This is a genomic window from Mesorhizobium sp. P171375, assembly GCF_057786075.1.
Genome location: NZ_JBYNWF010000001.1, coordinates 4,399,105 through 4,844,638, shown reverse-complemented (window position 1 = coordinate 4,844,638; position 445,534 = coordinate 4,399,105). Strand labels below are relative to the sequence as shown.

Here is a 445,534-nt window from a genome sequence, read left to right as displayed (position 1 = left end):
GATCGCGGCGATCGAAGCCTTCAAGGCGACGGAAGAGCTGGAAGCGGTGAAGGCGCGCTACGCCTGGAATCGCGAGCTGTTGATGCAGCGCCTGCCGGAGCTCGGATTTCCGCTGGCAGCCCCCATGGATGGCGCGTTCTATGCTTTCTGCGATGTCACCTGGCATACCAATGACAGCATGGCCTTTGCGCGCAAAATGCTGGCCGAGGCGCATGTGGCGGCGACGCCCGGCCGTGATTTCGATCCGCTGGCCGGACACCGAACGATGCGTTTTTCCTATGCCGGCAGCCATGACGATATGGTCGAGGCGATGGCGCGCATCGAGCGCTGGCTGAAATAGCGGGGACGACAATGCCGGAACTCGAACAAGCGCTGGCCGATGTCGCCGCCGAGATGGCGGAACGCACCGATCGTGGCGACGTCGCCACCTACATCCCGCAGCTCGGCAAAGTCGATCCGAAGAAATTCGGCATTGCGGCGGTGACCAATGACGGCCGCGTGCTTGTCGCCGGCGACGCCGACCAGGCGTTCTCGATCCAGAGCATTTCGAAGGTGTTTACCCTGACGCTGGCGCTCGGCAATGTCGGCGATGCGCTGTGGCAGCGCGTCGGGCGTGAGCCGTCGGGCAATCCGTTCAACTCGATCGTCCAGCTCGAGCATGAGAACGGCATTCCGCGCAATCCGTTCATCAATGCCGGCGCCATTGTCGTCTCCGACATCCTGCTCGCCGGCCACCAGCCGCGCGAGGCGATCGGCGAGATCCTGCGCTTCATCCAGTTCCTCGCCGACGATGAGACCATCATCATCGACCGCGAGGTCGCGGCGTCCGAACGCGCCACCGGCTACCGCAACTTCGCGCTCGCCAACTATATGAAATCCTTCGGCAATCTTCACCATGCACCGGAACTGGCGCTGGGCGTCTATTTCCATCATTGCGCCATCGCCATGAGCTGCCGGCAACTGGCGCTGGCCGGCCGTTTTCTCGCCAATGGCGGCAAGAACCCAGCGACCGGCCATTCCGTGGTGTCGGCCGAGCGCGCACGCCGCATCGGCGCCATGATGCTGACCTGCGGCCACTATGACGGCTCCGGCGATTTTGCTTTCCGCGTCGGCATTCCCGGCAAAAGCGGCGTCGGCGGCGGCATATTGGGGATCGTGCCGGGCGTCGCCTCGCTCGCCGTGTGGTCGCCAGGCCTCAACGCCAACGGCAATTCGAAGCTGGGGTCGATCGCGCTGGAAAAGCTGGCCAGGGTGATGAACTGGTCGATCTTCGCACCGTGAGGGTTTCCGTCATTCGCAAATGAAAAAATCCCGCGTCGTGGTTCGAACGACGCGGGATTTTTTGTCAGAAATCTATCCTAATTAGCTGAAAAGCTTAGAAAAAGCCCTTCCGCTGCCACCAGCCGGCACGCTTCGGCTTTTCCTCCGCCTTGGCCTCATCGGCGACCGTCGAGGAGACCACCGGCACGACAGGGGCATCGATCGCCACAGGCTTGCGCCGAGTCGGGCGGACATTGGCGGGTGCTTCTTCCTCAGTCGCCGGGGCAGCGGCAGGCGCAGACGTCTGCGCCTCGACCGGTGCAATGTCCTCCACAGCGGCGGCGGCCGGCACTTCGGCCACCGTCTCGGCGGGGATTTCGGCCGCGGCCTTCTTCGCCCTCGAGGCGCGCTTCTTCTTCGGCTTTTCGGCTGGCGTGTCGTCGTTCGCCGCGGCGGGAGCCGCGGCTTCTTCAACCGCTACCGCAGCGACCGGTTCGCTTGCGACCGTTTCGGCTTCAGCAGCATCGGCCACCGAAGCGTCGGCGCTTTCGCCGGCTTCGGTCTCGGTGCCGCCTTCGCCGTCCTCACGGCGATTGCGCTTGCCGCCACGCTTGCCGCGCCGGCGCTTCTTGCCCTGGGTGTCATCAGACGCTTCCACCGTTTCGACGGCACCAACCGGGGCTTCGTCTTGCGGTGCAGCATCGTCGCCGCCCGGTTCAGAGGCAAAGTCGGCGCTTGCCGCAGGGGCCGAAGCGCCTTCGGCGGTCTGGCCATGCTCGCGCTCGCCGTGCTCGCGGTCGCGATCCTTGCCACCACGCCGCCTGCGGCGCTTGCGGCGCTTGCGGTCGCGGCCTTCGCCGTCCTCAGCCGATCTCGGCTGCTGCTGCGACTGCGGCTGCGCCTGGCGCGGCTGCTCGACCTGCACCACAACCTCGTCGTCTTCCTCCTCGATGACGATTTCGTCCTCGGGCTCTTCCGGCTCGACATAAGCGGGCAGGCTGCGCTGCTCGACAAAGCCTTCCGGCTTTTCGGCAATAGCGCCGCGGAAGATCGCATAGTGCTGCACACCGACCGTGTCATCAGCCTCGATGGTGATGGTCAGGCCGAAGCGGCTTTCGAGTTCCACCAAGGTGCCGCGCTTGTGGTTGAGCACATAGAGCGCGGTTGCCGCCGGCGTCCGCACCGTGATGTGGCTGCGCGAATCCTTGAGCAGGAATTCCTCGATCGCCCGCACCACCATCAACGCCACCGACGAGTCGGAGCGGACATGGCCGGTGCCGCCGCAATGCGGGCAGGGCTTCATGGTCGATTCCAGCACGCTGGCGCGGATGCGCTGGCGTGACATCTCCATCAGGCCGAAATGCGAGATGCGGCCGACCTGGATGCGTGCCCGGTCGTTCTTGAGGTGATCCTTCAGTCGCTTCTCGACGGAGCGATTGTTGCGGTTCTCCTCCATGTCGATGAAGTCGATGACGATCAGGCCGGCGAGATCGCGCAGCCTCAACTGCCGGGCGACTTCTTCCGCCGCTTCGAGGTTGGTGTGGAGCGCGGTGTCCTCGATCGAGTGCTCCTTGGTGGAACGGCCCGAATTGACGTCGATGGCGACCAGCGCTTCGGTCTGGTTGATGATGATGTAGCCGCCGCTCTTCAGCGTCACCTGCGGCTGCAGCATGCGGTCGAGCTGCGCCTCGATGCCGTTGCGCACGAAGATCGGCGTCGTGTCGCGGAACGGCTGAACCACCTTGGCGTGGCTCGGCATCAGCATGCGCATGAAGTCCTTGGCCTCGCGATAGCCTTCCTCGCCGGAGACAAGAATCTCGTCGATATCCTTGTTGTAGAGGTCGCGCACCGAGCGCTTGATCAGGCTGCCTTCCTCGTAGACGAGGGCAGGGGCGGTGGATTGCAGCGTCAGATTGCGGACGTTTTCCCAAAGCCGCATCAGATATTCGTAGTCGCGCTTGATCTCGGCCTTGGTGCGGCTTTCGCCGGCGGTGCGCAGGATCACGCCCATGCCCTGCGGCACTTCGAGATCGGCAACGACTTCCTTGAGGCGCTTGCGGTCGACCGCGCTGGTGATCTTGCGCGAAATGCCGCCGCCGCGCGCCGTGTTGGGCATCAGCACCGAATAGCGGCCGGCAAGCGACAGATAGGTGGTCAGAGCCGCGCCTTTATTGCCGCGCTCTTCCTTGACCACCTGCACCAGCAGGATCTGCCGGCGCTTGATGACTTCCTGGATCTTGTACTGGCGGCGCACCGGCTTGCGGCGGTTGCGTACCTCTTCCAGCGCATCCTCGGCGCCGACCGATTCAATCTCGTGGTCGTCGAGATGCGAGGACTGCACCTCTTCCAGCATGCCGCGATCATTGTCGCTGGAGGTGGATTCGCCGCTGTGATCGGCCGAAACAGTTTCGCCGCTAGCCTCGCTGGAGGCCGCCTCGTCGCCGGCCTCAGCCGGCGGGACGGCTTCGGAGATCACATCCGCCTCGACGCTTGCCGCGATCGATGTCGGGCCGCCTTCTGACGGTTCGGTCTCGGATGTCTCGGTCTCGGAGGTTTCGCTGTCGCTATGCGCGGCGTGATCTTCATGCCCGGCGGTATCAGCCGCGGCATGCTCGGAAGCAGGCTCTTCGGCAACGGCATCGCTGCCGATGTCGCCAATTTCGCCGCTTTCATCATCGGTGCCGGCGTCGCGCTTGTGTTCGCCACGCTCGCGGCCTTTGCCGCCGCGCCGGCGGCCGCGCCGGCCGCGATCGCGGCTCTGGCGGTCGTCGCCGTCATTGTCCTCGTTCTCCTCGTCCTCGGCTTCCTGCGCTTCGGCGCGCAGCAGAGCCTGACGATCGGCGACCGGGATCTGGTAATAGTCGGGGTGTATTTCACTGAAGGCGAGGAAACCGTGACGGTTGCCGCCATATTCGACAAAGGCTGCCTGAAGGGAAGGTTCGACGCGCGTTACGCGGGCGAGATAGATGTTTCCTTTGAGCTGCTTCTTGTCCTGGGATTCAAAGTCGAATTCTTCAATACGGTTACCGCGGATAACGACAACGCGTGTTTCCTCCGGGTGGGAGGCGTCTATCAGCATTTTGTTGGGCATTATTTCGTTTCCTCCCGGCAGCCATCAGCCGCAGCTTGCGAGGCAACGCCTGCTGCTGCGTGTCTGGGATGTGGGTGCCGGATGTCTGGATGGTTGCTGGCCGCCGCTTGAGCGCCATGGCGGTGCCGCCCGCAGCCATAATGGCGCGGTTTGATGCGGACCTTTCCATGATTGCGCTTGAAGCCATCGTCACCAGCAGAACCTTTTGAACCAAAGCCCGGACGAACCGGACCAGCTTGTTTGCTCATACAGAGCCGGCACGGGAACAAACCCGGCCGTTTTCCTCACGCAGGCGATTCCCCCGCCACGGGCGCACACCTGCGAAATTCGTCGCGATCACCTGAAGCCTTTTCGCTGGAAGCGAAAGGAGCCGCCTTTCATCTGACCTGTAGCGGGAAGCTGCGGGAGAAGCGGTTCCAGGATTGCAGTGATCCACCATCGCTTTTATGATTTGACGGGGTGGAAGGCAACCCCGATTTCGGATGCCGGCAAAAAGCAGTGCCGTAACGGAAGCACAGGCCTTAATCCTCAATGAAAAGGCTTGGTTAACCTTCTCTGGGATACCAATCGTTAATCGAGTCTGCGGCCTGACCGGCATTTCGACCAACCACGCGGGCGCGAGGCGCCAAACCGGGAGCGACTGCGAAGAGATGGGACTGGCGGACACCACAGACAAGGGCCATGGCCGTGCAGGCCTTTTGCTGCGCGCTGCGATTGTGCTTTTGCTGCTGGCGCTCTGCTTCGGTTTTGCGCCGGGTTCACGCGCGGCTGATGCGCCGCTCGGCGCCACCGCCTACAAGATGGCGGGCGACGCCACCAAGATGCGCATCGTCATCGATTTCGACCGCGAACCCGATATCAAATGGTTCCTGTTGCGCGGCCCCAACCGGCTGGTCGTCGACCTGCCGCGCACACGATTCGCCATCAGCGCGAAGGACGCCAAGGCGCGCGGCCTGGTCAAGGCGGTGCGCTATGGCGATCAAGGCGAGGGATCGCGGCTGATCCTGACCGGCAAGGGGCCGTTCTCGGTCGACAAGCTCGACGTGCTCAAGAATGATGACGGAACCGGCTACCGCATCGCCATCGACATGTCGGCGGCCTCGGATCGCGAGTTCGATGAAGCCCTTGCCAACCAGGCGCTGACCACCGGCTCGACCGTCTCCACCGACAAGGGCGCCAGGGTCGGCACCGGGCCGGTCTCCAATCCGGGGCACCGCTTCACCGTCGTCATCGATCCCGGCCATGGCGGCATCGACGGCGGCGCCGAAGGCCTCAACGGCACCATCGAGAAGAACGTTACACTCGCCTTCGCCACCGAGTTGCGAGACAAGCTCGCCGCCGTCGGCAACTACGACGTGTTCATGACGCGCGAGACCGACGAATTCCTGCGGCTCGACGACCGCGTGCGCATCGCCCGCCAGCACGAGGCAGACCTGTTGATCTCGATCCATGCCGATACGATCGGCGTCAAGGGCATCAGAGGCGCCACCGTCTACACTGTCTCCGACAAGGCATCCGACCCGGAAGCGCAGGCGCTGGCCGATCGCGAAAACCTTTCCGACCAGTTCGCCGGCATGGTGATCAAGGACGACAACAAGGAAGTCACCGACATACTGATCGACCTGATCCGCCGCGAGACGCATAATTTCTCGATGAGCTTTGCCCACACGCTGGTCGGCCAGCTGTCCACCAGCGTCGGCCTGATCAACAATCCGCAGCGCTCGGCCGGCTTCAAGGTGCTGAAGGCGCCCGATGTGCCGTCGGTGCTGGTCGAACTCGGCTATCTCTCCAACGCCAAGGACGAGGCGCAGCTACTCGACGCCGACTGGCGCGGCAAGGCGGCGCAGAGCATCACCAACGCCGTCGCTTTGTTTGCCTCCGCCAAGATGGAAACGGGAACCGGAGGCTGAGATGGCCGACGCCGCCCTACAACCAGAGGCAGCGTTGCACGACGACAACACCGGGCGCTTTTATTTCCGGTGGGGGATGCAGAAATCGGGCGCTGCCCCATTTTGTCCACATGGTGGCGACATGGGTTTTCCATCACGGATCGGGACCGTTGCGAAGGCTTGCGCGAAAGGCGGCTTCGTCTAGGAAATTCCCGAACCTCGGACTGGAGCGGGCATGATTCGTCTCATCGGCTATTTCTTTGGTATCGGCACGACGCTGGCGCTTCTGGTCGCCGCGGGCGTGGCGATATACATCAGCCATCTGTCGAAGGACCTGCCCGACTACGAAGTGCTGGCCAAATACGAGCCGCCGGTGACGACCCGCATCCATGCCTCCGACGGCTCGCTGATGGCGGAATATGCGCGCGAACGGCGGCTCTATCTGCCGATCCAGGCGGTTCCGGACCGGGTCAAGGCGGCGTTCCTGTCGGCCGAGGACAAGAATTTCTACAACCATCCCGGCATCGACATCACCGGGCTTGGCCGCGCCATCTACGTCAACCTGCAGAATGTGGGCTCGGGCAGGCGCCAGGTCGGCGCCTCGACCATCACCCAGCAGGTGGCAAAGAACTTCCTGCTGTCCTCGGACCAGACCTATGAGCGCAAGATCAAGGAGATGATCCTGGCCTTCCGCATCGAGCAGGCCTATTCGAAGGACCGCATCCTCGAGCTCTACCTTAACGAGATATTCTTCGGCTTCGGCGCCTATGGCGTTGCGGGCGCGGCACTGACCTATTTCGACAAGTCGGTCAACGAACTGACCGTCGCGGAAGCCGCCTATCTGGCGTCGCTGCCGAAAGGTCCCAACAACTACCATCCCTTCAAGCATGCCGACCGCGCCATCGAGCGCCGCAACTGGGTCATCGACCAGATGGTCGAGAACGGCTACGTGACGCGCGAGGAAGGCGACAAGGCCAAGGCCGAGCCGCTGGGCGTGACGCCGCGCCGCAACGGCTCCTATCTGTTCGCGGGCGAATACTTCACCGAGGAAGTGCGCCGCCAGATCATCTCCCGCTATGGCGAGAACGCGCTCTATGAGGGCGGCCTGTCGGTGCGCACGACGCTCGATCCGAAGATCCAGCTCATCGCCCGCAAATCGATGCAGAACGGCTTGCTCAAATACGATACGTTGCGCGGCTATCGCGGACCGGTGACGCATATCGATGCTTCCGGCGACTGGGGCGTGGCGCTTGGCGCCGTCAAGGGGCTGGAAGACGCGCCGGAATGGTCGCTTGCCGTCGTGCTCGACAGTTCGGAGACCGGCCTTTCCATCGGCCTGCAGCCGACGCGGCAGATTTCAGGCGACATTGTCAAGGAACGCGTTGAAGGCACCGTCAGCAAGGAAGATATGAGCTTTGCCATGCGCCATGTGGTCGATGGCAAGACGGTCAAGGCCAAGTCTCCGGCCGACGTGCTGCAGCCGGGCGACGTCATCTTCGTGCAGAAAAACGAAGGTTCGGAAGGCGCCTACACGCTGCGCCAGGTGCCGGAAGTGGAGGGCGGCCTGATCGCCATGGATCCGCATACCGGCCGCGTGCTTGCCATGGTCGGCGGCTTCTCCTATGCGCAGTCGGAGTTCAACCGCGCCACGCAGGCGATGCGCCAGCCGGGATCGTCATTCAAGCCGATCGTCTATTCGGCAGCGCTCGACAATGGCTATACGCCGGCCTCGGTGATCATGGACGGGCCGATCACCATCCAGAGCGGCAACACGACCTGGACGCCGAAGAACTATGACGGCACGGTCGCCGGCCCCGCGACCTTGCGCTCCGGCATCGAAAAGTCGCGCAATTTGATGACGGTGCGGCTGGCCAACGACATGGGCATGAAGCTGGTGGTGGAATATGCCGAGCGTTTCGGCGTCTACGACCATCTGGCGCCGTATCTGCCGATGGCGCTGGGCTCCGGAGAGACGACCGTGATGCGCATGGTGTCGGCCTATTCGATCATGGCCAACGGCGGCAAGTCGATCAAACCCTCGCTCATCGACCGCATCCAGGACCGCTACGGCAAGACGGTGTTCAAGCAGGACGAGCGCGGCTGCGAAGGCTGCAATGCGTCCGAATGGAACAACCAACCCGAACCGGATCTGGTCGACAATTCCGAGCAGGTGCTCGATCCGATGACCGCCTACCAGATCACCTCGATGATGGAAGGTGTCGTCCAGCGCGGCACCGGCGCCACGATCGCCGAGCTTGGCCGCCATATTGCCGGCAAGACCGGCACGACCAATGACGAGAAGGATGCCTGGTTCATCGGCTATACGCCGAACCTCGTCGTCGGCCTTTACATGGGCTACGACACCCCGCGCGGCCTTGGCCATGGCGCCACCGGTGGTGGTCTGGCGGCGCCCATCTTCAAGGACTTCATGCGCGTGGCGCTGGACGGCACGCCCAATGTCGACTTCAAGGTGCCGGAAGGCATGAACCTGGTCGCCATCAACCGCAAGACCGGCATGCGTGCCGCGGCGGGCGATGCCGGCACCATCATCGAAGCCTTCAAGCCGGGCACCGGCCCTGCCGACAGCTATTGGGTGATCGGCATGGGGGCCGACGGCTCCAACGGCGCCGGGGGACCGCTGTCGCCGCAGGCGACGGAAGCCATCCAGGCACCCGGCGGCGGGCTTTACTGACGATCTGATTTCTTATGTTGAATGGGCTGGCTTGTTATAAGCCGGCCCATTTCGCTTTACAGGCAGCAATGCCGTCCCTATGTATCGCGCCGACCCAAGCGCCACTTCAAAAACAGGACAGAACAACCAGCCATGCGCGCGGAAACGCAGAACATTGTCGACGAGATCAGGCAGGCGATAACCCTGCTGAGGAGGCACCTTTGACTGGGATCAGGCCATAAAGCGGCTTGAATACCTGAATGTGCGGGCTGAGGACGCCAGCCTCTGGAACGAACCGCTGGAAGCGCAAAAGCTGATGCGCGAGCGTCAGGGCCTCGAAGAGGGCATCGCCGCGGTCAAGGGCCTGACGCAGGCACTGGATGACAATATCGGCCTGATCGAGCTTGGCGAGGAAGAGGGCGACGAGGGCGTCGTCGCCGAGGCCGAAGCCGCCATCCGATCGATGCAAGGCGAAGCCAAGGCCCGCCAGGTCGAGACGCTGCTGTCGGGCGAAGCCGACGCCAACGACACCTATCTCGAAGTCCATGCAGGCGCCGGTGGCACCGAGAGCCAGGATTGGGCCTCGATGCTTCTGCGCATGTATACGCGCTGGGCCGAACGGCGCCGCTTTAAGGTTGAAGTGCTGGAAGTCCATGACGGCGAAGAGGCCGGCATCAAGTCCGCCACGCTGCTGATCAAGGGCCATAACGCCTATGGCTGGCTGAAGACCGAATCCGGCGTCCACCGCCTGGTGCGCATTTCGCCCTATGACAGCAATGCGCGCCGCCATACGTCCTTCTCCAGCATCTGGGTCTATCCGGTTGTCGATGACAGGATTGAGATCGACGTCTCTGAATCCGACGTGCGTATCGACACCTATCGCTCGTCCGGTTCGGGCGGCCAGCACGTCAACACGACGGACTCGGCGGTCCGCATCACCCATATCGCCACGGGCATTGCGGTGGCCTGCCAGGCCGAACGCTCGCAGCACAAGAACAAGGCCAAGGCCTGGGAAATGCTGCGCTCGCGCCTCTACGAGGAAGAGCTGAAGAAGCGCGAAGCGGTGGCCAACGCCACCGAGGCGTCGAAGAGCGACATTGGCTGGGGCCACCAGATCCGTTCCTATGTGCTGCAGCCCTACCAGCTGGTTAAGGACCTGCGCACCGGCGTCGAAAGCACCAGCCCGTCGAGCGTGCTCGACGGCGATCTCGACGACTTCATGGAAGCCTCGCTGTCGCAGCGCATTGAAGGCGGGGCTGGTGAAGCGGTTGCCGATCTAGACTAAATACGTCCATATCCTCAGGCGTCGGGCAAAGGAGAAGCCGGTGACACGCAAGCTCAGCGGAAAGTGCTTTTGCGGCGCGGTCCACTATGAGGTGGCGGACGAATTCGTTTATGCCGCGAATTGCCATTGTTCGAACTGCCGGCGCACCACAGGTTCGGCTTTCAAGCCGTTCGCCGGCATCGAACGCGACAAGTTTGCCCTTGCCGAAGGGCATCACGGGCTCATCCATTTCGGCGACGACAGCGGCCACGATGCGCATTGCAGCCGCTGCGGCTCGTTGCTCTATTCGCTGGTCCGCAACGGCGCCTATGTCCATGTCGCCATGGGCACGTTGGTTGACGATCCCACCATCCGGCCGACCGCGCATATTTTCGTCGGCTCCAAGGCGCCGTGGTTCACCATCGCCGACAACCTGCCGCAATATGAAGGGCATGCCTCCGACGGCTAACGCCTCTTGGGCACCGTGTCGTTAACCTCTCGTTAACCAAGCCAGCGCACCCTTTTGGATGGCAGATCTCGGCGCTCGGGGTGCGGCACTGTGTTACCTATGCACTTCTTGCGCCGACCAAGGAATCAGCCCAGCATCCCGGGCTGAGAGTGAAAAAGCATTTATGGCCGGGCGCGGCATATCTGCGAGCTGACGGTTCGGCCACTGGGAAGACACGTTCCAAGAACGGGCAAGCAAACGCTTGATGCTCGCTTGAAAGGAACGTTTCCATGTCTGCTGCCATAGTCCGATCGGCCAGAGCCGTTCAACCGGCTGGCCGACTTCTGTTTTCCCTGTTCGTGATCGGCGCGATCGCGGTGCTGACCGCACCCGGCTTTGCCCATGACGCCAAGCCGACGGCGGCGAAGCCGCAAGGCTGGAGTTATCCCTTCGCCTGCTGCGCCAACTATGACTGCCGCACCACCCATACGGGCGAGGTGCTGGAAAAGCCCGAGGGCTATGTCATCGCCGGAACGGGGGAGGTCGTTCCGATGAGCGACAAGCGGGTCAAGGACTCACCCGACGGCGATTTCCACTGGTGCGCGCACCAGGCTGGTCTCGACGCCGGCAAGACGATCTGCCTGTTCGTACCGCCGCGTTCCTACTGACGGCTGTTGACAAAGTTCATCGGAAGGCAGGCCGTAGTTCCAGAACATTTTTGCTGAGAAGGCTGGCATGTGACGTGAGGCCATCCATGGCACTGGCAAGCGCTTCTCAGCCTTAGGTGTTTTTGTGCTTCCGTCACACGGAAGGAGCGACTGCTGAGGCGAAGTCGCGATATGGGCGCAGTGGGCGGCCCAGAAGCGCCGTCAGGCGCTCGACGTCGCCGGCCTCAGGCAGCATCCCGTCGGTGAAGAAGCGCTCGCCCATCAGGCGCATGTCGTAGGCCATCCAGGCGGGCAAGAACTGCTTGAGATTTTGCTCAAAGCCCTCTGTATTGTCGCCACTGTAGCTGATCGGGCGGGCAAGCACGTCTGACCAGATTGCGGCAATATCCGTCCCGGTCAGTGTCTGCGGACCGACGAGGTTGATCCGGTCGAGCGCAAGCGGCTCCTCGGACTGTTCGCGGCGCAGCAGCTCAAGAGCGGCGATCTCGGCGATATCACGGGCGTCGATCATGGCGAGACCCTTGGCGCCGATCGGCATTGGGTAGGTGCCATAGCCGGTGATGATGTCTTCGATCATCAGATCGTTCTGGATGAAGTAAGCCGGGCGCAAGATCGTAGCCTTGAAGTCCATCTGCTCGATCATTCGCTCGACGCCGAACTTGCCCGCGAAATGCGGCACGTTCACATAGGCGTCAGCGTGGATCACCGACAGATAGACGATCCGCTCGATGCCGGCCGATCGGGCGACGTTCAGCGCGATCAAAGCTTGGGTGAATTCATCCGGTACCACGGCGTTCAAGAGGAACAGCGTGGAAACCCCAGACATGGCTTTGCGCAGCGAGCCGACGTCGAGAAAGTCGCCTTGCACGACGGATACGCCTGCCGGGAAGCTCGCCTTCGACGGATCGCGGACGAGGGTACGCACATCAGCGCCGCGCTTGACGAGGTGGTCGACGACTTGGCGGCCAATATTGCCGGTGGCGCCGGTAACGAGAATGGTCATGGAATTTCTCCTGTCGGGTTGCTTGACAGCGCCAATATGTGTGGCTCACAAAGAGTCCAGTAGACGGAAATTTTAGACACATCGTCTCACTGGCGGGACACTTCATGGATCTTCTTGCCCTCACTGATTTCAATCTCGTTGCCCGCCATGGTGGCTTCGGCAAAGCGGCAAGGGCCACTGGTCGGCCCAAGGCAACGCTGTCCCGGCGCGTTGGAGAATTGGAAAGCAGTCTTGATTTGCGCCTTTTTGAACGGGGTGCGCGTAACCTGAAGCTGACCGAAGAAGGACGGGCGCTCTTCGAGCGGACGGCGGCGTTGCTCGCCGAGCTGGACGAGACGGCTTCGGCGATTGCCTCGGGCGGTCAGAGGCCCAAGGGCAGATTACGGATCAGCGCACCTTTGCATTTTTCGCAGACCGCAATGGGGAGGATCGCTGCGGGGTTTGCCCTTAAGTATCCGGAGGTGAGGCTTGAAGTGACCACCGAAGACCGGCATGTCGACATGATCGAGGAGGGCTACGATCTGGTAATCCGGGTCAATCCAGATCCCGATGAAAGCCTGGTCGGGCGGGCGTTTCTCCGCGACCGCCTGGTCGTGGTGGCGAGCCCCGACCTTCCTCGCACGACCGCTGGGCTCGCCGCTCCTGGCGTTGCTCGCGGGACAGGCGAGCGGCAAACATGGCAGGTGAAGACACCAGGTGGCCGGTCAGCAATTAAAATCGAACCTGTCCTCGCTTTATCAACGCTCATCATGGTCCGGGATGCGGTGCGAGCCGGTGTTGGCGCAGGACGGCTTCCCATTTCGTTGGTGGCCCACGACTTGGCCGACGGCACATTGGTGAATTGGGGGGATATTGACGGCCCCGAGATCTCTCTATGGACGCTCTACCCATCTCGGCGGCTGCTCAGCGCGCGAGTGTCGGCGTTCCTGGATTTTCTAAAACAGGCTTTCCCAAATGGGACGCCGGACGAACTAGCTGCCTATATTGGCAGGTGACGACGGACCCGCTTCAGCCAGAGCGCCGCTCGGCTCTGTCGATCAGAGCCTACTGACAGACGGTTGTCAGGAGCCTTCCTTTATGGTGCCTTTACCGCATGGCGGCGGGCAACGGAGAGGAAAGCTTTTCATGACCATCAAGGCCAGCTGTCACTGCAGGGCGACGACATTCGAGGTTTCGCAAGCGCCCGAGACAGTAACGCAATGCACCTGCTCGTTCTGCTCCAAGCGCGGCTCGCTGTGGGCCTATTACGTTCCGTCGCAATTCAAGCTCACCAGCCCGGCAAAGAACGTCTCCGTCTATCAATGGGGATCGAAGACCGTCAAACACGGGTTTTGCGCCATTTGCGGCTGCGGCACCTTCACCGAGACGCCCGACTGGTCGACCGGCAAACCCGACTTCGACAACCCCAAGATCTCGGTCAATTCGCGGCTGTTCGACGATTTCGACCTCGACAAGGTCGAGGTGGTCGTTATCGACGGCAAGAATCTCTGGTAGTCGGCCCAACCACCGAAGCAGAAGAGCCGCGCAAGCGGGGGAAAAGCCGCTTTCGCCGTTCCGCTTTTCGCCGTATTTCATGGTACAAGACCCGTGGAAGGGCTGATATGCGCGGGCCGCAAAGGCCGCGGTTTGGAGAGGGACGTTATCTCATGAAAAAGACTGTGCTCGTCGCCGTTGCGACGGCTGTGCTGGTGAGCGCCTGCACGACCACTGATCCATATACCGGCGATCAGAAGATTTCCAACACCGCCGCGGGTGCAGGCCTTGGTGCCCTGGCCGGCGCCAGCCTTGGTCTGCTTGCCGGCGGCAATGACCGCCGCAATGCGCTGATCGGGGCCGGTATCGGCGCGCTGGCCGGCGGCGCCATCGGCGCCACGATGGACCAGAACGAGGCTGAATTGCGCCGCCAGCTGCAGGGCACCGGCGTCAGCGTCACCCGCACCGGTGACCAGATCATCCTCAACATGCCGTCCGACATCACCTTCAACGTCGACCAGGATGCGGTGAAGCCCGGCTTCTATCAGGTGCTGAATTCGGTGGCGCTGGTGCTGAACAAGTTCCGCCAGACCACGGTCGATGTGTTCGGCCACACCGATTCGACCGGTGGCGACGAGCACAATTTCGATCTGTCGCAGCGCCGTGCATTGGCGGTCGCCAACTATCTGTCGGGACAGGGCGTCGATTCGCGCCGCTTCGCCGTCACCGGTTTCGGCAAGACCCGTCCGATCGCGTCCAACGCAACGTCGGCCGGCCGCGCGCAGAACCGGCGCGTCGAGATCCAGCTTTCGCCGCTCACCTGATCAGGTCGGCATCGACATGCGAAGGCGGCCCCGCAAGGGGCCGTTTTCATTTTGGCTCCTGTGATCCGCCAAACGATCTAAAGCATTAGAATTTTCTAATAATCTCTTTCCGGACACCTAGGAAAGGATTAGCATTGGTGCCGTTCCAGAGGGGATGGGGCGGTACAAACGGCCGCGCAATCATCACTTAGCCGGCCCCGGTCCTGCACGGCCAGATAACGAAATCTGGGAGGAATGCATGACAAGAACGGCTCGTCTCGGGCGTTGCGGCGCCCTCGTTTTGACTGGTCTGGTCTCTGTTTGGTGCGTGGGCGTCACGGCTCGAGCCGAGGACGCCAACAAGGCCGACATCGAAGCCTTGAAGAAATCGCTCGCCAAATATGAGGACTACACGGCCGCCATCCGCGACCTCTATCTGTCGACCGAAGGTTGCGTCTACTTCAGCGGCGAAAAGATACCCGGCACCATGGACTATCCAAAGGGCGCTATGGGCATCCATTTCGTCAATGTTCCCAGCGTCGGCCAGAAACTCGACCCAATGAAACCCAATGTCTTGATCTACGAGCCGACCAAAAAAGGCTTGAAGCTGGTGGGCGTGGAATGGCTGGTGCCGCTGACGCCGGACGTCAAGGAAGCCCCCAAGCTATTCGGCCAGACCTTCATGGGACCGATGGAAGGGCACTATCCGCTCATTCCGAAGGAGTTCGTCCACTACGACCTTCATGCCTGGCTGTTCAGGGACAATCCGAACGGCATGTTCAGCCCGACGAACCCGAAGGTGAAGTGCAGCAAGGCCGAGTTTCCGATGCTGGAAAAGCCGACCAAGATGATGCCCGGACCGATGTGACGGGACGGAAATGATCGCGGCAGGCAAGCCGGGTGATCGGCTTGCCTCGCGAAACCGAAAACCGGAAATCAGACCTTGGCGACGATCTTCATGAAGGCCGGCATGTCATCGCCGAAGCCGACGGTGCCGTCATTGTCTTCGCCGCCGCGGTTGTTGCGGGCAGGGCGGCTGTTGCCGGCGCGCTGTGGCCTGGTGTCGCCGCGTTCGGGAGCACGGTTCTCGTTGTTGCGATCGGAAACCTTGCGCTCGCTGTTTTCGGAGCGGATCGCTTCCTTGCGCTGACGCCGTTCGCCGATGTCGGCGACCGCGGCTTCGGCCACGACCGGCTGTTCCTCGCGCGCGGCATCCGCCGGGGCGACTTCGCTAGGCTTGGCGTGGCGCTCACGTGGCTTGCGCTCGCCGCTGTCCTTGCGATCATGGGCCTTGCGGTCTTCGTCCTTGCGTCCGGCGCGGCGCGGGGCGCCACGGCCACGGCGGGGCGCTTCGTCCTCGCCGCCTTCGCTGGCGACCACCGTCGACAGGTCGCCGTCATGCCACTCGATCTTGTTGCCGATCAGCCGCTCGATGGCGTCGATGTATTTGGTGTCCGGCTTGGTGGCGATGGTGAAGGATTTGCCCGAGCGTCCGGCACGGCCGGTGCGGCCGATGCGGTGGACATAGTCTTCTGCGTGTATCGGCACGTCGTAGTTGAAGACGTGGCTGACATCGGGGATGTCGAGGCCACGCGCGGCGACGTCGGAAGCGACGAGGTAGCGCAGCTTGCCATCGCGGAAATTGGCCAGCATCTGCATGCGCGCACGCTGGTCCATGTCGCCATGCAGCGCACCGGCGTCGAAATCATATTTCAAGAGCGAGCGGAACAGTTCCGACACTTCAACCTTGCGATTGCAGAAGATGATGGCGTTCTTCAGCTCGGCGTCTTCGGCCTTCATCAGGTTGCGCAGTGTCTCGCGCTTGTCCCAGGGCTTTGAGCCCGACTTGACCAGGCGCTGGACGATATTGGTGGCAGCGGACGCGGCCTTGGAGACCTCGACGCGGATAGGCGCGTGCAGGAATTTTTCGGTGAGCTTGGTGATCTCCGGCGGCATCGTCGCCGAGAAGAACAGCGTCTGCCTGGTGAACGGGATCATCTCGCAGATGCGCTCGATGTCGGGGATGAAGCCCATGTCGAGCATGCGGTCGGCTTCATCGATGACGAGGATCTCGACGCCGTTGAGCAACAGCTTGCCGCGTTCGCGGTGGTCGAGCAGGCGGCCGGGCGTGGCGATCAGCACGTCGGCGCCGCGCTCGAGCTTCTTGTCCTGCTCGTCGAAGGAGACGCCGCCGATCAGCAGCGCGATGTTGAGCTTGTGGTTCTTGCCGTATCGGATGAAATTCTCTTCGACCTGTGCGGCGAGCTCGCGCGTCGGCTCGAGGATCAGCGTGCGCGGCATACGGGCGCGGGCCCGGCCTTTTTCGAGGCGGGTGAGCATCGGCAGCACGAAGGAGGCGGTTTTGCCGGTGCCGGTCTGAGCGATGCCCAGAATATCCTTGCCGAGCAGCGCATGCGGGATGGCGCCGGCCTGGATCGGCGTCGGCTTGCTATAGCCGGCATCGGTGACTGCGGAAAGGACCTTGGGCGACAGGCCGAGGTCTGAAAAGGTCAACGCTTCTGGAGCGGTCGTGGTGTCTGAGGACAAGTGTTGTTGTCTTTGGCTGGTTCGGGGAAGCGCAACGGCATCCGTCGCGGCAAGCACAGCGTGCCTGCAAGATTGGTATTGCGATTAGGCGCAAGCCCGCGATTTGTCAACAGAAACGGGCGGGATTGGTGCGATTGTGAAACGTAAGCTTAATCGCGATGCTTAATCAGGTAGTGTCTTTTTGTGCCGGCTCAATAGCGAAACTGCTCGGCGAGAATGCGTTCGTTCCACGAATGGTTGGGGTCAAACAGCAGCGTCGCCGTCGCGCTCAGTGATTCCCGAACCGTGACGGAAGTCACCGCCTTGACCTCGGTGTGGTCGGCGGCGGCGTTCACCGGCCGCTTTTCCGGCTCCAGAATATCGAAGCGAACGGTCGCCTTGTTGGACAACAGGGCACCCCGCCAACGGCGCGGCCGGAACGGGCTGACCGGGGTCAACGCGAGCAGCGGCGCGTCGAGCGGCAGGATCGGCCCGTGCGCCGACAGATTGTAGGCGGTGGAGCCGGCCGGCGTCGCGATCATCACGCCGTCGCAGTTCAGTTCCTCGATCCGGACCTGTTCGTCGACAGTGATGCGGATTTTTGCGGTCTGATAGGATTGGCGCCACAGCGCCACTTCGTTGATGGCAAGTGCTGAAACCGTCTCGCCCTCATGCGTCACCGCCAGCATCTCCAGCGGCCGGATCGTTTCGGCGACGGCAGCGGCGATGCGCTCGGTGAGGCCGCCGACGCGGTATTCGTTCATCAGGAAACCGATGGTGCCACGGTTCATGCCGTAGACCTTCTTTCCCGTGCTCATCGTGTCACGCAAGGTCTGCAGCAGGAAGCCGTCGCCGCCCAGCGCCACCACCACCTCGGCGTCCTCGAACGACGCCTGGCCATAGCGGGCCGACAGGCTTTCCATCGCCGCCCTGGCATCGGCGGTGTCGGACGAGACGAAGGCGAGACTGGCGTTGCTCATGACTTCCCGATGGCGGTCGGCGGCGGTTCGTGGGGTAGCATGGGCAGGCGCATCTGCAAAGGGAGGCAGCGTCCGGTCCTGCCCGACTGCGCCGGAGCAAAAATCAGCTTCTCTCGCTTCATGTCGCCGGAGAGGCGAATGTGATGGTTAAGAGCGAGCTTAAACACTCGTAAAGCCCGATCGATCATGTTAGCCGGCAGAGGATGGGTGGCTGGGGGGCTAGCCAGTTGAGACCTGTCTATTGCCGGTGACACGCCTGATTATCGTCTTCCTCATGCTGGGAAGTTTCGCGCTTCTCTTCGCCGAACTTGTGCGGCAGTCCGAGGACATGAGTTCCAGGCCGAGGCCGACGGCCTCACGCTGCGGCGACGCCAGCATGCCATGCCCGCAGAACGCATTGTAGGCTGAAGCCGCAAGCGACCGCCGACGGCGCGGCGGCAATCCATCACCCATTGCCTGACAATCTGTAGGTTTGACGGCATCGACCACGCGTCGTCGACGTCTGGGCCATACCGTCGCCATGCCAAAAAGATATTGACTGTATGTTTAGTAATTAATACCGTTGTGAACATATCGAGTTGGTCAGCCGGCATCCGCCGGTGAATGACCACCAGGACGAAGGGAACATACGGACTCGAGGCGGCAATCCCGCCGGTCCCGACAATGGGAGACAATAAGCATGCAGCTGAAATCCACCGCGACGGTGCTCGGCCTGTCGCTGCTGGCGATGACCGGCATTGCCCGCGCCGACGGCGAACTCCAAATCTACAATTGGGGCAACTACACCAGCCCGGACCTGATCAAGAAGTTCGAGGAGACCTACAAGGTCAAGGTCACCGTCACCGACTACGATTCCAATGACACCGCCTTGGCCAAGGTCCGCCAGGGCGCCTCCGGCTACGACATCGTCGTGCCCTCGGCCAGCGTCATGCCGATCTGGATCGGTGAAGGCCTGCTCTTGGAAACCGATCCCAACCAGATGGAGAATTTCAAGAATGTCGATCCGAGATGGGTCGATGTGCCGTTCGACCCCGGCCGCAAATACTCAGTGCCGTGGCAATGGGGTACGACCGGCATCTCGGTCAACAAATCAGTCTATGCGGGTGACCCGAACACGTCGGCGATTTTCCTCGATCCGCCGCCGGAACTCGTCGGCAAGATCAATGTCGTGCCCGAAATGGGGGACATCATGTTCCTCGCCATTGCCTATGAGGGCGGCAAGTATTGCACCGACGACAAGGTGCTGCTGAAGAAGGTGCATGACAAGCTGGTCGAGGCGAAGGGCAAATGGCTGTCGCTCGATTACGCGGCCGTCGACGGCCTGGGCCGAGGCGACATTGCCGCCGGTGTCAACTGGAACGGCATATCGCTGCGCCAACGGCTGCAAAACGACAAGATCGTCTACGGCTATCCCAAAGAAGGCTTTCCGATCTGGATGGACAATGTCGCGGTGCTCAAGGACGCCAAGAATGTCGAGAACGCCAAGCTTTTTCAGAATTTCATCATGGACCCCAAGAATGCCGCGCTGATCTCGGCTTTCGCGCACTACGCCAATGGCATCAAGGGCTCCGAGCCCTTCCTGCCGGACGACATGAAGGGAGCGCCCGAAGTGGATGTTCCGGCCGAATTTGCCGACAAGGGCCAGTTCATGCCGGCCTGCCCGACCGACGTCCAGGCGCTCTACACCAGGATCTGGACCGATCTGCAGAAATAGCAGCGCCGTCAACCGAACTTGACCAACATCCTTCGGGCCGCACCCTGCGGCCCGGCCATTCTTCATGCCAGATGCGGTCCAGCCGCCGCGGGAGATTTGTGATGTCCGATCTTGACCTGTGCTACATGCCCGCCAGCGAGGCGTTGCGGCTGTTCAAGGCGAAGAAACTGTCGCCTGTCGACCTGATGCAGGCCACCATCCGCCGCGCCGAAGCGACCAAGGCGACAATCAACTGCTTCACCTTCACCCATTTCGACGAGGCGATGAATCTCGCCAGAAAAGCCGAAGCGAAATACGCCAAGGGCGCCAGGACCGGTGCGCTCGAGGGTCTGCCGATCGGCATCAAGGATGAGAGCTACATCAAGGGCAAGCCGACCTCGCATGGCTCGCTGCTGTCGAAGGACGCCATTGGTGGCCACACGTCGACGATGAACGAGCGTGTCATGAAGGCCGGCGGCATAGTGCATGCCCGCACGGCGACGCCCGAATTCAGCTGCGCCGGTTACACCTGGTCGAAGCGCTGGGGCGTGACGCGCAACCCCTGGAATCCGGATTATACGCCGGGCGGTTCGTCGGGTTCGGCGGCGACGCTGGCCTCGGGCACATCGTCGATCGCCACCGGCTCGGACATTGCCGGCTCGATCCGCATCCCTGCCTCGGCCTGCGGCCTGGTCGGCTTCAAGCCGCCTTACGGCCGCAACCCCGACGAGCCGCCCTTCAACCTCGACTTCTACTGCCACACCGGGCCGCTGGCCCGAAATGTCGGGGATACGATCCTGCTGCAAAATGTCATGGCCGGACCGAGCCCGCTCGACATCGCCACGCTGCGCCCGAAACTGCGCCTGCCGCTCGACTACAAGCCGATCAAAGGCTGGAAGATTGCTTTCTCGATGGATCTCGGATCGTTCGAGGTTCACCCTGACGTGCGCAAGAACACGCTCGCTGCTTGCGACGTGTTCCGCTCGCTCGGCGCTACCGTCGAGGAGGTCGACCTTGGCTGGGGCGACGAGGTGCTCAAGGCGGGCATGGCCTATCTGGAGCATCTCTTCGGCGCCTCGCTGGCGCCACTGCTCGCCAAGCACGGCAAGGACATGACCAGCTATGCCAGGCAGTTTGCGCAGGATGGGCAGAAGTCGAAGGCGACGGATTTTGTCGCGACCCTGGACGTAGCGGCCGGGATGTACCAGACGCTGGGGCCGTTGCTGGAAAAATACGATGTGCTGATCTGCCCGACCAACGCGCTGCCGGCGGTGCCGGCCGAATTCGATCAGACCAAAGGCACGGTCGAGATCAACGGCGAGCACGTAAACCCGTCGCTGGGTTGGGTGATGACGACGCCGTTCAACATGCTAAGCCGCTGCCCGGTTCTGTCCGTGCCGTCGGGCCGTGCCGCCAATGGCGTGCCGACCGGCATCCAGATTGTCGGCCGCACCTATAGCGACGCCGATGTTTTCCGGGCGGCGATGGCCTATGAGACGGCTCAGGGTCAATGGTACACGAATGCCGGGACACGCCCGTCGCTCTGAGTCCGCGAAGAGCCGGCGTGCCAAAGCAGTGGCGGGATGTTTTCGCCGGGGAAAGGCCTGACGACAATGGCGCAACGCAAAGCCACCGCTGAGGCGGGAAAAAGCAAGGCGACCAAGGGTGCGGCGAACGACGTCGCGCCCAAGGACCGCCGGCGCGAACGCGGCGAAGCGAGCATCCAGCGTATCATCGATGCCACCATCGAGCTCATCGCCGAGGAGGGACTGGCGAGCGTCACCATGCAGCGCATCGCCGAGCATGTCGGATCGTCCAACGCGCTGGTGGTGTTTCATTTTCGCAGCAAGGAGAACCTGTTCCGGGCCGTGCTGCAGTATCTCAGCGATCAATATGACGCGCTGTGGATCACGTTGGTGCGGGCGCCCGGCCTGTCGCCGGTGGAACGGGCCTTGGGCGCGGTCGATTGCGCACAGCGCTTCGCCCGGCTGCATCCGAAATGGGTTTCGGTGTTCGTCGTGTTTTCCAGCGACCGCAAGAGCATGCAGATCTACAATGAAATCGGCCTGCCCAGCGATCTCGCCTACACCGCCGAGGCGCGAGAGCTGCTGATAGAAATCGCCCGTGACGGCGGCTACACCGGCGTCGACATAGACACGTTATCGGAGAGCCTGAACTATCTGGTTCACGGCGCCTGGTATTGGGATCATCTCAACCCGTCCAGCCGCGACACCGACGTGCTGCGCAAGACGATGCTCCTCCTGCTGCATCAGGCGTTTCCGCGGCATTTTGAGTTGATGCGCTAGGCTCCCGGTCAGCACGTTCCGAGCATCAAGCATTCGCTCAAACGTACCTCGCCATTTGTTATTTCGCCCGAGCGCTCAATCTCATGAAAATTAGCAACTGCTAAAATTTCCGCTTTGCATTTTTTGTTTTTCTCTGGTGACCATGCAAAGCCATGATAATCTGAGCGTCTTGCTCCGGTTTGGCCGAGTTGCTGGGGCCACCCTCAGTTGGGGAAATCGTCAATAAGGGCTTTTTTGAGCAATCCCTAATATATACGATTTGATCAGCCGGCCTGGCTCCCAAGCCCTCGGGCCGGTCAGGCCCGACAGTTCACGGATTTACCCCAATGATCTGTCGGGCCGCTTGGAAGTTTCCCTCGCTCAGACACGTTGGATTATGATAGGCGCATGCTCTGCATTTTTTGATCGAAAAGCGCGAGCTTGGTCATATAGCCGATCCTGATCCTCGCGTCGCAGTGATCGCAATTGAAGGCAGATATAACCTTCACCCACGAGCCCCTTTTCACGATTACGTGGGAACAGTTGGGGCATTTGAATTTCAAGTACTCGTCCATCATTTTTTCTGAAATGGGCATGGTGCCACTCCCCCAGCAACTGAACGGTGGCGGTCTTCAGCTGAACCACCAAGTGTGACTTGAACTTCCATGCTAAGCAATGGTTCCTGCCAGGGCCTTCGGACTTACGGTGCAACGGACCAAAGTCGGAAGTCGAAAAGCGCTTTGTCATCGGAAGGTATTGATCCCCACCCCATTTCTTCGTCCCGCACTCCCTTGAGGGACCAAAGTCTGACTCGCACACGCATTGGGCCTAGACGGGCAACGGACGCTTTCTTGGCGGCCGCTTTGGGGGGTAAAAGAACCCACCAATGCAGACGCATGCGTGAATGCCGTTATTGCCCTTCCGATCATCCGGGAAGGGCTCCTGGTTTACAGTGGTTGCCAGTTTCAAGCGCCTTCGGGGGCCGAAAAGTGATCATCGAGCTATTTGGCCCGGCCGGCTCAGGTAAGACCACTTTCGCACATGCGCTTCAACGTCATCTGCAAGCACAAGGCTACGTCGCCAAGGTAGTGCTTTCATATGAACCCGGTGTCCATCGTTCACCGCTAGACCCTAGTGGGTTCCGCTATGCACTACACCGTATTGCCATATCAACGATCAGGACTGCCGCCTTTGCTTGTCACCCTATCGACAACGCCGAAGGGTTCAGACTGACCGGCAAGCTGATAAGGATTCTGGCGCCGAGAAATCCGATCTGGCTGATCAGGTTCAGTCAGTATCTCATGGCTCTCTCCCACGTTTGGCATCAACCGTACGACGCTGGTCAGATTGTGATCTTCGACCAAGGTTTTATCCAGCTTGTCTCTTCATTGGCCGTGTTCAGCGGCGTTTCGGACGTAGAGAAACTTAAATCTGCTTTGGAACTGATCCCATCATCGCATCTTGCCATAGCTACCAGCGCGGCCGAGCCATTGCTGTCACAGCGCCTGAGTGCTCGACTCCTTCGGCAGACCTATATGGAGCGCCTGTTCGAGGCGGATTGCAGAACCAACCTGCAATCGATCCCAATAATCGACCGCGTAAAAAGCATCCTTCTCGGCAGTGGCAAGTTCGTATTAAGCATCGATACGTCGGATGAAGGCGGTCTGCAGGAAAGTGTAGCTCGAGTTGCAAGGGAGATTGGCGCGATGGGCTCTGATGGACAGTGCAAAGCTGCGGAAGCCTAACGCCCAACGCCGATAGAACCGCAGCTGCCCGTCGATATCGTCGGTGAGGATATTCTTCAGGTCGCCGGCAGGCGTCTCGGTGTTCGTCGTGTTCTCCAGCGACCGCAAAAGCATGCGGATCTACAATGAAATCGGCGCGCCCAGCGATCTCGCCTACACCGCCGAAGCGCGAGAGCTGCTGATCGAGATTTCGCGCAGGGGCGGCTATACCGGCGTCGACATAGACACGCTGTCAGAGAGCCTGAACTATCTGGTTCACGGCGCCTGGTATTGGGATCATCTCAACCCGTCCAGCCGCGACACCAACGTGCTGCGCAAGACGATGCTCCTCCTGCTGCACCAGGCGTTTCCGCGGCATGTTGAGTTGACGCGTTAGGTTCCCAGTTAGGTCAGCCAAGGCTCACAAAGCTGGATGGCTCTTCCATGGATCGTCGAGCGGAACTGGTGCCCCCGGACGGAATCGAACCGCCGACCTTCGGTTTACAAAACCGCTGCTCTACCAGCTGAGCTACAAGGGCACGGCGCTCCGGTTAGCATATTTGCCGCGCCAGTAAAGACAAAACTCCGTTTTCGATTGCTAATGGACCCCTCGGCCCGGCAAAGGGGGCCATGCTGAAAACCGCCAATTCCTTTCCTACATATCATCAAGGTGCAATCGCCTGGTTAGGGGGCTCGCATGATCAGACTTGTCGTCATTCTCCCGCTCGTCGTCATCGCCTGGTTTCTCGCGGTGAAGCTCATCAGGGACGTGAAGAGCGCCAATATCGACTGGACCGGAATTGCAACGATCGTCGGCTTTATCGCGATGGCGTTCTGGCTGCGGCATGTCACGTGAATGGGGTGACAGAGAGTGAGTAGGGGAATAGTCAGTAGTGAGTAGGGGGCTTAAGGAGCTAGGGCAGGATCCAACCTAATCCCTACTGCCTACTCACTACTCGCAAAACCCTCGAACCTTTCGCTGTGGCGCTAAGATCCACCGAGCGACGAGATCCTTGCCTCAATAGCGTTTTTGCCGGCTCGAGAAAAAAATCAAAAACCCGTCGAACCTTTTTCTTCGCGGCAACGACAGATGATCAAGAGGCGGATGGATCGCCTCTAGCAACGAAACAAGGAGATCATCATGTTCACGCGCAAAATCGCTTCTGCCCTTATCGCCAGCACCGTCGCCGCCACCTCGCTGGTCGGCACCGTCCAGCCCTCGGCCGCCCACAGCCATCACCACAACCGCGAAATCGGCATCGGCATCGCCGCCGGCGTTGGCGGCTTCGTGCTCGGCAGCCTGCTCAGCCAGCAGCCGCGTACCGTCTATGTCGACGACGAGGGTGGTTCCTGGCACGTCCGCCGCTGCGCCAACCGCTACGCTAGCTACGATCCGTACTCCGACACCTATGTCGGCTATGACGGCTATCGCCACTACTGCCACCTCTAGAGGTCGGCTTCAGGCAATGAAGAAGGGGCTCCACTGCCCCTTTTTCATTCACGCTAGGATTTCTGCGTGTCGATCGGCAACCCCGCCGCGCGGCAGGCATCCGCAATCGCCCCTTGCTGCGTGTTGCCCATCGCGGCGAGTTCGAAGTTGTTGTCGGCATCCGGGTAAATCCTGCCAAGGAAGGGCTGGTAGTCAGCAGAGCCGCCGGCAGCGTTCTTGTCATCGACAGAGCCGCATATCACGATCTCTTTGCGGCCGTTCATCGTGCGCTCGCCGGCCAGTATGGGTCCGAACCTCGCAGCCACCGGGTTTTTCAAGTGCTGGCGCACGCCAATGGTGATGGTCTCCTCCAGGGCGAGCGAGACCGCAATGGGATCGGCGCGCTGGCTCGCGGCGGGTTCAGGTCGCGGCGGGGTCGTCGCCACGCAACCGCAAAGCGAAGCGAAGAGCAAAAGCTGGACCGTTTTCCGCATGCTCGCCTTTTTGCATGCCTGCGAAAGCCGCGGCAAGACGGCCAACGTCCATGTGGCCGGCGATGTACAGCGATTTTGCGAAAGTCTAGTCTGCCACCCGAGCGCCAATTGAGGGGAGGGTGGTTTGGACGAGCAGGACCCGAAGGAAGACCTGATCGAGCCGGTTTTCCGCAATGGCACGGTCACCACCGTCGGCATCCTGCTGGCGTTCTCGCTGGGTTTCGTCACCCATTGGGCGGCCAACCCGATACCGTGGCAACTCCATCATTTGCTTGCCGTGGTGCCGATCCTGGTTGGCATCGCCCTGCAGATGCGGGCGCTGTCGTTGCTGCTCGACCTGGATTCGCTCCGCCGGCCAATCTACGAACGCGCGAACCGCATCTTCATGGCCGGCATCATCCTGACCGCCTGCGGCGTCGGGCTGGCGATTCTGCTTGATGTCTTCGAGGTATCGGCGAGGAGCGCGCTGGTCGGGGCTTAGTCAGGTCAGCCTGACGCCGCCGATCATCTTCGTCACCTCCGCGGCCGCGTCGCGCACCAGCGGCCCGATCTCGCCCAGCCGCTCCGGCGTCACCCGCACCGTCGGGCCGGAGACCGAAACACCGCCGATCGGTTCGCCGAACTCGTTGAAGATGGCGGCGGCCACGCAGCGCATGCCGGGATGGCGCTCCTCGTCGTCGACCGACCAGCCGCGATGCTTGATGACAGCGAGATCATGGGCGAGCGCCGAGATATCCGACAGCGTCTTGTCGGTGAATTGCTGCAGGCCCGATTTGCGCAGGATGGCGGCAACGCGTTCCGGCTCGAGCTGCGCCAGCACCGCCTTGCCGATGCCTGAGGCATGGAAGGAGCTGCGCGTGCCCGGGCGGAAGAAGGCCCGGATCGCCTGATGCGTCTCGACCTGGCTGACGAAAACGACGCAATCGTCCTCGGCGACGCCGAGATTGGCGGTTTCACCGGTCTTTTCCATCAATTCCTGCATGACGACGCGGGCGCGGTCGACCAGCTTGCGCCGGCGCAGGAAGGCCGCGCCCATGCGGTAGGTCTCGACGCCGATCGACCATAGCTGGTCCGACGTATCGAACTCGACCATGCCGTGGTTCTGCAACGTCGTCAGCATGCGGTAGGCGGTGGAGGCGGCGAGCTCGCTGCGCGCCGATATTTCGCTCAACGACAGGCCGCTGCCTTCGGCAACAATGGCCAGGATGCGCAAGGCGCGGTCGAGCGACTGCACCGAGCCGGCCTCGGTCGGTCCGTTGAAGGCGCGGGGACGGCCGCGCTGGCGTTTTTCGCTGGTCTCCATGGGGGCATTGTCGCCGATTTCTCCAAAAGCACAATGAAAAAGTTTTTCACCGATTTTTTGAATCGGATTTATGGAAAACGAAAAAGTAAGCGAAATCAGTCGGTAGTAGCGGTTTTCTAGAAATGAAAAATTATTTTGAAAAAATTGAAAAATGGCCAGCGCGCTGGCATTGTCAGCCAACCAACAATCTTGCGGAGGCTGACATGGCCAGGATGCGCGCTGTCGACGCAGCGGTTCTCGTTCTCGAAAAGGAAGGCATTGCCTGCGGTTTCGGCGTGCCAGGCGCGGCGATCAATCCGTTCTATTCGGCGCTGAAGGCCAGGGGTTCGATCCGCCACATACTGGCGCGGCATGTCGAGGCGGCCTCGCATATGGCCGAAGGCTATACGCGGGCCAAGGCCGGCAACATCGGCCTCTGCATCGGCACTTCCGGCCCGGCCGGCACCGATATGATCACCGGCCTCTACTCGGCGGCCGCGGATTCCATTCCAATCCTGTGCATCACCGGCCAGGCGCCGCGGGCACGGCTGAACAAGGAGGACTTCCAAGCGGTCGACATTGCTGCCATCGCCGCACCGGTCGCCAAATGGGCGGTTACAGTCATGGAGCCCTATCTGGTGCCGATGGCGTTGCAGAAGGCGTTTCATCTGATGCGCTCGTCGCGGCCGGGTCCGGTTCTGATCGACCTGCCGGTCGACGTGCAACTGGCCGAGATCGAGTTCGACATCGACGCCTATGAGCCGCTCGTCCCGTTCAAGCCGGCCATGTCGCGCGCCCAGGCCGAGAAAGCGCTGGCGATGCTCAACGCGGCGGACAAGCCGCTGATCGTTGCCGGCGGCGGCATCATCAATGCCGACGCGTCGGATCTGTTGATCGAGTTCGCCGAGATTACCGGCGTGCCGGTCATCCCGACGCTGATGGGCTGGGGCGTGATCCCCGACGATCACCGGCTGATGGCCGGCATGTGCGGGCTGCAGACGTCGCACCGCTACGGCAATGCGACGATGCTGGAAGCCGATTTTGTCTTCGGCATCGGCAACCGCTGGGCCAACCGCCACACCGGTTCGGTCGATGTCTACACCAAGGGCAAAAAATTCATCCATGTCGACATCGAGCCCACCCAGATCGGCCGTGTCTTCGCACCGGATCTCGGCGTCGTCTCGGATGCGGGTGCGGCACTCAAGATTTTGCTCGACGTCGCCACTGAATGGCGCACGGCGGGCAGGCTGCGCGACTGGTCAAGCTGGGCGAAGAAATGCCAGAGCCGCAAGAAGACGATGAAGCGCAAGACGCATTTCGAGCAGGTGCCGTTGAAGCCGCAGCGCGTCTATGAGGAGATGAACAAGGCGTTCGGCCGCGACACCACCTATGTCACCACGATCGGCCTGTCGCAGATCGCCGGCGCGCAGTTCCTGCATGTCTACAAGCCGCGCAACTGGATCAATTGCGGCCAGGCCGGCCCGCTCGGCTGGACGCTGCCGGCCGCGCTTGGCGTGCGCGCCGCCGATCCGGACCGCACCATCGTGGCGCTGTCGGGCGACTACGACTTCCAGTTCATGATCGAGGAACTGGCGGCCGGCGCGCAGCACAAATTGCCCTACATCCATGTCGTCGTGAACAATGCCTATCTCGGCCTGATCCGCCAGGCGCAGCGCGGTTTTTCGATGGATTTCGAGGTCAGCCTCGCCTTTGAGAACGTCAACCGGGCTAACGATCCCGAGGCCGGCTACGGCGTCGACCATGTCGCGGTCGCCGAGGCGATGGGCTGCAAGGCGGTGCGGGTGCGCAAGCCGGAAGAGTTCGCCGGCGCGTTCGAGGAAGCGCAGCGGCTGATGAAGGAACATCAGGTGCCGGTGGTGCTCGAATTCATCCTCGAACGCGTCACCAACATTTCCATGGGCACGGAAATCGACAAGATCACCGAATTCGAAGACCTTGCCGAAAGCCATGAGGATGCGCCGACGGCCATCGTCCTCCTGGATTAAGCTTTGGCGGGAAGAAGGAGAAAAAGAATGCCGCGTTTTTCAGCCAATCTGTCGATGCTGTTTGGCGAGCACGAATTCCTCGACCGCTTCGACGCCGCCGCCCGCGCCGGCTTCAAGGGCGTCGAATATATCGGCCCGTATGATCACGCGCCTGACGTGGTCGCGGCGCGGTTGAAGAAGAACGGGCTCAGCCAGGTGCTGTTCAACCTGCCGGTCGGCGACTGGGGCAAGGGCGAGCGGGGCATTGCCGTTTTGCCCGACCGCGTACCGGAGTTCCGGCAAGGCATCGCCAAGGCGATCTCTTACGCCCATGCACTCGGCTGCGAGCAGGTCAATTGCCTCGCCGGCATCGCGCCGCAAGGGGCGGATCGTTCGGTGCTGGAAAATACCTTTGCCGAGAACCTGGCGTTCGCGGCGGAGAAACTGGAGCAGGCCGGCATCCGGCTGCTTATCGAGCCGATAAACACCCGCGATATCCCAGGGTTCTTCCTCAACTATTCGGACCAGGCGCTGGCGTTGATCGACCGCGTCGGCTCGAAGAACCTGTTCCTGCAATACGACATCTATCACATGCAGATCATGGAGGGGGATCTCGCCCGTACCATCGAGGCTAACCTTGGCCGCATTGCGCATATCCAGCTTGCGGACAATCCCGGCCGTCACGAGCCGGGGACGGGCGAGATCAATCATCCCTTCCTCTACGAGCACATCGACAGGATTGGCTATTCCGGCTGGGTTGGGGCGGAATACAAGCCGAAGGCGGGAACGGAGGCTGGCCTGGGGTGGTTCCGGGAGCTCAACGGGCAGGGGAGTGCCGCGGCGTAGCTGTTGGCAAATACTCGGCGTTGGTGCCGCCCCTCACCCTTACCCTCTCGCCGTGAAGAACGGGGAGAGGGGGTCGCCGGCGTCGGAGCGCTTCCCCTCTCCCCGTCACTATACGGGGAGAAGGTGCCGGCAGGCGGATGAGGGCGCGCCGCTAGCGTTCAATCAGTCTGGACAAGACTTTTAGGAGAAACAATGGAAACCATCGGCTTCATCGGCCTCGGCATCATGGGCGCACCGATGGCGGGGCATCTGGTCGATGCCGGCTACACTGTCATTGCCAGCGACCATCGCTCGAAGGCGCCGGCCGATCTCGTCGCCAAGGGCCTGAAGACTGTCAGCGGCCATGCCGCCGTGGCGAAAGCCGCCGACATCGTCATCACCATGGTGCCCGACACGCCGCAAGTGGCCGACGTGCTGTTCGGCGACAATGGCGTCGCATCCGGCCTCAGCAAAGGCAAGCTCGTCATCGACATGAGTTCGATCTCGCCGATCGAGACCAAGACCTTTGCCAAAAAGATCAACGATCTCGGCTGCGACTATCTCGATGCGCCGGTGTCGGGCGGCGAGGTCGGCGCCAAGGCGGCGTCGCTGACCATCATGGTCGGCGGTGAGGATAAGGCGTTCGAGCGCGCAAAGCCTGTCTTCGAGAAGATGGGCAAGAACATCACGCTTGTCGGTCCGAACGGCGTCGGCCAGACCACCAAGGTCGCCAACCAGATCGTCGTTGCGCTGACCATCGAAGCCGTCGCCGAGGCGCTGGTCTTTGCCTCAAAAGCCGGCGCCGATCCGGCCAAGGTCAGGCAAGCACTGATGGGCGGACTGGCGGCATCGCGCATCCTCGAAGTGCATGGCGAGCGCATGGTCAAGCGCACCTTCGCGCCGGGCTTTCGCATCGAACTGCACCAGAAGGACCTTAATCTGGCGCTGGAAGGCGCCAAGGCGCTTGGTGTTTCGCTGCCCAACACCTCGACCACGCAGCAGCTGTTCAACTCATGTGCGGCCAATGGCGGGGCGAAGGAGGATCACTCGGCGCTGGTTCGGGCGCTGGAGCGGATGGCAGGACATGAGGTGGGTGAATAGTGAATGGCAAGCCACTCAACCATTCACCATTGACTATTCACCATTCACTTTCCCAGGAATTTCCGCGCTGCATACAAACTCACCGCCGCGGCGTTCGACACATTGAGCGATCTGATGGCGCCGGGCATGTCGAGGCGGGCGAGTGTCGTCACCGTCTCGCGCGTCTTCTGGCGCAGGCCTTTGCCTTCGGCGCCGAGCACCAGCGCGATCTTGTCGCCTGAAAAACTCGTTTCGAGTTCGGCCGGGCCGTCCGAATCGAGGCCGATGGTCTGGAAGCCGGCCTCATGTAGTTGTCCCAGCGCGTCGGCCAGATTCTTCACCTCGACCTGATCGATATGCTCAAGCGCGCCAGAGGCCGATTTGGCCAGCACGCCGGATTCCTGCGGGCTATGGCGGGCGGTCGTGATCAGCGCGCCCGCGCCGAAGGCGACCGAGGAACGCAGGATGGCGCCGACATTGTGCGGGTCGGTGACCTGGTCGAGCACCAGCACCAGTTTTGTATCGCCGAGCGCGTCGAGGCGTTTCGGCTTCAGCGGCTCGGCCTCGATCAGCACGCCCTGGTGGACGGCGTCCGAACCGGTGACCTTGTCGATCTCCTTCGGCTCGACCAGCTCCGCCTTGAACGGCAGCGCGGCGAGGTCGGCAATCGCAAGCCGCTCGGCGGCGTTGCGAGTCACCAGCATTTTTTTGATCTTGCGCCGCGGATTGTCGAGCGCGGCCCGCACCGTGTGCAGGCCATAGAGTCGCACCAGTCCGTCTGCGGCGTTCTCGCCCGGCGGCACCGGCTGGCGCGGCCGGAAGGCGGGCGCACCGCCGGCCTTCTCGTCGCGGTGGGCGCGGCGCAGCTTGGCGTAGTGGGTGTCTTTGGCGGTCTTGGGCGTGTTGTCATTGCTCATGGCCGGCTTCTATAGCTGTGTCGCAAGGGCATGGATACAGGCAGAAAGCCGGCTTGCCGGGCGGGCTGTCAAAATCAGCGCATTTTGCCGAGACGTGCGGTTGACACCCACTGGCCTTGCCGCCATAAGGCGCTTCGCTGATTTCGGACAAAACCTTGGTTTCGACCGGATCGGCGAGAATGCCTCGTTGCAAGGCTTCGACGGCAGGCTGGAGAGGTGCCCGAGTGGTTAAAGGGGACGGACTGTAAATCCGTTGGCTTAGCCTACGTTGGTTCGAATCCAACCCTCTCCACCACTGCCAGCCCGTCAGCCCTGAAGCGAAGCGGGTATAGCTCAGTGGTAGAGCAGCAGCCTTCCAAGCTGAATATGCGGGTTCGATTCCCGCTACCCGCTCCAAACTTTCCCCAATCCGCATCAGATTTCAGCGAATACCTCCACGATGTTGCCGTCGGGACTTTTCGGTTTCCGTCTACACGCCGGTCGATCCATCGACCACCAGGCAGTTCGCGGCGCTGTCGAAGCCATGCCCGACAGCCGCAAGGCGATGCCGGGCGTCTTGGCTGAAAATGCTGGAGCGGCGCCCTAGCTGTTGAAAGCGGACGCGACTTGGTGCTGCTGCGGCACCTGGCCGTTCGGCGTCAGCTTGTCGACAATGCCGGGCAGGGCGGTGGACAGCTGCTTGAGCAGTTCCTGCTCGTCCAGCCCGGTCCTTTGCGCGATCTCGCGAATGACCTGAGGACCGATCGCCTTGCCAAGATCATTGGCGTTGATCGGCTGGTTCTGTCCGGTGCCGACCCAGGAATCGGCAACATTGCCATGGCCGGCGTCTTTCAACTTGTCGAGCAATCCGCCCAGTCCGCCAAGCAGGCCGCCGTCGCCGGAGGCGGTGGTTCCTGTAGGGGCAGGCGTTTGAGGCTGGGCAGGCACGTCAGGCTGTTCGGCATTTCTGCCGCTCAGCATCTTTCCGACCAGCAGCGCGCCGAGCGCGATCATCAGCGGTTTGGTGATGTTGCCACCGGGTACGGCGTTGTCAAAAAGTCCCATAGGTCCAATCCTCCGTAGCGACCAAGCCCCGTCCCATCGCTAGAATGGAGCGCGGGGGCCGAATTTCAAGTTGGCTTGAGCTTTTGACAATCATGTGACCATGATCGGCCGGCGGGGGAATGGAGAGGAAAAATGGGCATCATAAGCTGGATCATCCTCGGCGTCATCGCCGGCTTCATCGGCAGCAAGATCGTCAACAAGACCGGCCAGGGCCTGATCATGGATATCGTGCTCGGCATTGTCGGCGCCATTGTCGGCGGTGTGATCTTCAGCGCCTTCGGCGCTTCGGGTGTGACCGGCCTCAACATCTGGAGCCTGATCGTCGCCGTGATCGGCGCGGTGGTCGTGCTGTGGGCCTATCATCAGATCAGCGGCAGGCGGGCGCTTTAAGCGCCAGTTCTGCCGAACTGGCTGGCTGCCGATACGTTGCCGTGAAGGCTAGGCGACGACGGTCAGCCTGCGCTTGCGTTCATCCAGCGAGACGATCGTGAGTCCGCTCGCCACCACCAGCAGGATGCCGCACACGGCCAAGGCATTCGGGAACTGCCCGAACACCAGCACGCCTGAAATGACCGCCCAGACGGTGAAGCAGTAGTAGAACGGCGCCACGACGCCGGTCGGCCCGACGCGATAGGCCATGAAGATGAAGAAATGGCCGAAGATCAGGAAGAACCCGGCGCCGGCCATCAACAGCAGGTGACGGGCTTCCGGCATCTCCCAGCGCTCGGATGCCAGATGCGCGGCGCCGGCGCCGATCAGCACCACCACGACGGCGGAAATGGCGACGATCATGCCCGGCACCTCGGCCGGGACTCGCCTGCCGGCGAGATCGCGCGCGGCCGACAGGGCGGCGTTGCCGAGCGCCAGCAAGGCATAGACCGAGATGCCCTCCATGGTCGGCTGCGCCACCATGACCGCGCCGACGAAGCCGAGCCCGATCAGCGCCATGCGCACGCCGCCGATCCGCTCGCCGAACAGGATGGAGGAGCCGACCAGCATCAAAAGCGGGGTGATCTGCCCTAGCGCGGTTGAATCGGCGATCTGCATGTTGGCCAGCGCCACCACGTAGCAAAGGATCGCCGCCAGCTCGAGCAGGTTACGGCGCAGCACGCGCTTGTCGAAGATCAGCGGGATCTGCCTGCCATAGCCGAGCAAGAATAGCAGCGGCACGCCCCACAGCGTGGCCGCGACCCCGCGCAGGAACAGCACCTCATAGGACGGCAAGCCCGCGGTGGCGAGCTTCATCATCGTGTCGTTGACGAGATAGGACCCCGTCGAGACGATCATGAACAGCGGGCCGCGTATGGATGTGGGGATGAAATGCATCGGGCGACCAAATCAGACCGGCGCCGCAGCGGCAATGGGCCAAGCGCGGGCTGCCAATCCAGCAAGGAAGAGCCAGGACATAGCCGGGAGTTGCAGACACGCGCTGAAGCCGGCGCCATTTCATTTCCCGTCGCGCGTTCCTATATCAGCGCCATATCCCCCGCAATCGGATCATCGGTTCGGACCGAGTGGACAGCGCACCCGGCCACAAGGCACTTGTGTTTTTCGGCGGTAGTCGCTAATCGCCCCGCATTCGACTGAACTGAAGGTCAAGGCCGTCCAAGGAAAGAGACTATGGCAAAAGGTAAATTCGAGCGCACTAAGCCTCATGTGAACATCGGCACGATTGGTCACGTTGACCATGGCAAGACGTCGCTGACGGCGGCGATCACGAAGTATTTTGGCGAATACAAGCGCTACGACCAGATCGATGCGGCGCCCGAAGAGAAGGCCCGCGGCATCACCATTTCGACGGCTCACGTCGAATACGAGACGGCCAACCGCCACTATGCCCACGTCGACTGCCCCGGCCACGCCGACTATGTGAAGAACATGATCACCGGTGCCGCGCAGATGGACGGCGCGATCCTGGTGGTTTCGGCTGCCGACGGCCCGATGCCGCAGACCCGCGAGCACATCCTGCTTGCCCGTCAGGTCGGCGTGCCGTCGATCGTTGTGTTCCTGAACAAGGTCGACCAGGTCGACGACGCCGAACTGCTCGAACTGGTCGAGCTCGAGGTTCGCGAGCTTCTGTCGAAGAACGAGTTCCCCGGCGACGACATTCCGATCGTCAAGGGCTCGGCGCTGGCTGCTCTGGAAGATTCGAACAAGACCATCGGTGAAGACGCGATCCGCGAGCTGATGGCTCAGGTCGACGCCTACATCCCGACGCCGGTTCGTCCGCTGGACAAGCCGTTCCTGATGCCGATCGAAGACGTGTTCTCGATCTCGGGTCGTGGCACGGTCGTGACCGGCCGCGTCGAGCGTGGCGTGGTCAAGGTCGGCGAGGAACTGGAGATCATCGGCATCCGTCCGACGACCAAGACGACCTGCACGGGCGTTGAAATGTTCCGCAAGCTGCTCGATCAGGGCCAGGCCGGCGACAACATCGGCGCGCTGCTGCGCGGCGTTGACCGTGAAGGTGTCGAGCGCGGCCAGGTCCTGGCCAAGCCCGGTACGGTTAAGCCGCACAAGAAGTTCGTGGCCGAAGCCTACATCCTGACCAAGGACGAAGGTGGCCGTCACACGCCGTTCTTCACCAACTACCGTCCGCAGTTCTACTTCCGCACGACCGACGTGACCGGCATCATGTCGCTGCCGGAAGGCACGGAGATGGTGATGCCCGGCGACAACATCACGGTCGATGTCGAGCTGATCGTGCCGATCGCCATGGAAGAGAAGCTGCGCTTCGCCATCCGTGAAGGCGGCCGCACCGTCGGTGCCGGCATCGTCGTCACCATCAAAGAATAATCGAGCCCGGCATCCGCCGGATCGACAAGGAAAGGGCGGCCTCAAGGCCGCCCTTTTTCGTTGACTGATGCCCAGATGTGCCTGTTTTGGTGTCCCAATCTCTGTGCAAGTCTCTGGGCCTATACTAGTATAGGTTGCTATTGAGGGGCTTGGTCGGATGGTTCCACGGCACCGTTTTCAGGGTTGGGCGTGCCGGGCACTGGGGCTGATCTGCCTGGTGTCGCTGCTTGCCATGGGCAATGCCGCCTTCGCGGGCCAGACAGAAAATTCCGAGCCGGACCCGGATTCGCCGATGCGGTTCGTCGTCGTGCGCAGCAATGCGCCGGGCTGCGAGCCGACCTGCCCGGAATGGATATCGGCCGAGGGTGCGATATCGGCAAAGTCGCCGGCGCTGCTCAAGGCCGCCCTGAAAACGCTCGGCCGCCGCAAACTGCCGATCGTCGTCAACTCACCCGGCGGCGATGTCGATGCGGCCATCGCCATGGGCCGTATGATCCGCAAGAACAAGCTCGACATCGCGGTCGGCCGGACCTGGTTTGTCGGCTGCGAGCCGGGGGTGAAGAACTGCAAGGAGAACGACGCCAAGGGCTCGCACTATATCGGCAACCCCTATGTGCTCGGCAGCTATTGCGCGTCCGCTTGCCCGATGATGCTGGCCGGCGGCACCAGGCGCCTGGTCGGGCCGCTGGCCTATCTCGGCGTCCACCAGATCACGACCACGGTCGTGCAAATGAACGTGCAATATGAAGTCCGCTATCGCGTCGTGAAAGGCAAGAAGCGGGTCATCAGCAAGAAGATCGTCAGCCGCAAGAATGCCGGCAGCTACAAGACCTACGAAATGAGCAAGAAGGTCGAGCGCAAGCTGGCCACCTATTTCAAGGAGATGGGTGTCGACCTCAGTGTGGTCGAAACGATGAAGAGCACGCCAGCCAGCGACATCCAGCAGATCGACCTTAGCGACATGCTGACAATGAAGCTGGTCACCAGCGCGGACGCTGCAGATTTGCTGACCAGCGCAAGCCTGTGCACGCTGGACCTTCCGGCTCAGAATTGTCGCGAAATCCCGGCGAACAAGCCAGCTGGCGGCCTGTCGGCCGTGGCAAAGGCAGCGCCGCCGCCGATGAAGCCGGAGAACGTCCAAACCGATGACGGCATGCGCTTTGTCGTGGTTCGCGGCAGCAACCCGCTCTGCAATCCCGACTGCCCGGAATGGATTGCAGCGCAAGGCGCGATTACGCCTCAGACGCCGCAGAAGCTCAGCCAGTTGCTCGCCACACTTGGCAACCGGCGGCTGCCCGTGGTGATCAGCTCGCGAGGCGGCGACCTCTCCGGCGCCCTGGCGGCGGGTCGGATCATCCATGAAAAGAAACTCGACGTTGCCGTTGCCCGCACTGATTTCGTCGGCTGCGACCCGGCAGAGTGGAATTGCCTGGCCAAGGACGGCGCCTATGCCGGACTGAGTGTCGATGGCGACGGCGACTGCGATTCGGCCTGCGCGCTGATGCTGGCCGGTGGCGCCAGACGGCTTGTCGGTCCCCAGGCGCGGCTCAGCCTCTATCTGATGGGGCAGAAACAGACGGTAAAAGCCTATCTCGACGAGATGGCGATAAGCCCGGCTCTGTTCAAGGCGCTTCAGGGCAGTTCGGTCGAGCGACAGCTCGAACCTGACATCATGCTGAAGGTCGGCCTGACGACCGGGCGCCAGTCGGTGGATGCGCTGACGGGTTCCAGCATCTGCAAGTCGGCGCCGAAACCCGAGAATTGCCGCGTGGTGGCGTCGTCCAACGCGCAGGCCGAAGCGCCGGCCAAATTGTAGGCGCTCGGTTTCGGGAACTCGCCATCGAGGCAGGTTGAGTGAGGCGCGATTTTTCCGCTATCGTCATTGCCGGCGCCGGGGGCTGGCGGAGGATCGGACATGAGTCAGGATATCCCGACGCTTTACGAATGGGCCGGCGGCATTGAGGCCCTCAACCGGCTAACGGCGACTTTTTACGACAAGGTGGCTCGCGACTCGGTGGTCGGCCCGGTGTTCAAGCACATGTCGCCCGACCATCCCGCGCATGTCGCGGCCTTTATCGGCGAGGTTTTCGGTGGACCGAAAACTTATAGCGATAAGCATGGCGGCCACCGCGAGATGGTCATGCATCATCTCGGCAAGCATTTGACGGAAGAACAGCGTCGCCGCTGGATCAGCCTGCTTGTTGATGCCGCCGACGCGGTCGGGCTGCCGGACGATCCCGAATTCCGCTCCGCCTTCATGGGCTATGTCGAATGGGGATCGCGGCTGGCCAAGATGAACTCCACCCTCGGCGAGACCTGCGACCCGGAGACCGAACCGATGCCGGCCTGGGGCTGGGGCGTGCCGGGCGGGCCGTACAAGCCGCCGGCTGGGAAATCCTGAGCCGTGCCGAAGCAGGAGACGACCAGCATCGTGCGCTGGCGGCAGTGGCAAGGTCCTGGCGTCGAACATCTGGTGCTGCGGCAAGGCGCCGACGGCATATCGGCTGAATCCGTCGCCATCTCGGCGGATGCGAAGCCTTTCGCGGTACACTACCGCATCGCCTGCAGCCCGGACTGGCTCGCAAGGGAGGTCGAGGTCGATCTTGTCGGCGGTACAAGTGTTAGGCTCACCACGGACGGCTTGGGCAACTGGTTGAAGGATGGCGTTCCGGCCGCTGAATTGGAGGGCGCGCTCTATCCCGACCTCACCGTCACGCCGTTCACCAACACGCTGCCGATCCAGCGTCTGCAGCTCAAACGCGGCGAAAGCGCCGAGATTGCCGCAGCCTTCATAGAGCTTCCGGAGCTCAGCATCGTCAGGAGCCGGCAGCGCTACACGTGTCTTGAGGAGGGCGGGCGCTATCTCTACGAGTTGCTGGTCAGCGGTTTTCGCCGTGAAATCGAGGTTGACGGGCAGGGGCTAGTCGTCACCTATCCGGATTTCTGGCGAAGGATATGAAAGCGTGTCAGACCACTCTTTACAGCGCGCCCGGAAGCTTTTAGGAAGCGCCTGCGCCGAAACGCGCGTACGGGCATAGCTCAGTTGGTAGAGCGGCGGTCTCCAAAACCGCAGGTCGTAGGTTCGAGCCCTGCTGCCCGTGCCATTTCTCAAATGGCGATTTAACGAACGAACTCGGTCCCGTGCTCCGCATTGAAAAATGGCAGGTGGCTTGCCATATTAGGGAAACTGAGGCATAAGGCCCCCATAGCCGGGACGGGACGACTGGATGGTTCCGAGGCGGCGTTTGGTCATAAAGCGGACACTTGCCACTTGCGTGGATCAAGAATCGGTTTTATGTAGACACAACAGACACGCGACGCGTGGAGCTGGGAAGCCGGCTTTACGCGTCCGATTTGCATGGGCGAACTGGCGCTGATTCGGCGCTGACTTGAAACCCAGGCGGCACGTCCCGGCCAGCGGGATCATCCAGGAGACCCGGCCAACGGGTCTTGAAGACAGAGCGGCATATGGCTTCGAAAACCACAAATCCTTTCGTCTTTCTCCAGCAGGTCCGCGCGGAGACCGCCAAGGTGACTTGGCCGTCGCGCCGGGAGACGATGATCTCGACGGTGATGGTGCTCGTGTTTGCGGTCATCGCGATGATCTTTTTCTTCACCGCCGACGTGGCCATGGGCTACGCGATCGAGCGGCTACTGAGCCTCGGCCATTAAGTTCGGCGAATACGGAGAAGTCTTGAAATGACCGCGCGGTGGTACATCGTCCACGCCTATTCGAACTTTGAAAAAAAGGTCGCCGAGGACATCGAGAACAAGGCCAAGCAGAAGGGCCTGTCCGCCGATATCGAGCAGATCGTGGTGCCGACCGAGAAGGTCGTCGAGATCCGCCGCGGCCGCAAGGTCGATGCCGAGCGCAAGTTCTTTCCGGGCTATGTGCTGCTGAAGGCCAATCTGACCGACGCGGTGTTCTCGCTGGTCAAGAATACGCCGAAGGTTACCGGCTTCCTCGGTGACTCCAAGCCGGTGCCGATCACGGAAGCCGAGGCGCAGCGGATTCTGAACCAGGTCCAGGAAGGCGTCGAGCGGCCCAAGCCCTCGGTCACCTTCGAGATCGGCGAGGCGATCCGCGTTTCGGATGGTCCATTCGCCTCGTTCAACGGTTTCGTCCAGGAAGTGGACGAGGAGCGGGCGCGGCTCAAGGTGGAAGTTTCGATCTTCGGGCGCGCCGTGCCGGTCGATCTGGAATTCGGACAGGTCGAAAAGGGCTGATCCGAAAACCCCCGCGCCGGTTCGCCGGCAAAGGGAGGCGGCGCAAAGATGCGCGGCTAGAACGGGTGGGAGGCGAATGTGGCTTTAGCCGGCCGCGCGAACCGCACCACCAGACTGCAACCGCCGGCGCTCCCGACAATGGGACCGGCATGAAACAAAGGCAGGAAAGAGATGGCTAAGAAAATTGCAGGCCAGCTCAAGCTCCAGGTTGCCGCGGGCTCGGCTACGCCGTCGCCCCCGATCGGCCCGGCGCTTGGTCAGCGCGGCATCAACATCATGGAATTCTGCAAGGCGTTCAACGCGCAGACCCAGGAAATGGAAAAGGGATCGCCGATTCCGGTCGTCATCACCTACTACCAGGACAAGTCGTTCACCTTCGTCATGAAGACGCCGCCGGTGAGCTACTTCCTGAAGAAGGCTGCGAACCTGAAGTCGGGCTCCAAGGAGCCGGGCAAGGTCAAGGTCGGCACGATCGGCCGCGACAAGGTGCGCGCCATCGCCGAGCAGAAGATGAAGGATCTGAACGCAAACGACGTCGAAGCGGCCATGCGTATGGTCGAGGGCTCCGCCCGCTCGATGGGTCTGGAAGTGGTGGGCTGAGATCATGGCAAAGATTGCAAAGCGTGTATCGAAGACCCGCGAAGGCATCGATCCCAACAAGGCTTATGCCTTGGGTGAAGCGCTGAAGCTGCTCAAGGACCGTTCGACGGTGAAGTTCGACGAGACCATCGAAGTCGCGATGAACCTCGGCGTCGACCCGCGTCATGCCGACCAGATGGTCCGCGGCGTGGTCAACCTGCCGAACGGCACCGGCCGCTCGGTCCGTGTCGCCGTGTTCGCACGTGGCGACAAGGCTGAGGAAGCCAAGGCCGCCGGTGCCGACATCGTCGGTGCCGAGGATCTGGTCGAGATCGTCCAGAAGGGCACGATCGACTTCGATCGCTGCATCGCCACACCGGACATGATGCCGCTGGTCGGCCGTCTGGGCAAGGTGCTCGGCCCGCGCGGCATGATGCCGAACCCGAAGGTCGGCACCGTCACCACCGACGTCGCTGCCGCCGTCAAGGCATCGAAGGGCGGCGCTGTCGAGTTCCGCGTCGAGAAGGCCGGCATCGTTCAGGCCGGCGTCGGCAAGGTCTCGTTCGACGTCAAGGCGCTGGAAGAAAACATCCGCGCCTTCGCCGATGCGGTCACCAAGGCGAAGCCGGCTGGCGCCAAGGGCAACTACGTCAAGAAGGTGTCTGTCACCTCGACGATGGGCCCGGGCCTCAAGCTCGACGTCTCGACGCTCGCAGCGTCCTGATACGAACATCTGGATCGGCCGCTAACGCGCTGATCCGCAAGTGAATTCCGGGCCTCCGACCTGTCGGCGGCCCGGTACCGGAAGCCGAGAGGTTTCCGGACATCCTGTCCGAGATTGCAGGCGGCCCAGAAGCCTTAATTCAATTGGGCCTGCATGAGACGGGTGAAAACCTGACAACGGAGCGACAAGCTCCAATGAAAGGTTCGAACCGTGTTTGCCTTTTGTCTGCGCATCGCCGGCTTGTCCGTCGATGTGGCGAAAGGGGGCAGGATCCTCGAGCGTCGTTCGGGAGATCCGTTACTGGATGGCCCGGCCGGCAAAAAGGCAACCCGACGCCTGTCCTATTAGAGGGGCAGGGGTCAACTGGAGATAGGCAGTGGACAGAGCGGAAAAACGCGAACTCGTCACGGGCCTGAATGGTGCTTTTGCAGGCGCTGGTTCAGTCGTCGTGGCCCACTACGCCGGTATCACCGTCGCGCAAATGAACGACCTTCGGTCGAAAATGCGCGCTGCCGGTGGCACCGTCAAAGTCGCGAAGAACCGTCTCGCCAAAATCGCTCTTCAGGGCACGGACTCCGCATCGATCATCGACCTGTTCAAGGGACAGACGCTGATCGCTTATTCGGAGGATCCGATTGCGGCGCCGAAGGTCGCGTCCGATTTCGCCAAGGGAAATGACAAGTTGGTCATTCTCGGCGGCGCAATGGGCACGACCTCGCTCAACGCCGACGGTGTGAAGGCACTCGCCACACTTCCGTCGCTCGATGAGCTGCGCGCCAGGCTGGTTGGCATGATCGCCACGCCGGCAACCCGGATCGCCCAGATCGTCAATGCGCCAGCGGCTTCGGTCGCGCGCGTCATCGGCGCTTACGCCCGGAAGGACGAGGCGGCATGAGGCCGTTCCTCGCTATCACAAACACACGTTCGAACCTGATGAAGGAATACAACAATGGCTGATCTGGCAAAGATCGTAGACGACCTTTCGAAGCTGACCGTCCTCGAGGCGGCCGAGCTGTCGAAGCTTCTTGAAGAAAAGTGGGGCGTTTCGGCTGCTGCTCCGGTGGCGGTTGCCGCTGCTGGCGGCGCTGCCGCTGCTGCTGCTCCGGCCGAGGAAAAGACGGAATTCGACGTCGTCCTCACCGAGGCAGGCGCTCAGAAGATCAACGTCATCAAGGAAGTCCGCGCCATCACCGGCCTGGGCCTCAAGGAAGCCAAGGATCTGGTCGAAGCAGCTCCGAAGCCGGTCAAGGAAGGCGTTTCCAAGGCCGACGCTGAGAAGTTCAAGGCCCAGCTGGAAGCAGCCGGCGCCAAGGTCGACCTGAAGTAAGCGTAAAGCGGCGGGCGGCCTCGCGCCGTCCGCCACTCCCTTCATGGAAGGGAGGATGCGTAGCGCGAGATGTAAGGGAACCTCTTTCCTGAGGGCCGGAACCGGCCTTCAGGAAACGGGTTTTCTCCCGTTTTAGCCGTCGCCGCCAGGCGGCGGGAAAACAGATCAGGGGCCGCCACCGAGGTGGCCGCGCATGCAAGGTGAGCCGCGGCGAGGCTCGTCCCGAGTTTATAGCTAAGGAGCGACGATGGCCCAGACCCAGACTTTCAATGGCCGCAGACGCGTACGCAAGTTCTTCGGAAAGATCCCGGAAGTTGCGGAGATGCCGAACCTGATCGAGGTTCAAAAGGCATCCTATGACCAGTTCCTGATGGTGGACGAGCCCAAGGGCGGCCGTCCGGACGAAGGGCTGCAGGCCGTTTTCAAGTCGGTCTTCCCGATCTCCGATTTTTCCGGCTCCTCGATGCTGGAGTTCGTGAAGTACGAGTTCGAAGGACCGAAATTCGACGTTGACGAATGCCGTCAGCGCGACCTGACCTATGCGGCGCCGCTGAAGGTGACGCTGCGCCTCATCGTGTTCGATATTGATGAGGATACTGGCGCCAAGTCGATCAAGGACATCAAGGAGCAGGACGTCTACATGGGCGACATGCCGCTCATGACCTTGAACGGCACCTTCATCGTCAACGGCACCGAGCGCGTCATCGTCTCGCAGATGCACCGTTCGCCGGGCGTCTTCTTCGACCATGACAAGGGCAAGTCGCACTCGTCGGGCAAGCTTTTGTTTGCCGCGCGCGTCATCCCCTATCGCGGTTCGTGGCTCGACATCGAGTTCGATTCCAAGGACGTCGTGCACGCCCGCATCGACCGCCGCCGCAAGATTCCGGTGACGTCGCTGTTGATGGCGCTTGGCATGGACGGCGAAGAGATCCTGTCGACCTTCTACAACAAGATCACCTACAAGCGCGCGGGCGATCACTGGCGCATTCCGTTCAACGTCGAGCGTTTCCGCGGCCTCAAGGCTGTCGGCGACCTGGTCGATGCCGACACCGGCGAGATCGTCGTCGAGCAGGGCAAGAAGATCACCGCCCGCCAGGCAAGGGCGCTTGGCGAAAAGGGTCTGAAGGCGATCAAGGCGACCGACGAGGATCTGCTCGGCAATTACCTGGCCGAAGACATCGTCAACTACGGCACCGGCGAAATCTTCCTCGAAGCCGGCGACGAGATCGACGAGAAGACGCTGAAGGTGCTGCTCGGCACCGGCGAGCAGGAAATCAAGGTTCTCGACATCGACCACGTCAATGTCGGCGCCTACATCCGCAACACGCTCAACGTCGACAAGAACGAGAGCCGCCAGGACGCGCTGTTCGATATCTATCGTGTCATGCGCCCGGGCGAGCCGCCGACGTTGGAAACCGCCGAAGCCATGTTCAACTCGCTGTTCTTCGACAGCGAGCGCTACGATCTGTCGGCCGTCGGCCGCGTCAAGATGAACATGCGCCTTGAACTCAAGGCCGAGGACACCGTGCGCGTGCTGCGCAAGGACGACATCCTGGCCGTGGTCAAGACGCTGGTCGAACTGCGCGACGGCAAGGGCGAGATCGACGACATCGACAATCTCGGCAACCGCCGCGTGCGTTCTGTCGGCGAGCTGATGGAGAACCAGTACCGCGTCGGCCTGCTGCGCATGGAGCGCGCGATCAAGGAACGTATGTCCTCGATCGAGATCGACACGGTGATGCCGCAGGACCTGATCAACGCCAAGCCGGCGGCTGCCGCCGTGCGCGAGTTCTTCGGTTCCTCGCAGCTGTCGCAGTTCATGGACCAGACCAATCCGCTGTCGGAGATCACCCACAAGCGCCGCCTGTCGGCACTTGGACCGGGCGGTCTGACCCGCGAGCGCGCCGGCTTCGAGGTGCGCGACGTGCACCCGACGCATTACGGCCGCATCTGCCCCATCGAGACGCCGGAAGGCCCGAATATCGGTCTGATCAACTCGCTGGCGACCTTCGCGCGCGTCAACAAGTACGGCTTCATCGAAAGCCCGTACCGCAAGATCGTCAACGGCAAGCTGACCAATGAGGTCGTCTATCTCTCCGCTATGGAAGAGTCCAAGCACCACGTTGCGCAGGCCAATGCCGAGCTCGACAAGAACGGCGGGTTCGTCGACGAATTCGTCATTTGCCGCAGCGCCGGCGAAGTGATGATGGCGCCGCGCGAAAACGTCGATCTGATGGACGTGTCGCCCAAGCAGATGGTGTCTGTGGCCGCGGCGCTGATCCCGTTCCTCGAGAACGACGACGCCAACCGCGCGCTGATGGGTTCCAACATGCAGCGTCAGGCCGTGCCGCTGGTGCGCGCCGAAGCGCCGTTTGTCGGCACCGGCATGGAGCCGATCGTTGCCCGTGACTCGGGCGCTGCCATCGGCGCCCGCCGCGGCGGCATCGTCGACCAGGTGGACGCGACGCGTATCGTTATCCGCGCCACGGAAGATCTCGATCCCGGCAAGTCGGGCGTCGACATCTACCGGCTGATGAAGTTCCAGCGTTCGAACCAGAACACCTGCATCAACCAGCGTCCGCTGGTGCGCATGGGCGACCGCGTCAACAAGGGCGACATCATCGCCGACGGTCCGTCGACCGAGCTTGGCGATCTGGCGCTCGGCCGCAACGTGCTGGTCGCGTTCATGCCGTGGAACGGCTACAACTACGAGGACTCGATCCTGCTCTCCGAGCGCATCGTGGCCGACGACGTCTTCACCTCGATCCACATCGAGGAGTTCGAAGTCATGGCCCGCGACACCAAGCTCGGGCCGGAGGAAATCACGCGCGACATTCCGAACGTTTCGGAAGAAGCGCTGAAGAACCTCGACGAGGCCGGCATCGTCTACATCGGTGCGGAAGTGCAGCCGGGCGACATCCTGGTCGGCAAGATCACGCCGAAGGGCGAAAGCCCGATGACGCCGGAAGAAAAGCTCCTGCGCGCCATCTTCGGTGAAAAGGCGTCCGACGTTCGCGACACCTCGATGCGCATGCCTCCGGGCACCTTCGGCACCGTCGTCGAGGTGCGCGTGTTCAACCGTCACGGCGTCGAGAAGGACGAGCGCGCCATGGCGATCGAACGCGAGGAGATCGAACGCCTCGCCAAGGACCGCGACGACGAGCAGGCGATCCTCGACCGCAACGTCTATTCACGCCTTTCCGACGTCCTCGTCGGCAAGGAAGCGATTGCCGGACCGAAGGGCTTCAAGAAGGGCTCGAAGCTGTCGAAGGACACGCTGGACGAGTATCCGCGTTCGCAGTGGTGGCAGTTTGCGGTGGAGAACGAAAAGCTCCAGAGCGAACTGGAAGCGCTGCGTGGCCAGTACGACGACTCCAAGAAGGCGCTCGAGCAGCGCTTCATGGACAAGGTCGAGAAGGTGCAGCGCGGCGACGAAATGCCTCCGGGCGTCATGAAGATGGTCAAGGTCTTCGTGGCCGTGAAGCGCAAGATGCAGCCGGGCGACAAGATGGCCGGCCGTCACGGCAACAAGGGTGTCGTGTCGCGCATCGTTCCGGTCGAGGACATGCCTTTCCTCGAGGACGGCACGCATGCCGATATCGTGCTCAACCCGCTGGGTGTGCCGAGCCGCATGAATGTCGGCCAGATCCTGGAAACGCATCTGGGCTGGGCATGTGCTGGCATGGGCAAGAAGATCGGCGAGCTGATCGACGCGTACAAGACGGCCGGAGACATCAAGCCGCTGCGCAAGACGCTCGAGAGCTTCATCCCTGCCAACGACCGCAACGAGCCGGTCCGCGAGTATGACGACGAGAGCATCGTTCGCCTCAGCGAACAGATGCGCCGCGGCGTCTCCATCGCGACGCCGGTGTTCGACGGCGCGCATGAGGTCGACATCAACATCATGCTGGAGCAGGCGGGCCTGCACACCAGCGGTCAGTCGCAGCTCTATGACGGACGCACCGGCGAGCCGTTCGATCGCAAGGTGACGATGGGCTATATCTATATGCTCAAGCTTCACCACCTGGTGGACGACAAGATCCACGCGCGTTCGATCGGTCCGTACTCGCTCGTTACCCAGCAGCCGCTGGGCGGCAAGGCGCAGTTCGGCGGCCAGCGCTTCGGCGAAATGGAGGTCTGGGCGCTGGAAGCCTACGGCGCCGCCTACACGCTGCAGGAAATGCTGACGGTGAAGTCGGACGACGTGGCCGGCCGCACCAAGGTCTACGAGGCGATCGTGCGCGGCGACGACACGTTCGAAGCCGGCATTCCGGAGAGCTTCAACGTGCTCGTCAAGGAAATGCGGTCTCTCGGCCTCAATGTCGAGCTGGAGAACACCAAGCTTGACGACAACCCTGTCCGGCTGCCTGACGCAGCCGAGTAAAAGCAAGACATCCGGTCGCGGGAGTCCGCGGCCGGATGCACCAAATTCGACGGCCGGTGGGCCGACCACTCAGCGGGCATTTGGCCCGCGTTAGATGCAAGGGGTTTTCGAGGACCCCGAAAAGGAGAACGGCATGAACCAAGAGGTCATGAATCTCTTCAATCCGCAGGCGCCGGCGCAGGTGTTCGATTCCATCCGGATATCGCTCGCCAGCCCTGAGAAGATTCTGTCCTGGTCGTTCGGCGAGATCAAGAAGCCGGAGACCATCAACTACCGCACCTTCAAGCCGGAGCGTGACGGTCTGTTCTGCGCGCGTATTTTTGGCCCGATCAAGGACTATGAATGCCTGTGCGGCAAGTACAAGCGCATGAAGTACAAGGGCGTCATCTGCGAGAAGTGCGGCGTCGAAGTCACGCTGTCGCGCGTTCGCCGCGAGCGCATGGGCCATATCGAGCTGGCAGCACCGGTCGCTCACATCTGGTTCCTGAAGTCGCTGCCGTCGCGCATCGGCACGCTGCTCGACATGACGCTCAAGGATATCGAGCGCGTCCTCTACTTCGAGAACTACATCGTCACCGAGCCTGGCCTCACCGCGCTGAAGGAGCACCAGCTGCTCAGCGAGGAAGAGTACATGATCGCCGTCGACGAGTATGGCGAGGATTCCTTCACCGCGATGATCGGCGCCGAGGCCATTCATGACCTTCTGGCCGGCATGGACCTGGAGAAGATCGCCGGCGACCTGCGTTCGGAACTGGCTTCGACCACGTCCGAGCTGAAGCAGAAGAAGTATCTGAAGCGGCTCAAGGTCGTCGAGAACTTCATGGAATCCGGCAACCGTCCGGAATGGATGATCATGAAGGTGGTTCCGGTGATCCCGCCGGACCTGCGCCCGCTCGTCCCGCTGGACGGCGGCCGTTTCGCGACGTCCGACCTGAACGACCTCTATCGCCGCGTCATCAACCGCAACAACCGCCTGAAGCGGCTGATCGAGCTGCGCGCGCCCGGCATTATCGTGCGCAATGAAAAGCGCATGCTGCAGGAAGCTGTCGACGCACTGTTCGACAACGGCCGCCGCGGCCGCGTCATCACCGGCGCCAACAAGCGTCCGCTGAAGTCGCTGTCCGACATGTTGAAGGGCAAGCAGGGCCGGTTCCGCCAGAACCTGCTCGGCAAGCGCGTCGACTATTCGGGCCGTTCGGTCATCGTCACCGGCCCGGAGCTCAAGCTGCACCAGTGCGGCCTGCCTAAGAAGATGGCGCTCGAACTGTTCAAGCCCTTCATCTACGCCCGCCTCGACGCCAAGGGGTTCTCCTCGACCGTCAAGCAGGCCAAGAAGCTGGTCGAGAAGGAGCGTCCGGAAGTCTGGGATATCCTCGACGAGGTCATCCGCGAGCATCCGGTGCTGTTGAACCGCGCGCCGACGCTGCACCGCCTGGGCATCCAGGCGTTCGAGCCGATCCTGATCGAAGGCAAGGCGATCCAGCTGCATCCGCTGGTCTGCACGGCCTTCAACGCCGACTTCGACGGCGATCAGATGGCCGTTCACGTGCCGCTGTCCCTCGAGGCTCAGCTTGAAGCCCGCGTGCTGATGATGTCGACCAACAACATCCTGCATCCGGCTTCCGGCGCGCCGATCATCGTGCCGTCGCAGGACATGGTTCTGGGTCTCTACTATCTCTCGATCGTCAATCAGAACGAGCCGGGCGAAGGCATGGTGTTTGCCGACATGGGCGAGCTCCAGCATGCGCTCGAGACCAAGGCTGTCACCCTGCACGCCAAGATCAAGGGCCGTTTCCGTTCGGTCGACGCCGAAGGCAAGGTCGTGTCGAAGATCTACGACACCACGCCCGGCCGCATGATCATCGGCGAACTGCTGCCGAAGAACGTCAACGTGCCTTACGAGACCGCCAACCAGGAGATGACCAAGAAGAACATCTCCAAGATGATCGACACCGTCTACCGCCATTGCGGTCAGAAGGAGACGGTCATTTTCTGCGACCGCATCATGGCGCTTGGCTTCGGCCATGCCTGCCGCGCCGGCATTTCGTTCGGCAAGGACGACATGTTGATCCCGGACGCCAAGATCAAGCTGGTCTCCGACACCGAGGCTTTGGCCAAGGAATACGAGCAGCAGTACAATGACGGTCTGATCACCCAGGGCGAGAAGTACAACAAGGTCGTCGACGCCTGGGCCAAGTGCTCGGAAAAGGTCGCCGACGAAATGATGGCCCGCATCAAGGCGGTCGAGTTCGAGGACAATGGCCGTCAGAAGCCGATGAACTCGATCTACATGATGTCGCATTCGGGTGCGCGCGGTTCGCCCACCCAGATGCGCCAGCTCGCCGGCATGCGTGGCCTGATGGCCAAGCCGTCGGGTGAAATCATCGAGACGCCGATCATCTCGAACTTCAAGGAAGGCCTGACCGTGCTCGAGTACTTCAACTCGACCCACGGCGCCCGCAAGGGTCTGGCCGACACCGCCTTGAAGACGGCGAACTCGGGTTACCTCACCCGTCGTCTGGTCGACGTGGCGCAGGACTGCATCGTCAACTCCGTGGATTGCGGCACCGACAAGGGCCTCACCATGCAGCCGATCGTCGATGCCGGTCAGGTCGTCGCTTCGGTCGGCCAGCGCGTGCTGGGCCGTACCGCGCTCGACGACATCAACCATCCGGTGTCGGGCGAGGTTCTGGTCAAGGCCGGAACGCTGATGGACGAGCGTGACGTTGAGCAGATCGAAAAGGCCGGCGTGCAGTCGGTCCGCATCCGTTCGGCACTGACCTGCGAAGTCAGGGTCGGCGTCTGCGCGGTCTGCTACGGACGCGATCTGGCCCGCGGCACCCCGGTCAACCAGGGCGAAGCCGTCGGCGTCATCGCGGCGCAGTCGATCGGCGAGCCGGGCACCCAGCTCACCATGCGTACCTTCCACATGGGCGGTACGGCGCAGGTGGTGGATAGTTCGTTCCTTGAAGCCTCGTATGAGGGCAAGGTCGAGATCCGCAACCGCAACGTGGTGCGCAACTCGGACGGCCAGCAGATGGTCATGGGCCGCAACATGGCGGTGCTGATCCTCGATGAGGCCGGCAAGGAACGCGCCACGCACCGCGTCACCTATGGTTCGCGTATCTTCGTGGACGATGGCGACAAGGTGAAGCGCGGCCAGCGTATCGCCGAGTGGGATCCCTATACCCGCCCGGTCCTCACCGAAATCGAGGGCAAGGTGGCGTATGAGGATCTGGTCGACGGCATTTCCGTTCAGGAAACGGCCGACGAGTCAACCGGCATCACCAAGCGTGAGGTCATCGACTGGCGCTCGACGCCGCGCGGCAACGACCTCAAGCCGGCAATCGCCATCCTGGACGGCAAGGGCAAGGTCGGCAAGCTGTCGAAGGGCGGCGACGCCCGCTTCCTGCTCTCGGTCGAGGCCATTCTCTCGGTCGAGCCGGGTTCGCAGGTTCGCCCCGGTGACGTGCTGGCGCGTATCCCGATGGAAAGCGCCAAGACCAAGGACATCACCGGCGGTCTGCCGCGTGTTGCCGAATTGTTCGAGGCACGCCGTCCCAAGGATCACGCCATCATCGCCGAGATCGATGGCACGATCCGCTTCGGCCGCGACTACAAGAACAAGCGCCGCATCATCATCGAGCCGCATGACTCGACGCTTGAGCCGGTCGAATACCTGATCCCGAAGGGCAAGCCGTTCCATCTCCAGGACGGCGACGTCATCGAGAAGGGCGACTACATCCTCGACGGCAATCCGGCGCCGCACGACATCCTCGCGATCAAGGGCGTGGAGGCACTTGCTTCCTACCTCGTGAACGAAATCCAGGAAGTCTACCGCCTGCAGGGCGTGTCGATCAACGACAAGCACATCGAAGTGATCGTTCGCCAGATGCTGCAGAAGGTCGAGATCACCACGCAGGGCGACTCGACCTACATTCCGGGCGACCACGTGGACGTGATCGAACTGGAAGAAGTCAACGAGCGCCTGATCGAGGACGGCAAGAAGCCGGCCGAAGGCCAGCCGGTGCTGCTCGGCATCACCAAGGCGTCGCTGCAGACGCCGTCCTTCATCTCGGCCGCCTCCTTCCAGGAGACAACCAGGGTGCTGACGGAAGCTGCGGTTGCCGGCAAGACCGACATGCTGCAGGGCCTGAAGGAAAACGTCATTGTCGGCCGGCTGATCCCGGCCGGTACCGGCGGCACGATGAGCCAGATCCGGCGCATCGCCACCTCGCGCGACGAGCTGATCATCGACGAGCGCCGCAAGGCCTCCGGTGTCGAAGTCGCCGATCCGATGCTGACCGACATGGTCAACGCCGCGCAGTAAGCGCGGTCGGACGAGAAGAAGGAAAGGGGCCCAAGTGGCCCCTTTTCGCGTTTTGGCCTTACGAACGAGGAAGCACCATGAGCAACAAGACCTGGACGGCTGTCGACGGCTACATTGTCTCCTCCCTTTTCGAAGCGGATCCCGTGCTTGACGCGGTGATCGCAACCAATCGCAAACAGAGCCTGCCGGCGATCGACGTGTCGGCCGCCCAAGGCAAGCTGCTGTCGCTTCTGGTGCGCATCAGCAGTGCCAGGAAGGTGCTGGAGGTCGGCACGCTCGGTGGCTACTCGACCATCTGGATGGCAAGGGGATTGCCGGCCGACGGCACGGTCGTGACGCTCGAACTCGATCCGCACCACGCAGAAGTCGCGCGTTCGAATTTCGAGCGGGCAGGGATGTCGGACAAGGTGGACCTGCGCGTCGGCCCGGCGCTGCAGTCGCTCGCAACGCTTGGCAGCGAAAATGCCGGTCCGTTCGACCTGATCTTCATCGACGCCGACAAGCCGAACAACCCGAACTATCTGTCATGGGCGATGCGGCTGTCACGGCCGGGATCGGTCATCATCTGCGACAACGTCGTCCGTGACGGTACGGTGCTGAACGACGATGGCCGTGACGCCTATGTCGAAGGCGCACGCGCCGCGTTCTCCTTCATCGGCGGCGAGAAGCGACTGGACGGCACCGCCATCCAGACCGTCGGCGCCAAAGGCTATGACGGATTTGCCATCGCTGTCGTCGAGTGAAGTGGCCGGGCTACGGTCCGGCCAAGCTCGCCGCTCAGTCGAAGAACGCTTCCACCACATTGCGCTTGCCGAGCATGAAGGCGTCGGCGACGTGCTGGAGGGGCGCCAGGTCGACATCGGAGACGCCGGCGCGCACGATCTCGGCGAAGCGCCGATAGAGCTGGGGATATTCGGCCTCCGGCTCGTCATGGACCACCTTGCCATCGACGGCGAGCCTGGTGCCGCCGCCGGACAGCACCATCTTGCCTTCGTCGGTGTCTGCCAGGATGTCCCAGCTCTGCGGGCCGGTCTGCAGCCAGTCGAGTTCCATCGTCACCGGCAACCCATCGGAGGTGCGGAAATTGACATGGGCGGCAACCGGAGAGGCGCGGTTTTCGGGAAAGTCGAGTACCGCCGAGGTGATGAACATTGCCGGCAGGATGTGTGTCGCGATCGACAGCGCGTTGATGCCGGGATCGAAAACACCGAAACCGCCCGGAGCCCAGATCCAGTCCTGGTTCGGGTGCCAGCGGCGGACATCTTCCTTCCAGACGATTGCCGCCGAGCTGATTTTGGCCGAGCTCAGAAATGTCCGCGCGGCCTCCACCGCCGGCGCGTAGCGCGAATGCCAGCTGGCGAACAGCGTAACCCCATTGGCTTGCGCCAGCCGCTTCAGATCCTCGACCTCGCTGACGGTGGCGCCCGGCGGCTTTTCGAGGAAGACATGCTTTTTCGCGATCAGTGCCGTGCGCGCAGCGTCGTAGCGATACTGCGGTGGCATGCACAGCGACACGGCCTCGAGTTCGGACACCGCGTCGAGCATCGCCTCTATGGTCGGGAAGTTCGGGATATCATCGACCTTGCCGTGCCGGCTGGCGGCGGCGATCAGGCGGTAATCCCCATCTTTGGCCACCGCCGGCAGATGCTGGTCGCGCACGATCTTGCCCACGCCGACGATGCCGAGCTTGATGGGACCATTGTTGGAGGACATGGGGACTCCGCAGATTGGAATTTGGGCTGTTCTTAAGTCGCCTTGGTTCTTAGCAGAGAACCTGTGCCGGGCAAGCCGGCGCGGTGACAAGTGCGAGCCGAACCCGATTCTCAGGCTTACAGCGGGACCTCGAACGTCACGATCGATACTTCGCCTTCGAGTGCGCCCTGGAAGGCCGACAGATGCGGCTCATCGTTGGGCTCGCCCTCCATGTCGCCGATCTGGTCGAGCTCGGCCTCGGCATAGCCTTCGGCGGCGAGCGATTCGAGGGCACGGCGCACGGCCGAATCGTCGTCGGGGGCAACCAGCATCACATGGACGCCTTCCGGCTTGCCGCCCTTCTTTTTCCAGACGCGGCCGGTGATGATGGTGACCGGGCGCTCCTCATTGTCGTTCACGGGCTGATTCCTCTTGAGATTCGGGCGGGCAAGGGGTTTGGGGCTGTCCATGGCGCCTTTTGCCATGAAGCGGCGGTGCAGGACAGCCGCAAGCCGGTCACTTTCTTCCTTCCCCTTGCAAACTTAAGAAAGAAAATTACATGCGTTTTTCGCATGGCTGCTAAGCCTTGGTCAGCGCGCAATATTTGGCGTGCCGGGGTTGACGGTTCACGGTCTTGCGAGTAGAAGCCGCCCAGTCAGAACCGATGTGAGGCTCTCCCTTCCGAAGCGACACGCTTTGGAGTTTGCCTCAAACAGGGTTCGTTTTACGAGCGAAAAGACATTTCCGGCGCGCATGAGGCGGTTTCCGCTTCCTCTGCATTTTGTTCGGGCTGGACCGCGAGGCGCGGTTTATGGCCCGAATTTGCGTATGGAATTGACGCTTTGAGCGGCCCTGACAGGGCGAGACACGGAATTGAGAGACAAGAGGGTTTAATGCCTACCGTCAACCAGCTGATCCGCAAGCCGCGCATTGCGCCGGTGAAGCGCAACAAGGTCCCGGCCATGCAGCAGAACCCGCAGAAGCGGGGCGTCTGCACGCGCGTCTATACAACGACGCCGAAGAAGCCGAACTCGGCACTGCGCAAGGTGGCCAAGATCCGCCTGACCAACGGCTTTGAAGTGATCGGCTACATCCCCGGCGAAGGTCACAACCTTCAGGAACACTCCGTGGTCATGATCCGCGGCGGCCGCGTCAAGGATCTTCCGGGCGTGCGCTACCACATCATCCGCGGCGTGCTCGACACGCAGGGCGTGAAGAACCGCAAGCAGCGCCGTTCGAAATACGGTGCGAAGCGTCCGAAGTAAGGTTTTCCGGCTTCGGCGCTTTTTTTGACAGCGCCGGGCTATGAGAGATTGAGAGACAAAAGCCATGTCCCGTCGTCACAGTGCAGAAAAGCGTGAGATCAACCCGGATCCGAAGTTCGGCGATCTGATCGTTACCAAGTTCATGAACGCCGTCATGTATGACGGCAAGAAATCGGTCGCCGAGACCATCGTCTACGGCGCGCTCGACCAGGTTCAGTCGAAGACCAAGCAGGAACCGGTCACCGTCTTCCATCAGGCGCTCGACAATGTCGCGCCGCATGTGGAAGTCCGGTCGCGTCGCGTCGGCGGCGCCACCTACCAGGTTCCGGTCGATGTGCGCCCCGAGCGCCGTCAGGCCCTGGCGATCCGTTGGCTGATTGCAGCCGCGCGCAACCGCAACGAGACCACGATGGTCGACCGCCTCTCCGGCGAGCTGATGGACGCGGCCAACAACCGCGGCACGGCCGTGAAGAAGCGTGAAGACACCCACAAGATGGCAGAAGCCAACCGCGCATTCGCGCACTACCGCTGGTAAGCGCGAACGAGACTGAGAAGGCATTCACGATGGCCCGCGAATATAAAATCGAAGACTACCGCAATTTCGGTATCATGGCGCATATCGACGCCGGCAAGACGACGACCACCGAGCGCGTCCTCTATTACACGGGCAAGTCGCACAAGATCGGCGAAGTGCACGACGGCGCTGCCACCATGGACTGGATGGAGCAGGAGCAGGAACGCGGCATCACCATCACCTCCGCCGCCACCACGACCTTCTGGAAGGGCCGTGACGGCAAGATGTACCGCTTCAACATCATCGACACCCCCGGACACGTCGACTTCACCATCGAAGTCGAGCGTTCGCTGCGCGTGCTCGACGGCGCCATCGCGCTGCTCGACGCCAACGCCGGTGTCGAGCCGCAGACCGAGACTGTCTGGCGTCAGGCCGACAAGTATCGCGTTCCGCGCATGATCTTCTGCAACAAGATGGACAAGATCGGTGCCGACTTCTACCGCTCGGTCGAGATGATCGGTTCGCGCCTCGGTGCGCATGCCGTCGTCATGCAGCTGCCGATCGGCGCCGAGACCGAGTTCAAGGGTGTCGTCGACCTCGTCGAGATGAACGCGCTGGTCTGGCGCGACGAGACGCTGGGCGCTGCCTGGGACGTCGTCGAGATCCCGGCCGACCTCAAGGCTCGAGCCGAGGAATTCCGCGAGAAGATGATCGAAGCCGCCGTCGAAATGGACGAGACGGCGCTTGAAAATTACCTCGAAGGCAAGATGCCGTCGAATGACGAGATCCGCGCGCTGATCCGCAAGGGTACCATCGCGGTCAAGTTCTTCCCGATGTTCTGTGGCTCGGCTTTCAAGAACAAGGGCGTGCAGCCGCTGCTCGACGCCGTCGTCGAATATCTGCCGTCGCCGGCCGATGTTCCTGCCATCAAGGGTGTCGACGCCAAGACCGACGCCGAGATCGAGCGTCATGCGGACGACAACGAGCCGCTGTCGATGCTGGCCTTCAAGATCATGAACGACCCGTTCGTCGGCTCGCTGACCTTTGCTCGCATCTATTCGGGCAAGCTGACCAAGGGCGTCTCGCTCGACAACACCGTCAAGGGCAAGAAAGAGCGCATCGGCCGCATGCTGCAGATGCATGCGAATTCGCGCGCCGACGTCGAAGAGGCTTTTGCCGGCGACATCGTCGCCCTGGCTGGCCTGAAGGACACGACCACCGGCGATACGCTTAGCGATCCGCTGCACCCGGTCATCCTCGAGCGCATGGAATTCCCCGATCCGGTCATCCAGATCGCCATCGAGCCGAAGACCAAGAACGACCAGGAAAAGATGGGCCTCGCCCTTCACCGCCTGGCCGCCGAGGATCCGTCCTTCCGCGTCAAGACCGACGAGGAAAGCGGCCAGACCATCATCTCGGGCATGGGTGAGCTCCACCTCGACATCATCGTCGACCGCATGCGTCGCGAGTTCAAGGTCGAGGCCAATGTCGGCGCGCCGCAGGTGGCCTATCGCGAGACGATCACCCGCAAGCACGAGCAGGACTACACGCACAAGAAGCAGACCGGCGGTACCGGTCAGTTCGCCCGCGTCAAGCTGCTGTTCGAGCCGAATCCGGAGAGCTCGGAGTTCGAGTTCGAGTCGAAGATCGTCGGTGGTGCGGTTCCGAAGGAATACATCCCGGGTGTCGAAAAGGGCATCAACAGCGTCATGACGTCGGGCCCGTTCGCCGGCTTCCCGATGATCGGCGTCAAGGCGACGCTCATCGACGGCGCTTACCACGATGTCGACTCCTCGGTGCTCGCCTTCGAAATCGCCGGCCGCGCCTGTTTCCGTGAAGCCGCACCCAAGCTTGGCGTGCAGCTGCTCGAGCCGATCATGAAGGTCGAAGTCGTGACCCCGGAAGACTATGTCGGCAGCGTCATCGGCGACCTGAACGGCCGTCGTGGCCAGATCCAGGGCCAGGAAGCGCGTGGCGTGGCTGTCGTCATCAACGCGATGGTACCGCTGGCCAACATGTTCAAGTACGTCGACAACCTGCGCTCGATGAGCCAGGGCCGCGCGGCCTACACGATGCAGTTCGATCACTATGAGCCTGTGCCGACCGCGGTCGCCCAGGAAGTCCAGAAGAAATACGCGTAACCCCAGCGGGTTGCAGCAGTAACTTAATTCAAGGCCCGTATGGGCGAGCAGATTGGAGACATCACATGGCAAAAGGTAAATTCGAGCGCACTAAGCCTCATGTGAACATCGGCACGATTGGTCACGTTGACCATGGCAAGACGTCGCTGACGGCGGCGATCACGAAGTATTTTGGCGAATACAAGCGCTACGACCAGATCGATGCGGCGCCCGAAGAGAAGGCCCGTGGCATCACCATTTCGACGGCTCACGTCGAATACGAGACGGCCAACCGCCACTACGCCCACGTCGACTGCCCCGGACACGCCGACTATGTGAAGAACATGATCACCGGTGCCGCGCAGATGGACGGCGCGATCCTGGTGGTTTCGGCTGCCGACGGTCCGATGCCGCAGACCCGCGAGCACATCCTGCTTGCCCGTCAGGTCGGCGTGCCGTCGATCGTTGTGTTCCTGAACAAGGTCGACCAGGTCGACGACGCGGAACTGCTCGAACTGGTCGAGCTTGAGGTTCGCGAGCTTCTGTCGAAGAACGAGTTCCCCGGCGACGACATTCCGATCGTCAAGGGCTCGGCTCTGGCTGCTCTGGAAGATTCGAACAAGACCATCGGCGAAGACGCGATCCGCGAGCTGATGGCTCAGGTCGACGCCTACATCCCGACGCCGGTTCGTCCGCTGGACAAGCCGTTCCTGATGCCGATCGAAGACGTGTTCTCGATCTCGGGTCGTGGCACGGTCGTGACCGGCCGCGTCGAGCGTGGCGTGGTCAAGGTCGGCGAGGAACTGGAAATCATCGGCATCCGTCCGACGACCAAGACGACCTGCACGGGCGTTGAAATGTTCCGCAAGCTGCTCGACCAGGGCCAGGCTGGCGACAACATCGGCGCGCTGCTGCGCGGCGTTGACCGTGAGGGTGTCGAGCGCGGCCAGGTTCTGGCCAAGCCCGGTACGGTGAAGCCGCACAAGAAGTTCGTGGCCGAAGCCTACATCCTGACCAAGGACGAAGGTGGCCGTCACACGCCGTTCTTCACCAACTACCGTCCGCAGTTCTACTTCCGCACGACCGACGTGACCGGCATCGTGTCGCTGCCGGAAGGCACGGAAATGGTGATGCCCGGCGACAACATCACGGTCGATGTCGAGCTGATCGTGCCGATCGCCATGGAAGAGAAGCTGCGCTTCGCCATCCGTGAAGGCGGCCGCACCGTCGGTGCCGGCATCGTCGTCACCATCAAAGAATAATTAGACTTAAACCGATCTGTCGCGGGCGCGGAGTTGCCCGCGCCGCGCCAGAACAAGGAAGTGACGCATGAACGGACAGAATATCCGCATCCGCCTGAAGGCGTTTGATCACCGGGTGCTCGACGCCTCGACGAAAGAAATCGTGTCGACGGCCAAGCGCACCGGAGCAAACGTCCGCGGCCCCATTCCGCTGCCGACGCGGATCGAAAAGTTCACGGTCAACCGGTCGCCTCACGTCGACAAGAAGAGCCGCGAGCAGTTCGAGATGCGCACGCACAAGCGTCTGCTCGACATCGTCGATCCGACCCCGCAGACGGTCGATGCTTTGATGAAGCTCGATCTGGCCGCCGGTGTCGACGTCGAGATCAAGCTCTAAGGGAATGAGAGCGCGGTAAGGGGCGGTGCCCCTGGCCCGGAACTCTAAAGGAATTGAACCGATGCGTTCAGGTGTGATTGCAAAGAAGGTGGGAATGACCCGCATCTATAATGATGCCGGGGAACATGTTCCCGTCACCGTTCTCCAGATGGAGAACTGCCAGGTCGTGGCTCAGCGCACGCAGGAGAAGAACGGCTATACGGCCGTCCAGCTCGGCGTTGGCCTTGCCAAGGTGAAGAACACGTCGAAGGCGATGCGCGGCCATTTCGCGACCGCTTCCGTCGAGCCGAAGGCGAAGGTCGCCGAGTTCCGCGTCTCCGCCGACAACATGATCGATGTCGGCGCCGAGATCACTGTCGAGCACTTCGTCGCCGGCCAGAAGGTCGATGTGACGGGCACGACGATCGGCAAGGGTTTCCAGGGCGTCATCAAGCGCCACCACATGGGTGGTGGCCGCGCGACGCACGGTAACTCGGTTTCGCACCGTACGCACGGTTCGACCGGCCAGCGTCAGGACCCGGGCAAGGTGTTCAAGGGCAAGCATATGGCTGGCCACATGGGCGACACCCGCGTCACCACACAGAATGTCGAGATCGTTTCGACCGACGCCGATCGCGGCCTGATCCTGATCCGCGGTGCGGTTCCCGGATCGAAGGGCGCCTGGATCCTGGTCCGCGATGCGGCCAAGGTGGCGCTGCCGGCCAATGCGCCGAAGCCTGCCGCGATCCGCGCCGTTGCTGCCGAGAGTGGCGCGAAGAACGAGGCTCCGGCCGCAGAGGGAGCAGAATAATGGATCTCAAGATCACAACGCTTGGCGGCAAGGACGCCGGCAAGGTGAAACTCTCCGAGGAGATTTTCGGCCTTGATCCGCGCGAGGACATCCTGCAGCGCGTCGTGCGCTGGCAGCTGGCCAAGCGCCAACAGGGCACGCACAAGGCCAAGGGCCGCGCCGAAATCGCGCGCACCGGCGCCAAGATGTACAAGCAGAAGGGTACGGGCCGCGCCCGCCACCATTCGGCACGCGCTCCGCAGTTCCGCGGCGGCGGCAAGGCCCACGGCCCGGTCGTTCGCAGCCACGAGCACGATCTGCCGAAGAAGGTTCGCGCCCTGGGCTTGCGCCATGCTCTCTCGGCCAAGGCCAAGAGCGCGTCGATCATCATCATCGACGAGCTGAAGCTGACCGAGGCCAAGACGAAGGCGCTGATCGCGAATTTCGCGACGCTGGGCCTGACCAACGCTTTGGTGATCGGCGGTGCCGAGCTTGACCAGAACTTCAAGCTGGCAGCGACCAACATCCCGAACATCGACGTGCTGCCCATCCAGGGCATCAACGTCTACGACATTCTTCGCCGCGGCACGCTGGTCCTTTCGAAGGCCGCCGTCGAGGCTCTCGAGGAGCGCTTTAAATGACCGACCTTCGTCATTACGACGTGATCGTCTCGCCGGCGATCACCGAAAAGTCGACCATGGCTTCCGAGAACAACCAAGTCGTCTTCAACGTCGCCAAGAAGGCGTCGAAGCCGGAAATCAAGGCCGCTGTCGAAGCGCTGTTTGGCGTCAAGGTTACGGCCGTGAACACGCTTGTCCGCAAGGGCAAGATCAAGCGCTTCCGCGGCACGATCGGCCGCCAGAGCGACGTCAAGAAGGCGGTAGTGACGCTGGCCGACGGCCAGTCGATCGACGTCGCGACGGGTCTCTGAGCTAGGCCGCGAGGACAGGACAATGGCACTTAAAAAATTCAACCCGGTAACGCCGAGCACCCGCCAGCTGGTCATCGTCGACCGCTCGGGCCTCTACAAGGGCAAGCCCGTCAAGGGCCTGACCGAAGGTCTGACCAAGTCGGGCGGCCGCAACAATCACGGCCGCATCACGGCCCGCTTCATCGGCGGCGGTCACAAGCGTTCCTACCGCATCATCGACTTCAAGCGCCGCAAGTTCGACGTCGTCGGCACGGTCGAGCGCATTGAATACGATCCGAACCGCACCGCCTTCATCGCGCTGATCAAGTACGACGATGGCGAGCTGTCCTACATCATCGCCCCGCAGCGCCTTGCCGCCGGCGACAAGATCGTGGCCGGTGAATCCGTCGACGTGAAGCCGGGCAATGCGATGCCGCTGGCCTCGATGCCGGTCGGCACGATCGTCCACAACATCGAGCTGAAGCCAGGCAAAGGCGCCCAGGTTGCTCGTTCGGCCGGCGGCTACGGCCAGCTGGTCGGTCGCGACCAGGGCATGGCGATCCTGCGCCTCAACTCGGGCGAGCAGCGTGTCGTTCACGGCTCCTGCATGGCCACCGTCGGCGCCGTGTCGAACCCCGACCACGGCAACATTAACGACGGCAAGGCCGGCCGCACGGTCTGGCGCGGCAAGCGCCCGCACAATCGCGGCGTGACCATGAACCCAGTCGACCATCCGCATGGCGGTGGTGAAGGCCGCACCTCCGGTGGCCGTCATCCGGTCAGCCCGTGGGGCAAGCCGACCAAGGGCAAGAAGACGCGGTCCAACAAGGCGACCGACAAGTTCATCCTGCGCTCGCGCCATCAGCGCAAGAGCTAAGAAGAGGTAACGCCAAGTGACTCGTTCTATTTGGAAAGGCCCCTTCATCGACGGCTACCTTCTCAAGAAGGTGGACAAGGTTCGTGAAGGTGGTCGCAATGAGGTGATCAAGATGTGGAGCCGTCGCTCCACCATCCTGCCGCAGTTCGTCGGCTTCACCTTCGGTGTCTACAACGGCCAGAAGCATGTTCCCGTCTCGGTGAACGAGGACATGGTCGGTCACAAGTTCGGTGAATTCGCTCCGACCCGGACCTATTACGGTCACGGCGCGGATAAGAAGGCGAAGAGGAAATAATCATGGGCAAGGCCAAAGCTCCGCGCAGGCTTGCTGACAACGAAGCGCGCGCCGTTCTGCGCACGATCCGTATCAGCCCGCAGAAGCTGAACCTGGTTGCCGCGCTGATCCGCGGCAAGAAGGTCGCGACAGCGCTTTCCGATCTCGAATTCTCGGCCAAGCGGATTTCCGGCACGGTCAAGAAGACGCTGGAATCGGCGATCGCCAACGCGGAAAACAACCACGACCTCGATGTCGATGCGCTGATCGTGGCGGAAGCCTATGTCGGCAAGTCGATCGTCATGAAGCGTTTCCACGCTCGTGGTCGCGGTCGCGCCAGCCGTATCGAGAAGCCGTTCTCGCACCTCACGATCGTCGTTCGTGAAGTCGAAGAAAAAGGGGAGGCCGCATAATGGGCCAGAAAGTCAATCCGATCGGTCTGCGCCTCGGCATCAACCGCACCTGGGATTCGCGCTGGTTCGCGAACACCGGCGAGTACGGCAAGCTGCTGCATGAGGACATCAAGATCCGCAAGTATCTTGAGAAGGAACTCAAGCAGGCCGCGATCTCCAAGGTCGTGATCGAGCGTCCGCACAAGAAGTGCCGCGTCACCATCCATGCGGCGCGCCCGGGTCTGATCATCGGCAAGAAGGGCGCCGACATCGAGAAGCTTCGCAAGAAGCTGATGGAGATGACGAAGTCCGAAACGCACCTCAACATCGTTGAAGTGCGCAAGCCGGAAATCGACGCGACGCTGGTCGCCCAGTCGATCGCCCAGCAGCTCGAGCGTCGTATCGCGTTCCGCCGCGCCATGAAGCGCGCCGTTCAGTCGGCGATGCGGCTTGGTGCCGAAGGCATCCGCATCAACTGCGCCGGCCGTCTCGGCGGCGCCGAGATCGCGCGCATGGAATGGTACCGCGAAGGCCGCGTGCCGCTGCACACGCTGCGTGCCGATGTCGATTACGGCACGGCCGAAGCGAACACGGCTTATGGCATCTGCGGCGTCAAGGTCTGGGTGTTCAAGGGCGAAATCCTCGAGCACGATCCGATGGCTTCGGAGCGTCGCGCGACCGAGGGTGATGCTGCGCATGGCGGTGGTGGTGATCGCGAACGCGGTCGTCGTCGCGAAAACGCCTGATTATTTAGGAATTTGGAGTTAGAACGATGCTGCAGCCAAAGCGCACAAAGTTCCGCAAGCAGTTCAAGGGCCGTATCCATGGTACCGCAAAGGGCGGCACCAACCTGGATTTCGGTGGTTTCGGGCTGAAGGCGCTTGAGCCGAACCGCGTCACCGCGCGTGAGATCGAGGCGGCCCGCCGCGCGATCACTCGTGAGATGAAGCGTGCCGGCCGCGTGTGGATCCGTATTTTCCCAGACGTGCCGGTGACGTCGAAGCCGACCGAAGTGCGCATGGGCAAGGGCAAGGGCGCTGTCGATTACTGGGCGGCGCGCGTCAAGCCGGGCCGCATCATGTTCGAGATCGACGGCGTCAACGAAGAAACCGCCCGTGAGGCGCTGCGTCTCGGCGCGGCCAAGCTCTCGGTCAGGACGCGCTTCGTACAGCGCATCGCAGAATAAGGACGGGCTGATCATGAAAGCCGAAGACATCCGGACCAAGACCCAGGACCAGCTGACCGACGATCTGGCCAGCCTGAAGAAGGAGCAGTTCAACCTGCGCTTCCAGAAGGCCACCGGCCAGCTCGAGAAGACCGCGCGCGTGAGGCAGGTCCGCAAGGACATTGCGCGTATCAAGACCATCGCTGCGGAAAAGTCCGCGGCCAAGAAGGCTTAAGGACGAAAACCATGCCAAAGCGCATTCTGCAGGGCACCGTCGTCAGCGACAAGAACGAGAAGACGGTTGTCGTCAAGGTCGAACGGCGCTTCACGCATCCCGTGATGAAGAAGACCGTGCGCATGACCAAGAAGTACAAGGCGCACGACGAGAACAACGCCCACAAGGTCGGCGATCAGGTGTTCATCCAGGAATCGAAGCCGATTTCCAAGGACAAGCGCTGGATCGTCGTATCTTCGGATCAGGCGTAAACAACGAATTTTGGACAGACCGGGGAGGGGCTTTGAGCCCGTCCCGTTAGAAAAGAAGAAGGCGGCCAGTCATGATTCAGATGCAAACAAACCTCGACGTCGCGGATAATTCCGGCGCGCGTCGTGTCATGTGCATCAAGGTGCTGGGCGGCTCGAAGCGGAAATACGCTTCCGTGGGCGACATCATCGTGGTGTCGATCAAGGAAGCCATTCCGCGCGGCCGCGTTAAGAAGGGCGATGTGATGAAGGCGGTCGTGGTTCGCACGGCCAAGGACATCCGCCGCCCGGACGGCAGCGTGATCCGTTTCGACAAGAACGCGGCCGTTCTCGTCGACAACAAGAAAGAGCCGATCGGCACGCGTATCTTCGGACCGGTTCCGCGCGAACTTCGCGCCAAGAACCACATGAAGATCATCTCGCTCGCGCCTGAAGTGCTGTAAGGAGCCGGACCAATGCAAAAGATTAGAAAAGGCGACAAGGTCGTCGTGCTGGCCGGCAAGGACAAGGGCCGTTCGGGCGAAGTCCTCTCGGTTCAGCCGAAGGAAGACACCGCGCTGGTGCGCGGCGTCAACATGATCCGCCGTCACCAGAAGCAGTCCCAGTCCCAAGAGGGCGGGATCATCACCAAGGAAGCGCCGATCCAGCTGTCGAACATCGCGCTGGCCGACCCCAAGGATGGCAAGCCGACCCGCGTCGGCTTCATCTTCCAGAAGGACGGCAAGAAGGTGCGCGTCGCCAAGCGCTCGGGAGAAGTCATCAATGGCTAAGGCTCAAACCACGAAGCCCAAGGCTGAAAACAAACAGTCCAAGGCCCAGAACACGCCGCGTCTTAAGCAGGTCTACAACGAGACCATTCGCAAGGCGCTGCAGGAGCAGTTCGGCTACGACAACGAGATGCAGGTTCCGCGCATCGACAAGATCGTGCTGAACATGGGCGTCGGCGAAGCGACCGCGGATTCGAAGAAGCCTTCGATCGCGGCCGAAGACCTGGCGATGATCGCCGGCCAGAAGGCCGTCGTCACCCGCGCTCGCAACTCCATCGCCGGCTTCAAGGTCCGCGAGAAGATGCCGATCGGCGCCAAGGTCACGCTGCGCAAGGAACGCATGTACGAGTTCCTCGACCGCCTCGTGAACATCGCACTGCCGCGCGTTCGCGACTTTCGCGGACTGAATCCGAAGAGCTTCGATGGCCGTGGCAACTACGCCATGGGCATCAAGGAACACATCGTGTTCCCGGAGATCAACTACGACAAGGTTGATCAGATCTGGGGCATGGACGTCATCGTTTGTACGACTGCGAAGACGGACGACGAAGCCAGGGCATTGCTCAAGGCCTTCAACTTCCCCTTCCGCCAGTAACGGCAGCGAGAAAAGGAAAAATCTGAAATGGCAAAGACCAGCTCAGTCGAGAAGAACAACAGGCGCCGCAAGCTTGCCGACCAGTACGGTCCCAAGCGCGCTGCGCTGAAGGCGATCATCATGGACCAGTCCAAGCCGATGGAGGAGCGCTTCCGCGCTCAGCTGAAGCTTGCTGCCCTGCCGCGCAACTCGGCCAAAATCCGCATCCGCAACCGCTGTGAAGTTACCGGCCGTCCGCGCGCCTATTATCGCAAGCTCAAAGTATCGCGCATCGCGCTTCGTGATCTCGGCAATAACGGCCAGATCCCGGGCCTGGTCAAGTCGAGCTGGTAAGGAAGGACATAACATGTCATTGAGCGATCCTCTCGGCGATATGCTGACCCGCATCCGCAACGCGTACGGCCGCAAGAAGTCGAGCGTCTCGACGCCGGCTTCGCGCCTGCGTACCCGCGTCCTCGACGTGCTGAAGGCTGAAGGCTATATCCGCGACTACAGCCAGACCGACTTCGACAACGGCAAGTCCGAGATCGAAATCGAGCTGAAGTATTTCGACGGTGCTCCGGTCGTGCGTGAAATCGCCCGCGTCTCGAAGCCTGGCCGCCGCGTTTACGTCTCGGCCAAGTCGATCCCGCACGTCGCCAACGGCCTCGGCATCGCCATCCTTTCGACGCCGAAGGGCGTGATGGCCGATCACGAAGCACGCGAACAGAATGTCGGCGGCGAGATCCTCTGCCAGATCTTCTGATCTGGCAGCTGACCGCAAAGTGGAATCCGGTCTTCGGATCGTTCCGAAGACAGAGACCTGAAACAAGAGAAGTGACGAGGACAACAAAATGTCTCGTATTGGAAAGAAACCCGTTTCGCTGCCGCAGGGCGTGACCGCGACCGTCAACGGCCAGACCGTGACGGCGAAGGGCCCCAAGGGCGAGCTGAAGTTCGTGGTGAACGACGAAGTGCTGGTCAAGATGGAAGGCAGCGAGATCGCTGTCCAGCCGCGCGACCAGACCAAGACCGCCCGCTCCAAGTGGGGCATGTCGCGCACGCAGATCGTCAACATCCTGCAGGGCGTCAAGGACGGTTTCGAGAAGAAGCTCGAGATCACCGGCGTCGGCTATCGCGCCGCCCTTCAGGGCAAGAACCTGCAGCTGGCTCTTGGCTTCAGCCATGACGTCGTCTACGAGACGCCGGCCGGCATCACGATCACTGTGCCGAAGCCGACGGAAATCACCGTGACCGGCATCGACAAGCAGCAGGTCGGCCAGGTTGCCGCCGAGATCCGCGAGTATCGCGGTCCCGAGCCCTACAAGGGCAAGGGTGTCCGCTATGCCGGCGAGAAGATCGTCCGCAAGGAAGGCAAGAAGAAGTAAGTTTAACGCCGCGGGGAGCGGTCGCGGGAGGCGCTTTCGCCTACCGCACAAGGCGGCCCCCGTTTTTTGAAGGCAAGGAAGACCATCATGGGTACCAAGGAATCCACGCAGCGCCGTGCGCAGCGCGTTCGCCGCCAGATCAAGAAGGTCGCCGGCGAGCGTCCGCGTCTGTCGGTCCACCGCACGTCGAAGAACATCTACGTGCAGGTTATCGACGACGCCAAGGGCCATACCATTGTCGCTGCTTCGACGCTCGAGAAGGACCTCAAGGGTTCGCTCAAGACCGGCGCCGACACCGCGGCTGCGGCCGCGATCGGCAAGCTGATCGCCGAGCGCGCCGCCAAGGCTGGCGTCAAGGAAGTCGTCTTCGACCGCGGCGCCTACATCTATCACGGCCGCGTCAAGGCGCTGGCCGAGGCTGCCCGTGAAGGTGGCCTGAGCTTCTAAACAATTTTCGCCCCCGGTGACCCACAGAGGCACCGGATCTTATCAGCAACCGTGCTTCCGGAAAAAAACAAGGAACAGGATATGGCACAGGAACGTAGGGATGGCGGCCGCGGCCGCGATCGTGAAGAGCGCGATGACGGCATGGTGGACAAGCTCGTCCACATCAACCGCGTCGCCAAGGTCGTCAAGGGCGGCCGTCGCTTCGGTTTTGCAGCACTCGTCGTCGTCGGCGACCAGAAGGGCCGCGTTGGCTTCGGTCACGGCAAGGCGCGCGAAGTGCCGGAAGCCATCCGCAAGGCAACCGAATCGGCCAAGCGCGACATGATCTTCGTGCCGCTTCGCTCGGGCCGCACGCTTCACCACGACGTCGAGGGACGTTGGGGCGCTGGCCGCGTGCTGCTGCGCGCTGCCAAGCAGGGTACCGGCATCATCGCCGGCGGCCCGATGCGCGCTGTCTTCGAGACGCTCGGCATGCATGACGTGGTTGCCAAGTCGATGGGTTCGTCGAACCCCTACAACATGGTTCGCGCCACGTTCGACGCGCTGAAGAGCCAGATGCATCCCAAGGATGTGGCTGCTGCGCGCGGCATCAAGTATTCGACCCTTCAGGCCCGCCGCGGCACCGCCGTTGCGGCTGAAGAATAGTCGATCTGACCAGGGATTTTGACCATGGCCAAGAAAGCAACCAAGACCATCACCGTTGAGCAGATCGGTTCGCCGATCCGCCGCCCGAAGGAACAGCGCGCAACGCTGGTCGGCCTCGGCCTCAACAAGATGCACAAGCAGCGCACGCTGGAGGACACTCCGTCGGTGCGCGGCATGATCGCTGCCGTCCAGCATCTCGTCCGCGTCGTGGACGAGGGCTGAGCAAAAGCGCAGGAGAACCCAGATGAAACTCAACGATCTGCGTGACAAGGACGGCGCGACGCACTCCAAGAAGCGTCTCGGCCGTGGCATCGGCTCGGGCTCGGGCAAGACCGGCGGTCGCGGCGTCAAAGGCCAGAAGGCGCGTTCCGGCGTCGCCATCAACGGCTTCGAGGGTGGCCAGATGCCGCTCTACCGGCGCCTGCCGAAGCGTGGCTTCAACAACATCTTCGCCAAGAGCTTTGTCGTCGTGTCGCTGGCCCGTATCCAGACCGCGCTCGACGCCAAGAAGCTCGACGCCAAGGCGACCGTGACGGCCGAGGCACTCGTTGCCGCCGGCGTCATCCGCCGCGTCAAGGACGGCGTGCGCATCCTTTCGGATGGCGAGCTCAAGGCAAAGCTTGCCTTCGACGTCGCCGGCGCCTCAAAGGCTGCGATCGAGAAGATCGAAAAGGCCGGTGGTTCGGTCAAGCTGCCGGAGCAGGCTGCTGCCGAGTAACGGCAATTTGAAGCGCGCTTGGCAGGGACGGCCTCCGTTTTTGCCCACGATTGCGCTTTGATCCGATCAATTGAGCGGCCGCGTCAACGCGGCCGCTTGCATGTTGAGAGCCCGGAGCTTATCTCGTGAGCTTCGGTGAAACGCGCCGCCTGAGCTGCGGGCATCGAGCGTGACCAAGCGGAGAATCAGGCATGGCTTCGGCTGCTGAACAACTAGCCTCGAATCTGAATTTTGCGGCCTTCGCCAAGGCGGAGGACCTGAAGAAGCGAATCTGGTTCACCGTCGGCGCGCTGCTCGTCTATCGTCTCGGTACCTATATCCCGCTGCCCGGCATCAACCCGGACGCGTTCGCCCAGGCCTTCTCCTCGCAGGCCAAGGGTGTGCTCGGCATGTTCAACATGTTTGCCGGCGGCGCCGTGCAGCGCATGGCGATCTTCGCGCTTGGCATCATGCCTTACATCTCGGCCTCCATCATCATGCAGCTGATGACCTCGGTCATTCCGTCGCTGGAAGCGCTGAAGAAGGAAGGCGAGCAGGGCCGCAAGGTCATCAACCAGTACACGCGCTACGGCACGGTGCTTTTGGCGCTGGTGCAGGCCTATGGCATTTCGGTTGGCCTGGAAGGCGGCAACGGCATCGTCAACGATCCCGGCATGTTCTTCCGCATCTCGACCGTCGTCACGCTGGTTGGCGGCACCATGTTCCTGATGTGGCTGGGCGAGCAGATCACCGCACGTGGCATCGGCAACGGCATTTCGCTGATCATCTTCTCGGGCATCGTCGCCGGCCTGCCACGCGCCATCTCCGGCACGCTGGAACTCGGCCGCACCGGCGCCTTGTCGACCGGGTTGATCCTGGCGATCATCGTGCTGGCGATCATCGTCATCGCGCTCATCGTGTTCTTCGAGCGCGCGCAGCGCCGCCTGCTGATCCAGTATCCGAAGCGCCAGGTCGGCAACCGCATGTTCCAGGGCGACACCTCGCATCTGCCGCTGAAGCTCAACACGTCGGGCGTCATTCCGCCGATCTTCGCGTCGTCGCTGCTGCTGTTGCCGGCAACGGTCGCCGGCTTCTCGCAGACGACGAACCTGCCGGCCTGGGCAAGCACCGTGCTCGCCTCGCTCGGCCATGGGCAGCCGCTCTACATGCTGTTCTATGCAGGCATGATCGTGTTCTTCGCCTTCTTCTACACGGCCATCGTGTTCAACCCGAAGGATACCGCCGACCAGCTCAAGAAGCATTCCGGCTTCATCCCGGGCTACCGTCCGGGTGAGCGCACCGCCGATTACATCGACTATGTCCTGACGCGCATCACCGTCGTCGGCGCCATCTATCTGGTGCTGGTGTGCCTGCTGCCCGAATTCCTGATTTCGGCAACTGGCGTACCTTTCTACCTCGGTGGCACATCGCTTCTGATCGTGGTCAGTGTAACCCTCGATACGGTGGCGCAGATTCAGGGTCACCTGATCGCGCACCAGTATGAGGGCCTGATCAAGAAGTCGAAGTTGCGCGGGGGGAAGAAGGCCAGATGAGATTGATATTGCTTGGGCCGCCAGGGGCGGGCAAGGGGACGCAAGCACAAAGACTGGTAGACAAATACGGCATACCGCAGCTGTCGACGGGTGACATGCTGCGGGCTGCCGTGCAGGCCGGCACCGAAGTCGGCAAGCGCGCCAAGGCGGTGATGGATGCCGGCGAGCTGGTTTCCGACGCCATCGTCAACGCCATCGTGGCCGAGCGCATCGATCAGCGCGATTGCGCCAACGGTTTCATCCTCGACGGCTACCCGCGCACGCTGGTACAGGCCGATGCGGTTGAATCGATGCTTGCCGAGCGTGGCATCGCACTGGACGCGGTGATTGAGTTCGTCGTCGACGACAAGGCGCTGGTCGGCCGCATCGTCAAGCGGGCCGAAGACGCCAAGGCCGCCGGCCAGCCGGTGCGCAAGGACGACAATCCGGTGGTGTTCGAAGAGCGCCTGCGGGAATATTACAAGAAGACCGCCCCGCTGATCGGCTATTACTATGCCAAACGCACGCTGAAGAGCGTCGACGGCATGGCCGGCATCGACACTGTGACGGGAGAGATCGAAGCTCTGCTCGCCGCGGTGACGCGGGAGACCGTTACGGCAAAGTAAAGATTGCGCTTGACTGGAACGGTTCGCTGGGTTATGGCGGCCCGTCTTCCTATCAGGCATGAGGCTTGCTTGTCCGCAAGGGCAAGGCAGCCGCATTGAAACTGGGAAACTCCCGCAAGGGCCGGCCTCCACCGGACGCGGGGTAATTTGAACAGCGCTCGGCCCGCCTTTTGAAGGTTGGCCGGCCCACATGGAGAAGAGAAGAATATGGCTCGTATAGCCGGCGTCAACATTCCGACCAACAAGCGCGTCGTCATTGCGCTTCAGTACATTCACGGCATCGGCAAGAAGTTCGCCCAGGAGATCGTCGACAAGGTCGGCATCCCGGCCGAACGCCGCGTCAACCAGCTGACCGACGCGGAAGTGCTGCAGATCCGCGAGACCATCGACCGCGACTACCAGGTCGAAGGCGACCTCCGCCGCGAAGTGTCGATGAACATCAAGCGTCTGATGGACCTCGGCTGCTACCGCGGCCTGCGTCACCGCCGCTCGCTGCCGGTTCGCGGCCAGCGCACGCACACCAATGCACGCACCCGCAAGGGCCCGGCCAAGTCGATCGCCGGCAAGAAGAAGTAATTTAGGGCAGTAAGGGAGTAGGGCAGTAAGGCAATAGGACCGGCAGACATACTGCCCTACTGCCATATTCCCCTACTGCCTTTCTCCTAGGTGGAGCCGCTGGCATTACGGCGGTGTAGAGATCAACTGAAAGGACTATCATGGCCAAGGAAGCCGCTCGTGTTCGCCGTCGCGAACGCAAGAACATCTCGTCGGGCGTTGCCCACGTCAATTCGACCTTTAACAACACGATGATCACCATCACCGACGCGCAGGGCAATTCGATTGCCTGGTCGTCGGCCGGTGCCCAGGGCTTCAAGGGTTCGCGCAAGTCGACCCCGTTCGCCGCCCAGATGGCTGCCGAAGACGTCGCCAAGAAGGCCCAGGAACACGGCATGCGCATGCTCGAAGTCGAGGTCTGCGGACCCGGCTCCGGTCGTGAATCGGCGCTTCGCGCCCTGCAGGCGGCCGGCTTCACCATCACCTCGATCCGTGATGTGACGCCGATCCCGCACAATGGCTGCCGTCCGCGCAAGAAGCGCCGCGTCTAAGACATTACCGAACGCCGCGCGAGCGCCCCAAGGCGCTCCTCCACGGCACTCCAGGTCGCCCGCCACGATTGGATGGTGGCGGGTCAACGGAAGGAAAGCATCATGATCCAGAAAAATTGGCAGGAACTGATCAAGCCGAACAAGATCGAGTTCTCGTCGAAGAAGAAGACGCTGACCACGCTGGTCGCCGAGCCGCTCGAGCGTGGCTTTGGCCTGACGCTCGGCAACGCGCTGCGCCGCGTGCTTCTGTCTTCGCTGCGCGGTGCGGCTGTCACCGCCGTGCAGATCGACGGCGTTCTGCATGAATTCTCGTCGATTGCCGGCGTGCGTGAAGACGTGACCGACATCGTGCTCAACATCAAGGAAATCGCCATCCGCATGGAAGGCGATGGTCCCAAGCGCATGGTCGTTCGCAAGCAGGGCCCGGGTGCGGTTCTGGCTGGCGATATCCAGACGGTTGGCGACGTCGAGATCCTCAACCCCGACCACGTCATCTGCACGCTGGACGAGGGCGCTGAAATCCGCATGGAATTCACCGTCGACACCGGCAAGGGTTACGTGCCGGCCGACCGCAACCGCGCCGAAGACGCGCCGATCGGCCTTATCCCGGTCGACAGCCTGTATTCGCCGGTCAAGAAGGTCTCCTACAAGGTCGAAAACACCCGCGAAGGCCAGGTTCTCGACTATGACAAGCTGACCATGACCATCGAGACCGACGGTTCGATCTCGGGCGAGGACGCGGTGGCATTCGCTGCCCGCATCCTGCAGGACCAGCTTGGCCTGTTCGTCAACTTCGACGAGCCGCAGAAGGAAGTCGCCACCGAAGCCGTCACCGAGCTCGCCTTCAACCCGGCGCTGCTCAAGAAGGTCGACGAACTCGAGCTTTCGGTGCGTTCGGCCAACTGCCTGAAGAACGACAACATCGTCTATATCGGCGATCTCATCCAGAAGACCGAAGCCGAGATGCTGCGCACCCCGAACTTCGGCCGCAAGTCGCTGAACGAGATCAAGGAAGTTCTCGCGGCGATGGGCCTGCACCTCGGCATGGAAGTGCCGGACTGGCCGCCGGAAAACATCGAAGACCTCGCCAAGCGTTACGAAGATCAATATTGAGCATGAATTCCAAGGATCGGCGGCGTGGGCCGCCCGATCCGACGGTCATGCGGAAAACCATCAGGGGCCATGGCCTCTTGAACAACTGAAGAAGGAAAAGAGCCATGCGCCACGGTTTCAAAGGCCGCCGCTTCGCCCGAAGCATTAGCCATCGCAAGTCGATGTTCGCCAACCTCGCCGTGTCGCTGCTCGAACATGAGCAGATCGTCACCACACTGCCGAAGGCGAAGGATCTGCGTCCGATCGTCGAGAAGCTGGTGACGCTTGGCAAGCGCGGCGACCTGCATGCGCGCCGCCAGGTCATTGCCCAGATCGGCAATGAAGGCGTCGTAAAGCGTCTGTTCGACACGATTGCGCCGCGCTATGCCAACCGCAATGGCGGCTATCTGCGCATCATGAAGGCGGGCTTCCGCCACGGCGACAATGCCGCCATGGCGGTCATCGAGTTCGTCGACCGCGACCCCGACGCCAAGGGCGCCGGCGACCGCGCCCGCCTCGAGGCCGAAGGTGTCAACGAGGAAGCCGCGGCCGCATAAGGCTCGGTATTTCAGGAATGACTTCAAGGGGCCTTCGGGCCCTTTTATTTTGTCGCGAGGTCATGCTTGGCCAAGCGTTTTTTACCGTCCAGGCAAGTGCTTTTGCACGACAATCGCCGTATTTCGGTGCCTTAGCCTTTCATTCTGCACAATCGTCGGGACAATGACGCCCGATCTGGAGGATTCGGAATGCACTTCAAACGGCTGTTTCTTGTTGCCCTTTGCGCGCTGGCCGCCTTTACCGTGGCACCGGCCGTGAGGCAGGCGCTGGCCGAGGACGCCGCCAAGCCAGCCGATCCGGGGCTCTCCGATGTGCTGACCGATCTGTTGCATGGCGTCGAGGGCGAGAACGGCACCTCCGGTCCTGACAAGCGCGTGCCGTTCGGCCGCGAAGAGGTGCAGCTTTCGTTTGCGCCACTGGTCAAGCAGACGGCGCCGGCGGTGGTCAATGTTTATGCCTCGCAGACGGCCAAGGTGGTCTCACCGTTCGACGGCGATCCTTTCTTCGAGGAATTCTTCGGTCGCGCGCAGCCGCGAGCGCAATCTTCGCTCGGCTCGGGCGTGCTGGTCGACCCGAGTGGCGTGGTCGTCACCAATTTCCACGTCATCAAGGACGCCGACGAGGTCAAGGTCGCGACCGCCGACGGGCGCGAATTCACCTCGAAGGTCATGCTCAAGGACGAGACGCTCGACCTTGCCGTGCTCAAGATCACCGCCGACAAGCCGTTTCCGGTGATTGCCATCGGCGATTCCGACGCGCTCGAGGTCGGCGACCTGGTGCTGGCGATCGGCAATCCGTTCGGCGTCGGTCAGACCACCACCAGCGGCATCGTTTCGGCACTTGCCCGCAGCCATATCGGCGTTTCGGATTCTGGCTATTTCATCCAGACCGACGCTGCCATCAATCCCGGCAATTCCGGCGGCGCGCTGATCAACATGGGCGGTCAGCTGGTCGGCATAAACACTGCGATTTACAGCCGCAGCGGCGGCTCGATCGGCATTGGCTTTGCCATCCCCGCCAACATGGTGCGCGCTTTCGCCGACGCGGCCAAGGCCGGGCTCGATTTCTTCGAGCGGCCCTATATCGGCGCCGAGTTCGAGGCGGTCACACCGCAGATCGCCGAATCGCTCGGCATGGAGAAGCCGACCGGGGCGCTGGTGTCGTCGGTGGAAGAGGCCGGGCCGGCGGCCAAGGCAGGGCTGAAGCCTGGCGACGTCGTGCTGCAGCTCAACGGTACGACCGTTGAAGGCATCGAGGCGCTGGATTACCGCATGGCGACGCTGTCGATCGGCACCAAGGCCAGCTTCGCCGTATTGAGCAAAGGCCAGCAGGCGACGATGGACATTGCGCTGGAGCGTGCGCCCGAGGGCGCCAAGGCGTCCGAAGTGACGCTGCATGGCCGCAGCCCTTTCTCCGGCGCCAAGGTCGCGGAACTATCGCCCCGGCTGGCCCAGAGACTTGGGCTGCGCACGGATATGAAGGGTGTCACTGTGGTCGATATCAACCGCGATTCGCCCGCGGCCGATTTCGGCTTCCTGCCGGGCGACATCGTGCGCGAAGTGAACGGCACGACGGTCGATACGGCGGCGACGCTTGCGCAGCTTACCCAGCAGGATACGCGCTGGTGGCGCTTTACCGTCGAGCGTGGCGGGCAGATACTGCGCCAGGTGTTGCGTTACTGAGGCGCTCTTCCCATCTTGAGGGTCGTCCAACAAAAAGACTTGCATGGCCGATCTGTTCAGCGTCGATGAACCGGAAAGAGCGCCACCCGGCCGGCCGCTCGCCGATCGGCTGCGCCCGAAAAACCTCGGCGAGGTCGTTGGCCAGGAGCATCTGACCGGGCCTGATGGCGCGCTGACGCGGCTGATCAATTCCGGCTCGCTCGGCTCGATGATTTTTTGGGGGCCGCCGGGGACCGGCAAAACAACCGTTGCGCGGCTGCTGGCCGGCGAGACCAGTCTTGCCTTCGAGCAGATATCGGCGGTGTTTTCCGGCGTCGCCGACCTGAAGAAGGTGTTCGAGGCGGCAAAGCTGCGGCGCGCCAATGGCCGCCAGACGCTGCTGTTCGTCGACGAGATCCATCGCTTCAACCGCGCCCAGCAGGATTCCTTCCTGCCGGTCATGGAGGACGGCACGGTCGTGCTGGTTGGCGCCACCACCGAGAATCCCTCCTTCGAGCTCAATGCCGCGCTTCTGTCGCGGGCGCGGGTGCTGGTGTTCCATTCGCTGGGCGAGGAGAGCATCGCCAAACTGATCACGCGGGCGGAGGAGACCGAGGGCAGGGCGCTGCCGCTCGACGATGAGGCGCTGGCGATGCTCATCCGCATGAGCGATGGCGACGGTCGTGCCTCGCTGACCTTGGCCGAAGAGGTCTGGCGCGCCGCCAAACCTGGCGAGGTTTTCGACCCCGAAGGGCTGCAGCGCATCGTCCAGCGGCGTGCGCCGATCTACGACAAGGGCCAGGACGGCCACTACAATCTGATCTCGGCGCTGCACAAATCGGTGCGCGGGTCCGATCCTGACGCGGCCCTCTATTATCTTGCCCGCATGTTCGACGCCGGCGAGGATCCGCTCTATCTCGGCCGCCGGCTGGTGCGCATGGCGATGGAGGATATCGGGCTGGCCGACCCGCAGGCGCTGGTCGTGGCCAACGCAGCCAAGGACGCCTATGACTATCTGGGCTCGCCCGAAGGCGAACTCGCCTTCGCCGAGGCGACCGTCTATCTCGCCACCGCGCCCAAATCCAACGCCGTCTACACCGCCTTCAAGGCGGCCACGCGGGCGGCGAAGGAGTTCGGTTCGCTGCTGCCGCCCAAGCACATCCTCAACGCGCCGACCAAGCTGATGAAAGAGGAGGATTACGGCGCCGGCTACCGCTACGACCATGACCAGCCTGATGCCTTTTCCGGCCAGGACTATTTTCCGGAAAAGATGGGCCGGCAGACCTTTTACGATCCGCCAGAGCGCGGCTTCGAGCGCGACATCCGGAAACGGCTGGACTATTGGGCGAAACTGCGCAGCGAGCGGGAAAAATAGGCTTGCGCGCGCCTGTGGTTTGTCGCCCACCTCAGCGCCGCGCGATGGCATTGTGCGTGGGGACAAAAGACCCTATCAAGGCGCACGGCCTCGGGGGTGGCCGTCGCCAAGATGCTTGGCGATTGTCGTCGCAACAGGAATCGCGCCCGACGGCGCGAGAAAAAAATGAAAAAATCCCTTCGCAAATCCCTTCGCCAGGCTGTGATTGCACTGCCGCTGCTTGCGCTCGGCTTCTATTTCATCCCGATCCTGACTACGATCTGGATCGTCTGCGGCCTGATCGATGTGCTGCGCAACGCCAACAAGGACCTGTCGCTGTTGCGCGGCTATTTCCTCGGCAACGGCATTTTCACCTGGCTGCTGTCGCCCTTCAACCTTCTGGTCGACCTGCTCTGCTACCGGAACCCGGGCGTGTGGAAGCTGGAGCAGTTTCCCCCCGACTATCAGCGCGAGGTCAACGAGGTTCTCGACGTCTTCAAGGCGCGCAAGGACGAGATCATCGCCGATATCGACGCCAATTTCGGCACCGGCCGTCGCGGCATGTATGTCTATCAATGGTACGGCAAGCACAAGATCGACAACGTCGCCGAATTCAACAAGGATTTCAAATACATCAAGACCATTGCCGTCTCGGTCTTCAGGGGCAAGGAATCGACCTCCTGGCATTTCGGACCGCTGCGGCTCAGCCTGCGCATCCTCTACAATCTCCTGCCGGTGAAGGCAGAGGTTTTCGTCGAGTGCAACGGCGCCAGGAACTACTGGCACGACAACCCGCTCTATATTTTCGACGACACGCTGCTGCACCGGTCGGTCAACGAGTATGACGGGCGCCGCTACTGCGTGTTCATGGATATCATCCGTCCGTCGCCATTCCCTGGCTTCATCGCCGGCCTTCTCGCCATCGTTTCGGTCACCGTCGAGCGCATCAATTCCATGTTCTACAAGAACTGGAAGATGATCGGCTCGAGCAAGGCAAAGAAGGTCGAGACAACCTGACGCGTAGTCTTGACCGGCAAGAGGGAGCGCGATGTATCACCTGCTGCTTGTCTGTCTTGGTGGCGCGATCGGCGCGATTGCCCGCTTCTTCCTGTCCGGCTTCATCGCCCGCCGAGTTGGCGAGACCTTTCCGTGGGGTACGATGGTCGTCAACGTCTCGGGGGCGTTTGCGATCGGCGTCATCGCGCATGCGGTGGCGCGCGACGGAATGCCCGGCATCTGGGCCTTTGCAGTTACCGGCTGCCTCGGCTGCTATACCACGGTCTCTTCCTTCAGCCTGCAGACGCTGGCGCTGGCGCGCGAGGGTGAATGGTTGCGCGCCGGCGGCAATGTGCTGCTTTCGGTTGTTCTGAGCCTCGGCGGCGTGACGCTGGGCTTTGCCGCGGGAAGTCTCCTGATCGGCAACGGGGCGCCATGAGCAGTCCGCGGAAGCTTCGCTCCGGCGGAACGGACGCTGCCGCGGCAGGGCACGCGGCGCGCCTCATTGGCTGGCGTAAAACGAGTGAAACGGTTCGGATCTATGCTACCGTGGCAGCCGGCAGCATGATCGGCGGCGTGCTGCGGGCGCTTGTCTCATTGGCGAGCGATGCCTTGTGGGGCAGTGGATTCCCCTTCGGCACACTCCTCGTGAACATTGTCGGCTCATTCCTCATCGGCTTCTATGCTACATTGACGGGGCCGGAAGGCCGCGTCTTCGCCAGCCCGTTGCAGCGCCAGTTCTTCATGGCCGGCTTCTGTGGAGGCCTGACGACCTTTTCCGCGTTCAGCCTTGAAACGCTCATCCTCGCGCAAGGCGGGGAGCTTGTGGCGGCGGGGCTCAATATCGCGATCTCCGTGGTGGCGTGGCTTGCCGCCGTCTGGCTTGGCCACATCTGTGCAATGCGCCTCAACCGACTGAGAGGGTCCGGGCAATGAAAATACCGACACAGGCGCAATTGCTGCGCATATTCATCGGCGAGAACGACAGGGCAGACGGCCGTCCGCTGTATGAGACAATCGTGCTCAAGGCTCGCGAAATGCAGGTTGCCGGCGCGACCGTCCTGCGCGGAGCGATGGGGTTCGGCCATTCCAGCCGGCTTCATACCACGAAGATCCTCCGTTTGTCGGAGGATCTGCCCCTTGTGATCGAGATCGTCGATGGCGAGGAAAAGATAGCCGCTTTCCTGCCAATACTTGAGACAATCATGACAAGCGGTCTGATCACGCTGGAGAAAGTTCAGGTTCTGCAATATGGAACCGACAACGAATGACCGAGTATGAGGTTGCGGGTGTCGGCGAATGCCGTCGCATGCCGCGGAACGGCGATTGGAATTATGGCAGGCGTTGAACAGATCACAGTAGAGGCCGGCGAGGCGGGCATGCGGCTCGATCGCTGGTTCAAGACCCATTTCCCCGGCCTCGGGTTCGGCCATCTGCAGAAGTTGCTGCGCTCCGGCCAGATCCGCGTCGATGGCGGCCGGGTCAAGGCCGACAGCCGTGTCGAGCCCGGCCAGGTGGTGCGCGTGCCGCCGCTCGAGGTCGACAAGAAGGGCGAGAGCGCGCTTACCGGTCACTCGATCCGCAACCAGGGCGACGCCGATGTGCTGGCCAAGATGCTGATCCACGAAGACCCGAAGGTCTTCGTCTTCAACAAGCCGGCTGGCCTGGCCGTGCAAGGCGGTTCGGGCGTTACCCGCAATGTCGACGACATGCTGGAGGCATGGCGCAGCCAGAAGGGCGAGAAGCCGCGCCTGGTGCACCGGCTCGACCGCGACACGTCGGGCGTGCTGGTGGTTGCCCGCACCAGGCTTGCGGCGATGAAGCTCTCCGAGTCCTTTCGCGCACGCGAGACCAAGAAGACCTACTGGGCGCTGGTCAAGGGCGTGCCGCCCAAGCGCGAGGACAAGATCTCGACCTGGCTGATCAAGGAGCCGACCGAGGACGGTGATCGCGTGCGTGTGGCCGCCCATGGTGAAAAAGGCGCCGACCATGCCGTGTCCTACTACCGGATCATCGAGCAGGCGGCGCAGACGATGACCTGGCTGGAAATGGAGCCCTACACCGGCCGCACCCACCAGCTTCGCGTTCATGCCGCCTATATTGGCTGCCCGATCATCGGCGACCCCAAATATTTCGAGGCCGACACCAATTGGGATTTCCCGGGCGGCATTCAAAACCGCCTGCATCTGCACGCGCGCCGCATCGTCATTCCGCACCCGGACAAGGGCGTCATCGACGTCACCGCGCCGATGCCGCCGCATATGCGCCAGAGCTGGAACCTGATCGGCTTCGACGACGCCAGTGCGGAGGACTGAATGAGAGAGTTCATTGCTCAGTTCATCTACTGGCTGCCACTTTTTGTGATTTTTGTCGTCTGGCTGGCTTTCACCAGCGGCGCTGCCCGACGGCAGAGATCGATGGCCGAGATCGGCCGCGAGAACACTGAAGCGGTCAGGCAAAATACCGACGCGCGGAAAGCCCTGTTGGCGAAGCTGGACAGTCAACCGAAACAATGACCGCCTCAATTGCATTGGATCGCCGCGACGCGGTCGATTTGGCGGCTGCTGCAATCATGGTCGGGCTGACCTTTTCCTGGGGGCTGAACTATGTCGCCGCCAAGATTTCCTATGCCGGCTTCGACCCTGTTTTCGTCTCGATCGCACGCTCGATCATTGGCGGGCTTTGTGTCCTCGGCTGGTGCTGGCTGCGCGGCATCAGGCTGTTCGTGGCCGACGGGTCGCTGGTCGCAGGCATCATTGTCGGCGTGCTCTTCGGCGTCGAGTTCCTGTGCCTCTATATCGGGCTGGAATACACGACCGTTGCCCGCAACACGCTGCTGGTCAACACCATGCCGTTCTGGGTCCTGATCGGCGGCCATTTCCTGCTCGGCGAGCGCATCAATGCAAGGAAGCTTGGCGGGCTTGTTCTCGCCTTTTGCGGCCTGGTGGCGGTGTTCTCCGACGGGATTGTCGGCGGCAACAAAGTGACTCTGATGGGCGATCTGCTCAGCCTCGGCTCCGGCATTCTGTGGGCGGCGACCAGCATCGTCATCAAACGCTCGAAACTGGTCGAGACCAGCGCCGAAAAACTGCTGCTTTATCAGCTTGCCGGTGCAGCCATTGTCGGTGTCCTGGTGATGCCGTTCGCCGGCCCGCCGATCCGCGACGTCACTGCCTTGCCGACATTGGCGCTGCTGTTCCAGTCGCTCTATATTGTTGCCTTCACCTATGTGCTGTGGTTCTGGCTGCTCAGGCGGTATCCGGCATCGGGCCTGTCGAGCTTCGCCTTCCTGTCGCCGGTGTTCGGCGTCCTGTGTGGCGCTATTATTCTGGGCGAGGCGCCGACAGTCAGGATTTTTGTGGCGCTTGGGTTGATTGCCGTCGGTCTCATCATCGTCAACCGGCCGGCAAAGCAGCTACCTGGATAGAAAGTTCTACCATGCGCGATATCCTCAACGACCTCGAAGCAGGCAAGCAGCTGTCCGATCCGGATCCGGTGCGCCGCGCCCAGATCCAGATGAAGACGCATCTGCCGAAGCGCTTCTACAAGGACGTTTCCGTCGTGCCGGTGGACGACGGCTTTGCCGTGCATCTCGACGGCAAGCCGGTGCGCACGCCAAGCAAGGCGTTGCTGGCGTTGCCGACGGAGAAGGCGGCACAGTTGGTAGCCAGCGAATTCGCAGCGCAAGGCGAGACCATCGATCCCGTCACGATGCCGGTGCTGCGTCTGGTCAACACCGCCATTGACGGCGTCGCCAGCGACCCGCAGGCGGTGCTGGAGGACGTCTTGCGCTTCGCTTCGTCCGATCTGACCTGCTACCGCGCCGACGCGCCGCAGGGGCTGGTCGAGCGCCAGAACGAGCATTGGGACCCGGTCCTCGACTGGGTGAGGGCGACATTAGGGGCTCGGTTCAACCTCGCCGAGGGCATTATCCATGTCGAACAGCCGCGCGAGAGCATTGCGGTGCTCGGCGCCCATCTTGCCCAGCGCGCCGAGCCGCTGCGGCTAGCCGCAATCCACGTCATGACGTCGCTGACCGGGTCGGCGCTGCTGGCGCTTGCGGTCGACTATGGCGCGCTCGATGGCGATGCGGCTTGGGCCGCCGGCCATGTCGATGAGGATTGGCAGGCCGAGCATTGGGGCCAGGATGCAGAGGCGGTGGCACGCCGCTCGGCCCGCAAGCGCGACATGATGGCCGCCGTCAGCCTGCTGGAAGCGCTCAAAGCCTGATCTCCAGTCTTTGCCGCACTGCACCTAATACGAAAGTCATAAACCCAAGGTCTCTCTGCCTCCGACTGCCGCTTTCTGTCATTTTTTACGCCGATGGCTGGGCTGAGTCGCGTTCAGAGGGAACGCCGACGGTGACGCGTGGCATCGAAGACAGACGGGATCTCACGGGAGGACATTTCCATGGCAATGGCATCGACCGCCGGCGGAAGCAGCCGCGGCATGACACGGGAAGAGAAGAAAGTCATCTTCGCTTCCTCGCTCGGCACGATTTTCGAATGGTATGATTTCTATCTCTATGGCGCATTGGCGGCCGCGATCGGCAGCACATTCTTCGCCACTTATCCTGAGGCGACGCGCAACATCTTCACATTGCTGGTTTTCGCCGCCGGCTTCCTGGTGCGTCCGTTCGGCGCGCTGGTGTTCGGCCGCATCGGCGATCTCGTCGGCCGCAAATACACATTTCTTGTCACCATCACGATCATGGGCCTGTCGACCTTCCTGGTCGGCCTGCTTCCCGGTTCGGCGAGCTGGGGCATTGCGGCGCCCATCATCCTGGTTGGGTTGCGCATGCTGCAGGGCCTGGCGCTTGGCGGTGAGTACGGTGGTGCGGCGACCTATGTCGCCGAACACGCTCCCGACGACCGCCGAGGGTTCTATACGTCGTGGATCCAGACGACGGCCACGCTTGGCCTTTTCCTGTCGCTGATCATCATCCTGATCGTACAGAATTCGCTGAGCAAAGAGGATTTCACGGCTTGGGGCTGGCGCATTCCATTCCTGGTCTCGGCCATCCTGCTCGCCATATCGGTCTGGATTCGCCTGTCGCTTGCCGAATCGCCGACCTTCCAGCGCATGAAGGACGAGGGCAAGGGCTCCAAGGCGCCGCTCACGGAAGCCTTCGGCCAGTGGAAGAACGCCAAGATCGCGCTTCTGGCGCTGTTCGGCCTCACCGCTGGCCAGGCCGTGGTCTGGTACAACGGCCAGTTCTATGCGCTGTTCTTCCTGGCCAATGTGCTCAAGGTCGATCCGCAGTCGGTCAACATCATGATCGCGATTGCGCTGGCGCTCGGCTCGATCTTCTTCGTCGTGTTCGGCTGGCTCTCCGACAAGGTCGGCCGGAAGCCGATCATCATGGCCGGTCTGGCCCTGGCGATCGTCACCACCTTCCCGCTGTTCAAGGCGCTGACCTGGGCCGCCAACCCGGCGCTCGCCACCGCGCAGCAGAACACGCGTGCCACGGTGACCGCTGCACCGGGAGACTGCAAGTTCCAGTTCAATCCGACCGGAACACGCAAGCCTCTCACTTCGTGCGATATTGCGACGGACTTCCTTGCCAAGAGCTCCGTACCCTACGACATCGTTACGACGGCGGCACCGGGAACCGCGGCCAGTGTGAAGATTGGCACCGAAACGGTGGCGTCCTATGATGCCGTGGCAGCCGCAGACAAGGCGACTTCAAACGACGCTGCCTTCAAGAAGGCGGTCAACCTAGCGCTTCAGGACAGCGGCTATCCGCTGAAACGTGCTGCCGCCAAGGTTGCCGACCAAAAGCTCGACGCCTTTGTCGCGGCCAATCCCGAACTGAAACTCGACGCGGCAGCCATTCGCGCCGGTGAAAAAGCCACTGTCCCGCTCGCCCAGGCGGTCAAGGACAAGCTGCTGACGGCGGATGACGCCGCCGGCGCCACCGACGTGACGGTCTACAGTGTTCCGGCGGCCGGTGCGTTCTCGATGTTTGCCGACCCGGCAGCCGTCAACTGGGCAAAGGTCATCGGCATCCTGTTCATCCTGGTCGTCTACGTGACCATGGTCTACGGGCCGATCGCGGCGATCCTGGTCGAGATGTTCCCGACCCGCATCCGCTACACCGGTATGTCGCTGCCATATCACATCGGCAATGGCTGGTTCGGTGGCCTGCTGCCGGCGATCGTGTTCGCGCTCAGCGCCTCCAAGGGCGATATCTATTATGGCCTCTGGTATCCGGTGGTGATCGCGGCGATGTCGCTGATCATCGGCATGATCTTCGTCAGGGATACGCTGGGAACCGACCTGCACACCAAGCAGTAGGCGCTGTTCCTGCGTTCAACAAAAAACCCGGCGCGAGCGATCGCGCCGGGTTTTTCTTTTGTTCAGGCCTGCTTTTCAGCTGTTGGCCCGGAAACGGCTAGCTCTTGCGAGGCTGCCCGGCTTCCGCGATAGCGGCCTCATGATACCAGGCCTCGCCATGGTCGCGCGGGTGATCGCGCAATGAGGCAAGCTCTGCCGCGAACTTAGCCTTGACGCCTAAATTTGAGGCAGCCGCACGCGCTGCCAGCGGGAACATCAGGATTTCTGCCGACGGACGGGCTGACGTGATTTCCATTGTCGGTCTCCTTTCTTCTGGAGAGGCTTGGCGATTCATCTTTCCATCAAAGTAGGTCCTGCAATCCGTTTAGGCAAGATGCACAAAGAAAGATCAGCATTTGCCTGTAATTTAAGCAAATTCCACTTTTGATTGATCCCGGCGCATTGCTTAGGCGGCTTGGCTGAATCGCCGCGATGAAAGGGCAATTTTGACGCACCCCGCACAGCGGAAATGGCACATGACTTGCATTTTATCGACCGGCAGCCGGTCTGCCGGATGGCTCGGCGCGCGCCGGCGTCATCCAGCTTCGGTGATCAAGCAACGAGAGGCTCTAGAATGACGAAATACAAGCTCGAGTACATCTGGCTCGATGGATACACCCCGGTCCCCAATCTGCGCGGCAAGACCCAGATCAAGGAATATGCCGAGTTCCCGACGCTCGAGCAGCTGCCGCTGTGGGGCTTCGACGGCTCCTCCACACAGCAGGCCGAAGGCCACAGCTCCGACTGCGTGCTGAAGCCGGTCGCCGTGTTCCCCGATCCGGCCCGCACCAATGGCGTGCTGGTGATGTGCGAAGTGATGATGCCCGATGGCGTGACGCCGCATGCCTCCAACAAGCGCGCCACCATCCTCGACGACGAGGGCGCCTGGTTCGGCTTCGAGCAGGAGTATTTCTTCTATAAGGACGGCCGTCCTCTCGGCTTCCCCGAGAGCGGCTACCCGGCCCCGCAAGGCCCGTACTACACCGGCGTCGGCTACTCCAATGTCGGCCCGGTCGCCCGCCAGATCGTCGAGGAGCATCTCGACCAGTGTCTCGCCGCCGGCATCAACCATGAAGGCATCAACGCCGAAGTGGCCAAGGGCCAGTGGGAATTCCAGATTTTCGGCAAGGGTTCCAAGAAGGCCGCCGACCAGATGTGGATGGCCCGCTATCTCCTGCAGCGCCTGACCGAAAAATACGAGATCGACATCGAGTATCACTGCAAGCCGCTCGGCGACACCGACTGGAACGGCTCGGGCATGCACGCCAACTTCTCGACCGCCTACATGCGCGAAGTCGGCGGCAAGGCCTATTTCGAAGCGCTGATGGCTGCCTTCGACAAGAACCTGATGGACCACATCGCCGTCTACGGCCCGGACAATGACAAGCGCCTGACCGGCAAGCACGAGACCGCACCGTGGAACCGGTTCAGCTACGGCATCGCCGACCGCGGCGCCTCGATCCGCGTGCCGCATTCCTTCGTCAACAATGACTACAAGGGCTATCTGGAAGACCGCCGCCCGAACTCGCAGGGCGACCCCTACCAGATCGCCTCGCAGATCCTGAAGACGATCGCGGAGGTTTCGACCAGCGCGCAGGTTTCGGCGGCGGCTTGAGCATTCGTTGAGGCGGAGACTTGGTCTCCGCCTCGGCCTGTTCTTCCGACATCTGACGCCTGACATCAGTCGTCTGGTCAAACAAAAAACCCCGGCGTCTCCGCCGGGGCTTTTCTTTGTCTCTGAACCGATCGCTCAGACCGAGTAGTACATGTCGTATTCGACCGGGTGCGGGGTCATTTCGAAGCGCATCACTTCGGCCATCTTCAGCTCGATGTAGCTGTCGATCTGGTCGTCGTCGAAGACGCCGCCAGCTTTCAGGAAGCCGCGGTCCTTGTCGAGGCTCTGCAGGGCTTCGCGCAGCGAACCGCAGACGGTCGGGATCTTCTTCAACTCCTTCGGCGGCAGGTCGTAGAGATCCTTGTCCATCGGCTGTCCCGGATGGATCTTGTTCTTGATGCCGTCGAGGCCGGCCATCAGCATGGCGGCGAAAGCGAGGTAGGGGTTCGCGCCCGGATCAGGGAAGCGGACCTCGACACGCTTGGACTTTGGCGATGAGCCGAACGGGATGCGGCACGAGGCCGAGCGATTGCGCGCGGAGTAGGCGAGCAGCACCGGCGCTTCATAGCCAGGCACCAGGCGCTTGTAGGAGTTGGTCAGCGGGTTGGTGAAGGCGTTGATCGCCTTGGCGTGCTTGATGATGCCGCCGATGTAGAACAGGCAGCTTTCCGACAGGCCGGCATATTCGTTGCCGGCGAAGGTCGGCTTGCCGCCCTTCCAGATCGACTGGTGGACGTGCATGCCCGAGCCGTTGTCGCCGAAGATCGGCTTCGGCATGAAGGTGGCCGTCTTGCCATAGGCATTGGCAACCTGGTGCACGACGTACTTGTAGATCAGCATCTTGTCGGCGTTGCGGACCAGCGTGTCGAACTTGATGCCGAGCTCGTGCTGGGCGGCAGCCACCTCATGGTGGTGCTTTTCGACGCGCACGCCCATTTCGGCGAGCACGGTCAGCATTTCGGAGCGCATGTCCTGCGCGCTGTCGATCGGCGGCACCGGGAAATAGCCGCCCTTGATGCGCGGACGGTGGCCAAGGTTGCCGGTCTCGTAATCGGTGTCGTCGTTCGACGGCAGTTCGGTCGAGTCCAGCTTGAAGCCGGTGTTGTAGGGGTCCGCCTTGTACTTCACGTCATCGAAGACGAAGAACTCGGCTTCCGGGCCGACATAGATGGTGTCGCCGATGCCTTCGGCCTTCATGTAGGCCTCGGCCTTCTTGGCGGTGCCGCGCGGGTCGCGGTTGTAGGATTCCCCGGACACCGGATCGAGGATGTCGCACAGGATGACCATGGTCGACTGGGCGAAGAACGGATCCATATGGACGGTGTCGGGATCGGGCATAAGCACCATGTCGGACTCGTTGATCGCCTTCCAGCCGGCAATCGAGGAGCCGTCGAACATGACACCGTCGGCGAACATGTCTTCCTCGACCTCGATGACATCCATCGTCACGTGCTGCAGCTTGCCCTTCGGATCGGTGAAGCGCAGGTCGACGAATTTCACGTCGTTGTCCTTGATCTGCTTCATGATGTCTTTGGCTGTCGTCATGTCATTTCTTCCCTGTCTGATGACGTTTCGAGGAGTTGTCGGAAATCAGATACCGAGATATCTGAAATCAGAAACCTCAGACGGCGTCCATCCCCGTTTCGCCAGTACGGATGCGAACGACTTCCTCGATGTTGGAGACGAAGATCTTGCCGTCGCCGATGCGCCCGGTCTGGGCCGCCTTGCGGATGGCTTCGATCGCGCCTTCAACCGCATCGTCGCCAAGCACGACTTCGATCTTCACCTTGGGCAGGAAGTCGACGACATATTCGGCGCCGCGATAGAGTTCGGTGTGGCCTTTCTGGCGGCCGAAACCCTTGGCTTCGGTAACGGTGATGCCTTGCAGCCCGGCCTCCTGAAGCGCTTCCTTCACTTCGTCTAGCTTGAACGGCTTGATGATCGCTTCGATCTTTTTCATGTAAAAAGTGGCCTCCACTGCCAAAAAGACGGGTTGTGCGCCCCGCTTGCGCCTCCATCAAGCACGAACTGTGCCAATTTCAGCCCACGAGAAGCGGTTTCGCGCAATTCCAATGCCGCGCCGGGCCGGGATGCACATTCGCGTCATCCACTGCTTCGGAAGCGGCGCGGGTGTTCGGAGCCTACACATTGCCGCTCCTGACGTCTGCACGATAATTAGGCAGGTCGCGCATTTTGCGGGCGCGCGCGGATCCGCGGCGCCAGCCTACGAAAGGATTGGCCGCACGCCATCTCGGCGGCTGGCCGTTTGCTTCGAACCCGAAACTGGACAATGCTTGACCGGAACAAAGAGGCGAATGCGGATCGGCAATCCATGAGCAATGAAGTCTTGTCGCCGGCCGAGATGGGCGAGGCCGACCGGCTGGCAATCGCGGCCGGTCCGCTCGACGGCTACGGCCTGATGCAGCGTGCAGGCGAAGCCGTCGCTGCCGTGGTTCTAGCGCGCTATCCCGCGGCAAGCCGCGTGCATGTGCTGTGCGGCCCCGGCAACAATGGTGGCGATGGTTATGTCGTGGCGCGGTTGCTGGCGGAGGCAGGTGTGAATGTCGCCGTCTGGGCCGAAGGCAAACAGAAAGCGGGGAGCGATGCTGCGCGGGCGTCGGAGGCCTGCAATCTGCCGGTCAACCATCTGAATGATTTCGATACCACAGAAGGCGAGGTTGTCGTCGACGCTCTGTATGGCGCCGGACTATCGAAGTACCTTTCTCCTTACGCTGACGCGGCTTCAGGGATCAGCGCAGCGGAGAAAGTGCCAGTCGTCTCAATCGATTTGCCGTCAGGCGTGTCGGGCGAAACTGGGCAGATGAGGGGGTATTTCGACGCCGCTGTGACAGTGACTTTCGTGCGAAAAAAGCCCGGCCATCTTCTAATGCCGGGACGCAGGGTGTGTGGCGAGATCATCGTCGCCGATATCGGCATTCCGGATGCGATCGTCGACCAACTCAAGATCGAGGCATTCGAGAACACGCCGGAGCTTTGGCTGCGGTGGTACTTCCCGAGAACGGCTGTCGATGCCCATAAATACAAGCGTGGCCATGTCGCCGTCTTCTCCGGTGGGCCAAGCTCGACCGGGGCTGCGAGGTTGTCGGCCCTTGCTGCAGCTCGAATCGGGGCGGGGGCAGTAACGGTCCTTTCGCCCGGGAATTCCATGCAGGTGAACGCCGGGCATCTGACATCGATCATGTTGCGCAAGGCCGATACAATTGCAGACATCGACGAGTTTGTGAGCGAACGCCAGCCATCGGCATATGTGCTCGGCCCCGGATTTGGCTTTGGCGACAAGGCCCGCGATTTTACCTTGCGGTTGCTTGCCCAAGAACCTGTCTATGACATGCAACGTAGAATCGATTTGGGTGGTATCGTGCTGGACGCCGATGGCATCACGGCGTTTCGCGACGATCCTGCGGCATTGTTCGAGGCGGCAGGCCGTGTCGGAGCACCGCCATTGATCATCACACCGCACGAAGGCGAGTTTGGCCGATTGTTCCCGGACATCGTCGGCGACAAGAAAAGCTCCAAACTGACCAAGGCGCGAGCGGCTGCCAAGCTTGCGAACGCAGTTGTCATCTACAAGGGCACCGACACGGTGATCGCGGCGCCCGACGGCAGGGCGGCAATCAACGCCAATGGTGCGCCATGGCTCGCTACGGCCGGGTCGGGCGATGTCCTTGCAGGCATCGTCGCCGGATTGCTGGCACAGGGCATGGCGTCCTACCAAGCGGCCTGTGCCGCTGTCTGGATTCACGCCGAAGCCGGCAGGCGTTTTGGGCCGGGGCTGATCGCCGAGGATCTGCCGCTGGCTCTGGTGCCAGTTTTGCGAGAATTGATCGAAAGCCAACCGGACCTTCGATGAAACGTCTTGCTGTCCTTTTCATCACGCTGGTCATGGCCGCACTCGCGACACAGTCGACGAATGCCGCCGAGCAGCCGGTGACCATCGTCGACGATCCGGCGGTGCTCGCTGCTCTCGACGCCAAAGGTTTTGGCTTCGCCGGTCTTTTCGCCGTCGATGGCGGGGACGATCTGAAGACGCTCTACAGCGAGGCGCCAGCCTATCGTGCCGTTGCCGACATGGTGGCGGCCGATGTTGCCACGCTGCGGGTCGAGATGAAGGCCGGCGGGCGCACGCTCTATGAGGTGACCGACGGCAATGTCGGCCGCATCATGGACATGCGCTGGCTGAAGACCGAGGCGGCGCGCTTCCGCCTGGTCGGCGTCGTCAACCGGCTCGACCGGCGCGAATTCGGTGCGCTGCAAGGCGACAAGAGCTGCGGCGACGTGCGCTTCATCTATCGCCTGGCCTACAGTTTCAAAAAGAACGGCAAGGTCCTTGCCTCGCGCCTGCCGTTCAACTTCAACGCCGTCTACAGCGTGGCGCCCGATGCCGATGGCGGTTGCGTCGGCGTTGCCGGACGCTGGACACCGCAGCTCGACGAAAATGTCGATGCCGGCTGGCTCGCCGGCGGGCCGCTGGCACCGGAGGAACTGACGTTCAAGCAGCTCGAGCTCAACGCGCAAGTGGTGCGGTTCCCCTCGGGACAGGAGACCGAGTTCGGCGGGCAGGCGGCCTACCTCATGCGGATTTTTGGCATCGATGGCGCTGCGGTCAGCGAGAAGCCGTTGGAGAACACGCCTGACACTGCGCGGCTTTCGGGCGATGCGGCGCTGAAGAAAAGGCTCGCCGACTATGTCAGCGCCAATGTCGCGGCGGTCGATCTCGGCGTCTATGAAATCCCCGACGAGTTTCTGGCGAAGAAGGTCATCTCGTGGTCGACTTTCGGCAGCGCGAGGCAGGCCAACCATCCGTTCACGCCACTGTTTGCGCCCGCGGATTTCGCCGGCCTCGACTATGCGGCGCTGAAACTGGTGCGCACGCCGGAGGCGCTGGTCGAGCGGCTGGACAATGGCGCCTGCCAGGGCTGTCACCAGGCGGGTTCGACCGCCGGCTTTCATTTCATCGGCCTCGACGACAAGACGACGTCGCCGCTCAACCGCATCGAAGTCGGCATCTCGCCGCATCTCCATGCCGAGATTCCGCGACGCCAGGCCTGGCTGCGCGCTGCGGCAGAGGGCAAGGAGCCGAACCGATACCGGCCGCTGTCCTTCGCGCCGCCGGCGACGTGGACCGATGCCGGCGATGTCGATTACGCGCCGGCCGAGATGGCTATGCCGTGCCTGATGCCCGACGACGAAAAACGCTTCGGCGCGACCTGGCAATGCGGCGGCGGCACGGTCTGCACGCCGCTAGCGACCGCGTCAGGCGTTCGCACCACGCTGGCGCAATGTCTGCTGCCCAAGGACAGCCCAAAGATGTTTTCCGGCCATCCCTGCCTGACCGGGTCGATCGCCAGCAACCCGTCGCAGCCTTTCAACGACCGCTACAAGATCACCGGCCAGTTCGCCGCTTTCGCACCGACCTTTTCGCGAACAGCGTATACCTGCCGGCCGCCGAAGATCGGCGTGCCGGCAGGCATCGCCTACCGCGCCTGCGACGACAAGGACCGCAGCTTCGCCGCCTTCAAGAAGGGCAAGCCGATGCCCGATGAAATCTGCGGGATGGTCGGCGGCAAGAAGTTCGACACCTGCGTGGCGACCAACAATTTCGACCAGTGCCTCGGCGGCGCGGTCAATCGCGGCAACCGTCCCGCCTGCTCGGCCGATCATTTCTGCCGCGAGGACTATATGTGCCAGTCGCTGCCGCCGGACACGCCGGGTGCTGGCAAGGTGAAGGGCATCGGCTTCTGCTCACCAACCTATTTCATCTTCCAGATGCGCATCGACAACCACGCAACACCATGGGTCAGCGCTACCGCCGCCACAAGGGATGCGGGGTTCGGCGCTGCGGAAGAGGAGTAGGGTTTCTCAAGGGTTGTCTGGAAGTATTACAACGGGATGTTGTCGTGCTTCTTCCAGGGGTTCTGCATGTCCTTGTTGCGCAGCATCCTGAGCGCGCGGGCAATGCGGCGGCGAGTCGAGTGCGGCATGATCACCTCGTCGACATAGCCGCGTTCGGCGGCGACGAAGGGCGACAGGAAGCGATCCTCGTAAGCCTTTGTATGGGCTGCGATCCTATCCGCGTCGCCGATATCCTTGCGATAGATGATCTCGACCGCGCCTCGCGCGCCCATCACCGCGATCTGCGCCGTCGGCCAGGCATAGTTCATGTCGCCGCGCAGATGTTTTGAGGCCATCACGTCATAGGCGCCGCCATAGGCTTTGCGGGTGATGACGGTGATTTTTGGGACGGTCGCCTCGGCATAGGCGAACAGCAATTTGGCGCCGTGTTTGATCAGGCCGCCATATTCCTGCGCGGTGCCGGGAAGGAAGCCCGGAACATCGACGAAAGTGACGATGGGAATGGAAAAACAGTCGCAGAAGCGCACGAAGCGCGCCGCCTTGCGGCTGGCGTCGGAATCGAGCACGCCGGCCAGCACCATCGGCTGGTTGGCGACGAAGCCGACGGTGCGGCCTTCGACGCGGCCGAAACCAGTGACGATGTTCTTGGCAAAGCTCTGCTGGATCTCGAAGAAATCGCCTTCATCGGCAACTTTGAGGATCAGCTCCTTGATGTCGTAAGGTTTGTTGGCGTTGTCCGGGATCAGCCGGTCGAGCGACAGATCGTGGTCGGTGACCGACTGGTAGCATTCGATCTCGGGAAGCTCGGACGTGTTGGATGCCGGCAGCAGATCGACCAGCCGGCGCATCTGCAACAGCGCCTCGACATCATTGTCGTAGGCGCCGTCGGCAATCGATGACTTTGTCGTGTGCACGGAGGCGCCGCCCAGGCTCTCGGCGGTCACCGTCTCGTTGGTGACGGTCTTCACCACATCCGGCCCGGTGACGAACATGTAGGAGGTATCGCGCACCATGAAGATGAAGTCGGTCATGGCGGGCGAATAGACGTCGCCGCCGGCGCATGGGCCCATGATCACGGAAATCTGCGGGATGACGCCCGAGGCCAGCACGTTGCGCTGAAAAATCTCGGCATAGCCGCCAAGCGCCGCCACGCCTTCCTGGATGCGGGCGCCGCCGGCATCGTAGAGGCCGATGATCGGCGCCCGGTTGCGCAGCGCCATCTCCTGCACCTTGATGACCTTCTCGGCATGCGCCTCCGACAGCGAGCCGCCGAACACGGTGAAATCCTTGGCGAAGAGATAGACCGGGCGGCCATTGACCGTGCCCCAGCCGGTGACGACGCCATCGCCGGCGATCTTGGTCTTCTCCATGCCGAAGTCGGTCGAGCGGTGTTCGACATACATGTCGAACTCCTCGAACGAGCCTTCGTCGAGGAACACCTCGATGCGTTCGCGCGCGGTCAGCTTGCCCTTCTTGTGCTGGGCGTCGATGCGCGCCTTGCCGCCGCCCATGCGGGCGATGTCGCGGCGGCGCTCGAGTTCCTTCAGCACGTCCTTCATCGCTCGGTCCCCCATGCGCGATACTTCTTGGCAGGCATTCGCCAGATATGGCAGAATAAGCCTATGAAGAACAACGTAGAAATATCCGAGGATCTGAACCGCCGGATTGAAATGCTGACCTCGCGCTCGACACTTACGCGCGATCAGATCATTGAGGACGCCCTGTCCCATGGGCGTTCGCTGGCGAGGCAGGAAAAGTGGGTTGCCGGCGTTCAGGCGGGAATAGAGGCTGCCGACCGCGGCGATTTCGCCAATGAAGAGGAGATCGCGACCGTTCTCAACAAGTACAGTCAGGCATGAGCCTCGGTGCGAATTGTCTGGACCCGACACCATCTGATCGAGCTTGCGTCAATCGGCGATTACATCGGCCAACATAATCCGCGGGCTGCTGCCCGGGTGGTCAAGGAGATTCATTCAAAGACCGCCAGGCTGTTGTCTGCCAATCCGTTTATCGGCCGAGTTGGCGAGATCAAAGGCACGCGTGAGTTGGTGATTCCGGGCACGCCTTATATTGTCGCGTATCGGGTAAAGGACACTCAGATGGAAATCCTGTTTGTCCAACACGGCGCCAGGAAATGGCCCGATGAGGTTTAAGCGGACATTTCCAACCGCTTTCTAGCCGCCTTTGCTGCGCTGCAACATGACGCCCCTTGCATTCCGGGCCGAACTCAGCCATATGCAACCCATAGGCGCTTGGGCCGGGAGATTCCGGCCTTCTCGACAAATGAGACTGGTTGCGTCTGTTTTCCCTCTTTCCGGTTGATCGGCAAGGTGGCGGAAAAGCCCCGTGGCATGATGCCTGCGGGCACGACAGCGCAGCCGAGTGGACGTTTCCGTCCGCCCGCCTTGTCGTTTCATATCAGATTTTTCGACGGCAGGTTGCGCCCTGCCGCATCGATGTTTGCGGCTAAGGCCGCGTGAAAGAAGACTATTTTGACCAACGAAAACACTATGACCGGTAGCAACACAGTGACCGGCAACACTGCGGAACTCACCGGTTTCGCAGCCCTTGGAATCACCGGCGCGCTGCTCAAGGCGACCCATGGCGCCGGCTTCACCGAGCCGAAGCCGATCCAGACGCAGGCGATCCCGCCGCAGATGGAAGGCCGTGACATTTTCGGTATCGCCCAGACAGGCTCCGGCAAGACCGCGGCCTTCGCGCTGCCGATCCTGTCGAAGATCATCGCGCTCGGCACCAAGCGCCGGGCCAAGACCACCCGTGCGCTGATCCTGGCGCCGACGCGCGAGCTCGCCGTGCAGATCGAGGACACCATCAAGATCCTCGCCAAGGGCGCGCATGTCTCGACCGCGCTGGTGCTTGGCGGCGTTTCGCGCTTCAGCCAGGTGAAGAAGGTTGCGCCCGGCGTTGACATCCTGATCGCCACGCCCGGCCGTCTGACCGACCTGGTGCGCGAGGGTGACCTCATTCTCTCCGACACCAAATGGCTGGTGCTGGACGAGGGCGACCGCATGCTCGACATGGGCTTCATCAACGACGTCAAGCGCATCGCCAAGGCGACCGCGCCCGACCGTCAGACCGTCCTGTTCTCGGCCACCATGCCCAATGAAATCGCCGAGCTGGCGAAGGGCCTGTTGAAGAACCCGATCCGTGTCGAAGTCGCGCCGCAAAGCACCGCGGCGGCCGAGATCGTGCAAGGCGTCGTCTTTGCCCGCACCAAGCAGAAGCGCCAGGTGCTGTCGACCATGCTCGCCGACGCGGCGATGAAGTCCGTCATCATCTTTTCGCGTACCAAGCATGGCGCCGACCGGGTGACCAAGGACCTTGAGCGCGACGGCTTCAAGGCTGCCGTCATCCACGGCAACAAGTCGCAGAACGCCCGCCAGAAGGCGCTCAACGATTTCCGTGAAGGTTCGGTGCGCATTCTCGTGGCGACCGACATCGCGGCCCGCGGCATCGACGTCCCCGGCATCAGCCATGTGGTGAATTTCGACCTGCCGGACGAAGCGGAAAGCTATGTCCACCGCATCGGCCGCACCGGCCGTAACGGCATGGACGGCATTGCGATCACGCTTTGCGATCCTTCGGAAAACAGCAAGCTGCGCCAGGTAGAGCGCATCATCCGCAGCAAGCTGCCGATCGTTGCCGATCATCTCGGCAGCCCCGATCCGGTGCGCAATCCGGCCGAAAAGAACGAGCGCTTCGAGCCGGCCAATGATCGCAACGACCGCAATGGCCGTCGCGACGGCAGGCGCCCCGGTGGCCAGAACAACGGCTTCGGCAAGAAGCGCTTTGGCGACAAGCCGGCCTTTGCAGGTGCGGGCGAGCGCAAGCCGGAAGGCGCCAAGGCCTTCAAGGGCAACAACAAGCGCCGCTTCGACGGCAAGCGCCCCGCGGCGCGGGCTGCCTGATCGGACACATCGACCAGGTGCGTCGCCCCTGGCTTGATTACTGACTGTAGACATGAGGACGGCCCGAGCAACGCTCCGGCCGTCCTTTTCGTTTTGCGGCTACTCGGTAATTGCCTTCACCCAGACCACAATCCGCTGCGCCAGAAAAGCCGTGGTCGAGGGCGACAGCGCGTCGCCGGCAATGACGTGGTTGTCCGGATCGCCATTGTCGTCGACCGGCACCAGTTCGTGCGCGGCGCCCCAGCGGCCGGCGATTTCGCGGGTGCGGTCTTCGCGCACCACACTGTCCGAATCCGAGAAGATGAACAGGGCCGGTATATCAGCCTTCTCCACCGGTGCTGCGTAGGCGAGCTCGGTCAGTGCCGCCATCGGCAGTACGGCCGCCATCGGATAGGTGTGCGTCCAGAGTTTCTCGTGCAGCGCATTGCGGGTGGGAAAGCTGCGCTCCTTGCCGCCGACGAGTTCGGCGATCTGCCTACCCCAGGGCATGGTCAGCAGCTCGGCGCCCGAGGCCCTGACGCCGAAATTCGGCGAGATGAACGCGATTGCGGCGACGCCGTCCGACGCGCCAGGCTCAGTCGCTGCCCATGCCGCCAGCGAGCCGCCGGTCGAGGTACCGATGACGATCACCTTGTCGCCAATGGCCCGGCCGATGGCGAGCGCCTCCTCATAGTCGTTGATCCAGGCGTTGACGCTGCCTTGCGCCATTGCGGCGCCGTCCTGCCCATGGCCGGTGAGGCGGGTGTAAAAGAGGTTGGCGTCGAGCTGGTCGGCGACCTCGTCGGCCAGCGGGCGAACCTCGCCCTTCGATGCCGAAAAGCCGTGGATATAGACGATCGCCAACGGCGTCTTGGCGTGAACCATCGGGTCGGCCCAGATGATTTCTTTCTCAAGCCCGTCGCGGATGTTGGGCACGGCTGCCTCTTCACGCGCCAGATAGGCCTGCGGATCATCGCCGATCACTTTGGGATCGAAATGGATCGTGGTGTCGACGGCAACGCGCGGACCAAGCAGGACGGCCAGGATGAGGATGACGACGACGCCCAGCACTGCCAGCACGATCCGTCGCCCCATCGCAGACTCCACGCAACAAATCTCAACCTATGGCGGCCGCTGCACCCAAGCAACAGCCGGCCTGTGGACAGTTATTCGTTCGGCGGCTTGCGATCGAAATTCAGTGGCCGGCCTGTCCAGCGGGTCGCGGTGCTAATGAACCAGCGGCAGACCGGCCTCGGCAGCAGCGCCAGCAGCTTCAGCCCCCAACTCAGCCGGCGCGGGAAGGTGACCTCGAAGCCGCCCTTTTCGATGCCGCGCAGCATGCGCCGCGAGGCACGGTTGACCGGCATCAGTCCCGGCATCGGCAGCATGTTCTTTTCGGTCAGCGGTGTGTCGATGAATCCCGGATTCATCACCTGGACGCGGACATTCATCTTGTCGAAATCGTATTTCAGCGACTCGGCCAGGATGTTGATCGCCGCCTTCGAACCGCCATAGGCCGCCGTGGTCGGCCAGCCGAAATAGGCGGTCACTGAGCCGACAAGCACGATATGGCCGCGCGCGCGGATACGCATGCGCTCCATCAGCGGGACGAGACCATTGATGATGCCGAAATAGTTGACCTCGAAGGATTGGCGAAAGTCGCGGACCCTAAGGTCTTCGCCGGGCGTGGCGATGTAGTTGCCGGCGTTGAAGACAGCGAGCACGATCGGGCCGAGATCCTTTTCGATCGCCGCCACAGTGCTTGCCATGCGCGGCTCGTCGGTGACGTCGCAAGGGTAGGCAACCACGCGTCCCGGCATCTGTGCCGTGTCGACGATGAGCGCGTCGATCGGATGCTCGTCAAGCGCGCTCACCGCGACGACAAAGCCCTTTGCCGCAAGGTCCTTGGCCAGAGCACGGCCGATGCCGCTGCTGCCGCCGGTGATCCAGGCGACGCCGTGCTTCGGGTTGGCCCGGTAAAGTGTCATTCTGCGCCCTGCCGATCTGTCATTAGTGCTCTAGCGGTGAAAAAATCGAATGAAAAGAGCGCTTTTCCGCACAAGGTTGAAATGATCGTCATCGCGCGTCATCTGGCGGCAGGAGATTGCAGTACCCGAAATGCGACTGGACCAGGCGAATTCTTGCCTTGAAACGCAAGCTTCGGGTTTCTAGGGTCTCGCCGCAGCTACATGAAGGAATCCCGGATGCCCCGTTCTGTGATCGAAGCAATCGGCAACACGCCCCTGATCCGCCTCAACAAGGCTTCGGAGCTGACCGGCTGCGAGATCCTGGGCAAGGCCGAGTTCATGAATCCGGGCCAATCTGTCAAGGATCGCGCTGGCCTGTTCATCATCCGCGACGCCGAACAGCGCGGGCTGTTGAAGCCGGGCGGCGTCATCGTCGAAGGTACGGCCGGCAATACCGGAATTGGCCTGACGCTGGTCGCCAAGGCGCTGGGCTATCGCACCGTGATCGTCATTCCCGACACGCAGAGCCAGGAGAAGAAAGACACGATCAAGCTGCTTGGCGCGGAATTGATCGAGGTGCCGGCGGTGCCTTACAAGAACCCCAACAACTATGTGAAACTGTCGGGGCGGCTGGCCGAGCAGATGGCGCGTTCCGAGCCGAACGGCGCGATCTGGGCCAACCAGTTCGACAATGTAGCCAACCGCGACGGCCATATCCGCACCACCGCGGAAGAAATCTGGACGCAGACAGGCGGCAAGGTCGACGGCTTCGTCTCGGCTGTGGGTTCGGGCGGCACGCTGGCCGGCGTCGCCTTCGGGCTGAAGGCCAAAAGCAAGGACATCAAGATCGCGCTCGCCGATCCGCTCGGCGCCGCGCTTTACTCCTTCTACACCAGTGGCGAATTGAAGTCCGAAGGCAGCTCGATCACCGAAGGCATAGGGCAGGGGCGCATCACGGCCAATCTCGAAGGGTTCACGCCGGACTTCTCGTTCCAGGTTCCGGATGAGGAAGCGCTGCCGATCGTCTTCGACCTGATCCAGGAAGAGGGCCTGTGCGTCGGCGGTTCGACCGGTATCAACATTGCCGGCGCGATCCGGCTGGCGCGCGAGCTTGGCCCGGGCCACACCATCGTGACCATCCTGGCCGACTACGGCACGCGCTACCAATCGAAGCTGTTCAACCCGGACTTCCTGCGCGAGAAGCACCTGCCGGTACCGGGCTGGATGGACGAGCGCAGCACAATTTCAGTGCCGTACGAGAAGGTCGCCTGATGGCGCACAAGTCCGAAGCGCTGTTTCGCGACGACGCCTATTTGAAGACGGCCGAAGCCACGGTGGTCGCGATCAACGAGCGTGGCGGCATCATTCTCGACCGGACGATCTTCTACGCGACATCGGGTGGCCAGCCCGGCGACACCGGCACATTGGAGCGCGCCGACGGCAGCCGCATTGCCATTGCCGCCACCATCACCGGCGAGACCAAGGACGAGATCATCCATGTGCCGGCGCCGGAGCAGCCGGTGCCCGAAATTGGCGAACGGGTGAAACTCGCCATCGACTGGGAGCGGCGCCATCTCCTGATGCGCATGCACGCCGCCTGCCACCTGCTCACCGTCGTCTGTCCGTTTCCGATCACCGGTGCCGCGGTTTCCGAGGATGACAGCCGTGTCGACTTCGACGCTCCGGAGGCCGGCTTCACCAAGGAAGATGTTACCGCCGGGTTGATGGAGCTTGTGCTTGCCGATCATCCGATCTTCATCAGGCTGATCACCGACGAGGAACTGGCGGCCAATCCGGGCCTGGTGAAATCCAAGAATGTCCGCCCGCCGGTCGGCACCGGCAAGATCCGCCTGGTCTGCATCGGCGACAACGCTTCGGTCGACAGCCAGCCCTGCGGTGGCACCCACGTCAAAAGCACCCGCGAGATCGGCGAGATCCACATCGGCAAGATCGAAAAGAAGGGCCGCGAGAACCGGCGTTTTCGCATTCGCTTCGGACCGATGCCTGTGGCTTGAAACCAAGATGCTTCGCGTGCGCGGGGCGGGAGAAAAACAATGGCCGATGACAGCCCTTTCACCGTCGATGCGGACTGGTTGCAGAGCCGGCTTGGCGAGCCCGGCCTGACGATCGTAGATGCGTCCTGGTATCTGCCGGCGCAAAAGCGCGATGCGCGCGCCGAGTATGAGGCGGCGCATATTCCGGGCGCGCGCTTCTTCGATCACGATGCGGCCTCGGACCCGGATGCCAAGCTGCCACACACGCTGCCGTCGCCGCAGCATTTCGCGCAATATGTCGGCACGATGGGCATTTCGGCCGACGACACCATCGTCATCTATGACGGCCCAGGTTTCTTCTCGGCGCCGCGCGCCTGGTGGATGTTCCGCGTCATGGGCGTGTTCCAGGTCTATGTGCTGGACGGCGGCTTCGACCGCTGGAAGGCGGCGGGCCGGCCGGTGACCGCGGAACCGACGAAGATCGCGCCGAATGTGTTTCATGCCGATTTCGATGCCGCCCGGGTCGCCAGCCTCTCCGACATGCGCCGCATCGTCGAAACGAAAGAGAGTCAGATTGCGGACGCCCGTGGCGCCGGCCGCTTCACCGGAACCGAACCCGAGCCGCGCGCCGGTGTCCGCTCCGGTCACATGCCTGGCGCGCGCAACCTGCCTTATTCGGCGCTGTCGCAAGATGGCGAGCTGTTGTCGAAGGATAGGCTGCGCAAGGCCGTTGAGGATGCCGGCATCGATCTGTCGAAGCCTGTCGTCACCTCGTGTGGCTCTGGCATCACCGCAGCTGTCGTCACGCTGGCGCTGGAGACGCTTGGCCACACCGATAACAGGCTCTACGACGGCTCATGGACCGAATGGGGCGGGCTGGCCGATACGCCCGTTGCAACGGGCAAGGAATGATGGCGATGGAAAACGGCGCGTTGGACGACATCGAGGTTACGGTGACGTTTCTGGAAATGCATGTACCACCGGCCTATTCGCCGCCGGTGCCCTACAACAAGCAGATCGCGCTGTTGAAAACCAAGGACATTCCGCTGCATTTCTACCGCTACCTGATGGATCGGGTGGGGCGCAAATGGCATTGGGTCAATGTGCTGCGGCTGGACGATGACGAGCTTGCGGCCGGCATTCACCGCGAGGACCGCGACATCAGGGTGCTTTACCTCGACGGCGCGCCGGCGGGGTTCTTCGACCTCAAGCCGCATCTGCCGGAAGAGGTCGAGCTCGCTTATTTCGGCATGATGGAGCATGCGACCGGGCAAGGCATCGGCCGCTGGTTCCTTGGCGCGGCGATCGCCGCCGCCTGGTCCTACGGGCCGAAACGGGTGACGGTGCAGACCTGCACGCTCGACCATCCGGCCGCCTTGCCGCTCTACCAGAAGCTCGGCTTTGCGCCGGTGGCGCAAAAGAAGGAGACCGTGCATCCGCTGCCTTTTGCCGAACGCTCGGCCAGCGTCATGCGGCCCTAGTCTCTCCGAAAGCTGAACCAGCCGTTCATCGGCGCTTCAGGCTGCCTTTGCCATGGTGGCGTCAACACTGATGGGGCCGTTGCCGAGGAGAAAGATATGCTGAGCCGACGTACATTTGCCGCAGCGCTGATTGCAGTGCTTGCCGTGCCGACCCTTGGGCCGACCTTGGCCGCCGCACAGGCGACCACGCCATCGGCGGCAACGATCGAGCGACAGCTCGACGCGGCGCCCCGCGCCCGAACCAGCGCGTCACCATCCGCGAATTCAAACGGCGGCCGGATCTGAGGCGCCAGGCGCGCTCGATCGACATCCAGTCGATCAATTTCGCCTTTGGCTCGGCGGCCATTTCCAGTTCGCAATACGGCAAGATCGAGAACATCGCCGACGCGCTGGAGCGCATCCTGCGCCGCGATCCCCGCGCCCGCGTGCTGATCGAAGGCCACACCGATGCGGTCGGCTCCTTCCAGTCGAACCAGGTCCTGTCGGAGCAACGCGCCGCCTCGCTGAAGCGCACGCTGGTGCGCGAATTCGGCGTGCCGGGCCATGCGCTGGAAACCGTCGGTTATGGCGAGGAATTCCTGCTGGTGCAGACCCAGGACGAGAACTGGCGCAACCGCCGTGTGACGCTGCGCCGCTTCGACGATTTCATCCGCTGACCAGGACAGGTTTCTGAAGCAATGTTTCTGCAGTCCGGCCTGAAATGGCCGGGCTGCTGGCCGTCTCACAGCCTTGGCAGGAATCGGGTGGGAGGCACCTGCGTGGCGGCATATTCTCAGGGTCAAAGACACCGGAGATTCAGCCATGACCGTCATGACCGTTCAGTTCAAAGCCTTGCCGACAGAAGACGTCAGAGCGCTGCAGCGCGGCGGTCCGGACGCCTATGGGCAGACGCCCGAACGCAGGATTTCCGATGGTGACGGCGTGCCTTGCCGGCATTGCCTGAGAAACGTCGCCGAAGGTGATGGCTATCTGATCCTGGCCTACCGGCCGTTTCCTGAGTTGCAGCCCTATGCCGAGACCGGACCCATCTTCCTGCATGCGCAGGAGTGCGAACGCGCCGCCGAGACGGAAGCGCTTCCCGACATGCTCGAGGGCAGCGACTATATCGTGCGCGGCTATGGAGCCGATGACCGCATCGTCTATGGCAGTGGCGGCGTCATCCCGACGGACGCCATTGCGGCGCGGGCGAAGACGCTGTTTGAGCGCGATGACATCGCCTATGTCCATGTCCGCTCTGCACGCAACAATTGCTATCAGTGCCGCATCGAGCGCGCGTGACGGCGACGCAAAAAAATGCCCGCCGGTCGTCTGGCGGGCAGTTGGGAGCCGTGTGACGGAGCTGCTGCCGAAGAGGCCTGCATAGGAGACATCAGGCGTTCGGGAGGCGGCTGGGGCCGTCAAGTTGGCGATATCTGTCTGCGCAGGTTTTTCGATTGCCTGATGTGAAGCACTTCACACAGCGCCCAGCGATCGTCGGAACATGGCGGTGCGTAGCCGGAGCTGGCTGAGAGCTGTCGCACTGCCGTCGCATTCATACGCTAAAAGGGAGACGTTGATGGATTTGCCGACCGCGGATGAACCGGCGGGAATCTTGACGACTGAGGAAGCGGGGCTTTGGCTCCGCTTTTTTGTTTTGAGCAAACTGGTCGAGATTTGAGCAGTGGTGGAATTCTCAGCCATCGGATAGAACTGCTTGAATTGCCAAGAAAAAACCCGCCGGAGCGAACCGGCGGGCGAGACAGGAGGAAACGCTTTTTGGTGAAATCAGGCGGCCAGAACCGCCTTCGGTTCGACCAGCTCGTAGCCGAGCGCTTCGGCGACAGCGCGGTTGGTGATCTTGCCCCTGTGGACATTCAACCCGTTGCGCAAATGATGGTCGTCAACGAGCGCCTTCAGGCCCTTGTCGGCCAACTGCAGGCCATAATGCAGCGTCGCGTTGTTGAGCGCGTGCGCTGAGGTGACCGGCACAGCGCCCGGCATGTTGGCGACGCAGTAATGGATGACACCGTCGACTTCGTAGGTCGGATCGGCATGGGTGGTGGCATGCGAGGTTTCGAAGCAGCCGCCCTGGTCGATGGCGACATCGACCAGCACCGAACCCTTCTTCATGCCCGACAGCATTTCACGGGTCACCAGCTTCGGTGCCGCCGCGCCCGGGATGAGCACGGCGCCGACGACGATGTCGGCGGAGAAGCATTCTTCTTCTAGCGCCTCGACAGTCGAATAACGGGTGTGGACACGGCCGGCAAAGAGGTCGTCGAGCTGGCGCAGGCGCGGGATCGAACGGTCGATGATGGTGACGTCGGCGCCAAGGCCGGCGGCCATGCGGGCCGCATGCAGGCCGACGACGCCGCCGCCGAGCACTGTGACTTTACCGGGCAGCACGCCGGGCACGCCGCCGAGCAGCACGCCGCGGCCGCCATTGGCCTTCTGCAGCGCCGTGGCGCCGGCCTGGATCGACAGGCGGCCGGCGACTTCCGACATCGGCGCCAAGAGCGGCAGGCCGCCGCGGTCGTCGGTCACGGTCTCATAGGCGATTGCCGTGACGCCGGAGGCGAGCAGGCCCTTGGTCTGCTCGGGATCGGGAGCCAGGTGAAGATAGGTGTAGAGGATCTGGCCATCGCGCAGCTGCACCCATTCATTGGGCTGCGGCTCCTTGACCTTGACGATCATGTCCGACTTGGCGAACACATCTGCGGCGGTCTTGGCAATGATGGCGCCGGCGGCGCGATAGGCATTGTCATCGGCGCCGATGCCGGCGCCGGCGCCGGTTTCGACCAGCACTTCATGGCCATGCGCGACATATTCGCGGACAGAGCCCGGCGTCAGGCCGACGCGGTATTCGTGGTTCTTGATTTCCTTGGGGCAACCGACGCGCATTCTTCTTCTCCTGATCCGGCCCTTTGGGCTCGTTCCCTGTATGAACACAGTGAACCACGAATCGTTGCGCAGGTGTTTGCGAATGCGCTTGCGCGGGATTGCACGTTTCGATAATCGTTGCGCGAAATCGCAGGATTTTCGCAGGAATCACGAAAAATGCCGCTCGACAGGATTGATATCGCCATTCTCGAGGCACTGCAGAAGGATGGGCGCATACCCAATGCGGCGCTCGCCGAGAGGGTCGGCCTTTCGCAGTCGGCCTGCTCGCGGCGCCTCGACAATCTGGAGAAATCCGGCACCATCCGCGGCTATCACGCCCGGCTTTCGAACGCCGCGCTCGGCCACCAGATGACGGCGATCGTGCATATATCGCTGTCGGGACAATTCGAAAAGACACTGTCGGATTTCGAGGCGGCGATCAAGCGCTGCCCGAATGTACTGTCCTGCCACCTGATGTCAGGCGAATACGACTACATCCTGCGCATCGCCGCCAAGGACCTGGTCGACTATGAGCGCATCCATAAGGAATGGCTGTCGGCGATGCCGCATGTGACCAAGATCAACTCGTCATTTGCCTTGCGCGAGATCGTTGATCGCACGGCCATGGGCATGAAGCCGGAATTGGCTTAGGCCCAAGCCTCGGTCACCAGCTGGTCCATCGGGATGTCGTGCGGCTGCGGGTAGATAGTGGCGATGTTTTGCAACTCGTAGCCGACGCCGATGACCAAAGGCTTGAACGGCATAGCCGCCAGCGTCCGGTCGAAGAAGCCTCCGCCATAGCCCAGCCGGTAATTGCGCGGATCGATACCGACGATCGGCGAAATGACGATGTCGGGCAGCACCGGATCGCCCTCGGCGGGGATGGGGATATTCCAGACGCCTTTTTCCAGCCGGTCGCCAGGCGCATAGGCACGGAAGATCAGTGGCTGTCCCTTCTCGATGACGATGGGGAGGGCGGTGCGGCCGCCTCGCTGGTTGACCGATGCCATCCAAGGCCGCAGGTCGGGCTCGCCGCGAAACGGCCAGTAGAGGCTGACCATGCGGCCGGCAATGTCGCCGATCATGGCATCGAGACCTTCAGCTATACGCTGCGACATCGCCGCCCGCGCATCGGCCGAAACCGCCAGCCGCGCACCGATCAGCCGTTCGCGCTCCGCCTTGCGCCAGCGCCTGACATCGGTCCAGTCGGAGAGCGGCGCCCGGAATTCCGGATCGAGTTCATGCATGAAGCAGGGCGGCGAGGAATATTGCGCCGGACCTTTGCCATCCTTGGCGCTGTCATCGTCGTTGGCCATGCCTCACTCCCGTGGTTCCTGTCCCTGGAAGGCTATACCCGTCTCAGCCTGACGACATAGGCATTCGCGACATGTGGGGACGAGTCCTTGGCAGCCTTGATGCATGGCAGTCTTGCGAGCCGCGACATTGTTGCGGTGCACAAAAATCACTAGATAAGGACGGTGAAAACGAGGTGAGTGCGATGAACGAAACGAGCCATCATGTCGTTGTCGTCGGTGCGGGATTCGGCGGTCTCGAACTCACCCGCGCATTGGCCGGTGCGCCCGTGCGCATCACCATGATCGACAAGCGCAACCACCACCTTTTCCAGCCGCTGCTCTACCAGGTGGCAACCACATTGCTGGCGACATCGGAAGTTGCATGGCCGATCCGTCATCTGTTGCGCAAGCGCAAGGACGTGACGACGCTCCTGGGTAATGTCACCGGCGTCGACCGCGCCGGCAAACGCGTGCTGCTCGAGGACGGCAGTTCGATCCCCTATGACACGCTGGTGCTCGCCACCGGCGCCCGCCACGCTTATTTCGGCCATGACGAATGGGAGCCCTTCGCGCCGGGGCTGAAGACGCTTGAGGACGCCACCACGATCCGCCGCCGCATCCTGCTTGCCTTCGAGCAGGCCGAGCGCGAGACCGATCCGGCCACGCGCCAGGCGCTGCTGACGCTGGTTATCGTCGGCGGCGGCCCGACCGGCGTCGAGCTTGCCGGCACCATTATCGAACTCGCGCATGAGACGCTGCGCGGCGAATTCCGCAAGATCGACACGCGTGATGCGCGCGTGGTGCTGGTCGAGGCCGGCGACCGCATCCTGGCCAATTTCGCGCCGGAACTGTCGGACTATGCCCGCAAGGCGCTGGAACGGCGGGGCGTCACGGTCGCGCTTGGCCGCGCCGTCACACGGCTGGATGCCGAGGGTGTCGTGTTTGGAGACACGCATCTGCCGGCGCGGACAATCCTCTGGGCCGCCGGCGTTGCCGCTTCGCCCGCGGGAGAATGGCTGGGGGTGCCGGTCGACCGGGCGGGCAGGGTGATGGTCGAACCCGATCTGACCGTGCCGAATAGCCCGGAGATATTCGTCATCGGCGACACCGCGCATGTGTTGCGACCAGATGGCAAGCCGGTGCCAGGCGTGGCGCCCTCCGCCAAGCAGGAGGGTAAACATGTCGCCGCGACGATCAAGGCGCGGCTGGCAGGCGATAGCGCGCCGCGTCCTTTCCGCTACAAACATGCCGGCGACCTGGCGACGATCGGCAAGTGGGCAGCCGCGATCGATTTCGGCTGGATCAAGCTTACCGGCTGGCTCGCCTGGTGGCTGTGGGGTGTGGCGCACATCTACTTCCTGATCGGCTTTCGAAACCGGCTGTCGGTATCGCTTAGCTGGCTATGGATATATTTCACCGGCCAGCGCAGTGCGCGGCTGATCACCCAGGGCGACGACGACAAGGGCTGAGGTCTTCCTTTCGGCCACGGCAATTCATCCAGCCGTCACCTTTTGCTGATCGACTGACTTCCCGATGGACATGGCCAGTTTTCGGCGCGAAGGTTTCGGCGGGGCTGGGATGTTCACGTCGCTGGGAAGGAAAACCAATGTCGCCTTTACTCCACCCCGTCTCCCGTCGCGGTTTTCTTGCCGGCGCCGCTGCCAGCGGAGCGCTGATCATGCTGCATCCGTTTTCCGCCCGCGCTGAGGCCAATCAGGCGCATCTGAGGATCATGGAGACGACGGACATCCACGTGAATGTTTTGCCGTACGATTACTACGCCGACAAAGCGAACGACACGATGGGCCTGTCGCGGACGGCCTCGCTGATCGCTGCGGTGCGCCGGGAAGCCACCAATGCGATGCTGATCGACAATGGCGACCTTTTGCAGGGCAATCCGATGGGCGACTACATCGCCTACGAGACGGGACTGAAGGACGGCGACCTGCATCCGATCATGAAGGGCATGAACCTGCTAGGCTATGAATGTTCGACGCTCGGCAACCACGAGTTCAATTACGGCCTGTCGTTCCTCGACAAGGTTCTGGCCGGGGCCAATTTTCCGTTCGTCTGCGCCAATCTGATCCGCGGCACCGAGTTCGCCGCCAGCCCGCGCGACGACAAGCTCTATCTCAAGCCGTACGTTATCCTGGACAAGAAGATCAAGGACGGGTCGGGCGCAGAGCAGCCGATCAGAATAGGCATTATCGGTTTCGTGCCGCCGCAGATCATGGTCTGGGACCTGAAGAACCTGGAAGGAAATGTCCGGACGCGCGACATTGTCGAGGCGGCCAAGGCCTGGGTGCCGCAGATCAAGGAGGATGGCGCCGACATTGTGATTGCACTCTCGCATTCCGGCATCGATATCAAGCAAGGCGACGGAATGGAGAACGCCTCGTTCTTCGTTGCCGGCGTCGAGGGCATCGATGCCGTGTTCACCGGCCATCAGCATCTCGTCTTCCCCGGCAAGAAGGATTTTCAGGCGCTTGATGGGGTCGACACGGAGAAGGGCACGCTGCAAGGCAAACCGGCGGTGATGGGCGGCTTCTGGGGTTCGCATATGGGCCTGATCGACCTGCTTCTGGAACGCGACGGATCGAAATGGCGCGTGGTCTCGGCGACCTCGGAGGCACGGCCGATCTACGAACGCGTCGACAAGGTGAACAAGCCGACGGTCGCGGACGACCAGCGCATCGTCGATGCGCTGAAGGCGGACCATCAGGCGACACTTGCCTATGTCCGCCGTCCGGTCGGCAAGACCTCGGCGCCGCTCTATTCCTATTTCGCGCTGGTGGCCGACGATCCGTCGGTGCAGATCGTCAACCAGGCGCAGAGCTGGTATCTCAAGGACATTCTGAAGAGCACGCAGTGGAAGGATGTGCCGCTGCTGTCGGCGGCAGCGCCCTTCAAGGCCGGCGGGCGCAACGGGGCCGACTACTACACCGACGTGCCGGTGGGCGACATCGCCATCAAGAACGTCGCCGATCTCTATCTCTATCCGAATACGGTGCGGGCGGTTGAGATCACCGGGGCGCAGGTCAAGGAATGGCTGGAAATGTCGGCCGGCATTTTCAAGAAGATAGAGGCCGGGAAGACCGACCAAGCGCTGATCGACACCGAATTCCCGTCCTACAATTTCGATGTGATCGACGGCGTCAGCTATAAGATAGACCTGTCGCAGCCGCCGAAATACGATGCCAAGGGTGGCGTCACCAATGCCGGCTCCAGCCGCATCGTCGACCTCAGCTTCGATGGCAAGCCCATTGATCCAGCAGCGAAATTCGTCGTCGCCACCAACAATTACCGCGCTGGCGGTGGCGGCAATTTCCCAGACATCAACGCCTCGAAGATCATCTACGAAGCGCCGGACACCAACCGCGATGTGATCGTGCGCTATGTCGTCAGCGAGGGCACGATCAATCCGTCGGCCGACGACAATTGGTCGTTCACGCCGCTGCCCGGAACCAGCGTCTTGTTCGAGACCGGTCCCAAGGCGAAGGATTTTATTTCAGGGGTGAAATCGCTCAAGATCGAGCCGGTCGGCGAGGGCGAAGCCGGGTTTGCGAAATATCGCATCCTGCTTTGAGGAAACGGGCGGGCAAATACCCGCTCGCACTACGCCCTGTAGACCACCTGGCGCACGTCGATGTAGCTGGCTCTGAAGCCGGCTTCGCAATAGTGGAGATAAAACTCCCAGAGCTTCTTGAAGCGGTCGTCGAAGCCGAGCGGGATGATCTTTTCCCACGACTGCCAGAAGCGGTTGCGCCATTCGGCCAGCGTGCGAGCATAGTCGTCCGGAAAGACGCGCTCGCGCAGATGGGCGAGACCATGGTCTTTGCCCAGCGACTTCAGGATCGACGGCGTCGGCAGCATGCCGCCCGGGAAAACATAGCGCTGGATGAAATCCGGCCGCGCGCGATAGGTGTCGTAGGCGGCCTCGTTGATGGTGATGATCTGCAGGCCGGCGGTGCCGCCGGGTCTCAGGCAGGCCTTCATCTTGCCGAAAAACACCGGCCAGTATTTTTCACCGACCGCCTCGAACATCTCGATCGACGCGATGCGGTCGTAAGTGCCTGTTTCGTCGCGGTAATCCTGCAGCTTGATGTCGACCTTATCAGACAGTCCCGCCTTCTGGATGCGCTCCTTGGCAAAGTCGTGCTGTTCGCGGCTGATGGTCAAGCCGGTGACGCGACAGCCGATCTCGCGCGCGGCAAATTCGGCAAAACCGCCCCAGCCGCAGCCGATCTCCAGCACATGGTCCTTTTTGCCGATGCCGGTGTCCTTGGCCAAAGCGCGATATTTGGCGGCCTGCGCGCTTTCCAAATCGTTGGCGCCGGTGGCATAGAGCGCCGACGAATAGGTCATGCTGGGATCGAGCCATTGCTTGTAGAAGGCATTGCCGAGATCGTAATGCGCCGAAATGTTGCGCTTCGATCCGGTGCGGGTGTTTTCGTTGAACCAGTGGCGGATGCGCTGGACGGTGTTGATGAGCCAGTTGGCGCCGCCGGCGACGCGTTCGCCGATGGCCGAGTTGACGACGAACAGTTCGAGAAAGCTGGTCACGTCAGGGCTTTCCCAGTCGCCGTCCATGTAGGATTCGGCAACGCCAATGGTGCCCCCGGAAAAGGCGCGGCCGGGCAGGCGCCAGTTCTTCAACACCAGTTCGGCGTCGGGGCCGGGCGCATTGCCACCGACAAGAACGGCGCGGCCGTCCGGCATCCTTACCTTGAGCGAGCCGCGCGGCAGTTTCATCGCCGCCGACAGCACCATGCGCGCCTTGGCCGGCAAGCCTTTGACGATCTCGGCGAAGTTGAGCTCGTCCAGTCTGATGGCGTCGCCGACGCCCTTGTGTTCCCTAGCAGCCATCCCACATCCCCCTGGACTTCCGCGGGGACGGCGCACGATCTGCCGGCCTCCACATCCTCCACATTTCATTCGCAGGCGCGGACGCCGCTGCCTGCGTGAATTTTCGCCACAATCTTCCATGGCATTGGCCGAAACTTCAAGAGGCAAGCTTTGCGCGGCACTGACCCAGGTCGCCGGCCTGAGGCCACAATCCGCGGGAGAGCGCGGCCCTCGGCTAAATCACTATGGTTCCGAACAGCCACATACGTTAGCTTCAGTCATGCGTTACGTCGTCGTCATCATGGCCATCGCCTTTTTCCTGATCTGGGACGGCCTCTATAATCAGGGCCGCTATCTCGACACGACGGTCAGGGAGATGTCGCGCATCGTGCGCTACGTCACCGGCGGGGGCTAGTTTTGCGCCTCTGCAAAGTCGCCTCCCGGCGCTGCCGGGCGCGACATCGTGGCGGTTGACGCGACGGTTCCGCTCACACAAAACATGCCGGCAAATCGAACGTGGAGGCAGGCGTGATCCGGCATATCGTTTTCTTCAGCGCGCGGCGCAAGGACGATGTCGAGGCTGTGCGCAAGGGCTTGCTCAACCTGGGCAATATTCCGCATTCAAACCTGTTCGAGGTGACGCTCAACACCAAGGTCGACCCGCTGTCGGACGCGATCGACGTGGTCGTCTATGCCGAGTTCGAGGACGAGGCGGCCTTGGCCGCCTACAAGGCGCACCCGCTCTATGCGGAGACAACCAGCCGGGTCAAACCATTGCGCGAATTGCGCTATTCGGCCGATGTCGTGGCGGTGGCCTGATCAGTCCGGCAGGAAACCTCACCCGTTTTTCACAAGCGGAATTCATACATTGGGCTGTGCGAATCGCATGTTTCATCATGGGCGGACTCCGCCGCGATCCGGGCGCCACCGGCGGAAACGCTTGAACCAATTTCCGGAATGATGCACACCGCGCCGGCATGACCCGTACAACCTACCCGCTTGACCATCTGGTGCTGCCGACGGCGAGCCTCGCCGTGGCGCGGGTGCGGCTGACGTCGCTTGGCTTCATCGTCGCGCCAACCGGCATACACCCCTTCGGCACCGAAAATTGCTGCGTCTTCTTCGCCGACGGCACCTATCTCGAACCGCTGGCGATCGGCGACGAACAGACGGCAGCGCGCGCGATTGCCGACGGCAATGTCTTTGTCTCGCGTGATCGCCTCTACCGTGCCAGCTTGGGCGACGAGGGATTTTCCGCCGTGGCGCTGGGCACCGGCAACGCCGACGCGGATCATGCGCGCTTTGTCAAAGCCGGCCTGTCGGCCGGAGACGTGTTGAGTTTTTCCCGCGCCTTCACCGACGCCGCCGGGAAGAGCGATATGGCGTCGTTCAAGCTGGCTTTCGCTTCCAGCGTTGGATCGACGGACGCTTTTCTGTTTGCCGTCGAGCGGATCAATGCGCCTGATATCGATCGCAGGGCGCTGCAAGCCCATGGCAATGGCGTGACCGGCATTCCCGAAATCGTCGCCGTCAGCGACGCGCCGTCCGAACAGCGCAACCTGATTTCGGCGGCGACGGGTTTGGAGCAGAGCGCAACGTTCGACCTGCCGAATGCAACCCTGACGGTGCTTGACCCCCGAGCCTTTACCTTGCGCTTCCGCCTTGCAGTTGGTGAGCCGAGCGATCTTCGCTTCGCGGCGATCGTCTTTTCGGTCCGCAGTGCCGATGCCACGGCAAGCCTGCTTGCACACAACTCCATCGAGCACGATATAGCGGGCAACGAAATTGTCGTGCAGCCGGCATCCGGGCAGGGCGCGGCTTTCATCTTCCGGGAGATCACATGAGCAAGCCCCTGGCGCCCAATTCGGCGGTAACCGTCGGCAACGTCGTCTTCGACAACAATGCGGCTCTGGCGCTGATTGCCGGCCCATGCCAATTCGAATCGCGCCAGCACGCCTTTGACATGGCCGGCGCGCTGAAGGAACTGACCGGCAAGCTCGGCATCGGCCTCGTCTACAAGACCAGCTACGACAAGGCCAACCGCACCTCACTCTCGGCAACGCGCGGCGCAGGAATGGATGCCGCACTTCCGGTCTTCGACGAGTTGCGCAAGGAATTTTCGCTTCCCATCCTGACCGACGTCCACACCGAGGAGCAGTGCGCGATCGTCGCGCCGCATGTCGATGTGCTGCAGATCCCGGCCTTCCTGTCGCGCCAGACCGACATGCTGGTGGCGGCCGCCAAGACGGGCAAGGTGATCAACGTCAAGAAGGGCCAGTTCCTGGCGCCCTGGGACATGAAGAACGTCGTCGCCAAGATCACCGGCTCCGGCAACGCCAATGTGCTCACCACCGAGCGTGGCGCTTCCTTCGGCTACAACACGCTGGTGTCGGACATGCGGGCTTTGCCCGTGATGGCCGAGATCGGCGCGCCGGTGATTTTCGACGCCACCCATTCGGTGCAGCAACCGGGCGGGCAGGGCGGTTCTTCCGGCGGTGAGCGCCGCTTCGTCGAAACACTTGCCCGCGCTGCCGTTGCCGTCGGCGTCGCCGGCGTCTTCATCGAGACCCACCAGGATCCGGACAATTCGACCTCCTCAGACGGTCCGAACATGCTGCCGCTGAAGGACATGCCGGCCTTGCTCGAAAGACTGATGGCGTTTGACCGCATCGCCAAGAACGCTGCCTGACTGGCCACCGTGATGGCCAGCTTGTAGTCGACAAAGGCCGGCTGTAGGCTCCTCCTTGCAAATGAGCGCCTTGGCAGGAGGAAGCCATGTCTGTCGCCCGCGTCACCGAAATCACACCGTCTTCGAAAACGAGCTTTCAGGATGCCATCGAGAAGGGAATTGCGCGCGCCGCAAAGACCCTGAAGAACGTCGAAGGCGCCTGGATCCAGGACCAGAAGATCGTCGTCGAGGACGGCAAGATCGCGGCCTATCGCGTCAACATGAAGGTCACGTTCATCCTCGCGGAGTGACCGTCCAACGTTTCAAAAAAGTCGGGAACTTTCGCCCGCGCCCCTCATTGTCAAAGCACGACCAACGACAAAGAGGAGCATCAGACATGACCACTCAGACAGGCCACACCGAAGCCATCGCCGCTTCGCGCGTCATCGGCACGTCGGTCTACAACGCCGAAGGCAAGAGCATCGGCAGCATCCAGGACGTCATGCTCGACAAGACGTCGAACGGCATCATGTTCGCGGTGATTGGCTTCGGCGGTTTTCTTGGTATTGGTGAGAAATATCACGCCATTCCGTGGGCAAGCCTCGACTATGACGAGGATAAGGGCGGCTATGTCGTGCCGTTTTCCAAGGACCAGCTGAAAGCGGCTCCGTCCTATTCGATCAATGAACTGGCCGGCGCCGATGGCGAGGCCGCACGTGACGCTTCCTATGACTACTACAAGGTCACGCCCTATTGGCATTGATCCGGCGCGCCGACGCCTGACGTGAAAAGGCCCCCGAAACCGGGGGCCTTTTCAATGGGACGGGATGGGTTCCTATTCTGCGGCGTAAAGGGTCGACAACTGCGTTGCGGCCTTTGGCGGCTGCTGGTTGTCGCATGACGTCAGGAACGCCGCCGCGATCAAGAACAAACTCACGATACCGCTCAACTCAGACATGGCGAAACTCCTCCTGTTTCGCCCCGCGCGGGTGTAACCATAAACCAGAAGCCGCCACGCCACGCATGAATTATGATGACAGAAATTTGCGCTTCGTGAATTGCTGACGCGGCACTATTTGCAAGCGCCCCGATTGCCTTTTGCGGCACTTTGGCTAAGAGGGGCGCGACGCTTTATCGATCAATCGGGGACATCTCAATGACCGCCATCATCGACATTATCGGGCGTGAAATCCTGGATAGCCGTGGAAATCCGACCGTCGAGGTCGACGTCGTTCTCGAAGACGGCTCGATGGGCCGCGCCGCAGTGCCGTCCGGCGCCTCGACCGGCGCCCATGAAGCCGTCGAACTGCGCGACGGCGGCGCCCGCTATCTCGGCAAGGGCGTGCTCAAGGCAGTCGAGGCCGTCAATGGCGAGCTGTTCGAGGCGATCGGCGGCATGGAAGCCGAAAACCAGATCCACATCGACCAGACCATGATCGAGCTTGACGGCACCCCCAACAAGAGCCGGCTCGGCGCCAACGCCATTCTTGGCGTGTCGCTGGCTGTGGCCAAGGCGGCCGCGGAAGCCGCCGGCCTGCCGCTCTACCGCTATGTCGGCGGCACCAAGGCCCATCTGCTGCCGGTGCCGATGATGAACATCATCAATGGCGGCGCGCATGCCGACAACCCGATCGATTTCCAGGAATTCATGATCCTGCCGGTAGGCGCGCCGACGCTGCGCGAAGGCGTGCGCTGGGGTTCAGAAATCTTCCACACGCTGAGGAAGAAGCTCAAGGACGCCGGCCACAACACCAATGTGGGCGACGAAGGCGGTTTTGCCCCGAACCTGAAGAGCGCGCCGGTGGCGCTCGATTTCATCATGGAATCGATCGAGAAGGCCGGCTTCAAGCCGGGCGAAGAGATCGCGCTCGGCCTCGATTGCGCGGCGACCGAATTCTTCAAGGACGGCAATTACGTCTATGAAGGCGAGAAGAAGACCCGCGATCCCAAGGCCCAGGCCAAGTATCTGGCCAAGCTTGCCGCCGACTATCCGATCATCTCGATCGAGGACGGCCTGGCAGAGGACGACTGGGAAGGCTGGAAGTATCTGACCGATCTGATCGGCAAGAAGACGCAGCTGGTCGGCGACGATTTGTTCGTCACCAACACGGCGCGTCTGCGCGACGGCATCCGCATGGGCGTTGCCAATTCGATCCTGGTCAAGGTCAACCAGATCGGCTCGCTGACCGAGACGCTCGACGCCGTCGAGACCGCGCACAAGGCCGGCTATACCGCTGTGATGTCGCATCGCTCGGGTGAGACCGAGGATTCGACCATCGCCGATCTCGCCGTCGCCACCAATTGCGGGCAGATCAAGACCGGTTCGCTGTCGCGCTCAGACCGCATGGCCAAGTACAACCAGCTGATCCGTATCGAGGAAGAGCTCGGCAAGCAGGCGCGTTACGCCGGCAAGTCGGTGGTGAAAAGCTGATCTGCGCGTCCTCGGTCAGGCCCTTGGGCAAGATTTGGGCGACATGCACCAGTGAGCTTGAATCGGAACGCTTTCTGCTGCGGCGGAAAGCGCTCAAGCGTTTCCCGTGCGATGTACGCCTAGCGCCACCGAGAGATTTGCAGTGATTTTCTGCATTACATCCGGCAAGTTTCGGTCGACACCGTAGACGAAGCCTGGGAAATCGAGCGGTTTCTGGTGAGACCAGATGGCCTCATGCTGGTCCGGAGGCAGGAGCTGAGCAGGATCGCCCACGGCAATCCAGCCGATCGGTACGACCGTGCCAGGTTCGAGGCGGGTGCGCAGGTGAACGATGCCATTGATGCGGACTTCCGATCCGCGCCCTATGTGCGCACCATGGAAAACCGCCGCACCTGTAGCGATAAAAACTTCATCGCCGACCTCTGCGCCAACCATGTGGCTGTTGGGGCCTACGAGGCAATAATTCCCGATAGTACAAGGATGACTTGCCGTGGCCCGGATCACCGCATTTTCCAACACGATACAGTTGCGGCCAATGCGGATCGATCCGCCAGACTCCGCCACAAGGCGGGCGCCATGCATGACCCGGCTGCCGGCGCCAATGACGACATCGCCGGATATTGTGGCATCCGGAGCGGCCCAAGCATTGGGATCGATGGCGGGCGAATGCCCCGCATAGGAAATGATCATTGCTCGCTCTCCTTCCTCTCGATCTCAGCCGCTCGGCAGCCGATCGGGCAAATTTTGGGTCCGCAAAGATCATGCTCGCAGAGGCGACAGGTTGTTCTCGCGAAACGACGGGAAGTAGTCGCGCCCGCAAGAATCTCGTCCAGCATGGAAACAAAGCGCCGCCGCTCACCCGGTTGCAGCACAGACAGCAATCCGTCGAGCGCGGCGAGCCGGAGAGCTTGCATTTCCCTTACCTGTGCGTGGCCAGTCTGCGTCAGCGTCAGCGGAGTGACACGACCCTCCGGTTTGCCGCGTCCTATCAGCGCCTGCCGTTCCAGCCCGTCGATCAAACGCACGGCAGTCGGTTGACTGACGCCGACGACCTCGGCGAGTTCCGTCGTCGTCAACCCCGGTTTGAAGTGCAGCATCGACAGCACCGCCGCCGCGCTCGGTGAAAGCTCTCTCAAGGACGCTTCCGTCCTGTCGCGAATCACGGCGCCGAGCGCGCCGAGTTTGTTGGCGTCTAACAATTGCATAGCGTATGCATATATTACTTCAGGAGAACGTCAACTGCTTTTCGCGCATGCAAGCTGCGACCGCAAAGGATGGAGAAGAAAAAATCGACGAGGTGGACGCAACCTGCCGGGTGGGTCATTTGCCGCTCGCAAAATCCCAGGGTCCGTAACCGTCCATTAAGCACAATCGGGCGAGATAAGGAGGTCAAAGGATTGCGACCATGTGGACACGCCAGCACAAGCAGAGAAACACCGGCCGGCTGATCATCCCGTCGCTTTGCGTGGCGTTCCTGACCTATTTCGGCTTCCATGCCTATCATGGCGAGTTCGGCATCTATTCCAAATACCAGCTCGAAGCGCAGACCGTCGAATTGCAGGCCAAGTACGATGCCATCAAGGCGCGCCGGGTCGATCTGGAGCGGCGTGTCCAGCTGATGCATGAGGGCACGCTTGAGAAGGATATGCTTGACGAGCAGGCGCGCAGGGCGCTCAATCTGTCCCAGGCGGATGAAATTACCATCATGCTGCCGACTAACTCGAAATAACCTGAATTAAGTTAATCACTGTTATTTCCAATGATTTTAATCGCTTAGACGCATGACAGCCATGCATTTTTCAGCATGGCGAAACGCTTTCTCGCGTGTTAGCCTCTTTCAAATCGGTGGGGAGAGCTGATCTCCCTCGGAGCAGATTTTCGTGCTGCTCTCGTGTCCGCAAAGAGACGCCAACAGGGAGTGATGCATGGCCACCGCCGCCAAAAAAGCGCCTGCCAAATCCGTCAAATCGACATCCGCCAAATCCACGGGGCTTTCCGCCCCCAAACCAGCCGAATTCACCAAGGACGAGGAGCTTGCAGCCTACCGGCACATGCTGCTCATCCGCCGCTTCGAGGAAAAGGCCGGCCAGCTCTACGGCATGGGCTTCATCGGCGGCTTCTGTCACCTCTATATCGGTCAGGAAGCGGTCGTCACCGGCATGAAGATGGCGCTGATCGACGGCGACCAGATGATCACCGCCTATCGCGACCACGGCCACATGCTGGCGATGGAGCTTTCGCCGCGCGGCGTCATGGCCGAGCTGACCGGTCGCCGCGGCGGCCTGTCGAGGGGCAAGGGCGGCTCCATGCACATGTTCTCCAAGGAGAAGCATTTTTACGGCGGCCACGGCATTGTCGGCGCGCAGGTGTCGCTCGGCACGGGCCTCGCCTTCGCCAACCGCTACCGCGACAACAACAATGTGTCGCTGACCTATTTCGGCGACGGCGCGGCCAACCAGGGCCAGGTCTATGAAAGCTTCAACATGGCCTCGCTGTGGAAGCTGCCGGTGATCTACATCATCGAGAACAATCGCTACGCGATGGGCACGTCGGTGTCGCGCTCGTCGGCCGAAACCAATTTTTCGCACCGCGGCGCCTCGTTCAAGATCCCTGGCATTCAGGTCGACGGCATGGATGTGCGTGCGGTCAAATCCGCCGGCGATCAGGCGACCGAATGGTGCCGTGCCGGCAACGGGCCGATCATCCTCGAAATGCAGACCTATCGCTATCGCGGCCACTCGATGTCGGACCCGGCAAAATACCGCTCGAAGGAAGAAGTGCAGAAGATGCGCTCGGATCATGATCCGATCGAGCAGGTCAAGGCGCGGCTGACGGCCAAGAAGTGGGCAAGCGAGGACGAGCTCAAGAATATCGACAAGGAGGTTCGCGACATCGTCGCCGACGCCGCCGAATTCGCCCAGCACGACGCCGAGCCGGATCCGTCCGAGCTCTGGACTGACATCGTATTGTAACGGGAGGGCAAGGACATGCCGATCGAAATTCTCATGCCCGCTCTCTCGCCGACCATGGAAGAGGGCAATCTTTCCAAGTGGTTGAAGAACGAGGGCGACAAGGTCGTCGCCGGCGACGTCATCGCCGAGATCGAGACCGACAAGGCGACGATGGAAGTCGAGGCCGTCGACGAAGGCACGCTGGCCAAGATCGTGGTTCCGGCCGGCACCGAAGGCGTCAAGGTCAACGCGGTGATCGCCGTGCTTGCGGTCGACGGCGAAGATGTCGACACGGCCGGCGAAGGCATCGGCGAGGAGCCCGCCAAGGCTGAAGTAGCCGCACCCGCGCCGGCGCCTGCCGCGGCCAAGAGCGAGGCCGCGACACCTGTCGCGGCGGCACCGAAAACAGAAGTCGCCGCCGATCCGGATATTCCCGCGGGCACCGAGATGGTTTCGACCACGGTGCGCGAAGCCTTGCGCGATGCCATGGCCGAAGAAATGCGCCGCGACGGTGATGTCTTCGTCATGGGCGAGGAGGTCGCCGAATACCAGGGCGCATACAAGATCACGCAAGGCCTGCTGCAGGAATTCGGGCCGCGCCGCGTCGTCGACGCGCCGATCACCGAACACGGTTTTGCCGGCGTCGGCGTAGGTGCGGCAATGGCCGGCCTGAAGCCGATCGTCGAGTTCATGACCTTCAACTTCGCCATGCAGGCGATCGACCAGATCATCAACTCCGCGGCCAAGACGCTCTATATGTCGGGTGGCCAGATGGGCGCGCCGATTGTCTTCCGCGGACCGAACGGGGCCGCCGCCCGCGTCGGCGCCCAGCACTCGCAGTGCTACGCCGCCTGGTACAGCCATATCCCCGGCCTGAAAGTGGTGATGCCGTATACGGCGGCGGACGCCAAGGGCCTGCTCAAGGCGGCGATCCGCGATCCGAACCCAGTCATCTTCCTCGAAAACGAAATCCTCTACGGCCAGTCCTTCGACGTTCCGAAGCTGGACGATTTCGTGCTGCCGATCGGCAAGGCGCGCATCCACAAGCAGGGCAAGGACGTCACCATCGTGTCGTTCGGCATCGGCATGACCTACGCGATCAAGGCCGAAGCCGAACTGCGCGGGATGGGCATCGATGCCGAGATCATCGATCTTAGGTCCATCCGTCCGCTTGACCTCGACACCGTGATCGCCTCGGTGAAGAAGACCAATCGCCTGATCGTGGTGGAAGAAGGTTTCCCGCAGAGCTCGGTCGGCGACCACATCGCCAACCAGGTGTCGCAGCGCGCCTTCGATTTCCTCGACGCGCCGGTCATCACCATCGCCGGCAAGGACGTGCCGATGCCCTATGCGGCGAACCTCGAAAAGCTGGCCCTGCCCAATGTCGGCGAGGTCATCGAGGCGGTCAAAGCCGTCACGTATCGCTGAGCCGGTCGGGAGGACATCATGCCAATCAACATCACTATGCCGGCGCTCTCGCCCACGATGGAAGAGGGCAATCTTTCCAAGTGGTTGGTCAAGGAAGGCGACAAGGTTTCGCCGGGCGACGTGATCGCCGAGATCGAGACCGACAAGGCGACGATGGAAGTCGAGGCGGTCGACGAGGGCACGGTCGCCAAGCTAGTCGTTCCGGCCGGCACCGAAGGCGTCAAGGTCAATGCGCTGATCGCCATTCTGGCCGGCGAAGGCGAGGATGCCGGGGCTGCGGCGAAGGGTGGCGACGATGCCGCGCCCAAGGCTGAGGCTCCGAAAGCCGATGCGCCAAAGGCCGAAGTGCCGAAGCCGGCAGCCGCTGCCGCGGCGCCTGCGCCGACGAAAGCAGAAGCCGCGCCAGTTGCTAACGGTCACGCCGCAGGCGAGCGTACTTTCGCCTCGCCGCTGGCTCGGCGCATCGCCAAGGATGCCGGCGTCGATGTGTCCGCCGTGACCGGCACCGGCCCGCATGGCCGCGTCGTCAAGGCCGATGTCGAGGCAGCGATTGCCGGTGGCGGCGCCAAGGCTGCACCTGCCGCGAAAGCAGCACCTGCCGGCGCTCCGGCGCCTGCCGCTCCTGCTGCCGCACCCAAGGCGATGTCGGACGAGCAGGTGCTGAAGCTGTTCGCCGAAGGCTCATACGAGCTCGTCCCGCACGACAATATGCGCAAGACCATCGCGCGCCGGCTGGTCGAGGCCAAGTCGACCATTCCGCATTTCTACCTGACGCTCGACTGCGAGCTTGATGCGCTCTTGGCGCTGCGCACGCAGTTGAATGCCGCTGCTCCGACGAAGAAGACCGACAAGGGCGAGGCGCCTGTCTACAAGCTCTCGGTTAACGACATGGTGATCAAGGCGATGGCGATGGCGCTGATGGCGGTGCCGGATGCGAACGCATCCTGGACCGATACCGCCATGGTCAAGCACAAGCATGCCGATGTCGGCGTCGCCGTGTCGATCCCCGGCGGCCTGATCACGCCGATCATCAGGCATGCCGACGAAAAGACGCTGTCCACCATCTCCAACGAGATGAAGGATCTGGCGAGCCGTGCGCGCAGCCGCAAGCTGAAGCCCGAGGAGTATCAGGGCGGCACCACGGCTGTCTCCAATCTCGGCATGTTCGGCATCAAGGACTTTGCCGCCGTCATCAACCCGCCGCACGCGACGATCCTGGCGGTGGGTGCCGGCGAGCAGCGCGCCGTGGTCAAGAACGGCGAGATCAAGATCGCCAACGTCATGTCGGTGACGCTATCGACCGATCACCGCGCCGTCGACGGTGCGCTCGGCGCCGAACTCCTGGTCGCCTTCAAGCGCATGATCGAAAACCCGATGGGCATGCTGGTCTAGGAAGGGAAAAGGGCGGTGCGGAAATTCTTCACCAGCCTTTTTGCCCTGATCCTTTCCGGCCTGGCCGGCGGGCTGGTGGCGATGTGGCTCGCAATCGCCACCAATGCGGACTCGGAATACATCCTTGTCTTCATGCTGTCGGCGCTGGTCGCCATCGTCCTGACGGTCGTGTTCTTGATCGCCCAGTTCATGTCGGATCCGCAAAGGGCGGTAAATCTCACGGCGCTTGTTGCGGTGGCCTTCTTCGTGATCATCGGGATTGGCCTGATTGCCTGGACCTTCTCGCAGCCGCCGGGAAAAGCCCAGTGGTCAGGCGATTTTCGCTTTGGCGCCGGCCTGGTTTTGCCTGGCATCGCTACCGTGCTGGTGCAGTGGTTGTTCGTGAGATGGCGCGTGCGGCGCGGGCTTAAGGCGGAGGCAAGTGCATGAAGACGATCCTCTGCTACGGCGATTCCCTGACCTGGGGCTATGATGCGGCGAGCCTCGGTCGCCATGCCCTGGAAGACCGCTGGCCGAGCGTGCTCAAGGCGGTGCTGGACGACGATGATATCGAAGTCATCGCCGAGGGCCTCAACGGCCGCACCACAGCCTTCGACGACCACCTGGCCGGAGCCGACCGCAATGGCGCGAGGCTTTTGCCGACAATACTGACCAGCCATGCGCCGATCGACCTGATTGTCATCATGCTCGGCGCCAATGACATGAAGCCTTGGATCCACGGCAATCCGGTGGCGGCCAAGCAAGGCATGCAGCGCTTGATCGACATCGTGCGCGGCCATGACTATCCGTTCGACTGGGCAGCGCCGCAGATCCTGCTCGTGGCGCCGCCGGCGGTCAGCCGCACGGACAATGCCGAATTCAAGGAAATGTTTGCCGGGGGCGATGAGGCCTCGAAGCGGCTGGCGCCGCAATATTCCGCGCTTGCCGACGAGGCCGGCTGCGGCTTTTTCGATGCCGGCACCGTGGCCACGACCACGCCGCTCGACGGTGTCCATCTCGATGCGGAAAACACGCGCAATAGGTGAGGCATTGGCGCCATTGGTGCGCGTGATGCTGGAACTCTAGACAAAGACAATCAGGGAGAAACCCCGTGGCAGAATCCTACGACGTTATCATCATCGGCTCCGGTCCCGGCGGCTATGTCACGGCGGTGCGTTCCGCCCAGCTCGGCTTCAAGACGGCGATCGTCGAGCGCGAGCATCTCGGCGGCATCTGCCTCAACTGGGGCTGTATCCCGACCAAGGCGCTGCTGCGTTCGGCCGAGATCATGCACTATTCGGACCATCTCAAGGACTACGGCCTGAAACTCGAAGGCGGCAAGGTCAGCGCCGATACCGCGGCCGTGGTCGACCGTTCGCGCAAAGTGTCGCTGCGACTGAATGGCGGCGTCGCCTTCCTGATGAAGAAGAACAAGGTCGACGTCATCTGGGGCGAGGCAAAGCTCTCCAAGCCCGGCGAGATCGTCGTCTCCAAGACGGTCAAGAAGCCGATGGAGCCGCAGCCGCCGGTGCCGAAGGGCGTCAAAGGCGAGGGCACCTACACCGCCAAGCACATCATCCTCGCCACCGGCGCCCGGCCGCGCGCGCTGCCCGGCATCGAGCCAGACGGCAAACTGATCTGGACGTATTTCGAGGCGATGGTGCCGAAGGAAATGCCGAAGTCGCTGCTGGTGATGGGCTCCGGCGCCATCGGCATCGAATTCGCCTCCTTCTATCGCACCATGGGCGCCGAGGTGACGGTGGTCGAGCTGTTGCCGGCGGTGATGCCGGTCGAGGATGCCGAGGTCTCGAAATTCGCGCAGAAGCAGTTCGAGAAGCAAGGCATGAAGATCATCCTCGAAGCCAAGGTGACCAAGGTCGAGAAAGGTGCGAACTCCGTCACCGCGCATGTCGAGATGAAGGACGGCAAGGTCGAGAAGATCACCGCCGACCGCATGATCTCGGCCGTCGGCGTGCAGGGCAATATCGAGAATCTCGGGCTCGAGACGCTCGGTGTGAAGACTGACCGCGGCTGTGTCGTCGTCGACGGTTACGGCAAGACCAATGTTCCCGGGATTTACGCCATCGGCGATGTCGCCGGACCGCCGATGCTTGCCCACAAGGCCGAGCATGAAGGCGTGGTCTGCATCGAAAAGATCGCAAACTTCCCTGGCGTGCATGCGACAGACAAGCTGAAGATCCCGGGCTGCACCTACTGCAACCCGCAGGTCGCCTCGGTCGGTCTGACCGAAGCGAAGGCCAAGGCCGAAGGCAAGGACATCCGTGTCGGCCGCTTCCAGTTCGGCGCCAACGGCAAGGCGATCGCGCTTGGCGAGGACCAGGGTTTCATCAAAACCATCTTCGACAAGAAGACTGGCCAGTTGCTCGGTGCGCATATGGTGGGCGCCGAAGTGACCGAACTGATCCAGGGTTTTGTCGTGGCGATGAACCTGGAAACGACGGAAGAAGAGCTGATGCACACCATCTTCCCGCATCCGACGCTGTCGGAAATGATGAAGGAAAGCGTGCTCGACGCCTATGGGCGCGCGCTCAACGCATGATAAATTGCTGCCGCGAGACTCAGACGCATGCGCCGGAGGAACCTTGCGGCAAGGTAGTTCGTTTCCGGATGCATTTTCATCTGACACTGGAGGAGTTGGCATATGGACGTGAATGGCGTGGGCTGGGTTGCAGCCATCATCATCGGCGGCCTGGCCGGGTGGCTGGCCGAGATGGTCATGAAGAGCAACACCGGCATCTTGATGAACATCATTATGGGCATTGTCGGCGCGGTGGTGCTCAACGCCATTCTCAGGGCTCTCAACATCGAGCCCTTCGGCGTCGGCTGGCTCGCTTATCTGATCACCGGCTTCATCGGCGCCTGCCTGCTGATCTTTGCCGGGCGGATCATTCGCCGCTAGAGAACTGCTATGCGAAAAAGGCTGTGGCGGCATGCGCTGCGGCGGCCTTTTTCTTTGCCCCGAAAAGCCTTAGATGACGTTCTAAAGGCGATTGCCGACGGGCGGACGCCAACAAGTCAGGTTTGAGATGGTCACTGTTCTCGACACGATCGCCAATGCGCCGCGCCTGCGGCATCCCGAAAAGGCGCACAAGCCCGACCAGGAGGTGCTGCGCAAGCCCGACTGGATCCGCGTCAAGGCGCCGGTGTCCAAGGGCTATGCCGAAACCCGCGAAATCGTGAAGTCGCACAAGCTGGTCACGGTGTGCGAAGAGGCCGGCTGCCCCAATATCGGCGAGTGCTGGGAAAAGAAGCACGCCACCTTCATGATCATGGGCGAGATCTGCACGCGCGCCTGTGCCTTCTGCAATGTCGCCACCGGCATTCCGACCGCGCTCGACGCTGATGAGCCGGCGCGCGTCGCGCATGCCGTCAAGCAGATGGGGCTGACCCATGTCGTCATCACCTCGGTCGACCGCGACGATCTTGCCGATGGCGGCGCGCAGCATTTCGCCGAGGTCATCCGCGCCATCCGCGCGGCAACGCCCTTGACCACGATCGAAATCCTGACGCCCGACTTCCTTCGCAAGGACGGCGCCCTAGAGATTGTGGTGGCGGCCAAGCCCGATGTCTTCAACCACAATCTCGAAACCGTGCCGTCGAACTATCTGACGGTGCGGCCGGGTGCCCGCTATTTCCACTCGATCCGGCTCTTGCAGAGGGTCAAGGAGCTCGACCCGTCGATCTTCACCAAGTCCGGCATCATGGTTGGCCTTGGCGAGGAGCGGAACGAGATCCTGCAGCTGATGGACGATCTTCGCTCGGCCAATGTCGACTTCATGACCATCGGCCAGTATCTGCAACCGTCGAAGAAGCACCACCCGGTGATCCGCTTCGTCACGCCGGAGGAGTTCAACTCCTTCGCGACGATCGGCAAGACCAAGGGTTTCCTGCTGGTGGCGTCGAGCCCGCTGACGCGTTCCTCGCATCACGCTGGCGACGATTTCGCCAGGTTGCGGGCGGCGCGCGAGGCGCAGCTCAAAAAAGCCAGCTAATCCTGCTTTAAGTGATGCATGTCGTTTTCTCAAAACCGGGGCCACTTTTGAGCGACATGCATTAATGCCGAAATTCGAAGCCACTCGCCGCGTTGCCCACACGCCGGAGCAGATGTTTGCGCTGGTCGCCGATATCGAGACCTATCCTGAATTTCTGCCGCTGTGCGAGGCGCTGACGGTGCGCTCACGCAAGGAGCGTGACGGCCGCACCATTCTCGTTGCCGATATGAGCATCGGCTACAAGGCGATCCGCGAGACCTTTACGACGCAGGTACTGTTGAAGCCGGACGAGAACACCATCGACGTCAAATACATCGATGGGCCGTTCAAATATCTCAGCAATCTCTGGCGCTTCGATCCGGCCGACGGCGGCTGCGAGGTTCATTTCTTCATCGACTACGAGTTCAAGAGCCGCATTCTCGGTGCACTGATGGGTACCATGTTCGACCGCGCCTTCCGCATGTTTTCCGAAGCGTTCGAGAAGCGCGCCGACGTCATCTACGGAACGACGCCAATCTCGTGAGTGTCGCCGAGCGCACGCAGGCCGATCTCCAGCGCATGCCTGACCGTCTCGCGGCGGATGAAGTCGCGGCCATTATCGGCAAACATATTGAGCTCTGCAGCCACCGGCCCACCCCTGAGCGCCACCCCGAACCAGACCAGACCGACCGGCTTTTCCGGCGAGCCGCCGCCCGGGCCGGCTATGCCCGTGACGGCAAGCGCCAGCCCGGCGCGCGAACGCGCCAGCGCACCCGCAGTCATCTCCAGAACCGTTTCGCGCGAGACGGCGCCGTGCGCTTGAAGTGTGGCCGCCGAGACGCCGAGCATCTCCATCTTGGCTTCGTTGGAATAGGTGATGAGGCCGCGGTCGACGACGGCCGACGAGCCGGCAATGTCGGTGAGGGCGGCAATGATCATGCCGCCGGTGCAGCTTTCGGCGGTCGCCAACATGATGCCGCGCTGCTGGCAGGCCTGGAGCAGGGCGTTGGCGAGATCGCTGTTGCTCATGCCGGCACGTCCCCGGGGAAGACGACGCTGGCGGTGGCGATGGCGGCAATGCCTTCCTCGCGGCCGACGAAGCCGAGTTTTTCGTTGGTGGTCGCCTTGATCGAGATGCGATCGCCGGAAATGCCCAGCATTGCCGACAGCGCTTTCGTCATGGCCTCGCGATGCGGACCGACGCGCGGCGCTTCGCAGATCAGCGTGATGTCGGCATTGGCGATGCGGCCGCCGCGCGCGCGCACCAGTTTCGCCGCATGTTCGACGAAAATTTTTGAAGCCGCTCCCTTCCATTGCGGATCGGAGGGCGGGAAATGCGTGCCGATGTCGCCGGCGCCGCAGGTGGCAAGCAGCGCGTCGGTCAGCGCGTGCAGGCCGACATCGGCATCCGAATGTCCCGACAGCTTTTTGCCGTGCGGAATGGCGACGCCGCACAAGGTGACATGGTCGCCAGGCTCGAAGGCATGCACGTCATAGCCGTTGCCGGTGCGGATGTCGGGAAAACGTTCGCCGGTAAGCCGCTGATCGGCCATCGCAATATCCCTTGCCCAGGTGAGTTTGACATTGTCCGGCGACCCCTGGACGATTTTGACCGGAATATGCGCCCATTCGGCGATCGCGGCATCGTCGGTGAAATCCGTCTTGCCGAGATGATGGGCCTTTTCGTGCGCCGCGAGCAGCGGCCAGAACGGAAAGCCTTGCGGCGTTTGTGCAGCATGAAGGCCCGCCCTCGGCACCGTCTCCTCGATCATACCGGTGGCCGATTCGCGCTTCAGCGTATCGGCGACGGGCAGCGCTGGCAGCGCACCCTGGCGCTCGCCAATGGCCGCGATGGTACGGTCGATGAGAGCCGCATCGACAAACGGCCGCACTGCATCGTGCACCAGGACACGGCCGGGCGCGTGGCCCCTCAGTTCGAGCAGTCCCAGCCGAACCGAACTTTGGCGTGACTCGCCGCCGACTACGGCGATGATCCGCTCGCCATGCGCGCCGGCTGCCTTGTCGAAAAGCGCGCGGTCATCGGCGTGGATGGCGACGACGACGGGGCCGATCGCCGGATGTGCGAGGAATGTCTCCAGCGTGCGCGCGATGACGGCGCGGCCGCCGATGCGCTGATACTGTTTCGGCCCGTCGGCCTGTCCGGCGCGCGCGCCGCGGCCGGCGGCGACGATGACCACGCCGACCTTGCCGTCGTCGCCCAGAGCCCGATTTTCACTTGTGTCTGTCATTGCGATTGGTGGTAGTCGGGGTAAAAGCCGAAGGCCAGCATTTTCCCAAAGGCGCCGCAATGTGACGTCATTGCGCGTTGCACAATGCCTTTCTTATGGCTAGAGAATGTGCAGCAATCCGATATGCTTGGTTTTTGTGCATGCCTGAAGTAACTAAATTGGCTTTGCCGCTCGATGTCGGCGGCGTGACGATCCGCAACCGCGTGTTCCTTGCGCCGATGTCGGGAATAACGGACGAGCCGTTCCGGCAGCGCGCCTACGCGCATGGCGCAGGCCTGGTCGTGTCGGAAATGGTGGCGAGCGGCGAGCTTGCCAAGGGCAGGGCCGGCTGCGACCTGCGCATCCGTCATTCCGGGCTGCCTGTCCATATGGTTCAGCTTGCCGGTCGCGAGGCTGTGCACATGGCCGAGGGGGCGCGCATCGCTGCCGGCGAGGGCGCCGACATCATCGACATCAATATGGGCTGCCCGGCCAAGAAGGTGACCGGAGGCTATGCCGGTTCGGCGCTGATGCGCGATCTCGACCACGCGCTGTCGTTGATCGAGGCGGTGGTCGGCGCGGTGCAGGTGCCGGTCACGGTCAAGATGCGGCTCGGCTGGGACGAGAATGCGCTGAACGCGCCGGCTCTGGCGTGCCGTGCTGAAGAGGCCGGCGTCAAAATGGTGACGGTGCACGGCCGCACGCGCTGCCAGTTCTATCAAGGCAAGGCCGATTGGGGTGCGATCGCCCGAATCAAGGACGCCGTTTCGATCCCAGTCGTCGCCAATGGCGATGTCGGCTCGCCGGAAGAGGCTGCCGAAATCCTCGAACAGTCGGGCGCCGATGCGGTGATGATCGGCCGGGCGCATTACGGCGCGCCGTGGACGGCGGGCCGCATCGCGGCGACGGCTGCGGGCGACGCGCCCTCCGGCGTGCCGGAAAGCCCGAAAGCCATGGCCGACTACATTGCCGCCCATTACGAGGACATGCTGACGCTTTACGGCGTTGAAAGCGGCCTGCGCCAGGCGCGCAAGCATCTCGGCTGGTATCTTGACCGCCACGCCGCCGGCGTCACTGACGACCGCCGCAAAGCCATCCTCACCTCGTTCGAGCCTGCCCGCGTCATTGCCCTGCTGCGTGAGGTGTTTTCCGGCGAAGGCGAAGCCGCGCCCCTGCGGAGAGCCGCATGAACGCGCCTGCTGCACCGGGCACCGAGATGGCGGATGCCGCCCATATCGTGCTCAACACCATCCGCCGTCCGGTGATCATGGTCGATCCCGACGGGTTCATCACCTACGCCAATGCCGATGCGGAAGATTTCTTCCGCTCCAGCGCTACCATGCTGGCGCGCAACACGCTGTCCAAGCTCATCCCGTTCGGCAGCCCGCTGTTACAACTGGTCGACCAGGTGCGCGAACGCCGCGCGCCGGTCAATGAATACCGTGTCGACGTGTCGTCGCCACGTCTCGGCATCGAGAAGGTCGTCGATCTCTACGTTGCCCCGGTGCCGGAATTCCCGGGCTCGATCGTGGTGATGTTCCAGGAGCGCTCGATGGCCGACAAGATCGACCGGCAGATGACGCATCGGGGTGCTGCACGTTCGGTCACCGGCCTTGCCGCCATGCTGGCGCACGAGATCAAGAATCCGCTATCGGGCATACGCGGTGCGGCGCAGCTGCTCGAACTGTCGGCTTCCGACGAGGATCGCGCGCTGACCCGGCTTATCACCGACGAGACCGACCGCATCGTGTCGCTGGTCGACCGCATGGAGGTGTTTTCCGACGAGCGGCCGATCGACCGCTACCCCGTCAACATCCATGTCGTGCTGGACCATGTGAAGGCGATCGCCAAGAACGGTTTTGCCAAAAGAATCAGGATATTGGAGGACTATGATCCATCATTGCCTCCGGTTTTTGCCAACCGCGACCAGCTGATCCAGGTGTTTCTCAACCTGGTCAAGAACGCTGCCGAGGCCATCGGCGGCGACCCGCAGGGCGAGATCGTGCTGTCGACCGCGTTCAGGCCGGGCATTCGCGTTTCCGTCCCGGGAACGCAGGACCGTGTTTCGCTGCCGCTGGAGTTCTGCGTGCGCGACAATGGGTCGGGTGTTTCGGAAGACATCCTGCCGATCCTATTCGACCCGTTCATCACCACCAAGCCGAACGGCTCGGGGCTCGGGCTGGCGCTGGTGGCGAAAATCGTCGGCGAGCATGGCGGCATCATCGAATGCGATTCGACGCCGCGCGGCACCACCTTCCGCATCCTGATGCCGGCCTGGAAAGAAGCACCGAACGACACTGCAGATGAAGGCGAAGGAGACCGCAAATGACGGTTCGCGGCAATATTCTCGTCGCCGACGACGATGCGGCCATCCGCACCGTGCTCAACCAGGCGCTGTCGCGCGTCGGCCATGAGGTGCGCGTCACCTCCAACGCCTCGACGTTATGGCGCTGGGTGGCGGCCGGCGAGGGCGATCTGGTCATCACCGACGTGGTCATGCCGGACGAAAACGCCTTCGACATGCTGCCGCGCATCAAGAAGGCGCGACCGGAACTTCCGGTCATCGTGATGAGCGCGCAGAACACCTTCATGACCGCGATTCGAGCTTCCGAAACAGGAGCTTACGAGTACCTGCCGAAGCCGTTCGACCTGACCGAGCTGCTCAGCATCGTCAACCGGGCGCTGTCCGAGCCGCGGCGGCCGAAAATCGATACGCGGCCGGACGAACAGCCTGACGCCATGCCGCTGGTCGGCCGCTCGGCCGCCATGCAGGACATCTACCGCATGCTGGCGCGTATGATGCAGACCGATTTGACGGTCATGATCTCGGGCGAGTCCGGCACCGGCAAGGAACTGGTGGCGCGCGCCCTGCATGAATACGGCCGTCGCCGCGGCGGTCCGTTCGTCGCCATCAACATGGCGGCGATCCCGCGCGATTTGATCGAATCGGAACTGTTCGGTCACGAGAAGGGCGCCTTCACCGGCGCGCAGAACCGCTCGACCGGCCGTTTCGAGCAGGCCGAGGGCGGCACGCTGTTCCTCGACGAGATCGGCGACATGCCGATGGAGGCGCAGACGCGGCTGCTGCGCGTGCTGCAGCAGGGCGAATACACCACGGTCGGCGGGCGTACGCCGATCAAGACGGACGTGCGTATCGTCGCCGCCACCAACAAGGATCTGCGCACGCTGATCAACCAGGGGCTTTTCCGCGAGGATCTGTTCTATCGCCTGAACGTCGTGCCGCTGCGGCTGCCGGGCTTGCGTGAGAGGTCGGAGGACATTCCCGATCTGGTGCGGCATTTCTTCAAGATCGGCGCCAGCGAAGGCTTACAGACCAAGCGCATTTCGACCGGCGGCATCGAATTGATGAAGCGCTATCCCTGGCCGGGCAATGTGCGCGAATTGGAAAACCTGGTGCGCCGGCTTGCCGCGCTCTACTCGCAGGACGAAATATCCGCCGAGATCATCGAAGCCGAGCTGAAGACAGGCGAAAGGCCGGTCGTTCCCGGCGGCGGCAACCTGATCCCGGACGATCTGTCCATCGGCCAGGCGGTGGAGCACTTCCTGCAGCGCTATTTTGCCTCTTTCGCCGGCGAATTGCCACCGGCCGGCCTCTATCAGCGCATCCTTTCCGAGGTCGAATATCCGTTGGTGCTGGCTTCCATGACGGCAACGCGCGGCAACCAGATCAAGGCGGCCGAATTGCTGGGCTTGAATCGCAACACGCTGCGCAAGAAGATTCGCGAACTCGGGGTCAACGTCTACAAATCTTCGAGATCGTGAGCGCGTACCGGTCGAAGTGACGCGTGGTCATCCCCTTTTCAGGGGATCGGCGGCCGAAAGTTTCCCTCGCGGCCACACTTGTTGCATAATCGCCACAATGCGTTGCATACATCCGACGCAATCACTGGCTCTTAGACGGCGACATGGCTTCGCAGGCTCTTACATCAAACGAACCGCTTTTCAGCAGACCCGGCGGAAGGGATGGACGCCGGTTGCTTGCGCTGCCCGGCGTTGTCGCAATCGCCGGTGCGCTGGTTACGGCGGCAATCTCATTTGCGATCCTCGTCGGCGCGACGCCGATCACGCCGGACGCAAACACGACGCTGACGCTGATTGCGGTCAACGCCGTGTTCGTGCTGGCGCTGATCGCCCTGGTCGGCCGCGAGGTGCATCGCATCGTCATGGCGCGCCGGCACGGCAAGGCGGCATCGCGGCTGCATGTGCGCATCGTGGCGATGTTTGCGCTGGTCGCCGCCATCCCCGCCATCATGGTGGCCATCATTGCCTCGATCACGCTCGATATAGGCCTCGACCGCTGGTTCGAGATCCGCACCAAGACGATCGTCAACTCGTCGCTGTCGATCGCCGATGCCTATGTCCAGGAAAATGCTCGCAATCTTCAGGGCACGACGCTGTCGATGGCCTACGATCTCGACGCGTCACGCACGCTTTACGGCCTCGATCGAACCGGCTTTCTCGACCTGATGAACAAGGAAGCCGTGGGCAGGACCCTGGCGCACGCGGCGCTGATCAAGCCGGATGGCTCCTTCGTCATGAGCGCCAAGACCGACACCAATTTCGCCATGCCGGAGCCGCCGGAAGGGGCCGTGGCGAGTGCGGCCGACGGCAAACCGGTGCTGATCGAGCCGAAGACGCGCAACATTATGGGCGCGATCGTCAAATTGCGCGAGATCGAAGGCCTCTACCTCTACACCATTCGCCTCGTCGATCCCGAGGTGATCAAGGCGCGGCAGATCGTGCAGTCCAACACCGCGGAATATCGTGGCCTGGAAGCGAACAGGCGGACCTCGCAGGTGGCGTTCGCGCTGCCCTATCTATCGCTGACGCTGATCATCATCCTGTCGGCCATCTGGACCGGCATTGCGGTGGCTGACCGCCTGGTGCGGCCCATCCGCCAGCTCATCGGCGCGGCCGACGAGGTTGCCACCGGCAATCTCGACGTCGCCGTGCAAGTGCGGCCTTCCGACGGTGATGTCGCCTCGCTTGGCGATACGTTCAACAAGATGCTGCTGGAGCTGAAATCGCAGCGCAACGAAATTCTGTCGGCCAAGGATTTGATCGACGAGCGGCGGCGTTTTTCGGAAGCGGTGCTGGCCGGCGTCACCGCCGGCGTCATCGGCGTCGATCCCTATGGCATCGTCACCATCGTCAACAAGTCGGCCGAAACGATGTTGGCCATATCGGCGACGGCAGCGCTCGGGCAGAACCTGTCGGCCGTGCTGCCGCATGTCGGCCGCGTCTTCGAGATCGGCCGCAAATCCGGCAAGCCGGTCTATCGCGAGCAGGTCACCTTCTATCGCGCCGGCGCCGAGCGGACCTTCAACGTGCAGATCACCATCGAGGCCGGCGACAACGGCTCGGAGGAGAAATCCTACGTGGTGACGGTCGACGACATCACCGATCTGGTCCAGGCGCAGCGCTCCTCGGCCTGGGCGGACGTGGCACGGCGCATTGCGCATGAAATCAAGAACCCGCTGACGCCAATCCAGCTCTCGGCCGAGCGCATCAAACGCCGTTTCGGCAAGGTCATCACCGAGGACCGCGAGATTTTCGATCAGTGCACCGACACCATCATCCGCCAGGTCGAGGACATCGGCCGCATGGTCGACGAATTCTCCGCTTTCGCCCGCATGCCGAAGCCCGAGATGAAGGCCATCGATCTGCGCGAATCATTGCGCGAGGCGTCGTTCCTGGTCGAGGTCAGCCGTGCGGACATCGCTTTCGAACGCGTCTTCGGCAACGAGCCGTTGAAGGGCACTTTCGACAGCCGGCTGATGGCGCAAGCTTTCGGCAACGTCATCAAGAACGCCGCCGAAGCGATTGACGGACTGGAACAAAAGGACGGTTCGCACGGCATAATCCGGATTCAAGCTGCCCGGCAGAATGGCGCGATCAGAATCGACGTCATCGATAATGGCAAAGGCCTGCCGCGCGAGAATCGCCAAAGGCTGCTCGAGCCCTATATGACGACGCGCGAGAAGGGCACCGGGCTCGGCCTCGCCATCGTCAAGAAGATCGTGGAGGACCATGGCGGGCGGCTCGAACTGCACGATGCGCCTGCGGACTTCCACGATGGACGCGGCGCGATGATCTCGATCATCCTGCCACCCGCTGCCGCAACCGCGCCGCCACGCGGTCAAGGCGAAACTGAACTCGAAAGAGAAACTGAAAAGGTCGGTAATGGCGTCTGATATTCTCATCGTCGATGACGAGGAAGACATCCGTGAACTCGTCGCGGGCATACTGAGCGACGAGGGGCATGAAACCCGCACGGCATTCGATGCCGACAGTGCGCTGGCGGCAATAGCCGACCGGGCGCCGCGGCTGATTTTCCTCGACATCTGGCTGCAGGGCTCGCGCCTGGACGGGCTGGCGCTGCTCGACGAGATCAAGACGATGCATCCGAGCCTGCCGGTGGTGATGATCTCCGGCCACGGCAATATCGAGACGGCAGTGTCGGCCATCCGCCGCGGCGCCTATGATTTCATCGAGAAGCCGTTCAAGGCCGACCGGCTGATCCTGATTGCCGAGCGCGCGCTGGAAACCTCGAAATTGCGGCGCGAGGTCTCAGAACTCAAGCAGCGCAGCGGCGAAACCTTCGACCTAATCGGCATGTCGTCGGCGATGAGCCAGTTGCGCCAGACCATCGAGCGCGTCGCGCCGACCAACAGCCGCGTCATGATCATCGGTCCGTCCGGTTCGGGCAAGGAGCTCGCCGCGCGCGCCATCCACACGCTGTCGGCGCGCAAAGGCGCGCCGTTCGTGACACTGAGTGCGGCCAACATCACGCCCGAACGCATGGAGATCGAGCTGTTCGGCACCGAATCCAACGGCACCGAGCGCAAGGTCGGCGCGCTGGAGGAGGCCCACCGCGGCATTCTCTACATCGATGAAGTCGCCGACATGCCGCGCGAGACGCAAAACAAGATCCTGCGCGTGCTGGTCGAGCAGCAGTTCGAGCGGGTCGGCGGCACCAAGCGGGTCAAGGTCGATGTGCGCATCATTTCCTCGACCTCGCAGAACCTGGAAGCGATGATCGCCGACGGTCGTTTTCGCGAGGATCTCTATCACCGTCTGGCGGTGGTTCCGGTCATGGTGCCAGGCCTCGCCGAGCGGCGTGAGGACATTCCCTATCTGGTCGACAATTTCATGAAGCAGATTGCGCGTCAGGCCGGCATCAAGCCGCGCCGAATCGGCGACGACGCGCTTGCCGTGCTGCAGGCGCACAACTGGCCGGGCAATGTCCGCCAGCTGCGCAACAATGTCGAACGGCTGATGATCCTGGCGCGCGGCGACGATGTCGATTCACCGATCACCGCCGACCTTCTGCCATCCGAGATCGGCGATGTCATGCCGCGTACGCCGAACCAGTCCGACCAGCACATCATGGCGCTGCCGCTGCGCGAAGCCCGCGAACAGTTCGAGAAGGACTATCTGATCGCCCAGATCAACCGGTTCGGCGGCAACATCTCGAAGACGGCGGAATTCATCGGCATGGAGCGCTCCGCGCTGCACCGCAAGCTGAAGTCGCTGGGGGTCTGATCTCCATTTGTTGTTGGGCCAGCACGCCGTGGCCTATGCAATTGCCGGTTACGGCAGCGGCGGAATCGCCTAAAAATACCGGGACTTTTCTGAGGGATCACTGAATGCCGCGCATTGCCTATGTGAACGGGCGCTATGTCGCCCATGCCGACGCTGCCGTGCATATCGAGGATCGCGGCTACCAATTCGCCGACGGCGTCTACGAGGTCTGCGAGGTGGCTCAAGGCTTTATCGTCGACATGCCGCGCCATCTTGCACGGCTGAACCGCTCGCTCAGCGAACTGTCGATCGACTGGCCGGTTACCAAGGGCGTGCTGCCGCTTCTGCTGCGCGAAGTCGTGCGGCGCAATCAGGTCGTCAACGGCCTGGTCTATGTCCAGGTGACGCGCGGCGTCGCCAGCCGCGACTTCGTTTTCCCGGCCGATACACTGTCGTCGCTGGTCATTACGGCCAGAAAGGCCGACCCGGCGGCGGCCGCAAAGCGGGCCGAGACCGGCATCAAGGTCATCACTGTGCCGGAAAACCGCTGGGACCGGGTCGATATCAAGAGCACGGGCCTGCTGCCCAATGTGCTGGCCAAGCAGAAGGCCAAGGAGGCCGGCGCGCAGGAAGCCTGGTTCGTCGATACAGAAGGCAAGGTCAAGGAAGGCGGCTCGTCGAATGCCTGGATCGTGACCCGGGACGGCGTTTTGGTGACCCGGCCGGCCGAGCACGGCATCCTGCGCGGCATCACCCGCACCACCATGTTCGAGGTGGCGGCCAAGCTTGGTTTGAAGATCGAGGAGCGCGGGTTTTCGGTCGCTGAGGCCAAGGCGGCGCGCGAAGCTTTCATCAGTTCGGCAACGACAATCGCCATGCCGGTGGTGGCAATCGACGGCGCCGCGGTCGCCAATGGCCATCCCGGCTCAATAACACTTTCATTGCGGCAAGCCTTTTTTGACGTTGCGGAAAAAAGTCCAGCCTGATAACCGCACAGACGGACTGCACATCAATATATCTCGTTCTGGTTGTCGTTACTGACGGCAAGGGGGTGTTTGCAAGCTTGACATGTGCCCGTTAATTTGGCGCATTGGCCTGCAAACCGAAGGGGATCGGCGAAAGACAAGAACAATGGCGGAACGATCGCAAAACCTTCAGGACCTGTTCCTGAATTCTGTTCGCAAGAGCAAAAATCCACTCACCATCTTTCTCATCAACGGCGTCAAGCTGACCGGCGTGGTCACTTCCTTCGACAATTTCTGTGTTCTGCTGCGCCGCGACGGCCACTCCCAGCTCGTCTACAAGCATGCCATTTCCACGATCATGCCGAGCCAGCCGGTTCAGATGTTCGATGGCGAGGAAAGCCAGGGCGCCTGATTGGCACGTGAGAAAGACGCGGACCGCAGCGTCCGCGGGAAACCAGCGCATCACCCCGGGACGGAAGCCAATGGTCCGACCCGGGCGGTTGTCATTGTGCCGGTGCTTACCCGGCACCAGCGCAGCGATGACGAAACAAACCGTCCGCGGCTGACGCGTTCGGCGGACGCCCGCCATGACGAAGCTGTCGGCCTTGCCCGCGCCATCAACCTTGATCTGATCCACACGGCGGTGGTGACCGTCAACGATCCACGCCCGGCAACCTTGCTCGGCAGCGGCAAGGTCGCGGAGTTCGCCGAGATCGTCAAAGAGGGTCACGCGGAGGTGGTCATCGTCGACCATCCGCTGACGCCTGTGCAGCAGCGCAATCTCGAGAAGGAATTCAACGCCAAGGTGCTGGACCGCACCGGGTTGATCCTAGAGATTTTTGGCGAACGCGCGCGGACCAAGGAAGGCACGCTGCAGGTCGAGCTTGCCCATCTCAACTACCAGAAGGGCCGCCTGGTGCGGAGCTGGACCCACCTTGAACGCCAGCGCGGCGGCGCCGGCTTCCTCGGCGGCCCCGGCGAAACCCAGATCGAGTCGGACCGGCGGCAGTTGCAGGAAAAGATCATCAAGCTCAAGCATGAGCTGGAAACGGTGCGCCGCACCCGCGACCTGCACCGCGCCAAGCGCAAGAAGGTGCTGTTCCCGGTTGTGGCGATCGTCGGCTACACCAATGCCGGCAAGTCGACGCTGTTCAACCGGCTGACCGGAGCGGACGTTCTGGCCGAAGACATGCTGTTTGCCACGCTCGACCCGACGCTGCGCCGCGTGCGGCTGCCGCACGGCACGCCGATCATCCTGTCGGACACGGTCGGCTTCATTTCCGACCTGCCGACGCATCTGGTCGCCGCCTTCCGCGCCACGTTGGAAGAGGTAGTCGAGGCTGACCTGGTCATCCATCTGCGCGATATCTCCGATCCGGACACCGCCGCGCAGGCCGAGGACGTCGAACGCATCCTGGCCGATCTCGGCGTCGACGCCGGCGATACCAAGCGCGTCGTCGAGGTGTGGAACAAGGTCGACCTGCTCGACGACGGCAACCGGGAGCGCCTGCTTGCCGATGGCACTGATGCCAACAAGGCGCCGCCGATCGCCATCTCGGCCATCACCGGTGAGGGCATCGATGCGCTGAAGGCACTGATCGAGACCAGGATGTCGGGCGAGCTGGAAGCGCTGACGGTGACGATCGAGCCGGCGCAGTTCGGCCTCGTCGACTGGCTCTACCGCAATGGCGACATCGTTTCGCGCATCGACAATGAGGATGGCAGCGCGACCATCGCGCTCAAGGCCACGCACACAGCCCGGCAAGAGATCGAAAGCCGATTGCACCGCAAAAACGGAGCGTAAGCCTGCTTACGTCTTGCCCTTGGCCTGCTGCCAGAGCGCTTCCATTTCGTCCAGAGTGGCTTTATCCAACGTGCTTCCCGACGCATCGATCGCGCGCTCGACATAGTGGAAGCGCGAGCGGAATTTTTCATTGGTGCCACTGAGTGCGGCTTCGGAATCTAGCTTGAGGTGACGGCCCAGATTGACGACGGCAAACAGCATGTCGCCGAATTCATCCTTGATCTCGGCCGTTTCGCCCTTGGCCAGCGCCTCGCGCAACTCGCCGATCTCTTCCTCGATCTTGTCGAGGATCGGGGCCGCCTCGCTCCAGTCGAAGCCGACCCGGGCTGCCTTCTCCTGCAGTTTCAGGGCCCGGGTTAGGGCGGGCAGGGCGACCGGCACGCTGTCCAGAAACCCCTTGCCATTGTCTTCCGGGTCAAGGCCGCGGGCGAGCCGGGCGCTTCGCTTTTCAGCCTTCTCCTTAGCCTTGATCTTTTCCCACATGCCCTTGGCCATGCCGGCGCTGCGCGCCTCTTCGTCGCCGAAGACGTGCGGATGGCGGCGGATCATCTTGGTGGTGATGGCCTCAACCACGTCGCCGAAGGCGAAGTCGCCCGTCTCCTGCGCCATCTGCGCGTGGTAGACCACCTGCAGCAGGAGATCGCCGAGTTCATCGCGCAGATCGTCGAGGTCGCCGCGCGCAATGGCGTCGGCGACCTCGTAGGCCTCCTCGATCGTATAGGGCGCGATGGTCGAGAAATCCTGCTCGATGTCCCAGGGACAGCCGGTCTTCGGCGCTCGCAGCGCGGCCATGATCTCGATCAGCCGGGAAATGTCTTTGGATGGCGTCATGCGGCGAATGCTATCCCGCTCCCCGTCGCTCGGCCAACGCTGTCAGCCGGTAGCCTAGCCTTGTCCACAGCCGAGCCGTATCAGTCGAGCACCGAGACAACCGCCTTGGCGAGATCGTCCATACCGTCCTCGGGCAGGCCGGCGACGTTGATGCGGCTGTCGCCGACCATGTAGACGCCGTACTCGGCCCGCAGCCGTTCGACCTGCGCCTCGGTGAGGCCAAGCCTTGAAAACATGCCGCGATGGCTGGCGATGAAATCGAAGCGGTCGGAATTGGATTGCCGGCGCAATGCGTCGGCGAACTGGACGCGCAGTCTCAGCATGCGCAGCCGCATTTCCTCGAGCTCCGCCTCCCAATCGGCGCGAATGCCATCGTCTTCCAGAACCATGCGCACGGCCGCCGCGCCATGGTCCGGCGGCATCGAATACATGGCGCGCGCCGCCGCCAGCATCTGGCTCATCGCCACATCGGCCTCGGCACTGTTCCTGGCCAGGATCATCGCCGCGCCGACGCGGTCACGGTAGACGGCAAAGTTCTTCGAGCAGCTCGAGGCAACGACCATTTCCGGCACCTTCGAGGCCAGCAGGCGCAGACCGGCGGCATCGGCATCGAGGCCCTCGCCAAAGCCCTGATAGGCAATGTCGACAAAGGGCAACAGCCCGCGCTCGACGACAAGGTCGGTGACCTTGGCCCATTGCGCGGCGTCGAGATTGGCGCCGGTCGGGTTGTGACAGCAGCCGTGCAGCAGCACGATGTCTCCGGTCTCGGCTGTACCCAGCGCCGCCAGCATGTCGTCGAAACGCACCGCGCCGGAAGCCGCATCGAAATAGGGATAGTCGCGCACCTTGAGGCCGGCGCCGCGCATCACCGGCGGATGGTTTGGCCAGGTCGGATCCGACAGCCAGACGGTTGCGTCGGAGCGGGTCCGCTTCAAAAGCTCGGCCACCAGCCGTAGCGCGCCGGAGCCGCCCGGCGCCTGCGCCGCGCGAATGCGCGTCATGTCGGCTGCGGGGCCGAAGGCCAACTTGACCATCGCCGTGTTGAAGCCGGTGTCGCCGGGAAGACCGAGATAGGTCTTGGTGTCCTGGCCCTGCAACAGCCGCTTCTCGGCTTCGCGCAAAGCGCGCATGACCGGCGTCTTGCCGTCGCGGTCCTTGTAGACGCCGACGCCGAGGTCGATCTTGCCGGGGCGCGGATCAGCGCGGTAGAGGCCGATCAGGGCGATGATCTTGTCGGCGGGAGCAGGCTGCAGTGTTTCGAACATTGAGAGCGTTTCCGGTGGCGGCGGAGTGATACGCAAATCGGGCGGGCTTCGCCAGCGCTTTCATGTGAGTCAGCTGCCATGGCGTACAGCCACGACGTAAAAAGATTTGGAGGGCGAGGGATTAAGATCCCCACATGTTCCGTAAACAGTGCATGAACCGGTCGATGCCACGCTTCGATATTGTCGCACAGCTGGGTTCGCTGCGGCGCTATGCACGTTCGCTGACGCGCGACAGCAGTGACGCCGAGGACCTGGTGCATGACGCGCTGGTGCGCGCCTATGAGCGGCGCGGCACGTTCCGTTCCGGCGGCAATCTGCGGGCATGGCTGCTGTCGATCGTCCACAATGCCTTCATCGACAAAATGCGCTCGCGCCGTTCGGAAGCGGCGCGCGTCGAGCAAGCCGGCTATCTCACCGATGCCAGCACGCCGGCGCCGCAGGAACATTCCGTGCGCCTGGCGCAGGTGCGCGAGGCCTTTTTCAGCCTGCCGGAAGAGCAGCGTTCGGCACTGCATCTGGTCGCCATCGAGGGCCTTTCCTACCAGGAGGCTGCCGACGCCAGCGGGGTGCCGCTGGGCACGCTGATGTCGCGCATCGGCAGGGCGCGCGGGGCGCTGCGCTCGATGGAGAGCGCTCTCCCTTCGCCAGCCAAGAACCATCTGAGGATCGTGGGAGACCCGTCATGACCGAACTGTTGCGGGACCCGGTGACCGATACCGACCTCGACGCCTATGTCGACGACCAGCTGGATGTCGCGCGCCGCATCGAGGTCGAAGCGTTTCTGTCGGCTCGTCCGGAGGCAGCGGCGCGGGTGATGTCCGATTTGAGGACGCGCGACGAGTTGCGCCTCGCGCTGGCCGCTTCCACAGGGATGGCGCGGCCGGCGACGACTGAAGTCGCGCGTCGGCTGGGCAGGGGGCTGGCCAGTCGCCGCGTCTTCGCCATGCTGCAGCGGGCGGCCGCTGTCGCCGTCTTTGTCGGCGCCGGCTGGCTGGCGAACGGCCTCTTTGGACCATTGCTGGTGACCAAGGTCGTGGCCTCACCGACGCCGCCCGCCTATGTCGAAGAAGCGATCCGGGCGCACAGGACGACGCTCATGCGCGAGGCCATGCCCTCGCAGATCGAGGCGCCGAACTACAATGCCGATGAAATTCGCGCTGCGACCGCCATCGTCATGCCGTCGCTGCCCAAGGACTGGAAGGTCCGCGACGTGCAGATTTACCCGTCGCGCTTCGGGCCGAGCGTCGAGGTGGCGCTGGAGACGAAGGATATGGGGCTGGTCTCGCTGTTTGCGATCCGGCCGGGAACGTTCGACGTGGTCAAGCCGGCAATAGCACCCTCGGGCGATATTTCCTCGGCATATTTCCAGATCGGCGAGGTCGCCTACGCGGTCGTTGCGCGCAGCGATGTCCACGATCTCGACCGTGCCGCCGAGACGCTCGCCAAAACGCTTTACTGATTACCGCTCACACAAGGAGAACCGCATGAACACCCCCGATCTTGGATACCGCATGGGCGCTGGCGCCCGTGCCGGCGCCGTCTATGACGAGGGCCTGCGCAGCCACATGCTGCGCGTCTACAACTATATGGGGATCGGCCTCGTCGTCACCGGCGTCATCGCCTACCTAGTCGCCTCGACGCCGGCCCTCTACGTGCCGATCTTTTCCAGCCCGCTGAAATGGGTGGTGATGCTGGCGCCGCTTGGCTTCGTGCTGTTGTTCTCGTTCAAGATGCAGACGATGTCGGCGGCGAGCGCCCAGGCGATGTTCTGGGCCTTCTGCGCGGTGATGGGCCTGTCGCTGGCTTCGGTGTTCCTGGTCTTCACCGGCACCAGCATCGCGCGCACCTTCTTCATCACCGCCACCATGTTCGGCGCCACCAGCCTTTACGGCTACACGACCAAGCGCGACCTGACCCAGTTCTCGTCGTTCCTGATCATGGGCCTGATCGGCGTGGTGATCGCCAGCGTCGTCAACATCTTCCTCGGCTCGACCGCGCTGCAGTTCGCCATCTCGGTGATCGGCATCGCCGTGTTCGTCGGCCTGACCGCCTGGGACACGCAGACGATCAAGGAACAGTATGCCGAGAATTTCGACGCGGAATCGCAGCAGAAGCTCGCCGTCTTTGGCGCGCTGTCGCTCTACCTGAACTTCGTCAACATCTTCCAGCTGTTGCTGAATTTCACCGGCGAACGCGAATAGTCGAACCGTAGCAGGCAACAAATTCGATCTCGCAGTGGCCGGGGAAACCTCCGGCCACTCTTGTTTTTGCCATGGGGTCATTTTCTCGCGGCTCTGTGAGCGGTGTCTTGCCGCCTTGAGTCCACGCGGGCTTTTGCTAACCTGCCGCTCGCACGCAGCTCTCCGCGAGGACGCATGGAACAAGTGACGCTTCACGGCGACGGCATTTCGGCGACCATTGTAGGGCAGGGGGCCGAACTGGTTTCCTTGCGCAACGCTGAAGGCCTGGAGTTTTTGTGGCAGGCCGGGCCGGAATGGCGGCGGCATTCGCCGGTGCTGTTTCCGATCGTCGGCCGGTTGAAGGGCGACCAGTTGCGCCATCGCAGCCAGGTCTATCCGCTGACCCAGCACGGATTCGCGCGCGACAAGCTGTTTGCGTGGGCTGAGACGACCGCCCGATCTTGCACGCTGGTGCTGACCGACGATGCCGACACCCGCGCGCGCTATCCCTTCGCGTTTCGCCTGGCGGTCACCTACACGCTGCAACTCCAGCAGCTCGATATTTCCTTCGACATCACCAACACCGGCGACGAGACGCTTCCGGCCTCGGTCGGGGCGCATCCTGCCTTCAACTGGCCACTGCAACAGGGCCTCGCGAAGACCGATTACCGCCTGACCTTTTCCGCCGACGAGCCGGCGCCGATCCGCCGGTTGAAGGACGGCCTGGTGCTGGCGGCACCGCAACCCACGCCCATCGAAGGCAAAACGCTGGCGCTCTCCGAAGGGCTGTTCGACGCAGACGCCGTCATCCTCGACCGGCCGGCCAGCAGCAGCGTGCGCTATGCCGCGGCGCGCGGTCCGGCGATCGAGGTGTCGTGGCAGGGCTTCACGGAGTTGGGCATCTGGTCGAAGCCGGGCGGCGCGCCTTTCTTGTGCATCGAACCGTGGCATGGCTTGGCGAGCCCCGTCGATTTCGATGGTGAGTTCGCGGACAAGCCGGGCGTGATGCTGATCGCGCCCGGAGAGAAGCGTGTGCTGAGCTATCAGATAAAGCTGACATCCACCTGAACTGACGCTGCGCCTTCAGGTGCTTGAATTTCCTTGAAATGATCCGGAATATGTATCCACGGATATTCTGGAGCGTTCGGGAGGAGCGGCTGATGCCTGGATGCTTGAAATTCAGAGTTGTGGCAGCTGTGCTGGCTACGCTGATTGCCTTTCCGGTCGCAGCCGCCGATATCGATCGGGCCAGCCTCTATCGCGCGCAATCGGTGACCAACGGCACCGGCGAGGAAAACCGGGCCTGGGGCCTGGCGCCGTGCCTTGAAGAAGTGCTGGTCAAGGTTTCGGGCGACCCGCGGCTGATCGGCGATCCGCGCGTTGCGGAGATGAGCCGGCATGCAGCCGACTACGCCACTGAAATCGGCTATCGCGACCTGCTCAACAATCGGCCCCCACATGACGAGCAGGGCACGCACGACCGGCCGCAATACATTACCGCCGACTTCGCTCCGGACAAGATCGATGCCTTGCTGGCGTCACTCGGGCGCAAACCGTGGCCGCTGCCGCGGCCAGCAATCGTCGCACTGTTCGATATAAAGCCGATGAAAGGCGACGGCTTCACGCTGCTGCGCGACGGTGGCGGCGAGCTTGCACAGGATATGCGCGGCGCGCTGGTGGCCGCCGCGCAGCGAGCCGGGTTGCCGCTGGAGCTACCCAAACCGCAGGACGTCGTGCTTGCCGATATAGCCGAGACCTTGGGCGGCGATGTTCTGCTTTCCGGCACCTTGGCGTGGCGCCCGGAAGCGCTGGGTTGGGTCGGCGACTGGCGGCTTGCCTCCAAGGGCAAGGAATACCGCTGGCAGGTGCGCGGCGTCAGCTTCGACGACGCGTTCCGCAACGCCGTGCGCGGGACGCTGCAGATCCTGTCGGGTAACGGAGAGCCGGAGGCCGTCACGCCGTACTGATCTACGCGCTTTCCTCGGTGCGAAGGGCGGCCCATTGCGGACATGAGTTAGCCAGTGCACATTTGGCTCTTGCATTGCCTTCTGGAGGAACAATGCTGCCGAAATTCTCCTCGCGGGCAGGGTTTCTTGTCGGCCTCGGCATCACGCCCTTCGCCTTCTTCCTGGCACTCTATTCAGCCGGCTCAGGGCATGGAGACTATGTGCTGGCGCGACTTCTCTATCCGATTCCCATGCTGGCAACGCTATTGACCGACACAACCATCACCGGCCTTTCCATCGGATTGGCTGCGCTGCAGCTTCCTGCTTATGGGGCATTTGTTGCTCGGGGCGAGCGCTTCAGGTGGCTGGCCCTTGGCGTCTTCCATGGTGTCGCAATTGTAGCCGCCTTCAGCGGGGCTCTAGCGAGTTTTTCGGGATGAAATCGCCAACTTCGCGATGACCGATTATTTCGGAGAGAGCCCGTCGAGCAGGAAGCCGAGGCCTTTGCGGAAGGTGCCGTCCCAATCATCGTCCAACAGCAGGCGGGAGCGCCCGATGGTCGGGTAGGGCATGCTAAGATGCTCAAGGCGCTGCTGCGCGGCGGCCCTGTCTTCGTCAGAGACATCGAAGCTTGCCCGGGTGATGGTGGCGCCCATCACATAGTTCCAGAGCGACCATATCGCTGCGTTCAGGTCCGTGTCTGCTACGCCGGCCCTGGACAAGGTCTTGCTCATGAGTTCCAGGCGACCGAGGATGTTTTGGCCGAGCGCCCGGCGCGGCAACAGCGATGTCGACCAGGGATGGAGGAGCATGCTGGCACGCCAGTCCTGAAGCATATGAACGACTTCCGCGCGCCAGTCTTGAGGCTCGCCCGACTGCGGCGGCCCGCGATAGTCGAGCACCGCGTCGAGGGCCAGATCCAGGACATCCTCTTTGTTGTCGACGTGCCAATACAGGCTCATCGCGCCTGCGCCAAGGCGATCGGCCAGCCGGCGCATCGTCAATCCGTCGAGCCCTTCGGCGTCCAGCAGTTCGACCGCGGTCGCGACAATACGGTCCCGTGAGAGAGGCGGTTCACCGGGCGCCTCCTGCGAAGGCTGGAGCGGCTCCCTTGCCCGTTTGCTCCGGGCGCCACTGCGTTTGGCTGCCATCTGTCTTCCTCGCTCGCCGAACTTCGATTTGGCAGTCACCGTCAGGAATGTCGATGCCGCCCACTTGACTGGTACACTGTACCATACGATGACTCGTACATCGTATGAGTCATCGTATGACTGATATGGCTAAAGTTCAATCAGGCCGGTCGCGAGGATCGCTCGCAGCCCGCGGAGCCAGAGAAAATCAATGTCACGCACAATCAAGCATCTGCTTATCGGAGGACTAATCACCATGAACATATCCATGCCCGCAGCGACGACGGCGACTGAGAACAAGCTGACCATCGTCAATCCGCAGACCCTCTACGACCCGTCGCCGAACGGCTACAGCACGGCGGTGATCACGCCGCCCGGAGCCCGCATGGCCTACATTTCCGGGCAGGGCGGCCAGGACGCCACGGGAGGCTTGTCGCCCGACTTCGCTGTCCAGGTGAAGCAGGCCTATGCGAATTTGCGCGCCGCGCTCGAAGGTATCGGTGCGAAACCCGATCAGGTCGCCAAGCTCACGGTCTTCGTTGTCGATCACGACATGTCCAAGCTCGAGGTGCTGACCAGCAACGTCAAGGAGATGTTCGGCGACGCGCTGCCGGCACAGACGCTGGTTCCTGTTCCCAAGCTTGCGATCGACCCGATGCTGTTCGAGGTCGAGGCCGTCGTCGTGCTTGACTAGAGCAGGACGGCGCTCTGGCTCGATTGCTCGAATTGAAATGGGATCGAGCGCGCCGCCGAGAGCTGCGCGCTTACAATGAGACCGGGCTGACGGCTGTTGTGGCTCTGTTGCGCTTAGCCATAAAAGTCGCATAAGATAGATTATGGAACTAGTGCAGTAGACTGCAGCTGGGAATTGCTGCCGTTTTTCATAGGTTTGGCACGATCGATCCGTGTTGCCTTGAGCTGATGGCCAACGCTACGCTGCATGGATGACAACAGCAAAGCGTGACATCGTAGCGGCGATCGAAGTGTTCGTGCATGGCTTCAGCACCGACAAAAGCGGCAGCTTTCCGTACGAGGCCAGCCGCGTCGGACCGTTGTGGCTGATGCGCGATGCCGAGCGCAAGAATCCTCGCGACTGTCGCGGCGAAGAATGGGTCGTCCATGATGTCGCTGCCGAGGAAGCCGATGCGATCGTGCGGCAGCACGCGCGGTCAAGCTTTGCTGTTTCGGTCGTGATCGCCAGTGACGAACCGGATCCGCCGGTGCGAACCGCGTACAAGGCTCTCGGCTACCGGCTGCTGCGGACGGAAGGTTTCTTCGTCCAGCCATTGCGTCAGATCCCGGATCCGCCAGCCGCTATCTCGATCGAGCGTGTGCGGACAGTCGAACGGGCGGCGCAGCTGGCAAAGATCGTGCGCAGGCGGCCGATCGCGGCCGATCTGCTCGGCGACAGCGCGCCGTTCCGCCAATATGTGGCGCTCGATGGTGACGCTATCGTCGGGCGCGTGCGCAGCATAGACGCCGTCGGCGCCACCTGGTGCGCGGCCATGTATGTCGAGCCCTCGCACCGGCGCCGGGGCATTGGCCAGGCGCTGATGTCAAAAATGCTGCATGACGACCGGGCGCGCGGATCGCGGTGCTCGACGCTGTTGGCGACGCATGCCGGAGCGCTGCTTTATCCCCGCATGGGCTATGAGCGGATTGGAACGCTGCTGATATTCGGACCAAAGAGCCGAACGCCCTCATGAACGGCTATTCGCATCACGCTGATTCATAAGGAATTTCGATCACCATGCCATCATAGGCCGGCACTACGGTGTCCGGCGTCTCGGCCATCATCGTGGCATAGTCGAGCGGCACATGCATATGCGTCAGCACGGCCTGTTTCGGCGCCAGTTTTTCGATCCAGCCGAGCGCCTGGCCAAGCGACAAATGGCTGGGATGGGTGTTGTACTGCAAGGCATCGATGACCAGCATCTCCAGGCCGCGCAGCCGCTCGGCGGTAGTGTCGGGGAAGTCGCTGATATCAGGGCAATAGGCGAGCTTGCCGATGCGAAAGCCGAGCGAAATAATGTCGCCATGGATCTGCGGCAGCGGCTCAAGGGTGAGGGCACCGCCCTCGCCTTCGACCGTCACCGGTCTTGCATGATCGATGATGTGAGGCCTGACGATCGGCGGATAGGAACTGCCCAGCGGCGTCTCGAAGCAATAGCTGAAGGCCTCGCGTAGCCTAAGCATCGTCGGCTGGTCAGCGTGGACATCGATCAGATGGCGCTGTTCGAGCACGTAGCCGCGCAGATCGTCGATGCCGTGGATGTGGTCGGCGTGCGGATGCGTATAGACGACGGCGTCGATGCGCCGGACCGCCGCCATCAGCATCTGCTCACGGAAATCAGGCCCGGTGTCGATGACGACGGTGGTTTTGGATCCATTTGCCGCAATTCGCTCGACCAGTGCCGCCGAGCGTGTGCGCCGGTTCTTCGGATTGGCCGGGTCGCACTTGCCCCAGTCGCCGGTGATGCGCGGCGTGCCGGGCGACGAGCCGCATCCGAGAATGGTGAGGCGCAGCCGGTCGCTCATGCGTCAGAGGCCGGCAGGCCGCGGCATCTTGCCGAACAGCCGGAAGAAATTCGCGGTCGTCAGCGTCGCGATCTCGGCCTCGTCAACGCCGATCGTTTCGGCCAGCACCTTGGCGGTATGCTCGACGTAGGCCGGCTCGTTGCGCTTGCCGCGAAACGGCACCGGCGCGAGATAGGGCGCGTCGGTTTCGACCAGCAGCCGGTCATGCGGCACATCGGCCGCGATGGCGCGCAATTCGGCCGAGTTCTTGAAGGTCAGGATGCCCGAGAAGGATACATAACCGCCAAGCGCCACGCCCACTTCGGCCAGTCGGCGTCCGGAGGAAAAACAATGCAGGATGAAGGGGAAGGCGCCCTTCCCTGTTTCGTCCTCGAGGATGGCTGCCATGTCGTTATCGGCATCGCGCGAATGGATGACCAGCGGCAGGCCGGTTTCGCGCGCGGCTGATATGTGGGTGCGAAAGCCCTGCGCTTGCGCATCGCGCGGCGCCTTGTCGTAGAAATAGTCGAGCCCGGCCTCACCGATCGCCACCACTTTGGGATGCGCGGACAGGCGCACAAGCTCCTCGGACGTCACATCCAGCTCTTCGCCGGCATTGTGCGGATGGGTGCCGACCGAGCAGTAGACCTCTTCGAAACTCTCCGCGATCTCAAGCACTTGCTGAAACCGCTTCACACGTGTCGAGATGGTCACCATGCGGCCAATGCCGGCGGCCTTCGCGCGGGCGACGATGGCCGCCCGCTCCTCGGCGAAGTCCGGAAAATCGAGATGGCAATGGCTGTCGACGAGCATCAGGCGCTCGCCTCCGGCTTTTCGACGTAGCGCGGAAACACGCCTTCCGGTGCGGGCAATGGCGTGCCGGACACAAGGGCATAGTCGGCATGGACATGCGCAAAGTCGCGATTGTCTGCCGGCACCGCCAGCAGGTCGAGCAGCTTTGCCGCCGAACCCGGAATGTAGGGCTGGCTCAGAAGTGCCACGCGACGCACGATCTCGGCGGTCGTCCACAGCACCGTTTCCATGCGCGCCGGATCGGTCTTCTTCAGCGCCCATGGCGCCTGCGAGGCGAAGTAACGATCGGCTTCAGCGACCACGCCGAAGATCGCCGCCAGCGCCAGATGGATGCCCTGCTCCGCCATCGCCTTGCGCGCCGTTCCCAGCGCTTCCACCGCCTGGTCGAGGATCGCGCTGTCGGCTTCGGTCAGCTCGCCCCGCTGCGGCACCACGCCGCCGCAGTTCTTGGCGATCATCGACAGCGAACGCTGCGCCAGATTGCCGAGACCATTGGCGAGATCGGCATTGGTGCGGTTGACGATCGCTTCATGGCTGTAGCTGCCGTCCTGGCCGAACGGCACCTCGCGCAGGAAGAAATATCGCACCTGGTCGACACCGTAATGCTCGACCATGGTGAACGGGTCGACGACGTTGCCGACCGACTTCGACATCTTCTCGCCGCGGTTGAACAGGAAGCCGTGGCCGAAAACGCGCTTCGGCAGCGGGATGCCCGCCGACATCAGGAGGGCCGGCCAATAGATGGCGTGGAAGCGCACAATGTCCTTGCCGATGATGTGGGTATCGGCCGGCCAAAACTTCCATTTCTCATCCTTTTCATCGGGATAGCCGACGCCGGTGATGTAATTGGTCAGGGCGTCGACCCAGACATACATCACATGCTTTTCGTCGCCCGGCACCGGCACGCCCCAGTCGAAGGTGGTGCGCGAGATCGACAAATCCTTCAGCCCGGATTTGACGAAGCTCATCACCTCGTTGCGCCGCTCGGCCGGTCCGATGAAATCGGGCTGGCTTTCGTAGAGCGCAATGAGCTTGTCCTGATAGGCCGAGAGGCGGAAGAAATAGCTCTCCTCCTCGACCCATTCGACCGGCGTTCCCTGCGGCCCGTAGCGGATGTCGTCGGGGCGGACTTCGGTTTCCTCCTCGCCGTAATAGGCTTCGTCGCGCACCGAGTACCAGCCGGCATAGCCGCCCTTGTAGATGTCGCCATTGGCGTCCATCGCTTTCCAGATCGCCTGCGAGGACGCGTAATGCCGCTCTTCGGTGGTGCGGATGAAGTCGTCGTTGGAGGCGTTGAGCGCGGTTGCCATCTTGCTGAATTCAGCCGCGTTGCGGTCGGCGAGCTCACGCGCGGAAATACCTTCGCGCCTGGCCGTCTGCAGCATCTTGATGCCGTGCTCGTCAGTGCCGGTGAGGAAGAAAACTTCTCTGCCGTCGAGCCGCTGGAAGCGGGCGAGCGCGTCGGTGGCGATCAGCTCGTAGGCATGGCCGATATGCGGCTTGCCGTTCGGATAGGAAATCGCGGTCGTGATGTAGAATGTGTCGCGTGACATGAATGAACCGTCATGGATGTCCGAATTGAATGTGAGGCGGTGGATATCGCATCGAGACGGCGATTGCCATCCCGACCCGAAGCCGGATCCGGTCACATTCGCATTGCGGAATTCAGGCGGTCGATCATGGTCAAGGCGTGCTGCTTCTTGTCGAGATTGTAGGTGTCGGTCTCAGATATAGCGTTCAGCGCCTCGTGCCAAGTGTCCGACAGGGTTTTCGCCCGCTTGAGGTCGCCGGCGAGCGCTGCTTCGCTGGCGCCCGCCGAGAGCAGATCCAGCGCGCGGCGGTTGAAGATGTCGAACTGGATCGCCTGGTCGCGGCCTGCGACTGCCTCGGCAAGGCGATAGGCGCCGGCGACGTCGGTCTTGCCTGCGGTCACCAGGGCGTCGAGCGTGCTTGCAATCTCAAGCCCGCCATATTGTGTCAACAGGATCGCATTGCGGGCGCTGCCCCCTGCCCGTTCGGCCAGTGCCGCGCGCGCCGCCGGATCGGCTGGCGGCGGCGGCTCCACAGTTTCCAGAACGCTCATCAGGCTGCCGGCATCGAGTGGCGCCAACCGCACCATCTGGCAGCGCGAGCGGATCGTCGGCAACAGGCTGCCCGGCGCATGGACGATGAGGATGAACAGCGTACGGGTCGGCGGCTCCTCGAGGTTCTTCAGCAAGGCATTGGCGGCGTTGGTGTTCATGTCGTCGGCCGGATCGACGATTACCACCCGGTAGCTGCCGTCATGCGAGGTCAGCGACAAGAAGCGGTTGACCTTACGGATTTCATCGACGGTGACGACCGTCTTGAAGCTCTTGGTCTTGTCGTTCAGCGGCCGCGTCAGATGCAGCACGCCGGGATGCGCCCCGGTGGCGATCTGGCGAAACAGCGATGAGGCCGGGTCGGGAACGGCAAATATTTCCGGCGCCGTCTCGAAGGACGGATGCTTCAACAGATGATGCGCAAGGTGAAAGGCGAGCGTCGCCTTGCCGATGCCGACCGGCCCGGCAAAGATCAGAGCATGCGGCAGTTTTCCCGAGCGATAGGCGGCAGCGAGCATCGCGGCCGCCTGCTCATGGCCGACCAGGCGCAGCGTCTCGGATGGCTCCGGCACGCCGTCCAGCGTGTCGTGCTGTTCGGGAGCGATGCGTTCGAAGATCATGCGGGCGCCGCCTGTCTGTTGCGCGCGGGCGCCCTCGCCTCGAGTGCGGCGAACACGGCCGCGGTGATGACATCCTCCACCGTATCGGGAGGCGCCGACGCGTCGATGACGATGCAGCGGTCCGGCTCGGCGGCGGCAATCGCCAGGAAGGCGTCGCGGCGGTGCTGGTGGATGTCCAGCGTCTCCTTTTCGAAGCGGTCCGGGCCGTCGCCGGCGCCACGCCGCGCGGTGGCGCGCCGCAAGCCTTCGGCGGGATCGATGTCGAGGATCAGCGTCATGTCAGGCATCATGCCGTTGATGGCGACCTCTTCCAGCGCTTCCATGAAGGCCGGATCGAGGCCCCCGGTGACGCCCTGGTAGACGCGGGACGAATCCAGGAAACGGTCACACAGCACGATGGAGCCGCGCTCGACCGCCGGCCGGATGACCTGCTCGACATGATCGGAACGCGCGGCCGCGAACAGCAGCGCCTCCATCTTCGGCCCGAATGGCTCGGCGGCGCCGGAAAGCAGGACATGTCTTACCGCCTCGGCGCCGGGTGATCCCCCGGGTTCGCGGGTGACGAGAACATCATATTTCTTGGCGCGCATCTTCCTGGCCAGCCGCTCGATCTGCGTCGACTTGCCTGCGCCCTCGCCGCCTTCGAAGGTGATGAAAAATCCGCGCGCCAACCGAAAGGCCTTTGTCCTGTTTTGCGCTGACGTCATAGTCCGGACCTTATCAAAGGTCCACGATTCTAACGCTGCTTTAACGCAACCAGCCGACGGCCAGTTCCTTGGCGGCATCGAACGCGCGTTGCGGCAGCGTGCCGACGCCGACCGATTCGGCGGCGAAAAGCGGTGTCTCCTGGCTCAGCGTGTCGCCGATCCAGACGCGTAGCACACCGACTGGCTGGCCCTCCTCCACCGGCGCTGACACTGGCCCCTGATAGACGATCTTTGCGGTCAGCTTGTCGCGGTTGGCGATCGGCAGCAGCACGTTGATCGGCGCCTTTGCTTTCAGCGCCACGCCGGATTTGGCGCCGCCGAACACCTGGGCCTCGCCGACCACTTCGTTGCTGGCGAATATCTCGGTCTTCTCGAAGGACCGGACGCCCCATTCGAGCAGCTTTCGCGCTTCCTCGGCGCGCTCGCGATCGTTCGCCAATCCACTCATCGCCGCGATCACCCGTGTCCCATCGTGGCTGACCGAGCCGACAATGCCGAAACCGCCCGCCTCGCTTGCACCGACCGCCAGCCCGTCGGCGCCGATGCCCATGGCCAGCAGCGGGTTGCGGTTCCTTTGCGAGATCTTGTTCCAGGTGAAATCGGCTCGGCCATAATAGAGGTAGAGCTCGGGGTATTCGCGCCACAGATGCAGGCCAAGCTGCGCCAGTTCGCGCACTGTCGTTTGCTGTCCGTCGGCCGGCAGGCCTGTCGAATTGACGAATGTCGATTTCGCCAGCCCGATCTGGCGGGCGCGATCGTTCATTTGCGCGGCGAAATTCTCTTCGGAGCCCGCCATGCCCTCGGCCAGCACCATGCAGCCGTCATTGGCGGCCTGTATGGTGACGCCCTGGATCAGGTCCTCGACCCGGACCGCCGATTTGAGCTTGGCGAACATGGTCGACGTTCCCGACGGGGCGCCGCCCTTGCGCCAGGCATTCTCCGAGACCACGAAGGTGTCGTCGAGGGTCATGCGCTTCGACTTGATGGCGTTGAAGACCATCTCCATGGTCATCAGTTTGGCCATCGAGGCCGGCGGGATCGGTTGGTCGGCATCCTTGGAAAACAGCACCGTGCCGGTTTCGGCATCGATCATGAACGCCTGCGTGGCCTTGGTCTCAAAAAGCTGCGCGTTGGCGGGAACCAGTGCGGCGAACAAAAGGCCAAGACCCAAAAGCCCGGCAAAAGGGTGGACAAGGCGAAATCGCATGAGAGGCTCGACCGTTGGCCTGCAGGAAACGTGCCGCAAGGCTATCAGGCTTCTTCCCGGCGGATCAACCGCGCAATGGCAAAGCTTGTTGATCAGTCGCGCACAGCCAGTGCGTCCGGCGCGCCATGCGACCATGCCGCGCGCAAGAGGTCGTCGACATTGCCGTGGCCATCCGGATAGAGATTGACCGCGTACCAGTCATTGCCGTCAAGTTCGGTGCTCTGGATTTCGGTTCTGCCGAAGGGTTTGAGGGCTTCAGCCACCCGCCTCGCCTCGGCGGCGTCGTCGAAGGAGCCGGCGGCGACATAATCGGACGTTGCCGGTGCGGCCTGCGGGTTGGATTTCTTCCACGATTGCAGGATATCGGCCGGCGACATGCCCTGGTTATCGAGTGCGGCAAAGACGTCGGCGCGCTGCACGCGTTCATCCGCATAGGACAGCGAAGCCACAGCAAAAGGCGACTCGGGTCGCTGAGGCACGATCGGCCCGAATTCGGGCAGCGTGATGTCGCCGAAAGCCGGCGCCTGCACCGACATTACGGGCTGCGCCTCGGTGCCGGAATTGGTCAGCTGGCCGGGGAACGGCACGGCGGCGGCGCCGACTGGCAGGCTTGGCGAAGGTCCGTTCATGGCAACCATGACGCCGGTCGGCAAACCATCCGACGGGTCCGGTATGCGGTTGCCAGGATGGTAGGAAGCCATCAGATACTGGTCATCGTCGCCGTCGAGCGGCGCGCGGCCGACATATTCGACCTTGACCTTGGCGGTGCCGACCTTGGCGTAGTCGAGCATCTGCGCGGCACGCTCCGAGACGTCGATGATGCGGCCTTCATGGTACGGGCCGCGGTCGTTCACGCGCACGATAACCGAACTGCCGGTTTCGAGGTTGGTGACGCGGGCATAGCTCGGCAGCGGCATGGTCGGATGCGCTGCCGTCAGATGCGTCATGTCGTACACTTCGCCATTGGCGGTGAGACGGCCGTGGAAGGCGTCGCCATACCAGGAGGCGAGACCGACCTTGGCGTAGCGCTTGTCTTCCTTGGGGTAATACCACTTGCCGCGCACCTGATAGGGCTTGCCCAATTGGTCGCGGCCGCCGCCGCGCCGCATATATTGGACGCGCGGGCTGGCCTTCACGCCATACTCGGTCTCGGCAAAATATTCCTTCGAGCGAGGCTTCTTGTAGACCATCGCTTTCGACTCGGACTGCGGCGACGCGCAGGCGGCCAGCAACGCAGCCGAAAGAGCGCACAAGACCAAAGCAGGAGCGCGACGAAGACGCCGATGCGTCGTGGTCTGCATGTTTTCAGATGTCCCCTACCGTATCGACACAGGCACCGTTTTTAGAATCTCGGCGGAGCCAGAGCAGCAATGCCTGCGACGCGCCAATCCCCATCCCCTTTTTGCGCAGGAATTGTTTATCAGCGTATTAATCGATTGTGTCCGGAACCGGGCAGGATTGTGGCAGCGGCTGCACCGCTGCCGACGTCAGGCCGTATCCGTCATTGCGGCTCGATGGAGGGGATTTCCTGCGCTGTCACATGCGACAGCCTCTGGCGCTTTACCAGGATCGGCTTCTCGTAGGTCTTTTTCATGGTTTCCCCACTGCTCCTGTATTTGGCAAGCACAGATTGGCCGGTGTTTCGCCGCATTGTCAACGTTCGGGACAGAACAAGCGGCTCACTGTCATGTTTCGGCAGATATTCGATGCCGACAATTTTGCGCTGTTGACAGGCCTTTGCAGCGCGCACTAGAGCAATGAAACGCGCATGATCTCCTTTCGCTGCTGCTTCCGGCAGCTAGGAACGGCGATCAGGACGAGCGCGCAAGTGATTGAAAAATCACGACGGAGGGATGGCCGAGCGGTTTAAGGCACCGGTCTTGAAACGTGGTGAAAGCCATCCCGACTGGTCTTTGGCGGTCCCGAATAGCGCGGAAACCCGGGCTTTTTCTTCGGCGCCTGTAACCGTCATCCTCCCTGCTCCCCACCCTTCCCTATGCGTCCGGTGCCAAGTATGGTGCCAATTCGCAGGGGTTACGGCGATTGGGTTTATTTCAGCGTCTTGGGCGATTAATTGACCGTCACTTATTAAGCGTGGCACTTGTCGTGTCAGCGGTCGGCCTTACTTTTGCAACGAACCTTTGGGCCGGCGCCACGGATGCGACTGAGGGGTGGCTAACGCGATCTTTGGCTTGGGCTGCACTGGTGATCACAGTGCTCGCGCTCGTTTATAGTGGGCTCCGCCAGGGATCCTTGGAGCGTCAAGTCACCACCCTCGAGGGTGAAAAAACCGAGATGGCAAAGATCATCTCCGGGTTCGGCAGCGACTATTTCGATATCTGGGCGAAGCGCCTGCAAGTTTTGGCTGAGGAGCTAAATTTCGACGCCAGGGATCGGATCAGTGTCTACAGGTTCGACGATGACGCATTCACAATGGTTGGGAGGTTCTCAGTTTTGCCAGACCTCAATAAGCCTGGCCGCAGCGTTTATCCCGCGAATGAAGGCGTAATCGGAGCCGCTTGGAAATCGGGCGACGGGAAATGCATCGTCACTGATCTTCCGGATCCGATCACCGACATGGATGGGTACCTGCAACATAATCTAGACCACTGGCAAATTCCCAACGAGGTGGTGCGAAACATGAACATGAAGCCTCGATCAGTGGCGGCATACTCGTTGATGGATCCCCACAAGAAGTCCCGAAATGCTATAATTGTGTTTGAGAGCACAGCAGTAGACCGATTCTCGTCGACGACGCTGGAAAGGCGGGTCAACGGCAGTTCCGGGAAGGAGATCGTTCACTTGTTGGAGATTCTGCGGGTTCGTGAACCATCCCTTGAATACGCTCGCGCGATGGGTTTTTGAGATGGCTGACCTCCGAAACGTCATGACATATCTGGTGCGGAACTATCCTCACAAGCATGAACTGTCCAAAGCTCGCCTGACCAAGATGATCTATTTGGCAGACTGGAAATCTGCACTCGAGCATCGGCACCAGATGACAGATATCGCTTGGCAATTCAATCATTTCGGGCCGTACGTTGATGACGTTCATAAAACTGCGCTGGAAGATCCAGCCTTCGCCGTGAAATCTGAATACAACATGTTTGGCAAACCCAAAGAAACTATCGTCCTAGCTGACAAGCAGGCTGACGATCGGGTTTCGAATGCCGAAGCGCAAATCCTCGATCATGTCATCGAGCAGACGAAACGATTGCACTGGGATCCGTTCATCAAACTCGTGTATTCGACTTATCCCGTGCTGACAGGTGTGCGCGGCGCAAGATTGAACTTGGTCAAATCGGCAGAAATCTACAGGGACATTGAGGGCATCCTGTAGGAAAAAGCCCGCCACCCTGCGGCAGCGGGCCAAAAATACCGCCAGGGCGGATTTCAGTTGGCAGTTGCGGACAGTCGCGCCTGTGCCCCTTCCAAGACATCGAGCGATTTGCCGGTCATCTGTCCCGCCATTCGCAACAACCTCACGACGCTGCCAACGGCTTCGTTGAACCATAGCGTCCTGACCCAGTCCTGGAATTTGCTCCATCGCCAGTTCGCAAACGTTGATGATCGCGCAGGCGTCATAGGCGCGATCAATATCATCGTGGGTGATAAGGCCACGTGCCGGTTCGAAGGCGGGCAGGTTTGTGACTTTGGATAGGCCGCTCATGACTGCGCCTCGAAATATGCCAGCGCAGCGGCTAGGAGGGGGCTGACGAGGGGGCTCGCCTCGTATAGGCCAGTCTCCTCGGCGATCAGTCTGAGCGCTTCTAGGGCGCCCCTGTGCGTCTTTGCCGGCTGCTCCCATTCCTCCAGCGCATTCATCGCTGGCACGTAGCTAATCTCGGCATAGGCGTTGGCTACATCGTCGGCCGGCGCCTTAAGGTTAAAGTCGGCCATGCCGGCGCGATAGGCCCAGATGGCGTCGAGAAGCGGGTCGTTGATGGTTTCTGGTGCGGTAGACGGAAAGGCCTCTGTAGCGGCGCCGATGGCCGGGATAGAGGCCAGGGCGGTTATCGCCTGGCGACGTGTGATCGTGGTCATTGTGGTACTTCCTCTCCAATGGTTGAGGAAGCCAGGCAACGCCTAGCGAATCGTGACGGGAATGATAAATCTGGTGTCGGTCACTTCGAGGCCCTGCAAGGCTTCCGGTGGCAAGTGCCGGTCGGACGTTTGCGCGTCCGATCGGTGCGCATAGGCTGCGCCCGTTCTTAGAAATCGTCAAGCTAATGGAAGATTCTGCAATGCCTCATCCCATCAACAACCCTGTCGGGCTGGCAGCGAGGGGTGGCCCACGCATAGTGCTGGAACGCCCAGCCCTCGCGATGCTCATCGGCGCCATCGCCGCGGAGTGGGGCGAGATCGATGCCATGCTAGGCGAAATCTTCAATTTTGTCTCGCTTTCCAAGCCTAGTCCATCTGGTGGCAGCAAAAGCGAACTGGCGGGAGTAATTTTTGATAGCCTCGTCTCGTTCCAAGTGCGCACGGAGGTGATCGCCAGTGTGATGCGGCTGCGGATGCAAAAGGACATTCAAGACGAATTTAGCGGCCTCGTGAAGAAAATACGCTCGCGAACCAAGGCCCGGAACACCTTGGTCCACTCAGCATGGCAAGTTTGCGATGCTTACCCCAAGGATCTAATCAGGATCGTTGATGGCGCTTGGATACGCTACACAGAATCCAATCTGAAGCATGACCTTGATGTCTCAGTCGCGCTTCGCAATGAAGTGAACGATTTTACGATCAAGGTTGCGTTTGCGCCGAAGGTGGCTATCGATTGATCAAAGCTGCCGCCCTTGCCATGCGAGCCGGCGGCGCAGCCGCGGGAGCCGTCTCCCCGACTGCGCCGAGGTCGTGAAAGCCGACGCAACGCATCTGCCGGTTCTGTCGACACGAGTTTTGAGAAAGGAGACGTTGCCATGGCGGAGCGCAGTGGTAAGACCGCATATCCAAAAATTGGGGTCTGGTTCGACATCGACGCCGGCGACATCCACCTGAGCATCGAGGGCCAGGGGCTTTCGACCGTGAACGGAAATGCAGCCAGCGCGAGAGGCAACCCGCACCTGTTCAAGAAGCTGGCAAAGGTTCTTCGCGATAGCGGAAAGCCACACCCGACAATCACCGAATAGTTATTTGCGCCCTTGCGGGCGCGAAGCTTGCGCGCGATGCTGCCCTGGGGAATGGGAGGGGACCGATGGCGATCCGATATCGTGCTACCACAACGAGCCGGCTTAACACGGATGGCGTATGGGGTGCCTGGATGTTGATCCTGTCTCCGTTGGTGCAGGCGATCAGCTGGTATTACTATTTTGCGAAGCCAGACTATGGGTGGCTCGGCCTCATTGCCATCACCTGCGTTACGTTGCCTTGCGGCTTTGTGCTGCTGCTGATTGGCCGCGACTATGACAGCATCGTCGACGAGACGAACTGAGTATGGGCGAAAGGGCAAGGATTGCAGCCGTCGCTGTCGTCGTGATCGCCTATGTTTGAATCTTCAAGGGCCCTGACGACGGCGGTTCCGCGGACAGCATTGCTGCTTCGGGCGTCAATGCTGCGGTCTACGAAGGCTGCGCCAAGATCAACGCGAAAGCCGTGCTTGCTTCATGGGATAACACGATAGACAGCATTAGGCGCAGCGATGCTACCGGTTTCAGCGGACCTGGGATATTCGTCCACGTCTCGACCGAAAGGTGGGGGGCCGCGGGTCGCGACGGGCAAATGAGCATCGCGATCGCTGCGTATTGCGATGCCGCCGACGCGCATGGCAAGGGCGTAGCCATCATAAAGGGAAGCCTTGACGAGAACCTCGGTGGCGTCGTTGACGGCAACTACATGAACCACTGAGAACGGCGGCGGCGCCGGCGTGAGGCTGAGGAAATGATAGCGATATTACTGGAGAACGTTGCGAATTTAGGGACAGCCGTCCTCGGTGCACTCGCAGCCTATTTTTGGTGGAAGGTGGCCGTCGAGAATATTCCGGCCTCGAAGGGTCTCACAGCGGATATGACCAATTTCGATTGGCTTACAACGCCGCTGGCCGCGCAGGCCAGGAATAACAAATTTGGCGCTGCATTTGCAGCCCTTGGAGCAGCCCTACAGGTCGTCGTCGCCTTGCTCAAATTGACGTAGCCTTTTCGCCCGCTCCTATTCGCTGAAATCGTCAAGCGCTCCCGAAAGGGAGCCGGCTTGCGCGGGTGAAAGGCTTGCCCGATGTTGGCAACAACCGGGGTATGATCGAAATGCAATATGACAAATTGGAAGTCCTGACGCCTAGCCAGAAACGGCTGCGCAAAGCGGCCTTTTTGGTTCCTGGCACGCTGGTTGTAGGCGGCGCGATTGTCTCAAAGGTTCTGTTGGGGATTGGGATCGAGAGGGTGCCGTTCGGCGTTCTTATGGCGGCAGTAGCGCTGGTGCTGATCGGGGTGCTTGCCAGCTTCATCACGCTCTGCGTCATGGCCTACTGGCTCCGCGAACATCGCCGCTGGCTCTACGGCCTATATGAGGTCATCTTTGCCATCGGACTGGTCGTCATCGCCTCCTACAACTCGATAGGCTCGGCGCCCGGTACGCCGCCAGGCTGGTCGTTCCCTCTGCTGTCTACGTTAGCCCAATATGCTGCGGGCTTATACGTCATGGTGCGCGGGTTCGATAACATTGGCCAGGGCGTCAAGGATGATCCGGTCTGGGGCCGCCGATGGCGATGGTTCAGCCTCCATCAGATCGATCAGCCTAAGAAACAGGCTGACGATGACGAATGACCAGCCGCAACGCCTTGCGGGGGCGAAGCTTGCGCGCTCAAACTAGAGTCGGGCTGAGTGTGAGGCTAAGGAAATGATCAGGGTAGGATTGGCGGTGCTCTTAGTCTTAGGGCCGATAACTGCGGCCAGCGCCGGCGAAAAGGCAGAATGGCAACCGGTTCCGGGACTGACGTCGGCGAGCCTCGCGCAAGCTGGATGGAAACAGACCGGGGCAGCGGGCTTATCGTGGCCTGACGGTAGGCAGGCGGTCATCTCATTCTGGGAAAGCGAAGGCAACCAGCAGCGCGTCACATTTCGGTGCGCGGCGTATTTTGACAGCGCGCTCTCCCAAACGGGCGACTTATGCTCCCAAGCCGTACCCAAGATGTAGTAGCTTGGTAGTCTCACTCTACATCGCCGCCATCACCGCTCCATGCTCGCCAGCGCGATCTGGCGCTATCGGCAGCGCGACATGATCGGCATGGCCGCCTGCCTGCTGCTGGCCGGCATGGGCGCCTACCTGCTGTTCTTTGGCTTGCCGTAGCCGGCCGGGCTGGTGTCCGGCGTATAGATCAGGCCGACTTTCTTGCTGCCGCATTTGGCACAGCGCATCTTCGGAATGAGGTCATCCGCCATTGCCGGCGCATCCGGGCCGAGCTTCGCCTGCAGGGATTCAAGGTCGATAGGCTGGTTATGGAAGCACAGGCTGGCATGGCAGTACGCATGCAGCTTCATCTTCTCATCAATGAGACCTTGGATCGTCCACTTTGCCATGGCGTCGATATAGCGCCGCTGCGGTCAGTCCGCCACGCCGGCATCACGGTGCAAGATTGCGTTGAGGATTGCCTCGTAAACGCTGCCGGTGTCTTCCTCGATCTCGACGCTGCTGATTCCTAACGACTTGGCATCTTCGAATAGCTTTTGGGTCAGTTCGGCAGCTGAGATGACGTCGGCAGTGGCGGGAACGTTGGCGCCAATCCATTTGTCCAAAAAATCTGTGCCGCGTTTGCTCATGGCCCGCCTCTAGGTTCCTTCGTCGACAATGCCCTTCACCGATGCATGTCGCAGTTTCGCCTCGCCCCGTAGATGCTTCACTCTCGCCCTGACACCGGGCTTAAGCCACTCGACGCCGGTCATCGACTTGGGAACACCCACCGGCGCCTCTCGCGCGGCCTGTACCCTTTTCCAAAGCCGTTCGCGGACATCGTTCGGCAACGTGATGAACGCCGACCCAGCATACTTGCCGCCTTGCCCCATCAAGGCCATGGCGGGCTTGCCCGGCTCACGCTTGACGCCAAGCAGGTCGAGTTCGCTGAATTCGTAGCATTTGATCTTCAGCCAGGCGTCGGACTCGCCGCTCCTGTAGGGCGCGCCGCGGCGCTTCGACACCATGCCTTCGAGGCCCAGCTTCTCAACGCCTTGGAAGAATGCAGCGCCGCCGCCGTCAACATGCTCGCTGAATTGGATGATCCCGTCTGCCGGCTTGACCAGATCCCAAAGCATCGCCCGCCGCTCAACGATCGGCAGCGCCCTAAGGTCTTTACCGTCGAGGTGCAGGAGGTCAAAGGCTACGAATGCCAACCGTTCGGCATTCCAGGCCATTGCCGACCGCAGCGCACGGAAATCCGGGGCGCCGTTTGGTGTCGGTGCAATGACCTCGCCATCAATGATAGCCGACCGTGCACCAAGCGCTTCAGCGGCCGTCACGATCGGCCAATAGCGCGACGTCCAGTCAATCCCGGTCTTCGTGTAGGCCCGCGCGCCGTCCCAGTCGATGATGACCTGCGTCCGATACCCGTCGTACTTGATTTCGTGGATCCAATCATCGCTTTCGGGCGGCGTCTCGACCAGGCGCGGCAATTGCGGCGGGACGAATTTCAGCCTCCCAAGGCTGGGACTTCTACGCATGCACACACACTCCAGCGACGGGATTCAATTAGCATGCGCTTAAATAGTTCCGGAACATTTTAGACGAATTGGACGATAGATCGCTAAGCCGCCCCGCCAGCGCGCGTTCTTGCCGGCCGCTCTCCCTATACCGCCTACGCTTGCTGCGTGTCCTGGCGCCCACCTGTGGCTCTCGTCATGATGGTCCCGGCAACGCGGCAGTGTCGGCTGTGAAGGTACTCTCGTTACTATGGCGCCAAAGAAGGTTGACGATCTTCTGACTTTGGCTGATCTTCGCTGAGGGGGAGATTACTAGATGGCGATTCCGGCAGTAAGAGATGTTCGGACTAGGCGTGAAGCGCCAAAGCCCGACAACGATCCAATTGCGGGTGAAGTGCCCCTCACCAATGAGGAGCGACGTACCGATGAGCTTGTTATCGCATTAGTCGGGCCGGTTGGCTCAGGAGTCACGACGACTGCCATCGCTCTCGCCGAAATTCTCGAAGGGGAGTTCGGCTACACTGTCGAGACCATAAAGGTCAGCGAAATAATCAACGACAAAGCCGGCTTGGTGCATCAGGAGCGGGTAGACGCAGCCGACGACCACCGTATCTCAAAATTGCAGACAGCGGGTAGCGCGTTGCGCGGCCGCTTCGGCGAGGACGTTCTCGCAAACTTCTGCATCGAAAAGATCCATGCAAGCCGCGAGGAAGGCGAGGTCGACAAGGTTCGTCGTTATTGCACCATCATAGACTCGCTGAAGAACCCGAGAGAGGTGGAACGGCTGCGCACCGTTTATGGCGACCTATTTTGGCTATTGGGCGTGTTTGCACCGGAAGATGTACGAGTATCCAGGCTGAAGGCGGCTGGCCCGAATAACGCCTACATCCAACAGATCAGCGATCAAGACTACGACGAAGGGACTGATCACGGGCAATCCGTCAAAGACACAATGAGTGTCGCCGACACCTTTATTAGAAACGACGCTTCGAACACCGTTCAACTCAACTCGGTGCTTCAGTCCTTTCTGGATCGCATCTTTGAGGTGGGCGTCAGCACGCCCAAGACCGACGAGACTGCAATGTTCGCAGCGTCGAGTGTCGCTATGGAATCAGCCTGTTTGTCACGCCAGGTAGGCGCCGTCATTCAGACCGCGCGCGGAGAGCTGATAGGCCGGGGCGCGAATGATGTCCCCATGTTCGACGGCGGCCTTTATTCGTCCAATCTGCCTCTGGCTGACGACCATCGCTGCTATAATTGGAAAGGAAAGATCTGCCACAACGATGCGGAAAAGAACGCGATCTTTGCACAGATCGCGAAGTTCGCTCGGGAAAGCTTCAAGGAAAGCAGCCAAGCGGAAGTGGACGACTTCCTGAAAAAAGTCAGAAAATCGCGGGTCAAGGGACTAATCGAGTTTTCTCGAGCTGTGCATGCTGAGATGGCGGCTATCGTGTCAGCAGCGCGAGACGGGCTCGGTCCCGTTCGAGGCGCTACGCTCTTCACCACGACATTTCCGTGCCATAACTGTGCGCGTCACATTGTTGCCGCCGGCATTAAGAAGGTCATCTATATCGAGCCTTATCCCAAAAGCTTGGCCCTCACTCTTCATAACGATGCCATATCGACGAACGAGAATGACGAAGGCAGGAAGGTCGTGTTCTTGCAATACCAGGGTGCTGCGCCGCGTAGCTTTTCGAGGATTTTTAAGCCGAATCCGATTAGGAAACATGAAGGCAATTTCGTCGTACAATCCCGGAAGACGGCAATGCCGTTTTCTGCTCCGCCGGTTGACTCTTTGGTCACCCGGGAGGAGTTCGAACTTGCGCGATTGCTAAAGGAGATGGAGATAGCTGATGGCCAAGAAGCCTAGCGGCACACAGATCGAAATGCTCCTCCCTATTGCGGGTAAGCGCATGATCGCCGCTATTGCGCAGGCAAAGAAGGAGCCGAGGGCAATAACCTATCAAAAAGTCGTCGAGTCCCTCCGGAAAAAGGGGTTGACCAAAGCCGTCGGCAGCAAGTAGCTAATCGAGCCCACCGCCAGCCCGCGCGCTAGTTGCCGCCTATGCCGCCCTCGCCTCGATCGCCTTCTGGTCGGCTTCTGTTGCCAGCGCCATGCATTGCGAAGCCATGTGCCGGGAAAGCCCTTGCTGCCTGCCCAGCCATGGCCCGAAGTGACCGTGCGGCAATGACGCCTTGTGGTGCAGCAGCCAGCGGCCGATTGCGAGCTTCTGCTCGACGGACAGATGGCCGGGGGGGATGACGCGCGTCTCGGCCGGCTCGGGATCTGCCAGCGGCACGACATTGCTCGGCGACATCAACGCCAGGTAGGCCTTGTGGACCTCATGCTGTTTGTCGGCCGGAAGCTTGTTGAACTGGCGCACTGTCATCCCGCAGCCGATCGCCAGCACCGCGGTATGTCTCTGATCGCCACGAAGGCGCCGCAGCCGCTGGCTCTGCCATTGATTTGGCAGCCGATAGGTGCCAACGCCCTCGATCTCGATTTCGGTGAAGGGAGTTCGAGCAAGCATCCCGCGCCTCGATGTCCTGAATTCGCGGATAATTGCATGATTTCCGATATTCGCGCAACGATCGCGCACGGTTCACTTAAGGCAGGACGACACCTGTCGTAACCTGGTGGACGATCAAGATCAAAACCGTCAACATCCCGGCGCCGAAGATGCCAAGGAAGGTCGCCAGAAACACCCTCTCGACGTTTTCGGACCGGTTGTGTTTTTCAATGCTTCCAAACAATGGCTCTGAGACAGCTTGGTGGTCCATTGCGTTATGACGACCGCAACGCGGACACTTAGGAGTGGCCGAGCCTACTACCTGCGTGCATTGCGCACAGTTGATCAACACGGCTCTTTGCCCCCCGGCAAAAACGAGCGCGGGCTTTTTCCCGGCATTGCGGGCATTTTTAGCACAGGCGCGTATATTTCATATTGGTTTGGCTCAGGCTGGTTAACCGGGCTCGCGTTTCGTGGGCTCGCCATGGGCCTTGGCGTCGGCATCGGGATGGCAATCGCCGGCTAGACCACTGCAACTCGGTCGTCCCAGTTATCGTAGGTGTCACGCCTCCAGCGCGGCTGTTTGCCGACCGCACGAGCGGCGCGTGGAAACCTAGAGAGGTCGGGGCGATCTTGCTGGGCGAAAAGGCCTTAGCAAGCGCAGCGATCTCGGCCGCGTCCAATTTCCTGTTGAACCATAGCCCGAGTTCGGCCAGGTCGCCGACATAGCTGGGCCAGAATGTTGGAGCACTCCCGAGGAACAGTTCACCCGTGAAGTTAATCGGCCATGCCGCCGACGAATTGGCGGTCGCCTCCTGCCTGCCGTCGATGAACAGCGTGTTTGACCCGCCATTTTGAGTATCGAAATTGAGCGCGACGTGATGCCAATTGCCGTCATTGACCGTGGTCGTACTCGAAACAAGCATTCTAGGCGTCGAGCTATCGTACCCTTGAGCCAGTATTTTGCCGGCCGTGTTGTTGAGAACGAAACCGGAGCCGTGCCGGCTTGTGGCGCGCGCCCACAGCGCTGCGGGAAGCGCGTTTGCCGTTGCCTGGGTCGTCTTCATCCAAAATGCGAAACAGCCCGTCACCCAGGAGGACCCTCCGTTCCCGTAGTCGATGAGGTCCGTGCCGCCCGCGAAATTGATCGCCATTGCTATTGCTCCTCGTCGACTAGCGGCACGGGGCGAGGCACCGGGCCCGGTTCATGCGGCCCGCGACCGGGCTCGAGCAGCGAGCCGTAATGCGTCGGCGATCGCCAGTACTGGCTGTCCAAGCTGCCGACGCAGGCAGTGATGTAGGCCATGTCGAATAGCGGTCTCGACCTCCTGTCCTCGGCGGCAAGCTGATGCCGTGCCCTCAGTTTTGCCGCGGCAAGCAACCGCGCTTCCGGGCTCCATGTCGGATCCGCGCAAATCTCGACCAGCAAGGTGATGTCATGAAGGTCGAGCACGGTGTCGAGTTCGCGCCTCACGAGTACAAGCCTCGCCTCATCCTGATGGTCGTGCAGGCCGATGCCGCGGTACTCCCCCACTGTCGGAATACGGCCCTGACCTCTCATCGCCGCCCGCCCTTCAGCAACGTCAGAGCCCGTTCGCTGATGCGATCATGCTCTGCCCCCTCGCTGTTATCTTTCTTCCGTCCGCCCTGCGCCAAAAGCACCCTGGCAGCCGCCAACCGTGCCGACGCCGGCGCTGACCGGTCGGCCGCAATCTGCTTCAGAACGGTCAATGGGTCGACAGCATCGATGTCGACGCCCCGAAGCGCCTTTGCCGTTGCCGTGGCCCGGGTTGGGCGGCCTCTTTTGGCCATGAAATTCCACCCTTTCTGAATTTCTAGAGATTCACCCGGCGCGCGCACCTGGAGTCTCCGTGACCCCGAGGCGGTCCCAGAGGTAAACCGCAACTCAGAAGTGCGACCCCCGCCCCGGGGTTGTATTGAGGTTGCAAGGTGGCCGTCGGCATTGTCGATGCGTGCGGGGTGGAAGGCATCGGCATCTCACTGAACGAGATGTGTTGGTGCGGTCGGCGCAAGGATGAAGCGCCGGATATGGCGATAGGATTTCACCCGCCACGGCTCGAGTTGCTCGATGCGGTAGGTCTTGAGGGCCGCATTGATCTCATCGATCGTCCTGCCTTTGGCGAGGAGTTCGGCCGCATATTGATTTGCTGCCTCGAAGCCGGCGGCAAGAAGCCGCTCGTTGGCTTCGGCGAGCATCCGCTCTTGTTCGGGTGTCATCGGATCATCCTCCGTCATCTCACACGCGCCATCGCTTCTCGAAGCGGTCGCATGAAATTCCTCATCAACGGACTGACCGTGAAGATTTGCGGCGTCTTGAGGTGGCCGCTTCGATGGTAGGAATCGCCGACGCTTGCCCCCAGTGCGAACAGCGTGTCGAGTTCGGCAACCTTGCGCTTCAGGACCTCAGCGAACTCTTCCACGGCATCGGCCATCTCAGTTTGCACGGCCGTCCTGCGATCCGCGCGCAAGCGGCTCAAAGCCTCCTGCGCTTTAGCTTCGAGACGGGAAAAACGTTCCACTTCGACACCCAACGCCCTCACTTCCGCTGCCGAAACCTTGCTTGGCCGGCCGATATCTTTGGCGTATGCGACCTCCTGCTCGGCCGCCTTCAGTCGGGCGGATGCGCTCGCCAGGTCGGCGGCTGCCTTCTGCTGGCTCACCTCTGCTTCAAGCAGTCCCGCGGTCGGCTCCGGAATCTGCAATGCTTGCCGGAAATGAGCGACGTCGGGGAACTCGGTTTTCGTGAGCATCGTCCTCAGCCCTTTCAGCGTTTTTGCGATCATCCGAACTCGCCCTTCTTGACGCAAAGTTGCCAGTCGTCCGAGGACGATCCGTCTGGAACGATGCCCTCTTCAACGCTTCGGAGGGCACACCAAAGCGAGCCGCCATGGATGACCAGGCTGCCCTTTCTGTAAGGCAAGCTCCTCTGGAAGACGCCACGGAAGACCGTCGCGTTCTGCTCGAGATCGGTCATCCGCTTGTCGAGCAGCCTCGCTATCGCTCGCAATTGGACGACGCAGGACATCGAAGCGGCATCGGTGACCGCCTGCTCTTGGTGTGTCACCAAAGCCGTCGGCGCGAGGCCGATCTCGCTCATCATCTTGGCAACGACGTCGGCATAGTGGTCGAACAGATCAGAGTGACTATCGAGCACTTGGTCGACGTTGAGGCCCGACAGGCGCGGCTCTGGAAGATTGCGAATCTCCCACGCCGGGGCCGCGTGGTGCTGCTGCGGCTTTGCGGTCGCCGCGGTCTTTGTCTGTTCGGCTGTGGCTTCGTTGGCCAAATCAATCAGACCGGCCTTGACCTCAACTTCACGCTCTACGAGTTGCCGGCGCTCCGTGGCAAGCTTGCTTTTGGCAGCGTTCGCCGAGTTGACGAAATCCAAGTCCTTGAAGCGGTAGTATTCGTCGGATTTGATCCCCTTCAGAGCCAGGTCGATCTCGCGCACGCGGGCGCGGATGCGCTGAATTTCGATATCCGTCGAGACGACGATCGGTGAAAACGTCGCCGGGGGTCCAGCTGGCAAGCCCTTGATGCTCTCGATCAGCGCATGTGGGTTGGATGGGATCGAGACCATGCTCAACTCCAGCCAAGACCATGTCTTGAACCTGATTCCTCCGCCGGGAATATGTTCGGCCTCTATGCCGCGAAAGCCGATAGAGACGGTCTTTCGTAGGCCGCTTTTGATCAGATCCCAGGCATAATTCACGAGATCCTGCGCCGCGCCGGGCTGCTCGATCTTGGTGATCCGAGCTTTGAAACGAATTCCTTTTGCGGTTGCGTTGGCCTCGAACACCTCACCGACGGCCTGATCGGTCCGATGGTCTAGCAACAGCGGTATCGGCAGCTGCCAGGTTGCACCCAACGGCTCGACGATATCGCCCTGCCGATCGGTCACCGGGGTGCTTGCCGTGCCCTCGATGATGCGCTGTTCCGTGTCGAGGAACTTGACGCGAACGAACTTCGCCGTCGCCGCCGTGGTCCAAGTCAAAGCCTGTTCGTCAGTCGTCATGCTTCCTTGGTAGCACCGAGCAGGAGGGCTCGGCGTTGCGCCGCAACAGTTTCGTATGCGGTAGGTGAGGAAGCTTCGGCGATGTAGCTTTCGAGCGCCGCCCCGATGGCCTTGCGGTCATCAGCATCTTTCGAAGCGAGGAAGCCGGCAGCGACGAGGAGAGCCGGCACCCTGACATCGTCGATGTCGATCGACACCGGGATGACGCCTTTATGCCGCCGCTGGCGCGTTTTCCGCATCCGCTCGGCCGCGCTCATGACCGGCACCGCCCCGCCGGGGTTGCGTCGGAACCAACGAGCAGCGCAGATGTTTCCCTCTCATGCTGGTTGGAGATTTCGACACCGCGCCGCTCAGGCACACCAAGTTGTTTCGCGATGCCAAGATCGCGATGCTGACGCACCGAGTGCTGTTCCACATGGATATGACCGCGGCTGCGGCGGACAAGGTCGAGGAAGCGCTGGCGGATTTGCTCCATGCGGCTACGGACAAGCGACACTAGGCACGACGGGCTGTGATGGAGCACCTCAAATCGATACTCACTCCTTCCAACCTGGCTTGTGCGAAAGTCGGTCGACGACGTGGACGTGCGCCAGGTTGAGCAGCCGCCACTTCGCGACCTGATCGGCGCGGCGCCTCCGGTGCGCTACCGCGGGCCCGTAAGGTCGGAATCCAACGATAGGCTCACCGACCCTCAGATGTAGCGACGTCATGCTGCCCGGTCCTTCAACTTTAGAACCTGGGACCTCAGCAGTTTTCCGCGCATTGCCAGATGGGCTGCGCCTTCGATCTTTTCGGCAGGAACGCCTTCGCGCTCGAGCCATGCCCTAGCGTCGTCGACAGAGGCCGGGGGGTCGAGCGGAAGCTCATCGGTGAAGGTCTCTCGCGCGGGCGCAGGCACTAGTCCTTCCCCGTCAGAGCCTCTTTGAAAGTCCTGTTCCTGTTCCTGCTCCTGCTCCTGTATAGGCAAAGTCTTCGACACACCTTTGCGGAAGCCTTCCGGTAAGGCTTTGCCGAAGCCTTTCGACATGCCTTCCGCAAAGGCTTTACCTATTTGAATTACCTCGTTTTTCAGGTCGCACTCGGGGAGCATATCGAGGCTGGACTCCCATGCACGAACGACGTTCGGCGAGACCGGCGGGTTGTACTTGATGAAGTTGGGCAAGGCGATCAGGTGAACTCTTTCGTCATGCTTTGCCATACCCTTCCCGCATATCTTCGCGAATGCTTCCCGGAAGTCTTCCACCTTCCATCCGAGTTCCTCCGCAAGACCAGATGGAGTTGCCCGCATGGCCCCCAACGGTGTCATGCCTGGATGGGTCAGCAACATGAAAAACGCCAGCTTGCCCTTATCGTCTAGAGACTGGAATTTCGCGTCGTTCCAGATCCGCACGTCGATCTTGCGATATCGGCTCATCCGGCCCTCGCTTTGATCAGATGGCTTTGCCGGATCGCCTCACAAGTTTCGACCGGGGTTAGATTGAACATTTCCCGCATGGCAGGCACGAGCGGCGCCGGTCGCTGGCGTGGTGGCGTGGTGGCGAGCCACTGGGCAGCTTGGTCGATCGCGGCCGAATGCGAATGTTCTGGAGGGGTCAAAGCAGCGCTCATAACGATTCCCCCAATTCTTTGAGAACGTCGATGCCGAGTGGATCGCCACAGATGGCCTTGTGACGAGCGGCCTCGATCAATGGAGTATCAGCCGGCATTCCCTCAAACAGAGGCAGGTAGCGTGTGGAAATCAGATCGGTCTCGGCCTGGTAGTCCTTGGCGCGATCCTCCATGATCCCGGCCGCATCTTCCATCGCCCTGCCGAGGTCGTCGCCATTTGCGTGCGGCGCGATCTTGGCCAGGTACCGCATAAGTGGTTCTACACCCTTGCCTCTCAGAGGCTGCGGAGTGTTGAGGATGCCGTCGACCAGCATCCTATGTTGCTGGCCCTTGTTCATGCCGCGGCCTCCCCGCTCAACATCTTTTCAAGCGCAGCCTTTGGGACGAGCAGCCGCTTGCCGATCTTGATGCTCGGGATCTCGCCGCGGTGCGCCGCTTCATAGGCTTGGTTGCGGCCGATCCCCAGCCGACGGGCGGCCTCAATGATGGTGATGGTGCCGCGTGTCTGTTGTTCCTCGTTCATGCGCAGGGCCTCCTTTTCTGTGCCCGTGCAGAAAATATTAACCTTGCGACTCCTTTACAAGCCTTTTCTGTACCCATATAGAAAATAGGTACAGTAAAGGACGAGCGAGTATGACAACCGAGAAAAAGCGTGGACGTCCCACAAAAGCGCCGACGCCAGGCGAGCGGGTTTCGCTCGGTCTCCGCGTAACTGCCGACATGAAAGAGCGCCTTGATCGTGCTGCCGCCGAAAATGGCCGGTCTCAGAGTCAAGAAGCCGAATATCGCCTTGAGCGGTCATTCAGCGATGAGCGCCTATTCACAAGCCCCGAAATGCGTTTCTGGGCGATCATGAAAGCCGGCCGGTTTGCTCAGGAAGGCCAATTTTGTGCCGCGCAAAAAGGACACGCCGAATGGTCCGACAAGGAATGGATGGCCGATCCAGACTGTCGGCTGAAAGGAACCTTCGATGTTGTCGACAGTCTCATCAAAGACGTGGCCAGCATGCCGGGATCCAGCATTGATGACATGGCCCAATACATAGAATCGCTGAAAGCCCGGTTCATCAACCACCTGGCCAGCGCCGGGAGGATCGAGATCAAGGCCAAGTTCGGGGAGGACGACGACAATGCGCGGTAACATCACGCGGCGTGGGAAAGCCTCGTGGCGCCTGAAGTTCGATCTCGGAACTGATCCGGTCACCGGGAAGCGGCTGACGCAGTTCGCGACCGTTCGTGGCACGAAGAAAGAGGCCGAGGCGGAGCTTTCCAAGCGCCTCACTCAGATTGATGAAGGCACGTTCGTAGAGCGGTCAATGTCCACGGTTGCCGAATATGCGCGGCACTGGTTGAAGGCGATCGCCCCGTCCAAGACGTCAGCGAAGACGCTGGAGCGCTATGGCGAGATTGTCGAGCAGCACATTATCCCGCAGATCGGCGCCGTTGGTCTGCAGAAACTCGACGGCACGCGGATTGATCAGTTCTATGAGCATCTGCGCACTGCCGGCCGGCGCGATGGCAAGGGTGGCTTGGCCCCGCAAACCATCCAGCATGTTCATCGGCTGCTTTCCCAGATCCTTTCATCGGCAGTGAAGGCGAGGAAGCTGCGCCAATCGCCCATGGAAGCCGTCCAGACAACGCCCAAGGTGCGCCGCGAGGAAATCCAGGTGCTGGACGATGCCGAGTTGAAGGCCCTCCTGGCCCACCTCAAAGGCCGATCGATCTACATGCCGGTTCTGATGGCTGCGTCAACCGGAATGCGCCGTGGCGAAGTGCTGGCGTTGCGGTGGAAGGATATCGATCTCGATCGCGCCACGCTGCAGGTTGTTCAAGTGGTCGAGGAGACCAAGGCCGGCCTTGCCATCAAGGAGCCAAAGACCGACCGCAGTCGCCGCACAATCGCCCTGCCCGCGCGACTGGTGGTCGAGCTCCGTCGCCATCGCAAGGAACTGGCAGAACATCGCTTGAAGCTTGGCATGGGCAAGGATGAGAAGGATCTGGCTTTCCCGACATGGGACGGCCGCATTCGGACCCCTCGCCCATTCTCGAAAGAGTTCGCTCGAGAAGCGGAAACCGCAGGCGTTCCACAGGTGACGTTCCATGGCCTTCGGCATACCCACATCACGCACCTGTTGCGCAGCGGTGTTCCTGTGCATGTCGTCTCAGCACGCGCTGGCCATGCGAACCCGTCGGTCACGCTGAACATTTATGCGCACTTGCTGCCAGGACAGCAGGAAGGCGCCGCCGCGGTGGTTGACGCGGCCCTCAATGCCGCTTTACAGGAATGAAGCGCGAACCGGTCGGGAACGCCTTCGGTGCCAATCCGGTGCCAGCCGCTCAAAATCGACCGACAGCGATGATCCTAAGTGATTGAAAAATCACGACGGAGGGATGGCCGAGCGGTTTAAGGCACCGGTCTTGAAAACCGGCGTGGGTGCAAGCCCACCGTGGGTTCGAATCCCACTCCCTCCGCCAACCACCTTGCCGGCGAGAGCTTCGAGCGGCGCCTATCGAGAAAGTTCACGCTGACAACTTCCAAGGAGGCAAACCATGTGGATGCCACTCCGGATCAAAGAGGCAGTGGAAATCGCCCGAAGCCGGCGCGCTATCAGGCGCATCGACCGCGCTTACGATGTCGAATTGGCAAAGGCCAAAACGGCCAACGACCGCGAGAATGCTGAAAACGGTCGTCACTGGGAAACGTCGTTACACGTTGACGCGATCGAGGCGATCAAGACGCGGAGGCTCCTGCGCAAAGCGAATAGCCTTGACGTTCCTTATGAATACCCGAGCGAGACCAGCTCCATTTGGGAACGGTCGCGCCAGCTGCACACCTGGCACCTGACGACGATCGGTTATTCCGAAGTTCGAAAAGCGATCCGGCTGGAGCGCAGAGACCGGCGTGAATCCGCCATTACGTGGGCTGGCGTGATCATCGGGATCATCGGCTCGCTTACCGGACTGCTGTCTGTCTGGCTGTCTGTGCGAGGGCCGTAACGCGATGCTGTTTTGTCTTGGTTCTCGCAGCTCCATCCGGAAGATTACGTCTTCAACGTCGCACCGTTGCGCGCTGTTTTCGGTTTCAATTGCCAGGTTGGCTGGACGCGGTCGGAATGTGGAAAGGCGTCCGATCGGCTTGTTTAAACGCCCGCAGGGTACGCACGTTGGAAGGCGCAGAAATAGCCGATGACCGGAACCTTGCTCGACCGACAGGCCCACTGGAACAATGCCTACACAACCAAGGGTGAATCAGGTGTCAGGCGCCAATGCGGCTATGAAACCACGACGTAAAAGCTGCGACATCACATGATGTTCGCCGGCCGCGCCTAGTAGGCTCGATGCTGAAACCATCCGTCAAATCCGGGCGATGGCAATTAGGGCTGGCAAGCAGCTATTTCGTATCATCTAGCTGGATCGCTTGGGTTGATGGAATTAGGCTGACCTTTGCAAGCCCGTCCTTATCGAAACCCACAAAACCAAGCGTCGGTCCACAATCCTTCAACTCCATTGCACTATCGACTGTCGCGGCCAGTTTCTTAGGATCGGGCGTGGCAGACGCCAACACCATCTCTCCAGGCTTTTGAAAAAAGGTCGTCCCAATCGGACCGTCATCCTTAACTGCTTGCGCATATAGCGCGACATCCCAGCCTTTTTGTACAGTGTCGCAGCTAGCAATGAGGGGATTTTCATCGGACGATGGGCTATTGGCACATTTGTTGTTTGTAGAGATTAGCTTACTCTTATCGAGCTCGAACGAGTCGCCCGTGCAGGGTTTGAACGTCACCAGATTCCCAGTTCTGGCTACGACCATCCCGATCACTCCGCTTTCGCCTTTGATCTCGTAAGGTCCGGCGCTCTTAACAAGCAACAGCATTTTGAGGACATCGCTTTGGTCCTGCGATTGTGCAGGCGTGGCTACAATTGCGGCAAACATGAAACTAATTAGTGCAGACCGTCTTGATAACATCGATATCTTCCCTAATCTTATCAGCTGTATAGACAATGCGACCATCTTTGCTCACCGCAAACAAGGTGCCCCGATTGCATGGATCAACCTCGCTTCGACACATCAAAAACATCTGGTCAGGTAGGCCAATAATCTGCCGCAATCGCCTCCCCTTCCGACAGACTTCGTAGAGAACGCTCGCGTCGTCCTCCGGCTTCGACGCGACTAGCGTCATCGCACTCTGTGATTTCTTTCCTCTCCACACACCGTGAGCCATCTCCTGCCCTGCCGTACTCGCCGCATTCTTAATGACGAATAGCAAGAACACCAACAGTATCAATGTTAAAACCACAAACAAGGATGCCCACGTCTGCCCGGTTTTTGATTTGTCGTCTGAATGCAACTCAATAAGGAAAGCCGCGAAACCTGAGGCGACCACCGCTACGATCATCCACAAAACTTTGGAAGATTGTAGCGGAACGAATGCATAAACCAGAACTGTTGTAAAACTGATGTCAATCTGGGTCGCATCGATGCCGAATTCGCCTAGGTATGATGTCAGATAAGCCCAGCCACTGAAATAAACCAGCGCAACCGGAAAGGCTGCAACAACAGCATCAACCAATGCTGCACGGATTGCTGTCACGTACGCCCCTCCCGACCCATCCTGTCAAATATACGGGATAGAGCGGATCAATAATAGCGGTGTTTAGGGCTGTGGCCGGAATCGCTCTCGGCAAATGTCGTTCAGAATGGCGAACTCGATTGGATGCGCCGCGCGTGCTGCGCTGGCGAAGTGAGTGATGTCGCCAAATGTTACCTGGGCTGGCGTGATCATCGGGATCATCGGCTCGCTCACCGGACTGCTGTCTGTCTGGCTGTCTGCGCGAGGGCCGTAACGCGATGCCGTTTTGTCTTGGTTCTCGCAGCTCCAGCCGGAAGATTACGCCTTCAACGTCGCACCGTTGCGCCGTTTCTGGTTTCAATTGCCAGTCCGGCTGGACGTGGCCGGGTCGGCACTCCGGTTGATTTTTGAACCGAAATATGCTGGTTCTCCCGCCCATGAAAAAACTATTCCTTGCGGCCCTGGCGTCCCTGACGCTGGCCTGGCCTGCCCATGCGATGGACGCCGCTTTGCGCGCCGGCCTGCTGAAACTCGATCCGCAGACCCGGCTGGAACAGCGATGCGACGCAGAGGTTCTCGACCGCATCAGCCATGACGACCACAAGTACAAGGCCGACCGCGTCGTCGCCTACGCCTTTGCGACGCCGGAAATGAAAGCCGATGCCATCCGCAGCCCGGGCGCTGCCTTCCGCAGCAAGGGGCAATGGTACCGGTTGAAGTTCAAATGCGAGACGGCGCCGGACCATATGGAGGTCCTGCAGTTCCGTTACCGCATCGGTGACGAGATCCCGGAAGCCGACTGGGCGAAATACAATCTCTACGACTGAATTTTCCAAAACCAGAATTCTCTCTGGCAGAACGAGCTTTCGCTATCCCTGTGGTTTTTTGGCCTTGCCCGTAGCGTTCTCTTGACGCGTGGGAAGCATACACGTTAGGGCGTCGCCATATCCGACGACGAACACGCGGCGAACAAAAAGGGGCCTCCGGTCGATGGACATTTTCAGCGCCGCAAGCATGACAGCCCTCCTCCAGGTCATCGCCATCGATCTGGTGCTTGCCGGTGACAACGCCATCGTCATCGGTTTGGCTGCAGCCGGCCTGCCGGTCGAGCAGCGCAAGAAGGCCATCCTCATCGGCGTCCTGGCGGCAACAGTGCTGCGCATCCTGTTTGCCGCCGTCACCGTCAAGCTGTTGGCAATCGTCGGCCTGCTGCTGGCCGGCGGCATCCTTTTGTTATGGGTGTGCTGGAAGATGTGGCGCGAGCTGCGGACGTCCCATGCCGACGAGCAGGAGGCGACCGAGGCGCTGGCCAATGCCGATCTCGACGGCGACAAGACGGTTGCGACCGGCAAGGCGCGCAAGACGCTCGGCCAGGCAGCGCTGCAGATCGTCGTCGCCGATGTCTCGATGTCGCTCGACAATGTGCTGGCGGTCGCCGGTGCGGCGCGCGATCATTTCCCGGTTCTGGTCATCGGCCTCGTGCTGTCGATTGCGCTGATGGGCCTTGCCGCGAGCTTCATTGCCAGGCTGCTGCATCGGTACCGCTGGATCGCCTATATCGGCCTGCTGATCATCCTCTATGTCGCGCTCGACATGGTCTATCGCGGCGTGGTCGAGGTCTGGCCGCATGTCAGTCCTGCGGTGAGCTGACGCTGCCGGTCGTATAGCTTCTGTTACTGCCGAGTTGTCAGCTGGAGGTCGCGTTCGCCGCAGTCGCTGCCCATACCAATGCCGCAATAAGTGTGGTACTGGCCGCCGATCCCGAAAAACCCGGAAGTTGTTTCATGTCTGCCCCTCGCGTCAGTTTCGTCAGCCTTGGATGCCCGAAGGCCCTTGTGGATTCCGAGCGCATCATCACGCGCCTGCGCGCCGAAGGCTATGAGATCGCGCGCAAGCATGACGGCGCCGACCTTGTCGTCGTCAACACCTGCGGGTTCCTCGATTCGGCGCGCGACGAGTCGCTCAATGCCATCGGTTCGGCGCTTTCGGAAAACGGTAGGGTCATCGTCACCGGCTGCCTTGGCGCCGAGCCGGATGTCATCCGCGAAAAGCACCCCAATGTGCTCGCCATCACCGGACCGCAGGCCTATGAAAGCGTGATGGCGGCGGTGCATGAGGCCGCACCCCCGAGCCACGATCCCTATATCGACCTGTTGCCGCCGCAGGGCGTGAAGCTGACGCCGCGCCACTACGCCTATCTGAAGATTTCCGAAGGCTGCAACAACCGCTGCACCTTCTGCATCATTCCGGCATTGCGCGGCGACCTCGTTTCGCGGCCGGCGGCCGACGTGCTGCGCGAGGCCGAGAAACTGGCCAAGGCCGGCGTCAAGGAACTGCTCGTCATCTCGCAGGACACCAGCGCCTACGGCATCGACATCAAGTATCAGACGTCAATGTTCGGCGACCGCGAGGTGCGGGCGAAATTCCTCGACCTGTCGGAGGAACTGGGCAAGCTCGGCATCTGGGTGCGCATGCACTATGTCTACCCCTACCCGCATGTCGCCGACGTCATCCCGCTGATGGCGGAGGGCAAGATCCTTCCCTATCTCGACATCCCGTTCCAGCACGCCTCGCCGCAGGTCTTGAAGAACATGCGCCGGCCCGCGCATGGCGAAAAGACGCTGGAGCGCATCCGCGGCTGGCGCGACGTGTGCCCGGACCTCGCGATACGCTCGACCTTCATTGTCGGCTTTCCCGGCGAGACCGACGAGGATTTCGAGATGCTGCTCGACTGGCTGGACGAAGCCAAGATCGATCGCGCCGGCTGCTTCAAATACGAGCCGGTCCGGGGCGCCCGCTCCAATGATCTCGGCCTCGAACAGGTGCCGCAGGAGATCAAGGAAGCGCGCTGGCACCGCTTCATGCAGCGCCAGCAGAAGATTTCGGCGACGCAGCTGGCCAAGAAGGTCGGCAAGCGCCTGCCGGTGTTGATCGACGAGGCGCATGGCACCTCGGCCAAGGGCCGCACCAAATACGACGCGCCCGAGATCGACGGTTCGGTGCACATCCAGTCGCGCCGTCCGCTGCGCCAAGGCGACATCGTCACCGTCAAGATCGACCGCGCCGACGCCTACGATCTTTACGGTTCAGCGGTCTAGAAAACCGCCGAAAGGGCGCCTCTCGGCGCCCTCGGATTTTGGCACACCCTGGTAAGGCGGTGTTGCGTTTTCTTCAGAGCTTGACCGATTCCATTGCGGCCAGCGACCGATCGATCGCCTGATTGAGGGTCTTGTCCAGCCGCGTGCCCGCCGAGCCGGCCGCGACCACGGACAACCGTGCAGCAAATCCCAGATGATAGTCTACGAACCATTCGGGATGCGGCTCGGGTTCCGGAATCGGCGGCCACCACGGGGGCAGCTTCGGTATCTTCGGTCGCGTCGGGCACCAATCGTCGAGGTCGCTCATCAACGCCTTGCTATCGAGCCCGCCTCGCTCGGCGGACCAGGCGGATCGGACGAATTCGTCCGCGATCGCGGCGCCCAGTTCGTGAGGCGGGAGCGGCTGAGGATTGAGTGCGATTTGCGCCAGCCGCCCCTGTGGTCCGCGCGGGATGACGTCATAAATGGCTGGAATGCGTTTACCGATAATGGCTAAGAGTTTTTTGCTCAATTGCATAAGACATTCTCCTGCTCAAATTAGTAACGTCGGCCGATTTCGTCAGGCCGCAAGATGAGCATGCAAGTAAAAAGCAACTTCGTCTGTGAAGGGGGTCACGGAACGGTGTCACAGACAATTGTGTCCCGTCGGATGCTTCCGCCGCCATTTACCAAATTTCGCGATATTTGCCGCTGTTTACCCTGTTTCGTCGAGATCTGCGTTATGGTTTCCGGGCCGTAAACGCCGAGACTTCGCATGGATGCCAGACCTGCCCGACAGGATCATATCGCGACGCTAGACCTGTTGAGGCTGGCGGCGGCGTTGGCTGTGGTGTTCTTCCATTACTTCTTTCGCGGCGCGGCTGCCGAGGGCGCGTTGGCCGAGGGCTATCCGAGCGTGGCGCCGTTCGCCCTCTACGGCTATCTCGGCGTCAACCTGTTCTTCCTGATCAGCGGTTTCGTCATTGCCTGGTCGGCGGAAGGCCGCTTCTGGCAAGAGTTTGCGATCGCACGTTTCGTGCGCCTCTACCCCGGCTACCTCCTGTGCATGACGATCACCTTCGTCATCGTCATGGCTTTCGGCGCACCGTTGTTTTCAACTTCTCTCGGTCAATACGCTGCCAACCTGTCGATGTTTGCGCCGGCGCTCGGCCAGCCATTCATGGACGGCGTCTACTGGTCGATCCTGCTTGAGCTGGTCTTCTACGGCTGGGTGACGCTGGCGCTCCTCGGCGGCGTTTTCCAGAAATGGAAGCTTGGGCTGATCTTCGTCTGGCTGGCGATCTCGGCGTCGAACGAGTTCTTCATCGAAAGCCGTGCGGCAAGGCTGCTGTTCATCACCGAGTTCGGCCCCTTCTTCGCCGCCGGCGTGCTCGTCCACCATATCCACGCACATGGCCGCTCCTTGGCAGCCCTGCTGCTGCTTGGTGCAGCCTTCCTTCTGTCGTGCAGTACGTTGTCGGTGACGCAGCAGTGGATGATCAACGAATACGGCATTGCCGTTTCGCAGCCGCATCTGGTGATCGCCAACGTCGCCATGCATTCCCTGCTGATCGGCGCGATCCTGCTGCGCAGCTATGTCGTGCCGTCCACGCTGACGCTGGCGCTGGGCGGGCTGACCTATCCGCTTTATCTCCTGCACCAGGAAATCGGCTATATCGCCATCAATGCCGCCGCACCTTTAGCTGGCAAATGGGCTGCGGCCCTGGGCTGTATCGCGCTCATGGTTCTGATTTCCTGGGCGATCTGGAAGTATTTCGAACGGCCAACCCAGCGTAGGATCAAGAGTTGGCTCAGCCGCGCGCTCGATGCCGCGCTGGCGCGGTTTCGCGGCAATATCGCAACAGCTCGCTGAATGAAAAAGGGCGCCATGTGGCGCCCTTTTTGCTTTGCGTTTCGTGAGCTTACTGCGGCAACTTGTCGTCGACGCCTTTCACATAGAAATTCATGCCGAGCAGCGTGCCGTCGTCTGCGACCTCGCCGTCCTTGAGCCATGGCGTGCCGTCCTGCTTGGCGATCGGTCCGGTGAAGGGGTTCCATCCCTCGGAGATCTTCTTCGTGGTTGCCTCGGCCATTGCCTTCACGTCGTCCGGCATGTTGGTGAAGGGCGCCAGCTTGACGGCGCCGTCCTTGATGCCAAGCCAGACGTTATCCGGCTTCCAGGTGCCGTCCAGCGCCGCCTGCACGCGGCTGATGTAGTACGGGCCCCATTCGTCGGTGAGCGAGGTCAGCTGCGCGTTCGGCGCGAACTTGATCATGTCGGAGGACTGGCCGAAACCGTGCAGCTTGCGCTCCTCGGCCACCTGCAAGGCAGCGGTGGAATCGGTGTGCTGGACGACGATGTCGGCGCCCTGATCGAACAGCGCCTTGGCGGCATCTGCTTCCTTGCCCGGATCGAACCAGGAGTTCACCCAAACGATCTTGGCTTTGAAGTTCGGGTTGATCGACTGGGCGCCGAGCATGAAGGAGTTGATGCCCATCACCACTTCGGGGATCGGGAAGGAAACAATGTAGCCGGCAACCCCTGCCTTCGATTCCTTGGCGGCGATCTGGCCGAGCACATAGCGGCCTTCATAGAAGCGCGCATTGTAGATTCCGAGATTGTCACCGGTCTTGTAGCCGGTGGCGTGCTCGAACATCACCTTCGGGAATTTCTTGGCGACCTTCACTTCGGGATCCATGAAGCCGAAGGAAGTGCCGAAGATGATCTTGCAGCCTTCGCGGGCCAGACGCTCGAAAGCGCGGTCGGCATCGGGGCCTTCCGAGACATTCTCGAGATAGGCGGTCTCGACCTTGTCGCCGAGCGCCTTCTCCACCTCGAGACGGCCCTGGTCGTGCTGGTAGGAATAGCCGAAATCGCCGATCGGGCCGGTGTAGACCCAGCACGCCTTCAGCTTGTCGGCGGCCTGTGTCGACGCCGCCAGTGACATGGCAGCGGTCGTGGTCATCAACGCAATAAGCAGTTTTTTCATTGTGTTACCTCTCTGAGTTTAGCCTTGGAGCTTTCCCGTTTGTTTTTGTTGTCAACGATCCGGAACGAATGGCTGCCCCAAGGAAGCCGGCGTGTTCATCATCGTCAGACGCTTGTTGCGCGAGATTAGAACGAGAACCACGACGGTTGCCAGATAGGGCAGAGAAGAAAGCAGCTGCGAGGGCACCGGAATGCCAAATGCCTGTGCATGAAGCTGGCCGATCCAGACCGCGCCGAAGATGTAGGCACCGGCCAGCACCCGCCACGGCCGCCAGGAGGCGAACACGACCAGCGCCAGCGCGATCCAGCCGCGCCCGGCGGTCATGTTCTCCACCCATTGCGGCGTATAGACCAGCGACAGGTGGCCGCCGGCAAGACCGGCGCAGGCGCCGCCGAAGATGACGGCGAGATAACGGTAGCGGATGACCTTGATGCCGAGGGCATGCGCCGATGTGTGGCTGTCGCCGATCGAGCGCAGTGTCAGCCCGGTGCGGGTCTTGAACAGGAACCACATGACAGCGGCGGTGAGCGCGATCGAGATGTAGAAGATCGGGTCCTGGCCGAACAGCAGCCTGCCGACCACAGGAATGTCGGTGAGGACCGGAACGTAGAGATTTGGCAGCCGCTCGCCGGGCTGGCCGACAAAACTGGTGCCCATCATGCCGGACAGGCCGAGGCCAAGCAGCGTCAGCGACAGGCCCGTCGCCACCTGGTTGGTGGCGAGCGACAGCGTCATGACCGCAAACAGCAGTGAGAACACTGCGCCCATGGCGATTGCCGCGAGCAGGCCGATCCAGGGCGATCCGGTGAGATAGCCGGCGCCGAAGCCGCCGACGGCGCCCATGATCATCATGCCTTCGACGCCGAGGTTGAGCACGCCGGAGCGCTCGACCACCAGTTCGCCGATGGCCGCGATCAGCAACGGCGTCGCCGCCGTGGCGATGGTCAAAAGGATGTTGACGGTGATGTCCATCAGCGGGCTTCCTTCAACTTCGGCGCAGCATCGAGTTTTGCAGCGCCCTTCGCCAGCGCCATGCCGACGAGACGAATGCGGTAGTGGATGAGGGTGTCGCAACCGAGGACGAAGAACAAAAGCATGCCCTGGAACACGCGCGCCACCTTGTCGGAAATCCCGAGAGCGCTCTGCACGGCCTCGCCGCCGAGATAGGTCAGCGCCAGCACTAGGCCGGCGGCAACAATGCCGAGTGGGTTCAGCCGGCCAAGGAAGGCGACGATGATGGCGGTGAAGCCGTAGCCGGGCGAAATCACCGGCTGCAGCTGGCCGATGGCGCCGGAGACTTCCGAGATGCCGGCAAGCCCCGCCAGCGCCCCTGACAGCAAGAAGGCGAAGAAGACCATGCGGTTGAGGCCGAAGCCGGCGAAGCGCCCTGCCCGCGGGCTGGAGCCGAGCACGCGGACCTCAAAACCCTTGAGCAGGCGGCTCATCAGCACCCAGATCAGCACGGCGGCGACAAGCGCGAAGACAAAACCCCAATTGGCGCGGCCGGCATCCGGCATCAGCTCCGGCAAAACGGCCGAGTCGTTGAACTGGATCGTCTGCGGGAAACCGTGGCCCTGCGGATCGCGCCAGGGACCGCGCACCAACCAGTCGAGGAACAGCTGGGCGACATAGACCAGCATCAGGCTGGTCAGGATCTCGTTGGTGCCGAAGCGCGTCTTCAGCAGAGCCGGGATAGCTGCATAGGCAGCGCCGCCGACCATGCCGAACACCAGCATCAGCGGCAGCACAAGCGGGCCTTCGAAGCCAGGGAACAGCACCGGGACGGCCGAGCCGAAGATGCCGCCGAGGATGAACTGGCCTTCGGCGCCGATGTTCCAGATGTTGGCCTTGTAGCAGACCGACAGGCCGACCGCGATCAGGATCAAAGGTGCGGCCTTGATCGCCAACTCATGCAGCTGCCAGACCTGGCTGACCGGCTCGATGAAATAGATCCGGAATGCCGTCAACGGGTTGACGCCGAGCAGCGCGAACAGAATCGCGCCGGCAATCATCGTCAGGCCGAAGGCGATGAAGGGCGACAGCGCCGAAAACAGCATCGAGCGCTGCTGACGTTTGACGAGTTCGAGGCGCATCATGCCGTCTCCAGCGTGTGTTCGGCGTGGCCGGGCTCGGCGCCGCCCATCAAAAGGCCAATCTTTTCGAACGTGGCCTCGGCAATCGGCAGCGGCTTCGACAGCTCGCCATTGTGCATGACTGCGATCGCATCCGAAATCTCGAACAGCTCATCGAGGTCCTGGCTGATGACCAGAACCGCCGAGCCGCTGCGAGCAAGTTCGATCAGCGCCTGGCGGATATGGGCGGCAGCACCGGCGTCGACGCCCCATGTCGGCTGGTTGACCACCATGACAGCCGGGCTGCGGTCGAGCTCGCGGCCGACGATGAATTTCTGCAGATTGCCGCCGGAAAGGGCTGCGGCTTCCGGATCGGGCGCGCTCTTGCGCACGTCCATCGCCACGATGATGCGTTGGGCGGCGGCATAGACCGCACCGCTTTTGACTGCGCCGCCAGTGCCGACAAAAACCTTGCCGTCGGTGGCGTGGCGCGACAGCAGCAGGTTTTCCGAAAGCTTCATGCGCGGCGCCGCACCATGGCCGAGACGCTCTTCGGGCACAAAAGCGGCACCCATCAGCCGCCTGCCTGTAATCGATAGGCCGCCGGCGTCCTTGCCGCGAATGCGCACCGAAGCAGCATCGTGCTGCAGTACCTCGCCGGAAACGGATTCGAAGAACTCGCCCTGGCCGTTGCCGGCGACGCCGGCAATGCCGATCACCTCGCCGGCGCGCACAGTGAGGTTGATATTCTTCAGCGGGATCGAGAACGGCGTTGCCGGCTTGCGGCTAAGCGCGCGGATCTCGAGCAGCGGGGCGGCAGTCTCGATGCCTTCGGCCGGCGCGCGCACCACGGCTTTCACCTCGTTGCCGACCATCATGCGGGCCAGCGACGAAGCGGTTTCCTCGCGCGGATTGCAATGGCCGACGACCTTGCCGTGACGCAGCACGGTGGCGCGGTCGCAGATGCGTTTGACCTCTTCCAGCCGGTGCGAAATGTAGAGGATGGATTTGCCCTCCGAGCGCAGGCGTTCCAGCGTCTCGAACAGTTTGTCGGCTTCCTGCGGCGTCAGCACCGAGGTCGGCTCGTCGAGAATGATGAGCTGCGGCGTCTGCAACAGGCAGCGGATGATCTCGATGCGCTGGCGTTCGCCGACCGAGAGATCGCCGACCAGCGAGTCCGGATCGAGCGGCAGGCCGTAGCTGAAGGAAAGCGCCCTCGCCTTGGCGGCGATCGAGCTGATCGGCGAACCGTCATCCAGCGACAGCGCGATGTTCTCGGCAGCGGTCAGTGCCTCGAACAGCGAAAAGTGCTGGAACACCATGCCGATGCCGAGTTTCTTCGCCAAGCCCGGGCTGGTGATACGAACCGCCTCGCCGTTCCAGAAGATCTCGCCGGAATTCGGCTCCAGAGAGCCGAACAGCATCTTGACCAGCGTCGACTTGCCGGCGCCGTTTTCGCCGAGCAGCGCGTGGATCTCGCCTTTGGCGATGTTGAGGTCGATATGATCGCACGCAGTCAACGTGCCGAATATCTTGGTCAGGCCACGAACCTCAAGCAGGTTCGCTCCATCATGATCTGCACTCACAGTGCCTCCCATCCGGTTTCCGGATATGTTCTGTGTTCCCGAAAGCATGGTATGCGCTGGCTGCTCTCGTGCGAAAGCAGCACCCACCTTGAAAGAGCTTCAAGAATTTCAGCGGAAACTCAAGGGGTAAAAATAAGCCTGCTTCGCACAACAAACTGACCGACCGGTTTTCGTGCAAACAGCGCCCGGCACCTCGGTAAAGCGCTGAAAAGCTGGGCAAATTCCCGTTAGGGAACCAGAATGGTGGTTCCCGTCGTCTTGCGGGCCTCGAGATCGGCCTGCGCCCTGCCGGCATCCTTCAGGGCATAGCGCTGGTTGATCTGGATCTTGACCGCGCCGCTCAGCACCACGTCGAAGAGTGCTGCAGCCGAAACTTCGAGGTCCTCGCGCTTTGCATTGTAGACGAACAGCGTCGGCCTGGTGACGAACAGCGATCCCTTCTGCGCCAGGAGCGACATTGAAAATGGCGGGATCGGCCCCGAGGACTGGCCGAACGCGACGAACATGCCGAGCGGCCGCAAACAATCGAGCGAAGCGGGGAATGTGTCGTTGCCGACCGAATCGTAGACGACGTCGCATTTTTTGCCGCCGGTGATTGCGGCGACGCCGGCGACGAAATCCTGCTCCTTGTAGTTGATGACGTGGTCGAAGCCATGCGCCTTGGCGAGTTCGATCTTGTCGGTCGAGCTTGCCGTGCCGATGACGGTCGCGCAGAGATGTTTCGCCCATTGTCCCAGGATCAGGCCGACGCCGCCGGCGGCGGCGTGGAACAGGATGGTGTCGCCCGCTTTCACCTTGAAGGTGCGACGCAGGAGATACTCCGCCGTCATGCCTTTCAGCATCATGCCGGCGGCCTGCTCGTCGCTGATGCCGTCCGGCACCTTGACCACGCGGTCGGCGGCGACGACGCGCTGTTCGGCATAGGCGCCGACATTGACGGCATAGGCGATGCGATCGCCCGGCTTCAGCCAGTCGACGCCAGTGCCAACCGCCAGCACGACGCCGGCCGCTTCGCCGCCCGGGATCAGCGGGAAGCCGCCGGGTGGCGGATAGAGGCCGGTGCGATGATAGACATCGATGAAATTGAGGCCAATCGCCGTGTGCCTGACCAGGATCTGCCCTGCGCCGGGCTGCCCCGGATCGGCATCCTCATAGGTCAGGACTTCCGGACCGCCATGGGCGTGGATACGGATCGCTTTGGACATTTTCGGGCTTTCCTGCGGGGTCAGGTTTTCTTGCTGTCAGTCGCTTTTGTTGGCGGCTTGGCGCCGAGCTTTGGGAAGAACTGCATGATACCGCCGATGCAGGCGAGGTAAAGCCCGGTGACGGTAATGCCGACCTTGGTGAAGATACTGACCTGTTCGCCCAGAACGCCGATCTGGTCGTAGAAGGCGGCAAGGGCCGCCTGCGCCAGCGCCAGAGCGCCGAAAGCGCACCACAGTAGCGTCATGCCGAGATTGATTGGCCGCAGCCGCACCACCCGCACCGGATGGATGAAATTGATCGGCACGAAGGTCAGGATGCCGGCCGCCACGACGACGCCAAAGGACACCCATTGCCCTGGCTCGATGACGAACAGCGTGAACACCACCATGTTCCAGACCACCGGAAACCCTTTGAAGAAGTTCTCCTTCGTCTTCATGCCGGTGTCGGCATAATAGATGGCGCTGGACACGACGATGATGGCCGCCGACAGGAACGACAGCCGCTCCCCCATGAAGCCGCGCTGGTAGAGCGCGAAGGCCGGGATCAGCACATAGGTGACATAGTCGATGATGTTGTCGAGGAGTTCGCCCGACCAGGTCGGCAGGATCTCCTTGACCTCGAGTTTTCGGGCGATCGGGCCGTCGATGCCGTCGACGAACAGCGCCAGACCTAGCCACCAGAACATAGCCGTCCAGCGCTCCTCGCTTGCCGCCACCAGCGACAGGAAGGCCAGGAACGAGCCCGACGCGGTGAGCAGATGCACCGAGAACGCACGCGCCTGCGGCCAGGTGACCTTCTTCTTCGGCCTCGGAATCCGGTCGGTGATCTTTTTGGCGGCGTTCCTGGCGGTTGTGTTCTTGCTCACGGGCCCCGCCAATCCAGCTTGCAGATTTCGGCCGAGCGGCCGGCGAAATTCCAGTTGCGGCCGAAAGCACGCATCTTGCTCTTGTCGGACCTGGCCACGATGATCTCCGGCGCGATCCAGTATTCCGAATTGCTGATCACGGTGTCCTTCTCGCGATCCTTGCCGGGAATCGGTGTCACCGCCCCGTCGATGATCTTCGGTATCTGGAAAATGCGGGTCTTGTCACGCGTCTCGTAGGTGATCGGCACCTGCTCGACGCCGAGGAACTTGCCGACAAGGATAGACAGCAGCGACGTGGTTCCGCCGGCGTTGCCAGTGAAGATTTTGGTCAACGCCTTCACCGCGTAGACCGACGCACGCTTGTCGATGAACAGGCCCGCCGTCCAGTTGCCGCGGCTCATATAGCCGGGGATTTCCATGACCAGTCCGAGATTGAGACCGGACAGGTCGACCTCGCCGAAATGGCCGGCATCGATACGAAAACCCGCCCATGTTTGGCAATAGCCCTCTGTCGGCGGATGGCTGCCAAGCGACAGCACACATGGGCAAAAAACCGTGCAATTACAGGAGAGTACGAGCTCTCCTTTCATTGCCCAGCCTTGCTCTGCCATTGAATTTTCCCCCGTCATGCCGAGACTACTAGCAGGGCGACTGCCCAGACAAGCAGTATCGCACCGGCCACCCGGGTAGGAAGCCTGCCGGTGGTCTGTTTTTCGATCAAAGTGAACAGGCCGATCAGCGCCATCCAGAACACGTTCATGGTGCCGACGGCAAACATCACCAGCATCAGCGCCCAGCAGCAGCCCAGGCACCACAGGCCCTGCTCCAGCCCGAGCCGGAAAATGCGGCTGGGCTTGGCGCTCCAGTTGGAAAACAGGGTAGCGAAGGGATTCCGGCATTTTGTCAGGCAGGCCTGCTTGAGGCTGCTGAACTGGTAGAGGCCGGCCACCAGCAAAGCGGCAGCCGCGGCAAGGCCGGTCACCGGATCGAGCAATCGCCCCGACGACGCAAATGCGTGGGCGGCCAGCGTCAGCGTTGCGAAACCAGCCGAGGCGACAAGCCATGTACAGAGGTAGCCGGCAACCAGGGCGAGCGGGTGGGCCACCGGTTCGCCCTTGATGCGGGCGGTGTCGGCGATTTCGCAATAGGTGCGGATCATAGGCGCTGCCGACGGCAGCATCGCCGCCACGGCCATCAGGAACCACATGGCGATCAGTGCCAGAAATTGTGCGCCGCTGCCGGCATCGAGCGGTGCGGGCGTCAAGCACAGGCCGAAGAAGCGGTCGAGAAAATCCGGCAGCGGCAGCTGCGGCAGATAGCGCAACACCACATCACCCGGTGCGCCGGCGCCGGGAAGCCGGCCTTCGGCGCCGCGGATCGCCATGGCGCCGAGAATGAACCATGCGAGCAGAATGCCGCCGCCGATGGCGATGTTGACAGTCAGCCGGGGATGGCGGGCAAGGCCTGCCGTGGCGCGGCCGGCGCGGTCGAGATGGCTGAAATTGTCCTGCTGGCCGGTCATGGCAATCGAATGAGCCTAATCGCCGCGTTGATCAAGCCGCATGGTCTGACCTATATCCATGGACAGACAGGATGGACCTGCATCGCAAACTGGAAGTCCAATTTGGATCATCGCGAGACAGCACGGATACTGGTTGCCGGCAGCGGCCCTGCAGGGCTGATCGCGGCGCTCGGTTTTGCCGAGGCGGGATTTCCCGTGACTCTCATCGGACCCGAGGCGGGCGGCCCCGATGGCCGGACGACGGCGCTGATGAACCCCGCCCTCAAGATTCTCGATCGGCTGGGCGTGCTGGCCGACATCAGGCCAAAAGCCGCGCCGCTGAAGGTCATGCGCATCGTCGATGCTACAAGCCGGCTGATCCGCAGCCCGGTGGTCACCTTTCGCGCCACGGAGATCGGCGAGGAACAGTTCGGGCTCAACGTGCCCAACAGTGCGCTCAATCCTGCTCTGGCCAGGGCCGTCGCCGTGCATTCCGGCATCGAATGGCTGAAGGTGATGGTTGAGAGCTGGCGTCTGGACGCCGACGAGGCACATGCCGTTCTGGCGGATGGCCGCGAAATTTCCGCATCGCTGGCGGTCGCTGCCGATGGGCGCCTGTCGCCGGCGCGCGAGGCGGCGGGCATAGCGGCGTCGGTGCGATCCTATCCGCAGGCGGCGCTGGTGCTGAATTTCGGCCACCGCAGCGAACACGGCTTCACCTCGACAGAATTCCACACCGAAACCGGTCCGTTCACCCAGGTGCCACTGCCCGGCAACCGCTCCAGCCTTGTCTGGGTGGTGAAACCGGAAACGGCAAAAGACCTTGCCGCACTCGACGACGTGACACTTTCCGAGCGTGTCGAACAGCAGATGCAGTCGATGCTGGGCCGGGTGTCGGTCGAGCCCGGCCGGCAGATCTACCCGCTGTCGGCGGCATCACCGGGGCGCTTCGCACAAAACCGGGTGGCGCTGGTCGGCGAGGCGGCACATGTGTTTCCGCCTATCGGTGCCCAAGGCCTCAACCTCGGCATCAGGGACATCGACGATCTGATTGGAATCGCTGGTGAAAATCGCAGCGATCCTGGCGCCGCAAAGGCCCTCGCAGCCTATGATTCCCGGCGCCGTCCCGACATTCTGGCGCGTTCCGGCGCGGTCAATCTGCTCAACATGTCGCTGCTGTCGGACATGCTGCCGGCGCAGATGGCGCGCAGCGCCGGGCTCAATGTGCTCGGCAGTTTCGCGCCGCTGCGCGCCTTCTTCATGCGCGAGGGCTTGAGGCCGGGCAGCGGCTTTGCAGCACTTACTGGCCTAGGGAAACAGGTCCGGCGGTAATATTCCGTGCCGGATCATGTAGAGCAGCCGGTCAGACATTTTTGCCCTGGCCCGAAAACCCTGGACCGGGCTAGCCCATAGCTTCACAAGGCGTCAAGCGCTTCGGCATTGAACTGGACCACCGTCTGCGCCAGATAGTGTCGGATACCAGCCCTAAAGTCGGGCTCGATTTTTGGTGACGGCGTGTGTAAATTCAAAGCCTTAGAGCGCGTGCCGTTCATTCCAGGGGACGCCGGGCGCTTTAGGGCTTAGTGGTGAGTATGATGAAAACAGCCAAATTCTCGATCGGACAGGTGGTTCGCCACAGGCTGTTTCCTTTTCGCGGCATCATTTTCGATGTCGATCCGCAATTCGCCAACACCGACGAATGGTACGAGGCGATCCCGGCCGATGTGCGGCCGCGCAAGGACCAGCCGTTCTATCATCTGCTCGCCGAGAATTCGGAAACCGAATACATCGCCTATGTGTCCGAACAGAACCTGCTCGAGGACCAATCGGGCGAGCCGGTCCGGCATCCGCAGATCCGCGAGATGTTCGACAAGCGGCCGGACGGACGCTACGAGCCGAAGCGCCAGTCGAGACATTGACCGCGTCCTGAACGGGGCAACAAAAAAGCGGGGCAATGCCCCGCTTTTTGTATTTTTGAATTCGCTCGAGATCAGTTGGCGGCCTTGGCCTTGTCCTGCTCGTCCTTGAGCTTCTTGGCAAAATCCTGGTTGTTCTTGGCAACGAAGTCCTGAAGCTTCTTCTGCCGGTCTTCGATATCGGACTGCTGCAGCGGCGGGCCGTCATAGGCGCCGCTGAAGCCGGTCAAGGCAACCTTGATCGGGTTCGGCTGGTTCTGGAAGTTGACCGAAGTGAGCGTGATCGCCTGGCCCTTCTTGAAGGAAGCGACGAGCGTGTCGGTCAGCGGCACTTCGGCCACGCAACGATCAGGGAAGCAGATGACATAATCGAGCTTCTGCGCCTTGCCGGTGTCGATCTGCAGGCCGATGCCGGGAGGCACCAGACGTCCGGTCGGAACCGTCACCTGGAACACCTTGCGGTTCACCTTGCCCTTCAGCTCGATCAGGCTGACGCCGGTGACCAGCTGGCCGTTGCCGGCGGTGACGATGTTCTGGACATTGCAGATGTCGACGTCTTCCTGCTTGGTGCAGGCCTTGAACCAGCCCTGCGGAATCTGCTGCTGCTGTTGTGCCGAAGCAGAGAGAAGTCCGGCGCCCAGAAAGCCGACCACGCCCGCGGCAATGACCGAAAGGCGGTATGCGTTGCTGTTCAGGCTCGTCATGTCGTGTACGTCCTCTCAAATGATCCCGGAACCGGCTTCTTCGCGCCGCGCGGTCCAGCTACCTGTTGCCGAATTGAGGCAACAGGATGACTTCGGAGCGCGTGTTACACCGCATGCGCAGCCGAATCCAGCCCGGCGCCTGCGATTCTTGGCTGTGCCATTTGGGTCGTGCGATTTGGGCTGACGTATCTGGCCGGAGCGCGGCGGGGCCATGCTAGGGTGCACTCCGAATCATCAAGCCGCCCAGTAAGGAGACGGTCATGGGCCGCGTTCTTGTTTGGCTGATCGCCGCGATCTCGTTTCTCGCCATTTCACTTCAGCCCGCAATGTCGGAGCCGAAACATGCCATCGCCATGCAGGGCGAGCCGGCGCTGCCGGCCGACTACACCCATTTCGACTACGCCAATCCCGATGCGCCGAAGGGCGGCAACATCACCTATTGCGTCGTCGGCAGCTTCGACAATCTCAACCCGTTCATTCTGAAGAGCCTGCGCACCACCGCGCGCGGCATGATGGATCTCAACTACGGCAACCTGGTTTTCGAGCCGTTGATGACGCGCAATTATGACGAGGCCTTCAGCCTCTATGGCCTGCTCGCCGACAGCGCCGACATGGATCCCGAGCGCAAGTCGATAGAGTTCCATCTCAACCCTGACGCAAAATGGTCTGATGGCGAGCCGGTGACACCGGAGGATGTGCTGTTCACCTACGATGTCTTTACCGACAAGGGCCGCCCGCCTTACAGGGATCGCATGAGCCTGATCGCCAAGCTCGAAAAGACCGGCGATCACAGCGTGCGCTTTACCTTCAACGACAAGGCCAACCGCGAGACGCCGCTGATTATCGCGCTGACGCCGATCATCCCGAAGCATGCCTTCAACAAGGACACGTTCGACAAGACGACGCTGAAGCCGGTGATCGGCAGCGGGCCCTACATCGTCGACAAGGTGCAGCCGGGGCAGCGCATCGTCTTCAAGCGCAACCCGAATTACTGGGGCAAGAACCTCCCCTCCAAGCGCGGCTTCGACAATTACGACCAGATCACCATCGAGTACTTCCTCAACGCCAATGCCAAGACGGAAGCGTTCAAGAAAGGCATCTGCGCCATCTATGATGAGGGCGATCCGGTCAAGCGCGAGCGTGATATCGATTTTCCCGCCTTCCACCGTGGCGAGGTGATCACCGAGACCTTCGACACTGGCATACCGCCAGTGGTGACCGGGTTCCTGTTCAACACCAGGCTGGAGAAGTTTTCCAATCCGGTGGTGCGGCGCGCGCTCGGCATGCTCTACGACTTCGAATGGGCCAACAAGAACCTGTTTGGCGGCAAATACACACGCACGATGAGCTATTGGCAGAATTCCGAACTGTCCGCGCTCGGCCATCCCGCCTCCGACAGGGAGAAGGCGCTGCTGGCGCCCTACCCCGGACGCGTGCCGGCCGATGTCATGGACGGCACCTGGCGACCGCCGGTGAATGACGGCACGGGCCAGGACCGGAAGGTGCTGAAGGTGGCTTTCGACCTGCTGAAGAGCCAGGGCTACGCCGTCAAGGACGGCGTCCTGCTGGATCCCAAAGGAAGCCCCTTCGGTTTCGAAATCCTGACCGCCTCGCAGGACGAGGAACGCTTTGCCGCCATCTATCAGCGCACGCTGGAGAAGATCGGCATCACGGTGACCATCCGCAGCCTCGAAGCCGACCAGATCCAGTCGCGCAAGCAGCGTTTCGATTTCGAGGTGCTGATCGGGTCGAGCGGTTTCAGCAACTCGCTGTCGCCCGGCATCGAGCAGAGTTTTCGCTGGGGTTCTTCAGAAGCCAAGAGGGAAGGTTCGTTCAACCTGGCCGGCGTCGCCGATCCGGCGGTGGATGCTGCGATCGATGCGATGCTGAGAGCGCGGACCAAGGAGGATTACGTCGCTGCGGTGCGCGTCCTCGACCGATTGCTCATCTCCGGCAACTATATGGTGCCGATGCAGTACAACGCGCAGCAATGGCTCGCTTACTGGAATTATCTGGACCATCCGAAAAAGACGCCCATATTCGGTTATCAATGGCCGACCTGGTGGCGCAAAGCGAACTGAGCATGATCCCGAAAAGTGGTTACCGGTTTTCTAGGACAAACGGAAAGCCGTTTTGTCCAGAGATCATGCTCAAAGATGTGTTCGCGGCAGGAGATCCGAGATGAGCGAAGACAATTCCATTACCGTCGACGTGGTTTCCGATGCCGTTTGCCCCTGGTGCTTCATCGGTCAGAAGCGGCTCGACAAGGCGATCGCCGCTGCCGGCGACATTGAGGTGCATGTGCGCTGGCGGCCGTTCCAGCTCGACCCGACCATTCCGCCAGACGGCAAGGATCGGCGTGAATACATGCTGGCCAAGTTCGGCAGCGAGGAGCGTATCCGCCAGATGCATGCGCGCATCGAGCCGCTCGGCGAAGCCGAGGGGATCAACTTCGCCTTCGACGCCATCAAGGTCGCCGCCAACACACTGGACGCGCATCGCGTCATCCGCTGGGCCGGGGCAGCCGGCGAAGCCGTGCAGAACCGCTTGGTGCGCCAGCTGTTCCAATTGTATTTCGAGGAAGGCGCCAATGTCGGCGATCACGCGGTGCTGATCGAAGCCGCCCGCGAGGCGGGCATGGACGCTGCCGTTGTCGAAACGCTGTTGCCGACCGACGCCGACGTCGAGGCGGTGCGCACGGAAATCGCCACGGCATCGCGAATGGGTATCACCGGCGTGCCGTGCTTCCTGCTTGAAGGCAAATACGCCGTCATGGGCGCGCAGGACGCCGACACGTTGGCCGACGCCATCCGCCAGGTCGCCGCCGCAAAGGCCAAGGGCGAGCTGGAAAAGGTGGGCTAAGCCTACTTTACGTTCACCTTGGCCTTGCTGACGAAGAAGCCATGGCCGTTGCTGCACGTGCAGGTCAGTCCCTTGGTTGACGACTGGCAGGTAAACGGCCCTTTGCTCCAGCTGTTGCCATAGGCCAGCTTGGCGACATCGCTGCAGCAGCCCTTCTCACCCGGATTCTTGATCAATGTCGCCGGCCCGTTCGGCCCGAGGATCACCGTGACGTAGCTGGGCTCGACGCGCGAACAGCTCAGTTCCGGACCGCCATCCTGCGGCTGGTAGGTGCTGGTGCCGCCCTTGGGTGTGTAAATGCAGCCGATGTTGCCGGAGGGCGTGTTGAACTCGATTTGGCCCTCCGCGCTCGCGGGAATAGTCTGGTTGCCGGCATGCGCCAGAGACAGAAAGGCAAAGAGCGACAGGATTGCTGGGGCGGCTGCGCGTGCAAGCATTGGGAGATTCCTTGTTAGAGAACCGGGTATGCATGGGTGCCGACAGTGCCGCGCAAGGTTCAACCGGCGGCGTATGAATTGTCAAATCTTGTTAAGCGGCAGCTAAAAGCGCGCCTGGTCGAGCATGTCCGCTTCACCAGCGGCGAAACGGTGATCGACAGCTACAACGCCGCCGCCAGGACCATTCCCGGGCACTTCTCGGCTTCGGGAAAGGATGATTCGGGCAAACCCGAAGTGATCACAGACGGCAAATTTCCGGTGTTGCCGTCAGTCCGCGGTAGGAAAACCGGCCAATCGGCAAGGTCGATCGGTTCACGAAACCGTGAATCCCGTTTCCCCAGGGGAAGCTTTTCGCACATCTCAGCGTTCTCACAAAACATTGAAACCAAACGGGATATTTGGCCTGGAGACAGCCGTCTCCACGCACCACCTGTTGCCTCAGGGCAACGGCACGTGGGCTGCCTCACATTCGCCGCGATAAAATTAATAGAAAATGATCAATTGGTGTTACTATCCGTAACAAAACTAAAAAAGGTTTGGGCGGGATTGTGATTCAGGTCGACAGACCGCGACGTTCAATATCGGCACTTTGGAACCGCGACGCCGCCGCTGGCCCGTCGCCCCTGACGCCAGTATCGTCGATGCGGACCTTCTGGGGACTGATGCGGGCCTACTGGTTCTCGGACCGGTGGAAGGAAGCCTGGACCCTCACCATCGTCATCGCAGCCCTCACAACACTCCTCAGCAAAGCCGGGGTCTGGTTGGCCCTGATGATCGGGGAATTGACCTACTCGATCAATTACTATCATGACGCCGCCAACACCGCGCCACTCAGGACGCTGCTGACTGATGCGGGGCTCGTCGTGGTCCTGTTTGTGCTCAAGGATGCCGGCCTCGTTGGTGCGAGAAGCCTGGTCTCAAAGACTTTGCACCGCAAATGGCGCGGTTGGTTGAACAGCCAGTTCAATCAAGCGCTGCTCGATGGCAATCATAGCCATTTCCACGCCCAACATGGTTCGGCCGGCGGCGGGGGCCCCGCGCCGGACAATATCGACCAACGTATCCAGGAATCGATCAAAGGCATGACAGGCGGCGCGATCGGCCTCGCCATGGGCGTGCTTGGCGTTGCCACGTCACTCTATTTTATCGGCGAGAACCTCATCGAAACCTCCGTGGAGGTGGCGGGGCTGGAGTTCCTCGGGAGCTATGGCAGCGCTGTCCTCGCGCTGCTCGCCATCGCCACCTACGTGCCGTTCAACACCTGGATCGCGGTAAGGCTTGGAAGAGTGCTGGAGCGGCTAAATGTGCGGCTGCAGCAGGCCGAGGGCAGCTATCGCGGCGAATTGACGACCTTTCTTCGCCGCAGTTTCCACGTCGCCGCGTCAGGCGCAGAAGACGTGCAGAAGACGGTGAACAACCGACTCTATGGCGACATCGATCGGACCTGGGCACGGTTGAATATCGTCAACGTATCTTACGACGCATTCGAGGCGGTCCACAATTTCATGGGCTTTCGCATCGTCGCTTATGCGCCCGGTCTGGTTTCCTTTATTCACAACAAACTCGACCTCAAAGGCTACGTGACCGGCGCCGAGATGATCAATCAGCTGATCGGCCAGTGTTCCTGGCTCATCCGCGTGATGCCCGACATCGCGACCTTGCGCGCCAACAGCCAGCGCGTCACCGAATTGGCGAACGCCATCGAGAACGTCCAGCAGCCGCAGGAGTTCTACGGCCAGACCGGCCGCTCCGACTTCCACTATGCCAGCCAGAACCCGGTCTTCGGCCTGACTATCCAGAAGCTCGAACTGGCGCATCAGGGCGAAGATGCCACGCCGTTCCTGAGTGCTGCCAATCTGCGCTTCCGGCGTGGCGAGTGGACGTTCCTCAAGGGCGAGTCCGGCTGCGGCAAGACTTCGCTGATCAAGGCGATCAACGGCCTGTGGCCCTATGGCCGTGGCACCATCGTCTTCCCCGACGGCGTGAAGAGTTTCTATGCCGCCCAGGAGGTCAAGCTGCAGCAGGTGTCACTGAAGCAGCTGGTGTGTCTGCCCGGCTCCGAGCAGGACTATGGCGATGCGCAGGTGGCGTCTGCCCTGCACAAGGCCGGCCTTGGCGACTTCATCGAACACATGGCCGACGAAAGCCGCGAGGGAAAGATCTGGGATCAGATGCTTTCCGGCGGCCAGAAGCAGAAGCTGGTGGTGGCTCGCATCGTGCTGCAGCAGCCTGGGCTTCTGTTCCTCGACGAAGCCACCGGCGCGCTCGATCCGGATGGCAAGATCGCTTTCCACCAGGCGATCAAGGACAACTGTCCCGATGTCACGGTGATCAGCATCATGCACGAGGCGATTGCGCCACGATCAGCCACGGGCGAGGAATTCTACCACAGCGTGGTTGCGATCGCCGACGGTGTCGCCACCAAGAAGCCGCTTGCTCCGAACCTGCCGCGCGAACTCACCACCATCCTTACGCAGCCGCGACCGGTCGAAGACAAATGGCTGCGCTTCTCGCGCCGGCTGAAGCAGAAATAGCAACCACACCAAACTCTTGCCGGGCCGCAACACTGCGGCAACGACGGCGGTTGATCACAGTCTCGCGATTGGGCCTGTTCCCGGCAGTTTTCCGCCGTTCCTGCGATTGACTCGCCAAAATGCGCTCCTATGTTGCGCCCGGCTTGCAGCATTCCAAATCGAACCCGCAAGCAGAAAGGTCACCGCGCCATGCCTGGCGACAGTCACAGTCGAACGCAGCCGCCGTCCGCCTAGACGTGACCTGATGGCTCACGTCCTGCCAGACGGCAAGGAGTGAGCCATGAACGAATTTTCCCCCGTCGTAGCGGGCGACGATGCCGTCGCGATCGCCCGTATCCTTGCCAATGATCACGTCGCCGATGTCGTCGAGGCCCTGAACCGGGAACCTCGCGAGACCGCGATCGAACTGCTTTGCGAAGTGCCGTTTGAGCGGCTGGTTGAGATCTTCGACCAACCGGAACTCGACGGCGCGTCCGAACTGGCCGAGGCGCTGCCGCGCGCCAAGGCGTGCAAGCTCCTCACCGCCATGTCGGTCGACCGCGCCGCCGATATCCTGCGCGAGCTGGACGAGCCGGCGCGTTCCGAGCTGCTCGGCAGGCTGGCGCCGCCGCTACGGGCGACGCTGCTTTCCATTCTCGGCTACCCCGAAGGCAGCGCCGCCTCGATCATGACGACCGAGTTCGTCAGCGTGCCTTCGGATTGGACCGTCGGCCGCACGCTGGACTACATCCGCAAGGTCGAGCGGACGCGCGAGACCGTCTACGCCATCTACATCGTTGATCCCGACACGCATGTGCTGGTGCGCTCGACTGGGCTGCGCCGGCTGATCACCGGCGAGCCGGACGATCCGATCCTGTCGGTGGCGCCGGACCGCGTGCCGGTGACGGTGACGCCGCTGACCGATCGCGAGACCCTGGCGCAGACGATCTCCAAATACGATCTGCTCGCGGTTCCCGTCGTCGACCACGGCAAGATCCTCGGCATTGTCACCATCGACGACATCATCGACACCATGATCAAGGAGACGACCGAGGACGTGCACCGTTTCGGCGGCATGGAGGCGCTGGACGAGCCCTACATGAAGATGAGCTTCCTCGCCATGATCAAGAAGCGCGGCGGCTGGCTGTGCGCGCTGTTCATCTCCGAGATGCTGACCGCCAATGCCATGCAAAGCTATGAGGGTGAACTGGAAAAGGCGATCGTGCTCACTCTGTTCATCCCGCTGATCATGAGCTCGGGTGGCAATTCCGGCTCGCAGGCGACCTCGCTCGTCATCCGCGCGCTGGCATTGCGCGAGATCGGTCTTGGCGACTGGTGGCGGGTGGCGCTGCGCGAACTGCCCACCGGCCTCGTGCTCGGCGGCATGCTTGGCGTGGTCGGCATCTGCCGCATCGCACTCTGGCAATATATGGGCTTCTACGACTATGGGCCGCATTGGCCGCTGATCGCCACGACGGTGGGAGCAGCGCTGGTCGGCATCGTCACCTTCGGTTCGCTGTCGGGCTCGATGCTGCCGTTCGCGTTGAAACGGATCGGCTTCGATCCGGCGAGCGCGTCGGCGCCGTTCGTCGCGACACTGGTCGATGTGACCGGCCTGGTGATCTATTTCTCGGTGGCGCTGGTCATCCTGCGCGGCACCCTGCTGTAGCAGCCGCTAAAAATCCTGCCGCCGGCAATGACCGGCGGCGGGTTCGCCTTGCTCAGGCTTCAGGCCTGCCGGCTGTAGATGGCGTCGCGCAATGCGTCGGGGAAAGCGCCCATCATCCCGGCAATGGCCGTGTTCGTCAGCGCCACCACCGTCAGGTCCAGCGTCGGGTCGACGAACCAGGAATGACCGTAGACGCCGCCCCAGCGCCACGTGCCGACGGTCTGTGGCGTGTTTGCCGCCACGGGATCGCGCAGGACGCCGAAGCCGAGGCCCCAACCCCAGCCGGGCATGGTGGTTTCGAGACCGCCAATGGCGTCGGTCCTCATCGCCGTGGCCGTTTCGGGGCGGATCACCATGCCGCCGCCGCTGCGCAGCGCTTCAAGCAGCTTCATAACATCGCCGGCCGTGCCGTTCATGCCGGTGCCGCCGGAGGCAAACGATGCGGCATCGAAGGTACGGCCAGGCGTGAACGAGATGGCGCCGTCGCCGAAGGGCACCAGATGATGCTCGCCCATAGCGACAGCCTTGCCGGGACCGTCCGCATAAGGCGTCACCAGCCGAGCCCGGTCACGGACGCCAAAGGCCGTGTCGCGCATGCCGAGCGGCTGCACCACCAGGCGATCGACAAGATCCGGCAGCGTGGCGCCGGTGGCCCTCGCCAGCGCCTCGCCCAGCACATCCATCGCCACCGAATACCTCCAGTTGGTTCCCGGCTTGTAGGACAACGGCACCGAGGCGATGCGCCTGAGGTTCTCGGCCATGGACAGGCCGGGCTGGTCGAGGCCGTCGGAGATCCCGGCACGGTGATAAGGCCCGCCGGTTGCCTGGCGGAAGCCGTAGTCGAGACCGGCCGTATGGGTCAGCAGCTGGCGGATGGTGATGACGGGCTCGCCGCCGTCCGCCAGCTTCGGTCTGAATTCCGGGATGAATCTGGTCACCGGATCGGCAAGACTGATCGCGCCGGCTTCGACAAGCGCCAGGGCCGCGGCGGCGACGACCGGCTTGGTCACCGATGCCAGCCGGAAGATTACGTCAGCCGTCATTGGTTTTTTCGCTTCGCGGTCGGCGAGACCAGCGGCGCGGCTGTAGAGGACTTCACCGCGCCGGGCGACGAGGATCACGGCGCCGACAACGCGCTCCTCCTCGACAGCCCGGTCGATGACCTCATCGACGCGCCGGCCAAAATTGTCGTCGAGCGGCGCGGCGGTTACGGGCATAGATCGCTCCTCATCGCTCCTCGAGGAATGATAACGGGCGTCAATCGACGCGCACGCCGTCCTTCACGCGGTAGGTCGGCTTGTACATGGTGACCAGTTCTTCCGCCGCTGTCGGGTGGACGGCCATGGTGCGGTCGAAATCGTCCTTGGTGACGCCGGCCTTCAGCGGAATGCCGAGCAGCTGCGCCATCTCGCCGGCGTCCGGTCCCAGAATGTGGGCGCCGAGCACTTTTCGCGTGGCGCCGTCGACCACCAGCTTCGTCAGCATCTTTTCGTCGCGGCCCGACAGCGTATGCCGCATCGGCCGGAACGTCGCGCGGTAGATCTCGATGTCGGAGTAGCGCTTGACGGCATCGTCCTCGGACAGGCCGACAGTGCCGATCTCCGGCTGTGAAAACACCGCGGTCGGGATCGTGTCGTGGTCGGGCGCCGTCGGATTTCCCTTGAAGGCGGTCTCGATGAAGCACATCGCTTCGTGGATCGCCACCGGCGTTAACTGTACACGGTTGGTGACGTCGCCGATCGCCCAGATGTTGTCGATGTTGGTGCGGGAGTACTGGTCGACAACGATGGCGCCGGTCTTGCCGAGCTCGACGCCGACGCCTTCCAGGCCCATATTCTCGGTGTTGGGGATGCGGCCGATGGCGAGCATGACCTGGTCGACCGTCAACACCTTGCCGCCGGTGACCAGCGCGTCCAGCCGCCCATCCGGCCGCTTGCGCACCCATTCCGACACGGCGTGGCAGAGAATCTTTATCCCCTTCTTTTCCATGGTCTCGTGCAGCATGCGCCGCAGGTCCATGTCGAAGCGCGACAGGATCTCCTTGCCGCGGTAGACCAGCGTGGTGTCGACGCCCAAACCATGGAAGATGTTGGCGAATTCGACGGCGATGTAGCCACCGCCCTCGATCATGATCGCCTTCGGCAGCCGCTTGAGGTCGAAGACCTCGTTGGAAAAGATGCAATGCTCATGGCCGGGAAGTGCTGGATGCGGCGCCGGCCGGCCGCCGGTGGCGATCAGGATCTGGTCGGCGGTGACGGTGCGGTCGTCGCCCAAGAGGTGCACGACATGCGGATCGACCAGCATGGCGCGCGAGTGGAACGTCTCGCCGCCGGCGCCCTGCACGTTCTTCTCGTAGATAGCCTCCAGCCGGGCGATCTCGCGATCCTTGTTGGCGACCAGCGTCGGCCAGTCGAAGCTCGCTTCCGGCACCGTCCAGCCATAGCCGGCTGCATCAGTGAAATGCTCGGGAAATTGCGAGGCGTAGACGTAGAGCTTTTTCGGCACGCAGCCGCGGATAACGCACGTGCCGCCATAGCGGTATTCCTCGGCGATGCCGACGCGCTTGCCGAGTGCCGCCGCCACGCGCGCCGCCCTCACCCCGCCGGAGCCGCCACCGATGACGAAGAGATCGTAGTCGTAACCGGCCATGCCGCCGCTCCTTGCCTCAGAAATGTTTGAGACAGGTAGGCTGCATGAGGCCAAAAGAAAAGCCCGGTTTGCTCCGGGCTTTCTTGGTCCAGCGGCGAGGGACGCCGGTTAGTTCTTCGGCGCTTCCGGCTGGTCGCCGTCAGCGGGTGCGGCGCCATCAGCCGGGGCGGCACCATCAGCCGGGGCAGCGCCATCGGCGGGTGCCGCGGGAGCCTTGGCCTTCGCGGCCGCGGCCAGCGTCTCGCCGACCTGCTGGGCGAGATCGCGCGCCAGGCCGTTCTGCCAGATGTCGGCCGCCTTGACCAAATCGCGCGTCACCGTCGGGCCGCTGTCGAGCAGCTTCTTGCCGGCTTCGGAATTGTAGAAGGCAGCGATGTCGGTGAGGTCCTTTTCGGAGAACACCTTGGCATAGGCCAGTGCTGCTTCCTTCTCCAGATCGGCGCGGCGTGAGGCCAGCGCTAGCGCCTTCTCGCTGATGGTCTTGCCGATCAGCTCCTGCATGTCGGGGTTCTTCTGGATAAGCTGCTGCTCTAGCGCGGCAGCCGCCTGCGGAAGGATGTTGTCGAACGGGTCGGTCGCGTGGATGGCAGCGACCGCGGCGCGCGCCGCTTTCAGATGCGATTCGGTGACGTCCTGCGAAAACGCCGGCGCGGTGAACGCCAGGACAGCCGAAGCCGCCACGATGGCGGAGAATTGGCGAACCCGTTTATGCAACATCATGATCGGTAGAACTCCCTGGTTTTCGGGCGGCATGGACGGTTTGGATGCCGTCGCCACCGGCGATGATGGCCGCTGACGCCAGCCCGATGAAAAGACCATGCTCGACCACGCCGGGGATGGCATGGAGAGCATTCGAAAGCGCTCTTGTATCCGGAATGCGGCCAAAAGATGCATCGAGGATAAAATGGCCGCCGTCTGTAACAAAAGGCTGGCCCCCCGTCATCCTCAATGTAATAGGCCCGGAAAGGCCGAGACTTTTGGCCGCTGCCGCGACTGCGATTTCGGTGGCGCGCAGGCCGAACTGGTTGACTTCGATGGGCAGCGGAAACCGACCGAGCGTCTCGACCATTTTCGACTTGTCGGCAATGACGATCATGCGCCCGGAGGCCGCCGCGACGATCTTCTCGCGCAGCAGCGCGCCGCCGCCGCCCTTGATCAGCGTCAGCGCCGGATCGACCTCGTCGGCGCCGTCCACTGTGAGGTCGAGCTCGGGCGTTTCCTCCAGCGACGACAGCGGCACGCCGAGCTCGCGGCAGAGGGCCGCGGTGCGCTCCGACGTCGGTACGCCGATGACGGTCATGCCCGTGGCGACCTTCTCGGCCAGCAGCCGCACGAACTCTTCCGCCGTGGTGCCGGTGCCGATGCCGAGCCGCATGCCGTCGCTGACATGGGCAAGCGCTGCCCGCGCGGCCTCGACCTTCAACTGCCTCGCATCCATGCTGCTGCCCCGAAACCTTGTGTCTCGGGCTCCTAACATTTTTGCCAGTCTGGTCAAAGCCCTTGGCGGCAGCGGAACGCCTGGCGATGCGCAGGGTGAGATGCGTGGGCCTTCAGTAGGAATATTTTCTTGGATGCCGTTGCCCGATGGCGGCAGGTATGCTACATTTCCGTTCAGACTGCTGATTTGCGTCACGACCCGCCGCCGAGGCGGGTTTTCATTTCTGGCGGCTCGCCACGCCTGCTTGCCTCGACGTGCTTGCCAGCCCGCTTGCCTCGACGCGCCGCAGCGGCTATCGCCTGCCGACAAAACAATCGCCACAGGACAGGCCATGACCAGACCGATCATCGTGTTCGACCTCGACGGGACGCTGGTCGACACGGCGCCGGACCTGCTCGACAGCCTCAACCACAGCCTTGCCGCCAGCGAGCTCGCCGCTGTCGACGAGGCCGGCTTCCGGCGCTTTGTCGGCCATGGCGGGCGGGTGATGATCGAGCGCGCGCATACCGCGCAGCAGAAGTCGCTGGCAGTGGAAGAGCACGACCGGCTGCTGAAGCTGTTCCTTGACCACTACACGCTCAACATTCCCGGCAAATCGCGCCCCTACCCCGGCGTGGTCGAAGCGATCGCCCGCTTCGAGAAGGCCGGCTATCTGCTCGCCATCTGCACCAACAAATATGAGGGCAATTCGAAAGCGCTGATCGAAGCGCTCGGCCTGACAAAGCATTTCGCCGCGATTGCCGGCCAGGACACGTTCGCCTTCCGCAAGCCCGACCCCCGGCATCTAACCGAAACCATCCGGCTCGCCGGCGGCGATCCGCATCGCTCGCTGATGATCGGCGATTCGCAGACCGACATCGACACCGCCAAGGCCGCCGGCATTCCGGTGGTCGCCGTCGATTTCGGCTATACCGACCGGCATGTCAGAGAGTTCGAGCCGTCGGCTGTCATTTCGCATTTCGACGCGCTGACGCTCGACCTAGCGGAACGGCTGATTGCAGCGGCAAGCGGCTGAGCGAAACAGGCGATTGCGCGGCTGCCCCTGCCCTCGCCTATTTCCGGCATAGAAGGCCAGCGCATCGCCTTGACTTCAACGGCCTGCCTCCCTTATATCGCGGCTCGCTTGGCCTTCGGGCAACGAGCGGGCGATTAGCTCAGCGGGAGAGCACACCCTTCACACGGGTGGGGTCGCAGGTTCAATCCCTGCATCGCCCACCATTTTTTCGTGGAAATCCCATCATATTTGCTCTTCGGCGAGGTTGTCGGCTTCGGCCACTCGGGACCGGATACTCAATACCGTGGCCTTTTGTCGGATACCACGACCAGCCTCCCTCCAACATACTGGCAGCGTTTGCAGACAAGCTTCGACGCCAGCCGCTTTTCGGTGATGAAATCGTAGTGCGTGCCGTAGGTCTCGATTAGACCATCGAGATCGAGCGAGCGTAGATGACCGCATCGGGGATTGCCGCAATATACGCTGAGGCCCATGCCTTGATCGCGAAGCTCGCCAAGCTTTGCGGGCTGAGCGATCGACAGAACAATAGCTGCCGGGTCCGCCGGATTTGCCACCACCACGAGGATAGGTCTTCGAACCGCTGCCCGATCAATGGCTCCGATTGCCTGGACCGCCTTATCTTGGGCGACGCCGATGAGGGAATCGATCTCTTCCATCGCCGCAGTATGGCCGCAGACAAACAGGGCCCTTCGCAGCACGTGCAGCGCATCTCTCGTTTCGCAAAGTGTCGTCCGGAGGGTGAGAGGCATTTCGCGCTCAATTCTTCATGTAGCTGTCGGGAAGACATTCGGCTTCAAGTGCCGCTGCTATGAAGGCTCGGTGAACGTCCCTTGTGCTGCAGCACCCCGTCCGTTCCCCCACCAAGGCAGCAAGCGCGGCCAGAAACAGTGGGCCATCGGATGGCCAGTCGTTCGCCAAAGCGTCGGCCATTTGAGGCAGCGTAGCAAGGACTGAGATCGTGCCGTCCCTGTTCGCGATCGGGATCCCCGAAAACATGTTAGGCTGGCTGTTTGTCACCGCATAGCTCCCGCTGGGGCGGGAGAATGTTATGCTCTCTCAAGCACCAGCGCCCGTACAATGGCTGATGACAAAGCTATTTGAGCACTTAAATAAGTCCATGTCCATTAACTATGACGTACAAGACGAGCGATATTCGAAATTTAATATCAGGTCGTATTTACTTGATCTGGCGTCTGCTCGCGTCGAGTGACTCGGCTCATCGCTCCAGCATCGGAGAAAATCCCGCAAGCGGTATCTATCACTGCGGCACGAGGCTTGAGTCTGGACTGCCTCAGCAACTACAACTCGCCCCTCGCCACCAAGATTCTTCTGGGCGAAATTCAGGGCGCTTGAGTAGCTCGTATAGCTCTGGAACTGGCAGACATTGGAGCTGCGGCGCACTTTCATCTGTTCGAGATCCCAGAACGAGACCTCGATGCGGTCGTCGGCGCAATAGACCGTGTATTTTTCAGACTCCAGCGCGCGCGCCTTCTCAAGCGGGATGGAGACGGCAGGAATGGAAAGCGCGGAAAGTGCAAGCATGACGGCGTGGCGCGCGCGCATGGAAAACCCCAGAGTGAAAACAGCCCGTAGTATCGCCGCTGTTTTGAAGCGGTGCATCGGCTTTTTGACGAACCGCTTTTTTTCGGCTGCCGGCTTTCGGTGCCGCTATATGCTGATCCAGATTTCCAGCGTGTTGGCGCGGATGACGGGCACCGCACGCGCGGTTACCGTCTGGCCGGCGGCGGTGAGGTCGGCAGCCAGCAGTTCGGCGGCACGGCGGTCGGCTTCGGTGTCGGGATTGTAGCGAACCTCGTTCTTGCCGGCGGCAGCCGCCACTCGCTCTTCTCCGGGCGTCGGAATGCCCCAGCCCAAGGCGCGCATCTTGGCGGAGAGCGCCTGGGCGTCTTCGCGCGTCATGCCGGCGAACTGGACGTAAACCGTCTGCGGGCGCCGCTGGATGTGCAGCCGGTCCTTCAATGTGTTGAGCGCGTTACGGTCCTGGTCGCCGATGATCGCCTGGCCGTCGGCTGCGGATGTATCGAGATCCGCGACGGCGCGGCGCGCGGCGGCGAACACAGGCAGCCAGTCCGGGCGGTTCCACAGGTCCGGCGGAACACTGAGCAAGGTTTCAAGCACGTTTCTGCGCCCGGCAGGCGTCAGTCCGGTCATGCTTTGGAGGCCGGCCATCTCGACGAGAGCCGCCACGATCTTGCGCCGTTCGGGCACCGGCAGGTCCGGATTGCCGAGGACGGCAATCAGTCCACCGCGCAGCGCATCGCTGGCGCCGTCGGCGCTGTCGAGCAGTTTGACACGCCCCGCCAACGCGTCTGCTGCAGTTCCGTTCGGGCCGGGATTCTTCACCGAATCCGTCCATTCGATGAGCGTGCCGAAATTGAGGCTGGTGCGTTTTTCAAGCTCGGCAACCGGGAGCCGGTATCTCTCGGGATCGAACGCGCCCGTAGCGTCGGCCGGAATGAAGAACGCGTCGACGACGAATTCCGGCTCTGTGATTTCTCCCTTTACGGCAGCCGGCACGGAAGAGACGGCGAGTTTCCAATAGGCATAAGGGACCGGCACACCGTCGACCGGCTGGTCGGCGGGTCGGAAAACGGGACCGCTGAAAATGGTCACACGATTGGCCAGTGGGTTATGCTGCGAGCGCACCCAGCTTTCGAGCGGCAGCCACTGGCCGCCGTAGAAAGCACGCGGCTGCGGCATCGTGTTTGGCAGGAAAGAGGCATACTGCGCTAGCTTGAGCGCCGCGGTTGCCGAATCACCGGCGAACTCGGGACCCCAGGCGATGTCGCTGGCACTTGCGAATCGCGCCGCTAGCCAGGGCCGGTCCGCGCGAAAGTACCAGCTGGGACGAGGCTGGTAGTCGACCGGCAATCGGCTGTCGGGTTTCAGTCTGCTGGCGGTGACTTGCAGGGGCAACCTTTGCGGCCGATCCAGGTTGACCGCCGAATAGATGGCCATGCGGTGACTTCGGCCCATAACCAGCGAGTAGTTGATGTAGTCCAGCGGCGGCGCCACGGCGTCGCTTCTCAGCTCGCCGGTTATCCTGGGCAAGCCGATCGTGGCCCCGATGAAATCGACCTTGTATCCCGAAAGAACGTTGGGCTGCTTGTCGATATCTGTGCCGAGCAGCGGTTCAAGCGCTGTCCGTAGCGGCGGCGGCAACTGCTCGAGAGTGATCTCGCCGCTTTTGACCTGGCCGGCCAGTTCGACCAGCACCCCTTGTTGCAAATCTTGCGACAACTTGTCCAGGGACACATTGCCCAGTTTGAGTTGTTCGACCACAAGCACGATCGCGGACCGCAAGATAACCTGCGTGGCTTGCAGCTCGGCGAGCCTTTTGTCGGCGTCTTTCGCTTTGTCCAGGGCAGCGTCGCGCGCTTGCACGGCTTGGTCGCGTGCGCTTGTTGCCTCTTTAAGGGCAGCGCTAAGATCATCGTTGAGCCTCCTGATCTCGTTCGCCTTCTGCAAGGCCTGCTCGCGCGCAAGGAAGGCTTCTTCCCTTTGGTAAAAAGCGACAGGGGTCATTACCGAGAGGAATATTGTCAGGGTGGCGAACAGAGCGATCAGCCGGTTCTGGATGCGATCGCGCCGCTCCTGGCTGTCCGTCTCGGCCTTGGCGCTTGCCTCGACGAACTCGGCAATGTCGGGCCCCTGCGGCAGCTCCGACGCCTCCTTCAGCGCTTCGCCACGCAGGAGATAGCCGGCGTAGCCGGTGTTCTTCCATTGCCGCGCCTGGGCGGCCACGCGGATGCGAAAGCGCTCGGTCAGCTCGTCCGAACTCAGTTCGTCGTCGGACGCGAAGCCGTCGCCGGATTGGGCACTGTCCTTGGTCGCGACGCCCACCGATTCAGGAACGGCAATGGCGACCGCTCCGAGATCGGTGATTTCACGCGATGCGGGTTCGGAGTCGACTGCGACGGCGACCGGTTCGGCCGTTTCGAGGCCGCCTGCGAAGGCAGCGAGACGCGCCGGACTGACATCGGCGGAGGTGATGCCGGGGCGCGTGACCAATTCTGCCGACCAATAGTCGAGGATGCGCTGCGCCGCGCGGCGGTCGGATTCGCGCGCAATGGTGCTGCCCGCACGCCGCGCCCTGGCCAGGAAGTCGCGGATGGTCCGGGCATCGGGAGCCGTATTGTCGATGCTGGCTTCCGTCGTTTCGGCGCCGGCCTTGTCGCTGCGCTTCATTGAGGGATCGCCCGCTTCGTTGGCGCTGGCGATGCGCATCAGCTCGAGATGCGCGATACGGATGTCGCTCAGCGAGACAAACTCGGCCGAGGTTTCGGTGCCTGCCACTGTTTCTTCGCTCATGACCCAAGGTCCTCAATGATCTTGTGCAAAGGCGTGCTGACGCGGACGATCGAGGCGCATTCCGTTTTCAGCGCCAGATCGACCTGAACGAAGCGTTGCTGGGCCTCGTCCCGATAGGCTTCGAAGGCAAGGATGAAGGCGGTGTCGACGGTCTCGCGCGACAGCTGGTCGTTGACGTCGGTGGAGTAGTCGGCGAGCGTCGTTCGCCACTGCCCGTTCGGGTCGAGATCGGCAAGAACCTTGACCTTCACTTCCAGGTTCCGCCACAGCGGCGAAAACTGGAACGGCAGCGACTTGTCCGCCGCAGCGCCCCCTTCTATCGGCTCGATCATGTCGGTGAGGCTGGCCAGCTTGTTGTCGACGTCCTGCCAGAGTTTATGCTCGACGACGCGCGCATAGATGGTCGACGACAGCACCATGATCGCGTCATGCGCGGCCTTTATCAAAGGAACATCCGGGTCGCCTGCTGGAAGTTTGCCGGCTATCGTGTCGAGACCGGTGGCCAGAAGTCCGAAAGGCAAATTCTTCGCGGTGACGAAAATCTGCTGGTTGAGCCGCGAAGGCACGACGCGCAGCACGGTGCGTACGTCGAACAGGGCGTCGTAGGCGTCAGGGGACTTGTCATCGATTGCGCCCTGCAACTTGCTCGCCGCCGCCTTCAAATCGTCGAGCCATGCCTGCTCGATATCGTGAAGCGCCGGCCCTGCCGGCAAAGCGGTGACCGACTCTCCGATCGAGACACAAAAGAGCTTCAATATTTTGAGGAAGTTGCGCAGGACGCGGACCTGTTCGAGGGAGGCGCCCATGTCGCGCGCGGCGATCAGCAGGGTCTGGAAGCTGCCGATGCCATATTGGAAGCTCTGCAGGTGGTCATGCAGATTCTTGTAGGTCTTGAGGACATCGATCTGGCTGGTGACGGTGGTGAGGCCATCGCCAGCGGCGAGTTGCGCCTGAATGTCCTTGGGCTGCTGGTTGACGGCGTTGAAGCCTGCAAGCGCGGTGTTGACCCGGTCGTCGGTCGTCAGGCCGGGCAACTCGGCCGTCGGTTTCTGGCCTGCGGCGAGTTCGTCCAGATAGGTCTTGAACAGGGCCGCGCACTGCGGATTTTGCGCCACGACGGCAGTCATAAGCGCCTGCGACAGTTTGTTGGTCAACGCATAGTCAAGGATGTTGAACCAGACTGTAAGCGCAGCCCCCTGGAGATTGATGGCGCCAGCGACGATCCCAGCGTCCTTGGTTACCTGCAACCAATCGGGAGGCAATGGGTAGAGATCAGCCAGTTGAAGCCTGAGGTCGAAATAGGCGCTGATCTCTGAACTCCGTGGTGTTTGGTGGCGTTATAAACCGTCACATCCGAAAGAATTTACATGCCGTAGTCCCAAATCGCCGCGCATCGCGCTGCGCCATCGGTCTCACCATCTAAACAGGCTTGGCCGCGAGGTCCTGGATGATGGTGTCGATCGCGATGCCCTCGTTGCGGTAGTACGTGCTCTTGGTAGCCGCGTTGGGCTCGGTGAGCCAGCCGCCGCTGTGATGCAGCGCAATCAGATTCCAGTCGGTGTCGAAGACTGGCGAGCCCGACGAGCCCGGCAGCGTGTCGGTGAGATATTGAACGCGGCCGCCGCCGACGAAGGCCACGACATTGGCCACGAATGAAATCTGTTTTTGCGCGCCGCCCGGGTGCTGAATGATGTTGACACGGTCGCCGACCTTGACGGTCATGGGCTTCATGTCCAGCTCGCCCCATTTGGAGGCGTCGCCCTTGACGCGGACGGCCGACCAGTCATTATCCTTGGAGGTGCGAAGCGGCACGGCGGTGTCGATGCTGAATTCCTCGAATGGCGCGTCGAGCCCGGCGACAGTCCGCTGATAATTGAACTGGACCACGGCGCCCACCATGGAAGCATCGTCGGGCAACACGTGGTTGTTGGTGATCAGGATCCCGCCGGCGGTCATGAAGCCGGTGCCGGAACTGCCATCGGCACGCTTGATGCGCACCACCGATTTCGCCCTGATAACGCCGAGTTCAAGATAACTGATTGGCACCAGCGTGCTTTTGTCACCGAGGATCTTTTCGAGTTGGCCCGGCGCGCCGCTCCACTTGGTGGTAGCGGGCCCTTCGACCGGTGGCGGCGGGGCATGCTGCTTTGCCTGCAGCAATGCCTCGTCGCCGGGATTCTCATCCAGCGCAAAGGCGATGAGAGTGTCGACTTTGGTCTCCTGTTTTGCGCGCTGGACAATGGCGAACCAATTGTTGATCGCCTTGTTGTCAAAGGCGATCTGGGCCGTCGACAGCCCAACGCCTTTGGCAACGCGCACGCCGTCGCCGATCATCGGGTAGAGATTGGCGAGGATCCGGTTGAGGCTGGTCAGCTCGGATTGCGTCCATTCGGTCATTGGACGTCTCTAGCCCTTCTTCTTTCGCTTCCGCGACCCGGCCCGCATGGCAATCTCGGCACCGCGCACCGTGTCGTACTGATCGGCGTCGATCAGCGATTGGTCGAAGCTGACGCCGGTCATTTCGGAGATTTCGGTCAGCGGGTACATGGCGCCGATGAATTCTTCGGCGACAGTGAACTCCAGCTCCGTGTCGGTGAGGTCCTGTTCGAGCACAAAGCCGTAGCTGGCAAGCCCGTCACTGACGCGGGCCACGACCACCTTCCAAAAGCGGCGCGGCACGAGCGCACGAAGACTGGTGCCTCTGGGCCCCTTGCCGGCAAAGGTCCGGTCGTCTTCGGCCAGGACAGGGCCGGCGAAGACGCAAAGTCGTTCGCTGGCCGCCTCGGACAAGACATGGTTCTCGAGATCGCCCCAATTCTTCTCGCCGCTGTCGGAGCGGTTGTAGCCTTCGACCTGGGGCGAGCAGTTGGTGACGTGGAAGGAGCAGACATTGCCCCTCAGCAGAAGTTCGAAGGTGCTGCCCCAGGCCACATCATCACGCCTGACGATATGGCCCTTGTCGAAGGCGCCCTGATCCTTGACATAGAAGACATCGGGGATCTGGTACTTGTCGTCGAGCCGCAGATCCGGGAACCAGCGCTCGCTGAACAGGCCGCCGCGCGAATAGTTGCGGCCCTTTTCCGGTTCGCGCAGATTGCTCTCCTCGGTGACGTTGGAGGCGGTGAACAGGGCCAGCCGCCGCTTGGCGTGCATATTGAGCGAGAAGTTCTGGTAGTCGAGCCGCGTGCCGCCGGCCTTGAGCGGCGCCAGAACGGACGGGTCGGTGGCCTCCGGCATCGGCACCACGACCGGCGCGAGCTTGGTGCCGCCGGAGAGGAATTTTTCGTCGTAGCCTTCGTAGCCGTCATAGTCGGCGACCGATTTGGGAACGAACGCGCCGCCGGGGGGCGTCGGTTTGGCCGCTTCGAGCTCTACCGATTCCGTAACCGCTTCATGGCCAGGAGTTGCGCCGAGCGAGATTGTGATCCGCAACGGCACTTCGAAGGTGACACTGCCGCCGGGCGAAACGACGACGCCTCCGCCGGTGGGTGGCGGCGCCTGGGTGACGACACCCGGGATCCGCTTTACGCCGCCGACCTCGACCAGGTTTACGCCCTCGGCCGGCGAGGCGCTGTCGGCCTTGTTCCACCAGGCGCCCCAATCGTTGGGGCCACCGCTGGCGCCGCCGGCGAAGTTGAGGCCGAGGTCGACGACGCGTTGGTCCTTGGCCAGCGCGCCGGTGGGCACGGCGTAGTTGCGCTCGAGATAGCGGCCGGCGAAATGCAGCGCCACGACCTCGCCGGTGGCGAGGTTGATCATGGCGGTACCGGAGTTGCCGCCAGTCGTCGAACAATCATGTGTGGCCGCGTTGACGATCTTGCCGAAACTCTCGGTGCCGAGGCCGCCCTGCAGCATGCCCGGCTGCAGGCGCTTGACCTGGAAGCGGTTGCGCATGAGGTCGTTCTGGACATCGACCGCGTTGCGGTTGTCGAACGCCGGATAGCCGATGGCGACAACTTCCTGACGCAGCATGTCGCGCGCGTCGGCGACCGCGAGCGACAGCGGCGTGACGTTGTCGGGCAGGCCATCGACTTCGAGGATTGCCATGTCCCAATAGGGATGGATCATCCGGACATTGCGGATCTTGAAGACATTTCCCGCGGCCGAATCGCGCTTGAAGTCGATGCCGGCGGCACGGCCGTTGATGAACTGCAGATTGCGGTCACCGAGGCCTGCGGCGAAGATCTGCGCAACATGACGGTTGGTCATCAAGAGGTTGCGCCCGACGACACAGCCGGTGCCGCCATAGGGGATGTTGGTGTTCCACAACAGTTCGATGCGCCCGATCGCCGGCAGGGCGGCTTCGATGCGCTGCTTCAGTGCGGCCTCGCTGGTCAGCTTCGTCCACAGCGAATGGCCCGGTGTCGGAGCGCCGTCGAAAGTCAGCGTCGTGAAGGTTCCATCCTTGATGTCGTAGACCGGCCGCAGCTCCGGGATGATTATGGCTTCCAGATCGGCAAGCTGGTCGGGCGCGACTTCGGCCCCTCGCGCCAAATTCTCCGCACCCGCGCGCGCAGATTCAAACGCCGCTTCCGTCCTGCCGCCGTCCGTGGGCGCAAGGGATTCCAAGGCGCCACCGGCCATCGTCTCCATGTTGGCGAGGACCGATTCAGTCCCCTCGCCCCCGGTGACGAGATCGAGATATTGACGGATACGCTGCTCTCTGCTGACCGGCATGGTCGCCCCTCGCCCAAAGGTTCTGCCAAAGTAAAGAACTGTATTGCCCCATTTTAGACTGGCGCAATTCTGGCTGGCACGCAAGGAAACAAATCAACGCGCGTCTAATATGACTGAGGCGTGACGCTGGCATGTCTCTTCGCCCGCAGTCGCTCGCGCGATGCATGACGCTCGCATTATTTTAGGCCCGCCGTATGTGATCTCGATCACAGACGCTCACGCTGCTTGCGCCCACCAATCGCAGCGGCGGAAACAGGCATTGCGGCTCATGCCGCCTTTTCGCGGTTTCGACAGTTCTGCAAGGATTAGCAGGCACCAGGAATTTTCATCACCTAACTCTTTTCATCAGTTGCCGTCTGGACGCCTCCGGCTCCTCCCGCCGGGCGTGCAGACGGCTTTCCGCCTGGCGCAAGCCAGCATTGGGCGCAACAACCGCTCAACGCCTTTAGAAGGCGTAATGGCAAAGAGATGAACACCGGGCTTTGATGCGATGCACTCTTGCCGTAAACTTTGGTGATTGCGGCAATTGGGAAGTTCAACATGGCTTTTGGCGGCGCGAACGACAGAAACGATCTGCCGCGCCTGGCACGCATCGATCCAAAGCTGTTCGATATTCTTTTCAGCGGTTGCAAGGTCGAGCGCTACGCCGCCGGCCAGCATCTGTTCGTCCAGGAAGATGCCGCCGACCGCATCTATGGGGTGATGAGCGGCACGGTGGAAATCTCGATCTATTCGCCCGGCGGCCAGAAGCTGGTGGCCAATATCGAGCTTTCGCGCAGTCTTGTCGGCGAGATCGGCGCGCTCGACGGACGGCCCCGCACCGCCACCGCCATCTGTCTTACCGCGTGCGAGCTGGTCTCGTTGAGCAGGACACAACTCTTTGATCGCATTGAAAGAAATCCGCCACTGGCACGCGCGATGATCGAACTTCTGTGCGCCAGGCTGCGCTGGATCAGCGGCGAGCTCGGCGATCAGGCCTTTTTCGGTATCGAGGCAAGGCTTGCCAAGCGCCTGGTCTTCCTGGCCGAGGTGATGGCCGATAGCGCCGGCTGGATACCGATCTCGCAATCGGAACTCGGAGAGTTCCTGGGCGCCACGCGCGAGTCTGTCAACAAGACCCTCAATGACTGGCGCAGCCGGTCGTTCATCGCCATCAAGCGCGGCGGCCTGCGCATCACCGACACCGGCGCGCTGCGCCACATCGCCGAGTCGCAGGACAACGACTGACGTCGAATCAGAGCTGCGAAATCAGATAGCGCAACGCCGAGCGGCTGGGCATGAAGAAATACCCGCCCCCCTTGGTGGTGACGAATTGCGGCATGTCACGGAGCGTCGTTACTTTTTCCCATGACGGAATGGTGAACCTGCCATCGCCGTCGCGCGACCCAATCGTCGGGTCTTTTTCAGCGACGAGGCCTTGGAACGTGGCCGACGAAACCCAGGTTTGCTGGATGAATTCGTACTGGCGCTCGATGTCGGCGTTAAGGCACATGAAGAGCAATCCCTTTTCGACCTTGCCATTCTTGCCGTCCTGCTTCTGGTAGGTGCGGCCAACCCGCAGGATACGATGGCGCTTGCCGATATTGATCTGCGTATCGCGGTCCTCGCCCAGCGAATCGCGCGGGTTGGAGCGGCGTATGTGGGCACCAAGCGGGCAGCGATGGCCTTGCGGATCCTCCGCGCCAGTGGCGAAGTTGTTGTCGATGATGCGCCCCGGATGATCAGGGTTGCGCACCAGCGAGCTACCGTTCTGCCAGCGGCCGAGCATCTTGGCGGCAATCCAATCTTGAGTGATGGCTTGGTTGCCGAGTTGGCTCGCCACCAAGGCTGCAGCCTTTTTGCAGTAGTCGTTGAAGACGTCGACATGCTGTTCGAACTGGCGAATAACCAGGAATGAGCCGTTGCGGCCGAAATCGCGCGGCGGTGGCGGCAGGCCCGGAATCAGCCGGCTACGGCGCACCTGCGAAAGGATTCCGGTCCGATCGCGCGATGCGCTTACCGAGGGCGAGGCTGGATAGAACCCATGCTCGTCACGATAACCGAACAGGAACTCGCCGGGCGCGACCAGATGCATGGGCGCGGCGCCCCTGCTGGCGCGGGTCGTGCCGCGGACAATCGGCTGCGAAATCCCGTCCGCGAAACCGAAATGCTCGTAGGCTGGCCCACGTTCCGCCCGGTCGGATGATTTCGTATTCGTGTCGGTCGGCCCCCGATTTACGGCGAGCGGCAGTTCGGCGACGACCTGCATGCCCGCACCGGTCGTCTTTCGTTTCACGCTCGCAATCTCGGTCTTCAACCTTCCCGGTTCTTCAGCATAGCAGACGATGACCACGTCCACCGGGTTCTCCAACGACCCCCACTCCCATTCGTCCGGGCCGTCGCGGCCTCGGTCGTCCAGAATGCGCCCACGCTCGGGATTGCCCATGCCATGGCGAAAGGCGATCGGAAATGTCTCCAGTGGATCGTCCCCCACACTCTCGTCGAGCCCAAGCTGCCGCAGGCCATCGGGACCAAAGGCTACTATCATGGCTCGCCCGGCGGGCCTGCCTTCGCCGAAACTCGTCTGCTCGACAACGAAATCGAGCCAGGCTCTGCGCTTGGGCGCCGGCAACTTGTCCGGCACCCGGATCGCAAGCATATGCGAATAACCGAGAGGGCCGAGCGGGCCGAAGAAGATGGACTGGATCTCGCCGGTTTCCAGCTGCTGCTCGAGAGGTGCCGGAAAAGCAGAGCTGATATTGGCCAGCAGCGAGGTGGTCTTTTGAACGGTGGTTGTTTCGCTCGCCGGGCGCCGTAGCGAACCGAACAAGCTCAGCCAGTCGCGCGCCTCGTTGCCGACGGCGGAAGCAATGCCGCGCCTGATCCGGGAATTGATCCGGATGCGCGTTGTGTTGATTTGGGGATAGGCGGAGTACCAGAACAGTGTCGGCACCTGCTGGCGCCGCGCCCAGCGCTTGAAGCGATCGCCGTCGCGCGCGCCGTCAAGGAACAGCCATCGTGTACGTGGATAGCCTACGGCGTTGCTCCACACTCCGGTCAGGCCAGCGGATGCCTTGGCGATGAAGTCCTCAAGATAGCTTTCCCAGCTGCCCCCGTAGTTGGAGAAGAACATCAATCGGTTGGAGCCGGGCAGCAGTATCCAGCGGGCAAAATGGATAGTGTTGATGGTGTTGAGGAAGCCTGGCTTGAACACCTTCTGGGCAGCTATCGAGATCAGGTAGAAGGAAAACCTGAGCGCGAGCCGCCGCAAAATGCCAGCCTTCATCGTGGAAATCGCGGTCAGATGGTTCTGCGCTGCGTGGTCCTCCTTGACGATTATCGCGTTCAATTCAGATATGCCAATCGATGTGCTTTCCGGCTGATCGCTGTCCTCGCGCCGTCGCAGCGCCAGCAAGCACGAAAACACCAGCAGCGCCGCTGCCACCAACACTCCAAGTCCCGACAACAGAAGTGAAGTGATTGCTACGGCTATGGCGGTGAAGGAGATTTCCTGGGAACTGATGTCGATAGATCTGCCGAACACCACACTGTAGGTCATGTACCAGCAAGCAGCCCAGATGATCGCCACTGTGACGAAGACCGGCGGTACCAGCAAGGTCGTCATCAGGGCACGGCCCCAATGGCCCGTCGGCTTTTCCAGCAGGCTTTCGGCCGGCTCGAACGCCCAGGCAAACGTCCCCAATGACTGAAGATGCTGGCGCGCTTCAGCGAGCACGGCGGGAGCGTTGCCGGTGCCTTTGCGTGGCCGCTCCACGATGCCGCGCACGGCTTCGAAAAGTTCTGCCTCGGCCATGATGCGCTGGACCGAGTGACCGGGCGTGCCCGAAAACACCAGTCCGGCATTGCTGCCGAAGGACGGCGAGATGTCGACATTGTGCTTGCGCAGGAAATCGTTCAAGGCACCGCCATCGCGCAGGTCGCAGACGTCCTTGAAGATTGGCCGCAGCCGGTGCCCGATGGCGTGCGTCACGGCATTGATGACATCGTCGATGCTGCCGTCGCCGGAAATCTCGAGAACCAGAGCTCCCTTTTCCTGGCCGGAATCAGCGTCCATCTCGCCCGTGCCGACAACCGCCAGGCTGGTGAAATGGATGGTGCCGACAATGTCGAGCGCGGTGCGGATCTCTTCGCCGGCCGGATTGCCGAGGCTGGCAACCTTGTCGCGCACAGCGTCCAGCGATCCGGACCCGGTGACCGGGCAGACCACCGTCACCATCGACTGGGTGACCGTGCGGCAGAGTGCTGCCGGTTCGAAATCGACCTTGAGGGTTTCGGGATAAGCGCCGATGTGCGTCATCCGCCCAGCCTTGCCCGACATGCGGCGCAGGTTCTGCTTCTGGAACAAGGCGCGCAGGCTTTCGCCGATCTGGATCCTGGCGATCTCGGCGCCGATGCACTGATGGATGCCGTGGCCGAAGACCATGTAGTCGCGATGCGGGCGCGATGTATCGAACTGCTCCGGGTTCTGCACGGCGTCTGCATCGAACATCGCCGACAGCGTAGCCGGCATCACCACGGTGCCCGCCTTGACGAGGCGCTCGCGTCGCGTGCCCTTGCCGATGATCGCGTCGCGTGCGGTGTAGCGCCACGGGCCGATCCAGATCGGCTTGAAGCGCATGGCTTCAAGGACGGCCTTGTCGAGCTTGCCGGTGTCGTTTTCGGCAAGTGCGGCGTCGACGGCTTGCCGTGCATCGGGCCGCGACAGGATCACGTCGAGGCAATTGCCGCTGGCCAGAACATTGGTCGGGACGAAGCCTGCGATCATGCCCAGCATGATCGAGTTGAGGTCGTCCCGCGACAAGCGGCCCTGGTCCATCTGGGAAACCAGCCTCGCCAGCGGCTGCTCGGTCTTCAAGCCCCGGTCCCTGACCGACTGGATGGAGCGGTCGATGACTTTGAGAAGACGATCGCCCGCCACCACTGCGAGCTCGCGCATGACGGGGCTCGCCCCCGGGTCCGAAAAGAACAGCGCGCTGAGCGCGATCGACCAATCGGCGAATTCCGATTCGTCGTCGATCTCGATCCCGAAATAATCGCGGCAGATGTGCACCGGAACGAGCTTCAGCAATCCGGAGATCGCATCGAAACCGGGGCTGGCGCGCATCATTATCTCTTGCGAATGACGCGCGGCGATCGGCCTGACGACGGCTTCGACTTCGGCTGGCGGAAAGGCGCTCAGCACCGACGATTTCATGCGGCGGTAGTCGGCGCCGTCCTGCATGCCGAGGATGAAATTGGAGCCTCGCGCGAACTCGGTCATTTCCGGCCCGTACGGGGTCTGGAATTCGTCGCCGCGCTCCAATATGTCGCGGACATCGGCGTTCTTGGTGACGAGCAGAACCCCGAACAGTTTGCCGGTCGGGCGGAAGCGCCGCAAGAACGCCAACCACACGCGCGGATGATCTTCGACGATAAATTCGGCGATGCGCGCCAAAAGGCCCGTTTTGCGGATCCGGCCGAGATCGAAAGGCGGCATTTCCGATAGCGGTCGCTGGTTTTTCTGGGCCTCACGAATGCCGTCGAAATACTTCAGTTTGGTCATGCGCGTTCAAGCCCCCCGGCTGTCCACGTTATTGCGATGCCGGCCCTTCAACGCCTAGGTTTGCATCGGTTGTACGTATGTGAATTTTTTCACAGTTAATCCGTGTTCGGCCAGCATTGAACGCCATGCTCATTTGGCCAGTTGGAAATTGGCGACGAGGAACTCGTTCGCGGTCTTGTCGGTGAAGGGTATCCAGCGCACGCGCTCTTCGGAAAAATCGGGATGCCGGGTGGCGAAAATGGCCATCTCGCGCCGTGCCTGTTCCGGCCGGCCGCTGCGCATCAAGGCCCCAATTTTCAGGAACCTGGCATAGAAATAGCCCGGAGACAGGTTGAGCGAGCGGTCGGCGGCGGCGATCGCCGCCGGCCAGTTCTCGACGAAACTGTAGGCTGCCGTCAGTTCCCCCAGATTGTGGAAGCGGTAGAGGTCGAACGGGCTCAGTCGCTCGGTGTCGAGAAAGAACGGAATCGCCGACGCGGCATTGCCGAGCAGCAGCTGGGCGCTGCCCATGGCCGAGCGTGCGAAGGCAAAGCTCGGATTGATGTGGATCGCTTCCTCGAGATGGTCGACCGCCGATCGCGGTTCGCCTCGCATAATGTCGACGGCGCCGAGATGGGCGTGCGGACGGGCATCCAGGCTGTCCATCAGCAAGGCCTTGCGGGCAAACTGCTCGACTTTGTTCAAATCGTCGCTGTCGCCGAACCGCAGCCATGCCCGCCAGAAATACCACCACGCCAGTTCGTTGAGCACGGCGCTCGAATTGGGGTCCTCGCGGTAGGCCTTCTGGAAGAATTCCAGCGCCATTTCGGTGTCGCCGCGGGTGCGCCGGTTCATATGCCAGCGTCCGCGCCGGACCAACTGCCAGGTCTCCAGGCTTTCCCAGGGCACCTGGAAAGTGCGCGCTTGCTCCGCCCGGTCGACTTCCTTGTCGAGGATCGAAACGATCTCGGCGCCGATCTGGTCGCGCAGGTTGAAGATGTCGACCAGATCGCGATCGAAGCGCTGCGACCAGACCAGCCGCCCGTTGGACGCGTCCGCCAGTGAGGTGTTGAGGCGGATCTGGCCACCATTGCGCATCAGCGTGCCGCTGACGATGTAGCGCGCGCCGAGCGCGTTGCCGATCACCCGCGTGCCCAGCGTATCGTCGCGAAACTGGAAGCTGGAACCCTTGGCGATGACCGAGAGCCACTTGGTGTTGGAAAGACCGTAGATGATGTCCTCGGCAATGCCATCGGCCATATAGCCGATGTCGTGCTCGCCGCCATTGCCCTGAAAGGGCAGCACAGCGATCGCCGGCGGGCCCTTGGACGACAGTTTCTGCGGGGCGTTGACCTGAGGGATGGCTGCGAACGATACCGCCGGCGAGGATCCGTTGCCACTGCGCCCGGCGATCAGGACGCGCACCGGCAGGGCAATGTTCTTCAGCATGAATTCGCCGAGATCGGTGAATTCGGCCGCCGTCTTGTCCTTCACGTGGTGCCAGGTCGTCTCCGAAACGGCGAGACCGTCACCCGGCGCGAACTCCTGAATGCGAGCAGCGATGTTGACGTCGTCGCCGTACAGTTGCCCGCCACGCACGATGACGTCGCCGGTGTTGATGCCGGCGCGAAACGGCATGCGCATGTCGTCGGCGACCGAAGCGTTGAGCGCGACGATGCGGCCCTGGAAATCGAAGGCCGCGCGCAAAGCCTCGATCGGGTTGCCGAATTCGGCCATGATGCTGTCGCCGGCGTCGCCGAACGTGCGGCCGCCAAACGTGCCACAACTATCGGCGATGATGTCGCGCCGTTCCTCGAATGCCGCGACAGCGGACTCATCGTCGATGCCCATCAGCCGCGAGAACCCGACGGCATCGATAGAAATGATTGTCGCCAGCTGACGGGTGTAGTTCCGTACAGCCATGTTGGAGCCCCGGTCCCTTCTGGTTCTGGTCTAGCACAGGCGACGACCCGTTGCTGAAACGCTTCGCCGTGCGCTGAGAGAAGAAGATCCCGGCAGGTCTGGCGCGCCATGCCACCCTGCCAGGACCAGAAGTCTAGCAGGGTCTAGGCGAAAGCTCTACCACCATCGGGTTGTCCGGCGCAGGTCACGGCAGCGGCCATGGTTAGCCGCTGGTTACCGCAAATGCGTGGGGGAATTCGCCCCTTTGACCTCGTTTGCCGTGGGCGGAACAAATTGGCCTGCGAGCGAGTTTCCGGTGCGATCCATGCCAACATGAAATGAGGGCAATCATGCGATATCTTGTTTTGGCGACCGGCGCTGCACTTCTTCTCGCCGGCTCAACGGCCTTTGCCGCGGATGATGACAGGCCATTGCCGCCGCAGAATGCCCAGAAACTGTCGGCAATCATCGCCAAGGTCGAACAGCGCGATGGCTTCCTCTATGTCAAGGAAGTCGACTGGGACAAGGACGGCTACACCGTCACCTATTACACGGCCGACAAGGCGAAAGTCGAAATCACCTTCGATCCGGTGACCGCCGAACCAAAATAGCGCTGCTGCCACTTCGGCAATTCCTTGCAGCGGACTTTTTGCCTAGAGTGATGGGCAAACTGGTGCGTGAAAGTGGGGGCGGTCATGCTTTCTTCCAGCCGGGGTTCCAAATGGCTCGTGCCCGCCATTGCCTTGGCCTGCGCGATAATCTGCGGGACCGCAGCACGTGCCGAGGGGCCTTCCTTCGATTGCCGCAAAGCCAGCCTGCCGGCGGAGAAGGCAATCTGTGCCGATCCACAGCTTTCCGCCATCGACGCGCTGGTCGCGAAGGCCTTTACGGGTTTCGAACCGGCCTTTGGCGGCGACAAGCGCGAGATCGCACGTGCGCTGATCGCCGACAGGAATGCCTGCGGGCAGGACGCCGCGTGCATCGTCAGCGCCCAGAACAACGCCCTGCAGACCTACGGCAATGCGCCATCCTGGGTGCAGGACTACAACATCGCGCTGATCGGCAAGGAGGCGCTCGACATCGCTGCACGCCATCCGGGCAGCCCCGACCAGCCCCTGCCCTCGTCGATCGGCAATGCGCCTTCACCCACATCACGGCGCTGACGACGCGGCTCGGCGACGACCCGCTGGAAACCGCCAGTCCTGAAGCCGGCAGTCTGGCGCGATTCAGCAATGATGGTGCTGGCGTCTCCTATGAGCGTGAGCCTGGCCTCGCCAGTTCGAAGGTCGGCGACCCGGTCGTGATGTGCCTGATATCGATCCCGCGCGACTGCCCGGAGGGCGACGACCGCGGCCGGGTCTATTACGGCGTGGACCTGACCCTCAAGGGCACGTGGGCGCTGCCGGATTCGCAGCATATGTGCGGCGGCGCCTGAGGATTTGCCGCAAAGCACTGCTGGATGCACTCTTGCGCCGATAGGCCTTTGATGGCTGAGTGCGCGCAACGATTGCAGGGCACGGGGGTGCATGGCGGTGGTAAAGCACGTTTTGAAGCGCATCCTGATGATGTTAGCCGGCTTCTTCGTTTCGGTGCTGATCGGGTTGATCGCGGTGGTGGTGATCTACAGCGCGCTCGCCGCGTTGCCCAACGCGCCAGACTATTTCGGCGCCATGGGGGTGACACCCGTCGTGGTGCTTTTGTGGCCGCCGCTCGGCATGTTCGTCTATTTCCTGACGATCATCCTGACCGGTCTGCAGACGCTGATCTTCGCGCTGGTTGCCGAATTCTTCGCGCTGCGCAATTTCCTGGTCCACATGCTGTTTGGCGCTGCCGCTGCCGCAGCCGGCTTCTTCCTGATCTGGCCGGGTGCGGAAGAAGACACCCAACGCTGGGCCGATATCGGCATCATCGCTGCCGCAGGCCTGGTCGCGGGTCTCGTCTATTGGCTGATCGCCGGCCGTGACGCCGGCTTCCGGCGTCCGCTCATCCAGCGCTGATCGCACGAATCGCGCGACCGTCTATCTACTAAAACCTAAAGAAACCAAAGAGATAGGAATGGTTCCTCGTTTGGACGAACGAGGAACCATAGTGGGATCAGCTCGTCGGCGAACGCACCGCCTCGGTCGCGTCCAGTGCCTGCATCAGCCGCGTGTCGCGGTCGTAGACGTCGTTGAAATATTCGACGTTGCCGGACAGATCCGGCCAGGCGGTGAAGTACGCGACGTAGACGGGAATCTTGCGCGTCACGTCTTCGGTAGCATGGCCGTGCTTCAGCTTTTCGGCGATGTCGTCGACCGAGACGCCGAGCACCGCCGCCGCCATGCCGCGCGGGTCTTGCAGGCGAATACAGCCGTGGCTCAGCGCGCGCATGTCGCGCTGGAAGAACGATTTTTGCGGTGTGTCGTGCATGTAGATGGCGTGCTTGTTGGGGAAGAGGATCTTCAACTCGCCGAGCGCATTGGCTTCGCTCGGCTGCTGGCGCACGCTGTAGGGAATGTTGGCACCGTAGGCGCCCCAATTGACGGAGGACGAGGGAACCCGCCTGCCGCGCGAATCGGTCACCTCGTAGCCGGCACGGTCGAGATAGCCCGGATCGCCGCGCAGCCTGGGCAGCATCTCATTGACGATGATCGACTGTGGCACGCCCCAATAGGGATGGAAATCGACCTGCTTGATCTCCTTGAAGAAGAAGGCGGTCTGGTTGGTGGTCCGGCCGATGACGACACGGGTCTTCAGCTTCTCCTCGCCATTGTCGATATAGCTGGCAGTGAAGGCGGGCTGGTTGATGAAGACGCGCGGACTGCCGAGATCGGACGGCATCCAGCGCAGCTCTTCAAGTGCTACCTGCACCTTCTGGAGCCGGTCGGTCTTGGAGGCGCCGGCGAGCGAGGCGACGGTGCGCGGGCCGATGACGCCATCGCCCTTCATGCCGGCCTTCACCTGCACGGCCTTGATGACCGGCACCAGTTCGGGAACATAGATGTCGCTGGTGCCGAGCCGGGCCAGGATCTCGCCATAGGCGCCGCCCATTTCGTCGTCGAGATCGCGCGCGATCAGCGTCAGCAGCTTCGGCAGTTCGGCGCTGTTCTCGCCGGGCTTCAGCAACAGCTTGGGATCGACGACGATTTCGTTTTCGGCGCTGGCCTGCAGCGATTCCAGTTCGACGCGCAACGCCTGGTATTCCGCGTTCTGCGGATGCCGCGACTCGAGATAGGTGCGCACTTCCTGGGTGTGCGCCAGCGTCTTCAGCACGCCTTCCATGTCGACCGGCTTCGGCGGAAATTCATAGTAGCCGGTGATGCGGTTGGGATCGACGCGGCCGCTCTGCGCGTCATGGGCATAGCGCAGCACGCGCGCCGAAAGCGCCATCTCGAAGCGCACGAGTTCCTTCAGATGCGCGTCGGCATCGACCGCCGATGCGTTGGCAGCAGGAACTTCGACGGTGTAGTCGGCAGGCGTCAAGCCATAGCTCGCCGCCTCGCCCAGCACCCGTACCGCATCCTTGGCGCGGGCATTGGGGCCTGCGTCGGCTACCCAGATGAAGTCCGGATTGGCCGAGTAGTAAGCGATCAGCGCCTTGGCGACGTCCGGCTCGGCATAAAGTTCGTAGTCGCTGAGGCCTGCAACCGCTTCGCGGAAGGCGATGCTTGTTGCTGACGGCACAAAGGCAGCGTCCTGAGCTGTGGCCACCTGGGGCGGTGCCGCCACCAATGTGGTGAAGTCGACGCGTACCAGCCGGTCGGCCTTGTAGGAGTAGTAGCTCGGGCTGCTGATTTTGGTACCACCGCCCGATACTGCGGGCTTCGGCTTGCGCTTCGGCGGTGGTGGGAACTCGCCCTGCGGATCGTGCCTGACGCCGCCGCCGAACAGCATGTCGAACAGCCCCTGCGCGCCTGCCTGCGGTACACCGAAGGCCAGCGTTGCCGCAACCGCAAGCGGCATCACAGTGGCTTTATATCCGAGGAATTTCATTAATCACACGCTCCGGCTGCAAGCCGGCTCCCGTTCCGCGCCGCTAGACGATCTTGCCAACCGCATGGCGGATGTAAGGCGCTACTATACTGATTCATACTGATTTCGTTAAGCTTCCATAAATTTCGACGGGCCTGTTGCAGAACGGTTTCACAACATCGTGACGGCTGGAGCGGCGCTGCCGCCGCCCCAAACAGGTCAAAGCGGGCTGTTGCTTCAGGCGTTGGCGCCGCCGTCGATGGTCAGCGCCGCGCCGGTGACGAATCGCCCTTCCGGACCGGCCAGCCAGGCAACCATGCCGGCGATCTCGTCAGCCTTGCCGAAGCGGGGCGTCGCCATCTTCTGCCGCTGGTGTTCGGCATGCGGGCCTTCGGCCGGGTTCATGTCGGTGTCGGTCGAACCGGGGTGAACGACGTTGGCGGTGATGCCGCGCGAACCGAGGTCTCGCGCCAGCGCCTTGGTCAGGCCAACCAGAGCCGCCTTGCTGGTCGAATAGGCGCTTAGGCTGGTGTCGGTGACGCGCTCCGCCAGATTGCTGCCGATCGAGATGATGCGGCCGCCCTCGCCCATATGGGCCGCAGCCGCTTTCGAGGCAACGAACGGGGCTCTGAGATTAACCTCCATGGTTTCATCGAAGTCGGCCAACGACATTTGCTCGATGGGTGCGGCACGCCAGATGCCGGCGCTGTTGACTAGGATGTCGAGCCGGCCGAAGGCATTCACCGCCTCGGTGACCGAGCCTTCGATTGCGGCGGCATCACGATTGTCGGCCTGGATGGCGATGGCGCGGCCGCCTGCCGCAATGATCTCGGCAACGACCGCCTGGGCCGGCGCCTCGCTGTTGACGTAGGTGATGGCGACATCGGCGCCATCGGCCGCAAGCCGCTTTGCAATCGCAGCACCGATACCACGGCTGCCGCCGGTGACGAGCGCTGCCTTGCCGTTCAATCCGTTCGATGACATGTCATTCTCCTTTATGTAACGATCGATACATAAATACCTGGCAGCCTTGCCCGGCCAGGTCAACTGAATTATGTATCGATCAACACAGAAAAGAGCGCCATGCCGGAAAGAGGCCGTCCCCGCACCTTCGATCGAACCGCCGCCTTGCGGCAGGCGATGGAGCTGTTTTGGGCCAAAGGCTATGAAGGCACCTCGATCGCCGAGTTGACCGCGGCGATGGGGATCAGCTCACCCAGCCTCTATGCCGCCTTCGGCAGCAAGGAGGCGCTGTTTCTCGAAGCGACCGACTACTACACAAGGACCGAAGGCACCGAGATCTGGACCGCGCTGGGCGAAGCGCCGACGGCATGCCAGGCGATCGAGAATTTCCTGCGCCAGACAGCCAGGGCCTATTCGCAGAACGACCGACCGCAGGGCTGTCTGATCGCGCTTGGCGCGTTGCACAAGGACTCAAGCAGCGGCGCGATCTGCGATGATCTGCGCCGCCGGCGCGCCGAAAACCATACCCTCTTGCTGAGACGACTGGAACGCGGTGTGACGGAAGGCGAATTGCCGCCAGGCTTCGACAGCGATGCGGCGGCGACCTTCTATGCGACGGTGCAGCATGGCATGTCGATCCAGGCCCGCGACGGCGCCTCGTGTGACGCGCTGATGGCTACCGTGGCCGGAGCGATGGCGGCGTGGCAGAGGCTTGCCGGAACGGCGTGACAAAGCGCTGGCGTTGTGCTGGAAATCCGGTGAGCGGCGGAAACGCGCCGGGAGGGATTGTCCATGAAAAAAGGCTATCGCGAGCTGCTCGACGAGGCCAATGCCGAGATCGAGGTGGTGTCGCCTGAGGAAGCGGCCGGGCTGCTCGACGACGAAGACACCATTTTTGTCGATCTGCGCGATCCTCGCGAAGTGGAGCGGGACGGCCAGATTCCCGGCGCCAAGCATGTCACGCGCGGCATGCTGGAATTCTGGATCGATCCCGAAAGCCCATACCACAAGCCGTTCTTCGCCTCGGGCAAGAGCTTCGTCTTCTTCTGCGCCGGCGGCTGGCGCTCGGCGCTGGCCACCAAGACGGCGCAGGATATGGGGCTGTCGCCGGTCAAGCACATCCTCGGCGGCTACACCGCCTGGAAGGCGGCGGGACTGCCGGTCGAACCGGGCGGCAAGAAGAAATAACCAGTCAGGTCAGTGCAACGATACTGCGTCCTGGTGACCGGTCACAAAGCCGACTGCACGTTCGACGACGCCTTTGTCGGCGAGAATGCGGCGGTGGCCGAGCCCGTCGGCCCAGTGCAGCCGCACATGGCTGCCGGCGCCGGCATAGCGCCTGGCATGGTCAGCAGGAACCTCGCGGTCATCGGGCGCGTGGATGACCAGTGTCGGCACCGGCGCTTCGGCCAGCTGACGGTCGCCGGTGAATTCGTTGAGCGGCCGGCCCGACAGCCGCTTCACCTGGTTCGCCATGGATACCTGCGAACGCGGGCCGACATTGAGCATGCGGCTGAAGTCGGCGAAGATCGCCGGCAGGGAGCTGGGTGCTGCGACCAGCACCAGCCGCTCGGCAGCCACCGGTTGGATGCCGTTGATGGAACCGGCAATGGCGTTGGCGGCGACGGCGCCGCCGAAGGAATGGCCGACGATCGCCTTGAACGGCCCGAACCAGTCGCCGGCCACCCTGACCGCCTCGACCGCATTGACCATGTTGAGACGACGGCCCAGCGACTGGCCGTGGCCCGGCAGGTCGAGCGAGGCGACCCTGTAGTCGGCATTGCGAAACCCTTCGATCAGCGCACGCATATATTCGGTGCGCGAGCGCCAACCATGGATGACCAGCACTGTGCCGGCGGACGCCCTGCTCGGCTCCGGCCGGAATTCGTGCACCATGACGCAGCCGGCCTTGGTCTTCAGCCGGTGGTGGCGCGCCTCGGCCATGAAGCCGGCAGCACGGTCGACGGCGCGCCGCTCGCCGTCGCTCAGCGCCTTCACGCTGGGCGTGCGGCAGAACAGTTCAAAGGCGGCGCGGCCGCTCAGGCGCGGCGCCACATGCTCGGCGGCGCCGAACACGCCCCGGATGACCTTCAGTCCAAATGATGCCATAGTGGCGATCCATCCATTCCGTTCAAGCATGAACATAATAGTTCAAACATGAACATTAAACAAGAGCTGCCCTGGGACAACCCGCGCTTTCGCAACTGGGTCGCGGTGGCGCGCGCCTGCCATGTGCTGGAGCGTGCGCTGGCGGTGAAGCTGGCGCCGCTGGACCTGAAGCCGGCGCAACTCGACGTGCTGATGAACCTCTATCGCCACCCCGGCATGTCGCAGCACGATCTCGCCCGCAAACTGCTGGTCGGCCGCTCCAACATCACCATGCTGTTGCCGCAACTCGAGGCGCGCGGCCTGCTCGTCCGTGAAGGCGACGAGAAGGACAAGCGCGTGCTGCGACTGACGCTTACCGAGGCCGGCACGGAGCTGCTTATGAAAGCGCTTAAGGTGCATATGGCGCTGATCGAGAAGGCGATGAGCCAGTCGACACCGGAACAATGCGACATGATAGGCGAACAGATGCGCAAGATCTACGATGTGCTGAAGGATACTTGAGCGGTTCGATCCGCGCCTCCCACCTTACCACATCGTCTTCTTCGCCCGCTCCGGCCGATATTTTTGCGGCTGGTGACTTCCAGTATTTTTCCCGGTGTCGGCAGCGATTTCGGATCGACATGCTTTGCCGGGTTCCACAGCTCCGAACGGACGATGGCGCGGGCGCACTGGAAATAGACCGAATCGATATCGACCACGGTGACCGAGCGCGCCGGCTTGCCTTCGACGGTGAAGGAGGCGCACAGCGCGGCGTCGGTGGTGATGCGGGCGCGGCCATTGACGCGCAGCGTCGTGCCAGACCCCGGCACCAGGAACAGCAGCCCGACGCGCGAATCCCGGATGATGTTCTTCAGCGAATTGGCCCGGTTGTTGCCGCGCCGGTCCGGCATCATCAGCGTCTTCGGATCACGGATGCGCACGAAGCCGGCGAGATCGCCGCGCGGTGAACAGTCTAAGCCCTCCGGCCCACTCGTTGCCAAAGCGACAAAGGGCGAAGCCTCGATGAAGGCGGCATATTCGGGGATGACATGATCGAGTTCCTTGACCGTCGACGCTTCGCCGGGCAGGCCATAGAGCGCTTCGAGCTGTTCAACCGATGTGATCTCAGACATTTTCCCGTTTCCGAACCTTGCCGGCGCTACTCCCAATCAATGACGTTTTGACGACACCGGCGAGCTAGCGGTCGCGGCTCAGCCCCTTCTCCTGGAGTTCCGCAAGATAGGCATTCCAGCGCTCGTCCTTCTCGTGGCCGAGCGTGTGCAGATAGTTCCAGGTGAAGATGCCGGTGTCGTGGAAATCGTCGAAGGTGATGCGCACGGCGTAGTTGCCGACCGGCTCGATCTTGAGGATGGCGACGTTGCGCTTGCCCGGCACCGTCACCCGCTGGTCCGGCGAGTGGCCCTGCACTTCAGCCGAGGGCGAGGCAACGCGCAAAAGTTCGGCCGGCAGTTCGAACGGTTGGTGATCGGGAAAGGTGACGGACAGCAGTTTTCTGTCCTTCGAGACCCTGAGTTCCTTCGGTGCCGTCATTGTCGTTCACCCTGCATCAATCCGCTCTTCCCTACGCTGCTTCGCTCAGCCGGAAAAGGTCATTTAGACCCTGCCGACATCGGATGTCGGCCAGGGAATGTTACCAAAGATCAAGAGCGGCTATCTTGAATGGCGAGTTGGTTCGTATCACATAGCTGTATATAACGGCGCCACTAGCAGCCATTGGAAACGCTTGACGCATGGACATGATCGATCCTTTCGGTCGCACGATCAGCTACTTGCGCGTGTCGGTCACCGACCGCTGCGATTTCCGCTGTACCTATTGCATGGCCGAGGACATGGCGTTCCTTCCCAAGAAGGACCTGTTGTCGCTTGAGGAACTTGACCGGCTCTGCACCGTCTTCATCGAAAAGGGTGTGCGCAAACTGCGCCTCACCGGCGGCGAACCGTTGGTGCGCAAGAACATCATGCATCTGGTGCGCCAGCTGTCGCGGCATTTGAAGAGCGGCGCGCTGGAAGAACTGACGCTGACCACCAATGGTTCGCAGCTGTCGCGTTTTGCCGCCGAGCTCGCCGATTGCGGCGTCGAGCGCATCAATGTCTCGCTGGACACGCTCGACGCCGACAAGTTCCACGCCATCACCCGCTGGGGCCATCTCGACAAGGTCATGCAAGGCATCGACGCCGCGCAGGCGGCGGGGCTGAAGGTCAAGCTCAACGCGGTGGCGCTGAAGGATTTCAACGACGCCGAGATACCTGAGATGCTGCGCTGGGCGCATGGCCGCGGCATGGACCTCACCGTCATCGAAACCATGCCGATGGGCGAGATCGACGCCGACCGCACCGACCAGTATCTGCCGCTGTCGCTGCTGCGCGCCTCGCTGGAGCGGCAGTTCACGCTGAGCGACATCCCCTACAAGACCGGCGGCCCCGCCCGCTACGTCCATGTCGCCGAGACCGGCGGCCGGCTCGGCTTCATCACGCCGATGACGCATAATTTCTGCGAAAGCTGCAACCGCGTGCGGCTGACCTGCACCGGCACGCTCTATATGTGCCTCGGCCAGGAGGATGCAGCCGACCTGCGCGCGCCGTTGCGTGCGTCCGAAGGCAACGAACTGGTCGCCACCGCAATCGACGAAGCGATCGGCCGCAAGCCAAAGGGCCATGATTTCATCATCGACCGACGCACCAGCCGCCCCTCGGTATCGAGGCATATGAGCGTCACCGGCGGCTGATTTTTCCGGGTTCTCGTGCGAAGGATGACTCCACTTTTTGACGGGAGGCATGGCATGAAGCGTTTTTTCTCAGGTCTGGTATCGGCAGCATTGATCGCGGCAAGCAGCGCCGCTGCCGCGCCGTTCACCTACACCAATGCGCGCTTCGGCACCGTCTGCACCTTTCCCGACGAAATCTTCACAGACCGCCAGCCCGAGCCGGACAATGGTGACGGACAGCAATGGCTCAGCGCCGACGGCGCCAGCCTGATCTGTTCCGGCATCTTCAACGTCAGTGAGGACACTCCCAAAACCTTCGTTGCCGAGGAGAAGGCCAGCAAGGAGGCGGGCTACGAGATCAGCTACACCAAGACAGGCAAGAACTGGGCGGTGCTGTCGGGGCTGAAGGATGGAAAGATCTTTTACGAGCGGCGCCTGTTCGGCAAGGAAGGCGTCATTCACACCATATGGATCGACTATCCGCCGGCGGTGAAAGCGAAGTACGATCCGCTGGTCGGCGCCATCGTCGGCAGCCTCAAAGCCCGTTGAGCATTTTCGGACACATCCCAGAAAGTCTTCTGCGCAAAACGGCCGGCGGATTTACCGCAAGCGCGATCAGGCCTAGCTTCCCGCCTGTAGCGGTTCTTTGTTCACTGGGGGAATACGACATGCGCAAACTCTTACTTTCACTTGCAGTGGTTGGGCTTGCAGCCGGGCCGGCAGCAGCACAATCGATCGGCGGCAAGTACACCGTCGCCGGCACCAATTTCGACGGCTCGAAATATGGCGGCGAAGCAACCATCACGCTGACAAGCGAGACCACCTGCACCATCCACTGGGAAACCGGCGGCTCGTCCTCGGACGGCATCTGCATGCGCAACGACAGTGCCTTCTCCGCGGGCTATGTCATGGGCGAAGAGATCGGCCTCGTCGTCTACAAGGTGGAGGATGATGGCTCGCTGCACGGCCTGTGGACGATCGCCGGCAAGAACGGCAGCGGCACCGAGGTGCTGACGCCGAAATGAGGCTCCCGATCATCGGATCGGCCCTCGCTGGGATTTTACAGGCCACGGGTGCAAATCCGTGGCCTATTTCTTTGACGTTGCTGTCTTGCCGCCGACTGCTACAGGCTTGAGCGGTTCACCGTTTCACCGAAACGTCGAACCGCTCTATTCTTTGTTTTCACGCAATTCCGGACGGAAAACCGTTTCACACTTTTCCTGGAATTGCTTTTGCAAAACCGGTAACGCCCTTGCCTCTTTCCCCAAATCTTCGCGGTGCGCTGTTCATGATGGTGGCCATGATCGGCTTCACCCTCAATGACGCCATCACCAAGTTCTCGTCGGAATCGATGAACATGGCGCAGGTCATGCTGGTGCGCGGCGCCTTTGCGTCGGTGCTCGTCGGCTTGCTCGCCTGGCAGCAAGGCGCGCTCGCACGACCGGGCTCGATGCTGCAGCCGCTGGTGGCATTGCGCGTCGTCGGCGAGGCCGGCGCTACCGTCGCCTTCCTTGTCGCGTTGGCGCATTTGCCGATCGCCAATGTGTCGGCAGTGCTGCAGGCGCTGCCGCTGGCGGTGACGATGGGCGCGGCCCTTGTGTTTGGTGAAGGCGTCGGCTGGCGGCGCTGGCTGGCGATCGCCGTCGGTTTCGGCGGCGTGCTGATCATCGTGCGACCGGGCTTCGAAGGGTTCAGTGTCTATTCGCTATGGGCACTCGTCAGTGTCGCCTGCTGTGCGGTTCGCGATCTCGCCACCAAACGCATACCGCAGGCCATCCCGACCTTGCTGGTGTCGACGGCAACCGCGATCGCCATGACCGTTGTCGGCGCAGTGTTGCTTTCGCCGATGGGCGGCTGGACGCCGATGTCGGGCAAAGGCACGGCGCTGCTGGCGCTGGCGGCGGTGCTGGTGCTGATCGGCTACCAGTTCATCATCATGGCGATGCGGGCCGGCGACATCTCCTTCATTGCGCCGTTCCGCTACACCGCGTTGTTGTGGTCGATCCTGCTTGGCCTCAGCATTTTCAGCGACATCCCAGACCTGCCGATGATCGTCGGATCCGCCATCATCATCGGGTCCGGTCTTTACGCGCTCTATCGCGAGCGGGTCGTCGGCCGGCAGAAGCCCGCGGCCGAAAGCGCTGGACCCGACATGGCGCCGGACGGCATATAGGGAAATGAGCCGAGACATTGCAGGGATCATCCTGGCCGGAGGCCTGTCACGGCGCATGGGCGGCGGCGACAAGACCTTGCTCGCCCTTGGCGGGCGTCCGCTTCTCGGCCATGTCGTTGCCCGTTTGGCGCCACAGGTCGGATCGCTGGCGCTGAGCGCTAATGGCGATCCGGCACGTTTTGCGGCGTCCGGGCTTTCGGTTCTCGCCGATACGGTCGAAGGCCATGCCGGACCGCTGGCCGGGATCCTCGCCGGCCTCGAATGGGCGGCGGCAAACACCGCGTGCAAATCCTTGGTAACCGCCGCCGGCGACACGCCGTTCCTGCCGGCCGATCTGGTCGCAATGCTGGCCTCCGCCGCAGCCGATCGGCCGGGCTCGATCGCGGTTGCCAGCTCCAGCGGCAGGCGGCATCCGACCTTCGCACTGTGGCCGCTCGGGCTGCGTCAGGCCTTGCGCCATTTCCTGGTCGACGAGGACAACAGGCGCGTCTCGGCCTTCGTCGAGCACCATGATTTTGTCGAGGTGGAGTTTCCCTTGTCCGCTCTTGGCGGCAGTGAGATCGACCCGTTCTTCAACATCAACACGCCAGACGACCTTGCGGTGGCCGAACGTCTGTTGCAGAGCATCGGGCCATGAACATCTTCGGCATCACCGGCTGGAAGAATTCCGGCAAGACCACACTGACCGAGAAACTGGTCACCGAGCTCGTCCGGCGCGGCTGGACGGTGTCGACGGTCAAACACGCCCATCATGAGTTCGACATCGACAAGCCGGGCGCCGACTCCTTTCGTCACCGCCAGGCGGGGGCCACGGAAGTCGCGGTGGTGTCGGGCGTGCGCTGGGCGCTGATGCACGAATTGCGCGGCGAGGACGAGCCGACGCTGGAGACGATCCTGTCGCGGCTGGCACCGTGCGACATCGTGCTGGTCGAAGGCTACAAGCGCGAGGCGCATAGCAAGATCGAGACCCGGCGGCTGGAGGCCAAGGACCGCTCGCCGCTCTCGGCAAATGACGCGCATATCGTGGCGATCGCCGCCGACTTCGCGGTCACTGGCGAAAGCCTGCCGGTATTCGATCTCGACGACACCGGATCGATAGCCGACTTCATCGAGCGTGCCACCGGCCTCAAACCCTGAGGCCCCTGCCCGAGCCTGGTTCAGCCGCTCTCCTCGGCTGTTTCATTGTCTAACCCGGCGTCAGCATTGGCTGGACCTGCAAATCCCGCAAGCAACGGTTTTACAGTTGCTTTTCTCCCGAAAACAGTGGGAGTATCGCGCCAGCGGGCGGTCAAAAGCACCGCCCCACAGAGCCGTTTCGGAACGACGGCCGGGAGCAATAAAGAGAGGACTATCATGCGTATTGCACTGCGTATCGCGCTCGCCGCATCGGCTGCGCTGCTGACGCTCGGCGTCGCCCAGGCTCAGGAAACCCTGAGGATCGGCACCGAAGGCGCCTACCCCCCCTTCAACAATTTGACCGCCGATGGCCAGCTCGTCGGCTTCGACATCGACATCGCCAAGGCGCTCTGCGACGAGATGAAGGTCAAATGCACCTTCGTCGCCCAGGATTGGGACGGCATCATCCCGGCGCTGCAGGCCGGCAAGTTCGACGCCATCGTCGCCTCGATGTCGATCACTGCGGAGCGTAAGGAAAAGGTCGACTTCTCCAACAAATACTACAACACCCCCTCGGCGATCGCCGTGCCGAAGGACTCGACCCTCAAGGGCGTGACCAAGGAGGACCTGGCCGGCAAGACCATCGGCGTGGCAACGACGACGACGCATTTCAATTATGCCTCGAAGACCTACACCGACAGCACCATCAAGGGTTATCCGAGCAGCCCCGAAGAGCAGGCCGATCTCGCCAATGGCCGTCTCGACGCGATCGAGGACGATATCGTCGTGTTGCAGCAGTTCCTGGATTCGCCTGATGGCGCCTGCTGCAAGATTCTCGGCCAGCCCTCGCCGCAGCCGGTCGAGATCTTTGGACCGGGCGCCGGCATCGCCGTGCGCAAGGGCGAGACGGATCTGGTCAACAAGTTGAACGCCGCCATCGACGCGATCCGCGCCAACGGAAAGTACAAGGAAATCAACGACAAATACTTCAAGTTCGACGTCTTCGGCGCCGAGTCCTGATCACCTGAAACAAGGCGGCAGGGGAGATTTCTCCTGCCGCCTTGGCCTGACAGAAGTGGAGACAAGACCCGTCAATGCCAAGCCAGAACATATGGATACTTCTGAGTTGGGGACCCGATGGCTGGATTGACGATATTGCCTATGGCGCACTGGTCACCATCGCGCTTGCGCTGGCGACACTGCCCATTGGCCTGACGATCGGCTTTTTCGTCGCCTGGGCCAAACAATCCGAAGAGCCGTCGCTGCGGCTTGCCGCCAACATCTACACCACCGTCTTCCGCGGCTTGCCGGAACTGGTGACGCTGTTCCTGTTTTTCTTCGGCGTGCCGATCCTGTTGCAGCACCTCGTGCGATATTTCCGACCAGACGCGACCATCGACGTCAACAGCTTCGTCGCCGGCATGATCGTGCTGTCGCTGATCTTTTCATCCTATGCCAGCGAGGTGTTTCTTTCAGCCTTTCGAGCCATTCCAAAAGGTCAGTATGAGGGCGGCTATGCGATCGGCCTGTCGAATTGGCTGACCATGCGCAAGGTGATCTTGCCGCAACTCCTTCGCATCGCGTTTCCCGGACTTGAGAACTGCTGGCTGAGCCTGCTCAAGGATACGTCGCTGGTGTCGGTCGTCGGCCTCGCCGAGACGCTGCGCAATGCCTACACAGCTGCCCGCGTTACCAAGCACGCTTTTCTGTTTTATGGCGTTGCGGCCATGGTCTTCCTTGGTCTGGCCGTCGTTTCATCCTTTGCCACCAGCGCGATCCTGCGCTCGCTCGGCCGGCGGGAGGCGCAACGATGAGCGTCACCGTCGCCATGGTCGAACGACCGCCACCGCGGGCGCGCGGCTGGCCGCACAGCCGTGTCATCGGCTATGCGATGGTCGGTTTCTGGATCCTGTTCGGCCTCGGCATCGTCAGCTATCTGATCTTTGCCTGGAACGCTGACTTCTTCGCCAAATACGCCCCGGCCTATCTGAAGGGCCTGCAAACCACGCTGCTGCTGGTCTGCATATCGATGGTGCTCGGAGCGATCCTGTCGGTGCCGGTCGCTTATGGGCGCATGTCCAGCAACCGGATCCTGTCCGGCCTCGCCTATTGCTATGTCTACTTCTTCCGCGGCACGCCGCTGCTGGTCCAGACCTATCTGGTCTACTACGGCCTGGGATCGTTCAGGGCGGAGCTTCAAACGGTTGGCCTCTGGGATTTTTTCAAGGACGCTTTCAATTGCGGTGTGTTTGCCTTCGCACTCAACACCGCCGCCTATCAGGCCGAAATCCTGCGCGGCGCCATCGAAAGCGTACCCAAAGGCCAGTGGGAGGGTGCGGCCTCGCTTGGGCTGCACAAATTGCAGACGCTGCGAAAGATCATCCTGCCGCAGGCGTTGATCGTCGCCTTGCGTCCCTATGGCAACGAGTTGATCCTGATGGTCAAGGCTTCGGCCATCGTCGCCATCATCACCGTTTACGATTTGATGGGTCAGGCCAAGCTTGCCTTTGCCAATTCGTTCGACATCCAGGCCTATATCTGGGTCGCTCTTGTCTACCTGGTGATGGTCGAGATCTTGCGCCATGGCGTTGAATGGATCGAACGCCGGATCACCATACATCTGAAGCGTTGACTGGTCGGCTGCACCAGTCGATCGGCTCATGCGCGTCTTGACGAATTGAGTGCGGGGCCTAGAGAGCTTTCCCAACAAATTCCGTTTCCATCTGAAGGGCAAACCTATGGCATCTGTGGCATTTCTCGGTCTTGGCGTGATGGGCTATCCCATGGCCGGGCACCTCAGGAACAAAGGCGGCCACGAGGTCACCGTCTACAACCGCACCGCGGCAAAAGCCGAGCAATGGGTGGCCCAGCACGGCGGCAAGCTTGCCCTGACGCCGGCCGAAGCAGCCGAGGGCCAGGATTTCGTCTTTTCCTGCGTCGGCAATGACGACGATCTGCGCTCGGTGACGACCGGAGCCAACGGCGCCTTCGCCGCGATGAAGAAAGATTCGATCTTCATCGACAACACCACCGCTTCGGCCGAGGTCGCGCGCGAACTGGCCGAAGCTGCTGAAAAGGCCGGCTTTTCCTTCCTCGACGCGCCGGTCTCCGGCGGCCAGGCGGGCGCCGAAAACGGTGTGTTGACGGTGATGGTCGGCGGCGACCAGGCTGCCTTCGACAAGGCCAAGCCGGTCATCGACGCTTTCGCCCGCATGGTAGGGCTGATGGGGTCGTCGGGCGCCGGTCAGCTCACCAAGATGATCAACCAGATCACCATTGCCGGGCTGGTGCAGGGACTGGCCGAAGGCATCCATTTTGGCAAGAAGGCCGGGCTCGACATCGAAAAGGTGATCGAGGTGATCTCCAAGGGTGCTGCCGGTTCCTGGCAGATGGAGAACCGCCACAAGACGATGAATGCCGGCAAATATGATTTCGGTTTTGCCGTCGACTGGATGCGCAAGGATCTCGGCATCTGCCTTGATGAAGCCGACCGCAACGGCGCCAAACTGCCGGTGACGGCGCTTGTCGACCAGTTCTACAAGGATGTGCAGGCGATGGGCGGCAAGCGCTGGGACACGTCTTCGCTGCTGGCGCGCCTGGAGAAATAGGCTGGGATGGCCGAGCTATCGCCCCAATCCAGCGCCGACGACATCGTCGCGCATTTGCGGTCGATCGGCTCGGAAGAAAATCGCCGCGGCATGCTGCGCTACGGCATCAAGATCGAGCGGGCGCTCGGCATTTCGCATGGCATGCAGCGGCAGATCGCCAGGAAGATCAAGCGCAACCATGAACGAGCCTTCGAGCTTTGGCAGACCGGCATCATGGAGGCGCAGTTCATCGCATCCGTCACGGCCGACCCGAAGCGCTTTTCCGCAGCGGATGCAAGGCAATGGGCGGCATCCTTCGATTCCTGGGATATCGTTGACGGCGTCTCCGATCTCTTCGTCGACACGGACGCCTGGAAGGAACTGATCGAGGAGTTCGCGGCGGACGAGCGGGGGTTCGTTCGGCGCACGGCTTTTGCCATGATGGCCTGGTCTGTCGTGCACCGAAAGCAAGAGCCGGCAGCGGCCTTCCTCGGCTTCCTGCCGATCATTGAAGCGCATGCCACCGACAGCCGCAACTTCGTGAGGAAGGCGGTAAACTGGGCGCTTCGTTCGATCGGCAAGCGATCGGTGGAGATGCATGGCGCTGCCCTTGTCGTGGCCGAACGCCTGGCGCAGTCGACGGACAAGACGGCTCGCTGGAATGGCAAGCACGCAGTTCGGGAGCTGACCAATGCCAAGACACTCGAGCGGATCGCCGCCAGAAAAGCCTGACCTGGGCAAACTCCGGTTCACGGACGTGACGCGGAGAACCCGCGCCGATTTCGAAAACCTGTTCGAGGCGCCGGGCGGACCCAAATATTGCTGGTGCATGGCCTGGCGCCATTCCAGCCGCGAGCATGTCGAGAATGATGAGAAGAAGCGCATGATGATGGCGTCTATCGAGGCCGGCACGCCGGTCGGTATTCTGGCCGAGCTTGATGGCAAGACCGTCGGCTGGTGCTCGGTCGCACCGCGCCAGACCTACCGCAAGCTATCGCCGCAACAGGACGATGCCGAGACGGATATCTGGTCGATCGTCTGCTTCTATGTGCCGAGAGCGCTGCGCGGCGGCGGGCTGGCGGCTGCCCTGCTCGACGCTGCCGTCGACCATGCCTTTGCCAAGGGTGCGCGCGCCGTCGAGGCCTATCCGGTCGACCAGGCATCGCCGAGCTATACCTTCATGGGTTTTCGCGACATGTTCGCCGCTCGCCGGTTCCACGAGATCGGCATGGCCGGCTCTCGCAGACATGTGATGCGGCTCGAGCGTTGACGCAATCGGCCACGGCGTCTTTACTCCCAGCACAAAGGAAGCGGCCGATGAGCAGACATCTCAAACCGACCATGGCGCTTGCAGCCGCGTTGCTGGCATCCACTACCTTTGATGCCTCGGCACAGACCGCGCACATCTTTTGGAAGGATCTGCGGCCGGCGACGCAGGCGGTTGCCGAAGATGCCGGCCTGCCGATGATCGCGGCAAAACTGCCCGATCATGGCGAGACGCTGTCGCTCAACCTGCAGGACAAGACCGTACAATTAGCCGGCTATGCATTGCCGGTCGACCGTGACGGCGACCTTGTCTACCAGTTCCTGCTGGTGCCGTGGACAGGCGCCTGCAGCCACATGCCAACGCCGCCGCCGAACCAGATCGTGCTGGTCACGCCGGCCCGTCCCTACAAGATGTCGAAGGCCTATGAGTCGGTTGCCGTGACCGGCGCTTTGCAGCCCGGCATGGAGAAGAGCCAGCTGTTCATTCTCGACGGCGTCTCGATCATCCAGTCCGGCTACACCGTGCGCAAAGCCGAGGTGGTGGCCGTCGACAACGTGCCGGATACGATCACGCTGCCGATCAACTCGCCCTGGACTTTTCTCAACAAAAAGAAGAACTAGCGGGTTTAGCCTTAAGCCGCATTGGCCCCGGATTCCTTGTCCAGAACCATGTAGTCGAGCGGCATTTCGGTCGTGTACTTGATCTGCTCCATGGCGAAGGACGACGACACGTCGCGGATCTCGATCTTGGCAATCAGCCGTTTGTAGAAGGCGTCATAGGCGGCGATGTCGGGCACAACCACGCGCAGGAGATAATCGACGTCGCCGCTCATGCGGTAGAATTCGACCACTTCGGGAAATTCCTGGATGACTTCGGAGAAGCGCCGCAGCCATTCATGGCTATGCGAATTGGTGCGGATCGACACGAAGACGGTGACGCGCACATTGACCTTTTCGTGATCGAGAATGGCGACGCGCCGCTTGATGACGCCCTCTTCCTCGAGCTTCTGGATACGGCGCCAGCACGGCGTTGTCGACAGGCCGACTTTCTTGGCAACATCGGCAACCGCGAGCGTCGCGTCCTCCTGCAGGAGGCGGAGAATTTTTCTGTCGAGGCGATCCATTGAGATGCTCCCTGGTGCAGGCCGCGTTCCCTCGGCCGCGGCGCGCTTTGGGAATAGATTGGCTATACTCCCTCTTATTTCGGCCTTTCACAAGAAAGAAATTCTGCCGAATGGCACAAAAGCGAGTGATATCTTGCTTAAAGCTTAAGCAATGCGATAGCGGATTTCCGATCTCAGGAAGGGCAGCAAATCCATTTCAAACCATGGATTCTGCTTCAGCCAGCCGGAATTGCGCCATGATGGATGCGGCAGCGGCAGCACTTTCGGGCTGGCCGGCGTATTCCAGATGGTGCGCCAGTCCTTCACGGTTTCGGTCAGCGAAGGCCGCCTTGCTTCACCCATATGCCAGGACTGCGCGTAGGAGCCGATCGTCAGAACCAGATCGATCTGCGGCATCAACGCCATCAGCGGCGCGCGCCAGGCCGGCGCGCATTCGCGGCGCGGCGGCAGGTCGCTGCCCTTGGCGTCCTGGCCGGGAAAACAGAACCCCATCGGCACGATGGCGAATTTCTCGGTGTCGTAGAATTCCTCCGCGCTGACACCCAGCCAGCTTCGCAAGCGGTCGCCGGACGCGTCGGTGAACGGCATGCCGGAAAAATGCACCTTGGTGCCCGGCGCCTGGCCGGCGAGCAGGATGCGGGCGCTGGATGACGGTAGCAGCACCGGGCGCGGCTCATGCGGCAGCGGCCGTCCCACAGGATTGTCGACGCAGATGCGGCAGGCGCGGATCTTTACCGTCAGGCGTTCGAGGTCCGCCTCCATCTCAGGCGGAAGCGCTCGGCCGGCTGGTGACGGCGCTGTACCAGCGCAGCACGTTGGAGCACTCGTCCGGTACCTTGATGCGTGCCGGTTTCATGAAGTCGATGGCGATCATCCCCGTGATATCGGCGATCGAATAACTATCGCCGGCGGCGAATTCCCGGTTTGCCAGTTCGGTGTCGAGCAGGTTCAGGAATTCGACCGCTTTCGTCTTGTTGGCTTCGCCCCATTCGGGGATTTGCGGAATTTCCCATTCCTTCATTGCCGGATGGATGTGGCGAAAGGCCTGAGCGACGCAGCTGAGCAGGTTGAACTCCATGCGCCTTTGCCACATCTCGACCTTGGCCTTGCCGAGCGCGCCTTGCCCGAACAGCGCCGGCTCTGGCTGCAATTCCTCGAAATAGCGGCAGATGGCGACGGATTCGGTGAGGATGCTGCCGTCGTCGAGCTCAAGCACCGGCAGCCGCTGTAGCGGGTTGCGTGAGCTGACCGGCTCCTGCTTGTGCCCCATGGCACCCATGTCGACCGGCACCAGTGGCACTTCGATGCCTTTTTCGGCGAGGAAGACCCGGACACGCCGCGGATTGGGGGCGCGGCCACCGTCGAACAGTTTCATCTCAATCCTCCCGATCTTTGCCCGCAACCACAGGGCTTGCAATTATAGGACACGGCCTGCCTCTCACCGGAAGCGAAAGATTTCGCGCAAGGCGTCACCGAACGAAGCCAACGTGCCGTGCCGTCTTTCGACCGGGCCTTCGTGGTGGCTTTCGCGCCAGTCCCGCGGCTGGTCGAACGTGCCGGCCCAGATGCCGGCCTTGCCGGCGCGGGCAACGGCCTGCTCGGTTTCGTAGTCGCCATAGGCGATGGCCCAGCCGGCCTCAACCTGGGCGCGGTTCAAATCCTTGCCGCCGGCCTTGCAGTCCCCGAGCAGGCGGCCGTAACGGTCGCGCTGCCAGCCGCTGCAGGTCACCGGATTGCCTGATATCAGCCGCACCAGCGCCTGCCGCGCCAGCCTGCCGCAGGCATAGTCGGCGCTGTCCTTGCGGCAGATCTGCTGGTATTCCGGAGCATCGATGCCGCGCATACGGATGCGTTCAGTGCCAAGGGTCAGCGAATCGCCGTCATTGACGATCGCGGCGCCCTCCGCCTTGCGCGTTTCGAAGCGGTCGAGCCGCGCGGCGAGCAGGATCAGCAGGCCGAGCACGAGAACGGTCAGCGCGTAATCCAGCAATCTGCGCCACAGGCTTCGCGCCTGCGGCGGATAGTATCGCCGGCGCGGCCTTGGCGACCACGAACGGCTCATATGGCAAACAGTCTCTTAATCATTCGAACGTAGCTTAACGAATTGAGATCGCTGCGCGCATAAATTGAAGTTTCCATGCCTCTGCTACGCTCGAACACAGCGGATAAATTCATTGTGGACCGCAGGAGACCGCACCGCAACAGCGATGTGGCGCGCGCGGTGCGCAGAACGCGCGACCGTCTTTCGCAACAGGTCGGCAATCTCGACTTCGACCGCGAGCTCCTGAAGCTGCATGCCCGCGCCATGGTGGGGGGTGCGACCGTCGTTCCGCTTTTGGTGCTGGCGATCGCGGCGACCGGGATTCTGGCGGGCATGGACAAGCAGATCAGCATCTGGGCGCTGTTCACGCTCATCTGCTATTCGATCGTTGCCTTCATGGCGCGGCGCGTCGAACGCACCGAAGCGGCCGAACTCGACCCTATTTTGACGCGCCGGGATTTTCTGATCGGCCATTCGCTGTGCGGCCTCGGCTGGGCCTGGTTCGCCTGGCTCGGCTGCGCCTCCTGTCAGATCGACTATTTCCCGGTGATCAAGGCGATGGTGCTGCTGCTGGCGATGGCAGCGACCGCCATTACCGCGTCGTCCTTGCGCAGCGCGCTGCTCGCCACCTTCGTCATTCCGGTGGCGGTCTATGCCTATGCCGAATCAAAACTGTGGATGTCGGTCGAGACGATGATGGTCGCACTGCTGGTCGCGGCTCTGCCGTTCTTCGCCTACTTCGCGCGTCATCTCAACCACTCGTCGCTGATGCTTCTGTCGTTCCGCTCCGAAAAGGATGCGTTGCTCGCCGAAGTAGAGACGGCAAAATCGATGTCGGACGAAGCCCGTCGGCGGGCCGAAGACGCCAACCTGGCGAAGTCGCGCTTTCTCGCCTCGATGAGCCATGAGCTGAGAACACCGCTCAACGCCATTCTCGGTTTTTCCGAGGTGATGGCCAATGAGGTGCTGGGGCCTATGAGCAACCCAACCTACCGCGACTACGCCCGCGACGTGCATGATTCCGGCCAGCACCTGCTCGACCTGATCAACGAAATTCTCGACCTGTCGCGCATCGAGGCCGGCCGCTACCAACTCAACGAGGAGCCGCTGATGCTGCTCCACATCGCTGAAGATTGCTGCCACATGATGGAGTTGAAGGCGCGCAACAAGGACATCCGCATCGTCCAGGATTTTGAAATTGCCTTGCCGCGCCTGTTCGCCGACGAGCGCGCGGTGCGGCAGATCATCCTCAACCTTTTGTCAAATGCCATCAAGTTCACCGCCACCGGCGGCGAAGTTCGTGTGCGTGTCGGCTGGACGGCGGGCGGCGGCCAATACATCTCAGTCAAGGACAACGGGCCGGGCATTCCGGAAGACGAAATCCCGATCGTGCTGTCCGCCTTCGGCCAGGGCTCGATCGCCATCAAGAGCGCCGAACAGGGCACCGGGCTCGGGCTGCCAATTGTGCAGGGCCTGCTCGCCATGCATGGCGGTGAATTCGAACTTCTTTCCAAATTGCGCGAAGGCACCGAGGCGATCGCCATCTTCCCGCTCAGCCGGGTGATGGAGGAATTGCCGGCGCTGCCGACCAAGGCGGTAGCGGCGCGGCGGCGCTAGCGGCCTGTTCTATGCTTTGACCGCAGCCGCCATGCCCGAACTGGTAAGCGCGGCGGCCTTGACCAGGCCAGCGGCAAGGGCTGCCCCTACCCCCTCGCCGTGGCTGACGCCGAGATCGAGCAGCGGAATGAGGCCGAGCCGCTCGGCGGCAAGCCTTTGGCCGGGCTCCGGCGACAGGCTGGCCAACAGACAATGGTCGAGCGTCGCGGGATTGGCGGCGTGCAGCACGGCCGCCGCGGCGGTCGCGGCAAAGCCATCGAGCAGCACCGGGATCTTCTGCATCCGGGCAGCGATGATGGCGCCGGCGATGGCAGCGAATTCGCGGCCACCGACCCGGCGCAGTGCCTCCAGCGGATCCCTGAGAGCAGCGCCGTGAAAGGCAAGGGCGGCGTCGACCACGTCAGCCTTGCGCGCCTGCATCGCCGCGTCGGCGCCCGAGCCTGGGCCGACCCAGTCGCCGCCGCTACCGCCGAATAGGGCCGCGCACAAGGCTGCCGCGACAGTGGAATTGCCGACGCCGAGATCGCCGAGGCAGATCAGATCGGCGCCGCCGGCAATCGCTTCCATGCCAAAGGCCATGGTGGCGGCGCACCCGCGCTCGTCGAGGGCTGCGTCCTCGGTGATATCGGCGGTCGCAATGTGCAGCGCCAGGTCGAACACCTTGAGGCCAAGATCGTTGGCGATGCAAACCTGATTGATCGCGGCACCACCGGCAGCGCAAAACTCGACGGCACTGGCGGTCGCAGCGACGGCGCGCGGCGAAATGCCGTGACGGGTGACGCCATGGTTGCCGGCGAAAATCGCCACCAGGGGCCGGTTCACCGCCGGCGGCGCGCGACCGCTCCAGGCGGCAAGCCAGGCCGCGATGTCCTCGATGCGGCCGAGCGAGGCTTTCGGCTTGTCTGCTTTGGTGAACAGCGTGCGCACGCGCGCCTCGGCCGCCTCGTCAGCCGGCGGCAGGTTCGCCAGCAGATCGCGGAAATCGTCGAAAGGCAGTGCGCTGGTCATGACGTCGGTGCTCATCTCCAAGATTGCTAAGCGGCATAGCCGCCTTGCCCGGCCGGCACAACCATCAAGCCGTAACACCGGGCCGTGCCGCAAAAGCGGCTGCCGGCGGCGAAATCCGGAGGGCTTGCATTGGCTTTGCCGTTGCACCATGTGGGAGCGGGACAAAGGATTCCGCAAAGGGATCTCACGAGAACATCATGACGGCCATCGAATCCCCCTGCATCCTGGTCTGTTCGATCGACATGAAAACCGGCTTCTGTTTCGGGTGTGGTCGCACGCGCGATGAAATTGGCGCCTGGATGGGCATGACGCCGGAAAACCGCCGCAGCGTCATGGCCGAATTGCCGGCCCGGCTGGAGACGGTCGAGCGCCGGCCGCGCCGGGAAACACGCCGTAGCCGCATGGCGCGCGAGCGCGACGTCCTCTCGTGAAACGGCAGACCCAATGAACCGACTGTTCTGGATCGTGATGGCGGTAATCGGCGTCGGGCTGGTGCTGCTGATGATCAACAACGACGGCGGCAGCACGTTCGGCATCGAGAACTACGATTTCAGTCGGCTGGTCTGGCTGGGCGCGATCGGCTTGCTGGTCAGCGCCGGCCTGATCCGATCCGGCAGGCCGCTCGGCGCCATGGCCCGCAATCTCGGCACCTGGGCCGCGATCGTGCTGGCGCTCGTCGCCGGCTACCAGTATCGCTACGAGTTGCAGGATTTCGCAAGCCGGGTGACGGCAGGCCTCATTCCCGGCAGCCCGCTGGCGCTCGGCGTCGAGGATGGCCACGCCACGGTGACCCTGGACAAGGCCGACAGCGGCCATTTCGAGGCCCGCATCACGATCAACGGCGCGCCGATCCGCACTGTGGTCGATACCGGCGCGACCAGCACGGTGCTGACGGCCGAAGACGCGCAAGCGGCCGGCTTCAATCCGGCTGCATTGAGCTTCACCGTCCCGGTCTCGACCGCCAACGGCATGACGCGCGCCGCTTCGGTGAGGACCGACGAACTGGCGATCGGCGGCATCGTGCGCAAGAACATGCAGGTCATGGTCGCCGCACCCGGCGCACTCAGCCAGAGCCTTCTCGGCATGAATTTTATTGGCTCGCTGTCGGGCTTCGACGTGCGCGGCGACCGGATGATTTTGCGCGACTGAACCGTCTAGGCGGCCTGTTCGGCGCGGTCGAAATCGACGGCAGCGAACGCCACCTTCAACACATCCGGCCCTGCGCCGGGCTTCGTCGCATCGGTCGACAGGATCTGCCGGAAGCGGCGCGCGCCGGGCAGACCGTGGAACAGGCCGACCATGTGGCGGGTGACATGGCCGAGCCGCCCACCCTGCTCGATATGGCGCGCGGCGTAGTCCGCCATCGTGTCGATCAGGGCGGCAAAATCGAATGCGCCGGGTTCAGCCCCATAAAACGCAGCATCGACGCCTGCCAGAATGCCCGGCGTGTGATAAGCGGCGCGGCCAAGCATGGCGCCATCGACATGATCGAGGTGGCGAGCAGCCTCTTCGAGCGATTGAATGCCGCCATTGATGCCGATGAATTTGTTCGGTTTTCCGGCCTTCAGGCGATAGACCCTGTCATAGTCGAGCGGCGGGATATCACGATTTTCCTTCGGGCTCAATCCCTCCAGCCAGGCCTTGCGGGCATGCACCCAAAGCGCGTCGGCGCCGGCCGCGAAGACGCCGTCGGCCAGCGCATTGAGCGCGGGCTCGGGATCCTGCTCATCGACGCCGATGCGGCATTTCACCGTCACCGGGATCTTCACCGCCACCTTCATCGCCGCCACGCAATCGGCGACAAGGTCAGGCACTTTCATCAGGCAAGCGCCGAACGTGCCCGACTGGACGCGGTCCGACGGGCAGCCGACATTGAGATTGATCTCATCATAGCCGAAGGCCTCGCCGATGCGCGCCGCCTCGGCCAGCTTCTGCGGATCGGAGCCGCCGAGCTGCAGCGCCACCGGATGTTCGGCGTCATCAAAGCCAAGCAGGCGTTCGCGTGCACCATGGATAACGGCATCCGCCACCACCATCTCGGTGTAAAGCAGCGCGCGACGCGTCAGCTGGCGATGGAAGAACCGGCAATGCCGGTCCGTCCAGTCCATCATGGGGGCGACCGAAATCCGGACGCTTTTGTAGTTATCTTGCATTCGTGGTGACTTTGCCGTACTTGCCGCTCACATAGGCGATTTCGTGGTGTTTTCCTACCCTCAACGCCGCGTCCGCCTCAGGCAGGTTAAGGCCCGGATTAGCGCGAGCTTTGTCGAGGTAGCTGTAGACGCGAGGCGACCGTGCGGACCGTGATCAGGCCGCCCGACAGACAGGAACAGCTCAATTCGAGCGTCTGTCGACGTAGGTGTAGACGCCGGCCCCTATGGCGACCGCACCGACCGTGATCACGATCGACGGCGCGCCCATCAAACTGGCGAGGACCGCCCAGACAAGGGCGATGACGATAGCGCCGAGTGTTCCCAGGATCAGTCTCGGCAATGTCTGCCCCTCCACGTGCGGACCGTCCGTGGATTGGTCATCAACCACCGGTCACGCGCAGCATGAAAGCACAGTATAGCCCGTGAGGTGAAGGGCCGGGCGGGAATAGGCTGGTGCGCGAAACAGCGGCCCGAGCCACTACGGCGCAGGCGTTCAATCACAAAATGACTGGACCAGGTCCCTAACGTCTCAGCGCGTGGACTTCGGCCATGCTTTCGCCACCCATTGGCAGCGCCATGTCGTCGTCGAGCAGGCGGGTGATACGGGCAAAACCGGTGAAGGCCTTCCTTGCCTCCTCAGGCGACATCCGGCCCGACAAGGCGGCGGAGCAGCAATTCAGGGCACATTGATACACAGGCCCACGCCGACCCGACGGCCATTTCTGCAGAAAGACCATCGCTTCGGCAACGCTATCGACTTCCTCGACGGGGTGTCCCTGCCCGCGCGCAATGCGCACCGGCGTAAAGAAATGCAAGCGGTCCATTTTGTTCTCTCCCTGGTCGGCCGCAGTGCGAACCAACCTTATAGAATTCGCGAACAGCGAGTTGGTTCCCGCTTCTTGCAAAAAAATTTGCGCGGGTTGGCTTGGGATTGTTGGCGGCCGGATTTTATCCGGAACGTTACGCCCGCTGACGCATTTCGCTCCTGTGTTCGCCTTTGAGGGACAGTCCAAATCATGCGCATAGCCCACGTCGCCCCCCTGCACGAATCCGTGCCGCCAAGGCTCTATGGCGGCACCGAGCGGATCGTTTCCTATCTCACCGAAGGGCTGGTCGATCTCGGCCATGAGGTGACCTTGTTCGCCAGCGGCGACAGCCACACATCAGCCAGACTGGTTCCGGGGCGCGAACGCGCGCTGCGCCTCGATCCGCGCCCGCTCAAGTCGGACACCGCGGCGCATCTCGCGATGTTGGCAGAAGTGAGGAACCGAGCTCAGGACTTTGATATCATTCATTTTCACCTCAGCCACTTCCTGCATTTTTCGTTCTTCGACCATATGCCGGACAAAACGGTGACGACGCCACACGGCCGGCTCGACTATGTCGATCTGGCGCCGGCCTATGAGCGCTTTCCACGCTTTCCCCTGATTTCGATCTCGCGCAGCCAGAGAAGCGGGCTTGCCAAAGCCAATTGGCTGGCGACCATCCATCACGGACTGCCAATCGGCCTCTACCAGCCGACCTTCGAGCCTCCGGCCGACGAACCATATCTTGCCTTTCTCGGCCGGCTGTCGCGCGACAAGCGGCCGGACCGGGCGATCGACATCGCCTTGCGCTCGGGCATGAAGCTCAAGCTGGCGGCCAAGATCGGCGATGACGACCGGGCCTATTTCCACGAGACGATCGAACCACTGATCGACGGCGACCGCATCGATTATGTCGGTGAGATCGCCGAGGACGAAAAGGCTGAATTCCTCGGCAATGCCGCCGGGCTCCTGTTTCCGATCGACTGGCCCGAGCCGTTCGGTCTTGCCGCGATCGAGGCGATGGCGTGCGGTACGCCAACCATCGGCTGGAACTGCGGTGCGTTGCCGGAGGTCATCGACCATGGCGTTACCGGCTTTATCATCGATTCGCTCGACGACGCAGTCGCCGCCGTGCCGGCCTTGCTGCAGCTCGACCGGAGAAAGGTGCGCGCCGTCTTCGAAAAGCGGTTCTCCGCCAACAGGATGGCCCGTGACTATCTCTCTGCTTATGCGCGCCTGACCGGCAATTCAGCGGAAAAGAAAGCGTCTTGAACGACGGCGGACGCTCCGAGCCCGAAAACAGAGATCTGTGACTGATGACTGAACTTGACGAGCGCAAGCTCGACCCTGCCGTGGCCCTTGCCTCCCTCGACGAAACCGCGCCGCGCGAGCCGCACCGGCTGTTCGCCCTGAAACAAGGCGACTGTTTTGTGGTGGCCGATGCCTATGGCGACATCCGAGGCGCCGGTGACGGCTTCTTTCGCGACGACACGCGTGTGCTGTCGGAGTTCCGGCTGACCGTCGGCGGCCGGCAGACATCGCTCCTCGGCGCCTCGCTCAGTCAGGACAACGTGCTGTTCTCCAGCAATTTGACCAACCTGCCGATGCAAAGCGTCGGCGGCCGCGACATCCCGCAAGGCGCGATCCACATCGAACGCGTCAGATTGCTTTGGCAGGACCGGCTGTTCGAACGCATCACCCTGTCCAACTACAGCCAGGAGCATTCGGCAATCCGCATCTCGCTGCACTTTGCCGCCGATTTCCGCGACATGTTCGAGGTGCGCGGGTCGACCAGGCCAAAGCGCGGCACGGCGCATGCGGCCGAAATCGACGCGACATCCGTGCTCTTGCGTTACGACGGACTGGACGGTCTGGCGCGGCAGTCAGCGATCTCGTTTTCGCAGGCACCGGACCAGCTGAGCGCCGAGCGTGCTGATTTCCTGATCGCGGTGACCAAGCGCAGCAGCAAGGTGTTCTATGTCGAGGTCGGCCCGGAACAGGCCGAGCCGCCTGACCGCGACCGTTTTCGCGCCGCGGCCGCTCGTGCCCGCTTCGGCATGCGGGCCAAGCGCCGTCATGGCGCGACGGTGCACAGTTCAGGCCGCGTCTTCAACGACTGGGTCGAACGCGCCCGCGCCGATGTGGCCTTGCTGACCACCGAGCTTTCGACCGGCCCCTACCCTTATGCTGGCATTCCCTGGTTCTCGACTGCATTCGGCCGCGACGGGGTCATCTCGGCGCTGCAAATGCTGTGGCTCAATCCCGGCCTGGCGCGCGGCGTGCTTTCCTTCCTCGCTCAGCATCAGGCGACCGAGACATCGCCGTTCAGCGACTCCCAACCCGGTAAGATCATGCACGAGACCCGCAAGGGCGAGATGGTGGCGCTGCAGGAGCTTCCCTTCGGCCGCTACTACGGTGGCGTCGACACCACGCCTCTCTACATCCACCTCGCCTGCGCCTATGCAGAGCGCACCGGTGACATGGACTTCATCGCCAGCCTGTGGCCGTCTCTCTGCGCCGCCGCCGAGTGGACCGAGGAAGCCAGCCGCGCGACAGGCTTCGTCACCTATCAGCGCGCCGCTGAATCCGGCCTCGCCAACCAGGGCTGGAAGGACAGTTTCGACTCTGTGTTCCACGCCGACGGGCGCATCCCCAAAGGACCGATCGCGCTGGTCGAGGTGCAGGGCTATGTTTTTGCCGCCTTCAGGGGCCTGGCTGCTCTTGCCCGCCGACGGGGCGAGTTCGCGCAAGCCGAGCACTGGGAAAACCGCGCCGAAGAGATGCGGATCGCCGTTGAGCGCGATTTCTGGCTCGACGATCTCGGCTTCTATGCGCTCGCCATCGATGGCGCCGGCGAACCCTGCAAGGTGCGCACCTCCAATGCCGGTCACCTGCTCTATGTCGGGCTGCCCGAGCCGGCGCGGGCGCAGATGGTCGCCGACCAGCTGCTATCGGCGTCCTTCCAGTCGGGCTGGGGGGTGAGGACGCTTGCCGACGATGCGGTGTTGTTCAATCCGATGTCATACCACAACGGTTCGATCTGGCCGCACGACACGGCGATTTGCGGCGCCGGCCTGGCGCGGTTTGGCGAGCGTGACAATGTGGTGCGGCTGATGAGCGGCACGTTTGAATCCGCCGTGCATTTCAACATGCGGCTGCCGGAATTGTTCTGCGGTTTTACCCGCTCGGTCGGCGAAGCGCCGATCGCCTATCCCGTCGCCTGCCTGCCGCAGGCGTGGTCGGCGGGTTCGGCCTTCATGCTGATGCAGGCTTGCCTCGGTCTGGAAATCGACGGCTGGAATGGCGAAATCCATGTCACCCGCCCAAGGCTGCCGATCGGCATCGACACGCTGACGCTGAGGCATCTCGGCGTGGGCGAAAAGAAAGTCGATCTCACTTTCCAGCGCGTCGGCGACCGCGTCGTCGCCTTTCTCGCCGACCGCCATGAAGGGTTGGTTCCGCTGATCGTGCGAAGTTGATCTGGCCACTTCTGTTGGAACCGATCGCAGTTTTGTGCGTTGCAAAATGACAGCTGCCGGCGACCAGGCTGCCAGCGATAGGTTCAAATTCGAAACAAGAAGAATGACCGCCGAAGGCGGAGATTGGCACTTCAATGACAAATTATGGCGTCGAGATGCTCTGGATCGTGATCCTGGCAAGCCTCGGCCTATCCGCCCTCGCCGTCCTGTTTTCGATATCCCGGCGCCGAGACAGCCACGCACCGGCCGTTGCCCGCGCGGCTGGTAATGATGTGGCGGCGGAAGCGGCGCGCAAGGTCATGCGCGAGTTCGAAAAGAACGGCCAGTCCGCCGATGCCGCACTGGTGACATGGTCACCCGAGACCTTGCGCAAGATCCTCGCCGACGACCTCCCGGACGCCCAGGTCATCGTCGTCTCCAACCGCGAACCTTACATCCACAACGTCAAGGACAATGGCGTCGAGCTTGTCGTGCCTGCCAGCGGGCTGGTGTCGGCGCTGGAGCCGATCACACGCGCCTGCGGCGGCACCTGGATCGCCTATGGCGGCGGTAGCGCGGACCGCCTCACTGTGGACGACAACGACCGCGTGCCAGTGCCGCCGGACAAGCCGTCCTACACGCTGCGCCGCGTATGGCTGAGCGAGGAGGAATATCAAGGCTACTATCTCGGATTTGCCAATGAAGGCCTGTGGCCGCTCTGCCATATCGCCTTCACCCGGCCGATCTTCCGCGCCTCGGACTGGGAAGCCTATGAGGCCGTCAACCGAAAGTTCGCCGATACGGTTGTGGCAGAGGCGCGCAACGAGCGGCCGATCGTGCTGGTCCAGGACTACCATTTCGCGCTGCTGCCGCGCATGATCCGCGAGCGCCTGCCTGAGGCGATCGTCATCACCTTCTGGCATATCCCCTGGCCGAACTCCGAAGTCTTCAGCATCTGCCCATGGCGCGAACGCATCCTGGAGGGGCTGCTCGGCAGCTCGATCATCGGCTTCCACACCCAGTTCCACGCCAACAATTTTACCGAAAGCGTCGATCGCTTCCTGGAAAGCCGTATCGAGCGCGCCGATGCGGCGATCTCCTACGGTGGCCAGACGACACTGGTGCACGCCTACCCCATCTCCATCGAATGGCCGGCCGAACTTCTGTCGAAGCTGCCCACAGTCGAGGAATGCCGAACCCGTCTGCGCGACAGGTTCGGCCTCAAGGCCGACGTCAAGCTCTGCATCGGCGTCGAACGACTGGACTACACCAAGGGCATTCTCGACCGCTTTCAGGCTTTGGACGAATTGTTCACGCGCCATCCCGAATGGATCGGCAGACTGGTCTTCCTGCAGTTCGCGGCGCCCAGCCGCGGCACGCTGCCGGCCTACCAGCAACTGCATGACGAATGCATGCGCTATGCCGACGAGCTCAATCAGCGCTATGGCAGCAGCGACGGCTACAAGCCGGTCATCATGGTGGCCGAACATCACTCGCAGGAACAGGTCTACGAGATCTATCGCGCTGCCGACATCTGCATGGTCACCAGCCTGCATGACGGCATGAATCTCGTCGCCAAGGAATTCGTCGCCGCGCGCGACGACGAGCAGGGCGTGCTGTTGCTCAGCACATTTGCCGGTGCGTCGCGCGAACTGCTCGAGGCGCTGATCGTCAATCCTTACGATGCGGCGATGATGAGCGATGCGCTGCTGCAGGCGCTGACCATGTCGCCGGACGAACAGCGCGAGCGCATGCGCCCGATGCGCGAAATGGTGCGCGACAACAATGTCTATCGCTGGGCCGGCAGCATGCTGCTGGACGCAGCGCGGCTGCGCAAACGCAGCGACCTCGACCGGGCGACAGGTGTCACCGAACGGCCTGCAACCACCGACAGCAACATCGTCTCGCTTTTCGATCGCATGCGGAGGGTGGCGTCATGAATAGTCTACCGAAGGCATTGGGCCTGCCAGCAGCACCCGACCTGCCGGAAGGACAATGGGCACTTTTCCTCGACATTGACGGCACCTTGCTCGAACACGCCGCCCACCCGGACGCGGTGTCCGTCAGCGACGAGTTGCGCAGTCTGCTCGGCGCCATCGAACAACGGCTGGGCGGCGCAGTCGCCTTCATCACCGGCCGCTCGGTGGAAGTCGCCGACAGATTGTTTCATCCGCTGAAGCTGCGCGTTGCTGGTCTCTATGGGCTTGAACACCGGCTGACGCCGGACGGCCCGGTCGTTGCCGCGGACGCTCCCGCCGATATGGCTGCTCTTGCCGACGCCATCGAAGCCGAACTGGATGACGGCCTGGTTCATATCGAGCGCAAGGGTCCGATCCTTGCCATTCATACGCGTGCGGCGCCGCATCTGCTGGCCAGGGCTACCCAGCTTGTCGAGCAGGCATTGGCCGAGCTCCCCAAGGGCTACCGCGTCATTCCGGGAAATGCCGGTGTCGAGCTGATGCCGCTCGAGGCGGCCAAGGGCGCTGCCGTGCGGCGCTTCATGGCGATCTCGCCCTTTACCGGAAGGCGGCCGGTTTTCCTCGGTGACGACACCGCTGATGAAAACGGTTTCGAGGCGATCAACGAAGCCGGCGGCATCTCGATCCGGGTCAGGCCGCGCGGCCCCACTGTAGCTCAGTACCAGCTCGATGACGTCACCCGTGCGATAGCTTGGCTTGCCGCCAATTTCGAAGCGTCACCGGCCCTCGCCCGCAAAGCATCCTGATCGCTGGCGCCAGCGGATCGAATCAAGACCGCTGGAATTGCGACCCGTCTCCGACAAACGCTGACCGATAAGCGCGATTCTCATTGAATATCTTTAAGGTCAAAGCCGGCAAATGGATTGCTTGCCGGTTCCCCTGCGTCAGGCCTAACCTGCGCAGCCAACGCATGGAGGTGCGTTCGGTAAAAGGGGAGGATTACACCGTGACAATACAAGGCGCATCGCCTGGCCTTTACAATGAGGACCTCGCTCCGGCAAAGGTGCGGAACTGGGGGCCATTCTCGATCTTCAATGTCTGGACGTCGGACGTTCACAGCCTGTGGGGCTATTATCTCGCTGCCAGCCTGTTCCTGTTTTGCGGCGGCTTCGTCAATTTCATCATCGCAATCGGCATCGGTTCGCTGATCATCTACGCGCTGATGAACATGGTCGGCTATGCCGGCGTGAAGACCGGCGTGCCCTACCCCGTGCTGGCCCGCGCCTCGTTCGGTATCTGGGGCGCCAACATTCCGGCGCTGGTGCGCGCCATCGTCGCCTGCTTCTGGTACGGCGCGCAGACTGCCGCCGCTTCCGGCGCCATCGTGGCGCTCTTGATCCGCTCGCAATGGTTCGCCGAATTCAACGCCAACACGCATTTCCTCGGCCATACCGGCCTGGAGGTGATCTGTTTTGTGGTCATCTGGGCACTGCAATTGCTGATCATCCAGAACGGCATGGAGACGGTGCGCCGCTTCCAGGATTGGGCCGGCCCGGCGGTGTGGGTGATGATGTTGATCCTGGCGATCTATCTGTGCGTCAAATCCGGGAGATTTGCCTTCACAAGCGACATCCCGATGGACGTGCTGCTCGAAAAGACCAAGGATGCCGGCGTGCCGGGCACGCCCGGTTCGTGGACGGCGCTGTTTGCTGTGGCGGCGATCTGGGTCACCTACTTCTCGGCGCTCTATCTCAACTTCTGCGATTTCGCCCGCTACGCGCCGGACCAGGCGTCCCTGCGCAAGGGCAACATCTGGGGCCTGCCGGTCAATTTGATCCTGTTCTCGCTGGTTGCCGGCGTCACCACCATTGCCGCCTATGACGTCTATCACGAAGTGCTGCTGCACCCCGACCAGATCTCGGCCAAGTTCGACAGCTGGTTCCTGGCCGCACTTGCCGCGCTGACCTTCGCGGTGGCGACGCTCGGCATCAATGTGGTGGCGAACTTCGTCTCCCCAGCCTTCGACTTCTCCAACGTCTTTCCCCGGCAGATCGACTTCAAGAAGGGCGGCTACATCGCAGCCTTGATTGCGCTGGTGCTCTACCCCTTCGCGCCGTGGGAAGGCAGCGCCGCCTCCTTCGTCAACATCATCGGCGCGACGATGGGCCCGATCTTCGGGGTGATGATGGTCGACTACTATCTGATCCGGAAGGGTGAGGTCGACGTCGAGGCACTCTACCGAGAGGACGGCGAGTTCCGCTTCCAGGGCGGCTGGCACGTCAATGCCTTTATCGCCGCCGGCATCGGCGCCATCTTCTCGTCGATCCTGCCCAACTTCACCAGCTGGCTGCCGGCCTGGTGGGGCGTCTATGGCTGGTTCTTCGGCGTGGCGATTGCCGGCGCCATCTACTACGTGCTGCGCACGATGGCACTGGGTGCTGGAGCGAAGACGGCGAAGGCATGAAATGGAGGGAATAAGGCAGTAGGGCAGTAAGGGAGTAGGGAAATAGGAGCCCTACTGCCCTACTGCCCTACTGCCCTACTGCCCATTCTTCCCACCATCTCAGCCAACCTCCACACCGTGTTCCAGTTGCGCGCGGTGCCGATGCCGAGACGTTTGTGGTTCATGGCCGCAAGCAGGCGCGAGCTTGGCCGCTCGCGCGAAAAGACGACCCAGATGTCGCCGTCGACCGAAGCCACCTTCTCATCCTCGGCGGCATAGGCCTGGAGCGCTGCGACCCCATCGGCGGACGCAGGCTTGCGCATCACCCGCACCGCCACCTGATCGCCAGTTTCGGCCGACTCGGCCGGGAATGGATTGCCGGCGGCGAGTTTCAGCCAGTCCTCGGCAGTGCGCACGATGATGACGACATGGCGGCCGAAGGTTTTTTCGAAGGCCGTTTCGAGCCGCTGTTCCAGCCTGGTGATATCCGCCACGCGCGCCTCGAAGACCAGATTGCCCGTCGCTACCAGTGTGCGCGGGTTCTTCAGTCCGAGGCCTTCGGCCATCGTCTTGAGGTCGGACATGACGACCCGGCGGCCTTCGCCGAGGATGATGCTGTAGAGCAGCGCGACATAGGTCTGCATCAGCAGCGAAACCTCACCGCCGGCTTAAACCAGCCGCGACTGTTCCACAGCCGCTTCGATGAAGCTGGCGAACAGCGGATGCGGCTCGAGCGGCCGGCTCTTCAGTTCCGGATGATACTGGACACCGATGAACCACGGGTGATCGGGATATTCGACCGTCTCCGGCAGCACGCCGTCCGGCGACATGCCGGCAAACACCAGGCCGCAATCTTCCAGCCGCTCCTTGTAGTCGACATTGACCTCGTAGCGGTGGCGGTGGCGCTCGGAAATCTGGGTGTCACCGTAGATCTCGGCGATCTTCGAACCCTTGGTGAGCTCGGCCTGATAGGCGCCGAGCCGCATGGTGCCGCCGAGATCGCCGGTCTCCCGGCGCTTCTCCAGCATGTTGCCTTTCAGCCATTCGGTCATCAGGCCGACCACCGGTTCGTCGGTCGGGCCGAATTCGGTCGACGAGGCATGTTCGACGCCGGCCAGCGACCGCGCCGCCTCGATGCAGGCCATCTGCATGCCGAAGCAGATGCCGAAATACGGCACCTTGCGCTCGCGGGCGAATTTCGCCGCCAGGATCTTGCCTTCCGAGCCGCGCTCGCCGAAGCCGCCGGGCACGAGGATGCCATGCACCTTTTCCAGCCACGGCGTCGGGTCTTCCTTTTCGAAGATCTCGCTTTCGATCCAGTCGAGCTTGACCTTGACGCGGTTGGCCATGCCGCCATGCGACAGCGCCTCGATCAGCGATTTGTAGGCGTCCTTGAGGCCGGTATATTTGCCGACGACGGCAATGGTGACCTCGCCTTCCGGATTGTGGATGCGGTTGGACACCGCCTGCCAGGGCTCCATGCGCGGCTTGGGCGCCGGGTCGATGCCGAAGGCGGCCAGCACTTCCGAATCGAGCCCTTCCTTGTGATAGGCCATCGGCACGTCATAGATGTGCGGCACGTCGAGCGCCTGGATGACGGCGCTTTCCCGGACATTGCAGAACAGCGACAGCTTTCTGCGCTCTTCCTTGGGGATGGCGCGGTCGGCGCGGACCAGCAGGATGTCGGGCGCAATGCCGATGCCGCGCAGTTCCTTGACCGAATGCTGGGTCGGCTTGGTTTTCAGTTCGCCGGCCGTCGGGATGTAGGGCATCAAGGTCAGATGGACATAGACGGCGTTGTTACGCGGCAGGTCGTTGCCGAGCTGGCGGATCGCCTCCAGGAAAGGCATCGCCTCGATGTCGCCGACCGTGCCGCCGATCTCGCACAGCACGAAATCGTAGTCGTCATTGCCGTCGAGGACGAAATGCTTGATCTCGTCGGTGACGTGCGGAATGACCTGGACGGTCGCGCCGAGATAGTCACCGCGCCGCTCACGCTCGATGATGTTCTTGTATATGCGGCCGGTGGTGATGTTGTCCTGCTGGTTGGCCGAGCGGCCGGTGAAACGCTCGTAATGGCCCAGATCGAGATCAGTCTCGGCGCCGTCATCGGTGACGAAGACCTCGCCATGTTGGTAAGGCGACATCGTGCCGGGATCGACATTGAGATAGGGATCGAGCTTTTTGATGCGTGCGCGATAGCCCCGCGCCTGCAAGAGAGCCCCAAGGGCCGCTGCGGCAATGCCTTTTCCAAGTGAGGAAACCACGCCGCCTGTGATGAATACATATCGCGCCATGGGAGTCATCGCTTAACGCGGCCGAATTGATTCCGCCAGAGAAAAAACCGCCGCTGAGGCTTTTTCCAGAGAAGGCGCGATAGTCCCGAGGTTCGAGACTGTAGTTCTTGGTCAAAACAAAAGGGCCGGCAGAAGCCGGCCCTTTCGGCAGAATTGGAAGAACGTCAGATGATGACGACCTTGGTGCCGACCCGGACGCGGCTGTAGAGGTCCATGACGTGCTCGTTGATCATCCGGAAGCAGCCATTGGAGGCGCTGGTTCCGATCGACTGCGGCGCGATGGTGCCGTGGATGCGCAGATGCGTGTCCTTCTTGCCGTCATAGAGATAGATGGCGCGGGCGCCGAGCGGGTTCTGACCGCCGCCGGGCATGCCGTCCTTGTATTGGCCATAGTGCTTGGGCTCGCGCTTCTGCATGTCCAGGGTCGGGATCCAGCGCGGCCATTCCTGCTTGTCGCCAACCGCAACCGTACCCTTGAATTGCAGGCCTTCGCGGCCGACCGCAATGGCATAGCGGCGGGCGGTGAAAGCCGATTCGACGAGGTAGAGACGGCGTGCGCTGGTATCGATGACGATGGTTCCCGGCTCATAACCGGTGAATTCGACGTCCTGCGGCACGAATTCCGGCTTCACCTTGAACTGCTTCTTGGCTTCGCGCTTGGCGAGCGCCTGATCGAGTGCCCGCGTCTCGGGAAGATAGGCAATCGAGGAGGCAGACGATGTGCCGCCGAACAGGCCGGCGAAGAGTCCCCCGCTCCTCGGCTTCTGGCCCGGGGCCTCGCTGCGCAATTCGCCATTGTTGCCGGTCAGCGCGACGTTCATCGCTTCGGCCGGGAGTGGTTCGGCCGACTCGATCGGCACGAGCGACGCAATCGGGTCAACTGGCGAGATGATCTTGGTGGTCTTCTTGGCCGGCTTGGCGTCGGCGACCACGACCGGCTTGCTCTTGCTGGCCAGGAAGGCCTGGCGCTGAGCGTCGGCCTTGGCTTTCGCCGCCTCGCGCATGGCCAGCTTGCGGGCCTCGAGCGCCTTGGCGCCGGCTGCCGCCTTGTCGGCCGCGATCTTGTCTTCGAGCTTGCTGATCTGAGCCAGATCATCCGAGCTCGGGTTTTTCTTCTTCTTGAGAAGCTTCAGCTGCGCCGCATCGCTTTTGGCGGCGACGTTGATGACAGCGGTGTTGCCAACCGCCTGCGGTGAGGTCATTGCCGGAGTGCCGGCGAAGGCCGCGGAGCTCATGCCGAATACGGCACAAAACCCCATGAAAATGAAGCTGCGAAGCTGCATAGCGAAGATCCGATCGTTCAGTGCTTGTTGCCCACGGCGTCGCCCGGCGCCCCCCAAGGGCGCAGAAAGTGCCGCGCGCAATCTATAATCGAAGTGCCGGAGCGGCCTCAAGCGGAACGCATGGTCGAATCTTCGTGATCAAGTGCATTTGCCGCGACTGTGTTGAAACAACAACAGATCGCGGGCACTTGACCCTATCCGACTACTGGTTTGGAACCTGCGGCGTGACCGGCAAGGTGACGCCGTTGGCAGCCGGCGGCGTGGCCGAATCGGTCGCAGGCGATGTTGCCGGAGCTGGGGCCGGAGCCGTCGCCGGGGCTGTAGCAGGAGCGGTCGCCGGCGGCGTCGTGGCGGCGCCATTGCCCGAAGGCGCAGCCGGTGCGGTGGTGCCGGCAGGTGGCGTCGGCGCCGTCGTGCCGGGCAACTGGTTGAGCACGCCGTTGCCGCTGTCGGCCGGCACGCGGTCGAGAATGTCGATCGGCTTTTCGCCGTAGCGGGCAACGATCGAGAGTGTCAGCGACGTCACGAAGAAAGCCGCGGCCAGGATCGCCGTCGCCCGCGTCAGTGCATTGGCCGCACCGCGCGCGGTCATGAAACCGGAACCGCCGCCAATGCCGAGACCACCGCCTTCGGAGCGCTGCAGCAGCACCACGCCGACAAGGGCGAGCACGACCATGAGGTGGATGACGATCAGTACGGTTTCCATATTTTATCCTGGCAAGCCCTGCCGCTCCCTGGCGATCAGGGCCGGTGATTTGGAGGCGGCTCCATACAATGCTTTAACGGCATTTCCAAGCCCGTGGCCGGAATATGGGAAGCAATGCGCCCTTTGCAACGATTTCGGCCGCGGCGCGGCGTTTCATAAGTCGGCGAGGAAGCGGCCGAGCCTACGCGATATTCTGGTAGGCTTCGGCGATGGCGAGAAAATCCGCCGCCTTCAGGCTTGCGCCGCCGACGAGCGCGCCGTCGACGTTTTTGACGCCGAGCAGTTCGACCGCATTGGACGGCTTGACCGAGCCGCCATAGAGGATGCGGATCTTGCCGGCCGCTGAGGCCCCGAGTCCCGCCGACAATTTTTCGCGAATATGCGCATGCGCCTCGGCCACGTCGTCGGCGGTTGGCGTCAGGCCGGTGCCGATCGCCCATACCGGTTCATAGGCGATGACGGTATTGGCCGGCGTTGCACTTGGCGGCACCGAGCCGGCGACCTGGCGCGACAGCACGTCGAGCGCGGCGCCCGCTTCGCGCTCGGCCTTGGTCTCGCCGATGCAGATGATGGCCACAAGCCCGGCGCGCCATGCGGCAGACGCCTTCGCCTGGACAGTCGCATCGTCCTCGCCACGCTGTTCCCGGCACTCGGAGTGGCCGACGATGACGTGGCTGGCGCCGGCATCCTTCAGCATCTCGGCCGAGACACAGCCGGTGAAGGCGCCGCTTTCCTTGATGTGGCAATCCTCGCCACCGGCCCGCACCGGCGTGCGCGACAGGATTTCGGCCGCGCGCGACAGCAAGGTTGCCGGCACGCAGACCAATGCTTCGGTCTCGGCATCGAGCCCGCTCATGAAGCCGTTGCCGATCATCCTGAGTTCGTTCAGCGAGACACTGGTGCCGTTCATTTTCCAGTTGCCGGCAACGAGCGGTCGAATTCCTGGCGTCATGGGATCTGGTTCTCCGGGCGACATTGGGGTCTCGCCCTCCCTATCAAAATCAGGCCACAAAGCAATCGACAGTGAGCCGGAAGGGCGCTATTGCGCTTGTTTCAGACTCGGGCGCACGCGAAAGTGCGGAAAAATCGGAAGTAACAATGCTTGGTATATTGAGAAGCGCGGCGGGGACCTGGGTCGCGAAGACCCTGCTGTTACTGCTGGTGGCGAGCTTTGCCGCCTGGGGTGTCACCACCCGCTTGGCGGGCGGCTTCCTGGCCGGCCATCACGCGGTCATAACCGCCGGCAGCACCACCGTGTCGATCACCGAATACCGCCTCGCCTACGATCGCCAGATCAACATGCTGCAGCAGCAGATCGGCCAGCGCATCAGCCGCGAGCAGGCCAAGGCCTATGGCATCGACAACCAGGTGCTGGCGCAGCTTGTGTCGGGCGCCGTCCTCGACGAACAGGCGCGCAAGCTCGGACTTGGCTTCTCCAAGGACAGGCTGGCCGAACTGACGCGCCAGGAGCCTGCCTTCCAGGGCCCGAATGGCCAGTTCGATCGCCGGCTGTTCGAATCCCGGCTGCGCGAACTCGGCATGCGGCCGGAGGACTATTTGAAGAACCGGGCTCAGGTGGCGGTGCGCCAGCAGATCGTCGAGGCGGTTTCGGACGGCCTCAAGGCTCCGGACACCTTCTTCAAGGCGGTCGCGCTCTATCGCGGCGAAGACCGCACCATCGACTATTTGACCTTGCCGAAGGCGCTGGTCGAGCCGATCCAGGCACCATCCGACAGCGTGCTTCAGGCCTATTTCGAGACCAACAAGAAAACCTACGCGGCGCCGGAATACCGCAAATTCTCCTATGTCCGGCTCGAGCCTGAAGACATCATGGATATCAGCGCCGTGACCGACCAGCAGGTCAGCGACGACTACAACAAGAACAAGGGGCGCTACACCACGCCGGAAATGCGCACCATCGAACAGCTGGTGTTTCCGACGCTGGACGCCGCCAAAGCCGCGTCCGATTCGCTGAAGACGGGCGCCACCTTCGACAAGATCGTCACCGCGCAAGGAAAGACCCAGGCCGATACGCTGCTTGGCACGCTCTCCAAGGACAAGATCAGCGACAAGGCGGTCGCCGATGCCGCATTCGCGCTTGCCGTCAACGAAGTCAGCCCGGTCGTCCAGGGCACGTTCGGCCCGGTGCTTTTGCGCGTCACCGAGATCAAGCCGGAAGTGGTGAAGCCGCTGGCCGAAGTGTCTGACCAGATCCGCAAGGATCTGGCGCTGGGCGAAGCAAGCCGCATCCTGCTCGACGTGCACGACAATTACGAAGACACCCGCGCCGCAGGCAGCACGCTCGCCGAAGCCGCCGCCAAACTGAAGCTCAAGGACGTCACCGTCGAGGCCATCGACCGCACCGGCCTCAAGCCGGACGGGACCATCATCAAGGACCTGCCGGCATCGCCCGACCTGATCAAGGCGGTGTTCGAGGCTGAGCCCAACACCGAGAATGAAGCCCTGACCACGACCAACAATGGCTTCGTATTCTACGAGCTGACATCGATCACGCCGGCTCGCGACCGCACGCTCGACGAGGTTCGCCAGAGGGTGGTGGCCGACTGGACGACCGAGGAAACGACCAAACGGCTGACCGCGAAGGCAGACGAGCTCGACAAACGCCTCAAGGCCGGCACCACACTCGACGTCATCGCCGGCGAACTGAAGCTCGAAAAGCAGACCAAGCGCGGCGTGAAGCGCGAGGCCGACGACGTCGATTTCGGCAAGGACGGCGCTGCAGCGATGTTCGGCGTCGGCGAAGGCGGCACCGGGCTGATCCCCTCACCCACCGGCGAAGGCCAGATTCTGTTCAAGGTGGCCGAAGTGTTCGAGCCGGCCGGAGCCGACGCCAGTTCGGTGCCCGACGACGCGCAGAAATCCTTCACGCAAGGCATGTCCGACGATCTGCTCGACCAGTTGGTGGCGCAATTGCAGACGCAATACGCCGTCAGCATCGACCAGGCCGCCGTTGCCCAAGCCGTAGCCCAATGAACGTTTTGGCCCCATGAGCGCCCTCAAGATCCATATCGCCAAGGTCGCCACCGGGACCGCGCTTACCTTCGAGGAAGCGCGCGAAGCCTTCGACATCATCATGTCGGGCGACGCGACGCCGGGCCAGATCGGCGGCTTCCTGATGGCGCTGCGCGTGCGCGGCGAGACGGTGAGCGAGATCTCCGGCGCCGTTGCCACCATGCGCGCCAAGATGCTGCGCGTCGAAGCGCCTGAAGGCGCCATCGACATCGTCGGCACTGGCGGCGACAACTCCCATTCGGTCAACATCTCGACGGCTTCGGCCTTCGTCATCGCCGGTTGCGGCGTGCCGGTGGCAAAGCATGGCAATCGCGGCCTGTCGTCGCTGACGGGCGCCGCCGACGTGCTGGTTGCGCTCGGCGTCAAGATCGATATCCCGCCGGAGACGATCGGCCGCTGCATCCATGAGGCGGGCGTCGGCTTCATGTTCGCGCCGGCGCATCATCCGGCGATGAAGCATGTCGGCCCGACGCGCGTCGAGCTCGGCACCCGCACCATCTTCAACCTGCTCGGACCGCTGTCCAATCCGGCCGGCGTAAGCCGCCAGATGGTCGGCGTGTTCTTGCCGGAATGGATCGTGCCGGTGGCCGAGACATTGAAGGCGCTGGGTACAGAGCATGCCTGGGTCGTCCATGGCGACGGCTATGACGAGATCACCACCACCGGCGAAACGCAGGTTGCCGAACTGGCCGGTGGCGAGATCCGCCACTTTACGCTCACCCCGGAAGCAGTCGGTTTGCAACGCCATACCAAGGACGAGTTGCGCGGCGGAGACGCCGCCTACAACGCCCAGGCATTGCGCGACATGCTGGGCGGCGCTGCCGGCGCCTATCGCGACACGGTGCTGATGAATGCCGGCGCCGGCATGGTGGTGGCGGGCAAGGCATCAACGCTTGCCGACGGCATGGCGGCGGCGGCACAAGCCATCGACAGCGGCCGGGCGCTAGGCGTGCTCGACAGGCTGGTCGAGATTTCGAACGGATAGGGCCGTGGCTGACATTCTGCGCAAGATCGAGGCCTACAAGCGCGACGAGATCGCGGCGGCAAAGGCGCTGATACCGCTGGCCGAGATCAAGGCACGGGCGAAGGATGCCACCGCGCCGCGCGGCTTTCTCGCGGCGCTCGAGGCGAAGCGCAGATCGGGCAACTTTGCCCTGATCGCCGAGATCAAGAAGGCGAGCCCTTCCAAAGGGTTGATCCGTGCCGATTTCGACCCGCCGACGCTGGCGCAGGCCTATGAAAAAGGCGGCGCCGCCTGTCTTTCGGTGCTGACCGATGCGCCATCCTTCCAGGGCGCGCCGGAATTTCTAACCAACGCCCGCAAGGCGGTGTCGCTGCCCGCGCTGCGCAAGGATTTCCTGTTCGATCCCTACCAGGTCTACGAGGCCCGCGCCTGGGGCGCCGACGCCATCTTGATCATCATGGCCAGCGTCGACGATGCCCTGGCGAGCGAATTGGAAGCGACCGCATTCGAACTCGGCATGGATGCGCTGATCGAGGTGCATGACGAGGCCGAGACTGAGCGCGCGGTAAAACTCTCGTCGCGGCTGATTGGCATCAACAACCGCAATCTGAGGACGTTCGAGACCAGTCTTGAAACCTCCGAGCGGCTGGCGTCCATGGTGCCGGGCAGTCGCTTGCTGGTCAGCGAGAGCGGCATTTTCACCCACGACGACTGCCTCAGGATGCAAAAGGCCGGCATCGAAACCTTCCTTGTCGGCGAGAGCCTGATGCGGCAACAGGATGTGGCGGCGGCAACGCGCCTGCTTTTGACGGGCAAGACGCCGGCAGAGGCCGTCTGAGGATGCCAGCCGCCCTCACCCATCTCGGCGCCAAGGGCGAGGCCAATATGGTCGATGTCGGCGACAAGGCGGAGACGACGCGCACGGCAGTCGCCGAGGGCTTTGTCTCGATGCGGCCTGAAACCCTGAAAATGATCCTCGACGGCAACGCCAAGAAGGGTGATGTGCTGGGCACAGCGCGCATCGCCGGCATCATGGCAGCCAAGAAGACGCATGAGCTGATCCCGCTCTGCCATCCGCTGCTGTTGACCAAGGTGTCGGTCGACATCGAGCCGGACACCGTCCTGCCCGGCCTCAGGGTCACCGCGCTTGCCCGTGTCACCGGCAAGACCGGCGTTGAAATGGAGGCGCTTACCGCGGCCTCGGTTGCCTGCCTGACCATCTACGACATGGCCAAGGCGGCCGACCGCGCCATAGTGATTTCCGGCATAAGGCTGGTTGAAAAGACCGGCGGCAAGTCCGGCGACTACAAGGCGGGCGCCTGATGGCGCTGGTTCCGGTGGCCGAGGCGCTGGAGCGCCTGCTGGAAGGCGCTGCGGCGCTGCCGGGTGAAAGCATCGCCCTGGCGGATGCGGCCGGCCGGGTGCTGGCGGAACCTGTCGTGGCGCTGCGCACTCAGCCGCCTTTCAACGCGTCCGCCATGGACGGCTATGCCGCGCGGGCGCAGGATGTGGCATCCGCCCCGGCGCGGCTTTCGGTGATCGGCATGGCGCCGGCCGGACGCGGCTTTGACGGCTCGGTCGGCAGGGCGGAGGCTGTCCGCATTTTCACCGGCGCCCCGCTGCCCGAAGGTGCCGACACGATCGTCATCCAGGAGAATGTCCGCGACCTTGGCAATGGCCATATCGAGGTCACCGAGCCGACCGCGAAAGACCGTAACATCCGCCGCCGTGGACTGGATTTCTCTCAAGGCGACCTGCTCCTGCAAAAAGGTCGCGTGCTTGATCCGGCCGCATTGTCGCTTGCGGCGTCGGCCAATCATCCGATGCTCAACGTCGTGCGCCGGCCTCTGGTCGCGATCATTGCCACCGGCGACGAATTGCTGCCGCCGGGGCGTGACCCCGGTCCGGATCAGATCATCTCTTCCAACGCTTACGGCGTTGCGGCCGCCGCGCAGTCTGTCGGCGCCAAAGCGCTTGATCTCGGCATTGCGGCAGATCGCAAAGCCGACATAGCGGCGCTGGTGCGCAAGGCTGTCGCGGCAAAAGCCGACGTCATCGTCACGCTCGGCGGCGCCTCGGTCGGCGACCACGACCTCGTGCACGATGTACTGACCAGCGAAGGCATGAAGCTCGATTTCTGGAAGCTCGCCATGCGCCCGGGCAAGCCGCTGATGTTCGGGCGTCTCGGCGACATCAGGTGCATCGGCCTGCCCGGCAATCCGGTGGCGAGCCTGGTCTGCTCGCAGCTGTTTTTGAAGCCGCTTTTGGCGCAGCTCGGCGGCCGCACGCACCGGCAGGACATCCGCCCCGCGCAGCTTGGCGCCGCGATGCCGGCCAATGATCTGAGGCAAGACTATGTGCGCGCCGTGGTGAGCGAAGAAACCGGCGCAAGGGTGGCGACGCCGTTCGGCATCCAGGATTCCTCGATGCTGAGAATGCTGGCCGACGCCAACGGCTTGATCGTGCGCGAGCCCTTCGCTCCGGCCGCCGCCGCGGGTGCCGCCTGCAGCGTCCTGATGTTACGCTGAACAAAACGTCAACACATTCATTAAACTTTAAAAGGTTGCGGAACACAACTGGAACAGATAGTGTTTGTTCTGGGTTTGTTTTTTCTGATTCTGGTTTCAGAACCCGTGGGGGCCGCGATGCTGACGCGCAAACAACATGAACTTCTGATGTTCATCCATGAACGCCTGAAGGAGAGCGGAATCCCGCCGTCTTTCGACGAGATGAAGGAGGCGCTCGACCTTGCGTCCAAGTCCGGCATTCACCGCCTGATCACGGCGCTGGAGGAGCGCGGTTTCATTCGCCGGCTGCCGAACCGGGCGCGCGCGCTCGAGGTGCTGCGGCTGCCCGACTCGATCGCACCCGGCCTCAATGCGGCGAAGAGGTTTTCGCCAAGCATCATCCAGGGCAGCCTCGGCCAAGGCGGTCAGGGCCAAGGCGGTCTCGGCCGCCAGATCAAGCCGGCCTCCTCGTCTCGTTCGATGTCGGCCGGCAATGACGACGCCGTTTCCGCGGTGTCGATCCCGGTGATGGGCCGCATCGCCGCCGGTGTGCCGATCGACGCCATCCAGCACCAGACGCATTCGATCTCGGTGCCGCCCGACATGATCATGGGCGGCGAACACTACGCGCTCGAGGTCAAGGGTGACTCGATGATCGAGGCCGGCATTTTCGACGGCGATACGGTGATCATCCGCAATGCCGATACGGCCAGCCCCGGTGAGATCGTGGTGGCGCTGGTCGATGAAGAGGAAGCGACGTTGAAGCGCTTCCGCCGCAAGGGCGCCTCGATCGCGCTGGAAGCCGCCAACCCGGCCTACGAAACCCGCATCTTCGGGCCGGACCGGGTCAAGGTGCAGGGCAAGCTGGTCGGCCTGATCCGGCGCTACTGAGCCGGCTTACTTTTCGCGATGCTTGTAAGGCGGCAGACCGCGTGCTTCGCGTGAGAAGCGGCGTTGCTCGTGCCAGGGACGATAGGGCTTGTCGACGGCGAAACGGATCATTGGCGCTGTCGCGGCCGATTGTGGGTCGAAGAAGACGGCGGCACTGCCATCGCGGGCAAGTTGCTTCTTGGTCACGACCAGCACCAGCGGGTCGCGGCACGGATTGTAGGCGGTGGCGTCGTCGATGACGATCAGGCTCGCGAAAGCGCAGGCTGGCCGCGCTGTGTTGCGGTCTTTTGCCAGCGCGATGATGGCTCCGGCCGGATGCCGGGCAATGCAGAGATTGCCTGTGCAATAGAAGGGCGAGCCTGGCGGCAGGTCGAGCGGGTCTAGATCGAACCGCGTGTCCGTTGCCTCGAAAATCTCAGGCGGGATAATGGTTTCGGCTCTCAATGCCCGTTTCCAATTATCGGTGGTGAATTCGTTCCAGCGTTCCCGGTTGAGCGCGAGTTCGCCGCCGCCGATCGGCAATGCCACCAGATGCGCATCTTCCGAGATAAGCACATAGGGCGTGCGCACCTGTGGCACAGTCAACAGGCCGGCCAGCGCGAAAGGCACGGCCGCCAGCCTCAGCCACGTGGTGGCCATGGTGGCGATGACGAGGGCGACCGCCACCAGCAGCACCGAGCGGATAGAGATCAGGCCGACGGCATCGACCGGCGAGCGCTGAGAAATCCAGGCGGAGATGGCGATCATCGCCGCCAGGCCCTTGCCCATCACATAAAGGAACGGTCCATCGGCGCCGAACGGCATCGCCAGCGCGCTGAGCACGGCGAAGGGCATGACGATCAACGACACAATCGGCATCACGGCCAGATTTGCGAGCAGGCTGAGCGGCGACACGCGCTGGAAATGCCAGATGGCGAATAGCGCGGTGGCACTTCCGGCAATGATCGAGGTCATGGCGAGGCCGCCCATGGCCAGCAGGAATCTTCGCGACAGAAAGCCGACGAACGAGCGCCTTGCGGGCGGCGTTCTCACCTTGTCGGCACGGTAGTCGGCCCAGCCGGCATAGGCGCCGACAAGGGCGGCGGTGGCCGCAAACGACATCTGGAAACTCGGGCCGACAACCTCATGCGGCGACACAAGGATGACGGCGATGGCCGAGATCGCCAGATTGCGCATGGTCAGCGCTGCGCGATCAAACAGCACCGCGACAAGCATGACCGCCAGCATGATGAAGCTGCGCTCGGCGGCAACCACGATGCCTGAAATGACGAGATAGGCGGCGATGGAAACAAGTGCCGCTGCGGCGGCATATTTCTTGACAGGCCGGCGCGAGGAGAAATCGGGAAACAGCGCGAAGGCGCCGCGCAACAATGCCATGATGGTGCCGGCGACCAGCGCCATGTGCAGGCCGGAAATGGAGATGATGTGGTAGATGCCAGTGCGCCGCATAGCCTCGTTGACCTCGTCCGGAATGCCGGCGCGCACGCCGACTATGAGCGCCGCGGCAATCTCGCCTTCGGCGCCGCCGATTTTGCCCCTGATATGGTCGGCAATGTTTTCGCGCGCATTCTCGATTGCCGAAGAGAGCCGTGCGGTCAGCGGCGGCGGGCCCTGCGAAGCAATGGTTTTCGGATTGCCGAGAAAGAAGCCGCTGCCGCCGATACCGGCGAAATAGCTGTCGAAGGAGAAATCATAGCTCTCCGGTCGCACCGGACCCGTCGGCGGCAACAGCCTGGCATAGCCGGCGATGAGGGAGCCGGCGGTCATATCGGCCGGAATCCCACGCGCCGAGAGCCTGACCCGCTCCGGCGCGTAGCGCAGCTTGGGGTGAGCGGTGGAAATAATGTCGAGCGTCAGCCTGACGCGGCCGTTTTCCATCTCCTCAAGGCTGACGACGCGTCCGGTCAGCCGTGTCTGGATCTCGGAGCCCAGCATTTGCGTTCCGGCGCGCCAGGTCTCGACCTTGGCGGCGACGACGCCGAGCGCGCACAGCATCGCGGCCACGCAGAGCAGATGCGTCTTCGGCCAGGACCGCGCGACGGCTGCGCAACAGGCCATGAGCAGCACAATCGCGATTGGTTGGGCAAAGCCCGGCTCGCTGGCCAGCGAGAAATAAATGATGACGCCGGCCGCCAGGAAAACCGGCACAAGCAGGAAGGCGACGCCGCGGTCGAGTTCGGTGCCGGCGGCCACGGCAAGGCTGCGACGGATTGCTGGCCATGTCGAACGGCGCAGCAGCCTACGCAAACGGATGGCGGATCCGGGCACAGCGACCGGCACCGACGCAGTGTCATTCGGAGACAAAGGCCGGAGGCCAGGTCGCGTCTCGGGCAGCGCGACGGGCATCGGCTCGGCGTTGGGACTATCGGCAAACAAGGAGCGTTCGTTGACGCTTGTCGCAGCGCCCTCGCCTTGATCCTCGCCCCGGCCACGTCCAGCCATCGGGTCTGCCCCTTGCGCCCCAGACCCCCTATGCTACATGAACGCGCAAAGCGCGAAAGTCCGCGCGATCACGCCCCCCGTTTTCTAGCCTTGCCCGAGAATTGCAATGTCCAACAAAATTGCCATGTCCAACAGGGTGGTCACCCGTTTTGCCCCCTCGCCCACCGGCTACCTGCATATCGGTGGCGCGCGCACGGCGCTGTTCAACTGGCTGTATGCCAAGCACACTGACGGCACGATGCTTCTGCGCATCGAGGACACCGATCGCGAGCGTTCCACGGAAGCGGCAACCCAGGCCATTCTCGATGGGCTTACCTGGCTCGGCCTGTCCTGGGATGGCGGGGCCGTCTCGCAGTTCGAGCGTGCGCCGCGCCACCGCGAGGTGGCCGAGAAGTTGGTGCGCCTGGGCAAGGCCTATTACGCCTACGAAACACCGGCTGAGCTAGAGGCGATGCGCGAGGCGGCGCGCGCCAAGAGCCTGCCGCCGCGCTATAATGGTGCGTGGCGCGACCGCGACCCCTCCGAGGCGCCCGCCGGAGTCAAAGGCGCCATCCGCATCAAGGCGCCGACCGAGGGCGAGACCGTGGTGCATGACCGCGTGCAGGGCGAGGTGCGCTTCCCCAACAAGGATCTCGACGATTTCATTATCCTGCGCTCGGATGGTGTCCCGACCTACATGCATGCCGTCGTCGTCGACGACCACGACATGGGCGTCACCCACATCATTCGTGGCGACGACCATCTGACCAACGCCGCGCGCCAGACGGTGATCTACAACGCCATGGGCTGGGAGGTGCCGTCCATGTCGCACATCCCGCTGATCCATGGCGCCGACGGCGCCAAGCTGTCGAAGCGGCATGGCGCGCTCGGCGTCGAGGCCTACCGCGCCATGGGTTATCTGCCCGAGGCGCTGCTCAATTATCTCGCCCGCCTCGGCTGGAGCCATGGCGACGACGAGGTGATGTCGATCAAGGACATGATCTCATGGTTCGACATCGGCGACGTCAACAAGGGTGCGGCGCGCTTCGACTTCGCCAAGCTCGACGCGCTGAACGGCGTGCACATGCGCAAGATGGATGACAACGCGCTGCTCGACATCTTCGTCGCCACTCTTCCCTATCTCGAAGGCGGCCCGGCGCTCGCCGACCGCCTCGACGACACCAGGAAGGCGCAGCTGCTGGCCGCCCTGCCTGGCCTGAAGGAGCGCGCCAAGACACTGGTCGAGCTGGCCGACGGCGCCGGCTTCCTGTTCCTCGAGCGGCCGCTGCCGATCGACGAGAAGGCGGCCGCACTGCTTAACGCCGACGCGCCGGCGATCCTGCGTGGCGCACACGCGGCATTGCAGACAGTTTCGGGCGAATGGACGGCCGCTGCGGCGGAAGCCGCGGTGCGCGAGTTCGCGACGGCTGGCGGCCACAAGCTCGGCGCCGTGGCGCAGCCACTGAGGGCAGCCCTTACCGGCCGCAGCACCTCGCCCGGCGTTTTCGACGTGCTTGCCGTGCTCGGCCGCGACGAAAGCCTGGCGCGGATTGCGGATCAAATCGATTAGGAGCGAACTGGCCCAAGAAGATTGGCATTGAAAGGCGCGTTTCGCAGTGCAACATTAGGCCCTGGCCCAATCTGGCACGCACCTCCCAAAATGCGGTGGCGAGTTCGCGCATTCCGGTGATTTCGACGTGTCGTTAGCAGGAATTGCCTTGCCGGCATGAGGAACATGAAGGAGTTTGAGAATGAGCGAAGCTGCGACAAAACTGGAAACCGGCAGCAAGACGACGCACCCGTCGACTGCCACGCTCGAACTGGCCGGCAAGACGCACGAATTCAAGGTGCGAAGCGGCTCGGTCGGGCCTGACGTCATCGACATCGGTGCGCTCTACAACACCACCGGCGCCTTTACCTACGACCCCGGCTTTACCTCGACGGCGAGCTGCGAGTCGGCGATCACCTTCATCGATGGCGATGCCGGCATCCTGCTGCATCGTGGCTATCCGATCGACCAGCTGGCTGAGCACGGCGACTTCCTCGAAGTCTGCTACCTGCTGCTCTACGGTGAACTGCCGACCAAGGCGCAGAAGGACGATTTCGACTACCGGGTGACGCGCCACACCATGGTGCATGAGCAGATGTCGCGCTTCTTCACCGGCTTCCGCCGCGACGCGCACCCAATGGCTGTGATGTGCGGCGTGGTCGGCGCGCTGTCAGCCTTCTATCACGACTCCACCGACATTTCGGACCCGTATCAGCGCATGGTCGCCTCGATGCGGCTGATCGCCAAGATGCCGACGATCGCGGCCATGGCCTACAAATACCATATCGGCCAGCCTTTCATTTACCCGAAGAACGAGCTGAACTTCGCCGCCAACTTCCTGCACATGTGCTTTGCCGTGCCGTGCGAGGAATACAAGATCAACCCGGTGCTGGCGCGCGCCATGGAGCGTATCTTCATCCTGCATGCCGACCACGAGCAGAACGCCTCGACCTCGACGGTGCGTCTTGCCGGCTCGTCTGGTGCCAATCCGTTCGCCTGCATCGCCGCCGGCATCGCCTGCCTGTGGGGCCCTGCGCATGGCGGCGCCAACGAGGCCGCCCTCAACATGCTGGGCGAGATCGGCCATGTCGACCACATCCCGGAATTCATCGCCCGCGCCAAGGACAAGAACGATCCGTTCCGGCTGATGGGCTTTGGCCACCGCGTCTACAAGAACTACGATCCTCGCGCGAAAATCATGCAGAAGACGGCGCATGAAGTGCTGGGCGAGCTCGGCATCAAGGACGATCCGCTGCTCGACATCGCCATGGAGCTGGAAAAGATCGCGCTGACCGATTCCTACTTCATCGAGAAGAAGCTCTATCCGAACGTCGACTTCTATTCCGGCATCACGCTGAAGGCGCTGGGCTTCCCCACCACCATGTTCACCGTGCTGTTCGCGGTCGCCCGCACCGTCGGCTGGATCGCGCAGTGGAAGGAAATGATCGAGGATCCGCACCAGAAGATCGGCCGCCCGCGCCAGCTCTATACCGGCGCCCCGGAACGCGACTACGTGCCGATCGCAAAGCGGTAATCGAAGCCGCATGCGGCTTCGCCATGACACTGCAAAAAGCGCCCGCAAGGGCGCTTTTTAGTTGGAGTGACGAAGCTTGATGTGGCGAAGAACGACATCCGCCGCGATATCGCCGGAGGGCTTGTCGGTCGCCATCCGCCGTGCAACCTCGGCAAAGCCGTCCTTTTGCCAGGTGCGGTAGGCAGTGTCTGAAAACAGAGCCTCGAGCTGCCGCGCCAGATAGCGCGGTCGCACATATTGGTTGTAGTGCTCCGGCACGATCGCCTGGTCGGCGATCAGATTGGGCAAGGCGGCGCTCCACACCGTGACCAGCCCCTGGACCATGCGCATCACCGGATCGAGCCGGTAGCATGAGATCATCGGCACACCGGACAGCGCCAGTTCGAGCGATACCGTTCCCGAAGCAATCAGCGCCGCATCGGCCTTGCCGAAGGCCTGCCATTTGCGCTCGGCATCGAGGATGATCTCAGGCTTTTCATCCCAGCGTGCGACCGATGTTTTGACCAGGTCGGCGACATGCGGTACCGTGGGCAACAGCAGGCGCAGGCGGTGTCCGCGCGCGCGCAGCGCCGAGATTGTCTGGCCGAACGGATCGATAAGCCGGCTTACCTCGCCGCGCCGCGATCCGGGCAGCACAAGCAATGTCTTGACGCGGTCCGCCGACAGATCGCGCGGCTGGCCTTGCGCCCTTGCCGCGCTAAGCACACCCGGATCATGCGTGAGGCGGTGTCCGACATAGGTGCCGGGCGGGCCGCCGAGACGGCTCAGTTCCTTCACCTCGAAAGGCAGGATGCACAGTATGTGGTCAACATAGGGCTTCATCACCATCGCCCTGCCCGGCCGCCATGCCCAGACACTCGGGCAGACATAATGGACGATCGGGATGGAAGGATCGGCAGCGCGGACCTTTTTGGCCACTCGCAAAGAAAAGTCAGGGCTGTCGATGGTGATCAGACAGTCAGGTTTCTCAGCAGCGACCGCACTTGCCGTCTGGCCGATGCGCCGCATCAGGCGCGGCAGGTCGCGTAGAATGGCGCTGAGCCCCATCAGCGCGATCTCGGTCCCGTCGAACAACGGCACCAGCCCGAGCGCCTGCAGATGCCGCCCGCCAATGCCGACCAGCCTGATATCGCGCCCGGTCATGCGTTTCAGCGACTGGACGATGTCGGCGCCCAACAAGTCACCGGACTCTTCGCCTGCGACGATGGCGATCTTCAGCGGCTTCTCAGCTGCCATGGCCAGGCTCCACGGCCGGCAGGCCGTACACGAACAGCCCAAGCGCATTGGCGCGCGCGAGAACGACGGGACCTTCGAGGATCAGCGAACGGCCGGCCTCGACGGCAATGCCGGCAAGCCCAGCGGCGTGTGCTGCCTCGACCGTCTGCGGGCCGATGGACGGCAGATCGGCGCGCAGTTCCTGGCCGGGTTTGGCGCATTTTACCAGAACGCCGCGCGTCTTGCCTGCGAGCCTGCCATGGCCGCGCAGCTGCTGCGTCCGCTCGAGCAGTCCGTGAGTACCCTCGACGCCTTCCAGGGCAATAGTGCGACCACCGATGGCGATGGCCGCCTGACCAATGTCGAGCGCGCCGATCGCCTTTGCCGCCGCATGCGCCGCTTCGATATCGCGCCAGTCAGACTTTCGCGGCACTGCCTTGGTCAGCGGCCCTTCGGCCGCGACAAGCCGGGGCACGACCTCATGCGCGCCGACAACTTTGACGCCGCGGGATTCCAGGCCGCGGGTCAATATCTTCAACAGGCCGTCATCGCCGCGCGCAAGCGCCATGGCGACCGAGGGTATCAGCGCCAGCAGCCCAAGGCTCGGCCGCATGTCGACCAGCCGCGGCCTGCGCCTGATCTCGCCGGCAAGCACAAGGTGGGTGATCCGCCGCCGCCTCAGCAACGCGACCAGCGAGCCGATGTCTTCCAGGGTGAGGCTTTCATGCTCATAGACGGTAAGCTCGGACTGACGGTCGGCCTGACCCTCGACCAGGATGATGACGGGTAGATGTCCGGCCTCTGCCAGGCCGGCGGCAACTTCGACCGGCAGGCTGCCGCCGCCGGCAATGATGCCGACCCTGGCGTCCGGCGCGAGATCGAGGCCCGTCGAGCTCGCCTCAGTCTTCGTCATCGGCATCGTCGCCGGCGCCACCTTTAAGCGACGGGACGGCATAGTGCCGCTTGCCGCGACTGGTGATAAAATCGATGATTTTCATGGCTGTCGGCGACGAGGCGAACTCGGCCTTGGCGAATTCAATGTTTTCGCCGACGGTGCGGGAGCGGTCGAAGATCGTCTTGTAAGTCTTGCGCAGCACCTGGATTTCGGCGCGCGACAGGCCTGAGCGCTTCAGGCCGATGATGTTGAGGCCGCGCAGGCTGGCGCGGTTGCCGACGGCAATGGCGTAGGGGATGACATCGCCGACAATCGCCGAGCAGCCGCCGAGAAAGGCGTTGTCGCCGATACGGACAAACTGATGAACGGCCGTCAGGCCGCCGATATAGACATTGTTGCCGACCTCGCAATGGCCGCCCAGCGTGGCCCCATTGGCGAAGGTAGCGTTGTTGCCGACGACGCAGTCATGGGCAATGTGGGCATAGGCAAGGAAATTGCCATTGTCGCCGACGGTCGTCTCGCCACGGCTGGAATCGGTGCCGAGATGCATGGAACCGCCTTCGCGGACCGTGCAGTTCTGGCCGATAACCAATGTGGTGCGGCCACCCTTGTGCTTGGTGTTTTGTGGCGGCCCGCCCAGTGTCGCCATCGGATAGACCTTGGTCCCGGCGCCGATGGTGGTCGCACCCAGCACCGAGACATGGCTGACCAGTTCGACCCGGTCACCGATCACGGCGTCAGCGCCGACATAGCAGAAAGGCCCGATGGAGGCGCCTTCGCCGATTTGGGCACCGGCCTCGATAACGGCCGAGGGATGGATTGAAGTCTGTATTTTCATAAGCATTTCGAACCGTCAGCCGGTAACCATCATTGCCGAGATCTCGGCTTCGGCGGCCTTTGCGCCTTCCACCATGGCCTCGCAGGCGAATTTGAGCAGGTTGCCGCGCATCTTGATTTTCTTGACATGGATCTTCAGCTGGTCGCCCGGAACGACCGGTTTGCGGAATTTCGCGTTGTCGATGGTCAGGAAATAGACCAGTGACGGCTTTTCCGTGTTGAGGCTGCGAATGCAGATCGCGCCGGCCGTCTGTGCCATGGCCTCGACGATCAGCACGCCCGGCATCACCGGCTGGTCCGGGAAATGGCCCTGGAAATGCGGCTCATTGATGGTCACGTTCTTGATACCGATGGCCGAGTCGTTGCCATCGATCTCGACAATGCGGTCGATCATCAGGAAGGGATAGCGATGCGGCAAAAGCTTCATCAACCCCAATATATCGACCGCTTCGAGCGTCGCCGGCACCATCTCAGCTACTTCCCCCCTCGCCCTGCTTGCGCGTTCTGGCGAGCTTGCGCAGCATGGCGATCTCGCGCATGGCTTCCGCCATCGGCTGCGCCGGATAGCCTCCCCAGATCTCGCCCGCCGGCACGTTGCTCATGAACCCGCTTCTCGCCGCAAGCTTGGCCCCCGATCCTATGGTCAAATGATCGGCAAGGCCAACGCCGCCGCCCATGGTGACACCATCGCCGACCACGACGGAGCCGGAGATACCCGAAAGCCCGGCTATAATGCAATTGCGGCCGATGCGAACGTTATGGGCGATCTGCACCAGATTGTCGATCTTGGTGCCCTGGCCGATGATTGTATCTGACATGGCGCCGCGATCGACTGTCGTGTTCGAGCCGATTTCAACATCGTCCTGGATGATGACGCGGCCGATCTGCGGCACACGCTCGGGCCCTTTGGCGCCGCCGACGAAGCCAAACCCGTCCTGGCCGATGCGGGCGCCACCGTGGATGATGACGCGGTTGCCGATCAGCGCATACTGGACGCTCACGCTTGGACCGATATAGCCATCGCGGCCGATCTGGCAGGAGGGGCCGATAACTGCGTGGGGCGCAATGACCGTTCCGCTGCCGATGGAAGCGCGTGGGCCGATCACCGCTCCGGCTTCGATGATGGCACCGGCCTCAATGTGCGCGGAGGCATCGACATGAGCCTGCGGGGAGACCCCGGTTTCACTGGTCATCGGCCCAGGTGTAGCCGCCATCGGGAACAGCAGCCGGCCGACCATGGCGAAAGCCTGTTGCGGTCGCGGATGGACCAGAACCGCAATGCCAGCCGGCGCCTTGGCGGCGAATTCGGTGGGACACAGCACTGCCGCCGCCTTCAGCGACTGCATCAGCGCGAAATTGCGCTTGCCGTCGACGAAGACGAGCGCGCCCTCGCCACCTTCACTGGCTGGCGCCAAGGCGTCGATCGATATGTGGGCAAGGTCGGAATCGACTAGCGCCGCGCCGGTCAGATTCGCGACTTCGCCGGCCGTATACCGGCGTGATGGCGCGAAGAACACCGGATCGGTCATTCCAGAAGCAATATCCAGCTAGGTCGGATCAATTCTCTTCCGAACCCCAACGGCCCGGAAGCATCGTTACCCGCGCATTAGAAGCGGCTCGACATGCCGAAGTTGAATTCCTGCACGTCGTCGGTCGACTCTTTCTTGACGGGCATCGCGTAGTCAATACGGATCGGGCCGAAAGGCGATGACCACAACAAGCCGACACCAACCGAGGCGCGCAGCTTCATGTCAGTTGAGACTTGGCTGACACCAGGGGTGTCAATCGCGCTGCCATATAGTGTAGCGGCATCTGCAAACACAGCGCCGCGCAAACCAAAGCTTTCCGGAATGACCGGTACCGGGAACTGCATCTCGGCCGAGGCATTGAAATAAGTAGTGCCGCCGAGGTGGTCATCTGTATTAATGTCCGCAGGGCCAATACCACCATACTCGAAGCCGCGGATCATGCGGTCGCTGCTCTGGAACTGATCGAAGATACGCAGGCCGTTATCGCCATAGCCCGCAATATGGCCAGCGCCGCCCGAGATCAGGCCGACCAGATCCAACTGTTCGGACAAGGTTTGGTAGACAGTGCCACGACCGGTAACCTTGACGAACTTGGCATCACCACCAAGGCCAGCCACTTCCACCGTCGTGGTGGCGTAGATACCTTCATGCGGGCTCTTCATGTCGTCGATGGTGTTGTAGACCAGCCCAAGGCTAACCGATGACTTGATCCACGGGCTTTCGTCAATTCCCTCGACGATCGCAGGAGATATGTCGCAGTCGGCGTCGGGAACGCCATCGTGAGGCGTGTCATCGCAACCGTCGTCGAGCTTGTACTTCTCCTGGGCGATATTGTACGCCAGCTGGGTCGAGATATTGTCGGTGATCGGCAAACCGAACCGAACTGTCGCGCCCAGCGTCTCGCTGTCGTATTTGCTGAAATTCCGGGTCTGCTGGTAGATATCGAAGCCCGCTGCTATGCGCCGCCCGAGGAAATAGGGCTCGGTGAAGGACAGGCTGTAGTCGCGCGAGTTCTTGCCGCCACCGGCCGAGACCTTGATGTACTGGCCGCGACCGAGGAAGTTGCGCTCCGCGATCGAACCTTCGACGGACGGGCCTGCAGTCTCACCACCGGTCGAATAACCGGCGCCGACCGAGAACTCGCCGGTCGACTTCTCGACCACGTCGACCACCAGCACGACCTGATCAGGTTCGGAGCCCGGAACAGTCGAAATGTCGACTTTTTCAAAATAATCCAGCGCTTCCAGCCGCTTCTTCGCGCGCTGGATGAGGACCTGATTGAAGGCGTCGCCTTCGCTGACGTCGAATTCGCGGCGAATGACATAGTCACGCGTGCGATCGTTGCCGCGGATCTCGATGCGCTCGATATAGGCCTTGGTGCCCTGGTCGATCGTATAGACGACCGAAATGGTGTGGTTCTCGAAGTTGCGATCGCCGCGCGGCGTGACCTGGGCGAAGGCATAGCCCGAACCCGCGACCTTCTCGGTCAGCGCGATGATCGTGTCCTCGACATCCTTGGCGTTGTAGACGTCGCCCTTGTGGGTCTGAACCACCGATTCCAGCGACTTCGAATCGACTTCCGGAATGGTGCTCTCGACGCTGACATCGCCGAACGTGTAGCGATCGCCTTCCTGCACGGTGATGGTAACGGTGTACTGGTTGGTGGTGTCGTCGAGCTCACCGACAGCTGAAACCACCTGGAAGTCGGCATAGCCGTGATTGTAGTAGAAGCGACGCAGCGTCTCCTGGTCGGCGCGCAGCTTGTCCTCGTCATAGACGTCGTCGCGCAGCACAAAGGACAGGATGCTTGAGCGCTTGGTGGCGATGACGTCGGACAGGCGGCGGCTCGAATAGGCGCTGTTGCCAACGAAATTGACCGCAGCGATCTTGGTGCGGCCACCTTCGTTGATGTTGAAGACCACGTTCACGCGGTTGTCGCCGAGATCCATGATCTGCGTCGTCACGGCGGCATCGTCACGGCCGATGCGCCTGTAGGCGGCCTTTACCGCCTCGACGTCGGAATCCAGCGTTGCCTGCGAGAAGGTGCTGCGCGGCTTCAACTGCACCGCAATTGCCAGCGCGTTGTCCTTGAGCTTCTTGTTGCCCTGGAACAGGACCTGGTTGACCACCTGATATTCAGACACCTTGACGACCAGCGCCGAGCCGACCTGGTTGATCTGGACGTCCGAGAACAGCCCGGTGCCGAACAGCGCCTTGACCGCATCGTCGATATCGGCGCTGGAAAACGCCTTGCCGGGCTTGATCGAGATGTAATTGCGGATGGTGTCGGCATCGACACGCTGGTTGCCGCTGACCTCGACTCTCGAAACAACGGCCGCTTGCGCCGCAGATGTGGCAACGAACTGCACGGCGAGCGCGCCTGGCACAACCAGAGCGGCGGACATAGCCACCGCGGACGCGGCGCTCAAAAACTTGGATGCTGCCTTCATCGGGCTTTTGTACCTTTTCTCGAAGTCCCCACGGCGAGAAAACCGGACGTGCGGTAATTTCCCCTACCGTATTAACCGGATTTTCCCTACACGCAAGGCTTCTGGTTAATTTGTAATTACTTAACCCTGATGCGTGGCTTTCGCGTCACGCATACCCCCGTGCATGGTAAACGGCGTCTCAACATTGCTGGTGCCGAAGCCGAATTTCTTCATGATTTCAGCACCCAAACAGATCGTTCCAGAAAACGAAGCCCATAAATCCCAACACCAGAAAGAGGCCGGCCCGGTACCCCATTTCCATCATCCGCTCCGATACCGGACGTCGGAAAACGGCTTCGAGGGCGTAGAACAGGAGATGGCCGCCGTCGAGGGGGGGAATCGGCAAAAGGTTCAGAATTCCGATCCCGACTGACAGTAATGCAACAAGTTGCACCAGCCATTCGAAGCCGAGTTTGGCTGCCTGCCCAGACATCTTGGCGATCTTGATTGGACCGCCCAGCTGGCATTTGTCCTCGCGGCCGACAACGAAACGTTGCAGGAAGTTGCCAGTGCCCTGAATGGCCTGCCCCGTCTGCTCTACCGCCGCTCCGAGCGCGCCAATCGGACTGTAGGTGATCACTCTCGGCTGACCGAGTTCCTTGTTGTTGACGACGCCGATGACGGCCACCTTGGTTTTGTTGCCCAGCGCGTCCTGCTGTTCCATCAACTCCGGCGTCGCGGTGACGGTGATCTCCTTGCCATCGCGCAGCATCGTAAAGGTGAGCGAGTCGCCGGCGCGACCCTGCACAAGGCGCTGGACGTCGGCGAAGGTCTCAACCTTGCTGCCGTTGACGGCGACGAATTGGTCGCCGGGCAAAATACCGGCCTTTTCCGCCGGGCTACCGGCGGTGACTTGAGCCACCATCGGCTCCAGCACCGGGCGGCCATAGAGGGAAAACATCACGGTGAAGACGGCGATGGTCAAAAGGAAGTTGAACAGCGGCCCGGCAACCACCGTGGCCGCGCGCTTCCAGATCGGCCGTGTGTGGAAGGCAACTTCGCGTTCGGCATCGGTCAGCTTCTCCAGCTCTTCCGTGCCGGGCTGGCTCGATGTGGCGCTCATGTCACCGACGAATTTGACATAGCCGCCAAGCGGTATTGCGCAAAGCTTCCAGCGCGTTCCGTGGCTGTCGTTGAAGCCGAAAAGCTCGGGGCCGAAGCCGATCGAGAAGGTTTTTACGCCGATGCCGCACCAGCGGCCGACGAGGTAGTGGCCCATTTCATGAACGAAGACGACGACGGTCAGCACGAACAGAAACGGCACCAGCGTGCCGAGGACAAAGCCTTGCGTGCTGAAAAACGCGTGAAGTATCTCGTTCAAGTCGTGCCCTCAAATTCACCCACGGCGAAAAGGTGACGCCGCGACTGTGACATCAATCCAGGCGAATCCGTGGCACGCGCCATTTCTACGCCGTCAAATGCCGCTCAAGCCGGAAAAAGCCCCTGCGCCGGATGATCGGCGCCCACCGAAATCCAACCGATGACGTATAGGGCAAAAGCCGCCGCGACAAGCCCATCCACCCTGTCCATGACGCCGCCGTGCCCTGGTATCAACGCGCTGGAATCCTTGCGGCCGTGCCGGCGCTTGACCCAGGATTCGAAGAGGTCGCCAGCCTGGGCGACAATAGACAACACCAACGCGACCAAAGCGAGGACGCCAAGATTGCCGGCTCCGGCGGCGGCGGCCAGAAGCACGCCGGCGACCACGCCGCCGACAGCACCGCCAAGCGCGCCGCTCTGCGTCTTGCCGGGTGAAATCGATGGCGCGAGCTTAGGCCCGCCGACGGCGCGGCCGACGAAATACGCAAAGATGTCGGTCGCCCAGACCACGGCGAACAAAAACAGGATCGCGACCAGGCCGGAACGGTCGCCGTCGCGCAATAGCGCCAGCGACAGGCCGGACAGCGCTGCGTAGGCAAGGCCGGCGGCATCCCATTGCGCAGCGCCGCGCATGCGTGCGCCGACCGCCGCAACGACAACCATGGCCAGGACAAGAGACAGCAGCCATGACGCCGGCACGCCGGCGATCAGGGCGCCGACGAAAACCAGAAGCAACGCCTCTGGAACGAATCCGAGGGCCGCACCGGCCGCAGGGCGCGACATGCGCGCCCATTCATAGAAGATGACCGCCGCCATGCCGGCGCAAAGCAGGCGGAACCACAGCCCGCCCAACCAGGTCAGGCCAAGTGCTATTGCAGCCAGCACCAGCGCCGAGACGATGCGAAGCTGAAGATTGTTCATCCCGCTGCCGGTCACGAGGCGGCGACATCTTGGGCGGCGAGCCCGCCGAAGCGGCGCTCGCGGCCGGCGAAGTCGCGCAGTGCGTCGGCCAGGTGTTCGCGGCTGAAATCGGGCCAGTAGCAGGGCAGGAAGACCAGTTCGCTGTAGGCTGCCTGCCACAAAAGGAAGTTCGACAGCCGAAGCTCGCCGCTGGTGCGGATGACCAGCTCCGGGTCGGGAATGCCCGCGGTATCGAGGGCGCCGGCAAAAGATTCCGCCGTGATCGCCTCGCTGTCGATCTCGCCGCGCGCCACGGCGGCTGCGAGCTTGCGCGCCGTGCGCACGATCTCGTCGCGCCCGCCGTAGTTGAAGGCGATGATAAGCGTCAGCGCTTCATTGCGGGCGGTCAGCGATTCGGCCTCTTCGAGCAGGCCTCTGATGTCCGGCTGCAGCCCTGCCCTGTCGCCGATGATCCTGACGCGCACGCCGCTCTGGTGCAGTTCGGCCAGATCGCGGCGGATGAACAGCTTCAACAGCCCCATCAGGTCGCTGACTTCGGATTTTGGACGCGACCAGTTCTCCGACGAAAAGGCGTAGACGGTCAGGAAGGAAATGCCGAGACCGGGCGCAGCGCGCACCGTCTTGCGCAACGCCTCGACGCCGGCGCGATGGCCGGCAAGCCGCGGCATGCCGCGCGCCTTGGCCCAGCGTCCATTTCCATCCATGATGATCGCGACATGCGCGGGCGTTGCCATGGTCTCGCTTTCGGGCCGGTGTGGGCCGACCCTAAACCTGCATGATTTCAGCTTCCTTATCGGAAAGCAGGTGATCGATGGTGCTGATCGTTTCGTCGGTCAGCTTCTGGACCTGATCGGAGCGCTTGCGCTGATCGTCCTCGCTGATATCGCCGTCCTTTTCCGCCTTCTTCAAGAAGTCCATGCCGTCGCGGCGGACATGGCGCGCCGCAACGCGGGCGTTCTCGGCGTAGCCGTGCGAAATCTTGACCAGTTCCTTGCGGCGCTGCTCGTTGAGCTCGGGCAGCGGAATCCTGAGATTGGTGCCATCGACGATCGGATTGAAGCCGAGATTGGATTCTCTGATAGCTCGGTCGACGGCGCCGACCATCGACTTATCCCAGACTGAGACCGAAATCATGCGCGGCTCCGGCACCGACACGTTCGCCACCTGGTTGATCGGCATGGTGGTGCCATAGGCCTGGACCTGGATGGCGTCGAGCAGATTGCTGGAGGCGCGGCCGGTGCGCAGCGAAGCCAGGTCGTGCTTGAAGGCTGCGATCGCGCCATCCATGCGCCGCTTGAGGTCGTCGAACTCACCACTCATCTTAGTCTCCTCGACCCGTTTGACCCGGGTTCACTGCTTAGGGCCCGAATAGCCCGCTTTCGAAAACCTGATCCCCTTTCCGGAGAGTATACCCCGGATCACTCGTCGGCGACGATCGTGCAACGGCCGCCGCCCCTCAGAATATCGCCGAAACCGCCTTTTTCGTGGATCGAATAGACGATTATCGGGATGTTGTTTTCGCGCGCAAGTGCAATTGCGGCGGTATCCATGATCGAAAGGCCCTTGTTGATGACTTCGGCGTGGCTGATGCGCTCGAAGCGGGTCGCATTCGGATCCTTCTTGGGATCGGCGGAATAAACACCGTCGACCTGGGTGCCCTTGAACAGAGCGTCGGCGCCGATCTCGGCGGCGCGCAAGGCTGCGGCCGAATCGGTGGTGAAAAACGGATTGCCGGTACCGCCGGCGAAAATGACGACCTTGCCCTGGTTCATATAGGCGGTGGCCTGGCGCTGGGAAAAACTCTCGCACAGTTCGGGCATGGCGATCGCCGACAGCACGACGGCTTCGACGCCGATCTTGTTCAGCGAGGTGCGCAGCGCCAGCGAGTTGATGACCGTGGCAAGCATGCCCATATGGTCGCCGGTAACGCGGTCGCCACCCTTGGACGCCACCGCCACACCGCGAAAGATATTGCCGCCGCCGATCACAACGCCGACCTCGATGCCGAGCGCGCGAGCTTCGGCGATATCGGCGGCGATTCGGTCGACGACCGAGACATCGATGCCGAAATGCTGCTCGCCCATCAACGCTTCGCCCGACGCTTTCAGCAAGACACGTCGATAGAGGGGCTTTGCCGTCATCTGGACCTCGTCATTATTGCGTGTGGCGCGCCTGGGCAGGCCGCCCTCGCACGGGCGCCGCCGCTGGCGCGATGCCGAGTTCCGATACACGAAGGGCGCCGCGATGTCACGCGGCGCCCCTCGCCAATTCCGCCTGTATCGTCGCGGCCTGTCAGTTGCTGGTGATGCTGACGGCGGCGCCTTCGACCACCAGCGGCGGCGCATAGCCGGACGGCTTATCGCCGGTCACGGCGCCGCCGGTAACCCGGGCCTGAACCTCGGAACCGAAAAAGGAATAGGGGAATGGCGGCGGTGTCTTGCTGACGTGATCCAACCGCGCGCGCAACTCGGCGGGGATCTCGAAATCCAGCGCCGCCAGATTGTCCTGCAACTGCCCCAGTTTGGTGGCGCCAAGGATCACGGTGGCAATGCCCGGTTGCGTTGCCGCCCAGTTGACAGCGACCTGGGGCATGCTGCGCCCGAGCTCGGCGGCGACCTTTTCGAGTTCCGCCACGATCGCCCAATTGCGGTCGGTGAATTTCTGGAATCCCGGATGGGTGGTGTTGCGAAAGCCGTCGAGCCGGCCGGCATTGCCATCCTGCGTCGGCCGGTATTTGCCGCTGAGCAGGCCGCTGGCCAGCGGGCTCCACACCATGATGCCGGCGCCATGGCGAGTGCCGAAGGGCACGAATTCATGCTCGATCGAACGCTCGGCCAGCGAATATTCGAGCTGCAGGGCCGACACCGGTTCGTAGCCGCGCCATTCGGCGATCGTTTGCGCGCGACCCGCATACCAAGCCGGCACATCGGACAGGCCGACATGGCGAATTTTGCCGGCGCGCACGAGATCATCCATCGTGCGCATGACCTCTTCGGCCGGCGTCAGGCCGTCCCAGACATGCATGAGATAAAGGTCGATATAGTCGGTGCCGAGCCGCTTCAGCGAAGCATCGACTGCGCGCAAAATGTTCTTGCGCCCATTGCCGCCTGCGTTCGGGTTGCCGGGTTCCGCGTTGAAGGTGAATTTTGTGGCGATCACCGCCCTGTCGCGCAAGCCGCGTTCGGCGATGAATTCACCGAGCCAGGTTTCGGCGGTGCCCCCGGTATAAAGGTCGGCGGTGTCGAAGAAATTGCCGCCGGCCTCGACATAGGCGTCGATCATGGCGCGCGCCGTTTCCCTGTCCGCCCCCCAGCCCCATTCGGTGCCGAAGGTCATGGTGCCCAGCGCCAGTCGGCTGACGCGCAGGCCGCTGTTGCCGAGCGTGTAATAGGTCATGGTCATGATATTTCTTCCGATGCTGATCTGAATGACGCCGACTTACTGGCCGGGGGTTGCCTTGACCCAGGGATTGCCGCGCTCATGCGTGGCGCGGAAAATGAAGCCGTCGACTTTCCAGCCGGCGCCGGAGCGGACCAGATGATGCTCGTAGGTGCCCCAGACTTCCCACAGAGGTTCGCCATTGCCTTCCATCCGGTTCCAGGCATAGCCGTTGGAGGAGACGGTGGCCGCATCCGCCTCAAGAACCACCTGATGGTTGGTGTGCAGATGCAGGCTGGTCTTGCTGCCGCGGAGGTTGCCGGCCCAGGTGCCGATCAGATCGTCGGAGGCGATGGTGGCCGCGGGCTGCCCCGACAGGCTGCTGAAGTCGACGGTGACGCGGTCGGCGAAATAGGAACGGGCAAGCTTCCAGTCCTGCGCATCGACGGCACGATCAATGGCGTCGGCGATGCGGATGACGGCGCGTTCGTCGGCGAGCGCGCGCCAGCCGGACGGCTCGGCGTCGCCGGCATCGGCCGGCGCCAAAGCAAGGCCCGCGGCGAAGGTCATGTGTTTCAGGGCATTCATGTCTCTTCTCCTTGGTGTATCGGCCACCGCCGACCTGTTGGCGACAATGTGGGCCGTGCAGCCGACACCGAGAAGATTGAATTGTTCGCAAGGACTATGCGATATCATTCATGAATGGACCGCGACCTGCTCACTCATCTGCCTGTCATCGTCGCCGTTGCCCGGCGCGGCGGCTTCGCGCTTGCCGCGGCCGAACTCGGCATGTCCCCATCCGCGGTCAGCCATGCCGTGCGCCTCGTGGAGGAGCGCATCGGTCAGCCGTTGTTTGCACGCACGACGCGCAGCGTTTCATTGACGGAAGCCGGCAAGGCGCTGGTGGAGACGGCGGCCCCTGCCCTTCAGGACATTGCCGAACGGATGGACCGCATCCGCGCCATCAAGGGCCGGCCCTCAGGCCTGCTCAGGCTCAACGTTCCAAATATCGCTGTTCCACTGGCGGTCACGCCTGTGGTCGCGGCGATGGCGGAGCGCTATCCGGATGTGACGGTCGAATTGCTTACCGACCAGGGCCTCATCGACATTGTCGGCGAAGGTTTCGATGCCGGCATCCGGCTGGGCGAAATGATCGCGCAAGGCATGGTCACGGTCCGGCTGACGCCACCATTCAAGGCCGTCATCGTTGCCTCTCCCGCCTATGTCGGCCGGCATGGCCGCGCGCGCAGCGTGGCCGATCTCGCCAACCACAATTGCATCGGCTACCGGCTCGTCCGCTCCGGCGCGCTCTACCGCTGGGACCTGACTGAAGACGGCAAGGATGTCGTGGTTGAGACGAAGGGCAATGTCATCGTTACGGATTCGCTCGCCGCGATCGACCTTGCGCTTGCCGGCGTCGGGCTGACCTATGTGTTCGAGCCGCTGGTGCGCGCGGAATTGGCCGCCGGCCGCCTGGTTCAGATCCTGCCGCAGACGGCGATCGAAGAGCCCGGCCTCTTCCTTTACTTCCCGCGCCGGGCGTCGATGGCGCCGAAGCTCAGGGCCTTCATCGATACCGCACAAGAAATCGGCCGAGCATCCTTGCGGACACCCGGCCGAGTTGCCTGAGCTGAGAAGCCCCTTTTCAGGGGCTATTTCCAAGGATTATTTCTTCACCGCAGCCGCGACTTCCGCCGCGAAATCGGTCTCTTCCTTTTCGATGCCTTCGCCCAACGCAAAGCGCAGATAGGCGGAGATCTTGGCCGGAGCGCCGATTTCCTTCTCGGCATCCTTGAGCGCCTTCTCGACAGTGATGTCGGGATTGAGCACGAAGGCCTGCTTCAAGAGCACGACTTCCTCGTAGAACTTGCGCAGGCGGCCCTCGACCATCTTTTCGATAATCGCTTCCGGCTTGCCGGACTGGCGTGCCTGGTCGGCGAAGATCGCCTTTTCGCGTTCCACCGCAGCCGGATCGATCTGCTCGGCCGTCAGCGCCATTGGGTTGGTGGCGGCGACATGCATGGCGACCTGGCGGCCAAAGGCGTTGGCGGCATGCTCATTGCCCGTGGTTTCGATCGCAACCAGCACGCCGAGCTTGCCAAGGCCGTCGGCGACCGCGTTGTGGACATAGGTCGCCACGGCACCATGCGGCACCGTGAGCTTCGCCGAGCGGCGGAAGCTGATATTCTCGCCGATGGTCCCGACAGCGTCCTTGATCACCTCGGTGACAGACTTGTCTGAACCAGGATATTTGGCGGCAGCCACCGCCTCTGTCGTGCCGTAGGCAAGCGCCACCTTGGCGATGTTGCGGACGAGTTCCTGGAATTGCTCGTTGCGGGCGACAAAATCGGTCTCGGAATTGACCTCGACGATCGCGGCCTCGCGCACGCCGGCATCAACGCCGATCAAGCCTTCGGCAGCAGTACGGCCGGCCTTCTTGTCGGCCTTGGAGATGCCCTTCTTGCGCAGCCAGTCGACGGCCTCTTCCATGTTGCCGTTGGTCTCGGTCAACGCCGCCTTGCAGTCCATCATGCCCGCGCCCGTCAAGTCGCGGAGTTCTTTGACCTGTGCAGCCGAAATGCTCATTGTCGCCTCGTTGTTTTAAATGCACCGACGCACCACCGGTACTCGGTGATGCGTCCGTTTAGCGTGCCAAAATATTAGAAAGATGAAGGCCGGGACCGGCCTCCGCTATCAGGCTTCCGGGGTCTCGGCCGCCGGGGTCGGATCGAGCGCCGGCTCGACCGGAGCTTCGACCGAGGCGCCGATGTCGACACCGAGCGCGCCCTGCTGGCGAGCGATGCCGTCGATGGCAGCCTTGGCGATCAGGTCGCAATAGAGCTGGATGGCGCGCGCCGCGTCGTCATTGCCGGGGATCGGGAAGTCGATCTTGTCCGGATCGCAGTTCGAGTCGATGATGGCGACGACCGGGATGCCGAGGCGCTTGGCCTCGAGGATGGCGATCGCTTCCTTGTTGGTGTCGATGACGAACATCAGGTCGGGCGTCGAGCCCATGTCCTTGATGCCGCCCAGCGCCTTGTCGAGCTTCTCGCGCTCGCGGTCGAGGTTGAGGCGCTCCTTCTTCGTCAGGCCTTGAGCTTCGCCGGCCAGCATCTCGTCGAGCTTGCGCAGGCGCTGGATCGAGTTCGAGATCGTCTTCCAGTTGGTCAGCATGCCGCCGAGCCAACGCGAGTTGACGTAGTACTGAGCCGAACGCTGCGCCGCGTCAGCGACGATGTCCGACGCCTGGCGCTTGGTGCCGACGAACAGCACGCGGCCGCCCTTGGCGACGGTGTCCGAAACCTGCTTCAGCGCCTGGTGCAGCAAAGGCACCGTCTGCGAGAGGTCGATGATGTGGATGTTGTTGCGGGCGCCGTAGATGTAGGGCGCCATTTTCGGGTTCCAGCGGTGGGTCTGGTGGCCGAAGTGAATGCCAGCTTCCAAAAGCTGGCGCATGCTGAAATCAGGCAGTGCCATTCTTAGTTCCTTTCCGGTTAGCCTCCACGGACACAGGCATTTTTGGACTTTGTCCTCGAACGCCACCGGAGGTTTCAGCGGGATTTCTCCCGGGCAGACACCAAAGTCCGTGTGTGGAATGAGCGCGCATATAGAGGGGAAGTGCTACAAACGCAAGCGGTGAGGCGCTTTACCGCTCAGCGTGCGGCAATCAGTGCTCCGGTGCCGATCATGGCGCTACCGGCGAACCGGTTCATCAGCCGCATGCGTTTGGGCGTCCTGAACCAACCGGATGCCCTGCCCGCCAGCGCGGCGTAGGTGCCCATGGTGAGGATGTTGACGCTGACGACGACGGCCACCACCAGCAGGCCATCGGCAAATGTCATGGTGTCGAGGTTGAGCATCAGCGGCATGATCGAAGCATGGAACAGAATCGCCTTCGGATTGCCGAGCGCCACGGAGGCGCCGAGCAGGAACGACCGCGACAATCTGGTTTGAGGCATCCCCTGCGCGATCGATTGCGCGGCGGCGGCACGCCACATCTTGAGGCCGAGAAAGATCAAGTAAGCCGCACCGGCATATTTCAAGGCGAGAAACACCCATTCGAAAGTCTGGGCCAGCGCCACCAGTCCGAGCAGGGCCAGGGTGACCAACACGGCGTCCCCAGCAGCGATGCCAACTCCGGCGACGAAGGCCCGCAGGAACCCACGCGAAACGCCGTTGGTGATAACCGTGAACATCGCCGGACCCGGCGTTGCGGCGGCAAGCGTGATGGCAAGGCAGTAGGCCAGGAATACCGTTAAAGTCACGATCGGCCCTTTCCGTTGGGTACCCGCACGCGCCGGAAGATCGCGACGATCTCCTCGCGGCTGCATTCGATGGCGCCGAGCCGCACCGCGCGGTCGCGCTCGAAGCCGGTTATGTCATAGTGCGGCGCCGATGTCTTGGGCGGACCCTGGTAGGACGAACGCTTGACGCCAAGCACGGCAGCGAAACGATGCAGCTCGTCGGTATCGTCTGCCATCAGGTGGCACCAGCGATGGCCGGCCCACTTCCAGATCGCCGCATCGACATACACCGCCATCAAGCCTGCCGTGGACAGCTCCGCACTGTTGTTATTTCGAGACCGGGCAAGGCTTTGTCTGGGAGAACAGCGACAGGTTGACCAGCTTGCCGGTCATCGAGAACTCGCCATAGTCCATGGTGAGGTCGCGGGTGATGCCGTTCTCATGCAGCTTGAAGCTGATGCGGTATTCCGGCACTTCTTCGCCGGATTTGTCGGTCTCGTCGAAATAGGCGATGTCGACCGGCCAGTATTTGTCGCCCGCAAGCTTGGCCAGCGCCGGCGCTTCGGGATCGGCCTTGTCGCCCTCGGTTTTCTTGCCGACGATGACGGTGGTGGTCATCACCTTGTTGGCGTCTTCCGAACCGTCGAACAGGCTGGTTTCGTAGAAATTCTCGCCCTTCTCGGCCTTGCCGATCAGTTCGACCAGATGCTGGGTCGGGAACTGGGTGGCGGCGAGTTCGAGGCTGCTCTTCTCGGGCTTGTCGATGTCGACCTTGAGGCCCTTGGTCTCTTTCGTGGCGGTGCCCTTGACCTCCTTGTCGAGATTCTGGTCGACGAAGGATTTGGTCACGAACGAGAAGGTCTTGCCTTCGGCGTCCTCGAAAGTGGTCGTCTGCTGGTCGGTCAGCCTGGTGTTGTCGCCGGTGACGATCTGGGTGACGAAACGGAATTTTACCGTATAGCCCTCGCAGGGCGAACCGTTGAACTCATAGACCATGCGGCCGGAGATGCCGGTGATCCCCGAACGGTCCGACGCCTTGCTGAGGGTAAGATCGTAGACGGCGCGATGCGCCTGCAATGCCGGCACGGCAAAGGCGGGAGCCATCGAGAACAGCGCCGGGACAAGAACGGCGTGGAAGGCAAGGCGCGTTGCGCGCATAGGGGGCTCCGATCGTCGCGGCTGGTGGCAGGCCGCAGGGAAAGATGGTCCAGCTTAAAAAAAGTCGTGGCGGAAGCGAGGCAAAAATAGCAATTTCGGCCCCGGCCAGCGCAGCGTCTCCAAGCAATAGGGAAATACGATGAGTGAAACAATCGAAAAGCGGCTAAGCGATCTCGGCGTGAGGTTACCGGCCGCCGCAGCACCCGCCGCGAACTATGTGCCCTATTGCAGGTCTGGCAATCTCTTGTTCACCGCCGGGCAGTTGCCGCTCAAGGATGGCAAGCTGCAGGCAAGCGGCCTGCTCGGCCGCGACGTCGACACGGCAGCCGGCAAGGAAGGCGCAAAATACTGCGCAATCAACATTTTGGCGCAGGCCAAGGCGGCGCTTGGCGATCTCGAAAAGATCCAGCGTCTGGTCAAGATCACCGTCTTCGTCGCATCAGTGCCGGATTTCGTCGAGCAGCATCTGGTCGCCAACGGCGCCTCCGATTTCCTGGTCGCCGTCCTTGGCGAACGCGGCAAGCATGCCCGCTCTGCCGTCGGCACCGCCTCGCTGCCGCTTAATGCCGCAGTGGAAATCGAAGCCGTCTTCGAAGTCGCATGAGCAGAGCCACGACCATGACCGACCTTTCCTGGCTGACCGCCCGCCCCGTCGCGCATCGCGGCCTCCACGACATGAACAAGACGCGCTGGGAGAACACGCTGTCGGCCTTCGCGGCAGCCGCCGAGCGCGGTTATGCGATCGAATGCGACGTGCACCTGTCGTCCGACCGCGTTCCCGTCATCATGCATGACGGCGACCTGAAGCGGCTGACCGGTCAGGACGGCTTCGTCTGGCAACGCACGGCGGCGGAACTGGCGGCACTCATGATCGGCGGCACCAAGGACAATGTGCCGACGTTGCAAGAAGTGCTCGACCTGGTCGACGGCCGTGTGCCTCTGGTCGTCGAACTGAAGGGCGTGCCCGGCTATGACGAAGGCCTGGTGGCGATCGTCGGCGAGATGCTCAAGCGCTACAAGGGCAAAGCGGCAATCATGTCGTTCGACCACTGGCTGGTCCGCGATTTCCCCAAAGATGCGCCTGGCATTCCGGGCGGGCTCACGGCCTATGGCAGGGACAACCGGTTGATCGAGGCGCATTTCGCCATGCTGGCGCACGACCTTGCCTTCACCTCCTATGCCGCGGGCGATTTGCCGAACCCGTTCGTCAGCTTCGTGCGCGAAAAGCTGAAAATGCCTGTCATCACCTGGACGGTGCATGACCAGCCGGCGGTCGATCTCACCTTCAAATACGCAGACCAGATGACCTTCGAAGGGTTCGAACCCGATCTGGTCAAAGTCGCTTGAGCCAAGTGCCTCAAACGTGACTTGTAGCGGCCCGCACAGAGCTTAAATAAGTCTCATGGATCAGGGTGACGAAGGCGATGGACAAACGGCGAATGCGGAGTTTTCCATCCGCATCGCCGCTGGAATTAATGCCTTCACATGCGATGAGTGGAACGGCTTTGCCGGCACCACGCGCGGCGGCACAGAAAACGGCTATAACCCTTTGATTTCATACGCTTTTCTGAGCGCGCTTGAGGATTCAGGCTGCGCCGTGCGGCGCACCGGCTGGCAGGGCCATCATCTCAGGCTGGAAAATGCGCAAGGCCGGCTGTTGGGCGCGGTGCCTTGCTATCTCAAATCGCACAGCCAGGGCGAATATGTCTTCGACCATGGCTGGTCGGATGCATTCGAGCGCGCCGGGGGCCGCTACTATCCAAAATTGCAGTGCGCCGTGCCGTTCTCCCCTGTCACCGGCCCTCGCCTGCTGGTCAGCAGGGGCGAGGATAGCGCGACTGTTAAAGCTGGTCTCGCGGCAGGCCTGAAGGCGGTGACGGAAAAGCTCGGTGTGTCCTCAGCGCACGTCACCTTCGCGCAGGAAAGCGACGTCGCCACCCTCGAAGCATCCGGTTTCCTGCACCGCACCGACCAGCAGTTCCATTTCTTCAATGAGGGCTTTTCGACCTATGACGACTTCCTTGCCACGCTGGCATCGCGCAAGCGCAAGGCGATGAAGAAGGAGCGCCGCGAGGCGCTCGCCAACGACATCTCGATCGACCGGCTGACCGGCAAGGACCTGACCGAAAAGGCCTGGGACGATTTCTTTGCCTTCTACATGGATACCGGCAGCCGCAAATGGGGCCGGCCCTATCTCAACCGCAAGTTCTTCTCGCTGATCGGCGAGCGCATGGCCGACGACATCCTGCTGGTGATGGCCAAACGCAACGGCCGCTATATCGCCGGCGCCATCAACTTCATCGGCTCCGATGCGCTCTACGGGCGCAATTGGGGCTGCATCGAGGACCACCCCTTCCTGCATTTCGAGGTCTGCTACCACCAGGCCATCGACTTCGCCATTGAGCGCAAGCTGAAGGTGGTTGAGGCGGGTGCGCAGGGTGAGCACAAGCTGGCCCGCGGCTACCGTCCCGTGACCATGCATTCGGCGCATTACATTGCGCATCCCGGCCTGCGCAATGCGGTGGCAGATTACCTCCGGCGTGAGCGGCGCGAGGTCGAGCGAATGGGCGAAATTCTGGAAGAGCACACGCCTTTCCGCAAGGACCTCGAGGAATAGCGGTCTCAATCCGGTCTCGCCACCCGTGCCGCCTTGCGCAACGACGATCCAGCCGCCTGTTTCGACATCGCGTCGACAAAGGACGGCGTTTCCGTCGCGCGCCGGTTCCAAGCCGGCATGGCCGATCTCACCTGACTGACTTGCCGGTTTGGGGAGGCTTCGCTACACGGGGAGGCACAATTCCGGAGCACCGCCATGGCTGAAGCCAGCTACGACCCCAGCAATATCTTCGCAAAGATCCTGCGCGGCGAAATCCCCTCGCATCGCGTTTACGAGGATGACGCGGTGGTTGCCTTCATGGATGTGATGCCGCAGGGGCTCGGGCACACGCTGGTTGTGCCGAAGGCGCCGTCGCGCAATCTGCTCGATGCCGATCCGTCGACGCTCGGCCCGCTGTTCACGGTCGTTAAGCAGGTGGCGCTGGCGGTCAAAAAAGCATTCGGCGCCGACGGCGTCACCGTCCTGCAGTTCAACGAACCGGCCTCTGGCCAGACCGTCTATCACCTGCATGTCCATGTCATCCCGCGGTTCGAAGGCATCGCGCTCAAGCCGCATACGGGACAGATGGAGAAGCCCGAAGTGCTGGCTGAGAACGCGGCCAAGATCCGGGCAGTGCTGAACGGTTGAAGCCGGGGTGCCTCAAGGCGATGCGCTTGGGCAAATTCCACCGCGTCGGTTAGGAAAGTATCAAACCACGCCATGGTAACTTGCCGTACCGTGGTCCGTTTGGGTTTTCAAAAATCGTGGGAAATTCGGTTGCGACATCAGAACCGTTGGCAAAAGCAGGTGCCGGGCGGGTCTTTCTGAGTATCTTGGCGGACGCATACCGGCGACACCGGCTGCTGCACGTGATGGCCATCGCTGCCTTGCTCTTGGCAGCCGCGGTCGGCCTGCGTACCGGAAACATGCCGGATTTCAGCGTGCTGGAAGACTACGCCCTATATCTTCTCTTCGCTTTCTGGATGGGCGGCTGTGCCTTCGCACTCGGCAGTTTTTTTCACCTTGCGCTCATCAAGCGGGATACTGAACCGCTCGGCACTTTTCTGAGATCGATGGGTGGCTTCTTCGGCGACGCCGAGCGCAACGCCAACAGCCTCAATGGTTTGGCTGCGAGCATTGCGCTCATATCCGCTTTCGGTGTCTTGAAAGGCGCGGTCGCGATCCTTTCGCCATTCGCATGGGACCACGCATTGGCCCAGGCCGACCGGGCGCTGCATTTCGGTCGAGCTCCCCATGAATGGCTGTGGTTTATCGTCCAGTCGCCGCTCGCCGTAAGACTGTTCAACCTGACTTACAATTCCTGGTTCGTCGTCCTTATCGCCTCGGTTTTCATCGCTTGCATCACGCGCAAGGACACGAAGCTGCGCCACCAGTTCCTGATGAGCTACATGCTCGTATGGATACTGGGGGGGGTCTTCCTGGCAATGGGCCTGTCTTCGGCAGGGCCGTGCTTTTACGAGCGACTGGGGCTGGGCAGCGACTACCATCCCCTGCTGCAAGCGCTCGCTGCTGCCGATCGCATCTATCCGATCTGGGCGCTGAGCACGCAGGACATTTTGTGGAGCGGCTACATCGGGGCGACCCCAGGCAGTCTCGGCATATCCGCCTTCCCGTCCATGCATGTGGCGATGGCGGTGCTTTTCGCTCTTTATGCAGCACGCCGCTCACGGTTGGTTGGCCTGTTGATGTGGGCATATGCCGCAATCATCATGGTCGGTTCGGTTGTCCTTGGCTGGCACTATGCCGTGGATGGCTATGCGAGCGTGCTGATCTCGATCGCCATCTGGAAGGCGTGCGGTCATTTCCTGGCCCGCTTCGCACCCGACGGCGTCGCCGCCTGACCTGACAGCATCTGACCCTGAAAGCAGGGGTGCTGTTTCGGCAAACCGGCCAGCCATGAAAAAAGGCCCCGTCACCGGGGCCTTTTCATTGGCGAACTTTTTAGCCCTTGCGTGGCAGTTGCGGCACCAGGCTGCGCTTGCCGCCGTCCTTGCCCTTGGGCTCAGGCTCGTCCTTGCCTTTGGGCTTTTGCGCCACCGCCTTCTTGGCGACGGGCTTCTTGGCCACCGCCTTGCGGGCTTTCGGCGCCTCTTCCGGCTCCTGCTTCGGCTGCACCGGGGCTTCGTCGGCCAGCGATTCGAGCTTCAGGCCGGTTTCGCCGGTTTCCTTCTTCTCGACGGTGACGCGCACCGTGCCGCCCTTCTTGAGCTTGCCGAACAGCACCTCGTCGGCCAACGGCTTCTTGATGTGCTCCTGGATGACCCGGCCGAGCGGCCGCGCACCCATGCGCTCGTCATAGCCCTTGTCGGCGAGCCAGGCGATCGCGTCGGGCGACAGGTCGAAGGTGACGCCACGCTCGGAAAGCTGGGCCTCGAGCTGCATGACGAACTTCTGCACCACCTGATGGATGACCGGGACCGGCAGCGAGCCGAACGGGATGATCGCATCGAGACGGTTGCGGAATTCCGGCGTGAACAGCCGGTTGATCGCCTCGACATCGTCGCCTTCACGCTTGGTCGAACCGAAACCGATCGCCGCGCGCTGCGCATCGGATGCGCCGGCATTGGTGGTCATGATCAGGATGACATTGCGGAAGTCGATCTGCTTGCCGTTGTGGTCGGTCAGCTTGCCGTGGTCCATGACCTGCAGAAGGATGTTGAACAGGTCGGGATGCGCCTTCTCCACCTCGTCAAGCAGCAGCACGCAGTGCGGATGCTGGTCGACGCCGTCGGTCAACAGGCCGCCCTGGTCGAAGCCGACATAGCCGGGAGGCGCGCCGATCAGCCGTGAGACGGTGTGGCGTTCCATATATTCCGACATGTCGAAGCGGATCAGTTCGACGCCGAGCGAGGCAGCCAACTGCTTGGCCACTTCGGTCTTGCCGACGCCGGTCGGACCCGAGAACAGGTAAGAGCCGATCGGCTTTTCCGGTTCGCGCAGGCCGGCACGCGCCAGCTTGATCGCCGAGGTCAGCGCGGTGATCGCGGTATCCTGACCGTAGACGACACGCTTCAGCTCGATATCGAGACCCTGCAGCACCTTCTCGTCGTCGGCCGAGACCGTCTTCGGCGGGATGCGCGCCATGGTGGCGATCGTGGCTTCGATCTCCTTGATGCCAATCGTCTTCTTGCGCTTGGCCTCCGGCACCAGCATCTGCGAGGCGCCGGTCTCGTCGATCACGTCGATCGCCTTGTCCGGCAGCTTGCGGTCGTTGATGTAGCGCGCCGACAGCTCCACCGAAGCCTTGATCGCCTCGTTGGTGAACTTCACCTTGTGGAACTCCTCATAATAGGGCTTGAGGCCCTTCATGATTTCGATGGCGTCCTCGATGGTCGGCTCGTTGACGTCGATCTTCTGGAAGCGCCGCACCAGAGCGCGGTCCTTCTCGAAGAACTGGCGGAACTCCTTGTAGGTGGTCGAGCCGATGCAACGGATCGCACCCGAAGACAGCGCCGGCTTCAACAGGTTCGACGCATCCATGGCGCCGCCCGAGGTAGCGCCGGCACCGATCACGGTGTGGATCTCGTCGATGAACAGCACGGCGCCCGGATAATCCTCGAGCTCCTTGACGACCTGCTTCAGCCGCTCCTCGAAATCGCCGCGATAGCGGGTGCCGGCCAAAAGCGTGCCCATGTCGAGCGCGAAGATGGTGGCGTCCTGCAGCACTTCCGGCACATCGCCTTCGACGATGCGCTTGGCCAGACCTTCGGCAATCGCCGTCTTGCCGACGCCGGGGTCACCGACATAGAGCGGGTTGTTCTTGGAGCGGCGGCACAGCACCTGGATGGTGCGGTTGATCTCGCTCTCGCGGCCGATCAGCGGATCGATCTTGCCGGCCTTGGCCTTGTTGTTGAGGTTGACGCAATAAGCCGTCAGCGCGTCCTGCTGCTGCTTCTTCTTGCCGCCTTCCTCCTGCGGCTCGGCGCCGTTCTGGCCGCCCTGCTCGTCATCGGCGCCGCGCGGCGAGCGCGTCTCCGATGCGCCCGGGCGCTTGGCGATGCCGTGCGAGATGTAGTTGACCGCGTCGTAGCGGGTCATCTGCTGTTCCTGCAGGAAATAGGCGGCATGGCTCTCGCGCTCGGCAAAGATGGCGACGAGCACGTTGGCGCCGGACACTTCCTCGCGGCCGGATGACTGCACATGGATCACCGCACGCTGGATGACGCGCTGGAAGCCGGCAGTCGGCTTGGAATCCTCATCGTACCCAGTGACGAGGTTGTCGAGCTCGGTGTCGATATAGGTGAGAACGGTGTGCTTCAGCTCGTCGAGATCGACATTGCAGGCGCGCATGACGGCGGCCGCCTCGGTGTCGTCGATGAGCGCGAGCAGCAGATGTTCAAGGGTTGCATATTCATGGTGCCGCTCATTGGCGAGCGTCAGCGCCTGGTGAAGCGCCTTTTCCAGGCCTTGGGAGAAAGCCGGCATGTTACCTCACTTCTTCTCCATCACGCATTGCAGCGGATGCTGATTCTGTCGGGCGAAATCCATGACCTGGGACACTTTGGTCTCGGCCACCTCGAATGTATAGACCCCGCACTCGCCCACTCCATGATTATGAACATGAAGCATGATGCGTGTGGCGGCTTCGCGGTCCTTTTGAAAAAAACGCTCCAGGACGTGAACCACGAACTCCATGGGCGTGTAGTCGTCGTTGAGGATAAGGACCCGATAAAGGCTAGGCTTCTTGGTCTTGGTTTTCGTGCGCGTAATAACGGCCGTGCCGCGACCGGCCTCATTGCCGTCGCCGTCACTTTGCATCCGCACCACGCTTGTCGTGGCAGTCAAACCTGAAGTCACGTAATCCTGCCTCTTTCGAATCCCCATGCGAGTTCGACATGTAGGTGTTCGATGGACGATTTTAAGCCCTTCTTGTTAGCTGACAATATGGCTAGGTGGGCAAACCGAGGCGATTTTCAAAATCGTGAACCGCCAAAGCCCCGGAATTGAAACCGGCATGAAAAAACCCGGCCGCGCATCCGCGACCGGGTCTGTTTTGCAAGCCCGAAAGGCCGTGCCTGGTATTTTGAAGCGAAATTACTTCGCCTTGGCGACAATCGATTCGAAGGGCTTGTAGGCCTCCTTGGCGAGCTCGGCATAGAGATCGCCGAACTTGGTCGCTTCGGCAACGAAGCTTTCATAGCTCTGCTTGGCGAAGTCGGACTGGATCTCGATCGCCTTTTCCAGCGACTTGGCGGAGATCAGCTTTTCGACCGCGGCGCTGCCAGCTTCGAAGCTCTTCTTGGTGTATTCGCCAGCTTCGGTGGCGATCGCCTGAGCGCCCTTGGAGAGCGAAGCGAAGCTCTTCAATCCGGTGTCGGCAAACTCTTTGCCGTATTTCGAGAAGTCCTCATAGGTCTGGGTCATTTCACGTCTCCCTTGGCGGTTTTAAAGCGCCCCTTGCCTGAGCGCAGTTGTGCAATGCAGGAGAATATATTGTGCGCTGCACAAAAGTCAAGATTTCCGCGGCATCGGGCCGCGCTGCGCCGGCAACCGCTAAAATTCGAATAAAGAAAGGCTCAAGCCCGAGGAAAATGGTGAACGCGCCGGTTACCATAAACGGATTGGTAACGCAGGCCGCGATAGTTTGACGGCAAGTGAGGTCGGATCCCTTTGCCGCCTCCAGGGCAATGAGTTTCAAAGGAACTATCAGTGCGTCAGGCGTTGTCGGTCTTCGGTTCAAAATCCGCATCTTCCCTCAAAACGATCATGATCCTCGCCTTGGCGATGTCATTCGTCGTTGCGGATACCGCATCGTCGATGGCCGCCAGGTCTTCGGCGATCGTCGTCGACGCCAAGACCGGCAAGGTGCTCTATTCGTCAGATGCCAACGGCCGACGCTACCCAGCGTCGCTGACCAAGATGATGACGCTCTATCTGACCTTCGAAGCCATGGCGAAGGGGCGGATCAGCAAGAATACGCCGGTGCCGTTTTCGGCAAAAGCGGCGGCCGAGCCCCCGACCAAGCTCGGCGTCAAGGCCGGCGGAGCGGTTTCGGTCGAGACCGCCATCCTGTCGATGGTGACCAAGTCGGCCAATGATTCGGCGACCGCGCTCGGCGAACTGCTCGGCGGCAGCGAGAGCAATTTCGCCCGCATGATGACGGCCAAGGCGCGGCAGCTCGGCATGGACGGCACCGTGTTTCGCAATGCCAACGGCCTGCCCGATCCCGGCCAGTTCACCACCGCCCACGACATGGCGATGCTCGGCATCGCGCTCCGGGAACATTACCCGCAGTATTACGGCTATTTCTCGCAGCGCTCTTTTCTGTATGGGCGGCAGCGCATCAACGGCCACAACCGCCTGCTCGGCCGCATCAAGGGCGTCGACGGCATCAAGACCGGCTATACCCGTGCCTCCGGCTTCAACCTTGTCTCGTCGGTTTCGGACGGCAACCGCCGCCTCGTTGCCGTCGTCATGGGCGGGACCTCGGGCCGCAGCCGCGACAACCAGATGGCCGGGCTGATCAACGCCTATATGCCGCGCGCCTCCACCCGCGGCGGCGGCGCCCTGATCGCCAAGGCTGGTGGCGACAATCCGATCAGAGCGTTGGCCAAGGTGCTGTTGCCCAAGCATGACGCGCCGACGCCCGACGACAAGCCGATGGTTGAAGACGATGCCGTGGCGTCCAACGACGATCCGACATCTGCTGACGAGCAGTCTGCTGACGAACAAACGGTGGCCGCGGTCGAAGAACCCGCACCCGTCGTCAAGACCAGGAAGGTCAAGACCGTCATCGTGACGGCGCCCAAGGTCGAAACGGCACAAATGGTCGCGGCCTACGCCGAGCCCACGCCAGCATCGCCTCCGGCGGTCGATCCGGTCAACACCGCCTCGGTGCCGTCCGGTTGGGCGGTACAGGTGGCGTCTTCGCCCAAACAGTCCGAAGCCCAGGCTTTCCTCGACAAGACCGCCAAGCAGGCGCCGAAGATCCTTGCATCTGCCTCCGGTTTTACGGTCGCTTTCGACAAAGATGGCGAGACCTATTACCGCGCCCGCTTCGGCGGTTTCGGTTCGAAGGATGCGGCCTGGAATGCCTGCAACGCTTTGAAGAAGAAGAAAATTACCTGCTACGCCGTCCAACAGTAGGGCGGCGTCGAGGACCATCTCCCGGAAATTTACTGCGTCGAAGGAGAACTAGTTGTGATTGGAGAGCAAGACGTCCTTGGCTTCGTTGATCCGCGCCGCCAGGAAAGACGTGCCGCCGATGTCGGGGTGCAGGCGCTGCATCAGGCGGCGGTGCGCCTTGCGGACATCCGCCGCGGCGGCCCCCGCTTCAAGACCAAGGACCTTGTAGGCCTCCTCCTTAGTCATGGCGCCCGCACCTGGCGCAACACCCAGCCCTTCGCCACCGTTCGCCTCAGCGTCTTTGCGCCAGACGGGAAAACGGCCGTCAAGATACGTCTCTAGCAACTGACGGCTCTCCGGATCGCCGGGGAGCTCGCGGTAAAGCTGCTGCAGTTCGGGCAGGCCCATCGCGCCCAACATCTTGCCTTCATGGCGGCCCGCCAGAACCAGGCCTTCAAGCCCACCCGTATCGTGATCAAGTTCCATCTCCAGCGCCGCTGTGCGCACCGTTGAGCGCTTGCCGGGCGCCGGCCTGACCGTGGGCCGCTTCATCCGCACCGAACCATACCAGGCAAGGGCCACGGCCAGGATGAGGCCGGCAATGCCACCGCGGCCGACCACCAGCATGGCAAGGCCAACCAGCGCCAGAAGCACCGGTCCGAGCGTGCGCATGCCGCTCGCCAGTTTTTGCGGATCGGCGCGGACGAAGATCGTCGCCGCGCCAAGCAGCACCAGAAACAGTGCAACAAGTGCAATGATTGCGCCCATCAATTCCCGCCGCCCCGCAGATGCTCGATTAACAGCCGGTCTCCCGGCCGGTCCCTTGCCTCGAGCGCCTTCAATCCGCCGGTCGCATAGACGGCGACGGCTGAAAGCAGTCCGGCCAGGGTCGCGGCAGCCCGCCGGTCGAACCGGAACCAGGCCCCTTTGGACAGCCGCGCGATCTCCTTGAACGCCTTTTCTGCGCCGGAATCATGACCTTCCTGGAAGACGAAGACGGGAACGCCGTGCAGGCCTAGGCTGCCGGCCTTCTGCGCCAGGTCGTCGATATTCTCTTCCATGGCGTCGCCGATATAGACCAGCGCATTGACCTTCGCCTTCGCCGTCTCCTTCAGCGCATGGGTGAGGACCTTGCCGATCTGGGTGGTGCCGCTGTGGCACACGATGCGCGTCATCAGCATCTTCAAGGCATCGGTATCGGCAACGAACGCCGATGACCGGCATTCTCCCAGCCCGCGAAAATAGGCAAGTTGGACGCTGAGGGTTCCGGCCTTGCCGACTGCATCGAACATTTCTCCTTGCAGCTTGGTGGCGAGATCCCAGGTCGGCTGGCGGCTCATCGTCGCGTCGAGCGCCAGGATCAGCCGCCCGGAGCCGGTCGCGGACGCGGCAAGCGACCGCGCCTGACGGATAAAGGCGTCGATCTCGCCGGCATTGGATTGAGGCTTGACCGGCGCAGAACTGGCCTTTGTGGGCACTGGCTGCTTCTTGTCGCTCATAAGAATCAAGATGTGGCGTTGCCGGGCCGCTTGCAAGTCCAGTCTCGGACAAGATAAAGGGCCAGCGATCGCACAGTGGGCAGGACGCCAGGCCCAGGCGCTAGAGCAGACCGAGATCTGCGAGCTCGCGCTTCAGCTTCGGCGGCATCTCGACCATTCCGGCCTTGCCCTTGCCGATGTCGGCCGGCGCATCCGACGGTTTCAGGTAGCGCCAGCCCTGGAAGGCTCGGCGCGGCTGCCAGTCGGTGCGCACCACTTCGAGATCGAGCATCAGGCGGCAGCGACCAATGCCTTCGTCATCGGTGAAGGGCCTGATATCATTGATCAGCTGGCGGCACTGGACGCTGCCCTTGATCACCCAATAAAGCGAACCGCCATCTGTGACCTCGGCGCCGCGCGTCGGCACCATGCGGGTCGTGTGCCAGTGCTCGGCAGGCTCGCCGGCACGCCGCCGCTCATCGAGACGGAAGGCGATCCACTCTTCGAGATCCTCGACGCTGTCGCAACCGACGCACAGTTTTAGGAGATTGAGTGCCATCGCTTAAGGTTTAGTCCGACGCGCGATTGCGTCAACGGCCCTGCCCGACTTCTCCACAGAGCCAGCGACGGTGAGCGTTCAACACTCGACCACATTCACCGCGAGACCGCCGAGGCTGGTTTCCTTGTACTTCTCGTTCATGTCGAGGCCGGTCTGGCGCATGGTTTCGATGGCCGCATCAAGCGGCACGAAATGGATGCCGTCGCCCTTGATGGCCAATGAGGCAGCCGTCACCGCTTTGACAGCGCCAAGCGCATTGCGCTCAATGCAAGGCACCTGCACAAGGCCGCCGACCGGATCGCAGGTCATGCCGAGATGGTGTTCGAGCGCGATCTCGGCGGCGTTCTCGACCTGCTCGGGCGTCCCGCCCATGACGGCGCAGAGGCCAGCCGCGGCCATTGCCGAGGCCGAACCCACCTCGCCCTGGCAGCCGACTTCAGCGCCGGAGATCGAAGCGTTGGTCTTGATGATGCCGCCGACGGCTGCGGCGGTCAGCAGGAAGTCGCGGATGCTGGGCTGGTCGGCCTCGGGATGGAAATGCAGCCAGTAGCGCAGCACGGCCGGCAGCGTACCGGCCGCGCCATTGGTCGGCGCGGTGACGACGCGGCCGCCGGCGGCGTTTTCTTCGTTCACCGCCATGGCGTAAATCGATAGCCAATCATTGGCAAGCAACGGGTTGGGCTTGTTCTGCTGCCACTGCTCCTGCAGCTTGTCGTGCAGCATGCGGGCGCGGCGGCGCACTTTCAAGCCGCCCGGCATGATGCCGTCCTGCGACAGGCCGCGGTCGATACAGCCCTTCATGGCGCCCCAGATGGCGTCTAGGCCGCTGTCGAGCTCCTCGCGCGACATATGCGCCTCTTCGTTGACGCGCTTCATATCGGCAATCGACAGCCCGCTTTTGCCGGCCATCTTCAGCATCTCGACAGCGTTCTTGAAGGGGTAAGGCACCTTTTTGCCTTCGGTCGTCACCGAGCCCTTCACCTTCATCCGCTGCAGCTCTTCTTCCGAGACCACGAACCCGCCGCCGATCGAATAATAGATGCGCTTGAGCAGCAACCGGTCGCCGGCATCGTAGGCATAGAACGCCATGCCGTTGGCATGGCCGGTGAGCGGCGTCTTCCTGTCGAGCACCAGATCCGTCGCCGGATCGAAGCGATAAGAGGGATGGCCGGGCGGCGAAATCCGCTTCTCGGCGGCGATGCGCGTGGCGATGCCCTCGGCCTGATCGGGGTCGACTGTCTGCGGCGTCAGGCCGGCAAGGCCGAGAACAACAGCGCGGTCCGAGCCATGGCCGATGCCGGTATAGGCGAGCGAGCCATGCAGGCTGGCGCCGATCCGATCGACCTTGACGCCGGCCGGGCGTGGCCAGTCATCGCCGGCGATCTCGTCGAGAAACCGCCGCGCCGCCGTCATCGGCCCCATCGTGTGCGAACTCGACGGCCCGATGCCGATCTTGAACAGGTCGAAAACCGAAAGGAACACGCTGCGCCGTCTCCGGGAATGGGATCAAGACCTACATATAGGACTTTCCATGATGTTTGTGCTGTTTTGACAAATGCCGCGCTGCACCTGCCGACCTTGTTTGCTCCGGCAGCGACATTGATTGCTCGACCATGACGGCGCGGCTATTCTGAACATCGCGCCCCGGGGTGCGCCCGCAGCGTTTGTTTCTCGTCTGCCGAGGGAGAGAACCGTGCTTACGTTGAATGCCAGGCCGCAGCCGGTGCGCATCGCGCCTGCCGAGACTGCCGTCGTCGTGGTGGACATGCAGAACGCCTTTGTCTCGAAAGGGGGCATGTTCGACCTCGCCGGCTTCGACATATCCGGCGCCGCACCGGCAATCGACGCCAACAGGCGCCTGCTCAAGGCGGCACGCGAGGCCGGCGTCAGCGTCATTTACCTGCAGATGTCGTACAAGCCCGATCTCAGCGATGCGGGAGACCCATCGTCCCCGAACCATCACAAGGAGCTGGGGATGGTCATGATGCGCGAGCGTCCCGAGCTTGCCGGCAGACTGTTGATCGACAACAGCTGGGATTGGCAGATCGTCGACGCGTTGAAGCCCGAGCCGGGCGACCAAATCATCCGCAAATCGCGCTACAGCGGTTTTGGCAACACCGGCCTGGAATCCTATCTGCGCGCCCGCAAGATCCGAAATCTGCTGTTCACCGGCGTCGCCACCAACATCTGCGTCGATGCCACCGCGCGCGACGCCTACATGCTGGAATTCTGGCCGATTCTGGTCGAGGACGCGATGAACCATTCGGGCCCCGATTTCAATCGCCAGTCGACGCTGTGGAATTTCGAACACGCTTTCGGATGGATCACCCGGACTGACAGCGTCGTCGAAGCGTTGTACATGGAAGCCGCCGCGCCTTTGCCGGCCTGAGCCAACCGTCGAAACGGACGCCTAGCCTGTGGTAAAAGGACTGCATGGGCGATTCCTTCCATCTTTCGACGGCCGATCTCGCGGCGCTGGCCTTCTTCCTCCTTGCATGGGTGCTGCATACGCTGGCGTCCGACGGGAAGCTTGTCAGCCGGGTGTCGCTGACGATGGCGATGAATGTGCAGCGCGAGGCCTGGATGCGTACCATGGCCGAGCGCGAGATCCGCATCGTCGACACCGCCATCATGAGCGGCCTGCAGCAAGGCACGGCCTTTTTCGCCTCGAGCTCGCTGATTGCGCTTGGCGGCTGCTTTGCGCTGCTCGGCGCCTCGGACCAGGTGCTTGCCGTGCTGAACGACCTGCCGCTGAACGCGACCTCATCGCGCTCGGCCTTTCAGATCAAGGTCTTCGGCCTGGTGCTGATCCTGGCCTTCGCCTTCTTCAAGTTCGGCTGGGCCTACCGGCTCTTCAATTACTGCACGATCCTGATCGGCGCGGTGCCGATCGCGCATGGCGAGGCCTCGCGCAACCCGATCAGCGAAACGGCGGTGTGGCGCGCGGCGCGCATGAACATGTTGGCCGGCAAGCATTTCAACTCAGGCCTGCGCGCCGTGTTCTTCTCGATCGGCTATCTCGGCTGGTTCGTCGACCCGGTCGTGTTCGTTTTGTCAACGCTGCTGCTTCTGGCGGTTCTGGTGCGGCGCCAGTTCTTCTCGGCCGCCAGACAAGCAGTCATCGGTCAGCCGCCCGGGCCAGGGAAAAGCTGGTCGATCCGGCCCGACAGCCAATAGGCGGCAAGCCCGATCCATTCGCGGATCGCCGTGGTGGTCACGTCCAGCCCATCGCCGGGATTGCGGAACGGCCCGATGCCTTCTTTGCCCGAGGTGCGATAGTCGACCGGCCAGGGAACCGTCGCAAAGCCGGCCTTGTCGAACAGCGCCTTGGCGCGCGGCATGTGGAAGGCCGAGGTCACCAGCAACCAGGTTTCACCGGGCTTCGGCGTCACCAACTCCCTGGTGAAGACGGCATTCTCGTAGGTGTTGCGAGATTTTTTCTCGAGGATCAGCCGATCGGCTGTCACGCCAAGGGCCGTGAGAAGGCGCGGCGCTGTCTCTGCATCGCCCTCGCCTGCGCGCATCAAATCAACGGGACCGCCGGAAATGACGACTTTCGCTGTCGGAAAACGCCGCGCCAGCACGGCCGCCTCGACCATGCGGTCGCCGCTGGCGTTCAGCTCGTAGCCACCGCGCACGAAATTTATGGCGCCCTCCAGACTGCCGCCGAGCACGACGATACCGTCAAGCTTTTGCGGCAGCGGCGGTCTTGGGAAACGCTCCTCCAGCGGATTGAGCATCATGGCGCCGAGCGGGGTCCAAGTCGAAAGCGCGAGAATGAGGAAGGCGAACACACTGCCTGTCGCCGCCAACCGCCGACGGCCGACCACCGCCGCGAGCAAACCAGCCAGCAGCAGGAAGATCGCCAGATTGAGCGGCTGGACGAAGAACCAGAAGATCTTGGAAAGATAGAAGAACATTACCTGCCTATCGCCAGCTTGAATTTTTGACGGCTTATGAAGTCCTGGATCGCATTCGCCACAGCCTCCGCCTCCTCACGGCTCAATTCCCTGCCGAAAACAAGGGGGCCGTTCGCGGTGGTCAAACGGATGACTTCCAACAGCCCGACTTCGTCCGTCGGATAGGTATGATCGAGGATTTCGACGTTAAGGTGCCCTTTCAAAGGCAATGAAGAACGATTTCCTAGAGACCCCCTGATGTCGCGTACAGCGGCGGCGGCGGTCAGCCGCAGCGTTTCCTTGCCGAAGACCAGCCAGATGAAATCCTTGCCGAGGAAATAGGTGAACAGGGCAATGATCGCCACGAACGACAGCAGGCCGAGAGTGCCGCTGGTGAGCGTTGCGGGCGACGTGTCTCTCAATCCCATATAGCCGGTGTAGGCTACGATCGCGGCCCCGATCAGGACAAAGCCTGTCCTGAAATCCGAGGTGCGTGGTGGGTTTGTGATCAGCAATTCGTCTCCCGTCTCGACGATGGAAATGCGAGACGGGGGCGGCATGCTACCACCACTTCTCCGGCTGGAAGGTTCCCGCCGCCTGCTCGATGACGGCAGCCGTCTGGAACAGGGTTTCCTCATCGAAGGGACGGCCGATCAGCTGCAAGCCGAGCGGCAGGCCCTTGGCGTCGAGGCCGGCTGGTACCGCGATGCCCGGCAGGCCGGCCATGTTCACGGTCACCGTGAAAATGTCGTTGAGATACATCTTCACCGGATCGGCGGCCATGTCCTCGTCGGCGATGCCAAAGGCGGCGGACGGCGTTGCTGGCGTCAGGATAACGTCGACGCCGGCGGCAAAGACGGTCTCGAAGTCGCGCTTGATCAGATTGCGCACCTTCTGCGCCTGCAAATAGTATGCGTCGTAATAGCCGGCCGACAGCACATAGGTGCCGATCATGATGCGGCGCTTGACCTCGCGGCCGAAACCGGCGGCGCGGGTCTTTTCATACATGTCGACGATGTCCTTGCCCGGCACGCGCAGGCCGTAGCGGACACCGTCATAGCGGGCGAGGTTGGACGACGCTTCGGCCGGCGCGACGATATAATAAGCCGGCAAAGCATATTTGGTGTGCGGCAGTGAAATGTCGACGATCTCGGCGCCGGCATCCTTCAGCCAGGCAATGCCCTTCTGCCACAGCGCCTCGATCTCTTCCGGCATGCCGTCGACGCGGTATTCCCTGGGAATGCCGACCTTCATGCCCTTGATCGGCTTGCCGATCGCCGCCTCGTAATCCGGCACCGGACGGTCGACCGAAGTGGTATCCTTGGCATCGACCGAGGCCATCGACTTCAACAGGATCGCGGCGTCGCGCACGTCGCGAGCGATCGGGCCGGCCTGGTCGAGCGACGAGGCGAAAGCGACGATGCCCCAGCGCGAGCAGCGGCCATAGGTCGGCTTGATGCCGACCGTACCGGTGAAGGCGGCGGGCTGGCGGATCGAGCCGCCGGTGTCGGTGGCGGTGGCGCCGGCGCACAGGAAGGCCGAGACGGCGGAGGCTGAGCCGCCTGACGAGCCGCCCGGAACGAGCTGTGCATTGTCCAGCGTGCGAGCAGTCTTGGTGCCGCCGGCCGAGACAAAACCGCCATCGCCCTGATGCGTGGTCGGCATCACCACCGTGTCGAGGCGCGAACGCCGCCACGGATTGACAACCGGGCCGTAGTAGGAGGTCTCGTTGGACGAGCCCATCGCGAACTCGTCCATGTTGAGCTTGCCCAGCATGACGGCGCCGTCGGCCCACAGATTGGCGGTGACGGTTGATTCATAGCGCGGCTTGAAACCGTCGAGCACATGGCTGCAGGCCTGAGTGTGCACACCTTCGGTGCCGAACAGATCCTTGATGCCGAGGGGGATGCCTTCCAGCGCACCGCTCTCGCCTTTGGCGAGCTTCGCGTCGGAAGCCTTGGCCATATCGCGCGCCTTGTCGCCGGTGACGACGATGTAGGCGTTGAGCACCGGATTGGCGCGCTCGATGGCCGAGAGATATGCCTCGGTGATCTCGGCGGCGGTGATCTCCTTGCCGCGCAGCTTAGCGCGGGCCTGCGAAATCGTCAGATGGGTCAGTTCGCTCATCAAAGGCTCTTTTCGTAAAACACCGACCACTCGGAATCGGGATAATCCAGCACCGGCCCGCAGCGCGAGAAACCGGCGCGTTCATAGACGGTCCAGGCCGCGGGATGGCGGTCGCCGGTTTCCAGCACCAGGCGCTTCAATCCTTCTTGACGCGCCAGCGTCTCGACCCGCTCGACGATTTTGGCGCCGATCTTCTTCCCGCGATGCGAAGGCCGCGTGTACATGCGCTTGACCTCGCCGACGCTGGCATCATGACGCTTCAGCGCGCCGCAGCCGATGGCCTGCCCGTCGTCGCGGGCGATGAAGACCGTGGTGTCGTCACCCGCCATCTGCTCGACCGTCAAATGATAGCAATGTTCCGGCGGCGTCAGTTCGAGCAGCGTCGCGTTGAGCTCCTCGACCAAAGCGCGGACATCGTCCTGCAACGGCGTTTCGATGGCGATCTCGATTGCCATCGGCCGCCTACTCCACGACCTTCGGCACGAGGAAGAAATTCTCTTCGGTGGCCGGCGCGTTGGCGACGATGTCGGCGGCTTTGTTGCCGTCGGTGACGATGTCTTCGCGCTTCTTCATCTCCATCGGCGTCACCGAGGTCATTGGCTCGACGCCGGAGACATCGACCTCGTTCAGCTGCTCGACGAAGCCCAGAATGGCGTTCAACTCGCCGGTCATGCGCTCGGCATCCTCCTCGCTCACCGCAATGCGGGCGAGACGCGCGACGCGCTTCACTGTCTGCAGATCAACGGACATGTCTTTAGCCTTTGGGAAAACCAGATGGCGCTATAGCGGCGCGGCGCGTGCCGCGCAACATCGATCGTGCTCAGGGCTGCGCTGCAGTGCCGGCCCGGGCCTTCCTCTGACGCAGCGGAAGCGGCAATTCGAACAGCCGCTCCTTCGCCGGACACATACCGCAGGCGGCCTCATCTTCGAGCGCGGCAAAGTCTTTCAGCTCGGCGTTGGAGCAATCCGGTTCGAGCGGGCGATAGGCGAGATAGCCATCCCATTTGTCGGAAAGCCGGTATTTTGCCTTCTGCATCGGCAGATAGGCCAAGGGAGCACATTTCCAGATGCGCCCATCGAGAAGCTGCTTGCAGTGACGAGCCGGACAGGCCTCCCAGCTGGCGCGCGGGTCGCCATCCTCGAACGGCAGCATCGTGTCGCCAAAACCTTCGTAGCGCCGGGTCCAGTTCTTGTGCGCTGGACGCACTCTGGCGACGAATCCATGTTCCTGCCGCCATTGCTCCAGCAAGGCGAAGACCGGTTTCAACCGGTCGCGGTACTCTTCGGAATCATGATGCACGGATATGACAAGGCGGGCGTCCGGGTCCGCCGCAAGGACGGTGGGCAAGGACGGATGGCGATGCAGGAAGAAGCCGTTCGAGACGATCTCGATCTGGGTGTGCGGCCAATGCCGCCGCACCAGACCGACAAATTGCGGCAAGTGCGGATGGATGGTGGGTTCGCCACCAAGCAGGGAAAAGCGCGTCACCGACACGCGCTGGCTCCACAGCCCCATCCAGCGGTCGGCATCCTTGAGCGACACCGTGCCGGAATGGGCATGGTTGGAATAGTGCGAGCAGCTTTCGCAGGCCAGATTGCAGCCATGTGCGACATGCAGTTCGAGCTTCCGGAACACCGGCTGCTCTCCCCGCAAAAGCAATCCCATCCGTTTCAGCATCCCCATAGGGTCACGCTAGCATGCGGATGTGTGCGGTGCATCATTTCGCCGGAAGCAAATTTCAGCCTTTTTGTTTTACGCAATTCCGATGGAGAACCGCTCCACACTTTTCCTGGAATTGCTCTAAGGCAGGGACACGCCATCGCACAGGTAATAGCTGCCGCCATTGCCGGCCTGCTCGCCTTCGTCGGCGGTCGGGCGCACCGAGACGATGTCGATTTGCGTCGCGTTCATCTGCGTGATCGAAAGCACGTCGGGAAAAAGAAAGCCCGGCTCCTGGCAGATGGCGGTGACCGCCCAGCTCGGCGAGCGCGTCGCCTTGGTGACCTGGACGAACTCGCAATTGTACTCGACGCTTTGCAGTCCGTCCGCCGACAGGATGACATTGCCGGCGTCGATCAGCGTCTGCAGCGTATCCTTTTTTGCTTGCGTACAAAGCTCCTGGGTTTGGAGATAGACGCCCTTGATGAAGTCCTCGGCGGCCGATGCGGGTGACGCCGCAACCAGCATCGACACGCAAAGAGTCCTTCTCAAACCCATGGTTTCATTCCCTTTTGCGACAAGGGATCGTCCAAGCGATCGCTCTACAGTGTGATCGTTTGGCCGATTGCTGGCAAGGCCACGTCAACACCCGATCCTTCGAGGCCCGCAACGAACTTTTCCGCCGTTGGGTCGATGATCGGGAACGTGCCGAAGTGACAGGGCACGACCGTGCCGAAGTGGAAGAAGCGCCGGCAGGCAAGGGCCGCCACCGCACCGCCCATGGTGAAGCGGTCGCCGACCGGCACGATGCCGATCTTCGGCTCGTGCAATTCGTTGATCAGCGCCATGTCGGAGAAGATGTCGGTGTCGCCCATGTGGTAGAGCGTCTTGTCTTCCGGAAAATGCAGGACCAGCCCGCCCGGATTGCCGAGATAGACGTTCTGGCCACCATCGAGGCCAAACGACGAGGAATGCAGCGCCTGCACGAAGGTGGTGGTGAACGCGCCACAATCGACGGTGCCGCCGAGATTGCCGGGATTGATCTTGTTGCCGTCGACGCCCTTGCCGACCAGGTACATGCAGATCTCGTAATTGGCGACCAACTGGGCGCCGCTCTTCTTCAGCACCTCCACCGCGCCGTTGACATGGTCATTGTGGCCGTGGGTCAAAAGCACATGGGTGACACCCTCCGCGGGCCCCTCCCAGCCGCCCGTCCATGACGGATTGCCGATGAGATAGGGGTCGATCAGGATGGTCGCACCTGATGTCTCGATGCGAAAGGCAGAATGTCCGTACCAGGTCAATTTCATCAATCGTTTTCCTCGATTTTGGTTGCGCCGGAAGATAGAACGCCGGCTCCGAAATTAAAGTGACATAGTGTGCTCCTGGTTCAAAAGAACGTGTCAGGCGCTTTGTCACGGTAAAACTGGTTTGGGGAAAGCCGTTGGGCATCATAGCGATCGAGGATCTGCCGGCACGCCTGGAAGGCGGCAGGACTCTGGCCGGGCTGGATCTAGGCGACAAGACGATCGGCGTCGCCGTTTCCGACCGGGGCCTGTCCTTCGCCCATCCGCGCCCGGTGATCCTGCGCAAGAAGTTTTCGCTGGATGCGGCGGCGCTGCTTGCCCAACTGCAGAAGGACAATATCGGCGCGTTCGTGCTTGGCCTTCCCATCAACATGGACGGGTCGGAAGGTCCCCGCGCCCAGAAATCGCGCGCCTTCGTGCGCAACATGGCAGGCGTGACCGACCTGCCCTTCGTGCTGTGGGACGAGCGGCTGTCGACGGTCGCCGCCGAGCGGACGTTGATCGAAATGGATTTCTCGCGCGCCAAGCGCGCCGGCAAGATCGATTCGGCGGCCGCCGCCTTTATTCTGCAGGGAGCTTTAGATCGACTCCAGTCGCTTGGCTCATCCGATCGGACGGAACCGGACTTCCCGTCTGGCGCCTGATCCAGGCGGCGATGTTGCGGCGGCGCCGGAACGCCCACAATGCCATCAACAGGAATCCGTCAAAGACGCAGGCTCTTGCCACCATGCCCGGAATGATTGCCGGGTCGATGCCCAGCATCTGGCCGTAGAGCTGAAACACGACGTCGTGCAGCTGCCGGCTGAGCATGACGTAGCCGAAATTGATGTCGTTGAGCGATAGGAAGAACCAGCCCCAGAATAGAGCAAGTGGGGCGGCCCACAATGCGAACAGCGTGCGCATCAGTGACCGTCCCTGCGGCTGGAGCCGCCTCTATGGCCGCCATCCCTGTGACCGCCATCCCTGAGACCAATGTCCGGCCGGCCGGAAATGCGCGACAGCAAGGAGCCGTGCGCGGCGCCTTGTGCCATAGCGTGCGCAGTGGCGCGGCTCTCGGCCTCGCGCGAAACTGCGACGACCAAAACCGACCTCCGCTCGGCATGCATGGCGACGTAAGAGGCCAGAAGTGCCGCCAGTTGCACGGCCACAACCATGAACAGGCCGTTGATGCCTTGCGCGGCGCCTCCGATCAGGATCAGCGACAGGACGGCGGATGCGGAAATAAAGGCGGTCCGCGCCACGCTATCGGCTCCGTCGGGGCTCGCTGAGGCGTTAACCAAACTCTCGACGAAGACCCAGCAAAACAACACCGCGACGACCAGCAGTGCAATGGCCAGCGGCGCCACGACGGCAGCGTTGTCGAGATCGACCAGACGGGTGTTTTCCACGACGACGCCGAGCACCGCCAGAGCGCCCGCAACGCCGCGGTTTCCATCCATACAGATGAACGCCAGCAGGGCGAAAACCACTGCCCAGTGCAAGGCCAGAAAAGAGGTCAAAATGGCACGCATGGCATTCCTGCTTTGGTGACAAAGACAGTGGGCTTTGCGGCCCGCCGCTGCAATGGAAACCATTTGTTAAGGTTAACGTCCATCCACAGGCCGCGGTAATTTCGCGGTGACAGGCTGTGCAGCCGGCCTCAATTGACCGGCGGATAGAGCGTGTCGATGATCATGCGCGCGTCATGGCGTGAATCGAGCATGCCATAGGTGTTGCGCCATTGACCGGCGAGCCGCGTCTCGACAAAGGCATCGGCAATCCGCCCTGCCCCCAGCCGGCGCAATTCCGCCGCTGCCGCCGACAGCGCCAGCTGCTCGGTGAGCAGGCGGGCCGACCCCTCATCGGTGCCTGCGACCTGCATGGCGGCCTTGAGCACGCCGATGGTGCCGCGTCCGCCGGCGCCGAGATCGCGATCGATGCCGGCCAGCACCTCCTCGAACAGGCCGGGCGCGCGGCCAAGCACGCGCAGTACGTCGAGTGCCATGACATTGCCGGAGCCCTCCCAGATCGCGTTGACCGGGGCTTCACGATAGTAGCGGGCGAGCGGCGCTTCCTCGACATAGCCATTGCCGCCGAGGCATTCCATCGCCTCGTAGAGCAGCGGCGGCGCGATCTTGCAGACCCAGTATTTGACCACCGGCGTCATGGCGCGGGCAAAAGCCGCCTCGCCGCGGTCGCTGGCCGCCTCGTCGAAAGAACGCGCTAGCCGGAACGAGAGCGCTGTGGCGGCGGCGACATCGAGCGCCATGTCGGCCAGCACACGCTGCATCAGCGGCTGTTCGATCAGCGTCGAACCGAACACCTGGCGGTGGCGGGTATGATGGACGGCCTCGGCCAGCCCGGCGCGCATGATCGCCGACGAGGCGACGGCACAGTCGAGCCGGGTCAAGGTGACCATGTCCATGATCGTCTTCACGCCGGCGCCGGGCTCGCCGACCATCTCGCCGATGGCATTGACGAACTCCACTTCCGAGGAGGCGTTGGAGCGGTTGCCGAGCTTGTCCTTCAGCCGCTGGAAACGGAAGCCGTTGCCGGAGCCGTCGCCGAGGATGCGCGGGACGAGAAAGCAGGAAAGCCCTTCCGGCGCCTGTCCAAGCACGAGAAAAGCGTCCGACATCGGCGCCGACATGAACCATTTGTGGCCGGTGAGGCGATAAAAACCACTGCCGGCGCGCTCCGCCCTTGTGGTGTTGGCGCGCACGTCGGTGCCACCCTGCTTTTCGGTCATGCCCATGCCGAGTGTCAGCCCGGTCTTTTCGACCGGCGGCTTCTGGCTCTGGTCGTATTTGCGCGTCGTCACGCGCGGCGCCCATTCGCGAAACAGCTTTGGGCTGGCCATCAACGCGGCCAGCGAAGCGCTGGTCATGGTGATGGGGCACAGGTGCCCGGTTTCGAGCTCGGCTGTCAGGTAGAAACGCGCGGCGCGGACCTGATGGCGGCGGCCGATCTCGCTGTCGCCGTTTTCCCAGATCGAGGAATGCAGCCCGCCGGCGACCGAGCGGCGCATCAGCGCATGATATGCCGGGTGAAACTCGACCTGGTCGATGCGCCGGCCCTGGCGGTCATGCGTGCGGAGCTTGGGCGTCTCGACATTGGCAAGACGCGCCAGCTCCTGCGCTTCCTGCGTCAGGACGAAGCGGCCAAGCCCGTCGAGATCCTTGCGCACCGGATCGGAAAAGCGTTCGGCAAGCTGGATCAGCAACGGATCGCCCCGCCAGGCGTTGCCGCCCGTCAGCGGCGGCGGCTGGTTGGTCACGTCGTCGGTCACGGACAGTCCTTACGTTACGAAGGCTTCGAATCCGAAGCCATCGGCTAGATATAGCCCAAGCTTGCCGGAGCGCGCGACGAAAATACCGGGGAGAAAGGCCGCAATCCCAAGCTGGCGCTTGCGGCAAGGAATTCTCCCCCCTATAGCAGCGCCTTGAGATGACCGACGCTTCGTCCCTGCCGCTTTATCCTCATCGCCATCTTCTGGGCATCCGCGATCTTTCCCCCGCCGATATCGCGCTTTTGCTCGACCGGGCCGATCGCGCCGTCGCCATTTCCCGGCAATCCGAGAAAAAGACCTCGACGTTGCGCGGCCGCACCCAGATCAACCTCTTCTACGAAGCCTCGACGCGCACGCAATCGTCGTTCGAGCTGGCCGGAAAGCGGCTTGGCGCCGACGTCATGAACATGTCGGTGGCGAGTTCTTCGGTGAAGAAGGGCGAAACGCTGATCGACACGGCGATGACGCTGAACGCCATGCGCCCCGACATCCTCATCATCCGCCACCAGTCGGCGGGCGCCGCCGCGCTTCTGGCACAGAAAGTCGGCTGCTCGGTGGTCAATGCGGGCGACGGCGCACATGAGCATCCGACGCAGGCGCTGCTCGACGCGCTGACCATCCGCCGCGCCAAGGGGCCGCTGTCGAAGCTGATCGTGGCGATCTGCGGCGACATCCTGCATTCGCGCGTCGCCCGCTCCAACATCATGCTCTTGAACGCGCTCGGCGCGCAGGTGCGCGTCGTCGCGCCCTCGACGCTGCTGCCGTCGGGCATCGAGAGGATGGGCGTGATCGTGACGCGGTCCATGGCCGAAGGCCTGAAAGGGGCCGACGTGGTGATGATGCTGCGCCTGCAGCGCGAACGCATGGAAGGCGCCTTCGTGCCTTCAGTGCGCGAATATTTCCGCTATTTCGGCCTCGACGCCGAGAAGCTGAAGGCAGCCAAGGACGGCGCGCTGGTCATGCATCCCGGCCCGATGAACCGCGGCGTCGAGATCGCGTCCGAAATCGCTGACGGCCCGCAAAGCGTCATCCAGGAACAGGTCGAAATGGGTGTCGCCGTACGCATGGCGGTGATGGAAGCGCTGCTTGATCCCCGCCGCAACGCAGAGGCCCGTGGCGCATGAGCACGACAGTCTTTGAGCGCGCCCGTATCGTCGACCCGTCGCGGGGCATCGATGAAGTCGGCACCGTCATCGTCGAGGGCCGCAAGATCGTTGCTGCCGGCAAGGCTGCCCTGAACCAGGGGGTGCCGGCGGGAGCCACAGTCGTCGACTGCGCCGGGAAGACGATTATCCCCGGCCTGATCGATGCGCGCGTCTTCATCGGCGAGCCCGGTGGCGAACACCGCGAGACGATCGCATCGGCAAGCGTTGCGGCGGCGGCCGGCGGCGTCACCTCCGTCATCATGATGCCCGACACCGACCCGGTGATCGACAATGTCGCGCTGGTCGAATTCGTGCTGCGCACCGCCAGGGACACCGCAATCGTCAATATCTTCCCGGCGGCGGCGATCACCAAGGGCCTTGCCGGTCGCGAAATGACCGAGTTCGGCCTGCTGCGCGAGGCCGGCGCGGTCGCCTTCACCGACGGCCGCCACACCATACCCAGCGCGTTGGTGATGCGCCGGGCACTGACCTACGCCCGCGACTTCGGCGGCGTCATCGCTCATGAGACGCAGGATGGCGATCTCGCCTCGGCAGGCGTGATGAATGAAGGCCTCTATGCCAGCTGGCTTGGCCTAGCCGGCATTCCACGCGAGGCCGAGTCCATCCCGCTGGAGCGCGACCTGGCGTTGGCGCGGTTGACACGCGGCGCCTACCACGCGGCAAAGATCTCGACGGCGATATCAGCGCAAGCGGTGACGCGGGCGAAGGCCGACCAAGCCAATGTCACGGCGGGTGTGGCAATCCACAACCTGTCACTCAACGAGAACGATGTCGGGGAATACCGCACCTTCTTCCGGCTGACGCCGCCGCTGCGCGCCGAGGAGGACCGGCTGGCGATGATCGAAGCGGTCAAGGACGGCACGATCGACATCATCGTCTCCTCGCACGACCCGCAGGATGTCGACACCAAGCGCCTGCCCTTCGCCGATGCCGCTGCCGGCGCCATCGGGCTGGAGACGTTGCTAGGCGCAGCACTGCGGCTCTACCACAATGGCGATGTGCCGCTGCTCAGGTTGATCGAGACGCTGTCCACGGCACCGGCCAAACTGTTTGGCCTGCCGGGCGGCACGCTGAAGCCGGGCGCTCCGGCTGATCTTGCAGTCGTCGATCTGGAAGAACCCTGGATCGTCAGCGAAAGCGGTATCCGTTCGCGCTCGAAAAACACCTGTTTCGAAGGTGCGCGGCTGCAGGGCATGGTCTTGCAAACGCTGGTGGCGGGCCGCACAGTGTTTTCAGCCTAGGGCGATCGCGGCCCATTGCACGTCGATTTGCTGCCAGGAAATGCGGGGGGAAACAATGAGTTACAACGTCATCCTGGCATTGCTGTTCGGCTATCTCCTGGGTTCGATTCCCTTTGGCCTGCTGATCACCCGCGCCGCCGGTCTCGGCGACGTGCGCAAGATCGGCTCCGGCAATATCGGCGCCACCAATGTGCTGCGCACCGGCAATAAGGGCCTGGCCGCCGCGACGCTGGTGCTCGACGCGCTGAAGGGCACGGCGGCGGTGATGATCGCGCGCCATTATGGGCACGACTTCGGACCGTGGGCCGGCCTTGGACTCTGGGCAGGCCTTGGTGCCTTCCTTGGCCATCTGTTTCCCGTCTGGCTTGGTTTCAAGGGCGGCAAGGGCGTGGCGACCTATCTCGGCGTGCTGATCGCGCTCGGCTGGCATGTGGCACTGATCTTCATCGTCGTCTGGTTGGCGATGGCTTTCCTGTTTCGCTACTCCTCGCTGGCGGCGCTGACGGCAGCGGTCGTCGTGCCGATCGCGCTTTATTTCTGGAGCACGCCTGAGGTCGCTGGGCTGTTCGTGGTCATGAGCCTGATCGTCATTGTAAAACACCGCGCCAACATTTCGCGCCTGCTTGCCGGCACCGAGGGTAAGATTGGAGCCAAGGGATGAGCAAGCCTGCCGCCGGGCCGCGCCTCAGCGACCGGCAGCGGCTGAGCTGGCTGCGGCTGATTCGCACGCAAAATGTCGGCCCGGCCTCGTTTCGCGAATTGATCAACCGCTTCGGCTCGGCCGAGACAGCGCTTGAGATGCTGCCCGAGCTGATGATTTCGGGCGGCGCCAGAAAAATCGTCCGCATTCCCTCCATCGCCGAGGCCGAAGCGGAACTGGAGGCGGCCGGCGAGAACGGCGCCCGCTTCGTCGGCATCGGCGAGGCCGACTACCCGCCGATGCTGAAAAACATGGACAATCCGCCGCCGCTGATCGCCATGAAGGGCGAAGCCGCGGTGTTTCGCCTACCGGCCGTTGCCATTGTCGGCGCCCGCAACGCTTCGCTGGCCGGGATCAAGATGGCGCGCATGCTGGCGGCGGATCTTGGCCGCGACGGCTATGCCATTGCCTCGGGCCTGGCGCGCGGCATCGACACGGCGGCACATCAGGGCAGTCTCTCAACAGGCACGATTGGGGTGCTGGCCGGCGGGCTCGACGTCCCCTACCCGCCCGAAAATGCCGGCTTGTGCGACGATATTGCCGAACGTGGCGGTGCCGTTATTTCGGAGATGCCGTTCGGCTGGCAGCCGCGGGCGCAGGATTTTCCGCGCCGCAACCGGCTTGTCGCGGGTGCGGCCCTCGGACTGGTGGTGATTGAGGCGGCGCAACGCTCCGGCTCGCTGATCAGCGCGCGCCTGGCCGGCGAAATGGGCCGGCTGGTCTTTGCCGTGCCGGGTTCACCGCTCGATCCACGCTGCGCTGGCTCGAACGGGCTGCTCAAGGACGGCGCCACCCTGGTCACCGAGGCATCCGATGTTTCCGGCGCGATCGCGCCCTTGGCCGGCACGCGGCCGCCCATGGCGGCGTCCTCGGAAAAGGCGCCCGACTTTTCGGCAACGCCGCCGCCCGGCGAGGACGAGCGCAGCGGCGTGCTCGAAGTGTTGGGGCCGACTCCGGTGGCGGTGGATGAAATCATCCGCCACACCGGCCTCAACGCCGCCCAGGTGTCGATGGTGCTGCTTGAACTCGACCTTGCCGGCCGCATCGAGCGCCACGTCGGCGGCAATGTCTCGCTGGTGTTCGGCGGCTCCTGACGGCTACCGGAACAGATACCGCGACACCTCCGGATTGCCACGGCGCCACATCACATTGTCCAGAAAATAATGATGCACGTTGATGAAGATCAGCACGATGAAGAAGAACAGCGATGATCCCAGGACTTGCCTGTCATAGGGGATCAAAGCCGTCAGCGCGGACGGGATCAGCCAGAAACCGAGATAGCCAAGGGCGGTGCCGCCGACGATAAAGCCGAGGAGCCGAAACCTGTAGAGAGGGCCGAGAAAGGACAGGACCTTCGGCTGCGGATCGCTTTCGGCATCGGAGCTGTCACGCTCGACGTTCGTCTGGTAGCGCCAGACCACGGCGAGATACTGCAGCGAGTGAAGCGCAGGCACGATCAGCAGCCAGAGCGGGTTTATTCTGGCAATCAGGATCCAGAGATAGAGCGACGCGACATAGGCCACCAGGCCGTTATAGGGCAGACCGCCGCCGTTCTTTCGCCAGCGATTGACCAACATCAAAAGCGTGGCCGCCGTCGACGCTACGGCCGCCAGCAGGGCAATGTCGGTAATCCAGGAAGGGGCGGCGAATGTGTAATAGTCCAGCCCGTAATATTTGCCCTGGGTGACCGCGGCGTTGGTCTGCAGCCACGCCAGGATCCATACGGCATAGGAGTTGACCAGCAGCACCTTCTTGTCGCGGTCGTCGAAGAATTTGCGCTTGAGCACCGCATCCACCATCAGCATTCCGTAGCCCTGCTTGACGTAGTGCCAGCCGACAAAAAAGAACATGGCGTTGGTTGCATAGCCGAGCAGCCGCGTGTTCGCCGCCGCAGCGCCATAGGCAAAGAACCCGGCCATGACCAGAGGCACGACAATGCCTGCAAAGATGTAGCGGAGTTGCAGGCTCCGGTCGTAGCCGTCGCCGGACACCTTGCGCGTGAAATTACGATAGAAAAGCTGGTAGGAGTGGGCGAAGTGGGGATAGTTCACGAGATAGGCCACGAAGACCATCGTTGCGGCTACCGGACCCTCATACTCGAGCGGAACGAGAAACAGCACCGGCAGGATGAGAAAAGCGCTGCCGCCCAGCATGAGGAAATCGGCGACCGGGCCGAAGAGATACTTCTGAGGTGTCGCCGCCTTAGGAGCTACGGCATCCGCCGAAAGCTGAAGTGTCATGTGAGAACCCTCCCCTGGGAAGGTCGAGTTTAGCCAGCGGCGAGTGTGGCGACAAGATTGGAAGCTGCGCCCTGGGCCGATGCAGGCGCGAGGTTCGTCTTGTCATTTTGCGAGTGGCATCTGTTAGCGCGATGGGATTCGAACCCATGACCTACTGTTGAAAGTCAGCACCTCAACGCCAAACGAATGCAAGCACTACGACTTCGACGCGGCGAGCGGCAAGGCTATCCCTCGCCAGCCACGGGGCCGATGCCGATGACGAAATCCGGGAGCAAACGCAAGGTTCAAGCGGCTCGCGGCAGACGAGAGGGACGCTGCCGACACATTCAGGCGGGTTGAAGGTGTCCGACCGAACGCTCGCGCATCCTCAACACCAGCAGGCGCGTGGCTGCGAATGGCGCCATGGCGATAAACGCCATCGTGACACCGACGAAAACCGACAAGAGACAAATCCCGCCGGGGACGGAGCAAACTGTTTCCATGAACTACCCCTTTCCACCCTTAACCTGATGGCCTCCTCCGCGCGTCTGTAAGCATGCTCCCGCTTCAAGGGGAATACAAGCATGTGCTAATAGACACGGGCTGGAAGCGGTTTCTTGGGAGGGATCAGTGAGCTTTCTTCGTCCTAGGCCAAAGCCCAAAAAGGCATACCCCAACAGCGACCGTTTCGAGGAGGATGGTCGGCGCATTTACAGCGCTTACGATGCCGCGACAGTGGCGCGCCCTGGGCGCAAAGTGTGGGCGAAGCGTCTTCGGATTGCGGCGATCGTGGTCGCAGTGATCGCCGCGGCGCTGGCGGCCATCGTCTTCAGCGTCTTGCCGCACTAGCCGCGCCCCAATGCGTGACAACGAACCTATTGAACGCCCTGGCAAGGGTTGGACAAGGTCCGGGTGACCACGATACGAAAGGCTGGCGACGCACGGGCGGCGTACGGGTGCCAGGCAACGGCCAACGGCAGCGCGCTCTGGCGGGCCACAGGAAACCAATTCAGAACTCAATCGTTGAACTAGGGTATGGCGCCAATCGGGAGTGCGCATGAACCTTCGTGACAACGCTGTTTCTCCGTTTGAGGAGGAACAACACCAAGCGCGACTCGCAAAGAACGCACGCCTGCGAGAGCTTCGATCTCATGCGTCTTGGCTGGCTTTCGACCCTCATGCCCAGTTTCATGATGAGATAGACCTCTCAGTCATTTTCGAGGAAAGCGCGTTGCGCAACCGCTTGTAGAGCGGGCCAAGTCCCAGGGACTTCAGTCGTAATTGAGTCATCACTAATATGCCTATAACTTAGGCAGTGCGGGGGACCCCCGAAATCCAAGCCCGCAATGGCCGGTGCGCCTCGCTTGCCCAAGCAACCCCCCGCACCGGCCATTTCTACTTTCTGGGGACCTATGCTGAGTAGGTATCGCATCGAGGCGATGGAAGGAGGTGCGGCTGAGTAGCGCCGAAAATGATTTAGATTAACGTCACATGTCGATTGGCTAAAATGCGGAACGTCCAATCGACGCTTCCGGAACCAAAAGGATAACGTCAGACCTTAGTCCAACAGCAGAAGCCCGCACTGAGTGTTCAGCAACGGGCTATGTTCCCGCAAGGAACCGACCCTTGTATTAAATTGAAAATTCGGCAGATCGCCAGATCTGCCGATTATCGAGGGAGGATGTCATATGCCAACGTTCATAGTCACAGGGTCCTATTCAGCCACGGCAGCGAGTGGAATGATTGACAATCCGTCGAACCGAGAAAAGGCGGCCCGTGCCATCTTTGAAGCAGCGGGCGGGAAACTGCATTCTTTCTACGTCACGACGGGTGAAACTGACTGGATGGCAATCACGGAATTCGGCGACGGTGCTGACCTGATCCCCGCACTTCTCGTCGTCGGCGCATCGGGAGCAGTATCGAATGTCAAAACCGTGCGAGCATACACGGGCGCAGAGTTCAAGGCGGCCCAAGAGAAGGCCGGAAAAATCGCTTCTTCCTACAAATCCCCGGCAAAATAAGCAGACCACACTGGTTCGCCATCACGGGCCGGCAAGGCCTGTAATTTATCACGCTGTTAAATCTGGCCCGCTGCTTCGGTGGCGGGCTTTTTTAAGGCTTGAAGGGGTAGCTCATACCCACACTGACGGCCACTTAAACGCCACCGCTCGCTTGATCGGCCATGGGCTCCTGCTTTGCTCGCGATATCCAACAGCGCGAGCATTGTGGCGTCTCGTCAATGATGGACTGATATCCATGTACACGGGCACCGGCAGAGGCACTGCTGTCCAGATCTGATTTCAGTTTTGCCCGAGTTTCATCGCGTGAAGGGCGAGCTTGCGCCGTAGTTTTCCGGCCTTCCGTTCCTCTGCGAAAGCCACTGTGCGGCCACAGATTTGCGTGTATCTACATTTTGTTGGTGAGCGCGATGGGATTCGAACCCATGACCTACTGATTAAAAGTCAGTTGCTCTACCGGCTGAGCTACGCGCTCCCGCGGGCTCTAAAGGCCGCCCTCGAAATTGCGCGGAACATAGGGAGAGTGCCGCGACCGGTCAACCGGAAAAAGATGGCCTTTCACCGAGGTTTCCGCCATCGCCTGACGCCCTGCAAATTGCCTTGGCAGGACGCCCGGTGAGCCACTCCCGCAACGAGGTCGCCGCTTCAAAATCTGCAGGCGTGTGAGATGGGTCTTTTCTTCTCCGGTTCATTGGAGAAACATTACAAATCAGCAACTTAATGTTTTGGCTGGAACCATCGCACCGTCGAGCCGTTCACTCCCCACAAGGGACGTCAACCACCCTTTCAGGAGAAGATCATGAACAAGATCGCAACGGGTCTGCTGGCGACCACGCTATCAGTTTCATTCGCGGCCGCGGCGATCCTGCCGGCTGACGCCGCGCAGATGTTCGTCCCGCAGGCAACGACGACGTCGTCCGATATCGTGAAGGTCGGCGAGTCTCATCCTAAGCGGTATGAACAGTGGCGTCTTGGCAAGCGCCATTTCAACGGCAACCGCAATTTTGCCCGCAACAATGATAGCGGGGCCTATTGGAACGGCCATCGCGGCTATCGCGACTACCACCGCGGCTACCGTCGTCATGGCGACTATTGGTTTCCGCTGGCTGCCTTCGCCGCTGGCGCCTTGATCACCGGCGCGATCGTCAACGGCGAGAACAATCGCGTCTACGAAGGCAATGCCCATGTGCAGTGGTGCTACGACCACTATCGCAGCTACCGCGCCTCGGACAACACCTTCCAGCCGAACTATGGCGGCAGACAGCAGTGCAATTCGCTGTACTGATCCAAGAATGAGTAGCTGACGAGTATGAGTAAAAACCCGCGCCGAGATGGCGCGGGTTTTCTGTATGGCTTGTCACAAGCCGGCGGTTCAGCTCAACTCGCCCAACCAATGCTCTTCAAGACCAAATAGAGGCCACCGCCTTCTCCGCGTGGAGACCGATAAACTCCGAGAGCGTCGCAAATTCGAACCATGGTCGCGGACAATTCCCAACCGAGCACTTCCAGATCGTCTTGCGTATCCGTCACATAGGCCTGCGCCAGTTCGTCAATGCCGTTCTTCTCTCCGAACGATCGAACCAGCTTTGCGTCGACAAGCAGTTCGCTAGGCAGGTTCGAGTTCGACCAGGCCCAAAGCCAGTTGCTGGCCCTCGCGCTCGTGCTACCTGCAATCTGGATTTCGGCGACAACTCTGACGACGTTCTGGTCTGAAAAGAGAAGCTTTCCGGATGTCAGATCGTAGTCGTAGCGAGACCAGTTACCCAGGTTGAAGTCGCCCTCGAGTCGCTTGTTCTTCGCGTTCAGCTTGTCGACAGCCTCCTCGCGCCAAGCAGGATACCAATCTGGACTTCTCATGCCCCCTCGCTCAGCAAAACCTAATCAGTTCGCGGCTCGCCGATCTATTGCGCGCTTAGCGTCCGGCGCACCGCATCGCGCCAGCCCGCCAGTTTTGCCGAACGCGCACTGGCATCCATGTCCGGCTTGAACCGACGCTCGAGCGCCCAGCTCCTGGCAAAGTCCTTCGCTTTTGGCCACACACCCGCCTTGGAGCCGGCGAGCCATGCAGCACCCAGCGCCGTCGTCTCCAAGATGGTCGGGCGATCAACCGGCGCATCGAGGATGTCGGCCAGCCGCTGCATGGTCCAGTCGGAGGCCACCATGCCGCCATCGACGCGAAGCACGGTTTTCGCCGAAGCGCCCTTCCAGTCCTTGCGCATCGCATCGAGCAGGTCGCGCGTCTGGTAGGCGACAGATTCGAGAGCGGCGCGGGCAAACTCCGCCGGGCCTGAATTGCGGGTCAGCCCGAAGATCGCGCCACGCGCCTCGGCGTCCCAATGCGGCGCGCCCAACCCAACGAAAGCCGGCACCAGATAGACATTCTGCGTGGGATCCGCCTCGGCAGCCAGCACGCCGCTGTGCTCGGCCTTGCCGATTACCTTGATGCCGTCGCGCAGCCATTGCACGGCAGCACCGGCGATGAAGATCGAGCCTTCCAGCGCATAGGTGGTCTTGCCGTTCAGCCGGTAAGCGATGGTGGTCAACAGCCGGTTCTTCGAGCGCACCAGATCGGCGCCGGTGTTGAGCAGAGCGAAACAGCCGGTGCCGTAAGTCGATTTCATCATGCCCGGCTCGAAACAGGCCTGGCCGATGGTCGCAGCGTGTTGGTCACCCGCCACGCCGAGGATCTTTATCCCGGCGCCAAACAGGCTTTTCTCCGTCACGCCGTAGTCGTCGGCGCAATCCTTGACCTGCGGCAGCATCGCGACCGGGATGCGCAGGATGGAGAGCAGCTCGTCGTCCCAGACATTTTTCTCGATGTTGTAGACCAGCGTGCGCGAGGCGTTGGTGGCGTCGGTTGCGTGAACCTTGCCGCCGGTCAGCCGCCAGATCAAAAAACTGTCGATGGTGCCGGCGAGCAATTCGCCCTTTTCGGCGCGTTTTCTAGCGCCCTTCACCTTGTCCAGCATCCAGGCGATCTTGGTGCCGGAGAAATAGGGATCGAGCAGCAGACCGGTTTTTTTGGTGAAAGTCTTTTCCAGCCCCTGCTTCTTCAGCTTCTGGCAGAGCGGCGCGGTGCGCCTGTCCTGCCAGACGATGGCATTGTGGATCGGCTTGCCGGTCGCCTTGTCCCAGATGACGACGGTTTCGCGCTGGTTGGTGATGCCGATCGCCGCCACATCGGACGCCTCGCGGGCGGCGGCCTTCAGCGCGCCTTTGACCGTGGCGACGACGGTTGCCCAGATGTCCTCCGGGTCGTGCTCGACCCAGCCGGAGGCCGGGTAATGCTGGGTGAATTCCTGCTGCTTGCTGCCGGCAACCTTCATCTCACCGTCGAACAGGATCGCCCTGGTCGATGTCGTGCCCTGGTCGATCGCAAGGATGTATCCGGTCATTAGTCCTCCCGGTAAGCTCGCTTATACAAACAGGGGAGACGGCACGATGCCGCCTCCCCGTTCACTATGATCCTGGCGCGTACGCCAAGATTACTTCTGCCAGCTCTTCACCAGTTCGTCGTAGTTGATGGTGATCGGCTTTTCTTTCTCGTTCTCGATCTTCAGCTGAGGCGCGAGATTGCCCTTCTTGACCGCGTCGGCGTTCCAGTAGGCGAGGTCATGCTCTTCGGCCATCTTCGGGCCGATATCGCCCTGGATGCCTGCCTTCTCCAGGCGTTCCATGACCTTTTCCTGCTCGGCGCAAAGCGAGTCCATGGCTTCCTGCGCCGTCTTGGCGCCGGACGAGGCATCACCGATCGCCTGCCACCAAAGCTGTGCCAGCTTCGGATAGTCAGGCACGTTGGTGCCGGTCGGCGACCACTGGACGCGGGCCGGCGAGCGGTAGAACTCGATCAGGCCGCCGAGCTTCGGGGCACGTTCCGTGAAGCTCTTGTCCTGGATCGTCGACTCTCGGATGAGCGTCAAGCCGACATGGCTCTTCTTCACGTCGACCGTCTTCGACACGACGAACTGCGCGTAGAGCCAGGCGGCCTTGGCGCGATCGTCAGGTGTCGACTTGAGCAGGGTCCAGGAACCGACGTCCTGGTAGCCAAGCTTCATGCCATCCTTCCAGTACACGCCATGCGGCGACGGAGCAAAGCGCCATTTCGGGGTGCCGTCCGCGTTCACGACCGGCAGCCCTTCCTTGACGAAGGAGGCGGTGAAGGCCGTGTAGGTGAACATCTGCTGCGCGACCGTGCCCTGCGACGGGACGGGGCCGGATTCGCCGAACGTCATGCCCTGGGCTTCCGGCGGCGCATAGGCTTTCAGCCAATCCAGGTACTTCTGGATCGAATACACGGAAGCCGGGCCGTTGGTGTCGCCGCCGCGCGCGACGCACGAACCGACGGGCTGCGACTTCTCGTTGACCTTGATGCCCCATTCGTCGACCGGAAGACCGTTCGGCAGGCCCTTGTCGCCATTACCGGCCATGGAGAGCCAGGCATCGGTGAACCGCCAGCCGAGCGACGGGTCCTTCTTGCCGTAGTCCATGTGGCCATAGACCTTCTTGCCGTCGATCTCGCGGCCGGTGAAGAATTCGGCGATGTCCTCATAGGCCGACCAGTTGACGGGAACGCCGAGGTCGTAGCCGTATTTTGCCTTGAAATCGGCCTTGTTCTTCTCGTCATTGAACCAGTCGTAGCGGAACCAGTATAGGTTCGCGAACTGCTGGTCGGGCAGCTGGTAGAGGTCGCCGTCCGGAGCGGTCGTGAACTTGGTGCCGATGAAGTCGGCGAGATCGAGGTTCGGATTGGTGACATCCTTGCCCTCATTCGCCATCCACTTGGTCAGGCTGCGTGCCTGCTGGTAGCGCCAGTGGGTGCCGATCAGGTCGGAGTCGTTGACGTAGGCGTCGTAGATATTCTCACCCGACTGCATCTGCGTCTGCAGCTTTTCGACGACGTCGCCTTCGCCGATCAGGTCATGAGTGATCTTGATGCCGGTGATCGCGGTGAAGGCGGGCGCCAAAACCTTGGACTCATAGCTATGCGTATCGATGGTCTCGGAGACCACCTTGATGTCCATGCCGGCGAAAGGCTTCGCGGCATCGATGAACCATTGCATTTCGGCTTCCTGGGCGCCGCGATCCAGCGTCGACAAGTCCTTGATTTCGGTATCGAGGAAGGTTTTGGCTTCGTCCATTCCGGCATAGGCCTGGCCTGCTCCCCAGAGCAGGACAAGCGCAGTCGTTGATGTTAAAAATTGCCTTCGCATTTCGTTTCCTCCACTTTCAGGTTCAAGTGCGATCTGGAGCGGTCGCCGGCACGCGGCCGCTCCAACAGTTTCCCCCTCTATACGTAGCGGAACACGCCAATGGCGTAGACTACGGAGAGAGCGAGAGCCCACCACAGGTTGGGTCCGACAAGACCCAGCCAAGCGAGATGGATAAAGGCGCTGCCGAGCAGCGAAACAAAGAGGCGGTCGCCGCGCGTCGTCTCGAAGCGCAGCACGCCGATACGCGGATTGCCGCCAGGCGAGACAAACTCCCAGAACGCCATGCCGCACAGCAGAATAAGGATCGTGATGAAAAACAGTGCCGTCGGCAGCGTCCATGCCATCCAGGTGAGGTTCATGGTCATACCCTCCCCAGGGCAAAGCCCTTGGCGATATAGTTGCGGACGAACCAGATCACGAGTGCGCCTGGCAGGATGGTGAGCACGCCAGCGGCGGCGAGCACCCCCCAGTCGAGCCCGGATGCCGAGACCGTGCGCGTCATGATCGCCGCGATCGGCTTGGCGGCGGTCGTGGTCAAAGTGCGGGCAATCAGCAGTTCGACCCATGAGAACATAAAGCAGAAGAAGCAGGCCACGCCGACGCCACTGGCGATCAGGGGCATGAATATCTTCAGGAAGAAGCGCGGGAATGAATAGCCGTCAATATAGGCCGTCTCGTCAATCTCCTTCGGCACGCCGGACATGAAACCTTCGAGAATCCAGACCGCCAGCGGCACGTTGAACAGACAGTGCGCCAGCGCCACCGCGATGTGCGTGTCGATCAGGCCGAAGGCCGAATAGAGCTGGAAGAACGGTAGCGCGAACACCGCCGGCGGCGCCATGCGGTTGGTCAGCAGCCAGAAGAACAGATGCTTGTCGCCGAGGAAGCGGTAGCGCGAGAATGCGTAGGCCGCAGGCAGCGCCACCGAAACCGAGATCACCATATTCATCACGACATAGATGATCGAATTGATGTAGCCCTTGTACCAGGACGGGTCGGTGAAGATCACCATGTAGTTGGCGATGGTCGGGTTCCTCGGCCACAGCGAAAAGGCGCCCAGGATCTCCTGATTGGTCTTGAAGCTCATATTGACCAGCCAGTAAATCGGCAGCATCAGAACGATGATGTAGATCGTCGGCACCAGCCACCAGAACCTGGATTCTTCGCCGCGCCGGCGCATCAGCCGCGCAATCTGGTCCTGCGACAGCGTGCTGGCGAGCCCGTCCGAAACCGCCGCCTCGTTCACCCGGTTCTGCCTCGTCGTTCTTTCGTTGGCGCCGCTCATCTCAGCGCTCCGCATCGACATTGGTCATGACGGTGTAGAACACCCACGACAGCAACAGGATGATGAGGAAGTAGATGATCGACATGGCGGCCGCCGGCCCGAGGTCGAACTGGCCGATGGCGATCTTGACCAGATCTATCGACAGGAATGTCGTCGAATTGCCGGGGCCGCCGCCGGTGACGACGAAGGGCTCGGTGTAGATCATGAAGCTATCCATGAAGCGCAGCAGCACGGCGATCAAAAGCACGCGGTTCATCTTCGGCAACTGGATGTAGCGGAAGATCGCCCAGCGCGAGGCGCCATCGATCTTGGCGGCTTGATAATAAGCATCCGGTATGGAGACGAGGCCGGCGTAGCAGAGCAGAACGACGAGGCTCGTCCAGTGCCATACGTCCATCAGGATGACCGTCACCCAGGCGTCGGTCGGGTCGTTGACGTAATTGTAGTCGAAGCCGAGCGCCGACAACGTGTAGCCGAGCAGGCCGATGTCGATGCGGCCGAATACCTGCCAAATCGTGCCGACGACGTTCCACGGGATCAAGAGCGGCAGCGCCATCAGCACCAGGCAGACCGGCACGCCCCAGCCCTTCTTGGGCATGTTGAGTGCGATGAAGATGCCGAGTGGCACTTCGATGGCGAGGATGATGAAGGAGAAGATCAGGTTGCGGACCATCGAGAGCCAGAAACGTTCCGACTCCAGGATTTCGGTGAACCAGTCCGAGCCGTTCCAAAAGAAAACGTTGTTTCCGAACGTGTCCTGAACCGAATAGTTGACCACCGTCATCAGCGGGATCACCGCCGAGAACGCCACCAGCAGGAGCACCGGCAGCACCATGAACCAGGCCTTGTTGTTCCAGGTCTTTTCCATTCTATGCCCCCATCTCGACGCGCCAGGAATCGGCATAGATGTTGATGCCTGCCGGGTCGAAGCGCACCTTCGGCTCGGCCGGCACGCTCTCGTCTTCACCGATGACGGCCGCGATCTCGCGGCCTTCGAGGCTGGCGCGCACCACCTTGTGGCGGCCGAGATCCTCGACCTTGCTGATTTTCACCGCCATGCCGTCGCGGCCTAGCCTGACATATTCGGGGCGGATGCCGAGTTCGATGGCGCCGGTGTTCCCAGCAGCAGTCTTGGGCGCGCCGGGCAGGTCGATGCGCTGGCTGCCGATGGTCGCGGTCTTGCCCTCGATCACCACCGGCATGACGTTCATGCCGGGCGAGCCGATGAAATAGCCGACAAAGGTGTGGCGCGGCCGCTCGAACAGTTCGGCCGGCGTGCCGATCTGGACGATGCCGCCGTCGTACATGACGACGACCTGGTCGGCGAAGGTCAGCGCCTCGGTCTGGTCGTGGGTGACATAGACCATGGTGTAGCCGAAGCGGCGGTGCAGCTGCTTCAACTGCGAGCGCAGCACCCACTTCATATGCGGGTCGATGACGGTCAGCGGCTCGTCGAACAGGATGGCGTTGACGTCGGAGCGCACCAGGCCGCGGCCGAGCGAAATCTTCTGCTTCTGGTCGGCGGTCAGGCCCCTCGCCTTCTTCTTCGCCCATGACGCCAGATCGATCATCTCCAGCGTCTCGCGCACCTTTCGGTCGACATCGGCCTCCGGCACGCCGCGGTTGCGCAGCGGGAAGGCCAGATTGTCGTAGACGGTCATGGTGTCGTAGATGACCGGGAACTGGAACACCTGCGCAATGTTGCGCTCCTGCGTCGACAAATTGGTGACGTCCTTGCCGTTGAACAGCAACTCGCCGTGCGAAGGGTGCAAAAGCCCCGAAATGATGTTGAGCAGCGTGGTCTTGCCGCAGCCGGACGGCCCGAGCAGCGCATAGGCACCGCCATCCTCGAAAGTGTGGTGCACTTCCCTCAGAGCGAAATCGGCATCCTTCTGCGGGTTGGGCAGGTAGGAGTGCCGGACATGGTTGACGTCGATGCGCGCCATCGCTTCCCCCTCAAGCCGCCAGCTTCGATGCGGCGACGGCGCTGCCGTTGCTGTCGAAGACCATGATGTGGCGCGGATCGATGAACACCTCGATCTCTGCGTCGGGCTCGAAATCGCGGATGCCATGGGTCAGCATGACCCAGCGCGCGTCGGCGAAATCGAGATGGATGAAGCTTTCCGAACCGGTGATCTCGGTGATCGTCACCTTGGCGCGGACCGGCACGGCGGCGGCGTTGGGCCGCTCGAGCGAGAGATGATGCGGCTGGAAGCCGATCGTATAATTGGCGTCGGCAATGCCGGAAAGCTCGGCCGGCACCGGCAGCTTGACGCCGCCCTCGAGCAGGAAATCCGGGCCCTTCTTGGCCAGCACGATGGTGTTGAGCGGCGGATCGGCAAAGGTCCTTGCCGTCACCAGGTCGATCGGCTTGCGGAAGACGTCGATGGTCGGGCCGAACTGGGTGATGCGCCCTTCCGAAAGCGTTGCCGTGTTGCCGCCGAGCAGCAGCGCCTCGTGCGGCTCGGTCGTGGCGTAGACGAAAATGGTGCCGGCGGCGGCGAAGATCTTCGGCAGCTCGGCGCGCAACTCCTCGCGCAGCTTGTAATCGAGATTGGCGAGCGGCTCGTCGAGCAGCACCAGGCTGGCATTCTTGACGATGGCCCGGGCGAGCGCGGTGCGCTGCTGCTGGCCGCCCGACAAGCTGAGCGGTGTGCGGTCGAGATAGGGCGTCAGCTTCAGGAGCGCTGCCGCGTTGCGGACTTCCTTGTCGATCTTGGCCTGATCGGTGCCGGCGACACGCAGAGGCGAGGCGATGTTTTCATACACCGTCATCGCGGGGTAATTGATGAACTGCTGGTAGACCATGGCGATCTTGCGCTGCTGCACCGGCATGCCGGTAACATTCTGGCCGTCGAACCAGACCGAACCGGAGGTCGGTACGTCGAGCCCGGCCATCAGCCGCATCAGGCTGGTCTTGCCGGACAGCGTCGGCCCGAGCAGGACGTTGAGCGAGCCATGCTGAAGTGTCAGCGAGACGTCGCGGATGTGCTCAGCCGCACCGACCGTCTTCGTCACGTTTCTCAGTTCCAGCATGATGCCTCCTCCCAGGCTTTGTGCATCAATCGCCTTCCCTATTCCGCTGCAACGACATGGCGCTGGCTGATGCCGCGCATGAATTCGTCGAGGGCCGAGACCTGGTCGCGGCTGAAATGCAGGCCGCGCTTGGTGCGACGCCACAATACATCTTCGGCGGTCAGCGCCCATTCGTTTTCGCAGAGGTAGCGCACCTCGGCCTCATAAAGATCGGCGCCGAAATTGCGGCCGAGATCGGCATTCGACTTGGCAAGGCCGAGCAGCACTTGCGCGCGCGTGCCGTAAAGCCTGGTCAGCCGGCGCGCCAGGCGCTGGTCGAGGAAGGGATAGGCGCTCTTGAGCTTCGCCACCTGCGCGTCGAAACCGGTGGCCGGGAAATCGCCGCCCGGCAAGGACGCGTTCGCCGTCCATGGCTTCCCGCGTTTGCCGAGAAATCCCTCGATCTTTTCCAGCATCGATTCCGACAGCCGGCGATAGGTGGTGATCTTGCCGCCAAAGGCGTTGACGATCGGCGCCTTGCCCTCGCCGCCATCGGCCTTCAGCACGTAGTCGCGGGTCGCTTCCTGCGCCTTCGAGGCGCCGTCGTCGTAGAGCGGACGCACCGCCGAATAGGTCCAGACAATGTCGGCGCGCGTCACGGGCTGGGCAAAATATTCGCTCGCCGCCGCGCAGAGATAGTCGATCTCGGTGTCGCTGATCTTCACGTCATGCGGATCGCCGGGATAATCGCGATCGGTGGTGCCGATCAGCGTGAACTCTTCCTCATAGGGAATGGCGAAGATGATGCGCCCGTCCTTGTTCTGGAAGAAGTACGCGCGCGGATCGTCGAACTTCTTCTTGATGACGATATGGCTGCCCTGCACCAGGCGGACATTGTGCACGTCGTTCTGGCCGACAGTTGCCGACAGGACGTGGTCGACCCACGGACCGGCGGCATTGACCAGCAGCCGGGCCTTGACCTCTTCGGCCTTTCCGGTCGCGACGTCTTCCAGCCGGATTGCCCAGATATCGCCTTCGCGCCGCGCCGCAACGACTTTCGTGCGGGTGCGGATGGTGGCGCCGCGGTCGGCGGCATCACGCGCGTTCAACGCCACCAGGCGGGCATCGTTGACCCAGCCATCCGAATATTCGAAGGCCTTGTGAAACAGCGGCTTCAGCGGCTTGCCGGCCGGGTCCTTGGCCATGTCGAGTGTGCGGGTCGCCGGCAGCAATTTGCGGCCGCCAATATGATCATAGAGGAAAAGGCCGAGCCGGATCAGCCAGGCCGGACGCAGGCCCTTGGCATAGGGCAGCACGAACCGCATCGGCCAGATGATGTGCGGTGCGTTCTTCCACAGAATCTCGCGCTCCATCAGCGCCTCGCGCACCAAGCGGAACTCATAGAATTCGAGGTAGCGCAAGCCGCCATGGATCAGCTTGGTCGAACCGGAGGAGGTCCCGCTGGCGAGATCGTTCATCTCGGCGAGAAACACCGAGAAGCCGCGGCCAACCGCATCGCGGGCAATGCCGCAGCCGTTGATACCGCCGCCAATGACAAAGATGTCATGGATCGGAGATGCGTCCAAGAATTCCTCCACCGATTTCGCATTGCAGCATTTTTGGTGTTTTGCGAAACCGTGGCGGAATTATTTCGAAATGATAACGAATGTCAAACGAAATATCACGGCCACGTGAGAAGCCTGTGATGGGGGCCCCGAAAGCCGCTAGCCGAGCGACGTTTCGATCAATTGAACCTCCGCTTCCTCGCAGATCTTGCGCACCGAAGGGATGTCGCAACGGTCGGTGATGAAGGTGTTGACCTGCGACAGATGGCCGATGCGAACCGGTGCGGTGCGTTCGAACTTGGTCTGGTCGGACACCAGGATGACATGCCTGGCATTGGCGATGATGGCTTGCGCCACTTTCACTTCGCGAAAGTCGAAATCGAGCAACGCGCCGTCATGGTCGATCGCCGAGGCGCCGATGACCGCATAATCGACCTTGAACTGCCTGATGAAATCGACCGCCGCCTCGCCGACCACACCGCCATCGGAGCCGCGCACGACGCCGCCGGCGATCACCACCTCTATCGAAGGATAGATGCGCATCCTGTTGGCAACATTGATGTTATTGGTGATGACCATGAGCCCGGTGTGATCGAGCAGCGCCTTGCTGACCGACTCGGTCGTGGTGCCGATATTGATGAACAACGAGGCGTTGTCGGGGATGAGCCTGGCCGCCGCGCGGCCGATCGCCTCCTTCTCGTCGGCGGCGATCTTGCGGCGCGCCTCGTACTCCATGTTCTCGATGCCGGACGGGAACAACGCCCCGCCATGGATGCGCGACAGCAGCCGCTGGTCGCAGAGATCGTTGAGGTCCTTGCGGATGGTCTGCGGCGTCACGTTGAAATGCGTGGCCAGATCGTCGACCAGCACGCGACCATGGTCTTTGGCCATCTGGATGATTTCGGCATGACGCGGCGATAAATACACTGAGAACCTCCCGTTTTCGTTTTTCTTGTTTGTAGCTCAAAACGAAAGCAATGAAAAGGGAGAAGCCGGCTAATGAAATATCGATGATTGCAAAGGCGAACCAGGCATATACAGCTCAGACCCGCTCCGCCACCTTGCGGGCGACGGAAGCGACTTTGCCCGGCGAGCGGATCATCAGGAATTTGCCGGACCAGCTTCCCAGGATGCGCCAGGTGCCCACGATCTCGGTGGCATCGCCGTTCAGAATGCCGCTGTAGTCGATCGGATCCACGTTCGATCCTGCATTGTCATATGTTTTGATGAAGGAGACGGCGTTGCCGTCGCGCTGCCCCTGCAGGGTTGCATATCTCACTGTGCCGGTCGCCGGGCCGGCCGGTTCGTGGGTCGCCCCCGTCAAGCTGGTAGCGGTCTCGATCAGCGTCGCGACAAACGAGACCGGCGCCAGCTCGCGCGGATAGAAATAGCGCCCGTTCCAGACGCCCGTCAGATTCTGGCTCGTCTCTTCGCCCTGCCCGGCCATGCCCTTGCTCGCAATTCCTTGCTGGCTACTCTGGGGCGGGAAACCGCCCGGACAATCCCTGTCAATCACTCAGGGATCTTGCACAGTCGCAAATGACGGTGAAGGCGGTATCGACGTCTTCTGCAGTCGTCTCGAACTGTCCGACCTGGAAACGAATGGCGACGCGTCCATCGACCCGCGTCTGCGTCAGATAAAGGCGGCCGTCGTCGTTGATGGCATTGACCAGGCGCAGATTGTGGTCATCGGCATCGCCGGTGGCCTTGTGACGGAATGAAAACAGCGACAGCATCGGCTCGGTGACGATCTCGAAATCCGGCTCGCCCTTGAGCCGCGCGGCAAGCCCTTCGCTCCAGGCGACATGGTTGCGGATCATGCTGCGCAGCGCCTCCAGGCCGTGCGCGCGCAGCAGGAACCACAATTTCAGCGCCCGAAAACGCCTGCCGAGCGGCACCGACCATTCGGAATAATTGATGATGCCGTCGCGGCCGTGCGTCTTCAGGAACTCGGGCTTGATCGCCAAAGTGCGGACCAGATCCTCGGGCTGGCGGATGAACTGCATCGAGCAGTCAAATTGCGCGCCAAGCCACTTATGCGGGTTGAAGACGATGGAATCGGCGAGCTCTGCGCCGGCCCAGAAATGGCGGAATTCCGGGCAGATCATTGCCGATCCGGCCCAGGCGGCATCGACATGCAGATAGAGCCCGTGGCGCCTGGCCACTGCGGCGACGGCGGCGACATCGTCGGTGCCGCCGGTGCTGGTGCCGCCTACGCTGGCGATGATGCCGGCGGGCAGCATGCCGGCCTCACGGTCGGCGGCGATCGCCGCCTCGAGTGCAACCGTATCCATGGCGCGAAAGCGCCCGGTGACCGGAATGCGGACCAGATTGTCCTCGCCGATGCCCGACACCCAGATCGCGCGGTCGATCGAGGTGTGGACCTGATCGGAGGAATAGATGCGCGGCCGCCTCTGCCCAGCCAAGCCCTGCTTGTTGCCCTGCCAATCGAGCGCGCGTTCGCGCATGGTCAGCACGGCGGCCAGCGTCGCCGACGAGGCCGAATCCTGGATGACGCCGGAAAATCCTTCGGGCAGGCCGAGCGCCTGGCGCAACCAGTCGACAATACGCGTTTCGAGTTCGGTCGCGGCCGGCGAGGTCTGCCACAGCATGCATTGCGCGGCCATCGCCGAGACCAGATATTCGGCCACCACCGAGACCGGTGCGGCATTGGCCGGGAAATAGGCGAAGAAACGCGGATGCTGCCAGTGCGTCATCCCCGGCACGATCTTCTCTTCGAAATCGGCGAAAATCCGTTCCATCGGCTCAGCAGCTTCCGGTGGCGACGCCTCGATGCTGCGAAAGATGTCGCCGGGTTCGACCAGTGGTCGCACCGGCCTTTCGCGCAGCGAGGAGCGGTATTCGACTCCCCAATCGGCGGCGCGCCTCGACCATTGCCGGAAATCATCACTGTTCATTCTGGTCTCCAGACCTGGGCCAAGCAGCGTCGATCGCCGCGGCAAGCGCCACTCAACAGCGCCAGCAAGGCAATCTAACCCGGGAAATCAGGCAGGCTGGCAAAGGCCGTTTTCAGCGCGTTCGACCAGCCGTCCGAGATGGTGCGATAATACTGGTCGTCCTGGCTTATCCGCTTCTTCAGCCCGACCTTGAAAGCATCCTTCTCGAGGAACAGCAGGTCGAGCGGCAGGCCGACGGACAGGTTCGACTTCAGCGTCGAATCGAAGGAGACCAGAAGCAACTTCACGGTTTCGGCCAGGCTCATCGTCCTTTCATAGGCGCGGATGATGATCGGCTTGCCGTATTTGGTCTCGCCGATCTGGAAGAACGGCGTGTCGTCGGTCAATTCGATGAAATTGCCCTCGGGGTAGATCATGAACAGGCGCGGCGCGCTGCCCTTGATCTGGCCGCCGAGGATGAAGGAGGCGTTGAAATAGGAATCCGCCTTTTCGCCGGCCGGTGACGACTGGGCGATGACTTCCTTGACGGTGTCGCCGACCAGCCGCACCGTCTGGTACATGGACGGGGTTTCGAGCAGCGTCGCATGGCGTTCGCCGATCGCCTTGTTGCGCTCGTCGAGCAGGCTGATGACAGCCTGCGTCGTGGCCAGATTACCGGCCGACATCAGCACGATGACGCGCTCGCCCGGCTCTTCCCAGACATGCATCTTCTTGAAGGTCGAGATCGAATCCATGCCGGCATTGGTGCGCGTGTCCGACATGAACACGAGCCCACGATCGATCTTGAGGCCGACGCAATAAGTCATGGAATCTCTTCAGGCAGCAATCTTGCCGAGAACTACTGCTCTACCGTGACGGTGACCGCAAGCTGTTCCTCCGCCTGTCCCAGTCGAATTCCCGACACCGGCGAGGCATCGCGATAATCGCGGCCGGTGGCCACCCTGACATAGCGCTCATCGGGAGAAATGCCATTGGCGGCGTCGAAGGCGACCCAGCCGAGACCCTGGACATGGACTTCGGCCCAGGCATGGCTTGCCGCCTGTTCGATGGCCGCGTCCATCATCAGATAGCCGCTGACATAACGGGCCGGAAAGCCCATGGCGCGGGCCGCGGCGACAAAGATATGGCTGTGGTCCTGGCAGACGCCGGTCTTCAGCGCCAACGCTTCTTCGGCAGGCGTCGTCACGCTGGTGGTGCCTGGCGTATAGGCGACGCGCTCGACGATTAGCGCCATCAAGCGATGCAGCCTCTCTATGTCGGTGCCTTTGCCCACCGCCGCGGCAAGCTCGCGGATGCCGTCGCCAGGGATGGTCAAAGCGGTCTCCTGGCTGAACAGCCAGAGCGGCGCAAAGCCGTGATGCGGACCCGAGACGCCTGCTGTGTCGCGCGTGACAACCTCGCCGGAGGCCTCGACAGTGATGAAGTCGCGCTCGCCCTCGACGCTCAACAGCCTGTTATCGTTGCCGAAATGGTCGCTGAAACGCACTTCCTCGCGCGCACCCTCGATCTTCAGCGCCCAGGAAAGCACGGTCTGCGTCGGGCCGCTGACCGGCAAAAGCCGCAGCCGCTGCAGCAGATAATGCACTGGCGCATCGTAGCGGTACTCGGTCCGGTGGGTGATCTTGAGCCGCATATCAGTTGAACCGGTAATCTTGTGCGATCTCGTCGCCGAGCTTGGTGTTGTCCTGGATGAACCTGGCCAGGAATTCGTGCAGGCCGGCGTCGAATATGTCCTTGATCGACCCTGCCCGCAGCATTGCTTGTGTCCTGTCGACAGTGGCGTGGCAGGCATGGCGTTCGCCATAATCGTCGCCGAGGAATTTCAGGTGCTCGGCCAGGAAACGATAGCAGAAGGTCAGCGAGCGCGGCATGCGGACATTGAGGATCAGATAGTCGGCGATGTTGGTCGGCTTGTAGTCGGCCTCGTAGACCCAGCGATAGGAGCGATGCGCCGACACCGAGCGCAGGATCGATTCCCACTGGTAATTGTCGAGGCTCGAGCCGACCCAGGAGATCGACGGCAGCAGCACATAATATTTCACGTCGAGGATGCGCGCCGTGTTGTCGGCGCGCTCGACATAGGTGCCGAGCTGCGAGAAATCGAAGATCTCGTTGCGCAGCATGGTGCCGTAGAACGAACCGCGGATCAGCGCCGTCTCGCGCTTGATGGCATCGAGCACGCTGGGCAGGTCGCGCTCGTCGATGGGTTTGGCCAGCATGCGCTTCAGCGCCATCCAGGCCTCGTTGATGCTCTCCCAGGTTTCGCGCGTCAGCGCGGTACGCACCATGCGGGCATTGTTGCGGGCGGTCTCGATCGCCGACATCGTGCTCGACGGGTTCGACGTGTCGCGCAGCAGGAAGTCGGCAACGTTGGCGGCGGTGTAGTCCTGGTATTTCTGTGTAAAGGTGACGTCGGAGCCGGCGCTGAGCAGCACCGAATTCCACTCTTCCGAGGCGCTCTGGGTACGGGTCAGCGCCATGCGCAGGCCTGCATCGACCAGGCGTGCCATGTTTTCCGCCCGCTCGATATAGCGGTTCATCCAGTAGAGCCCGTTGGCGGTGCGGCCTAAAAGCATCAAAAATCCTTCAGGTGAAAATCAGTCATCGAGCACCCAGGTGTCTTTGGTGCCACCGCCCTGCGAAGAATTCACCACCAGCGAACCCTCCTTCAGCGCCACCCGCGTCAATCCGCCGGGCACGATCTGGATGCGGTCGGAAACCAGCACGTAGGGGCGCAAGTCGACGTGCCGCGGCGACAGGCCTTTTTCGGTCAGGATCGGACAGGTCGACAGCGCCAGCGTCGGCTGGGCGATGTAGTTGGACGGTTTGGCCTGCAGCTTCTTGGCGAAGTCCTGGCATTCCTTCTTGGTCGCCGCCGGTCCGACCAGCATGCCGTAGCCGCCGGAACCGTGCACTTCCTTGATGACCAGCTCGTGGATGTGTTCGAGCACATACTTCAGGCTGTCGGGTTCCGAGCAGCGCCAGGTCGGGATGTTGCCGAGGATCGCCTTGCGGCCGGTGTAGAACTCGACGATCTCGGGCATGTAGGAATAGATCGCCTTGTCGTCGGCGATGCCGGTTCCCGGCGCGTTGGCGATGGTGATGTTGCCGGCGCGGTAGACATCCATGATGCCGGGTACACCGAGCGCCGAGTCCGGCCGGAAGGTCAGCGGATCGAGGAACGAATCGTCGACACGGCGGTACAGCACGTCGATCTGCTTGTAGCCTTCGGTCGTGCGCATGGCGACATGGCCGTCGACGACACGCAGATCCTGGCCTTCGACCAGTTGCACGCCCATCTGGTCGGCCAGGAAGGCGTGCTCGAAATAGGCGGAGTTGAAGCTGCCCGGCGTCAGCACGGCGATGGTCGGCGCGCCCTTGGTGCTTTGCGGCCGCACCGCTGCCAGCGACTGGCGCAGGAGCTGCGGGTAGTTCTCCACCGGCCGCACCTTGATCTGCTGGAACAGCTCGGGGAAGAGCTGCATCATCGTCTCGCGGTTCTCCAGCATGTAGGAGACGCCCGACGGCGTGCGCGCATTGTCCTCCAGCACGTAGAACTCGTTCTCAGAGATGCGGACAATATCGACGCCGATAATGTGGGTGTAGACGCCGGCCGGCGGCCGCACGCCGATCATTTCCGGCAGGAAGGCCTCGTTCCTGGCGATCAGCTCCCTCGGCACACGGCCGGCGCGCAGGATCTCCTGGCGATGGTAGATGTCATCGAGGAAAGCGTTCAGCGCCTGCACGCGCTGCTCGATGCCTTGCGTCAGCCTTCGCCACTCATTGCCCGAGATGATGCGCGGAACGATATCGAAGGGGATCAGCCGCTCGGAGGCTTCCTGCTCGCCATAGACGGCAAAGGTGATGCCGGTCTTGCGGAAGACGCGCTCGGCGTCCTGCATTTTTTCGGTAAGCCTGGCCGGATCCTGCTCCTTCAGCCAGCGGTCGTAAGCCGTATACGGTTTTCTCAATCCGGAAACTTCCGGAAGCATTTCATCGAACGCTGCCAATCGCATACTCCCCTGTGACGCCATTTCACTGGCGTCGCAGGAGAAAATCAAGCGCAATCGGTGATTTGGAGGACATCGGCGATCAGTATGTTACGACTGCCCAAAATTAGGGCAGTCGTAACAGGGGCGTAATCAGGCTTTGCCTCGTCGCCGGGCAAGTGCCTGATGCGGCGCTAGAGCAGCTCATCGTTTCACGGAAACGGTGAACCGCTCTATCCTTTGTTTCGACGCAATTCCCAAGGGAAAGCGCTACGCGCTTTTCCCGGGAAAACCGCTTCACACTTTTCCTGGAATTGCTTTAGAAAGCGCGGAAAGTGACGACCGTGAAGGTGTCCTTGATTCCGGGAAGATGCTGCACCTTCTCGTTGACGAAGTGGCCAACATCTTCGTCGTCGTCGACATAGAATTTGGCGAGCAGGTCGTAGTTGCCGGCGGTCGAGTAGATTTCCGAGGCGATCTCGGCGTCGGCGAGCGCGCTGGCGACCTCATAGGACTTGCCCAGGTCGCACTTTATCTGCACGAAAAACGTCTTCATTGCCGGTCCTGCCACGTTGAAACGCGCTTCTTGCGCCCATGGCGGCCCTTCTCGCAGACTGCCGCCCGGCTTTCAAGCATCAGGCCGAACGTGCCTTGGCAACAGCCTGCCTGAGCTCGGACACCGGCATGCCGCGCCGGTAGAGGCTGCCGCCGATGACCAGAGCCGGCGTGCCGCGCAGCTTGAAGGCCGTCGCCTGGCTGTCGGTGCGCAAAAGCGCAGCGTCGATGTCGGGTTCACGGATGGCGAGATCGGCACGCACCATCGCCACATCGACCCCGACCGAAGCCAGGATATCGTTGGTGCGGCGTTCCGAAAGGCCGCGCTGGTTGGTCATCAGTGCATCGACCGCTGCGGCATAGTGTTCGCCGGTCAAAAGCGCCACGCGCGCCGCGTCGCGCGAGACGTCGCCGAAGATCGGCCAGTCCTTCATCACCAGGCGGATGCTGCTGTCCTCTGCCATCAATTTCTTCAGTTCGACGAAGACGAGCTTGCAGATCGGGCACTGATAGTCGACGAATTCGGCGATGGTGACGTCGCCATCCGGATTGCCGAGCGCTGAAACGGCCGGATCGAAGGCGATTTCGGTGACGGTCGGCCCGGTGGCTGCCCAAGCGGGCAAGGGAGCCAGAACTGCAAAGCTAGCCGCGCCCTTCAGCAAAAGGCGCCGGTCGATCGGCTGCTTAGACATGGTTCGTCCCTGGTTGCGCGAACGGGTCCCACCCGTCCCCTACAATGCGCGCCCCGCCTTAAAGGATGCTTAAGCATGATCTTGCGGCACTTGCGTGGCGAATTACTGCGGTTGCTGAAACCGTGAGGCAGCGCCAAGCGTATGGTATGATGTGTCTTCAGACAGCGATTGTCAGGAGACAATGGAGACAGGCCATGCGCCGTATCGCATTCGCAGTCGTTTCATTGCTGTTCGCGTCTACCCTGTTCATCTCGGCAGCCCTTGCCGGCGATGCCGAAATCAAGGCCGGCCAAGCCGCCATCGATGGTCAGCTGAAGGCGCTCATCGCAAACGATGGCGCGAAGGCCTACAGCTACGCTGCTCCAAACGTGAAGCAGATTTTCCCGACCGTCGACGCCTTCATGAACATGGTGACCAACGGCTACGCGCCGGTGCGTCAGCCACAAAGCTATTCCTTCGGCAAGGTCGAGCAGACGGGCCCAGGCTCGATCATCCAGCAGGTGCTGATCGTCGGTCCCGACGGCAAGGACTACGAGGCGGTCTATACGCTGCAGCAGCAGCCCGACGGCAGTTTCCAGATCACCGGCTGCAGCCTGCGGGCGTCGAATTCACTGAGCACCTGACGCACAAAGCCTCAGTAGCGTGCCCTGCCGCCCGACATGTCGAACACGGCTCCGGTGTTGAATGCGCTGGCGTCGGAACAAAGCCAAAGCACCAGTGCCGCCACTTCATCCACCGAGCCAAGGCGCTTGAGCGGGCTGGCATTTATCATGTCGTCTACGACATCGTTTCCAAGGCGCCTGATCAACTCGGTATCGATCGGCCCCGGTGCCACGCAATTCACCCGAATGTCGGTATCGCAGGTCTCGCGCGACAAGGCTTTCGTAAAGGCAATGACGCCTGCACTTGCCGCTGAATAGGCGGCCAGATTCGGCAACCCTTCCTTGCCTGCCAAGGATCCCATATTGATGATCCGGCCCCTACCAGCCTTGCGCATGATCGGCAGAACCTGATGCGTAACCTCGAAAACGCCGATCAGGTTGACACCGATGATGCGTTGCCACTCGATCGGATCGAATGCCTCGAACCCACGATAGTCGCCTAAATAGCCTGCATTGTTGATTAGGATGTCAATCCGGCTGTTGTCTGCGACGACCTCAGCCAGGGCGTCTTTGATCTGGTGAGCCTTTGTCACATCGACCGTCTGGCAATGCGCGCCGTCCACAGGTGTCGGATCAGCATCCCATATCCAGACTTCGGCCCCGGAGTTCAACAACTGCGCCGCAATGGCCTTGCCGATGCCTCGTGCGCCGCCAGTCACGATCGCGGTCTTGCCGCCAAGTTCATATGTGACAGTCATGGCCTGACCCCAACCGGAATCTGCGCCCGGGCAATGGATCCGTCAATCATCGTCAGGTGGCGTTGATTTGTTCAAAGGGTAGGGATATCGCCCCTCGCCCAGCCCTCGGAAATCTCGGCTGTGCGCGCCTCGAAGGCGCCGGCCTCGATCGCGCCGCGAATGTCCTGCATCAGCTTCTGATAGTAGGACAGATTGTTCCAGGTCAGCAGCATCGCCCCCAGCGCCTCCTGCGAGCGCACGAGATGATGCAGATAGGCGCGTGAATAATCGCGTGCGGCCGGGCAGTCGCTCTCCTCGTCGAGCGGGCGCGGATCGTCGGCGTGGCGGGCGTTCCTCAGATTGACCTTGCCGCGCCTTGTGTAGGCCAGACCGTGGCGGCCGGCGCGGGTCGGCATCACGCAGTCGAACATGTCGATACCGCGCGCCACCGATTTGACGATATCGTCCGGCGTGCCGACGCCCATGAGATATCTAGGCTTGTTGTCTGGCAGTTCCGGACAGGTGATGTCGAGCATCTCCAGCATCACCGCTTGCGGCTCGCCGACGGCCAGTCCGCCGACGGCGTAGCCCTTCAGATCCATGGCGCTCAGCGCCTGCGCCGAGCGCATCCTGAGCGCTGCATTATCGCCGCCCTGGACGATGCCGAACATCGCCTTGCCCGGCTGGTCGCCGAACGCGGTCTTGCAGCGCTCCGCCCAGCGCAGCGACAGTTCCATCGCGCGCTCGATCTCCTTCAGATCGGCCGGTAGCGCGGTGCATTCGTCGAGCTGCATCTGGATGTCGGAATCGAGCAGCCCCTGGATCTCGATCGAGCGCTCCGGCGACATCTCGTAAGGCGCGCCGTCAATATGCGAGCGGAAGGTGACGCCGTTTTCGGTCAGCTTCCTGAGCTTCGACAGAGACATCACCTGAAAGCCGCCACTGTCGGTCAGGATCGGCTGCGGCCAGCGGGCAAACTCATGCAGGCCGCCGAGCCGCGCCACGCGCTCGGCGCCGGGCCGCAGCATCAGATGGTAGGTGTTGCCCAGGATGATGTCGGCGCCGACGCCGCGCACCTGGTCCATATACATGGCCTTGACCGTGCCGCCGGTGCCGACCGGCATGAAGGCCGGCGTGCGAATTTCGCCGCGCGGCATGTCGATGACACCGCGCCGTGCCTTGCCGTCGGTTGCGAGGACCTTGAAAGTAAACGGCTTAGCCATTGAATTCCTTGTCATGGACAGGTGCGTCTGGCGCCTGCCTGTCGAGCGACTGGCGATACTGGATGCAGCCGCGCATGAATTTTGGCCACGGCGGCACGGCGATCGAAGGCTCGGTCTTTTCCGGCAACAGATCCCACAGATCGGGATGATGCCAGCACAGATCATGGCCCGTCGTGTCGCGGTGCGCGCGGATGCCGGCGCGCAATTTCTTCACTTCGGCAATCAGGCTTTCTCGGTCAAAGGCTTGCAGATCATCGTCCATCGCTCATCTCCGCTCGATAAAGCAGGCTTGCGTCTCCGTAGGAGTAGAATCTGTAGCTGGTGTCGATGGCATGCGCATAGGCGGCCCGCATCGTGTCGAGGCCACTGAAGGCCGAAACCAGCATGAACAGCGTCGAGCGCGGCAGATGGAAGTTCGTCATCAGCAGGTCGGCAGTCTTGAACCGATAGCCGGGCGTGATGAAAATGTCGGTCGGGCCTGACCATGCGGCGAGCGTACCGTCGGGTTTTGCCGCGCTCTCCAGCAGGCGCAGCGAGGTCGTGCCGACGGCGATGATGCGCCCGCCCCCCGCCTTCGCGGCATTGAGCGCCGCTGCGGTCGCCTCGCTGACTGAACCGGTCTCTGCATGCATCTTGTGGTCGGCGGTGTCGTCGGCCTTGACCGGCAGGAAGGTGCCGGCGCCGACATGAAGCGTGACGAAGCGGCGTTCGATGCCTTTGGCGTCCAGCGCGGCAAATAGCTCCGGCGTGAAATGCAGGCCGGCGGTTGGCGCAGCAACCGCGCCCTCCTCCCTGGCATAGATGGTCTGATAGTCCGTCAAGTCGCGCGCGTCATCGTCACGCTTGGAGGCGATGTAGGGCGGCAGCGGGATGTGGCCGACGGCGCGCAGCGCCTCGTCGAGAAACGGGCCGGACAGGTCGAAGCCGAGCAGCGCCTCACCAGCCTCGCCCTTCTCGATCACCGTGGCGTCGAGTTGGCCGAGGAAACAGGAATTGCTGTCATGGCCGAAATGGATGCGGTCGCCGGCGGCGATGCGCTTGCCCGGCCGCATGAAGGCCAGCCAGCGGTCCGCCGCCATGCGCATGTGCAGCGTCGCCTCGACCTGCGCCTGCGCTTCGCCGCGCCGCCTGATGCCTCTCAGCTGCGCCGGGATGACCTTGGTGTCGTTGAAGACCAGCACGTCGCCGTCCCCGAGCAGGGACGGCAGGTCGCGCACCATGCGGTCCGAAAGGCCCTCGCCCGGCCTGACCACCAGCATCCTGGCGCTGTCGCGCGGTTCCGCCGGGCGAAGCGCGATGCGTTCCTCCGGCAGGTCGAAATCGAAGAGATCGACGCGCATCAGTAGAGCCGGACGAGCAGCGCTCCGGCCAAGAGCAGCACCGCGCCGGCGACGCGGCCGAGTGAGATCTCGCGCACCGCCACGCCGAGGAAGCCGACGCGGTCGATCAGCATGCCGGCCAAGAGCTGGCCGGCAACCAGGAACGCCATCAGGGCGGCCGCACCGATGCGCGGCGTCAAAATGGTCGACAGCGTGACGTAGAAACCGCCGAGCATGCCGCCGGCGATGAACAGCCACGGCGCCGGCGCCTTCCAGTCGAGTGGGATGTCGTTCAACTTCACCACGGCGACGGAGATGATGCCGAGCACGATCGCGCCGGACAGGAACGAAAACGCGGCCGCCGCGACCGGGAGACCCAGGCCGCGTGCCAGCTGCGAATTGATCGGCGCCTGTATGGCGATGAAGGCGCCGGACAGGATGCCGAGCAGCGACCAGACGACGCCCATCATCGATATCAGTCCTTACTTGACGTCGGCCGCGACCTTCAGCGACACGATCTTGTCGGGATCGACCACCGGCTCGCCGCGCTTGATCTTGTCGACATTGTCCATGCCTTCGATGACCTGGCCCCAGACCGTGTATTGGCGGTTGAGGAAAGCAGCATCGTCGAAGCAGATGAAGAACTGCGAATTGGCCGAATTCGGGTTCTGCGAACGAGCCATCGAGCAGGTGCCGCGACCGTGGTTGGCGTTGGAAAACTCAGCCTTCAGATCGGGCTTTTCCGAGCCACCCATGCCGGCGCGGGAGGGGGCAAACGAGGGCTTGCTCGAATTGCCGAACTTGACGTCGCCGGTCTGCGCCATGAAGCCTTCGATGACGCGGTGGAAGACCACGCCGTCATAGGCGCCTTCACGGGCCAGTTCCTTGATGCGGGCGACATGGCCGGGGGCCAGGTCGGGAAACAATTCGATGACGACCTTGCCCTTGGTCGTTTCCATGATGAGCGCGTTTTCGCGGTCCTTGATCTCAGCCATGTCGGATATCCTTTATCTCAGAAAAACAGATTGATTTGATAGACTACTTGTCTGCGGCGATGCGCACTTTGATCATGCGGTCGGGGTTGCTGACCGTTCCATTGTCGGCCTCGTCGCCCTTCTTGATGTGATCGACCAATTCCATGCCGCTGACGACATTGCCGACGATAGTGTACTGGCCGTCGAGGTTCGGCGCCGGCGCGAACATGATGAAGAACTGCGAATTGGCGGAGTTCGGATCCTGCGAGCGGGCCATGCCGAGCGTGCCACGCTTATAATGCTCGCTCTGCGAGAATTCGGCCGGCAGATCAGGCAGATCGGAGCCGCCGGTGCCGACGGCCTCGGGGCTGAAGCCCTTCTTCATATTGCCGAACTTGACGTCGCCGGACTGCGCCATGAAGCCATCGATAACGCGGTGGAAGGCGACATTGTCATAGGCGCCTTCGCGCACCAGCTTCTTGATCTGCGCGACATGCTTGGGCGCCAGGTCGGGCCGCAGCGCGATGGTGACGTCGCCATCCTTCAAGGTGACGATCATGGTGTTTTCCGCATCGGCGGCGAAGGCCGAAACGGATGCGGTCACGAGACCGGCAAGCACGACGAGGAACGAGGCGAGCTTCTTCAGCTGCATTTGAGTCTTTCTCCGGAACTTATTTCGCGAATTTGGCGGTGAGCGCGCCGGCAACGGCGGCCGGCACGAAGGGGCGAATGTCGCCGCCCATCGAAGCTATCTGGCGCACAAGTGTGGCGGTAATGGTTCTGACTGACGGGCTGGCGGGCAGAAAAACCGTCTGCAATTCAGGCGCCATTGTCTCGTTCATACCGGCCATCTGCATCTCGTAGTCGAGGTCGGTGCCGTCGCGCAGGCCGCGGATCATGATCGAGGCGCCATGCTTGCGGGCCGCGTCGATGACCAGCCCGTCGAAAGCGACGACCTTGATGCGGCCGCCGTCACGGCCGAATTCGGCCTTGGTCGCCGCCTCGATCAGCTTCACCCGTTCCTCGAAGGAAAACAGCGGCGTCTTGCCGGGATGGGTGCCGATCGCCGCATAAACCGTGTCGGCAACGGCCAGCGATGCCTTCAGGACGTCGAGATGTCCGTTGGTCAGCGGGTCGAAGGAGCCGGCATAAAGGGCGGTGCGTTCGGTCATGGCAGGCTTCTAGCGGGGCATTGGACGGAAGGCAAATGCGATTGGGAACATCTGCGTGAACCTTTTCGCAGACATGAACGACAGATGAATGCCTTGATCACGAAGACTTCACGCAGCGTTCACTAGTTTGCACTTCAGAAGATGAAACCAAAACCCCATCTAACCGTTGTAAGGCGCAGGAGAACACGCAAATGCTGATCTACATGCTCGCCACCGCAATGACCGTCGCCATGCTGATTGCTACAGCATTCGGGCTGCATCAGGAAGCAGAGCGTATCCGTGTCCGGACCAAACGCTTCGAAGGCTTTGGCGCTCGCTGGCCCCACCGTCACCACTAATCTTACCGGCTAAGTTTTGATCGCGCCGGCCCATCGGGCCGGCGTTGTTGTGTCTGAGCCTATCCGGCCCTTATTCGGCATTGCCCGGTGCGGCATCCCCGGCGTCCGGACCGGCCTCGGCCGCCCCCTCGCCGCTCTCTTCGACATCCTCGTCCGATTGCGGCTCCGAGATCCGCTCGACCGAGACCACTCTCTCGCCTTCGGCGGTGTTGAAGATGGTAACGCCCTTGGTGGCGCGGCTGGCGAAACGGATGCCGTTGACCGGCACCCTGATGACCGTGCCGCCGTCCGAAACCAGCATGATCTGGTCGTCATTGCCGACCGGGAAGGTCGCCACCAGCTGGCCGATCTCTGCCGTCTTCGAAACGTCGGTGGCGCGAATGCCCTTGCCGCCGCGTCCGGTCAGGCGGAAATCATAGGACGACGAGCGCTTGCCGTAGCCATACTCGGTCACCGTCAGCACATATTGCTCATGCGCCTTGAGGAATTCGTAGCGGTCGTCGGAAAGCTCCGCCTCCTCGCCGATCTCCTCATTGGTCAGCGCGATCTCTTCTTCCTCGCCGGCCGTCTCGAGCCGCCGCTCCGCCGCCGCCCGCTTCAGGTAAGCGGCGCGCTCAGCCGGTGAGGCATCGACATGCTCGATCACCGACATCGAGATGATGCGGTCGGTCTCGGCCATGCTTATGCCGCGCACGCCGACCGAATTGCGGCTCTGGAAGACGCGCACGTCGCCAACGGAGAAGCGGATGCACTGGCCGGAGTTCGCCGTCAAAAGCACGTCGTCATTGTCGGTGCAGGTCTCGACACCGAGGATCTCGTCGCCTTCCTCCTCCAGCTTCATGGCGATCTTGCCGTTGCGGTTGACCTGGACGAAGTCGGACAGCTTGTTGCGGCGCACGGTGCCGCGCGTGGTGGCGAACATCACGTCGAGCTCGCCCCAGCTGGTCTCGTCCTCGGGCAGCGGCATGATGGTGGTGATGCGCTCGCCCTGCTCGAGCGGCAGCATATTGATCAGCGCCTTGCCGCGCGACTGCGGATTGCCGATCGGCAGCCGCCAGACCTTTTCCTTGTAGACGATGCCGCGCGAGGAGAAGAACAGCACTGGCGTGTGGGTGTTGGCAACGAACAGCCGGGTGACGAAATCCTCTTCCTTCGTCGACATGCCGGAGCGGCCCTTGCCGCCGCGGCGCTGCGCCCTGTAGAGCGACAGCGGCACGCGCTTGATGTAGCCGGAATGGCTGACGGTGACGACCATGTCCTCGCGCTGGATCAGGTCCTCGTCTTCCATGTCGGCGCCGCCGTCGGTGAGCTCGGTGCGGCGCGGCGTGCCGAACTCGTCGCGCACGGCGGCGAGCTCGTCCTTGACGATCTGCTGGATGCGCGCGCGGGACGACAAAATGTCAAGGTAATCAACGATTTCGGCGCCGATCGTGTTCAACTCGTCGGCGATCTCGTCGCGGCCGAGCGCGGTCAGGCGCTGCAGGCGCAGTTCGAGGATGGCGCGCGCCTGTTCCTCGGACAGATTGTAGGTGCCGTCCTCGTTGATGCGATGGCGCGGATCGTCGATCAGAAGGATCAGCGATTCGACGTCACCGGAGGGCCAGCGGCGCTCCATCAACTGCTCGCGCGCCGTCTGCGGATCGGGCGCGGTGCGGATCAGCTTGATCACTTCGTCGATATTGGCGACGGCGATGGCGAGACCGACCAGCACATGGGCGCGGTCGCGCGCCTTGCGCAGCAGGAATTTCGTGCGCCGGCTGATCACCTCTTCGCGGAAGCCGACAAATGCCTTCAGCATGTCGGTCAGCGTCATCACTTCCGGCTTGCCGCCGTTCAGCGCCACCATATTGGCGCCGAAGGACGTCTGCAGCGGCGTGAAGCGGTAGAGCTGGTTGAGGATGACGTCGGCGACGGCGTCGCGCTTCAGCTCGATGACGACCCGGTAGCCCTGGCGGTCGCTTTCGTCGCGAATATCGGAAATGCCTTCGATGCGCTTGTCGCGCACCAGTTCGGCCATTTTCTCGATCATCGAGGCCTTGTTCACCTGGTAAGGGACTTCGGTGATGATGATCGATTCACGGTCGTTGCCGCGCTGTTCGACATTGACCTTGCCGCGCATGACGATGGAGCCGCGGCCGGTCGCATAGGCGCTGTAAATGCCGGAACGGCCAAGCACGATGCCGCCGGTCGGGAAATCGGGACCCGGAATGATCTCCATCAGCGCCGGCAGGTCGATCGCCGGATTGTCGATGATGGCGATGGCGCCGTTGCAGACTTCGGCCAGATTGTGCGGCGGAATGTTGGTGGCCATGCCGACGGCAATGCCGCCGGAACCGTTGACCAGAAGGTTGGGGAAGCGAGCCGGCAACACCTTCGGTTCGGTGTCGGAGGCATCATAGGTCTCCTGGAAATCGACGGTTTCCTTGTCGATGTCCTCGAGCAGCTCATGCGCGACCTTGGTCAGGCGCGACTCGGTGTAGCGCATGGCCGCCGGCGGATCGCCGTCGATCGAGCCGAAATTGCCTTGCCCGTCGATCAGCGGCACCCGCAGTGACCAGTCCTGCGCCATGCGCACCAAGGCGTCATAGATCGAGGCGTCGCCATGCGGATGGTATTTACCCATCACGTCGGCGACCGGGCGGGCCGATTTCACATATTTGCGGTTCCAGTGGTAGCCGCTCTCATGCGCCGCATAGAGAATGCGGCGATGCACCGGCTTCAGGCCGTCGCGGACGTCCGGCAGCGCACGGCTGACGATCACGCTCATGGCGTAAGAGAGGTAGGAGCTCTGCATCTCCTCGATGATGGAGATCGGCTCGATGCCGGTGGGGCCGCCGTCGGCGCCGCGCGGTGTCTTTTGGTCGGTCAAATTGGATCACAATCTAATCAGGAATCACTGACCGCTTATATAGGAAGCCCGCTCGAAACTCCAATGTTCCCGGCACTTTTCCAAAGACAATTTCGGTGGTAATTTCAAATGGATACCGCTGATTGCGACGATTTGGCAAAAGCGTATTTCGCCGCCGCCAGGCAAAAGCCTGCGATCGACCGTTTTCCCCGGCCGGGAGCCATAAGCACGATGAACTTGACCCGGTGGCTGCCGTTGCGAGCGCTGAGCGGTTGGCGGCCCGGGGATCTCAATGGCGATCTGGCCGCCGGGCTGACGCTGGCGGCAATCGCCATTCCCGAACAGATGGCGACGGCGCGGCTTGGCGGCTTTGCGCCCGAGATCGGCTTCTTCGCCTTTGTCGCGGGATCGGTGGCCTTTGCCCTGTTCGGCGCCAATCGCCATCTGTCGTCCGGGGCGGATTCGACCATCACACCGCTGTTTACCGGCGACCTCGCGCTCATCGCCGTTGCCGGCTCGGCGCATTATCTGGCGCTGGCGGCGATGCTGGCGCTGATGGTCGGGCTACTGGTGGGTTTGAGTGGCATCTTCCGGCTCGGCTGGATCGCCGACCTTCTGTCTGTCCCAGTCACCACCGGCTTTCTGGCCGGCATCGCGGCCCATATCATCGTTTCGCAACTGCCCGGATTGCTCGGGCTGCCGCCCGAAAGCGGCGAAACGCTGCGCCGCGTCGGTGAGATCGCCGCAAATCTCCACCTCATCAACCCGTGGAGCTTGGCGCTCGGCCTTGGCGTGTTTGCCATTGTATTCACCGCCGAGCGCATCAGCGCCCGCATCCCCGGCGCCTTGATCGGCATGGTGCTGGCCACGCTGGCGGTTGCGATCTTCGGCCTGAAGGCGCGCGGCGTCGAGGTGCTCGGTGCCTTGCCCAACGGCCTGCCGCAGGCCGGCCTGCCGACGGTCAGCCTCAGCGATGCGCAGGCGGTGTTACCGCTGGCCTTGCTGATCGCCATCGTGGTCATGGTGCAGACGGCGGCCACCAGCCGCTCCTTTGCTGGCGACGACATCAACCGCGACTTTGTCGGTGTCGGCGCCGGCAGCATCCTGTCCGGCCTGTTCGGCGCCTTCGCGGTCAATGCCAGCCCGCCGCGCACCGCAATCGTCGCCCAGTCGGGCGGGCGTTCGCAGTTTTCAGGCCTGATAGCCGCGGCAATCGTGCTGGCGCTCGGCGCGTTTGGCGGCGGCCTGCTTGCCGATGTCCCGCAGGCAGCCCTTGCCGGCGTTCTGATGTTCGTTGCTCAGCATATTTTGCGCTGGAAGGTGTTTGCCAGTGTCTACCGGCAGGCGCCGGTCGAATTCATGCTGATCCTGGTCACCATGACGGCCATTGTCGTGCTGCCGATCGAGACCGGCGTGGCGGTCGGCATCGGCCTGTCGCTGCTCCACGGGCTGTGGAGCGCGACACGCACGCAGGCGATCGAGTTGGAACAGGTTCCAGGCACCTCGGTGTGGTGGCCGCCGAGCACGCCAACGGCGGGCGAGCAGCTCCCTGGCGTGCTGGTTGCGGCTTTCCAGGCGCCGCTCTCCTTCGTCAATGCCGAAAGCTTCAAGCGCGGCGTCTGCGAGCTGATCGATGCGAGGGCCGAAACCATCAAACTGGTGGTGTTGGAAGCCAGCAATATCGCCGAGATCGATTATACCGCGGCGCAAGCGCTGATCGACACCATCGCCCATTGCCGCAAGGCCGGCGCGATCTTTGCCATTGCGCGGCTGGAATCCGTGCGCGCCCAGGCGGCACTGGCGCGTTTCGGCATTGCCGACCTCGTCGGTCCGCACAGAATCTTCCGCAGCGTCGACGCCGCCATCAAGGCGCTATCGCCGGACAAGAAACTTGTAGGACAACAGGACAAGGCGCCATGACCACCGAGCGGGAACCCTTGCTGAAGCCTGTCGCCGTGGAGGAGTTGCGGCCGACGCAGATCACCGTTGGGATGCGCGAGGTGGCGCTGAAACGTCAGATGATCCGAGCGCAAAGCCCTGAGAAGACAGGCATTTTCCTCGGCCGCCATATGGTGCCGGTGGTGCTTGGCCCGAAGAAGCGCAACTATGTCACCGATCACCACCATCTCGCCCGCGCCTTGCTCGAGGAAGATGTCAAAGATGTCTTCGTCACCGTGATCAGCGACCTGTCCGGGCTCGACAAGGACGCTTTTTTCGTCGTGCTCGACAACAGAGGCTGGATGCATCCGTTCGATGAAAACGGGCGGCGGAGGGACTACGACGCCATCCCGAAGACCATGGTCGAACTGGTCGATGATCCCTACCGCAGCATCGCCGGCGAATTTGCGCCGGCAAGGCGGCTTCGCCAAGGACACGACGCCGTTCAGCGAATTTTTGTGGGCGGATTTTCTGCGCCGGCGGATTGACCGGAACGCCGTGGCGAAAAACTTCGACAAGGCGATGAAGCAAGCGCTGATCCTGGCCAAGGGCAAGGACGCGGACTATCTGCCGGGCTGGTGCGGCCCGACCTCGGACTGAGGTCAGAAGGCTGCGAACGCCGACGGTGACGGCGAGGCGCTGCCTGACCGGCGCGCGCGATAGTCTCCCGGCGTCTCGCCCATGACGCGCCGGAAACGGCGATTGAAGGTCGACAGGTCGTTAAAGCCGGCCTCGAAGGCAATTGCCGAGATGGGCTCATCCGACATGCGCAGCCGTACCGCCGCACGGTGCAGCCGGGTTCTGAGCAGAAACTGGTAAGGCGTCATGCCGGCGACCTGCCGGAAGGTGCGCAGGAAGTGATAGGGGCTGGTCGCCGTCGAGCCGGCGAGTTCGGAAAGCGAGACCGGCCGGTCGGCATTGAACTCGATCTGTCGCACTGCCTCGGCAACCCGTTTCTGGTCGCGCCGGCTCGGTGTGCGAGCGGCAGGCGCGGCCTCGCCGGCGACAGCAAGGGCTGCGCCGCCGACGGCAAGAGCCGCGGCGGCAATGCGCAGGCCAAGCTCCTCGAAGGCATCGATGTCGGCCGTCTCGCGTGCCGCTTCGGCCTCGGCCAGAAGCGAGGTAAGGGCCGGCAAGGGCGGCAGATGCGGCACTCCAAACGCCAGCTTGCCTGCGCCCGGCACGTCGTTGGCAATCCGGTCGAGATAGGCGGGAGTGAAATGGAAGGACAGGCAGCGGTCGCCGGCGCCATGCTCATGCCCGCATTCATAGCAGGCACCGACATTGCCGAGCAGGACGGCACCTGGCGCCAGCATGGCGGTGCCCTGGCTGGTGCGGTAGCGGAAGCTGCCGCTGGTGACTGCGGCAATGCAGACACTGCGGTGCTCTTCTTCGAACGGGCGATCGCCGGCGCCTGCTGTGCACACCACGTCGGACACGTACCAGTCCGGCCCTGAAGCCAGTTTCTGCTCGCTCGTCGTCATGGCTTGAAAGATAGCAATTTTTCCCAAGCGCAACACCCCGCCCGGCCTATCGCTTGCAGCCTCCTGACACCACGAAGGCAGCAATATGACCAATTCATTTTCTTTCAGCCAAGCGCTGCACAGCGATGGCCCCAATCCCGATCTGGCTGAGAAGCTCGATCTCTACGGCCGTTTCGTCGGCGCCTGGACATTCGATGCCACGCGCCACCTCGAGGACGGCACGGTCTTGACCGGGCGCGGTGAGGTGCATTTTGGCTGGGTCCTGGAAGGCAAGGCGATCCAGGATGTATGGATCCTGCCCGCGCACGATACCGGCCCCTCGCCTTCGCTCGGCAAATGGACTTTCTATGGCACAACGCTGCGGGCCTATGATCCCGGCGCGGATGCCTGGCACATCTTCTGGAGCGATCCGCGCAACCAGTATTACAGCCGCCAGCTTGGTCACGCCGAAGGCGACACGATCGTGCAAGTCGGCGCCGACGGTACTGGTTCCTCGGTCCGCTGGAGCTTTTCGCGGATCACCAAGGACAGCTTCCGCTGGCTGGGCGAGCGTTCGCACGACAATGGGGCGACATGGCGCCTCGAAGTCGAGTTCCTGGCGCGCCGCGTCGCCCAGGGCTGATGGCGCAACACACCTGCAACAAGGAGAAAACCATGCTTGACCACGTTTCGATCGGTGTCCGCGACACCGCCGTGTCAAAGCCTTTCTACGATGCCGCGCTGAAGCCGCTCGGCTATTCCTGCCTCAGCCAGTCGCCGGGCTCGCTGGGCTATGGCGCGCAGGCGGCAGCATTTTGGGTGAACGATGCGGCGCGGCCGGTGCCGGCTGACGAAAAAACCGGCCTGCATTTCTGCTTTGCGGCACCGACGAGGTCGAGCGTCGACGCCTTTCACGCCGGCGCCTTGCGTGCAGGCGGCAACAGCAATGGTGCGCCGGGCCTGCGTGCCGACTACGGCGAAAACTACTACGCCGCCTTCGTCATCGATCCCGACGGCTATCGTCTGGAGGCCTATTGCAGCGCTGCCGGCTAACCTGCCGGCTTCCAAATTCCTGACGGTTCCCACCGGCCGGGCTTTGCTCTACCAATAGGGTGGTGCGGGGCTCGGCCCGGCGGGAGGGGTCAGCGATGCCGAGTTTCGACAGCCTGTTCAACGCCTTCGTCACCATCCTGGTGACTATCGACCCGCCCGGTCTCGCGCCGCTCTTCCTGGCGGTGACACGCGGCATGAACCGCGAGGAGCGTCAGCAGGTTTCGGTGCGCGCCTCGATCATCGGCTTCCTGGTGATGGCGCTGTTTGCGGTGGCCGGCGCCTCGATCCTGTCGGTGTTCGGCATCACGCTGCCGGCCTTCCGCGTCGCCGGCGGGTTCCTGCTGTTCTTCATCGCCTTCGAAATGGTGTTCGAGCGCCGCCAGGACCGCAAGGAGAAGATCGGCGATGTCGCCATCACCAAGGACATGATCCACAACATCGCCGCCTTCCCGCTGGCGATCCCGCTTATCGCCGGCCCCGGTGCGATTTCGGCAACCGTGCTTTTGTCCGGCTCGTTCCAGGGTTTTACCGCACAGGCTGCGCTGGTCGGCATCATCTTCGTCTGCCTGGCCATCACCTATCTGGTGTTCGTGCTGTCGGAACGCATCGACCGCATCCTCGGCCAGACCGGCCGCTCGATCCTGACCCGCCTGCTCGGCGTCATTCTGGCAGCGCTTGCGGTGCAGTTCGTGGCCGATGGCATCAAGGCGCTGATGGCGGGGTGAACGACAGCGCCTACTGCCCAGCCGTATCAACAACCTCGAAATCGTGGGTGATCACAGCGGTCTTAGCCAGCATGGCGGAGGCCGAGCAGTATTTTTCGATCGAGAGGTTGATCGCACGCTGGACCTTGTCGTGCGACAGGGCGCGGCCCGTGACGATGAAATGCATATGGATGCGGGTGAAGACTTTTGGGTCGGTTTCGGCCCGGTCGGCGTCGAGTTCGACGGTGCAATCCTCGATCGCCTCGCGGCCTTTTTCCAGGATGTGGACGACATCATAGGCCGAACAACCGCCTGTGCCGATCAGCACCAACTCCATCGGGCTCGGGCCTGGCGTCTTGCCTTCAGGACCGGAGGCGGTTCCCAGCACGAGTTTGTGGCCACTGCCGGACTCGCCGACGAAAGTGCGCTCTTCGACCCATTTGATCCGTGCTTTCACGGCAATCTTCCTTTCAGAGATGTATCACTGGCCGAACACGACCGCATGCATGACGCGGCCGGGCAGCAGCGTGAACACGCCGGCGCCGATCAGCGCAAAAACATACAGCGAAATCATGACCCTGCGATGTTTGGCTACGCGATGCCTATGCGCGTGCCAGACCGCAAGCGGAACGGTGATCAACACTATGATCGACAAGATATGGATCGGGCTGAACGGGCCGATGAGGCGGATCTGCTGGATCCAGAAACTGGAAATGGCGATGACCAGCATCAGCGCCGCCCAAGCATAGCCCATCACACGGTGGCGCGTCGTGCCTTTCGGCAGCGCCAGTTGGGCGCCGCCCATGGCCAGCGCGGCTAGGGCCGCGAAGGCGTGCCATGGAATGGGAGGGGGCGCCGATAGAAGCGGTCCGAGCGACATCGCGCCCTCTCCTAGATGCTATCGCTCACTGCTCAGAACGGGATTTCGTCGTCCAGTTCGCGCGACGAACCGCCGCCACCACCGCCCTTGGAACCGCCGCCACCGCCACGGTTGAAGCTTTCATTGGGGCTCGACTGGCCGAAATCCGAGCCACGGCTCGCACCGCCACCACCGGCATAGTTGCCGACCTGGCCGCCGCCCTCGCCGCGTGAATCGAGCATCTGCAGCTCGCCGCGGAATTTCTGCAGCACGACTTCCGTCGTGTATTTGTCGGCGCCGGTCTGGTCCTGCCATTTGCGTGTCTGCAGCTGGCCTTCGACGTAAACCTTCATGCCTTTCTTCAGATATTGCTCGGCGACCTTGGCGATCTGGTCATTGAAAATGACGACGTTGTGCCACTCGGTCTTTTCCTTGCGCTCGCCGGAATTCTTGTCGCGCCAGCTTTCCGACGTGGCGATGCGGATGTTGACGACCGGGTCACCGGAATTCAGGCGGCGGATTTCAGGGTCCGCGCCGAGGTTTCCGACCAGAATGACCTTGTTGACGCTACCCGCCATGACACTTCTCCGCGCTCATCCGAAACAAATTTTAAGTCGCTCACCTTACAGCCTGCATGCGATCCTCGCTTGCCGCGGCTGGCTTTTCCCACAAGGTTTTTGTTCTTTTTTTGTTCTATTCTTGTCTGCCCCGGCTGTCAAGAATGTCAGCAAGAGGTAGGGTGTGCGTCTGAAATTGCGACTATGCCGGGATCGAAAGGCGGAGGCGAATGAAAGTCATTGCGCATCTGGACCAGCCGCGAGAGCAATGGCGAGCGGGCGTGGAAACCCCATGCAAGTTTCCGCCGGCAACGGAGCGAGCCAGCTTTGCCTGTTCGAACAATGGGTTCAGCCCGGCGTCGGGGCTCCGACACACCAACACCCGGTCGAGGAAGTGCTGACCGTCATCGCCGGGATCGCTGAAATGTGGATCGACGAAGGACGTCTGACACTGATTGCCGGACAATCGCTTCTCATTCCTGCCCAACAAAAACATGGGTTTAGAAACGTTGGCACCGAAACGCTTTACATCCAGGCCGTGCTGGCGTCGCCGATCTTCGAGGCGACTTTCGAAGGGGCCGCCGAGCCGGTGAGGCGCTGGCTTCCGGCAGCGCCATAAAAGACCGCTTGCCAAATCAATAAGTATCGACTTATGCTTTTGTCATGATCGAAGCAGAGATTTTTCGCGCCCTTGCCGACCCGACGCGCCGCGCCGTCTACGAGCGGCTGGCCGGAGGCGAGATGAGCGTGTCGGAACTGCGCACCGGCATGAGCGTGTCGCAGCCGGCGGTGTCGCAACACCTCGCCGTGCTGCGCGGCGCCGGTCTGGTCAGCGAAAGGCGGGCCGGCCGCAACGCCTATTATCGCGCCGATCCGCAAGGGCTCGAGCCGCTGCTCGGCTGGATCGAACGCTACCGCGCATTCTGGCCGGAGCGCATCGAAAGACTAAAGGCCGTTTTGAAGGACATGGACCAATGACCGATGAAAAGCTGGCTCCGGCCGCCAAGGATACACTCGCCTTCGAATGCGACCTGCCGGACGCACCGGAAAAGGTGTGGCGGGCATTGACCGTACCGGAGCTCTTGACGGCGTGGATGATGCCGAACGACATCACACCGGAAACCGGCAGCCACTTTGCCTTTGCCGGACCGGAGGCGCCAATCGAGTGCGAAGTGCTCGATGCCGAACCCGGGCGCTTGTTGCGCTATTCCTGGCGCGAGCGGTCGCAGACCGGCGATGCCAACGGGCTGGACAGCATCGTCACCTTCACGCTCGCCCGCACCGTTTCAGGCGGTACGCATCTGCGCATCGTCCATGACGGGTTTGTGCAGGCGGCAACGCCCGCAGTGGCGATGGCGATGGCGAGCGCCGGTTGCCGGCTTTCGCTCAGGGCATACAAGCCCAAACCGCTGATCGCCGCCAACGCGCCATATCTATTGATGCGCGCGGCCTGAGCCGAAGAAAATCAAACGGAGACAATGAGATGAGCGGCTTTGCCAATCTGGTGCCGATGGTGATCGAGCAATCGAGCCGCGGCGAACGCGCCTTCGACATTTTCTCGCGGCTGCTGCGCGAGCGCATCATCTTCATCAATGGCGAGATCAATGACGGCATGTCGGCGCTGGTCTGCGCCCAGCTTCTGTCGCTGGAATCGGACAATCCCGACAAGGAGATCTCGCTCTACATCAACTCGCCGGGCGGCGTGGTGACCAGTGGCTTCGCCATCTACGACACGATGCAATATGTCAGCTGTCCGGTGTCGACGGTGTGCATGGGCTTTGCCGCTTCGATGGCCTCGTTCCTTCTGATGGCGGGAACGCCGGGACGTCGCATTGCGCTGCCCAATGCCAGCATCGTGTTGCATCAGCCGCTGGGTGGGTTCCAGGGCCAGGCCTCCGACATCCAGCGCCATGCCGAAGGCATTTTGCGCACCAAGCGGCAGATGACCGAGCTCTATGCGCAGCATTGCGGCCGCACCTATGAAGACGTCGAACGCACGCTCGACCGCGATTTCTTCATGACCGCGAAGGAAGCCAAGGACTGGGGCCTCGTCGACCATGTGTTTGATACCCGCAAGCAGGCGGCGGCCTGACGGGGGCGGCAGATCGAATGCCGGCCGGCCTATCAATTTCGACGCCCCAGTCTGGTTCCGCCTTGAGCGCAGCACTATAATGTTGCCATGCACCACCGCCTGACCAGACTGATAACAGCCGTTGCGGTCACAGCCGTAACCTCCAGCACAGCTTTCGCCGGCGACACCGCGACATCGTCGCAAAAGGCCGCCCTGCCCGGTGTGACGAGCGACTACCGCATCGCCCAGCCGGCGCCGCAGCCCGAACCCGACGACGCACTGCCTGCCGGCGAGAACGGCACATTCAAGATCGGCAATACGGATGTCCGGGTTTCCGGCAGCATTTCCATCGATATGGCTACAGGCGGGATCAGACCTCCAAATCACTGAGCCGGGCGATACGTGCTTCCTGCGAGCGTTGGCACCGCCCCTCACCTGCCTGCCGGCATCCTCTCCCCGTAAACGGGGCGAGGGACGCTCCCGATCGACCGCAGCCGCAGCTGCCTCTTTCTCCCCGTTCACGGGGAGAAATGCCTGGCAGGGCAATGAGGGGCATCGCCAACACCGGTAGCTATGACTCTTCGTACGATCGGGCGAGCGGGCGCTTCGCCCCGATATCCCCACACAAAAGAGCAGCCCCGCCGTTGCTTCCGCAAACGGTCGGGGCTTTTTTTGGATTCCAGATCCAACTTGCCGGTAGTGTTATACCGACTTTTATCTCGGATGCTTCGCGGCATTCAGCCGACGATCCGACTATCCGTCTCTGATTTTTGTGGGATTCGGCAGGTCACGGTTTGTCGGGTGGTTATGCATTGAAGCAATGCGTTCTTTTGGACGCATACACTCTTATGGCTTGAAACTACCCTGGCACTTATGCCCGCCGCGGCTCCAACGAGATGTGGAGCCTCAAAGGACTATCCGGTGGCGTCATGCTCCGCTCCTATGTCCGTTGCGCTTGTTGTCGTCCGAAGCACAAATCGCAAAAACCTGCGGCGTCTCGCAGGCCACCTATGGGCGGCGAGGCCATCGAAAGACGGCCGGCTTCGTTGACCTTAGAGACTGCGCCCCTGAGTTGGCGGCGTCAACCTTGAATAGCCGGTTACCGAAAAATGTGATCGCCGGGAGCTTACGTCAGGGTCAGTTTCTGAAACAGCTTTGTCAGGTTTCTGCACAGCTTTGTCAGGAGCGTGTTCGGCCTTTGTTCTTTCCGCTTGCCCCTTCACGCGAAAGACGGTTAAACGACTTTGGTCGAGAAGTATGGCGTCTCTCGACGTGGCGGCAAAAATACCTACATAGGGGATGGCCGGGAAAACCCCGCCGATCCCACTGATACCAGATCTGAGGCGGCGACCGGCGATGGCCGACCATAAATACCTTTCCATTCGCGGTGCACGCGAACACAATCTGAAGAATGTCGATCTCGACCTGCCGCGTGACAGCCTGATCGTCATGACCGGCCTGTCGGGCTCCGGCAAATCGTCGCTTGCCTTCGACACCATCTATGCCGAGGGCCAGCGCCGCTATGTCGAGAGCCTGTCGGCTTATGCGCGCCAGTTCCTCGAAATGATGCAGAAGCCGGACGTCGACCAGATCGACGGCCTGTCACCTGCCATCTCCATCGAGCAGAAGACGACGTCGAAGAACCCGCGCTCGACGGTCGGCACCGTCACCGAGATCTACGACTATATGCGCTTGCTGTTCGCGCGCGTCGGCATCCCCTATTCGCCGGCCACCGGCCTGCCGATCGAGAGCCAGACGGTCAGCCAGATGGTCGACCGGGTGCTGGCGGTCGAGGAAGGCACGCGCCTGTTCCTGCTGGCGCCGATCGTGCGCGGCCGCAAGGGCGAGTACCGCAAGGAACTGCTGGAGTTGCAGAAAAAGGGCTTTCAGCGCGTCAAGGTCGACGGCGTCTTCTACGAGATTGCCGACGTGCCGGCGCTGGACAAGAAGTACAAGCACGACATCGACGTCGTCGTCGACCGCATCGTCGTGCGCGGCGACCTGGCGACACGACTGGCCGATTCCATCGAAACGGCTCTGAAGCTCGCCGAAGGGCTGGCGGTGGCCGAGTTTGCCGACCGGCCGCTCGACGCCAGCCAGACTGGCGAAGACTCGGTCAACAAGTCGAAGAACGAGACGCATGAGCGCATCCTGTTTTCCGAAAAATTCGCCTGCCCGGTGTCCGGCTTCACCATTCCGGAGATCGAGCCCAGGCTGTTCTCGTTCAACAACCCGTTCGGCGCCTGCCCGACCTGCGACGGTCTCGGCAGCCAGCGTGCCATCGACGCCAGCCTGATCGTGCCGGACGAAAACGTCTCGCTGCGCGATGGCGCCGTCAGCCCGTGGGCGAAATCGACCTCGCCCTATTACGCGCAAACGCTGGAAGCGCTGGGCAAGGCATACGGCTTCAAACTCGGCGACAAATTCAAGGACCTGACCGAAGAGGCCAAGGAAGCCGTCCTGCGCGGCACCGGCGAGCGCGAGGTCACCTTCCAGTATGATGACGGCCTGCGCTCCTACAAGACGACCAAGACGTTCGAAGGCGTCATTCCCAATCTGGAGCGGCGCTGGAAGGAAACCGAATCTGCCTGGATGCGCGAGGAGATCGAGCGCTTCATGTCGGCAACGCCCTGCCCGGTCTGCAAGGGCTACCGGCTGAAGCCGGAAGCGCTGGCGGTGAAAATCGCCGGAAAGCACATCGGCGAGGTCACCGAGCAGTCGATCCGCAACGCCGACAAATGGTTCACCGACCTGCCGGCGCAGCTCAACGACAAGCAGAACGAGATCGCCGTCAGGGTGCTCAAGGAGATCCGCGACCGGCTGCGCTTCCTCAACGATGTCGGCCTCGACTATCTGACGCTGTCGCGCAATTCCGGCACGCTGTCGGGCGGCGAGAGCCAGCGCATCCGCCTGGCCTCGCAGATCGGCTCCGGCCTCACCGGCGTGCTCTACGTGCTGGACGAGCCGTCGATCGGCCTGCACCAGCGCGACAATGCGCGCCTGCTCGACACGCTGAAGCATTTGCGCGACATCGGCAACACGGTGATCGTTGTCGAGCACGACGAGGACGCCATCCTGCATGCCGACTATGTCGTCGACATGGGCCCGGCCGCCGGCATCCATGGCGGCGAGATCATCGCACAGGGCACGCCGCAGCAGGTGATGGCCAACCCGAATTCGATCACCGGCAAATATCTGTCGGGCGCGCTTGAAGTGGCCACACCTGGTATCAGGCGCGAGCCCAAGAAGGGCCGCCGGCTGAAGATCGTCGGCGCGCGCGGCAACAATCTGAAGAACGTCACTGCCGAAATCCCGCTCGGCACTTTCACTGCCGTCACCGGCGTGTCGGGCGGCGGCAAGTCGACCTTCCTGATCGAGACTTTGTTCAAGGCGGCCTCGCGGCGCATCATGGGCTCGCGCGAGCATCCGGCCGACCATGACCGCATCGAGGGGCTGGAATTCCTCGACAAGGTCATCGACATCGATCAGTCGCCCATCGGCCGCACCCCGCGTTCGAACCCCGCCACGTATACCGGCGCCTTCACGCCGATCCGCGACTGGTTCGCCGGCTTGCCCGAGGCCAAGGCGCGCGGCTACCAGCCCGGCCGTTTCTCGTTCAACGTCAAGGGCGGCCGCTGCGAGGCCTGCCAGGGCGACGGCGTCATCAAGATCGAGATGCACTTCCTGCCCGACGTCTACGTCACCTGCGATGTCTGCCATGGCAAGCGCTACAACCGCGAGACGCTCGATGTCGTATTCAAGGGCAAGTCGATCGCCGACGTTTTGGACATGACGGTCGAGGAAGGCGTCGATTTCTTCGCCGCCGTGCCCGGCGTGCGCGACAAGCTCGACACGCTGAAGCAGGTCGGCCTCGGCTACATCCATATCGGCCAGCAGGCGACGACGCTCTCGGGCGGTGAGGCGCAGCGCATCAAGCTCGCCAAGGAACTGTCGCGCAAGGCGACCGGCAAGACGCTCTACATCCTGGACGAGCCGACAACCGGCCTGCATTTCCACGACGTCGCCAAGCTTCTGGAAGTGCTGCACGAACTGGTCGACCAGGGCAACACGGTGGTGGTCATCGAGCACAATCTCGAAGTGATCAAGACCGCCGACTGGGTGCTCGACCTCGGCCCCGAAGGCGGGGACGGCGGCGGCGAACTGGTGGCACAGGGTACGCCGGAAGCCATCGTGCGCGAAAAGCGCAGCTATACCGGCCAGTTCCTCAAGGAGCTTTTGGAGCGGCGCCCCGGGGGGAAGCGCGAAGCGGCGGAATAGTAGGCAGACCGGTCGAGCGCCTGGAGAGTTTTGAATGACATTCCGACAGGCGCTTGCCGGTGATCTCGACGCAGTCGTCTCGCTGACGCAGGCCGCCTATGAGCACTACACGCCGCTGTTAGGCGCACCACCTATTCCGGTCACCGAGGATTACACGCCACGCATCGAGCGCGGTGAGGTCTGGCTCTTGGAGAGCGGCGCGGATCTTGCCGGGCTGACCGTCATCGAGCGGCATCCCGATCATGCGATGATCTTCAGCGTTGCGGTCTCTCCCGCTTTCCAAGGCAAGAAACTCGGCACCACGCTGCTCGACTTCGCCGAGGAACAGGCGCGGTCGTGGGGCGTTCCGGAGGTTCGGCTCTACACCAATTCGCGTATGGAGCGGAACATCGCGATCTACACGGCCTATGGTTTCAGCGAAACGGGTCGCCGGGCCAATCCCCACCGGCCGGGATGGACGGTGGTCGACATGGCAAAACCTGTCGGCGCGAGCACAACGGCCTGATTTTTCTGAATTAGGGAGGACAACATGAGCAAATCCGGGACAATCCGCTCAGGCATGGGTGGCTGGACTTTCGAACCCTGGGATACCTCCTTCTATCCGGACAAACTGTCGAAGGCCAAGCAGCTGCACTATGCCAGCCGCCAGGTGCCGACCATCGAAGTCAACGGCACCTACTATTCCAGCTTCAAGGAACCGACCTTCGTCAAATGGGCAAGCGAAGCGCCGGACGGCTTCGTCTATTCGCTGAAAGGCAACCGCTTCGTCACCAACCGCCGCGTGCTCGGTGAAGCCGGCGAATCCGTGACGCGCTTCCTTAGCTCCGGCGTCGCGGCGCTCGGCGAAAAGCTCGGGCCGATTCTGTGGCAGTTCGCACCGACGAAAAAGTTTGACGCCGACGATTTCGAGGCTTTTCTGAAACTGCTGCCGGAAAAGCAGGATGGGGTGGCGCTGCGCCATGCGCTCGAAGTGCGCAACGACAGTTTCATCGTGCCGGAATTCGCCGCACTCGCTCGCAAATACAAGGCGGCGATCGTCTATGCTGACCATGCCAAATACCCTGACATTGCCGACATTACCGGCGATTTCATCTATGCGCGGCTGCAGGCCGGCTCGGACGACAACCCGGACTGCTACACGCCCAAGGGTCTGGACGAGTGGGCGGCGCGGGTAAAAACCTGGGCGGAAGGCAAGCAGCCGGCCGATCTGCGGCGCGCCGATCCGTCCGTCGACGCGCCAGTGAAGCCGCGCGACGTGTTCGCCTACTTCATCACCGAGGGCAAGGTGCGCGCACCGTTCGGCGCCATGGCTCTGATGAAGCGGGTGAACTGACGTACAGACCTAGCAGTTCGCGGAAACGGCTAACCGCCCTAACTCTCTGGTTTGACGCGATTCCGGACGCTTGGACGCGAAAGAGTGTTTCAACCCAGAATTGCTCTAAATCAAGCGAAACGTGGTATCTTCCCCGCCATCGTAACCTTATCGATACCTCCTTGCTGCATGAATCCGGTCGGGCCCGGTTGCAAGAGCCAGGTCGCCGCGGGCAAGGACGAGGGCATGTCGCTCGACTACAATTCCCTTCTGCTGGCTGTCGGTTTTTCCGCCGCTTGCCTCGGAATGACTTTGTTCGGCATCTGGCTGACCGCGCGCTCGGAAAAATTCCTGCTGACATGGGCGGTCAGCGTGCTTCTGATCGTCGCCGACGTCTTCGCCTACCAGGCCTATATCGACACTCCGGGACGCCTGCTCGGCCTCGCCAGCTTTACCTTTCTGCTGCTCGGCTTCGCGACCATGCTGGGCGCGGCCCACCAATTCACTACCGGCGCCTCGCCGCTGCCGCGCATCGTCATCGGCGCCGGCGTCTCGCTGGCGATCGCCTTGCCGCCAATGGCGCTTGGCTATGACGGGCTGGGCTTCATGCTGGAAAATGCCTTTGCCGCGCTGCTCTTGTTTGCGACGGCCTATGAGTACTGGAAGGGGCGCACCGAATTTCCGGCCCCGATCATCGGCATTGCCGGGCTTTACACAGCCACTGCCATATCCTTCGTGCTGTGCTCCGGGGTGCTCGTCTGGGATGGCAGGCTGGTGCTCGGCCATGCGCCGAGCAACTGGGCCGAGGATCTCAGCCTGATCGTCGTCATTGCCTGCATGACCGGTATCGGCGCCTTGTCGCTGGCGCTCAACCAGGGGCGCCTGGCGCAGCATCACCGCCGCGAAGCGCTGACCGATCCGCTTACCGGCCTGCTCAACCGACGCGCTTTGTTCGACCTGCATGGCAAAACGCCGGTCGAGGCCTTCACCGCCGTGATCGTGTTCGATCTCGACGGCTTCAAAGCCATCAACGACGAGTTCGGCCATGCCACCGGAGACGAAGTGCTGAAACTGTTCGCCAAGGATTTGACCGCCAATCTCCAGCCGGGCGACGTCGCCGCGCGCATGGGCGGAGAGGAATTTGCGCTGGTCCTCGATCGCATCTTGCCTGAGAAGGTGGAATTCATAGCCGAGCGCATCCGGGCCAGTTTTGCCTCGCGCCGGATCGATACCGAGACCCGCCTGCTGGCCTGCACGGTCAGCGCCGGCTACGCCTTCGGCAGCGAAGGCGGCACCAAGTTCGACAAGGTGCTCAGCGCCGCCGACAAGGCGCTCTACGGGGCCAAGCGCAGCGGCCGCAACCGGGTGCTCGCATTCCGGCGCGCCGGGTAGAGGCGGCTATTCGGTTCAGGCCGCCAGGACGATCTCGTTATAGGTATCGAGATCGACGTAGAAAACCTTGGTGATTTCGCCAATCAGTTCATCCTGCTGGTAGCCTTGCGAGCGCAGAATGTTGATGGCGGTGATGATGTCGACGCGCTCTGTCAGCCGTCGTTTCTGGTGGTCCTCGACGAACCGTTCCATAGCCTATTCTCCTGGCAAGATTATCTGGACGCATTGACCGACAATCAGAACTGCGAGGGAAAGCTAGGGTGGCTTGCTTGCGTGGAACTTGCAGGCTGAGCCAGCGCATTCCCTCCATCTGCTACAGACTGATACGGAAGCGGCCAACTCACCGGGGCCCGACAAAGACTAGCATGCAGTATTGCGGGTGCCAGAGGGTGCGCGACGCCTTGCTCGAGAAAGACCAAGACGATTTGGTCACTTCGCACGGAGGGTAGAGTCCACCGTTTGCGCAGGATGAAGCTCTTCGGTGGCGATCCTTCACGCCCCCCTCTGTCCTGCCGGACATCTCCCCCACTTGGGGGGAGATCAGTCGGAACCGCGGCTTTCGCCAATCTCAGACGCTGCAGGGGTGGGCGAGGTATAGAAGCTGGTAATCTCCCTCCTTGTGGGGAGATGTCCGGCAGGACAGAGGGGGGCGCTGTCCCGCCGACGTCTACCGTTCTGGATCGCTGTCCGGCTACACCGTCAGAAACTTCCTGACGTCCGCCCTGTCGAGATCTTCGGCCGGGCCGGTATGGACGATCTGGCCCCGGTCCATGATGTTGACCTCGTCGGCGAGCTCGCGGCAGAAATCGAGATATTGCTCGACCAGAAGCACTGCGATGCCGGCCTGATCGCGCAGATAGCGGATGGCGCGGCCGATGTCCTTGATGATCGAGGGCTGGATGCCTTCGGTTGGCTCGTCCAGCACCAGCAGTTTCGGCCGCATCACCAGCGCCCGGCCGATGGCGAGCTGCTGCTGCTGGCCGCCGGAGAGATCGCCGCCGCGGCGGCCGAGCATCTGCTTCAACACCGGGAACAGTTCGAAGACATGCCCAGGCACATTGCGGTCGGCGCGCTTCAAGGGCGCAAAACCGGACTCCAGGTTCTCGCGTACCGTCAGCAAGGGAAAGATCTCCCTGCCCTGCGGCACGAATGCGATGCCCGACCGGGCGCGATCGTACGCCGCGCTCCGGTCGAGCGCCTTCCCCTCGAAGGCAACACTTCCGCTCGTCAGCCGGTGGTGGCCGACGATCGATCTCATCAAACTGGTCTTGCCGACGCCGTTGCGGCCGAGCACGCAAGTGATCTTGCCGGCACCCGCCTTCAGCGACACGCCGCGCAGCGCCTGGGCGGCGCCGTAGTGGAGCGTGGCGTTGGAAACTTCGAGCATGTCAGCGCCTTTTCCAGAAGCGAAGGAAAGACAGGTCGAAGCGATGGAATTGCACCCGCCACACCATGCTCATCTCCCCAGATAGACTTCGACGACCCGCTCGTCGGCCGAGACGAAATCAAGCGTCCCTTCCGACAGCACCGAGCCCTCATGCAGGCAGGTGACCTTGACGCCGAGTTCTCGCACGAAATGCATGTCGTGCTCGACGACGATGACCGAATGGTCACGCGCTATGTCTTTGAGCAAGCGCGCTGTTTCCTCGGTCTCGGCATCGGTCATGCCGGCGACCGGCTCGTCGACCAAAAGCAGCTTCGGGTCCTGAGCCAAGAGCATGCCGATCTCCAGCCACTGTTTCTGGCCGTGGCTGAGATTGGCCGCCAGATCGTGGCGCTTGTCGCCGAGCCGGATGACGCCAAGTATGTCATCGATCTGCCGCGCCTCGGCGGCCGAGCGGCGATGGAACAGCGCCGGGAAGATCGAGCGTGGCCCCTTCAGCGCCAGCATCAGATTGTCTTCGACGCTGTGGCTTTCGAACACGGTCGGCTTCTGGAATTTGCGGCCGATGCCCATCATGGCGATCTCAGCCTCATCGTGCCGGGTCAGATCGACCTGGCCGTCGAAAAACACTTCGCCCTCGTCAGGCCGCGTCTTGCCGGTAACAATGTCCATCATCGTCGTCTTGCCGGCGCCGTTGGGGCCGATGATGGCGCGCATCTCGCCCTTGTCGAGCACAAGCGAGAGATTGTTGATGGCGCGGAAACCGTCAAAGGAGACCGAGACGCCGTCGAGATAAAGGATGGTGTTGGACTTCGACATCGCCCTACTCCGCCGGCTGCGGTTCGGGGCCGGACGTAGACCAGTCGCCCGGCCTTGTCGCTGCGGCGCGGACGATCTTAGCAAGCGGCGGGGCCTCAGGATCGGTGCCAGCCTCCTCAGCGATCGCGGCTGCCCGCATCGCCTTGGCGTTGCCGCGCCAGGAATCCCACATGCCGATGATGCCCTTGGGCAGGAACAGGGTGACGGCGACGAAGAGCCCACCCAGCGCAAACAGCCAGAATTCGGGCAGGACGCCGGTGAACCAGGATTTGCCGGCATTGACGAGCAGCGCGCCGACGATCGGGCCAACGATGGTGCCGCGCCCGCCGACGGCCGCCCAGATCACAACCTCGATCGAGTTGGATGGTTCGAACTCGCCGGGATTGATGATGCCGACCTGCGGCACGTAAAGCGCGCCGGCAATGCCCGCCATGACAGCCGAGACGGTGAAGGCAAACAGTTTTACATTTTCCGCCCGCCAGCCGAGGAAGCGCGTGCGGCTTTCAGCATCGCGCACAGCCATCAAGAGCTTGCCGTATTTGGAGCCGACGATCGCCCAGGTGATGAAGACGGCGAGCGCCAGCATCACCGCGCTGGCGGCAAACAGTGCCGAGCGGGTGGCATCGGCCTGCACGTTGAAGCCCAGAATGTCCTTGAAATCGGTCAGGCCGTTGTTGCCGCCAAAACCCATATCGTTGCGGAAGAAGGCGAGCAGCAGCGCGTATGTCATCGCCTGGGTGATGATGGAGAGGTAGACGCCGGTGACGCGGCTGCGGAAGGCGAACCAGCCGAAGACGAAGGCTAGCAGGCCAGGTACGGCCAGAACCATGACGGCGGCGAACCAGAAATGATCGAAGCCATACCAGAACCACGGCAATTCCTTGTAGTTCAGGAACACCATGAAATCGGGCAGGATCGAGTTGCCGTAGACGCCGCGCGAGCCTATCTGGCGCATCAGATACATACCCATCGCATAGCCACCGAGCGCGAAGAAGGCGCCGTGACCGAGCGAGAGGATGCCGCAATAGCCCCAGACGAGATCGAGCGCCAAGGCAAGCAATGCGTAGCAGAGATATTTGCCGGTCAGCGCTACGATATAGGGCGGGATGTAGAACGCGCTGGTCGGCGACACCGCAAGATTGAGCAGCGGCACGATGATGGCGGCGGCCAACAGGATGAAGATGGTGATGGCGATGCGGCGGTCCGCGCCGGCAGCGAAGAAGCGTCCTGTGATCATGCTTCCACCGCCCTGCCCTTGAGCGCGAACAGGCCGCGCGGGCGTTTCTGGATGAACAGGATGATGAGGACCAGCACGACGATCTTGCCGAGCACGGCGCCGGCATAGGGCTCCAAAACCTTGTTGACGATGCCGAGCGAGAAGGCGCCGACCAGCGTGCCCCACAAATTGCCGACGCCGCCGAAGACGACGACCATGAAACTGTCGATGATGTAGCCGCGGCCGAGATTGGGCGAGACATTGTCGATCTGGCTGAGCGCGACACCGGCGATGCCGGCAATGCCGGAGCCCAGCGCAAAGGTCAGCGCGTCGACCCAGGGCGTGCGGATGCCCATGGAGGCGGCCATACGGCGGTTGGCGGTGACGGCGCGCATCTGCAGGCCCCAGGGCGTGCGCTTCATGACATAGAGCAGCACGCCGAAGACGGTGAGCGCGAAGACCAGAATCCACAGCCTGTTCCAGGTGATGGCGAGCTGGCCGACATCGAAGGAGCCCGACATCCAGGAGGGATTGCCGACCTCCTGGTTGGTCGGCCCGAAGATCGAGCGCACTGCCTGCTGCAGGACCAGTGAGACGCCCCAGGTCGCGAGCAGCGTTTCCAGCGGCCGGCCGTAGAGGAAGCGGATGACGCCGCGCTCGATGACCAGGCCGATAGAGGCGGCAACCAGGAAGGCGAGCGGCAACGCAATGACCAGCGACCAGTCGAACAGGCCAGGGAATGAGGTTCGGATCACCTGCTGGACGACGAAAGTGGTGTAGGCACCGAGCATGACCATCTCGCCATGCGCCATGTTGATGACGCCCATGACGCCAAAGGTGATGGCAAGGCCGATGGCCGCCAGCAGCAGCACCGAGCCGAGCGATATGCCGTACCAGATGTTCTGACCGGCATCCCACAGCGCCAGGCTCGAATTGATGCTGGCGATCGCAGCGCTCGCCGCGTCCTTGACCGCGCCTTGCGCGTTGGCCTCGACCGACGTGAGCAGCGACAGCGCGTCGCGGTCGCCGCGCGCGCCGATGAGCGCAATGGCTGCAAGCTTGTCGGCCTCGGGCTTGTCGGAGACCAGAACCGACGCAGCGCGCGCCTGCTCGAACAGCGCCTTGACCTTGGCGTCGGTCTCGGCGGCAATGGCCGCGTCGAGCGGCTCGATGTTGGCGGCATCGGGCGTCTTGAACATTGTGTCGGCGGCAGCAATGCGGACAGCCGGATCTTTCGCACGCAACGTCAGCGTGCCCAGCGCATCGCGGATGACGCGGCGCAGCGTGTTGTTGACCTTGATCTTGGTGATATCGGCCTTGGCGGCCTCGCCGGCGCTCTCGCCACTCAGCGGGTCGAGCAGCGAGACACTGTCGCCGGCCTCATTGCCGACGAAGACGGCTGAATCAGCTTTGCGGATGTAAAGATTGCCTTCGGCGAGCGCTGCAAGCGGACGTTCGACCAGCGGATCGCCGGTGGCGGCGAGCTCACGCACCACGGTCTCGGTGGCCGCAAATCCCGTGCCGGTGGCGAATTTGGCGATGATGGCGCGCAAATCGGCTTCGGCTGCGTTTGACGGCAACAAGCTTGCCATCAGAAACACCAGCATGAGGCCGAGAGCGCGCAACAGGATCATCCGTTCAGATACTTTTCCGGGAGGTGGAATTTGGCGTCCGGGCGGGCTGAAGCGCCCGGACGCCTTGCGGTCTCTGGCCGTGGAACCGGCCAGTCCCGGGAGGGATCAGTTCGTGCCCTTGCCGCCACACCTGCCGGTGGCAACGTTGAAGTTGCCGCAGGACAGAGGCGCACGCCAATCCGAGATCAGGTCCTTGGAGTCAGGCAGATAGTCGGACCACTCGTCGCCCATCACGAGGCCGGGCGTCTGCGACACGGTCTCGAACTGGCCGTCGGCCTGGATCTCGCCGATCAGCACCGGCTTGGTGATGTGATGGTTCGGCATCATCGTAGAATAGCCGCCGGTCAGGTTCGGCACGGACACGCCGACCATGGCGTCGATGACCTTGTCCGGACCGGTGGTGCCGGCCTTCTCGACCGCCTTCACCCACATGTTGAAGCCGATATAGTGGGCTTCCATCGGGTCATTGGTGGTGCGCTTGTCGTTCTTGATGAACTTGTGCCAGTCAGCGATGAACTTCTTGTTTTCCGGCGTGTCGACGCTCTCGAAATAGTTCCAGGCGGCGAGATGGCCGACCAGCGGCGCGGTGTCGAGACCGGCTAGTTCTTCCTCGCCGACCGAAAAGGCCATGACCGGGATGTCCTCGGCCTTGATGCCCTGGTTGCCGAGCTCCTTGTAGAAGGGAACGTTGGCGTCGCCATTGACGGTCGAGACGACGGCGGTCTTCTTGCCGGCCGAACCGAACTTCTTGATCGCCGAGACTTCGGTCTGCCAGTCGGAGAAGCCGAACGGCGTGTAGTTGACCATGATGTCTTCGGCGGCGACGCCCTTGGCCTTCAGATAGGCCTCGAGGATCTTGTTGGTGGTGCGAGGATAGACATAGTCGGTGCCTTCCAGCACCCAGCGCTTCACCGAGCCGCCATCCTCACTCATGAGGTAGTCGACGGCGGGGATCGCCTGCTGGTTTGGTGCGGCGCCGGTGTAGAACACGTTGCGCTCGCTTTCCTCGCCCTCATACTGGACGGGATAGAACAGGATGTTGTCGAGCTCGGAAAACACCGGCAGCACCGATTTGCGCGACACCGATGTCCAGCAGCCGAACACGGCGGCGACCTTGTCCTTGGAGATCAGCTCGCGCGCCTTTTCGGCGAACAGCGGCCAGTTGGACGCCGGATCGACGACGACCGCTTCCAGCTTCTTGCCGAGCAGGCCGCCCTTGGCGTTCTGCTCTTCGATGAGCATCAGCATGGCGTCTTTCAGCGTCGTCTCCGAAATCGCCATGGTCCCCGACAGCGAATGCAGAATGCCGACCTTGATCGTGTCTTCGGCGGCCTTGGCCGGAGACGACATCGACAGGCCGGCAGCGACTACGCCGGCCGAAAACATTTTTGTTATTGTCGCGAAATTACCCCTCATACCGAATACTCCCAAGCTGGTTGATTGCAGCGCAACCATCCAATGCAACAGCCGTGCCAAACGCAAATGCGGCCCTCGGAAATGGGAAATAATCTAACGTTATCAGCCGATTATTATATTAGCCTAAAGAAAACAAAGGCAGCCGGTTAAAAATTGATTGAGGGAAATTTGCGCAGCGCACAAGGCTTTTGCCTAATTTTCGCCCAATTATGACAAGTGCCTAGATTTTGAACTCAGCCAGCGGCATGCGGACGAACAATATTGCGGCACGGCGCAAAAATGGGGCAAGCTCACTCCGCAAACGAGTGACCCGATGACATCCCGCATCTCATGCATTTCCGGCATCCTGCTGCTGATGGCAACGAGCGACGGCGCGCGCGCCGATTTCAGCGATGGCAAGCTGCCGGACGGCACCTATCACTGCGAAGTCTATCTGCTTGGCGCCTTCCTCAACCTCGGTGACATCACCATCAAGGGCAATGTCTATTCCGGCCCGGTGACGTTCGGCACCGCGCTGCAAGGCTATAACTACCAGATGAACGCCAATGGCGAGATCACCTGGCTAGGCCCGCTGGGCGGCTACACCACCGGCGGCAACTCCGTCTCGATGACGCAGGCGACGCTGGACGGCGAGACCACCCCGTCCTTCGACATCATCCTGAAGCAGCCCGACGGTGCCTTCACCGCCTCGACCTGCACCAAGGCCCAGTAAGCCGATCGGCCGCCCTCGGAAGCAGTACTGATGACGTCGCTTGCACTGACTATTTCTCGTCCGTCAAACGCGTGATACCGTTTGCGGGTCGCTTGGAGTGGGGGCTCGAATGTCCGACGTGCTGCGAAGAAAGCTCGCCTTGGCCAAATGTCGCGGGCCCCTGATCATGCCTGGTGATCGGGACTATGATCGTGCCCGAAGGGTGTGGAACGGCGTCGTCGATCGGAAGCCGGCGGCTGTACTATACGCAGAAAATGTCGATGACGTTCGAAAGGCGATCGACATCGCGGCCAGTTGCGATGCGGTCCTTGCGATCCGGGCAGGCGGACACAGTTTCCCAGGTCTATCGACTTGTGACGCCGGGCTTCTGCTCGATCTGTCGCAACTCAATTCCACCCGCCTGAACACAAGCGCCGGAACAGTCGAGGCCGGCGGCGGAGCCATGCTGCGAGATCTCGATGGAGCGACAGTTTCAAAGGGGTATGTGGTTCCGGCGGGCGTCATTTCTCACACCGGGGTCGCAGGCCTCACCCTTGGCGGCGGCATGGGTCGTGTCAGCCGCGCCTACGGACTGACGATCGACAGCCTGATTGGGGCCGAGATCGTGACCGCCATCGGCAGTGTCACCTGGATAGATGCGGACTCGGATCCTGAACTTTTCTGGGGCATCCGAGGTGGTGGCGGGAATTTCGGTGTCGTTACTCGCTTCAAGTTCAAACTGCATCAGCTTGGCCTGGTGTCGGTTGGCCAGTGGAGCTACCCAGTCGCCAGCGCGCGGCGAGCGATTGCCGTCCTGGGCGAATTGGCTCAACAACGCCCGCGAGAGTTCTCTGTTGCCTTCACACTGGCCTCACTGAGTCTGGGCATGACGGCCGTCTGGGTCGGCGACAGCAGGCATGCGGAGCGGATGCTCTCACCTTTCGGCGAGCTTGCAGGCGCGGGAGAAGGAACGATGGGCGCCATGCCGTTCATTGAGCTGCAAAGCCGCAACGACGTTCATTTCGCCTGGTCGCGCCGGTATTACGCAAAGGGTGGATTTTGGCGGGATATCAGCGGAGAGGCGGTGGACGCCATGGTCCAGCAGATCACCACGGCGCCGACACCGGATTCTGAACTCTATGTGACGCAACTTGGAGGCGCTGTTTCGGATGTGCCGGAAGACGCCACGGCCTACTCCGGTAGGCAGGCTGGGTATTATTGGATTGCGGAGCCCGTATGGGACAATCCGGCAGACGACGAGCGCTGTATTGCATGGGGAAGGGCTGCCGCCGAGCAAATGGCCGATCCGTCGATACAGGCCAACTATATCAACGAACAGGCCGATACCGCCATCGCGTCGGGCGCTTATGGGGCCGTCAAATATGATCGACTGAGGCGCTTGAAATCCCGTCTTGATCCAACCAATCGGTTCCGCCTCAACCAGAACATCGTACCTTTGGCGGCCGCACCGCGGTGATTGCAGTTGAAAGAAGCTGCCCGCCTTAGGTCGCCATTTCTGCGGTCTCGAAACTGTTCTCCCTCATGTCATGCGGATGTTGCCGAAGCAGACTAGGGCAGCGGGTGCGCCGTAACATCCACCCCGAGAGGCAGACACCATGGCCAACGCACCGTCTTCATCCTCCCCCGTCATCCGCGACGTCATTGCCGAGCGCGTCTCGCGCCGGTCTCTTTTGAAGGGCAGCCTTGCCTCCGGCGCTTTGATTGCCGGCGGCAGCTTTGTCGGCTCCTTGTTTGCCGGCGAAACGCATGCCGCGGCAGCGCAGTCGACGCTCGGCTTTCCCGAGCTGAAGCGGGTCTACGACAAAACCCATGCCGTCGCTGATGGCTATGAGACGACCATCGTCGCGCGCTGGGGCGATCCGCTTGCAGCCGGCCTCGCCGAGTTCGACGGCAACAAGGTCGCCGCCGACGAGCAGGAGAAACGCTTCGGTTACAATTGCGACTACATCGCCTTCATGCCGCTCCCCAAGGGCACGGTGAACTCCGACCACGGTCTGCTCTGCGTCAACAACGAATACATCTCGCCCAATGTGATGTTTTCCGGGATGACCGAGGACGACGCCGGCAAGACGATGACCAAGGAACAGGTCGATCTCGGCATGGCCGCGATGGGCCATTCGATCGTCGAAGTGCAACTGAAGGACGGCAAGTGGGCAACCGTCGCTGACAGCCCGCTCAACCGCCGCATCACCGCCAACACCGAAATGACCGTTTCCGGGCCGGCCGCCGGCCATGCCTTGATGATGACTTCAGCCGACGCCACCGGCACCAAGGTGCTCGGCACCAGCTACAACTGCAGCGGCGGCTTCACCCCCTGGGGCACGGTGCTGACCTGCGAGGAAGGCGTGTCGGACATTTTCGGCGGCGACCCGAAGACGGCGCCGACCGCCGAACTGCTCGACCGTTACGGCTTTGACGGCTCCGACATCTATGGCCGCGGCCGCTTCCACGACCGCTTCAACCTCGACAAGGAGCCGAACGAGGCCAACCGCTTCGACTGGGTGGTCGAGATCGACCCTTACGACCCGCAGTCCAAGCCGGTAAAGCGCACTGCACTCGGACGTATGTCGCATGAGGCGTCGACCGTGGTCCTTAACAAGGACGGCCGCGTCGTCGTCTATATGGGTGACGACGACTATTTCGAATACATGTACCGCTTCGTCTCGGCAAAAGCCTACGACAAGGCCAACCCGGCCTCAGGCGCTGATCTGCTCGACGAGGGCGTGCTGTCGGTCGCCCGCTTCGATACCGACGGCTCGATGACATGGCTGCCGTTGGTGCATGGCCAGGGGAAGCTCACTGCCGAGAACGGTTTTGCCGACCAGGCCGAAGTGCTGTTGAAGACGCGTTTTGCGGCCGACGCGCTGGGCGCCACGCCGATGGACCGGCCCGAGGACATCGAGACCAATCCGGTGACCGGCCGCGTCTATGCGGTGATGACCAAGAACAAGAAGCGCGACCAGTCCAAGGTCAATCCGGCCAACACGCGGCCGGAAAACCTCTGGGGCCATATTGTCGAGCTGATCCCGCCCGGCGGCCGCGGCGCGGATGCCGACCACACGGCGGAAAAGTATGCCTGGGATCTGTTCGTGCTCTGTGGCAATCCCAGGGATGCCAAGGTCGGCGCGACCTTCCATCCCGATACGTCGGACAATGGCTGGTTCGTCTGCCCCGACAACATCACCTTCGATCCGGCCGGGCGGCTGTGGGTGGCGACCGACGGCGCCAATGATTTCGACCTGCCGGACGGCGTCTATGGCGTCGACACCGAGGGTGCCGCGCGCGGCCTGCCGAAACTGCTGTTCACTTGCCCGCATGGCGCGGAAGCAACCGGCCCGTGCTTCACGCCGGACGGCACCACGCTGTTCCTGTCGGTACAGCACCCTGCGGAAGACGCCGAGACGCTCGACAAGGTGCAGACGCTGTGGCCCGATTTCAAAGACGGCCAGTTGCCGCGGCCGTCCGTCGTCGCCATCCGCCGCAAGGACGGGCAGCCGGTCGGCGCCTAGTCAATCTCGGGAGATAGTGCGGAACGCGCCCATGCGCGTTCCGCGTAGCGGTCCGGGAGGACGGCTCAGATCGTCTTGGCCGACATTTGCGACGCTATGTATTCGGCCTGGCGGATCGCCAGCGACACGATCGTCAGCGTCGGGTTTTCGGCCGCACCGGTGGTGAACTGGCTGCCGTCCGACACGAACAGGTTCTTGATGTCGTGCGCCTGGCCGTGCTGGTTGACGACACCGTCTTCCGCCTTCTCGCTCATCCGGTTGGTGCCGAGATTGTGGGTCGAGGGATAGGGCGGCGTCGGGAACGAGCGCGTCGCGCCAACCGCATCGTAAAGCGCTGTAGCCTGCTTGTAGGCGTGGTTGCGCATCGCCGTGTCGTTGGGATGGTCATCGAAATGCACGTCGGCGATCGGCATGCCGTGCGCATCCTTCTCGTCCTTGTGCAGCGTGATGCGGTTTTCCGCGCGCGGCATGTCCTCGCCGACGATCCACAGGCCGGCCATATGATCATAATGGTCGAGCGCGGTGGTGAAGGAACGACCCCAGCCGCCGGGATTGAGGAACGCGGCCATGAAGGGCAGACCGAGCGACAGCGTCTCGAACTCGTAGCCGCCGACGAAACCGCGCGACGGGTCATGGCGCGCCTCGTCGCGGATGATGCCGGCCATGGTGGTGCCGCGATACATGTGCACCGGCCTGTCGAAGATGGCGTAGACCGAGCCGGTGGTGTGGCGCATGTAGTTCTTGCCGACCTGTCCCGACGAATTGGCAAGCCCGTGGGGGAATTTCGCTGACTCGGAGTTCAGCAGCAGGCGCGGGCTTTCGATCGAATTGCCGGCGACGGCGACGATGCGGGCCTTCTGCTCCTGCAGCTTGCCGTCCTTGTCGGCGTAGACGACGCCGGTCACCTTGCCTGAAGCGTCGTGGTTGATCTTGATCGCCATGGCATTCGGCCTGACTTCGAGATGACCTGTCGCCTCACCCTTGGGGATCTCGGTGTAGAGCGTCGACCATTTGGCGCCCCATTTGCAGCCCTGGAAGCAGAAACCGGTCTGCTGGCAGGAGTTGCGGTCGTCGCGCTCGACGGAGTTGATGGCCATGTTGCCGGTATGACATTCCTTGTAGCCGAGCTTGTCGGCGCCGGCCTTCAGCACCTTGAAATTGTTGTTGCCGGGCAGCCGCGGCCAGTTATTGGTACCGGTGACACCCATCTTGGCTTCGGCCTTGGCGTAGTAGGGCTCCATCTCGGCCAGCGTGACCGGCCAATCCAGCAGGTTGGCGCCTTCCACCTTTCCATAGGTCGAGAGCGTCTTGAACTCATGCTCCTGGAAGCGCAGCGAGGCGCCGGCCCAGTGCGTGGTCGAGCCGCCGACCGATTTGACGATCCAGGCCGGCAAATTGGGGAAATCCTTCGACACCCGCCAGTCGCCGGACGTCGTGCGCTTGTCCGTCCAGGCAAGCTGGCTGAAGGAGCCCCATTCGTCGTTGATGAAGTCCTCATATTCGTGGCGGGCGCCGGCCTCGAGGATGACGACATCGACGCCCTTCTGGGCGAGTTCGTTGCCGAGCGTGCCACCGCCGGCGCCGGAGCCGATGATGACGACGACATTGTCGTTCTTGAGATCAAATGAAGCTGCCATGGTTTCCTCCCATGAATTCCTGTTTGCGAGGGTTCAAAACGACAGGGGCTCTAGAGCCACTCGATGTCGTCGAAACCGCGCGCGATGTAGCCGCCCTTGGAGTAGGACTCGCCCTCGTAGCCGAAGATCGGCCACACCTCTTGCTGGTTGTAGAGGCTGACGACGAGGCCGCCGCGAATCGACTGGAAGAACGGCGTCGCCTCGATCTGCTGCAGCACGGCGACGCGCTGCTCCTCCCAGCCGAGGCCGCGATAGCCGCCCTCGCCCGACTTCTTGTCGAGGTCGGCAATGCCGTCTTCGATCATCGTCTTGTAGGCGGCGTCCTTGCCGGCCTGCTCGTCATGGCCCTTCACGGCGATGGCGTAGTATTTGTCGGGCACCTGATCGTGCGGATAGATGTCGCGCGCCATCTGGATCAGCGTCGCCATGGTTTCGGGCTTTAGTGCCGATGTCTCGAGCCCCCAGGCATTTTCGGGGCTGATGACCGCACTGCCGGAAATGACGAGCAGCGCGCCGATGCCACCGCGCTTGAGAAGTTCACGACGTGAGAGCCCAGGCTTCCCGTCATAGATCGTGACCATTTTGTTCCTCCCTGCTTGCTATTTGCGCCCTTGAAGAGCACCGTTGCTGGCGTCGCGCGGCTAAACGCGGCGGAATAATCCCCTACTGGAAGCGCCCTCCACGCTGCAGAACCTCGATCTTGTAGCCGTCGGGGTCCTCGATGAAGAAAAAGCGGGCGATGAGCGACCCATCGCGGTTGAACTCGACGATCTTCTTGGGGTTGAGGCCGAGCGCGCCGATGCGGTCGTGCTCGCTGTCGAGATCGGCGACCGAGACCGCCAGGTGACCGTAACCGTCACCAAGCCCATAAGGCTCGGTGCGGCCCTTGTTCACGGTGAGTTCGAGCTCGAACCCGGTTTCGGCGCTGGCGAGGTAAATCAGCGTGAATGTCTCGAAATCCAGCCTGTCGGCGATATCGAGCCCGAAAGCGTTTCTGTAGAAATCGACGGATCGGGCCTCCTCGAGGACCCGGATCATGGAATGGATCGCTTTCGCCAAATCAGTCTCCGTCGCTGCATGTAGGAGGCGATTATGGGCGGCATGCGCGAAAGGTGGTGGCAGCCGGTTACCACGGCTAATTTTGCAATCACTGCTATGCCTGGGGCCTAAAGACGAAAGTCCGATTGCCGTTTGCGGCTTTCCGGCAGAAAATGGCTCGCACAAATATATGCTTGAAGGCGCGACTCACTGCGCCCAAAACCAACAATATCGGGAGGTAGGAATGTGCAGGGTTTTTGCCGGGCAGGATCCGGAGGGCTACCGACAGATCAACAGGTCGATACGCATCGACGGACACTCGACCAGCATCCAGCTTGAAGCGACATTCTGGGCATTGCTGGACGAGATTGCCGACAGCCAGGGCCTGACGACGCCGAAATTCATCTCGAAACTCTATGACGAGGCGATCGAGATCAACGGCGCCATTCCCAACTTCGCCTCGATGCTCCGCACCACCTGTGCGCTCTATCTGCGCGGTCACCGGCCTGACATGGATGAGCTGACGCCGAAGCGCCAAGCCGCCTGAAGCTTATCCCTCGGCCGCAACCTCGAGCCCGAGCCGCGCCATGTCGGTGAACAAAGCCTGACGTTCGGAATAGGCGGTTAGCTCGTCGGTCACGATATTGTCGACGACGGTCAGCAGCGACAGGGCGCGGGCGCCGAAATGCGCCGCGAGGCGGTAGAGCGCGCTGGTTTCCATGTCGACGGCGAGCGCGCCAAGCGTCTGTGCTTCAGCGAATCGAGCGCGCCCTTCCGGGTGATAGAATACATCGCTGCAGATGGTCAGCCCTGCCTGATGGTCGATGCCGAGTTGAGCGGCGCGGGCCAAGGCGTGGGCGTACAGGCCGGGATCAGGCCCGGCAGCAGCATCGTAGAGGCCGAAGACCTGGCCGCTTCGCTCGCTTTCGGCGCGCACCGATTGCGAGATCACCACGGAACGCAGCGGGACGTTGGGGGTCAGACCACCGCAGGTGCCGGTGCGGATCAGCGTCTTGACGCCGTGGAAATCCAGGAGCTCATGCACATAGACCAGGAAGGACGGGACACCGATGCCGGTGGCCTGGATGCTGACGGGACGACCGCGATAGAGGCCGGTAAAGCCCAGCGCGCCCCGGCGACGGTTGACGCAGCGCGGCGCCTCCAGAAACGTCTTCGCCATCCACTCGGCGCGCTGCGGATCGCCCGGCAACAGCACCGTTGCGGCATAGTCACCCTTGGCTGCCTCGTTGTGCGGCGTCACGACATGCTCCCCAAAACCCGCCGCCCCGTTCGCCTGCAATCATGCCAGCGTCACGTCATTGCGCAAGCGGTGAATTAGGGAGATCTAAAGCGCGTCGCTTGCGACGCACTTTAGGCTTTTGTTTTATGCATGTCGTTTTCTCAAAACCGGGGCCACTTTTGAGCGACATGCATCAGGATTCAAGCACGTCCTTGACGACAGTGGCCAGTTGTTTGAGCGAGAACGGCTTCGGCAGGAAACCGAATTGCGCGTCGGGCGGCAGGTTCCGGGCGAAGGCATCTTCGGCATAGCCGGACACGAAGACAAACTTGATGTCGGGCTGGCGCTTGCGCAATTCGCCAAGCAGCGTCGGTCCGTCCATCTCCGGCATCACCACGTCAGACACGACGATATCGACCTTGCCGCCGAGCGCTTCGAAGACTTCCAGCGCCTCGACGCCCGAGGACGCCTCGTGCACGGTGTAGCCGCGCGAGGTCAGCGCCCGCGAGCCGCCCATGCGCACGGCGTCCTCATCCTCGACCAGCAACACCGTGGCCGAGCCCGACAGGTCCTTGCCGGGGTCGGCGGCTTTCACCGGGGCTGCCGGCGCTTCGCCGACTTCACCCGGCTTCTTCGCCTCCGCTATATGGCGCGGCAGGAAGATGCGGAACGTCGAGCCCTTGCCGACTTCGGAATCGCAGAAGATGAAGCCGCCGGTCTGCTTGATGATGCCGTAGACCATCGACAGGCCAAGACCGGTGCCCTTGCCAACTTCCTTGGTGGTGAAGAACGGCTCGAAGATCTTCTTCAGCACGTCCGGCGCAATGCCGGAGCCGCTATCCTCGACCTCGACCACGACATAGTCGGCCGGGGTGAGTTCGCGGTAGGAAAAGCTCTTGCATTCTTCGGCGGTAACATTTCGGGTGCGCACGGTGAGATCGCCGCCGGCCGGCATGGCGTCGCGCGCATTGACCGCGAGATTGACCACCACCTGCTCGAACTGGCCGATGTCGACCTTGACTGGCCACAGGTCGCGGCCGTGGTCGACCTTCAGCTTGATGTCGTTACCGACCAGGCGGGCAAGCAGCATCCTGAGGTCGGCAAGCACGTCGGTCAGGTTCAGCACTTCCGGCCGCAGCGTCTGCTTGCGTGAGAAGGCGAGCAGTTGCCGCACCAGCGAGGCCGCCCGATTGGCGTTCTGCTTGATGTTCATGATGTCGGGGAAGGACGGGTCCGACGGCCGGTGATTGGTCAGCAGAAGGTCCGACGCCATGATGATGGCAGTCAGCACATTGTTGAAGTCGTGGGCGATGCCGCCGGCGAGCTGTCCCACAGCCTGCATTTTCTGGCTCTGCGCCATCTGGCCCTCGAGCGCCTTCTGCTCGGTGGTGTCGACGGCATAGACGATGGCCGATTCCTCAGCCCCCTCGCCGCCGGTGCCATCGGCGACCGCGTTGACGTAGAAGCGGATGTGGCGCTCCTCATTGCCGGGCAGCAGTGTGTCGATGGGCTCGATGTCGGCCTGCCTGAGCCGCGCCTTTTCGAAGGCGGCGGCAAAGGCCGGGCGGTCGCGCTCGTGGATGACCGTATCCAGCCGCACGCGGCGGTCGACGGCATCGCGATCGACGACGGAGGAAAACAGCGACAGGAACGGCGCGTTGGTGCGCAGGATGCGGCCGCTGGCGTCGACGCCGGCAATCGCCATCGGCGTCGAGTTGAAGAAGCGGGTGAAGCGCACTTCCGACGCGCGAAGGTCGGCGGACGCGTCCTCACCCTGGGTGCGGTTGAGCACGATTGTGCGGGTCGGGCCGTTGGTCCCCTCGCGGCTGGCCGAGACGCGGTGCATGAAGCGCACCGGCAGCGCTTCGCCGGTCGTCGTCGTCAGATCGAGGTCGATGACCGCGTTGCGGGTGGTGCCAGGATCGGCCTTGACCGAGCGCACCAGGGCCATGCCGTCGCCGGCGACGATTTCCGGCAGCGTGACCGCGCCAGGCGTGAAGCTCGCGAGGTCAATGCCCAGCCATTCGGCGAGCGTGGCGTTGATGTAGGTGACGCGGCCCTCCTGGTCGGCCGAGAAGAAGCCGGCCGGCGCGTGGTCGAGATGGTCGATGGCCTTCTGCAGGTCGAGGAAGAAACGCTCCTGCTCTGCCCGTTCCTGCGAGATATCGGCGAGCTGCCAGGCGAGCATGGGCAAACGTTGGCCGGGAACGCTGAAGGTGCGGGCCCGCGCGCGGTACCAGCGCGCGCCTGGCTCGGCGCCGGGCCGGATCGACTGCGCCAGCCGGAATTCGCCGTCGCCGGCCTGGCCGTCGCGCAGGCCCGAGGCCAACCGGTATATGGTCACCGAGGCTTCGGGAACATCGGAAAGCAGGCCTTCGACCGTCTTCAGGTCGGCTGCCGACGCGGCACCGGTCATCTCGGCATAGGCCCGATTGGCGTAGACGACGCGGCCCTTGGTGTCGGTGACGATCAGGCCCTGCGACATCGAATCGACGAAGGCCTTCGACAGTTCATCCCCGGTCGAACGCGGCGCGATCTGCACGAAGCCGATGGCCGTGGCGAACAGGAAGCCGACGCCGATCATGGCAAGCACGCCCAGCATGCCGAGCAGGAAGGGATCGCCAAGACGCTCGCGGAAAATGCCGAAAACGATCGCGGCCCCGGTCAGGACGATGATGAAGACGATGAGCCGGGTAACCGCGCCTGGCCGCGTGTTCTGGTCGACGATCGGTACCGGATAGAAATCGCCGCGCGTTTCCCTGGCCATATGCCCCCTGCTCGTGAGTTTGTCCGACATCGCCCCCGGCCGGTTGAATCACATTCTCCTAGTCCGGAAAAGGCCTTGCCGGCAAATGTCTGATAAAAATGACGCGCCGGTGTTTCAAGCTGTTCATGAGGCGTGAAGGCAACTTGCGGTGCCCGGTCGCAACGGTCTAGTGTCATTTCCACTTCAAAAACCGATTTGGGGGCACCGATGCAGTGGCTGGATAGCGTGGCGGGTCCTGGATATGCCGCAGCGCTGCTGTGGACGTTTGCCGCTCTTGTCCTGCTGGTCATCGTGCTTGTCATCATCAGGCTGGTCCGCAACCTGACTTTCGGCACCTTCGTTGCCGGCGGCAGGAACCGCAAGACGCGGCTGGCGGTCATGGACGCCACCGCGGTCGACAGCCACCGCCGGCTGGTGCTCATCCGGCGCGACGATATCGAACACCTGATTTTGATCGGCGGCCCGACCGACGTCGTCGTCGAGCGCGATATCAGGCTGGCGGCGCCACGCCGTCCGGCTTTGACCGGCGATGGCGGCGGTGGTGGCCTGCAGCAGCAGGCGCCGCGTCCGCGCGCAGCACAACCCGCCCCCGCCGCACCTGCAAGGCAGGTGCCACCGCCGCAACCGGCAAGGGCGGCCCCTGCCGCCGTTCCGCCACGCCAAGCCGCACCGGCGCCAAAACCAACCCAAATCTACCAGGCGAGCAATGTGACACCGCTGCCGGCCTATGGCGCGGCCGCCAACACCGCCCGGCAGGCCCCGCCGCCACCGAAGCGCGAGTCCATCGACGACACGCTGATGCGGGAACTTGAGGTCTCGCTCGATGATTCGCACGCCAGCAAGCCGGCGGCGAAAGCGCCGGCTTCACTCGATGACGAGATGACCAAGCTGCTCGGCGAACTCGCCAGTCAGAAGCGATAAATCCTACCGGAAACCGGCCGGTCCTGACCGGAGTGTGGATCTATACCATTCTTGCGTATGATCTCTTCGAACCGAGGCCTAGCGCGGCAAAAACCCGGAAGCTACGCGCAAAAAAAGAAATGGCCGGGAAACCCGGCCATTTCTGATGAACAGTTCTACTTGATAGCTGCGGCTCAATCGTCGCGATAGACTTTCTCGCGGCGCTCGTGGCGCTCCTGCGCTTCGATCGACAGGGTCGCGATCGGACGTGCGTCGAGACGCTTCAGAGCGATCGGTTCGCCGGTTTCCTCGCAATAGCCGTAAGTGCCTTCATCGATGCGCTGCAGCGCCGAATCGATCTTTGAAATGAGCTTGCGCTGGCGGTCGCGGGCGCGAAGTTCGATGGCGCGGTCGGTTTCAGAAGAAGCCCGATCGGCGAGATCGGGGTGGTTGGCGTTTTCCTGCTGCAGGATTTCGAGAGTTTCGCGCGCTTCGCGCAGTATGTCGTTCTTCCAAGTGACGAGCTTCAGGCGGAAGTATGATTTCTGCCGTTCGTTCATGAACGGCTCGTCTTCGGAGGGTACGTAATCGGCGGTAGAGATATCGTTCATTCGACTCACCCAACAACCCCAAATTTCGCGCTTATATATTCGCGCAGTGAAGGCTGCACAAGCGTAATCGGCGCGCGTTTCACGCAATTGTTAATGCCGTATGCAGCGACCGGCGGCAAAGCCGTCCACAGCAAGGCGCGGGCGAATTCGCATATGATTCGTTGCGCTTGGGCGCCGCCGCCCATTGTGTGGCAGGCCGTTCTCGTGGCTAATCCAATTGTGTCATTTTGATAGGAAGCACACCATGGGGGTCCGGTGAGCAGACTGTATCTATTGAGGCATGCCAAGGCTGGTTGGGCCCTGCCCGGCGTGCGCGACTTCGACCGCCCGCTCGACGCATCCGGCATTGCCGATGCCGAAACGATGGGCACGGCGATGCGTGCCCGCAACTACATTCCCGATATCACGCTCTGCTCCAACGCCAAGCGGGCGCGCCAGACGCTGGAGGGCATAGCCGGCCACACCGACACCGGCCGGGTGCTGTTCTTCGACACGCTCTACAGCGAGGATGCCGCCGGCTATCTCGCCATCATCCGCGGCAATGGCGGGCCGGGCTCGCTGCTGGTCATCGGCCACAATCCAATGACGGAAGACCTTGCCATGGCGGTCTCGGGCGACGGCGACGAAGCGGCGCGGGCCATCATGAACCATGGTTTCCCGACCTCCGGCCTGGCGGTCGTGCGCTTCGAGGGCACCCTCACCGAGGCCGCGCGAGGTGCCGGCTATCTCGAAGCCTTCCTGACGCCCGCCGATCTCTGAGCGGAGCCGGCCAGGTCCGGACGCCATTTCAAACTGCGGATGCAAAGCCTATATCGGGGCGGACCGAGGCCCGAGAGAACAGATTTTGGCATCATCGCTTACCACCTTCACAGACGAAGCGAGAATTGCCCTGGATACGCTGTCGGGGCGGGCAAGCGGGCTGTTTTCGCCATCGCTGCGGCTCGGCGTCACCGGCCTTTCCCGCGCCGGTAAGACGGTGTTCATCTCGGCTCTTGTCCACAATCTGATCCATGGTGGACGCCTGCCCCTGTTCGAGGCGCAGAAGTCTGGACGCATCGCGCGCGCCTTCCTCGAGGAACAGCCGGATGACGCCGTGCCGCGCTTCCAGTACGAGGACCATATCGCCGCCCTGGTCAACGATCGCGTCTGGCCGGACTCGACGCGCGCCATTTCCGAACTCAGGCTCACCATCGAATATGAATCGGCCTCCGGCTGGAACCGCATGTTTTCCAGCGGGCGGTTGTCGGTCGACATTGTCGACTACCCCGGCGAATGGCTGCTCGACCTGCCGCTGCTCGGCAAATCCTTCGCCGATTTCTCGCGCGAAGCCTTCGAAATGGCGATGCTGCCGGCGCGTCACGACCTGTCGCAGGAGTGGAGGGCCCTGTCGGCGACGATCGACCCCAATGCCGACGCTGACGAAATGACGGCGCGCCGGCTGGCCGAAGGCTTTGCCGCTTATCTCAAGGCCTGCAAGCTCGACGAGCGGGCGCTCTCGACCTTGCCGCCCGGCCGTTTCCTCATGCCTGGCGACCTCGAGGGTTCGCCGGCGCTGACCTTCGCGCCCTTGCTGCTCCAAGGCGAGCGGCGGCCACGCTCCGGTTCGCTGCAGGCAATGATGGAGCGCCGCTACGAGGCCTACAAGACGCATGTGGTGAAGCCGTTCTTCCGCGAACACATCACCCGCCTCGACCGCCAGATCGTGCTGATCGACGCCATGCAGGCGCTGAACGCCGGCCCCGGCGCGATGGCCGACCTCGAACGCGCGGTGACCGAGATCCTCTCCTGTTTCCGCCCCGGCCGCGGCAATTTCCTCACCGATTTGTTTTCGCGCCGCATCGACCGCATCCTGGTCGCTGCGACCAAGGCCGACCATCTGCATCACGAAAGCCATGACCGGCTGCAGGCGATCGTGCGGCGGCTTGCCGACCGGGCCGTGGCGCGGGCGAATTTTACCGGTGCCGATGTCGACGTGGTCGCCATGGCGGCGGTGCGCGCGACACGCGAAGGCACGGTCAAGCAGGGACGCGAGACGCTGCCGGTGATCATCGGAACGCCGCTGAAGGGCGAGAGGATCAACAGCGAAACCTTCGACGGCAAAGCCGAGACCGCCATATTTCCCGGTGACTTGCCGGAGAAAATTGAAGCGGTTTTCGATGTTTCTGAAGCTGACCACAGACAGAGCGGCGACGACCCGGCGATCCGTTTCGTGCGCTTTCGGCCGCCAAAGCTTGAACGCACCGCCGAAGGCGTCACGCTGTCGTTGCCGCATATCAGGCTCGACCGCGCCTTGCAGTTCCTGATCGGAGACCATCTGGCATGACCGCGCCCCGCAGACCGGCAGCTTTCCGTATCGAGCCGGAGGCCGAATCGAAGCAGGCCCGCAGCCATGCCGAGCCGCTACCGACGCGCAAGCCGCGGGCCGTTGTCGTACCGGCCGAGATCGACGTCTTCGACGAGCCTGACATCGTCGCCGCCGAACCGCCGCCGGCGACCGCGCCGCGCAAGCGCTCGCTGTTTGCCAGCCTGTTTTTCGGCGCGGTCGGCGTGCTGGTTTCGCTGGCCGTCGGCCTGTGGACCGACCAGCTCATTCGCGATCTGTTCGAGCGCGCGGAGTGGCTGGGCTGGTTGGCGGCTGCCATGGCCGCAATCGCCATGCTGGCGCTCGTGGTGGTGCTGGTGCGCGAATTCCTGGCCATCGCCCGGCTGGCCGAGGTCGAAAAGCTGCAAAAACGGGCTCTCGATGCCGTGGCGCGCGACGATCCGAAGGCCGCAAGGGCCGTCGTCGAAGAACTCTCGGCCTTTGTCGCGGCGAAACCAGAAACGGCGGCCGGCAGGCGATCGCTGGCCGAACTACGTGGCGAGATCATCGATGGCGGCAATCTGGTGCGGCTGGCCGAAACCGAGATTCTGGCGCCGCTCGACGCCAGGGCAAAGGTGATGATCCTGGAAGCGGCCAAGCGTGTGTCACTGGTGACGGCGGTCAGCCCGCGTGCCCTGGTCGACGTTGCCTATGTCGTCTTTGAGGCCGGGCGCCTCATTCGCCGCTTGTCCGAGCTTTACGGCGGCCGGCCCGGCACGCTGGGCTTTTTCCGGCTGGCGCGCAGCGTTCTCGCCCACCTGGCGGTGACCGGCTCGATCGCCGTCGGCGACAGCTTTGTCCAGCAGATCGTCGGCCATGGCCTTGCCGCGCGACTTTCGGCGAAACTCGGCGAAGGTGTCGTCAACGGCATGATGACGGCGCGCATCGGCATCGCCGCGATGGAGACGGCGCGGCCCCTGCCCTTCATTGCCGCCAGGCGGCCGGGCATGGGCGATTTCCTGTCGGCGCTGACCTCGTTCGCGACCAAAAAAGAGAGTGAAACGCCTGCTCCCGACAAGTGAACGTCCTCTCGCGGTCACCAAGCATTAACCAATCTTGTTCATGGTCGTCCAACAACAGCCTCCTTGTTGCCGGGTGTCGTCTATGAAAAGCGTAATCTTGTCCTGCGTCCTGCCCCTGGTCGCGCTTGCTGCACCTCTGGGCCTGGCCGGGAAAGCCTCTGCAGCCGAACCCGACAAGCAGTTCTTCCGCACCGTCGAAGGCAAATGGGTCGGCCCGGGCGAGATCGTCGCCGGCAAATACAAGGGCACGAAATTCACCTGCAGCTTCGACGGCTCGACGCCTGACAACAAGACGGGCATGTCGCTCGACGGCGACTGCCGGGTCGGTGTCTTCACCCAGAAAATGTCGGCGACCGTCGAGCGCAAGGGACGCGACTACAAGGGCAACTTCATGGGCGGCGCCGCGGGTTCGGGCCTCGACATTATCGGCGGCAATGTCGTCGATCCCCGCAAGGTGGTCTTCACCATCAACCGCAACCAGTTGCGCGGCGTCATGCAGGCCCGCATTCCCGACGACAATTCGATGACGGTGACCATCGCCGTGCGCGTCGACCAGCAACTGGTGCCGGTGATCGGCATGAGCCTCAAGCGCGTCGATGCCGTCGAAGTCGGCTCCATCGCCAAGAACTGACCTTCAAGCGGTTCCCGGAAAGCAACGGACAGTTTTACGCCCCGCGATAGCTTTGCGAGTCACGCTCAGATCAATGTCGGGAAGTGACAGGCCACCTTGCGGCCGGGTTTACGCTCGTTGAGCACGGGTCGTTCGGTGCGGCACCTTTCCACCGCTATCGGACATCTAGGATGGAAGCGGCATCCGGGTGGCGGGTTGAGCGGGCTCGGCACATCGCCAGTCAGGATAACGCGCTTGCTCGTCCCGCTCGGCGTCGTCTCAACGACGGGGACCGCCGAGATCAGCGCCTGGCTGTAAGGGTGGGATGGTGTCGCAAACAATTCTTCCGCCGGTCCTTCCTCGACGATCGAACCAAGATACATGACCGCGATGCGGGTCGAGACCTGACGCACCACTGACAGGTCGTGAGCGATGAAGATATAGGTGAGCTTCAGCTTCTCCTGGAGGTCGGCAAGCAGGTTGACGATCTGCGCCTGCACCGACACGTCGAGCGCCGAGACGGGTTCGTCCAGCACGACCAGATCGGGATTGAGGGCAATGGCGCGCGCAATGCCGAGACGCTGGCGCTGTCCACCGGAGAATTCGTGGGGATAGCGCATGACATGATCCGGCAGCAGTCCGACGAGGTCGAACAGTTCCGCGACGCGCTGGGTGATTTCGCGTGACGAAAGCTTGCCGTGGATACGCAGCGGCTCGGCCACCAGGTCGCCAACGCGCCGGCGCGGATTGAGCGAGGCCGATGGATCCTGAAAAACCATTTGCAGACGGCGCCGCAGCGGCCTGAGTTCGGACAGCGACTTTGTGGTGATGTCGTCGCCTTCGAAGAGAAGCTTGCCGTCCGATATGTCGTAGAGCCTCACCAGACAGCGCGCCAGCGTGGACTTGCCACATCCGGATTCGCCGACCAACCCGACTGTCTCGCCGCGCCACACCGTCAGCGAAACATTGTCGACGGCATGGACGGTTCGCTTGCCCTCCGCGGAAAAACGAGTGCCGATCGCAAAACGCTTGCCGAGCGAACGCGTCTCGAGGATCGGAAGGTCTTTGCTGGTCATAGGTCCGCTCATGCCTGCGCCACCCGGAAGCACGCCGCGGCATGGGTGCTGGCGCCAAGGTCGGGCTTGCCGGACATACAGGGCTCATACTGAACCGGGCAACGCGGGCCGAAAGCGCAGCCTTGCGGCAAGCGCAGCAGCGATGGCGGCGAGCCCGGAATGGCCGGCAGGCGGCGTGGCTTCTCGCCGGTCAGCGGCGGGATCGAACCGAGCAGCGCGCGCGTATAGGGGTGTCGCGGGTCGGAGAACAGCTCCATGCGGCTGCCGCGCTCCACCACCCGGCCGGCATACATGACCATCACCCGGTCGGCGAGTTCGGAGACCACGCCCATGTCATGGGTGATGAAGACAACCGCCGATTTGTGCGTCGCGCGCAGCTTGCGCACGAGGTCAAGAATGCCGGCCTGTACCGTCACGTCGAGCGCCGTGGTCGGCTCGTCCGCGACTAGCAGCGCCGGGTTGCAGGACAGCGCCATGGCGATCACCGCCCGCTGGCGCATGCCGCCGGAAAGCTGGTGCGGATAGCGCGACATGGCCTCGTGCGGGTTGGGAAAATTCACCTCGGCCAGCAGTTCCTCGACGCGCGCCATCGCCTTGGATTTGCTGATATTTTGATGCGCCCGGATCTGCTCGGCGATCTGCCAGCCGATCGTGTAGACCGGCGTCAGCGCCGTCATCGGGTCCTGGAAGATCATCGCGATCTCGTTGCCGCGCAGGCGCCTGAGTTCGCGCGCCGGCAGTCCCACCAGTTCGCGGCCCTTGTAGCGGATAGACCCCTCGATGATGGCGTTGGGGTCGGTGATGAGGCCCATCACCGCCAGCAGCGACACCGTCTTGCCCGAACCGGATTCGCCGACGACGCCGAGGATCTCGCTCTCTTCGAGGTCGAAGGAAACGCCATCGATGGCGCGCACCAGGCCGTCATTGGTGCGGAAGGATACTCTGAGGTCGCGCACCGACAGTATCATGATGTCCTCAGGCGCGGATCGAGAAGGATGTAGACGAAATCGACGACCGCGTTGGCGATGACAACGAACATGGAGGCATACATCACCGTTGCCATGATCATCGGTAGATCAAGGTTCTGCAGCGCGTCATAGGTGAGCTTGCCGATGCCATGCAGTCCGAACACCACCTCCGTCAGCAACGCGGAACCGCCCACCAGCGCGCCGAAATCCAGGCCGAACAGGGTGACGAAGGCAATCAGCGAGGTGCGCAAGGCATGGCGCAGCAAGATGCGCGTTTCCGACAGGCCCTTGGCACGGGCGGTGCGGATATAGTCTTCCTGCATGGATTCGATGATGGCCGCGCGCAGGACGCGCCCGTAAATGCCGATGTAGAGGATGGCCAACGTGATCCAGGGAATGACCAGGGTCAGGAACCAGCCCTTCGGATCGTCGGAGAAATTCTTGTAGCCGAGCGGCGGCACCCAGGAGAACGCCCAGTTGTCGTGATAGCGGCTCTGGGTGATCAGGTTCATCACCTCGCCCAGCCAGTAGACTGGCATGGAAATGCCGAGAAGCCCCAGCGCCATCAGAAGCTTGTCCAGCCAGCTGCCGCGGGTGGCGGCGGCAACGATTCCGATGATGATGGAGACAACCACCCACAGGATCGCCGCCCCAAACACCAGCGAGAGCGTGACGGGAATAGAATCCATGACCGCCGGCACCACCCTCCAGCCGCGGTTGACGAAGGAGGTCAGGTCGCCGGTGACGAAGATCTTCTCCATCATCTTCACATATTGGACGTAGAGCGGCTGGTCGAAGCCGAAGCTGTGCCGCACCGCTTCCAGCACCTCGGGCGATGCATTACGGCCGGCAATGCGCGCCGCCGGGTCGGCGCCCGGCGTGGCAAAGAAAATCAGGAAGACGATGACCGAGATGCCGAACATCACGAACAGCATCTGACCGAAGCGGCGCAGGATGGCGTAGATCATCAATCGCGCCCCAGCCGTACCTTGGAGCGCGGGTCGAGCGCGTCGCGCAGGCCGTCGCCGAAGACGTTCAGCACCATGACGGACACCGCGATTGCCAGGCCCGGCACCAGCGCCACGAGCGGGCGGGTGTAAAGCAGCGCCTGTCCGTCCTGGATGATGGTGCCCCAGCTTGCGGCCGGCGGCTGGACACCGATCGACAGGAAGGAGAGCGCCGATTCCGTCAGCATGTTCAGCGCCATCATCAGTGGCACGAAGACGATCAGCGTGGTGGTGATGTTGGGCAGGATGTCGCGCCACAGGATGCGCCATCCCGGCACACCCAGATTAATCGCGGCGAACACGAATTCGCTGTGTCGAAGCGACAGAACCTGGCCGCGTATGGGGCGCGCCACATAGGGCACGTAGACAATGCCGATGATGATGACCGGCAGCCACAGACTGCCGGACTCGATCTCGATCGGCCCGATCGAGATGCCCTGCGCGATGGTGACGATGGAAAGCGATATCGCCAGCAGATAGATCGGAAATGCCCAAAGCACATCCAGAAAGCGCGACAGCACGGTGTCGGTGATGCCGCCGAAATAGCCGGCCATCAGCCCTGCCAGCGTGCCGATGATCAGCGTGAAGATGGTGGCTGCGCCGGAGATCAGCAGCGAACTCAGCCCGCCATAGAGCATACGGGCCATGACATCGCGGCCCTGGCTGTCGGCGCCAAGGAAATAGTTGCCGAGCCGCCAGGTCGGACCGATCGGCGTGTAGCCAAGACCAAGCCCCTCCGTCGACTGCTCCATCACGGGGACGTCGACGCCGTCGATCTGGATGACGGTGTCGAGCGTCGAGGCGAAGGGGTCCGTGCCCGCCCATTTCGCATAGAGAGGCGCGCTGAGGCAGGCAAGGACGATGAGGAGGAATACGGCCAGGGATGCCATCGCAGCCCTGTCCGTTGCCAGCTTTGCAAACGCGACGGCCCAGGGCCCTCGCGTCTTGCGCGGCATGGCGATGGCTTGGTTCGACACGGCCGTGCCTCTCCGCAGTTCGTTACTGCACCCAGGATTGGGTGATCATCCAGTTGAACTGCCGGTTGAACTTGAAATTGCCAACCCGTTTGCTGACGAAGTCAAGTCGCTTCGGCGTGAAGAGGCCAACGGCCGGCGCCTTATCGGTGACCTCCCGGTCGATTTCGGCCCACAATTTGTCGGCAGCCTTCTGATCGGTCACACCGAGATCAAGCGCCTTCTGCATCTTGGTGTCGATATCCTTGTCGCAGAAGCCGGCGATGTTGATTGAAGCGTCCGACCCTTCACGGAAGGAAGCGCAGGAGAACAAGATGTTCAGGAAGTCGGAAGCCGCGGGATAGTCCTTGTACCACTGGGTGATGGACATCTGCACCTTGTTGTTAGTGTTCTGGATGTAGGTGAACTGGATGTTGGACGAGATCGGCTTGACGTCGGCGACATAGCCGATGCTGGTCAGCGCGCTCTGCAGATAGACACCGATGGAGCGTGAGATGGCAGTGTCCTCGGCGATGATGGTTACCTTCTGGCCCTTGGTGCCGGATTCCTCGACGAGCTGCTTTGCCTTGTCGAGATCGGGCGCCGACCATTTGGCGCCGGGGTTCTTGGTGAAGGGGCAATAATCCTCATGGCCGGGGAAATCCGGCGGCAGGACCTGGCAGACCGGCGAGGCCAGCACCTTGCCGCCGAACAGCTTGACCAGCGTGTTGCGGTCGACTGCATAGGCAACCGCCTGGCGCGCTTTTTCGTTGTCGAAGGGTGCCAGTCGGTTGTTCAACGGCGCATACCACCATGCTGACAGCGGCGAGATGTGCAACTGGTCCATGGATTTGCTGCCAAGTTCGCCCAGGCGATCGCTCGGCAGCGCGTCGAACATCCAGTCCGCCTCGCCGTTCTGGATCGCCGAGACCGCTGCTTCCTCGGACAGGCCGAAATCATATTGTACGACATCCGGGTAACCGTCGGGCTGGGCTTCCTCGCTCCACTGCTTAAAATTGGGATTGCGCGACACCGTCATGCCCTTGTTGGGGTCGAAGGCGGAGATCATATACGCACCGGTGCTGGGGATAGGCTTGGAGCCCATGTCTTCGGCGGGCGTGTCGGCCGGCAGAACCACTGCGTGAGGCAAAGCGAGCTTGTAGAGCAGCTCGGCATCCGGCTTGGTGATGTTGATGGTGATGGTACCGGCGGCTTCGTCACCGACAACGCCGCCTTCCAGCGTGCAGCTCTTGGTGTCGGCCAGGCATTTGTCGGCGCCGACGATGCCGGCATAGAAGGTGCCTGAGGTCGGTCCGGAAATCTTGAAGATGCGCTGGAAGGAGGCAACGACGTCCTTGATGCCAAGATCCTGGCCGCCGGAGAACTTAATGCCCTTGCGCAGCTTGAAGGTGAAGGTCTTGCCGTCATTCGTAACCACAGGCAGCGCCTCGGCCAGATCGGGGACGATGGTGAAGCCGCCCATGCCTTCGGCTTTGCGGAAGGCCACCAGGCCGTCATAGATCGGCTGGTACATCTGCCAACCCTGGTCGGTGTAATTGATGTGCGGATCGAGCGTTCCCGCCGCCGAGCGGGCGAGAAGGCGGATGGTGCCGCCTCTATGCTCCTTGAGATATTCGGCCTGCGCCGGGGCCAGCCATGTGCCGGCCAGCAATGAAGCGGCTGACGCCGCAAAAAACAGTTTCTTCATGTTTTATTCCCCTTTTTTCTCAGTTGTCGTTGTCGTCCAGAAAGTCTCCCACCACCCGCATGCACGCCTCTTGCTCCTCGACATGCGGCATGTGGCTGGAATGCTCGAATATCTCCCAGTGCGATCCTTTGATGCCGTCCTTGAAGGGCTGCACGGTCGCTGGCGTGGCCTCGTCATAGCGACCTGATATGATCAACGTCGGAACATCGATGGCCGGCAGTCGATCGACGATGCTCCAGTTCTTCAGCGTTCCGATGACGTGAAACTCGTTTGGCCCGTTCATGACATGATAGACGGTCGGATTGCGTGCGATCTGGGCGAAGGTCTCCGTCACTTCGGGCGGAAAAGGCACGCGGCAGACATGCCGTTCGTAGAACCGCATCGTCGCTTCCTGGTAGGCCGGATCGTCCGTCGTGCCGGCCTGCTCGTGGCGGGTCAGCGTCTCCTGGACATCCACGGGCAGGTCGGCGCGCAGCCGGTTGGCTTCTTCAACCCACAGCTTCATGGAAGCCGGCGAGTTGGCGATGGTCAACGACTTCAGGCCTTTCGGTCGCGTTACCCCATATTCGGCGCCTAGCATGCCGCCCCAGCTCTGACCGAGGACATGGAAGCCGGACCGGATGCCGAGATGGTCGACAAGGTTTTCAAGCTCGTCGATGAAGAGCTTAGGCGTCCAGAAATCGGCGCCCTTCTGCGGCAGCAAGGTGGAGTTGCCGCAGCCCAACTGGTCGTAGTGGATGACGGCGCGGCCGCGGCGGGCAAGAAGCTTGTAGGCATCGACATAATTGTGGGCGGCGCCCGGCCCACCATGCAGGATCACCACCGGGGCTTTGTCGGCGTCGAGGTCGCCGGAGATACGATACCAGGTTTCGTAGTTGCCGAAGGCGGCCCGCCTCTGCCTACCACTGATCTCAGACGACATCCCGGCTCCCTTGCATGTTTGAAGGCATCGTGTTGTTGGGCCTAGTTCACCTTGCGGCTGGTTTGCACCCATTCTTCCAGCATCTGCACGCCGAACGCCGTGGCGCCTTCCCGGCCGAGCGGCTGATCCTTGTCGGCCATTTCCTTGCCGGCTATGTCGAGATGCACCCAGGGCCGATCCTCGGTGAAGTGGCGCAGGAACGCCGCCGCATAGGGCGCGTCGCCATCTTCCATGTCCTTGGCGTGGTGCCGGATATCGGCGAATGGCGATTGCAAGCCCTCATCGTAAGCGCGGTCGAGCGGCAACTGCCAGAACCGCTCACCGACCGTTTCTCCTGCCGCGATCATCTGCGTCGCGGTGGCGTTGTCGGTGCTGAACAGGCCGGCGAATATCGATCCGAGGCCACGCATCACCGAATAGGTCAGCGTCGCCAGATCGACGATCACGGAGGGGTTGAAGCGCGTAGCTGCATAGTAAAGGCAGTCGGCTAGGATCAGCCGTCCTTCCGCGTCGGTGTCGAACACTTCCACGGTCTGTCCGGAGGCCGTGGTGATGATGTCGCGCGGCTTGAGCGCGGTGCCGGACGGCATGTTCTCGGCGATGCCCAGAACGCCGACGGCATGCACCGGACTGCCTTGCCGGGCAAGCGCGATCAGCAGGCCAACCACTGCCGCCGCGCCACCCATGTCGGCCTTCATGTCGAACATCTGCTCGCCGCGCTTGATGCAGAGGCCGCCGGAGTCAAAGCAGACACCCTTGCCTACGAAAGCCATCGGCTGTGCGGGAGCACCCTTGCCGCGATAGCGCAGGACCGCAACGCGCGGCGGCCGCACTGAACCTGACCCGACGGCCAGGATGGCATTCATTCCGAGTTCCCTAAGCTTCGCCATGTCGAGGATCTCGACGTCGATGCCGGCTTCGCGCAGCGGCTCGAGGTGATCGTGGAAATTGTCGGGATGGAGATGGTTCGGCGGCAGGTTGACCAGGGTGCGCGCATATTCGACGCCGTCGGCGATGGCATTGGTCCGCGCCAGCGCCGGGGCGAGCTCCGCGCCGCTTGCGCCGACCAGTTGTACCCGCAAGGTTCGATCCGCGCCTGCTCCCTGGCGTTGGTTGCGCATGTCGAAACGATAGCGCCGAAGCCGCATGCCGAGCGCCACGCGCGCCAGGATTTCCGCGCCGGGCATATCGACGCCGGCGGTCGGGTCCAGGACCAGGGTGGCGGCGCACTCGCTCTTGCCCTCAAGATGCGCGGCAAGCAGACCGCCGGCGCGTGCCAGTGAGAGTGTCGTAATGGCCTCAGCCTTGCCTAGGGCGAGAACGATGACGCGCCGGGTCGATACGGCCTGGGGAGCGATCACATCGATGCAGGTGCCGGATTCGGCCAGAGCGTCCGTATCGGAGCAGGCACGGGACAAAATCCCGCTCAGCTCAACATCCAGTGCCGCTGCCCGTGGGCCAAAGCCTGTCTGGGCAGTTTGCAGGATCACGACGACAGAGGTTTCCGCGGAAATCTCGTCGGCCGCTTCAAACACCGGCACTGGCGATTGAGGCATAAGCAGTCATTCTCCCATTTTTCCCCGGCCTTAGCGCAGCTTTGCGCAAAGCTTCGCCCGCCAGCGGTGGAACCGATCAGGCCGGTCTCTGCCGTTGGTGGAATGGTGCCGGAGGCCCCAAATAATCGTTTTCTGATGGCGACTTGGTCGCTCTTGTCTCTTGCGTATCCCCGAACCGGCCAGGTGATCAAACGCCAATTTTGCCCAAGTCGATTGACAAAAACTCAACTGACAATTCATGATCGGGCGATGGCGCTACCCTCACTCAACGGCATGCGCGCTTTCGAGGCTGCCGCACGCCTCGGCAGCATCAAGGATGCAGCGGAGGAATTGCACCTGACACCGTCGGCCGTAAGCCGCCACATCCGTGCGCTTGAACGAAATCTCGGCCAGGATCTGTTCGAGCGTGGCTTTCGCCAGATAACGCCGACCATCAGGGGGTCCTACTATGCGCGCGGCCTCTCCGAAGCGTTCGAGGCGATCTGGCGCGCCACCGACGATGTCAGCGTCTCCGACGGCCCAAGCCACAGCAAGGCCCAACGTGTCAGGGTCTTGTGCGTACCGGCGGTTCTGAACCTTTGGCTGGCGGACCGGTTGCCAAACTTTCGCCGGCTGCATCCATCCGTGGATCTGGAGATTTCCACGTCCGGCAAGCGGGCCAACTTCGATTTGGCCATTGTCGACGAGTTCGTCTACAAGGCCGGCCCGGCGCTAACGCTGTTGATCCCGCTGTTGCTGACCCCGGTTTGCGCGCCCTCGCTGCTGGAAGGGCCGGTGCCGCTGCGGTCGCCCGCCGATCTGGTCAATCACCACCTGATCCATGAATGCGAGACCATGCGATGGAAGCGATGGCTGGAGCAGGAAGGCGTGTTGGACACCACGCCGAAATCGAGCACGACCCTCGATGACTGCACCTTGATCATGCGCGAGGCGATAAACGGCGCGGGTATAGCGCTGGCCGACACGATGATGGCGCAGGATCTTCTGCAGCAGGGAAAACTGATCGCCCCGTTCCGAGCCCGCCACACCTATCCGGCCGGCATCTATCTGCATCAGCGTCGCAGCATCGGCAACAAGCCGGGCACAGGCCTGTTCCAGGACTGGCTGCTCGCCGAGATCGACGATCACAAACGGACGATGGCTATCCCTTAGAACACCAGCAAAAAAGGCGGTGGCTCCCCGAGCCACCGCCTTCTTCAATTCCCCGAACGAAAATCAGCCCTTGATGGCGGCCGTCAGTTCGTCATAGGCCTTGCAGGCTTCGTCCAGCGTCGTGGCGCCCTGGTATTTGGTCGTCACCGCCTGCACCTTGGCCGTCAGGTCAGCCGCCTTGGACGGATCCTTGGTGATCGCCTCCTGCAGCGCGGCGGTCATCTCCTGGGCCTTCTTGGCCGCAATCTCCTGCGTGCATTCAGGCGCCTTCGAACAGGCCGATGCGGCAAGCATGGCGACACCCACGCCGACGAGCAAAAACTTCTTCATGTCAGTCATCTCCTCACAAAGGCAGAACTTGATCGTCGCTGCCTTCAAATGGCCGAAGCCGAGCGTCCCTTAGCCGCCGATTGCGGCAAAACGCAACGCGTGTGCCGCATAAACTTGTGTAACGCGGCTGCAACATCGCGGCGGCCCGGAGTCAGGCCGTCTAGACTAATGCATGTCGCCCAAAAGTGCGCAGCGGTTTTGGGATAACGACATGCATAAAAACAAAAACTTAAAGCGCGTCGCACAGGGCCGTTCAGGCGCGACGCGCTTTAGGGCAGTTGAAGTAGGGTTAGCTGCGAGGCTGTAGCAGCGCCAGCAAAGCTGTCGATGCGGCAAGGACGGCGGTGAGAGTCAAAGGCGCCGTGGCGCCGTAATTGTCCACGACATAGCCGCCGACAACCGCGCCGATGGTGATGGCAACCTGGAAAGAGACGACCATCAGGCTGCCCGCCGCTTCCAGTGCGTCAGGTGCCGCACGGGACAGATTGGTCGGCAGCACCACCGGCCCCATGCCGAAGGCCAAGCCCCAAAGCGTTACGAGCGCGAAGGCAGCGCCGACGTGCACGCCCCAAAGCACCAATGCCAGCGCCGCAAACGCCATCAAGACGGCGGTCACCACGAGCGCCATGCGGATATTGGCGTCGGCCAAGCGGCCGCCGACAATGTTGCCGACCACGGCGGCGATGCCAAATCCGAGCAGAGCCAGCGCAATCGGCCCGGTTGCAAGCAGCGTCACATGTTCGAGGAAGGAGCGCACATAGACGGAGCCGGCGAAATGCCCGGTCATCAGCAAAACAATGGCAAGCATGCCGAGCTGAATGCCACGCCGCCGCGTCAGCCGAAACACGTCGGCAAGGCTGTTGCTTGCGGTTGCAGGCAAGGTCGGCAGGCTGAGAAACTGCAGTAGCATGGCAACCAGGGCCAGCCCCGCTGTCATGGCCATGGCGCTGCGCCACCCCAGCCAGTCGCTGATCAACGCGCCCATCGACGGCGCGGCAATGGTGGCGAGCGAGACGCCCAGGGTGACGATGGCCATGCCCCGACCTGTCGCATTGGCGCCGACCAGCCTCGCTACGACGGCAACCGAAAGTGCCCAGAAAGCGCTGAGCGCGATTCCCAGCCCGGCCCGGCCCAGCAACAGCAGCCAGAAATTGGGCGCCAGCGCTGCAAGAATATTGGAAGCGACCGCCAGGGCCATGAGACCAACCAGCACCGTCTTGCGGTTCAACCGGCCGATGAGAACATTGCTCAACATCGCCGTCACGGCGCCGACCGAAGCGGTGGCGGTGACGACCTGTCCGGCTGTTCCCTCGCTGATGCCGAGATCGCGCGCCATCGGCGTCAACAGACCTGCCGGCAGGAATTCGGCGGACACCAGGGCAAAGCTGGTGGCCGCCAATGAAATGACCGCGAACCAGGTGGCTGCGCTCCATGCGGTTGGCGCATCGGCGTCAAGGCCAATCGCGGCGTCTTCAAGCTGTAATGTTGTGTCAGTCACGGAAGGATCTCCAAAGTTTGGAGATCTTCTATAGACGAGTCCGTTCGGATGATATGTATCCTAGAATCCGAAATTCATATCTATTCGTCCGGGAATTGTGCGGCGCACAACACCTGGCGAAACATTGGTGATGCGCTTGAACGCGCGCGCGAAGGATGCCTCGGAATCATAGCCCAAACGGGTAGCCACTTCGGCAACCGACAAGCCGTTCTGCCCCAGCAACTCACGGGCAAGCTGCATCCGCAGGCGGGCGAGATAGCGTGCAGCACCCTCGCCCAAGACAGCGCTGAAGCGCTCGGCGAAAATCGACCGCGATTGGCCTGCCACGCCGGCCAGGCTTCCCAGCGTCCAGTTGTGGCCGGGGTTTCGGTGCATGGCTGCCAGAGCGCGGCCAATATGGGGGTCGCGGATGGCTGCGAGCCAACCGGTGGTCGAAGCGCCATTGCAATTGACCCAGCAGCGGATGAGCCGGGCTGTCAGCAAATCCGCCATACGCGACAAAATGGTGGCGCTGCCCATCTGCGGGTGTGCGGCCTCCACCGTCATAGCCGCCAGCAAAGGACCGACGACAGGGTCATTGCCGGCCACGTCGCAACCCTTGATGACAGGCGGCATCAACGTGATCAATGGGTTGAGCGCACAGGAACCCAAGGCCATCGAGCCGCAGAAAAGGGTGCTCGTCGCGCCCGTTCCCTGCCGTACCACTTCGCAGACGTTGCCGCCGAACTTGATCACCTGGCAGCCCTCGAGCGAGTCGACCTCAACGTCCGGCGCGCTAGCCAGCCGATGGGCGATGCCTTGCGGCAGCAGCACCAGATCGCCATCGCGCAACTCCTGCCAGCCTTGCGCTTCGGTATGAATCCAGCATGGCCCATGGCCGACAAAATGGAACCGAAGCAGCGGTTGCTGCGGAAAGTCTATGCTCCATGGATGCCGGAGCTCGCAGCGGCCATAGTTGACGCCGCTCAAGCGAAAGTCCTGCAGAACTTCACTGAGCGCATCCATCGGGATATGGGACGGCGAAGACGGTCGGGACGAATGGTCAAGCATTGAGCTGATATAGATGCCGAACGTCCGGCAGGCAAGCGGCGACCATTGTTTCACCGGGGGAATCGCTTCAACGGCACCTACCCGTCCTGGCAGGCTTCCCACCCTTGCCTCTAGCTCCAACTGCATGCAAGGAGTGCTGCTGAACACGGGGACAAGAGGCATGGCAGCGGAAGCGTCGGGCAGCGATCTTATTCAGGTGGTGGCGCTGCTTGCCGCCGGCGTCGTCGCCGTTCCGATCTTCAAACGCATGGGGCTGGGCTCGATCCTCGGCTATCTCGCCGCCGGCGTGGTTATCGGCCCGTTCGGCATCCGAATCTTTTCCGAATCGGAAGCCATCCTGCACGTCGCCGAACTCGGCGTCGTCATGTTCCTGTTCATCATTGGGCTGGAGATGCAGCCGTCGCGGCTATGGGGGCTGCGGCGCGAAATTTTCGGACTCGGCGCCCTGCAGGTCGGCGTCTGCGTGGTGCTTCTGACTCTTGTCGGATTAGCGGGCGGCTTTCCGATCGCGCAATCCTTCGTTGCCGGCGCCGGCTTCGTGCTGACCTCGACGGCGATCGTCATGCAGCTGCTGGAAGAACGCGGCGAGATGGCCAGCCCCAAAGGACAGCGCATCGTGTCCATCCTGCTGCTTGAGGATCTGGCGATCGTGCCGCTTTTGGCGCTGGTCGCCTTCCTGGCGCCGGGCGGCGCCGAGATGACCCTGCAGCAAAGGCTGACCGAGATCGGCATCGGCCTTGGCGCCATTGTCGGGCTGGTGGTGGCCGGCCGCTATCTGCTCAATCCGTTCTTCCGCATCCTGGCCGACGCCAAGGCGCGCGAAGTGATGACGGCGGCCGCACTTCTGGTCGTGCTGGGGTCAGCGCTGGTCATGCAGCTGTCCGGCCTGTCGATGGCGATGGGCGCGTTCCTCGCCGGCGTGCTCCTGTCCGAATCGACCTTCCGCCACCAGCTAGAAGCCGACATCGAACCGTTCCGCGGCATCCTGCTCGGCCTGTTCTTCCTCGCCGTCGGCATGTCGCTCGACCTGCATGTGGTGGTCGACAACTGGCAGCTCGTCGCCATCTATGTCGTCGCCTACATGGTGATGAAGGCGCTCGGCATCTATCTCGTCGCCCGCGTGCTGAAGAGCGGCCACCGCGAAGCGCTGGAGCGCGCCGTGTTCATGGCGCAAGGCGGCGAATTCGCCTTCGTGCTTTACTCCGCGGCCGCGGCAGTCGGCATCATCGACAGCCGGGCCAACGCCACGCTGACCGCGATCATCATCATCTCCATGGTGCTAACGCCGCTGGCGATCATCGTGCTCAAATATCTGACGCCGCGCGACGAGCAGTCGCTCGAAGGCGTCGATATCGCCGAAGGGCTGACCGGCAGTGTTCTGGTCATCGGCTTCGGCCGCTTCGGCCAGATCGCCAGCCAGCCGCTTTTGTTGCGCGGCATCGACGTGTCGATCATCGACAATGATGTCGAAATGATCCAGGCTGCCGCCGATTTCGGCTTCAAGGTCTATTATGGCGACGGCACGCGGCTCGACATTCTGCGCGCCGCTGGCGCTGGTCGTGCGCGCGCCGTGCTGATCTGTGTCGACAAGCCCGACGCTGCCGTTCGCATTGCCGAACTGATCAAGGCGGAGTTTCCGTTGCTGACGGTTCTGGCTCGCGCCTTCGATCGCGGCACAGCGCTGTCGCTCATTCGCGTCGGCGTGGATTTCCAGCTGCGCGAAACCTTCGAATCGGCCCTCGTCTTCGGTGGGTCGGCGCTCGAAGCGCTTGGCGTCGAACCGGAAGACGTCGCCGACGTCATCGAGGATGTACGGCGCCGCGACAACGACCGCTTCGAGACGCAGTTGGCGGAAGGCATACGGGCTGGCCGGCGCTTCCTCAGGGGCAATATCGGCACGCCGATTCCGACGCCGCTCGCCCCGCCACGTCGACCCGGCCAGGCGCTGAATGAAGAAACCGCCGGTGTGTTGAACAAATCCGAACCCGCCCAGCCAGAGGAAGGCAGATGACCGCATTGGATGAGCGAGCGCTCGCCGTGACAAAATTCTGGCGCGAGGCCGGCGAAGACGCCTGGTTCGAAAAGAACGACGCTTTCGATGCGGATTTTCGCAGCCGATTTCTCGACCTGCATTATGCGGCCGCGCGGCGCGAGTGCGACGCCTGGTCGGAGCATGCCGAGGGCTCGCTGGCGCTGATGATCCTGCTCGACCAGTTTCCGCGCAACTGCTTTCGCGGCTCCGGCCACATGTACGCCACCGATCCGCTGGCAAGGCACTTTGCCGCCAAGGCGATCGCCGCCGGCCATGACCTGGCGCTGGAAGAAGACCTGCGCGTCTTCCTCTACCTGCCCTACGAACATTCGGAACTGCCCGCCGACCAGGACAGGTCGGTTGAGCTCACCACTGCCAGGGCGCCGGAGTATATCAAATACGCGGTCGAGCACCGCGACATCATCGAGCGTTTCGGCCGCTTCCCGCATCGCAATCGCATGCTTGGTCGCGAGACGACGGTGGACGAACAGGCATTTCTCGATGGCGGCGGATTCTCCGGCTAACCCAGCCACCAGTCGCGGCCGGACGCCAGCCGCTCTATGCCTGCCGTATCGACGGCGCTGAGCCGCTCGCTCACGCTGCGGCCGCCAACCGCCAGTTCCGGCGCGATCTCGGCCAGGGGCGCCAGCACGAAGGCGCGCTCCAGCATCCTGGGATGCGGCACTTCCAACCCGGTCTCGTGGATGATGCGGTCGCCGAACACCAATATGTCGATGTCGATCAGGCGCGGCCCCCAGCGCTCCTCGCGCACCCGCTTCAGCTTGCGCTCGGCCTCGAGGCAGAGATCGAGCAGCGCCCTTGGCGCCAGCGCGGTCGAGATTTCGGCGGCGGCATTCAAGAAATCCGGCTGGTCGAGCTTGCCCCAGGGCGGTGTGCGGTAGAGCGAGGAGACGGCGATGACGCGCGTGTTATCGTCGGCGTCGAGCAGGCGCAGCGCCGTGGCCATCGACGCCGCCGGATCGCCGAGATTGCCGCCAAGGCTGAGATAGACCGTGTTATTCGGGCCAGACAACGGTCACCTCGACATAATCGAGCACGCCGGGCACCGGCGCGTTCGGTTTGCGCACGGTGATCTCGGCCCTCCTGATCTGCGGGAACCGCGCCGTCAGCGCCTTCGCCACTTCGAGCGCCAGCGCCTCGATCAGGAACCGGCGATGTCCGGTGACGATCTTTTCAATCACCGTGAAGGCGATGCCGTAATTGACGGTGTCCTCGATGGAATCATCCTCCAGCGGGCGGCTGGGCTCGACCGTCAACTCGGCATCGACATAGAAACGCTGGCCAAGCGCCTCCTCCTCGTCCAGCACGCCGTGCCGGGCAAAGAAGGCGCAGTTCTTCATGCGGATGACGTACATTTCTTGGCTTCCTGGGCTCAGCGTCCCGGCTTTTCACGCGCCAGCATAGCATCCGCCATGGCCAGTGCGTCCACGTTGATTGCGACATCGTGGACGCGAAACAGATCGGCGCCCTTGAGCCTGAGGATGACGCTGGTGGCTGCGGTACCGGCGCCGCGCTCGGCGGCCTCGCGGCCGGTGACGGTGCCGACGAAGCGTTTCCTGGACGTGCCGGCCATCAGGGGAAAGCCCAGCGCCGTCAGTTCGGAAAACCGCGCCATCAGGTCGAGGTTTTCCTCCGCCGTCTCCTTGGCGAAGCCGAAGCCGGCATCGAGCACGATATGGTCATCCTGGACGCCATTGCGCTTCGCGATTTCCAGCGATGCCTTGAGGAAGAACAACTGGTCGTCGATGACATCGGGCAGCTTTTGCCGCTCGCGCCCGGTATGCATGATGACCAGCCCGGCGCCGGTCTCCGCGGCGACGCGGGCAATGCCGGGTTCACGCTGCAGGCCCCAGACATCGTTGACGATATGCGCCCCGGCGGCAACCGCAAGGCGAGCGGTTTGCTCGCGATAGGTATCGACCGAAATCAGGGCTTCATTGGTCCCGGCGAGTGCGGCGATCACCGGCAGGATGCGGGCCTGCTCTTCCTCAGGGGTGACGGGAGAGGCGCCCGGGCGCGTGGATTCTCCGCCGATATCGATCACGACAGCCCCCTCTTCCACCATGCGGCGCGCCTGCGCCACCGCCTGGTCAGGCGTGATGAACAGTCCGCCATCGGAAAAACTGTCCGGCGTGACGTTGAGAATGCCGACCACTATGGCCCTCTCGCCAAGGTCGAGATGGCGTCCATGCGCCAGTTGCCATCGCCTTGTCGTCATTGTCCTTCAACCATGTGGCTCATCGGGCGCTTGCAATCCATCAACGATGCGTGATCGGTGGAAGATCAATTCCGTTGCGCCGGCAACGGCCGTAAAGCAAGGTGAGTGAAGAGGCAACATGATGAAGCGACCCCTGCTCTGCGCCCTGATGCTGGCTTTGACCGTTTTGCCGGCGAGCGCGGCCAATCTGGTGAAGACCTACAGCTATTTTGGCATCGGCGGCAGCACGCTCGATGCCATCGAGACGCAATTGTCGACACATGGACCCGAGGTGAAAAGCACCGGGATGCGGCATCCGGGCGCCACCCAGATGGCCTTCACCACCCGCATCAGCTACGCGCAAACCGCCGATACCTGCCGCATCGCCAAGGCCGCCGTCACCGTCAAGGTCAAGGTCATCCTTCCGCAGTGGCGCAGGCCGCGCAAGGCCGACGCCGATGTCAGGCTGTTCTGGGACACGCTGTCGGCCGACATCAAGCGCCACGAGGAGCGCCATGTCGAGATAGCCAAGAACCACGGCCGTCTCCTTGAGGACGCGCTGAACGCCAGCTACCCGCAAAAGACCTGCGCCGAGGCCAAGGCCAAGGCGGCTGAGATCACCGCGGCCGAACTCGCCAGGCACGACCAGGACCAGCTGCGCTTCGACCGCGTCGAAGGCGTCAACTTCGAAAGCCGCATCCTGCGGCTGCTGCGCTACCGCATGCAGCGCGTCGAGAACGGCCAGCTTCCGCCCGGCTGAAACACAGGACTGATACCAAGCCAACCCTGCCGAAACATGAGGCCAGCCCCAGAAAACTTTCGGGCAAAGGTCGAAATCGGCCTATACCGACCGACATATGTCAGGCTCGCAAGGCGCGAGCTTCGGAACGCGAGATCAAGACCAATTGAGTCGGCGTATAGCGGAGCGGCCATTTGGCGCCGCGCAATCGCTCGCCAAGCATTGTGGATGAACTGACATGGACCAGGCTGTCGACAAGCCGGTGATGGCGACGCCCGCCGCGCCGCTGACGGAGAGCGAAAAGAACGTCATCATCGCCGGCATCTTGCTGTCGATGCTCCTGGCGGCGCTTGACCAGACCATCGTCGCGCCGGCCATGCCGACCATCGGCCGTTCGCTCGGCCATGCCGACTATCTGCCGTGGATCGTGACCGGCTATCTCCTGACGGCGACCGCCATGGCGCCGCTCTACGGCAAGATCTCCGACGTTTATGGCCGCCGGCCGACCGTCTATGCGGCGATCCTGATCTTCCTCGCGGGATCGCTGGTCAGCGCCATGGCCCCCAACATGTTCGTGCTGGTCATCGGCCGGGCAATCCAGGGTGCCGGCGGTGGCGGCCTTTTCGCCCTGGCGCAGATCGTCATCGGCGACCTCGTGCCGCCACGCGAACGGGCGCGCTATGCCGCCTGGATTTCGGGCACATGGGCTGTCGCCAGCATCGCCGGACCGTTGCTCGGCGGCGGATTTGCCGAACATCTGCATTGGTCGCTGATCTTCTGGATCAACATCCCGCTTGGCCTGGTGGCCATGGCGATCATCAACAAGCCGCTGCGCAAACTGCCGGTCGCCGCAAAGCGGCATCGCATCGACGCCCTGGGAGCATTGCTTCTGGTGGTGGCGACGGCACTGCTGCTTTTGGCGCTCAACTGGGGCGGCAGCGCCTATCCATGGGCCTCGCGTGAAATCCTCGGCCTGCTCGCCTGTTCGGCGGCCTTCTGGGGCGCGTTTGCACTGCGGCTGATGCGGGCGGCCGAGCCGCTGATTTCGCTTGAAGTGCTGAGCAATCCGATCGTGCTTGCCGGCACGGCGTCGATGTTCCTGCTGCAGGCCGCCAATATCGGCCTGTCAGTGTACCTGCCGGTCTATCTGCAGTCGATCATCGGCCTGTCGGTCAGCCAGTCAGGCCTTGCCATGCTCGGCCTGCTGCTCGGCACGGTCGCCGGCGCGACGTTCAGCGGCCGCACGATACCGCGCTTCTTCCACTACAAGCGCATCGCCATGGTCGGCGTTCTCTTCGCCATCATCTGTCTTGGCGTGCTCAGCCTGGTCGCCGGCCGCGCCTCGCTGCTGGTGGTCGAGCTGCTGACGATCTGTATTGGGCTTGGAAGCGGCACCACTTTCCCGGTCGCCACCGTGTCGGTGCAGAACGCCGTCGACCGCGCGCATCTCGGCGTCGCCACCGGCGTGCTGACCTTCCTGCGCTCGCTGGGCAGCGCACTCGGCGTCGCCATGCTCGGCGCCGTCGCGCTCGGCTATGGCCTGCCGCTTGCCGGCGAAGGCGTGCCGGCTGCCGGACAGATCGTCTCAGCGACGCCCTTCATGATGATCTTCCTTGCCGCGGCCATCACGCTCGTGCTGGCGCTGATCACGCTGGCGCTGATGCCGGAGAAGTCGTTGCGCGGCCGCGATGAGGCCGAGGCGCCAGTCGTCCTGGTGGAGTGATCCGGCAAAAGCCCTGAACGCCTATTCCACGACGCCGAGCTTTTTCTGCAGGCTTGTCGACGACGTCGTGTACTGGAAGACGATGCGCTCGCCAGGGCTGATGATGCGCTTGGCCGCCTGCGCCATCAGCGCCACCTCGTGAAAACCCGACAGGATCAGCTTCAGCTTGCCGGGGTACCAGTTGATGTCGCCGACGGCGAAGATGCCGGGCACCGAGCTCTGGAACTTTTCGGTGTCGACCGGGATCAGGTTCTCGTGAAGGTTGAGCCCCCATTCGGCGATCGGGCCGAGCTTCATGGTCAGGCCGAAGAACGGCAGCATGCGCGTGCACGGCACCTCGATGTCGCCGTCAGGGCCGCCCTTGATGGTCGCGGACGCCAGCTGGCCGTCGGCGCCGGTCAGGCCGCTCACCTGGCCGACGCGGAACCCCAGCTGTTTCATCTCCTGCATGGCGTACATCTTGTTGACGCTGTCGGGCGCCGCGCGGAATTCCGGGCGGCGGTGGACCAGCGTCACGCTTTTTGCCACCGGCTGCAGGTTAAGCGTCCAGTCGAGCGCGGAATCGCCGCCGCCGACGATGACGAGATCGTGGCCGCGGAAATCTTCCATGCGGCGCACCGAATAGAAGACGCTCTTGCCTTCATAGGCTTCGATGCCGGGAATGGGCGGCCGCTTGGGCTGGAAAGAGCCGCCACCGGCGGCGATCACCACCACCTTGGCCTCGAACACCTCGTTCTCGTCGGTGGCGACCCGAAAGGAGCCATCCTCCAGCTTCTCCAGGCTGGAGACCATGCGGTTATAGGTGAAGTCAGGCTTGAACGGATGGATCTGCTCGATCAGCCTGTCGACCAGCCCTTGCGCCGAGATCAAGGGCCAGCCCGGAATGTCGTAGATCGGCTTTTCCGGATAGAGTTCGGCGCACTGGCCACCGGGCCGGTCGAGGATGTCGATCAGATGGCACTTCATGTCGAGGAGGCCGAGTTCGAACACGGCGAACAGGCCGACCGGCCCTGCCCCGACAATGAGTGCGTCGGTCTTGATTACATCGGTCATGCCAGGCGAGCCTCATTGCCAAAACTGGGCCAAACTGGCGCGAGACTGCATGAGCATTGGCTTGCTGCCAAGCGTCGGCGGTAAAAATCCGAAAGAAGTTGGTTCAGCCCTGGCGGGCGGGCACGCGCACGACGAGGCCGTCAAGGGCGTCGCGCACCTTGATCTGGCAGGACAGGCGCGAGTTCGGCTGGACCTCATAGGCGAAGTCCAGCATGTCTTCTTCCATCGCCTCCGGCTCGCCGACCTCGGCCGTCCAGGCTTCGTCGACATAGACATGGCAGGTTGCGCAGGCGCAGGCGCCGCCGCATTCGGCCTCGATGCCCGGCACGGCGTTGCGGATCGCATTCTCCATGACGGTCGAGCCGTTTTCGGCCTCGACATCGAAAGGAGTGCCGTCATGGGCGATGAAGGTCAGCTTGGTCATTTGTCACCTGAAGGGAGTCTCAGCCGAGATAATCACTCCGCCAGACAAGTCAACTGCGGCGCGAAAGCGCCGCTTTGTGACGTTTTTTCGGAAAGCTGGCTAAAGCGCGCCCTGGCCCGGCCGATTCATGCCGGTGGCCGCCGCCAAGCGGCAGCCATTACCGGCTGATGGCGGCGATGAAATCGCGCACTTCCTCGATCAGGACGCCGAGGCGCTTGAGGCTGCGTGCGTCTTCCGGCTGCTGTTCGATTGATGAGGCACAGTCGGCGATAGCAAAGGCGCCGACGCCGCGCGCCGAACCTTTCAGCCCATGCGCCAGGAGCAGCCTCTCCCTGACATCGGCATCGATGATCTTGTCGCGGACGGAAAGCGCCTGCTGTACGAACAGTGCCAACACCTCTTGTTCGAGGGCGCGATCGCCCATTGTCTGGCGTGCCAGATGGGCCAGATCCACCGGCCGCGAACGGGCTGGACCCGACGCATCGCCGCCCGGCATTGAGAAGGCAATGCCGCTTTCACCGCGTACCAATTTGAAACTCCTTTGTCCCGCTCGCCAAAAAAACTTAGGCGATTTCCGTCGCCAACGCGTTAATGAATGGGCTGGAAAATTGTTGCCGCAGAGGCGGCGAAATCACGTTCACGTTAACCTTATATTTAAAGTTTTACGTATCTCGCGGAATGCAGGTTTTCTTTACCCCTGTGTGTCATTACGATACGAGGGTCCATTTTCAGCCTCCTGCGTGGGATAAGACAAGCCAGAATCAGGCCAAAATCATAAAGTCCCTCGGCAGCTAGTACAGGGTAGCGAAGGCATGGCGAAGAAACCAACGACGACCAGAACTCTCGACAACGACGTAGCCAGGGAACTCGAAAAGGCACTAGACCTCGACCTTAGCGGAGACGGCAGCGGCGATCTCGATATTGCGGCGTCGATGGAAGATCTGGAAGCGCAGATTTCGCAGGCCGCGGACGAACTGGCGCGCGAAGGCCGTACCCAGAAACCCGCCCCCGCTCAAAGCGCACCCGTCCAACAGAATCAAAGCGCGACGCCGGCTGCCAAGCCCGCAGAGCTGCGCCCGGTTGAGTCGCGCAACAGCGCCCAGCCTGCCGGTTTCAAGCCGGCAAACGATGACCGCCAGAAAGACTACAAGACGTTGCTGCACAGCCTCAACCGGCGCGCGTCGAGCACGATCTATTGGGTCGTGGCGTTCGTGTCGCTGGCCTGGATTGCCGGCGCCGGCGGCCTTGCCAATCTGCTTTTTGGCCCCAGCATCTGGAAAATTCGTACATTCGACCAACTCCTGGCCCGCCCCGAACTGATCGGCCTCGCAATCGCGGCAATCATACCGGTCGTCCTGTTTTGGGCTTTCGCGGCAATGATCCGCCGCGCGCAGGAAATGCGCATCGCCGCCCAGTCGATGACGGAAGTGGCTTTCCGCCTGGCGGAGCCGGAAAACCTCGCCCAGGACCGCGTCATGATGATCGGCCAGGCCGTTCGCCGCGAGGTGGCGGCCATGGGCGAAGGCATCGAGCGCACGCTGGCGCGCGCCGTCGAACTCGAAACGCTGGTTCACAGCGAGGTCAACCAGATCGAACGCTCCTATTCGGAGAATGAATCCCGCATCCGTTCGTTGGTCGACGGGCTGGGCAGCGAACGCGAAGCCGTCGTCACCCATGCCGAGCGCGTGCGCGCCTCGATCACCGGCGCGCATGAGACGCTGAAGGACGAAATCGGCGCTGCCAGCGACATCATTCGCGACTCCATCCTCAACGCGTCGACCAAGCTGTCGATGACGATCACCAATTCCGGCGACACGCTGATCGACCGCATCAATGAAAGCTCGATGTCGATCTTCGATCAGGTGGAAGGCCGGCTCGATACGATCACCGACAGGCTGTCGACCTCGGGCGAAGCCTTCGCTTCGCTGCTCGACACCCGCATCGCCAAGCTGACGGACACCACCGACGGCTTGACCCGGTCGCTGACCGACCTGCTCGACGACCGCACCACCGGCATGGTGTCGCTGCTTGGGGGTGCTGCGCGCACCTTGAGCTCTGAATTCGAATCCAGCCTCAACGGCATCGAGCGCACGCTGGCCGAGCGTGGCCAGGCGTTGATCAGCGAATTCCAGACCCGCGCCGAAGCGCTTGACACCGGCACGCAGAAGCTCAACGCCGCGCTCGAGGCACGTGCCCGCCAGATCAACGAGACGCTGGTCGAACGCGCTCGCGAGATCGCCCACACCTTTGCCGAGAGCAAGGATCATTTGTCGGCGATGATCGATCAGGGCAAGACCCAGATCGGCGCCGACATGGCCGACATCGTTTCGTCGACCTCGTCAATGCTCGAAGCCCGCGCCAGCGACTTTGCCGGCCGCATGGAAGCGGCCCGCCACGTCGTGTCGCGCTCCTTCGACACCGACATCCAGCGCCTTGCCGACGCCCGCGTCGGCATCGAGGAAGCGGTCGAAAACCACAGCCGCAAGCTGTCCGAAAGCCGCGAGCGCATGGCAGCGGCCATGGAGGCGGATTTGGCGAAATTCGCCGAGGGCCGCGCCGGCATCGACGCAGCCGTCACCAACCAGGTGCAGAAGCTGGCCGAAGGCCGCAACCTGATTTCGCGCGCTTTGGAAGAGGATCTGCGCAAGGTCAACGAGTCGCGCGCCGCCATCGACGCGTCGGTCGGCAGCCATCTCGAGCGCCTCGAAGAAGGCCGCAACCGGCTTAATCAGGCCCTGCATGAGGACTCCGGAAAGCTCGTGCAAGCCCGTACGATCATTGATGAAATGGTCGCTGGACATGTCGGGAAACTGGCTGAAGGCCGCAACATTCTGTCGCGCGCCCTGGAAGCCGACCTCGGCAAGCTGGCCGACAGCCGCGCCTCGATTGACGGGCTGGTCGCCGGCCAGGTCGAAAAGATCGCCGAAGGCCGCGCCGTGCTCACCAAGGCGCTCGAAAACGACATTACCGGCATCAAGGGCGTGATCGAGAACCACTCGGCCAAACTGGCCGAGGACCGGACCGAACTCAGCAAGGCGCTGGAGAACGACCTGTCCAGCATCAGGGGCCTGCTCTCCGACCATTCGAACCGGCTCGCCGACGATCGTGGCCTCTTGTCCCAAACGCTCGAGGCCGACCTTGCCAAGTTGGCGGAAAGCCGGTCGAGCATCGACGGGCTGGTCGCCGGCCAGGTCGAGAAGCTGGCCGAAGGCCGTGACATTCTCAAGCGCGCGCTCGAAGCCGACATCAATACCATCAAGGGTGCCATCGCGGGTCATTCCGACAGGGTGGCGGAAGAGCGCAGCCAGCTTTCGAAGGCACTGGAAGCCGATCTGCAGAATGTGAACAGCCTAATCGCCGACCACACGAGCCGGCTTGTCCAGGATCGTTCGACACTATCCCAGGCGCTTCAGGACGATCTGCACAATGTGAGCGGCATCATGGCCGATCATCAAAACAGGCTCGTCCAGGACCGTTCGGCCCTCTCAAAGGCATTGGAAGACGACATCGCCAAGCTGGCGGAGAGCCGCTCCAGCATCGATGGGCTGGTCGCCGGACAGGTCGAGAAGCTCGCCGAGGGCCGCGACATTCTCAAGCGGGCGCTCGAAGCCGATCTCAACACGATCAGGAGCGCCATTGTCGACCAGTCGCAGAAGCTGACTGAAAACCGTGGAGAATTCGCACGGGTGCTGGAAGCCGATCTGGAAAATGTCAACAGCCTGCTCCAGGATCACAGCGACAAGCTCGCCCAGGATCGCGCGACGCTGTCGAAGGCTCTTGAGGACGACCTCGCCAAGCTGGCCGAGAGCCGGTCGAGCATCGACGGACTGGTCGCCGGCCAGGTCGAGAAGCTGGCCGAAGGCCGCGACATCCTCAAGCGCGCGCTGGAGGCCGACCTGCAGAAGCTGTCGGCAAGCCGCGGCGAGGTCGACGACATCATCGCCGGCCATGTCGGCAAGCTGGCCGAAGGCCGCAACATGCTGACACAGGCGCTGGAAGACGATCTGGCAAAGCTCGCCGACACCCGCAAGGATGTCGACCGCTCGCTGTCGGGCCATATCGACCAGATCGCCGCCAGAAGCACCGACATTTCCGCAGCTATCGCAGCCGACGTCGAGAAGATCGAGCAGGCCTTCAGCAAGCAGACCGGCATCATCGAGGAGCGCGCCGGAACCATGGAGCGCGCGCTGTCGGTGGGTGTCGACAATGTCCGCAACGTGCTCGAAAAGAGCGCCGTCTTTGTTGCCGGCGCACTTCGCGAGAAGGTGATGGAAGTCACCAGCGCCCTGCACGAACAGGCGGGTGCTGCCTTCAGCGATGCCGACCGCAAGATCGCCGAGCGCGCCGAGCAGACCTCGGCCGCCCTGCTGGCACGGGCAGAAGACATCGCTCGCACCTTCGAGGACGCCGATCGCCGACTGCACGCACGCGCCGAGGACACGACGAGCGCGCTGCTTGCCCGGCATGACGAGACTTCAAACTCGCTGCTCGCGCGCGCCGAGGAAACGGCCGAACGGCTGGCTGCCCGCGCCGGCGAAATTGCCGGCACGTTCGACGCCGCCGACCAGAAGCTTGTCGCCCGTGCGGTCGAGACGGCGCAGTCGCTCGCCGACCGCGCCGGCGACATCCTGCGCAACTTCGAGGGTGCCGACCAGCGGATGAGCATGCGCATTGGCGAATCCGCCGAAGCGTTGGCCGCCCGCGCCTCCGACCTCGGCCGCATCTTCGACGCCGCCGACCAGCAGCTGATCTCGCGCATTGCCGAGGGTTCAGACGCGTTGTCGGCCCGCGCCACCGAGATCAGCCGCATCTTCGACGAGGCCGATCACCGCCTGGTGTCGCGCATCGCCGACTCCACGTCGACGATCGGCGAACATGCCGACAACATCGTCGGTGCCTTCGCCAGCACCGAGCAGCGGGTTGCCGAACGCGCACGCCAGACCGGCGAGGAACTTGCCGTCCACGCCCGCGAAATGGAGCAGGCTCTGGCCGGCGCCGACGAGCGGCTGGCCGCGAGTGTTGCTGCCGCAACCACCCGCGTCGAGGAACAGGTCGCGAGTGTCGAAAACCGCCTCGCCTACACCACCGAGACGATGGGCCAGAAGCTCAACGAGCAGGTGTCGAGCGCCGAGGCTCAACTGATCTCGCGCGCCAACACGATTGCGGAGACCTTCACCGCTGTTGGCCAGCATATCGGCCAGAGCACCAACGACGCGGCCAAGACCATCGGCACAAACACCCGCGAGCTCAACACGATGCTGGCGGCACGTTCGGCCGAACTGTCGAAGATCCTCGACGAAACCGCACGGCCGCTGGTCGAGCGCTTCGCCCAGGGCGGCTCGGAACTGCAAAAAAGCATGGAAGAGGTCACCGAACGCGCGACCGAGAAGCTGCGCGGCGAGAACGCCGCCCTCGTCAATGCGCTCGCCAGCCGCACGGCCGAAACGCTGTCGGCCGTCGAAGGCGCGCGCTCGTCGCTCGCCGACAGTGTCGCCGATCTCATCGGCCGCATGAGCGTCTCCAGCTCGCAGCTCGGTGAGCTGATCGAGCAGGCGGCAGTCAATCTCGGCCAGGTCGACGAACGTCTCAGCGGCAGCACGCAAAGCTTCGCCGCGACCACCGAAAAAGCGGCGCAGACTTTCGCCAGCTCGGCCCGCCTGGTCGATTCGAACACGACACGGCTTACCGAACTGTCGTCTTCGACCTTGCGCGAAGTCGCCTCGATCGCCACCAAGTTCGACGAGCACAGCCGTCTGCTGTCCTCGGCTTCCGATCTGCTGAGCTCGGCGCAGAGCAATCTGGAACACACGCTGGAGAGGCAGTCGTCACTGGAAGATCTCGCCGTCGGCCTGGTCAAGAAGTCGGAAGACCTCGAAAAGGTTATGCGTTCCTTCGAGAGCCTTGTCGGCCAGACGATGCAGAATGCCGAAGGCAGGACGCTGGCATCGGCCGACAAGATCCGCATTGCCATTGCGGAAGTGGTCGATTCGGCAACCAACCGGTTTGCCGATGCGACCGAGGAGATGCGGCGCACCGCGAGCTCGATCAAGAGCGAGCTCGACCTCACCCGTGCCGAGCTCAAGAAGGGCGTCATCGAGATGCCGGAAGAGGCCAAGGAATCGACTTCGGCGATCCGCCGCGCTGTTTCCGAGCAGATCAACGCGCTCAAGGAACTTTCGGATATCGTTGCGAAATCGGGCCGCGGTGGTGGCGACAATTCCGAGCCCCGTAATTTGCGCCCGGCTCCCCAGGCGCCAGCGCAGCGCCCGGCCGAGCCTGTACGCCGCCCGCCGCCGGCACCGCAGGCCGAGCGTCCGGCTCCGCAGGCGCCGCTCGGCGGCCTGCGCGGCACGCTCGATATCGAACGTCCTGCCGAAGCACCGCGCCAGCGCGACGCCAATGCCCGCACGCCGCAAGGCGGCTGGGTGCGCGACCTCCTGACCGGGGCGTCGCGCGAGGAGGAAGTCGCCAGGCCGGCAGCCCCCGCGGAAGCACCGCGCGCGGTTCCCGCCCAGCGCTCGCCGCTGCATGTCATGGAGTCGCTCAACTCGCTGTCGGTCGATATTGCGCGGGCGATCGACCATGACGCCTCGATCGAGCTGTGGAACCGCTACCGGCGCGGCGAGCGTGACGTGTTCACACGCCGCCTCTACACACTGAAGGGCCAGCAGACTTTCGATGAAATCCGCCGCAAATATCAGGGAGAGGCGGAGTTCCGCGCCGCCGTCGACCGATACTGCGACGACTTCGAAAAGCTGCTCAAGGACGTCTCGCGCAACGACCGCGACAACATCATGGCGCAGACCTATCTGACGTCGGACACCGGCAAGGTCTACACCATGCTGGCCCACGCCAGCGGCCGGTTGCACTGATTGGTGCGACGATCAACTTAACCAAGGCGGGCCACGGCCCGCCTTTTTCGTTCAGGCCCAGGTTCGTGTCACTGCAGGAAAAGGTCACAATCTGTCGGCGCTGCCCCTCATCCGCCTGCCGGCACCTTCTCCCCGTATAGTGACGGGGAGAAGGAGGTGGCCGCGACCATGCCGCTACTTCTTGCAACGTTGAAAGTTGGCGAAGGCGGCCATGATGGCGTCTTTCTCCCCGTCACTATACGGGGAGTTGAGGAATGGTCCGCGAAGCGGACGAAAAGCCAACTGCTTGGCTTTTCGAATGACGAACGTCCGGCAGGGCAATGAGGGGCAGCGCAGACCGACGATCTTTAAGTCGATGCTTTGTCTAACTGATTGCGCGCACGATCGCTTTGAAGCCTAGGCTGGTTCAGATCACCGAATCCGTCCAGCGCACGATATCCTTCGCCGCCTCGCCGAAGGCGCTGTCGAGCGCGCTGACATAGGCTGGGTTGCCGCTGCCCGAGACCGGAGCGGATGCGGTGAAGCTTTTTGAGGCGCGCACCTCGCCGTTGCGGTCGTTCAGGATGCGCACGAAGAGGTTGACCTCGGCATGCTCGCCGCCATTGACGCGGACTTCGAAGGAGCGGATCTCGACCATCACCTGATAGTCGATCGCCAGCCCCTCGCCCGGCTTGCCGACGCCGGCAAAACTGCCGGAGCGCTGGAAGGTTTCGGCGAGCCTTGCCTGCACGATCAGCGGCAGCCGGTCGGCCCATTGCGCGCCCTTCAGATACTGGATCGAGCGGTCGGACGGCTTGATGACGATGTTCTGGCTGTCCAGCGCCTTGAGCGCGGACGGCTGGGCAATCAGGATCTGGCGGCGGCTGTGGCCATGCGCGTCGATCGACGGAGCGGAAAGCTCGAACGTATCGAGCGGCGCCGGCTTGCCTCCCAATGCCGCGCAACCAGCAAGGGTCAAACCAAGCAACACGACAGCAGATTTATACCCACCCAAGCTGAACGTCACGCGCGATCCCCGTTGTCCCCGGACCGTAAGACCAACCCGCATTCGCGGTTCAACTTCTTGCGGTGGGCGGGCACGGAAGTCAACGCCGCGCCCTGCCATCGAACTGCCGAACCTCGCCGTCGCCACCCGTCAGGATGCGCTGCGGATTGCGGCTAAGATCGGTCACCGCCTCTTCGATGCGGCTGATCGAACGCCGGCTGTCCTGGACCAGCGCTTCGACATTCGACAGGCCCTGGCCGGAGAATCGCGCCAGATTGTCGGTGATGGTGCCAAGCCGCGCGTTCAGCGTGTCGGCGACCTGCTTGAACGATTTCAGCGTGTCCCTGGCATCGGCCATCACGCCGTCGGCCTGGCCCGAACCGAGCAGCGTGTCGACCCTTTTCAGGATGCCGTCAACGCGCACCGAGGCATCGTTGAGGCGCGACGCAAGCTGTTTGGCGTCCTTGATCGTCTCGTCGATGTCGTCGGCCCGGTCGGCGAACTTGTCAGTCACCTTGGCGATGTCGGCGGCGGCCTGGTTGGCATTTTCGCTGGCCTTCTGGATGTTGGCCAGTGCTACGCGCACCTGCGCCGGATCGATGCCGTCGAGCACATTGTCCACCTTGGCCAGCGTGCCTTGCGTCCGCTTGGCGAAATCGTTGACCGAGCCGACAGCGGTATCGACGTTCCTGATCACGCCGTCGAGCTGCTTCGACGTTTCCTTAAGGTTGCCCGTCACAGTGTCCACATTGGCGACGATGCTCTTGATCTTGTCCTTGTCGACGGCATTGAGCAGGCCTTCGGCGGCCTTCAGCGTGCCGTCGAGCTTGCCGGAAACATCCTTCAACTCGTCCGACAGCGCGCTGACGGCGGTCAGGAACTTGTCGATGCCGTCGGCATTCTTGGCCAGCGCATCGGAGAATGTCTGGGCGTTCTTGACGGTCTGTGTCAGCGGCCCGCGCACATCCTTGGTGAAACCTTCGAGATCCGAAAGCACCCTATCGGCACGGCTGAAGATGTTCTGCGCCGTCTGCAAAAGATTGTTGACGGCAGAGGGGTTAGCGACGATCTCAGCGGTTCTGCCTTCCTTTTCCGCCTCTTCAAGCAGGTTCGGTTCCTTGGGGTTGGCGCCCTTCAATTCGATGTTGACCTGGCCGGCAAGGCTGGCGATGCCGATATCGGCCTGCGTCGATTTGGTAAGCGGCGTTGTCTTGTCGATCTCAGTCGTGGCAATAGCGGCATTCGGGTCATTGCGGTCGAAATAGACACGCTTGACCACACCGACCTTGACGCCGTTGAACAACACCAGACTGCCGGGGCCGAGGCCTGAGGCCGAACCCTGAATGCGCACGCGCAACTGCGCCGTCTCGCCCCGATCGCCGATCTGAGCGGTCCAATAGACGAACGCGAAGGCCGCCAGGATCGCAGCCAGGGTAAAAACGCCGACAATTACGTAGTTGGCTCTGGTTTCCATTGCCCCACTTATGGCTATGCGCGCGCCGCAAGATCAAGTTGCCGGGCGCGTTTTCCGCGGAAATAGGATTTTACCCACGGCTCCTCGCTCTTCAGCATGTCATCGATCGTGCCTTCGACCAGGATTTTCTTGTTGCCGAGCACCGCCACCCGATCGCAAGCGGTAAACAGCGTGTCGAGATCGTGTGTCACCATGTAGACCGTCAGGTCCATCGTATCGCGCAGCTTGACCACCAATTCGTCGAACTCGGACGCGCTGATCGGGTCAAGGCCGGACGTCGGCTCGTCGAGGAAGACGATGTCGGGGTCGAGCGCCAGTGCACGCGCCAGGGCGGCGCGCTTGATCATGCCGCCCGAAAGCTCCGAGGGAAATTTTTGCGCCGCGTCCGGCGGCAGGCCGACCAGTTCGATCTTGAGCAAGGCCAGCTCGTCCATCAGCTTCTTCGGCAAATCGAGATATTCACGCATCGGCACCTGCACGTTTTCCTGCACTGTGAGCGCCGAAAACAGCGCTCCATGCTGGAAAAGCACGCCAAGCCGCATGTCGATGCGCAACCGCTCGATGTCGCTGGCCTTGTCGAGGTCGAGACCAAACAGCTTGATCGTGCCAGCCTGCTTGTGCAGCAGGCCGAGAATGGTGCGCAGCAGCACCGATTTGCCGGCGCCCGAGGCGCCGACGAAACCGAGGATCTCGCCGCGCTTGATGTCGAGCGCCAGTTTGTCGAGGATCAGTTTGTCGTCCAGGGAAACCGTGATGTCACGAACGGAGAGCACGATATCGCCCTCGTCCGTTCTTTGCGCAGCCTTGATCGCCTTTGAGTTCTTCATGTCAGAACTCGATCGAGGCGTAGAAGATGGCAAAAAGGCCATCGAGGATGATGACGACGAAGATCGACTTCACCACCGAGGCGGTGACGTGCAGCCCCAGCGATTCGGCGCTGCCGCCGACTTTCATGCCTTCGACGGACGCAATGGTGCCGATGATCATGGCCATGAACGGCGCCTTGATCAGGCCGGCGAATATGGTGCTGATATCGATCGCGCCGCGCAGCCGGTCGATGAAAGCGGATGGCGCAATGCCGGAATAGAGCCAGGCAGCGATGATGCCGCCGCCAAGGGCTGCAAAATTGGCGATAATGGTGAGACAGGGCAGCGCGATCACCAGCGCCACCAGGCGCGGAAACACCAGCACGCCGATCGGATTGAGACCGATGACCTTCAGCGCGTCGACCTCCTCGCGCATCTTCATCGAGCCGATCTCGGCGGTGATGGCGCTGCCGGAGCGGCCGGCGATCATGATTGCGGTCATCAGCACGCCGAGTTCGCGCAGGATCAGCACGCCGACCAGGTCGACAACGAAGATGTTTGCGCCGAAATAGTTGAGCTGGTAGGCGCCCTGCTGGGCGACGATGGCGCCGACAATGGCCGACATCAGCACCACCACCGGTATGGCGCCGACACCCATGCGATCGATCTGGTTGAAGATCGCCGCCGGGTTGATGGCATGGCCGCGCCCGAGCTTCATCTGCGCGCCGCCGATGGTGGCGCCCAGGATGTTCATCGAGGCGAGGAAATCGTCGCGCATCTCATAGACGCGGCGGCCGACTGCTTCCAGCCCGCGGAGGATGATGTTAGGGCGCCGGATACGACCCGATTCGGGCTCGCGCCGGACGGCTTCGCCGACGGCGCCGAGCAGGATCGAGGCGACATCGCTTTGCCCCTGCATCTTGATCTCGACGCCCTTCTTCTCGAAGACGCTGACCAAGCGGTCGATCAGCCAGGCCCCGGCCGTATCTATCTTCTCGATATGAGAAAGGTCCAACGCCAGCGTCTGAAAGCCCTTGCGCTGTTCGATCTTGCGCATCTCGGCGTCGATCAGCGCCACTGTCGATGTCGTCCAAATTCCGGAGAAAGCGCAACCGAGGACGCCGCCCTCCTCGCCGACCGCGACGCGGGGCTGGTGGTCGGCCTCCTTGGCGGCGTTGCCGCTTGCGTCGCGTTTGCCGATGGTCAACATGGCGTCCTGTTTAGCCTGACGGGTCGTACCTGTCGATTTGCCGACAGGCTGATGTTGCATAGCCGGAGCAGAAAATTATGACGCGTGTCATTTCGGTTGAGGCCGAGCGTTTTCCCATCGCCGGCACCTTCACCATCTCACGCGGATCGAAGACCGAAGCCGAAGTCATCACCTGCACTATCAGCGATGGAGACAATCGCGGATGGGGCGAATGCGTCCCCTACAAGCGCTATGGCGAGACCATGGATGGCGTGCGCGACGCCATCCAGGCGATGCGCCGGCAGATAGAAGACGGCATCAGCCGGACCGCGTTGCTTGATGTGATGCCGGCGGGTGCTGCCCGCAACGCCATCGACTGCGCCTTGTGGGACCTGGAGGCGAAGATGAGCGGCATGGCGGTGGCGGACGCCATCCACGCTGGGCCTTTGTCGGCGCTGGAAACAGCCTACACGCTGTCTTTGGGCGAGCCGGAGGCGATGGCCGCGCAAGCCCGCGCCAATGCCGGGCGGCCGCTGCTCAAGGTCAAGATTGGCGGCGACAACGACATGGCCCGCATCCGCGCCGTGACCGAAGCGGCGCCCGACAGCCGCATCATCCTCGACGCCAATGAAGGCTGGACCGATGATAACATCGTCGCGAATTTCGCTTTTGCGGCCGAGCATGGCATCGCGTTGATCGAGCAACCGCTGCCGGCCGGGCGTGACGCACGCCTGCGCCACATCGCGCATCCCGTGCCGATCTGCGCAGATGAAAGCGTGCACGAGGCGAAGGACCTCGAAGCCCTTGTCGGCCTCTATGACGCCGTCAACATCAAGCTCGACAAATCCGGCGGCCTGACTGCTGCGCTTACCCTGCGCGACCGCGCTCGCGAACTGGGTTTTGAGGTGATGGTCGGCTGCATGGTCGGCACCTCGCTAGCGATGGCCCCGGCGGTGCTTTTGGCGCAAGGCGCCGAGTTCGTCGATCTCGACGGTCCGCTGCTTTTGGCGCGCGACCGGCAGCCCGGGCTCGTCTACGAGGGGTCGCTCGTCTTACCGCCTGACAGGATGCTGTGGGGCTGAACGCGCGGCGAGCCCGATCAGCGCCAGGCCGATGATGGCGATCGGGATCATCGCCAGGAAGCCGTCAACGCCGTAGCGCTCGTAAAGCGGGCCGGAAGCCAGCGTCACCGCTGCCATGAAGAAGCCGTTGAAGAAATAGGCGATGCCCTGCGCGGCGCCCGTGCGCTCTTCCGAAACGGTCTCGCCGATCATCTTCTGCAGGCCGATCAGCACCATCGCCACCGACACCGAATGCAAGGTCTGGACGCCGAAGAAGCCAATAACGCCAAGCCCGAGCGGCCAGATCAGCGGAAAGGCGATCCAGCGCACGATGGAGCCGATGCCGGCAATCAGCATCACCTTGACGACCGATACGGAGGCGAAAATACGATTGAAAAACAAAAACATGCAGACTTCGGCTACGACGCCCCAGGCCCACAGCAGGCCAATGACGGAGCCGCTGATGCCGATCGACTTCCAGTAGATGGAGACAAAGCCGTAGAGGAAGGCATGGCTGGCGGTGATGATGCCGACACCGAGGGTGAAATAGAGGAAGTACGGATTGAGAAGGCTGGGCGCCGAATGCTGGATGTCGGTGGCGGACAGCGGCGAGGCCCGGCGTGGGCGGCCAAGGCGGGGTGCCAGCAGCCCGGCGACGAGTGCGGCCGCAAGCGAGACGAAAATGATCACTGGCACGGCCTGCACACTTGTCCAGTACAGGATGAAACCGCCCGCGGCATTGGCGCAGAGATAGGAGATCGAGCCCCATTTGCGCATGGCGGTGTAGTTGGAGCCGAAGCGGCGCACGCCCGACAGCGCCAATGAATCGGCAATTGGCGAATGCGGCGTCCACACCACCGTCAGCGCAAGCGAAACGGCCAGCACCATGGCGTAGGTCGGCTTAAGGAAATAGCCAGCGGAGAGCACCATGGTCGCGGCCACCAGCGCGATATAGACATCGGCCCTGTCCTTCGCGCGGTCGGCAAGCGCGGTGAGCAGCGGCGTCGTCACGACGCGCAAAAACATCGGCGCCGCCAGGATGATGGCGATCTGCTCGGCATGAAAACCCTGAGCCTGCAGCCAGAGCGGGAAATACGGCAGATGCGTTCCCAGCGACACGAAGAGTGTCGCGAAGATCAGGCTCATGCGCAGTTCGAAATGGCGCGGCTTGACGAGTTGTTCGGGAGACAGTGGCGGCAGCGACATGAATCGATCCAATTACGCTGCACAAAGGGCTGCAACGCAGATCGATCCCTTAACATGAGGCAATGCGAGTCGAAACTGCCTGGACTAACCGATTAACAGGGGTTCACGCCGCTTCGACGACCCTGTCGTCGATCAGCATCGGGATGAAGGGCTCGTCCGGCGCTTCGGGCAGGATTTTCGCCCAGTTGATGATCTCCATCCGGCCATCGAAATGCTCGACCACAGCCGTGCAGCTCTCCACCCAGTCGCCGGTGTTGATGTACTGCACATCGCCGTAATTCTCGATTACGGCATGATGGATGTGACCGCAGATGACGCCGTCGACATGCGAGCGGCGCGCCTCGTCGGAGAGCACGGTCTGGAACGAGCCGATGAAATTGACCGCCCTCTTGACCCTTCCCTTTGCCCAGGACGAGAACGACCAGTAGGGAAGGCCGAGCAGATGGCGAAGCTTGGTCACCACGCGATTGACCATCATGGCCGCGTCATAGGCGTAGTCGCCGAGATAGGCCAGCCAGCGCTGATTGTGGACGACGGTGTCGAACTGGTCGCCATGGATGACCAGCAGACGCCGGCCGTCGGCGGTTTCGTGGATGGCGCGGTCGGCAACGACGATGCCGCCGAAATGCACGCCCTGGAATTGGCGCGCGAACTCGTCGTGATTGCCGGCGATGTAAGTGATCGAGGTGCCCTTGCGCGCCTTGCGCAGCAGTTTCTGGATAACGTCATTGTGGCTTTGCGGCCAATGCCAGCTGCGCCGCAGCCTCCAGCCGTCGACGATGTCGCCGACGAGATAGATGATATCGGCGTCGTGATACCGCAGGAAATCGATCAGGAACTCGGCCTTGGCCGCCTTCGATCCGAGATGCAGGTCGGAAATGAACATACTGCGGAAAGTGCGGGTTTCTGTGCTGGACATCAGATCGTTACCGTTGCTTTCGCGCAGGCTATGCCCCGATTCATGCAACAACCGTATGACGGTTGCGATTGGGCCAGCCAAAGTACTAGCCTGCCGCGCCAATCAACGGAGAAATCGGCATGGATCTCGGTATCAGGGGCAAGAAGGCCATTGTCTGCGCATCGAGCAAGGGGCTTGGCCGTGGCTGCGCCATGGCGCTGGCCGAGGCCGGTTGCGATCTCGTCGTCAACGGCCGCAATGCCGAACAACTGGCCAGGACCGCGGCCGAGCTGCGCGAAAGATTCGGGGTCAAGGTGACCGAAATCGTCGGCGACGTGTCGAAGCCGGAGGTGCAGAAGGCGTTGCTTGCCGCCTGCCCCAACCCGGACATCCTGGTCAACAACAATGGCGGTCCGCCGCGTCGCGATTTCCGCGAACTCGACCGCGAGAAGATCCTCGAAGGCGTCACCCAGAACATGGTGACACCGGTCGAACTGGTCCAGGCAGTCATCGACGGAATGGCAGCGCGTGGCTTCGGCCGCGTCGTCAACATCACCTCGCTGTCGGTCTATGTGCCGATCCCCGGCCTTGATCTGTCGTCCGGCGCGCGCGCCGGTCTGACCTCGTTCCTTGCCGGCGTGGCGAGGACGGTGGTCGACCGCAACGTGACGATCAACAATTTGCTGCCGGGCAAGCACGACACCGACCGGCTGCGTGACCCGCACGAAGCCGGCACGACGGAAGACCCGGCCGCTGCCGCGGCGCGCAAGACCCGCATCAGCGCCGACGTCCCGGCCAAGCGGCTCGGCACGCCGGAAGAGTTCGGCCAGATCTGCGCCTTCCTGTGCTCGGTTCATGCCGGCTATCTCACCGGCCAGAACATCCCGGTCGATGGCGGCCTCTATGTCAGCGCCTTTTGATCGACGCGCCTGCGAAACAGCAGGAGTCATTCGCGATGAAATCGGCATAAGCATCTGATGCAACGGGACTTTCGACGCGCCGCGGCAGAAAGCTGACGACGCGTCATTTAGCGTCGCGACAAACCTTGGCCGCATGCTAAAAGACTCGTCAAAGCAGTTTCGAGGGAGCGGCCGCATGGAAGGCGAGAACAAGAAAACGGCACGTTCGGACCTCGACGAAGCCGCCCTCTACTTCCACAAGCATCCAAGACCGGGAAAGCTCGAAATCCAGGCAACCAAGCCGCTCGGCAACCAGCGCGACCTGGCGCTGGCCTATTCACCGGGTGTCGCCGCGCCCTGCCTTGAAATCCGCGACAATCCGGCGACCGCCGCCGACTATACGGCGCGCGCCAATCTGGTCGGCGTTGTCTCCAACGGCTCGGCCGTGCTCGGCCTCGGCAATATCGGCCCGCTGGCCTCCAAGCCGGTAATGGAAGGCAAGGCGGTGCTGTTCAAGAAATTCGCCGGGATCGACGTCTTCGACATCGAGATCGACGCGCCCGGCATCGAGCGCATGGTCGAGACGATCTCGGCGCTGGAACCGACCTTCGGCGGCATCAACCTCGAGGACATCAAGGCGCCGGAATGTTTTGAGGTCGAGGCGCAGCTGAAGGCCCGCATGGGCATACCGGTGTTCCACGACGACCAGCATGGCACCGCCATCATCGTCGCCGCCGCCGTGCTCAACGGGCTGGAGTTCGCCGGCAAGACCATTTCGGACATCAAGATCGTCACCTCCGGCGCGGGTGCTGCGGCGCTCGCCTGCCTCAACCTTCTGGTCTCGCTCGGCGCCAAGGTCGAAAACATCTGGGTCACCGACCGTTTCGGCGTCGCCTACAAGGGCCGCACCGACGAGATGGACCGCTGGAAAGACCCCTATGTGAAGGATACCGAGGCGCGCACGCTGGCGGACGTGATCCCGGGCGCTGACGTCTTCCTCGGCCTGTCGGCCGCCGGCGTGCTGAAGCCGGAACTGCTTGCACATATGGCGCCGAAGCCGCTGATCCTGGCGCTGGCCAACCCCAATCCCGAGATCATGCCGGAGGCGGCGCGCGCGGCCCGGCCGGACGCGATGATCTGCACCGGCCGCTCCGATTTTCCCAATCAGGTCAACAACGTACTGTGCTTTCCTTACATCTTCCGCGGCGCGCTGGACTGCGGCGCCAGCGCCATCAACGAGGAGATGAAAATGGCAGCGGTCAGGGCGATCGCCGCGCTTGCCCGCGAAGAGCCGTCCGACGTTGCGGCGCGCGCCTACTCCGGCGAGACGCCGATCTTCGGGCCGGATTTCCTGATCCCCTCGCCCTTCGACCCGCGCCTGATCCTGCGCATCGCGCCGGCAGTGGCAAAAGCCGCCTGCGATACCGGCGTCGCGACAAGGCCGATCACCGACTTCGCCGCCTATATCGACCAGCTCAACCGCTTCGTCTTCCGCTCCGGCTTGGTGATGAAGCCGGTGTTTTCCTCGGCCAAGGCGTCGACCGCCAAGCGCGTCATCTACGCCGATGGCGAAGATGAGCGCGTGCTTCGTGCAGCCCAGGTGGTGCTGGAGGAAGGCATCGCCGAACCGATCCTGATCGGCCGCCCGCATGTCATCGAGGTCAGGCTGAAGCGCTATGGCCTGCGCATCAAGCCGGGCGTCGATTTCGGCCTGATCAACCCGGAGGACGATCCGCGCTACCGCCACTATGTCGATCTTTTGATCGAACTTGCCGGCCGCCGCGGGGTGACGACGGAGGCCGCGCGCACCATGGTGCGCACCGACAATACGGTGATCGCGGCACTGGCGCTGAAGCGCGGCGATGCCGATGCCATGGTCTGCGGTCTCGAAGGCCGTTTCGAGCGGCATCTGCGCAATGTGACGCTGGTCATCGGCGCGCGCCCCGGCGTCAAGGACCGCGATCTGTCGACGCTGTCGATGCTGATCTCGCAGCGCGGCATCATCTTCCTGACCGACACCCATGTCTCGGTCGACCCGACGGCGGAAGAGATCGCCGAAATGACCATTCTGGCGGCGGAGGAAATCCAGCGCTTCGGCATCGAGCCCAAGGCAGCGCTGTTGTCGCATTCGGATTTCGGCTCGCGCGATTCACCCAGCGCGCTGAAGATGCGGCAGGCGGCGGCAATCCTGGCGCGCGTTGCGCCCGACCTGCAATGCGACGGCGAAATGCATGCCGACACCGCTCTGTCGGAGCATCTGCGCCAGCGCGTCTATCCGCATTCGCGTCTGAAAGGCGAGGCCAATCTGCTGGTGTTCCCAAACCTCGATTCCGCCAACATCACGCTCAGCGCGCTGAGGACGATGATGGATGCGCTGCATGTCGGCCCAATCCTGCTCGGCACCGACAAGCCGGCGCATATTCTGACGCCGTCGGTGACCTCGCGCGGCGTCGTCAACATGACGGCGCTGGCGGTGGTCGAGGCGGCGCACAAGGCGCAGGCGGTGGTTGATTTCAGCTGAGCCCCTCAGGCAGGCGCAAAGCGGTAATGCCCGGTCTGCCTGAAGGCGAACAGCGTGTCCTCCTGCCGGGCGCCCGCTCCGATATTGTGGATGACCATCGGCCTTTCCGGCACGTCCGCAGAACGGTCGGATGAGACAATGACGATGTGCGGCAGGTTGCCGGGCAGCATCTGGGTGACGAGATCGCCCGGTTGAAAGTCGTCAAGGTCCTCGCTGGCGGGCAAGGAAACGCCCCTGCGCGCGAAAAAGGCGGCAAGGTTGCCGACCCGGCGGTGGTCGATGTTGCGGTCGGTCGCTTTCAGGCCCCAGGTTTTGGGATAGGCAGAGAAATTTGCGGCCATATCCTCGTGCACCAATTTCTGCAGGTCGAGCCCGAAGGCGCGGCGATAGGCGCGCACGATGACATCGGTGCACACGCCCCGATCCGGCGCGACATCGCCGCCGGGATAGTCGAGGCGGACATAGGTCGGGTCGTAGAAGGTGGTGACGCCGATCTGCTTGCGCGCGGCTTCGACCAATCTGCTGCGCCAGTCCGGCGCGGCCGATGCCTCCTGCACCAAGGCGGGCGCCGCCATGCACAACAGACCGAACTGCAGTGCGGTTCGACGGCTAATCGCGGTCATGCCAGGTCCCCGGGCAGTGCTTGATTGAAGCCTATTTTCCGGTCGATTGCGCCTTTTTCATGCAGCGACGGAGATCGCCCAGTTGCCGCCTTATCCAAACGCCTCTTGCACCGCGTCTATGGGCTAAGACCATCTTTGGCTGTAGATTGAGGGAACGGTTAACCGCGAATCCAGTAGCATCGCGACAGGCAGGCAAGCGGGGTTTCGGGCAATGACGGGCGGACGGTGGAAGCTGATGCATTTGGCTGCGCTGCTTGGCGCGCTTGTGCTGTCGGCCGTCGCCACCACTGAACCGCAAGCCGCTTCTTCGCGCGTCTGCCGGCAGTTGGAAGCTGAGCTTGCTTCTTCATCGAATGGCGGCGGCAAGTCCGGCATGGTGCGGAAATATGACAATGCCATCGCCCGCCAGCTCGAACAACTGTCAAAGGTGCGCAGTCGTGCGAGCGATGCGAATTGCGGGTTTTCGTTGTTTTCACGCAACGTTAGCCAATGTGCTGCGCTGAACAGATCCATCGATCGCATGAACGCCAATCTCGACGCGCTGCAAGCCAAGCGCGCTCAGCTTGCCAGCGGCGACTCGAGGCGCGACCGCGGCCGCATCCTGGCCGCGCTCGACGCCAATGGCTGCCGCGACGAGCCGGTTGCGCCGCGACGGCAGGAGCCGGTGCAGGAAGCCAGCCGCGAACCGGACGACGGCAACCTGTTCGACCAGCTTTTCGGCGGCAACCGGCAGGTCGACACACTCGACGAGCCCGACGATCCCGGCGAGGAGCGCAATGTGCGCCGCGTGCTCAACCAGCCCGGCGTTCCGGATTTCCCGGCGGTCGGCGGCGAGTTCCATACGAGCTGCGTGCGCACCTGCGACGGCTATTTCTTCCCGATGTCGAATTCGGCCTCGCTCGGCGATTTCGAGCGCGACCAGAAGAACTGCGAATCGAGCTGCCCCGGCACCGAGATGCAGGTGTTCTATTCAAGCGGCATGGATGACGATTCGGCCAATATGACGTCGTCGGTAACCGGCAGGCCCTACAGCGAATTGCCAACGGCCTATCTCTACAAACAGCCCAACATGTCGCGGCCGCCGGCCTGCGGCTGCAATGCGCAGGCTGGAAATTTCGAGATCATCGGCGGCAACCCGCCACCGCCCGAGCAATCGCAGCCTGATGTTGAGACGACGCCCTTCATTCCGCTGCCGGCGGCAAAGCCCGATCCGGGCGCGGATCCGGAGACACTGGCCAACATGCAAGGCGGGCTCGACCGCGACGCCATCAAGCGCCTTGCCGTCAAGCCCGTGGTGTCGCCGGTATCGCTGATCCCGCCGGACCAGCGCAAGGTCAGGGTCGTCGGGCCAGCGTTCCTTCCCGACCCAGCAGCGGCAATAGATCTGCAAGCTCCGGCCCGGAAGCAAGTCCGGTAAGCGCTAGCCTCAGCGGCATGAACAGCGCCTTGCCCTTGCGGCCGCTGGCTTCCCTGATCCTGGCCGTCCAGTCCTTCCACACCGCGCCGGTCCATGGCTCTTCCGGCAAGAGGTCGAAGGCCTGCTGCAGGAAGTCGCGATCCTCGTCGGAAAACTCCGGCGCGGGCTGCGGTCCGTCGGCAAGGATACGCCACCAGCCGACCGCATCGCTCAGCCGGTCGATATTGCCGCGCACAGCCAGCCAGAATGGCTCGGCCTTGTCGCCGGAGATACCGAGCACCATCAGCCGGTCCTGCGCCTCGGCGAATGGCATGTGGTGCATGAGCGCGCGATTGAGCACGAACAGCTCGTCCGGATCGAATTTTGCGGCCGATTTCGACGTTGCGGCAGGGTCGAAGCGCTCGGCCAGTGCCGGCATGTCGTGCATGGCCGCAACATTTTCCGACGTGCCGACAAGCACGGCGAGCGAAGCGACCGCCATGGGTTCAATGCCGTCTTCGCGCAGGCTTTCGATCGACAGCGCACCGCTGCGCTTCGACAGACCCTCGCCCGATGCCGTGGTCAACAGATTGTGGTGGCCGAAGACCGGCGGCTCGGCGCCCAGCGCCTTGAACAGCGCGATCTGCACGCCGGTATTGGTGACGTGGTCGTCGCCGCGGATGACGTGGCTGACGCCCATCTCGATGTCGTCGACAACCGAAGGCAGCGTGTAGAGATAGGTGCCGTCCTCGCGCCGCAGTACCGGATCGGACAGCGAGGCCAGATCAACGGTCTCCTCACCGCGCACCAGATCGTTCCAGTGCACTTCGGTGCGTTCCGGCTGCAGCGGGTCGCTGGTGAAGTTGGGCAGCAGGAAGCGCCAGTGCGGCCGGCGGCCATCCGACCGATACTCGGCGATCTGTTGCTGTGAAAGCGTCAGCGCCTCGCGGCCATAGACCGGCGGCAGGCCGCGCGTGCGGCGCACCTTGCGGCGCAGGTCGAGCTCCTCAGGGGTTTCGTAGCAGGGATAAAGCACGCCGTCCGCCTGCAGCCGTTCAACCGCCGCATCATATGCCTCGAAGCGTCGCGACTGGTACTCGGTGGCGTCGGGGAAAATCCCCAGCCAGTGCAGGTCGTAGAGGATGGCGTCTGAAAATTCCTGCTTCGAGCGGGCAATGTCGGTGTCGTCGAAGCGCTGGATGAAACGGCCCTTGTTGTTCATGGCAAACAGCCAGTTGAACAAGGCGGTGCGGGCGTTGCCGATATGAATGCGGCCGGTTGGTGAGGGGGCAAAACGGACGGTAACTGTCATGGGCGGGGCGTAACGGATGCTCTCAGAATTGACAAGACGCGCCCCCGCGCGACGCGCAAGACATAATGCACGCCAGCTAAAATGAAAAGGCTAAGAACCCCGGCGCTTACCCCTCGCCGCGACGCCAGCCCAGGCGCGTCTCGATGCGGCTGGCGCTTTGCCTGACCAGAGCGGTCAGATCGGGGTCTTTCTGCCTGAGCTTCAGGCCGGGCACGACGATCGAGATCGTCGCCAAGCGAATTCTGCCCGTGCGGTTTTCTGTCCCCGTTATCCACATATGTGACACACAAGATGTTGGGGTCACAAAAGCTACGTAAACGAATCCTTGACGACGCAAACCGAGTCGCCTTTTATGTGCCATGTGCTCTTGTTGAGGGCGCGACCGGAGAGTTTCGAGCCCGGTCTTTTTTCCCGGATTTTGTGCGTTTTTGCCCAGATTTCCGCCTGTTTACGAGGCTGGCGGAAGCGTTGGGACCGTGGGGCTTGGGGTGACGAAAGGGAGAATTGTCGGACTGGAAAAAATCATCTGTTAACACTATATTTAGTGTTTGCAGGCAGTCTCGACGCTAGATAGTGTGAACCTCCCTCGAACGAGGGAATCGATCAAAGTTTCAGTTGAGGACCCGCAAGGGTCGGTCTGCAGCCCGGGCATACGCTGGGGAAGGCGTATTGCTGTCTGCATGCCGGCACTTGCGAAAAGGAGAGTGCCGGCGTTGCTCGCAATGCCGGCAAATGGCGGACTGCGTTTTTCGGCTTGTGGGGCAGAAATCCCTGGGGAAAAGCGCTATATATAGACACAAAGGGACCGGACCAATGCGCATCGAGCGTCGCTTCACCAAGCCAGGACAATCAGCCTACTCGGAGATCGAATTCCGCAAGGCGCTTTCGGAGATCAAGAATCCGGATGGCTCGGTGGTGTTCCGCTTGGACAATATCGATGTGCCGGCGCAGTTCTCGCAGGTTGCCGCCGACATTCTGGCGCAGAAGTATTTCCGCAAGGCCGGCGTGCCTGCGCGCCTGAAGAAGGTCGAGGAGAACGACGTCCCCTCCTTCCTGTGGCGCTCTGTCGCCGATGAGGCCGAACTGGCGAAGCTGCCGGAAGCCGAGCGCTACGGTTCCGAGATCGACGCCCGCCAGGTCTTTGACCGGCTGGCCGGCACCTGGACCTACTGGGGCTACAAGGGCGGCTACTTCAAGTCGGAAGACGACGCTCTCGCCTTCCGCGACGAGCTTGCCTACATGCTGGCCACCCAGCGCGTGGCGCCGAACTCGCCGCAATGGTTCAACACCGGCCTGCACTGGGCGTACGGCATCGATGGTCCGAGCCAGGGCCACTATTATGTCGACCCGTTCACCGGCAAGCTGACCAAGTCGAAATCCTCCTACGAGCATCCGCAGCCGCATGCCTGCTTCATCCAGGGCGTGCAGGACGATCTCGTCAACGAGGGCGGCATCATGGACCTGTGGGTGCGTGAAGCGCGCCTGTTCAAATATGGCTCGGGCACCGGCTCGAACTTCTCGCTGCTGCGCGGCGAAGGCGAAAAGCTGTCTGGCGGCGGCCGCTCGTCCGGCCTGATGAGTTTCCTCAAGATCGGCGACCGCGCGGCGGGCGCCATCAAGTCGGGCGGCACGACGCGTCGCGCCGCAAAAATGGTCATCGTCGACGCCGACCACCCCGATATCGAGGAATTCATCGACTGGAAGGTCAATGAAGAGCAGAAGGTCGCCTCGCTGGTGACCGGCTCCAAGATCGTCAAGAAGCATCTCGAAGCGATCATGAAAGCTTGCATCAATTGCGAAGGCAATGCCGACGATTGCTTCGACCCGGCGCTCAACTCCGCGCTGAAGCGCGAGATCAAGGCGGCCAAGAAGTCTGCGGTGCCGGAGAACTACATCTACCGCGTCATCCAGTTCGCCAAGCAGGGCTACACGTCGATGTCGTTCAAGACCTACGACACCGACTGGGATTCGGATGCCTACCTGACCGTCTCCGGCCAGAACTCCAACAATTCGGTGTCACTGAAGGACAATTTCCTGCGCGCCGTCGAGGACGATGCCGACTGGCACCTGACCGCCCGCAAGGACGGCAAGGTCTTGAAGACGCTCAAGGCACGCGACCTCTGGGAAAAGATCGGCTACGCCGCCTGGGCGTCGGCTGACCCGGGCCTGCATTTCAACACGACGATGAATGACTGGCACACCTGCGCTTCCGCCGGTGCGATCCGGGCCTCCAACCCGTGCTCGGAATACATGTTCCTCGACGACACGGCCTGTAACCTCGCCTCGATCAATCTGCTCCCTTACCGCAATGCCGACGGCACGATCGACATCGCTGCCTACGAGCACACGGTGCGGCTGTGGACCGTCGTTCTTGAAATCTCGGTCATGATGGCACAGTTCCCGTCGAAGGAGATCGCCAAGCAGTCCTACGAATACCGCACGCTCGGCCTCGGCTACGCCAACATTGGCGGCCTGCTGATGACGTCTGGCATTCCCTATGACTCGGACGAGGGCCGCGCCATTTGCGCCGCGCTCACCGCCATCATGACCGGCGTCGCCTATGCCACCTCGGCCGAGATGGCCGGTGAACTCGGCGCCTTTGCCGACTACGACCGCAACGCCCAGAACATGCTGCGCGTCATGCGCAACCATCGCCGCGCCGCCTACGGCGAAAAGGGCGGCTATGAGAAGCTCGCCGTCAATCCGGTGCCGCTGGTCGCTTCCGACCTCAAGCAGCAGGATCTGGCCACGCATGCCAAGGCCGCCTGGGACCGTGCCATCGAGCTCGGCGAGGAGCATGGCTACCGCAATGCGCAGGCAACCGTGATTGCGCCGACCGGCACGATCGGTCTGGTCATGGATTGCGACACCACCGGCATCGAGCCCGACTTCGCGCTGGTGAAGTTCAAGAAGCTCGCCGGCGGCGGCTATTTCAAGATCATCAACCGCGCCGTGCCGGAAGCGCTGCGCACGCTGGGCTACTCCGAGAGCCAGATCGCCGAGATCGAGGCCTATGCGGTCGGTCACGGCAACATGAACCAGGCGCCGGCGGTCAACCCCGGCTCGCTCAAGGCGAAGGGCTTTACCGACGACAAGATCGCCGCGCTCAATGCGGCGCTGAAGTCGGCCTTCGACATCAAGTTCGTCTTCAACCAGTGGACGCTCGGCGCCGACTGGGTGAAGGAGACCTTTGGCTTCACCGACGAGCAGCTCAACGACTTCTCGTTCGAGATGCTGCCGGCGCTGGGCTTCTCCAGGAAGGACATCGAAGCCGCCAACATCCATGTCTGCGGTGCGATGACGCTGGAAGGCGCCCCCTTCCTCAAGGCCGAGCACCTCGCAGTGTTCGACTGCGCCAGCCCGTGCGGCAAGATCGGCAAGCGTTCGCTTTCGATCAACAGCCACATCCAGATGATGGCGGCCGCTCAGCCCTTCATCTCCGGCGCCATCTCCAAGACCATCAACATGCCCAACGATGCGACGGTGGAAGACGCCAAGGGCGCCTACATGCTGTCGTGGAAGCTGGCGCTGAAGGCCAACGCGCTCTATCGCGACGGCTCGAAGCTGTCGCAGCCGCTGAACTCTTCGCTGCTCGCCGATGGCGAGGATGACGAGGACGATGCGGTCGAGCAGCTGATCGCGGCACCGGCGGCGGCGCGCGCGGCGCAGATCACCGAGCGGATCGTCGAGCGCATCATCGAGCGCGTGTCGCGCGAGCAGGAGAAGCTGCCTGGACGCCGCAAAGGCTACACGCAGAAGGCCAAGATCGGTGGCAACACCATCTTCCTGCGCACCGGCGAATATGACGATGGCCGCCTCGGCGAGATCTTCATCGACATGAACAAGGAAGGCGCAACGCTGCGCGGCCTGCTCAACAACTTCGCCATCGCCATCTCGCTCGGCCTGCAGTACGGCGTGCCGCTCGACGAGTATGTGCATGCCTTCACCTTCACCAAGTTCGAGCCGGCCGGCATGGTGCAGGGCAACGACGCCATCAAGAGCGCGACGTCGATTCTCGACTATGTGTTCCGCGAGCTCGCCATCTCCTATCTCGGCCGCAACGACCTCGCCCATGTCGACCAGTCGGACTTTTCCAACACGGCATTGGGGCGCGGCATCAGCGAAGGCAAGACGGACGCGGTCTCCAAGGGCCTGACCCGTGGCGCCTCGCCGGTGAAGCTGGTGTCACGGGTGACCGGCAGCGAGCCGAAGGGCTTTGCCGGCGCCGGCACCCCTGCCCGCTCGGCACCCACCGCCTTCTCCGGCTCCAACGTGCTGGCGCTGAAGCCTGCCAGCGACGAGGCCGTCGCCTACAAGCGCGACTATGAGGAGCGGGCCAAGGAATTGGCCGAGGACATCGCCTTCGAGGAGGACGCGGCTTCCATCGATGCCACCACAGCACTCTTCACCGACGCCGCAGCCAATGAAGCGGCCGAGGCGAAAAAGCTCGCCGCCGACCGCCGCGCCAAGTCGCTGCTCCAGGGCTACACCGGCAATTCCTGCTCCGAGTGCCAGAACTTTACCATGGTGCGGAACGGGACGTGCGAGAAGTGCGATACTTGCGGCGCGACGAGCGGGTGCAGCTGAGAAATTCTGAAACATCGGCCCGGTCGCAAGATCGGGCCGAAATGTTTTGAGGGTCGCGATCAAGCGGGACGAATATGATCGTGAGGGTCGCAGAAGGGTGAGATCGGATTGACGTGTTAAAAGGCCCGCCCTTCCGTTTGGATTTCAGCCGCCGCAGCGGCTGGTTGATGCCTTCGTCATTTCATCCGAAGCGCTGCACCATAAAATCGACAAAGCTGCGGAGCTTTGGGCCAGGCCGCTCGTCGGGCGCAAATAGAATATGCATGGGCCGCGACGGCGGGTCGTAGTCGCGCAGCAGTTGGACCAGCCGTCCGGCTTCGAGGTCCGCAGCCACCAGCGCGAATGGCTGCAGGATAATCCCAAAGCCCGCAAGTGCCGCCGCGCGGAGGGCTTGACCGCTGTTTGTGGTCAATCGGGCAGCAATCGCTGCCGTTTTCGTGGCACCATTTGCATCTTTGAATTCCCAAGAACCGCGCGGCGCCCAATGAACGAATCCAAGGCATTCGTGATCACTAAGATCCATGGGTGACGATGGCGTGCCGCGTTCAGTCAGATAGCTCGGCGCGGCGCAAGCGACCAAGCGATAAGGCGCCAGAGGACGCGCGATCAAAGTCGAGTCCGACAAGACCCCGACCCTGATGACCGCATCGTAGCCCTCCTCGACAAGGTCCACGATGCGATCGTTCAAGCTGAGATCGACCGACACCTCGGGATAGGCGCGCAGATACTCAGGCAGGATTGGCGCGAGACAATGAGCGCCGAAAGTCACGGGTGCATTCACACGCAGCCGGCCGCGCGGCATCGCACGGCTTTCTGCCGCGCATGCCTCTGCGGCTTCGACCTCCATCAACACTGTCTTGCAACGCTCGTAGAAGCACTGCCCGGTTTCGGTGAGACTCTGACGGCGCGTCGTACGGTTAATAAGACGGACGCCCAGATGGTCCTCGAGCATTTTGACATGTTTTCCGACCATAGGGGCAGATAGGTCGAGTGCGTCAGCTGCCGCGGCGAACGAGCCGGCTTCGACGGCCTTTACGAAAACAGCCATGCTGGACAAGCGATCCATTGCAAACCATTCGTTACGAGTAAGTGGCGTATTGTGCTATTTATCTCCAAAACACTATCGGATCAATATTCAGGCGGATCCGCGCCTGACAAAACGTTCCAACCGATATCAGGCCGGTCACACTCAAATAGAACAACGAAATCGGAGACCTGAGATGTCGACATTGGATAGACGATCACTTTTGAGGCTGGGTGCGGCGGGAATCGGCAGTGCATTGCTCACGAACCGCGCTGCTGCACGGGCGCCTCTTCTCGGCACCCAAGCACCGGCCTTCCATCGTTTCATGATTGGCGCGATCGAGGCGACGGTCGTCTCAGATGGACCTCTACCGATGGGTAAACCCGCAGCCAGCTTCAACGGGTTTCCACCGGGAGAGATCACCAAGCTCCTGCAGAGTAATTTCTTGCCGTTCGATGACATCGTCCTCGAGCAGAACGTCCTCGTTCTCAACACAGGAGACAAACTCATCGTCTTTGATACCGGGGTCGGAGCTTCTAAAAGCTTTGGGCCGCTTCCCGGCAAGTTAGGCTCAACGTTGGTGAAGGCTGGCATCGCGCCCAGCGATATCGATGCCGTGGTGATCAGCCACGCTCACCCCGACCATTGCGGTGGTCTCGTCGACATCAATGGGCAGGCGGTGTTTTCGAACGCCCAAATTTATATCAGCTCAGCCGACCTGGACTTCTGGACCGACGAAGTGAAGCTCGGCTCTCAACTCAAGCCGCTTATCGAAACTGCCCGCCGAAACCTATTGCCTTTGCGCGACCGGATCGCCTTTTACAAGGATGGCCAGGAATTCCTGCCTGGCGTCCAGGCACTTGCGGCGCCGGGGCACACTGTAGGACATTCCATGTTCATGATTACCTCCGGCTCCGAAACCTTCTGCTACGCCGCCGATCTCGCGCATCACTCAGTTCTGCTGCTAGAAGATCCTCGCGGGACATTCGTCTTTGATACGGACGCCAAGCAGGCAGCCGCAACGCGCATTCGAATGCTCGACATGCTGACATCTGACCGTACGCGGATGATGGGATACCATTTTCCCTGGCCTGGCCTTGGCCATGTCGTGAAGCACGGCGAAGGCTTCCGCTACATTCCCGAACCCTTGAAGACAGTTCTCTGACCTCCAGCCTCAGAGAGAGCTGTCCGTGAGGCCCCGGCGCTACCCCTTGGGCAACACCCGCAGCGTCTGCTCGTCAAACAACGGCTCGTCCTGCCCCACCCGGACGAACAACGCCCTGCGCCCCTCACCCGCCGGCACCTCGAAATACTGGATGCCGTCGGGCATTTCGCCCCACTCGCCGCAGGGCGGCTGCGGAACCTCATCATTGGCGAGTGCCTTCAATTCCTTGGCGTAGGCTGCGTCGGGGCTGAATGTGTAGCGTTTGACGCCGGCGGGCACGGCACCCTCGGTGTAGGGCGCCAGCACGCAGCGGGCGCTGACGGACCTGTCGGTTCTTTCCAGCAACAGGCGTAGCACTGCAGCCTCGGCGGTTTCGCCTGATTTGATGTCGAACAGCTCGACCAGAGGATCGGGCGCGCCGCCATCGCTGTATTTGATGGCGAGCGCGTTGCCGACGAATTCGAAATGGATCTGGCGGAAGCCGAAGTCGCAGCGCTGCGCCCAGGCGGTCAGCCTGATCGTCTTGTCGGTCAGTTTTTCCCAAACGCATTTGTCGATCGGCGGGCGCGATGGCGCCGGCTCATCCGCACGTGCTGCAGCAGATAGCGCAATGGAGGCAAACAGACCGCCGGCCAAGACGATCGGTCTCATAAAGTTATTCATCATTGCGACCTGTTAAAGAGTAGGCGCCAGCCCGACCAACCAGGCTGCAGCACCAATAAAACCAATCGAACAGACCCACAGCACCCACAGTCCGCGCACCCTGCATTCGAGCACGGCGGAGGCTGGGTTGGCGGGGTCGTAGTGCACGTCAACCTTGCTGCCCTCGGCATAACGTTGCGACTGGCCTCGAACCAGGGCAGCCAGCGAGGCGGCGACCGCAGCGCCGAAGGTGACGTGGCTGGAGCTGTAACGCCGACCGGCAACCTCATAGCTGTAGATGATGCGGGACCGGAAGGCGCGGCGCCAGCGTTGGTAGCCGGCATCGATCCGGACCGTCTCAAGTCCCGAAGCATCGATGCGGCCGGCGGCAACCGGCCATTTTGTCGCCCGCCTTGCAAGCACCTTCTGGGCTATTCCCATGAGCAGGATGAACAGGCCCATGAAAAACAGAACCATCGCGATGCCGAGGCTTTCCGGCTTGGGCAGGAACGGCCTGATCGCCTTCAGAACACCACCGGTGGAAAACACCAGCACCGCGGAACCGATCACCAGCCCCGCAGACAGCTCGACCATGAATTTGAAGGCGCCGTCCGGCAAGGTGCGCTCGATCACCGCCTTGCTGGGGTCGGCCGGGTTATAAAACACCGTCACCTCGGCGCCTGTCGGAAACTGCGCCAGGGTTTCATCGACTTCGAAATTGCCGAGATTTTCCTTCACGCTGTAGCGCGAGCCGCGATATTTCTTGCCAGCCACTTTGTATTCGAAGGTGATGGCGGGAAAATTCCTGACTTCGCTGACCTTCTCGCTGTCGGCGCCGACGCCCGACACCTTCACCTTGCGCGCCTCGACGCGCGACGAGATGATCTTGCCCGGCGTCGGCAGCCAGTGGCTCATCGCCTGCACCTCGCGCCATTTGACGAAAGTGATGAGCGACAGCGCGGCCGCGACCACGCAGACAAACCCGACGATCAGAAATTGCAGTTCCACCGCGTCCCCGCTCCCCCAGAATTGCAGGAAGCTTCAAATAGACAGCACAGCGACGGCAATGTCTTGTTTATTCGCAAAATCCGGCACGTTCGGGATGGCGGCATGCCAGGCCGATCGATTGATGGCGTAGGGGCTGGCGGGCTTTTCTACAGGCGATTGCCGTCTGTTCGGTATCGAAGCGCCATCGACTTTGTTAATAGTCGCCCCGGAAACTCACGTCGTTGGGAGCCACGACACCGAATGACAGCACTGCGCGTTCTCTCCGATGCCTTCATCCCGGAATTGCCGAACCACTACAAAGGCAAGGTCCGCGAGAATTACGATCTGCCGGATGGCCGCCGCATCATCATCGCCACCGATCGGCTGAGCGCCTTCGATGTGATCCTGACCGCGATCCCGTTGAAGGGTGAACTGCTGACGCAAACGGCGCGCTACTGGTTCGAGGAAACCGCTGACATCTGCCCGAACCACGTGCTCGACTATCCCGACCCCAATGTCGTTGTAGGCACGAGGCTCGACATATTGCCGGTGGAAATCGTCGTTCGCGACTATCTCGCCGGCACCACCAGCACTTCGGTGCTGACGAAATACAAGAACGGTGAGCGCGACATGTACGGCATCCGCCTGCCGGACGGGTTGCGCGACAATGAGAAGCTGCCTCAGACCATCATCACGCCGACCAGCAAGGCGCTCGATGGCGGTCATGACGAGCCCCTGACGCGCGACGATATCCTGACGCGCGGCCTGTTGTCGGAAGAGCAGTGGGACACCGTCTCGCGCTATGCGCTGGCGCTGTTTGCGCGCGGCAAGGCGCTGGCCGCCAAACGCGGCCTGATCCTGGTCGACACCAAATACGAATTCGGCACGAACAAGGATGGCAGCATCATCCTTGCCGATGAAATCCATACGCCTGACTCAAGCCGCTACTGGCTCGCGGAAAGCTACAAGCAGCGTTTCGAGGCTGGCGAGCGGCCACAGAGTTTCGACAAGGATTTTATCCGCGCCTGGGTCACGGCGCGTTGCGATCCCTACAAGGATCGTATTCCGAAAATCCCGGCCGAACTCATCGAGCAGACGTCGCGGGTTTATACCCAGGCCTATGAAACCATCACCGGCAAAACCTTCGTCGCCGATACTTCGGGAAAGACGGTGCTGGACCGTATTCGCGAGAACCTCAAGCCATACTTCTGACAGCGGCTGGTTGCCGCTGATCAGCTTGCCGAGGTCGCGGACACGGACGGTTCTTGCGGAGCGCGCCACGTTCCGAGATACGACCCGCACAGGATGAGCGCGAAAGCCATCAGAATGCCGATATCGAGCGGCTCCGAGAGGACGAGCACGCCGGCTGCCACCGAGACGGCGGGCGCCACATAGGTGATGACGACTGCCCGCTCCGGGCCGATCTCCCGCACAAGCAGGAAGTAGGTGGCGAAGGCAATCGCCGTGCAAAACACGCCAAGACCGACGATCGCGCTCACCGCCGTCATCGACGGCATGACCGTCGGCCAGGCCTGCGATGCCACGGCATAGATCACGGCGGCCCCGATCAGACAGACAGCTGTCAGCGCGCTGGCCGGCACATCGTTCAGCCAGCGCGACGCGATGATCGAACCCAAGGCATAACAGGCCGCGGCGATAAGAATTTCGATGACCGTGAGAAGACCGCCACCCAGTGTCGGCAACGCCAGCACAAAGACACCGGCAAAGCCGAGGAAAAGACCGAGCCAGCGGCGTATGCCAAGCCGCTCATCCGAGCCCATCAGCTTGGAGAGGGCGACGGTTACGGCCGGCGTCATGGCAATCAGCAGCCCGGCGGTGGAACTGTCGATGCTGACTTCGCCATGCGCTATCAGCCCCCATGGCAAGACCATCTCGACCACACAGAATGCCGCGACCGCAAGCCATTGTGTCTTCAGCCATTCGAAACTGCCTTGGGCAAGGGCGAAGGGCAACAGCACCAGAGCGCCGACGGCTGTCCGGGCAAAGACCAGGAAGGGCACCGACACTTCGGCGACCGCCAGCTTGATCAACAGATAGGGAATGCCCCACAAAAGGCTGAGCAGCGCAAACAGCAGCAGTCCGCGGCGAGTCATGAGGGCCTCACAGCCAGGAAGGTGGTCCATTCTTCGCGATCGCGGCCGACGTTGAATTCGTCCCCGACAAGGACCAGCCCGGCGCTTTCGAGACGGGCCGCAAAATCGTCCCTGCGCCAGTAGACGGTATGATATTCGCCGCTCTTCTCGCCATCGCCAATACGCATCGATACGAGGAAGGCGCCGCCCGGCCGCAGGGACCCTGCTATCTTCGCAAGAACCTGGTCGGTCTGTTCGCGCGGCACATGGATCAGGACGCACAAAGCGAGCACCGCGTCATAGGGGCCGCCGAGATCGTCGGTGATGAGATCGAGAAATTCACCGTGCTTGCCGCGTGCGGCCTGCAGCTCGAGAAACCGCTTTGTCGCGTCGGTGCGCCGAACCTTGACGCCGAGCCCCTCGACAAAGTCCGCATCGTATCCCGGCCCAGACCCGACTTCCAGAATCCGGCCACCTTTGCCGGTGATCGCGACAAGCCGCTTCAGCCATTTCTGTTCTCTCTGGTTGGGAACATGCCTGACCAGTGCGTCGTAGCGTTCGGCATAGTCCTCGTAGGCGTTGATGGTTTTGCGGCTCTTCGCCAGATCCTCGGACAGCACAGTCATCTTTCCCTCCCTCGCATCCTTTAGGTCAAAACAGCTTGCTTAGCGAATGGTGCCGGGAGGCACGCGTCCATCAAGCATACCGATATCCCTAAGGAAATGATCCGACAGCGAGCGGTGGTCGAGCAGGCCGCGCTTGCGGGGTCTGAACGGCGCGGTGAAGAGGTCGAGCACCGGGCGGCGAAGCGTGTTGTAGAGAGCGATTGTGGTGGTCATTTCCGTGTCCTCCAGGGTTTGATCTGATGGACACAACATGCCGTTTTCCGGGCTTGGTTTCCAATCGAACGTCGCGTAGTATGCATCAGGAGGATTGATGCGTCATGAGCTGGGAACTACCGCCATTAGGAGCCATCCGGGTGTTTGAAGCCGCCGCGCGGCTTGGCAGTTTCACCAAGGCTGCCGAGGAACTCGGCATGACCCAGTCAGCCGCCTCCTATCAGATCAAGGTGCTGGAAGAACGCGCCGGAACGCCGCTTTTTATAAGAAAAACAAGGCAGATCGCCTTAACCGAGGCTGGACAACAGCTGGCGCCGCACGCATCCGGCGCGTTCTCGGCGCTGGCCGATGCATGGGTCGCCACCAAGGGTGGAGCGACCGGCGTACTGTCGGTGACAACCATGGAGACCTTCGCAACGAACTGGCTCGCCGTATGGCTCGGAACATTCCAGCTGATGCATCCCGACTTGGCCGTGAAGGTCAATACATCGCAGGGGCTTGTCGATTTTGCGCGCGGCGACATGGATGTCGGCATTCGCACCGGCAGCGGAAAATGGCCCGGCCTGACGGCGCATTATCTGTTCAAGGCCGACTACACGCCAATGCTCAGTCCGAAGCTCGCCGAGAGCGTCGGCGGCATCCACCGCCCCGAAGATCTCTACAAGGTGCCGCTATGCTGCGCCGACGATCCGTGGTGGAAAATCTGGTTCGAAGCGGCCGGCGTGCCGTTCGAGCCCGATCGCATCATGGCCGGCCCGAAGCTGGGTACGCAGGCCTATGATGCGATGGCGGCACTGACCGACAAGGGCGCCGCGATCCTCACCAAAAACCTCTACAGCGCCCTTTTGGCAAAGGGCCAGTTGATACAGCCATTCAACGTGCTTGGATCCGATGGCGACGGCTATTGGTTGGTGCACCTGGAGAGCCGGCGAAACACCCCCAAGATCAAGGTGTTTCGCGACTGGGTGCTGGCGCAAACGGCAGAGATACGCGAGCACGAACGGCGCGATGTCCCTCAAAGCGCGGCGATAGAGCTCGCCCGCGCCTAGGTCCTCAGTCCTTGAAGGTCAGCCCGTATTTTGCGACCTGTTCCTTCGGCATATCCGCAAGCGCCTGGCGCGTGGTGTAGCCGCCGTAGATCACCTTGCCGTTCTTGATCATCCAGTCCTCGACGTCGGCCTCAGTCACGGTCATCCTGTCGCCCATCTTGTACTTGTTGCCGTTGACCGGCACGTCGGCGAGCAGGCCGATATAGGAGCCGTCGCTGTAGCCGACCAGCTGCAGCCAGATGTGCTCGGTGGCGCCGTTCTGGGTCAGCGGGAATTTTACCGTGTAGGTGCCGGGCGTGCCGGCGGCCATCAGTTCGTGGAAGCGCTTGAGGGTAGAGCGGCCGCTGTCCTTGGCAGCCTGCATCGCCTTGTCCACGGTGGAATAGGAAACGACGTTTTGCTTCGACTCCGCCAGCGAGTCGCCGCTACCCCGCATATGCCCGAGCGAATTGAAAAAGCCGTAGCCGACAGCGGCGACAACAGCGATGGCCACAATTGGATTGCGCATGGACCCCTCCGAAACCCGATCACGGGCACGTTACCGGAAGGCTGTTGCGATACCGCTAAAGGACAGAGTGAGCGGATCGTTAGCGAGACGCTGAAAATTCAAGCCAAGGCATCGCAATGGCCGCAGGCGCAGGTTCCAGCGGCATTGTCGCCAGCCCTGCGAAGCGTCAGTTGGCGTCGGCGACGGTAGTCTGTCCGCCCGCCCATGCCCGCCAGGCGCGCTCGTCGCCATGGAAGACGTTGAGGTCGATGCGACCGGTCACGCCATGCGACAGGCCGGAACCGGAATACTGCCAGAACAGCCATTTGCGGCCGGGATAGACTTTTGAGGGATGCCGCGCCACAGCGCGCAGCCAGAACGGATAGTCTGGAAAGGCGCCCTTGAGATTGTCGCGGTAGAAATCGGGGCTGGTGTAGATGATGGGCCGCTGGCCGTAATGGCGCTCGAGCTTGTCCATGAACACCTGCATCTTCTCCAACACCGTGGCGCGCGAAGGCCGCCGCCTGCAGGAGGATTCGCCGTTCCATTCGACATCGATCACCGGCGGCAGCGCGCCGTCCATCTTCGGCACATTGCGGATGAACCAGTCGGCCTGCTCGCCGGCGGTGCGGCACCAGTAGAAGAAATGATAGGCGCCGCGCTTCAGCCCGGCGGCGTCGGCATTGCGCCAGTTCTTCATGAACATCGGGTCGAGATGGTCGCCGCCATCGGTCGCCTTGATGTAGGCGAAGTTGGCGCCCTGGGCGCGCAGCTTGCCCCAGTTGACGTTGCCCTGCCAACGCGAGACGTCGACGCCATGCACAGCGAGGTAGCGCGGCGAGGCCTTGCCGAAATTAATTGGCTTGGCATCGCGAAAGCCGTAGCGAGTGACCGGCGAGGCCAGCATGGCCGGCGCCGCGCGCGTCAGCCGCTTCGGCGGCGACATCAGCGCAACCGGCTCGAGCTGCGGGCTGGCGTTCCCATCGGCCGAAGGCGTGTCCGCGACAATGGCCTCCTCTTCCTCGACCATGGAGAATGGAGGCGCATTGTCGGCCACGGCATTGTCGGTCACGGCATCGTCGGCCATAGGGGCGGACCGCATCGGCGCAAGGTCGGCGGTCTCCACCGGAGCCGCTGCCACCGGCGCTCTTGGCCGCACGACCGAACTGGTCGTCTCGTTCGACGGCTGCAAGGCATCGACGCCCGCCGTGGACGAGCAGCCGGCAAGGCACAGCGATGCCACCATAAAACTGACGACGCCTGAAATCCGCATCTGGACCTGTACGCAAAACACAACAGACCGATGGCAAACAGACGCCGCCGGACAAACCGGCTTCGATTACTAACGATAAATTACCAATAAAGTTTGAATCGAGTTGTTAGGTATAATTTTGACCGTTTTCCCTTCTCCCCTTGTGGGAGAAGGTGGATCGGCGCGATAGCGCCGAGACGGTTGAGGGGTGTTCCAGCGGAGTGAGGCGTTGGCGTTCCCTGGAGCACCCCTCATCCGACCGAGCTTCGCTCGGCCACCTTCTCCCACAAGGGGAGAAGGGGAAGCCCCTACCTGCCCAGCCATTGCTGCATACAGCTTTTGGCCACCACATGCGCGGGGGGCACGGCGTCAACAGCAGGGCGACGCGCTCGTTCGAGCAGCAGGCGAACCTGTTCGGGGCGTACGCGGTCGCGCTCCATCACGAGCAGGACCAGCGGATCGCTCAAAAGCTCGTCCAGGGTGTTGATTCTGTCGCTCATCGGTCGTCTCCTCCAATACCAGACCCGCGGCCGATAGATAGGCAGGCAATCATGGCCCGCCAATGACGTTTTGCCGGCTATGTCGTGTTTTCGGGATTACTTTCTGGTAAGGCCGGCATCAGTTCGGAGGCGGCGCACCTTCATAGTGTGGCAGGCCATCATCGAGCCGCAGCCAGGGCTGCTTCGAGGCAGTCCACATATGCATTTCCGGCTTGAACAGCGAGGGATCGTCGAGCGAGCCGGTGGTGATGCCGACGATGCCCGCGGAATCGCGCCGGGAAAACAGCGTCGTGCCGCAGGCGGCGCAAAAGCCGCGCTTGAGGTCCGGAGAGGTGTTGACCGTCGCCACCTGCCCCTCGACCGTGACATCATCGATGCGAAACAGCAGACGCGCGTTGAAGGCCGCGCCGATCACCTTCTGGCAGCGCCGGCAATGGCAGACGCGCTGGTTGAGCGGCTCCGCTTCGGTGCCGTAGCGCACTGCCCCGCACAGGCACCCACCCTGATATTTCGCCATCATCTGAACCCCCGAAGGTCTTTGAAAGTATCGACAGGCAGCTTTCAGTCAATTGAAAAGCCCTGATGGCGCTATCGATTGCGCTGATACGACCGATGGCCTGCCGCTGGCCCAACCCGAGGCGGCGGCGAAGCATTGACAGCCGGCCAACCGCCGCGCCTGCTTGCCTTGGGCCGACCGGGAGGAAACCATGGCGCAGGACATCGAAACCATTGCCGTCGCGGATCTGTTCGGGCCGCCCTCGTCCGGCCGCGAGCGCACCGACGCGCGGATCCTGGCCGCGGCCTCCGGCATCGGCTTCATGGCAATCCGGGATTTTCCGGGCGACGAATGGCTGACGCGGGACAAGCGATTGCTGCTGCTCAACATCTTCGCCTTGCCCGAGGCCGAAAAGGCAAAGCTGCTGCGCTGGAATTTCGACCGCACCAAGAAGAACGTCTATCGCGGCTGGTTCCCGCTGCAGCCGACCGCCGTCTCCTACAAGGAAGGCATCGACATGGGGCCGGACATTGCGCATGCGCTAACCGCCGGCTTCGACGCGGACGACCCGTTGCGCGAGCCGACGCCATTACCAGCTGAAGCAGTGCTGCCTGGCTGGCGCGACGCTGCCGCAAACTACTACCTGGCCATGGAAGCGCTCGGCAACCCACTGATGCGCTCGATCGCGCGCGGCCTCGGCCTGCCGGAGACAATCTTCGATGCCGATTTCGACGGCGGCATCTCGACGCTGCGGTTGATCCGCTATCCCTTGCGCGATGCCAACAGCGGCGTCGATCTGAGCGGGCCGGAATTCTCGGTCGCCACAAAGGCGAGACGCGCACCATCATCGGCCGCGAACATGCCGATTCCGGCTTCGTCACGCTGCTGGCGCAGGATGGCGTCGAGGGCCTGCAGGCGAAGAACCTTGCCGGCGAATGGATCGACGTGCCGCCCGCCGACGGCACGCTGGCGGTCAATTTCGGCCAATTGCTCGAGCGCTGGACCGGCGGCCGGGTGCGGGCGACGCTGCACCGGGTGATCGCGCCGAAGACGGCGCGCTATTCGATCCCGTTCTTCTACGAACCGCGCGTCGATGCGGAGATCGCGCCGCTGCCGCCGGCAGGTGCGGCGCCCTTCGAACCGTTCCTCTATGGCGATTATCTCTGGGAGTCGGCGACGAATTTCATCGAGATGAGCGGCGTCAAGCATTTGCGCGAGCCGCGCCGCGCCAAGGCTTCGTAGTTTCGCAGACACAAAAACCGGCCGTCTCACTGGAGACGGCCGGTTTCAACTTCCGGCAGACCTACTCGGTTTCGGTGACGACTTCGTCCCAGGTCTTTACCTTGGTTTCGCCGTTGAGGAACGGCAGCGCCGCGGCCGTCAGTTCCGGCGCAAAGAAGACGTCGTAGTGGGTGCGGTTGGGAATGATGGCCAGCCGGTTCTGCGACAGGTTCTCGCGCATCCAGCCGGCATCCTTCAATCCGCCGCCGAGCATCTGGTAGAACTTGATCTCGTGCTCGGGCTTGTACATGTCGCTGTCGCCATAGGCGAGCATGACCGGCATCTTCAGCTTCGCCACATCGGCGGAATAGTCGTAATCCTTGCGCATGAAATTGCCGAGCGCGTCGAGCAGTTTCGGGAAATCGTCCGGATACGGCGCCACTGCAACGTAGGACTTGTACATCGGGGTGTCCTTCATGAACGGCGCGGCAGCGGCGCTCACCTGAGCCTGTTGCGGACGCATTTCGTCGTAGAAGCCATCGGCGGCGTAGCCGGTCGACACCAGGACAAGCCTGCGTATTGTCTCGGGGTGCTGGACGGCCATGCGGAAGGCGACGCCGCCGCCCAGCGAATAGCCGAGCACGTCGACCTTATCATAGCCGAGCGCCTTGACGATGGCAGCCATGTCGTCGCCGATCGCCTCCAGGCTGAATGGCCGCTCGCCGAGCGCGGTGCGGCCGTGGCCCTGCAGGTCGACGGCGATGACGGTGCGATGCTCCGCCAGCTTCGGCAGCAGAGGGGCGAACATATTCGACGTGCCGAGGCCGCCATGCAGCAGAAGCAACGGTTCGCCCTTGCCGTAGACGGCGTAATAATAAAACAACCCATTGATAGGCAGCAGGCCGGACCTTTCCGGCGTCGGCATGGCATTGGTCTCGGTCGTCATGGCGGTCTTTGTCTCCTCTGCATTGGTCAGGCCGGGTGCCGCGAACAAGGCCGCAACCGAGGCAAGCATGGCGAAAAAAATCGATCTGGACATGTGTCAGTCTCCTCAGGGTCTGCCCCAAGGACGAGCGAGCACTCCACAAGCCGACACGGTCCGCGAAAAAATCTGCGGAGCGATGATCGGCTGTTGTTGATCGGTCGGAGGGTGCGCCTCAGTGGCGCTTGGCTTGCACCAGATAGGCGTCGATTTCTGTCTCGCCGAGCCATTTGGCGGCTTCCAGCCGATGCAGACCCTCGACCAGGATATGACGCTTGCCGTCGTGGCGGACCTGGATCGGCGTCTTCATGCCGTTTTCCAGTATGTCTTCGGCCAGATGGCGGACCGTTTCGGGATGCAGCGTCTTTTTGCGCGCCGTCGGCACGTAGATGTCGTCGACCTTGACCTTCTGCACTCTCAGCATGCGGGCTCCCGAGGCGGACAATACCGCCTTGCCTGAGATAGTCGCTTTGCCGGGTGCGGCCAAGAGCGGCTAAGCAATTGCTGGCCCGATCGTTTCCATTTGACGCTTGGCCGGGAGATAGCCGAAATGGCGGCCTGTCACGTTTCCGGTGTCCATGACCCATCTGCCGACTGAGTTTCCCGATTTCGGACTGACGCCCGAGCAGCGCCGCGAGGCGGTGCGCGGCCATTACTACGAATGGCCGGGGATGGATGGCGCGCGCGGCGAGATCTGGTGCTATTCGGACCGCTTCTCCTACCGCGCCGGAGAGATTGTAACGCTCCACGTCAGTTCGACGGCTTCACGCTTCAACCTGACGATTGTCCGCGATGGCGGCAC

458 protein-coding genes, 7 tRNA genes and 4 pseudogenes (2 of these 469 running past the window's edge) are annotated in these 445,534 nt (G+C 62.3%); 254 read left to right on the top strand and 215 right to left on the bottom strand.

The window, feature by feature from the left end; genetic code table 11:
- Positions 1-340, top strand: the final stretch of a protein-coding gene (locus tag ACYHH6_RS23565) for a pyridoxal phosphate-dependent aminotransferase (RefSeq protein WP_352585949.1). It extends 809 nt beyond the left edge of the window; only the last 340 of its 1,149 coding nucleotides appear in the window; its start codon lies off the left edge, out of view; its stop codon occupies positions 338-340.
- A gap of 11 nt (positions 341-351) precedes the next feature.
- Positions 352-1,281, top strand: a complete 930-nt coding sequence (locus tag ACYHH6_RS23560; RefSeq protein WP_192251646.1) for a glutaminase — start codon at positions 352-354, stop codon at positions 1,279-1,281.
- Between the two features lie 94 nt (positions 1,282-1,375).
- Here ACYHH6_RS23560 and ACYHH6_RS23555 read toward each other — a convergent pair whose 3' ends face one another.
- A complete protein-coding gene (locus tag ACYHH6_RS23555; protein WP_352585950.1) occupies positions 1,376-4,351 on the bottom strand; it encodes an Rne/Rng family ribonuclease in 2,976 nt (991 codons plus the stop codon).
- Between the two features lie 650 nt (positions 4,352-5,001).
- On the opposite strand from ACYHH6_RS23555, the gene ACYHH6_RS23550 reads away from it, so the two are divergent.
- The 6 genes from ACYHH6_RS23550 to ACYHH6_RS23525 all read left to right on the top strand — a co-directional run bounded on the left by ACYHH6_RS23550 (position 5,002) and on the right by ACYHH6_RS23525 (position 11,291).
- On the top strand, positions 5,002-6,261 hold the full coding sequence (locus tag ACYHH6_RS23550; RefSeq protein WP_352585951.1) for an N-acetylmuramoyl-L-alanine amidase: 1,260 nt from the start codon (positions 5,002-5,004) through the stop codon (positions 6,259-6,261).
- Between the two features lies 1 nt (position 6,262).
- A complete protein-coding gene (locus ACYHH6_RS23545) occupies positions 6,263-6,445 on the top strand; it encodes a hypothetical protein (RefSeq protein ID WP_352585952.1) in 183 nt (60 codons plus the stop codon).
- A gap of 30 nt (positions 6,446-6,475) precedes the next feature.
- Entirely contained in the window at positions 6,476-8,932 is a 2,457-nt protein-coding gene (locus ACYHH6_RS23540) for a penicillin-binding protein 1A (RefSeq protein WP_352585953.1), read from the top strand.
- A 132-nt stretch (positions 8,933-9,064) separates the two neighbouring features.
- Positions 9,065-10,196, top strand: a protein-coding gene (gene prfB / locus ACYHH6_RS23535; protein ID WP_352585954.1) for a peptide chain release factor 2 whose coding sequence is annotated in 2 segments (ribosomal slippage) — positions 9,065-9,130 and positions 9,132-10,196 — 1,131 coding nt in all. Because the reading frame shifts where the segments join, the coding sequence is not laid out codon by codon here.
- 40 nt (positions 10,197-10,236) lie between these two features.
- On the top strand, positions 10,237-10,644 hold the full coding sequence (locus ACYHH6_RS23530; protein WP_352585955.1) for a GFA family protein: 408 nt from the start codon (positions 10,237-10,239) through the stop codon (positions 10,642-10,644).
- Positions 10,645-10,913: 269 nt separating this feature from the next.
- Positions 10,914-11,291 carry a hypothetical protein gene (locus ACYHH6_RS23525; RefSeq protein WP_112564358.1) on the top strand — a complete coding sequence of 126 codons (378 nt, stop codon included), beginning with the start codon at positions 10,914-10,916 and terminating at the stop codon, positions 11,289-11,291.
- A 133-nt stretch (positions 11,292-11,424) separates the two neighbouring features.
- Here ACYHH6_RS23525 and ACYHH6_RS23520 read toward each other — a convergent pair whose 3' ends face one another.
- Entirely contained in the window at positions 11,425-12,294 is an 870-nt protein-coding gene (locus ACYHH6_RS23520) for an NmrA/HSCARG family protein (RefSeq protein ID WP_352585956.1), read from the bottom strand.
- Positions 12,295-12,398: 104 nt separating this feature from the next.
- Here ACYHH6_RS23520 and ACYHH6_RS23515 point away from each other — a divergent pair, with 104 nt between their 5' ends.
- The 4 genes from ACYHH6_RS23515 to ACYHH6_RS23500 all read left to right on the top strand — a co-directional run bounded on the left by ACYHH6_RS23515 (position 12,399) and on the right by ACYHH6_RS23500 (position 15,438).
- Positions 12,399-13,289: a LysR family transcriptional regulator gene (locus ACYHH6_RS23515; protein WP_352585957.1), complete on the top strand. Its 891-nt coding sequence runs from the start codon at positions 12,399-12,401 to the stop codon at positions 13,287-13,289.
- Between the two features lie 130 nt (positions 13,290-13,419).
- Complete coding sequence (locus ACYHH6_RS23510; RefSeq protein WP_142864880.1) at positions 13,420-13,788, top strand: GFA family protein; 369 nt, start codon at positions 13,420-13,422, stop codon at positions 13,786-13,788.
- 152 nt (positions 13,789-13,940) lie between these two features.
- Entirely contained in the window at positions 13,941-14,591 is a 651-nt protein-coding gene (locus ACYHH6_RS23505) for a YiaD family glycine zipper/OmpA-like lipoprotein (RefSeq protein WP_112564362.1), read from the top strand.
- A 238-nt stretch (positions 14,592-14,829) separates the two neighbouring features.
- Complete coding sequence (locus ACYHH6_RS23500) at positions 14,830-15,438, top strand: hypothetical protein (protein WP_352585958.1); 609 nt, start codon at positions 14,830-14,832, stop codon at positions 15,436-15,438.
- Positions 15,439-15,506: 68 nt separating this feature from the next.
- On the opposite strand, the gene ACYHH6_RS23495 is transcribed toward ACYHH6_RS23500, so the two are convergent.
- Both ACYHH6_RS23495 and ACYHH6_RS23490 read right to left on the bottom strand, forming a co-directional pair.
- Complete coding sequence (locus tag ACYHH6_RS23495) at positions 15,507-17,117, bottom strand: DEAD/DEAH box helicase (protein WP_352585959.1); 1,611 nt, start codon at positions 17,115-17,117, stop codon at positions 15,507-15,509.
- Between the two features lie 191 nt (positions 17,118-17,308).
- Positions 17,309-18,076, bottom strand: a complete 768-nt coding sequence (locus ACYHH6_RS23490) for an NAD kinase (protein ID WP_352585960.1) — start codon at positions 18,074-18,076, stop codon at positions 17,309-17,311.
- Between the two features lie 679 nt (positions 18,077-18,755).
- Here ACYHH6_RS23490 and ACYHH6_RS23485 point away from each other — a divergent pair.
- From ACYHH6_RS23485 to ACYHH6_RS23465, 5 genes are all read left to right on the top strand, one after another.
- Positions 18,756-19,790, top strand: coding sequence for an extracellular solute-binding protein (locus tag ACYHH6_RS23485; protein WP_352585961.1), 1,035 nt, complete (start codon positions 18,756-18,758; stop codon positions 19,788-19,790).
- A 101-nt stretch (positions 19,791-19,891) separates the two neighbouring features.
- Entirely contained in the window at positions 19,892-21,316 is a 1,425-nt protein-coding gene (locus ACYHH6_RS23480) for an amidase (protein ID WP_352585962.1), read from the top strand.
- Positions 21,317-21,382: 66 nt separating this feature from the next.
- Entirely contained in the window at positions 21,383-22,075 is a 693-nt protein-coding gene (locus ACYHH6_RS23475) for a TetR/AcrR family transcriptional regulator (protein ID WP_352585963.1), read from the top strand.
- Positions 22,076-23,043: 968 nt separating this feature from the next.
- Positions 23,044-23,799: a hypothetical protein gene (locus ACYHH6_RS23470; RefSeq protein WP_352585964.1), complete on the top strand. Its 756-nt coding sequence runs from the start codon at positions 23,044-23,046 to the stop codon at positions 23,797-23,799.
- 43 nt (positions 23,800-23,842) lie between these two features.
- The gene (locus ACYHH6_RS23465; RefSeq protein ID WP_352585965.1) at positions 23,843-24,175 is read left to right on the top strand and encodes a hypothetical protein; all 333 of its coding nucleotides are present in this window, start codon (positions 23,843-23,845) and stop codon (positions 24,173-24,175) included.
- A gap of 66 nt (positions 24,176-24,241) precedes the next feature.
- On the opposite strand, the gene ACYHH6_RS23460 is transcribed toward ACYHH6_RS23465, so the two are convergent.
- Positions 24,242-24,317 (bottom strand) — tRNA-Thr (locus tag ACYHH6_RS23460).
- A gap of 158 nt (positions 24,318-24,475) precedes the next feature.
- On the opposite strand from ACYHH6_RS23460, the gene ACYHH6_RS23455 reads away from it, so the two are divergent.
- Together ACYHH6_RS23455 and ACYHH6_RS23450 are read left to right on the top strand one after the other, a co-directional pair.
- Complete coding sequence (locus ACYHH6_RS23455; protein ID WP_352585966.1) at positions 24,476-24,634, top strand: hypothetical protein; 159 nt, start codon at positions 24,476-24,478, stop codon at positions 24,632-24,634.
- 285 nt (positions 24,635-24,919) lie between these two features.
- Entirely contained in the window at positions 24,920-25,228 is a 309-nt protein-coding gene (locus ACYHH6_RS23450) for a BA14K family protein (protein WP_352585967.1), read from the top strand.
- A gap of 53 nt (positions 25,229-25,281) precedes the next feature.
- On the opposite strand, the gene ACYHH6_RS23445 is transcribed toward ACYHH6_RS23450, so the two are convergent.
- The gene (locus ACYHH6_RS23445; RefSeq protein WP_352585968.1) at positions 25,282-25,737 is read right to left on the bottom strand and encodes a hypothetical protein; all 456 of its coding nucleotides are present in this window, start codon (positions 25,735-25,737) and stop codon (positions 25,282-25,284) included.
- An 88-nt stretch (positions 25,738-25,825) separates the two neighbouring features.
- Between ACYHH6_RS23445 and ACYHH6_RS23440 the strand changes: the two genes are divergently transcribed.
- Positions 25,826-26,182 carry a hypothetical protein gene (locus tag ACYHH6_RS23440; RefSeq protein ID WP_181061891.1) on the top strand — a complete coding sequence of 119 codons (357 nt, stop codon included), beginning with the start codon at positions 25,826-25,828 and terminating at the stop codon, positions 26,180-26,182.
- Here the strand turns inward: ACYHH6_RS23440 and bhcR are convergent, their stop codons facing one another.
- Entirely contained in the window at positions 26,183-27,004 is an 822-nt protein-coding gene (bhcR, locus tag ACYHH6_RS23435; protein WP_488500475.1) for an HTH-type transcriptional regulator BhcR, read from the bottom strand.
- 203 nt (positions 27,005-27,207) lie between these two features.
- Here bhcR and gcl point away from each other — a divergent pair, with 203 nt between their 5' ends.
- From gcl to ACYHH6_RS23420, 3 genes are all read left to right on the top strand, one after another.
- Positions 27,208-28,989: a glyoxylate carboligase gene (gene gcl, locus ACYHH6_RS23430; RefSeq protein WP_352585970.1), complete on the top strand. Its 1,782-nt coding sequence runs from the start codon at positions 27,208-27,210 to the stop codon at positions 28,987-28,989.
- 27 nt (positions 28,990-29,016) lie between these two features.
- Complete coding sequence (gene otnI / locus ACYHH6_RS23425; protein ID WP_352585971.1) at positions 29,017-29,814, top strand: 2-oxo-tetronate isomerase; 798 nt, start codon at positions 29,017-29,019, stop codon at positions 29,812-29,814.
- Between the two features lie 192 nt (positions 29,815-30,006).
- A complete protein-coding gene (locus ACYHH6_RS23420; RefSeq protein ID WP_352585972.1) occupies positions 30,007-30,894 on the top strand; it encodes a 2-hydroxy-3-oxopropionate reductase in 888 nt (295 codons plus the stop codon).
- Positions 30,895-30,938: 44 nt separating this feature from the next.
- Here the strand turns inward: ACYHH6_RS23420 and ACYHH6_RS23415 are convergent, their stop codons facing one another.
- Positions 30,939-31,790, bottom strand: a complete 852-nt coding sequence (locus tag ACYHH6_RS23415) for a TrmH family RNA methyltransferase (RefSeq protein ID WP_352585973.1) — start codon at positions 31,788-31,790, stop codon at positions 30,939-30,941.
- 210 nt (positions 31,791-32,000) lie between these two features.
- On the opposite strand from ACYHH6_RS23415, the gene ACYHH6_RS23410 reads away from it, so the two are divergent.
- Positions 32,001-32,085, top strand: a tRNA-Tyr gene (locus tag ACYHH6_RS23410).
- Between the two features lie 27 nt (positions 32,086-32,112).
- Positions 32,113-32,186 (top strand) — tRNA-Gly (locus tag ACYHH6_RS23405).
- Between the two features lie 186 nt (positions 32,187-32,372).
- On the opposite strand, the gene ACYHH6_RS23400 is transcribed toward ACYHH6_RS23405, so the two are convergent.
- A complete protein-coding gene (locus tag ACYHH6_RS23400) occupies positions 32,373-32,834 on the bottom strand; it encodes a YidB family protein (protein WP_352585974.1) in 462 nt (153 codons plus the stop codon).
- A 132-nt stretch (positions 32,835-32,966) separates the two neighbouring features.
- Between ACYHH6_RS23400 and ACYHH6_RS23395 the strand changes: the two genes are divergently transcribed.
- Entirely contained in the window at positions 32,967-33,224 is a 258-nt protein-coding gene (locus tag ACYHH6_RS23395; RefSeq protein ID WP_142864859.1) for a GlsB/YeaQ/YmgE family stress response membrane protein, read from the top strand.
- Positions 33,225-33,272: 48 nt separating this feature from the next.
- Here ACYHH6_RS23395 and ACYHH6_RS23390 read toward each other — a convergent pair whose 3' ends face one another.
- Positions 33,273-34,160 carry a DMT family transporter gene (locus tag ACYHH6_RS23390; RefSeq protein WP_352585975.1) on the bottom strand — a complete coding sequence of 296 codons (888 nt, stop codon included), beginning with the start codon at positions 34,158-34,160 and terminating at the stop codon, positions 33,273-33,275.
- A 294-nt stretch (positions 34,161-34,454) separates the two neighbouring features.
- Here ACYHH6_RS23390 and tuf (ACYHH6_RS23385) point away from each other — a divergent pair, with 294 nt between their 5' ends.
- The 14 genes from tuf (ACYHH6_RS23385) (at position 34,455) to ACYHH6_RS23320 (ending at position 51,944) form a co-directional block, all read left to right on the top strand.
- Entirely contained in the window at positions 34,455-35,630 is a 1,176-nt protein-coding gene (gene tuf / locus ACYHH6_RS23385) for an elongation factor Tu (protein WP_352585976.1), read from the top strand.
- A gap of 157 nt (positions 35,631-35,787) precedes the next feature.
- The gene (locus tag ACYHH6_RS23380; RefSeq protein ID WP_352585977.1) at positions 35,788-37,446 is read left to right on the top strand and encodes a COG3904 family protein; all 1,659 of its coding nucleotides are present in this window, start codon (positions 35,788-35,790) and stop codon (positions 37,444-37,446) included.
- A 99-nt stretch (positions 37,447-37,545) separates the two neighbouring features.
- A complete protein-coding gene (locus tag ACYHH6_RS23375) occupies positions 37,546-38,031 on the top strand; it encodes a group II truncated hemoglobin (protein ID WP_352585978.1) in 486 nt (161 codons plus the stop codon).
- Between the two features lie 3 nt (positions 38,032-38,034).
- On the top strand, positions 38,035-38,589 hold the full coding sequence (locus ACYHH6_RS23370; RefSeq protein ID WP_488500474.1) for a putative glycolipid-binding domain-containing protein: 555 nt from the start codon (positions 38,035-38,037) through the stop codon (positions 38,587-38,589).
- Positions 38,590-38,658: 69 nt separating this feature from the next.
- Positions 38,659-38,734: transfer RNA gene (locus ACYHH6_RS23365), tRNA-Trp, on the top strand.
- A 364-nt stretch (positions 38,735-39,098) separates the two neighbouring features.
- On the top strand, positions 39,099-39,302 hold the full coding sequence (gene secE, locus ACYHH6_RS23360) for a preprotein translocase subunit SecE (protein ID WP_023667439.1): 204 nt from the start codon (positions 39,099-39,101) through the stop codon (positions 39,300-39,302).
- A gap of 27 nt (positions 39,303-39,329) precedes the next feature.
- A complete protein-coding gene (gene nusG / locus ACYHH6_RS23355; protein WP_006333333.1) occupies positions 39,330-39,857 on the top strand; it encodes a transcription termination/antitermination protein NusG in 528 nt (175 codons plus the stop codon).
- 171 nt (positions 39,858-40,028) lie between these two features.
- Positions 40,029-40,457, top strand: a complete 429-nt coding sequence (gene rplK, locus ACYHH6_RS23350) for a 50S ribosomal protein L11 (protein ID WP_112566731.1) — start codon at positions 40,029-40,031, stop codon at positions 40,455-40,457.
- Between the two features lie 4 nt (positions 40,458-40,461).
- Positions 40,462-41,160, top strand: a complete 699-nt coding sequence (rplA, locus tag ACYHH6_RS23345; protein WP_352585980.1) for a 50S ribosomal protein L1 — start codon at positions 40,462-40,464, stop codon at positions 41,158-41,160.
- A gap of 376 nt (positions 41,161-41,536) precedes the next feature.
- Positions 41,537-42,055, top strand: coding sequence for a 50S ribosomal protein L10 (gene rplJ / locus ACYHH6_RS23340; protein ID WP_023667437.1), 519 nt, complete (start codon positions 41,537-41,539; stop codon positions 42,053-42,055).
- Between the two features lie 54 nt (positions 42,056-42,109).
- A complete protein-coding gene (rplL, locus tag ACYHH6_RS23335) occupies positions 42,110-42,487 on the top strand; it encodes a 50S ribosomal protein L7/L12 (RefSeq protein ID WP_142864855.1) in 378 nt (125 codons plus the stop codon).
- Between the two features lie 247 nt (positions 42,488-42,734).
- The gene (gene rpoB / locus ACYHH6_RS23330; protein WP_112566723.1) at positions 42,735-46,871 is read left to right on the top strand and encodes a DNA-directed RNA polymerase subunit beta; all 4,137 of its coding nucleotides are present in this window, start codon (positions 42,735-42,737) and stop codon (positions 46,869-46,871) included.
- 133 nt (positions 46,872-47,004) lie between these two features.
- Positions 47,005-51,201, top strand: coding sequence for a DNA-directed RNA polymerase subunit beta' (gene rpoC / locus ACYHH6_RS23325; RefSeq protein ID WP_112566740.1), 4,197 nt, complete (start codon positions 47,005-47,007; stop codon positions 51,199-51,201).
- A gap of 77 nt (positions 51,202-51,278) precedes the next feature.
- Positions 51,279-51,944: an O-methyltransferase gene (locus ACYHH6_RS23320; RefSeq protein ID WP_352585981.1), complete on the top strand. Its 666-nt coding sequence runs from the start codon at positions 51,279-51,281 to the stop codon at positions 51,942-51,944.
- Between the two features lie 34 nt (positions 51,945-51,978).
- Here ACYHH6_RS23320 and ACYHH6_RS23315 read toward each other — a convergent pair whose 3' ends face one another.
- Positions 51,979-52,914: a Gfo/Idh/MocA family protein gene (locus tag ACYHH6_RS23315; protein ID WP_352585982.1), complete on the bottom strand. Its 936-nt coding sequence runs from the start codon at positions 52,912-52,914 to the stop codon at positions 51,979-51,981.
- 116 nt (positions 52,915-53,030) lie between these two features.
- The gene (locus tag ACYHH6_RS23310; RefSeq protein ID WP_352585983.1) at positions 53,031-53,312 is read right to left on the bottom strand and encodes a transcriptional regulator; all 282 of its coding nucleotides are present in this window, start codon (positions 53,310-53,312) and stop codon (positions 53,031-53,033) included.
- 474 nt (positions 53,313-53,786) lie between these two features.
- Here ACYHH6_RS23310 and rpsL point away from each other — a divergent pair, with 474 nt between their 5' ends.
- The 42 genes from rpsL to ACYHH6_RS23100 all read left to right on the top strand — a co-directional run bounded on the left by rpsL (position 53,787) and on the right by ACYHH6_RS23100 (position 83,040).
- Entirely contained in the window at positions 53,787-54,158 is a 372-nt protein-coding gene (gene rpsL / locus ACYHH6_RS23305) for a 30S ribosomal protein S12 (protein ID WP_006333356.1), read from the top strand.
- Positions 54,159-54,222: 64 nt separating this feature from the next.
- The gene (gene rpsG, locus ACYHH6_RS23300; protein ID WP_008875664.1) at positions 54,223-54,693 is read left to right on the top strand and encodes a 30S ribosomal protein S7; all 471 of its coding nucleotides are present in this window, start codon (positions 54,223-54,225) and stop codon (positions 54,691-54,693) included.
- A 29-nt stretch (positions 54,694-54,722) separates the two neighbouring features.
- Positions 54,723-56,813, top strand: coding sequence for an elongation factor G (fusA, locus tag ACYHH6_RS23295; RefSeq protein ID WP_112566712.1), 2,091 nt, complete (start codon positions 54,723-54,725; stop codon positions 56,811-56,813).
- A 65-nt stretch (positions 56,814-56,878) separates the two neighbouring features.
- Positions 56,879-58,054 (top strand): elongation factor Tu, encoded by a 1,176-nt coding sequence (gene tuf, locus ACYHH6_RS23290; protein ID WP_013895701.1) that lies wholly within the window; start codon positions 56,879-56,881, stop codon positions 58,052-58,054.
- 67 nt (positions 58,055-58,121) lie between these two features.
- A complete protein-coding gene (rpsJ, locus tag ACYHH6_RS23285) occupies positions 58,122-58,430 on the top strand; it encodes a 30S ribosomal protein S10 (protein ID WP_010909272.1) in 309 nt (102 codons plus the stop codon).
- Positions 58,431-58,491: 61 nt separating this feature from the next.
- Positions 58,492-59,220, top strand: a complete 729-nt coding sequence (gene rplC / locus ACYHH6_RS23280; protein ID WP_023682606.1) for a 50S ribosomal protein L3 — start codon at positions 58,492-58,494, stop codon at positions 59,218-59,220.
- On the top strand, positions 59,220-59,840 hold the full coding sequence (gene rplD / locus ACYHH6_RS23275) for a 50S ribosomal protein L4 (RefSeq protein WP_023672750.1): 621 nt from the start codon (positions 59,220-59,222) through the stop codon (positions 59,838-59,840). Before rplC ends, rplD begins: the two co-directional genes overlap by 1 nt.
- Entirely contained in the window at positions 59,837-60,130 is a 294-nt protein-coding gene (locus tag ACYHH6_RS23270) for a 50S ribosomal protein L23 (RefSeq protein ID WP_027170367.1), read from the top strand. Before rplD ends, ACYHH6_RS23270 begins: the two co-directional genes overlap by 4 nt.
- Positions 60,131-60,152: 22 nt before the next feature.
- Complete coding sequence (gene rplB, locus ACYHH6_RS23265; RefSeq protein WP_023706515.1) at positions 60,153-60,986, top strand: 50S ribosomal protein L2; 834 nt, start codon at positions 60,153-60,155, stop codon at positions 60,984-60,986.
- 16 nt (positions 60,987-61,002) lie between these two features.
- Entirely contained in the window at positions 61,003-61,281 is a 279-nt protein-coding gene (rpsS, locus tag ACYHH6_RS23260) for a 30S ribosomal protein S19 (RefSeq protein WP_006205463.1), read from the top strand.
- Positions 61,282-61,283: 2 nt separating this feature from the next.
- Positions 61,284-61,673 (top strand): 50S ribosomal protein L22, encoded by a 390-nt coding sequence (gene rplV / locus ACYHH6_RS23255; protein WP_006205462.1) that lies wholly within the window; start codon positions 61,284-61,286, stop codon positions 61,671-61,673.
- Positions 61,673-62,398: a 30S ribosomal protein S3 gene (gene rpsC / locus ACYHH6_RS23250; protein WP_013895697.1), complete on the top strand. Its 726-nt coding sequence runs from the start codon at positions 61,673-61,675 to the stop codon at positions 62,396-62,398. Before rplV ends, rpsC begins: the two co-directional genes overlap by 1 nt.
- Positions 62,399-62,424: 26 nt before the next feature.
- Positions 62,425-62,838, top strand: coding sequence for a 50S ribosomal protein L16 (rplP, locus tag ACYHH6_RS23245; protein ID WP_006205460.1), 414 nt, complete (start codon positions 62,425-62,427; stop codon positions 62,836-62,838).
- Between the two features lie 13 nt (positions 62,839-62,851).
- Complete coding sequence (gene rpmC, locus ACYHH6_RS23240; protein WP_006205459.1) at positions 62,852-63,052, top strand: 50S ribosomal protein L29; 201 nt, start codon at positions 62,852-62,854, stop codon at positions 63,050-63,052.
- Between the two features lie 11 nt (positions 63,053-63,063).
- A complete protein-coding gene (rpsQ, locus tag ACYHH6_RS23235; protein ID WP_010909280.1) occupies positions 63,064-63,303 on the top strand; it encodes a 30S ribosomal protein S17 in 240 nt (79 codons plus the stop codon).
- 71 nt (positions 63,304-63,374) lie between these two features.
- The gene (rplN, locus tag ACYHH6_RS23230) at positions 63,375-63,743 is read left to right on the top strand and encodes a 50S ribosomal protein L14 (protein WP_006205457.1); all 369 of its coding nucleotides are present in this window, start codon (positions 63,375-63,377) and stop codon (positions 63,741-63,743) included.
- A gap of 12 nt (positions 63,744-63,755) precedes the next feature.
- Positions 63,756-64,070: a 50S ribosomal protein L24 gene (rplX, locus tag ACYHH6_RS23225; RefSeq protein ID WP_013531428.1), complete on the top strand. Its 315-nt coding sequence runs from the start codon at positions 63,756-63,758 to the stop codon at positions 64,068-64,070.
- On the top strand, positions 64,063-64,662 hold the full coding sequence (gene rplE, locus ACYHH6_RS23220; protein WP_352585984.1) for a 50S ribosomal protein L5: 600 nt from the start codon (positions 64,063-64,065) through the stop codon (positions 64,660-64,662). The genes rplX and rplE overlap by 8 nt, the downstream gene beginning before the upstream one ends.
- A 27-nt stretch (positions 64,663-64,689) precedes the next feature.
- Positions 64,690-64,995, top strand: coding sequence for a 30S ribosomal protein S14 (gene rpsN, locus ACYHH6_RS23215; protein ID WP_010909282.1), 306 nt, complete (start codon positions 64,690-64,692; stop codon positions 64,993-64,995).
- Between the two features lie 13 nt (positions 64,996-65,008).
- Positions 65,009-65,407 (top strand): 30S ribosomal protein S8, encoded by a 399-nt coding sequence (rpsH, locus tag ACYHH6_RS23210; RefSeq protein ID WP_006205453.1) that lies wholly within the window; start codon positions 65,009-65,011, stop codon positions 65,405-65,407.
- A gap of 88 nt (positions 65,408-65,495) precedes the next feature.
- Positions 65,496-66,029, top strand: a complete 534-nt coding sequence (gene rplF / locus ACYHH6_RS23205) for a 50S ribosomal protein L6 (protein WP_023682603.1) — start codon at positions 65,496-65,498, stop codon at positions 66,027-66,029.
- An 87-nt stretch (positions 66,030-66,116) separates the two neighbouring features.
- Entirely contained in the window at positions 66,117-66,476 is a 360-nt protein-coding gene (gene rplR, locus ACYHH6_RS23200) for a 50S ribosomal protein L18 (RefSeq protein ID WP_112562358.1), read from the top strand.
- Positions 66,477-66,557: 81 nt separating this feature from the next.
- The gene (rpsE, locus tag ACYHH6_RS23195; protein ID WP_006333394.1) at positions 66,558-67,121 is read left to right on the top strand and encodes a 30S ribosomal protein S5; all 564 of its coding nucleotides are present in this window, start codon (positions 66,558-66,560) and stop codon (positions 67,119-67,121) included.
- Between the two features lie 24 nt (positions 67,122-67,145).
- Positions 67,146-67,343: a 50S ribosomal protein L30 gene (rpmD, locus tag ACYHH6_RS23190; protein ID WP_006205449.1), complete on the top strand. Its 198-nt coding sequence runs from the start codon at positions 67,146-67,148 to the stop codon at positions 67,341-67,343.
- 22 nt (positions 67,344-67,365) lie between these two features.
- Entirely contained in the window at positions 67,366-67,839 is a 474-nt protein-coding gene (rplO, locus tag ACYHH6_RS23185) for a 50S ribosomal protein L15 (protein ID WP_112395071.1), read from the top strand.
- A 191-nt stretch (positions 67,840-68,030) separates the two neighbouring features.
- The gene (secY, locus tag ACYHH6_RS23180) at positions 68,031-69,371 is read left to right on the top strand and encodes a preprotein translocase subunit SecY (RefSeq protein WP_192254278.1); all 1,341 of its coding nucleotides are present in this window, start codon (positions 68,031-68,033) and stop codon (positions 69,369-69,371) included.
- Positions 69,368-69,976 (top strand): adenylate kinase, encoded by a 609-nt coding sequence (locus tag ACYHH6_RS23175; protein WP_352585985.1) that lies wholly within the window; start codon positions 69,368-69,370, stop codon positions 69,974-69,976. The genes secY and ACYHH6_RS23175 overlap by 4 nt, the downstream gene beginning before the upstream one ends.
- A gap of 207 nt (positions 69,977-70,183) precedes the next feature.
- Positions 70,184-70,552, top strand: coding sequence for a 30S ribosomal protein S13 (gene rpsM / locus ACYHH6_RS23170; RefSeq protein ID WP_006205445.1), 369 nt, complete (start codon positions 70,184-70,186; stop codon positions 70,550-70,552).
- A gap of 140 nt (positions 70,553-70,692) precedes the next feature.
- Complete coding sequence (gene rpsK, locus ACYHH6_RS23165) at positions 70,693-71,082, top strand: 30S ribosomal protein S11 (protein ID WP_006205444.1); 390 nt, start codon at positions 70,693-70,695, stop codon at positions 71,080-71,082.
- 102 nt (positions 71,083-71,184) lie between these two features.
- Positions 71,185-72,195, top strand: a complete 1,011-nt coding sequence (locus ACYHH6_RS23160) for a DNA-directed RNA polymerase subunit alpha (protein WP_023682599.1) — start codon at positions 71,185-71,187, stop codon at positions 72,193-72,195.
- Positions 72,196-72,299: 104 nt separating this feature from the next.
- Positions 72,300-72,731, top strand: coding sequence for a 50S ribosomal protein L17 (gene rplQ, locus ACYHH6_RS23155; RefSeq protein WP_352585986.1), 432 nt, complete (start codon positions 72,300-72,302; stop codon positions 72,729-72,731).
- Between the two features lie 189 nt (positions 72,732-72,920).
- Positions 72,921-74,414 (top strand): DegQ family serine endoprotease, encoded by a 1,494-nt coding sequence (locus tag ACYHH6_RS23150; RefSeq protein WP_352585987.1) that lies wholly within the window; start codon positions 72,921-72,923, stop codon positions 74,412-74,414.
- Positions 74,415-74,457: 43 nt separating this feature from the next.
- Positions 74,458-75,768, top strand: a complete 1,311-nt coding sequence (locus ACYHH6_RS23145) for a replication-associated recombination protein A (protein WP_352585988.1) — start codon at positions 74,458-74,460, stop codon at positions 75,766-75,768.
- A 165-nt stretch (positions 75,769-75,933) separates the two neighbouring features.
- A complete protein-coding gene (locus tag ACYHH6_RS23140) occupies positions 75,934-76,764 on the top strand; it encodes an aspartyl/asparaginyl beta-hydroxylase domain-containing protein (protein ID WP_352585989.1) in 831 nt (276 codons plus the stop codon).
- Positions 76,765-76,795: 31 nt separating this feature from the next.
- Positions 76,796-77,182: a fluoride efflux transporter CrcB gene (gene crcB, locus ACYHH6_RS23135; RefSeq protein ID WP_352585990.1), complete on the top strand. Its 387-nt coding sequence runs from the start codon at positions 76,796-76,798 to the stop codon at positions 77,180-77,182.
- 125 nt (positions 77,183-77,307) lie between these two features.
- Positions 77,308-77,679 carry a CrcB family protein gene (locus ACYHH6_RS23130; RefSeq protein WP_352586163.1) on the top strand — a complete coding sequence of 124 codons (372 nt, stop codon included), beginning with the start codon at positions 77,308-77,310 and terminating at the stop codon, positions 77,677-77,679.
- Positions 77,676-78,014 (top strand): DUF190 domain-containing protein, encoded by a 339-nt coding sequence (locus ACYHH6_RS23125; protein WP_352585991.1) that lies wholly within the window; start codon positions 77,676-77,678, stop codon positions 78,012-78,014. Before ACYHH6_RS23130 ends, ACYHH6_RS23125 begins: the two co-directional genes overlap by 4 nt.
- Before the next feature lie 63 nt (positions 78,015-78,077).
- Positions 78,078-79,058, top strand: a complete 981-nt coding sequence (locus ACYHH6_RS23120) for an RluA family pseudouridine synthase (protein ID WP_142865539.1) — start codon at positions 78,078-78,080, stop codon at positions 79,056-79,058.
- Entirely contained in the window at positions 79,059-79,259 is a 201-nt protein-coding gene (locus ACYHH6_RS23115; protein WP_352585992.1) for a hypothetical protein, read from the top strand.
- Positions 79,256-80,170, top strand: coding sequence for a DMT family transporter (locus ACYHH6_RS23110; protein ID WP_352585993.1), 915 nt, complete (start codon positions 79,256-79,258; stop codon positions 80,168-80,170). Before ACYHH6_RS23115 ends, ACYHH6_RS23110 begins: the two co-directional genes overlap by 4 nt.
- Positions 80,171-80,181: 11 nt before the next feature.
- Positions 80,182-80,973, top strand: a complete 792-nt coding sequence (locus ACYHH6_RS23105) for an ATP12 family chaperone protein (protein ID WP_352585994.1) — start codon at positions 80,182-80,184, stop codon at positions 80,971-80,973.
- Positions 80,974-81,153: 180 nt separating this feature from the next.
- Positions 81,154-83,040, top strand: a complete 1,887-nt coding sequence (locus tag ACYHH6_RS23100; RefSeq protein ID WP_352585995.1) for an MFS transporter — start codon at positions 81,154-81,156, stop codon at positions 83,038-83,040.
- Between the two features lie 97 nt (positions 83,041-83,137).
- On the opposite strand, the gene ACYHH6_RS23095 is transcribed toward ACYHH6_RS23100, so the two are convergent.
- On the bottom strand, positions 83,138-83,335 hold the full coding sequence (locus ACYHH6_RS23095; protein ID WP_352585996.1) for a DUF2735 domain-containing protein: 198 nt from the start codon (positions 83,333-83,335) through the stop codon (positions 83,138-83,140).
- A gap of 318 nt (positions 83,336-83,653) precedes the next feature.
- Between ACYHH6_RS23095 and ACYHH6_RS23090 the strand changes: the two genes are divergently transcribed.
- Complete coding sequence (locus ACYHH6_RS23090) at positions 83,654-84,694, top strand: glutamine synthetase beta-grasp domain-containing protein (protein ID WP_192254256.1); 1,041 nt, start codon at positions 83,654-83,656, stop codon at positions 84,692-84,694.
- Between the two features lie 135 nt (positions 84,695-84,829).
- Here ACYHH6_RS23090 and glnA read toward each other — a convergent pair whose 3' ends face one another.
- Both glnA and ACYHH6_RS23080 read right to left on the bottom strand, forming a co-directional pair.
- Entirely contained in the window at positions 84,830-86,239 is a 1,410-nt protein-coding gene (gene glnA / locus ACYHH6_RS23085) for a type I glutamate--ammonia ligase (protein ID WP_352585997.1), read from the bottom strand.
- Positions 86,240-86,315: 76 nt separating this feature from the next.
- Positions 86,316-86,654, bottom strand: coding sequence for a P-II family nitrogen regulator (locus tag ACYHH6_RS23080; protein ID WP_006205430.1), 339 nt, complete (start codon positions 86,652-86,654; stop codon positions 86,316-86,318).
- A gap of 372 nt (positions 86,655-87,026) precedes the next feature.
- Here ACYHH6_RS23080 and ACYHH6_RS23075 point away from each other — a divergent pair, with 372 nt between their 5' ends.
- Positions 87,027-88,565: an NAD(P)H-hydrate dehydratase gene (locus ACYHH6_RS23075; RefSeq protein ID WP_352585998.1), complete on the top strand. Its 1,539-nt coding sequence runs from the start codon at positions 87,027-87,029 to the stop codon at positions 88,563-88,565.
- The gene (locus ACYHH6_RS23070; protein ID WP_352585999.1) at positions 88,562-90,568 is read left to right on the top strand and encodes a hypothetical protein; all 2,007 of its coding nucleotides are present in this window, start codon (positions 88,562-88,564) and stop codon (positions 90,566-90,568) included. The genes ACYHH6_RS23075 and ACYHH6_RS23070 overlap by 4 nt, the downstream gene beginning before the upstream one ends.
- Before the next feature lie 26 nt (positions 90,569-90,594).
- Here the strand turns inward: ACYHH6_RS23070 and ACYHH6_RS23065 are convergent, their stop codons facing one another.
- Entirely contained in the window at positions 90,595-92,127 is a 1,533-nt protein-coding gene (locus tag ACYHH6_RS23065; protein ID WP_352586164.1) for an acyl-CoA carboxylase subunit beta, read from the bottom strand.
- A 63-nt stretch (positions 92,128-92,190) separates the two neighbouring features.
- On the opposite strand from ACYHH6_RS23065, the gene ACYHH6_RS23060 reads away from it, so the two are divergent.
- The 3 genes from ACYHH6_RS23060 (at position 92,191) to ACYHH6_RS23050 (ending at position 94,497) form a co-directional block, all read left to right on the top strand.
- Entirely contained in the window at positions 92,191-92,427 is a 237-nt protein-coding gene (locus tag ACYHH6_RS23060; protein ID WP_352586000.1) for a CopG family ribbon-helix-helix protein, read from the top strand.
- 6 nt (positions 92,428-92,433) lie between these two features.
- Positions 92,434-92,721 carry a type II toxin-antitoxin system RelE/ParE family toxin gene (locus ACYHH6_RS23055; protein ID WP_352586001.1) on the top strand — a complete coding sequence of 96 codons (288 nt, stop codon included), beginning with the start codon at positions 92,434-92,436 and terminating at the stop codon, positions 92,719-92,721.
- Between the two features lie 357 nt (positions 92,722-93,078).
- Positions 93,079-94,497: a DEAD/DEAH box helicase gene (locus ACYHH6_RS23050; RefSeq protein WP_435053296.1), complete on the top strand. Its 1,419-nt coding sequence runs from the start codon at positions 93,079-93,081 to the stop codon at positions 94,495-94,497.
- Between the two features lie 99 nt (positions 94,498-94,596).
- Here ACYHH6_RS23050 and ACYHH6_RS23045 read toward each other — a convergent pair whose 3' ends face one another.
- Positions 94,597-95,571: an alpha/beta hydrolase gene (locus ACYHH6_RS23045; protein ID WP_352586003.1), complete on the bottom strand. Its 975-nt coding sequence runs from the start codon at positions 95,569-95,571 to the stop codon at positions 94,597-94,599.
- Between the two features lie 71 nt (positions 95,572-95,642).
- Positions 95,643-96,464: an SDR family oxidoreductase gene (locus ACYHH6_RS23040; protein ID WP_352586004.1), complete on the bottom strand. Its 822-nt coding sequence runs from the start codon at positions 96,462-96,464 to the stop codon at positions 95,643-95,645.
- A gap of 216 nt (positions 96,465-96,680) precedes the next feature.
- Between ACYHH6_RS23040 and ACYHH6_RS23035 the strand changes: the two genes are divergently transcribed.
- The 6 genes and pseudogenes from ACYHH6_RS23035 (at position 96,681) to ACYHH6_RS23010 (ending at position 101,196) form a co-directional block, all read left to right on the top strand.
- Positions 96,681-97,715: a cysteine synthase A gene (locus ACYHH6_RS23035; protein ID WP_352586005.1), complete on the top strand. Its 1,035-nt coding sequence runs from the start codon at positions 96,681-96,683 to the stop codon at positions 97,713-97,715.
- On the top strand, positions 97,715-98,458 hold the full coding sequence (locus ACYHH6_RS23030) for an alanyl-tRNA editing protein (RefSeq protein WP_352586006.1): 744 nt from the start codon (positions 97,715-97,717) through the stop codon (positions 98,456-98,458). The genes ACYHH6_RS23035 and ACYHH6_RS23030 overlap by 1 nt, the downstream gene beginning before the upstream one ends.
- A 39-nt stretch (positions 98,459-98,497) precedes the next feature.
- On the top strand, positions 98,498-99,349 hold the full coding sequence (gene sseA / locus ACYHH6_RS23025; RefSeq protein WP_352586007.1) for a 3-mercaptopyruvate sulfurtransferase: 852 nt from the start codon (positions 98,498-98,500) through the stop codon (positions 99,347-99,349).
- 5 nt (positions 99,350-99,354) lie between these two features.
- Positions 99,355-99,918 carry a GNAT family N-acetyltransferase gene (locus ACYHH6_RS23020; RefSeq protein WP_112562354.1) on the top strand — a complete coding sequence of 188 codons (564 nt, stop codon included), beginning with the start codon at positions 99,355-99,357 and terminating at the stop codon, positions 99,916-99,918.
- Between the two features lie 96 nt (positions 99,919-100,014).
- Positions 100,015-100,574 (top strand): annotated as a pseudogene (locus ACYHH6_RS23015) (OmpA family protein).
- A gap of 154 nt (positions 100,575-100,728) precedes the next feature.
- A complete protein-coding gene (locus ACYHH6_RS23010; protein WP_352586165.1) occupies positions 100,729-101,196 on the top strand; it encodes a DUF1203 domain-containing protein in 468 nt (155 codons plus the stop codon).
- A gap of 486 nt (positions 101,197-101,682) precedes the next feature.
- Here ACYHH6_RS23010 and ald read toward each other — a convergent pair whose 3' ends face one another.
- Positions 101,683-102,798, bottom strand: coding sequence for an alanine dehydrogenase (gene ald, locus ACYHH6_RS23005; protein WP_352586008.1), 1,116 nt, complete (start codon positions 102,796-102,798; stop codon positions 101,683-101,685).
- A 156-nt stretch (positions 102,799-102,954) separates the two neighbouring features.
- Between ald and ACYHH6_RS23000 the strand changes: the two genes are divergently transcribed.
- The gene (locus ACYHH6_RS23000) at positions 102,955-103,428 is read left to right on the top strand and encodes an Lrp/AsnC family transcriptional regulator (RefSeq protein ID WP_023668897.1); all 474 of its coding nucleotides are present in this window, start codon (positions 102,955-102,957) and stop codon (positions 103,426-103,428) included.
- On the opposite strand, the gene ACYHH6_RS22995 is transcribed toward ACYHH6_RS23000, so the two are convergent.
- Entirely contained in the window at positions 103,425-104,093 is a 669-nt protein-coding gene (locus tag ACYHH6_RS22995) for a 5-formyltetrahydrofolate cyclo-ligase (protein ID WP_352586009.1), read from the bottom strand. The genes ACYHH6_RS23000 and ACYHH6_RS22995 overlap by 4 nt on opposite strands.
- Before the next feature lie 182 nt (positions 104,094-104,275).
- On the opposite strand from ACYHH6_RS22995, the gene ACYHH6_RS22990 reads away from it, so the two are divergent.
- Both ACYHH6_RS22990 and ACYHH6_RS22985 read left to right on the top strand, forming a co-directional pair.
- Positions 104,276-105,541 (top strand): NAD(P)/FAD-dependent oxidoreductase, encoded by a 1,266-nt coding sequence (locus ACYHH6_RS22990; RefSeq protein ID WP_352586010.1) that lies wholly within the window; start codon positions 104,276-104,278, stop codon positions 105,539-105,541.
- A 137-nt stretch (positions 105,542-105,678) separates the two neighbouring features.
- Positions 105,679-107,658 carry a bifunctional 2',3'-cyclic-nucleotide 2'-phosphodiesterase/3'-nucleotidase gene (locus tag ACYHH6_RS22985; protein WP_352586011.1) on the top strand — a complete coding sequence of 660 codons (1,980 nt, stop codon included), beginning with the start codon at positions 105,679-105,681 and terminating at the stop codon, positions 107,656-107,658.
- Positions 107,659-107,687: 29 nt separating this feature from the next.
- Here the strand turns inward: ACYHH6_RS22985 and ACYHH6_RS22980 are convergent, their stop codons facing one another.
- The gene (locus tag ACYHH6_RS22980) at positions 107,688-108,938 is read right to left on the bottom strand and encodes a class I SAM-dependent methyltransferase (RefSeq protein ID WP_352586012.1); all 1,251 of its coding nucleotides are present in this window, start codon (positions 108,936-108,938) and stop codon (positions 107,688-107,690) included.
- A 259-nt stretch (positions 108,939-109,197) separates the two neighbouring features.
- On the opposite strand from ACYHH6_RS22980, the gene ACYHH6_RS22975 reads away from it, so the two are divergent.
- The 6 genes from ACYHH6_RS22975 (at position 109,198) to ACYHH6_RS22950 (ending at position 112,348) form a co-directional block, all read left to right on the top strand.
- Positions 109,198-109,332, top strand: coding sequence for a hypothetical protein (locus ACYHH6_RS22975; protein WP_281401903.1), 135 nt, complete (start codon positions 109,198-109,200; stop codon positions 109,330-109,332).
- 113 nt (positions 109,333-109,445) lie between these two features.
- Positions 109,446-109,736, top strand: a complete 291-nt coding sequence (locus ACYHH6_RS22970; protein WP_352586013.1) for a Dabb family protein — start codon at positions 109,446-109,448, stop codon at positions 109,734-109,736.
- A gap of 158 nt (positions 109,737-109,894) precedes the next feature.
- On the top strand, positions 109,895-110,761 hold the full coding sequence (locus ACYHH6_RS22965) for a VOC family protein (protein ID WP_352586014.1): 867 nt from the start codon (positions 109,895-109,897) through the stop codon (positions 110,759-110,761).
- Positions 110,758-111,606 (top strand): 3-deoxy-8-phosphooctulonate synthase, encoded by an 849-nt coding sequence (kdsA, locus tag ACYHH6_RS22960; RefSeq protein ID WP_112562324.1) that lies wholly within the window; start codon positions 110,758-110,760, stop codon positions 111,604-111,606. Before ACYHH6_RS22965 ends, kdsA begins: the two co-directional genes overlap by 4 nt.
- A gap of 86 nt (positions 111,607-111,692) precedes the next feature.
- Positions 111,693-111,896, top strand: a complete 204-nt coding sequence (locus ACYHH6_RS22955) for a dodecin family protein (RefSeq protein ID WP_352586015.1) — start codon at positions 111,693-111,695, stop codon at positions 111,894-111,896.
- A gap of 86 nt (positions 111,897-111,982) precedes the next feature.
- Complete coding sequence (locus tag ACYHH6_RS22950) at positions 111,983-112,348, top strand: PRC-barrel domain-containing protein (RefSeq protein ID WP_352586016.1); 366 nt, start codon at positions 111,983-111,985, stop codon at positions 112,346-112,348.
- A gap of 72 nt (positions 112,349-112,420) precedes the next feature.
- Here the strand turns inward: ACYHH6_RS22950 and ACYHH6_RS22945 are convergent, their stop codons facing one another.
- Complete coding sequence (locus tag ACYHH6_RS22945) at positions 112,421-112,543, bottom strand: hypothetical protein (protein WP_112561787.1); 123 nt, start codon at positions 112,541-112,543, stop codon at positions 112,421-112,423.
- A gap of 198 nt (positions 112,544-112,741) precedes the next feature.
- On the opposite strand from ACYHH6_RS22945, the gene eno reads away from it, so the two are divergent.
- Positions 112,742-114,016, top strand: a complete 1,275-nt coding sequence (gene eno / locus ACYHH6_RS22940) for a phosphopyruvate hydratase (protein WP_352586017.1) — start codon at positions 112,742-112,744, stop codon at positions 114,014-114,016.
- A gap of 93 nt (positions 114,017-114,109) precedes the next feature.
- Here eno and ACYHH6_RS22935 read toward each other — a convergent pair whose 3' ends face one another.
- A complete protein-coding gene (locus ACYHH6_RS22935) occupies positions 114,110-114,706 on the bottom strand; it encodes a gamma carbonic anhydrase family protein (protein ID WP_352586018.1) in 597 nt (198 codons plus the stop codon).
- A complete protein-coding gene (locus ACYHH6_RS22930) occupies positions 114,703-115,221 on the bottom strand; it encodes a MarR family winged helix-turn-helix transcriptional regulator (protein WP_352586019.1) in 519 nt (172 codons plus the stop codon). The genes ACYHH6_RS22935 and ACYHH6_RS22930 overlap by 4 nt, the downstream gene beginning before the upstream one ends.
- Before the next feature lie 200 nt (positions 115,222-115,421).
- Here ACYHH6_RS22930 and ACYHH6_RS22925 point away from each other — a divergent pair, with 200 nt between their 5' ends.
- The 10 genes and pseudogenes from ACYHH6_RS22925 to ACYHH6_RS22880 all read left to right on the top strand — a co-directional run bounded on the left by ACYHH6_RS22925 (position 115,422) and on the right by ACYHH6_RS22880 (position 124,302).
- Positions 115,422-115,745 carry an FtsB family cell division protein gene (locus ACYHH6_RS22925; RefSeq protein WP_352586020.1) on the top strand — a complete coding sequence of 108 codons (324 nt, stop codon included), beginning with the start codon at positions 115,422-115,424 and terminating at the stop codon, positions 115,743-115,745.
- 196 nt (positions 115,746-115,941) lie between these two features.
- On the top strand, positions 115,942-116,988 hold the full coding sequence (gene pdhA, locus ACYHH6_RS22920; protein WP_112561782.1) for a pyruvate dehydrogenase (acetyl-transferring) E1 component subunit alpha: 1,047 nt from the start codon (positions 115,942-115,944) through the stop codon (positions 116,986-116,988).
- A gap of 15 nt (positions 116,989-117,003) precedes the next feature.
- Positions 117,004-118,395 carry a pyruvate dehydrogenase complex E1 component subunit beta gene (locus tag ACYHH6_RS22915; protein WP_352586021.1) on the top strand — a complete coding sequence of 464 codons (1,392 nt, stop codon included), beginning with the start codon at positions 117,004-117,006 and terminating at the stop codon, positions 118,393-118,395.
- A gap of 18 nt (positions 118,396-118,413) precedes the next feature.
- Positions 118,414-119,787 (top strand): pyruvate dehydrogenase complex dihydrolipoamide acetyltransferase, encoded by a 1,374-nt coding sequence (locus ACYHH6_RS22910; protein ID WP_352586022.1) that lies wholly within the window; start codon positions 118,414-118,416, stop codon positions 119,785-119,787.
- Positions 119,788-119,802: 15 nt separating this feature from the next.
- Positions 119,803-120,216, top strand: coding sequence for a hypothetical protein (locus ACYHH6_RS22905; RefSeq protein ID WP_352586023.1), 414 nt, complete (start codon positions 119,803-119,805; stop codon positions 120,214-120,216).
- Positions 120,213-120,852, top strand: a pseudogene (locus ACYHH6_RS22900) (SGNH/GDSL hydrolase family protein). Before ACYHH6_RS22905 ends, ACYHH6_RS22900 begins: the two are co-directional and overlap by 4 nt.
- Before the next feature lie 25 nt (positions 120,853-120,877).
- Positions 120,878-122,326: a dihydrolipoyl dehydrogenase gene (gene lpdA / locus ACYHH6_RS22895; RefSeq protein WP_352586024.1), complete on the top strand. Its 1,449-nt coding sequence runs from the start codon at positions 120,878-120,880 to the stop codon at positions 122,324-122,326.
- A gap of 102 nt (positions 122,327-122,428) precedes the next feature.
- A complete protein-coding gene (locus ACYHH6_RS22890; RefSeq protein ID WP_352586025.1) occupies positions 122,429-122,686 on the top strand; it encodes a GlsB/YeaQ/YmgE family stress response membrane protein in 258 nt (85 codons plus the stop codon).
- 127 nt (positions 122,687-122,813) lie between these two features.
- The gene (lipA, locus tag ACYHH6_RS22885) at positions 122,814-123,779 is read left to right on the top strand and encodes a lipoyl synthase (RefSeq protein WP_352586026.1); all 966 of its coding nucleotides are present in this window, start codon (positions 122,814-122,816) and stop codon (positions 123,777-123,779) included.
- A 64-nt stretch (positions 123,780-123,843) separates the two neighbouring features.
- Positions 123,844-124,302, top strand: coding sequence for a type II toxin-antitoxin system RatA family toxin (locus ACYHH6_RS22880; RefSeq protein WP_112561774.1), 459 nt, complete (start codon positions 123,844-123,846; stop codon positions 124,300-124,302).
- On the opposite strand, the gene ACYHH6_RS22875 is transcribed toward ACYHH6_RS22880, so the two are convergent.
- Both ACYHH6_RS22875 and ACYHH6_RS22870 read right to left on the bottom strand, forming a co-directional pair.
- Complete coding sequence (locus ACYHH6_RS22875; protein ID WP_352586027.1) at positions 124,278-124,787, bottom strand: CinA family protein; 510 nt, start codon at positions 124,785-124,787, stop codon at positions 124,278-124,280. The genes ACYHH6_RS22880 and ACYHH6_RS22875 overlap by 25 nt on opposite strands.
- Positions 124,784-126,007, bottom strand: a complete 1,224-nt coding sequence (locus ACYHH6_RS22870; RefSeq protein WP_352586028.1) for a bifunctional 2-C-methyl-D-erythritol 4-phosphate cytidylyltransferase/2-C-methyl-D-erythritol 2,4-cyclodiphosphate synthase — start codon at positions 126,005-126,007, stop codon at positions 124,784-124,786. Before ACYHH6_RS22870 ends, ACYHH6_RS22875 begins: the two co-directional genes overlap by 4 nt.
- Before the next feature lie 140 nt (positions 126,008-126,147).
- Between ACYHH6_RS22870 and dusB the strand changes: the two genes are divergently transcribed.
- The 8 genes from dusB (at position 126,148) to hflX (ending at position 136,300) form a co-directional block, all read left to right on the top strand.
- Positions 126,148-127,176: a tRNA dihydrouridine synthase DusB gene (dusB, locus tag ACYHH6_RS22865; RefSeq protein ID WP_352586029.1), complete on the top strand. Its 1,029-nt coding sequence runs from the start codon at positions 126,148-126,150 to the stop codon at positions 127,174-127,176.
- Complete coding sequence (locus tag ACYHH6_RS22860; protein WP_112561770.1) at positions 127,173-128,315, top strand: two-component system sensor histidine kinase NtrB; 1,143 nt, start codon at positions 127,173-127,175, stop codon at positions 128,313-128,315. Before dusB ends, ACYHH6_RS22860 begins: the two co-directional genes overlap by 4 nt.
- Entirely contained in the window at positions 128,312-129,769 is a 1,458-nt protein-coding gene (gene ntrC, locus ACYHH6_RS22855; protein WP_112561769.1) for a nitrogen regulation protein NR(I), read from the top strand. The genes ACYHH6_RS22860 and ntrC overlap by 4 nt, the downstream gene beginning before the upstream one ends.
- Positions 129,770-129,912: 143 nt before the next feature.
- Positions 129,913-132,201 carry a sensor histidine kinase NtrY-like gene (locus ACYHH6_RS22850; RefSeq protein ID WP_352586030.1) on the top strand — a complete coding sequence of 763 codons (2,289 nt, stop codon included), beginning with the start codon at positions 129,913-129,915 and terminating at the stop codon, positions 132,199-132,201.
- Positions 132,191-133,552, top strand: a complete 1,362-nt coding sequence (gene ntrX / locus ACYHH6_RS22845) for a nitrogen assimilation response regulator NtrX (protein WP_352586031.1) — start codon at positions 132,191-132,193, stop codon at positions 133,550-133,552. The genes ACYHH6_RS22850 and ntrX overlap by 11 nt, the downstream gene beginning before the upstream one ends.
- A gap of 104 nt (positions 133,553-133,656) precedes the next feature.
- Positions 133,657-134,517, top strand: a complete 861-nt coding sequence (locus tag ACYHH6_RS22840) for a D-amino-acid transaminase (protein ID WP_352586032.1) — start codon at positions 133,657-133,659, stop codon at positions 134,515-134,517.
- A gap of 145 nt (positions 134,518-134,662) precedes the next feature.
- Positions 134,663-134,908: an RNA chaperone Hfq gene (gene hfq / locus ACYHH6_RS22835; protein WP_006202172.1), complete on the top strand. Its 246-nt coding sequence runs from the start codon at positions 134,663-134,665 to the stop codon at positions 134,906-134,908.
- Entirely contained in the window at positions 134,909-136,300 is a 1,392-nt protein-coding gene (gene hflX, locus ACYHH6_RS22830) for a GTPase HflX (protein ID WP_352586033.1), read from the top strand.
- A 6-nt stretch (positions 136,301-136,306) separates the two neighbouring features.
- On the opposite strand, the gene mazG is transcribed toward hflX, so the two are convergent.
- The gene (gene mazG, locus ACYHH6_RS22825) at positions 136,307-137,131 is read right to left on the bottom strand and encodes a nucleoside triphosphate pyrophosphohydrolase (RefSeq protein WP_352586034.1); all 825 of its coding nucleotides are present in this window, start codon (positions 137,129-137,131) and stop codon (positions 136,307-136,309) included.
- A gap of 80 nt (positions 137,132-137,211) precedes the next feature.
- Positions 137,212-138,396: an amino acid aminotransferase gene (locus ACYHH6_RS22820; RefSeq protein WP_352586035.1), complete on the bottom strand. Its 1,185-nt coding sequence runs from the start codon at positions 138,394-138,396 to the stop codon at positions 137,212-137,214.
- Positions 138,397-138,548: 152 nt separating this feature from the next.
- On the opposite strand from ACYHH6_RS22820, the gene ACYHH6_RS22815 reads away from it, so the two are divergent.
- The 6 genes from ACYHH6_RS22815 to ACYHH6_RS22790 all read left to right on the top strand — a co-directional run bounded on the left by ACYHH6_RS22815 (position 138,549) and on the right by ACYHH6_RS22790 (position 142,962).
- Positions 138,549-139,082: a sigma-70 family RNA polymerase sigma factor gene (locus tag ACYHH6_RS22815; protein WP_435053302.1), complete on the top strand. Its 534-nt coding sequence runs from the start codon at positions 138,549-138,551 to the stop codon at positions 139,080-139,082.
- Positions 139,079-139,855 (top strand): anti-sigma factor family protein, encoded by a 777-nt coding sequence (locus tag ACYHH6_RS22810; RefSeq protein ID WP_352586037.1) that lies wholly within the window; start codon positions 139,079-139,081, stop codon positions 139,853-139,855. Before ACYHH6_RS22815 ends, ACYHH6_RS22810 begins: the two co-directional genes overlap by 4 nt.
- Before the next feature lie 25 nt (positions 139,856-139,880).
- Positions 139,881-140,597, top strand: coding sequence for a Bax inhibitor-1/YccA family protein (locus tag ACYHH6_RS22805; RefSeq protein ID WP_352586038.1), 717 nt, complete (start codon positions 139,881-139,883; stop codon positions 140,595-140,597).
- A gap of 174 nt (positions 140,598-140,771) precedes the next feature.
- Positions 140,772-141,644, top strand: coding sequence for an aldose 1-epimerase family protein (locus tag ACYHH6_RS22800; protein ID WP_352586039.1), 873 nt, complete (start codon positions 140,772-140,774; stop codon positions 141,642-141,644).
- Between the two features lie 92 nt (positions 141,645-141,736).
- On the top strand, positions 141,737-142,543 hold the full coding sequence (locus tag ACYHH6_RS22795) for a DUF2066 domain-containing protein (protein ID WP_352586040.1): 807 nt from the start codon (positions 141,737-141,739) through the stop codon (positions 142,541-142,543).
- A 92-nt stretch (positions 142,544-142,635) separates the two neighbouring features.
- On the top strand, positions 142,636-142,962 hold the full coding sequence (locus ACYHH6_RS22790) for a hypothetical protein (RefSeq protein ID WP_352586041.1): 327 nt from the start codon (positions 142,636-142,638) through the stop codon (positions 142,960-142,962).
- 24 nt (positions 142,963-142,986) lie between these two features.
- On the opposite strand, the gene ACYHH6_RS22785 is transcribed toward ACYHH6_RS22790, so the two are convergent.
- The gene (locus tag ACYHH6_RS22785) at positions 142,987-143,673 is read right to left on the bottom strand and encodes a TetR/AcrR family transcriptional regulator (RefSeq protein ID WP_352586042.1); all 687 of its coding nucleotides are present in this window, start codon (positions 143,671-143,673) and stop codon (positions 142,987-142,989) included.
- Positions 143,674-143,863: 190 nt separating this feature from the next.
- Between ACYHH6_RS22785 and ACYHH6_RS22780 the strand changes: the two genes are divergently transcribed.
- Positions 143,864-144,346: a RidA family protein gene (locus ACYHH6_RS22780; RefSeq protein WP_352586043.1), complete on the top strand. Its 483-nt coding sequence runs from the start codon at positions 143,864-143,866 to the stop codon at positions 144,344-144,346.
- 250 nt (positions 144,347-144,596) lie between these two features.
- Positions 144,597-145,358: a GNAT family N-acetyltransferase gene (locus tag ACYHH6_RS22775; protein WP_352586044.1), complete on the top strand. Its 762-nt coding sequence runs from the start codon at positions 144,597-144,599 to the stop codon at positions 145,356-145,358.
- Positions 145,359-145,371: 13 nt separating this feature from the next.
- On the opposite strand, the gene ACYHH6_RS22770 is transcribed toward ACYHH6_RS22775, so the two are convergent.
- The 8 genes from ACYHH6_RS22770 to ACYHH6_RS22735 all read right to left on the bottom strand — a co-directional run bounded on the left by ACYHH6_RS22770 (position 145,372) and on the right by ACYHH6_RS22735 (position 153,191).
- Positions 145,372-146,190, bottom strand: a complete 819-nt coding sequence (locus ACYHH6_RS22770) for an MBL fold metallo-hydrolase (RefSeq protein WP_352586045.1) — start codon at positions 146,188-146,190, stop codon at positions 145,372-145,374.
- A 3-nt stretch (positions 146,191-146,193) separates the two neighbouring features.
- Positions 146,194-146,982 (bottom strand): TatD family hydrolase, encoded by a 789-nt coding sequence (locus ACYHH6_RS22765; protein WP_352586046.1) that lies wholly within the window; start codon positions 146,980-146,982, stop codon positions 146,194-146,196.
- Positions 146,982-148,535: a methionine--tRNA ligase gene (gene metG, locus ACYHH6_RS22760; RefSeq protein ID WP_352586047.1), complete on the bottom strand. Its 1,554-nt coding sequence runs from the start codon at positions 148,533-148,535 to the stop codon at positions 146,982-146,984. Before metG ends, ACYHH6_RS22765 begins: the two co-directional genes overlap by 1 nt.
- A 92-nt stretch (positions 148,536-148,627) precedes the next feature.
- Complete coding sequence (locus ACYHH6_RS22755) at positions 148,628-149,683, bottom strand: DNA polymerase III subunit delta' (protein WP_352586048.1); 1,056 nt, start codon at positions 149,681-149,683, stop codon at positions 148,628-148,630.
- On the bottom strand, positions 149,680-150,354 hold the full coding sequence (tmk, locus tag ACYHH6_RS22750; RefSeq protein WP_352586049.1) for a dTMP kinase: 675 nt from the start codon (positions 150,352-150,354) through the stop codon (positions 149,680-149,682). The genes ACYHH6_RS22755 and tmk overlap by 4 nt, the downstream gene beginning before the upstream one ends.
- A gap of 76 nt (positions 150,355-150,430) precedes the next feature.
- The gene (locus ACYHH6_RS22745; protein WP_352586050.1) at positions 150,431-151,597 is read right to left on the bottom strand and encodes a D-alanyl-D-alanine carboxypeptidase family protein; all 1,167 of its coding nucleotides are present in this window, start codon (positions 151,595-151,597) and stop codon (positions 150,431-150,433) included.
- A 92-nt stretch (positions 151,598-151,689) separates the two neighbouring features.
- Positions 151,690-152,898 carry a septal ring lytic transglycosylase RlpA family protein gene (locus ACYHH6_RS22740; protein WP_352586051.1) on the bottom strand — a complete coding sequence of 403 codons (1,209 nt, stop codon included), beginning with the start codon at positions 152,896-152,898 and terminating at the stop codon, positions 151,690-151,692.
- 200 nt (positions 152,899-153,098) lie between these two features.
- Complete coding sequence (locus tag ACYHH6_RS22735) at positions 153,099-153,191, bottom strand: putative RiPP precursor (RefSeq protein WP_352558939.1); 93 nt, start codon at positions 153,189-153,191, stop codon at positions 153,099-153,101.
- Positions 153,192-153,892: 701 nt separating this feature from the next.
- On the opposite strand from ACYHH6_RS22735, the gene ACYHH6_RS22730 reads away from it, so the two are divergent.
- Both ACYHH6_RS22730 and ACYHH6_RS22725 read left to right on the top strand, forming a co-directional pair.
- The gene (locus tag ACYHH6_RS22730) at positions 153,893-154,462 is read left to right on the top strand and encodes a hypothetical protein (protein WP_352586052.1); all 570 of its coding nucleotides are present in this window, start codon (positions 153,893-153,895) and stop codon (positions 154,460-154,462) included.
- Between the two features lie 22 nt (positions 154,463-154,484).
- Entirely contained in the window at positions 154,485-154,937 is a 453-nt protein-coding gene (locus ACYHH6_RS22725; RefSeq protein ID WP_352586053.1) for a Panacea domain-containing protein, read from the top strand.
- A 326-nt stretch (positions 154,938-155,263) separates the two neighbouring features.
- Here ACYHH6_RS22725 and ACYHH6_RS22720 read toward each other — a convergent pair whose 3' ends face one another.
- Complete coding sequence (locus ACYHH6_RS22720) at positions 155,264-155,641, bottom strand: hypothetical protein (RefSeq protein WP_352586054.1); 378 nt, start codon at positions 155,639-155,641, stop codon at positions 155,264-155,266.
- A gap of 200 nt (positions 155,642-155,841) precedes the next feature.
- Here ACYHH6_RS22720 and ACYHH6_RS22715 point away from each other — a divergent pair, with 200 nt between their 5' ends.
- The 6 genes from ACYHH6_RS22715 (at position 155,842) to ACYHH6_RS22690 (ending at position 158,355) form a co-directional block, all read left to right on the top strand.
- Positions 155,842-156,378, top strand: a complete 537-nt coding sequence (locus tag ACYHH6_RS22715; RefSeq protein WP_352586055.1) for a hypothetical protein — start codon at positions 155,842-155,844, stop codon at positions 156,376-156,378.
- 138 nt (positions 156,379-156,516) lie between these two features.
- Positions 156,517-156,726 (top strand): hypothetical protein, encoded by a 210-nt coding sequence (locus ACYHH6_RS22710; RefSeq protein WP_352586056.1) that lies wholly within the window; start codon positions 156,517-156,519, stop codon positions 156,724-156,726.
- A gap of 65 nt (positions 156,727-156,791) precedes the next feature.
- The gene (locus tag ACYHH6_RS22705) at positions 156,792-157,028 is read left to right on the top strand and encodes a hypothetical protein (RefSeq protein WP_352586057.1); all 237 of its coding nucleotides are present in this window, start codon (positions 156,792-156,794) and stop codon (positions 157,026-157,028) included.
- A gap of 287 nt (positions 157,029-157,315) precedes the next feature.
- Complete coding sequence (locus ACYHH6_RS22700) at positions 157,316-157,441, top strand: hypothetical protein (RefSeq protein ID WP_352586058.1); 126 nt, start codon at positions 157,316-157,318, stop codon at positions 157,439-157,441.
- A gap of 33 nt (positions 157,442-157,474) precedes the next feature.
- Positions 157,475-157,726 (top strand): hypothetical protein, encoded by a 252-nt coding sequence (locus ACYHH6_RS22695; RefSeq protein WP_352586059.1) that lies wholly within the window; start codon positions 157,475-157,477, stop codon positions 157,724-157,726.
- Between the two features lie 74 nt (positions 157,727-157,800).
- Entirely contained in the window at positions 157,801-158,355 is a 555-nt protein-coding gene (locus ACYHH6_RS22690; protein WP_352586060.1) for a hypothetical protein, read from the top strand.
- A gap of 495 nt (positions 158,356-158,850) precedes the next feature.
- On the opposite strand, the gene ACYHH6_RS22685 is transcribed toward ACYHH6_RS22690, so the two are convergent.
- The 3 genes from ACYHH6_RS22685 to ACYHH6_RS22675 are packed head-to-tail and all read right to left on the bottom strand — an operon-like array spanning position 158,851 to position 160,194.
- Complete coding sequence (locus tag ACYHH6_RS22685) at positions 158,851-159,108, bottom strand: hypothetical protein (protein ID WP_352586061.1); 258 nt, start codon at positions 159,106-159,108, stop codon at positions 158,851-158,853.
- Positions 159,109-159,132: 24 nt separating this feature from the next.
- A complete protein-coding gene (locus tag ACYHH6_RS22680) occupies positions 159,133-159,348 on the bottom strand; it encodes a DUF768 domain-containing protein (RefSeq protein WP_352586062.1) in 216 nt (71 codons plus the stop codon).
- A 9-nt stretch (positions 159,349-159,357) separates the two neighbouring features.
- Positions 159,358-160,194: an ATP-dependent DNA ligase gene (locus tag ACYHH6_RS22675; protein WP_352586063.1), complete on the bottom strand. Its 837-nt coding sequence runs from the start codon at positions 160,192-160,194 to the stop codon at positions 159,358-159,360.
- A 343-nt stretch (positions 160,195-160,537) separates the two neighbouring features.
- Here ACYHH6_RS22675 and ACYHH6_RS22670 point away from each other — a divergent pair, with 343 nt between their 5' ends.
- Positions 160,538-162,091 carry an anti-phage dCTP deaminase gene (locus ACYHH6_RS22670; RefSeq protein ID WP_352586064.1) on the top strand — a complete coding sequence of 518 codons (1,554 nt, stop codon included), beginning with the start codon at positions 160,538-160,540 and terminating at the stop codon, positions 162,089-162,091.
- Entirely contained in the window at positions 162,075-162,245 is a 171-nt protein-coding gene (locus tag ACYHH6_RS22665) for a hypothetical protein (RefSeq protein WP_352586065.1), read from the top strand. Before ACYHH6_RS22670 ends, ACYHH6_RS22665 begins: the two co-directional genes overlap by 17 nt.
- A gap of 39 nt (positions 162,246-162,284) precedes the next feature.
- On the opposite strand, the gene ACYHH6_RS22660 is transcribed toward ACYHH6_RS22665, so the two are convergent.
- The 8 genes from ACYHH6_RS22660 to ACYHH6_RS22625 all read right to left on the bottom strand — a co-directional run bounded on the left by ACYHH6_RS22660 (position 162,285) and on the right by ACYHH6_RS22625 (position 167,024).
- Positions 162,285-162,752 carry a DUF3102 domain-containing protein gene (locus tag ACYHH6_RS22660; protein ID WP_352586066.1) on the bottom strand — a complete coding sequence of 156 codons (468 nt, stop codon included), beginning with the start codon at positions 162,750-162,752 and terminating at the stop codon, positions 162,285-162,287.
- 389 nt (positions 162,753-163,141) lie between these two features.
- Positions 163,142-163,885 carry a LamG-like jellyroll fold domain-containing protein gene (locus ACYHH6_RS22655; protein WP_352586067.1) on the bottom strand — a complete coding sequence of 248 codons (744 nt, stop codon included), beginning with the start codon at positions 163,883-163,885 and terminating at the stop codon, positions 163,142-163,144.
- A 2-nt stretch (positions 163,886-163,887) separates the two neighbouring features.
- A complete protein-coding gene (locus ACYHH6_RS22650; RefSeq protein WP_352586068.1) occupies positions 163,888-164,292 on the bottom strand; it encodes a hypothetical protein in 405 nt (134 codons plus the stop codon).
- Positions 164,289-164,591 carry a hypothetical protein gene (locus ACYHH6_RS22645; protein ID WP_352586069.1) on the bottom strand — a complete coding sequence of 101 codons (303 nt, stop codon included), beginning with the start codon at positions 164,589-164,591 and terminating at the stop codon, positions 164,289-164,291. The genes ACYHH6_RS22650 and ACYHH6_RS22645 overlap by 4 nt, the downstream gene beginning before the upstream one ends.
- A 138-nt stretch (positions 164,592-164,729) precedes the next feature.
- Positions 164,730-164,969: a hypothetical protein gene (locus ACYHH6_RS22640; RefSeq protein WP_352586070.1), complete on the bottom strand. Its 240-nt coding sequence runs from the start codon at positions 164,967-164,969 to the stop codon at positions 164,730-164,732.
- A 14-nt stretch (positions 164,970-164,983) separates the two neighbouring features.
- Positions 164,984-165,535 (bottom strand): hypothetical protein, encoded by a 552-nt coding sequence (locus ACYHH6_RS22635; RefSeq protein ID WP_352586071.1) that lies wholly within the window; start codon positions 165,533-165,535, stop codon positions 164,984-164,986.
- Positions 165,532-166,767, bottom strand: a complete 1,236-nt coding sequence (locus tag ACYHH6_RS22630; protein WP_352586072.1) for an HK97 family phage prohead protease — start codon at positions 166,765-166,767, stop codon at positions 165,532-165,534. The genes ACYHH6_RS22635 and ACYHH6_RS22630 overlap by 4 nt, the downstream gene beginning before the upstream one ends.
- Complete coding sequence (locus tag ACYHH6_RS22625; RefSeq protein ID WP_352586073.1) at positions 166,764-167,024, bottom strand: hypothetical protein; 261 nt, start codon at positions 167,022-167,024, stop codon at positions 166,764-166,766. Before ACYHH6_RS22625 ends, ACYHH6_RS22630 begins: the two co-directional genes overlap by 4 nt.
- Before the next feature lie 62 nt (positions 167,025-167,086).
- Between ACYHH6_RS22625 and ACYHH6_RS22620 the strand changes: the two genes are divergently transcribed.
- Positions 167,087-167,266, top strand: coding sequence for a hypothetical protein (locus ACYHH6_RS22620; RefSeq protein WP_352586074.1), 180 nt, complete (start codon positions 167,087-167,089; stop codon positions 167,264-167,266).
- A gap of 207 nt (positions 167,267-167,473) precedes the next feature.
- Here ACYHH6_RS22620 and ACYHH6_RS22615 read toward each other — a convergent pair whose 3' ends face one another.
- The 3 genes from ACYHH6_RS22615 to ACYHH6_RS22605 all read right to left on the bottom strand — a co-directional run bounded on the left by ACYHH6_RS22615 (position 167,474) and on the right by ACYHH6_RS22605 (position 168,898).
- A complete protein-coding gene (locus tag ACYHH6_RS22615; RefSeq protein ID WP_352586075.1) occupies positions 167,474-168,181 on the bottom strand; it encodes a hypothetical protein in 708 nt (235 codons plus the stop codon).
- A gap of 190 nt (positions 168,182-168,371) precedes the next feature.
- Positions 168,372-168,713 carry a hypothetical protein gene (locus ACYHH6_RS22610; RefSeq protein ID WP_352586077.1) on the bottom strand — a complete coding sequence of 114 codons (342 nt, stop codon included), beginning with the start codon at positions 168,711-168,713 and terminating at the stop codon, positions 168,372-168,374.
- A complete protein-coding gene (locus ACYHH6_RS22605; protein ID WP_352586078.1) occupies positions 168,710-168,898 on the bottom strand; it encodes a helix-turn-helix domain-containing protein in 189 nt (62 codons plus the stop codon). Before ACYHH6_RS22605 ends, ACYHH6_RS22610 begins: the two co-directional genes overlap by 4 nt.
- Before the next feature lie 110 nt (positions 168,899-169,008).
- Between ACYHH6_RS22605 and ACYHH6_RS22600 the strand changes: the two genes are divergently transcribed.
- From ACYHH6_RS22600 to ACYHH6_RS22585, 4 genes are all read left to right on the top strand, one after another.
- On the top strand, positions 169,009-169,515 hold the full coding sequence (locus tag ACYHH6_RS22600) for a hypothetical protein (RefSeq protein WP_352586079.1): 507 nt from the start codon (positions 169,009-169,011) through the stop codon (positions 169,513-169,515).
- A complete protein-coding gene (locus tag ACYHH6_RS22595) occupies positions 169,505-170,662 on the top strand; it encodes a tyrosine-type recombinase/integrase (RefSeq protein ID WP_352586080.1) in 1,158 nt (385 codons plus the stop codon). The genes ACYHH6_RS22600 and ACYHH6_RS22595 overlap by 11 nt, the downstream gene beginning before the upstream one ends.
- Before the next feature lie 97 nt (positions 170,663-170,759).
- Positions 170,760-170,849 (top strand) — tRNA-Ser (locus ACYHH6_RS22590).
- A 75-nt stretch (positions 170,850-170,924) separates the two neighbouring features.
- Positions 170,925-171,371 (top strand): hypothetical protein, encoded by a 447-nt coding sequence (locus ACYHH6_RS22585; RefSeq protein WP_352586081.1) that lies wholly within the window; start codon positions 170,925-170,927, stop codon positions 171,369-171,371.
- Positions 171,372-171,765: 394 nt separating this feature from the next.
- On the opposite strand, the gene ACYHH6_RS22580 is transcribed toward ACYHH6_RS22585, so the two are convergent.
- Together ACYHH6_RS22580 and ACYHH6_RS22575 are read right to left on the bottom strand one after the other, a co-directional pair.
- Positions 171,766-172,308, bottom strand: coding sequence for a hypothetical protein (locus ACYHH6_RS22580; RefSeq protein ID WP_352586082.1), 543 nt, complete (start codon positions 172,306-172,308; stop codon positions 171,766-171,768).
- Between the two features lie 4 nt (positions 172,309-172,312).
- On the bottom strand, positions 172,313-172,966 hold the full coding sequence (locus ACYHH6_RS22575; RefSeq protein WP_352586083.1) for a hypothetical protein: 654 nt from the start codon (positions 172,964-172,966) through the stop codon (positions 172,313-172,315).
- 398 nt (positions 172,967-173,364) lie between these two features.
- On the opposite strand from ACYHH6_RS22575, the gene ACYHH6_RS22570 reads away from it, so the two are divergent.
- The 3 genes from ACYHH6_RS22570 to rimO all read left to right on the top strand — a co-directional run bounded on the left by ACYHH6_RS22570 (position 173,365) and on the right by rimO (position 176,043).
- Positions 173,365-173,772, top strand: a complete 408-nt coding sequence (locus ACYHH6_RS22570; RefSeq protein ID WP_192254106.1) for a DUF930 domain-containing protein — start codon at positions 173,365-173,367, stop codon at positions 173,770-173,772.
- 163 nt (positions 173,773-173,935) lie between these two features.
- A complete protein-coding gene (locus tag ACYHH6_RS22565; protein WP_352586084.1) occupies positions 173,936-174,595 on the top strand; it encodes a TerC family protein in 660 nt (219 codons plus the stop codon).
- Between the two features lie 134 nt (positions 174,596-174,729).
- Positions 174,730-176,043 (top strand): 30S ribosomal protein S12 methylthiotransferase RimO, encoded by a 1,314-nt coding sequence (rimO, locus tag ACYHH6_RS22560; protein WP_096445932.1) that lies wholly within the window; start codon positions 174,730-174,732, stop codon positions 176,041-176,043.
- A gap of 73 nt (positions 176,044-176,116) precedes the next feature.
- Here the strand turns inward: rimO and ACYHH6_RS22555 are convergent, their stop codons facing one another.
- A complete protein-coding gene (locus ACYHH6_RS22555; RefSeq protein ID WP_112561741.1) occupies positions 176,117-176,560 on the bottom strand; it encodes a hypothetical protein in 444 nt (147 codons plus the stop codon).
- A gap of 237 nt (positions 176,561-176,797) precedes the next feature.
- Between ACYHH6_RS22555 and ACYHH6_RS22550 the strand changes: the two genes are divergently transcribed.
- Positions 176,798-177,895, top strand: coding sequence for an acyltransferase family protein (locus tag ACYHH6_RS22550; RefSeq protein WP_352586085.1), 1,098 nt, complete (start codon positions 176,798-176,800; stop codon positions 177,893-177,895).
- Between the two features lie 49 nt (positions 177,896-177,944).
- Here ACYHH6_RS22550 and ACYHH6_RS22545 read toward each other — a convergent pair whose 3' ends face one another.
- From ACYHH6_RS22545 to ACYHH6_RS22510, 8 genes are all read right to left on the bottom strand, one after another.
- Complete coding sequence (locus tag ACYHH6_RS22545; protein WP_352586086.1) at positions 177,945-179,012, bottom strand: BMP family ABC transporter substrate-binding protein; 1,068 nt, start codon at positions 179,010-179,012, stop codon at positions 177,945-177,947.
- 51 nt (positions 179,013-179,063) lie between these two features.
- The gene (locus tag ACYHH6_RS22540) at positions 179,064-179,984 is read right to left on the bottom strand and encodes an ABC transporter permease (protein WP_112561738.1); all 921 of its coding nucleotides are present in this window, start codon (positions 179,982-179,984) and stop codon (positions 179,064-179,066) included.
- Positions 179,984-181,108: an ABC transporter permease gene (locus ACYHH6_RS22535; RefSeq protein WP_352586087.1), complete on the bottom strand. Its 1,125-nt coding sequence runs from the start codon at positions 181,106-181,108 to the stop codon at positions 179,984-179,986. Before ACYHH6_RS22535 ends, ACYHH6_RS22540 begins: the two co-directional genes overlap by 1 nt.
- Complete coding sequence (locus ACYHH6_RS22530) at positions 181,105-182,682, bottom strand: ABC transporter ATP-binding protein (RefSeq protein ID WP_352586088.1); 1,578 nt, start codon at positions 182,680-182,682, stop codon at positions 181,105-181,107. Before ACYHH6_RS22530 ends, ACYHH6_RS22535 begins: the two co-directional genes overlap by 4 nt.
- A 215-nt stretch (positions 182,683-182,897) precedes the next feature.
- Positions 182,898-183,875 carry a quinone oxidoreductase family protein gene (locus ACYHH6_RS22525; protein ID WP_352586089.1) on the bottom strand — a complete coding sequence of 326 codons (978 nt, stop codon included), beginning with the start codon at positions 183,873-183,875 and terminating at the stop codon, positions 182,898-182,900.
- A gap of 20 nt (positions 183,876-183,895) precedes the next feature.
- A complete protein-coding gene (gene pcsA, locus ACYHH6_RS22520; protein ID WP_112561735.1) occupies positions 183,896-184,741 on the bottom strand; it encodes a phosphatidylcholine synthase in 846 nt (281 codons plus the stop codon).
- Positions 184,738-185,352 (bottom strand): DUF1326 domain-containing protein, encoded by a 615-nt coding sequence (locus ACYHH6_RS22515; RefSeq protein ID WP_352586090.1) that lies wholly within the window; start codon positions 185,350-185,352, stop codon positions 184,738-184,740. The genes pcsA and ACYHH6_RS22515 overlap by 4 nt, the downstream gene beginning before the upstream one ends.
- Positions 185,353-185,366: 14 nt before the next feature.
- Positions 185,367-186,263: a DUF2182 domain-containing protein gene (locus ACYHH6_RS22510; protein WP_352586091.1), complete on the bottom strand. Its 897-nt coding sequence runs from the start codon at positions 186,261-186,263 to the stop codon at positions 185,367-185,369.
- A gap of 102 nt (positions 186,264-186,365) precedes the next feature.
- On the opposite strand from ACYHH6_RS22510, the gene ACYHH6_RS22505 reads away from it, so the two are divergent.
- Both ACYHH6_RS22505 and hspQ read left to right on the top strand, forming a co-directional pair.
- On the top strand, positions 186,366-187,574 hold the full coding sequence (locus ACYHH6_RS22505) for a UbiH/UbiF family hydroxylase (protein WP_352586166.1): 1,209 nt from the start codon (positions 186,366-186,368) through the stop codon (positions 187,572-187,574).
- 263 nt (positions 187,575-187,837) lie between these two features.
- Positions 187,838-188,161 (top strand): heat shock protein HspQ, encoded by a 324-nt coding sequence (gene hspQ / locus ACYHH6_RS22500; RefSeq protein WP_352558988.1) that lies wholly within the window; start codon positions 187,838-187,840, stop codon positions 188,159-188,161.
- 71 nt (positions 188,162-188,232) lie between these two features.
- Here the strand turns inward: hspQ and ACYHH6_RS22495 are convergent, their stop codons facing one another.
- Positions 188,233-188,862: an invasion associated locus B family protein gene (locus tag ACYHH6_RS22495; RefSeq protein WP_112561729.1), complete on the bottom strand. Its 630-nt coding sequence runs from the start codon at positions 188,860-188,862 to the stop codon at positions 188,233-188,235.
- A 260-nt stretch (positions 188,863-189,122) separates the two neighbouring features.
- Between ACYHH6_RS22495 and ACYHH6_RS22490 the strand changes: the two genes are divergently transcribed.
- Both ACYHH6_RS22490 and ACYHH6_RS22485 read left to right on the top strand, forming a co-directional pair.
- Positions 189,123-190,943 (top strand): extracellular solute-binding protein, encoded by a 1,821-nt coding sequence (locus tag ACYHH6_RS22490; RefSeq protein WP_488500473.1) that lies wholly within the window; start codon positions 189,123-189,125, stop codon positions 190,941-190,943.
- Positions 190,944-191,043: 100 nt separating this feature from the next.
- Positions 191,044-191,724: a DsbA family oxidoreductase gene (locus ACYHH6_RS22485; RefSeq protein WP_352586093.1), complete on the top strand. Its 681-nt coding sequence runs from the start codon at positions 191,044-191,046 to the stop codon at positions 191,722-191,724.
- Between the two features lie 2 nt (positions 191,725-191,726).
- Here ACYHH6_RS22485 and ACYHH6_RS22480 read toward each other — a convergent pair whose 3' ends face one another.
- Positions 191,727-192,161: a hypothetical protein gene (locus ACYHH6_RS22480; RefSeq protein ID WP_352586094.1), complete on the bottom strand. Its 435-nt coding sequence runs from the start codon at positions 192,159-192,161 to the stop codon at positions 191,727-191,729.
- Between the two features lie 45 nt (positions 192,162-192,206).
- Here ACYHH6_RS22480 and ACYHH6_RS22475 point away from each other — a divergent pair, with 45 nt between their 5' ends.
- The 3 genes from ACYHH6_RS22475 to mgtE all read left to right on the top strand — a co-directional run bounded on the left by ACYHH6_RS22475 (position 192,207) and on the right by mgtE (position 196,343).
- Positions 192,207-192,713 carry a hypothetical protein gene (locus ACYHH6_RS22475; protein WP_352586095.1) on the top strand — a complete coding sequence of 169 codons (507 nt, stop codon included), beginning with the start codon at positions 192,207-192,209 and terminating at the stop codon, positions 192,711-192,713.
- 89 nt (positions 192,714-192,802) lie between these two features.
- On the top strand, positions 192,803-194,695 hold the full coding sequence (locus ACYHH6_RS22470; RefSeq protein WP_352586096.1) for an ABC transporter ATP-binding protein/permease: 1,893 nt from the start codon (positions 192,803-192,805) through the stop codon (positions 194,693-194,695).
- Between the two features lie 280 nt (positions 194,696-194,975).
- The gene (gene mgtE, locus ACYHH6_RS22465; protein WP_352586097.1) at positions 194,976-196,343 is read left to right on the top strand and encodes a magnesium transporter; all 1,368 of its coding nucleotides are present in this window, start codon (positions 194,976-194,978) and stop codon (positions 196,341-196,343) included.
- Positions 196,344-196,402: 59 nt separating this feature from the next.
- Here the strand turns inward: mgtE and ACYHH6_RS22460 are convergent, their stop codons facing one another.
- The 4 genes from ACYHH6_RS22460 to rpiA all read right to left on the bottom strand — a co-directional run bounded on the left by ACYHH6_RS22460 (position 196,403) and on the right by rpiA (position 200,430).
- Entirely contained in the window at positions 196,403-197,560 is a 1,158-nt protein-coding gene (locus tag ACYHH6_RS22460; protein WP_352586098.1) for a serine hydrolase domain-containing protein, read from the bottom strand.
- A gap of 40 nt (positions 197,561-197,600) precedes the next feature.
- Positions 197,601-198,992 (bottom strand): glutathione-disulfide reductase, encoded by a 1,392-nt coding sequence (gene gor / locus ACYHH6_RS22455; RefSeq protein ID WP_352586099.1) that lies wholly within the window; start codon positions 198,990-198,992, stop codon positions 197,601-197,603.
- A 108-nt stretch (positions 198,993-199,100) separates the two neighbouring features.
- Entirely contained in the window at positions 199,101-199,712 is a 612-nt protein-coding gene (locus ACYHH6_RS22450) for a DUF2059 domain-containing protein (RefSeq protein WP_352586100.1), read from the bottom strand.
- Entirely contained in the window at positions 199,699-200,430 is a 732-nt protein-coding gene (rpiA, locus tag ACYHH6_RS22445) for a ribose-5-phosphate isomerase RpiA (protein WP_352586101.1), read from the bottom strand. The genes ACYHH6_RS22450 and rpiA overlap by 14 nt, the downstream gene beginning before the upstream one ends.
- Before the next feature lie 331 nt (positions 200,431-200,761).
- Between rpiA and ACYHH6_RS22440 the strand changes: the two genes are divergently transcribed.
- Both ACYHH6_RS22440 and ACYHH6_RS22435 read left to right on the top strand, forming a co-directional pair.
- Complete coding sequence (locus tag ACYHH6_RS22440; RefSeq protein WP_352586102.1) at positions 200,762-201,445, top strand: phosphoglycolate phosphatase; 684 nt, start codon at positions 200,762-200,764, stop codon at positions 201,443-201,445.
- Positions 201,446-201,573: 128 nt separating this feature from the next.
- Positions 201,574-201,648: transfer RNA gene (locus ACYHH6_RS22435), tRNA-Val, on the top strand.
- 72 nt (positions 201,649-201,720) lie between these two features.
- Here ACYHH6_RS22435 and ACYHH6_RS22430 read toward each other — a convergent pair.
- The 6 genes from ACYHH6_RS22430 to ACYHH6_RS22405 all read right to left on the bottom strand — a co-directional run bounded on the left by ACYHH6_RS22430 (position 201,721) and on the right by ACYHH6_RS22405 (position 210,454).
- On the bottom strand, positions 201,721-202,194 hold the full coding sequence (locus ACYHH6_RS22430; protein ID WP_352586103.1) for a hypothetical protein: 474 nt from the start codon (positions 202,192-202,194) through the stop codon (positions 201,721-201,723).
- Positions 202,195-202,573: 379 nt separating this feature from the next.
- Entirely contained in the window at positions 202,574-203,008 is a 435-nt protein-coding gene (locus tag ACYHH6_RS22425) for a hypothetical protein (RefSeq protein WP_352586104.1), read from the bottom strand.
- A 105-nt stretch (positions 203,009-203,113) separates the two neighbouring features.
- Positions 203,114-205,777, bottom strand: a complete 2,664-nt coding sequence (locus ACYHH6_RS22420) for a DNA/RNA non-specific endonuclease (protein WP_352586105.1) — start codon at positions 205,775-205,777, stop codon at positions 203,114-203,116.
- On the bottom strand, positions 205,774-206,904 hold the full coding sequence (locus ACYHH6_RS22415) for a hypothetical protein (protein ID WP_352586106.1): 1,131 nt from the start codon (positions 206,902-206,904) through the stop codon (positions 205,774-205,776). Before ACYHH6_RS22415 ends, ACYHH6_RS22420 begins: the two co-directional genes overlap by 4 nt.
- Positions 206,905-207,196: 292 nt before the next feature.
- Positions 207,197-208,174 carry a trypsin-like peptidase domain-containing protein gene (locus ACYHH6_RS22410; RefSeq protein ID WP_352586107.1) on the bottom strand — a complete coding sequence of 326 codons (978 nt, stop codon included), beginning with the start codon at positions 208,172-208,174 and terminating at the stop codon, positions 207,197-207,199.
- A gap of 9 nt (positions 208,175-208,183) precedes the next feature.
- On the bottom strand, positions 208,184-210,454 hold the full coding sequence (locus tag ACYHH6_RS22405; protein ID WP_352586108.1) for a DNA/RNA non-specific endonuclease: 2,271 nt from the start codon (positions 210,452-210,454) through the stop codon (positions 208,184-208,186).
- Positions 210,455-210,994: 540 nt separating this feature from the next.
- On the opposite strand from ACYHH6_RS22405, the gene ACYHH6_RS22400 reads away from it, so the two are divergent.
- Complete coding sequence (locus ACYHH6_RS22400; RefSeq protein ID WP_352586109.1) at positions 210,995-211,681, top strand: Crp/Fnr family transcriptional regulator; 687 nt, start codon at positions 210,995-210,997, stop codon at positions 211,679-211,681.
- 7 nt (positions 211,682-211,688) lie between these two features.
- Here ACYHH6_RS22400 and ACYHH6_RS22395 read toward each other — a convergent pair whose 3' ends face one another.
- Both ACYHH6_RS22395 and ACYHH6_RS22390 read right to left on the bottom strand, forming a co-directional pair.
- A complete protein-coding gene (locus ACYHH6_RS22395; protein WP_352586110.1) occupies positions 211,689-215,996 on the bottom strand; it encodes a cytochrome P450 in 4,308 nt (1,435 codons plus the stop codon).
- A 129-nt stretch (positions 215,997-216,125) separates the two neighbouring features.
- Complete coding sequence (locus tag ACYHH6_RS22390) at positions 216,126-217,898, bottom strand: adenylate/guanylate cyclase domain-containing protein (protein WP_352586111.1); 1,773 nt, start codon at positions 217,896-217,898, stop codon at positions 216,126-216,128.
- Between the two features lie 329 nt (positions 217,899-218,227).
- Here ACYHH6_RS22390 and ACYHH6_RS22385 point away from each other — a divergent pair, with 329 nt between their 5' ends.
- The 4 genes from ACYHH6_RS22385 (at position 218,228) to ACYHH6_RS22370 (ending at position 219,874) form a co-directional block, all read left to right on the top strand.
- Positions 218,228-218,488: a PepSY domain-containing protein gene (locus ACYHH6_RS22385; protein WP_352586112.1), complete on the top strand. Its 261-nt coding sequence runs from the start codon at positions 218,228-218,230 to the stop codon at positions 218,486-218,488.
- Positions 218,489-218,560: 72 nt separating this feature from the next.
- Positions 218,561-219,040, top strand: coding sequence for a lysozyme inhibitor LprI family protein (locus tag ACYHH6_RS22380; RefSeq protein ID WP_352586113.1), 480 nt, complete (start codon positions 218,561-218,563; stop codon positions 219,038-219,040).
- A gap of 137 nt (positions 219,041-219,177) precedes the next feature.
- A complete protein-coding gene (locus ACYHH6_RS22375; protein ID WP_352586114.1) occupies positions 219,178-219,312 on the top strand; it encodes a hypothetical protein in 135 nt (44 codons plus the stop codon).
- Between the two features lie 91 nt (positions 219,313-219,403).
- Positions 219,404-219,874: a hypothetical protein gene (locus ACYHH6_RS22370; protein ID WP_352586115.1), complete on the top strand. Its 471-nt coding sequence runs from the start codon at positions 219,404-219,406 to the stop codon at positions 219,872-219,874.
- A 97-nt stretch (positions 219,875-219,971) separates the two neighbouring features.
- Here ACYHH6_RS22370 and ACYHH6_RS22365 read toward each other — a convergent pair whose 3' ends face one another.
- Both ACYHH6_RS22365 and ACYHH6_RS22360 read right to left on the bottom strand, forming a co-directional pair.
- Positions 219,972-221,849 (bottom strand): L,D-transpeptidase family protein, encoded by a 1,878-nt coding sequence (locus tag ACYHH6_RS22365; RefSeq protein ID WP_352586116.1) that lies wholly within the window; start codon positions 221,847-221,849, stop codon positions 219,972-219,974.
- A 216-nt stretch (positions 221,850-222,065) separates the two neighbouring features.
- Positions 222,066-222,812, bottom strand: coding sequence for a 3-oxoacyl-ACP reductase family protein (locus ACYHH6_RS22360; RefSeq protein WP_352586117.1), 747 nt, complete (start codon positions 222,810-222,812; stop codon positions 222,066-222,068).
- Positions 222,813-222,911: 99 nt separating this feature from the next.
- Here ACYHH6_RS22360 and ACYHH6_RS22355 point away from each other — a divergent pair, with 99 nt between their 5' ends.
- Both ACYHH6_RS22355 and ACYHH6_RS22350 read left to right on the top strand, forming a co-directional pair.
- Positions 222,912-223,520 (top strand): TetR/AcrR family transcriptional regulator, encoded by a 609-nt coding sequence (locus ACYHH6_RS22355; RefSeq protein WP_352586118.1) that lies wholly within the window; start codon positions 222,912-222,914, stop codon positions 223,518-223,520.
- 63 nt (positions 223,521-223,583) lie between these two features.
- Positions 223,584-223,979 carry a rhodanese-like domain-containing protein gene (locus ACYHH6_RS22350; protein ID WP_192254046.1) on the top strand — a complete coding sequence of 132 codons (396 nt, stop codon included), beginning with the start codon at positions 223,584-223,586 and terminating at the stop codon, positions 223,977-223,979.
- A 9-nt stretch (positions 223,980-223,988) separates the two neighbouring features.
- Here the strand turns inward: ACYHH6_RS22350 and ACYHH6_RS22345 are convergent, their stop codons facing one another.
- Positions 223,989-224,900, bottom strand: a complete 912-nt coding sequence (locus ACYHH6_RS22345; RefSeq protein WP_352586119.1) for an alpha/beta hydrolase — start codon at positions 224,898-224,900, stop codon at positions 223,989-223,991.
- A gap of 48 nt (positions 224,901-224,948) precedes the next feature.
- Here ACYHH6_RS22345 and ACYHH6_RS22340 point away from each other — a divergent pair, with 48 nt between their 5' ends.
- Positions 224,949-225,401 carry a MarR family winged helix-turn-helix transcriptional regulator gene (locus ACYHH6_RS22340; protein ID WP_112561703.1) on the top strand — a complete coding sequence of 151 codons (453 nt, stop codon included), beginning with the start codon at positions 224,949-224,951 and terminating at the stop codon, positions 225,399-225,401.
- A gap of 24 nt (positions 225,402-225,425) precedes the next feature.
- Here ACYHH6_RS22340 and ACYHH6_RS22335 read toward each other — a convergent pair.
- A pseudogene (locus tag ACYHH6_RS22335) lies at positions 225,426-226,012 on the bottom strand (pyridoxamine 5'-phosphate oxidase family protein).
- Positions 226,013-226,076: 64 nt separating this feature from the next.
- On the bottom strand, positions 226,077-226,430 hold the full coding sequence (locus tag ACYHH6_RS22330; protein WP_352586120.1) for a gamma-butyrobetaine hydroxylase family protein: 354 nt from the start codon (positions 226,428-226,430) through the stop codon (positions 226,077-226,079).
- Positions 226,431-226,630: 200 nt separating this feature from the next.
- Here ACYHH6_RS22330 and moaA point away from each other — a divergent pair, with 200 nt between their 5' ends.
- The 13 genes from moaA (at position 226,631) to ACYHH6_RS22265 (ending at position 236,368) form a co-directional block, all read left to right on the top strand.
- A complete protein-coding gene (moaA, locus tag ACYHH6_RS22325) occupies positions 226,631-227,626 on the top strand; it encodes a GTP 3',8-cyclase MoaA (RefSeq protein ID WP_112561699.1) in 996 nt (331 codons plus the stop codon).
- A gap of 54 nt (positions 227,627-227,680) precedes the next feature.
- On the top strand, positions 227,681-228,154 hold the full coding sequence (locus tag ACYHH6_RS22320) for a hypothetical protein (protein ID WP_352586121.1): 474 nt from the start codon (positions 227,681-227,683) through the stop codon (positions 228,152-228,154).
- Between the two features lie 119 nt (positions 228,155-228,273).
- Positions 228,274-228,630, top strand: coding sequence for a hypothetical protein (locus ACYHH6_RS22315; protein ID WP_352586122.1), 357 nt, complete (start codon positions 228,274-228,276; stop codon positions 228,628-228,630).
- Between the two features lie 227 nt (positions 228,631-228,857).
- Positions 228,858-229,778 carry a DMT family transporter gene (locus ACYHH6_RS22310; RefSeq protein ID WP_352586123.1) on the top strand — a complete coding sequence of 307 codons (921 nt, stop codon included), beginning with the start codon at positions 228,858-228,860 and terminating at the stop codon, positions 229,776-229,778.
- A gap of 4 nt (positions 229,779-229,782) precedes the next feature.
- On the top strand, positions 229,783-230,415 hold the full coding sequence (mobA, locus tag ACYHH6_RS22305) for a molybdenum cofactor guanylyltransferase MobA (RefSeq protein ID WP_352586124.1): 633 nt from the start codon (positions 229,783-229,785) through the stop codon (positions 230,413-230,415).
- Complete coding sequence (gene mobB / locus ACYHH6_RS22300) at positions 230,412-230,915, top strand: molybdopterin-guanine dinucleotide biosynthesis protein B (RefSeq protein WP_352586125.1); 504 nt, start codon at positions 230,412-230,414, stop codon at positions 230,913-230,915. Before mobA ends, mobB begins: the two co-directional genes overlap by 4 nt.
- Positions 230,916-231,131: 216 nt before the next feature.
- Positions 231,132-231,914, top strand: coding sequence for an ABC transporter substrate-binding protein (locus tag ACYHH6_RS22295; RefSeq protein ID WP_352586126.1), 783 nt, complete (start codon positions 231,132-231,134; stop codon positions 231,912-231,914).
- A gap of 74 nt (positions 231,915-231,988) precedes the next feature.
- A complete protein-coding gene (locus tag ACYHH6_RS22290) occupies positions 231,989-232,708 on the top strand; it encodes an ABC transporter permease (RefSeq protein ID WP_112561692.1) in 720 nt (239 codons plus the stop codon).
- Complete coding sequence (locus tag ACYHH6_RS22285) at positions 232,705-233,526, top strand: ABC transporter permease (protein ID WP_352586127.1); 822 nt, start codon at positions 232,705-232,707, stop codon at positions 233,524-233,526. Before ACYHH6_RS22290 ends, ACYHH6_RS22285 begins: the two co-directional genes overlap by 4 nt.
- Before the next feature lie 106 nt (positions 233,527-233,632).
- A complete protein-coding gene (locus tag ACYHH6_RS22280) occupies positions 233,633-234,502 on the top strand; it encodes an NAD(P)-dependent oxidoreductase (RefSeq protein ID WP_352586128.1) in 870 nt (289 codons plus the stop codon).
- Positions 234,503-234,508: 6 nt separating this feature from the next.
- Complete coding sequence (locus ACYHH6_RS22275) at positions 234,509-235,213, top strand: DNA alkylation repair protein (protein ID WP_352586129.1); 705 nt, start codon at positions 234,509-234,511, stop codon at positions 235,211-235,213.
- Positions 235,214-235,238: 25 nt separating this feature from the next.
- Positions 235,239-235,751, top strand: a complete 513-nt coding sequence (locus ACYHH6_RS22270; RefSeq protein WP_352586130.1) for a GNAT family N-acetyltransferase — start codon at positions 235,239-235,241, stop codon at positions 235,749-235,751.
- Positions 235,752-235,798: 47 nt separating this feature from the next.
- A complete protein-coding gene (locus tag ACYHH6_RS22265) occupies positions 235,799-236,368 on the top strand; it encodes a DUF3299 domain-containing protein (protein WP_352586131.1) in 570 nt (189 codons plus the stop codon).
- 11 nt (positions 236,369-236,379) lie between these two features.
- On the opposite strand, the gene ACYHH6_RS22260 is transcribed toward ACYHH6_RS22265, so the two are convergent.
- The 4 genes from ACYHH6_RS22260 to ACYHH6_RS22245 form a co-directional block, all read right to left on the bottom strand.
- On the bottom strand, positions 236,380-236,871 hold the full coding sequence (locus tag ACYHH6_RS22260) for an Lrp/AsnC family transcriptional regulator (protein ID WP_006333679.1): 492 nt from the start codon (positions 236,869-236,871) through the stop codon (positions 236,380-236,382).
- 144 nt (positions 236,872-237,015) lie between these two features.
- A complete protein-coding gene (locus ACYHH6_RS22255; protein ID WP_352586132.1) occupies positions 237,016-237,633 on the bottom strand; it encodes a uracil-DNA glycosylase family protein in 618 nt (205 codons plus the stop codon).
- Position 237,634: 1 nt separating this feature from the next.
- Positions 237,635-238,246: a glutathione S-transferase gene (locus ACYHH6_RS22250; protein ID WP_352586133.1), complete on the bottom strand. Its 612-nt coding sequence runs from the start codon at positions 238,244-238,246 to the stop codon at positions 237,635-237,637.
- 63 nt (positions 238,247-238,309) lie between these two features.
- Positions 238,310-238,933, bottom strand: a complete 624-nt coding sequence (locus ACYHH6_RS22245) for a thermonuclease family protein (protein ID WP_352586134.1) — start codon at positions 238,931-238,933, stop codon at positions 238,310-238,312.
- Between the two features lie 75 nt (positions 238,934-239,008).
- Between ACYHH6_RS22245 and ACYHH6_RS22240 the strand changes: the two genes are divergently transcribed.
- Positions 239,009-240,529, top strand: a complete 1,521-nt coding sequence (locus tag ACYHH6_RS22240) for a sensor histidine kinase (protein WP_352586135.1) — start codon at positions 239,009-239,011, stop codon at positions 240,527-240,529.
- Positions 240,530-240,538: 9 nt separating this feature from the next.
- Here the strand turns inward: ACYHH6_RS22240 and ACYHH6_RS22235 are convergent, their stop codons facing one another.
- Positions 240,539-241,537, bottom strand: a complete 999-nt coding sequence (locus ACYHH6_RS22235) for a nicotinate-nucleotide--dimethylbenzimidazole phosphoribosyltransferase (RefSeq protein WP_352586168.1) — start codon at positions 241,535-241,537, stop codon at positions 240,539-240,541.
- 197 nt (positions 241,538-241,734) lie between these two features.
- On the opposite strand from ACYHH6_RS22235, the gene ACYHH6_RS22230 reads away from it, so the two are divergent.
- A complete protein-coding gene (locus ACYHH6_RS22230; protein ID WP_112561682.1) occupies positions 241,735-241,968 on the top strand; it encodes a DUF1289 domain-containing protein in 234 nt (77 codons plus the stop codon).
- Positions 241,969-241,981: 13 nt separating this feature from the next.
- On the top strand, positions 241,982-242,686 hold the full coding sequence (locus ACYHH6_RS22225; RefSeq protein ID WP_352586136.1) for a TIGR02281 family clan AA aspartic protease: 705 nt from the start codon (positions 241,982-241,984) through the stop codon (positions 242,684-242,686).
- Positions 242,687-242,691: 5 nt separating this feature from the next.
- Here the strand turns inward: ACYHH6_RS22225 and dusA are convergent, their stop codons facing one another.
- From dusA to ACYHH6_RS22210, 3 genes are all read right to left on the bottom strand, one after another.
- Complete coding sequence (gene dusA, locus ACYHH6_RS22220) at positions 242,692-243,690, bottom strand: tRNA dihydrouridine(20/20a) synthase DusA (protein WP_352586137.1); 999 nt, start codon at positions 243,688-243,690, stop codon at positions 242,692-242,694.
- A 181-nt stretch (positions 243,691-243,871) separates the two neighbouring features.
- Complete coding sequence (locus ACYHH6_RS22215; RefSeq protein ID WP_162712116.1) at positions 243,872-244,030, bottom strand: hypothetical protein; 159 nt, start codon at positions 244,028-244,030, stop codon at positions 243,872-243,874.
- A 181-nt stretch (positions 244,031-244,211) separates the two neighbouring features.
- Positions 244,212-244,514, bottom strand: a complete 303-nt coding sequence (locus ACYHH6_RS22210) for a DUF982 domain-containing protein (RefSeq protein ID WP_112561663.1) — start codon at positions 244,512-244,514, stop codon at positions 244,212-244,214.
- A gap of 192 nt (positions 244,515-244,706) precedes the next feature.
- Between ACYHH6_RS22210 and ACYHH6_RS22205 the strand changes: the two genes are divergently transcribed.
- From ACYHH6_RS22205 to ACYHH6_RS22185, 5 genes are all read left to right on the top strand, one after another.
- Positions 244,707-245,768: a glycosyltransferase family 4 protein gene (locus ACYHH6_RS22205; RefSeq protein ID WP_352586138.1), complete on the top strand. Its 1,062-nt coding sequence runs from the start codon at positions 244,707-244,709 to the stop codon at positions 245,766-245,768.
- A 44-nt stretch (positions 245,769-245,812) separates the two neighbouring features.
- A complete protein-coding gene (locus tag ACYHH6_RS22200; RefSeq protein WP_352586139.1) occupies positions 245,813-247,975 on the top strand; it encodes an amylo-alpha-1,6-glucosidase in 2,163 nt (720 codons plus the stop codon).
- Between the two features lie 134 nt (positions 247,976-248,109).
- A complete protein-coding gene (locus tag ACYHH6_RS22195; RefSeq protein WP_352586140.1) occupies positions 248,110-249,894 on the top strand; it encodes an alpha,alpha-trehalose-phosphate synthase (UDP-forming) in 1,785 nt (594 codons plus the stop codon).
- Complete coding sequence (otsB, locus tag ACYHH6_RS22190) at positions 249,891-250,679, top strand: trehalose-phosphatase (RefSeq protein WP_352586141.1); 789 nt, start codon at positions 249,891-249,893, stop codon at positions 250,677-250,679. Before ACYHH6_RS22195 ends, otsB begins: the two co-directional genes overlap by 4 nt.
- A gap of 200 nt (positions 250,680-250,879) precedes the next feature.
- Positions 250,880-252,337 (top strand): NCS1 family nucleobase:cation symporter-1, encoded by a 1,458-nt coding sequence (locus ACYHH6_RS22185; RefSeq protein ID WP_352586142.1) that lies wholly within the window; start codon positions 250,880-250,882, stop codon positions 252,335-252,337.
- 59 nt (positions 252,338-252,396) lie between these two features.
- Here the strand turns inward: ACYHH6_RS22185 and ACYHH6_RS22180 are convergent, their stop codons facing one another.
- From ACYHH6_RS22180 to tpiA, 5 genes are all read right to left on the bottom strand, one after another.
- Positions 252,397-252,960, bottom strand: a complete 564-nt coding sequence (locus ACYHH6_RS22180; protein ID WP_352586143.1) for a DUF1697 domain-containing protein — start codon at positions 252,958-252,960, stop codon at positions 252,397-252,399.
- Between the two features lie 24 nt (positions 252,961-252,984).
- Positions 252,985-254,622 (bottom strand): CTP synthase, encoded by a 1,638-nt coding sequence (gene pyrG / locus ACYHH6_RS22175; protein ID WP_352586144.1) that lies wholly within the window; start codon positions 254,620-254,622, stop codon positions 252,985-252,987.
- 155 nt (positions 254,623-254,777) lie between these two features.
- Positions 254,778-255,896, bottom strand: a complete 1,119-nt coding sequence (locus ACYHH6_RS22170) for a L,D-transpeptidase (RefSeq protein ID WP_352586145.1) — start codon at positions 255,894-255,896, stop codon at positions 254,778-254,780.
- Positions 255,897-256,098: 202 nt separating this feature from the next.
- The gene (gene secG, locus ACYHH6_RS22165) at positions 256,099-256,602 is read right to left on the bottom strand and encodes a preprotein translocase subunit SecG (protein WP_352586146.1); all 504 of its coding nucleotides are present in this window, start codon (positions 256,600-256,602) and stop codon (positions 256,099-256,101) included.
- A gap of 181 nt (positions 256,603-256,783) precedes the next feature.
- Positions 256,784-257,554 (bottom strand): triose-phosphate isomerase, encoded by a 771-nt coding sequence (tpiA, locus tag ACYHH6_RS22160; RefSeq protein ID WP_352586147.1) that lies wholly within the window; start codon positions 257,552-257,554, stop codon positions 256,784-256,786.
- A 146-nt stretch (positions 257,555-257,700) separates the two neighbouring features.
- Here tpiA and ACYHH6_RS22155 point away from each other — a divergent pair, with 146 nt between their 5' ends.
- From ACYHH6_RS22155 to lexA, 6 genes are all read left to right on the top strand, one after another.
- Positions 257,701-259,596, top strand: coding sequence for a peptidyl-prolyl cis-trans isomerase (locus ACYHH6_RS22155; protein ID WP_352586148.1), 1,896 nt, complete (start codon positions 257,701-257,703; stop codon positions 259,594-259,596).
- 13 nt (positions 259,597-259,609) lie between these two features.
- Positions 259,610-260,620: an anthranilate phosphoribosyltransferase gene (gene trpD / locus ACYHH6_RS22150; protein ID WP_352586149.1), complete on the top strand. Its 1,011-nt coding sequence runs from the start codon at positions 259,610-259,612 to the stop codon at positions 260,618-260,620.
- A 4-nt stretch (positions 260,621-260,624) separates the two neighbouring features.
- A complete protein-coding gene (gene trpC, locus ACYHH6_RS22145; RefSeq protein WP_352586150.1) occupies positions 260,625-261,437 on the top strand; it encodes an indole-3-glycerol phosphate synthase TrpC in 813 nt (270 codons plus the stop codon).
- Positions 261,438-261,439: 2 nt separating this feature from the next.
- Entirely contained in the window at positions 261,440-261,922 is a 483-nt protein-coding gene (gene moaC, locus ACYHH6_RS22140) for a cyclic pyranopterin monophosphate synthase MoaC (RefSeq protein ID WP_352586151.1), read from the top strand.
- Positions 261,922-263,127: a molybdopterin molybdotransferase MoeA gene (locus ACYHH6_RS22135; protein ID WP_352586152.1), complete on the top strand. Its 1,206-nt coding sequence runs from the start codon at positions 261,922-261,924 to the stop codon at positions 263,125-263,127. Before moaC ends, ACYHH6_RS22135 begins: the two co-directional genes overlap by 1 nt.
- A 117-nt stretch (positions 263,128-263,244) precedes the next feature.
- Positions 263,245-263,997, top strand: coding sequence for a transcriptional repressor LexA (lexA, locus tag ACYHH6_RS22130; RefSeq protein ID WP_352586153.1), 753 nt, complete (start codon positions 263,245-263,247; stop codon positions 263,995-263,997).
- 6 nt (positions 263,998-264,003) lie between these two features.
- On the opposite strand, the gene ACYHH6_RS22125 is transcribed toward lexA, so the two are convergent.
- Positions 264,004-266,439 (bottom strand): ComEC/Rec2 family competence protein, encoded by a 2,436-nt coding sequence (locus tag ACYHH6_RS22125; protein ID WP_352586154.1) that lies wholly within the window; start codon positions 266,437-266,439, stop codon positions 264,004-264,006.
- A 124-nt stretch (positions 266,440-266,563) separates the two neighbouring features.
- On the opposite strand from ACYHH6_RS22125, the gene gltX (ACYHH6_RS22120) reads away from it, so the two are divergent.
- Together gltX (ACYHH6_RS22120) and gltA are read left to right on the top strand one after the other, a co-directional pair.
- Complete coding sequence (gltX, locus tag ACYHH6_RS22120) at positions 266,564-267,988, top strand: glutamate--tRNA ligase (RefSeq protein WP_352586169.1); 1,425 nt, start codon at positions 266,564-266,566, stop codon at positions 267,986-267,988.
- Positions 267,989-268,169: 181 nt separating this feature from the next.
- Positions 268,170-269,501, top strand: a complete 1,332-nt coding sequence (gene gltA / locus ACYHH6_RS22115; protein ID WP_142865733.1) for a citrate synthase — start codon at positions 268,170-268,172, stop codon at positions 269,499-269,501.
- Between the two features lie 57 nt (positions 269,502-269,558).
- On the opposite strand, the gene lpxB is transcribed toward gltA, so the two are convergent.
- The 13 genes from lpxB to ACYHH6_RS22050 all read right to left on the bottom strand — a co-directional run bounded on the left by lpxB (position 269,559) and on the right by ACYHH6_RS22050 (position 282,673).
- Positions 269,559-270,737 (bottom strand): lipid-A-disaccharide synthase, encoded by a 1,179-nt coding sequence (lpxB, locus tag ACYHH6_RS22110; RefSeq protein WP_352586155.1) that lies wholly within the window; start codon positions 270,735-270,737, stop codon positions 269,559-269,561.
- Positions 270,727-271,629 carry an LpxI family protein gene (locus ACYHH6_RS22105; RefSeq protein WP_352586156.1) on the bottom strand — a complete coding sequence of 301 codons (903 nt, stop codon included), beginning with the start codon at positions 271,627-271,629 and terminating at the stop codon, positions 270,727-270,729. Before ACYHH6_RS22105 ends, lpxB begins: the two co-directional genes overlap by 11 nt.
- Positions 271,616-272,449, bottom strand: a complete 834-nt coding sequence (lpxA, locus tag ACYHH6_RS22100; protein WP_352586157.1) for an acyl-ACP--UDP-N-acetylglucosamine O-acyltransferase — start codon at positions 272,447-272,449, stop codon at positions 271,616-271,618. Before lpxA ends, ACYHH6_RS22105 begins: the two co-directional genes overlap by 14 nt.
- A gap of 15 nt (positions 272,450-272,464) precedes the next feature.
- Positions 272,465-272,917: a 3-hydroxyacyl-ACP dehydratase FabZ gene (gene fabZ / locus ACYHH6_RS22095; RefSeq protein ID WP_142865736.1), complete on the bottom strand. Its 453-nt coding sequence runs from the start codon at positions 272,915-272,917 to the stop codon at positions 272,465-272,467.
- Position 272,918: 1 nt separating this feature from the next.
- A complete protein-coding gene (lpxD, locus tag ACYHH6_RS22090; RefSeq protein ID WP_352586158.1) occupies positions 272,919-273,977 on the bottom strand; it encodes a UDP-3-O-(3-hydroxymyristoyl)glucosamine N-acyltransferase in 1,059 nt (352 codons plus the stop codon).
- Between the two features lie 77 nt (positions 273,978-274,054).
- Positions 274,055-276,427, bottom strand: a complete 2,373-nt coding sequence (gene bamA / locus ACYHH6_RS22085) for an outer membrane protein assembly factor BamA (protein ID WP_352586159.1) — start codon at positions 276,425-276,427, stop codon at positions 274,055-274,057.
- A 217-nt stretch (positions 276,428-276,644) separates the two neighbouring features.
- On the bottom strand, positions 276,645-277,787 hold the full coding sequence (rseP, locus tag ACYHH6_RS22080; RefSeq protein WP_488500472.1) for an RIP metalloprotease RseP: 1,143 nt from the start codon (positions 277,785-277,787) through the stop codon (positions 276,645-276,647).
- Positions 277,788-277,891: 104 nt separating this feature from the next.
- Entirely contained in the window at positions 277,892-278,707 is an 816-nt protein-coding gene (locus ACYHH6_RS22075) for a phosphatidate cytidylyltransferase (RefSeq protein ID WP_352586161.1), read from the bottom strand.
- An 11-nt stretch (positions 278,708-278,718) separates the two neighbouring features.
- Positions 278,719-279,492, bottom strand: coding sequence for an isoprenyl transferase (locus ACYHH6_RS22070; protein WP_352586170.1), 774 nt, complete (start codon positions 279,490-279,492; stop codon positions 278,719-278,721).
- Complete coding sequence (frr, locus tag ACYHH6_RS22065; RefSeq protein ID WP_112561637.1) at positions 279,473-280,027, bottom strand: ribosome recycling factor; 555 nt, start codon at positions 280,025-280,027, stop codon at positions 279,473-279,475. Before frr ends, ACYHH6_RS22070 begins: the two co-directional genes overlap by 20 nt.
- A 98-nt stretch (positions 280,028-280,125) precedes the next feature.
- Positions 280,126-280,848: a UMP kinase gene (gene pyrH / locus ACYHH6_RS22060; RefSeq protein WP_192253866.1), complete on the bottom strand. Its 723-nt coding sequence runs from the start codon at positions 280,846-280,848 to the stop codon at positions 280,126-280,128.
- Positions 280,849-280,999: 151 nt separating this feature from the next.
- Positions 281,000-282,109, bottom strand: coding sequence for an aldo/keto reductase (locus ACYHH6_RS22055; protein ID WP_352586986.1), 1,110 nt, complete (start codon positions 282,107-282,109; stop codon positions 281,000-281,002).
- A gap of 36 nt (positions 282,110-282,145) precedes the next feature.
- Positions 282,146-282,673: a nuclear transport factor 2 family protein gene (locus ACYHH6_RS22050; RefSeq protein ID WP_352586983.1), complete on the bottom strand. Its 528-nt coding sequence runs from the start codon at positions 282,671-282,673 to the stop codon at positions 282,146-282,148.
- Between the two features lie 114 nt (positions 282,674-282,787).
- Between ACYHH6_RS22050 and ACYHH6_RS22045 the strand changes: the two genes are divergently transcribed.
- Positions 282,788-283,714 carry a LysR family transcriptional regulator gene (locus tag ACYHH6_RS22045; RefSeq protein WP_352586980.1) on the top strand — a complete coding sequence of 309 codons (927 nt, stop codon included), beginning with the start codon at positions 282,788-282,790 and terminating at the stop codon, positions 283,712-283,714.
- A gap of 36 nt (positions 283,715-283,750) precedes the next feature.
- Here the strand turns inward: ACYHH6_RS22045 and tsf are convergent, their stop codons facing one another.
- From tsf to ACYHH6_RS22020, 5 genes are all read right to left on the bottom strand, one after another.
- Positions 283,751-284,671, bottom strand: coding sequence for a translation elongation factor Ts (tsf, locus tag ACYHH6_RS22040; protein ID WP_352586976.1), 921 nt, complete (start codon positions 284,669-284,671; stop codon positions 283,751-283,753).
- A gap of 108 nt (positions 284,672-284,779) precedes the next feature.
- Entirely contained in the window at positions 284,780-285,562 is a 783-nt protein-coding gene (gene rpsB, locus ACYHH6_RS22035; protein ID WP_142865747.1) for a 30S ribosomal protein S2, read from the bottom strand.
- A 176-nt stretch (positions 285,563-285,738) separates the two neighbouring features.
- On the bottom strand, positions 285,739-286,350 hold the full coding sequence (locus tag ACYHH6_RS22030; protein ID WP_352586972.1) for a LysE family translocator: 612 nt from the start codon (positions 286,348-286,350) through the stop codon (positions 285,739-285,741).
- The gene (locus ACYHH6_RS22025) at positions 286,347-286,625 is read right to left on the bottom strand and encodes a DUF4031 domain-containing protein (RefSeq protein WP_112561631.1); all 279 of its coding nucleotides are present in this window, start codon (positions 286,623-286,625) and stop codon (positions 286,347-286,349) included. The genes ACYHH6_RS22030 and ACYHH6_RS22025 overlap by 4 nt, the downstream gene beginning before the upstream one ends.
- A 31-nt stretch (positions 286,626-286,656) precedes the next feature.
- Complete coding sequence (locus ACYHH6_RS22020) at positions 286,657-287,487, bottom strand: cell envelope integrity EipB family protein (protein WP_352586969.1); 831 nt, start codon at positions 287,485-287,487, stop codon at positions 286,657-286,659.
- A 139-nt stretch (positions 287,488-287,626) separates the two neighbouring features.
- Between ACYHH6_RS22020 and ACYHH6_RS22015 the strand changes: the two genes are divergently transcribed.
- From ACYHH6_RS22015 to ACYHH6_RS21995, 5 genes are all read left to right on the top strand, one after another.
- On the top strand, positions 287,627-288,091 hold the full coding sequence (locus ACYHH6_RS22015) for a RidA family protein (protein ID WP_352586966.1): 465 nt from the start codon (positions 287,627-287,629) through the stop codon (positions 288,089-288,091).
- Between the two features lie 14 nt (positions 288,092-288,105).
- Positions 288,106-288,834 (top strand): glycerophosphodiester phosphodiesterase, encoded by a 729-nt coding sequence (locus tag ACYHH6_RS22010; protein WP_352587014.1) that lies wholly within the window; start codon positions 288,106-288,108, stop codon positions 288,832-288,834.
- Positions 288,835-288,889: 55 nt separating this feature from the next.
- Positions 288,890-290,104, top strand: coding sequence for a GNAT family N-acetyltransferase (locus ACYHH6_RS22005; protein WP_352586964.1), 1,215 nt, complete (start codon positions 288,890-288,892; stop codon positions 290,102-290,104).
- Positions 290,105-290,299: 195 nt separating this feature from the next.
- Positions 290,300-290,731: an HIT family protein gene (locus ACYHH6_RS22000; RefSeq protein WP_192253854.1), complete on the top strand. Its 432-nt coding sequence runs from the start codon at positions 290,300-290,302 to the stop codon at positions 290,729-290,731.
- Between the two features lie 146 nt (positions 290,732-290,877).
- On the top strand, positions 290,878-291,945 hold the full coding sequence (locus ACYHH6_RS21995; protein WP_352586962.1) for a phosphatase PAP2 family protein: 1,068 nt from the start codon (positions 290,878-290,880) through the stop codon (positions 291,943-291,945).
- A 100-nt stretch (positions 291,946-292,045) separates the two neighbouring features.
- On the opposite strand, the gene clpA is transcribed toward ACYHH6_RS21995, so the two are convergent.
- The 4 genes from clpA to ACYHH6_RS21975 form a co-directional block, all read right to left on the bottom strand.
- Positions 292,046-294,529 (bottom strand): ATP-dependent Clp protease ATP-binding subunit ClpA, encoded by a 2,484-nt coding sequence (clpA, locus tag ACYHH6_RS21990; RefSeq protein ID WP_112561626.1) that lies wholly within the window; start codon positions 294,527-294,529, stop codon positions 292,046-292,048.
- Between the two features lie 6 nt (positions 294,530-294,535).
- Complete coding sequence (gene clpS / locus ACYHH6_RS21985) at positions 294,536-294,862, bottom strand: ATP-dependent Clp protease adapter ClpS (protein WP_023671012.1); 327 nt, start codon at positions 294,860-294,862, stop codon at positions 294,536-294,538.
- 276 nt (positions 294,863-295,138) lie between these two features.
- Positions 295,139-295,468: a phasin family protein gene (locus ACYHH6_RS21980; protein ID WP_112561625.1), complete on the bottom strand. Its 330-nt coding sequence runs from the start codon at positions 295,466-295,468 to the stop codon at positions 295,139-295,141.
- 1 nt (position 295,469) lies between these two features.
- Positions 295,470-295,742, bottom strand: a complete 273-nt coding sequence (locus ACYHH6_RS21975) for a hypothetical protein (RefSeq protein WP_352586959.1) — start codon at positions 295,740-295,742, stop codon at positions 295,470-295,472.
- 68 nt (positions 295,743-295,810) lie between these two features.
- Between ACYHH6_RS21975 and ACYHH6_RS21970 the strand changes: the two genes are divergently transcribed.
- Entirely contained in the window at positions 295,811-297,190 is a 1,380-nt protein-coding gene (locus ACYHH6_RS21970; protein WP_435053347.1) for an SPOR domain-containing protein, read from the top strand.
- 48 nt (positions 297,191-297,238) lie between these two features.
- Here ACYHH6_RS21970 and ACYHH6_RS21965 read toward each other — a convergent pair whose 3' ends face one another.
- From ACYHH6_RS21965 to ACYHH6_RS21950, 4 genes are all read right to left on the bottom strand, one after another.
- The gene (locus tag ACYHH6_RS21965; RefSeq protein ID WP_352586955.1) at positions 297,239-297,937 is read right to left on the bottom strand and encodes a DnaJ domain-containing protein; all 699 of its coding nucleotides are present in this window, start codon (positions 297,935-297,937) and stop codon (positions 297,239-297,241) included.
- A complete protein-coding gene (locus ACYHH6_RS21960) occupies positions 297,937-298,668 on the bottom strand; it encodes a VWA domain-containing protein (protein ID WP_352586953.1) in 732 nt (243 codons plus the stop codon). The genes ACYHH6_RS21965 and ACYHH6_RS21960 overlap by 1 nt, the downstream gene beginning before the upstream one ends.
- A 100-nt stretch (positions 298,669-298,768) precedes the next feature.
- A complete protein-coding gene (locus tag ACYHH6_RS21955; protein WP_352586951.1) occupies positions 298,769-299,206 on the bottom strand; it encodes a DUF1489 family protein in 438 nt (145 codons plus the stop codon).
- Positions 299,207-299,284: 78 nt separating this feature from the next.
- Complete coding sequence (locus tag ACYHH6_RS21950) at positions 299,285-300,688, bottom strand: L-serine ammonia-lyase (RefSeq protein ID WP_352586949.1); 1,404 nt, start codon at positions 300,686-300,688, stop codon at positions 299,285-299,287.
- A gap of 211 nt (positions 300,689-300,899) precedes the next feature.
- Here ACYHH6_RS21950 and ACYHH6_RS21945 point away from each other — a divergent pair, with 211 nt between their 5' ends.
- Both ACYHH6_RS21945 and ACYHH6_RS21940 read left to right on the top strand, forming a co-directional pair.
- Positions 300,900-301,595, top strand: coding sequence for a cysteine hydrolase family protein (locus tag ACYHH6_RS21945; protein WP_352586947.1), 696 nt, complete (start codon positions 300,900-300,902; stop codon positions 301,593-301,595).
- A 44-nt stretch (positions 301,596-301,639) separates the two neighbouring features.
- Positions 301,640-302,383, top strand: coding sequence for a DUF599 domain-containing protein (locus ACYHH6_RS21940; RefSeq protein WP_352586944.1), 744 nt, complete (start codon positions 301,640-301,642; stop codon positions 302,381-302,383).
- Here the strand turns inward: ACYHH6_RS21940 and ACYHH6_RS21935 are convergent.
- The 8 genes from ACYHH6_RS21935 to ACYHH6_RS21900 all read right to left on the bottom strand — a co-directional run bounded on the left by ACYHH6_RS21935 (position 302,332) and on the right by ACYHH6_RS21900 (position 308,202).
- Positions 302,332-303,126 carry a YdcF family protein gene (locus ACYHH6_RS21935; RefSeq protein WP_352586941.1) on the bottom strand — a complete coding sequence of 265 codons (795 nt, stop codon included), beginning with the start codon at positions 303,124-303,126 and terminating at the stop codon, positions 302,332-302,334. The two genes, ACYHH6_RS21940 and ACYHH6_RS21935, sit on opposite strands and share 52 nt — an antisense overlap.
- Positions 303,126-303,620 carry a hypothetical protein gene (locus ACYHH6_RS21930; protein WP_352586938.1) on the bottom strand — a complete coding sequence of 165 codons (495 nt, stop codon included), beginning with the start codon at positions 303,618-303,620 and terminating at the stop codon, positions 303,126-303,128. Before ACYHH6_RS21930 ends, ACYHH6_RS21935 begins: the two co-directional genes overlap by 1 nt.
- A gap of 46 nt (positions 303,621-303,666) precedes the next feature.
- On the bottom strand, positions 303,667-305,232 hold the full coding sequence (locus tag ACYHH6_RS21925) for an amidase (RefSeq protein WP_352586935.1): 1,566 nt from the start codon (positions 305,230-305,232) through the stop codon (positions 303,667-303,669).
- Positions 305,232-305,687: a GNAT family N-acetyltransferase gene (locus tag ACYHH6_RS21920; protein WP_352586932.1), complete on the bottom strand. Its 456-nt coding sequence runs from the start codon at positions 305,685-305,687 to the stop codon at positions 305,232-305,234. Before ACYHH6_RS21920 ends, ACYHH6_RS21925 begins: the two co-directional genes overlap by 1 nt.
- Before the next feature lie 7 nt (positions 305,688-305,694).
- Entirely contained in the window at positions 305,695-305,982 is a 288-nt protein-coding gene (gene gatC / locus ACYHH6_RS21915) for an Asp-tRNA(Asn)/Glu-tRNA(Gln) amidotransferase subunit GatC (protein ID WP_112561613.1), read from the bottom strand.
- Between the two features lie 70 nt (positions 305,983-306,052).
- Positions 306,053-306,868 (bottom strand): radical SAM protein, encoded by an 816-nt coding sequence (locus ACYHH6_RS21910; RefSeq protein ID WP_352586929.1) that lies wholly within the window; start codon positions 306,866-306,868, stop codon positions 306,053-306,055.
- 165 nt (positions 306,869-307,033) lie between these two features.
- Positions 307,034-307,450 (bottom strand): hypothetical protein, encoded by a 417-nt coding sequence (locus tag ACYHH6_RS21905; protein ID WP_352586927.1) that lies wholly within the window; start codon positions 307,448-307,450, stop codon positions 307,034-307,036.
- A gap of 44 nt (positions 307,451-307,494) precedes the next feature.
- A complete protein-coding gene (locus ACYHH6_RS21900; protein ID WP_352586924.1) occupies positions 307,495-308,202 on the bottom strand; it encodes a metal-dependent hydrolase in 708 nt (235 codons plus the stop codon).
- Between the two features lie 134 nt (positions 308,203-308,336).
- Between ACYHH6_RS21900 and ruvX the strand changes: the two genes are divergently transcribed.
- Positions 308,337-308,843: a Holliday junction resolvase RuvX gene (ruvX, locus tag ACYHH6_RS21895; RefSeq protein ID WP_112561609.1), complete on the top strand. Its 507-nt coding sequence runs from the start codon at positions 308,337-308,339 to the stop codon at positions 308,841-308,843.
- On the opposite strand, the gene ACYHH6_RS21890 is transcribed toward ruvX, so the two are convergent.
- From ACYHH6_RS21890 to ACYHH6_RS21880, 3 genes are all read right to left on the bottom strand, one after another.
- Positions 308,761-309,102 carry a DUF6105 family protein gene (locus tag ACYHH6_RS21890; protein ID WP_112561608.1) on the bottom strand — a complete coding sequence of 114 codons (342 nt, stop codon included), beginning with the start codon at positions 309,100-309,102 and terminating at the stop codon, positions 308,761-308,763. The two genes, ruvX and ACYHH6_RS21890, sit on opposite strands and share 83 nt — an antisense overlap.
- Positions 309,102-309,710 carry a hypothetical protein gene (locus ACYHH6_RS21885; RefSeq protein WP_352586921.1) on the bottom strand — a complete coding sequence of 203 codons (609 nt, stop codon included), beginning with the start codon at positions 309,708-309,710 and terminating at the stop codon, positions 309,102-309,104. Before ACYHH6_RS21885 ends, ACYHH6_RS21890 begins: the two co-directional genes overlap by 1 nt.
- A gap of 128 nt (positions 309,711-309,838) precedes the next feature.
- Complete coding sequence (locus tag ACYHH6_RS21880) at positions 309,839-311,467, bottom strand: DNA alkylation response protein (RefSeq protein WP_203278357.1); 1,629 nt, start codon at positions 311,465-311,467, stop codon at positions 309,839-309,841.
- A 158-nt stretch (positions 311,468-311,625) separates the two neighbouring features.
- On the opposite strand from ACYHH6_RS21880, the gene ACYHH6_RS21875 reads away from it, so the two are divergent.
- The 4 genes from ACYHH6_RS21875 to dprA are packed head-to-tail and all read left to right on the top strand — an operon-like array spanning position 311,626 to position 315,668.
- Entirely contained in the window at positions 311,626-312,591 is a 966-nt protein-coding gene (locus ACYHH6_RS21875) for an aspartate carbamoyltransferase catalytic subunit (protein WP_352586918.1), read from the top strand.
- Positions 312,588-313,874, top strand: coding sequence for a dihydroorotase (locus ACYHH6_RS21870; RefSeq protein ID WP_352586915.1), 1,287 nt, complete (start codon positions 312,588-312,590; stop codon positions 313,872-313,874). The genes ACYHH6_RS21875 and ACYHH6_RS21870 overlap by 4 nt, the downstream gene beginning before the upstream one ends.
- Before the next feature lie 55 nt (positions 313,875-313,929).
- Positions 313,930-314,535 (top strand): glycerol-3-phosphate 1-O-acyltransferase PlsY, encoded by a 606-nt coding sequence (gene plsY / locus ACYHH6_RS21865; RefSeq protein ID WP_352586912.1) that lies wholly within the window; start codon positions 313,930-313,932, stop codon positions 314,533-314,535.
- On the top strand, positions 314,532-315,668 hold the full coding sequence (dprA, locus tag ACYHH6_RS21860; protein WP_352586909.1) for a DNA-processing protein DprA: 1,137 nt from the start codon (positions 314,532-314,534) through the stop codon (positions 315,666-315,668). Before plsY ends, dprA begins: the two co-directional genes overlap by 4 nt.
- 3 nt (positions 315,669-315,671) lie before the next feature.
- Here the strand turns inward: dprA and ACYHH6_RS21855 are convergent, their stop codons facing one another.
- Positions 315,672-316,814, bottom strand: a complete 1,143-nt coding sequence (locus tag ACYHH6_RS21855; RefSeq protein WP_352586906.1) for a hypothetical protein — start codon at positions 316,812-316,814, stop codon at positions 315,672-315,674.
- A gap of 609 nt (positions 316,815-317,423) precedes the next feature.
- Here ACYHH6_RS21855 and ACYHH6_RS21850 point away from each other — a divergent pair.
- The 3 genes from ACYHH6_RS21850 to ACYHH6_RS21840 all read left to right on the top strand — a co-directional run bounded on the left by ACYHH6_RS21850 (position 317,424) and on the right by ACYHH6_RS21840 (position 318,814).
- Complete coding sequence (locus ACYHH6_RS21850) at positions 317,424-317,642, top strand: hypothetical protein (RefSeq protein ID WP_352586904.1); 219 nt, start codon at positions 317,424-317,426, stop codon at positions 317,640-317,642.
- 208 nt (positions 317,643-317,850) lie between these two features.
- Positions 317,851-318,042, top strand: a complete 192-nt coding sequence (locus tag ACYHH6_RS21845) for a hypothetical protein (RefSeq protein ID WP_352586902.1) — start codon at positions 317,851-317,853, stop codon at positions 318,040-318,042.
- 490 nt (positions 318,043-318,532) lie between these two features.
- The gene (locus ACYHH6_RS21840; RefSeq protein WP_352586900.1) at positions 318,533-318,814 is read left to right on the top strand and encodes a GYD domain-containing protein; all 282 of its coding nucleotides are present in this window, start codon (positions 318,533-318,535) and stop codon (positions 318,812-318,814) included.
- A 396-nt stretch (positions 318,815-319,210) separates the two neighbouring features.
- On the opposite strand, the gene ACYHH6_RS21835 is transcribed toward ACYHH6_RS21840, so the two are convergent.
- Positions 319,211-319,286, bottom strand: a tRNA-Lys gene (locus tag ACYHH6_RS21835).
- A gap of 324 nt (positions 319,287-319,610) precedes the next feature.
- Here ACYHH6_RS21835 and ACYHH6_RS21830 point away from each other — a divergent pair.
- The gene (locus tag ACYHH6_RS21830; protein WP_352586898.1) at positions 319,611-320,096 is read left to right on the top strand and encodes a BA14K family protein; all 486 of its coding nucleotides are present in this window, start codon (positions 319,611-319,613) and stop codon (positions 320,094-320,096) included.
- A 92-nt stretch (positions 320,097-320,188) separates the two neighbouring features.
- Here the strand turns inward: ACYHH6_RS21830 and ACYHH6_RS21825 are convergent, their stop codons facing one another.
- From ACYHH6_RS21825 to ACYHH6_RS21740, 18 genes are all read right to left on the bottom strand, one after another.
- Positions 320,189-320,668: a DUF6882 domain-containing protein gene (locus ACYHH6_RS21825; RefSeq protein WP_352586897.1), complete on the bottom strand. Its 480-nt coding sequence runs from the start codon at positions 320,666-320,668 to the stop codon at positions 320,189-320,191.
- A gap of 44 nt (positions 320,669-320,712) precedes the next feature.
- On the bottom strand, positions 320,713-322,206 hold the full coding sequence (glpK, locus tag ACYHH6_RS21820; RefSeq protein WP_352586895.1) for a glycerol kinase GlpK: 1,494 nt from the start codon (positions 322,204-322,206) through the stop codon (positions 320,713-320,715).
- A gap of 90 nt (positions 322,207-322,296) precedes the next feature.
- A complete protein-coding gene (locus tag ACYHH6_RS21815) occupies positions 322,297-324,021 on the bottom strand; it encodes an ABC transporter substrate-binding protein (RefSeq protein ID WP_112561565.1) in 1,725 nt (574 codons plus the stop codon).
- A gap of 77 nt (positions 324,022-324,098) precedes the next feature.
- Positions 324,099-324,380 (bottom strand): DUF2160 domain-containing protein, encoded by a 282-nt coding sequence (locus tag ACYHH6_RS21810; protein ID WP_352586894.1) that lies wholly within the window; start codon positions 324,378-324,380, stop codon positions 324,099-324,101.
- Positions 324,381-324,382: 2 nt separating this feature from the next.
- Positions 324,383-325,201 (bottom strand): carbohydrate ABC transporter permease, encoded by an 819-nt coding sequence (locus ACYHH6_RS21805; RefSeq protein ID WP_435053348.1) that lies wholly within the window; start codon positions 325,199-325,201, stop codon positions 324,383-324,385.
- Between the two features lie 106 nt (positions 325,202-325,307).
- The gene (locus ACYHH6_RS21800; protein ID WP_112561562.1) at positions 325,308-326,174 is read right to left on the bottom strand and encodes a carbohydrate ABC transporter permease; all 867 of its coding nucleotides are present in this window, start codon (positions 326,172-326,174) and stop codon (positions 325,308-325,310) included.
- Between the two features lies 1 nt (position 326,175).
- Positions 326,176-327,252, bottom strand: a complete 1,077-nt coding sequence (locus ACYHH6_RS21795; RefSeq protein WP_352586891.1) for an ABC transporter ATP-binding protein — start codon at positions 327,250-327,252, stop codon at positions 326,176-326,178.
- A 10-nt stretch (positions 327,253-327,262) separates the two neighbouring features.
- Positions 327,263-328,342: an ABC transporter ATP-binding protein gene (locus ACYHH6_RS21790; protein WP_192253782.1), complete on the bottom strand. Its 1,080-nt coding sequence runs from the start codon at positions 328,340-328,342 to the stop codon at positions 327,263-327,265.
- A gap of 38 nt (positions 328,343-328,380) precedes the next feature.
- Complete coding sequence (gene glpD, locus ACYHH6_RS21785) at positions 328,381-329,907, bottom strand: glycerol-3-phosphate dehydrogenase (RefSeq protein ID WP_352586889.1); 1,527 nt, start codon at positions 329,905-329,907, stop codon at positions 328,381-328,383.
- 138 nt (positions 329,908-330,045) lie between these two features.
- Complete coding sequence (locus ACYHH6_RS21780) at positions 330,046-330,813, bottom strand: DeoR/GlpR family DNA-binding transcription regulator (RefSeq protein ID WP_352586887.1); 768 nt, start codon at positions 330,811-330,813, stop codon at positions 330,046-330,048.
- Between the two features lie 115 nt (positions 330,814-330,928).
- Positions 330,929-331,333 carry a hypothetical protein gene (locus tag ACYHH6_RS21775; RefSeq protein WP_352586885.1) on the bottom strand — a complete coding sequence of 135 codons (405 nt, stop codon included), beginning with the start codon at positions 331,331-331,333 and terminating at the stop codon, positions 330,929-330,931.
- 61 nt (positions 331,334-331,394) lie between these two features.
- Positions 331,395-332,804, bottom strand: a complete 1,410-nt coding sequence (locus tag ACYHH6_RS21770) for a pyridoxal phosphate-dependent decarboxylase family protein (protein WP_352586883.1) — start codon at positions 332,802-332,804, stop codon at positions 331,395-331,397.
- Between the two features lie 74 nt (positions 332,805-332,878).
- Positions 332,879-333,610 (bottom strand): proteasome-type protease, encoded by a 732-nt coding sequence (locus ACYHH6_RS21765; RefSeq protein ID WP_488500471.1) that lies wholly within the window; start codon positions 333,608-333,610, stop codon positions 332,879-332,881.
- Positions 333,611-333,642: 32 nt separating this feature from the next.
- Positions 333,643-334,437 (bottom strand): transglutaminase family protein, encoded by a 795-nt coding sequence (locus ACYHH6_RS21760; RefSeq protein WP_352586881.1) that lies wholly within the window; start codon positions 334,435-334,437, stop codon positions 333,643-333,645.
- A gap of 1 nt (position 334,438) precedes the next feature.
- A complete protein-coding gene (locus tag ACYHH6_RS21755; RefSeq protein ID WP_352586879.1) occupies positions 334,439-335,380 on the bottom strand; it encodes an alpha-E domain-containing protein in 942 nt (313 codons plus the stop codon).
- Between the two features lie 21 nt (positions 335,381-335,401).
- Positions 335,402-336,814, bottom strand: a complete 1,413-nt coding sequence (locus ACYHH6_RS21750; protein WP_162712104.1) for a circularly permuted type 2 ATP-grasp protein — start codon at positions 336,812-336,814, stop codon at positions 335,402-335,404.
- A 298-nt stretch (positions 336,815-337,112) separates the two neighbouring features.
- Positions 337,113-337,349: an Lrp/AsnC ligand binding domain-containing protein gene (locus ACYHH6_RS21745; RefSeq protein WP_352586877.1), complete on the bottom strand. Its 237-nt coding sequence runs from the start codon at positions 337,347-337,349 to the stop codon at positions 337,113-337,115.
- A gap of 79 nt (positions 337,350-337,428) precedes the next feature.
- Positions 337,429-338,040, bottom strand: coding sequence for a DsbA family protein (locus tag ACYHH6_RS21740; RefSeq protein WP_352586875.1), 612 nt, complete (start codon positions 338,038-338,040; stop codon positions 337,429-337,431).
- Between the two features lie 194 nt (positions 338,041-338,234).
- Between ACYHH6_RS21740 and ACYHH6_RS21735 the strand changes: the two genes are divergently transcribed.
- Positions 338,235-338,663, top strand: a complete 429-nt coding sequence (locus ACYHH6_RS21735; protein WP_352586873.1) for a DUF4864 domain-containing protein — start codon at positions 338,235-338,237, stop codon at positions 338,661-338,663.
- A gap of 11 nt (positions 338,664-338,674) precedes the next feature.
- On the opposite strand, the gene ACYHH6_RS21730 is transcribed toward ACYHH6_RS21735, so the two are convergent.
- From ACYHH6_RS21730 to coaD, 8 genes are all read right to left on the bottom strand, one after another.
- A complete protein-coding gene (locus ACYHH6_RS21730) occupies positions 338,675-339,400 on the bottom strand; it encodes an SDR family NAD(P)-dependent oxidoreductase (RefSeq protein ID WP_352586871.1) in 726 nt (241 codons plus the stop codon).
- A gap of 71 nt (positions 339,401-339,471) precedes the next feature.
- Positions 339,472-340,602, bottom strand: coding sequence for a tRNA guanosine(34) transglycosylase Tgt (tgt, locus tag ACYHH6_RS21725; protein ID WP_352586869.1), 1,131 nt, complete (start codon positions 340,600-340,602; stop codon positions 339,472-339,474).
- Complete coding sequence (locus ACYHH6_RS21720; protein ID WP_192253764.1) at positions 340,595-340,864, bottom strand: hypothetical protein; 270 nt, start codon at positions 340,862-340,864, stop codon at positions 340,595-340,597. The genes tgt and ACYHH6_RS21720 overlap by 8 nt, the downstream gene beginning before the upstream one ends.
- Positions 340,854-341,942, bottom strand: coding sequence for a tRNA preQ1(34) S-adenosylmethionine ribosyltransferase-isomerase QueA (gene queA, locus ACYHH6_RS21715; RefSeq protein WP_352586867.1), 1,089 nt, complete (start codon positions 341,940-341,942; stop codon positions 340,854-340,856). The genes ACYHH6_RS21720 and queA overlap by 11 nt, the downstream gene beginning before the upstream one ends.
- On the bottom strand, positions 341,942-342,391 hold the full coding sequence (locus ACYHH6_RS21710; RefSeq protein WP_352586865.1) for a DMT family transporter: 450 nt from the start codon (positions 342,389-342,391) through the stop codon (positions 341,942-341,944). Before ACYHH6_RS21710 ends, queA begins: the two co-directional genes overlap by 1 nt.
- 12 nt (positions 342,392-342,403) lie before the next feature.
- Positions 342,404-342,916, bottom strand: coding sequence for a peptidylprolyl isomerase (locus ACYHH6_RS21705; RefSeq protein WP_192253758.1), 513 nt, complete (start codon positions 342,914-342,916; stop codon positions 342,404-342,406).
- A 43-nt stretch (positions 342,917-342,959) separates the two neighbouring features.
- Positions 342,960-343,454, bottom strand: a complete 495-nt coding sequence (locus ACYHH6_RS21700; protein WP_352587011.1) for a peptidylprolyl isomerase — start codon at positions 343,452-343,454, stop codon at positions 342,960-342,962.
- A 112-nt stretch (positions 343,455-343,566) separates the two neighbouring features.
- Complete coding sequence (gene coaD, locus ACYHH6_RS21695) at positions 343,567-344,067, bottom strand: pantetheine-phosphate adenylyltransferase (protein ID WP_352586863.1); 501 nt, start codon at positions 344,065-344,067, stop codon at positions 343,567-343,569.
- A gap of 191 nt (positions 344,068-344,258) precedes the next feature.
- Here coaD and ACYHH6_RS21690 point away from each other — a divergent pair, with 191 nt between their 5' ends.
- Complete coding sequence (locus tag ACYHH6_RS21690; protein ID WP_352586861.1) at positions 344,259-344,405, top strand: hypothetical protein; 147 nt, start codon at positions 344,259-344,261, stop codon at positions 344,403-344,405.
- A gap of 70 nt (positions 344,406-344,475) precedes the next feature.
- On the opposite strand, the gene gyrA is transcribed toward ACYHH6_RS21690, so the two are convergent.
- On the bottom strand, positions 344,476-347,274 hold the full coding sequence (gene gyrA, locus ACYHH6_RS21685) for a DNA gyrase subunit A (protein ID WP_352586859.1): 2,799 nt from the start codon (positions 347,272-347,274) through the stop codon (positions 344,476-344,478).
- Between the two features lie 210 nt (positions 347,275-347,484).
- On the opposite strand from gyrA, the gene ACYHH6_RS21680 reads away from it, so the two are divergent.
- Both ACYHH6_RS21680 and ACYHH6_RS21675 read left to right on the top strand, forming a co-directional pair.
- The gene (locus tag ACYHH6_RS21680) at positions 347,485-349,173 is read left to right on the top strand and encodes a SulP family inorganic anion transporter (protein ID WP_352586857.1); all 1,689 of its coding nucleotides are present in this window, start codon (positions 347,485-347,487) and stop codon (positions 349,171-349,173) included.
- Positions 349,170-349,791: pseudogene (locus ACYHH6_RS21675) on the top strand (ParB-like protein). The gene ACYHH6_RS21680 and the pseudogene ACYHH6_RS21675 overlap by 4 nt, the downstream one beginning before the upstream one ends.
- A gap of 2 nt (positions 349,792-349,793) precedes the next feature.
- Here ACYHH6_RS21675 and ACYHH6_RS21670 read toward each other — a convergent pair.
- Positions 349,794-350,675 carry a helix-turn-helix transcriptional regulator gene (locus tag ACYHH6_RS21670; RefSeq protein WP_352586855.1) on the bottom strand — a complete coding sequence of 294 codons (882 nt, stop codon included), beginning with the start codon at positions 350,673-350,675 and terminating at the stop codon, positions 349,794-349,796.
- Positions 350,676-350,760: 85 nt separating this feature from the next.
- Here ACYHH6_RS21670 and ACYHH6_RS21665 point away from each other — a divergent pair, with 85 nt between their 5' ends.
- The 3 genes from ACYHH6_RS21665 to ACYHH6_RS21655 all read left to right on the top strand — a co-directional run bounded on the left by ACYHH6_RS21665 (position 350,761) and on the right by ACYHH6_RS21655 (position 352,432).
- A complete protein-coding gene (locus ACYHH6_RS21665; RefSeq protein ID WP_352586853.1) occupies positions 350,761-351,297 on the top strand; it encodes a hypothetical protein in 537 nt (178 codons plus the stop codon).
- Positions 351,298-351,329: 32 nt separating this feature from the next.
- Positions 351,330-351,707, top strand: coding sequence for a VOC family protein (locus ACYHH6_RS21660; protein ID WP_352586851.1), 378 nt, complete (start codon positions 351,330-351,332; stop codon positions 351,705-351,707).
- Between the two features lie 95 nt (positions 351,708-351,802).
- A complete protein-coding gene (locus tag ACYHH6_RS21655; RefSeq protein WP_023822237.1) occupies positions 351,803-352,432 on the top strand; it encodes a MarC family protein in 630 nt (209 codons plus the stop codon).
- Positions 352,433-352,442: 10 nt separating this feature from the next.
- Here the strand turns inward: ACYHH6_RS21655 and ACYHH6_RS21650 are convergent, their stop codons facing one another.
- From ACYHH6_RS21650 to ssb, 3 genes are read right to left on the bottom strand one after another with little or no spacing between them, the layout of a single operon-like run.
- Complete coding sequence (locus ACYHH6_RS21650) at positions 352,443-352,868, bottom strand: OsmC family protein (RefSeq protein WP_352561760.1); 426 nt, start codon at positions 352,866-352,868, stop codon at positions 352,443-352,445.
- Positions 352,869-352,892: 24 nt separating this feature from the next.
- The gene (locus ACYHH6_RS21645; RefSeq protein ID WP_352586849.1) at positions 352,893-353,291 is read right to left on the bottom strand and encodes a DUF2306 domain-containing protein; all 399 of its coding nucleotides are present in this window, start codon (positions 353,289-353,291) and stop codon (positions 352,893-352,895) included.
- Positions 353,292-353,323: 32 nt separating this feature from the next.
- The gene (ssb, locus tag ACYHH6_RS21640) at positions 353,324-353,848 is read right to left on the bottom strand and encodes a single-stranded DNA-binding protein (RefSeq protein WP_112561535.1); all 525 of its coding nucleotides are present in this window, start codon (positions 353,846-353,848) and stop codon (positions 353,324-353,326) included.
- A gap of 373 nt (positions 353,849-354,221) precedes the next feature.
- Here ssb and ACYHH6_RS21635 point away from each other — a divergent pair, with 373 nt between their 5' ends.
- From ACYHH6_RS21635 to ACYHH6_RS21595, 9 genes are all read left to right on the top strand, one after another.
- Positions 354,222-354,446 carry a cupin domain-containing protein gene (locus ACYHH6_RS21635; protein ID WP_352586846.1) on the top strand — a complete coding sequence of 75 codons (225 nt, stop codon included), beginning with the start codon at positions 354,222-354,224 and terminating at the stop codon, positions 354,444-354,446.
- A gap of 44 nt (positions 354,447-354,490) precedes the next feature.
- The gene (locus ACYHH6_RS21630; RefSeq protein ID WP_352586844.1) at positions 354,491-354,805 is read left to right on the top strand and encodes an ArsR/SmtB family transcription factor; all 315 of its coding nucleotides are present in this window, start codon (positions 354,491-354,493) and stop codon (positions 354,803-354,805) included.
- Positions 354,802-355,281, top strand: coding sequence for an SRPBCC family protein (locus ACYHH6_RS21625; RefSeq protein WP_352586843.1), 480 nt, complete (start codon positions 354,802-354,804; stop codon positions 355,279-355,281). Before ACYHH6_RS21630 ends, ACYHH6_RS21625 begins: the two co-directional genes overlap by 4 nt.
- A gap of 29 nt (positions 355,282-355,310) precedes the next feature.
- Positions 355,311-355,919 carry an ATP-dependent Clp protease proteolytic subunit gene (locus tag ACYHH6_RS21620; protein WP_352586841.1) on the top strand — a complete coding sequence of 203 codons (609 nt, stop codon included), beginning with the start codon at positions 355,311-355,313 and terminating at the stop codon, positions 355,917-355,919.
- Between the two features lie 87 nt (positions 355,920-356,006).
- Positions 356,007-356,288: a hypothetical protein gene (locus ACYHH6_RS21615; RefSeq protein WP_112561530.1), complete on the top strand. Its 282-nt coding sequence runs from the start codon at positions 356,007-356,009 to the stop codon at positions 356,286-356,288.
- A gap of 966 nt (positions 356,289-357,254) precedes the next feature.
- Positions 357,255-360,176 carry an excinuclease ABC subunit UvrA gene (gene uvrA, locus ACYHH6_RS21610; protein ID WP_352586839.1) on the top strand — a complete coding sequence of 974 codons (2,922 nt, stop codon included), beginning with the start codon at positions 357,255-357,257 and terminating at the stop codon, positions 360,174-360,176.
- Between the two features lie 34 nt (positions 360,177-360,210).
- On the top strand, positions 360,211-360,681 hold the full coding sequence (locus ACYHH6_RS21605; protein ID WP_352586837.1) for a GNAT family N-acetyltransferase: 471 nt from the start codon (positions 360,211-360,213) through the stop codon (positions 360,679-360,681).
- Between the two features lie 24 nt (positions 360,682-360,705).
- The gene (locus ACYHH6_RS21600) at positions 360,706-361,509 is read left to right on the top strand and encodes a DUF72 domain-containing protein (RefSeq protein WP_352586835.1); all 804 of its coding nucleotides are present in this window, start codon (positions 360,706-360,708) and stop codon (positions 361,507-361,509) included.
- 225 nt (positions 361,510-361,734) lie between these two features.
- Positions 361,735-362,880 carry a GGDEF domain-containing protein gene (locus ACYHH6_RS21595; RefSeq protein WP_352587008.1) on the top strand — a complete coding sequence of 382 codons (1,146 nt, stop codon included), beginning with the start codon at positions 361,735-361,737 and terminating at the stop codon, positions 362,878-362,880.
- A gap of 15 nt (positions 362,881-362,895) precedes the next feature.
- On the opposite strand, the gene ACYHH6_RS21590 is transcribed toward ACYHH6_RS21595, so the two are convergent.
- From ACYHH6_RS21590 to urtA, 6 genes are all read right to left on the bottom strand, one after another.
- On the bottom strand, positions 362,896-363,072 hold the full coding sequence (locus tag ACYHH6_RS21590) for a hypothetical protein (protein WP_112561526.1): 177 nt from the start codon (positions 363,070-363,072) through the stop codon (positions 362,896-362,898).
- Positions 363,073-363,571: 499 nt separating this feature from the next.
- Complete coding sequence (gene urtE, locus ACYHH6_RS21585; RefSeq protein WP_112395394.1) at positions 363,572-364,267, bottom strand: urea ABC transporter ATP-binding subunit UrtE; 696 nt, start codon at positions 364,265-364,267, stop codon at positions 363,572-363,574.
- Between the two features lie 69 nt (positions 364,268-364,336).
- Positions 364,337-365,083, bottom strand: a complete 747-nt coding sequence (gene urtD / locus ACYHH6_RS21580) for an urea ABC transporter ATP-binding protein UrtD (RefSeq protein ID WP_192253719.1) — start codon at positions 365,081-365,083, stop codon at positions 364,337-364,339.
- Between the two features lie 4 nt (positions 365,084-365,087).
- Positions 365,088-366,320: an urea ABC transporter permease subunit UrtC gene (gene urtC, locus ACYHH6_RS21575; protein ID WP_352586833.1), complete on the bottom strand. Its 1,233-nt coding sequence runs from the start codon at positions 366,318-366,320 to the stop codon at positions 365,088-365,090.
- On the bottom strand, positions 366,317-367,933 hold the full coding sequence (gene urtB / locus ACYHH6_RS21570; RefSeq protein ID WP_352586832.1) for an urea ABC transporter permease subunit UrtB: 1,617 nt from the start codon (positions 367,931-367,933) through the stop codon (positions 366,317-366,319). The genes urtC and urtB overlap by 4 nt, the downstream gene beginning before the upstream one ends.
- Positions 367,934-368,038: 105 nt before the next feature.
- The gene (gene urtA / locus ACYHH6_RS21565; RefSeq protein ID WP_352586830.1) at positions 368,039-369,349 is read right to left on the bottom strand and encodes an urea ABC transporter substrate-binding protein; all 1,311 of its coding nucleotides are present in this window, start codon (positions 369,347-369,349) and stop codon (positions 368,039-368,041) included.
- 313 nt (positions 369,350-369,662) lie between these two features.
- Between urtA and ACYHH6_RS21560 the strand changes: the two genes are divergently transcribed.
- The 3 genes from ACYHH6_RS21560 to ACYHH6_RS21550 all read left to right on the top strand — a co-directional run bounded on the left by ACYHH6_RS21560 (position 369,663) and on the right by ACYHH6_RS21550 (position 373,570).
- Positions 369,663-370,061 carry a hypothetical protein gene (locus ACYHH6_RS21560; protein ID WP_352586828.1) on the top strand — a complete coding sequence of 133 codons (399 nt, stop codon included), beginning with the start codon at positions 369,663-369,665 and terminating at the stop codon, positions 370,059-370,061.
- 109 nt (positions 370,062-370,170) lie between these two features.
- Positions 370,171-371,517 (top strand): FAD-binding oxidoreductase, encoded by a 1,347-nt coding sequence (locus tag ACYHH6_RS21555; protein WP_352586826.1) that lies wholly within the window; start codon positions 370,171-370,173, stop codon positions 371,515-371,517.
- Positions 371,518-371,656: 139 nt separating this feature from the next.
- A complete protein-coding gene (locus ACYHH6_RS21550; protein WP_352586824.1) occupies positions 371,657-373,570 on the top strand; it encodes a PhoX family protein in 1,914 nt (637 codons plus the stop codon).
- A gap of 65 nt (positions 373,571-373,635) precedes the next feature.
- Here ACYHH6_RS21550 and ACYHH6_RS21545 read toward each other — a convergent pair whose 3' ends face one another.
- From ACYHH6_RS21545 to ACYHH6_RS21535, 3 genes are all read right to left on the bottom strand, one after another.
- On the bottom strand, positions 373,636-375,207 hold the full coding sequence (locus ACYHH6_RS21545; RefSeq protein ID WP_352586822.1) for a GMC family oxidoreductase: 1,572 nt from the start codon (positions 375,205-375,207) through the stop codon (positions 373,636-373,638).
- Between the two features lie 50 nt (positions 375,208-375,257).
- The gene (locus ACYHH6_RS21540; protein WP_112561517.1) at positions 375,258-375,788 is read right to left on the bottom strand and encodes a gluconate 2-dehydrogenase subunit 3 family protein; all 531 of its coding nucleotides are present in this window, start codon (positions 375,786-375,788) and stop codon (positions 375,258-375,260) included.
- A gap of 82 nt (positions 375,789-375,870) precedes the next feature.
- A complete protein-coding gene (locus ACYHH6_RS21535) occupies positions 375,871-376,266 on the bottom strand; it encodes a VOC family protein (protein ID WP_352561776.1) in 396 nt (131 codons plus the stop codon).
- Positions 376,267-376,489: 223 nt separating this feature from the next.
- Between ACYHH6_RS21535 and ACYHH6_RS21530 the strand changes: the two genes are divergently transcribed.
- Positions 376,490-376,792 carry a ribbon-helix-helix domain-containing protein gene (locus ACYHH6_RS21530; RefSeq protein WP_112561515.1) on the top strand — a complete coding sequence of 101 codons (303 nt, stop codon included), beginning with the start codon at positions 376,490-376,492 and terminating at the stop codon, positions 376,790-376,792.
- Between the two features lie 3 nt (positions 376,793-376,795).
- Here ACYHH6_RS21530 and ACYHH6_RS21525 read toward each other — a convergent pair whose 3' ends face one another.
- Together ACYHH6_RS21525 and cckA are read right to left on the bottom strand one after the other, a co-directional pair.
- A complete protein-coding gene (locus ACYHH6_RS21525; RefSeq protein ID WP_352586820.1) occupies positions 376,796-377,506 on the bottom strand; it encodes a purine-nucleoside phosphorylase in 711 nt (236 codons plus the stop codon).
- A 172-nt stretch (positions 377,507-377,678) separates the two neighbouring features.
- Positions 377,679-380,252: a cell cycle histidine kinase CckA gene (cckA, locus tag ACYHH6_RS21520; RefSeq protein WP_352586818.1), complete on the bottom strand. Its 2,574-nt coding sequence runs from the start codon at positions 380,250-380,252 to the stop codon at positions 377,679-377,681.
- A 207-nt stretch (positions 380,253-380,459) separates the two neighbouring features.
- On the opposite strand from cckA, the gene ACYHH6_RS21515 reads away from it, so the two are divergent.
- A complete protein-coding gene (locus ACYHH6_RS21515; protein ID WP_352586816.1) occupies positions 380,460-381,173 on the top strand; it encodes a hypothetical protein in 714 nt (237 codons plus the stop codon).
- A gap of 173 nt (positions 381,174-381,346) precedes the next feature.
- Here ACYHH6_RS21515 and dksA read toward each other — a convergent pair whose 3' ends face one another.
- On the bottom strand, positions 381,347-381,763 hold the full coding sequence (dksA, locus tag ACYHH6_RS21510) for an RNA polymerase-binding protein DksA (protein ID WP_112395407.1): 417 nt from the start codon (positions 381,761-381,763) through the stop codon (positions 381,347-381,349).
- Positions 381,764-382,018: 255 nt separating this feature from the next.
- On the opposite strand from dksA, the gene ACYHH6_RS21505 reads away from it, so the two are divergent.
- The 4 genes from ACYHH6_RS21505 to ACYHH6_RS21490 all read left to right on the top strand — a co-directional run bounded on the left by ACYHH6_RS21505 (position 382,019) and on the right by ACYHH6_RS21490 (position 385,778).
- Positions 382,019-382,522 (top strand): SixA phosphatase family protein, encoded by a 504-nt coding sequence (locus ACYHH6_RS21505; RefSeq protein ID WP_352586814.1) that lies wholly within the window; start codon positions 382,019-382,021, stop codon positions 382,520-382,522.
- Between the two features lie 85 nt (positions 382,523-382,607).
- Positions 382,608-384,086, top strand: coding sequence for a YcjX family GTP-binding protein (locus ACYHH6_RS21500; protein WP_352586812.1), 1,479 nt, complete (start codon positions 382,608-382,610; stop codon positions 384,084-384,086).
- Positions 384,083-385,147 (top strand): YcjF family protein, encoded by a 1,065-nt coding sequence (locus ACYHH6_RS21495; RefSeq protein WP_352586810.1) that lies wholly within the window; start codon positions 384,083-384,085, stop codon positions 385,145-385,147. Before ACYHH6_RS21500 ends, ACYHH6_RS21495 begins: the two co-directional genes overlap by 4 nt.
- Before the next feature lie 82 nt (positions 385,148-385,229).
- Complete coding sequence (locus tag ACYHH6_RS21490) at positions 385,230-385,778, top strand: hypothetical protein (protein ID WP_112561509.1); 549 nt, start codon at positions 385,230-385,232, stop codon at positions 385,776-385,778.
- 65 nt (positions 385,779-385,843) lie between these two features.
- Here the strand turns inward: ACYHH6_RS21490 and ACYHH6_RS21485 are convergent, their stop codons facing one another.
- From ACYHH6_RS21485 to ACYHH6_RS21455, 7 genes are read right to left on the bottom strand one after another with little or no spacing between them, the layout of a single operon-like run.
- On the bottom strand, positions 385,844-386,833 hold the full coding sequence (locus ACYHH6_RS21485; RefSeq protein WP_352586808.1) for an ABC transporter ATP-binding protein: 990 nt from the start codon (positions 386,831-386,833) through the stop codon (positions 385,844-385,846).
- A gap of 8 nt (positions 386,834-386,841) precedes the next feature.
- A complete protein-coding gene (locus ACYHH6_RS21480) occupies positions 386,842-387,801 on the bottom strand; it encodes an ABC transporter ATP-binding protein (RefSeq protein WP_352586806.1) in 960 nt (319 codons plus the stop codon).
- Positions 387,798-388,769, bottom strand: a complete 972-nt coding sequence (locus ACYHH6_RS21475; RefSeq protein ID WP_352586804.1) for an ABC transporter permease — start codon at positions 388,767-388,769, stop codon at positions 387,798-387,800. Before ACYHH6_RS21475 ends, ACYHH6_RS21480 begins: the two co-directional genes overlap by 4 nt.
- Positions 388,769-389,785 (bottom strand): ABC transporter permease, encoded by a 1,017-nt coding sequence (locus tag ACYHH6_RS21470; RefSeq protein ID WP_352586802.1) that lies wholly within the window; start codon positions 389,783-389,785, stop codon positions 388,769-388,771. Before ACYHH6_RS21470 ends, ACYHH6_RS21475 begins: the two co-directional genes overlap by 1 nt.
- A 22-nt stretch (positions 389,786-389,807) precedes the next feature.
- Positions 389,808-391,469 carry an ABC transporter substrate-binding protein gene (locus ACYHH6_RS21465; RefSeq protein ID WP_352586800.1) on the bottom strand — a complete coding sequence of 554 codons (1,662 nt, stop codon included), beginning with the start codon at positions 391,467-391,469 and terminating at the stop codon, positions 389,808-389,810.
- Positions 391,470-391,488: 19 nt separating this feature from the next.
- The gene (locus tag ACYHH6_RS21460; protein WP_352586798.1) at positions 391,489-392,391 is read right to left on the bottom strand and encodes a proline iminopeptidase-family hydrolase; all 903 of its coding nucleotides are present in this window, start codon (positions 392,389-392,391) and stop codon (positions 391,489-391,491) included.
- Between the two features lie 41 nt (positions 392,392-392,432).
- Positions 392,433-393,947: a leucyl aminopeptidase gene (locus ACYHH6_RS21455; RefSeq protein WP_352586796.1), complete on the bottom strand. Its 1,515-nt coding sequence runs from the start codon at positions 393,945-393,947 to the stop codon at positions 392,433-392,435.
- Between the two features lie 102 nt (positions 393,948-394,049).
- Here ACYHH6_RS21455 and ACYHH6_RS21450 point away from each other — a divergent pair, with 102 nt between their 5' ends.
- Entirely contained in the window at positions 394,050-395,099 is a 1,050-nt protein-coding gene (locus ACYHH6_RS21450) for a LysR family transcriptional regulator (protein ID WP_352586794.1), read from the top strand.
- A 63-nt stretch (positions 395,100-395,162) separates the two neighbouring features.
- On the opposite strand, the gene ACYHH6_RS21445 is transcribed toward ACYHH6_RS21450, so the two are convergent.
- The 3 genes from ACYHH6_RS21445 to ACYHH6_RS21435 all read right to left on the bottom strand — a co-directional run bounded on the left by ACYHH6_RS21445 (position 395,163) and on the right by ACYHH6_RS21435 (position 397,977).
- On the bottom strand, positions 395,163-395,429 hold the full coding sequence (locus ACYHH6_RS21445) for a hypothetical protein (protein WP_112561811.1): 267 nt from the start codon (positions 395,427-395,429) through the stop codon (positions 395,163-395,165).
- A gap of 289 nt (positions 395,430-395,718) precedes the next feature.
- A complete protein-coding gene (locus tag ACYHH6_RS21440) occupies positions 395,719-396,927 on the bottom strand; it encodes an MFS transporter (RefSeq protein WP_352586792.1) in 1,209 nt (402 codons plus the stop codon).
- A 60-nt stretch (positions 396,928-396,987) separates the two neighbouring features.
- Entirely contained in the window at positions 396,988-397,977 is a 990-nt protein-coding gene (locus ACYHH6_RS21435) for an AraC family transcriptional regulator (protein ID WP_352587005.1), read from the bottom strand.
- Between the two features lie 160 nt (positions 397,978-398,137).
- Here ACYHH6_RS21435 and ACYHH6_RS21430 point away from each other — a divergent pair, with 160 nt between their 5' ends.
- Positions 398,138-399,988: a monovalent cation:proton antiporter-2 (CPA2) family protein gene (locus ACYHH6_RS21430; protein ID WP_352586790.1), complete on the top strand. Its 1,851-nt coding sequence runs from the start codon at positions 398,138-398,140 to the stop codon at positions 399,986-399,988.
- Complete coding sequence (locus ACYHH6_RS21425; protein ID WP_352586788.1) at positions 399,985-400,533, top strand: DUF924 family protein; 549 nt, start codon at positions 399,985-399,987, stop codon at positions 400,531-400,533. Before ACYHH6_RS21430 ends, ACYHH6_RS21425 begins: the two co-directional genes overlap by 4 nt.
- On the opposite strand, the gene folK is transcribed toward ACYHH6_RS21425, so the two are convergent.
- From folK to folP, 3 genes are read right to left on the bottom strand one after another with little or no spacing between them, the layout of a single operon-like run.
- Positions 400,530-401,042, bottom strand: a complete 513-nt coding sequence (folK, locus tag ACYHH6_RS21420) for a 2-amino-4-hydroxy-6-hydroxymethyldihydropteridine diphosphokinase (RefSeq protein WP_352586787.1) — start codon at positions 401,040-401,042, stop codon at positions 400,530-400,532. The two genes, ACYHH6_RS21425 and folK, sit on opposite strands and share 4 nt — an antisense overlap.
- On the bottom strand, positions 401,026-401,385 hold the full coding sequence (folB, locus tag ACYHH6_RS21415; RefSeq protein WP_352586785.1) for a dihydroneopterin aldolase: 360 nt from the start codon (positions 401,383-401,385) through the stop codon (positions 401,026-401,028). Before folB ends, folK begins: the two co-directional genes overlap by 17 nt.
- A 17-nt stretch (positions 401,386-401,402) precedes the next feature.
- On the bottom strand, positions 401,403-402,248 hold the full coding sequence (gene folP, locus ACYHH6_RS21410; protein WP_352586783.1) for a dihydropteroate synthase: 846 nt from the start codon (positions 402,246-402,248) through the stop codon (positions 401,403-401,405).
- Positions 402,249-402,366: 118 nt separating this feature from the next.
- Here folP and ACYHH6_RS21405 point away from each other — a divergent pair, with 118 nt between their 5' ends.
- Both ACYHH6_RS21405 and ACYHH6_RS21400 read left to right on the top strand, forming a co-directional pair.
- Positions 402,367-402,987 (top strand): DUF922 domain-containing Zn-dependent protease, encoded by a 621-nt coding sequence (locus ACYHH6_RS21405; protein WP_352586781.1) that lies wholly within the window; start codon positions 402,367-402,369, stop codon positions 402,985-402,987.
- Positions 402,988-403,204: 217 nt separating this feature from the next.
- Positions 403,205-404,689 carry an MDR family MFS transporter gene (locus tag ACYHH6_RS21400; protein WP_352586779.1) on the top strand — a complete coding sequence of 495 codons (1,485 nt, stop codon included), beginning with the start codon at positions 403,205-403,207 and terminating at the stop codon, positions 404,687-404,689.
- 21 nt (positions 404,690-404,710) lie between these two features.
- On the opposite strand, the gene ACYHH6_RS21395 is transcribed toward ACYHH6_RS21400, so the two are convergent.
- The 3 genes from ACYHH6_RS21395 to ACYHH6_RS21385 form a co-directional block, all read right to left on the bottom strand.
- Complete coding sequence (locus ACYHH6_RS21395) at positions 404,711-405,742, bottom strand: NAD(P)/FAD-dependent oxidoreductase (protein WP_352586777.1); 1,032 nt, start codon at positions 405,740-405,742, stop codon at positions 404,711-404,713.
- Between the two features lie 103 nt (positions 405,743-405,845).
- Positions 405,846-406,166 carry a 2Fe-2S iron-sulfur cluster-binding protein gene (locus ACYHH6_RS21390; RefSeq protein ID WP_352586776.1) on the bottom strand — a complete coding sequence of 107 codons (321 nt, stop codon included), beginning with the start codon at positions 406,164-406,166 and terminating at the stop codon, positions 405,846-405,848.
- A gap of 157 nt (positions 406,167-406,323) precedes the next feature.
- Positions 406,324-406,662, bottom strand: a complete 339-nt coding sequence (locus ACYHH6_RS21385; protein WP_352561797.1) for an Hpt domain-containing protein — start codon at positions 406,660-406,662, stop codon at positions 406,324-406,326.
- Between the two features lie 316 nt (positions 406,663-406,978).
- Here ACYHH6_RS21385 and ACYHH6_RS21380 point away from each other — a divergent pair, with 316 nt between their 5' ends.
- A complete protein-coding gene (locus tag ACYHH6_RS21380; protein WP_352586774.1) occupies positions 406,979-413,038 on the top strand; it encodes an apolipoprotein A-IV repeat region-like domain-containing protein in 6,060 nt (2,019 codons plus the stop codon).
- A 406-nt stretch (positions 413,039-413,444) separates the two neighbouring features.
- On the opposite strand, the gene ACYHH6_RS21375 is transcribed toward ACYHH6_RS21380, so the two are convergent.
- The 4 genes from ACYHH6_RS21375 to ACYHH6_RS21360 are packed head-to-tail and all read right to left on the bottom strand — an operon-like array spanning position 413,445 to position 417,513.
- Entirely contained in the window at positions 413,445-414,086 is a 642-nt protein-coding gene (locus tag ACYHH6_RS21375; RefSeq protein WP_434221233.1) for an ABC-type transport auxiliary lipoprotein family protein, read from the bottom strand.
- Positions 414,087-414,123: 37 nt separating this feature from the next.
- The gene (locus ACYHH6_RS21370) at positions 414,124-415,497 is read right to left on the bottom strand and encodes an MlaD family protein (protein WP_352586773.1); all 1,374 of its coding nucleotides are present in this window, start codon (positions 415,495-415,497) and stop codon (positions 414,124-414,126) included.
- A gap of 14 nt (positions 415,498-415,511) precedes the next feature.
- Positions 415,512-416,324, bottom strand: coding sequence for an ABC transporter ATP-binding protein (locus tag ACYHH6_RS21365; RefSeq protein ID WP_352586771.1), 813 nt, complete (start codon positions 416,322-416,324; stop codon positions 415,512-415,514).
- 1 nt (position 416,325) lies between these two features.
- Positions 416,326-417,513, bottom strand: coding sequence for an MlaE family ABC transporter permease (locus ACYHH6_RS21360; RefSeq protein ID WP_352586769.1), 1,188 nt, complete (start codon positions 417,511-417,513; stop codon positions 416,326-416,328).
- Positions 417,514-417,590: 77 nt separating this feature from the next.
- On the opposite strand from ACYHH6_RS21360, the gene dgcA reads away from it, so the two are divergent.
- A complete protein-coding gene (gene dgcA / locus ACYHH6_RS21355) occupies positions 417,591-418,574 on the top strand; it encodes an N-acetyl-D-Glu racemase DgcA (protein ID WP_352586767.1) in 984 nt (327 codons plus the stop codon).
- Here the strand turns inward: dgcA and ACYHH6_RS21350 are convergent.
- Together ACYHH6_RS21350 and ACYHH6_RS21345 are read right to left on the bottom strand one after the other, a co-directional pair.
- On the bottom strand, positions 418,545-419,759 hold the full coding sequence (locus ACYHH6_RS21350; RefSeq protein ID WP_203279326.1) for an MFS transporter: 1,215 nt from the start codon (positions 419,757-419,759) through the stop codon (positions 418,545-418,547). The genes dgcA and ACYHH6_RS21350 overlap by 30 nt on opposite strands.
- A gap of 103 nt (positions 419,760-419,862) precedes the next feature.
- The gene (locus ACYHH6_RS21345) at positions 419,863-420,678 is read right to left on the bottom strand and encodes a UDP-2,3-diacylglucosamine diphosphatase (protein ID WP_435053342.1); all 816 of its coding nucleotides are present in this window, start codon (positions 420,676-420,678) and stop codon (positions 419,863-419,865) included.
- A gap of 119 nt (positions 420,679-420,797) precedes the next feature.
- Between ACYHH6_RS21345 and ACYHH6_RS21340 the strand changes: the two genes are divergently transcribed.
- Entirely contained in the window at positions 420,798-421,577 is a 780-nt protein-coding gene (locus tag ACYHH6_RS21340; RefSeq protein WP_352586765.1) for an SDR family oxidoreductase, read from the top strand.
- Between the two features lie 175 nt (positions 421,578-421,752).
- On the top strand, positions 421,753-424,077 hold the full coding sequence (locus tag ACYHH6_RS21335; RefSeq protein WP_352586763.1) for an NADP-dependent malic enzyme: 2,325 nt from the start codon (positions 421,753-421,755) through the stop codon (positions 424,075-424,077).
- Positions 424,078-424,082: 5 nt separating this feature from the next.
- Here ACYHH6_RS21335 and ACYHH6_RS21330 read toward each other — a convergent pair whose 3' ends face one another.
- Positions 424,083-424,700 carry a DUF1287 domain-containing protein gene (locus ACYHH6_RS21330; protein ID WP_352586761.1) on the bottom strand — a complete coding sequence of 206 codons (618 nt, stop codon included), beginning with the start codon at positions 424,698-424,700 and terminating at the stop codon, positions 424,083-424,085.
- Between the two features lie 211 nt (positions 424,701-424,911).
- Here ACYHH6_RS21330 and ACYHH6_RS21325 point away from each other — a divergent pair, with 211 nt between their 5' ends.
- Positions 424,912-426,117 (top strand): DUF2865 domain-containing protein, encoded by a 1,206-nt coding sequence (locus ACYHH6_RS21325; RefSeq protein WP_352586759.1) that lies wholly within the window; start codon positions 424,912-424,914, stop codon positions 426,115-426,117.
- Here ACYHH6_RS21325 and gltX (ACYHH6_RS21320) read toward each other — a convergent pair.
- Positions 426,035-427,408, bottom strand: coding sequence for a glutamate--tRNA ligase (gene gltX, locus ACYHH6_RS21320; protein WP_352586757.1), 1,374 nt, complete (start codon positions 427,406-427,408; stop codon positions 426,035-426,037). The two genes, ACYHH6_RS21325 and gltX (ACYHH6_RS21320), sit on opposite strands and share 83 nt — an antisense overlap.
- 106 nt (positions 427,409-427,514) lie before the next feature.
- Positions 427,515-427,643, bottom strand: a complete 129-nt coding sequence (locus ACYHH6_RS21315; protein ID WP_352586755.1) for a hypothetical protein — start codon at positions 427,641-427,643, stop codon at positions 427,515-427,517.
- Between the two features lie 578 nt (positions 427,644-428,221).
- Here ACYHH6_RS21315 and ACYHH6_RS21310 point away from each other — a divergent pair.
- Entirely contained in the window at positions 428,222-431,995 is a 3,774-nt protein-coding gene (locus ACYHH6_RS21310; RefSeq protein ID WP_352586753.1) for a vitamin B12-dependent ribonucleotide reductase, read from the top strand.
- 181 nt (positions 431,996-432,176) lie between these two features.
- On the opposite strand, the gene ACYHH6_RS21305 is transcribed toward ACYHH6_RS21310, so the two are convergent.
- Positions 432,177-433,061, bottom strand: a complete 885-nt coding sequence (locus ACYHH6_RS21305) for a LysR family transcriptional regulator (protein WP_352586752.1) — start codon at positions 433,059-433,061, stop codon at positions 432,177-432,179.
- Between the two features lie 154 nt (positions 433,062-433,215).
- Between ACYHH6_RS21305 and ACYHH6_RS21300 the strand changes: the two genes are divergently transcribed.
- Positions 433,216-434,184 (top strand): MBL fold metallo-hydrolase, encoded by a 969-nt coding sequence (locus ACYHH6_RS21300; protein ID WP_352586750.1) that lies wholly within the window; start codon positions 433,216-433,218, stop codon positions 434,182-434,184.
- 39 nt (positions 434,185-434,223) lie between these two features.
- Here ACYHH6_RS21300 and ACYHH6_RS21295 read toward each other — a convergent pair whose 3' ends face one another.
- Entirely contained in the window at positions 434,224-434,835 is a 612-nt protein-coding gene (locus ACYHH6_RS21295; protein WP_352586749.1) for a hypothetical protein, read from the bottom strand.
- 24 nt (positions 434,836-434,859) lie between these two features.
- Entirely contained in the window at positions 434,860-435,834 is a 975-nt protein-coding gene (locus tag ACYHH6_RS21290; RefSeq protein ID WP_352586747.1) for a DUF3592 domain-containing protein, read from the bottom strand.
- Positions 435,835-436,083: 249 nt separating this feature from the next.
- Here ACYHH6_RS21290 and ACYHH6_RS21285 point away from each other — a divergent pair, with 249 nt between their 5' ends.
- A complete protein-coding gene (locus tag ACYHH6_RS21285) occupies positions 436,084-437,025 on the top strand; it encodes a phosphoribosylaminoimidazolesuccinocarboxamide synthase (RefSeq protein WP_352586999.1) in 942 nt (313 codons plus the stop codon).
- A 20-nt stretch (positions 437,026-437,045) separates the two neighbouring features.
- Here the strand turns inward: ACYHH6_RS21285 and ACYHH6_RS21280 are convergent, their stop codons facing one another.
- From ACYHH6_RS21280 to ACYHH6_RS21270, 3 genes are read right to left on the bottom strand one after another with little or no spacing between them, the layout of a single operon-like run.
- Positions 437,046-437,927: a DMT family transporter gene (locus ACYHH6_RS21280; protein ID WP_352586745.1), complete on the bottom strand. Its 882-nt coding sequence runs from the start codon at positions 437,925-437,927 to the stop codon at positions 437,046-437,048.
- Positions 437,924-438,532, bottom strand: a complete 609-nt coding sequence (locus ACYHH6_RS21275; protein ID WP_352586743.1) for a class I SAM-dependent DNA methyltransferase — start codon at positions 438,530-438,532, stop codon at positions 437,924-437,926. Before ACYHH6_RS21275 ends, ACYHH6_RS21280 begins: the two co-directional genes overlap by 4 nt.
- Before the next feature lie 39 nt (positions 438,533-438,571).
- Positions 438,572-438,745, bottom strand: a complete 174-nt coding sequence (locus ACYHH6_RS21270) for a hypothetical protein (RefSeq protein ID WP_185970365.1) — start codon at positions 438,743-438,745, stop codon at positions 438,572-438,574.
- Positions 438,746-438,849: 104 nt separating this feature from the next.
- On the opposite strand from ACYHH6_RS21270, the gene ACYHH6_RS21265 reads away from it, so the two are divergent.
- The gene (locus ACYHH6_RS21265; protein ID WP_352586740.1) at positions 438,850-439,794 is read left to right on the top strand and encodes a LysR family transcriptional regulator; all 945 of its coding nucleotides are present in this window, start codon (positions 438,850-438,852) and stop codon (positions 439,792-439,794) included.
- Positions 439,795-439,798: 4 nt separating this feature from the next.
- Here ACYHH6_RS21265 and ACYHH6_RS21260 read toward each other — a convergent pair whose 3' ends face one another.
- From ACYHH6_RS21260 to ACYHH6_RS21245, 4 genes are all read right to left on the bottom strand, one after another.
- A complete protein-coding gene (locus tag ACYHH6_RS21260; protein ID WP_352586738.1) occupies positions 439,799-440,302 on the bottom strand; it encodes a DUF2314 domain-containing protein in 504 nt (167 codons plus the stop codon).
- A gap of 166 nt (positions 440,303-440,468) precedes the next feature.
- Positions 440,469-441,554 carry a glycoside hydrolase family 25 protein gene (locus tag ACYHH6_RS21255; protein ID WP_352586736.1) on the bottom strand — a complete coding sequence of 362 codons (1,086 nt, stop codon included), beginning with the start codon at positions 441,552-441,554 and terminating at the stop codon, positions 440,469-440,471.
- Positions 441,555-441,841: 287 nt separating this feature from the next.
- Positions 441,842-442,033: a hypothetical protein gene (locus ACYHH6_RS21250; RefSeq protein ID WP_352586734.1), complete on the bottom strand. Its 192-nt coding sequence runs from the start codon at positions 442,031-442,033 to the stop codon at positions 441,842-441,844.
- Between the two features lie 118 nt (positions 442,034-442,151).
- On the bottom strand, positions 442,152-442,550 hold the full coding sequence (locus tag ACYHH6_RS21245; protein WP_112561805.1) for a GFA family protein: 399 nt from the start codon (positions 442,548-442,550) through the stop codon (positions 442,152-442,154).
- A gap of 594 nt (positions 442,551-443,144) precedes the next feature.
- On the opposite strand from ACYHH6_RS21245, the gene ACYHH6_RS21240 reads away from it, so the two are divergent.
- The gene (locus ACYHH6_RS21240) at positions 443,145-443,771 is read left to right on the top strand and encodes a 2OG-Fe(II) oxygenase family protein (protein WP_352586996.1); all 627 of its coding nucleotides are present in this window, start codon (positions 443,145-443,147) and stop codon (positions 443,769-443,771) included.
- A 61-nt stretch (positions 443,772-443,832) separates the two neighbouring features.
- On the opposite strand, the gene ACYHH6_RS21235 is transcribed toward ACYHH6_RS21240, so the two are convergent.
- A complete protein-coding gene (locus ACYHH6_RS21235) occupies positions 443,833-444,789 on the bottom strand; it encodes an alpha/beta fold hydrolase (protein ID WP_352586732.1) in 957 nt (318 codons plus the stop codon).
- A 118-nt stretch (positions 444,790-444,907) separates the two neighbouring features.
- The gene (locus tag ACYHH6_RS21230; protein WP_008875526.1) at positions 444,908-445,156 is read right to left on the bottom strand and encodes a ParB N-terminal domain-containing protein; all 249 of its coding nucleotides are present in this window, start codon (positions 445,154-445,156) and stop codon (positions 444,908-444,910) included.
- A gap of 154 nt (positions 445,157-445,310) precedes the next feature.
- Here ACYHH6_RS21230 and ACYHH6_RS21225 point away from each other — a divergent pair, with 154 nt between their 5' ends.
- Positions 445,311-445,534, top strand: partial view of a N,N-dimethylformamidase beta subunit family domain-containing protein gene (locus tag ACYHH6_RS21225; protein WP_352586730.1) — the 5' end (the start) only. The gene runs 1,417 nt beyond the window's last position; only the first 224 of its 1,641 coding nucleotides appear in the window; the start codon lies at positions 445,311-445,313; its stop codon lies off the right edge, out of view.

Bases quoted from the DNA above. Each gene is read 5' to 3' on its own strand.
- ACYHH6_RS23560 (WP_192251646.1), top strand. From the start codon at position 352: ATGCCGGAACTCGAACAAGCGCTGGCCGATGTCGCCGCCGAGATGGCG.
- ACYHH6_RS23555 (WP_352585950.1), bottom strand. From the start codon at position 4,351: ATGCCCAACAAAATGCTGATAGACGCCTCCCACCCGGAGGAAACACGC.
- ACYHH6_RS23550 (WP_352585951.1), top strand. From the start codon at position 5,002: ATGGGACTGGCGGACACCACAGACAAGGGCCATGGCCGTGCAGGCCTT.
- ACYHH6_RS23545 (WP_352585952.1), top strand. From the start codon at position 6,263: ATGGCCGACGCCGCCCTACAACCAGAGGCAGCGTTGCACGACGACAAC.
- ACYHH6_RS23540 (WP_352585953.1), top strand. From the start codon at position 6,476: ATGATTCGTCTCATCGGCTATTTCTTTGGTATCGGCACGACGCTGGCG.
- ACYHH6_RS23525 (WP_112564358.1), top strand. From the start codon at position 10,914: ATGTCTGCTGCCATAGTCCGATCGGCCAGAGCCGTTCAACCGGCTGGC.
- ACYHH6_RS23520 (WP_352585956.1), bottom strand. From the start codon at position 12,294: ATGACCATTCTCGTTACCGGCGCCACCGGCAATATTGGCCGCCAAGTC.
- ACYHH6_RS23515 (WP_352585957.1), top strand. From the start codon at position 12,399: ATGGATCTTCTTGCCCTCACTGATTTCAATCTCGTTGCCCGCCATGGT.
- ACYHH6_RS23510 (WP_142864880.1), top strand. From the start codon at position 13,420: ATGACCATCAAGGCCAGCTGTCACTGCAGGGCGACGACATTCGAGGTT.
- ACYHH6_RS23505 (WP_112564362.1), top strand. From the start codon at position 13,941: ATGAAAAAGACTGTGCTCGTCGCCGTTGCGACGGCTGTGCTGGTGAGC.
- ACYHH6_RS23500 (WP_352585958.1), top strand. From the start codon at position 14,830: ATGACAAGAACGGCTCGTCTCGGGCGTTGCGGCGCCCTCGTTTTGACT.
- ACYHH6_RS23490 (WP_352585960.1), bottom strand. From the start codon at position 18,076: ATGAGCAACGCCAGTCTCGCCTTCGTCTCGTCCGACACCGCCGATGCC.
- ACYHH6_RS23485 (WP_352585961.1), top strand. From the start codon at position 18,756: ATGCAGCTGAAATCCACCGCGACGGTGCTCGGCCTGTCGCTGCTGGCG.
- ACYHH6_RS23480 (WP_352585962.1), top strand. From the start codon at position 19,892: ATGTCCGATCTTGACCTGTGCTACATGCCCGCCAGCGAGGCGTTGCGG.
- ACYHH6_RS23475 (WP_352585963.1), top strand. From the start codon at position 21,383: ATGGCGCAACGCAAAGCCACCGCTGAGGCGGGAAAAAGCAAGGCGACC.
- ACYHH6_RS23455 (WP_352585966.1), top strand. From the start codon at position 24,476: ATGATCAGACTTGTCGTCATTCTCCCGCTCGTCGTCATCGCCTGGTTT.
- ACYHH6_RS23450 (WP_352585967.1), top strand. From the start codon at position 24,920: ATGTTCACGCGCAAAATCGCTTCTGCCCTTATCGCCAGCACCGTCGCC.
- bhcR (WP_488500475.1), bottom strand. From the start codon at position 27,004: ATGGAGACCAGCGAAAAACGCCAGCGCGGCCGTCCCCGCGCCTTCAAC.
- gcl (WP_352585970.1), top strand. From the start codon at position 27,208: ATGGCCAGGATGCGCGCTGTCGACGCAGCGGTTCTCGTTCTCGAAAAG.
- otnI (WP_352585971.1), top strand. From the start codon at position 29,017: ATGCCGCGTTTTTCAGCCAATCTGTCGATGCTGTTTGGCGAGCACGAA.
- ACYHH6_RS23420 (WP_352585972.1), top strand. From the start codon at position 30,007: ATGGAAACCATCGGCTTCATCGGCCTCGGCATCATGGGCGCACCGATG.
- ACYHH6_RS23415 (WP_352585973.1), bottom strand. From the start codon at position 31,790: ATGAGCAATGACAACACGCCCAAGACCGCCAAAGACACCCACTACGCC.
- ACYHH6_RS23400 (WP_352585974.1), bottom strand. From the start codon at position 32,834: ATGGGACTTTTTGACAACGCCGTACCCGGTGGCAACATCACCAAACCG.
- ACYHH6_RS23395 (WP_142864859.1), top strand. From the start codon at position 32,967: ATGGGCATCATAAGCTGGATCATCCTCGGCGTCATCGCCGGCTTCATC.
- ACYHH6_RS23390 (WP_352585975.1), bottom strand. From the start codon at position 34,160: ATGCATTTCATCCCCACATCCATACGCGGCCCGCTGTTCATGATCGTC.
- tuf (WP_352585976.1), top strand. From the start codon at position 34,455: ATGGCAAAAGGTAAATTCGAGCGCACTAAGCCTCATGTGAACATCGGC.
- ACYHH6_RS23380 (WP_352585977.1), top strand. From the start codon at position 35,788: ATGGTTCCACGGCACCGTTTTCAGGGTTGGGCGTGCCGGGCACTGGGG.
- ACYHH6_RS23375 (WP_352585978.1), top strand. From the start codon at position 37,546: ATGAGTCAGGATATCCCGACGCTTTACGAATGGGCCGGCGGCATTGAG.
- secE (WP_023667439.1), top strand. From the start codon at position 39,099: ATGGCTTCGAAAACCACAAATCCTTTCGTCTTTCTCCAGCAGGTCCGC.
- nusG (WP_006333333.1), top strand. From the start codon at position 39,330: ATGACCGCGCGGTGGTACATCGTCCACGCCTATTCGAACTTTGAAAAA.
- rplK (WP_112566731.1), top strand. From the start codon at position 40,029: ATGGCTAAGAAAATTGCAGGCCAGCTCAAGCTCCAGGTTGCCGCGGGC.
- rplA (WP_352585980.1), top strand. From the start codon at position 40,462: ATGGCAAAGATTGCAAAGCGTGTATCGAAGACCCGCGAAGGCATCGAT.
- rplL (WP_142864855.1), top strand. From the start codon at position 42,110: ATGGCTGATCTGGCAAAGATCGTAGACGACCTTTCGAAGCTGACCGTC.
- rpoB (WP_112566723.1), top strand. From the start codon at position 42,735: ATGGCCCAGACCCAGACTTTCAATGGCCGCAGACGCGTACGCAAGTTC.
- rpoC (WP_112566740.1), top strand. From the start codon at position 47,005: ATGAACCAAGAGGTCATGAATCTCTTCAATCCGCAGGCGCCGGCGCAG.
- ACYHH6_RS23320 (WP_352585981.1), top strand. From the start codon at position 51,279: ATGAGCAACAAGACCTGGACGGCTGTCGACGGCTACATTGTCTCCTCC.
- ACYHH6_RS23315 (WP_352585982.1), bottom strand. From the start codon at position 52,914: ATGTCCTCCAACAATGGTCCCATCAAGCTCGGCATCGTCGGCGTGGGC.
- rpsL (WP_006333356.1), top strand. From the start codon at position 53,787: ATGCCTACCGTCAACCAGCTGATCCGCAAGCCGCGCATTGCGCCGGTG.
- rpsG (WP_008875664.1), top strand. From the start codon at position 54,223: ATGTCCCGTCGTCACAGTGCAGAAAAGCGTGAGATCAACCCGGATCCG.
- fusA (WP_112566712.1), top strand. From the start codon at position 54,723: ATGGCCCGCGAATATAAAATCGAAGACTACCGCAATTTCGGTATCATG.
- tuf (WP_013895701.1), top strand. From the start codon at position 56,879: ATGGCAAAAGGTAAATTCGAGCGCACTAAGCCTCATGTGAACATCGGC.
- rpsJ (WP_010909272.1), top strand. From the start codon at position 58,122: ATGAACGGACAGAATATCCGCATCCGCCTGAAGGCGTTTGATCACCGG.
- rplC (WP_023682606.1), top strand. From the start codon at position 58,492: ATGCGTTCAGGTGTGATTGCAAAGAAGGTGGGAATGACCCGCATCTAT.
- rplD (WP_023672750.1), top strand. From the start codon at position 59,220: ATGGATCTCAAGATCACAACGCTTGGCGGCAAGGACGCCGGCAAGGTG.
- ACYHH6_RS23270 (WP_027170367.1), top strand. From the start codon at position 59,837: ATGACCGACCTTCGTCATTACGACGTGATCGTCTCGCCGGCGATCACC.
- rplB (WP_023706515.1), top strand. From the start codon at position 60,153: ATGGCACTTAAAAAATTCAACCCGGTAACGCCGAGCACCCGCCAGCTG.
- rplV (WP_006205462.1), top strand. From the start codon at position 61,284: ATGGGCAAGGCCAAAGCTCCGCGCAGGCTTGCTGACAACGAAGCGCGC.
- rpsC (WP_013895697.1), top strand. From the start codon at position 61,673: ATGGGCCAGAAAGTCAATCCGATCGGTCTGCGCCTCGGCATCAACCGC.
- rplP (WP_006205460.1), top strand. From the start codon at position 62,425: ATGCTGCAGCCAAAGCGCACAAAGTTCCGCAAGCAGTTCAAGGGCCGT.
- rpmC (WP_006205459.1), top strand. From the start codon at position 62,852: ATGAAAGCCGAAGACATCCGGACCAAGACCCAGGACCAGCTGACCGAC.
- rpsQ (WP_010909280.1), top strand. From the start codon at position 63,064: ATGCCAAAGCGCATTCTGCAGGGCACCGTCGTCAGCGACAAGAACGAG.
- rplN (WP_006205457.1), top strand. From the start codon at position 63,375: ATGATTCAGATGCAAACAAACCTCGACGTCGCGGATAATTCCGGCGCG.
- rplX (WP_013531428.1), top strand. From the start codon at position 63,756: ATGCAAAAGATTAGAAAAGGCGACAAGGTCGTCGTGCTGGCCGGCAAG.
- rplE (WP_352585984.1), top strand. From the start codon at position 64,063: ATGGCTAAGGCTCAAACCACGAAGCCCAAGGCTGAAAACAAACAGTCC.
- rpsN (WP_010909282.1), top strand. From the start codon at position 64,690: ATGGCAAAGACCAGCTCAGTCGAGAAGAACAACAGGCGCCGCAAGCTT.
- rpsH (WP_006205453.1), top strand. From the start codon at position 65,009: ATGTCATTGAGCGATCCTCTCGGCGATATGCTGACCCGCATCCGCAAC.
- rplF (WP_023682603.1), top strand. From the start codon at position 65,496: ATGTCTCGTATTGGAAAGAAACCCGTTTCGCTGCCGCAGGGCGTGACC.
- rplR (WP_112562358.1), top strand. From the start codon at position 66,117: ATGGGTACCAAGGAATCCACGCAGCGCCGTGCGCAGCGCGTTCGCCGC.
- rpsE (WP_006333394.1), top strand. From the start codon at position 66,558: ATGGCACAGGAACGTAGGGATGGCGGCCGCGGCCGCGATCGTGAAGAG.
- rpmD (WP_006205449.1), top strand. From the start codon at position 67,146: ATGGCCAAGAAAGCAACCAAGACCATCACCGTTGAGCAGATCGGTTCG.
- rplO (WP_112395071.1), top strand. From the start codon at position 67,366: ATGAAACTCAACGATCTGCGTGACAAGGACGGCGCGACGCACTCCAAG.
- secY (WP_192254278.1), top strand. From the start codon at position 68,031: ATGGCTTCGGCTGCTGAACAACTAGCCTCGAATCTGAATTTTGCGGCC.
- ACYHH6_RS23175 (WP_352585985.1), top strand. From the start codon at position 69,368: ATGAGATTGATATTGCTTGGGCCGCCAGGGGCGGGCAAGGGGACGCAA.
- rpsM (WP_006205445.1), top strand. From the start codon at position 70,184: ATGGCTCGTATAGCCGGCGTCAACATTCCGACCAACAAGCGCGTCGTC.
- rpsK (WP_006205444.1), top strand. From the start codon at position 70,693: ATGGCCAAGGAAGCCGCTCGTGTTCGCCGTCGCGAACGCAAGAACATC.
- ACYHH6_RS23160 (WP_023682599.1), top strand. From the start codon at position 71,185: ATGATCCAGAAAAATTGGCAGGAACTGATCAAGCCGAACAAGATCGAG.
- rplQ (WP_352585986.1), top strand. From the start codon at position 72,300: ATGCGCCACGGTTTCAAAGGCCGCCGCTTCGCCCGAAGCATTAGCCAT.
- ACYHH6_RS23150 (WP_352585987.1), top strand. From the start codon at position 72,921: ATGCACTTCAAACGGCTGTTTCTTGTTGCCCTTTGCGCGCTGGCCGCC.
- ACYHH6_RS23145 (WP_352585988.1), top strand. From the start codon at position 74,458: ATGGCCGATCTGTTCAGCGTCGATGAACCGGAAAGAGCGCCACCCGGC.
- ACYHH6_RS23140 (WP_352585989.1), top strand. From the start codon at position 75,934: ATGAAAAAATCCCTTCGCAAATCCCTTCGCCAGGCTGTGATTGCACTG.
- crcB (WP_352585990.1), top strand. From the start codon at position 76,796: ATGTATCACCTGCTGCTTGTCTGTCTTGGTGGCGCGATCGGCGCGATT.
- ACYHH6_RS23130 (WP_352586163.1), top strand. From the start codon at position 77,308: ATGATCGGCGGCGTGCTGCGGGCGCTTGTCTCATTGGCGAGCGATGCC.
- ACYHH6_RS23125 (WP_352585991.1), top strand. From the start codon at position 77,676: ATGAAAATACCGACACAGGCGCAATTGCTGCGCATATTCATCGGCGAG.
- ACYHH6_RS23120 (WP_142865539.1), top strand. From the start codon at position 78,078: ATGGCAGGCGTTGAACAGATCACAGTAGAGGCCGGCGAGGCGGGCATG.
- ACYHH6_RS23115 (WP_352585992.1), top strand. From the start codon at position 79,059: ATGAGAGAGTTCATTGCTCAGTTCATCTACTGGCTGCCACTTTTTGTG.
- ACYHH6_RS23110 (WP_352585993.1), top strand. From the start codon at position 79,256: ATGACCGCCTCAATTGCATTGGATCGCCGCGACGCGGTCGATTTGGCG.
- ACYHH6_RS23105 (WP_352585994.1), top strand. From the start codon at position 80,182: ATGCGCGATATCCTCAACGACCTCGAAGCAGGCAAGCAGCTGTCCGAT.
- ACYHH6_RS23100 (WP_352585995.1), top strand. From the start codon at position 81,154: ATGGCAATGGCATCGACCGCCGGCGGAAGCAGCCGCGGCATGACACGG.
- ACYHH6_RS23095 (WP_352585996.1), bottom strand. From the start codon at position 83,335: ATGGAAATCACGTCAGCCCGTCCGTCGGCAGAAATCCTGATGTTCCCG.
- ACYHH6_RS23090 (WP_192254256.1), top strand. From the start codon at position 83,654: ATGACGAAATACAAGCTCGAGTACATCTGGCTCGATGGATACACCCCG.
- glnA (WP_352585997.1), bottom strand. From the start codon at position 86,239: ATGACGACAGCCAAAGACATCATGAAGCAGATCAAGGACAACGACGTG.
- ACYHH6_RS23080 (WP_006205430.1), bottom strand. From the start codon at position 86,654: ATGAAAAAGATCGAAGCGATCATCAAGCCGTTCAAGCTAGACGAAGTG.
- ACYHH6_RS23075 (WP_352585998.1), top strand. From the start codon at position 87,027: ATGAGCAATGAAGTCTTGTCGCCGGCCGAGATGGGCGAGGCCGACCGG.
- ACYHH6_RS23070 (WP_352585999.1), top strand. From the start codon at position 88,562: ATGAAACGTCTTGCTGTCCTTTTCATCACGCTGGTCATGGCCGCACTC.
- ACYHH6_RS23065 (WP_352586164.1), bottom strand. From the start codon at position 92,127: ATGAAGGACGTGCTGAAGGAACTCGAGCGCCGCCGCGACATCGCCCGC.
- ACYHH6_RS23060 (WP_352586000.1), top strand. From the start codon at position 92,191: ATGAAGAACAACGTAGAAATATCCGAGGATCTGAACCGCCGGATTGAA.
- ACYHH6_RS23050 (WP_435053296.1), top strand. From the start codon at position 93,079: ATGACCGGTAGCAACACAGTGACCGGCAACACTGCGGAACTCACCGGT.
- ACYHH6_RS23045 (WP_352586003.1), bottom strand. From the start codon at position 95,571: ATGGGGCGACGGATCGTGCTGGCAGTGCTGGGCGTCGTCGTCATCCTC.
- ACYHH6_RS23040 (WP_352586004.1), bottom strand. From the start codon at position 96,464: ATGACACTTTACCGGGCCAACCCGAAGCACGGCGTCGCCTGGATCACC.
- ACYHH6_RS23035 (WP_352586005.1), top strand. From the start codon at position 96,681: ATGCCCCGTTCTGTGATCGAAGCAATCGGCAACACGCCCCTGATCCGC.
- ACYHH6_RS23030 (WP_352586006.1), top strand. From the start codon at position 97,715: ATGGCGCACAAGTCCGAAGCGCTGTTTCGCGACGACGCCTATTTGAAG.
- sseA (WP_352586007.1), top strand. From the start codon at position 98,498: ATGGCCGATGACAGCCCTTTCACCGTCGATGCGGACTGGTTGCAGAGC.
- ACYHH6_RS23020 (WP_112562354.1), top strand. From the start codon at position 99,355: ATGGAAAACGGCGCGTTGGACGACATCGAGGTTACGGTGACGTTTCTG.
- ACYHH6_RS23010 (WP_352586165.1), top strand. From the start codon at position 100,729: ATGACCGTTCAGTTCAAAGCCTTGCCGACAGAAGACGTCAGAGCGCTG.
- ald (WP_352586008.1), bottom strand. From the start codon at position 102,798: ATGCGCGTCGGTTGCCCCAAGGAAATCAAGAACCACGAATACCGCGTC.
- ACYHH6_RS23000 (WP_023668897.1), top strand. From the start codon at position 102,955: ATGCCGCTCGACAGGATTGATATCGCCATTCTCGAGGCACTGCAGAAG.
- ACYHH6_RS22995 (WP_352586009.1), bottom strand. From the start codon at position 104,093: ATGGCCAACGACGATGACAGCGCCAAGGATGGCAAAGGTCCGGCGCAA.
- ACYHH6_RS22990 (WP_352586010.1), top strand. From the start codon at position 104,276: ATGAACGAAACGAGCCATCATGTCGTTGTCGTCGGTGCGGGATTCGGC.
- ACYHH6_RS22985 (WP_352586011.1), top strand. From the start codon at position 105,679: ATGTCGCCTTTACTCCACCCCGTCTCCCGTCGCGGTTTTCTTGCCGGC.
- ACYHH6_RS22980 (WP_352586012.1), bottom strand. From the start codon at position 108,938: ATGGCTGCTAGGGAACACAAGGGCGTCGGCGACGCCATCAGACTGGAC.
- ACYHH6_RS22975 (WP_281401903.1), top strand. From the start codon at position 109,198: ATGCGTTACGTCGTCGTCATCATGGCCATCGCCTTTTTCCTGATCTGG.
- ACYHH6_RS22965 (WP_352586014.1), top strand. From the start codon at position 109,895: ATGACCCGTACAACCTACCCGCTTGACCATCTGGTGCTGCCGACGGCG.
- kdsA (WP_112562324.1), top strand. From the start codon at position 110,758: ATGAGCAAGCCCCTGGCGCCCAATTCGGCGGTAACCGTCGGCAACGTC.
- ACYHH6_RS22955 (WP_352586015.1), top strand. From the start codon at position 111,693: ATGTCTGTCGCCCGCGTCACCGAAATCACACCGTCTTCGAAAACGAGC.
- ACYHH6_RS22950 (WP_352586016.1), top strand. From the start codon at position 111,983: ATGACCACTCAGACAGGCCACACCGAAGCCATCGCCGCTTCGCGCGTC.
- ACYHH6_RS22945 (WP_112561787.1), bottom strand. From the start codon at position 112,543: ATGTCTGAGTTGAGCGGTATCGTGAGTTTGTTCTTGATCGCGGCGGCG.
- eno (WP_352586017.1), top strand. From the start codon at position 112,742: ATGACCGCCATCATCGACATTATCGGGCGTGAAATCCTGGATAGCCGT.
- ACYHH6_RS22935 (WP_352586018.1), bottom strand. From the start codon at position 114,706: ATGATCATTTCCTATGCGGGGCATTCGCCCGCCATCGATCCCAATGCT.
- ACYHH6_RS22930 (WP_352586019.1), bottom strand. From the start codon at position 115,221: ATGCAATTGTTAGACGCCAACAAACTCGGCGCGCTCGGCGCCGTGATT.
- ACYHH6_RS22925 (WP_352586020.1), top strand. From the start codon at position 115,422: ATGTGGACACGCCAGCACAAGCAGAGAAACACCGGCCGGCTGATCATC.
- pdhA (WP_112561782.1), top strand. From the start codon at position 115,942: ATGGCCACCGCCGCCAAAAAAGCGCCTGCCAAATCCGTCAAATCGACA.
- ACYHH6_RS22915 (WP_352586021.1), top strand. From the start codon at position 117,004: ATGCCGATCGAAATTCTCATGCCCGCTCTCTCGCCGACCATGGAAGAG.
- ACYHH6_RS22910 (WP_352586022.1), top strand. From the start codon at position 118,414: ATGCCAATCAACATCACTATGCCGGCGCTCTCGCCCACGATGGAAGAG.
- ACYHH6_RS22890 (WP_352586025.1), top strand. From the start codon at position 122,429: ATGGACGTGAATGGCGTGGGCTGGGTTGCAGCCATCATCATCGGCGGC.
- lipA (WP_352586026.1), top strand. From the start codon at position 122,814: ATGGTCACTGTTCTCGACACGATCGCCAATGCGCCGCGCCTGCGGCAT.
- ACYHH6_RS22880 (WP_112561774.1), top strand. From the start codon at position 123,844: ATGCCGAAATTCGAAGCCACTCGCCGCGTTGCCCACACGCCGGAGCAG.
- ACYHH6_RS22875 (WP_352586027.1), bottom strand. From the start codon at position 124,787: ATGAGCAACAGCGATCTCGCCAACGCCCTGCTCCAGGCCTGCCAGCAG.
- ACYHH6_RS22870 (WP_352586028.1), bottom strand. From the start codon at position 126,007: ATGACAGACACAAGTGAAAATCGGGCTCTGGGCGACGACGGCAAGGTC.
- dusB (WP_352586029.1), top strand. From the start codon at position 126,148: ATGCCTGAAGTAACTAAATTGGCTTTGCCGCTCGATGTCGGCGGCGTG.
- ACYHH6_RS22860 (WP_112561770.1), top strand. From the start codon at position 127,173: ATGAACGCGCCTGCTGCACCGGGCACCGAGATGGCGGATGCCGCCCAT.
- ntrC (WP_112561769.1), top strand. From the start codon at position 128,312: ATGACGGTTCGCGGCAATATTCTCGTCGCCGACGACGATGCGGCCATC.
- ACYHH6_RS22850 (WP_352586030.1), top strand. From the start codon at position 129,913: ATGGCTTCGCAGGCTCTTACATCAAACGAACCGCTTTTCAGCAGACCC.
- ntrX (WP_352586031.1), top strand. From the start codon at position 132,191: ATGGCGTCTGATATTCTCATCGTCGATGACGAGGAAGACATCCGTGAA.
- ACYHH6_RS22840 (WP_352586032.1), top strand. From the start codon at position 133,657: ATGCCGCGCATTGCCTATGTGAACGGGCGCTATGTCGCCCATGCCGAC.
- hfq (WP_006202172.1), top strand. From the start codon at position 134,663: ATGGCGGAACGATCGCAAAACCTTCAGGACCTGTTCCTGAATTCTGTT.
- mazG (WP_352586034.1), bottom strand. From the start codon at position 137,131: ATGACGCCATCCAAAGACATTTCCCGGCTGATCGAGATCATGGCCGCG.
- ACYHH6_RS22820 (WP_352586035.1), bottom strand. From the start codon at position 138,396: ATGTTCGAAACACTGCAGCCTGCTCCCGCCGACAAGATCATCGCCCTG.
- ACYHH6_RS22815 (WP_435053302.1), top strand. From the start codon at position 138,549: ATGAACCGGTCGATGCCACGCTTCGATATTGTCGCACAGCTGGGTTCG.
- ACYHH6_RS22810 (WP_352586037.1), top strand. From the start codon at position 139,079: ATGACCGAACTGTTGCGGGACCCGGTGACCGATACCGACCTCGACGCC.
- ACYHH6_RS22805 (WP_352586038.1), top strand. From the start codon at position 139,881: ATGAACACCCCCGATCTTGGATACCGCATGGGCGCTGGCGCCCGTGCC.
- ACYHH6_RS22800 (WP_352586039.1), top strand. From the start codon at position 140,772: ATGGAACAAGTGACGCTTCACGGCGACGGCATTTCGGCGACCATTGTA.
- ACYHH6_RS22795 (WP_352586040.1), top strand. From the start codon at position 141,737: ATGCCTGGATGCTTGAAATTCAGAGTTGTGGCAGCTGTGCTGGCTACG.
- ACYHH6_RS22790 (WP_352586041.1), top strand. From the start codon at position 142,636: ATGCTGCCGAAATTCTCCTCGCGGGCAGGGTTTCTTGTCGGCCTCGGC.
- ACYHH6_RS22785 (WP_352586042.1), bottom strand. From the start codon at position 143,673: ATGGCAGCCAAACGCAGTGGCGCCCGGAGCAAACGGGCAAGGGAGCCG.
- ACYHH6_RS22780 (WP_352586043.1), top strand. From the start codon at position 143,864: ATGTCACGCACAATCAAGCATCTGCTTATCGGAGGACTAATCACCATG.
- ACYHH6_RS22775 (WP_352586044.1), top strand. From the start codon at position 144,597: ATGACAACAGCAAAGCGTGACATCGTAGCGGCGATCGAAGTGTTCGTG.
- ACYHH6_RS22770 (WP_352586045.1), bottom strand. From the start codon at position 146,190: ATGAGCGACCGGCTGCGCCTCACCATTCTCGGATGCGGCTCGTCGCCC.
- ACYHH6_RS22765 (WP_352586046.1), bottom strand. From the start codon at position 146,982: ATGCTCGTCGACAGCCATTGCCATCTCGATTTTCCGGACTTCGCCGAG.
- metG (WP_352586047.1), bottom strand. From the start codon at position 148,535: ATGTCACGCGACACATTCTACATCACGACCGCGATTTCCTATCCGAAC.
- ACYHH6_RS22755 (WP_352586048.1), bottom strand. From the start codon at position 149,683: ATGATCTTCGAACGCATCGCTCCCGAACAGCACGACACGCTGGACGGC.
- ACYHH6_RS22745 (WP_352586050.1), bottom strand. From the start codon at position 151,597: ATGCGATTTCGCCTTGTCCACCCTTTTGCCGGGCTTTTGGGTCTTGGC.
- ACYHH6_RS22740 (WP_352586051.1), bottom strand. From the start codon at position 152,898: ATGCAGACCACGACGCATCGGCGTCTTCGTCGCGCTCCTGCTTTGGTC.
- ACYHH6_RS22735 (WP_352558939.1), bottom strand. From the start codon at position 153,191: ATGAAAAAGACCTACGAGAAGCCGATCCTGGTAAAGCGCCAGAGGCTG.
- ACYHH6_RS22730 (WP_352586052.1), top strand. From the start codon at position 153,893: ATGGCAAAGATCATCTCCGGGTTCGGCAGCGACTATTTCGATATCTGG.
- ACYHH6_RS22725 (WP_352586053.1), top strand. From the start codon at position 154,485: ATGACATATCTGGTGCGGAACTATCCTCACAAGCATGAACTGTCCAAA.
- ACYHH6_RS22720 (WP_352586054.1), bottom strand. From the start codon at position 155,641: ATGACCACGATCACACGTCGCCAGGCGATAACCGCCCTGGCCTCTATC.
- ACYHH6_RS22715 (WP_352586055.1), top strand. From the start codon at position 155,842: ATGCCTCATCCCATCAACAACCCTGTCGGGCTGGCAGCGAGGGGTGGC.
- ACYHH6_RS22710 (WP_352586056.1), top strand. From the start codon at position 156,517: ATGGCGGAGCGCAGTGGTAAGACCGCATATCCAAAAATTGGGGTCTGG.
- ACYHH6_RS22705 (WP_352586057.1), top strand. From the start codon at position 156,792: ATGGCGATCCGATATCGTGCTACCACAACGAGCCGGCTTAACACGGAT.
- ACYHH6_RS22700 (WP_352586058.1), top strand. From the start codon at position 157,316: ATGAGCATCGCGATCGCTGCGTATTGCGATGCCGCCGACGCGCATGGC.
- ACYHH6_RS22695 (WP_352586059.1), top strand. From the start codon at position 157,475: ATGATAGCGATATTACTGGAGAACGTTGCGAATTTAGGGACAGCCGTC.
- ACYHH6_RS22685 (WP_352586061.1), bottom strand. From the start codon at position 159,108: ATGGCAAAGTGGACGATCCAAGGTCTCATTGATGAGAAGATGAAGCTG.
- ACYHH6_RS22680 (WP_352586062.1), bottom strand. From the start codon at position 159,348: ATGAGCAAACGCGGCACAGATTTTTTGGACAAATGGATTGGCGCCAAC.
- ACYHH6_RS22670 (WP_352586064.1), top strand. From the start codon at position 160,538: ATGGCGATTCCGGCAGTAAGAGATGTTCGGACTAGGCGTGAAGCGCCA.
- ACYHH6_RS22665 (WP_352586065.1), top strand. From the start codon at position 162,075: ATGGCCAAGAAGCCTAGCGGCACACAGATCGAAATGCTCCTCCCTATT.
- ACYHH6_RS22660 (WP_352586066.1), bottom strand. From the start codon at position 162,752: ATGCTTGCTCGAACTCCCTTCACCGAAATCGAGATCGAGGGCGTTGGC.
- ACYHH6_RS22655 (WP_352586067.1), bottom strand. From the start codon at position 163,885: ATGGCGATCAATTTCGCGGGCGGCACGGACCTCATCGACTACGGGAAC.
- ACYHH6_RS22650 (WP_352586068.1), bottom strand. From the start codon at position 164,292: ATGAGAGGTCAGGGCCGTATTCCGACAGTGGGGGAGTACCGCGGCATC.
- ACYHH6_RS22640 (WP_352586070.1), bottom strand. From the start codon at position 164,969: ATGACACCCGAACAAGAGCGGATGCTCGCCGAAGCCAACGAGCGGCTT.
- ACYHH6_RS22635 (WP_352586071.1), bottom strand. From the start codon at position 165,535: ATGATCGCAAAAACGCTGAAAGGGCTGAGGACGATGCTCACGAAAACC.
- ACYHH6_RS22630 (WP_352586072.1), bottom strand. From the start codon at position 166,767: ATGACGACTGACGAACAGGCTTTGACTTGGACCACGGCGGCGACGGCG.
- ACYHH6_RS22625 (WP_352586073.1), bottom strand. From the start codon at position 167,024: ATGAGCGCGGCCGAGCGGATGCGGAAAACGCGCCAGCGGCGGCATAAA.
- ACYHH6_RS22620 (WP_352586074.1), top strand. From the start codon at position 167,087: ATGCTGGTTGGAGATTTCGACACCGCGCCGCTCAGGCACACCAAGTTG.
- ACYHH6_RS22615 (WP_352586075.1), bottom strand. From the start codon at position 168,181: ATGAGCCGATATCGCAAGATCGACGTGCGGATCTGGAACGACGCGAAA.
- ACYHH6_RS22610 (WP_352586077.1), bottom strand. From the start codon at position 168,713: ATGAACAAGGGCCAGCAACATAGGATGCTGGTCGACGGCATCCTCAAC.
- ACYHH6_RS22605 (WP_352586078.1), bottom strand. From the start codon at position 168,898: ATGAACGAGGAACAACAGACACGCGGCACCATCACCATCATTGAGGCC.
- ACYHH6_RS22600 (WP_352586079.1), top strand. From the start codon at position 169,009: ATGACAACCGAGAAAAAGCGTGGACGTCCCACAAAAGCGCCGACGCCA.
- ACYHH6_RS22595 (WP_352586080.1), top strand. From the start codon at position 169,505: ATGCGCGGTAACATCACGCGGCGTGGGAAAGCCTCGTGGCGCCTGAAG.
- ACYHH6_RS22585 (WP_352586081.1), top strand. From the start codon at position 170,925: ATGTGGATGCCACTCCGGATCAAAGAGGCAGTGGAAATCGCCCGAAGC.
- ACYHH6_RS22580 (WP_352586082.1), bottom strand. From the start codon at position 172,308: ATGTTTGCCGCAATTGTAGCCACGCCTGCACAATCGCAGGACCAAAGC.
- ACYHH6_RS22570 (WP_192254106.1), top strand. From the start codon at position 173,365: ATGCTGGTTCTCCCGCCCATGAAAAAACTATTCCTTGCGGCCCTGGCG.
- ACYHH6_RS22565 (WP_352586084.1), top strand. From the start codon at position 173,936: ATGGACATTTTCAGCGCCGCAAGCATGACAGCCCTCCTCCAGGTCATC.
- rimO (WP_096445932.1), top strand. From the start codon at position 174,730: ATGTCTGCCCCTCGCGTCAGTTTCGTCAGCCTTGGATGCCCGAAGGCC.
- ACYHH6_RS22555 (WP_112561741.1), bottom strand. From the start codon at position 176,560: ATGCAATTGAGCAAAAAACTCTTAGCCATTATCGGTAAACGCATTCCA.
- ACYHH6_RS22550 (WP_352586085.1), top strand. From the start codon at position 176,798: ATGGATGCCAGACCTGCCCGACAGGATCATATCGCGACGCTAGACCTG.
- ACYHH6_RS22545 (WP_352586086.1), bottom strand. From the start codon at position 179,012: ATGAAAAAACTGCTTATTGCGTTGATGACCACGACCGCTGCCATGTCA.
- ACYHH6_RS22540 (WP_112561738.1), bottom strand. From the start codon at position 179,984: ATGGACATCACCGTCAACATCCTTTTGACCATCGCCACGGCGGCGACG.
- ACYHH6_RS22535 (WP_352586087.1), bottom strand. From the start codon at position 181,108: ATGATGCGCCTCGAACTCGTCAAACGTCAGCAGCGCTCGATGCTGTTT.
- ACYHH6_RS22530 (WP_352586088.1), bottom strand. From the start codon at position 182,682: ATGGGAGGCACTGTGAGTGCAGATCATGATGGAGCGAACCTGCTTGAG.
- ACYHH6_RS22525 (WP_352586089.1), bottom strand. From the start codon at position 183,875: ATGTCCAAAGCGATCCGTATCCACGCCCATGGCGGTCCGGAAGTCCTG.
- ACYHH6_RS22515 (WP_352586090.1), bottom strand. From the start codon at position 185,352: ATGGCAGAGCAAGGCTGGGCAATGAAAGGAGAGCTCGTACTCTCCTGT.
- ACYHH6_RS22510 (WP_352586091.1), bottom strand. From the start codon at position 186,263: ATGACCGGCCAGCAGGACAATTTCAGCCATCTCGACCGCGCCGGCCGC.
- hspQ (WP_352558988.1), top strand. From the start codon at position 187,838: ATGAAAACAGCCAAATTCTCGATCGGACAGGTGGTTCGCCACAGGCTG.
- ACYHH6_RS22495 (WP_112561729.1), bottom strand. From the start codon at position 188,862: ATGACGAGCCTGAACAGCAACGCATACCGCCTTTCGGTCATTGCCGCG.
- ACYHH6_RS22490 (WP_488500473.1), top strand. From the start codon at position 189,123: ATGGGCCGCGTTCTTGTTTGGCTGATCGCCGCGATCTCGTTTCTCGCC.
- ACYHH6_RS22485 (WP_352586093.1), top strand. From the start codon at position 191,044: ATGAGCGAAGACAATTCCATTACCGTCGACGTGGTTTCCGATGCCGTT.
- ACYHH6_RS22480 (WP_352586094.1), bottom strand. From the start codon at position 192,161: ATGCTTGCACGCGCAGCCGCCCCAGCAATCCTGTCGCTCTTTGCCTTT.
- ACYHH6_RS22470 (WP_352586096.1), top strand. From the start codon at position 192,803: ATGCGGACCTTCTGGGGACTGATGCGGGCCTACTGGTTCTCGGACCGG.
- mgtE (WP_352586097.1), top strand. From the start codon at position 194,976: ATGAACGAATTTTCCCCCGTCGTAGCGGGCGACGATGCCGTCGCGATC.
- ACYHH6_RS22460 (WP_352586098.1), bottom strand. From the start codon at position 197,560: ATGCCCGTAACCGCCGCGCCGCTCGACGACAATTTTGGCCGGCGCGTC.
- gor (WP_352586099.1), bottom strand. From the start codon at position 198,992: ATGGCCGGTTACGACTACGATCTCTTCGTCATCGGTGGCGGCTCCGGC.
- ACYHH6_RS22450 (WP_352586100.1), bottom strand. From the start codon at position 199,712: ATGATGTTGCATAAACGGGTTCGCCAATTCTCCGCCATCGTGGCGGCT.
- rpiA (WP_352586101.1), bottom strand. From the start codon at position 200,430: ATGGATGCGAGGCAGTTGAAGGTCGAGGCCGCGCGGGCAGCGCTTGCC.
- ACYHH6_RS22440 (WP_352586102.1), top strand. From the start codon at position 200,762: ATGACCAGACCGATCATCGTGTTCGACCTCGACGGGACGCTGGTCGAC.
- ACYHH6_RS22430 (WP_352586103.1), bottom strand. From the start codon at position 202,194: ATGCCTCTCACCCTCCGGACGACACTTTGCGAAACGAGAGATGCGCTG.
- ACYHH6_RS22425 (WP_352586104.1), bottom strand. From the start codon at position 203,008: ATGCGCGCGCGCCACGCCGTCATGCTTGCACTTTCCGCGCTTTCCATT.
- ACYHH6_RS22420 (WP_352586105.1), bottom strand. From the start codon at position 205,777: ATGAGCGAAGAAACAGTGGCAGGCACCGAAACCTCGGCCGAGTTTGTC.
- ACYHH6_RS22415 (WP_352586106.1), bottom strand. From the start codon at position 206,904: ATGACTGCCGTCGTGGCGCAAAATCCGCAGTGCGCGGCCCTGTTCAAG.
- ACYHH6_RS22410 (WP_352586107.1), bottom strand. From the start codon at position 208,174: ATGACCGAATGGACGCAATCCGAGCTGACCAGCCTCAACCGGATCCTC.
- ACYHH6_RS22405 (WP_352586108.1), bottom strand. From the start codon at position 210,454: ATGCCGGTCAGCAGAGAGCAGCGTATCCGTCAATATCTCGATCTCGTC.
- ACYHH6_RS22400 (WP_352586109.1), top strand. From the start codon at position 210,995: ATGGCTTTTGGCGGCGCGAACGACAGAAACGATCTGCCGCGCCTGGCA.
- ACYHH6_RS22395 (WP_352586110.1), bottom strand. From the start codon at position 215,996: ATGACCAAACTGAAGTATTTCGACGGCATTCGTGAGGCCCAGAAAAAC.
- ACYHH6_RS22390 (WP_352586111.1), bottom strand. From the start codon at position 217,898: ATGGCTGTACGGAACTACACCCGTCAGCTGGCGACAATCATTTCTATC.
- ACYHH6_RS22385 (WP_352586112.1), top strand. From the start codon at position 218,228: ATGCGATATCTTGTTTTGGCGACCGGCGCTGCACTTCTTCTCGCCGGC.
- ACYHH6_RS22370 (WP_352586115.1), top strand. From the start codon at position 219,404: ATGGCGGTGGTAAAGCACGTTTTGAAGCGCATCCTGATGATGTTAGCC.
- ACYHH6_RS22365 (WP_352586116.1), bottom strand. From the start codon at position 221,849: ATGAAATTCCTCGGATATAAAGCCACTGTGATGCCGCTTGCGGTTGCG.
- ACYHH6_RS22360 (WP_352586117.1), bottom strand. From the start codon at position 222,812: ATGTCATCGAACGGATTGAACGGCAAGGCAGCGCTCGTCACCGGCGGC.
- ACYHH6_RS22355 (WP_352586118.1), top strand. From the start codon at position 222,912: ATGCCGGAAAGAGGCCGTCCCCGCACCTTCGATCGAACCGCCGCCTTG.
- ACYHH6_RS22350 (WP_192254046.1), top strand. From the start codon at position 223,584: ATGAAAAAAGGCTATCGCGAGCTGCTCGACGAGGCCAATGCCGAGATC.
- ACYHH6_RS22345 (WP_352586119.1), bottom strand. From the start codon at position 224,900: ATGGCATCATTTGGACTGAAGGTCATCCGGGGCGTGTTCGGCGCCGCC.
- ACYHH6_RS22340 (WP_112561703.1), top strand. From the start codon at position 224,949: ATGAACATTAAACAAGAGCTGCCCTGGGACAACCCGCGCTTTCGCAAC.
- ACYHH6_RS22330 (WP_352586120.1), bottom strand. From the start codon at position 226,430: ATGACGGCACCGAAGGAACTCAGGGTCTCGAAGGACAGAAAACTGCTG.
- moaA (WP_112561699.1), top strand. From the start codon at position 226,631: ATGGACATGATCGATCCTTTCGGTCGCACGATCAGCTACTTGCGCGTG.
- ACYHH6_RS22320 (WP_352586121.1), top strand. From the start codon at position 227,681: ATGAAGCGTTTTTTCTCAGGTCTGGTATCGGCAGCATTGATCGCGGCA.
- ACYHH6_RS22315 (WP_352586122.1), top strand. From the start codon at position 228,274: ATGCGCAAACTCTTACTTTCACTTGCAGTGGTTGGGCTTGCAGCCGGG.
- mobA (WP_352586124.1), top strand. From the start codon at position 229,783: ATGAGCCGAGACATTGCAGGGATCATCCTGGCCGGAGGCCTGTCACGG.
- mobB (WP_352586125.1), top strand. From the start codon at position 230,412: ATGAACATCTTCGGCATCACCGGCTGGAAGAATTCCGGCAAGACCACA.
- ACYHH6_RS22295 (WP_352586126.1), top strand. From the start codon at position 231,132: ATGCGTATTGCACTGCGTATCGCGCTCGCCGCATCGGCTGCGCTGCTG.
- ACYHH6_RS22290 (WP_112561692.1), top strand. From the start codon at position 231,989: ATGCCAAGCCAGAACATATGGATACTTCTGAGTTGGGGACCCGATGGC.
- ACYHH6_RS22285 (WP_352586127.1), top strand. From the start codon at position 232,705: ATGAGCGTCACCGTCGCCATGGTCGAACGACCGCCACCGCGGGCGCGC.
- ACYHH6_RS22280 (WP_352586128.1), top strand. From the start codon at position 233,633: ATGGCATCTGTGGCATTTCTCGGTCTTGGCGTGATGGGCTATCCCATG.
- ACYHH6_RS22275 (WP_352586129.1), top strand. From the start codon at position 234,509: ATGGCCGAGCTATCGCCCCAATCCAGCGCCGACGACATCGTCGCGCAT.
- ACYHH6_RS22265 (WP_352586131.1), top strand. From the start codon at position 235,799: ATGAGCAGACATCTCAAACCGACCATGGCGCTTGCAGCCGCGTTGCTG.
- ACYHH6_RS22260 (WP_006333679.1), bottom strand. From the start codon at position 236,871: ATGGATCGCCTCGACAGAAAAATTCTCCGCCTCCTGCAGGAGGACGCG.
- ACYHH6_RS22255 (WP_352586132.1), bottom strand. From the start codon at position 237,633: ATGGAGGCGGACCTCGAACGCCTGACGGTAAAGATCCGCGCCTGCCGC.
- ACYHH6_RS22250 (WP_352586133.1), bottom strand. From the start codon at position 238,246: ATGAAACTGTTCGACGGTGGCCGCGCCCCCAATCCGCGGCGTGTCCGG.
- ACYHH6_RS22245 (WP_352586134.1), bottom strand. From the start codon at position 238,933: ATGAGCCGTTCGTGGTCGCCAAGGCCGCGCCGGCGATACTATCCGCCG.
- ACYHH6_RS22240 (WP_352586135.1), top strand. From the start codon at position 239,009: ATGCCTCTGCTACGCTCGAACACAGCGGATAAATTCATTGTGGACCGC.
- ACYHH6_RS22235 (WP_352586168.1), bottom strand. From the start codon at position 241,537: ATGACCAGCGCACTGCCTTTCGACGATTTCCGCGATCTGCTGGCGAAC.
- ACYHH6_RS22230 (WP_112561682.1), top strand. From the start codon at position 241,735: ATGACGGCCATCGAATCCCCCTGCATCCTGGTCTGTTCGATCGACATG.
- ACYHH6_RS22225 (WP_352586136.1), top strand. From the start codon at position 241,982: ATGAACCGACTGTTCTGGATCGTGATGGCGGTAATCGGCGTCGGGCTG.
- dusA (WP_352586137.1), bottom strand. From the start codon at position 243,690: ATGCAAGATAACTACAAAAGCGTCCGGATTTCGGTCGCCCCCATGATG.
- ACYHH6_RS22210 (WP_112561663.1), bottom strand. From the start codon at position 244,514: ATGGACCGCTTGCATTTCTTTACGCCGGTGCGCATTGCGCGCGGGCAG.
- ACYHH6_RS22205 (WP_352586138.1), top strand. From the start codon at position 244,707: ATGCGCATAGCCCACGTCGCCCCCCTGCACGAATCCGTGCCGCCAAGG.
- ACYHH6_RS22200 (WP_352586139.1), top strand. From the start codon at position 245,813: ATGACTGAACTTGACGAGCGCAAGCTCGACCCTGCCGTGGCCCTTGCC.
- ACYHH6_RS22195 (WP_352586140.1), top strand. From the start codon at position 248,110: ATGACAAATTATGGCGTCGAGATGCTCTGGATCGTGATCCTGGCAAGC.
- otsB (WP_352586141.1), top strand. From the start codon at position 249,891: ATGAATAGTCTACCGAAGGCATTGGGCCTGCCAGCAGCACCCGACCTG.
- ACYHH6_RS22180 (WP_352586143.1), bottom strand. From the start codon at position 252,960: ATGCAGACCTATGTCGCGCTGCTCTACAGCATCATCCTCGGCGAAGGC.
- pyrG (WP_352586144.1), bottom strand. From the start codon at position 254,622: ATGACTCCCATGGCGCGATATGTATTCATCACAGGCGGCGTGGTTTCC.
- ACYHH6_RS22170 (WP_352586145.1), bottom strand. From the start codon at position 255,896: ATGCAGCTTCGCAGCTTCATTTTCATGGGGTTTTGTGCCGTATTCGGC.
- secG (WP_352586146.1), bottom strand. From the start codon at position 256,602: ATGGAAACCGTACTGATCGTCATCCACCTCATGGTCGTGCTCGCCCTT.
- tpiA (WP_352586147.1), bottom strand. From the start codon at position 257,554: ATGACGCCAGGAATTCGACCGCTCGTTGCCGGCAACTGGAAAATGAAC.
- ACYHH6_RS22155 (WP_352586148.1), top strand. From the start codon at position 257,701: ATGCTTGGTATATTGAGAAGCGCGGCGGGGACCTGGGTCGCGAAGACC.
- trpD (WP_352586149.1), top strand. From the start codon at position 259,610: ATGAGCGCCCTCAAGATCCATATCGCCAAGGTCGCCACCGGGACCGCG.
- moaC (WP_352586151.1), top strand. From the start codon at position 261,440: ATGCCAGCCGCCCTCACCCATCTCGGCGCCAAGGGCGAGGCCAATATG.
- ACYHH6_RS22135 (WP_352586152.1), top strand. From the start codon at position 261,922: ATGGCGCTGGTTCCGGTGGCCGAGGCGCTGGAGCGCCTGCTGGAAGGC.
- lexA (WP_352586153.1), top strand. From the start codon at position 263,245: ATGCTGACGCGCAAACAACATGAACTTCTGATGTTCATCCATGAACGC.
- ACYHH6_RS22125 (WP_352586154.1), bottom strand. From the start codon at position 266,439: ATGGCTGGACGTGGCCGGGGCGAGGATCAAGGCGAGGGCGCTGCGACA.
- gltX (WP_352586169.1), top strand. From the start codon at position 266,564: ATGTCCAACAGGGTGGTCACCCGTTTTGCCCCCTCGCCCACCGGCTAC.
- gltA (WP_142865733.1), top strand. From the start codon at position 268,170: ATGAGCGAAGCTGCGACAAAACTGGAAACCGGCAGCAAGACGACGCAC.
- lpxB (WP_352586155.1), bottom strand. From the start codon at position 270,737: ATGGCAGCTGAGAAGCCGCTGAAGATCGCCATCGTCGCAGGCGAAGAG.
- ACYHH6_RS22105 (WP_352586156.1), bottom strand. From the start codon at position 271,629: ATGACGAAGACTGAGGCGAGCTCGACGGGCCTCGATCTCGCGCCGGAC.
- lpxA (WP_352586157.1), bottom strand. From the start codon at position 272,449: ATGAAAATACAGACTTCAATCCATCCCTCGGCCGTTATCGAGGCCGGT.
- fabZ (WP_142865736.1), bottom strand. From the start codon at position 272,917: ATGGTGCCGGCGACGCTCGAAGCGGTCGATATATTGGGGTTGATGAAG.
- lpxD (WP_352586158.1), bottom strand. From the start codon at position 273,977: ATGACCGATCCGGTGTTCTTCGCGCCATCACGCCGGTATACGGCCGGC.
- bamA (WP_352586159.1), bottom strand. From the start codon at position 276,427: ATGAAGGCAGCATCCAAGTTTTTGAGCGCCGCGTCCGCGGTGGCTATG.
- ACYHH6_RS22075 (WP_352586161.1), bottom strand. From the start codon at position 278,707: ATGAACAATCTTCAGCTTCGCATCGTCTCGGCGCTGGTGCTGGCTGCA.
- frr (WP_112561637.1), bottom strand. From the start codon at position 280,027: ATGAGTGGTGAGTTCGACGACCTCAAGCGGCGCATGGATGGCGCGATC.
- pyrH (WP_192253866.1), bottom strand. From the start codon at position 280,848: ATGACGGCAAAGCCCCTCTATCGACGTGTCTTGCTGAAAGCGTCGGGC.
- ACYHH6_RS22055 (WP_352586986.1), bottom strand. From the start codon at position 282,109: ATGACCATGACCTATTACACGCTCGGCAACAGCGGCCTGCGCGTCAGC.
- ACYHH6_RS22050 (WP_352586983.1), bottom strand. From the start codon at position 282,673: ATGAATGCCCTGAAACACATGACCTTCGCCGCGGGCCTTGCTTTGGCG.
- ACYHH6_RS22045 (WP_352586980.1), top strand. From the start codon at position 282,788: ATGGACCGCGACCTGCTCACTCATCTGCCTGTCATCGTCGCCGTTGCC.
- tsf (WP_352586976.1), bottom strand. From the start codon at position 284,671: ATGAGCATTTCGGCTGCACAGGTCAAAGAACTCCGCGACTTGACGGGC.
- rpsB (WP_142865747.1), bottom strand. From the start codon at position 285,562: ATGGCACTGCCTGATTTCAGCATGCGCCAGCTTTTGGAAGCTGGCATT.
- ACYHH6_RS22025 (WP_112561631.1), bottom strand. From the start codon at position 286,625: ATGGCGGTGTATGTCGATGCGGCGATCTGGAAGTGGGCCGGCCATCGC.
- ACYHH6_RS22020 (WP_352586969.1), bottom strand. From the start codon at position 287,487: ATGCGCGCAACGCGCCTTGCCTTCCACGCCGTTCTTGTCCCGGCGCTG.
- ACYHH6_RS22015 (WP_352586966.1), top strand. From the start codon at position 287,627: ATGAGTGAAACAATCGAAAAGCGGCTAAGCGATCTCGGCGTGAGGTTA.
- ACYHH6_RS22010 (WP_352587014.1), top strand. From the start codon at position 288,106: ATGACCGACCTTTCCTGGCTGACCGCCCGCCCCGTCGCGCATCGCGGC.
- ACYHH6_RS22005 (WP_352586964.1), top strand. From the start codon at position 288,890: ATGGATCAGGGTGACGAAGGCGATGGACAAACGGCGAATGCGGAGTTT.
- ACYHH6_RS22000 (WP_192253854.1), top strand. From the start codon at position 290,300: ATGGCTGAAGCCAGCTACGACCCCAGCAATATCTTCGCAAAGATCCTG.
- clpA (WP_112561626.1), bottom strand. From the start codon at position 294,529: ATGCCGGCTTTCTCCCAAGGCCTGGAAAAGGCGCTTCACCAGGCGCTG.
- clpS (WP_023671012.1), bottom strand. From the start codon at position 294,862: ATGCAAAGTGACGGCGACGGCAATGAGGCCGGTCGCGGCACGGCCGTT.
- ACYHH6_RS21980 (WP_112561625.1), bottom strand. From the start codon at position 295,468: ATGACCCAGACCTATGAGGACTTCTCGAAATACGGCAAAGAGTTTGCC.
- ACYHH6_RS21970 (WP_435053347.1), top strand. From the start codon at position 295,811: ATGATCCTCGCCTTGGCGATGTCATTCGTCGTTGCGGATACCGCATCG.
- ACYHH6_RS21965 (WP_352586955.1), bottom strand. From the start codon at position 297,937: ATGGGCGCAATCATTGCACTTGTTGCACTGTTTCTGGTGCTGCTTGGC.
- ACYHH6_RS21960 (WP_352586953.1), bottom strand. From the start codon at position 298,668: ATGAGCGACAAGAAGCAGCCAGTGCCCACAAAGGCCAGTTCTGCGCCG.
- ACYHH6_RS21955 (WP_352586951.1), bottom strand. From the start codon at position 299,206: ATGGCACTCAATCTCCTAAAACTGTGCGTCGGTTGCGACAGCGTCGAG.
- ACYHH6_RS21940 (WP_352586944.1), top strand. From the start codon at position 301,640: ATGGGCGATTCCTTCCATCTTTCGACGGCCGATCTCGCGGCGCTGGCC.
- ACYHH6_RS21935 (WP_352586941.1), bottom strand. From the start codon at position 303,126: ATGTTCTTCTATCTTTCCAAGATCTTCTGGTTCTTCGTCCAGCCGCTC.
- ACYHH6_RS21925 (WP_352586935.1), bottom strand. From the start codon at position 305,232: ATGAGCGAACTGACCCATCTGACGATTTCGCAGGCCCGCGCTAAGCTG.
- ACYHH6_RS21920 (WP_352586932.1), bottom strand. From the start codon at position 305,687: ATGGCAATCGAGATCGCCATCGAAACGCCGTTGCAGGACGATGTCCGC.
- gatC (WP_112561613.1), bottom strand. From the start codon at position 305,982: ATGTCCGTTGATCTGCAGACAGTGAAGCGCGTCGCGCGTCTCGCCCGC.
- ACYHH6_RS21905 (WP_352586927.1), bottom strand. From the start codon at position 307,450: ATGGGTTTGAGAAGGACTCTTTGCGTGTCGATGCTGGTTGCGGCGTCA.
- ACYHH6_RS21900 (WP_352586924.1), bottom strand. From the start codon at position 308,202: ATGAAATTGACCTGGTACGGACATTCTGCCTTTCGCATCGAGACATCA.
- ACYHH6_RS21890 (WP_112561608.1), bottom strand. From the start codon at position 309,102: ATGCGCACGCTGTTCGCATTGTGGGCCGCCCCACTTGCTCTATTCTGG.
- ACYHH6_RS21885 (WP_352586921.1), bottom strand. From the start codon at position 309,710: ATGCGTGCCATTTTGACCTCTTTTCTGGCCTTGCACTGGGCAGTGGTT.
- ACYHH6_RS21875 (WP_352586918.1), top strand. From the start codon at position 311,626: ATGACCGACGCTTCGTCCCTGCCGCTTTATCCTCATCGCCATCTTCTG.
- ACYHH6_RS21870 (WP_352586915.1), top strand. From the start codon at position 312,588: ATGAGCACGACAGTCTTTGAGCGCGCCCGTATCGTCGACCCGTCGCGG.
- plsY (WP_352586912.1), top strand. From the start codon at position 313,930: ATGAGTTACAACGTCATCCTGGCATTGCTGTTCGGCTATCTCCTGGGT.
- dprA (WP_352586909.1), top strand. From the start codon at position 314,532: ATGAGCAAGCCTGCCGCCGGGCCGCGCCTCAGCGACCGGCAGCGGCTG.
- ACYHH6_RS21855 (WP_352586906.1), bottom strand. From the start codon at position 316,814: ATGACACTTCAGCTTTCGGCGGATGCCGTAGCTCCTAAGGCGGCGACA.
- ACYHH6_RS21845 (WP_352586902.1), top strand. From the start codon at position 317,851: ATGAACCTTCGTGACAACGCTGTTTCTCCGTTTGAGGAGGAACAACAC.
- ACYHH6_RS21840 (WP_352586900.1), top strand. From the start codon at position 318,533: ATGATTGACAATCCGTCGAACCGAGAAAAGGCGGCCCGTGCCATCTTT.
- ACYHH6_RS21830 (WP_352586898.1), top strand. From the start codon at position 319,611: ATGAACAAGATCGCAACGGGTCTGCTGGCGACCACGCTATCAGTTTCA.
- ACYHH6_RS21825 (WP_352586897.1), bottom strand. From the start codon at position 320,668: ATGAGAAGTCCAGATTGGTATCCTGCTTGGCGCGAGGAGGCTGTCGAC.
- glpK (WP_352586895.1), bottom strand. From the start codon at position 322,206: ATGACCGGATACATCCTTGCGATCGACCAGGGCACGACATCGACCAGG.
- ACYHH6_RS21815 (WP_112561565.1), bottom strand. From the start codon at position 324,021: ATGCGAAGGCAATTTTTAACATCAACGACTGCGCTTGTCCTGCTCTGG.
- ACYHH6_RS21810 (WP_352586894.1), bottom strand. From the start codon at position 324,380: ATGAACCTCACCTGGATGGCATGGACGCTGCCGACGGCACTGTTTTTC.
- ACYHH6_RS21805 (WP_435053348.1), bottom strand. From the start codon at position 325,201: ATGCGCCGGCGCGGCGAAGAATCCAGGTTCTGGTGGCTGGTGCCGACG.
- ACYHH6_RS21800 (WP_112561562.1), bottom strand. From the start codon at position 326,174: ATGGAAAAGACCTGGAACAACAAGGCCTGGTTCATGGTGCTGCCGGTG.
- ACYHH6_RS21795 (WP_352586891.1), bottom strand. From the start codon at position 327,252: ATGGCGCGCATCGACGTCAACCATGTCCGGCACTCCTACCTGCCCAAC.
- ACYHH6_RS21790 (WP_192253782.1), bottom strand. From the start codon at position 328,342: ATGCTGGAACTGAGAAACGTGACGAAGACGGTCGGTGCGGCTGAGCAC.
- ACYHH6_RS21775 (WP_352586885.1), bottom strand. From the start codon at position 331,333: ATGGCCGGGCAGGGCGAAGAGACGAGCCAGAATCTGACGGGCGTCTGG.
- ACYHH6_RS21770 (WP_352586883.1), bottom strand. From the start codon at position 332,804: ATGAACAGTGATGATTTCCGGCAATGGTCGAGGCGCGCCGCCGATTGG.
- ACYHH6_RS21765 (WP_488500471.1), bottom strand. From the start codon at position 333,610: ATGACTTATTGCGTCGGCCTCAAGATCGATCGTGGGCTCGTGTTCATG.
- ACYHH6_RS21760 (WP_352586881.1), bottom strand. From the start codon at position 334,437: ATGCGGCTCAAGATCACCCACCGGACCGAGTACCGCTACGATGCGCCA.
- ACYHH6_RS21755 (WP_352586879.1), bottom strand. From the start codon at position 335,380: ATGCTTTTAGGCCGCACCGCCAACGGGCTCTACTGGATGAACCGCTAT.
- ACYHH6_RS21745 (WP_352586877.1), bottom strand. From the start codon at position 337,349: ATGAAGACGTTTTTCGTGCAGATAAAGTGCGACCTGGGCAAGTCCTAT.
- ACYHH6_RS21740 (WP_352586875.1), bottom strand. From the start codon at position 338,040: ATGTCTAAGCAGCCGATCGACCGGCGCCTTTTGCTGAAGGGCGCGGCT.
- ACYHH6_RS21735 (WP_352586873.1), top strand. From the start codon at position 338,235: ATGCGCCGTATCGCATTCGCAGTCGTTTCATTGCTGTTCGCGTCTACC.
- ACYHH6_RS21730 (WP_352586871.1), bottom strand. From the start codon at position 339,400: ATGACTGTCACATATGAACTTGGCGGCAAGACCGCGATCGTGACTGGC.
- tgt (WP_352586869.1), bottom strand. From the start codon at position 340,602: ATGGCTAAGCCGTTTACTTTCAAGGTCCTCGCAACCGACGGCAAGGCA.
- ACYHH6_RS21720 (WP_192253764.1), bottom strand. From the start codon at position 340,864: ATGGACGATGATCTGCAAGCCTTTGACCGAGAAAGCCTGATTGCCGAA.
- queA (WP_352586867.1), bottom strand. From the start codon at position 341,942: ATGCGCGTCGATCTCTTCGATTTCGACCTGCCGGAGGAACGCATCGCG.
- ACYHH6_RS21710 (WP_352586865.1), bottom strand. From the start codon at position 342,391: ATGATGGGCGTCGTCTGGTCGCTGCTCGGCATCCTGTCCGGCGCCTTC.
- ACYHH6_RS21705 (WP_192253758.1), bottom strand. From the start codon at position 342,916: ATGGCTGAGATCAAGGACCGCGAAAACGCGCTCATCATGGAAACGACC.
- ACYHH6_RS21700 (WP_352587011.1), bottom strand. From the start codon at position 343,454: ATGATCGTCACCTTGAAGGATGGCGACGTCACCATCGCGCTGCGGCCC.
- coaD (WP_352586863.1), bottom strand. From the start codon at position 344,067: ATGACCGAACGCACCGCCCTTTATGCCGGCTCCTTCGACCCGCTGACC.
- ACYHH6_RS21690 (WP_352586861.1), top strand. From the start codon at position 344,259: ATGCTGATCTACATGCTCGCCACCGCAATGACCGTCGCCATGCTGATT.
- ACYHH6_RS21680 (WP_352586857.1), top strand. From the start codon at position 347,485: ATGAACTTGACCCGGTGGCTGCCGTTGCGAGCGCTGAGCGGTTGGCGG.
- ACYHH6_RS21670 (WP_352586855.1), bottom strand. From the start codon at position 350,675: ATGACGACGAGCGAGCAGAAACTGGCTTCAGGGCCGGACTGGTACGTG.
- ACYHH6_RS21665 (WP_352586853.1), top strand. From the start codon at position 350,761: ATGACCAATTCATTTTCTTTCAGCCAAGCGCTGCACAGCGATGGCCCC.
- ACYHH6_RS21660 (WP_352586851.1), top strand. From the start codon at position 351,330: ATGCTTGACCACGTTTCGATCGGTGTCCGCGACACCGCCGTGTCAAAG.
- ACYHH6_RS21655 (WP_023822237.1), top strand. From the start codon at position 351,803: ATGCCGAGTTTCGACAGCCTGTTCAACGCCTTCGTCACCATCCTGGTG.
- ACYHH6_RS21645 (WP_352586849.1), bottom strand. From the start codon at position 353,291: ATGTCGCTCGGACCGCTTCTATCGGCGCCCCCTCCCATTCCATGGCAC.
- ssb (WP_112561535.1), bottom strand. From the start codon at position 353,848: ATGGCGGGTAGCGTCAACAAGGTCATTCTGGTCGGAAACCTCGGCGCG.
- ACYHH6_RS21630 (WP_352586844.1), top strand. From the start codon at position 354,491: ATGATCGAAGCAGAGATTTTTCGCGCCCTTGCCGACCCGACGCGCCGC.
- ACYHH6_RS21625 (WP_352586843.1), top strand. From the start codon at position 354,802: ATGACCGATGAAAAGCTGGCTCCGGCCGCCAAGGATACACTCGCCTTC.
- ACYHH6_RS21620 (WP_352586841.1), top strand. From the start codon at position 355,311: ATGAGCGGCTTTGCCAATCTGGTGCCGATGGTGATCGAGCAATCGAGC.
- ACYHH6_RS21615 (WP_112561530.1), top strand. From the start codon at position 356,007: ATGCACCACCGCCTGACCAGACTGATAACAGCCGTTGCGGTCACAGCC.
- uvrA (WP_352586839.1), top strand. From the start codon at position 357,255: ATGGCCGACCATAAATACCTTTCCATTCGCGGTGCACGCGAACACAAT.
- ACYHH6_RS21605 (WP_352586837.1), top strand. From the start codon at position 360,211: ATGACATTCCGACAGGCGCTTGCCGGTGATCTCGACGCAGTCGTCTCG.
- ACYHH6_RS21600 (WP_352586835.1), top strand. From the start codon at position 360,706: ATGAGCAAATCCGGGACAATCCGCTCAGGCATGGGTGGCTGGACTTTC.
- ACYHH6_RS21595 (WP_352587008.1), top strand. From the start codon at position 361,735: ATGTCGCTCGACTACAATTCCCTTCTGCTGGCTGTCGGTTTTTCCGCC.
- ACYHH6_RS21590 (WP_112561526.1), bottom strand. From the start codon at position 363,072: ATGGAACGGTTCGTCGAGGACCACCAGAAACGACGGCTGACAGAGCGC.
- urtE (WP_112395394.1), bottom strand. From the start codon at position 364,267: ATGCTCGAAGTTTCCAACGCCACGCTCCACTACGGCGCCGCCCAGGCG.
- urtD (WP_192253719.1), bottom strand. From the start codon at position 365,083: ATGTCGAAGTCCAACACCATCCTTTATCTCGACGGCGTCTCGGTCTCC.
- urtC (WP_352586833.1), bottom strand. From the start codon at position 366,320: ATGATCACAGGACGCTTCTTCGCTGCCGGCGCGGACCGCCGCATCGCC.
- urtB (WP_352586832.1), bottom strand. From the start codon at position 367,933: ATGATCCTGTTGCGCGCTCTCGGCCTCATGCTGGTGTTTCTGATGGCA.
- urtA (WP_352586830.1), bottom strand. From the start codon at position 369,349: ATGAGGGGTAATTTCGCGACAATAACAAAAATGTTTTCGGCCGGCGTA.
- ACYHH6_RS21560 (WP_352586828.1), top strand. From the start codon at position 369,663: ATGACATCCCGCATCTCATGCATTTCCGGCATCCTGCTGCTGATGGCA.
- ACYHH6_RS21555 (WP_352586826.1), top strand. From the start codon at position 370,171: ATGTCCGACGTGCTGCGAAGAAAGCTCGCCTTGGCCAAATGTCGCGGG.
- ACYHH6_RS21550 (WP_352586824.1), top strand. From the start codon at position 371,657: ATGGCCAACGCACCGTCTTCATCCTCCCCCGTCATCCGCGACGTCATT.
- ACYHH6_RS21545 (WP_352586822.1), bottom strand. From the start codon at position 375,207: ATGGCAGCTTCATTTGATCTCAAGAACGACAATGTCGTCGTCATCATC.
- ACYHH6_RS21540 (WP_112561517.1), bottom strand. From the start codon at position 375,788: ATGGTCACGATCTATGACGGGAAGCCTGGGCTCTCACGTCGTGAACTT.
- ACYHH6_RS21530 (WP_112561515.1), top strand. From the start codon at position 376,490: ATGTGCAGGGTTTTTGCCGGGCAGGATCCGGAGGGCTACCGACAGATC.
- cckA (WP_352586818.1), bottom strand. From the start codon at position 380,252: ATGGCCAGGGAAACGCGCGGCGATTTCTATCCGGTACCGATCGTCGAC.
- ACYHH6_RS21515 (WP_352586816.1), top strand. From the start codon at position 380,460: ATGCAGTGGCTGGATAGCGTGGCGGGTCCTGGATATGCCGCAGCGCTG.
- dksA (WP_112395407.1), bottom strand. From the start codon at position 381,763: ATGAACGATATCTCTACCGCCGATTACGTACCCTCCGAAGACGAGCCG.
- ACYHH6_RS21495 (WP_352586810.1), top strand. From the start codon at position 384,083: ATGACCGCGCCCCGCAGACCGGCAGCTTTCCGTATCGAGCCGGAGGCC.
- ACYHH6_RS21490 (WP_112561509.1), top strand. From the start codon at position 385,230: ATGAAAAGCGTAATCTTGTCCTGCGTCCTGCCCCTGGTCGCGCTTGCT.
- ACYHH6_RS21485 (WP_352586808.1), bottom strand. From the start codon at position 386,833: ATGACCAGCAAAGACCTTCCGATCCTCGAGACGCGTTCGCTCGGCAAG.
- ACYHH6_RS21480 (WP_352586806.1), bottom strand. From the start codon at position 387,801: ATGATACTGTCGGTGCGCGACCTCAGAGTATCCTTCCGCACCAATGAC.
- ACYHH6_RS21475 (WP_352586804.1), bottom strand. From the start codon at position 388,769: ATGATCTACGCCATCCTGCGCCGCTTCGGTCAGATGCTGTTCGTGATG.
- ACYHH6_RS21465 (WP_352586800.1), bottom strand. From the start codon at position 391,469: ATGAAGAAACTGTTTTTTGCGGCGTCAGCCGCTTCATTGCTGGCCGGC.
- ACYHH6_RS21460 (WP_352586798.1), bottom strand. From the start codon at position 392,391: ATGTCGTCTGAGATCAGTGGTAGGCAGAGGCGGGCCGCCTTCGGCAAC.
- ACYHH6_RS21455 (WP_352586796.1), bottom strand. From the start codon at position 393,947: ATGCCTCAATCGCCAGTGCCGGTGTTTGAAGCGGCCGACGAGATTTCC.
- ACYHH6_RS21450 (WP_352586794.1), top strand. From the start codon at position 394,050: ATGGTGCCGGAGGCCCCAAATAATCGTTTTCTGATGGCGACTTGGTCG.
- ACYHH6_RS21445 (WP_112561811.1), bottom strand. From the start codon at position 395,429: ATGAAGAAGTTTTTGCTCGTCGGCGTGGGTGTCGCCATGCTTGCCGCA.
- ACYHH6_RS21435 (WP_352587005.1), bottom strand. From the start codon at position 397,977: ATGCTTGACCATTCGTCCCGACCGTCTTCGCCGTCCCATATCCCGATG.
- ACYHH6_RS21430 (WP_352586790.1), top strand. From the start codon at position 398,138: ATGGCAGCGGAAGCGTCGGGCAGCGATCTTATTCAGGTGGTGGCGCTG.
- ACYHH6_RS21425 (WP_352586788.1), top strand. From the start codon at position 399,985: ATGACCGCATTGGATGAGCGAGCGCTCGCCGTGACAAAATTCTGGCGC.
- folB (WP_352586785.1), bottom strand. From the start codon at position 401,385: ATGTACGTCATCCGCATGAAGAACTGCGCCTTCTTTGCCCGGCACGGC.
- folP (WP_352586783.1), bottom strand. From the start codon at position 402,248: ATGACGACAAGGCGATGGCAACTGGCGCATGGACGCCATCTCGACCTT.
- ACYHH6_RS21405 (WP_352586781.1), top strand. From the start codon at position 402,367: ATGATGAAGCGACCCCTGCTCTGCGCCCTGATGCTGGCTTTGACCGTT.
- ACYHH6_RS21400 (WP_352586779.1), top strand. From the start codon at position 403,205: ATGGACCAGGCTGTCGACAAGCCGGTGATGGCGACGCCCGCCGCGCCG.
- ACYHH6_RS21395 (WP_352586777.1), bottom strand. From the start codon at position 405,742: ATGACCGATGTAATCAAGACCGACGCACTCATTGTCGGGGCAGGGCCG.
- ACYHH6_RS21390 (WP_352586776.1), bottom strand. From the start codon at position 406,166: ATGACCAAGCTGACCTTCATCGCCCATGACGGCACTCCTTTCGATGTC.
- ACYHH6_RS21385 (WP_352561797.1), bottom strand. From the start codon at position 406,662: ATGCCGGGCGGCGATGCGTCGGGTCCAGCCCGTTCGCGGCCGGTGGAT.
- ACYHH6_RS21380 (WP_352586774.1), top strand. From the start codon at position 406,979: ATGGCGAAGAAACCAACGACGACCAGAACTCTCGACAACGACGTAGCC.
- ACYHH6_RS21375 (WP_434221233.1), bottom strand. From the start codon at position 414,086: ATGCGGGTTGGTCTTACGGTCCGGGGACAACGGGGATCGCGCGTGACG.
- ACYHH6_RS21370 (WP_352586773.1), bottom strand. From the start codon at position 415,497: ATGGAAACCAGAGCCAACTACGTAATTGTCGGCGTTTTTACCCTGGCT.
- ACYHH6_RS21365 (WP_352586771.1), bottom strand. From the start codon at position 416,324: ATGAAGAACTCAAAGGCGATCAAGGCTGCGCAAAGAACGGACGAGGGC.
- ACYHH6_RS21360 (WP_352586769.1), bottom strand. From the start codon at position 417,513: ATGTTGACCATCGGCAAACGCGACGCAAGCGGCAACGCCGCCAAGGAG.
- dgcA (WP_352586767.1), top strand. From the start codon at position 417,591: ATGACGCGTGTCATTTCGGTTGAGGCCGAGCGTTTTCCCATCGCCGGC.
- ACYHH6_RS21350 (WP_203279326.1), bottom strand. From the start codon at position 419,759: ATGTCGCTGCCGCCACTGTCTCCCGAACAACTCGTCAAGCCGCGCCAT.
- ACYHH6_RS21345 (WP_435053342.1), bottom strand. From the start codon at position 420,678: ATGTCCAGCACAGAAACCCGCACTTTCCGCAGTATGTTCATTTCCGAC.
- ACYHH6_RS21340 (WP_352586765.1), top strand. From the start codon at position 420,798: ATGGATCTCGGTATCAGGGGCAAGAAGGCCATTGTCTGCGCATCGAGC.
- ACYHH6_RS21335 (WP_352586763.1), top strand. From the start codon at position 421,753: ATGGAAGGCGAGAACAAGAAAACGGCACGTTCGGACCTCGACGAAGCC.
- ACYHH6_RS21330 (WP_352586761.1), bottom strand. From the start codon at position 424,700: ATGACCGCGATTAGCCGTCGAACCGCACTGCAGTTCGGTCTGTTGTGC.
- ACYHH6_RS21325 (WP_352586759.1), top strand. From the start codon at position 424,912: ATGACGGGCGGACGGTGGAAGCTGATGCATTTGGCTGCGCTGCTTGGC.
- gltX (WP_352586757.1), bottom strand. From the start codon at position 427,408: ATGACAGTTACCGTCCGTTTTGCCCCCTCACCAACCGGCCGCATTCAT.
- ACYHH6_RS21310 (WP_352586753.1), top strand. From the start codon at position 428,222: ATGCGCATCGAGCGTCGCTTCACCAAGCCAGGACAATCAGCCTACTCG.
- ACYHH6_RS21305 (WP_352586752.1), bottom strand. From the start codon at position 433,061: ATGGATCGCTTGTCCAGCATGGCTGTTTTCGTAAAGGCCGTCGAAGCC.
- ACYHH6_RS21300 (WP_352586750.1), top strand. From the start codon at position 433,216: ATGTCGACATTGGATAGACGATCACTTTTGAGGCTGGGTGCGGCGGGA.
- ACYHH6_RS21295 (WP_352586749.1), bottom strand. From the start codon at position 434,835: ATGAGACCGATCGTCTTGGCCGGCGGTCTGTTTGCCTCCATTGCGCTA.
- ACYHH6_RS21280 (WP_352586745.1), bottom strand. From the start codon at position 437,927: ATGACTCGCCGCGGACTGCTGCTGTTTGCGCTGCTCAGCCTTTTGTGG.
- ACYHH6_RS21275 (WP_352586743.1), bottom strand. From the start codon at position 438,532: ATGACTGTGCTGTCCGAGGATCTGGCGAAGAGCCGCAAAACCATCAAC.
- ACYHH6_RS21270 (WP_185970365.1), bottom strand. From the start codon at position 438,745: ATGACCACCACAATCGCTCTCTACAACACGCTTCGCCGCCCGGTGCTC.
- ACYHH6_RS21265 (WP_352586740.1), top strand. From the start codon at position 438,850: ATGAGCTGGGAACTACCGCCATTAGGAGCCATCCGGGTGTTTGAAGCC.
- ACYHH6_RS21260 (WP_352586738.1), bottom strand. From the start codon at position 440,302: ATGCGCAATCCAATTGTGGCCATCGCTGTTGTCGCCGCTGTCGGCTAC.
- ACYHH6_RS21255 (WP_352586736.1), bottom strand. From the start codon at position 441,554: ATGCGGATTTCAGGCGTCGTCAGTTTTATGGTGGCATCGCTGTGCCTT.
- ACYHH6_RS21250 (WP_352586734.1), bottom strand. From the start codon at position 442,033: ATGAGCGACAGAATCAACACCCTGGACGAGCTTTTGAGCGATCCGCTG.
- ACYHH6_RS21245 (WP_112561805.1), bottom strand. From the start codon at position 442,550: ATGGCGAAATATCAGGGTGGGTGCCTGTGCGGGGCAGTGCGCTACGGC.
- ACYHH6_RS21235 (WP_352586732.1), bottom strand. From the start codon at position 444,789: ATGTCCAGATCGATTTTTTTCGCCATGCTTGCCTCGGTTGCGGCCTTG.
- ACYHH6_RS21230 (WP_008875526.1), bottom strand. From the start codon at position 445,156: ATGCTGAGAGTGCAGAAGGTCAAGGTCGACGACATCTACGTGCCGACG.